This window comes from Streptomyces luteogriseus, assembly GCF_014205055.1.
In the GTDB taxonomy this organism is placed as follows: Bacteria; Actinomycetota; Actinomycetes; order Streptomycetales; family Streptomycetaceae; genus Streptomyces; species Streptomyces luteogriseus.
In genome coordinates this window covers 6145750-6598441 of sequence record NZ_JACHMS010000001.1, presented here as the reverse complement: position 1 = coordinate 6598441, position 452692 = coordinate 6145750, and the positions used below count along the sequence as shown (strand labels likewise).

The following is a 452692-nucleotide window of genomic DNA, read 5'->3' as shown; positions in this document are numbered from 1 at the left end:
AAGCCCGCGAAGAACTCACCGGCGGGCTGGCCACCGGCGAACAGGAGCAGACCGAGCCCGAAGAGCGCGGCCAGCACGATCCAGACGACCGTCCAGATCCCGGCTTCCTTGATCGACACGTCGTGCGGCTTGCGGCCGATGAAGAAGTCGACCGCGATAAGGGCGGCGAGGCCCACGATCGTCAGGACCCATAGGGTCACGGAAACATCCACTGCGCCTCCGGCAGTCGTAACGGCAAATGTCAGCGTCGTCGCTGCCGGAGGTCTCTTCCACCCAAGATGGGCCGACGCCCCGGGATCTGGCCTGATCCGTATTGACGGGTACGCCGCAGCAGACAGGGAGTACTCCCCTCCGTGCCGTCAACAGTACCCAATTACCAAGAACAGGTAAAGCGCTTGGCAAAAGAAAGACCAAAACCCCTGGTCAGGAGCTTTACATGAACGTGGTGCGGGCGGCAGCGACTTGGGCGAGCACCTGCTGGAGGACCTGGCTGCCGGGCGGCACGAGCGACGGCTCGTACGTCCAGGCATGACCGACCCACGGGTCGGCGAGGTGGTCGTCGGCCACCGGGGTCAGTCGCAGCAGCGAACGCCACAGCGGGTCGAGCAGCGGCCCGTAGCCGGAGGACTCCTCCCGGTCGGCCACCATCATCAGGTGGACGCCGAAGGCGGGGCCCTCGTCGGCCAGGTAGCGCAGCTGGTTCACGGCCCGGTCGTCGAAACCGTGCGGGAAGTCGTTGACGATCAGGAGCTGCTGGGAGGTGTCGAAGCCGGGCGGGAGGGAGTCGGCGGCGCCGCCCCGGATGGCCATCTGCACCAGGTCGACCCGCTGGGTGAGCCGGCCCAGCACGTCCGCCACCCCCGCGGCGCCGAGTGCCGGCGGGGCCGCGAGCACCCCGGTCTGCACGAGGGGCGCCAAGGGCTGGGCCCCGGAGCCGGCCGGGTCGATGACGTGGACGGTGAACTCCCCCGCCGGGTAGACGGCCAGCAGCCGGGCCGCGTGCGCGACCGCCGTCTCCATGGCGAGACGGCTCATGGTGGGAGAGTCGGTGAACGACCCGTCGGATGATCCCGCCGCTCCGCTGTCGATCCACAGGCCGCGCTCCAGCGGCAGCCGGACCAGCATCGGGATGCGGATCCGATCGGCCTCGGGGAGATGGAGGTCGCCCAGGCGCAGGGCCATGGGGATCTCCATCGGCACCCGGTAGGCGTGCCACGCCGGGTTGTCCCAGCGGGCGTATGCCGGCGGCAGGGCCGGTTCGACGACATCGGCCTCGGCCGCGAGCTGGGTGAGGTCCCGGTCGAGTGCCTCTCGCGCCTGGGCGACGAGCTGGGTGTGCCGGGCCCGGGCCGCTTCGCGGGCGGCGTCGCCCTGTCCGCCGATCCGGCTGCGCGGGTCGGAGAGGACCTGCTCCAGCTCCTTGTCCATCCGCGACTCGGCGAAGTCGACGGCGCTGCGGTAGGCCGCGGTGGTGCGGGCCAGGTCCTCGAACATGCCCCACACCTGGTTGTAGAGCCGCTCCTCCATCGACCAGCCGGTCGCGTCGCCCGCGACGGGCTGGGCGGGCTGCCCGGGTGCGGCCGGGGGCGCGGTGGGCGGAGGCGGGGGCGGGGCGGCGTTCTGACGGCGCGGGTGGCTGTAGTCGATCGAACCGCCCGCCGTGGGGGCGGACGGCTGGGTGGCGGCGTTGGAATCCGGCGCGGCGCCTGGATACGGCTGCTGCGGCGCGGGCTGTCCGGGACCGCCGGGCGTCTGACCTCCGTACGGGGACACCGGTGGTACGGGACCGGGCTGGGGCGCGGTGCCGCCCTGGTCCGGGCCGAGGGCGGGAGCCGCCGTCTGCCGGGAGCGGTCGCCGTCCGCCGTGCGCGGCGGGGGCGCCTGCACCGAGCGGGAGAGTCCCTGGGCCACCGCGTCGTCGATGGTGCCGGCGAGCTGGTGGGCCTGCGGCAGGCCCTGGTCGGTGAGGAGTTCGGCGAGGCCGCCCGCGTAGCCCTGACCGACGGCGCGCACCTTCCAGGCGTCCTGTCGGCGGTAGAGCTCCAGGGCGACGACGGCCGACTCGGCCTCCAGGCCGGTGATGGTGTAGCTGGCGACCTCGTCGCCGTCGAGGCCGGTGACGGCGACGAAGGGGGCCGCCACGGCGCCGAATCGGACCGGGCCCGTCCCGCCGACGGGCAGGGCCAGCAGCACGCTGACACGGTGGACGGCCTCCGGCACGGCGTCCAGGTCCACCGCGAGGCGATGGTCGGCGGCGGCCTGCCGGGAGACCTCGAGACCCGGCTGGGTGGGTGCGCCCGGGTGGGCCACCCACTCCACGCCGTGGATCCGGCCGTTCTCGTCGCCGAGCGCGGCCACGGCCACGATCGGTGTACCGGCCGAGATCCGGATCTCGAGGCGGGCCTGGGAGAGCGGGTGATTCTGCCCCCGCACCAGCTCGGCCGTCATCGCCTTCGTCCCCCTGTGTCGTTGTGTGTAGTCGTGTGCTGCTCGCCGGGCCCGCCGGTCCGGGGCCCGGGGTGCGTCAGAGCACCGGCAGGATCGTCGGCATCAGGTCCTGGAAGGTGCGGCCGTTGGCCGGGTTGCCCAGGGCGGTCATCGACCAGCCCTGGCCCGCGCGGTGGACCTTGGCCATGATCTGGGCCGTGTACTGGCCGCCGCCTGCGAGCGTGTAGCGGGCGAGCTCCTGGCCGTTGGTCTCGTCGACCAGGCGGCAGAACGCGTTCTGCACCTCCTGGAAGGTCTGGCCCGTGAAGGAGTTCACGGTGAAGACGATCTGGTCGATGTGGACCGGGACCCGCGCGAGGTCGACGAGGATCGCTTCGTCGTCGCCGCCCTGGCCGACACCGCCGACGAGGTTGTCACCGGTGTGGCGCACCGAGCCGTCGTCGCTCACCAGGTGGCGGAAGAAGACGACGTCGACCGGCTGCTTGTCCGCGAACAGGACGGCGGAGGCGTCGAGGTCGATCTCTCGCGTGCGCGAGCCGAACAGGCCGCGCCGGGGAGCCGCCTGCCAGCCGAGACCCATGCGAACCGCGGTCAGACTGCCACCGTCGTTCTTCTGCAGACTGATGGCCTGACCCTTGGTCATGTTGACGGTCACGCGCTGATTCCCCTCTCGAACGTCCCCTGTTGCCGCGTGGTCGCGGTTGACCAGAACCCTACGCAGGGGGACTGACAGCGACGTACCCCGGTCCGCACTTTGTGTCGGTCTTGCAACACTGCGCGTACGCGGCACGCTGTCAGGCCAGGCCCGCCTCCTTCATCTGGCGCAGTTCCTTCTTCATCTCGGAGACCTCGTCGCGCAGCCGGGCCGCGATCTCGAACTGGAGCTCCGCGGCGGCCGCCCGCATCCGGGCGGTGAGCTCCTCGATCTGCCCGGCCAGTTCGGCCGCGGGGCGGTCGGTCGGCACCGTCTCCTCGGCCTTGCCCTTACCCTTGCCCTTGGCGGACTTGGCCGCGCCGGCCGCCTTGCCGAGAGAGGGTACGGGCGCCTTGGTGCCCCCGCCGTCCTTCTTCGCCTTGCGGTAGCCCGAGCCGAGCAGTTGCTCGGTGTCGATGTCCTCGCGGGCGATCTGGGCGACGATGTCGTTGATCTTCTTGCGCAGCGGCTGGGGGTCGATGCCCCGTTCCGTGTTGTAGGCGATCTGCTTCTCCCGGCGCCGGTTGGTCTCATCGATGGCCTTCTCCATCGCCGGGGTGATCTTGTCGGCGTACATGTGGACCTGTCCGGACACGTTGCGCGCGGCGCGGCCGATGGTCTGGATCAGGGACGTGCCGGAGCGCAGGAAGCCCTCCTTGTCGGCGTCCAGGATCGCCACCAGGGACACCTCGGGCAGGTCGAGGCCCTCGCGCAGGAGGTTGATGCCGACCAGCACGTCGTACTCGCCGGCGCGCAGTTCACGCAGCAGTTCGACACGACGCAGCGTGTCGACGTCGCTGTGCAGATAGCGGACCTGGATGCCCAGCTCCAGGAAGTAGTCCGTGAGGTCCTCCGCCATCTTCTTGGTGAGCGTGGTGACGAGGACACGCTCGTCCTTCTCGGTGCGCTGCCGGATCTCGTGCACCAGGTCGTCGATCTGCCCCTCGGTGGGCTTGACGACGACTTCCGGGTCGACCAGGCCGGTGGGGCGGATGATCTGCTCGACGTAGCCGTCCGAGCGGGACATCTCGTACTTCCCGGGGGTGGCCGACAGGTAGACCGTCTGGCCGATGCGCTCCTGGAACTCCTCCCACTTCAGGGGGCGGTTGTCCAGGGCGGAGGGCAGCCGGAAGCCGTGGTCGACGAGGGTGCGCTTGCGGGAGGCGTCGCCCTCGTACATGGCGCCGATCTGCGGGACGGTGACGTGCGACTCGTCGATGACGAGGAGGAAGTCGTCCGGGAAGTAGTCCAGGAGGGTGTTCGGCGGGGAGCCGGGCGAGCGGCCGTCGAAGTGCATCGAGTAGTTCTCGACACCGGAGCAGCTGCCGATCTGGCGCAGCATCTCGATGTCGTACGTGGTGCGCATGCGCAGGCGCTGGGCCTCCAGCAGCTTGCCCTGCTTCTCCAGCTCCGTGAGGCGCTCGGCCAGCTCCTTCTCGATGTCGTTGACGGCCCGCTCCAGTCGCTCGGGGCCGGCGACGTAGTGGGAGGCCGGGAAGACGTAGAGGTGCTCGTCGTCGCTGATGATCTCGCCGGTGAGCGGGTGCAGGGTGGACAGCGCCTCGATCTCGTCGCCGAACATCTCGATGCGGACGGCCAGCTCCTCGTAGACCGGGAAGATCTCGATGGTGTCGCCGCGCACGCGGAAGGTGCCGCGGGTGAACGCCAGGTCGTTGCGCGTGTACTGGATGTCCACGAAGCGGCGCAGCAGCTCGTCGCGGTCGATCTCCTCGCCGACGCGGAGGGGGACCATGCGGTCCACGTACTCCTGCGGGGTGCCGAGGCCGTAGATGCAGGAGACCGAGGCGACCACGACGACGTCGCGGCGGGTGAGCAGCGAGTTGGTCGCGGAGTGGCGCAGGCGCTCGACCTCCTCGTTGATCGAGGAGTCCTTCTCGATGTAGGTGTCCGACTGCGGGACGTACGCCTCGGGCTGGTAGTAGTCGTAGTACGAGACGAAGTACTCGACGGCGTTGTTCGGGAGCAGCTCGCGGAACTCGTTGGCCAGCTGGGCGGCCAGCGTCTTGTTCGGCGCCATCACGAGCGTGGGGCGCTGGAGCTTCTCGATCATCCACGCGGTGGTGGCGGACTTGCCGGTGCCGGTCGCGCCGAGCAGCACGACGTCCTTCTCACCCGCCTCGATACGCCGGGCGAGGTCGGCGATGGCCGTCGGCTGGTCGCCGTTCGGCTGGTAGGGGCTGACGACCTCGAAGGGCGCCACCGTGCGTTCGATCTTTGAAACGGGCCGCATGGGATCCACCGTACGACCCCGCACTGACAACGGGCTCTGATCAGTGGTTCTGCGGAGTGCGGGACCCCCGGTGCTCCACGGTGCGGCGGGGGCGGAACCGCAGACGGTGGGCGGAGTGCCGGACGTGGGTGTGGGCGGGGATGCCGGGCTTGTGCTCGACGGGGACGACGGTGGGTTTCCCCATGACCATCAGCGGGTCGAACATCACCACGACGCCCGCGAGGAGGAGGAAGGCGAGGGGCCCGATCAGCATGGGCGCGAGCAGGCTCGCGGGCGAGTCTCCCGTGGTGGGTTCGCCCGTGCCGTGCAGGTGGACGCTGAGGGCGGCCATGCCGGTGTAGTGCATGCCGCTCACGGCCAGCCCCATGACGAGGCTGGCACCCACGCTCCACAGGAAGCCCCTGACCTGGCCGGCCGCCCACAGGGCGGCGGTCGCGGCGCCCATGGCGATGGCCACGGAGATGGCAACGGTCACGGTGTTGTACTGCAGCTTTCCGTCCAGGCTCATGCTGGCCATGCCGAGGTAGTGCATCGACGCGATGCCCAGGCCGGTGATGGTGCCGCCGGTGAACAGGGCCGTACCGCGGGCTCCCCGGTAGCCGACGATGAAGATCCCGACGCCCACCATGACGATGGCGACGGCCAGGCTCGCGAAGGTCATCGTCTTGTCGTAGTAGATCGGGGTCCCCCGGACGGTGAACCCCATCATCGCGACGAAGTGCATGGTCCATATGCCGGAGCCGATGGCGGCGGAGCCGAGGGCGAGCCAGCCGGGGCGCCAGGACTGGGCGACGAGCATGGATCTCGTGGTGCAGCGCAGGCCCAGCGCGCCGCCGAGGCAGGCCATGAAGTAGGCCACCAGGGGTGTGACCAGGCCATAGCTGAATCCGTCGATCGTGCCCTGCATGCGCGGCTGCCCTTTCCGCCCTTGTACATCCCGGAATTCCCGATGTGCGCCCCCTCCCAGGACCGCACGAGCGGTCAGGGTTGACGCAGAGAGTATGACCCCCACCGGAATGGTCGAACGACTTTCCGGCAAAGAAACACGGCCTTGCCGCAGTTGTGCGGTACCAGTGAGCGGAGTTGGGTCATCTCCGTTCAACGTGTGGCCATCCCGCACCCCCCTCGCGTTGACCCTCTGCTGTCACAGTTGTGCTGTCCGTGATGTCGCCGTTCGCTCGTCGCGAGGAGTACGCATGCACGCGCGCGCTGTTGCCGCCTCGACCACCGCACTCCTGGGGACCGCCGCCCTGCTGTTCCCCGTCTCCCCCGCCCGTGCCGCGCAAGGCGGCACGCCGCCGCTGGTCATCGCGCACCGGGGTGCCTCCGCGTACGCGCCCGAGAACACCCTGACCTCCGTGGACAGAGCGGCGGAGCTGGGCATCCGCTGGGTGGAGAACGACGTGCAGCGCACGAGGGACGGCGAGCTGGTCGTCATCCACGACGACAACCTGCGCCGCACCACCGACGCCGAGGAGGTCTTCCCCGGCCGGGCCCCCTGGAAGGTGAAGGACTTCACCGCTGCGGAGATCGCCCGGCTGGACGCGGGCAGCTGGTTCGGACCCGCGTACGCGGGCGCGCGCGTGCCGACGCTGGAGCAGTTCGTGCACCGCTTGGAGCGCCATCGCCAGAAGCTGCTCCTGGAGATCAAGAACCCCGAGCTGTACCCCGGCATCGAGCGGCAGACGCTGAAGGCCCTCAGCAACGAGGGCTGGCTCGACCGGCCGCACCTGGCGGGCCGGCTGATCGTGCAGAGCTTCAGCGCGGACAGCGTGCGGACGGTGCACGAGCTGAAGCCCGGTGTGAAGACGGGCCTCCTGGGGACGCCGCGGGTGTCGGACCTGCTCGACTGCGCCGAGTTCGCCGACCAGATCAACCCCTCGTACGGCTCGCTCTCCCCGGCGTACGTGTCCTCCGTGCAGGCGTTCGACGGGCCGCACGGCAGGCCGATGGAGGTCTTCGCCTGGACGGTCGACGACGCGCGGACGGCCCGGCGGGTCGCCGGGTACGGGGTCGACGGGATCATCACGAACAAGCCGGACGTGGTGCGGAAGGCCGTGGGCGGCTGATCCGGCGTCCCGCCCGGGCGGCGTTGTCAGTGGCGGGTCCTACTGTGGACGCATGGACAGCCGAGAGCAGGTCGAGCCGCGGGTCGTTTGGGCGGTCGTCGAGAGCGGGATCGGGCCGTTGCTGCTGGCCGCGAGCCGGGACGGCCTGGTCAACGTCGTGTTCCACGCCACGGACGCGGTGCGGGACCAAGCCGTCGAGCGGCTGGCGTCGCGGCTGGGCACCGAGCCCGTCGAGGCGCCCGGCTCCCCGCTGCTGGCCGAGGCGATACGCCAGGTCGAGGCGTACTTCGCGGGTGAGCGGCGCGACTTCGACCTGCCGCTGGACTGGTCGCTGATCTCCGGCTTCAACCGTGAGGTCCTGCGTGAGCTGGCCTCGGGCGTGCCGTACGGCCAGGTGGTCGGATACGGCGACCTGGCCGGGCGGGTCGGTCAGCCGGGCGCCGCCCAGGCCGTGGGCATGGCGATGGGCGCCAATCCGCTCCCGGTTGTGGTGCCCTGTCACCGGGTCGTCGAGAGCGGCGGCGGCATCGGCGGCTTCGGGGGCGGACTGGAGACCAAGCGGAGGCTGCTCGCCCTGGAAGGCGTGCTGCCGGAGCCGCTCTTCTAGGAAGGAGCCTGGTCAGTCGTAGTGCCGGGCCTCGAAGACGTTGCCGTCGGGGTCGCGGAAGTAGAAGCTGCGGGTGGCCTTGCCGCGGGCTCCGAAGGAGTCGTGCGCGAGGTCGGACATCGGTACGGAGCGCTCCTCGAGGCGGCTGAGGAGGGCGTCGAAGTCGCCGCGTGGCAGCGACAGGCAGACGTGGTTGACCGGATGCCCCGCGCTCTCGGCGGAGCCGGGCAGCATCGTCATGCGCTCCACGAAGCTCAGCGGCATGAGGTCGAGGATGGTCTCGTCGTTGACGCGCACGGAGGGGAACGGCGCCTCACCCGCCGCGAACTCCGCGAGCCGTACCGCCTCCAAGCCGACGGCCTTCTCGTAGAAGTCGGCGGCGGCGAGTGGGTCGCGCACCCAGAGGACGACGTGGTCGAGGCGTGGTGTGTGGTCCGTCATGCACCCCAGGCTCGTGACGACTCCGGCGGCCCGCAAGGGTTTGGCCCGGCCCGCCCCTCGCCAGAGATGAGGGAAGACGACTGACCGACTGACAGGAGGCAGGCGCGTGGTGCTGGTGGTGTCCGAAGAAGTGCGGGAGGCGATCGACGCGGGCCGGCCCGTCGTGGCCCTGGAGTCCACGATCATCGCCCACGGGCTGCCTCGGCCGCGCAACCTCCAGGTGGCGCTGGAGCTGGAGACGGCCGTGCGGCAGGAGGGCGCGGTACCGGCCACGATCGCCGTACTGGACGGGCGTCCTCACGTCGGCCTGGACAAGAAGCAGCTGGAGCGGGTCGCGAACGAGGACGGGATCCGCAAGCTGGGCCACCGTGACCTGCCGCTCGCGGTGGCGTCCGGGGCGAGCGGGGCGACCACGGTGTCGGCGACCGCGCTGCTGGCGGCGCTGGCGGGCGTGCGGGTCTTCGCGACGGGCGGGCTCGGCGGGGTGCACCGGGAGTGGACGGTGACGCAGGACGAGTCGGCCGACCTGGGTCTGCTGGCGCGCACGCGCATCACGGTGGTGTGTGCCGGGGTGAAGTCGATCCTGGACGTGCCGGCGACCCTGCAGCGGCTGGAGACGCTGGGTGTCGCCGTGGCGGGGTACGGCACCGGCCGGTTCCCCGGCTTCTATCTCTCCGACTCGGGGCATCCGGTGGACTGGACGCTGGAAACGCCGGAGCAGGTGGCAGGCGTCATGCGGGCCCAGGACGCACTCGGCGGGCCGGAGTCGGCGCTGATCGTCGCCAACCCCGTCCCCGAGGAGGAGCAGCTCGATCCGGAGCTGCACGCGCGCGTGCTGGCGGACGCTCTGCGCGCGTGCGAGGAGGAAGGCGTCACCGGGCAGGCGGTCACGCCCTTCCTGCTCGACTATCTGGTGCGGCACACGGACGGCGCCTCCCTGAGCGCCAATCTGGCGGCGGTCCGCGGCAACGTACGCCTCGCGGCCCGGATCGCGGCGGCCCGGGCCCGGGGATGACGGCGGCCGACGACGCGGGGCCGGGGATGACGGCGGCCGGCGGCACGGGGCCGGGAGGGGGAACCGGCTCCCGGGATACGGGATCGGCGGTGGGCGGAGGGCTGCTGGTCGTCGGGGACGTCATCACCGACGTCGTCGCGCGGCACCGGGGGCCGCTCGCGGCCGGTACGGACACGGCGGCCTCGATCCGGACGGTGGCGGGCGGGGCGGGCGCCAATGTGGCGTGCTGGGCCGTGCACCGGGGCGCGGCGGACGTCCGGCTGCTCGGGCGCGTCGGGGCGGACGCGGCAGCCTGGCACGAGCGGGAGCTGGTCGCCCAGGGAGTGCGTCCACAGCTCGTCGTCGACCCGCTCGCCCCGACCGGCACGGTGATCTGCATGGTCGACGGGGGTGCTTCGGCGGAGCGGACGTTCCTCACCGACAGCGGCGCGTCCCAGCGGCTCGGGCCCGCCGACTGGTCGGACGCGCTGCTCGACGGCGTGGCCCGGCTGCACCTGTCGGGCTATCTCCTGTTCTCCGAGCCGACCCGGGGCCTGGTGGCCGTGGCACTGGAAACCGCACGCGCGCGTGGAGTGCCGGTGAGTCTGGACCCGGCATCGGCCGGATTCCTCGCGGAGCTGGGTGCGGAGCGGTTCCTGACGCTCATCGAGGATGTGGACGTCCTGCTGCCCAGCCAGGACGAGGCGGGCCTGCTGACGGGACTGGGGGACGCGGCCGAGGCGGCGGCCGAGCTGAGCCGGCGGGTGCCGTTGGTCGTCGTCAAGCAGGGACGCGAGGGGGCGCTGGTGGCCCGCTCGGGGAAGGTGCGCGCCCGTGTCCCGGCCGTGCCGGCCACTGCGCGGGACACCACCGGCGCCGGTGACGCCTTCACCGGCGCGTTCCTCGCCGCACTGCTGGCGGGTGCCGGGCCGGAGGACGCCGCGGCGGAGGGTTGCCGGGCAGGTGCGCGAGCGGTGGAACGAGTGGGCGGCAGACCGCCCGCGCCGGGCTGAGCACCCGGACCCGGATGCCCGAAGCCACCGGCCACCCGCACTGACACCCGGCACCCGGCACCCGGCACCGGCTACGGGCCAAAGCCACCAACCAGCTACTGCTTGCGCCCCCACGCCGAGATCATCGGTGCCGTCGTGAGATCGAGCGCGCCGGACATGACGTTCTCGAGGTGCCGGTCGATGTCCTGGTCCGTAGCCAGGCCCGCGGTGACGAGCTGGTCGCGGATCTGGCGGATCGTGACCGACTCCAGGGCCGCGCAGGCCGGCGAGGTGAGGGGGAAGTAGGCGTCGGCCTGGACCCGGGTCAGCCCGGCGTCCCGGAGCTGCCGCGGCAGGGTGCGGCCGCACGGGAGGTCGGTCCCGCGGTCGGCGAGCAGTCCGCGGAAGCCGTGCCGCAGCCGGTTCGCGAGCTGCTGCTCGGGGCCGTGCTCGTCTGGGCAGAGAAGCGGCTGAAGCGCGGGGTCGGCGTCCTCGACCAGCAGACGCCCGCCGGGACGCAGAGCCTTGACCATGGACCGCAACGCCCGTTCGCGGTCGGTGACGTGGACCAGGGCGAGGCGGGCGTGCACCAGGTCGAAACCCTCCCCCGGGGGCTCCTGCGCGCCGAGGTCGTGGACCCGCACCTCGACGGGCGGCCGGGCGGCGGAGGCGAGCCGTGCGGTGTCGGTGTCGGTCGCGACGACGCGGCCGGTCGGGCCGACCTTCTTGGCCAGCCAGGACACCACGGTGGTGCCGGCGCCGACCTCCCAGCACCGCCAGCCGGATCCGATGCCGAGCTCTTCGAGGTGCCGGAACGTCGTGGGGTCGAAGAGAGCGGCGAAGGCGCTGAAGTGCTCTGCCGCCTCGGTCTGCCGGTTGTCCAGGAGGTACCCGTCGGTTCGCATCATGCCACGATCATCCCAGTTGTCCGACTTATCCGTACCTGTCGACGCTCCGGCACGGAGAACCGCGTCGGATGCGCCGGTACTGAGAACCGTCCGGCGCGGGCATGCGTCGATGTGGCAGGACCTCGGCGTCGGCGCCGAGGTCGTCCACAGCCCGGAACCAAGCGGAATGCGTCGTTTCCACAGGCTTACCCGCAGCTCACGCAGGCCTGGCAGACTGACGCGCCAAGGCACGGGAACGGCGCGATGGGTTCCACGCAAGGAGATCCGGATGTCCATGGCAGGGAATCTGCGGAAGGTCACGAGCCTCGGCGGGGTCGGCGGTCTTCGCAAGGTGGCTCGGCTGGCCCGGCGGCGCCCGCGCGTCGACCTGAGCCACCCGGCCCGGTCCCCGCTGGGCTCCTCGGTGGTCAACTGCGTGACCTACCGGGAGGGTGTCCGCACCCCCGAGCGCGGCGATCTGGTGGACACCGTGGAGCGGGTGCGCAAGAGCCGGGAGGGCTTCGTCTGGCTCGGTCTGCACGAGCCCACCGACCAGGAGTTCGCCGGCATCGCCGAGCTCTTCGACCTGCACCCACTGGCCGTCGAGGACGCGATCGAGGCCCATCAGCGCCCCAAGCTGGAGCGCTACGGCGAGACGCTCTTCGCGGTCTTCAAGACGGTCTGCTACGTCGAGCACGAGGAGCTGACCGCCACCAGCGAGGTGGTGAACACGGGCGAGATCATGGTGTTCGTCGGCGCGGACTTCGTGATCACGGTGCGGCACGGCCGGCACGGCTCGCTGGGCCCGCTGCGCGAGGAGCTGGAGTCCGATCCCGGCCAGCTCGCCAAGGGCCCGTCGGCGGTACTGCACGCGCTCGCGGACCACGTGGTCGACGACTACCTGACGGTCACGGACGCGGTGCAGGCGGACATCGACCAGGTCGAGACCGACGTGTTCTCGGAGACCGGCGCGCGGACCGACCCGGGGCGCATCTACCAGCTCAAGCGCGAACTGCTCGAGCTGAAGAGGGCGGTGGTGCCGCTCAGCCGGCCGCTGGAGGATCTCGCCACCCGGCCGATCCGGGCGGTCGACCCGGAGATACAGGCGTACTTCCGCGACGTCTCGGACCATCTCCTGCGGGCGAAGGAGCAGATCGCCGCCTTCGACGAACTGCTCAACTCCATCCTCCAGGCGCACCTCGCGCAGGTCACGGTCGCGCAGAACGAGGACATGCGGAAGATCACGGCGTGGGCCGCGATCGTCGCCGTGCCGACGATGGTCTGCGGGGTCTACGGCATGAACTTCGACCACATGCCGGAGCTGCACTGGCGGTACGGCTACGGCATGGTCATCGGCGTGATATCCGTCGCGTGTCTCGCGCTGTACCGGGGGTTCCGGCGCAGCGGCTGGCTCTGAAGCGGGCGGTGGCCCGCACGGAGCCGGTGGGGCACGCGCCAACTGACCCGCGAGGTCAGTGCATCGTGGTCGTGGCGTAGACGCTCTCCGCCCAGGAGGCGATCTGGTCCTTCGCGAGATGCCGGGCCAGGTCGGCTTCACTGATCATGCCGACGAGACGCTTGTCCTTGATCACGGGCAGCCGGCGGATCTGGTGCTCCCGCATCTCGTGGAGCACTTGGCCGACATCGGCATCCGCATCGATCCAGCGGGGCGTGCCCTTGGCCATCTCGCCCGCGGTGGTCCGTGCGGGGTCGTGACCCATGGCGACGCAGCCGACGACGATGTCGCGGTCGGTGAGGATGCCGCAGAGCCGCTCGTTCTCGTCGCTGATGGGCAGGGCGCCGACGTTCAGTTCGCGCATGAGCTGGGCCGCGCGGTCGAGGGTTTCGTGGGCGGGGATCCACTGAGCGCCGCGGTGCATGATGTCTCCGGCGGTGGTCATGGAGTACCTCCCGGTGCCGGACGGCCGGCGCGGAGCGGGACGCACCGCGAGTCCCGGCGCCTTTCATTCTCGCCGCGCCACCGGACGCCCGCACATGGAAGCCGGCTGACCGCCGGTCCCGACGGAGCTCCGGGCCCCGGCTGAGGCGCCGCACGCCGGATGCCGCGGCCGGCGGCCACCTCACGCCGGATCGCGCGGATCATCCGCTCCACGCCGGATCGCGCGGATCATCCGCTCCACGCCGGATGGCGCGGGTCGTCGGCCCGCACCAGGACGTCCGCCGCCGCCACCGGGTCCGACTCCTGCGCGTAGCGCTCGAAGGCCGGGAGGGTCCAGTGCTCGGCCTCGGGCGTGCGGCGGCGCAGGGCGCCCTCGGAGAGGAGGACGTGGACGCTCAGATCGAAAGGGAACCAGTGCTTGAGGAGGAAGGGACCGTGCAGCAACAGCACGCCACCGGGCGGGAGTTCGACGTAGGGGCTGCGGGTGGCACGGTCGGCGGCCGGATCCCACAGGTCGGGCAGGACGCGACCGGTGCCGTCGGCTTCGAGCGGACCGAACACCTCGCGCCACAGGGCGCCGGTGTCGTACCAGCCGCTGTAGTAGGCCTCGACGTCCTGGTGGCCGTACTCCAGCCGTACGGAGGCGGGGCGCCAGAAACCCTCCGTGCCGACGACGAGCGAGGACCGGCCGCGTACGCGCAGCGCCTCCGAGACCCGGTGGGCGAGGTCTCCCGGGCGGGCCGCCGGGGCCCCGTCGACAGCGATGCGCGGCCAGGGGCTGCCGTCGGCGGGCTTCAGATCGAGCAGGCGTTCGGCGAGCAGGTCTCCGAGCCGTTCCCAGGTGATCGCTTCGAGTCGCACACGGCCCATGATGCGTCAGGCCGGGGTTGGAGGGGGCCCGGCCGCGGACACCTGCGAGGGGCAGCGGAAGGATCGCCGGGGTCTGTCGTGAAGTGCGTAGTTCGCGCCACTGTCAGGGGGAATGAACCCTGTATGGCCCCCCGTGTGACGCTCCCGCCCCTCACCGGACTTCTCGTCTTCCAGCCCCTCAAGCGGCGGTACTGCGCCGAGTGCCGGCGAGGGCCGCTGCCGCTGCTGGTCCTCGAGGACGGCGCCCCACGCTGCCTCGACTGCGCCGACCTCGGGCACCTGGTGTTCCTGCCGAGCGGGGACACCGCGCTGACCCGCAGGGCCAGGGAGGAGAGCACGCTGTCGGCGGTGGTCGTGCGGTTCAACCAGCGCAAGAGCCGCTACGAGCGGCAGGGCGTCCTGGTCGAGGAGGAGGCGCTCGCGCGGGCCGAGCTGCGGTGTCTGGCGGACGCCGAGGCGAGACGGCGGCGCCGGGTGCGCGACGCGCGGCGACGGGCGGCTCAGGACGCCCTGTTCGCCCAGACGTTCGCGACGGAAATACGCCGTTTGTTTCCCGGGTGCCCGGCCGACCGGGCGCGGGCCGTCGCCCTGCACGCCTCGGAGCGGGGCAGCGGGCGGGTGGGCCGCAGCGCGGCGGGGCGTGCGCTGACCGAGAGCGCGGTGACCGCGGCGGTCGTGGCGTCCGTACGGCATCTGGACACGCCGTACGACCGGCTGCTGATGAGCGGCGTGCCCAGACACGAGGCGCGGCGGCGGATCGCGGCGGCGGTGGCGACGGTACTGCGGGGCTGGACCGAGGCGGGACTCGGTTCGGCGGCGGGGTGATGTGAGGGGCCCGGCGCATGGAGCCGCCGGGCGTCGGCCCGGCCCGCGAAGGACCATGGTGCGAGCCGTTCGAAGACCGTGGTGCGAGCCGTTCGACTGCCGTAGCGAGAAGCCGTTCGCGGACCGTGGACGTCTGCTTATGGCCCCGCGTCCCTCGGCCATGGTCACTGTGCTCGTACGGGAATGCACTTGTGGTGAGGAAGGGCGCCGGGCAGGATCCCGGCTCGACGGGCAGGAGAGGGACATGATCGACGGACCGTACTTCGTGCTGACGGTGCTGGGGGTGCTCGGGACCGGGCTGGTGGCCGGGGTGTTCTGCGGGTTCTCGACCTTCGTGATGCGGGGTCTCGGCATGCTGCCGCCCGCGCAGGGAGTGGCCGCGATGAACGCGATCAACGTGGCCGCTGTGACCCTGCCGTTCATGATCGTGTTCCTGGGGTCGGCCGTGCTGTGCGCGGTGCTCGCCGTGGTGACGTTCGTGCTGTGGCCGGACGAGGGGACCGTGGAGCTGCTGGTGGGAAGCGCGCTGTATCTGTTCGGGTCGTTCGGGCTGACCATGGTCGCGAACGTGCCGCGCAACGACGCGCTGGCGAAGCTGGAGCCGGGCACTCCGGAGGCGGCGGCGTACTGGCCGGCGTATGTGCGCGAGTGGACGCTGTGGAACCACGTGCGCACGGCGGCCTCGGCCGGGGCGGCGCTGTCGTACGTGCTGGCGCTCACCTGACGGCCGCGCCACACGGCGACAGGCACCAGCCCCGAGGCGGACGTATCGTGGCGAAAAGACCGCCGCACCACGAGTAAGAAGACGCGGCCGCACGAGTGCCGCACCACGACCGAGAAGAGCGCCGCCCGACGACGCACGGCCTGTCACACGCGCACGCAAGGAAGACGGCCATGGCCGATCCCAAGGGTTTCATGACCACGCCCCGCCAGGACTGGCCGCGCCGGCCGGTGGAGGAACGGGCGCGGGACTGGGACGAGGTCCATGTCCCCGGGGCGCTGCTGCCGATCATCAGCAAGCAGGCCGACCGTTGCATGGACTGCGGCATCCCCTTCTGCCACGACGCCTGCCCGCTGGGCAACCTGATCCCCGAGTGGAACGACCTGGTGTCCAGGGAGGACTGGCGGGCGGCCGCCGACCGGCTGCACGCCACGAACAACTTCCCGGAGTTCACGGGCCGGTTGTGCCCGGCGCCGTGCGAGGCGGGGTGTGTGCTGGCGATCAACCAGCCGGCCGTCACCATCAAGAACGTCGAGTGCGCGATCGCCGACCGGGCCTGGGAAGAGGGCTTCGCCCCGCCGAGGCCTCCGGAGCGGCTGTCCGGCAAGACGGTGGCGGTGATCGGTTCGGGCCCCACCGGGCTGGCCGCGGCCCAGCAGCTGACGCGGGCCGGGCACACGGTCGCCGTGTACGAGCGGGACGACCGGCCAGGCGGGCTGATGCGGTACGGCATCCCCGCGTTCAAGATGGAGAAGCGCCACCTGGAGCGGCGGCTGGAGCAGATGCGGGCCGAGGGGACGAAGTTCCGGACGTCGACGGCGGTCGGGCGGGACATCGGGGCCGACGAGATGCGGACCCGCTACGACGCCGTGGTGCTCGCCACCGGGGCGACGGCGTGGCGTGACCTTCCGGTGCCCGGACGGGAGCTGACGGGCATTCACCAGGCGATGGAGTACCTCCCGCTGGCCAACCGGGTGCGTGAGGGTGATCTGGAGACCTCCCCGCTGTCGGCCGCCGGGAAACACGTCGTCATCGTCGGCGGCGGCGACACCGGGGCGGACTGTCTGGGCACGGCCGTCCGGGAGGGCGCCGCGTCCGTGACCCAGCTGGACATCTACGCGCTGCCGGACGCGGTGCGCGACGAGGACACCGAGCCCTGGCCGACGTACCCGATGCGGGTCTACCGGCTGTCCGCCGCCCATGAAGAGGCCCGTGACCTGCGGACCGCCCCGGTCGCCGACGCCGACGCGCGGCTGTTCGCGGCCTCCACGCTGCGCTTCGACGGTGACGCGCGGGGGCATGTGCGGTCGCTGCACCTGACCGAGGTGGACGCGCGGCGCAGCCCGGTGGAGGGCACCGGGCGGACGCTCCCCGCCGACCTCGTGCTGCTCGCCCTCGGCTTCTCCGGACCCGACCGGGAGGACGGGCTCGTCGACCAGTTGGGGCTGGAGATGGAGTCCCGCGGGACGATCGCGCGGGACTCCGGTTTCGCCACGAACGTGCCCGGGGTGTTCGCCGCGGGGGACGCGGCCCGGGGGCAGTCGCTCATCGTGTGGGCGATCGCCGAGGGGCGGGCGGTGGCGGCGGCCGTCGACCGTCATCTGACGGGCAGCTCGAGGCTCCCGGCACCGATCGGGCCGCACGACCGGCCCATGGCGGTGTAGGGCCCCGCCCTGCCCGGAGGACGACGACAGCCCACAAGGGCGATCACCGCTCGTCCGTCCCCGCCACCTTCCCCGTCGACAGGGCCACCCGGTTCCACGTGTTGATCGTGCAGATGAGGGCGAGGACCTGGGCCAGTTCCCGCTCGTCGAACTGTGCCGCGGCCCGCGCGTAGACGTCGTCCGGGACGCCGGCGTCGGCGATGAGGGTCACGGCGTCGGTGAGGGCGAGGGCCGCCTGCTCCCGCTCGGTGAAGAAGTGGCGGGCCTCGCGCCACACCGCGACCATGTGCAGCCGGTCCTCGCTCTCGCCGGCCCTGCGGGCGTCGTTTGTGTGCATGTGGAGGCAGTACGCGCAGTGGTTGAGGTGCGAGGAGCGGATCTGGATCAGCTCGACCAAGGCCGGGTCGACGCCCTCGCGGGCGGCGGCGTCGAAGGCGACGAGGGCCCGGAAGGCCTTCGGGGCCGACGTGCCGAAGTCCAGCCGGGGCGCCGTCACATGGGTGCTGTTCGTGCTCGTGTTCGTCGTCATGCCCTTCAACCTACGAGCCGGAAAGACCCACTGTAGGGTGCATTCCCATGGCTGATTCCTGGGTCAATTCAGCGGAGCGGATCGGGTCCGACCTGCATCTGGAGCTGACCGGGCCGGGCGGCAGGCGGGCGGCACTGATCCGGGCACTGCGCGAGGCCGTGCGCAGCGGGAGGCTCGCGCCGGGCACCCGGCTGCCGCCGTACCGCTCGCTCGCGGCGGACCTCGGTGTCGCCCGCAACACGGTGGCGGACGCGTACGCGGAGCTGGTCGCCGAGGGCTGGCTCACCGCCCGGCAGGGCTCGGGGACCAGGGTCGCGGCGCGGGCCGAGCCGCTGCGGCCCGCCGCCCGCGTGCCCAAGAAGGCGCCCCCACGCGCGCGTGGTCCCCGGCACGACCTGATGCAGGGAACTCCGGACGTCTCGGCGTTCCCGCGCACCGCCTGGCTGGCCTCCTACCGGCGGGCCCTCCAGCAGGCGCCCAACGAGGTGTTCGGGCCGGGCGACCCCGCCGGCCGGCCGGAACTGCGGGAGGCGCTCACGGAGTACCTGGCACGCGCGCGTGGCGTGCGGACCGCACCGGACCGGATCGTGATCTGCTCCGGTTTCGCGCACGCGCTGCGGCTGCTGTTCGCAGGCGGCGTCCTGCGCGGGCCCCTGGCGGTGGAGGCGTACGGGCTCGGGTTCCACCGGGAGGTCCTGGCCGCCGCCGGGGTACGGACCGTGCCGCTCCCCCTCGACGAACACGGGGCCCGCGTCGACCGGTTGGGGCGTGAGCGGGCGGTGCTGCTCACGCCGGCGCACCAGTTCCCGACCGGTGGCCCCCTGCATCCCGCGCGACGGGCCGCGGTGATCGACTGGGCGGGCGCGCGGGACGGGCTGATCCTGGAGGACGACTACGACGGGGAGTTCCGCTACGACCGCAAGCCGGTCGGCGCCGTCCAGGGGCTCGACCCCGAGCGCGTGATCCACATCGGCTCGGTCAGCAAGAGTCTGTCACCGGCGGTGCGGCTGGGCTGGATGGTGCTTCCCGAGCGGTACGTCGGCGCCGTCCTGGCCGCCAAGGGCGAGCGCGAGGCGTGGGCGAGCGTCCTCGACCAGCTGAGCCTGGCGGACTTCATCGTCTCGGGATCGTACGACCGGCATGTCCGCCGGATGCGGCAGCGGTACCGCGGCCGCCGGGACCAGCTCGTCGCGGCACTGGCCGTGCACGCGCCGCACATCGAGGCGACCGGTGTGGCGGCAGGGCTGCACGCGGTGCTGCGGCTGCCGCCCGGCACCGAGGCGTCCGCGGTCAAGGCCGCCGCCTGGCAGGGCATCGCCCTCGACGGTCTCGCCGCGTTCCGGCACCCGGAGACGGACATGCCGGCGGACGACGGTCTCGTGGTCGGGTACGCGACCCCCTCCGAGCACGCCTACGGTCCGGCCCTGGAGGCGCTGTGCGGTGCACTGCCGCCGCCGTGACCGGCCGGAAGCGGAACCTGGAGGGCCCCGAGGCGCCTAGGCCTTGCGCGCTACCGCCCCGTAGCCCGGGATCACCCCGTCGTCCTGGCCTGGCACGGGCTCGCCCAGCTCGGGGTGCCACTGGTGCGGCACCTCGACGCCGGGTTCGACGAGGTCGAGTCCGTCGAAGAAGCGGGTGAACTCCTCGCGGGAGCGCAGGGCCAGGGTGACACCCGCGGCGCGCAGCTTCTCGGTGGCCGCCTTCGACTCCTCCGGGGTGAAGTCGGCGGTCGCGTGGGTCATCACCAGGTAGCTGCCGGAGGGCAGTTCGGCGAGCAGCCGGCGGACCAGGTCGTGGGCGCCGTCCTCGTCGGAGACGAAGTGCAGCAGCGCGATGAGCGACAGCGCGACGGGCCGGGTGAAGTCCAGGACCCTGCGCGCGCCCTCCAGGATGGCGTCCGGGTCGCGCACGTCGGCCTGGAGGTACTCGGTCGCGCCCTCGTCCGTGCCGCGCAGCAGCGCCGCCGCGTGTGCCAGGACGATGGGGTCGTTGTCGCAGTAGACGACCCGGGCGCCGGGCGCGGTCTCCTGGGCGACCTGGTGGAGGTTGGGCTCGGTCGGGATGCCGGTGCCGATGTCCAGGAACTGCCGTACGCCGCAGCGGGCCAGCCAGCGCGTGGTCCGGTGCATGAAGGCGCGGTTGACCCGCGCCATCACCGGCACCCGGGGGTCGAGGGTGAGCATCTGCCGGCCCATCTCCTCGTCAACGGGGTAGTTGTCCTTTCCGCCGAGGTACCAGTCGTACATCCGCGCGGGGTGGGGTCTGGTCGTGTCGATCTGGACGGCCGAGGTGGGGTCCTGCCCGGTCATGAGGCTCTCCGTAAGGCACAGAGGGTGGTCGATTCAGCACCAGCGATTCAGCGACAACGTAAGGAACGCAGGCAACGTGAGGAACGCAGACAACGTGAGGAAGTCGAGCGCCGGAAACGGCAACGGCGGTCACGTCAGGACAGCAGGAAGTCCGCCTCCCCCGCCTTGGCTCCTTCGATGAAGGCCGTCATCTCGTCGGTGGTGTAGATCAGTGCCGGCCCGTCCGGGTCGGTGGACTGCCGCAGGGCGATCCGGCCGTCGGCGAGTTTCATCGCCTCCAGGCAGTTGCCTCCGTTTCCACCGCTCCACGGCTTGTGCCAGCCTTCGCTGCCCAAGTCGCGCGCGGGCATGCCGTTGTAGACGTGTTTGCGCGGCTTGATGCGATCCATTCACAGCTCCTTGCGGAGATCCCGGAGGATCTCCTTCGTGCGATGTGCCGTAGCGGCCTGCGCCGCCATGCGGTCCATGACCTCGAGGTGGGTCGCCACCTCGGTGCGCGCGTCGAGATAGACCGCGCCGGTCAGGTACTCGCTGTAGACCATGTCCGGCAGTTCGGCCATGGCGAATCGGAACAGCACGAACGGCCCGTAGGTGCCCGGGTGCGGCCCGCCCGCGAACGGGGCGATCTGCAGTGTCACGTTGGGCAGCTTCGTGGCGTCGAGCAGTTTGTCGATCTGGGCGCGCATCACCTCCGGGCCACCGGCCGGGCGCCGTAGCGCGGTCTCGTCCATCACGACCCAGAGCCGGGGCGCGTCCTCACGGGTGAGCAGGTCCTGGCGCTGCATCCGCAGGGCGACGTGGCGCTCGATGTCCTCGGGCCGGGTCTGGCCGATGGCGCCCGACCGGAGCACTCCGCGCGCGTAGTCCTCGGTCTGCAGCAGCCCGGGGACGAAATGGGGCTCGTAACTGCGGATGACGCTGGCCGCGCCCTCGAGGCTCACGTACATCGAGAACCAGTCGGGCAGGATGTCGTGGAAACGCTGCCACCAGCCGGGCCTGTTGGCGTCCTCGGCCAGCTGGACGAAGGCCTCGGCTTCCTCGTCGGAGATTCCGTAGGCCTTGAGGAGCAGTTGCAGATAGGGGATTTTGAGCGCGACCTCGGCCATCTCCATACGACGGACCGTGGCGGGGGCGACGCGGAGGATGCGCGCGGCCTCCTCGCGCTTCATCCCCGCGCGTTCCCTCAGGTCCAACAGCCGTCGGCCGAGAACGACCTGACCGACCGTCGGCGCGGACCGCGGTTCACTCACGCTCCACCTCCACGAAGAGTTCTGACGAGCCGGCCGGAAAAGAAACGCTGACAGCCCGGCGGCGCCATTCGAGGACCCATTCGAAGAACTGATCCGAACAAACATTTCGAACGAATCTTCGATGATCTCAACTGGCGCCGCGCGGGGTGCTGTTGCGAGCAGTGTGCCACGGCCTTCCAGACCGCCACACAGCACTCTGCAATTTTCAGAGTGACACTTGCCAAGTGTTCACGGCGGGGCGATAGTGGCAAGCGTGATTCCGTCCGCGCCCTTAGGAACAGATGCCGCCGCAAGCCTTCCCGGGCTTGGCGCCGCTCCGGAAGAGACCCCCCTCGGGGCCGCTGCCGAGCGCCGGTTCCGTTTCGAGCTGGCCGCGCATCCGGGTTCTCCCGCCCAGGCCAGACGCCTGACACGGGCCCGGCTGACGGGCTGGTCGGTGTGCGAGGACACGTGCGACAGCGCGGCCCTGGTGGTTTCCGAGCTGGTCACCAACGCCATCGTGCACACGGCGAGCACCCACATAGTGTGCGAGCTGCTCGACGGCGACGACCTGGTGCGGATAGCCGTGTGCGACGAGGGCTGCGCCCCCGGCCAGCCCCACGCCGCCGGCCGGACCCGGCCCGAGGAGGAGCACGGGAGGGGACTGCTTCTCGTCGACGCCCTCTGTCATTCCTGGGGTGCCCACGAGAACGGCCCCGGGCTGCTGGTCTGGGCCGAGCTGCCCCGCACGGCGGACACCCCGGAGGCCTCGAACGGTCCGGACGTCCCGGACGATCCGGCCGGGCCGCGGGGCGACCTGGGCTGGGGCGCCCGCCCCAAGCGGGGTCCGTCCGACGACCCGGACGACGGGGACGGAACCCCGCGGGCACGCCATACGCGCGGCGCCCCGGTGGTCCCTCCGCAGGGGCACCACCGAGAACGGAGGCACGCATGAGCCCGGTGCAGGGAGGCCGCGTGCTGAGCCTGGACACGCTGGTGCGCGTCCGGCGCGGACTGCGCGCTCCGGGCCCTGCCCTGCGGCTGCCCGTGCCGGACGGCATGACCGCCCCGCTCGGCTGTGACGCGGTCGCCGTCCCCGCCCGCGTCGGCCCGCTGGTCATGCCGCGGCTGCCCCGGGTGGGCTGCGTCTACGCCGACGACGCGCACTGGTGGTGGCTGGTGCCGTCCGACTCCGACCACGCCCTGGATTGGCCGGCCCCGGTGCGGTACGTCACCGGCGCGGTCGTCCCGGACCTGCCGGAGATCCCCGAGCTGATCCACCGCCCGGACGGCACGCTTCCGTACACCCCGCCGATCCCCCTCTACCTGGCGCTGTGCCGCGTGACGGGAACGGCCCCGTCCTGGTCGCGCCCGGTCAGCGCATAACGGCACCCGCCCGCGCCCCCAGGCCCCGCACCCGGCCCCGCACCCGGCGGCCTCACACCCCCCACCGCCACGGAACCCGTATCCACCCCCGGCGCGGCCCCACACCCCCGCACCACCCCGCGCCGCCCCGCGCCTCCCCCGGCCAGGTCGTGCGCCCGCGCGCATCCGGCGCCCCGGGCTGCGCCCTGCCCGGGCGGACGCCCGCCCCGCGATAGTGGCCCTTCGTTCACGTGCGGACCCGGACGGGGAGGTCGGTCGACGGTGGGGAAGAAGCGGACCGCGCCGGAGGTGTCCGAGTCGGAGCGGCTGCTCTTCGGCGGGCCGCTGCGCTACGACATGGGCTGGAACCAGCACGCCGACGCGTTCCTGGAGCTGAACTTCCGCGCCATGATCACCCGGTTGCCGTCCCTGCTCGCGTCCAGCCTGGAGCTGGCCCGGCAGGCCGACCGGGGCGCCGCGCGGATCGTGCTGGCCGCCGAGGCGGGCCGGGGTGTGGCGCAGGCGGTGGCCCTGCTCGCCGTCAACAGCGTGCTGGCCGGTCTGATGGGCGGCGGCCCGATCGACGACCGGCTGCGCGGAGCCGTTCCCGCCCTGGTCACGGTGGCCGTCGTGATGTTCCTCGCCGCCCTGCTGCGGGCCGCGAGCACCTACGCCACCGGCCGGCTGGAGCCCAAGGTGGAGCGGGTGGCGACCGAGCGGTACCTGGAGCGGGCCGCGGCCGTGGAACTGGCCGCGATCGAGGACCACGCCTTCCACAAACTGCTCGACACCGCGCAGTACGGCGCCGCCTCCGCACGCCGGATGATCTCCTACGGCACGCGCGTGATCAACGCGATGATCTCCCTGGTCGCCGCGGCGGGCGTGCTGACCGTGCTGCACCCGGCCCTGCTGCCGCTGCTGGTCACGATGACCCTGCCGAGCGCCTGGAGCGCGTTGACCGTCGCCCGGCGGCGCTACGAGTCCTTCCACGCGTGGGTGCAGCACGCCCGCGCGGGCCGGCTGCTCGGCAACCTGCTGATCGAACCCGAGGCGGCCCCCGAGATCCGGGTGCACGGGGTGGGCTCCTTCCTGCTGCGGCACTTTCGCGCGATGTCCGAGACGGCCGAGGCCGAGCAGGCGCGCCTGGCCGGGCTCGCCGCCCGCACGGGCCTGATCGCGGCGGCGTGGACGGGCCTGGCGACGGTGGCGACGTACGCGACGCTGGGAGGGCTGCTGCTGGCGGGCGCGATGGCACTGTCGGTGGCGGGTACGGCGGTGATCGCGATCCGGACCGGCTCGCAGAGCCTCGACACGCTCGTGGTGGAGGTCAACGCGCTGCACGAGGAGGCGCTCTTCGTCGGCGATCTGCAGCGGCTGTACACCGAGGCGGACCAGTGGGCGATCCCGGCGGGTGGCGCGCCGCTGCCGGAGGACCCGCGCGAGATCCGCTTCGAGAACGTCACGTTCCGCTACCCGGGCGACTCGGCCCGGCCCGCGCTCGACGACGTGACGCTGAGCCTGCCGCTCGGCCGCATCGTCGCGCTGGTCGGTGAGAACGGCTCCGGCAAGACCACCCTGGTCAAGTTGCTCGCCGGGCTCTACCGGCCGGAGCGGGGGCGGATCCTGTGGGACGGCGTGGACGCGGCGACCGCCGACCGGCACCGGCTGGCCGAGCGGATCGCGATGGTGGCGCAGGACTTCAAGCGGTGGCCGTTCACGGCCCGGGTGAACGTCGCCCTGGGACGCACCTCGGTGCCCCTGTGCGAGGACCGGCTGGCCACGTCGGTCGCGGAGGCCGGGGCGGAGGCGGTGATCGCGGATCTGCCGCGCGGCCTGGACACGCTGCTCGCCCGCAACTTCAGCGGCGGACACGAGCTGTCGGGTGGCCAGTGGCAGCGGCTGGGCATCGCCCGGGCGGCCTACCGCAGGGGCCGCATCCTGATCGTGGACGAGCCGACGGCGGCCCTGGACGCCCGGGCCGAACTGGAGGTCTTCGAGCGGATCCGCGCCCTGGCCGACAGCGGCCAGACGGTCGTACTGATCACGCACCGACTGGCGTCCGTACGGCACGCGGATCTGGTGCACGTCCTGGACCAGGGCCGACTCGTGGAGTCCGGAACGCCGGAGGAGCTGCTGGCGACCGGCGGGCTCTACGCCGAGCTGTACGCGCTCCAGGCGGAGCAGTTCGCCCCGTCACCCGCGCCGGTCAGGAAGGTGCCGGCGCCGAAGGCGGGCTGACGGCACACCTCAGGCGGTCGCGTCGGCCACGTCCCCGCTGCGGACGATCACCAGGAACATGTCCGTGGCGAGGTCCATGACGACCTCGGCGGGCAGGCCTTCGCGGCGCCGCGCCTGCGCGAACTCCTCCGCAGGCCAGGAGCCGCGCGGCCCACCGGCGGGAAAGCGCTCGAGCACCGTTCGCCCGTTCACCCTGCACCTCCATGTAGCGCTGTACTCGTAGAGTTAAACGCCAACGATGGGGTGAACGGCTCACGAAGTGACGGTTCTGAGACGTAGTTGACACGCGTTCACCGCCAAGTGTGACCAACCTCTCAGCCTCTTGGCGGATATGTTCACTTTCCGTATCAGCCTTCGTACTCGTCGTGATACCGGATGCGCTCACTTCCCGCAGGCGCCCCGAAGGCCGACGCGCGCCCCTTGGGTTCCTCCCACTCCTCCTGCCGGCCGAGTGCGGTGAGGTCCAGCAGGCTGGTGGTGGAGCCCAGGCCGTCGAGGCCGCGCTCATACGTCGTGTACGTGTGGAAGACCCGCTCGCGGTCCCGCAGGAAGCAGCTGAGGCCGGGCCGCTCGACGAGCTCGCCCTCCTGCTCGAGGGTCACCTCGAAGTCGCGGTTGAAGCCGCTGCCGTACGACGAATACCAGGGCGGCGTCCAGCCCATCCGCGCCTTGAACGGCAGGATCTTCGGGTAGGGCGCGCGGGACACGGCCGCGAACGACGTGTCGCGGGCGTGGAGATGGGCGAGATGCCCCACTTGGTCCAGGAATCCGGAGCAGCTGCGGCAGCCCGCGTCCCACTCGGGCGCGAACATGAAGTGGTAGACGACGAGCTGGCGCCGGTCCTCGAACAGGTCGAGCAGCGTGGCCTTGCCGTTGCCGCCCTCGAACACGTACTCCTCGTCGACCTCCACCATGGGCAGTCCGCGCCGCTCGGCGTTGAGCGCGTCCCGCGCGCGGGTGACGGCCTTCTCCTTGAGCAGCAGTTCGGCGCGCGCCGCGCGCCATTCGCCGCGCGAGACGATCTCCGGAAGCGACATGGGCCCTCCTGTGACAACGGTCCGTCCGGGGTGGTGACCGTCGGGAGGGTCGCAACTCATCGCTGCCCGGGGGAATTTCTCCGATGTCTCGTCGTGCCTCAGGTGTCGTACCGCTGGATGCGGCGGCCGTGGCTGCGGTCGACGAGCGCGGGCAGGCGATCCTCCAGTTCCCGTGCCACCTCCGGCACGTCGATCGTCAGCAGCTCCCGGTCGCGCATCAGGGTCCGCCCGTCGACGATCGTGGTGCGGACGTCGGAGGAACGGGCACTGTGCACGAGGGTGGCGGCGAGGTCGTGGACGGGCCGGGTGTGCGGCCCGGTCAGGTCGACCAGGACGATGTCGGCCCGCCGGCCGGGCGCGATGCTGCCGGTGCTGTCACCGAGACCCACGGCACGCGCGCTCTGCAGGGTGGCGTGGTGCAGGGCCTGGCGGGAGGTCAGCCGCCGGGGATCACCCTGGGACGACTTCTGGACCAGCGAGGTGAGGGCCATGGACTCCCACACGTCGAGGGAGTTGTTGGAGGCGGCGCCGTCGGTGGCGAGGCCGACGTCGACACCGATGTCGCGCAGGGCGCGGACCGGCGTGGTGTCGGGCCAGGCGAACTTGAGGTAACCGCGGGGCGCGGTGGCGACGGCCGTACGGCCGTCGGCCCGCTCCAGGAGGGGGAGGTCGCTGTCGACGATGCCGGTGCCGTGGGCGAGGAGCAGGTCCGTGTGGAGGAGGGTGGTGCGCTCCAGGACCTCGATCGGGGTGGCGCCGTGGCGGGCCAGGCTGGTCTCGGTCTGGTCGCGATTCTCGGCGGCGTGCAGGTGCACGGTCAGGCCGTGCGTGCGGGCGAGCTCGGCGGTGGTGGCGAGGTCGGTGTCCTCGACCGTGTAGGGGGCGTGGGGTGCGAGCGCGGTGGTGATCCGGCCGCCGGCCGCTCCGCGCTGCCGCAGCGCGAACTCCAGTGACCGCTCCAGGCCTTCGGGGCCCTGCGAGGAGAAGAAGGCCTCCCCGAGCAGCGCCCGCATACCGCAGTCCGCGACCACTCGCGCCACCGCGTCCATGGCGAAGTAGTGGTCGGCGAAGCAGGTGACGCCCGCGCGGATCATCTCGGCGCAGGCGAGCCGCGCCCCCAGCTCGACGTCCCGCTCCGTGAGGTTGGACTCGACGGGCCAGACGACGTCGTTGAACCACTCCTCGGTGGGAAGGTCCTCGGCGAGGCCGCGCAGCGCGACCATCGGCGCGTGCGTGTGACAGTTGATCAGGCCGGGCAGGGCGGCCTGGCCACGGGCGTCGATCCGCTCGGCAGCGGGCAGCTCCGCGGCTTCCGCCGTGGTCGTGACCGCCTCGACGATCCCGCCCCGTACGACGATCGCGGCGTCCTCCGCGAACCCGATGCGCTCTTGATCGTCGTGCACGAGGACGGTACATGCGCTGATGATGAGGTCGACGGGACTGTCCGCGGCAGAAGGCGTCATCACGCCAACGTACGACGGCGTCGTAGGGCGGCATGAGCCGAACCGCACTTCCCGTCACGGCTCTGTCGCGGGGCGGGCCGGGCGCGCACCCTGGCCTCACCACCCCGACTGTCGGCTTCTGAAAGGAGCCCGGCATGCTCCTCGGCACCTGGAACCTGGAGAATCTCTACCGGCCCGGAGGCCCGTACGGCCCGCACGACGAGGCCGGGTACGGGGCGAAGCTCGCCGCGCTCGCCGCCGCGATCACCGAACTCGATCCGACCCTGCTCGGGGTGCAGGAGGTGGGCGACCCGGAGGCCTTGAAGGACCTGGCCGGGATGCTCGACGACGACTGGCACGTCGCCCTGTCGGAGCATGCGGACAGCCGGGGCATACGGGTCGGGTTCCTCAGCCGTACGCCCATGACCGTGGTGGCCGACACGCGGGCGTTCCCGGCGGACTTGCGTCCCGTCCAGGCGGACGATTCGGGGCTGACGGCGGGACAGGCGGGGCGGGGCGTCCTGGCCGTGGAGGTCGAGGGCGGGGACGGGCCGCTGCGGGTGGCGGTCTGTCATCTGAAGTCGAAGCTGCTGTCGTATCCGGACGGGCGGTTCCAGCCGCGCGACGAGGGCGAACGGGCCCGCTACGGCGCCTACGCCCTGTACCGCCGGGCGGCCGAGGCGACGGCACTGCGCGCGCTCGCGGACGAACTGCTGGCCGGTGACGGGCGGGCGCGGGACGTCGCCGTCCTGGGCGACCTGAACGACGAGGTGCAGGCGGCGACCACGCAGATCCTGCTCGGCCCGCCCGGCTCGGAGATCGGCACCCCGGGGTACGACCGGCCCGACCGGGGCGATGCGACGCGGCTGTGGGACGTGGCCCCGCTCATCCCGCCCGGGCAGCGCTGGTCCCGGGTGAACTCCGGGCGGCGCGAGCTGATCGACCATGTGCTGCTGAGCCACCGCCTGGTGCACCGGGCGATCCAGGCGGGCACGGGCCTTCCCGGCGAGGGCCCGCCCGGCCTGCCGTCGGTCGGTCCGGACCCCTCGGAGCGTCGGGGCGAACCCGGCTCGGACCACGCTCCGGTGTGGGTGCGGGTCGACGGCTGAGCCCCGGTGGCCTTGCCGGATCGGTCGCGACCGCGCGGACGGCGGACCGGCGGGCGATGCCGCCGACGGGTCGGCGCGGCGCAGGGCGGCGCGGCCGGGCGTGCTAGCCGGCGAGGGGTGTCCGGGGCGGCCGGAGTCCCACCCGTTCTCCCCGTCCGGCGAGTTCGGCGAGGACGGCCGTGAGGCGTTCCTGGTGGCGGGGCCCGATCCGGCCGGTGTCGTCGAGGTGCACGGCGCACGCGGTCGTCGTGTCGACGAGGCGTTCGAGGAGGTCGGCCACCTCGTCCGCGCCCTCGGTGTGCCGGGCGAGGGCGGGCAGTTCGTGCGCGGCGAGGGAGATCGCCGAGCGGGCCTCGGCCAGGGTGCGGTAGGCCTCGCGGCGCAGGGTCCAGCGGGTGGCGCGGTGGCCGGAAGGGGTGCCGGCGGTCCCGATGCGCGGGGCGTCGGCCTCGTCGAGCACGTGCGTGAGGTAGGCGTACGCGGCGTCGCCCGCCGCCGCGAGCCGGGCGCGCACTGTCCCGCCGCGCTGTCCGGGCATCGGCAGGTGCCCGGTGATCAGCACGATCGCGCAGGCCAGCAGCGTCTCGCCGATCCGCCCAGCGGAGGCCTGGGGTTCGCCGCCGACCATGACGAGCGCCAGGACGAGGACGGTGGCGACGGCGGTCTGGGCGGCGAAGTGCCGGGTGGCGACGGGGATGAGCGCCCCGCTGAGGGCGACGAGCGCGATGAGGCCTTCCGGTCGGGGCAGGACGGCGGCGAGCCCGGCGAAGAGCAGCGCCCCGAGGACGGTTCCGGCGGCCCGGTTCAGCACGCGCGAGACGAGCGGTCCGAGGTCGGGCTTGACCAGGAACACGGCGGTGGCGGGCAGCCAGTACCAGTGCTCGTGCTGCCCGTACCACTGGCTCTGGTGCAGGGCCTGGGCGACCGCCGAGCTCGCGCCGAAGCAGAGGGCGACGCGGAGCCCGTACTCGCGTCCGGCGGTGCCGAAGGCGGCGCGCAGCCGGTCCCCGGCACCGCGCGGCCGGGTGTGCAGATCGCCGCCCCGGCCCTGGTCGAACACCTCGGCGGCGTGCAGGAGGGCGTCGTCGAGGGCGCGCAGGGCCGGCGCCGAACGGGACGGTGCGGGCAGCGGCCCGGTGAGGGTGTTGCCTCGTACGGCCGCGGCGAGCCGCCGGGGTCCTTCGGAGGCCCGCTCGGCGACGGCCTCCTCGGCCCAGGCGAGGGCGGTGGCGGCTTCGGCGAGGGGCAGGGCCGCGGCGTACTGCGCGTGCAGCCGCCGCTCGGTGGAGGAGGAGGCGTACCTCCGCAGCCGGGGCCCGGCGAGGGCGTCCTGGGCGTGGTCGAGGGCGGCGGTCAGCGCGGCCCGGCGGCGGATGGCGTCCGGCCCGCCGACGGCGTCGAGCAGCTCGGCGACGGCCTCGTAGACACCGGCCACGGCCTCCCGTTCCCCGTCGAACCGGAAGTCACCGGCGAGGGCGCCGGGCGTGGGCAGGACGAGCCGCAGCACGAGCAGCCAGCCCGCTCCGGCGAGATAGGCGAGCGCCCGCTCCCATCCCGGTTCCGGCAGGGGCATCCCGGCGCCGATCGCCGCGCCGACGAGCAGCTGCGTGCCGACGGCGGACGCGACGGGCCCGACGGCGCTCATCCCCCCGGCGACGAGCCCGACGGCCGTGAGCACCACCGTGAGCACGACCGCCCCGGTCCCCTGCCCGGTGTACGTACCGACCACGAGTCCCACCGCACCGCCCAGGGCGGGCACCCCGATCCGCTTGACGGAGACGCGCCGGCTCCCGGGTCGGTCGTTGATCCCGGCCAGCATGGCGGCGATGGCGGCGACGACGCCGAGGGAGGTGTGACCGGTCTGTACGGCCACGAGCAGCAAGGGCCCGGCGGACAGGGCCCCCCGCGTCACCGCGCTCCAGGGCACCGGTCCCCGCTGGGCGTGCAGGGCGTGCGCGAGCCAGGGCGGAAGGTGGGGGGCGATGCGGCGGGACACGGGGCTCCTGTCGTCTCGGCGAGGGCAGGGGTGGGCCTTCGGGCGACGGTGGCCGGGGCGGGGTGTGGCTGTCCACGGTAGGTGGGGTTCCTGGAGGATAGGTTTCCGGAACGTGTCGGACGGCTCGGAACCGGCGTTCTTTATGTACGCAATCAAGAACCGGGGCGATCGATAGCCCGCGATCGACAACCGGGGCGATCAATGGCCGGGGCACGGCAACCTTTTCGGCCCCGGCGACCACTGGTGGGTTGTGAGCGCGCGTTCTCCTGAACCACGCAAGGACCCGAAGGACTCATCCGTGGCATCCGCATCCCACCGTCGTCCCCTCCGCAAGCGACGCACGGCCCTCCTCTGGGCCGTCGCCGTGACAGCGGTGGGACTGCTCGTCTCCCTCGTGATCGTCCTGCGCCCGGGCGGCGAACCGGACACGGTACGGACGGCCGCCGGGACGACGGCCGGCACCAGCCCGAGCGCCTCGACGGCGACACGCAAGCCGACGCCGGCACCGAAGCCCTCCTCGGCGTCCCCGACTCCGAGGCGCACCCCGGCCACCGCGGTCTCCCCGACCACCCCGTCGGCGCGGCCCTCGCCCGCCGCCACCCGGTCGCCCGCGCCGCGCCCGGCGTCCGGCGCGGCTCCCCTGGCGGGCCGGATCAAGCCCGGGGCCACCTACGACGGCGTCGCCACCCACTACGACGCCAAGGACGGTGACGGCGCCTGCCTGTACGGCCCGAGCCCCGACCTCATGGTCGCGGCCATGAACCACGCCGACTACGAGACGTCCCAGGCGTGCGGGGCGTACATCCTGGTCCGCGCGGCGAGCGGCGCCTCCGTCACCGTCCGGATCACCAACGAGTGCCCGCTGCCCTGCGCGCCGGGGCAACTCGACCTCAGCAAGGAGGCCTTCGCGAAACTCGCGGGCCTCTCCGCGGGGCGGATACCGATCACCTGGAGCCTGCTGAGCCCGAGCACGTCCGACACGGTCTCGGTCCGCTACAAGACCGGCTCCAGCCGCCACTGGTGCGGCATCCAGGCGCTCGGCCACCGCAACCCGCTGGCCCGGCTGGAGGTCAGGACGGGCGGCGGCTGGAGCCGGCTGACGCGTACCGAGTACAACTACTTCCTCTCCCCCGACGGCACCGGCTGCGGCGGCTCCCTCCGGCTCACCGACATCTACGGCGAACAGCTCACCGTCGACGGCATCGCCGTCCGTCCGGACACCGCCCAGCCGACCCGCGTCCAGTTCACCCGGCGGTGACGGCTGCCACGGCCCCGGCGAGGAGCGTCTCCGCGTCGGTGACGGCCCGGGCGAGTGCGGCCGGGCCGTCCGTGAGGCCGCGTACGACCGCGTCCACTTCCGCCAGGCCTGCCCGCGCCACCAGCCCCTTCTCGTTGGTGACCCATTCCCCGCGCCCCGCCAGCACCGCGTGCGCGGTCTGTGCCGCGGCGAGGGCGATCGCGCCCGCGACCTGGGTGGCTGCGTTCTTCGGGGCGTGGCCGGCCCTGGCGTAGGCGAGGGTGGCCGCGGCCATGCCGTGCCAGTGCGCCGGGGCGCTCTCGCGCAGGGCCCGCGGATAGGCGTCCGGGCGCGGCAGTTCACCCCGCAGCACCTTGTTGATCGCGAGTTCTGCGACGAGCAGGTACGTCGGGATGCCCGCCAGGTGGAACATGAGGGGCTCGACACGGAAGCGGCCCGCCTCCGCTTCCGCCACCTCGTGCTCGACGACGTCCAGATCACGGTAGTGCACGTCGACGCTACGGCCCTCGATCGTCAGCCAGGCCCCTCCGTTGAAGACGCCGCCGCCCCACGCGCCGAGCTCGCAGACCTCGCCCTCCCAGCCGACCGCGCGGAGATCGGCCGGGTCGAAGGCACCGCGGTAGTAGACCGCCAGGTCCCAGTCGCTGTCGGGCCGTTCGGCGCCCTGGGCCCGGGAGCCGCCGAGAGTGACGGCCTCGACGGCGGGGAGCAGGGCGAGACGGTCTGCGACGGTGTCGAGGAAGGCGGGCACGGTGCGGCTCCCGGACGGACGGACGGTGCGGGCTCGGGCAGCGTAGAGGGACGGCTCGACCACCGTGAAACGAAATACGGGTGCGCCCGTGCGCCGGGCCTCGCATGATCGGTGGGTTGCCCTCTCGCCGCCCGCAGATCGGAGACCCCACGTGATCCGCCGCGTCACCGTCCCGAGCCTCTTCCCGCCGCCCGCCTACGCGCACGCCTCCGTTGTCGAAGCGGGCACCAGACTGGCCTTCCTCGCCGGGTCCGTGCCGCTGGACGCCGCCGGCGAGCTGGTCGGTCCCGGGGATCCGGTGCGGCAGGCCGAGCAGGTGATCGCCAACCTGGAGGAGCAGCTGAGGGCCGTGGGGAGCGGTCTGGCCCATGTCGTGGCGACCGAGGTGTACGTCGTGAGCAGTGAGCCCGCCGTGCTGTCCGCCGTCTGGAGTGTGGTGGAGGCGTCCGGTCTCAGTGCGGGCCCGCACTCGTCGACGCTGATCGGCGTGGCGTGTCTCGGGTACACGGGACAACTGGTGGAGATCACGGCGACAGCCGTCGTACCCGAGGGGCCGTCGGCCGAGGGGTCGTCCACCGGAGGGTCGTCCACCTGAGGAGAGTCCCATGCTGATCGAGCACCGCGGGCGGCGTCCCGTCGTCCCCGAGTCCGCGTACGTCGCCCCGACGGCCGTCCTGTGCGGGGCCGTCGTCCTCGGTGAGCGCAGCCGGGTGCTGCACGGCGCCGTGCTCACGGCGGAGGACGGGGAGGTGCGGGTCGGGTCGGACGTCGTCGTCATGGAGAACGCGCTGGTGCGGGGGCGGTCCGCGCACCCCGCCGTGATCGGGGACGCGGTGCTCGTCGGCCCGCACGCCCATGTCAACGGGGCGACTCTGGAGGACGAGGTCTTCGTGGCCACCGGCGCCTGCGTCTTCCCGGGGGCCGTCGCGGGCGCCGGCTCGGAGCTGCGGATCCACAGCGTGCTGCACGTCAACTCCGTGCTGCCGCCCGGCACCGTCCTGCCCATCGGCTGGATCGCGGCGGGCGCGCCCCGGGCCCGGCTCTTCGCTCCCGGGGAGCACGACGAACTCTGGCAGATCCAGGAGGCGCTGGACTTCCCCGGGACGGTGTACGGCATCCCGCGCGGCACGCCGATGCGGGAGGTGATGGCCCGGCAGACACGGCTCTACGGGGCCCATCACGACGACGTCACCCTCGACGGCCCGGCCTGAGTCACCGCGGTTCGGGCCTGCCCCACACCCGCCGTTTGGGCAGCGGCTCGGCGTAGGTCCCGATCCTGCTGGTCGTGAGGCCCAGCGCCACCAGCGACTCCGCCAGCTTGACGGCCGCGGCGACCCCGTCGACGACCGGCAGCCCCAGCTTCTCCCCGACGACCCGTTGCAGCCCGGTCATGCCGGCGCAGCCCAGGACGAGGACCTCCGCCCCGGCGGCGCAGGCGCGTTCGGCGGCGGCCAGGAACGCCGTCTCGGTCCGTTCCTCGTCGCCGAGGTCGAGCACGTGCAGGCCCGTGCCGACGATCGCGGCGCAGTTCCGCGCCACGCCGGCCGTCTCCAGACTGTCCTCGATCTGGCCGCGCGAGCGTTCCAGCGTGGTCACCACGCCGTAGCGGCGGCCCAGCAGGCAGGCCAGATGCGCCGCGGCCTCGGTGATGTCGACGACCGGCGCGTCGACCAGTTCCCGTACGCCCTCCCTCCCGTGCTCCCCGAATCCGGCCATGACCACGGCGTCGTACGGTGGTCCGTCGTAGGTCCGCAGCGTGTCCAGGACGGCCGCGGCGGACAGGTAGCTGTCGAGCCAGCCCTCCGCGGACGCCGGCCCCCAGGCCGGGGTCAGTCCGCTGACGGTGGTGCCCGGGCCTGCGGCGGCCCGGGCACCTCGCACGATCTCCTCGGTCATCTCCTGCGTGGTGTTGCAGTTGGTGACGACGATCCGCACGTCTCTCAGACCTCCGCGGTGGCACGCTCGGGACGGCACAGGGCCGCGTACAGGCCGGCGGCGAGCGCCGTGCCGATGAACCAGGAGTACGGGGCGACGTCGCTGAAGGTCTTCACCAGTGCGAGCACCGCCGCGACCCCGGCCGCCGGCAGGAACGCCCACAGCGCCTTGGGGTTGAAGCCCTTGCGGTAGTGGTAGCGGGCGCCGGGAGAGGCGTCGAACAGCTCGTCCACGTTCACGCGGCCGCGCTTGACCCAGTAGTAGTCGACCATGATCACGCCGAACAGCGGGCCGAGGAAGGCGCCGAGGCCGCCGAGGAAGTAGTTGACGACGGTCGGGTTGGAGAAGAGGTTCCAGGGGGTCACGAGCAGCGCCGCGACGGTGCTGATCATCCCGCCGACCCTGAAGGTGATCTTCTGCGGCCAGACGTTGGCCAGGTCGTACGCCGGTGAGACGAAGTTGGCGACGATGTTGACGCCCATGGTGGCGATGGCGAAGGTCAGCGCGCCCACCACCAGCACCCAGGTGTTGCCGATCTCGGCGACCAGGTAGGCGGGGTCGGTGATCTCCTTGCCGATGACCTCGAAGGCGCCGGCGGTGACGATGACCGACACGATCACGAAGGCCGTGGAGTTGATGGGCAGGCCCCAGAAGTTGCCGCGCCTGACCGACTTGTAGTCGGGGGCGAAGCGCGAGAAGTCGCAGAAGTTGAGCATCAGGGTGCCGTACGTGGCGAGGACCAGGCCGATCGCGCCGAACCACTGGCGCCACTGCTCGCCGACGGAGACCGGGTGCGGGGTGGAGGTGAGGGAGATCGTCCAGCCGGCCTTGTAGAGGACCCATACGGCCAGCGCGATCATCACGAGCCAGATCGCCGGGCCGCAGAAGTCCTGGAACTTGCGGACCGATTCCATGCCCCGGCTGATGATGGCCGCTTGGACCAGCCACAGGGCGATGAAGGAGACCCAGCCCAGCGCGTCCAGGCCAAGGAACGAGTTGTGCGTCCACGACTCCAGGCCGGGCCAGGCCGCCAGCAGCATCACGTTGACGGCGACGGAGGCGAGGTAGGTCTGGATGCCGTACCACATGATGGCGATCACGGCCCTGATCAGCGCCGGGATGTTGGCGCCCCAGATGCCGAAGGCGATCCGGCTGACCACCGGGAAGGGCACACCGTGGCGCTGGCCGATCTTCCCCATCCAGTTCATGCCGATGTAGATGATCACGAACCCGACGAGCAGGGACGTGAAGATCTGCCAGACGTTCATGCCGAGGAAGAGCAGTCCGGCGGCGAAGGTGTAGTTGCCGAGGTTGTGGACGTCGGACATCCACATCGCGAAGAGGTCGAAGACCTTCCAGTTGCGCTTCTTCGCGGGCGCGAGGTCTTCGTTGGTGAGTCTGGGATCGGGGACGAACGCTGGGGTGCCGGTGGTCGCGGCGCGATCGGCGAGGGACACGGGGGCCTCCAGAGCAAGGGGACGACGGAGGACTGCTCTACAGGGCTGCGGACGGCCACCCTGCGAGGTGTTTGGTATACCAAACTGCGTCATGGTCTCGTCGTCAACCGTTCCGACCGATATCGCTCTTGTTAACGCTGCGTAAAAGACCCCTCGCGTCGACGAAGATGGGCTGCATGACGAAGATCGAACCCCTCGGAGCGGTACGCGAACGCGTCACGGCCGATCTGCGCCAGGAGATCATCGCGGGCAGCCTCCGTCCGGGAGACCGCCTGGTCGAACGCGAACTGGCGGAGCGTTTCGGTGTGTCGCGCGTGCCGGTCCGGGAGGCGATCCGGGCCCTCGTGGCGGAGGGCTTCGTCCACTTCGAGACACCCCGCCGCACGGTAGTACGCCGCCTCACTCCGACCGACGTCAAGGAACTGTTCGAACTGCGAGAAGCCCTGGAGGTCTACGCCGCCGGACTCGCCGCGTCCCGCGCGACACAGGAGGACCTGGCCGAGGTCCAGGAGCTGATCGACCGTGCCGCCGCCGCCACCGAGGCCGGGGACGCCGAGGCGATCACCGACGTCAACAGCCGGCTGCACGACCGCATCGTGGCGATGGCCGGCAACAGCCTGCTGACCGAGGCCCTGGAACCGGTCGCCGGGCGGCTGCGGTGGATGACCCGGCGCAACGAGGAGTGGCCCCAGCTCCTCGTGGAGCACCGTGAGCTGTACGAGGCGATCGCCTCGGGCGACCCGGAGCGGGCCCGTGCGCACGCGCTGACGCACGTGCGGACCAACTACCGCTCCACGGTGCGCCACCTGTTCGGCGAGGAGGCGGCCCCCTAGCCGCTTCCGGTGGTCAGGCCCGCCGCCCGCCCGGCCGTCCGCAGGACGTCCCGCAGCATGGTGGGGGTGAGCCGTCCGGTGAAGGTGTTGCGCTGGCTGACGTGGTAGCAGCCGTAGAGCTCCAGGCCGTCGAGACGGAAGCGGGCACCGTGCGAGAAGGCGGGGCGCGGCCGGGGCACGGGCCAGCCGGCCTCGGCGAACGCGGGCAGCGCGGCCTGCCATCCGAAGGCGCCGAGCACGACCACGGCCCGCAGGGTCGGGCGCAGCAGCCGCAGTTCCTGCACGAGCCAGGGACGGCAGGTGTCCCGTTCCTCGGGGGTGGGTTTGTTGGCGGGCGGGGCGCAGTGCACGGGCGAGGTGACGCGCACGCCGTACAGCTCCAGGCCGTCATGGGCGTGCACGGCGGTCGGCTGGGAGGCGAGGCCCACGTCGTACAGCGCCTCGTAGAGGACGTCCCCGGAGCGGTCGCCGGTGAACATCCGGCCGGTGCGGTTGCCGCCGTGGGCGGCGGGGGCGAGTCCCACGATCAGCAGCCGGGCGTCCACCGGCCCGAAACCGGGGACCGGCCGGGCCCAGTACGTCCAGTCCGCGAAGGCCGCTCGCTTGGCACGGGCCGTCTCCTCGCGCCAGGAGACCAGCCGCGGGCAGGCCCGGCAGTCCGTGATGCGCCGGTCGAGGAGGGGCAGGCCGCTGGCGTCCATCACTCCACCGTAGGCGCAGGTGGGGTCACCGTCGTCATGGGGGCGGGTCCGCGGCGGCCGCCGCGGACCCGCCCCGCCCGTGGGCTCAGGAACCGGTGACCCGCACGGCCCGCTCACCCCTCCGGCCCCGCCAGAGCAGAGCCCCGGACAGCAGGAGGGCACTCGTCAGCAGCCAGGGCAGAGGGCCCGGGCGCAGCGCCCCGACGGCCAGGCCCGTGAGCGCGCCGACCAGTTGCTGGGCGAGGGACTGGACGGACAGGGCGGTGGCGCGGCCCGCGCCGGAGACCCTGCGGTGCAGCAGTTCGCTCTCGTTCGGGGCCGCCGCGCCGAGGCCGAGGTAGACCAGTCCGAAGCCGACGACCGCGAGGGCCGTGGCCGCCGGGTGGACGGACGACGCGGTGACCCCGAGCAGCAGCAGGCCGCCCGCACCGGCCGCGAGACTGACCAGCACGGCCCGTTGGCCGCTCCCTGCCGCCCGGGCGGTGAGCGGCGCGAGGTGGCTTCCGATACCGGAGCAGACGAAACCCGCACAGGCCAGGGCGGCGTAGACCATCGCTCCGGAGGCGGTCGCGCCGGTCAGGGCGGCGGTGCGGACCGGCACGAGCAGTTCGATCGCGGCCAGGGCGCTGCCGGCCGCCGCGGCGCCGAGGAGGACCCGCCGGACGACCGTGTCCCGGCCGCCCAGCCGCAGTCCGTCCAGCACGGTGGCGGGGACGCCGCGCAGCACGGACCGCAGGGTCGCCGGTGGTCGCGGGGGCTCCCGCAGGGCGGTCAGCACATAGGCGACGAAGACGATCCGCAGCGCGGCCCCCAGCAGCAGCGGGACGGACAGGGGCAGCACCGCCCCGGAGGTCGCCTCACTCAGCCGGGCACCGAGGCCGGGTCCCAGGCCCAGCAACCAGGGCAGGGCTCCGCCCAGCAGAATGCCGGCCGCGAGCGCGGCGGAGGTCGCGGTGCCGCCCCGGGCCAGGCCGGTGCGCAGCTCGGCGTCCGGGCCGGAGCACACCTGGACGGTGTCGACGTACCAGGCCTCGGCGGTACCACTGGCCAGGGCACGGGCCGCACCCATGAGGACCATGCCCGCGGTGAGCAGCCAGGCGGTGGTGCCGACGCCGACGAGCGCGAAGGCGACCACGTTGAGCACACCGGCCGCGGCCAGGACCGGCCGGCGTCCGAGGACGTCCGAGAGGCCTCCTGTGGGCAGTTCCAGTGCGGCCACGGTCAGCGAGTGCGCGGCGAACAGTCCGGCGATCGCGGCGAGGGACATGCCACGCTCGCTGAACAGCAGGACCATCGTGGCCAGGCCCAGGCCCGGCGGCAGCCAGAGGAGCACGCAGACGGTGACGTACCGGCGCCGGGCGGTCCGCTCCCCGGGCGGCCCGGTCATGAGCGGCGTCACGGGTTGAGGTCTGCGGGATCGATGCCTTCGCGCGGCGGGCCGTCCGGGACGCCGTCGAGGGGGTCGGGGTCTGCCGGGCAGGGGGCTCCCTGTACGGGGGCTTCCGAGACGGAGTCCTCGGGGGCCGGGTCTTCGGGCGCGGGGTCAGGGAGGGCGGAGCCTGCGGGGGCGGAGGCCTCGGGGACGGAATCCGCGGGGGCAGGGCCGGCGGGTTCGTGCGGGGCGAGCGGCAGCCCGGCGGCGAGGACCACGACACGTTCGGCGCGTGGATCGTCCGCGTCCCGGGCGGTCAGCTCCTCCAGCTTCGCCGCGACGGTGCCGAAGAGCTCGCTGAGCGACTCGGCCGTCAGCCGGGGCATGAGGTCACTGATGCCCGACGCCTCCACCCACTCCTCGCCGAGCCGCCCGGCGGCCATGTCCGCCTCGTGCCGGGCCAGGGACCTCTCCAGGTGGTCGATCTGCCGTCGTCGCGCCAGGCTGACGAAGGCCCGGCCCGCCGCGGTGGACTCCATCGTCTCGTTGCTCCAGGACGTGACGGTGTGCAGCGCCCGCCAGCGCCGCTCCCGCCCGTCGCGGTGCTCGGCCTCGGCGATGAACGCGTACTTCGCCAGCACCCGCAGGTGATAGCTGGCCGACGCCGACGACTCCCCCGTCCGCGCGGCCAGTTCACTCGCCGTGGCGGGCCCGTCCTGCCGCAGCAGCCCGAGCAGCTGGATACGCAAAGGGTGCGTGAGGGCCTTCAGAGCGGCGGTGTCGTGCTCGGGATCGAGTACGCGCTGGTGCTCGTCGCTGTCCATGCCGGGAGGTTAGGCCGCCCAGGGCACTTGGCAAAAGAGTTTTTGCAAAATAAGTTTTGGGGAGTTGCCGCTGGGCCGGGATATCCCGCCCGGCGGGATGACGCGGAGGACTAAGGTCGGGGACATGGCTTCTCAAGGTGCGCAGTACGAGGGGGCGGACGGGACCGAAGACGCGGCACCCGAGTCCCCCGAGGGCACGGGCGGCTCCGGGAACGGGGATGCGAAGTCCCCGGATCCGAAGGTCGCCGCCGCGATCGCCGCTGCCGAGGCCGCGGGTCCGCAGGGCGCCACGACGGTGCGCGTAGACAGCTGGATCTGGTCCGTGCGCCTCGTCAAGACCCGCTCCATGGGCGCCACCGCCTGCCGGGGCGGCCACGTGCGTGTCAACGGCGAGCGCGTGAAGCCCGCGCACGGCGTCCGCGTCGGTGACGAGGTGCGTCTGCGGCACGAGGGCCGAGAGCGGGTCGTCGTCGTCACGCGGCTCATCCGCAAGCGGGTCGGGCCTCCCGTGGCCGCCCAGTGCTATATCGACAACTCTCCGCCGCCCCCGCCCCGCGAGGCCGTCGCCCCCGCCGGCATCCGGGACCGCGGCGCGGGCCGCCCGACGAAGCGCGACCGCCGCGAGATGGAACGCCTGCGTGGGGTGACCGGGCCGGGCAGCGTGTCCGGCCCCGGCCCTGTTCCCGGCAAGGGATTCGGCAGCGTCCCGGGCGAACCGAGGCCGTGAGCGGGGCGAGGAGCCCTCATCACCCCGCCGACCGGGGTCCGGGGCGGCTCCTCGACCCTCCCCGGACGCCGCCGGAGCCGAAAGCGCCCCGGCCGCATCCCTGTCGCACCCGGTCACGCCCGTCCCCGCAGCAGCCGGAGCAGATCCGCGTTGCGGCCCCGCCGCGCCCACGCGATGAGGACGAGCGGCACGATGAGGATCAGCGGCGTCGCCGCGTACTGCCCGTCGAAGACGGTTATCTGCACGACGAACGCCCCCACCATCAACGCGCTCAGTGCCATCGCCGCCACCGACTGGAGCACCGGGATCAACAGGGCGATCGCCCCGGCCAGTTCGAGCGCGCCGATGGTGTACATCCCGGCGCTGCCCCAGCCGAGCCGCTCGAACGACTCGGCGGCCGACGCGTGCCCGATCAGTTTGGGCAGGGCGCTCGGAACGGCGTAGAAGAGGGCGATCAGCACCTGCAGCGTGCGCAGTGCGATCCGGGCGCGCCGCCCGCGTGCGGTCGCGGACTCGGCGATGACGACGCCGGCCGGGGTGGGGTCGGCGGCGACGGTGGGGGTGGTCTCGGACATGGAGGTCTCCTGGGGAAGCGGTCCGCGCTGGTGTCGGAGAGGTAGACCGGCCCGCACCCCGGAACTCATCGCCGCCGGAGAGACGTCGACCAGAACGTTTCCCCGGCCCCCTCGCCCCACCGCCCGTCAAGGGCAGAGCCGTTGAAGCCTCTCCTCGGGGCAGGGCGTCGTCCCACTCTCCCTCCGGAGGGTGCGGTCGTAGTCGCTCAAACGCCTCAACTCCGCTCCCGCCGGCAGGCTCCGCGCATCGGGTCGCCTAGACCGCCGCCACCGCCCGCACCCATATCCGGTCCTCGGTCAGGTAGCGGTCCACCCTCAGGCCCGCCTCGTCCAGGGCCTCCTCGAACTGTTCCTTGGTCAGCGGTCGCGCCCGGAACGTATGGGTCCAGACCGCGTCAGGGAACTCGTACTCCGCGCGGACCGAGTTGACCCCGTCGCCGAGCGGCTCCGCGGACGCGATCCGCAGCGTGAAGCCGCTGGGGTCCCTGCGCTCCCGCGGCACGTTCTCGTGGTAGTCCTCGCCCTCCCGCTGGATCAGCACGCAGCCGCCCTCCGCGACATGGCGCACGCAGGTGCGCAGCAGACCGCGCCGCACCTCGGCGTCCCCCGCGTGCACGAGGAACGACGCGAGCAGCACCACGTCGAACGTCTCGCCCAGACGCAGGTCCTCGATCGGGCTGCATATCGTCCGCGCGCCGCGCACGCGCTCCAGCATCGGTGCGGATTCGTCCACCGCCGTGACCGTGAACCCGCGCTCCAGCAGTGCGTGGGTCATGCGTCCGACCCCGCTGCCGAGCTCCAGGATGCGCGCGCCCTCGGGGACCGCGGCGGCGATGATGTCTGGTTCGTCCCCGACGGGCAGCCGTGAGTAGAACTCCACCGCGCAGCCGTCCGGAGTGATGGCCCCGGGTCCCGTCCCCTCGTACCCCTCACGCATGTTCATCTCCATGCCCGTCCAACGGACCGCGTCCGCACACCCGTTCCCGCGATGACCCTCTTCACCCTTCCGAGTGAACAAGACGGTGGGAAAGGGGAGTTGAGACCGCGGCAGGGGCCGGTCGGCTACAGCCGGAACCAGCCGTGCCCCATGTACCAGTGGCCGCCCGCCCGCAGATGGTCCCCCACCGCCCGCTCCAGGGACGTACGCCGCGGCAGGCCGGCCGCCGGCAGGTCCGGGTCTCCGAAGACGAAGCGGACCGGCTCGGTGTCCGCCGGTTCCGGCTCTTCGCCGGGGTCACGGCCGGGCTCGAAGCGTTCCTGGAACCGGACGATGTTGGAGTCGGGGTCGAGGTGGCGTTTCAGCTGCGGGTCGAGCAGCCAGGAGTGGCACACCGCGACCCGATGTCGCTCCCATGGGAAATGACGGGCGAAGAACTCCCGCGCGAGTCGCAGGGAACGGTCACAGGCCGCCGGTGACAGCGTCCCGTGGAAGTCCGGGATGTGCAGGTTGAGGCAGGGGTCCCCCGGTGCCGCGTCCAGGCCGGCCGCCGCCACCGCCCGACCCGACCGCTGCCCGAGCCGGGCCCGCTCGAACTGGAGCCGTCCCAGCTGGTACAGCCCGCCCCGGAAGTGGCGGGTGAGCCATTGCGGGACCTCCACCCCTCCGCTGCCGCGCCGCCGTCGATGGAACGCCATGTTCCGCCCCAGGTCGGCGAGGGTCCGGCGGCTGACGTCGGCCGGGACTCCCCGCTCGCGGTGATACGCGCGGGTGCGGGGCAACGCCGCGACGAACACGAACACGGCGAAGTACGGGCCCAGCGCGGCCGGGGCTTCGGCGACGCGCTCGGCGAGCGGCACCTCGACGCCGGTCTCGCCGATGTCCCGTACCAGGTCCTCGACGCACTCCTCCAGGAGCCCCATGGCCCGGGCGTCGGCGGTGAGTGTCCGCCGCAGGGCGACCAGGTCGTTGATGTCCTCGTGCGGCACCGCCAGGTCGAGCAGGATCTCGGGCAGTGTGTCGGCGTCCGGCAGCATGCGCGGCTCCCCCTGTCGACCTTGGTGAACCCTCGCCACGAAGAGTACGTTGCACGTAGGAGTGGTGATCGACGATGCGTACCGGCAGTGAACCGCGGACCGCGCGCAGTGCCCTGCGGGCGCGCTTCTGGCTGAGCCTGTGGGGGCTGGTCTGGGCGCTCTTCGGGACGGTGGCGTTCGCGATCGCCGGGCGGAGCGGCTGGGCCATCGCCTGCGGTGTGCTGCTGCTGGTCGTCACGGTCGACCTGGCCGTCGTCCTCCGGCACATCCGCCAGGGCCCGCACTACCAGCCGGGCCGCGACATCCCGCCGTACCAGCCGCCGGACGAACGCCCCTGACGCGGGCGGGAGCGGCTGGTCACGAGTCGAAGCGCGCGGCCTTCAGGAACTCAGGATTCGGATCCAGCGCGGCCGCCAGGCGGAAATGGCGCTTCGCCTGGTCGGGTCGGCCCTGGCGCTCGTACGTCCGGCCGAGAGCGAAGTGTGCGAACGCGTTGTCCGGCTCCCGCTCCAGGACGATCTGGAACTCGAGCTCCGCCGGCCTCAGCTGCGCCGCCGCGAAGAAGGCCCGTGCCCGCAGCAGCCGGGCCGCGGTGTTCTCCGGGTGCGTGGCGATGACGCCGTCGAGCAGCTTCACCGCGCCCCGCGGATCCCGGGCCGCGAGGAGTTGCTCGGCGGCACGGAAGTCGATGACGTGCGTCTCCGGGGTAGGTCCGGTCGAACCGCTGGTCTCGGGCACGGCAGAGTCCTTCCCTCACTGGCTGGGTTCAACGCCCCCACGGGGTGCCGCTATTCCGCGGGAGACGGCCGGGACGCCTGCGACCTGCGCACCAGCTCGGCCCACACGTCCTTCACGCGCCGCTCCAGCTCCTCCAGCGGAACGTCGTTGTCGATCACGATGTCCGCGATCTCCCGGCGCTGCTCCCGCGTCGCCTGGGCGGCCATCCGTGCCCGGGCGTCCTCCTCGGTCATGCCGCGCAGCCGTACGAGCCGGTCGAGCTGGGTCTCGGGGGCGGCGTCGACGACGATCACCAGGTCGTACAGCGGCGCCAGGCCGTTCTCCGTGAGGAGCGGGACGTCGTGGAGGACCACCGCGTCCTTGGCGGCGGCCTCCTCCAGCTCGCGGGAACGGGTGCCCACCAGGGGGTGCACGATCGAGTTGAGGGTGGAGAGCTTCTCCGCGTCGGAGAAGACGATGGCGCCGAGGCGGGGCCGGTCCAGGCTGCCGTCGGCGGCGAGGATCTCCTCCCCGAAGGCCTCGACGACCGAGGCCAGCCCCGGCGTCCCGGGCGCGACGACCTCCCGCGCGATGCGGTCCGCGTCGATCAGCACGGCTCCGCACGCGACGAGCAGCCGTGACACCTCACTCTTGCCGGCACCGATGCCGCCGGTCAGGCCCACCTTCAGCATGTCCCGCAGCTTAGGCCCTGCCACTGACAGGGCCCTCGCCCGGGCCGTGTGACGGGATCAGTTGTCGCCTTCGCGTTCCGCCAGGAACTTCTCGAACTCCTGGCCGATCTCGTCCGCCGACGGGATGTCCACCGGCTCGGCGAGCATGTTGCCCCGGCTCTCGGCGCCCGCGACGGCGTCGTACTGGTGCTCCAGGCCCTCGATGAGCGCGCTGAGGTCCTCGTCGCCCTCGCGGATCTGCCGGTCGATCTCCGTCTGGGTGCGGTGGGCGTCCGAGCGGAGGGCGTGGGCGATGCCGGGCAGGACCAGTCCGGTCGCCGCCGTGATGGCCTCCAGGACCGTCAGGGCCGCGTCCGGGTAGGGGGAGCGGGCGATGTAGTGCGGGACGTGGGCGGCGACGCCCAGCACGTCGTGCCCCGCCTGGAGCAGGCGGTACTCGACGAGGGACTCGGCGCTGCCGGGCACCTGCGCCTCCTCGAACGGGCTCGGGTGGCCCGGGACGAGGTCGGTGCGGTTGCCGTGCGGGGTGAGGCCCACGGGCCGGGTGTGCGGGACGCCCATGGGGATGCCGTGGAAGTTCACGGAGAGCCGGACGCCGAGCCGCTCCACGATCTGCTTCACGGCGGCGGCGAAGCGCTCCCACTCCACGTCCGGCTCGGGGCCGGACAGCAGCAGGAAGGGCGCGCCGGTGGCGTCCTGCACGAGCCGCACCTCCAGGGCGGGGTCCTCGTAGTCGGTCCAGCGGTCGCGCTTGAACGTCAGCAGCGGGCGGCGGGCGCGGTAGTCCACGAGCCGGTCGTGGTCGAAGCGGGCGACGACCTGGTGGGGCAGGGAGTCGAGCACCCGGTCGACGATCTGGTCGCCCGTCTCGCCGGCGTCGATGTATCCGTCGAAGTGGTAGAGCATGACAAGTCCGGCCGACTCCTGGGCGAGCGTCATGTCGACGACGGCCAGCCCCTTCGGCTCCCAGGCGTACAAACCCTGCGGATCAAGCACAGTGACCGCTCCTCCTCGTGTCCACACCTCACAACGCCGTTGCGGGCGTGGGCATTCCCGCGGGAGGAGATTCATGATCTTGGCAGTGGGCGCAACGCCCCGTCAGGGGCGCGGGGAACTGCGCGACAACCCCCACGGCCCGAAGCCGAACGACGGCCCGACAACGCCAAGGGGCCGCACCTCGAAAGGTACGGCCCCTTGATCAGGAGCTACAGCTCAGTGGGCGTTCAGCTCTGCCCACCGGCCAGCTTCTCGCGCAGAGCGGCCAGCGCCTCGTCCGAGGCCAGCGCGCCGGAGTTGTCCGGGCCCTCGGAGGAGTACGAACCGCCGCCACCGCCGGACGCGGCCGGAGCGGCAGCCTCGCCACCCTCGGCAGCGGCCTTCTCGTCCGCCTCGCGGGACTTGATGACCTGCGCCTGGTGCTGCTCGAAGCGCTGCTGCGCCTCGGCGTACTGGGTCTCCCACGCCTCGCGCTGGGTCTCGTAGCCCTCGAGCCAGTCGTTGGTCTCGGGGTCGAAGCCCTCGGGGTAGATGTAGTTGCCCTGGTCGTCGTACGACGCGGCCATGCCGTAGAGCGTCGGGTCGAACTCGACCGAGGCCGGGTCCGAACCGAAGGACTCGTTGGCCTGCTTCAGCGAGAGGCTGATGCGACGGCGCTCGAGGTCGATGTCGATGACCTTGACGAAGATCTCGTCGTTGACCTGGACGACCTGCTCCGGGATCTCCACGTGGCGCTCGGCCAGCTCGGAGATGTGGACCAGACCCTCGATGCCCTCGTCCACGCGGACGAACGCACCGAACGGAACCAGCTTCGTGACCTTGCCGGGCACGACCTGGCCGATCTGGTGGGTGCGGGCGAACTGCTGCCACGGGTCTTCCTGGGTCGCCTTCAGCGACAGGGAGACACGCTCGCGGTCCATGTCGACGTCGAGGACCTCGACGGTGACTTCCTGGCCGACCTCGACAACCTCGGACGGGTGGTCGATGTGCTTCCAGGAGAGCTCGGAGACGTGGACCAGACCGTCGACGCCACCCAGGTCCACGAAGGCACCGAAGTTGACGATCGAGGAGACGACGCCGGAACGGACCTGACCCTTCTGGAGGGTCGTGAGGAACGTCTGGCGGACCTCGGACTGGGTCTGCTCGAGCCAGGCACGGCGGGACAGGACCACGTTGTTGCGGTTCTTGTCCAGCTCGATGATCTTGGCCTCGAGCTCCTTGCCCACGTAGGGCTGGAGGTCGCGGACGCGGCGCATCTCGACCAGGGAGGCCGGGAGGAAGCCACGGAGGCCGATGTCGAGGATGAGACCACCCTTGACGACCTCGATGACGGTACCGGTGACGATGCCGTCCTCTTCCTTGATCTTCTCGATGGTGCCCCAGGCGCGCTCGTACTGGGCGCGCTTCTTCGAGAGGATCAGGCGGCCTTCCTTGTCCTCCTTCTGGAGAACAAGGGCCTCGATCTCGTCACCGACGGCGACGACCTCGTTGGGGTCGACGTCGTGCTTGATCGAGAGCTCGCGGCTCGGGATGACACCTTCGGTCTTGTAACCGATGTCGAGCAGGACCTCGTCCCGGTCGACCTTCACGATGACGCCGTCGACGATGTCGCCGTCGTTGAAGTACTTGATCGTCTCGTCGATCGCGGCGAGGAAAGCTTCCTCGTTACCGATGTCGTTGACCGCTACCTGCGGAGTGGTAGAGGTGGTCTCGGTGCTGCTCGTCATGTGGGAAAGGGCTCCGGTACGGACAGTGAGTCGTAGGTACTGCTTACGCCGGGAGCCCGTTTCGCTCTGAAGAAGCCGGACAGCCAAGGAAGCGCCACACAAAACCACTGGTGGCGCCTCGACAACCGAGGGGACATACAACAGATGCGAGCGCGACCTGCTACGTCTGAGGTGCGCAGGCCCGCAGCGCAACTTGTAGCATACGGGGGCAGCCGGGCAGGGTCAATGCGCGAAGCCGCCCACGCGGGGCGGATCGCCGCATACCCGGCACAAGTCCTGTCGTTCGAGGCCACACAGGCCGTGCGACGCCCCCTTTTGTGCCACCGCCGGGGCCGGCTGGACGGAAGAGTACGACGAGGGAGCCGATCATCCAAGAGTCCGAAGCGTCCGAACCCGAGGCCACCCGGCGCGATGCCGATGTCACGGAAAGCTCCCGGGCCAATCGTGGCTGGTGGGACCGCAACGCGGACGAGTACCAGGTCGAGCACGGCACGTTCCTCGGCGACGACCGCTTCGTGTGGGGTCCCGAGGGTCTGGACGAGGTGGAGGCCGAGCTGCTCGGCCCGCCGGAGGAGCTGAAGGGCCGGGACGTCCTGGAGATCGGGGCCGGCGCCGCCCAGTGCTCGCGCTGGCTCACCGCCCAGGGCGCACGCCCGGTCGCCCTGGACATCTCGCACCGGCAGTTGCAGCACGCGCTGCGCATCGGCGGTTCCTTCCCTCTGGTGTGCGCCGACGCGGGGGCGCTCCCCTTCGCGGACGGCTCCTTCGACCTGGCCTGCTCGGCGTACGGGGCGCTGCCCTTCGTCGCCGATCCGCGCCTGGTCCTGCGCGAGGTGCGCCGGGTGCTGCGGCCCGGGGGCCGCCTGGTCTTCTCGGTGACGCATCCGATCCGCTGGGCCTTCCCGGACGAGCCGGGGCCGGAGGGACTGTCGGTGTCGGGCTCGTACTTCGACCGCACTCCCTATGTCGAGCAGGACGACGAGGGCCGGGCGGTCTACGTCGAGCACCACCGCACGCTGGGCGACCGCGTCCGCGACGTCGTCGCGTCGGGCTTCCGCCTCGTCGACCTGGTGGAGCCGGAGTGGCCCGCGTGGAACACCTCCGAGTGGGGCGGCTGGTCCCCGCTGCGCGGGAACCTGATCCCCGGTACGGCGATCTTCGTGTGCGAGCGGGACTGATCACACACACGCGCGTGGGACCTCGTCCCGGGCGTACGACACTGATGGCGTGATCCGTTACGACGCCCTGGAATCCCTGCCCGTGCGCGGGGCCCTGCCCGCCCTGGACGACGCCCTGGAGGGGCACGGCACCGCCGTCCTCGTGGCGCCGCCCGGCACCGGCAAGACGACCCTGGTGCCGCTGGCGCTGGCGGGACTGCTCGGGGAGGGGCCCGAGCGGCGGGTGATCGTGGCCGAGCCGCGGCGGATCGCGGCCAGGGCCGCGGCGCGGCGGATGGCGTGGCTGCTGGGCGAGAAGCCCGGCGAGAGCGTCGGCTACACCGTGCGCGGTGAACGGGTCGTGGGGCGGCACACGCGCGTGGAGGTCGTCACCACCGGTGTGCTGGTGCAGCGGCTGCAACGCGACCAGGAGCTGTCCGGTGCCGACGTGGTGGTGCTCGACGAGTGCCACGAGCGGCATCTGGACGCGGACACGGCGGCGGCGTTCCTGTGGGACGTGCGGCAGACACTGCGGCCGGAACTGCGGCTGGTGGCCGCCTCGGCGACGACCGACGCGCAGGGGTGGGCGCGGCTGCTGGGCGGGGCGCCGGTGGTCGAGGCCCAGGGGACGGCGTATCCGGTGGAGGCCGTGTGGGCGCCTCCGGTGCGGCCCGTACGCCCGCCGCACGGGATGCGGGTCGACCCGGCTCTCCTGACCCATGTGGCGTCCGTGGTGCGGCGGGCGCTGGCCGAGCGGGAGGGGGACGTGCTGTGTTTCCTTCCGGGCGTGGGCGAGATCGCCCGGGTCGCCGGGCAGCTGGGCGGACTCGGTGACGTCGAGGTGCTCCAGGTGCACGGGCGGGCGCCGGCGGCGGTGCAGGACGCGGTGCTGGCGCCCGGGGAGCGGCGGCGGGTCGTGCTGGCCACGTCCGTCGCGGAGTCGTCCCTGACCGTGCCCGGGGTGCGGGTGGTCGTGGACTCGGGGCTGGCGCGAGAGCCGCGGGTGGACCACGCGCGCGGGCTGAGCGCGCTGACGACCGTACGGGCCTCCCGGGCGGCCGGGCGGCAGCGGGCGGGGCGGGCCGGGCGTGAGGCGCCGGGCACGGTGTACCGCTGCTGGGCGGAGGCCGAGGACGCGCGGCTGCCGCGGTATCCGTCGCCGGAGATCAAGGTGGCCGACCTGACGGCGTTCGCGTTGCAGGTGGCGTGCTGGGGGGATCCGGACGCGTCCGGGCTGGCGCTGCTGGACGGGCCGCCGGGCGGGGCCATGACGGCGGCGCGGGAGGTCCTGACGGCGGTGGGGGCGGTGGACCCCGCGGGGCGGGCCACCGAGCGGGGCGTCGCCCTGTCCCGGCTGGGACTGCATCCGCGGCTGGGTCGGGCGTTGCTGGACGGGTCGGACGCGGTCGGTGCGGAGCGGGCCGCCGAGGTCATCGCGCTGCTCAGTGAAGAGGCTCCGCGGGAGTACGGGGACGATCTGGCGGGTGCGCTGCGTCGTGCGCTGCGTGGGGGTGACGCCTATGCGTCACGGTGGCGGAGTGAGGTCCGGCGGCTGCGGGGCGTCGTTTCCGGTGGTTCCCGCGAGACAGCGGCGGAAGCCGAGGCGCCGGCCGGTCTCTCCGTGGAGCAGCAGGCCGGGCTCGTCGCCGCTCTCGCCTTTCCCGAGCGGGTCGCCAGGACCGACGGCGGGTCGTACCTCATGGTGTCGGGAACCCGTGCCGAGGTCGGCGCCGGCAGCGCGCTGCACGGTTCCCCCTGGATCGCCGTCGCCCTGGCCGACCGGCCCGTCGGCAGGGGGCACGCGCGGGTGCAGCTCGGGGCGGTCGTCGACGAGGAGACGGCCCGGGTCGCGGCGGGGGCACTGCTGGAGGAGCGGGACGAGGTCGGCTGGGACGGCGGGGACGTCGTGGCGCGGCGGGTGGAGCGGCTGGGGGCGGTCGAGTTGGCGGTGCGGGCGCTGAAGGACGCCGATGCCGGGCTCGTGCGCGACGCGCTGCTCGACGGGCTGCGGCGGGAGGGGTTCGGGCTGCTGCGGTGGTCGGCGGAGGCCGATGCCCTGCGGCAGCGGCTCGCCTTCCTGCGGCTGCATCGCGGTGCGCCCTGGCCGGACGTGTCCGATGAGGCGCTCCACGCGCGCGTGGAGGAGTGGCTGGAGCCGGAGCTCGGCCGGGCGCGGCGGCGGGCCGATCTGGCGCGGATCGATGCCGGGGAGGCGCTCGCCCGGCTGCTGCCCTGGGCCTCCGGGGAGGCGGGGCGGCTCGACGAGCTGGCCCCGGAGCGGATGGCCGTGCCGAGCGGGTCGAGGATCCGGATCGACTACTCCCGGCCCGAGCAGCCCGTGCTGGCGGTGAAGCTGCAGGAGATGTTCGGGCTTCACGAGTCGCCCCGGGTCGCCGGGGTGCCGCTGCTCGTGCATCTGCTGTCCCCGGCGGGCCGGCCGGCCGCCGTCACCGCCGACCTCGCCTCGTTCTGGCGGGACGGCTACAAGGGTGTGCGGGCGGAGCTGCGGGGGCGGTATCCGAAGCATCCGTGGCCCGAGGACCCGGCGGCCGCCGAACCGACCCGGCACACCAACGCGCGGCTCAGGCGCTGACCGACGGCACTTCTTCGGCCGCCGAGGGGGCCGGTCCCGAGGGGCGGCGGCCACGGGCCTCCACGTAGAGCGCGAGGCCGAGCAGGAGGACGCCGAGGGCCAGGAATCCCCACGGCAGGTAGGACGTCATCAGCGCGATGAGCAGGCGCTGGGACGTCACCAGGTCGACGGTGTGGGTGATGTAGTCCTCGCGCATCTTCACGTGGCCGGCGAACGCGGTCACCTTGCCGCGGTCGCCGAGGAGGCTGCCGCCGCGCAGCTCCTCCTTGTGGATCTCCTCCCCGTACACGGGGGCGCCGGTGAGGGGTTCGACCCAGAACTTGCGGACCGTGGTGTACCAGCGGGTCGTGCCGGTCTGTTCCACCGCCTCGGGGGTGAGGCCCTCGACGGGCAGGGTCTTCGGGATCTTCACCTCGGTCCAGGGGATGGTCTGCTCGAAGTAGTAGACCTCCAGGCCGCGGAAGTCCTGGGTGCCCTTGTAGGTGATGGGCGCGGTGACGCGGGCCTGGGCGTCGAAGTAGTCGTAGTCCCGCTTCTCGGTCAGGAAGGGCCACTTGAACTCGATGCCCTGGCGGCGCACCGGGTCGCCGTCGACCATCTCGCCGGTGGCGTGGACGGGCTCCTGGGTGTGGGCGTCGAAGATGTAGCGCTCGGGGATCCTGGAGACCATCGTGCCGTCGGGGCCGACTACGTAGGACAGGCCGTCCCAGACGACGACGTCCCGGCCCGCCGACTCCTCGATCCGCTCGGAGGCCTCCACGTCGCCCTTGAGGGTCTGGACGATGGTGACCTTCGGGACCTTCTTCGCCTTCATGGTGCCGTAGTCGAGGAGGGTGGCGTCCTTCGCCTCCAGGACCATGTCCTGGTACTGGTTCGCGGGGACCTTGGCGAGGCGGGGGAAGGCGTACCAGCGCAGCAGCGGGGACAGGGCCGCGAAGAACACGGCGAGGGCGAGCAGGACCAGGCCGGCCTTGCGGCGCATCTCGGCCTCCCTCCCGGGCGGGGCGGTCAGGGGTGTGCGGGCACGGTCGTCAGCAGCGGCTTCGGTGATGTCCCGCCCGAGGGGGAACCGAGGGCGGTCAGGGTCCAGACCACGGCGAACGCGACGGCGAGACCGGTGGCGGCGGCGATGAGGGCGCGCATACGGAGCCTCCCCACGGGTCGTGACGGCCAGAACTGATGCACCGTCAGGTTGTTCGGCACCGTAGCAACGCGGGGCGGAGATGAGAACACGTTGCACACACAACGACGCCCCTCCTTGTAAGGAGGGGCGTCGTCTGTCGTACCTGGGAGCTACGCGCTCGGACTGGCCGACGGTGCCGGCGAGGACGTCTCGGCCGCCGCGACGGTCAGTTCGACGGTGAGCGTCGCGCCGCCTGCCGTGGTGACGCGGAGCAGGAACGTGCCGGTCGTGTCGTCCGCGTACAGCTCGGGCAGCTTCAGCAGGCCCTTCGCGTCCGTCTTGAGACCCGTGAGGGTACGGACGGGCTTGCCCTCGGCGTTCTTGAAGTAGGGGCCCTTGTCGGCGGCGGTCGGGTCGTCCGCCGACTTGATCAGTGTGGCGGTGGCCGCGACCCCGTCGGCGACGGCGCCCTTGTACGTGGCCTTCACCTCGACCTGGTTCGCGAACGTGCCGCCCGGGGCGCAGGTCAGCGCGGTGTCACCGGTGCGGGCGAGGGCGTCGGCGGCGCGCTCGGTGACCGTGGCCTTGTAGTCGAGCCCCGGGACGGCACGGCCCACCACGGTGGCGCGGACGGTGACGGTCCCGGTCTTCTCCCCCGCCCGCAGGGCGGGCGCGACGGCCACGCCGGAGCTGTTGGTGGCGACCGTGGCCACGTCCTCGCCGCCGGTGAAGGTGGTGTCCGTGTCTCCGACGATCGTGAAGCGGACCCTGACCTTGGCGACGGCCTTGCCGGCCTCCGTCTCGGCGCGGGTGCTGATCCGCCGGTCGAACGCGTCGCCGGCCATGGCGGTGAGCTTCGCGGTTCCGGCGTTCTCCAGGTGGTCCACCGTGTCGGTGGGGGTGGGGGGCGTGGTGGGCGGCGTGGACGGGGTGCCGGGCGGTGTGGTGGGCGGCTTCGGGGTCGTCGTGCCGCCCCCGGCGGGCTTGTCGGGCTTCCCCGGCTTGTCGTGCTTGGGGCCGGGCCCGGGCGTCGAGCCGGCCGGAGTCGTCGTGCCCGGGACGGTGGGTGTCGGGCTCGCGCCCGTGCCGTCGTCGCTGCGGTTGTCGGGGAGCGTGCCGGTGCCGTCCGGGACCTCGTGCGTGCCCTTGCGGTAGTAGTCCAGCCACCTCATGACGAGGTTCAGGTAGTCCCGCGAGTTGTTGTAGCTGAGGATCGCCCGGTCGAGCTCGCTCTGCTGGGAAAGGTCCCAGTTGTTGCGGCACAGGTAGTGGCCGGCGGCGAGCGCGGCGTCGTAGATGTTGTTGGGGTCCTTCTTGCCGTCGCCGTTGCCGTCGCGGCCCGCCCAGGCCCAGGTGGAGGGGATGAACTGCATGGGACCGACGGCCTGGTCGTAGGAGCTGTTGCCGTCGTACGCGCCGTCGTCGGTGTCCTTGATGAGGGCGAAGCCGTTGCCGTCGAGCTGCGGGCCCAGGATCTTCTTGATGGTGGTGCCGTCGGCGTCGACGCGGCCGCCGCGGGCCTGCCCCGACTCCACCCGGCCGATGGCCGCGAGGAGTTGCCAGGGCAGGTTGCAGCCGGGCTTGGCCTCGCGCAGCGTGGCCTCGGCCTTCTTGTAGGCGTCGAGGACGGTCGCGGGGATGCCGGCTTCCGTCGCGCCCGCGCCACCGGGGGCGGGCCCCGTGGAGGGAGACGGGTTCGGGCTCTTGAGCGGGGGCAGGTCCGTGTAGTACGGCGAGTTGCCGGTGGCGCTGCCGTCGGAGGCACTCGCCTCGGGAGAGGGGGTGGCGTCGGCAGCGGCCTGTCTGCCGTGGTCGTTCACGCCCGGAGCCTGGGAGGCGGACAGGGCCGCGACCGCCACCGCGGCCACGGCTGTGGTCGCCGCCCCCTTGCGCAGCCTCCTGCCGAATTGCGCCGCCATAGAGTGAACCCCTCCCGTGGACGCCCGGGCGTCCGGTCTACGTCTGCAGTGTTCGCCCTGTTGTGACGATCCAACCGCCCGAGGGGTTGCCCTCCGACGGCCACAACTCTGTTCTCCTGCGTGCTCTGCTCTTTACCGCCTTTACCGCGGTCACGCGTTCGACGCGCTCCCCGCGTGACGACTCTGGCGACCCTACGACAACTTCCTTTGCTCGGGCACCCGTTCGTGACCGCTTTTCACCAGTTGGTCAAGTGCGCCCGTGACGTCGTCGGCCTGGCGGCATCCCGCATACTGGGCCACTGTCCGCCGGGAGCCCCTGCCTGGCGCAACGACCGTCGCGAGGAGCCGAGTTGCCGTTCACGCTGAGCCATGCGGCGGCCGTACTGCCCGCCGTCCGCACCGACGGCACCGGCCGGGGGTCGTTGGTGCCCGCCGTGCTCGTGGCGGGGTCCTTCGCGCCCGACATGACCTACTACGCGGCGAGTGTGCTGTCCGGTGCGATGGAGTTCGGGGACGTCACGCATTCGGTCCCGGGGGTCTTCACGGTCGATGTGCTCATCGCCTGGGCGCTGGTGGCGCTGTGGTTGCTGGTGCGTGAGCCGCTCGTGGCGTTGCTGCCGCGGGCCCGGCAGGGACGGGTGGCGGCCCTGCTGCGGTGCGGGTCGCCCCGCGCGCGGGTGCGGGCGTCGCTGGTGGCGCGGTGGTACGCGTCCGCGGTGCTCGGTGCGCTGACCCATGTGGTGTGGGACGCGTTCACGCATCTCGACCGGTGGGGGATGCGGCTGTTCCCGGTACTGGGCCGGGAGGTGGCGGGCTCACCCCTGTACTGGTATTTGCAGTACGGCGGTTCGGCGGTGGCCGCGGTCGTGATCGCCGTGTTCGCGGCGCACGCGCTGCGGCGGGCGCCCGTGTGCGAGCCGGTGGGTGTTCCCGTGCTGGCGGTCCGGGACCGATGGGCGGCCGCTGCCGTCATCGGCGGCTTCGCGCTGGTGGGGGCGGTACAGCGGGCGTCACGGTGGTGGGCGTACTGGGGCTCGGCCGCGAAGCCGTGGGAGATCGTTCCGACGGTGTGCTTCGGCGCGGGCGCGGGACTCGTCCCGGCGCTGCTGCTCTACGCCGTGGGGGTCAGGGTGCGGCGTCCGGTTCCGGCCCCCGCCGGTCCTGCCCCTGCCGCCGAGACGGAGCCGAGCCGCCCGGCCGCTCGCTGAGGGCGCTGCCGGTCGTCGTGATGTACACGGTGATGGTGGTGTGCGCGGGGCGGGGGCGTGGGAGCAGGGTGAGGACCAGGGCCAGGTAGTCGCGGGCCAGTCGAACCCAGGGGCGGGAGGGCTTGCCCGGGGGTTCGGGGGTGCAGGGGATTCGGGCCTCGGTGGGTACGTCGCCGGTGACGGCGGTCAGACCGGAAACGGTCAGTGTGCTGTCGGCGCCGATGACGGCGGTGAGGGCAGCCAGAGCGTCCGTGCCGGTGAGGCCGGTGAGGGTGGCGAGAGCATCTGCGTCGGCAAGGCCCGTGAGAGCAGCCAGAGCATCCGCGTCGGCGAGACCGGTGAGAGCAGCCAGAGCATCGGTGCCGACGAGACCCGCGAGAGCAGCCAGAGCATCCGTGCCGACGAGACCCGCGAGAGCAGCCAGAGCATCCGTGCCGACGAGACCCGTGAGAGCAGCCAGAGCATCCGTGCCGGCGAGCGCCGGGGCGGCCGTCGGGTCATCCGTGCCGGCGAGCGCCGTCGCATCGGTCAGGGCGCCGGTGCCGGCGGAGCCGGTCGGCCGCCGTCCGCGGGTGGCCAGGCGCTGCCGGAGGTCCGCCGTCGTGTGGCGCAGGGCCGAGGTGAAGGTGACGGGGACGCGAACCGTACTCGCGGCGGCCTCGAACGCCGGGACCGGCGGCAGTGCCACGCCTGGTCTCGTGCGGCTGAGGAACGTGCGTATACCCATGCCCCGCATCTTTGCGAGCACCATGGGCGGAGGCGCCTTCTCGGGGTCCACGCGAGTGATGGTTTCAGCGGGCCGGGGCCGGGGCGGAGCCGGGGGCCGGGACAAGCCGGCGCCCCGGCTGAGGGGTGACCCCCGGGGCGCTGCTCAGGCAGGGCGAACGGCGCTGCTGCGGAGGCGGGAGCGGAGTGCCCCGGGCGGATGTGGCGTGACCCCGGCACCTCCGGCCGGCGCGGGAGCCCTGTGCGGGGGGCCTCCGGCCCGTAGGAGAGCCCGCGCGGGCAGCCTCCAGCGAAAGGGGAGCCCGGCGCCACCTGCCTCCGCCGACACGCGAACCCGGCGCGGGCGGCCTCCGACCAGCACGGGAACCCGGCGCGGGCGGCCTCCGGCCGACACGCGAGCCCCGTGTCGGCGGCTCAGGCGAGCGCCGCTGTCCGGTAGAGGCGAACCCGGGCCGCATGGCCGAGCCGGACCCGGCTGCGGCTTCGGCCCGGCGCGGGGCTCGTCCCGGCGCCGATCTCCACCCCGCCCCGCCCGGTCGACCCCCGCCGTCGGACCTCGCCCCGACCGAAACCCTCGGTGCCTCTGCCCAGACGCACCCCCGCGCCTCTGCCCTGCGGAGTCCGCCGCCCCGCCGACGCGGTACCCGGGCCACGGGAAACCCCCCGCGCACCCGGGTCACCGCACCCGCCCGATACGCCCGATCCACCCGGCGGGCTAGTGTGCCGCCGACTCCCAGTCCGGGCCCGCACCCACCGAGACGCCCAGCGGGACGCGGAGGTGGACGGCGTCGGCCATCTCACGGCGGACCAGTTCCTCGGCGGCGGCCCGCTCGCCGGGGGCGATCTCCAGCACGATTTCGTCGTGGACCTGGAGGAGCATGCGGGAGGCGAGGCCCGCTTCCTTCAGGGCGTCGTCGACCTTGAGCATGGCGATCTTGACGATGTCGGCCGCGGTGCCCTGGATCGGCGCGTTGAGGGCCATCCGCTCGGCGGCCTCGCGGCGCTGGCGGTTGTCGCTGTTGAGGTCGGGGAGGTAGCGGCGGCGTCCGAAGAGCGTCGCCGTGTAGCCCGTGGCCCGGGCCTCGTCGACCGCCCGGCGCAGATAGTCCCGTACACCGCCGAACCGCTCGAAGTAGGCGTCCATCAGGGCACGGGCCTCCGCCGCCTCGATGTTCAGCTGCTGGGACAGGCCGAAGGCGGACAGTCCGTACGCCAGGCCGTACGACATGGCCTTGATCTTGCGGCGCATCTCGGCGTCCACCGCGTCCGGCTCGACCGCGAAGACCTGGGAGGCGGCCGTGGTGTGCAGGTCCTCGCCCGAGGTGAAGGCCTCGATCAGGCCCTCGTCCTCGGAGAGGTGGGCCATCACGCGCAGTTCGATCTGGCTGTAGTCGGCCGTCATCAGCGACTCGAAGCCCTCGCCGACGACGAAGCCGCGGCGGATGGCGCGGCCCTCGTCGGTGCGGACCGGGATGTTCTGCAGGTTCGGGTCGGTCGAGGACAGGCGGCCGGTGGCGGCGACCGTCTGGTTGAACGTGGTGTGGATGCGGCCGTCCGCGGCGATCGTCTTGATCAGACCCTCGACGGTCACGCGGAGCTTGGCCTGCTCACGGTGGCGGAGCATGATCACCGGGAGCTCGTTGTCCGTCTGGCCGGCGAGCCAGGCGAGGGCGTCGGCGTCCGTGGTGTAGCCGGTCTTGGTCCGCTTGGTCTTGGGCAGGGCCAGCTCGCCGAAGAGGACCTCCTGGAGCTGCTTGGGCGAGCCCAGGTTGAACTCGTGCCCGGCCGCCGCGTGGGCCTCCTTGACCGCCTGCTGGACGGCGCCGGCGAACATCTGCTCCATGGCCTCCAGGTGGGACCGGTCGGCCGCGATGCCGTGCCGCTCCATGCGGGCGAGCAGCGCGGACGTGGGCAGCTCCATGTCACGCAGGAGGTCGGCGGCGCCGACCTCCTCCAGGCGGCCCTCGAAGGCCTGGCCCAGGTCGAGGACGGCCCGGGCCTGGATCATCAGGGCCTCGGCCTCGGCGCCGTCGTCCGCGCCGAAGGCGAGCTGGCCGTCGGCCGCGGCGGCCGGGGTCAGCTCGCGGTGCAGGTACTCCAGGGACAGTGCGTCCAGGTCGAAGGAGCGGCGGCCCGGCTTGACCAGGTAGGCGGCGAGCGCGGTGTCCATGCGCACGCCCTCGACGCTCCAGCCGTGCTCGGCGAAGACGCGCATGGCGCCCTTGGCGTTGTGGAGGATCTTGGGCCGCCCGGCGTCGGCGAGCCAGGCCGCGAAAGCCTGCTCGTCGGCCTCGTCGAGTTCGGCGGGGTCGAACCACGCGGCGGGCCCCTCGGGCGCGGCGAGGGCCACTTCGGCGACCGAGCCGGTGCCGAGCGCCCAGGTGTCGACCGTGGCGATGCCGAGGGGCTGCGTGCCGTGCTCGGTGAGCCAGGCGGACAGCTCGCCGGTGCCGAGCACCGTGCCGTCCAGCTCCACGCCCTCGGAGCTGACCGGGGTGGTCTCGGCCTCCTCGGCGCCCGGGTCGACGGCGAAGAGCCGCTCGCGCAGCGACGGGTTACGGATCTCCAGGGTGTCCAGGATCATCGCGACGGCCTTGCGGTCGTAGGCCGCGCGCTCCAGGTCGGTGACCCCCTTGGGGAGCTCCACCCGGCGCTCCAGCTCGGTGAGCCGGCGGTTGAGCTTGACGGACTCCAGGTGGTCGCGGAGGTTCTGGCCGGCCTTGCCCTTGACCTCCTCGACGCGCTCGACGAGCTCGGCGAAGGAGCCGAACTGGTTGATCCACTTCGCGGCGGTCTTCTCGCCGACGCCGGGGATGCCGGGGAGGTTGTCGGAGGGGTCGCCGCGCAGGGCAGCGAAGTCGGGGTACTGCGCGGGCGTCAACCCGTACTTCTCGAATACCTTCTCCGGGGTGAAGCGGGTCAGCTCGGAGACGCCCTTGGTCGGGTACAGCACGGTGGTGTGCTCGCTGACCAGCTGGAAGGAGTCGCGGTCGCCGGTGACGATCAGCACCTCGAAGCCCGCGGCCTCGGCCTGGGTGGCGAGCGTGGCGATGACGTCGTCCGCCTCGAAGCCGTCCACCGCGAAGCGCTGGGCGCCCATCGCGTCCAGGAGCTCGCCGATCAGCTCGACCTGGCCCTTGAACTCGTCCGGGGTCTTGGAGCGGTTCGCCTTGTACTCCGTGAACTCCTGGGACCGCCAGGTCTTGCGGGAGACGTCGAAGGCGACCGCGAAGTGCGTGGGCGCCTCGTCGCGCAGCGTGTTGGCGAGCATCGACGCGAAGCCGTAGATCGCGTTCGTCGGCTGACCCGTCGCGGTGGTGAAGTTCTCCGCGGGCAGCGCGAAGAACGCTCGGTAGGCCAGCGAGTGCCCGTCCATGAGCATCAGTCGCGGCCGGCTGCCGCCGGAGGTCTTGTCGGTCGTCTTCGATGCTGTCTCTGCCACGCCCCCGATCCTGCCACGCCCCACTGACAGTCGGTCCCGCCCCCACGCGTGCCGGGCTCGGGTGCGCCCCGCGGGAGACGCCGCTCACCCCGCCTTCGCCGCCTCGCGGCCCGACCCGCGGCCCCGCGGGAGACCCCGCTCACCCCGACGTCGCCACCTCCCGACCCGACCCGCGGCCCCGCAGGGGGCCCACTCACCCGCCATCGCCGATTCCCAACCCCACCCGCAACCCCGCAGGAGACCCCACACACCGGCCGACGCCCCCGGCCCGCCCCCCGGCCCGCAGGGATCCGGCTCACCCGCCGACGCCACTCCCCAACCCACCCGCCACCCCGCAGGAGACCCCACACACCCGCCGACCCCCCGGCCCGACCACAACCGCTGTCACCACCGCGTGGGAGGATCGGAGACGTACCTCGCAGCGCAGTCGAAGGGGAGTGTGCGATGGCGTCGAAGCCGCCCAAGAGCGATCCGGTCCAGGACGCGCCGCAGGTCGCCGGGCCGAAGCACGCGGCCGCGGGGCTGCCGGCCATCGGGCACACGCTGCGGATCGCCCAGCAGCAGATGGGCGTGAAGCGCACCGCTCTGACGCTGCTGAGCGTGAACCAGAAGGACGGCTTCGACTGCCCGGGCTGCGCCTGGCCCGAGCCGGAGCACCGGCACAAGGCGGAGTTCTGCGAGAACGGCGCGAAGGCCGTGGCCGAGGAGGCCACCCTGCGCCGGGTCACGCCGGAGTTCTTCGCCGCGCACCCGGTCGCCGACCTGGCCGGCCGCAGCGGCTACTGGCTGGGGCAGCAGGGCCGGCTCACCCACCCCATGTACCTCCCCGAGGGCGGCTCGCACTACGAGCCGGTCACCTGGGAGCGCGCCTTCGACATCATCGCTGAGGAGATCGACGCACTCGCCTCCCCGGACGAGGCCGTCTTCTACACCTCCGGCCGCACGAGCAACGAGGCCGCGTTCCTCTACCAGCTGTTCGCCCGCGAGCTCGGCACGAACAACCTCCCCGACTGCTCGAACATGTGTCACGAGTCGTCCGGCTCGGCCCTGTCGGAGACGATCGGCATCGGCAAGGGCAGTGTCCTGCTGGAGGACCTCTACAAGGCCGACCTGATCATCGTCGCCGGGCAGAACCCGGGGACGAACCACCCGCGCATGCTGTCCGCGCTGGAGAAGGCAAAGGACAACGGCGCGCGGATCATCAGCGTCAATCCGCTGCCGGAGGCGGGTCTGGAGCGCTTCAAGAACCCGCAGACCCCTCAGGGCATGGTCAGGGGCGCCGCGCTCACGGATCTGTTCCTGCAGATCCGCATCGGCGGCGACCAGGCCCTCTTCCGCCTGCTGAACAAGCTGATCCTGGAGACGGACGGCGCGGTCGACGAGGCGTTCGTGCGGGAGCACACGCACGGCTACGAGGAGTTCACCGAGGCCGCCCGCGCCGCCGACTGGGACGAGACGCTCGCGGCGACCGGCCTGAGCCGGGAGGACATCGAGAAGGCCCTGCGGATGGTCCTGGCCTCCGAACGCACCATCGTGTGCTGGGCGATGGGCCTCACCCAGCACAAGCACTCCGTCCCCACGATCAGGGAAGTCGTCAACTTCCTCCTGCTGCGCGGCAACATCGGGCGTCCGGGCGCGGGCGTGTGCCCGGTTCGCGGGCATTCGAACGTGCAGGGCGACCGCACGATGGGCATCTTCGAGCGGCCCGCTCCGGCGTTCCTCGACGCCCTGGAGAGGGAGTTCGGCTTCGCGCCCCCGCGTGAGCACGGCTATGACGTCGTGCGCGCCATCCGCGCCCTGCGCGACGGCGAGGCGAAGGTCTTCTTCGCCATGGGCGGCAACTTCGTCTCGGCGTCCCCCGACACGGACGTCACCGAGGCGGCCATGCGCCGGGCCCGGCTGACCGTGCACGTGTCGACGAAGCTGAACCGCTCGCACGCGGTCACGGGCGCGCGGGCCCTGATCCTGCCGACGCTGGGCCGTACCGAGCGCGATCTCCAGGGCGGCGGCGAGCAGTTCGTGACGGTCGAGGACTCGATGGGCATGGTGCACGCCTCGCGGGGCCGCCTGGAGCCCGCGAGCCGGCACCTGCTGTCGGAGCCGGCCATCGTCAGCCGGCTCGCCCGCCGCGTGCTCGGCGAGGACAGCCGCACGCCGTGGGAGGAGTTCGAGAAGGACTACGCGACGATCCGGGACCGCATCGCGCGCGTGATCCCGGGCTTCGAGGACTTCAACGCGCGCGTGACGGGTTCTGCTGGTCGCCCCGGCGGCTTCGCCCTCCCCCACGCCCCGCGCGACGAGCGCCGCTTCCCCACGGCCACCGGCAAGGCCAACTTCACCGCCGCGCCCGTGGAGTACCCGGAGCTGCCCGAGGGCCGCCTGCTGCTGCAGACGCTGCGCTCGCACGACCAGTACAACACCACGATCTACGGCCTCGACGACCGCTACCGGGGCATCCGGAACGGCCGCCGGGTGGTGCTGGTGCACCCCGAGGACGCGCGGGCCCTGAAGCTGGCGGACGGCGCGTACGTCGACCTGGTCGGCGAGTGGAAGGACGGGGTGGAGCGCCGGGCACCCGGTTTCCGCGTCGTGCACTACCCGACGGCCCGGGGCTGTGCCGCCGCGTACTACCCGGAGACCAACGTGCTGGTGCCGCTGGACGCCACGGCGGACACCAGCAACACCCCGGCCAGCAAGTCCGTGGTGGTGCGTCTGGAACAATCGGCCACCGACTGAGCGTTCGCTCAGTGACACAGGCAGCCGAGTGACGAGGACGAACGGAGCCGGGCCCGATGGGTGAGCAGCAGCATGTGAAGTTCCCGCAAGAGGTCATCGACGAGTACGCCGCGCTCGGCGTGGACCTCCTGGCCCTGTTCTCCGCGGGCCACCTGGGGAACCGGATGGGCGTCCAGATCTCCGAGGCGTCGGCGGACCGGGTCGTCGGCACCATGCCGGTGGAGGGCAACACCCAGCCCTACGGACTGCTGCACGGCGGGGCCTCCGCGGTGCTGGCCGAGACCCTGGGCTCGATCGGGTCGATGCTGCACGGCGGCAGCTCCAAGATCGCCGTGGGCGTCGACCTGAACTGCACCCACCACCGAGGGGTGCGCTCCGGTCTGGTCACGGGCGTGGCCACGCCCGTGCACCGGGGCCGGTCGACCGCCACGTACGAAATCGTCATCACGGACGAAAGCGACAAAAGGGTGTGCACGGCCCGGCTGACCTGCCTCCTGCGCGATGTGAGGCCGGGCGACGAGGAACTCATCCGCGGCGCGAACTGACCCGCGCGGTCCGGCCGGCATAGGGAAAACCCTGGAGGGGCGGGCGCGCTCTTGTCGCGACCGCCCCGCTGGCCTTTCACTGGCGCCACCCCCACAGGAGAAGACCCGTCCCACCCGCAGAAGGGTTTCTCTTGACCTCCGTACGCGCCTTCTCCGTCACCGCCGCGGCCTGCGCCACCGTGCTCGCCACCGCGCTGCCGTCCTCCGCCGTCAACTCCTACAACGCCGCGCCCGCCCCCGAACGCACCGAGGTCGGCGCGCTCGTGGCCACCTGGGACGACGACGGCGACCCCGCGACCCCCGACCGGGTCGACTGGGTCTGCTCCGGCACCATGGTCGACGCGGACACCTTCCTGACCGCCGCGCACTGCACCTCGGACTGGCCCGACAACGTGCGGTTCCACGTCTCCCTCGACCAGGACGTGCAGTCCGGACTGGACGCGGCGGCGAAGAAGCACCCGGGCGATCCGGCCGCGCAAGCCGCCGCCGTCGCCGTCCGGGGCACCGCGCACACGCACCCCGACTACCCCGGGCCCGCCGCCGACACCCACGACATCGCGGTGATCCAGCTGCCCGCCGCCGAGATGAAGGCCCGCTGGAGCTTCACGCCGGCCACCCTGCCCACCGCGAACCAGCTCGGCGAGCTCGGCCCGCAGGGCCTGAACACCACCGACTGGCTCGTCGCCGGATACGGCACCCAGGAGGCCGTCAACGGCCCCGGCGGCCAGACCCACCCGGGCGGCGGCGTCCGGATGAAGGCACCCGTCACCTTCAACGCCCTCAACGACTCCTGGGCCCGGCTCGCGATGACCGCGCCGCAGGGCAACGGAGGCGCCTGCTACGGCGACTCGGGCGGCCCCAACTTCGCGGTGATCGGCGGCCGGAGCATCCTCGCCGCCACCACCATCACCGGCGACACCCCCTGCTACGCGACCAACGTGACGTACCGCCTGGACACCCCCGGCGCCCGTGCCTTCCTCTCGCCGTTCGTGAAGCTGCCGTAGCCCGCACACCACCGCACGACGCACCGCACCACCGCACCCGCACGACGCACCGCCCCGCCGCACCGCGCCCCCGGCGCAGCGGCGGGGCACCGTCGCCTTTCCCCACCCCGGCCCCCTCCCCTACCGTGACCCCGTGAGGCTGCGGCCATGAGTGGCACCGGCCCGCCGAACCGGCCAACTCGACGGACTCCAGCCGCAGTTGGGACACCATCGGCACCGACGCACCATGCCCGGCAGACCTGTTCGCCGACCGCCGGCGCAGACCTCGGTCGCGCCGAATCCCCCAACCCACCGGAAAAGGCGGGCCGTTTCCGGTTCACCGTCACCGTGCTCCGCGGCCCCTCCGTCACCCTCACGGTCGCCGGCACTTCCCACCCGGGCCTCACCGCCCACGCCGTTCCCGACCCGGCCGTCACCGTGCCGGCCCGCGGCACACCCCGCGCCATCACCGTGGAAATCACCGTTTCCGATCACCCGGCGCTCCCCCCGGAAGTCGACCACCCCCATTTCTCGGCGTAACGCTGCGTAACGCGCGCGCAATACATCGCCACAGCCTCATCTTCGGCCGCGGCTACGCCCGGGACCTTTCCGATCTCTTCCGGGCCGCCCGCGGGCCCAGTACCGCATGATCTCAGCCACGGCCAACCGGAAGTGCGAGTTCTCAGAATGCGGACCTCGGCGAAAATCCACCAAACCCGCCGAGAGGGTCCCCGGCCGAGACCAGGCATCCACCCCGTCATAACAAGAAAGTCACAAGCGAGCCCGCGCCGCTGACCCTGCCCTGAAACCGGGCTTAGAGTCACGGCCAGTCACCGCCTCCATCGGGAGTTCGGTACCAGCGCGGCACTCACCCCCCGACCAGGGCGGGGCCTGCCTGTGAAAGGACTGATTGTGCGACAGCGTTCCTTGGTGATTCTTACCTCCGTTCTCACGACCGGAGCTCTGACTCTCACCGCCTGCGGCTCCCGAGACGACAGCGGTGACAAGGGCGGAGACGGCGGGAGCGACACCACGTTCACCATCGGCGTGGACGCCCCCCTCTCCGGTGAGAACTCCACCACCGGCCTCGGCATCCAGTACGGCGCCCAGATAGCCGTCGACGACGCCAACAAGAACAACTGGGTCCCGGGCGTGAAGTTCAAGCTCAAGGCCCTCGACGACAAGGCGCAGCCCGCCACCGGCCAGTCCAACGCCACCGCACTGACCGGCGACAAAACGGTCGTCGGCGCCGTCGGCCCGCTGAACTCCGGCGTCGCCCAGACGATGCAGCAGGTGTTCGCCTCGGCCAACATGGCCCAGATCTCCCCCGCGAACACGGCCCCCGAGCTGACCCAGGGCAAGAACTGGCAGACGGACAAGAAGCGCCCGTTCAAGACCTACTTCCGCACCGCCACCACCGACGAGCTGCAGGGCAGCTTCGCCGCCGGCTACGCGTACAACGGCCTCAAGAAGAAGAAGGCCTTCGTCGTCGACGACAAGCAGACCTACGGCGCCGGCCTCGCGAAGATCTTCAACGAGCAGTACAAGAAGCTCGGCGGCAAGGTCGTCGGCACCGACCACGTCAACACCGGCGACAAGGACTTCGGCTCCCTCGTCACCAAGATCAAGAACTCCGGCGCCGACCTGCTCTACTACGGCGGCCAGTACGACGAGTCCGCGCTGATCACCAAGCAGCTCAAGGACGCCGGCGTCAAGATCCCGCTGTTCGGCGGCGACGGCATGTTCGCCTCCACCTACATCGAGGCCGCCGGCAAGTCCTCCGAGGGCGACCTCGCCACCGCCATCGGCGTCCCCGCCGACACCCTGCCCGCGGCCAAGACGTTCATCCAGACGTACAAGGACAAGGGTTACAAGGGCGACTACGGCGCGTACGGCGCCTACGCCTACGACGCCACCACCGCCATCATCAAGGCCGTCAAGGCCGCGGCCGACGCCAACGGCGGCAAGGTGCCCACCGACATCAACGACCTGCGCTCCAAGGTCGTCGACGGTGTCCAGAAGTCCGACTTCGAAGGCCTCACCGGCAAGATCTCCTTCGACCAGTACGGCGACACCACCAACAAGCAGCTGACGGTCTACCAGGTCGAGAAGGGTGCCTGGAAGGACGTGGAGACCGGCACCGCCGACCTGAAGTAGTCCGGCCCGCCACAACGCCACACCACGGGCCGCGCGGAAGGGGACCCCGACCGCGCGGCCCGTTTCCACACCCCCACACAGCACACGACCACGCACACATCCAGTGCACACGACCACCAGCGACATGGAGGCCATGCGGTGAACACCCTGCCGCAGCAGCTGGCCAACGGGCTGCTTCTAGGCTCGATGTACGGGCTGATCGCCATCGGCTACACGATGGTGTACGGCATCGTCCAGCTCATCAACTTCGCGCACGGCGAGATCTTCATGACCGGGGCCTTCGGCGCCCTCACGGTCTACTTCTACATCCTGCCCGACGGCACCTCGATGGCCCTCGCCGTACCCCTCATGCTCCTCGGCGGCGCCATCGTGGCCATCCTCATCGCCGTCGGAGCGGAACGGTTCGCCTACCGACCACTGCGCGGAGCACCACGCCTGGCACCGCTCATCACGGCCATCGGCCTCTCCCTGGCCCTCCAGGAGGTCGTGCGCAACTTCTACCCCGGCGCCGACCGCGCCCGCGCCTTCCCCGGCCTCGACGCCACCCACGACATCGGCTCCGTCACCATCAAGGACGCCGACATCTTCCTCATCGTCGCCGCCATCCTCTGCATGGCCGCCCTCGCGATCTTCGTCCGCCGCAGCCGCACCGGCCGCGCCATGCAGGCCACGGCGCAGGACCCCGACACGGCGCAGCTGATGGGCATCGACACCAACCGCATCATCGTCATCGCCTTCGCCATCGGCGGCTTCTTCGCCGCCGTCGCCGCCGTCGCCTACGGACTCAAGTACGGCAACGTCGACTACCGCATGGGCTTCCTCATGGGCCTCAAGGCCTTCACCGCGGCCGTCCTCGGCGGCATCGGCAACATCTACGGCGCCATGCTCGGCGGCATCGTCCTCGGCATCGCCGAAACCCTGGCCTCCGCCTACATCGACGAGATCCCGGGCATGCAGCAGCTCGGCGGCCAGAGCTGGGCCAACGTCTGGGCCTTCTGCCTCCTCATCCTCGTGCTCCTCTTCAGGCCACAAGGCCTGCTCGGCGAGCGCGTCGCGGACAGGGCGTGATGACATGACCGAGACGACCAAAACCCCCGTGCCGGACGCCGTCCCCACCCCGACGCCCGCACCGCGCGGACTCATACCGCTGCCCACCGCGGCCGCCCGCGCCCTGCTGCTCGCCGGCGGCATCGCCACCGCCGCCTCCGCGTACCTCGCCTGGACCTGGACCGCCGAATTCCCCGGCGACCTCACCTTCAACGGCTACCCCGGTGGCCTGCAGTGGCTGACCTTCACCGCCGGCGTCCTCACCGCCCTGTTCGCGCTCGCCTCCTACGGCATCCGCGGCCTCGGCTGGCTCCTGCCCGCCCGCAACAACGCGCCACTCGTCCTCACCGCACTCGGCGGCTTCACCGTCACCTGGTTCACCGTCATCGCCATCAGCGCCAAGCTCGGCGGCGTCGTCAACCTCGAACCCGGCGGCTGGATCGCGGCCATCGCCTCCCTGCTGCCCGTCCTCGGCGCCTTCGCCCTCCCCCAGGAGCGCACCGGCACCGACGGCACCAAGGAAGCCATCAAGGCCTACATCGCCAAGCCCGACCGCATCCCCGCCGCCCAGGCCATCGCGCCCTGGATCCAGCGGGCCATCATCACCGTGGTCACCATCATCGGCCTCGGCGTCTTCACCTACGGCATCGACACCGAGTACGGCGAACTCTTCATCGGCTACCTCTTCGTAGTCACCTTCGCCATGTGGGCCCTGCACACCGCCGGCCTCATGGACCGCTTCTCCGCGCTCGTCGCCGCCAACCGCAGCTTCACCCTCGCCATGGGCTTCGCCGCGGCCATCGCCTTCCCCTTCACCCAGACCGACGACCACTACGCCAACATCGGCGTCAACATCCTGATCTTCGGGACCGTCGCCCTCGGCCTCAACATCGTCGTCGGCCTCGCCGGACTCCTCGACCTCGGATACGTCGCCTTCCTCGGCGTCGGCGCCTACACCGCCGCCCTCGTCTCCGGCTCCGAGTTCTCCACCATCTCCGGCGTCCACCTGCCCTTCTGGGCCTCCGCACTGGCCGGCGCCGCCGCGTCCCTCGTCTTCGGCGTCCTCATCGGCGCCCCGACCCTGCGACTGCGCGGCGACTACCTCGCCATCGTCACCCTCGGCTTCGGAGAGATCTTCCGCATCGCCGTCAACAACATGGACGGCGACTCCGGACCCGACGTCACCAACGGCCCGAACGGCATCGCCAACATCCCCGACCTGAACTTCTTCGGCTTCAACTTCGGCCAGGCCCACGACATCGGCGGCTTCACCCTCGGCCGCTTCGCCAACTACTACCTGCTGATGGTCCTCATCATGGCCATCGTGGTCCTCGTCTACACCCGCGCCGCCGACTCCCGCATCGGCCGCTCCTGGATCGCCATCCGCGAGGACGAGACCGCCGCCACCGCCATGGGCATCAACGGCTTCCGCGTCAAGCTCGTCGCCTTCGCCCTCGGCGCCGCCCTCGCCGGCCTCGCCGGCACCGTCAGCGCCCACGTCACCTACAGCGTCGTCCCCACGCCGTACCAGTTCGCCGGCTCCACCCCGCCCAACTCCGCGTTCCTCCTGGCCGCGGTCGTCCTCGGCGGCATGGGCACCGTGGCCGGACCGCTCCTCGGCGCGGCCCTGCTCTACCTGCTCCCCGAGAAGCTGGTCTTCCTCCAGGACAAGTCGCTCCTCGCCTTCGGCATCGCGCTCATCCTCCTGATGCGCTTCCGCCCCGAAGGCATCATCGCCAACCGCCGGCGCCAGCTCGAATTCCACGAGACCGGCCAACTCGACGTACCCAAACAGACCACGCTGACCGACGAACCGGCCGTCACCAAGGCGGGGGCGTAAGAAACATGACCACACCTGTACTCGAAGCACGCGACGTCACGATGCGCTTCGGCGGCCTCACCGCCGTACGCTCCGTCGACTTCACGGTCAACGCCGGCGAGATCGTCGGCCTCATCGGCCCCAACGGCGCCGGCAAGACCACCTTCTTCAACTGCCTGACCGGCCTGTACGTCCCCACCGAGGGCACCGTCTCCTACAAGGGCACCGTCCTCCCCCCGAAGCCTCACCTGGTCACCCAGGCCGGCATCGCCCGCACCTTCCAGAACATCCGTCTGTTCGCCAACATGACGGTCCTGGAAAACGTCCTCGTCGGACGCCACACCCGCACCAAGGAAGGCCTCTGGTCCGCCCTCCTGCGCGGCCCCGGCTTCAAGAAGGCCGAACGCGCCAGCGAGGAACGCGCCATGGAACTCCTCGAGTTCATCGGCCTCGACCACAAGCGCGACCACCTCGCCCGCAACCTCCCCTACGGCGAGCAGCGCAAGCTCGAGATCGCCCGCGCCATGGCCTCCGAGCCCGGCCTGCTGCTCCTCGACGAGCCCACCGCCGGCATGAACCCCCAGGAGACGCGGGCCACCGAGGAACTCGTCTTCGCCATCCGCGACAAGGGCATCGCCGTCCTCCTCATCGAGCACGACATGCGCTTCGTCTTCAACCTCTCCGACCGCGTCGCCGTCCTCGTCCAGGGCGAAAAGCTCGTCGAAGGCACCCCCGACGTCGTCCAGGCCGACGAACGCGTCGTCGCCGCCTACCTCGGCGAGCCCTTCGAAGGCGATCCCGGAGAGGCCGAGGCCGCGGAGGTCGAGGCCGCCGAAGCCGCCGCCGACGCGACGGGCACCGCCAGCACCACCAAGGGAGAGGCCAAGTGACCGCACTGCTCGAGGTCGAGGACCTCCGGGTCTCCTACGGCAAGATCGAAGCCGTCAAGGGCATCTCCTTCAGCGTCGAAGCCGGCCAGGTCGTCACCCTCATCGGCACCAACGGCGCCGGCAAGACCACCACCCTGCGCACCCTGTCGGGCCTCCTCAAGCCCACCTCCGGGAAGATCCTCTTCGACGGCAAGCCGCTCAACGGCGTCCCCGCCCACAAGATCGTCGCCCTCGGCCTCGCCCACTCCCCCGAAGGCCGGCACATCTTCCCCCGCCTCACCATCGCCGAGAACCTCCAGCTCGGAGCGTTCCTCCGCAAGGACAAGGAAGGCATCGAAAAGGACATCCAGCGCGCCTACGACCTCTTCCCCATCCTGGGCGAACGCCGCAAGCAGGCGGCGGGGACGTTGTCGGGCGGCGAACAGCAGATGCTCGCCATGGGCCGCGCCCTCATGTCCCAGCCCAAGCTGCTCATGCTCGACGAGCCCTCCATGGGCCTCTCCCCGATCATGATGCAGAAGATCATGGCGACGATCTCGGAGCTGAAGTCCCAGGGCACGACGATCCTCCTCGTCGAACAGAACGCCCAGGCCGCGCTCTCCCTCGCCGACCAGGGGCACGTCATGGAGATCGGCAACATCGCCCTCTCCGGCACCGGGCAGGACCTGCTGCACGACGAGTCGGTACGCAAGGCGTACCTGGGCGAGGACTGAGGTCCCAGCCGTACGCAAAGAGGCCCGCGCCCTTCCGAACGGAAAGGGCGCGGGCCTCTCGTCCCGCTCTCAGCCCTTGTTGGCCTTCTTCTCGTCGGCGTCCTCGATGACAGCCTCCGCGACCTGCTGCATCGACATCCGACGGTCCATCGACGTCTTCTGGATCCAGCGGAAGGCGGCCGGCTCCGACAGGCCGTACTCCGTCTGCAGAATCGACTTCGCGCGGTCCACCAGCTTGCGCGTCTCCAGCCGGAGCGTGAGGTCGGCGACCTCCTTCTCCAGCTCCTTCAGCTCCGTGAACCGCGACACGGCCATCTCGATCGCCGGCACGACGTCGGTCTTGCTGAACGGCTTCACCAGATACGCCATCGCGCCCGCGTCCCGAGCGCGCTCCACCAGATCCCGCTGCGAGAACGCGGTCAGCATCAGCACCGGCGCGATGCTCTCCTCCGCGATCTTCTCCGCCGCGGAGATGCCATCCATCTTCGGCATCTTCACGTCGAGAATGACAAGGTCGGGCCGGTGCTCACGGGCCAGTTCCACCGCCTGCTCACCGTCCCCGGCCTCACCGACGACGCTGTACCCCTCCTCCTCCAGCATCTCTTTGAGATCGAGCCGGATCAGCGCCTCGTCCTCGGCGATGACGACCCGCGTCGTCATCGGAGGCACGTGCGACTTGTCCTCATCAGGCACGTCAACAGGCTGGGGCGACTCGGGGGCACTCACGTGGGCTCCTTGGTAGGGGCAGGCCGGTACTGCTCCCAAGCAGCGTACCTAGCAGCAAGGCCCCACAGTGAACCGGTACACTGCTCATCGGTCCCCTGACTTGCCCGGTTGGAGGAACTGGTCAGACTCGCGGCACTCAAAATGCCGTGCCCTTTGGGCATGTGGGTTCGAATCCCACACCGGGCACCACAAGATCAGAAGCGGAGGATCACGTTCGCGTGGTTCTCCGCTTTTTGCTACCCATGGTCACCGTCAGTGACACACAGTGGTCGCATGAACTTCCATGGCACTGACGTGCGACAGAAAGCCATCACTCTCCTACGCGGGGGCGCGAGGAACGCGGAGGTGGCGCGGAGCCTCAACGTGCCGCTGGGGACGATCGGCTACTGGAAACACTTGGACCGGGCGAAACGCGGCGAGTGTCCCGGTCGCCACGATCCGAAGTGCCCCCGTTGCGATGGGCGGGACCTGGACGAGCCCGCCTATTCCTATCTGCTGGGTCTGTATCTCGGGGACGGACACATCAGCCACTACTCCGAGCACCGCGTACCCAACCTCATGATCACCTGCACGGAGTCATGGCCGGGGCTCATGGATGCCTGCGAAGCGGCCATGCGGGCGGTCTTCCCCGCGAACTCGACCTGCCGTGTCCGCAAGACCGGTTGCAGCAACGTGAAGGTTTACTCGAAGCACCTGCACTGCCTGTTCCCCCAGCACGGCCCCGGCAAGAAGCACGAGCGGCGCATTGTCCTCGAACCCTGGCAGCAGGGCATCGTGGACGCCCATCCCTGGGAATTCATCCGCGGACTCATCCACTCCGACGGGTGCAGGATCACGAACTGGACGACCCGGATGGTCGCCGGCGAGCGCAAGCGCTATGAGTATCCCCGGTACTTCTTCACCAACGTCTCCGAGGACATCCGGCGGCTCTACACCGACACCCTGGACACGCTCGGCGTCGAGTGGAAGCTCTACACCCGCAACGGCGACCCGTTCAACATCTCCGTCGCCCGCAAAGCCTCCGTCGCTCTCATGGACGCCCACGTCGGACCCAAGTACTGACCCGGCTACTCCGCGATGTGGTGGACCCGGACCATGTTCGTCGAGCCGGAGACGCCGGGCGGGGAGCCGGCCGTGATGACGACCGTGTCGCCCGGGCGGCAGCGGCCATGACGCAACAGCAGTTCGTCGACCTGGTCGACCATCGCGTCCGTGGAGTCGACGCACGGGCCGAGGAAGGTCTCGACGCCCCAGGTCACGCTGAGTTGTGAGCGGGTCGCCTGGTCGGGGGTGAAGGCGAGGAGGGGGATCGGGGAGCGGTAGCGGGAGAGGCGGCGGGCGGTGTCGCCGGACTGGGTGAAGGCGACGAGGAACTTCGCGCCGAGGAAGTCGCCGATCTCCGCCGCCGCCCGGGCGACCGCTCCGCCCTGGGTGCGGGGCTTGTTGCGTTCGGTCAGGGGCGGGAGGCCCTTGGCCAGGATGTCCTCTTCCGCCGCTTCGACGATGCGGGCCATCGTGTGGACGGTTTCGATCGGGTGCTTGCCGACGCTCGTCTCGCCGGACAGCATCACCGCGTCGGTGCCGTCGATGACCGCGTTGGCGACGTCGGAGGCCTCGGCCCGGGTGGGCCGGGCGTTGTCGATCATCGAGTCGAGCATCTGGGTGGCGACGATGACCGGTTTGGCGTTGCGCTTGGCGAGTTTGATGGCGCGCTTCTGGACGATCGGGACGTGTTCCAGGGGCATTTCGACGCCGAGGTCTCCGCGGGCGACCATGATGCCGTCGAAGGCGGCGACGATGTCGTCGATGGTGTCGACGGCCTGGGGTTTTTCGATTTTGGCGATGACGGGGAGGCGGCGGCCTTCCTCGTCCATGATGCGGTGGACGTCCTGGATGTCGCGGCCGGAGCGGACGAAGGAGAGGGCGATGACGTCGAAGCCGGTGCGCAGGGCCCAGCGGAGGTCGTCCTCGTCCTTTTTGGAGAGGGCGGGGACGGAGACGGCGACGCCGGGGAGGTTGAGGCCTTTGTGGTCGGAGATCACTCCGCCTTCGAGGACGGTGGTGTGGACGCGGGGGCCGTCGACCGCGGTGACTTCGAGGCAGACTTTGCCGTCGTCGATGAGGATGCGCTCGCCGGCGGTGACGTCGGTGGCGAGGCCGGCGTAGGTGGTGCCGCACATCTGGCCGTCGCCTTCGGTGCCTTCTTCGACGGTGATGGTGAAGGTGTCGCCGCGTTCGAGGAGTACGGGGCCTTCGGTGAAGTGGCCGAGTCTGATTTTCGGGCCTTGGAGGTCGGCGAGGAGGCCGACGCTGCGGCCGGTCTCGTCGGCGGCTTTGCGGACCCGGTGGTAGCGCTCCTCGTGTTCGGCGTGGCCGCCGTGGCTGAGGTTGAAGCGGGCTACGTCCATTCCGGCGTCGACCAGGTGTTTGATCTGGTCGTACGAGTCGGTGGCGGGTCCCAGGGTGCAGACGATTTTTGCTCGGCGCATGAATCGAGCCTATGAGTTACCGACTGGTAGTGAATTGGTCGAGGGTGACCACTCAACAGACTTTGCGTGAAGCATTATTGACAAGTGTTGAATTGTGCGGCGGGGCGCTCCGATGAGCACCTCAAGGAATTCGGTCCGATTTTCGAAAGAATGCCGTGAGTGTGCCTACAGCTGCGGCGGCACCATGGTGAAGCGGGCGTTGATCTGGGCGTGGACGCGTTGGCGCTGGGGTTCGAGGTCGAGGGGGGCCGGGGTGTCCTCGGCGGCGCCGGCGAAGGCCGCGGAGCGCATGCGGCCGGGGCTCTGGGGGTAGGCCGGCGGGGCGCTCTCGGCGCCGATGTCGGCGAGTTCGACGAGGGCGGAGAGGCTGGTGCCGAGGGCTTCGGCGTACTCGCGGGCGCGTTGGACGGCTTCGTGCACGGCCTTCTTCCTGGCTTCGCGGTGGGCGGGTGAGTCGGGGCGCAGGGCCCACCAGGGGCCGTCGACGCGGGTGAGTTCGAGGTCGGCGAGGCGGGTGGTGAGTTCGCCGAGGGCGGTGAAGTCGGTGAGTTCGGCGGTGACGCGGACGCTGCCGTGGTAGGTGCGGACGCGTTCGCCGCGGCCGTGTTTGGTGAGTTCGGGCGTGATGGAGAAGGCGCCGGTCTCCAGGCGTTCGACGGCGTCGCCGTAGGACTTGACCAGGTCGAGGATGCCGACGTTGCGGCGGGTGAGGTCGTCGAGGGCGGAGCGGCGGTCGCGTCCGCGGGCGGCGACGGTGATGCCGATGCGGGCGATCTCGGGGTCGACTTCGAGGCGGGCTTCGCCGCGGACGGCGATGCGGGGGGCCTCGGGTGTGCCGTAGGGGACGGCGGGCTGGGAGGCGTCTGCCGTGGGCGCGGTCATACGCCCCACTCTGTCACGTCTTGGCTGGCCAGAGGGGTGGGATGCGGGGACCGAGTCATCAGATCGCAACCTGCCGGGTCTGTTGCGGCCGGTCGTGGACGGGTCAGAATCTACGCGCGTTATCTACGCGCGTCGTTCACAGATTCCGCAGGGGAGCCAGACATGCCGTTGAACCGCCGGAAGTTCCTGGAGAAGTCCGCCGTGACCGGGGCGGGGGTGGCGCTGGCCGGTGCGGTCTCGGCGCCGGGTGCGCAGGCGGCCGAGGCGAAGCGGGGTGCCAAGCGGTACGCGTTCACGGTGCTGGGGACGACGGATCTGCACGGCAACGTCTTCAACTGGGACTACTTCACGGACAAGGAGTTCGACGACAAGGACCACAACGACGTGGGCCTGGCGAAGGTCTCGACGCTGGTGAACCGGGTCCGTGCGGAGAAGGGCCGCGGCAACACGCTGCTGATCGACGCGGGCGACACCATTCAGGGCACGCAGCTGTCGTACTACTACGCCAAGGTCGACCCGATCACGGCCAAGGGCGGCCCGGTGCACCCGATGGCGCAGGCGATGAACGCCATGGGCTACGACGCGGCGGCGCTCGGCAACCACGAGTTCAACTACGGCATCCCGGTGCTGCGGAAGTTCGAGGAGCAGTGCCGGTTCCCGCTGCTGGGCGCGAACGCGCTGGACGCGAAGACTCTGCGGCCGGCGTTCGCGCCGTACAGCATGCACCGGCTGCGGACGCCGCACGGGCGGGACGTGAAGGTGGCGGTGCTGGGGCTGACCAACCCGGGCATCGCGATCTGGGACAAGGCGAACGTGCAGGGGAAGATGACGTTCCCGGGTCTGGAGGAGCAGGCGGCGAAGTGGGTGCCGAAGCTGCGGTCGATGGGTGCGGACGTCGTCATCGTGTCGGCGCACAGCGGTTCGTCGGGGACGTCGTCCTACGGTGACCAGCTGCCGTACATCGAGAACGCGGCGGCTCTGGTGGCGGAGCAGGTGCCGGGTATCGACGCGATCCTGGTCGGGCACGCGCACACGGAGATCCCCGAGTACTTCGTCACGAACAAGAAGACGGGCAAGCAGGTCCTGCTGTCGGAGCCGCTGAAGTGGGGTCAGCGGCTGACGCTGTTCGACTTCGAGCTGGTCTTCGAGAAGGGCTGCTGGAAGGTCGAGAAGGTGGGCGCGAAGGTCCTGAACTCCAACACGGTGGAGGAGGACTCGAAGATCACGAAGCTGCTGGCGGACGAGCACGAGAAGGTCGTGGCGTACGTCAACCAGGTCATCGGCACCAACGCGGCGGAGATGACGTCGGCCGAGGCGCCGTACAAGGACGTGCCGATCATCGACCTGATCAACCACATCCAGGCGGACACGGTGAAGCAGGCGCTGGCGGGCACGGAGTACGCGTCGCTGCCGGTGCTGTCGCAGGCGGCGTGCTTCTCGCGCAGTGCCCGGATCCCGGCGGGCCAGGTGACGATCCGGGACGTGGCGGGTCTGTACGTCTTCGAGAACACTTTGGAGGCGCGTCTGATGACGGGCGCGCAGATGAAGGCGTACCTGGAGTTCTCGGCGAACTACTTCGTGCAGACTGCGCCGGACGCGGCGGTGGATCCGGCGAAGCTGACGAACGCGAACGGCACGCCGGACTACAACTACGACGTGGTGAGTGGTCTGTCGTACGAGATCGACATCGCGAAGCCGGCCGGGTCGCGGGTGACGAATGTGCGGTTCGAGGGGCAGCCGCTCGCGGACGACGCGAAGTTCGTGTTCGCGGTGAACAACTACCGGGCCAACGGCGGCGGCAACTTCCCGCATGTCGCCGCCGCCCCGGTGCTGTGGTCGAACTCGGAGGAGATCCGCAACACCATGATCGCCTGGGTGAAGGCGAAGGGGTCGATCGACCCGGCCGCGTTCGCGGGGATCGACTGGAAGCTCACCCGTAACGGCACGCCCGTCTTCTGATCCGCGGGCTTCGTCACCTTCGGTCGTCGACCAGCGGGGTCAGTGCCGGTGCCTCACGGGGCGGCGGGACGTGCCGGCGCTGGGTGAGGCCGAAGGTGGTGAAGGCGGTGCGGCTGGGGAGTGCGTAGGCCTCCCTGCCCGTCTGGGAGTTGAGGATGATCGCGCTGCGCCAGGCGGTGAGGCCGAGGTCGGGGGCGCCGACGCCGTGGGTGTGGGTCTCGGCGTTCTGGACGTACACCGTGCCGGTGACGGACGGGTCGAGGACGAGCCGGTGGTCCTCGTCGATGCGGGGCCGCTCCTGGTGGTCGCGGCGCATGTAGGGGTCGAGGCCGGCGAGGATCCGGTCGAGGGGGCGCTCGCGGTAGCCGGTGGCGAGGACGACGGCGTCGGTGGTGAGGCGGGAGCGGCTGTCCTGGAGGGTGTGTTCCAGGTGCAGTTCGACTTTGGTGGTGGCGATCCGGCCGGCGGTGCGGACGCGGACGCCGGGGGTGAGGACGGCGTCGGGCCAGCCGCCGTGCAGGGTGCGGCGGTAGAGCTCGTCGTGCACGGCGGCGATGGTGGCGGCGTCGATGCCCTTGTGCAGTTGCCACTGGCCCTCGACGAGCCGGTCGCGGGTGGATTCGGGCAGGGCGTGGAAGTAGCGGGTGTGGTCGGGGGTGAAGTGCTCCAGGCCGAGCTTGGAGTACTCCATGGGGGCGAAGGCCTCGGTGCGGCCGAGCCAGTGCAGTTTCTCGCGTCCGGGGGGCCTGTTGCGGAGCAGGTCGAGGAAGATCTCGGCGCCGGACTGTCCGATGCCCACGACGGTGACGTGCTCGGCGGCGAGGAGCGCGGCGCGGTGGTCGAGGTAGTCGGCGGCGTGCACGACGGGCACGCCGGGGGCCTCGACGAGGGGCTTGAGGGCGTCGGGGACGTGGGGCTCGGTGCCGATGCCGAGGACGACGTTGCGGGTGTAGGTGCGGCCGAGGGCCTCGGCTTCGCCGTCGGTGTCGAGCTGGGTGAAGTCGACCTCGAAGACGTCGCGTTCGGGGTTCCAGCGGACGGCGTCGACCTGGTGGCCGAAGTGCAGGCCGGGGAGGTTCTCGCAGACCCAGCGGCAGTAGGCGTCGTATTCGGCGCGGTGGATGTGGAAGCGCTCGGCGAAGTAGAAGGGGAACAGCCGCTCGCGGGACCTGAGGTAGTTGAGGAAGGTCCAGGGGCTGGTGGGGTCGGCGAGGGTCACCAGGTCGGCGAGGAAGGGGACCTGGATGGTGGCGCCTTCGATGAGCAGGCCGGGGTGCCAGCCGAAGGCGGGGCGCTGGTCGTAGAAGACGGTGTCGAGGTCGTCGAGCGGGTGGGCGAGCGCGGCGAGGGAGAGGTTGGCGGGGCCGATGCCGATGCCGACGAGGTCGCGGGGGGCGTCGGGTTCGGGGGTCGGGGCGGGGTTCATCGGGGGGTGTGTCCTTCCACGAGGGTGGCTCGGCTCGCTGCCGCGAGGTGCAGCAGGGCGGCCAGGTCGTCGGGCCCGGTGGCGGGGTTGAGCAGGGTGGCCTTGAGCCAGAGCCGGCCGTCGAGGCGGGCGCGGCCGAGGACGGCGGAGCCGTCGGTGAGCAGCGCGCGGCGTACGGCGGCCACGGTGGGGTCGGTGGCGTCGGTGGGGCGGAACAGCACGGTGCTGATGACGGGCGGGGCGTGCAGTTCGAAGGCGGGGTGTTCGTCGACGAGGGCGGCGAACTGCCGTGCGTGGGCGCAGACTTGGTCGACGAGCGCGCCGAGGCCGCCGCGTCCGAGGGTTTTGAGGGTGACGGCGATTTTGAGGACGTCGGGGCGGCGGGTGGTGCGCAGGGACCGGCCGAGGAGGTCGGGCAGGCCGGCCTCGGTGTCGTCGTCGGCGTTGAGGTAGTCGGCGCGTTGCCGCAGGGCGGTGAGGTCGCGGCCGTCCCGGACGGCGAGGAGGCCTGCGGCGACGGGCTGCCAGCCGAGTTTGTGCAGGTCGAGGGTTACGGTGTCGGCGGCGTCGAGCCCGGTGAGGCGGGTGCGGTGCCGGTCGCTGAAGAGGAGGCCTCCGCCGTAGGCGGCGTCCACGTGCAGCCGGGCGCCGTGGGCCGCGCAGTGGGCGGCGATCTCGGGCAGCGGGTCGATGAGTCCGGCGTCGGTGGTGCCGGCGGTGGCGGCGACGAGCAGCGGGCCGCTCAGGCGGGTGAGGGCGTCGTCGAGCGCTCGGGGGTCGAGGGTCCCGCCCGGGGCGGGTACGACGACGGGATCGGGCAGTCCGAGCAGCCAGGCGGCGCGGGGCAGCGAGTGGTGGGCGTTGGCCCCGCACACGAGCCGGACGGAGCCGCCGTGGGCCTCTCGGGCGAGGAGCAGGGCGAGCTGGTTGGATTCGGTGCCGCCGGTGGTGACGAGGGCATCGGGGGTGCCGGTTGCGTGGATCTCGCGGGCCAGTGCTCCGGCGACCAGCCTCTCCAGTTCGGACGCCCCCGGCGCTTGGTCCCAGGAGTCCATCGACGGGTTGAGGGCGCAGGCGGCGAGGTCGGCGGCCGCGGCGACGGCGAGCGGGGGGCAGTGGAGGTGGGCGGCGCACAGGGGGTGGGCGGGGTCTGCGGCGGTCTCGGCGAAGGCGTGGACCAGGGTGCGCACGGCGTGCGGGTCGCCTCGGTCGGGGAGGACGTCTCCGACCGCCTTCCGGATCCGGGCCGCGACGGCCTCCGGGCCGCCCGCCGGCAGCGGTCCGCCTCGTGCCCGGGCGCCGGTGTCCAGCGCTTCGAGGACGGTGTCGAGCAACGGCCGCAGGGCGTGGGGGCCTTCGTGGCCTGAGGCGAGGGGCGGCGTGCTCATGGGGCTGACCTCCGGGGCGCGGGGCGGCGCGCCCCGGAGAGCTCAACGAGACAACCCGGGTGGAGGTACCTCCGTACGGAGAATCCGGTCGGGGCCGCCCGGCCCCGGATCGGTTCTCGATGTCGGCGGGGGCCGTGGCCCCGGGTCAGCTCCTGACGCACGGCGGGGCCGTGGCCCCGGGTCAGTCGCAGACGCCGGCGGCGGCCCAGCGGTCCCGGGTCAGCACCTGACGCCCGCAGCGGGCCCAGCAACCCGGATCAGTCATAGACGCCCGCAGGGGCCCAGCGGCCCCCAGTCAGTCGCAGACACCGGCAGCGGCCCAGCGGCCCCGAGCCAGCACCTGACGCCCGCAGCGGGCCAGCAACCCGGATCAGTCACAGACGCCCGCAGGGGCCCAGCGGCCCCCAGTCAGTCGCAGACACCGGCAGCGACCCAGCGGCCCCGAGCCAGCACCTGACGCCCGCAACGGCCCAGCGGCCCCGGGGCAGTCGCAGACACCCGCAGGGGCGGCAGGTTCGCCGTGTCGGCGAGTGGAGTCGGGCGCCCGTCGGGGCCCTGCGCGCCGTCGGGCTACGCCTCGCGTACCCGCAACGCCCTCGCCAAGTCGTCCAGTTGGTCGACGAGCTTGCGGTGGAGCGCGGGGCTGGGGGCGGCGTCGCGCAGGCATGCCTCGCCGAGGCGGAGGGTGTCGGCGTCGACGGCGTGTGCGGGGAAGGCCCAGCGGCCCGCCGCCTCCGCCATCGCGGGGCCGCGGCGGTCGGCGACGGCGACCGCGTCGGCGTAGTAGCGCCCGACGTACTCGCGTACCAGGTCGGCCTGTTCGGGCTGCCAGAAGCCCCGGGCGGTGGCGGTGAAGAGGTAGTTGGAGAGGGTGTCGGAGCCGAACATGGCCTCCCAGGCGCGGGCCTTGGCCTCCGGGTCGGGCAGGGCGGCCCGACAGCGGGCGGCGCCCTCCTGGCCGGTGGCGCTCGGGTCCCGTTCCAGTTCGGCGGCGACGGCGGCCTCGTCGATCGCGCCGAGGACGGCGAGCCGGGCGAGGACGCGCCAGCGCAGCTCGGGGTCGAGCTCGGGGCCGCCGGGGACGGTGCCGTCGGCGAGCCAGGCGGCGATGGTGTCGGGGTGGGCGGCCACGGCGATGCGGTGGCGTACGGCGATCAGGCGCAGGCCGGGGTGGTCGCCGTCCTCGGTGCGGCGGATGAGGTCGCGGCACAGGTCGGAGAGGGTGGCGAGGGCGGCGGGCCGCTCCTCGGGGGCGAGGTAGCGGTCGGCGATGTAGGTGGAGGCGAAGGCGAGGACGCCCTGGACGATGGCGAGGTCCGTCTCCAGCGGGAGGTGGGTGCGGGCGGTCTCCAGGTAGGCGCCGGGGGCGAGTTCGCCGTCGCGGACGGCGTCGCGCAGGGAGTTCCAGACGACCGCGCGGGCGAGCGGTTCGGGCAGGCCGGACAGCTCCTTGCGGACGGTCTCGAAGGACTCGGGGTCGAAGCGGATCTTGGCGTAGCCGAGGTCGCCGTCGTTGAGGAGGAGCAGGGCGGGCCGTTTGCCGATGGGGTGCGCGTCGGAGTGCGGGAGGTCCAGGTGGAGGCGTTCACGCAGGACGAGCTGGCCGGCGTCGTCGCCGAGGTCCCGGTCGTAGAGGCCGACGGCGACGCGGTGCGGGCGGCTGCCGGCGCGGTCGACGGTGAGGGCGCAGGTGCCGTGCTCGCCGGGGGTGATGCGCGGGGTGAGGGTGTCGACGCCGGTGGTGCGCAGCCAGGCGTCGGCCCAGGCGTGGACGTCGCGGTCGGTGGCGCCGGCGAGGTTGTCGATGAAGTCGGCGAGGGTGGCGTTGGCGAACCTGTGCCGGGCGAAGTGGGCGTTGATGCCGGCGAGGAAGTCCTTCTCGCCGAGCCAGGCGACCAGTTGCCGCAGCGCGCTGGCACCCTTGGCGTAGGAGATGCCGTCGAAGTTGAGCAGGGCGGAGGCGGTGTCGTCGACGGCCTCGGGGGCGACGGGGTGGGTGGAGGGGCGCTGGTCGGCGTCGTAGCCCCAGGACTTGCGGGTGACGCCGAAGTCGGTCCAGGTGTCGGTGAAGCGGGTGGCTTCGGTGAGGGTCTGGTAGCCCATGTACTCGGCGAAGGACTCGTTCAGCCAGATGTCGTCCCACCACTTGAGGGTGACGAGGTCGCCGAACCACATGTGGGCCATCTCGTGGGCGATGACCATGGCGCGGGTCTGGCGTTCGGTGTCGGTGACGGCGGAGCGGTAGACGAACTCGTCGCGGAAGGTGACCAGGCCCGGGTTCTCCATGGCGCCGGCGTTGAACTCGGGGACGAAGGCCTGGTCGTAGGAGTCGAACGGGTAGGGCTCGTCGAACTTCTCGTGGTAGCGGTCGAAGCAGGCGCGTGTGATGTCGAGGAGTTCGTCGGCGTCGGCGTCCAGGTGGGGGGCGAGGGAGCGGCGGCAGTGCAGGCCGAAGGGCAGGCCGCGGTGCTCGGTGCGCACGGAGTGCCAGGGGCCGGCGGCGACGGCGACGAGGTAGGTGGAGATGAGCGGTGTGGGGGCGGCCTTCCATACGCCGTCGGCCTGTTCGGTGATGCCGTTGGTGAGGACGGTCCAGTCCTGCGGGGCCTTCACCGACAGTTCGAAGACGGCTTTCAGGTCGGGCTGGTCGAAGGCGGCGAAGACCCGCTGGACGTCGTCCAGGAAGAGCTGGGTGTAGACGTAGGTCTCGCCGTCGGTGGGGTCGGTGAAGCGGTGCATGCCCTCGCCGGTGCGGGAGTAGCGCATCCGTGCGTCCACGCGCAGTTCGTGCTCGCCGGCGGTGAGGTGCGGCAGGGCGAGCCGGTTGCCGTCGAGGGCTTCCGGGTCGAGGGGGTGTCCGTCGAGGGTGACGGAGCGCAGCTCGGCGGGCTTGAGCTCGACGAAGGTGTCCCCGTCCACGCGGGCAGCGAACCTGATCAGGGTGCGGGAGTCGAAGGTGTCGTCTCCGCCGGTCAGGTCGAGTTCGATCGTGTAGCGGTGGACGTCGAGGAGCTCTGCTCGGGTCTGCGCTTCGTCGCGCGTCAGTACGGACATGCGAGACATGCTGCCTGATGGCGTCGGCAACGCACAGAGGCGGATCGGTACGTGCCCGATGTCCGGTCTACGTGCGGTCCTTTTCCAGCTCTCCGGCGTGCGCCCCCATGGGCCGCTGTGTCGGTACGCGCGCGTCGGGGTGCGGCAGGCCGGGGCGGGGGTGTGCGGCGGTCTCGGTGTGCTCTGCGGTGAGGGCGCGCAGGCGGCGTACTTCCCGTTCCAGGGCGAGATGGCGCCGGTGGGCGTCGTAGAGGTAGCGGACCTTGGTGCGCAGGGCCCACGGGTCCACGGGCTTCAGGACGAGGTCGGCGACGCCCAGTGCGAAGGCGGTGGTGGTCAGTTCGTGGTCGGCGCCGAAGCCGGTGAGCAGGATCACGGGGATGTGCTGGGTCTGTTCCACGCGCCGCATGTAGCGCACGACCTCCAGTCCGCTGACGCCGGGCATGCGCACGTCGAGCAGGAGCAGCCCGACGTGGCCGCGCAGCACCTGCTTGAGTGCCTCGTCGCCGCTGGTGGCCCGGCCGAGCCGGTAGCCCAGCGGGGCCAGGGCGCTCTCCAGCGCGTACAGCGTGTCCTCGTGGTCGTCGACGATGAGGATCCTGGTATCCGACGGCATGGCCCGACGCCCCTCCCTCGTGGAGGTCCAGAGTAGTCCGGGACACTGACGCGCAGTGCTCGTCAGCTGACATGCTGTGTACAGCGCAGCATGCCCCGGGCGGGCCGCCGTGTCACTCCCCCCGGGAGGGTGCGCGCGGGGTCAGTTGCCGCTTGTGGTGGTGCCGTTGAGCGCCTCGTCGGCGATGCGCTCGTGGTGACGGATGACCTCGGCGACGATGAAGTTCAGGAACTTCTCGGCGAAGGCCGGGTCCAGCTTGGCGTTCTCGGCGAGCGCGCGCAGCCGGGCGATCTGGCGGGCCTCGCGGGCCGGGTCGGCGGGCGGCAGCTGGTGCTGGGCCTTGAGGTGGCCGACCTGCTGGGTGGCCTTGAAGCGCTCGGCGAGCATGTGGACGACGGCCGCGTCGATGTTGTCGATGCTGTCGCGCAGCCGGGCGAGCTCTGCGCGCACGGCGGGGTCGACGTCGCGGGAACCGGTGTTGCTGGTGGTCATGGGGCGTCAGCCTACGGGGATCACGCCGGGTGTCCGCCGGCCGTCTCATCCTTCGGCGGTGAGAGTCGCTTGTGGAAGTGGATGTCCTCGTGGCCACCGGGGACGCCCCGGATGCGGGCCCTTTCCCGGAAGCCGAGTCTCGGGTAGAAGGCGGGTGCCTGGAAGCTGTACGTGGACACGATCATGTCGGTGCAGCCGCGCCGGGCGGCCTCCGTCTCCGCCGCGCGCATCAGCCGGCCGCCCCAGCCGGAGTGCCGCCGGTCCTCGCGGACCCAGAGCATGTCCACCGAGCACAGGGTGCCCCAGGTCCAGGCGGTGAGGCCGCCGACCAGGTCGCCGGTCTCGTCGGTGACGCGGACGGAGAGGGCCTCGGTGACGGCCCCGTCGGCGGCGGCGGTGTTGAAGGCGGTCAGTTCCTCGTCGAGCCGCTTTTCGAGGTCGTCGTCCTCGCCGCCCACGCGCAGCGAGGTGGCGACGGTGTGCTGTTCGCTGGTCACGGCCCGGATTCTGCCGTCTGGTGCCGGGCGGTGACGACCGGTTTTCGCCGTGCCGGCACCCGTCCGCTGCGGGGTGCGTCCTCGTACAGTGGAACCGGGTTCAGGGGCGTCTGGGGGTGAGGCGTGGCGAACGACGGGCCGGTCGAGCACGGCTACCCGCATCTGGAGACGGTGCGGGCCGCCGTCACGGCGTTGTACAAGCGTCTGTCGTACGACACCGTCCGGACGTTCGCGACCAGTGTGCTCCCGGTCGACGTGGCGTTCTGCGACACCGACGATCTGTATCTGGGGGCGCAGCGGGTGGCGCACGAGCTGGTGCGGCACTATCGGCTGCCGGACGCCCGGCTGGTCGTGGGTTTCCGGGAGATGCGGCACGCGGCGAGCGTGGAGCTCGCGGCCGGGCCGGAGTACTTCGTGGAGCTGAACGACCGGTTCCGTGACCATCGGCGGGACATCGGGGCGGCCCTCGCGCACGAGGTGATGCACGTGTACCTGCACCGGCTCGACCTGTCCTTCGCGGGCGTGCGGGACAACGAGATCCTCACGGACACGGCGGCGACGTATCTGGGTGCGGGGTGGCTGCTGCTGGACGCGTACCGGGAGGACGGGGCGTCGTCGCAGAAGCTGGGGTATCTCACGCCGGAGGAGTTCGGGTACGTGCTGGCCAAGCGGGCGCTGGTCTTCGGGGAGGACCCGTCGGTGTGGTTCACCAGTGCGCAGGCGTACACGGCGTACGTGAAGGGGATGGAGCTGGCCCGCCGGGACGGGCAGCAGCCGCCGCTGACCGCGGCGGGGTGGGCGGGGCGGCGGCGGTACGCCCGGGACCGGCGGCACGCGTCGGCGGGTCCGCCGCAGCCGGGGGTGCGGTACGCGTTCTCCCCCGACGGGGGCGGTCGGCTGCGGGTGTCGTTCCCCTGCCCCACCTGCCACCAGCGGATCAGGGTGCCGGTGCGGGGGCGGGTCCGGGCGCGGTGCGCGTTGTGCCGGAGTGTGCTGGAGTGCGACACGTGAACGTCTAGGTCCCGTACACCGGCCGGGGCTCGGCCGCCTCCGACAGGAGTTTGCGGGCCTGCTCCCCCGCCTCGGCCGGGGTCCACCGGCCGTCCTTGTCCGTGCTCGGACCGGGCCGCCAGCCCTCCATCACCGTGATCCGGCCGCCCTCCGCCTCGAAGACCCGGCCCGTCACCCCCGCGCTCGCCGGGGAGCCCAGCCAGACCACCAGGGGGGAGACGTTCTCCGGGGCCATGACGTCGAATCCGGAGTCGGGGGCCGTCATGGTGTCGGCGAAGGTGCGTTCCGTCATCCGGGTCCGGGCGGCGGGGGCGATCGCGTTGGCCTGGACGCCGTAGCGCCGCAGTTCGGCCGCGGCGACCAGGGTCAGGGCGACGACCGCGGCCTTGGCGGCGCTGTAGTTGCCCTGCCCGACCGAGCCGAGCAGGCCCGCGCCGCTGCTGGTGTTGACGATCCGGGCCTCGGGCCGGCGGCCCGCCTTCGCCTCGGACCGCCAGTGCGCGGCCGCGTGCCTCAGGGGCAGGAAGTGGCCCTTGAGGTGGACGCGTACGACGGCGTCGAAGTCGTCCTCGTCGAGGTTGACCAGCATGCGGTCGCGCAGAAAGCCCGCGTTGTTGACCAGGGTGTCGAGCCGGCCGTACGTCTCCAGGGCGGTGCGGACGAGCGAGGCGGCGCCCTCGGCGGTGGCGATGTCGCCGCCGTGCGCCACCGCCTCGCCGCCCGCCGCGCGGATCTCCTCCGTGACCCGGGCGGCGGGGCCGTCGGGTTCGGGCGTGCCGTCGAGGCCCACGCCGAGGTCGTTGACGACGAGCCGGGCACCTTCGGCCGCGAACGCCAGGGCGTGGGCCCGGCCGAGTCCCCGGCCCGCGCCCGTCACGACCACGACCCGGCCCGCGCAGAGTCCGCTCATGTCGGCTCTCCGGTCATCGGCTCTCCGGTCATGTCAGCTCTCCGGTCATCGGCTCGGCGCTTCATGTCAGTTCTCCTTGTCCGCGGCGGATGTGCGGCCGGCGGTGGCCGCGTCCAGGAACACCGGACGCTCCCCGCCCCCGTGGACCAGCAGGCTCGCCCCGCTGATGTAGGCGGCGGCGCCGGACGCCAGGAACACCGCGGCGGAACCCACGTCGGACGGCTCCGCGAGGCGCCCCAGCGGGACCGTGCGTGCGACGGCGTCGATGCCGTCCCGGTCGCCGTAGTGGAGGTGGGACCGTTCCGTGCGGACCATGCCCACGACGAGGGTGTTGACCCGGACGTCGGGTGCCCACTCGACAGCCATGGAGCGGGCGAGGCTCTCCAGGCCCGCCTTGGCGGCGCCGTAGGCGGCGGTGCCGGGCGAGGGGCGGCCGCCGCTGACGCTGCCGATCATGACGATCGAGCCCCGGGCGCAGCGGAGCCGGTCGTACGCGGCGAGGGACACGGTCAGCGGCGCGAGCAGGTTGAGCTCCACCACGCGCGCGTGCCGGTCCGGTCCGGCCTCGGTGAGCAGCCGGTGGGGTGCGCCGCCCGCGTTGTTGACGAGGACGTCCACCCGGGGCAGGCCGGCGAACAGGCGTCCCACGGCGTCGGGGTCCCGGACGTCCAGCGGCATGAACTCGGTGCCGGGCAGCGGGACTTCCGGGGCACGGCGGGCGCAGACCACGACCTCGGCGCCCGCCCGCGCGAAGGCGCGCGCGATGCCGGCGCCGACGCCGCGGGTTCCGCCCGTGACGACGGCGACCTTCCCGTCCAGCTCCATGCGCTGCTACCTTTCCACCTAACAAACGTTTGGTGGAAAGGTAGCTGATGCGGCCATGGGTGTCTCCACCTCGTGCGGGGAAAAGGGCATCGCCGTCGTCACGGTCGACTTCCCGCCGGTGAACGCCCTGCCGGCGGCGGGCTGGTTCGCCCTGGCCGACGCGGTGCGCGCGGCCGGACGCGACCCGGAGGTGCGGTGCGTGGTGCTGGCCGCCGAGGGGCGCGGGTTCAACGCGGGTGTGGACATCAAGGAGTTGCAGGCGGACGACCGGGAGCACAGCGCGCTGCGCGGGGTGAACGGAGGCTGCGCGGAGGCCTTCGCGGCGGTCTACGAGTGCGAGGTGCCGGTCGTGGCGGCGGTGCAGGGCTTCTGCCTGGGCGGCGGTGTCGGCCTGGTGGGCAACGCGGACGCGATCGTGGCGAGCGAGGACGCGGTGTTCGGGCTGCCCGAGCTGGACCGCGGCGCCCTGGGCGCGGCCACCCACCTGGCCCGGCTGGTCCCCCAGCACCTGATGCGGGCGCTGTACTACACGGCGCGTACGGCGAGCGCGGCCGAGCTGCACGCGCACGGGTCGGTGTGGCGGGTGGTGCCACGCGCCGAACTGCCCGCCGCCGCGCTGGAGCTGGCCCGGGAGATCGCGGCCAAGGACGGCCGGCTGCTCCGCCTGGCCAAGGCGGCGCTCAACGGCATCGACCCCGTGGACGTGCGCCGCAGCTACCGCTTCGAGCAGGGCTTCACCTACGAGGCGGGCCTCAGCGGGGTGGGCGCGCGGGTCCGCGACCGGTTCGGGCGGGAGGGAGCGCGATGAAGGACAAGACGATGCCGGCGGAGGAGGCCGTGGCCCGGCTGTCCAGCGGCATGACCCTCGGCATCGGCGGCTGGGGCTCGCGCCGCAAGCCGATGGCCCTGGTGAGAGCGCTGCTCAGGTCGGGGATCACCGACCTCACGGTCGTCTCGTACGGCGGCCCGGACGTGGGCATGCTGGCCGCGGCCGGGCGGATCCGGAAGCTGGTGACGGCCTTCGTCACCCTCGACTCGATCCCGCTGGAGCCGCACTACCGGGCGGCCCGCGAGCGGGGCGCGTTCGAGCTGACGGAGATCGACGAGGCGATGTTCCTGTGGGGCCTGCGCGCGGCGGCGAACCGGCTGCCGTTCCTGCCGGTGCGGGCGGGGTTCGGCTCGGACGTGATGCGGGTCAACCCCGGCCTGCGGACGGTCACGTCGCCGTACGAGGACGGGGAGACGTTCGTCGCCGTGCCCGCCCTGCGCATGGACGCGGCCCTGGTGCACGTCAACCGCGCCGACCGCTCGGGCAACGGGCAGTACCTGGGCCCGGACCCGTACTTCGACGACCTGTTCTGCGCGGCGGCCGACACGGCGTACGTGAGCTGCGAGCGGATCGTCGAGACGGCCGAGCTGACGAAGCAGGGCCCGCCCCAGACGCTGCTGATCAGGCGCCACACGGTCACCGGTGTCGTCGAGGCGCCGAACGGAGCGCATTTCACGTCCTGCGCGCCCGACTACGGCCGTGACGAGGCCTTCCAGAAGACGTACGCGACCACGCCCTGGCCCGAGTTCGAGGCCGGATTCCTCGCCGGGGACGAGCAGACGTACCAGTCGGCCGCGCGGGAGGCGACATGACCGGACCCAGCCGCGCCGAGTACTGCGTGATCGCCTGTGCCGAGGCCTGGCGGGGCGACGGCGAGGTGCTGGCGAGCCCCATGGGGCCGATCCCCTCGATCGGCGCCCGGCTGGCCCGGCTCACCTTCGCGCCGGACCTGCTGCTGACCGACGGCGAGGCCCTGCTCGTCCGCCCGGACGGGACGCCCGAGGGCTGGCTGCCGTACCGCGAGCATCTGGCCTGGGTCACGGGCGGGCGGCGGCACGTGATGATGGGCGCGAGCCAGATCGACCGGTTCGGCAACCAGAACATCTCCTGCATCGGCGACTGGGAACTCCCGAAGCGGCAGTTGCTCGGGGTGCGCGGCGCCCCGGCCAACACCCTGAACAACCCGACCAGTTACTGGATCCCGAGGCACTCCCGGCGGGTGTTCGTCGAGCGGGTCGACATGGTCTGCGGGGTGGGCTACGACCGTGCGGACGGGGCGCGCTACCACCGCATCCCGCGGGTCGTCTCCGACCTGGGCGTCTTCGACTTCGCCACGCCCGACCGCTCGATGCGGCTGGCCTCGCTGCACCCCGGCGTCACGGTCGAGCAGGTCATCGACGCCACGGGCTTCGAGCTGACCGTGCCGGAAGGAGTACCGGCGACCAGGGAGCCGACCGACGAGGAGCTCCGGCTGATCCGCGAGGTCGTCGACCCGGCCGGGGCCCGGGCCCGGGAGGTCGCCGCGTGAGGGGGACGGCGCTGACCCGGCTGACCGGCGTCCGCCATCCGGTCGTGCAGACCGGGATGGGCTGGGTGGCCGGTCCCCGTCTGGTCTCCGCCTCGGCGAACGCGGGCGCCCTCGGCATCCTGGCCTCGGCGACGATGACGCCGGACCGGCTGCGCGAGGCCGTACGGGAGGTGAAGGCCCGGACCGGCGCGCCGTTCGGGGTGAACCTGCGCGGCGACGCGGCCGACGCGGGCGACCGCGTCCGGATCCTGATCGAGGAGGGCGTCCGCGTCGCCTCCTTCGCCCTCGCCCCCTCCCGGGAGCTGATCGGCACGCTCAAGGAGGCCGGTGTGGTCGTCATGCCGACCGTGGGGGCGCGGCGGCACGCCGAGAAGGTCGAGGCGTGGGGCGCGGACGCGGTGCTGGTGCAGGGCGCGGAGGGCGGCGGGCACACCGGCGAGGTGGCCACGACCGTGCTGCTGCCCCAGGTGGTGGACGCGGTGCGGATCCCCGTCGTCGCGGCGGGCGGCTTCTTCGACGGGCGCGGGCTGGCCGCGGCCCTCGCCTACGGGGCGGCGGGCGTGGCGATGGGCACGCGGTTCCTGCTGACCTCCGACTCGACCGTGCCGGACGCGGTGAAGGCGCGCTACCTCGCGGCGACCGTGCGGGACGTGACGGTGACCCGGGCCGTGGACGGGCTCCCGCACCGCATGCTGCGGACGGAACTGGTAGCCGCCCTGGAGGACTCCGGCCGGGCCCGGGCGCTGGTGCGGGCCGTGCGCGCGGCGGCCGGATTCCGGCGGCTGTCCGGGCTGACCTGGCCGCGGCTGGTCCGCGACGGGCTCGCGCTCAGGCACGGCAAGGACCTGACCTGGAGCCAGGTGCTGCTCGCCGCGAACACGCCGATGCTGCTGAGGTCGGCGATGGTGGACGGCCGTACGGACCTGGGGGTGATGGCCTCCGGGCAGGTCGCCGGGGTGATCGACGACCTGCCGTCGTGCGCGGAGCTGGTGGAGCGGATCGTGCGGGAGGCCGAGGAGACGCTGGCGCGGCTCACAGCCGTTCGATGACCGTCACATTGGCCTGGCCGCCTCCCTCGCACATGGTCTGCAGGCCGAACCGGCCGCCGGTGCGCTCCAGTTCGTGCAGCAGGGTCGTCATGAGCTTGACGCCGGTCGCGCCGAGGGGGTGCCCGAGGGCGATCGCGCCGCCGTTGACGTTGACCCGGTCCGGGTCGGCGCCGGTCTCCTTCAGCCAGGCCAGGACGACGGGGGCGAAGGCCTCGTTGATCTCGACGAGGTCGATGTCGTCGATGCCGAGGCCGGTCTTCTTCAGGGCGTGGGCGGTGGCCGGGATGGGGGCGGTGAGCATCCGGATCGGGTCCTCGCCGCGCACCGAGAGGTGGTGCACACGGGCGCGGGGGGTGAGCCCGTGGTCGCGCACGGCCCGCTCGGAGGCCAGCAGCATCGCGGCCGCCCCGTCGGAGACCTGCGAGGAGCAGGCGGCGGTGACGGTGCCGCCGTCGAGGACGGGCTTGAGCCCGGCCATCTTCTCCAGGGAGGTGTCCCGACGCGGTCCCTCGTCGGCGGTGACCTCCCCGTAGGGCACGGTCTCGCGGGCGAAGCGCCCCTCGTCGATCGCCCGCACCGCCCGCCGGTGGGAGCGCAGGGCGAACTCCTCCTGGTCCCGCCGGCTGATCCCCCACTTCGCGGCGATCATCTCGGCGCCCACGAACTGGTTCACGGGCTTGTCGCCGTACCGGGCCCGCCAGCCGGCGCTGCCCGCGAAGGGGCCCTGCGTCAGCCCGAGCGGTTCGGCGGCCTGCCGGGTGGCGAAGGCGATGGGGATCATCGACATGTTCTGCACCCCGCCCGCGACCACCAGGTCCTGGGTGCCGGAGAGCACGGCCTGCGCGGCGAAGTGCACGGCCTGCTGCGAGGAGCCGCACTGCCGGTCGACGGTCACGCCCGGCACCTCCTCGGGCAGCCCGGCCGCCAGCCAGCAGGTCCGCGCGATGTCCCCGGCCTGCGGCCCGACCGCGTCCAGGCAGCCGAGGACGACGTCCTCCACGGCGGCCGGGTCGACGCCCGAGCGGTCCATCAGCTCCGCCAGGACGTGCGCGCCGAGGTCGGCGGGGTGGACCGCGCTCAGCCCTCCCCCGCGCCGCCCGACGGGCGTGCGGACCGCTTCGACGATGTAGGCCTCGGCCATGACGACTCCCTCGCACCTAGGGGCTGTTCCGTACGGCGATCCCGTCCAGCACCATCGACAGGTACTGCCGGGCGATCTCCTCGGGGCTGTGCTGTCCGCCGGGCCGGTACCAGGACGCGGCGACCCAGACCGTGTCGCGCACGAACCGGTAGGTGAGCCGGACGTCGAGGTCGGCCCGGAAGGCCCGCTCGGCGACGCCCCGCTCCAGCGTGGACAGCCAGGCCTTCTCGAACCGGCGCTGCGATGCGGCGAGGAACGCGAACCGCTCCTGCGCCACGAGCTGTCTGCTCTCCTTCTGGTAGATCGCGACGGCCGCGCGATGCCGGTCGATCTCCCGGAACGACTCGGTGACCAGGGCCTGGAGCGTCTCGCGTGGCCCGAGCCCGGCGCCGAGGACGGTGTCGTAGCCGTCCCACAGCTCGTCGAGGAAGGTGCGCAGGATCTCCTCCAGCATCGATTCCTTGGAGTCGAAGTGGTAGTAGAGGCTGCCCGCGAGCATCCCCGCGTGATCCGCGATCTTGCGGACGGTGGTGGCGTTGTAGCCCTGTTCGGCGAAGACCTCGGCGGCGGTGGCGAGGAGTTCACTGCGGCGCGCGGGCGCTGCGGCGCTCACCTGGGGCTTCTTCTTGGTCGGCACATCGTCCATTGTCCTAGGCCCGTTGACTGCTGACGGCGACGACCTCGCCCGTCATGTACGAGGAGTAGCCGGACGCCAGGAACACGATCACGTTGGCCACCTCCCAGGGTTCGGCGTAGCGCCCATAGGCCTCGCGCGCGGTCAGTTCCTCCAGCAGTTCCGCCGAGGTCACCTTCGCCAGGTGCGGGTGCATGGCGAGGCTCGGCGCGACGGCGTTGACCCGGACGCCGTAGCCGGCCGCCTCCAGGGCCGCGCACCGGGTGAGGGCCATCACCCCGGCTTTCGCGGCGGCGTAGTGCGCCTGTCCCGCCTGCGCGCGCCAGCCGACGACGGAGGCATTGTTGACGATCACGCCTCCTCCCGACTCCCGCAGCAGCCGCAGGGCGGCGCGGGTGCACCGGAAGGTGCCGTTCAGCGTCACGTCCAGAACGCGGGACCACTGCTCGTCGGTCATGTCGACGAGCTCCGCGGTGCCGCCCAGACCGGCGTTGTTGACCACGACGTCGAGGCGCCCGTGCTCCGCCGCCGCTGTCTCGAAGAGGACGCGCACCTGGGTCTCGTCGGTGACGTCGCAGGGCACCGCGGTGACCGCCTCGCTGCCGAACTCTCCGGCCAGCCGGGCCGCGCACTCCTCCAGGCGACGCGCATGCGCGTCGCTGATCAGCACGCGGGCCCCCTCCTCCAGGAAGCGCCGCGCCGTGGCCCCGCCGATCCCCGCACCGGCCGCCGCGGTGACGACGGCGGTCCGCCCTTTCAGCAGGCCGTGCCCGGGCACGTACCCCGGGCTCTCGACGTCCGTCATGGGCTCACGCTAACCTACCAAACACTTGTTAGGGAAGGAGGGGCGGCCATGGACCTGGCGTTCTCCCCGGCGGACGAGGCGTTCCGGGCCGAGGCGCGGGAGTGGCTGCACGCGCACGTGCCGCGCGCGCCCCTGCCCTCCCTGGAGACCGAGGAGGGCTTCGCCGCGCACCGCTCCTGGGAGGCGGAGCTCGCCGCGGACCGCTGGTCGGTCGTCAACTGGCCCGCGCGCTACGGCGGAAGGGACGCGGGACTCCTGCGGTGGCTGCTCTTCGAGGAGGAGTACTGGGCGGCGGACGCGCCGGGCCGCGTCGGCCAGAACGGCATCCAACTGCTCGCCCCGACCCTCCTCGACCACGGCACCGAGGAGCAGCAGGCCCGGATCCTGCCCCCGATGGCCTCCGGCGAGGTGGTCTGGGCGCAGGCCTGGTCGGAGCCCGAGGCCGGTTCCGATCTGGCGTCCCTGCGGGCGAGGGCCGTGCGCACGAACGGCGGCTGGTTGCTGACCGGCCAGAAGACCTGGTCCTCGCGGGCCGCCTTCGCCGACCATGCCTTCGGCCTGTTCCGCAGCGACCCGGACGCGGCGAGGCCCCACCAGGGCCTGACGTACCTGATGTTCGGACTGCGCGCCCCGGGTGTCACGGTCCGCCCGATCGCCCGTCTCGACGGCAAGCCGGCCTTCGCGGAGCTGTTCCTGGACGAGGTCTTCGTGCCCGACGAGGACGTGATCGGCGAGCCGGGCCGGGGCTGGCGGATCGCGATGTCGACCGCGGGCAACGAACGCGGTCTGATGCTCCGCTCCCCCGGCCGCTTCCTCGCCTCGGCCCGCCGGCTGGAGGAGCTGTGGCGGCGGCGGGGCCGGCCGGCGGCCGCGCGGGACCGGGTGGCCGACGCCCTGATCGGCGCCCGCGCCTACCGGCTCTTCACCTACGCGGCCGCCTCCCGCCTCCTGGACGGCGAGAGCGTCGGCCCCGAGTCGAGCCTCAACAAGGTCTTCTGGTCCGAGCTGGACATCGCGCTGCACGAGACGGCCCTGGACCTGCTCGGCCCGGAGGGTGAGATGGCGGACACCGAATGGGCGGAACGATACGTCTTCGCCCTCGCCGGGCCGCTCTACGCGGGCACGAACGAGATCCAGCGGGACATCATCGCCGAGCGCCTGCTCGGCCTGCCGAAGGGCCGCCGCTGATGCCGGGGGCTCTGGCGCCGCGAGCGGCGGCGTTCGCCCCGTCGCGACGCCCGGCACGCACTCTCGCCGCACCGTGACGCCGCTCCCTGGCGGGCAGACGCTGCCTGCCGCGGCCTACCGAAGGGGCATGTGATGCGCTTCCTCCTCGACGCCGAGCAGCGGGCCTTCGCCGCGTCGCTGGACGCCCTGCTGACGGCGGCCGGCACCCCGGCGGTGATCCGGGACTGGAGCCGGGGCGACCATGCGGGCGGGCGGGCGCTGTGGTCCCGTGTGGCGGACGCGGGCGTGTTCGCGCTGGCGGTGCCGGAGGCGTACGAGGGTCTGGGCCCGCGGCCGGTCGAACTGGCCGTGGCCTTCGTGGAGCTGGGACGCCACGCGGTGCCGGGGCCCCTGGTCGAGACGGTCACGGCGGCGGCGCTCCTCGCGGGGGCGGACCCGGGGACGGCCGAACGGCTGCTGCCGGCGCTGGCGTCCGGGGAGGCGATGGCGACGGTGGCCCCCGAGGGGGCGCACGCCCTGGACGGTGACGCGGCCGCCGTCCGGATCGCCTGGGCGCCGGGCCGCATCCGCCTCTCCCCCGGCCACGGTCCCGTGCGCCCCTCCCTCGACCCGGCCCGTCGCCTCACCCCGCTCCTCCCCGGCGGTGATGTCCTCGGTCTCCCCACGGACGAGGCCCTCACCTGGGCCCGCCTCACCACCGCCGCACAGGCCCTCGGCGTGGGCCTGGCGCTCCTCGACAGAACGGTCGGATACGTCAAGCAGCGCACCCAGTTCGGTGTCCCCGTCGGGTCGTTCCAGGCGGTCAAGCACCGGCTGGCCGATGCGAAGATCGCCCTGGAGTTCGCGCGCCCGCTGGTGTTCGGCGCCGCGCTGACCATGGAGCCCGCCGACGCCGCCGCCGCCAAGGCCGCCGCGTGCGAGGCGGCGTACACCACAGCCCGCACCGCGCTGCACCTGCACGGGGCGATCGGCTACACCGCGGAGTACGGACTGTCGCTGTGGCTCACCAAGGCCCGGGCCCTGCGCACCGCCTGGGGCGCGCCCGAGGAGTGCCGGGCCCTGGTCGTCAGTGCGACTGGTGATCGCCGCTGGTGATCTCCCGGTACTCCTCCACCGTCGGCTTCTCGATCCGCGCGTCGGGCCCGTACATGGCGTGCGCGAGGCGGGCGCGCAGCCGCTCGGACCGCTTGACCTTGCGGCGGACACCCCCTGCGTCGACCTCGCGCCCGATCTCGTACGGCGGGAGCTGCTCGTGCTGGGTGAGCGTGTGCAGCTCGGCCTGCGCGAGGGGCTCGTGGACCTCGATGTACTCGCCGGTCGGCAGCCGCTTGACGGTGCCGGTCTCCCTGCCGTGCAGCACCTTGGCGCGGTCGCGGCGCTGCAGGCCCATGCAGATCTTCTTCGTGACGACGAACGCGGCGACCGGCAGCACGAAGACGCCGATCCGCACGAACCAGGTGATCACGTTGATGGACAGGTGCAGATGGGTGGCGACGATGTCGTTGCCGCCGCCGATCAGCAGTACCGCGTACAGGGTCAGCCAGGCCACGCCCAGGCCCGTGCGCACGGGCGCGTTGCGCGGCCGGTCCAGGATGTGGTGCTCGCGCTTGTCGCCGGTGATCCACGCCTCGATGAAGGGGTAGAGGCCGAGGGCGAGCAGGATCAGCGGGAACAGCGAGAAGGGGATGAACACGCCAAGGACGAGCGTGTGCCCCCAGAGGTTGATCTCCCATCCCGGCATCACCCGGATCAGGCCCTCGGAGAAGCCGAGGTACCAGTCGGGCTGGGCGCCGGTGGTGACCAGGTCGGGGCGGTAGGGGCCGAAGGCCCACACGGGGTTGATCTGGGCGATGGCGCCCATCACCGTCAGGACGCCGAAGACGAGGAAGAAGAAGCCGCCCGCCTTGGCCATGTAGACCGGCAGGAAGGGCATCCCGACGACCGACCGCTCCTTGCGCCCGGGGCCCGGGAACTGGGTGTGCTTGTGGTAGAAGACCAGGATCAGATGGGCGGTGACCAGGCCCAGCATGATCCCGGGCAGCAGCAGGACGTGGACGGGGTACAGCCGCGAGATGATGTCCTCGCCCGGGAACTCCCCGCCGAACAGGAAGAACGACAGATACGTCCCGACGATCGGGATGGACAGGATCGCGCCCTGCGCGAAGCGGATGCCGGTGCCGGACAGCAGGTCGTCGGGGAGGGAGTAGCCGGTCAGGCCGGTGATGATGCCGAGCATCAGCAGGGTCCAGCCGAAGAGCCAGTTCAGCTCGCGCGGCTTGCGGAAGGCACCCGTGAAGAACACCCGCATCATGTGCACCAGCATGCCGGTGACGAAGACCAGGGCCGCCCAGTGGTGGATCTGGCGGATCAGCAGCCCACCGCGCACATCGAAGCTGATGTCCAGCGTGGACTCGAACGCCTTGCTCATGAGGACGCCGTTGAGCTCCGTGTAGGAGCCGTTGTAGACGACCTCCTGCATGCTGGGCTCGAAGAACAGGGTGAGGTAGACGCCGGTGAGGATCAGCACGAGGAAGCTGTAGAGGGTGACCTCGCCCAGCATGAAGGACCAGTGGTCCGGAAAGACCTTGCGCATGTTGGCCTTGGCCAGGGCGTAGAGCCCGAGCCGCCCGTCCGCCCAGTCGGCGAGCTTCTCGCCCGTGCCGGCGGGAGGTCTCCGGTCGGCGGAGTCCGTCCCGTACACCCGTCGTGCGCCGTCGTCGCCCATACGTCGTCGCCTCCCCGTCGGATCCTTCCCAGCGTGGCACGGGGTCGCGGCCGTGCAAACGGGGCGTGGGGACGGTTGGGCCAAGGGGACCAGCGGCCGGTTCAGCGACCGGCGGTGTCCCGCACGATCCCCTGCGCCCGCGCGGCCACCAGCCACTTCGGGAACTCGCCCACCAGCCGGTCGTACAGCTCGGTGTCCGAGACCCTCCGGGGATCCTGCCCCGCGTGGAAGAACCCCGCGTTGTCGACGACCCGCTTGCCCGGCACGGCCAGATCGTCCAGCTTGCGCAGGAAGTCGAACTGTTTGCTGCCCGGGTCGCCGAACCCGATGAACTGCCAGAACAGCGGCAGCTTCGCCGCCTTGCAGAGGTACCGTTCGGCGGCGAGCTTGTTGATGGGCCCGCCGTCGGTCTGGAACACGACCAGGGCGGGCTCGGCCGACCCGCTGTCGAGGTAGTGGTCGATCACGGTGTCCATCGCCAGGTGGTAGGCGGTCTTCCCCATGTGCCCGAGCCCGGCCACGATCCGCTCGATCTTTCCGTGGTGGTCGGCGAGCGCGATGTCGGTGACGGCGTCGACGTCGGTGGAGAAGAAGACCACGGGCACGCTGCCGTCGTCGTCCAGGTGCGCCGACAGCCCGAGCACCCGGTCGGCCAGCGCCTGCACACTGCCGTCCTTGTAGTACGGCTTCATCGAGCCGGAGTAGTCGACCACGAGGTAGACCGCGGCCCGCAGCCCGTCGAGGCCGTGCTTCGCGAGGGACACCCCGGCGCTCTTGTAGAGGTTCACCAGGGCGGGAGCGGTCTCCTGCACCTTGCTCAGACTGATCGCGACCATGGGCCGCATCCTCTCACTCCTCGACGGCCGCGCCGTTCACGCCTCGAGGACCGCTCCGTCGCTCAGTTCCAGCACCCGGTCGGCGAGGCCGAGGAGCTGGGGGTCGTGGGTGGCGACCAGGGCCGTGACGCCCTCACTGCGGACCACGGCCCGCAGCAGCTCCATCACCGCCAGGCCGGTGGCGGCGTCGAGCTGGCCGGTCGGCTCGTCGGCGAGCAGCAGCGCCGGGCTGTTGGCGAGGGCCCGGGCGATGGCGACCCGCTGCTGCTGTCCGCCGGACAGCTCGGCAGGCCGCTGCGTCTCGTGGCCGGCCAGTCCCACCAGGCCCAGCAGCAGCGCCACCCGTTCCTCGCGTTCACGCGGCTCGGCCCGGCGCAGCCGCAGGGGCACGCCCACGTTCTCGGCGGCGGTGAGGATGGGGATGAGCCCGAAGGACTGGAAGACGAAACCGATCCGGTCCCGGCGCAGTTCCAGCAGCTCGCTCTCGCCGAGCGCGGACAGGTCGGTGCCGTCCACGACGACACGGCCGCGCTGCGGGGCGTCGAGGCCGCCGATCAGATGGAGCAGCGTCGACTTGCCGGAGCCCGAACGGCCCTTGAGGGCGACGAGTTCACCGCGGCCGACGGCGAAGGAGGCCCCGCGCAGCGCGTGCACCGCCGCGGCCCCCGTGCCGTAGGAGTGGTGCAGGTCCTCCACCCGCAGCATCGGCTCGGCGGGCGCGTCGTCGGTGAGGGTGGCACCCGGGCCCGGGCCGGTGTTCTCGGTCATCACGGCATCCCATACGCAACCGGTCCGGGTGGTCAAGAGCGGAACACCGCGGGTTCGAACTCATGTGCCTGACAGGTAACTCCGTGATATGCATTCCGGGTTGGGGGAAGAGCGGCTCGGCCGACGGGGTGGGACTGGTGTGACGGGCTTACTGCTGCTGCGCGCACGCGCGCACCGGCTGCTGCTCACGGCCGCCCTGCTCGCCGTCCTGCTGACCGCCTCGGTGCTCGCGGCCCTCACCGCCTTCTCCGGCTCTGTCGGGGACGCGGCACTGCGCTCCACTCTGAGCGGCCGGGCGGCGGTCTCCGCCGCTCTGCTCGTCGAGGCCGACGTGCCCCGGGAGCGGCGGGACGCGGCGCAGCGGGCCGTGGAGCGCGGTGCGCGGGAGGCGTTCGGCGGGCTGCCGGCGACCGTGCGGAGGCTGGAGCGGTCCGGGCCGTACGCGCTGCCCCGTTCCCTGCGGAAGGCCGACGCCCGCACCGGCGAACCCGACCTCACGCACCTCGCCGCCCTCGACCGGTCCAGGATCGGGCTGGTCTCGGGCACCCTGCCGGGCCCGGCCCCGGCGGACCGCGACGGCGCCGTACCCGTCGCGCTGCCCGAGGCGGCCGCCGGCCGGCTGGGGCTGCGGCCCGGGGCGCGCGTCGAACTCACCGACCGACTGGGCGGCGAGCCGCTCGTGGTGCGGGTGACCGGCGTGTACCGGGCGGCCGACGGCACCGATCCCTACTGGCAGGCGGACGAGCTCGGCGGCCAGGGCATGCGCACGGTCGTCTTCACCACGTACGGGCCGCTGCTGGCCGACGCCTCGGTGCTCGCCTCCGGCCGGGTCTCCGAGGGCGGTACGGGCTGGGTGGCCACGGCCGACTACCGGGCCTTCGGCACCGACGGCATGGGTGCCCTCCGCGAGTCTGCCGTGCACGCGGCCGCGGCGTTGCGCAAGGACCCGGCCCTCGGGGGCGAGGCGGACGTGCGCACCGGGCTGCCCGAGGTGCTCGACGGGGCGGGGCGGGCCCTGCTGGTGTCCCGGTCCACGCTGCTGATCGTCTCCGTGCAGCTGGTGCTGCTCGCCGCGTACGCGCTGCTGCTGGTGGCCCGGCTGCTGGACGCCGAGCGGGCGGGCGAGACCGAACTGCTGCGGGCCAGGGGCGGATCACGTGGCCGGATCGCGGGGCTCGCCGCGCTGGAGGCGCTGCTGCTCGCGGTGCCGGCCGCGGTCGGCGCCGCGCTGCTGGCGGGCCCACTGACCCGGCTGCTGGCCCGGTGGTCCTCCCTCGACCGGATCGGGCTGCGGCTCGACACCGCCCCGGCGGGCCGGGTCTGGCTGGTCGCGGGCGGGGTGGCCCTGGCCTGCGCGGCGGCGGTCGTCGTGCCCGCGCTGGCGGCGACGGCGGGCGGGACGATACGGCTGCGGCGCGTCCGGGCCGCCACGACGGCCGCGCCGGTGCGCGCCGGAGCCGATGTGGCGCTGCTGCTGATCGCGGGGGTGGCGTACTGGCAGCTCGACCGGCAGACCGACGCGACCGGCGGCGGGGTGCTCGGCCGGGACCGGGCCGGGGAGCTGGGCATCGACCCGCTGCTGATCGCGGCGCCCGCGCTGGCGCTGCTGGCGGGCACCGTGCTGACGCTGCGTCTGCTGCCGTTCGCGGCCCGGCTCGCGGAGCGGCGCTCCTCCAGGGGGCGCGGGCTGCCGGCGGCGCTGGCGGGCTGGCAGTTCAGCCGGCGTCCGCTGCGCGGGGCGGGGCCGGTTCTGCTGCTGGTCATCGCCGTGACGACCGGGATGCTGGCGATCGGGCACGGCGCGTCCTGGGACCGGTCGCAGGACGACCTGGCCGACTTCAGGACGGGCGCCCCCGTGCGGGTCCTCGACTACCGGCCGGGCAGCCCCGGGCAGTCCGGCCTCTACACCGGGCTGCCCGGGGTCCGGGACGCCGCCCCCGCGCACCGCGCCTCCCTGGCCCTCTCCGGCGGCGGCCAGGCGACGGTCCTGGTCCTGGACACCTCCCACGCCCGGGACGCGATGCTGATGCGCGGCGACCTCGCCGACGAGCGCCCGGAGAAGCTGCTGCGGACCCTGGCGCCGCCCGCGCCGAACGAGGGCCGGGCGGTACGGCTGCCCGACGGCACCCGGCGGATCGCCCTCGACGTGCGCCTCTCGGACGTGCGGGCCCGGACGGGACACTCCCCCTCCGACCGGGCACCCCAGCTCACGGTGGTCGTCGAGGACGGGTACGGCATCGCCTACCGGCTGGGCGCCGGGACCGTCCCGGTGGACGGCCGGGTGCACCGGATCCGGCTCGACCTGGACACGACGGCGGCGAGCCGCCGTGCCGCACCGGCCGGACCGCTGCGGATGACCGGACTCCAGCTCGACGACACGGCTCCCTCGGGCCGCGCCGAACAGCACCGGTTCACCGTGGAACGGCTGCTCGCCGCCGGCCGCGACGGCCCCGCCCGGACCGTGACGGCGCCCGCTGGGCTGCGCTGGCGGGGCGGCCGGACCGTGACGGAGAACGGCGAGGTCACCGCCCGCACGGCCGCCCGGCCCACCGTGTCGGACGCCGCGCCGCTGACCGTGTCGTACGGCACCGGCGTCGACCGCGGCGACGGCTACGGCGCGGCCCCGATCTACACCGTCCGCCTCGACACCGCCGGTGCCCGGGCGCCGCGCAGCCTGACGGCCGTCGCCACCCGGGACTTCCTGCGCGCGGCCGGGGCCGAGACCGGCGACAGCATCGACGTGCCGCTGTCCGGGGAGCAGCTGCGGGTGCGGATCGTACGGTCGGTCGAGGCACTGCCGACCACCGCCGCCGACCTGGCCGGTGAGGCCGTCTCGGGTGGGGCGTTGCTCCTCGACCTGCGGGCCGTCGACGCCGTGCTGGCACAGCGGGCCAGTGCGCCGCTCACCCCCACCGAGTGGTGGGTGAGTACCGCCCCCGGCCGGGCCGGCGAGGTCGCCGCCGCGCTGCGGGCGCGCCCCGACCTCGAAGCGCGGCAGGTGCTGGTGCGGGACGAGACGGCGGCCGAGCTGCTGCGGGATCCGCTCGGCGCCGGTCCGCGTGCGGCGCTGACGGCCGTGGCGGTGGCCGCCGTGGCCTTGGCCGCCGGGGGGTTCGCGGTGAGCGGCGCCGGTGCGCGCCGGGAGCGGACCTCGGAGTTCGCCGTGTTGCGCGCCCTCGGCACACCCCGCCGGGACCTCGCCCGGCTGGTCGCGACGGAGCAGAGCCTGCTCGTCGGCGCGGGTCTGCTCGCCGGGCTCGGTCTCGGCACTCTCCTGACCCGGGCCGTCGTGCCGCTGATCGTGCTGACCTCCGACGCCGCGCGGCCGGTGCCGCCCGTCCTCGTCGAACTTCCGCTGTCCCGGGTGGCGTTGCTGCTGGCGGGGGTGGCCGCGCCGCTCCTGCTGATCACCGCCGCGTCGGCGCTGCGCCGCGCCGAGCCCGCGGTGGCGCTCCGCGATCAGGGGGAGGACTGAGATGCCGCGTCACGACCGGGGCGCGCCCTGGGTGCGGACCCGGCTGCGGACCGCGCCCCTGTCCGCCGTCGCCTTCGGTGTGCTGGTGCTGGTCACGGCGTTCCTCGCGGCCGTCCTGCCCCGGGCCGTCGAGGCGTACGAGACCGACGGGCTGCGCGAGAGCCTGGCCACCGCCTCCCCCGACTCCACCGTGCTGGAGCTGAGGGCACCGGCGCCGGGTCTGGAACGGCCGGAGAGGGCCCGTGCGGAGGCGGTGTCACCGGAGGCGCTCGCGGCGGTCCACGACACCGCCCGGGGCCTGCTCCCCGCACCGCTGCGGGCGGATCCGGCGCAGTCGGCGTACGGGGTGCGCACCGCGAAGAGCCTCGTGGCGCTGGACGCGTCGCTGCCCCGTCCCGACGGGCTGCCGCCCCGGTTCACCGCGTTCGCCCAGTCCGGAGCGGCCGGTCACGCCACCGTCCGGGAGGGCCGGCTGCCCACCGCCGGGGCGGTGACCGTGGACACCAGGGTGGTGGAGGGCGCGGTGACCGCCGAGACCGCCCGCACCATGCGGCTGCGGACCGGGTCCGAACTCACCCTGGCCGGGTTCACGGACGGGCCGCTTACCGTTCGGATCACCGGCATCCTCGAACCCCTGCATCCGAAGCGGAGTTACTGGTCGGCGGAGCCGGTCCAGCGCACCCCGGCCTTGACGAACAACGGGGGCCGCCCCCCGCAGCTCTACTGGGAGGCGGGGGTCCTGCTGGCGCCGGGGGCCGCGCCGGCCCTGCTCGGCGGGCAGGGCGAGCCGGAGAAGTACTGGCGGATGGCCCCCGAGACGGGCCGGCTCACCGGGACGGACACCTCCGCGCTCGTGGCCGCCGTGGCGTCCCTGGAGAACGGGCCGGGGCTGGTGCGGATGCGGGGTGTCGCCGGTCCGACGGCCCAGCTGTCCACCGGTCTGGAGCAGGTGGTCGGCTCCTACACGGCGGCCCGTGAGGCGATCACCCCCGTGGTCGCGGTCGCGGCCTTCGGGATCGCCGCGGTCGCCGTGGTCGTCCTGGTGATGAGCGGCGGTCTGGCCGCCGCCCGCCGCGAGGCCGAACTCGCCCTGCTGCGGGCCCGGGGCGGCTCCCTGAGCGGTATCGCCGGGCGGCTGCTGGCGGAGACGGCGGTGCCCGCACTGCCCGGCGCGGCCTGCGGTCTGCTGTTCGCCGTGCTCGTGATCGACGAGGCCGAACCGCTGCCCTCCGTGCTCGGGGCGGGCGCCGTGGCGCTGCTCGCGTGCGCCGTACTGCCGGTGCGTGCCCTCGTGGCGCATCGCCGGCCCCGGGCGCACCTGGAGCGCGACGACCTCGCCCACTCCAGGCCGGGCGCGCGCCGCACCATCGCGGAACTGACCCTGCTGGTGCTGGCCGTGGGCTCGGTGGCCGCGCTGCGCCGGCGCGGTACGGGCGGGTCGGGCGATCTGCTGGTGAGCGCCGCCCCGGTGCTCGTCGGGCTGGTCGCCGCGCTGGTCCTCGTCCGGCTGTATCCGCTGCCCCTGCGGTGGGCCGCGGGCCCGGCGGCGCGGCTGCGCGGTGTGGTCGGGTTCCTGTCGCTGGCCCGGGCGGGCCGCTCACCGGCGTCGGTGGCCACGCTGCCGCTGCTCGCCCTGCTGACGGCCCTGACGACGGCCGCGTTCGGGGGTTCCGTGCTGCAGGGCGTGGCGGACGCCCGGGACCGGGCCGCGCTGCTGGCGACAGGCGCTGACGCCCTGGTCTCCACGACCGACGGCGCTGCCCTCCCGGCGGGTCTGGCACGGGCGGTGGGTGACGTGGAGGGCGTGCGGCAGGTCACCGCCGTGAGCATCATGTACGCCTCGGAGGGCGCCTCCGACGAGGCGCAGTCGCTGCCCGTGGTCGGGGTCGAGCCGGACTCCTACGCCGAGGTGGCCCGGCGGATGGGGCTGGGCGGCTTCCCGGCCCGCCGGCTGGGGGTCGGGGACGGGGTGCTGGGCGCCGTCGCCTCCCCCGACGTCGCCGAGCGGCTCGGACGGGCGCCGCGCCGGATCGTGACGGACGGCGGCCCCGTCAGGGTGCGGATCACCGAGGTGCGCCCCCGCACCCCGGCCCTGACCGAGGGCGAGTTCCTGCTGGTCGACACGGCGGGCCTGAAAGGCGTCGGCGGTCCCACGACCCTGCTCGCGGCCGGTGCCGGCCTGGACGCGAAGGCGCTGCGGGCGGCCGTACGGGAGGCCGGGGCGGACCTGTCGGTGACGCTGCGCGGCGAGGAACGTGCGGCGCTGTCCGACACGCCGTTGCAGGAGGGCGCCGAACGGATCTACGTCTGGGCCGTCGCCGCGGGCGCCGGGTACGCCGTGCTCGCGTTGGTGTTCGGTCTGCTGCGCACCGCGCCGGAGCGGGCCGCGCTGCTGGCCCGGCTGCGCACCCTCGGTATGACGGCCCGCCAGGGGCGGCGCCTGCTCGGCCTGGAGGCGCTGCCGCAGGCGCTGCTCGCGGCCGCCGGGGGCATGGCCGTCGGCTGGGCCACGGTGGGGCTGCTCGCCCCCGGCATCGACCTGGACCGGCTCGCCCTGGCCGGCGCGGCCGGCGTCACGGCACCGGACGCCGTGCTGCGGACCGACGTGTGGTCACTGGTCCTGCCCGCGGCGGGCGCGGTGCTGCTGGCCGGGGCGGTGGCCGTCGCGCAGGCCTGGTGGGCCGGACGCCGGACACCGATCACTCACCTCAGGGCGGGAGACATGCGATGAGCGGTACGACGGAGTCGCTGGACGAGCTCCAGCGCCGGGTGGCCCGGCACCGCGACCGGCCCGCGTACGGGCACGACGCCCTGATCGCCTGTGACCGGCTGGTGCGGATCTTCGCCCGGCGCGGTGGCGGGGACGCCGTGGAGGTGCAGGCGCTGCAGGGGCTCGATCTGCTGGTGCGGGAGGGCGAGTTGATGGCCCTGGTGGGGGCGTCCGGCAGCGGCAAGTCGACGCTGATGAACATCCTCGCGGGTCTGGACGTCCCGACCGCGGGCGCCGCGAAGGTCGCCGGCCGCGATCTGCTGACGATGGACGCGAAGGCCCGGCTGCGCTACCGGCGTGAGGTGGTGGGCTTCGTCTGGCAGCAGACGGCGCGCAATCTGCTGCCGTACCTGACGGCCGCGCAGAACGTCGCCCTGCCCATGCAGCTGGCGGGGGCCTCCCGTCGGAAGCGGGCCGGGCGGGCGGACGAGCTGTTGTCCCTGCTCGGCGTCGCCGACTGCCGGGACCGGCGTCCGCAGGCGATGTCCGGTGGCCAGCAGCAGCGCGTCGCGATCGCCGTCGCCCTCGCCAACGCCCCCGCCGTCCTGCTCGCCGACGAGCCGACCGGCGAGCTGGACTCGGCGACGGGGCAGCAGGTCTTCGCGGCGTTCCGCCGGGCCAACGAGGAGCTGGGGACGACGATCGTCATCGTCACGCACGACCAGGCGGTCGCCGGCGAGGTCCGCCGCACGGTCGCGATCCGCGACGGCCGCACCTCGACGGAGGTACTGCGCCGCACGGAGGTCGACGCGTCGGGCCTGGAGTCCCTGGTGGCCCGTGAGTACGCGATGCTCGACCGCGCGGGCCGCCTCCAGCTGCCGGCGGAGTACACCGCGGCCCTGGGCATGGCGGACCGGGTGCTGCTGGAGTTGGAGGAGGACCACATCCAGGTGCGGCCGGACGGGCACGCGAGCGCACCGGGAACCGGGGACGAGAACGGCTGAGGACGTGCGACGGCGCCCGCCCATTCGTCCGGTCGGGGACAAGGGGCAGGCGCCGTCAGTGTTCCGCACGCCTTTGTGCGGGACGTTCTGTGAGGCCAGACCGTGTGAGGCGCGGTCGGACCAGGTGAGGTGCGGTCAGACCATCAACGCGCGGTCCGTCGGGCGGATCGGCGCCGGCAGCTCGCTCGCGCCCGTCAGCGCACGGTCCACGCCGCGCGCCGCCGAGCGGCCCTCGGCGATCGCCCAGACGATGAGCGACTGGCCGCGGCCCGCGTCACCGGCGACGAACACGCCCGGCACGTTGGTCTGGTAGCTGTCGTCACGGGCGATGTTGCCGCGCTCGTCGAGCTCCAGGCCGAACTGCTCGACCAGGCCGTTGTCCCGGTCGGTGCCGGTGAAGCCCATGGCGAGCGTGACGAGCTGCGCGGGGATCTTGCGCTCGGAGCCCGGCTTCGGGGTGAGCTTGCCGTCGATGAACTCCACCTCGGTGAGGTGCAGCCACTGGACGTTGCCGTCCTCGTCGCCCTCGAAGTGGGTCGTCGAGACGGAGTAGACGCGCTCGCCGCCCTCCTCGTGCGCCGAGGTGACCTTGTACAGCATGGGGAAGGTCGGCCACGGCTGGGAGGCGTCGTTCCGCTCCTCGCCCGGGCGGGGCATGATCTCCAGCTGCGTGACGGAGGCCGCTCCCTGACGGTGGGCGGTGCCCACGCAGTCCGCGCCGGTGTCGCCGCCGCCGATGACCACGACGTGCTTGCCCTCGGCCGAGATCGGGGGCGCCACGAAGTCGCCCTCCTGGACCTTGTTGGCCAGCGGCAGATACTCCATGGCCTGGTAGATGCCCTTGAGTTCGCGGCCGGGCACCGGCAGGTCGCGGGCCGTGGTGGCGCCGACGGCCAGGACGACCGCGTCGTAGCGCTTCTTCAGGTCCGTGGCCTTCAGGTCGCGGCCGATCTCGATGCCGGTGCGGAAGCGGGTACCCTCCGCGCGCATCTGCTCGATGCGGCGGTTGATGTGCCGCTTCTCCATCTTGAACTCGGGGATGCCGTAGCGGAGGAGGCCTCCGATGCGGTCCGCGCGCTCGTAGACGGCGACGGTGTGGCCGGCCCGGGTCAGCTGCTGGGCGGCGGCCAGCCCGGCCGGGCCCGAGCCGATGACGGCGACGGTCTTGCCGGACAGGCGCTCCGGGATCTGCGGGGCGACGTCCCCGGTCTCCCACGCCTTGTCGATGATCGAGACCTCGACGTTCTTGATGGTGACCGGCGGCTGGTTGATGCCCAGCACACACGCCGACTCGCAGGGAGCGGGGCACAGACGGCCCGTGAACTCCGGGAAGTTGTTCGTCGCGTGCAGACGCTCGGAGGCGGCCGCCCAGTCCTCGCGGTAGGCGTAGTCGTTCCACTCGGGGATCAGGTTCCCGAGCGGACAGCCGTTGTGGCAGAACGGGATGCCGCAGTCCATGCAGCGGCTGGCCTGCTTGCTGATGATGGGCAGCAGGGAGCCGGGAACGTAGACCTCGTTCCAGTCCTTGACGCGCTCCTCGACGGGGCGGGACTTGGCGAGCTCGCGCCCGTGGTTCAGGAAGCCCTTCGGGTCAGCCATTGATCGCCGCCTCCATCATCTTCTCGTGGGTCTCGGTCTCGGAGAGACCGGCTCGCTCGGCGGCTTCCTTGGCGGCGAGCACTGCCTTGTACGTGCTGGGGATGATCCTGCTGAACCGCTCGACGGCGGTGTCCCAGTCGGCCAGGAGCTTCTCGGCGACGGTGGAGCCCGTCTCCTCCTGGTGGCGGCGGACCACGTCGTGCAGCCACTGCTTGTCGGCGTCGTCGAGCGGCTCGACGGCGTCCAGGTTGCCGGCGTTGACGTTGTCGGGGTCCAGGTCGATCACGTACGCGATACCGCCGGACATGCCGGCCGCGAAGTTGCGGCCCGTCTCGCCGAGGACCACCGCGTGGCCACCGGTCATGTACTCGCAGCCGTGGTCGCCCACGCCCTCGGAGACGACCGTCGCACCGGAGTTGCGGACGCAGAACCGCTCACCGACCTTGCCGCGCAGGAACATCTCGCCGCCGGTGGCGCCGTAGCCGATGGTGTTGCCGGCGATGACGCTGTACTCGGCGAGGTGGTCGGCCGCGCGGTCCGGGCGGACCACGATCCGGCCGCCGGACAGGCCCTTGCCGACGTAGTCGTTGGCGTCGCCCTCCAGACGCAGCGTGACACCGCGCGGGACGAAGGCGCCGAAGGACTGGCCGGCGGAGCCGGTGAAGGTGATGTCGATGGTGTCGTCGGGCAGGCCCGCGCCACCGAACTTCTTCGTCACCTCGTGGCCGAGCATGGTGCCGACCGTGCGGTTGATGTTGCGGATCTGCACCTGGGCGCGCACCGGCTGGGCGTCGGTGGCACCGGTCGCGGCGAGCGCGTCCGAGGCCAGCTTGATCAGCTGGTTGTCGAGCGCCTTCTCCAGGCCGTGGTCCTGCGCCATGATCTGGTGGCGCACCGCGCCCTCGGGCAGGTCGGGCACGTGGAACAGCGGCTCCAGGTCCAGGCCCTGTGCCTTCCAGTGGTCGACGGCCCGCGTGACGTCGAGGGTCTCGGCGTGACCGACGGCCTCCTCGATGGAGCGGAAGCCCAGCTCGGCGAGGATCTCGCGGACCTCTTCGGCGATGAACTGGAAGAAGTTCACGACGTACTCGGCCTTGCCGTTGTACCGCTCGCGCAGGACCGGGTTCTGCGTGGCGATGCCGACCGGGCAGGTGTCCAGGTGGCAGACGCGCATCATGACGCAGCCGGAGACGACGAGCGGCGCGGTCGCGAAACCGAACTCCTCGGCGCCGAGCAGCGCGGCGATGACGACGTCGCGGCCGGTCTTCAGCTGGCCGTCGGTCTGCACGACGATGCGGTCGCGCAGGCCGTTGAGCAGCAGGGTCTGCTGGGTCTCGGCGAGGCCGAGCTCCCAGGGGCCGCCGGCGTGCTTCAGCGAGGTGAGCGGGGAGGCACCCGTACCACCGTCGTGACCGGAGATCAGGACGACGTCCGCGTGCGCCTTGGAGACACCCGCGGCGACGGTGCCGACGCCGACCTCGGAGACCAGCTTGACGTGAATCCGCGCTTGGGGGTTGGCGTTCTTCAGGTCGTGGATCAGCTGGGCGAGGTCTTCGATGGAGTAGATGTCGTGGTGCGGGGGCGGCGAGATGAGGCCGACGCCCGGCGTCGAGTGCCGCGTCTTGGCGACCCACGGGTAGACCTTGTGGCCGGGCAGCTGGCCGCCCTCGCCGGGCTTGGCGCCCTGGGCCATCTTGATCTGGATGTCGTCGGAGTTGACCAGGTACTCGGAGGTCACACCGAAGCGGCCGGAGGCGACCTGCTTGATGGCCGACCGGCGGGCCGGGTCGTACAGGCGCTCCGGGTCCTCGCCGCCCTCACCGGTGTTGGACTTGCCGCCCAGCTGGTTCATGGCGATGGCGAGGGTCTCGTGCGCCTCCTGGGAGATGGAGCCGTACGACATGGCGCCCGTGGAGAAGCGCTTGACGATCTCGGAGACGGGCTCGACCTCGTCGATGGAGATCGGCTGCCGGTCCGACTTGAAGCCGAACAGGCCGCGCAGCGTCATCAGCCGCTCGGACTGCTCGTTCACGCGCTCGGTGTACTTCTTGAAGATGTCGTACTTGCCGGAGCGCGTGGAGTGCTGGAGGCGGAAGACCGTCTCCGGGTCGAACAGGTGCGGCTCGCCCTCGCGGCGCCACTGGTACTCGCCGCCTATCTCCAGCGCGCGGTGCGCCGGGGCGATGCCGGAGGCCGGGTAGGCCTTGGCGTGCCGGGCGGCGACCTCCTTGGCGACGACGTCGATGCCGACACCGCCGATCTTGGTGGCCGTGCCGTTGAAGTACTTCTCGACGAAGGCCTCGTCGAGACCGACGGCCTCGAAGACCTGGGCGCCGCGGTAGGAGGCGACGGTCGAGATGCCCATCTTCGACATGACCTTCAGCACGCCCTTGCCGAGGGCGTAGATGAGGTTGCGGATGGCCTGCTCGGGCTCGATGCCGGGCAGGAAGGTGCCGGCGCGGACCAGGTCCTCGACGGACTCCATCGCCAGGTACGGGTTGACGGCGGCGGCGCCGTAGCCGATGAGCAGGGCGACGTGGTGGACCTCGCGGACGTCACCGGCCTCGACCAGCAGGCCCACCTGGGTGCGCTGCTTGGTGCGGATGAGGTGGTGGTGGACGGCCGCGGTGAGCAGCAGCGACGGGATCGGCGCGTGCTCGGCGTCCGAGTGGCGGTCCGACAGGACGATCAGGCGGGCGCCGTTCTCGATGGCGGCGTCGGCCTCGGTGCAGATCTCGTCGATGCGCGCGGCCAGCGTGTCACCGCCGCCGTGCACCCGGTACAGGCCGGACAGCGTCGCAGCCTTGAAGCCGGGCATGTCGCCGTCGGCGTTGATGTGGATGAGCTTGGCCAGCTCGTCGTTGTCGATCACCGGGAAGGGCAGCAGGACGCTGCGGCAGGAGGCCGCGTTCGGGTCGAGCAGGTTGCCCTGGGGGCCCAGCGCGGAGCGCAGCGAGGTGACGAGCTCCTCGCGGATCGCGTCCAGCGGCGGGTTGGTGACCTGCGCGAACAGCTGGGTGAAGTAGTCGAAGAGCAGCCGCGGGCGGTCCGACAGCGCGGCGATCGGCGAGTCGGTGCCCATCGAGCCGATCGGCTCGGCGCCGGCCTTGGCCATCGGCGCGAGGATGACGCGCAGCTCCTCCTCGGTGTAGCCGAAGGTCTGCTGGCGGCGGGTGACCGAGGCGTGCGTGTGCACGATGTGCTCGCGCTCGGGCAGGTCCTCGAGCTCGATCTCGCCGGCTTCGATCCACTCCGCGTAGGGGTTCTCGGCGGCGAGCTCGGCCTTGATCTCGTCGTCCTCGATGATGCGGTGCTCGACGGTGTCGACGAGGAACATGCGGCCGGGCTGCAGACGGCCCTTGCGGACGACCTTGGAGGGGTCGATGTCCAGGACGCCGACCTCGGAGCCGAGGACGACGAGGCCGTCGTCGGTGACCCAGTAGCGGCCGGGGCGAAGGCCGTTGCGGTCCAGGACCGCGCCGACCTGCTTGCCGTCGGTGAAGGTGACGCAGGCCGGGCCGTCCCAGGGCTCCATCATCGTGGAGTGGAACTGGTAGAAGGCGCGCCGGGCCGGATCCATGGAGTCGTGGTTCTCCCACGCCTCCGGGATCATCATCAGCACGGAGTGCGGCAGGGAGCGGCCGCCCAGGTGCAGGAGCTCCAGGACCTCGTCGAAGGAGGCGGAGTCGGAGGCGTCCGGCGTGCAGACCGGGAAGATCCGGTCGATGGCCTTGTCGTCGGACCCGAACAGGTCCGAGACGAGCTGCGACTCGCGGGCCACCATCCAGTTGCGGTTGCCCTTGACGGTGTTGATCTCACCGTTGTGCGCGACGAAGCGGTACGGGTGGGCCAGCGGCCACGACGGGAACGTGTTCGTCGAGAACCGGGAGTGCACGAGCGCGATCGCGGAGGCGAAGCGGCGGTCGGACAGGTCCGGGAAGAAGGGCTCCAGCTGGCCGGTGGTCAGCATGCCCTTGTAGACGATGGTCCGCGCGGACAGCGACGGGAAGTACACGCCGGCCTCGCGCTCGGCGCGCTTGCGCAGCACGAAGGCCTTGCGGTCGAGGTCGATGCCCTCCGAGACGCCGTCGCCGACGAAGATCTGGCGGAAGACCGGCATGGTCGACCGGGCGGTGGCTCCCAGCAGCTGCGGGGCGACCGGCACCTCGCGCCAGCCGTGGACGGTGAGGCCCTCGTCGGCGGCGATCGTCTCGATCTGCGAGACGGCGTCGGCGGTGGAGTCCTCCGGCAGGAAGGCGATGCCGACGGCGTAGGAACCGGCGTCGGGCAGTTCGAATCCGGCCACGTCACGGAAGAAGGCGTCCGGGACCTGCGACAGGATGCCGGCGCCGTCGCCGGAGTCCGGCTCGGAGCCGGTGGCGCCACGGTGTTCGAGGTTGCGCAGGACGGTCAGAGCCTGCTCGACCAGGGTGTGGGACGCCTCGCCGGTGAGTGTGGCGACGAAGCCGACGCCGCAGGCGTCGTGCTCGTTGCGGGGGTCGTACATACCCTGCGCAGCAGGGCGAGCATCCATGAAGGACCAGTTCTGGCCATTCGCGGAATGCTGGGACGGCTGGCGCGGCGTACGCATCGGCTCTCCCGTCGTCGTCATGTGGCATATGCAAGTGCCGAGGGACGACGTTGGCCCTCGCGTGATCGCAAAATTTCGTGCAGGTTACATGATGGAGCGGTTCTCGGGAACCGGGATAATCCGTTCCAGCATGCGGACACCGCGGGTGCGCGGCGGGGGTACCGCGCCGGCGGTGGAAGCTATGGAGGGCACGGAACGATCGGGTCAGATCGGTTTCCATCGGCCCGCGGAGCGGGACAGGCGTCTTCGCCCACCCCGCTGGGGGTGCGCGGCGAGCGTCGTTGCCCGCAGCGCTTACGGCTCATGCCCGGTGGTTCCGCATTCGAAACCAGTGAGTAACGGCTACCTATGCGGTCCCTTGCATAGGTCCGAGCCGCGCTATCCTACGGCCGTTCCGAACAAGGTGCCCAGGGCGTACGTCACACCGGCCGCCGCGCCTCCCAGGAACAGCTGCCGAAGCCCGCTGTACCACCAGGTGCGTGCCGTCACCTTGGCCACCACCGCACCGCACAGGAAGAGCCCCAGCAGCGCCAGCAGCACCGCCGGCCACATGCTGCTCCCGCCCAGCAGATAGGGCAGGACGGGAATCAGCGCGCCCAGCGCGAAGGAGCCGAAACTCGACACGGCGGCCACGGTCGGCGAGGGCAGGTCACCGGGGTCGATGCCCAGCTCCTCCCGGGCGTGGATCTCCAGCGCCTGCTCGGGGTCCTTCGACAGCTGCTGGGCGACCTCGCGGGCCAGCCCGGCCTCGACACCCCTCGACTCGTAGAGCGCGGCGAGCTCGGCCTCCTCGTCCTTGGGGTGCTTGCGCAGCTGGCGCCGCTCCACGTCCAGCTCGGCCTCGACGAGCTCGCGCTGCGAGGCGACGGAGGTGTATTCACCGGCAGCCATGGAGAAGGCGCCGGCGGCCAGGCCCGCCAGTCCGCTCAGGACGACGGTGTGCTGGCTGACCGCGCCACCGGCGACGCCGGTCATCAGGGCGAGGTTGGAGACGAGACCGTCCATCGCACCGAACACCGCGGGACGCAGCCAGCCGCCGTTCACGTCCCGGTGCGTGTGGTTGTCCCGGTGCGCCTCGTGCAGCGTCGCCTCGGTGTCGATGATGGCCATGGAAGATCCCCACTCCCCGTTCTTTGGACAGATTCCAGAGTTTTACAACCCATAAACTACGCCCTGAATTCCACTCTCGCCAGCAAGGAAAGGCTGCGCTAACCTGCGGTTTTACCGTTTCGCGCTCACTTGATCATCAGTGCGCCCAAATGTCGACCGGGTGATGCTGGGGCTCGTGAGGCTCGGCGGAGTCACCGGAGTGGGACACATGCCGTATGGCATCGATCGCCTGCATCCCCTCCGTCCCGGCGCCCGGGGACGCCACCGGGCTCCGCGCACGCGCACGCGGCGCACTGCTGGGCCTGGCCGTCGGTGACGCCCTCGGGGCCCCGGCCGAGAACATGAAGCCCTCCGAGATCCGCGCCCGGTGGGGCCGCATCACCGGCTACGTCACTGACAACCCGTCCGGCACGGACGACACCGAGTACGCGATCTTCTCCGGCCTCCTGCTGGCCCGGCACGGCTCGGCGCTCACCCCGGCCCATGTGGAGGCGGCCTGGCACGAGTGGATCGCCGACCGCGACGAGGGCCCCTTCCGGGGCGCCGGTTTCAGCGAACGCGGCACGCTCGAGAACCTCCGCCGAGGGCTGGCCGCCCCGATCTCCGCGCAACACCGGCACGCCTGGAGCGACGGCCTGGCCATGCGCGCGGCCCCCTTCGGGGTGTTCGCGGCGGGCCGCCCGGCGGAGGCGGCCCGGCTGGTCGCGATCGACGGTTCGGTGAGCCACGACGGCGAGGGCATCTACGGCGGGCAGGCGGTGGCGGCGGGCGTCGCGGCGGCGATGGCCGGCGCGCCGTCGACCGCGGTGGTGGCCGCGGCCCTCGCGGTCGTCCCCGACGACTCCTGGACGGCCCGCAGCCTGCGCCGCGCGGTGGCCGTCGCCCACCGCGGCGAACGCGCGGTCCGCTCCGCGGTCGTCATCGGCGGCTACCCCTGGACCGACCTGGCGCCCGAGGCGGTCGCCCTGGCCTTCGGCGCGTACGCGGCGGCCGACGGCGACTTCGAGCAGTCCGTCCTGACCGCGGTGAACATGGGCCGCGACGCGGACACGACGGCGGCGGTGGCGGGGGCCCTGGCGGGTGCCACCCGGGGCGTGTCGGCGATCCCGCAGTGCTGGGCGACGCCCATCGGCCCGGTCCACGGCAGATGCCTCCCGGCGATGGCGGGCTACCACGTCCTGGACGTGGCGGACCTGCTGACACCGCCGGCCGCCGCCCCGCCGACCGACGGACCGGAGACCCCCGCATGACCACCCTCGAACCGGCCACGGCCCCGGCCCCGGCCCCGCACGAACCCGCGACCCCACCCGCACCCGCCGACGGCGAACGCGCCCCGACCCCACCCGAACCCCCCGCACCCGCCGACGGCGAACGCGCCCCACGGGAGACCAGGACCCCGCGGGTGACAGTTGCGGGCGGTGCGCGGGCGGGAGACAAAAGGTCCGAAGGCGAAGCCGAGGCCTCGAGACGAGCCGAAGGCCTCCTGCTCGGACTGGCCGCCGGCGACGCCGCCGGCTGGCCCGCCGCCCGCCACAGAGCCGCCCGCATGCCCGACTGGACCCGCCGCCTCACCCGCGAACTCGACACCTTCGCCGAACACAACGCCACGACCACCCTCCCCGTCCCCATCGCCCTGAACCAGCCCCCCGAGCCCCTCCGCCTCGGCCCCTCCGACGACGCCGAGTGGGCGGCCTTCGCGGCGGAAGCCCTCCTGCGCGCAGGCGACGACACCGTCCTGAACGACCTCAGCCGAGAACGCCGCACCCGAGCCGCGATCGACCTCACCTGGAACGCCCTCGCCGCCGAGGTCGCCGCCGCGGCGGACCGCGCCCCCGAGATCGAGTCCGCCGTCCTCCCCCTGCGCGCCCGCATCTCCGTCCGCGCCGGCCTCGGCAACCTCGCCACCGGCCTGCGCCCGCCCGCCACCGGCCACGACAACCCGCACTACTTCGACGACGCCGCCTGCGTACGCGCCTGCGTCCTGGCCATGGCCCACCCCGGCGACCCCCGCAGCGCCGCCGACCTCGCCGAGTTCGACGCCCGCTACACCCAGGACGGCGACGGCGTCCACGGCGCCCGCGCGATGGCGGCGGCGCTCGCCCTCGCCCTGGCCGGGGCGGACGTGGACGCCTGTGTCACCGCGGCCCTCACCGAGCTCCCCGAGGAGACGGAGATCGGCCGCAACGCCCGCCAGGCCCTGCAGCTCGCCGCCGCCGCGGACAACGCCTTCGCGCTCGTCCCGCCCCTGGAGCACCAGATCGTCGACCACGTCTACAGCTACGGCATCGCCGCCGCCGAGACGGTCCCGGTCGCCCTCGCCCTGGCCACCGCAGCCCGCGGCCGCATCGCGCAGGCGATCCCCGCCGCGGCCTGCCTGTCCCGGGTCGCGGACTCCGCCCCGGCCCTGGCGGGCGCCCTCACCGGCGCCCTCGGCGGTGGCGCGTCGATCCCCGCCTCCTGGCGGGAGACCTGCCGCACCCTCTCCGGCTGCGTCCTCCCCCGCCTCACCGGCACGGACCTCGTGGAACTCGCCGAACTTCTGGAAGCGGTACAACCGGCCCGTCCGGGTGGATGATGCGGCCATGCAGCCCAAAACCCGCCAAAACGCCCCACTGGACGAGCGGATCACCGGAGCCCTGGTCGGGGCGGCCGTCGGCGACGCGCTCGGCGGTCCCGTCGAGGGCTACGCGCCCGAGCAGATCCTCGAACGCCACGGCGGCCGCGTCCACGGCATCGTCGGCCCCTGGCACGGCGACGACTGGCGCACGGCCCGCCCTCTCGCCCCGTACCACAAGGGCGACGGCCACGTCACCGACGACACCTTGATGACCCACGCCCTGGTGCGCGTCTACGCCCGGGTCCGCGACCACCTCGACGCCTACGCCATCGCCGACCACCTGGTCCCGGACCTGATGACCGAGCGGCGCTGGATCCCGGAGCTGGAGAGCGAGGCCCTCCCCCTCCAGCGGATCTTCCTGGCGGAGAAGTGGCTGGTGACGAGGATCCACTACGGCCACGCCGACCCGCGCGAGGCCGGCACCGGCAACATCGTCAACTGCGGCGCGGCGATGTACATGGCCCCGGTCGGCCTGGTCAACGCGGCCGACCCGCGGGCGGCGTACGCCGAGGCCCTCGACGTAGCCGGCGCCCACCAGTCGTCGTACGGCCGTGAGGCGGCGGGTGTCCTGGCCGCGGCGGTGGCGGCGGCATGCACCCCGGGCGCGACCCCGGACTCGGTCGTCTCGACGTGTCTGGCCCTCGCGAAGGACGGCACCCGGGCCGCGATCGAGCGGGTCTGCGAGGAGGCGGTGCGCCACACGGACTTCGAGTCCGCTCTGCGCCCGCTGCGCGAGGCGGTGACCCCGTACGACACGGTGGGCCCCGACTACCGGGCCCCCTCGCTCGGCGCCCGCCGCCCGTCCCGTCTGCACGCGATCGAGGAACTGCCCGTCGCGCTGGGCATGGTGCTCGTGGCGCGGGGCGACTACCGCCACGCGGTCCTCGGCGCGGTGAACTACGGCCGCGACTGCGACTCCATCGCCACGATGGCCGGCGCCGTGGCCGGGGCGCTGGGCTCACCGGTCCCGGAGGACTGGGCCAAGACGGTCGCGGAAGCCAGCCGCCTGGACCTCTGGGAACCGGCGGCCACCCTGACGGCCGTGACCCGCGAGATCTTCGAGCGGGACGTGACCCGCCGCCGCGCCCACGAGCGGGCCTTCGCCTCCCTCGGAGGCCAGGAATGCTCCGCCTGACCTGGGTCCAGCCGGAGGACCTGCTCGGCCACGAACTCCGGCAGGCGGCCCAGGACGGCCGCGAGCCCAAGGCCGTCGCGGCCCGCTGGCGAGCGGCGGGCGGCCCCGAGGCCCCGGCCACCGCGGGCGCCTCCCCCACCCCGGCGTCCCGCTACCTCCGCCGGCTGGCGGAGGACCTCCTGGACGAACTGGCCGATCTCCCGAGCGCGTTGGCGGACGACGAACCGACGGACCTGGGGAGGATCCGGTCCGCCTGCCCCGACTGGCCGGAGCCGGTGGGCACCACGGCCACCACCACCCCGCAGGCCCTGGAAGCCGCCTGGCTCGGCCGCGCCACCGGCTGCCTCCTCGGCAAACCGGTCGAGAAGCTCCCGCTCGACGCGATCCGCCGACTCGCCCGGTCCACCGGCAACTGGCCCCTCACCACCTACTTCACCGCCCGGGGCGTCCCGCGGGAGCTCCTCGAACGGCACCCCTGGAACCGCCGCTCGGCGCCCACCTCCCTCGCCGAGAACATCGACGGCATGCCCGAGGACGACGACCTCAACTACCCCCTGATCAACCTCGTCCTCCTGCAACGCCACGGCCGGGCGTTCACCACCACGGACGTGGCCCGCACCTGGCTCGACGAACTCCCCGCCGGCCGCACCTTCACCGCCGAACGCATCGCCTACCGCAACCTCCTCTCCGGCCTGGAACCCCCGCACACCGCCCGCTTTCGCAACCCGTTCCGCGAGTGGATCGGCGCCCTGATCCGCGCCGACGTCCACGGCTGGACCAATCCGGGCGACCCGGCCGCGGCAGCCGAACAGGCCCACCGGGACGCGACTCTCACGCACACCGCCAACGGCGTCTACGCGGCGATGTTCACGGCGGCCACCCTCGCCACGGCGGCGACCGGCGACCACGACGTCCACACCTGCCTGCGCACCGGTCTCACCGTCGTCCCCCCACGCTCCCGCCTGGCCCGAGCCGTCCGTCAGGCCGTTCAACTCGCGCACGAACAGGCGGACTTCGAGTCGGTCGTCGACGCCCTCCACGCCACCCACGCCGATACCCACCACTGGGTGCACGCCGTCCCCAACACCGCCCTGATCGCCGCCGCCCTCACCCATGCGAACGGTGACTTCGACGGCTCCGTCTGCCGTGCCGTCAGCGGCGGCTGGGACACCGATTCCAACGGCGCGACGGCCGGCTCCGTCGCCGGGCTGCTGGCCGGGCACCCCACGGCGCTCCCCGACCGCTGGACGGCACCCCTGAAGAACCGGCTGGCCACGTCAGTCGGCGACTTCGACGGCATCGGCTTCGACACCCTCGCCCACCTCACGCACCGGGAGACCCACCGCCCATGACAGCACCCACGACCGCGGCCCTCACCGGCCTCCGCGTCCTCGACCTCGCCACCCTCTTCGCCGGCCCGATGGCCGCCACCCTGCTCGGCGACTTCGGCGCCGAGGTCGTCAAGATCGAGCACCCGGGGAAGCCGGACCCCTCCCGCGGCCACGGCCCGTCGAAGGACGGCGTGGGCCTGTGGTGGAAAATGCTCGGCCGCAACAAGCGGACCATGACCCTGGACCTGTCGAAGCCCGGCGGCCGCGCCACCCTCCTGCGGCTGGCCGCCACCACCGACGTGATCATCGAGAACTTCCGCCCCGGCACCCTGGAGAAGTGGGACCTGGGCTGGCCGGAGCTGTCGGCCGTCAACCCCCGCCTGGTCCTGGCCCGCGTCACCGGCTTCGGCCAGTTCGGCCCCTACGCGCATCGGCCCGGCTTCGGCACCCTCGCCGAGGCGATGAGCGGCTTCGCCGCGATCACCGGCGAACCGGGCTCGCCCCCGACCCTCCCGCCGTTCGGCCTGGCGGACTCCATCGCGGGCCTGACGACGGCGTACGCGGTGATGACGGCGCTCGCCGCCCGCGAGCGCACCGGTGAGGGCCAGGTCGTCGACATGGCCCTGATCGAGCCGATCCTGGCCGCCCTCGGCCCCCAGCCCCTCTGGTACGACCAGCTCGGCCACGTCCAGCCCCGCACCGGCAACCGCTCCCCCAACAACGCCCCGCGCGGCGTCTACCGCACCGCGGACGGCACCTGGGTCGCCGTCTCCACCTCGGCCCAGTCGGTCGCGGAACGCGTGATGCACCTGGTCGGCCGCCCGGAACTGATCGACGAGCCCTGGTTCGCCTCGGGCGCCGACCGCGCCCGGCACGCGGACGTCCTGGACGAGGCCGTCGGCGGCTGGATCGCCGTGCGCACCCGCACGGACGTCATGGCCGCCTTCGAGAAGGCCGAGGCGGCGGTGGCGCCGGTCCAGGACGTCCGGGACGTGATGGCGGACCCGCAGTACCAGGCCCTGGGCACCATCACCACCGTCGACGACCCCGAACTCGGCCCGCTGCGCATGCAGAACGTCCTCTTCCGGCTCTCCGCCACGCCCGGCGCGATCCGCTGGGCCGGGCGCCCGCACGGCGCCGACACCGAGGAAATCCTGACCGAGCTGGGCCTGTCCCCGGACGACGTCACGGCGCTGCGGGCGGAGGGCGCCCTGTGACGGCGTACCCGCTCACCTGGCTCTACGCCCCGGGCGACCGTCCTCAGGTGGTCGCGAAGGCCCTGGCCTCCGGCGCCGACGTCGTCGTCATCGACCTGGAGGACGCGGTCGCCTCCGACCGCAAGGACTACGCCCGGGCCGCCACCGCCGACCTGCTCGCACACCCGCCGGACGTCCCGGTCCATGTCCGCGTCAACGCCCCGGACAGTCCCTGGGGCGAGCGGGACATCGCGGCCCTGGCCCCGGCTCCCGGGCTTTCCGGTCTCCGCCTCGCCAAGATCACCTCACCCGCCGAGGTCGCCCACGCGGCACGCCGAGCCGCTCGGGCCGACCTGTACGCCCTGCTGGAGACGGCTCTCGCCGTGGAGCAGGCGTACGCCATCGCCGGTGCCCATCCGAACCTGCGCGGTATCGCGCTCGGCGAGGCCGATCTGCGGGCCGACCTCGGCGTGCGCGACGACACCGGCCTCGACTGGCCCCGCTCCCGGGTGGTCGTGGCGGCCCGGGCCGCCGGTCTGCCGCCTCCGCCCCAGTCCGTCCACCCGGACACCCGCGACCTGGACGGACTGGCGGCCTCCTGCGCCCACGGCCGCGCCCTGGGATTCCTCGGCCGTGCCGCGATCCACCCCCGTCAGCTTTCGGTGATCGAACGCGCCTATCTGCCCACCGAGGCGGAGATCGAGCGGGCGGAGACGGTGCTCAAGGCGGCCGCCACGGATCAGGGCGCCCAGGCTCTGCCCGACGGCCGCTTCGTCGACGCGGCGGTGGTGACGGCGGCCCAGCGGACCCTGTCCCTGGCGCGCCGCCGCTGACATGCCGAGAGCGCCCGGGATGACTCCCGGGCGCTCTCGGCATGTCACATACGGCAGGCCGTCAGGTCTTCTTCCCCGACCCGGCCTCGTTCGTGGTGGTCTTCCCGGCGGCGTCCGCCCCGGTCTCGGAATTGTCCGTGCTCTCGTCGTCCTCGGCGGTGCCCTCGGACTGCTCGCCGCCGTCGGCGTCGTCACCGGAGGCCACGGCGCCCGGCTCCACGACGTCCTCCCGCCCGGGCCGCTTCCTGGACGACAGCACCAGGTAGGTCACCGCGAGCAGGAACACCAGGATCGCGGTCCAGACGTTCAGCCGGAGGCCCAGGATGTGGTGGGCGTCGTCGACCCGCATGTACTCGATCCACGCCCGGCCCGTGCAGTACGCGGCGACGTACAGCGCGAACGCCCGGCCGTGTCCGAGGCGGAAGCGGCGGTCCGCCCAGATGACGAGGAACGCCACACCGATGCACCACAGCGACTCGTAGAGGAACGTCGGGTGGTACGTGCCCGGCACCCGTCCGTCCGACGAGGAGGTGATCTCCAGAGCCCAGGGCAGATCGGTGGGCTTGCCGTACAGCTCCTGGTTGAACCAGTTGCCCCAGCGGCCGATCGCCTGCGCGAAGGCGATGCCGGGGGCGATGGCGTCGGCGTACGCGGGCAGCGGGATGCCCCGGCGGCGGCAGCCGATCCACGCGCCCACCGCGCCGAGTGCGATCGCGCCCCAGATACCGAGGCCGCCCTCCCAGATCTTGAAGGCGTCCACCCAGTCACGGCCCTCGCTGAAGTACAGCTCGTAGTCCGTGATCACGTGGTAGAGCCGGCCGCCGACCAGGCCGAAGGGCACGGCCCAGACAGCGATGTCGGCCACCGTGCCGGCCCGCCCGCCCCGGGCGATCCAGCGCTTGTTGCCGAGCCAGACCGCGACGAAGACGCCGATGATGATGCAGAACGCGTAGCCGCGCAGCGGAATGGGGCCGAGGTACAGCACCCCGCGCGACGGGCTGGGAATGAAGGCAAGTTCCATGGCAGGGTCGACGCTACCGTGCCGCACCGGGCCCGCGACGGGCAGCCCGGCTACGGGTCCATAACGGGGGCGTGAGAAGACCCTTACTCCTTGTTCGCCTCCTGCACCATCTGCTTCAGCTTGGCCGGGGTCATCGTGCGGTCCTGGTAGATGTTCTTGCCGTCGAACAGCACGGTCGGCGTGCCCGAGAAGCCGCCCTTGTTGAAGGCCTGGTGGGACTTGGCGACCCAGCCGTTGTGCGTGCCCTTCTCGACACAGGTGCGGAAGGCGGGGGTGTCCAGGCCGTCGACCTTGCCGGCCAGCTCGATCAGCTTGGCGTTGTCCGCGAAGGCGTCGTCGACCTCCGAGGGCTGGTTGTCGAAGAGCACGTCGTGGTACGCGGGGAACTTCCCGGCGTCCTGGGCGCAGGCCGCGGCGTTGGCCGCGTTGCGGGAGCCCGTGCCGCGCATGTTGCCGTCGATGAGGGTGACCAGGTGGTACTCCACCTTCAGCCGGCCCGCGTTCGTCAGCTCGTGGATCACCGGCCGGTACGCCGTCTCGAAGGACTTGCACGCGGGGCAGCGGAAGTCCTCCCACACCGTGAGCGTGGACTTGGCGCTGTCCTTGCCGACCGGGATGGCCAGGCTGTCCTTGCCCTGGGCTCCCGAGGGCGCCACGACCGGGCCCGAGGCCTCACTGTCGTCGTCCTTGCCGGCGTTGGCCGCGACGACACCGATCACCGCCGCGAGTCCCAGGACGGCGACGACGGCCCCGCCCACGATCAGCGCGCGCCGGCGCTTGTCCGCGGACTTCTGCTTCTCGCGCTCGACCGCCAGCTTCTCCCGGGCGGTGCGCTTTCCCTCACGGTTCTTCTCGCTCACACCCCGGAAACGAACCGGGGAGGCGCAGCGCGCCTCCCCGGCCCCAGGTCCACCCGTACGAGGGACCTGTATGACTTCCGGCGTTCTTACGCCCGCCCGCGCACGCCCTTGGCGAGGTCGCCGGCGAGCGCGCGCACGGCCTCGACACCGGCCGCGTCGTCCGGGGCGTCCAGCATGGCCTTGACGAAGGCCGAGCCGACGATCACGCCGTCGGCGAAGCCCGCGACCTCGGCGGCCTGGGCGGGGTTGGAGACGCCGAGCCCGACGCAGACCGGCAGGTCCGTCCCCGTGGCCCGGGTGCGTTCCACCAGGTCCTGGGCCTGATTGCTGACGCTGGCGCGGGTGCCGGTGACGCCCATGAGGGAGGCGGCGTAGACGAAGCCGCTGCCCGCCGCGGTGATCTGCGCGAGCCGCTCGTCCTTGCTGCTGGGGGCGACGACGAAGACGGTGGCGAGACCGTGCTTCTCGGCGTGCTCCCGCCACAGGGCCGACTCCTGCACGGGCAGGTCGGGCAGGATGCACCCGGCGCCGCCCGCCTCGGCGAGCTCGGCGGTGAACCGTTCGACGCCGTAGCGGTCGATGGGGTTCCAGTACGTCATGACGAGGATGGGCTTGCCGGTGGCGGCGTGGGCCTCGCGGACCGTGCGCATCACGTCGGCGATCTTGACGCCGCCGCGCAGGGCGATGTCGTCGGCGGTCTGGATGACCGGACCGTCGAGGACGGGGTCGCTGTGCGGCAGGCCCACCTCGACGACGTCGGCGCCGCCGTCGATGACGGCCTTGATCGCCTCGATGCCGCCGTCCACGGTCGGGAACCCGGCCGGGAGGTAGGCGATGAGGGCGGAGCGCCCTTCGGACTTGGCCGCTGCGAGGGTGTCGCTCAACAGCCTGATGTTCCCGCTCACTTGGCGTCCCCCTCGATCTCGGCGGTGCCGGAGGCGTCCTCGGCGACCTCGGCGTCCGTGTCGTACAGGCCGAAGTAGCGCGCGGCGGTGTCCATGTCCTTGTCGCCGCGGCCGGACAGATTGACCACGATCAGCCCGTCCTTGCCGAGCTCCCGGCCGACCTCCAGGGCGCCGGCCAGGGCGTGGGCGCTCTCGATGGCCGGGATGATGCCCTCGGTGCGCGAGAGCAGGCGCAGGGCCTGCATCGCCGCGTCGTCGGTGACCGCGCGGTACTCGCCGCGGCCGGAGTCCTTCAGGTACGCGTGCTCGGGGCCGATGCCCGGGTAGTCCAGACCGGCCGAGATCGAGTACGGCTCGGTGATCTGGCCCTCGTCGTCCTGGAGGACGTAGGAGCGGGAGCCGTGCAGGATGCCGGGCTCTCCGGCGGTGAGGGTCGCCGCGTGCTCGCCGGTCTCGACCCCGTGTCCGGCGGGCTCGCAGCCGATGAGGCGGACGTCCGTGTCGGGGATGAAGGCGTGGAAGAGGCCGATGGCGTTGGAGCCGCCGCCGACGCAGGCGACGGCCGCGTCGGGCAGGCGTCCGGCGCGCTCCAGGAGCTGGCGGCGGGTCTCGACGCCGATGACCCGGTGGAAGTCGCGGACCATCGCCGGGAAGGGGTGCGGTCCGGCGACGGTGCCGAAGAGGTAGTGGGTGCGGTCGACGTTGGCGACCCAGTCGCGGAAGGCCTCGTTGATGGCGTCCTTCAGCGTGCGGCTGCCGGACTTCACGGCGATGACCTCGGCGCCGAGCATGCGCATCCGGGCCACGTTGAGGGCCTGGCGCTGGGTGTCGATCTCGCCCATGTAGATGGTGCAGTCGAGGCCGAACAGCGCGCAGGCGGTGGCCGTGGCCACGCCGTGCTGGCCGGCGCCCGTCTCGGCGATGACCCGGGTCTTGCCCATGCGCTTGGTGAGCAGAGCCTGGCCCAGGACGTTGTTGATCTTGTGGGAGCCGGTGTGGTTGAGGTCCTCGCGCTTGAGGAAGACGCGGGCGCCACCCGCTTCCGCGGCGAAGCGGGGGACCTCGGTGAGCGCCGAGGGGCGGCCGGTGTAATTGACCAGGAGGTCGTCGAGTTCCTTGGCGAACTCGGGGTCGTGCTTGGCCTTGTCGTACTCGACGGCCACCTCGTCGACGGCTGCGACGAGGGCCTCGGGGATGAACTTGCCGCCGAATGCCCCGAAGTAGCCTTCGGGGTTGGGCGATTGACCCTCGGGGTCGGGGATGAAGAACTGGCTGGGCATGCGGATACCTCACGGTGAGTGTGTGTTGATCACTAATCGCCGTGGGGGCGAGGACTTCCTGTCGGCTGCGGGCCCATCGAGGCTGGTCGCGCAGTTCCCCGCGCCCCTAGAGGGCGCGCTGCCATCGCATGCCGTTGACCTGCCCGGGCTCGTCACCGATGACGTACCGGACGCGGCGGCCGTGGATCCGGCGGGCCGGTGCACGGCAGCCGCGGGGGCGGCAGCCGCGCGCGAGGCGGGCGTACCGGTCCACGGTCGTCATGGTGGGAGTCATCGGGGCAAGCCTAGCGGGTGATCAGCTCCGGCCGTGCCGGAGTGCGGGGTGCTCGCCGGCCGCCACCAGGTCCGAGACCGCCGTCCTCGGGTCCTTGCCGGTGACGAGGGACTCGCCGACCAGGACCGCGTCGGCGCCGGCGTTGGCGTACGCGATGAGGTCGTGCGGGCCCCGGACACCGGACTCGGCGATCTTGATGATGTGGTCGGGGATCTCCGGTGCCACCCGCTCGAACGTGCCGCGGTCGACCTCGAGGGTCTTGAGGTTGCGCGCGTTGACGCCGATCACACGGGCGCCCGCGTCCACCGCCCGCTCGACCTCGTCCTCGTCGTGCACCTCGACGAGCGGCGTGAGCCCGATGGACTCGGCGCGCTCGATGAGGGACTCCAGGGCGGGCTGGTCGAGGGCGGCGACGATCAGCAGCACGACGTCGGCGCCGTAGGCGCGGGCCTCCCACAGCTGGTACGACGTGACGATGAAGTCCTTGCGCAGCACGGGGATGTCCACCCGGGCGCGGACGGCCTCCAGGTCGGCGAGCGAACCGCCGAAGCGGCGCTCCTCGGTGAGGACGGAGATGACGGCCGCACCGCCCGCCTCGTAGTCCGCGGCGAGTCCGGCCGGGTCGGCGATCGCGGCCAGCGCACCCTTGGAGGGGCTGGAGCGCTTGACCTCGCAGATGACCTTGACGCCCTCGCCGCGCAGTGCGGCCGCGCCGTCCTTGGCCGCGGGAGCCTTCGCCGCGCGCTCCTTGAGCTCGTCGAGGCTGACGCGCGCCTGCCGCTCCGCAAGGTCGGCACGGACTCCGTCGATGATCTCGTCGAGCACACTCACGCGAGCGGCCCCCTTCCAGACTCTTGACAGTTCCAGCGACCGATCGAAAACCGATGGTCACTGCGATGGTATCCGCAGCGGGGCGTAGGCCTCACATCCGGTTGACGCCGGTCCCACTACCTGGACATCCGCCTGTTGATCAAGGATGGAGCCAGCCACCGAAGGGCAGGTTCCGGACAGCGGTGAAGACCAGCAGCAACGCTCCGAGGCTCCACACCAGTCCCGGGCGGGGGTCGATCCGCAGCGGGCGCCCGCGGACCGCGTGGACCACCCATACGGTCCACAGCGCGGCGAAGCCCAGATAGCCGAGGGTCGCGAGCGCGTTGGCGTGCAGCGCCGCGAGGACGTCCCCGTGGACGAAGGCGTGCGCGCTGCGCAGGCCGCCGCAGCCGGGGCAGTACAGGCCGGTGTAGCGCAACAGCGGGCAGACGGGGTAGTGGCCGGGTTCGTTGGGGTCCACGGTGCCCACGTAGGCGAAGGCGGCGGCGACGGCCGCGAGCACCCCGGCGGGGACGGCCAGACGGCTCGGGACGCTCTGCGTCACCCTTCGGCTCTCGGCGTTCACGGTATGCATTGTGCCCCGCACGCGCGTGAGGGGCGGTTCCGGCACTCGTGTGCCAGCGCCGCCCCTCACGTGAGGACGTGCTCCGCGGACCGTGCCGCGGGGGTCAGCTCCCGGCGCCGGCCGGCTCGCGGTCGCCCGTGGTCCGGTGCGGCTGGTGCGCTTCCTTGGGCTGGCCCAGGCCCATCATCCGCATGATGCCGCCGACGACACCGCCGAGCAGCACGACCACCATGCCCGCCCAGAAGCCCACCGGCTGGTCCAGCACCATGAACGCGCCCGAGACGCAGAAACCGATGAAGGCGATCGTGACACCGGTCCAGGCGGCCGGGGTGTGACCGTGGCTGCTGCCCGCCATTGCTTGCTCCTCGTTGCTGTGTGCGTGTCTGAGCAGGACGCTCGGGCCCATTGTCCCGCACGCGTGCCCGCTCGGTGAGCGGGGGTGCTCCCCGGTCCCCCGGGTGGGCTCAGGCCCCGGTCGGGTCCTCGCCGCGGTCGAGTGCCTTCCACAGGTCCTCCGGCCGGTCGGGGTCGACGGCGGGGGTCTTGCGGCGCGGCTGGGGCGTCGCGCCGCGCTCGTATCGGCCGGACATGGCGGGCCACAGCCGCCCGTAGCGCAGGGCGAGGAGTCCGGCGACCAGGATCAGGACGCCGCCGACGACCGCGACGTACGGCCAGGCGGTGTGGCTGAGGGCGTCGACGGAGGCCGAGGTGTCGCCGGAGGCCTGGGCGGCCTGCTCGTCGAGCGCGGAGCTGTCGGAGGCGCCGAGCAGGGCCGCGGCGACGATGCCGGCGCCGGAGAGCGCCAGCAGCGCGGCGACGACGAAGCGGCCGGCGCGGCGGACGGCGAACACGGCGACGAGCGCGGCGAGGCCCACTATGGCGAGCGCCGCGGGAACGCCCGTGACGTCGCTGCCCTTGGCGGTCAGGGGGAAGGCGCCGCCGGCCACCGTCGCGGTGCCCTGCGACCATTGCTGCCGGGTGGCGAGCAGCGCCACGGCAGCGCCGAGCGCGCCGCTCAGCAGCGCGACGGCGAGGCTCAGGCGGCCGGCCCGGGCGGATCCGGGGGCTTCGGAACGGGGGTGCGGTACGGCAGTCACGTACCCCACTATCGCCTGAACCCCGGGCGAACCGTCACCCGGGGTTCATCTCAGGCCTTTCCCAGCCGGTTCGCCGTGTGGACGGCCCGCAGCACCGCGGCCGCCTTGTTGCGGCACTCGGTGTCCTCGGCGACCGGGTCGGAGTCGGCGACGATGCCCGCTCCGGCCTGCACGTACGCGGTGCCGTCCCGCAGGAGGGCGGTGCGGATGGCGATGGCGGTGTCGGAGTCGCCGGCGAAGTCGAGGTAGCCGACGCAGCCGCCGTAGAGGCCGCGCCGGGAGGGTTCGAGTTCATCGATGATCTGCATGGCGCGGGGCTTCGGGGCGCCGGAGAGGGTGCCGGCCGGGAAGCAGGCGGTGAGGACGTCGAAGGCGGTACGGCCCGGGGCGACGCGGCCCGTCACCGTCGAGACGATGTGCATGACGTGCGAGTACCGCTCGACGGACATGAAGTCGACGACCTCGACCGAGCCGGGCTCGCAGACCCGCCCCAGGTCGTTACGGCCCAGGTCGACGAGCATGAGGTGCTCGGCGCGCTCCTTGGGGTCGGCGAGCAGCTCCTCGGCGAGGGCCTGGTCCTCCTGCGGGGTGGCGCCGCGCCAGCGGGTGCCGGCGATGGGGTGGACCATGGCCCGGCCGTCCTCGACCTTGACCAGGGCCTCGGGGGACGAGCCGACGACGTCGAACCCGTCGAAGCGGAACAGGTACATGTACGGGGACGGGTTGGTGGCCCGCAGGACCCGGTAGACGTCGAGCGCGCTCGCCGTGCACGGCGTCTCGAACCGCTGGGAGGGGACCACCTGGAAGGCCTCACCGGCGCGGATGCGCTCCTTGATGTCCTCGACGGCCACCTGGAAGTCGGGGCCGCCCCACAGCGCGGTGTACTCGGGGAGTTCGGAGGGCGGGAGGACGGCCGGGGGCTGGGCGACCGGGCGGGAGAGGTCGGCCTCCATGGCGTCGAGGCGGGCGACGGCGTCGGCGTGGGCCTCGTCGACGCCCGTCTCCAGGTCGTTGTGGTTGATCGCGTTGGCGATCAGCAGGACCGAGCCCTCCCAGTGGTCCATGACGGCCAGGTCGCTGGTGAGGAGCATGGTCAGCTCGGGCAGCTTCAGGTCGTCGCGCTCGCCGGGGCCGATCTTCTCCAGGCGGCGGACGATGTCGTAGCCGAGGTAGCCGACCATGCCGCCGGTGAAGGGCGGCATGCCCTCCTGGTGGGGCGTGTGCAGGGCTTCGATGGTGGCGCGCAGGGCGGCGAGGGGGTCGCCGTCCGTGGGGACGCCGACGGGCGGGGCGCCGAGCCAGTGGGCCTGTCCGTCGCGTGCGGTCAGGGTCGCTGCGGAGCGCACGCCCACGAAGGAGTACCGGGACCAGGAGCGGCCGTTCTCCGCGGATTCCAGCAGGAAGGTGCCGGGGCGCTCGGCGGCGAGCTTGCGGTAGAGCGCGACCGGGGTGTCGCCGTCGGCGAGGAGCTTGCGGGTGACGGGGACGACCCGCCGGTCGGTGGCGAGCTTGCGGAAGGTCTCGAGGTCCATGGCCGCTGACCTTACTGATCCGCGACGGGGCCGGCGGGACCGCCGTCCTTGAGGAGCACGTCCTCGTCGAAACAGGTGCGGGCACCGGTGTGGCAGGCGGCACCCACCTGGTCGACCTTGACGAGCACGGTGTCGGCGTCGCAGTCCAGGGCGACGGACTTCACCCACTGGAAGTGGCCGGAGGTGTCGCCCTTGACCCAGTACTCGCCGCGGCTGCGCGACCAGTAGGTGCACCGGCCGGTGGTCAGGGTGCGGTGCAGCGCCTCGTCGTCCATCCAGCCGAGCATGAGCACCTCTCCGGTGTCGTACTGCTGGGCGATGGCGGGCAGGAGGCCGTCGGGGCTGCGCTTGAGGCGCACGGCGATCTCCGGGTCGAGGCGACTGGGCGTGCTGGTCATGGTGACCATTGTGCCGCGCGCCACCGACAGGCCGGGTGGAGTGTCCGCTGTGCGGACCTGACGGGCGGTCGTAGGCTGGCCGCATGTCGACCCATGCCAAGCGCGAACGACTTCTCCTCGCCGACCTGTTGGAGACCGCGGGCCCGGACGCGCCCACCCTGTGCGAGGGCTGGACGACCCGGGACCTCGCGGCGCACGTCGTGGTGCGCGAGCGCCGCCCGGACGCCGCCGGCGGCATACTGATCAAGCAGCTCGCGCCGCGCCTGGAGAAGGTGATGGCGGAGTACACCGACAAGCCGTACGAGGAGCTGATCCAGCTGATCCGTACGGGTCCGCCGCGTTTCTCGCCCTTCTCCCTCAAGCCGGTCGACGAGGCGTCGAACATCATCGAGTTCTACGTCCACACCGAGGACGTCCGCCGGGCCCAGCCCGACTGGTCCCCGCGCGACCTCGACCCGGTCTTCCAGGACGCCCTGTGGTCCCGCCTGGAGCGCACCGCGCGTCTGATGGGCCGCGGCGTCCCGACGGGCCTGGTCCTGCGCCGGCCCGACGGCCAGACGGCGGTGGCCCACCGCGGCACCCCGGTGGTCACCGTGACCGGCGAGCCGTCCGAACTGGTCCTGTTCTGCTACGGCCGTCAGAGCGCGGCCAAGGTCGGCCTGGACGGCGACGAGAACGCGATCGCGAAGCTGCACGAGTCGAAGCAGCTCGGGATCTGAGGGATCCGAGGGATCCGAGGGATCCGAGGGATCCGAGGGATCCGAGGGATCCGAGGGATCCGAGGGATCCGAGGGATCCGAGGGATCTGAGGGACAGGCGAGAGCCCCGGCCGCACCACGCGGCCGGGGCTCTCGTCAGACGGGGACGTCACCGCACCGGGTGTCCCGCCTCCCGCAGCGTCTCCTTGACCTGGCCGATCCGCAGATCCCCGAAGTGGAACACCGAGGCCGCAAGGACCGCGTCCGCGCCCGCCTCGACGGCCGGGGGGAAGTCGGTCAGCCTGCCGGCGCCGCCCGAGGCGATGACGGGGACCGTGACGTGCTTGCGCACGGCCCGGATCATCTCCAGGTCGTAGCCGTCCTTGGTGCCGTCGGCGTCCATCGAGTTGAGCAGGATCTCACCGGCGCCCAGTTCGGCGGCCCGGTGGGCCCACTCGACGGCGTCGATGCCGGTGCCCTTGCGGCCGCCGTGGGTGGTGACCTCGAAGGAGCCCGACTCGGTGCGGCGGGCGTCGACCGACAGGACCAGCACCTGACGGCCGAAGCGCTCGGCGATCTCTCGGATCAGGTCGGGGCGGGCGATCGCGGCCGTGTTGACGCCGACCTTGTCCGCACCGGCGCGCAGCAGCTTGTCCACGTCCTCGGCCGTGCGGACGCCGCCGCCGACCGTGAGCGGGATGAACACCTGCTCGGCCGTGCGGCGCACCACGTCGTACGTGGTCTCGCGGTTGCCCGACGAGGCCGTGATGTCCAGGAACGTCAGCTCGTCGGCGCCCTCGGCGTCGTACACCTTGGCCATCTCGACGGGGTCGCCCGCGTCGCGCAGGTTCTGGAAGTTGACGCCCTTGACGACCCGGCCGTTGTCCACGTCCAGGCAGGGGATGACTCGGACCGCCAGGGTCATGAATCGTGCTCCTCTAGTGTTCCGCTGAAGGTGTCCCTCTGAATGCTTCCACTTCCACCGACACCAGGACCCGGGAGTCGATGAAGCCCTGCACGACCAGCAGGGTCGTGACCGGGCGTACGGCGTCGAACATCTCCTTGTGGGCCCGGCCCACCGCGTCGACGTCCCGGGCGTGTGCCAGGCACACGCGGGTCCGGATCACGGACTCGGGAGTGAGCCCGAACTCCGCGATCGCCTCCAGAGCGGTGGTGAAGGCCACCTTGGCCTGCTCGTACGGGTCGCCCTCGCCGTAGAGCACATCGCCCTTGAACGCGGTCGTGCCCGCGACCAGCACCCGGTCGCCCGCCGCGACGGCGCGTGCAAAACCGAAGGATTCTTCCCAGGGACTTCCGCTCTGCACACGCCGCACGGTCATGACGACACAGCCTCCAAGGCCTCTTCAAGGGTGAACGCCTTCGCGTACAGCGCCTTCCCGACGATGGCGCCCTCGACACCGAGCGGGACGAGGTCGGCGATGGCGCGCAGGTCGTCGAGCGAGGAAACCCCGCCGGAGGCCACGACCGGGCGGTCGGTGGCGGCGCACACGTTGCGCAGCAGTTCCAGGTTGGGGCCCTGGAGCGTGCCGTCCTTGGCGATGTCGGTGACGACGTACCGCGCGCAGCCCTCCTTGTCGAGGCGCTCCAGCGTCTCGTAGAGGTCGCCGCCGTCGCGGGTCCAGCCGCGCCCGCGCAGGGTCGTGCCGCGGACGTCGAGACCGACGGCGATCTGGTCGCCGTGCTCGGCGATGACCTTGGCGACCCACTCCGGCGTCTCCAGGGCGGCCGTGCCCAGGTTGACGCGCTTGCAGCCGGTGGCGAGGGCGGCGGCGAGGGTCTCGTCGTCGCGGATGCCGCCGGACAGTTCCACCTTGATGTCCATGGCGCGGGCGACCTCGGCGATCAGCTCGCGGTTGTTCCCGGTGCCGAAGGCGGCGTCCAGGTCGACCAGGTGCAGCCATTCGGCGCCGGAGCGCTGCCAGGCGAGGGCGGCCTCCAGCGGGGAGCCGTAGGAGGTCTCCGAGCCGGACTCGCCGTGCACCAGGCGGACGGCCTGGCCGTCCCGGACGTCGACGGCGGGGAGGAGTTCGAGCTTGCTCACAGTGTTCCGATCCAGTTGGTGAGGAGCTGGGCTCCGGCGTCGCCGGACTTCTCGGGGTGGAACTGCGTGGCCCACAGGGCGCCGTTCTCGACGGCGGCGACGAACGGCTTGCCGTGGGTGGACCAGGTGACCTTGGGGGCCGTCATCGCCGGGTTGTGCGTCTCCAGCGACCAGTCGTGGACGGCGTAGGAGTGCACGAAGTAGAAGCGGGCGTCCGCATCGAGGCCGGCGAACAGCTGCGAGCCGGGGGCCGCCTCGACGGTGTTCCAGCCCATGTGGGGCACGATCTCGGCCTGGAGCGGCTCGACGGAGCCGGGCCACTCGTCGAGGCCCTCGCTCTCCACGCCGTGCTCGATGCCGCGGGCGAAGAGGATCTGCATGCCGACGCAGATGCCCATGACCGGGCGGCCGCCGGACAGCCGGCGGTCGACGATCCAGTCGCCGCGGGCCTCGCGCAGGCCCGTCATGCAGGACGCGAAGGCGCCGACGCCGGGGACCAGCAGGCCGTCGGCGTTCAGGGCCTTGTCGTAGTCACGGGTGATCTCGACGTCGGCACCCGCGCGCGCGAGGGCGCGCTCGGCGGAACGGACGTTGCCGAAGCCGTAGTCGAAGACGACGACCTTCTTCCGCGTCTTCAGGGGGCTGCTCAATTCCACACCTCCAGCCTCACCACACCGGCCGCCAGGCACATCGCGGCGCCGATCGACAGCAGCACGATCAGGCCCTTGGGCATCTGCTGCTTGATGAAGGAGTAGATCCCGCCGACGAGGAAGAGGCCGACGACGATCAGCAGGGTCGAGGTGCCGTTCACAGGGCGCCCTTCGTGGACGGGAGGATGCCGGCCGCGCGCGGGTCGCGCTCGGACGCGTAGCGCAGGGCGCGGGCGAGCGCCTTGAACTGGCACTCCACGATGTGGTGCGCGTTGCGCCCGTAGGGCACGTGCACGTGCAGCGCGATCTGCGCCTGGGCCACGAAGGACTCCAGGATGTGCCGGGTCATGGTCGTGTCGTACTCGCCGATCATCGGCGCCATCTTCTCGGGCTCGGTGTGCACGAGGTAGGGGCGGCCGGACAGGTCGACGGTGACCTGGGCGAGGGACTCGTCCAGGGGGACCGTGCAGTTGCCGAAGCGGTAGATGCCGACCTTGTCGCCGAGGGCCTGCTTGAAGGCGGCGCCGAGGGCGAGGGCGGTGTCCTCGATGGTGTGGTGCGAGTCGATGTGCAGGTCGCCCTCGGTCTTCACCGTGAGGTCGAACAGACCGTGCCGGCCGAGCTGGTCGAGCATGTGGTCGTAGAAGCCGACGCCGGTCTTGATGTCGGTCTTGCCGGTGCCGTCGAGATCGATCTCGACGAGGACCGAGGTCTCCTTGGTCACCCGCTCTGTGCGGCCTACGCGGTTCATGCGCTCTGCTCCTTCTTCAGTTCACGGACCGCGTCGAGGAACGCGTCGTTCTCTTCGGGGGTTCCGGCGGTGACCCGCAGCCAGCCGGGCACGCCGTTGTCCCGGACCAGGACGCCCCGGTCGAGGATCTTCTGCCAGGTCGCGTGGGAGTCCTCGAAGCGGCCGAACTGCACGAAGTTCGCGTCCGACGCGGTCACCTCGTAGCCGATCGCGAGCAGTTCGGTGACCAGGCGGTCCCGTTCGGTCTTGAGCTGCTCGACGTAGCCCAGCAGCGTGCCGGTGTGCTCCAGGGCGGCCAGGGCGGTCGCCTGGGTCACGGCCGACAGGTGGTAGGGCAGCCGGACCAGCTGGACGGCGTCGACGACCGCCGGGTGCGCCGCGAGATAGCCGAGGCGCAGGCCCGCGGCGCCGAACGCCTTGGACATCGTGCGGGAGACGACGAGGTTCGGGCGGCCCTCGATCAGCGGCAGCAGCGAGTCGCCGTGGCTGAACTCGATGTACGCCTCGTCGACCACCACCATCGACGGCTTCGCCGCCTGGGCGGCCTCGTACAGCGCGAGGACCGTCTCGGGCGGCACGGCCGTGCCGGTGGGGTTGTTGGGGGTGGTGATGAAGACGACGTCCGGCCGGTTCTCGGCGATGGCCTTCTCGGCGGCGGCGACGTCGATGGTGAAGTCCTCGTTGCGCGGACCGGAGATCCAGCCGGTGCCCGTGCCGCGCGAGATGAGGCCGTGCATCGAGTACGAAGGCTCGAAGCCGATGGCGGTGCGGCCCGGTCCGCCGAAGGTCTGCAGCAGCTGCTGGATGACCTCGTTGGAGCCGTTGGCCGCCCAGACGTTGGCGACGCCGACTTCGTGTCCGGACGTGTCCGTCAGGTACTCCGCCAGCCGCGTACGCAGCTCGACCGCGTCCCGGTCCGGGTAGCGGTTGAGGTTCCGGGCGGCTTCCCGGACCCGCTCGGCGATGCGTTCGACCAGCGGCTCGGGCAGCGGGTAGGGGTTCTCGTTGGTGTTCAGCCGTACGGGGACGTCCAGCTGGGGCGCGCCGTAGGGGGACTTGCCGCGCAGCTCGTCCCGTACGGGGAGATCGTCGATGCGTACGTCGTTCACTTGCCCGGGGGAACCTTCCAGTCGAACCTCGCCTTGATCGCCGCGCCGTGGGCCGGCAGGTCCTCCGCCTCGGCCAGCGTGACCACGTGGTGCGCGACGTCGGCCAGCGCCTCGCGCGTGTAGTCGACGATGTGGATGCCGCGCAGGAAGGACTGGACGGACAGGCCCGAGGAGTGGCAGGCGCAGCCGCCGGTGGGCAGGACGTGGTTGGACCCGGCCGCGTAGTCGCCCAGCGACACGGGCGCCCAGGGGCCGATGAAGATCGCGCCGGCGTTGCGGACGCGGTCGGCCACGGCGGCGGCGTCGGCCGTCTGGATCTCCAGGTGCTCGGCGCCGTACGCGTCGACCACCTTCAGGCCCTCGTCGATGCCGTCGACCAGCACGATCGCGGACTGCCTGCCGGACAGGGCGGGGACGATCCGGTCCTCGACGTGCCGGGTGGCGGCGACCTGCGGCTCCAGTTCCTTCTCTACGGCGTCGGCCAGCTCGACGGAGTCGGTGACGAGGACGGCGGCGGCCAGCGGGTCGTGCTCGGCCTGGCTGATCAGGTCGGAGGCGACGTGCACCGGGTCGGCGGTGTCGTCGGCGAGGACCGCGATCTCGGTCGGGCCGGCCTCGGCGTCGATGCCGATGCGGCCGGTGAAGTAGCGCTTGGCGGCGGCGACCCAGATGTTGCCGGGGCCGGTGACCATGTTCGCGGGCGCGCAGGACTCGGTGCCGTAGGCGAACATCGCGACGGCCGTGGCACCGCCGGCGGCGTAGACCTCGTCGATGCCGAGGAGCTCGCAGGCGGCGAGGATCGTCGGGTGCGGCAGGCCGCCGAACTCGGCCTGGGCGGGAGAGGCGAGCGCGACGGACTCGACGCCGGCTTCCTGGGCGGGCACCACGTTCATGATCACGGAGGACGGGTAGACGGACCGGCCGCCGGGCGCGTACAGCCCGACGCGGTCGACCGGCACCCACTTCTCGGTCACGGAGCCGCCGGGCACGACCTGGGTGGTGTGCGTGTCGCGGCGCTGGGCGCGGTGGACGGTCCGGGCGCGGCGGATGGACTCCTCCAGGGCCGCGCGCACGGCCGGGTCGAGTTCCTCCAGCGCACGGGTGAGCGCGGCGGCCGGCACCCGCACCTGATCCAGCCGGACTCCGTCGAACCGCTCGGCGAAGTCGATCAGCGCCGCGTCGCCCCGATGATGCACGTCCTCGCAGATCGGACGCACCTTCTCGAGGGCGGCCGCCACGTCGAAGTCGGCTCGGGGCAGCAGGTCGCGCAGGGCGGGGCCCTCGACGAGGGCGTCGCCGCGCAGATCGATTCGGGAGATCACGTGCTCAATTCTCTCAGACCCGGGTGAGGCGTCGTCCGCGCGTATCAATGGCTGATACAGAACGCCGCGGCACCCCGGAAGATCACCTTCACGTCTTGCGTTCGGGCCGTCACACAGCGGGCATGAACCGGTGTACTAGGCAAGTGACCCGTGAGTACCTGGGGAGGAAGGAAGAGCTGTGACCGAGGGGGCCGGCGTCCGTGACGGGGATCTGCCCGACGACCTGACCGCGGCCGAGGCCGGCATGTGGCAGGCCTTCCGCAACGGCACCGTGTACGACCTGAGCTGCGGCGATGCCGTGGCCGACGATCCGCACGGCGGTCACCCGTGGGGCGAGGAGCGGACCGTCCGGGCCCGGATCGTGTGCTGGCTGCTCCTCGACGGGCCGCCCGCCCTGGCCGGCCGTGTGTCGTCGCTGAAGCTGATCGGGGTGCAGGTCAGCGGCTCCCTGGACCTCGCGGGCGGCACGGTGGTGCCGTACGTCGAGATGCGCCGGTGCCGCTTCGAGCAGGACGTGCTGCTGCCGGAGGCCCGCTTCACCACCCTGCGCATGGTGGACTGCTCGGTGCCCCGGCTGGAGGCGGCCCGGGTGCACACCGAGGGCGATCTGCATCTGCCGCGCTGCCGCTTCCACCACGGCATCCGGCTCACGGACGCGCAGATAGGCACGGACCTGATGCTCAACCAGGCGATCGTCCACCGGGATCACAGCGGCCGGTCGATCGCCGCGGACGGCATGACCGTCGGCCAGGACCTCCAGGCCGAGCTGCTGAAGTCGCACGGCGAGCTGAGCCTGCGCGCCGCCACCGTCGGCGTGTCCCTGAGCCTGCGCGGGGCGCGGCTGAGCAACCCCTTCGAGCGGCTCGCGCTGAACGCCCCCCAGCTGACGGTCGAGCGCAGTCTCTATCTTACGCCGGCGGGGGTCGGCGCCCAGGCGATGAGCGGGATGACCCCCGCGCAGGGGACGCGCATCCAGCGCTTCGCGTGCGAGGGCGGGATCCGGCTGGACGACGGCCGGTTCGGCGACGCCGTCGACTTCGAGCGGGCCAGGTTCACGCTCACGGACGACCAGGAGCTGTCGCTGCGCCGGGTGCAGACGCCGGAGCTGCGGTTCCTCGGGGAGCAACCGGTGCGCGGGCGGGTGGTGCTGTCCGGGGCGAAGATCGTCAACCTGATGGACCGGGCGGACGCCTGGCCGGGCCCGGGGCGGCTGCACATGGGCGGCTTCGCCTACGAGAACCTCGTGCCGCGCGGGCCGTTCCCGCCGTCCGAACGGCTGGCGTGGGTGGCGGCGGCGACCGCCGAGTACAACCCGGAGCCGTACGAGCGGCTCGCTGCCGTGCTGCGGGCCGGCGGGGAGGACGAGGACGCCCGTGAGGTGCTGCTGGCCAAGCAGCGACGGCATCGCGAGAGCCTGCCGATGGCGGCCAAGCTGTGGGGTTACGCACAGGACTGGACGGTCGCCTACGGGTACCGGCCGGGCCGGGCCGCGGTGTGGATGGCGGTGCTGTGGGCGGCGGGTTCCCTCGCCTTCGCGCAGGCCGGCCATCCGCCGCTGAAGCGGGGCGAGCACCCGGAGTGGGACCCGGCGCTGTTCACCCTCGACCTGCTGCTGCCCGTCATCGACCTGGGACAGGTGGGCTTCTGGCAGTTACGTGGGGGCTGGCAGTGGCTGGCGACGGCGATGATCCTTCTGGGCTGGGTCCTGGCGACGACGGTGGCGGCGGGGGCGACGCGGCTGCTGCGGCGCAACTGATGGTGCTGGTGTGACCACAGTTGTCGAACTGTCGCGGTTTTACGTTCTCTTGACCATCGGATGTACAACTTTCCGTGGGTTCCATGAACAGTCTGGCGCCGCCACGACCAGCCGACTTTCAATGGTCGGCACCATGGCAATGCAGCTCCCGTTCATCCGCGCGAGCCGGATGGCAAGCACCTCCCCCCACCTCGTCGGCGAGCCGTGCGCCGACGACGAGGTGCTGCTCGACGCACCCGACGCCCGGCTGAGCCCGGCGCTGGTCGCCGCGGCCCGGGGTGACCACGTCCCGGCCGCCTCGCTGCTCCTGGCCACCCGTGTGGCCTCGGAGTGGGAGCGGCGCGACCGGTACGTGACCCGGCTGGCCGCCTTCGCCCGCTCCCGGCCCGAGTGGCTGGACGCCTGGCTCGCCACCGCCTCGCAGGACCCCGACGCGCTGCTGGTCGGGGCCCAGCTGGCGGTGGACCGCGCCTGGCGGTCACCGGCCCGGGCCGAGCTGCTGCGCGAGGTGAGTCCGCTGATCACGGCGGCGGCCCGGGGCGACCGGCGGGACCCGGTGCCCTGGCGGCTCGCGCTCGACCACGCCCGGGGCGCACAGGCCGGGCACACGTACTTCGAGGAACTGTGGGCGGCGGCCGTCCGCCGTGCCCCGCACCACTACGGCTGCCATGTGGCGGCCCTGCGCTACCTGGCCTCCTCCTGGCACGGCTCGCACCACGAGTGCTTCGACTTCGCCGACCGCGCCGCCCAGGACGCTCCGGCCGGCGCGCTGGTCCAGGCCCTGCCGCTGCGGGCGGCCTTCGGCTACCTCACCGACGACTGCGGGCCCGAGGTGCCGCGCGAGCGGCTGGACGCGGCCGTCGACCGGGCGATCGCGCTGTCCCCGCGACTGCCGGCCCACGACCCCTGGCCGGCCCGGATGCGCAACCTGCTGATCTTCGTCCTGGTACGCCTGGAGCGCTGGCCTGACGCCGTCGAACAGCTGCGCCTGAACGGCCCGTACGCCACCTCCTTCCCCTGGGACCAGGTGTCGGACGACCCGCTCGGGCACTTCCTGCACGTGCGCGAGGACGTGCGGTCCGCGGTGGCCGGGGACCCGTCCTGGCATCCACGGAGTGAACGGGGCGGACGAGTCCGTCCCGGCGACCATTAGGCTTTTGCGTCGTGACCACCGTCCGGCTCCCCCTCTTCCCCCTGAACTCGGTGCTGTTCCCGGGGCTCGTGCTCCCGCTCAACGTCTTCGAGGAGCGGTATCGCGCCATGATGCGCGAGCTGCTGAAGACGCCCGAGGACGAGTCACGCCGGTTCGCCGTCGTGGCGATCCGCGACGGCCACGAGGTGGCCTCGACCGCACCCGGCATGCCCGACCCGACCGCGCTGCCCGAGCGGGGACCCGCGGCCGGTTTCGGCACGGACCCGGTCAAGGCGTTCCACAAGGTGGGCTGCATCGCCGACGCGGCGACGATCCGGGAGGGCGCCGACGGCTCCTTCGAGGTGCTGGCGACCGGCACGACCCGGGTGAAGCTGCTGTCGGTCGAGGCGTCCGGGCCCTTCCTGACGGCCGAGCTGGAGCCGTTGGAGGAGGAACCGGGCGACGAGGCCGCGCCGCTGGCCGAGGGCGTGCTGCGGTCCTTCCGCCAGTACCAGAAGCGGCTGGCCGGGGCCCGGGAGCGGTCCCTGGCGACGGGGGCCGAGCTGCCGGACGAGCCGGGCGTGGTGTCGTACCTCGTGGCCGCGGCGATGATGCTGGACACCCCGACCAAGCAGCGCCTGCTCCAGGCGCCCGACACGGCGTCCCGCCTGCGCGACGAGCTGAAACTCCTTCGCTCCGAGACGGCGATCATCCGTAGTCTGCCGTCGTTGCCCGCGTCGGAGCTGACGCGCGGCCCGATGAGCCTCAACTGAGCGGATCCGCATGGCGAAGAAGCCGAAGAAGCAGCAGCAGACAGGTGGCACCCCCGCGACGGTGGCCCTCACGGCGGCAGGCGTGACGTACACGGTCCACTCCTACGACCACGACCCCGCGCACCCCTCCTACGGGGAGGAGGCGGCCGAGGCCATGGGCGTCTCCCCCGACCGCGTCTTCAAGACCCTGGTCGCGGACGTCGACGGCACCCTGACGGTCGCGGTGGTCCCGGTGGCGGGCCAACTGGACCTGAAGGCCCTGGCGACGGCCGTGGGCGGCAAGCGCGCGGCGATGGCCGACCCGGCGCTGGCCGAGCGCACGACGGGCTATGTCAGGGGCGGAATCTCACCCCTGGGCCAGCGCAGGAAGCTCCCCACCGTCCTCGACGCGTCGGCGTCCTCCCACCCGACGATCTGCGTCTCGGCGGGCAGGCGGGGCCTCGAGGTGGAACTGGCGCCGGAGGACCTGGCCAAGCTGACCGAGGCGGTCCTCGCCCCCGTCGGCCGGGCGTAGCCGCGGACCCGGCGCCGGGCGCTCACACGGCGGGCGGTGCCTGATACGGCCCCTCGGGGAACTCCGGCTCCGGGTCACGGGGTCCGAACAGCGCCATCAGCCCGAGGTGCAGCACCAGCGCGGCGAGCGGCCAGGCCAGCAGCGCACCCTTGGCGCCCAGCTTCAGCGGCGCGGTGAACGTCACGCCCCGCCCGACCTCCCGAGCGTGCGCGATCACGTCCTCGGCGGGGCCGAGCCACACCCCGACCCGCCAGGCGAGCAACGACCCGAGCAGCCCGCCGAGGGCCAGCCCCACCACCAGCGGCACGCCTCCGCGCCGCCGCAGCAGGAAGACGACCAGCGCGCTGACGGCCCCGAAGCCCAGCCCGAGCAGCGTGAACGTGCCGTCGACTCCGATGGCCTGCTCCCCTTCGGTGTCCTTGAGGTAGACGACCCAGCTCTTCTCCACCACGTCGCCGACCAGCGGCACGTGCGGCGCGAGCCACCACCACAGCACCCCGAGCAGCACACCGCCGAGCGCCACGGCCACCGCGATCACGGCGGCCTCCCGCAGTTCCGTCCTCATCCCCGGGCCGTCCTGTCCGTACCAGCCGTCCCCGGCGTACTCGGCGTGCTGGGAACCGGGAGCCCGAGGCCCGGCGGCCGGCGGCTGCCACGCACCCTGTGCGGAGTGTTCATGCGGCGGCGGTGGCGGAGTCAGTGGTGCGGTCACCCTGCCATCGTGCCAGCCCCGCTCGTGCCCCGCGTCACCGGAGGACCGCTCCGCGCTCAACGGACGGCCGCCCGGCGGTACGCCCAGGTCGCCACGGCCAGCGAGACGACGCCGACGACCCCGCACACCGCGAGATCGCCGAGCACGAAGGCCCAGTCGGGGTGCGGTCCGAACGTCCGCGCGAAGGCCTCCACGCCGTACGTCGACGGCAGCAGATCCCGCGTGAAGCGCACGACCTCCGGCATCCGGTCCGCCGGCAGCACGCCCAGCAGCAGGGCCGCGGACATGCCCAGCTGCCCGAGCAGCGTGGCCAGTTCCGGCCGGGGCGCGAGCAGCCCCAGCGCGGCACCGAGCCCGGCGAGCGCGGCGCCCGCGAGCGGGATCACGGCCATGAGGACCCACAGATGGGCCATCGGCAGCCCGAACAGCACACAGCCGAACACCGCGGTCACGACGGTCCCGGGCACGGTGAACGAGGCGTACGCGCCCGCCGCGCCCAGCACCACGGCCGCCGGGGGCACCGGCAGCGTCGCGTAGTGGTCGAGGCCGCCGCTGGCCCGCAGCTGTCCGAAGTACTGCGCGAGCAGGTTCAGCGCGACGAAGGCGACAACCAGGACCGACGACCCGGCGACGACGGCCTGCGCCTCCGACCCGTCGTCCACGACCCCGCGCATCAGGATCATGATCCCGACCGACTGGAAGGTCGCCACGAACAGCAGCGGGATCCGCGCCACCCGCGCCCGGGAGAGCTGGGCCCGGTACACGGCCGCCAGCGACGGCCACAGCCGCGCCCGAGGTCCGAGCTCGGCCGCACGCGCGGCGGGCTCCTCCACCGCCAGGGCACTGCCCGGCAGGACATCGGCGGGTACGACACTCACGTCGCGCTGCTCCCCTTCGCTCGGGTCCACTGCGGCAGTCGCCTGTTCGGTACGGATGCGGCGGCCGGTCCGCTCACGGCACGCGCGCCCTGTGTCCTCGCGCTCACACCTTCACCAGCCCCTGCTGCACGGCCCCGCCGAGGGCGAGGTACACGTCCTCCAGGCTGGGGGTGGCCAGGGTGAAGTCGTCCAGGGCGGCGAAGGCGGCGCCGCCGGTGACGGTCGCGACGACCGCCCGGGCCTCCTCGGGCCCGAGCCGCAGCGTCCAGCGGCGGCCCGACTCCACGACGCGGTCCTTCAGCGCGGCCACCTCGGGCACGTGCAGCGGGGCCGCGACCCGCCACACCAGGTCGACGCGCACCTCACCGGCGACCTGCTCCTTCAGCCCGGCGGGGGTGTCGCAGGCGATCACCCGCCCCCGGTCGAGGACGGCCACCCGGTCCAGCACCGTCTCGGCCTCGATGACGTTGTGGGTCACGAGCAGCACGGTCGTCCCGTGCTCGGCCCTGCGCCGGTCGACGGCGGACCACACGGCCCGCCGCGCCACCGGGTCCATGCCGGTGGTCGGCTCGTCCAGCACGAGCAGCGGCCGCTCCCCCACCAGGGCCGCCGCGAAGCACGCCAGGCGCCGCTGGCCCCCGGAGAGCTTCTTCAGCGGCCGCCCGGCCAGCGGCGCGAGCCCCAGCTCGTCGAGGACGGCGTCCCGCTCGGCCCGCGCGTGCCGTACGTCCAGGCCGCGCAGCCGCCCGGTGGTCTCGGCGGCGAGCGACACGGTCAGCTCGTCGAGGGCGGTCGACTCCTGCCCGAGGTAGGCGAGGATCCGCGCGGCCCGCTCGGGGTGGCGGACGATGTCGTGCCCGAGGATCTCCACGCTGCCGCGGTCGGGCCGCATCAGCCCGGTCAGCTGGCGCACGAGGGTGGACTTGCCGGCCCCGTTGGGACCGAGCAGGCCGAAGATCTCGCCGCGGCGGATGTCGAGCGTCACGTCGTCCGTGGCCCGGACCTCGGGTGCTGCGGGGGTGCCGCGCCGGCCCCGGACCGCCGGATAGGTCTTGGTCAGCCCGCGCACCGCGCACACGACGTCACCATCGTGCCGAAATGCCTGTGCCGCGCGCTTACTCACAAGGGACGAGACTACGGGGTCGGCGGCCCAGGTCCGCTCTCGGGTCGGTCCGTACCGGGAAATCCGTCGGCAAAGAACTCAGGCGTCCAGGGGCGGGTGCTCCACGCCCGTGCGCACACTGATCTCCCGCCAGAAGCCGGCCCGGATGGCGTAACGGTCCCGCTCGTCGATCTGGTCGTCCTTGTGGGCGAGCAGGCCGAAGCGGGCGGCGTAGCGCAGCAGCTCCCCGTCGACGCGGTGCGGGATGCGCGGGTACATCCCGGACAGTTTCTGCAGGTGGCTCTGGTCGCCGAGGCGCTCGACCCAGCGCCGGGCGAAGACCTGCCCCACCTCGAAGGAGTCACCGCCGACGGTGGTGATGTCCTCCTCGCGGTCGGCCCACCGCTGCTCGGCCGTGGTCAGCTGGGCCAGCGTCGGCATCGAGGCGGCCTCGGGGGGCTCGGCCGTGGGCCGGTCGACCCAGCCTTTGTCGGAGGACCACCGGAGGGTGGCGGAGGCGGGGGGCTGGGCGGGCTGGGTGCCGGGGGCGCGCAGGGCGGCGAGGTCTTTGGGCGTGGGGACGCCTTTGGGGGCGGCCATCCGCTCCCCGGTGCCGTTCTCCCCGGGGCCGTCCACCGGGTGCCGGGGCTGCGGGGCGGGCCTCTCGGCCGGGGCGCCGAGCGCGGACTCGGGCAGCGGCGCGGAGAGGATCGCGGCGATCTCGGGCCGGGGCGCGGGCTGCGGCGCGCACACCCCGGTGTAGTCCTTGGCGCGGACGGCCTTGGTGATCCACGCGCGGTCCAGGACGCGCCGTTCGTCGGCCTCGGCGACCAGATCCTCGGACTGGTTGTAGTCGCCGTCGGCGGCCTGGACGGCCCACAGGTGGACGGCGACGCCGTGCTCCTTGGCAGCCATCATGCCGGGCAGCAGATCGCCGTCGCCGGTGACGAGGACGACGTCGGAGCAGGCGCGGTTGCGGGCCAGTTCGGTGAGCTCGGCGTGCATCGCGGCGTCCACGCCCTTCTGTGCCCAGCGGCCGTCGCTGCGGGTCAGGGCGCCGAGCCGAACGGTGACCCGGGGCATCACGCGCAGCCTGCGGTGCTCGGGCTGCGGGACCCGGTCGGGGGCGCCGTCGAACCAGTAGATGCGCAGCAGCGGCTGCTGGGTGTCGGACTCGGCGCGTTCGCGCAGCCCCTGGATGAGGGCGGAGTGGTCGACGGTGATGCGGGACCGCGAGGGCTCCCCGGCGAGGAGACTCGCCGCGGCTCCCAGCAGATACCCAGCGTCCACCAGGACGATGCAGCGGTCCACGCGACTCACCCTCTTCCCAGGAGGTTTGCTTCGGGCTTGCTTCGAGTCTGCCCGACGGCGCGGAGCTTAACGGCCGGAACTCGATCTTCGGCGTGGCGTTTCGGGACTTCCCTCCCTGACCAGCCCTGTCACGCACGGTAATTGTCCGACATGCGATCGTTGTCGGCCTGTGTGAATCTGGTCCCGGCCCTGGCCCCTAGTCCCCCACAGGAGGCATCACCATGGCCAAGAACAAGAACCGTGACCGTAAGCAGCAGCGTCCGACCGAGCGTGGTCAGCGGGCCGACCGCAGCCCCGCCTCGCAGACGGAGCCCCAGCCCGAGGTCGAGGTGACCCCCGGCGAGATGGCCCCGTCCGGCAAGCGAAAGCGCAGCTTCGGCCACAACTGACGTCTGCGTGAGGGGTTGTTGGACCCACGCACACGCACGAGGGGCGTACCCGATGCCGGGTACGCCCCTCGAGCGCATCGAGATCCCCGCGTCACCCGGCCAGACAGGACGGTCCGAGCAGCACCTTCAGGTCGCCGAAGAGGGCCGGGTCCGGCTTCACCCGGTGCCGGTCCAGCCGCAGCACGGTCGTCTTGGTCGGCCCCTGGAGCTTGATCCGGACCTCGCTGTCGCCCTTGTGGTGGCTGAGCACCTCGCCGAGCCGGCTGACCAGCGGCGGGGTGACCCGGGTGGCCGGGATGGTGAGGACCACCGGCGCGTTGGTGCCCGCGTTGGACAGGTCCGGCACCATCAGCTCCATCGCCACGAGCCGCGGGATGTCCTCCCGCTTGTCGAGACGGCCCTTGACGAACACCACGGCGTCCTCGACGAGTTGGGTCGAGACGAGCTGGTAGGTCGCGGGGAAGAACATGCACTCGATCGAGCCGGCGAGGTCCTCGACGGTGGCGATGGCCCAGGCGTTGCCCTGCTTGGTCATCTTGCGCTGGAGGCCCGAGATGATGCCGCCGATGGTGACGACCGCCCCGTCGGAGTGCTCACCTCCGGTCAGCTGGGAGATACCGGCGTCGGCCTTGTCGGACAGGATGTGCTCAAGGCCGAACAGCGGGTGGTCGGAGACGTACAGACCGAGCATCTCCCGCTCCTGGGCGAGCAGATAGGTCTTGTCCCACTCGTCGGGCGAGAACTCCACGTCGAGTCCGAAGCCCGGCTCGCTGGTCTCGGCCTCGCCCATGCCGCCGAAGAGGTCGAACTGCCCCTCGGCCTCCTTGCGCTTGACCGCGACCACGTTGTCGATCATCGGCTCGTAGTGCGCGGTGAGGCCCTTGCGGGTGTGGCCCATGGCGTCGAAGGCGCCGGCCTTGATCAGCGATTCGGTGGTGCGCTTGTTGCAGACCACCGCCTCCACCTTGTCGAGGTAGTCCGGGAAGGAGACGTACTTCCCCTTGGCCTTGCGGCACCTGATGATCGACTCGACCACGTTCGTACCGACGTTGCGGACGGCGGAGAGGCCGAAGAGGATCACGTCGTCGCCCTGGGCCGCGAAGTTGGACATCGACTCGTTGACGTCCGGCGGGAGCACCTTGATGCCCATGCGGCGGCACTCGTTGAGGTAGACAGCCGACTTGTCCTTGTCGTCCTTCACGGACGTGAGCAGCGCGGCCATGTACTCGGCGGGGTGGTTCGCCTTGAGGTACGCCGTCCAGTACGAGACGAGTCCGTACGCGGCGGAGTGCGCCTTGTTGAACGCGTAGCCGGCGAAGGGGACCAGCACGTCCCACAGCGCCTGGATGGCCTCGTCGCTGAAGCCCTTCTTGCGGGCGCCCGCCTGGAAGAGGACGAAGTTCTTCGCCAGCTCCTCGGGCTTCTTCTTGCCCATCACGCGGCGCAGGATGTCGGCCTCGCCGAGCGAGTAGCCGGCGATGATCTGGGCGGCCTTCTGCACCTGCTCCTGGTAGACGATCAGGCCGTGGGTGACGTCCAGGACCTCCCTGAGAGGCTCCTCCAGCTCGGGGTGGATCGGCGTGATGTCCTGCTGGCCGTTCTTGCGCAGCGCGTAGTTCGTGTGGGAGTTCATGCCCATGGGGCCCGGGCGGTACAGGGCCGACACGGCGGAGATGTCTTCGAAGTTGTCCGGCTTCATCAGCCGGAGCAGGGAGCGCATGGGGCCGCCGTCGAACTGGAAGACGCCGAGGGTGTCGCCGCGCTGGAGCAGTTCGAAGGTCGTGGGGTCGTCGAGCGGGAGGCTCAGGAGATCGATGTCGATCCCCTTGTTGGACTTCACCATCTTGACGGCGTCGTCCATGATCGTCAGGTTGCGCAGGCCGAGGAAGTCCATCTTCAGCAGGCCGAGCGACTCACAGCTCGGGTAGTCCCACTGGGTGATGGTGACCTTGTCCGTGTGCCTGACCCAGACGGGGACGTGGTCGGTGATGGTCTCGCTGGACATGATCACGCCGGCGGCGTGCACGCCCATCTGCCGGACCAGGCCCTCGACGCCCTTGGCGGTGTCGATGACCTTCTTCACGTCCGGCTCGTTCTCGTACATCGCCCGGATCTCGCCCGCCTCCGAGTAGCGGGGGTGCTCGGGGTTGGTGATGCCGTCGAGGTTGATGCCCTTGCCGAGGACGTCGGCGGGCATGGCCTTGGTGAGGCGGTCGCCCATCGCGTACGGGTAGCCCAGCACGCGCGCGGAGTCCTTGATCGCGTTCTTGGCCTTGATGGTGCCGTACGTGCCGATCATGGCGACCTTGTCGGCGCCGTACTTCTCCGTCACGTACCGGATCACCTCGACGCGCCGGCGCTCGTCGAAGTCGATGTCGACATCGGGCATGGAGATGCGCTCGGGGTTGAGGAACCGCTCGAAGATCAGGCCGTGCGGGATGGGGTCGAGGTCGGTGATGCCGAGGGCGTAGGCGACGATCGAGCCGGCCGCGGAGCCTCGGCCGGGGCCGACCGCGATGCCCTGCTTCTTGGCCCACATGATGAAGTCGGCGACCACGAGGAAGTAGCCCGGGAAGCCCATCGAGATGATGGTGTCCATCTCGTACTCGACCTGCTTCATGCGGTCGTCCGGGATGCCGTCCGGGAAGCGGCGGTGCATGCCGCGCAGAGTCTCCTCGCGGAACCAGCTGACCTCCGTGTACCCCTCGGGGATGTCGAACTTGGGCATGAGGTCGCGCTTGACGAACATGCCCGTGGTGTCGACCATCTCGGCGATCAGGCGGGTGTTGGCGCAGCCCTCCTGCCAGGCGTCCGAGGAGTCGATGGCGTACATCTCGTCCGTGGACTTCAGGTAGTAGCCGGTGCCGTCGAACCGGAAGCGGTCGGGGTCGGAGAGGTTCTTGCCGGTCTGGATGCACAGCAGGGCGTCGTGGGCGCTCGCCTCGTGCGCGTACGTGTAGTGCGAGTCGTTGGTGACCAGCGGGGGGATGCCGAGCTTCTTGCCGATCTCCAGGAGGCCGTCGCGGACCCGGTGCTCGATCTCGATGCCGTGGTCCATCAGCTCCAGGAAGTAGCGGTCCTTGCCGAAGATGTCCTGGTAGTCGGCGGCGGCCTTCAGAGCCTCGTCGAAGTGGCCGAGGCGCAGCCGGGTCTGGACCTCGCCGGAGGGGCAGCCGGTGGAGGCGACGATCCCCTCGGACCACTTCGAGATGGTCTCCTTGTCCATCCGGGGCCACTTCTGGAGCCAGCCCTCGGCGTAGGCGTCGGAGGACAGCCGGAAGATGTTGTGCAGGCCGGTCGCGTTCACCGCCCACATCGTCTTGTGGGTGTAACCACCGGAACCGGAGACGTCGTCCCGCTTCTGGTGTGGCTGGCCCCACTGGATCTTGCGCTTGTTGCGCCGCGACTCCGGGGCGACGTAGGCCTCGATCCCGATGATCGGGGTCACACCGGCCTTCTGGGCCGTGTGGAAGAAGTCGTACGCGCCGTGGAGGTTGCCGTGGTCGGACATGGCGATGTGCGTCATGCCCATCTCGTTGCACGCGTTGAACATGTCCTTCAGCCGCGCGGCACCGTCCAGCAGCGAGTACTGGGTGTGGACGTGCAGGTGCGTGAACGGCGGCTTTGACACGGCTGCGGCCTCCAGGGAGAAAGTCGGTCCAATGGGGTCCGGCAGGCTGCTGACAGTCTGGGGACAGCGTCGAAGTCTATGCCTCGGCACTGACACCCGGAGGGCCGACCCGCGTACCTTCGTGCGAGGGTTCGCGGGCACTCCCGCGGGCCGCCGCACGTTAGGCAGGGGGCGGAACTGCCGCCCCGAAGCGCATGCACCAGGAGGCACCTAGCGATGTCGTTCCCGCAGCTCAACGACGAGCACCGCGGCGAGGAGATCCTCGCCGTCTTCGACACCGCCTTCGGCGAGCTCCTGGCCGCCGACCCGGCCGCGTTCCGCGTGAAGTTCCGCAAGATGGCGGCCTCGGCCTTCGCCTTCTACCGGGGGACGGCGGGCCTCTTCTACCACGACCTGACTGTTTCTGATCAGTTCGGGTCGAAGCGGGGCGGGCCGTACCTGGACGAGCGCACCTCGCGCGTGTGGATCCACGGCGATCTCCACGCGGAGAACTTCGGCACGTACATGGACGCCAACGGCCGCCTGATCTTCAACGTCAACGACTTCGACGAGGCCTACGTCGGCCCCTTCACCTGGGACCTCAAGCGCCTGGCCGCCTCCATCGCGCTGATCGGCTACGCGAAGGCGCTCGGCGACGAGCAGATCTCCGAGCTGGTGACGATCTACGCGGTCGCCTACCGCGAGCGGATCCACGCCCTGGCGACGGGCGCGAAGAGCGACGAGGTGCCGCCGTTCACCCTGGACACGGCGCAGGGCCCGCTGCTGGACGCGCTGCGTGACGCCCGCTCGCTGACCCGCTTCGGCCTGCTGGACTCGATGACGGAGATCCGCGACTTCGAGCGCCGCTTCGCCTCGGGCGGCGGCTCCGTCGAGCTGGACGCGGCCACGCGCTACAAGGTCCTCGCCGCCTTCGACGGCTACCTGGAGACGCTCCCGGACAGCTCGCTGACGCGCCCGGACTCCTACCGCGTGAAGGACGTCGTCGGACGGCGCGGCATCGGCATCGGCTCGGCGGGGCTGCCGTCGTACAACATCCTGCTGGAGGGGCACAGCGACGCCCTGGAGAACGACGTCGTGATCTACATCAAGCAGGCCCAGACCCCCGCGGTCTCCCGGCACATCACGGACCAGGCGATCCGCGGGTACTTCCAGCACGAGGGGCACCGCACGGTCATCTCCCAGCGCGCCCTCCAGGCGCACGCCGACCCGTGGCTGGGCTGGACCGAGCTGGACGGCGCGGGCCAGCTGGTCGCCGAGGTCTCGCCGTACGCGGTGGACCTCGACTGGGGCGACATCGACGACCCGGAGGAGATCGCCCAGGTGGTGGCGGACCTCGGCCGGGCGACGGCCACGATGCACTCGGCGGCGGACGATCAGTCCGGCGAGTCCCTGGTGCCGTTCTCCACGGAGCGGGCCATCGACGCGGCGCTCGCGGCCGACGAGGAGGGCTTCGCTCCCCTGCTGGTCGACTTCGCGCACACCTACGGCGCACGCGCGCGTGCCGACCATCAGACCTTCGTGGACCTGTTCCGCAACGGACGGATTCCGGGCCTGTGACGGAAAGGCCTCTCACAGGCATCCTTTAGGGGTCTCTTACAGGCCCCCATGACAGACTCTCCTTTCGCTATGGACATATCCGGGATCCAGCTCAGAGCCGTGCGCGCGGCGCTGTTCACGGCCGTGGTCGTGACGCTCAGCACCGCGTCGCACGTCCTGCTGTCCCGGGCCCCGCTGCCGGTGAGCACGGTGGCCGCGGTCGCCACCGCGGTGTTCGTGATCGCGTTCGCCCTGGCGGGCGGGGAGCGCTCCTTCGGACGGATCGCGGCCCTGCTGATCCCGCTGGAACTGGCCGCGGACACGGTGTTCACCACCGGCCAGCACGCTTGTTACGGCCGCGCGGGCGGCCCGGTCGCCGGGCCCCTGCGCTCGGTCGGCCTGGACGTGCTCTGCGGTGGGGGCGAGGTCGGCACGCCGCTGGCCCGGATGGCCGGGGCCACCGGCACCGAGCGGCTGGCGGCCGCGGTCGCCCACGCCGAACCGGCCACCGCCTGGCTGCTGCTCGGCGCGCACATCGGCGTCGGACTCCTCGCCGCCGTCTGGCTGCGCCGCGGCGAGCGGGCCCTGGGCCAGCTGCTGCGGGCGGTGACGGCGACCACGTTCCGGCCGCTGCTCCTGGCGGTCGCCGCGGTCGCGGTGGAGCGGGTCCCGGCCGGGCGGCGCCTGCCGGCCCGCACCGCCGACCGCACGCCCACCGCCCTCGACCGGATCCTCGCGTACTCCCTGGGACGGCGTGGACCGCCGCGCTCACCCGCCTTCGCGTGAGGCGCTTTCGAGCACCGGCAGTCCCCCTTACGTATTCCGCACACGCAGGTGTGCGCGTCCCCCACGGAGAACATCACCATGAGCAAGAGGAACACCCAGGCTGCGAAGACGGCGGCCCGCGAGCGGCTGCGCATCGAGCGTGAGCGCGAGGCCAAGCGCGCGAAGGCCAAGCGGCAGGTCATCGTGGCCTGCTCGATCGTCGGCGTGCTGGCGATAGCCGGCGGCATCGGCTACGCCGTAGTCCAGGCGAACAAGCCCAGCTACTGGGAGGGCCAGAAGGACGCCAAGGTCACCGCCCCGGCCAACACCACGGGCACCGACGGCACCACGGTCGTGATCGGCAAGGACTCGGCGAAGAAGACGCTGAAGATCTACGAGGACCCGCGCTGTCCCGTGTGCGCCCAGTTCGAGCAGACCGTCGGCCCGACCGTGAAGAAGGACATCGACGACGGCAAGTACAAGATGCAGTTCATCGGCGCCACGTTCATCGACAACAAGGACAACGGCGAGGGCTCCAAGAACGCCATGAGCGCTCTGGGAGCCGCGCTGAACGTGAGCGACAAGGCGTTCCTCGACTACAAGGCCGCGCTGTACTCCGCGAAGTACCACCCGGAGGAGACGACCGACAAGTTCAAGGACGACAGCTACCTCATCAAGGTCGCCGACAGCGTCCCCGAGCTGAAGGACAACAAGAAGTTCCAGGACGCGGTCGAGAAGGGCACCTACGACGCCTGGGCGATGGCCATGTCGAAGACCTTCGACGACAACAAGGACGGCGTGCAGGGCACCCCGGGCTTCGTGATGGACGGCAAGCAGCTCACCGCCGACAGCCAGGGCACGCCGCTGCTGACCGTGGCCGACTTCAACCGGGTCGTGGGCGAGGCCCTCAAGAAGTGACGGCAGGTCAGGGACCGGTCGGCATGTGAAGAGCGGGCGAACTTCCGGAGTTCGCCCGCTCCGACGTATACCGACCAGTAACCTGATCGGTCGTGACCAGTCGATACAGATCATCGAATACGTCAGAGGGCATCAACTCCCTCACCCCGCGCCGCCGTACGGTCGTCAAGGCCGCGGCGGCGACCGCTGTCCTGGCCGGCCCGCTGGCGGCGACCCTGCCGGCGCGCGCCGCCGACCAGGCCCCCGCCTTCCTGCACGGCGTCGCCTCCGGTGACCCGCTGCCCGACGGCATCCTGCTGTGGACCCGCGTCACCCCGGTCCCGGAGGCGATACCCGGCTCAGGAGCCGGCCCGGACACCGAGGTGAGCTGGGTCGTCGCCCGCGACAAGGCGTTCACCACCGTCGTAGCCAAGGGCTCCACCACCGCGACGGCGGCCTCCGACCACACCGTGAAGGCCGACATCCGCGGCCTGCAGCCCGGCACCGACTACTGGTTCCGCTTCTCCGCCGGCGGCACCGACTCCCCCGCCGCGCGCACCCGCACCGCCCCGGCGACGGACGCCGCCGTCGCCGGCCTGCGCTTCGGCGTGGTCTCCTGCGCCAACTGGGAGGCCGGCTACTTCTCCCCGTACCGCCACCTCGCGGCCCGCGGTGACCTGGACGCCTGGCTGCACCTGGGTGACTACATCTACGAGTACGGCACCGGCGAGTACGGCACCCGCGACAAGGTCGTCCGCCCGCACGCCCCGGCCCACGAGATCGTCACGCTCGCCGACTACCGCATCCGGCACGCCCGTTACAAGACCGACCCGGACCTCCAGGCGCTGCACGCCACGGCCCCGGTCGTCGCGATCTGGGACGACCACGAGTTCGCCAACGACGCCTGGTCGGGCGGCGCCGAGAACCACACCGAGGGCGCGGAAGGCGCCTGGTCCGCCCGCCAGGCCGCCGCGAAGCAGGCCTACTTCGAGTGGATGCCGGTGCGCCCGGCGATCGCGGGCACCACCTACCGCCGGCTGCGCTTCGGCAAGCTGGCCGACCTCTCGCTGCTGGACCTGCGCTCCTTCCGCTCGCAGCAGGTCAAGGTCGGCAACGGCGAGGTCGACGACCCGGACCGCACGCTCACCGGCCGCGCCCAGCTGGACTGGCTCAAGGCGGGACTGAAGTCGTCCGACACCACCTGGCGGCTGGTCGGCAACTCGGTGATGATCTCGCCGTTCGCCGTCGGCTCTCTCTCCGCCGATCTGCTCAAGCCCCTCGCCAAGCTGCTGGGCCTGCCGCAGGAGGGCCTCGCCCTCAACACCGACCAGTGGGACGGCTACACCGACGACCGCCGCGAGATCCTTGCGCACCTGCGGACGAACGCGATCCGCAACACCGTCTTCCTCACCGGCGACATCCACATGGCCTGGGCCAACGACGTGCCGGTGGACGCCGGCACGTATCCGCTGTCCCCGTCGGCCGCCACCGAGTTCGTCGTCACCTCGGTCACCTCCGACAACCTCGACGACATCGTCAAGGTCCCGGAGGGCACGGTCTCCGCGGTCGCCTCACCGGTCATCCGCGCCGCCAACCGCCATGTCCACTGGGTCGACACCGACCGGCACGGCTTCGGCGTCCTGGACATCACGGCCGAGCGTGCGCAGATGGACTTCTACGTCATCTCCGACCGCGCGAAGCGCGACGCGACGGCCACGTGGTCCCGCTCGTACCGCACCCGCAGCGGCACGCAGAAGGTCGAGCGCGTCTACGACCCGGTGTGACCGCCTAGAGGGTCTCGAGGAAGCCGAGGGCCACCCGCCAGGTGGCCTCGGCGGCCTCCTCGTCGTAGTCGGGCAGGTCGGGGTCGGTGTAGAGGTGGCCGGCCCCGGCGTACCGATACACCTCGACGTCGGCGCCGGTGCGGCCCATCTGGAGGTACCAGGCGCTGAGCCAGTCGTCCGTCTCGAAGGGGTCCGGCTCCGCCACGTGCAACTGGACCGGCAGGTCGTCCGCCGTGACGTCCGGGGCGATGTCCGACGTGCCGTGCAGGAGCAGCAGGCCGCGGGCCTTGTCGTCGCCGAGGGCGAGGGTCTGGGCGATGGAGGCGCCGAGCGAGAACCCGGCGTACACCAGCCCGCGCTCGGAGTAGGGAGCGGCGGCCAGCACGGCCCGCTTCAGCAGCTCCTCCTTGCCGATCTTCTCCTTGTGCTCCATGCCCTCCTCGACCGACTCGAACGTGCGCCCCTCGAAGAGGTCGGGTGTCCACACCTCGTGTCCGGCCGAACGCAGCCGGTCAGCGGCCTGGAGCACCGCGGGCCGCAGCCCGAAGGTCGAGTGAAAGAGCATGATGTTCATGAGGCCATGGTGCCAGCCGGGTGTGACGACGTGAGATCGCGGCACTACCCACGACGCAACAGAAGTCACATGTTCATGCACCCGGGGAGCCGGTTAGGTTCGGGGGCATGGAGAACCTGCTACGACCGCTGATCGTGGTCGGTGGCTCGGTCGTGCTCACGCTGGTGATCGGCTGGGCCACCGACTTCCTGCTGCGCAAGGCCGACGAACGACACCACGAGACCCCCCTGTGGGGCCTGCTCCGCCGTGGCCGCATCCCCTACATGCTCGTCCTCTTCGCGGCCCTGCTGAGAGGGTCGTACGACGAGGCGGACCTGCTGCCGAGCCGCGATGAGGCCATCGGCCGGACGCTGACCCTGGTGCTGATCGGGTCGACCGCCTGGCTGGTGATCCGTATCGCGGCGGCGATCGTCGAGACGTCGTACAGCCGGTACGCCAGCGCCCGGGCCCACCGTGACCCGGCCAGGGTCCGCCGGGTGCGCACCCAGGTGACACTGATCATGCGGGTGGTGTCCGCGATCGTCGGCGTGGTGGCCGCGGCGACGATGCTGCTGACGTTCCCGGCGTTCCGGGCGGCGGGCGCCTCGCTGCTGGCCTCGGCCGGCATCCTCGGCATCGTCGCCGGTGTCGCCGCCCAGTCCACGCTGAGCAACATGTTCGCGGGGTTCCAGATCGCCTTCGGCGACATGGTCCGCATCGGGGACACCGTGGTGGTGGACGGCGAGTGGGGCACGGTCGAGGAGATCACCCTGACCTTCCTGACCGTCCACACCTGGGACGAGCGCCGCATCACCATGCCGGTGTCGTACTTCACGTCCAAGCCGTTCGAGAACTGGTCGCGCGGCACCCCGCAGATGACGGGCATCGTCTTCTGGCACGTCGACCACTCCGCCCCCGTGGAGGCGATGCGCGAGAAGCTCCGCGACATCCTGCGGGAGTGCCCGGCCTGGGACGGGCGCGCCTACAACCTCTGCGTCACGGACAGCACCCCGAGCACCATGCAGGTACGGGCCCTGGTGACGGCCAAGGACGCGGACGACATCTGGACGGTGCGGGTCGCGGTCCGCGAGCAGATGCTCGGCTGGCTGGCCGACGAGCATCCGTACGCCCTGCCCCGGGTCAACACGGCGGACGCGATCCTGCCGCCGTCCCGCAACGGCAACGGCAACGGTCACCGCCCGTCCCAGGACGGCGTGCCCGCGCAGCAGCGCCGCTACCACGGCAACCACAGCTCGGGACGGCCGGAGCGCTGACCACCCGCTCGGACGCAAGGAGGGCCCCCGCGGTGCGGGGGCCCTCCTTGCGTCCGCCGGTTCAGTGACCGCGCTCGGCGCCGCCGTTGACCTGGATGATCTGCGAGGTGATGTGCCCGGCGCCCGGGGAGGCCAGCCAGTGCAGCGTCTCGGCGACGTCCCCCGGGGTCCCGGCCCGCCCGGTCGAGGTCTCGCCGATGAGCCGGACCCGCCGCTCCTCGGCCATCGCGTCCCCGAAGAACTCGGTGTCCTCGATGTACCCGGGCGCGACCACGTTCACGGTGATGCCGCGCGGCCCCAGCTCCCGGGCCAGATCGTGGGCGTACGGATGCAGCCCCGCCTTGGCCGCCGCGTACGCCCCGCTCCCGGACCCCCGGTAGGCGGCGATGGAGCCGAGGAACAGCACCCGGCCGCCGGGCTCGGCGAGCCGCGGCTTCAGCGCCTCGGTGAGCAGGACCGCGGTCAGGGTGTTGAGCCTGAAGTTCACGCTCCAGGTGTGCGCGACGGCCGCGAGCGGGTCGTCACCCGGGGCGTCCGGTTCGAGGAGTCCGCTGCCCCCGGCGCTGTGCACGAGGACATCGACGGCCCCCAACTCCCGCTCCACGAAGGCGGCGACACCGCGCACGTCCTCCGGCTCGGCGAGATCGGCCGCGTATCTCAGCGCGCCGGGCACCTCGGCCTTCTCCAGCACGTCGGCGCGCCGCCCGAGCAGCAGCACCCGGTCCCCGCCGGCGGCGAACACCCGGGCCGCCGCGAGCCCAATTCCCGTTCCCCCACCACTGATCACTACATTCCGTGCCATACGGACGACCCTACGACGCCCCGACCGCCCGAGGTCAATCCGGCGGCCGCTGCCACCGGCCTCATCGCAGGCTGCGCACGTCGAGGTGCCGCAGAACCCGGTCGACCACCTCGGGATCCGCCCCCGGCTCGCTGCGCGCCGCCAGCACCTCGTGCCGCGCCGCGCTCAGCATCTCCTGCTGGATCCGCCGCAACCGCTTCACCCGCCGGGCGCCCTCCCGGTACGCCTCCCGCCGCTCGTCCTCCGCGAGTTCGGGACTGATCCGCACGCCGATGTCGTAGGCGCGCCGCAGCATCTGCTCGGACAGCTCCTCCGGCAGCTCCTCGTTGTCCTCGATCTCCCGCAGTCTCTGCTTCGCCGCCTTGGCCGCCCGGATCGCCAGCGCCTTCGCGAACTCCTTCTCCCGGTCCGTATCGGCCTTCACGCCGAGCCGCCGCACCAGCCATGGCAAGGTGAGCCCCTGGAGCACCAGCGTCGCCATGATCACGCCGAACGCGATGAAGATGATCTCGTCCCGGCTGGGGAACGGCGCACCCGTGTCGGTCTCCAGCGGGATCGCCAGCACCAGCGCGACCGAGGCCACCCCGCGCATCCCCGACCACCACATCACCACGGTCTCGCGCCAGCTCACCGGGATGTCCTCGTCGTAGTCCCGCCGGGCGTGCAGCCGTTTGGTCAGCCAGGTCGCCGGCAGCAGCCACAGCAGTCGTGCGAAGACGACCACGACCACCACGACCGCGGCCCACCAGAGCAGCTCGCCCCAGCGCCCCGAGGCCGTGCGGATCGCGTTGTGCAGTTCGAGACCGACCAGCCCGAACGCGACGCCGGTGACGAGCGTGTCGACGATGTTCCAGAAGGTGTGCCCGGCCAGCCGGGTCATGACGTCGTCGGCGTCGGAGCCGTGCTCCGCGAGGAACAGCGCGGTGGTGAGCACGGCGAGCACACCGGATCCGTGCAGTTCCTCGGCCATGACGTAGGACGCGTAGGGCACCAGCAGGGTCAGCCCGATCTGCAGGGTCGCGTCACCGAGCACGTCCATCAGCTTGTTCGCGCCCCAGCCCAGCGCGAGGCCCACGGCCACCGCGACCACGGCCGACAGCACCAGGTCGAGCCCGGCCTTCCAGGGCGAGAACGTCCCGCTGACGGCGGCGGCGATCGCCACGTGGTAGAGGACGATGGCCGTCACGTCGTTGAACAGCCCCTCACCCTCCAGGATCGACACCAGCCGGCGCGGCAGTCCCAGCTGCCCGGCCACGGCCGTCGCCGCGACCGGGTCCGGCGGCGCCACCAGCGCGCCCAGCGCGAAGGCCGCGGCCAGCGGCAGCCCCGGCACGATCGCGTCGGCCACGGCGGCCACGCAGGCCATGGTGACGAACACCAGGGCCACGGCCAGCAGGAAGATCGGCCTCTTGTTCGCCGCGAACTGCCGCCAGGAGGTGCGCCGCACGGCGGCGTACAGCAGGGGCGGCAGCAGCAGCGGCAGGATGAGGTCCGGCGCGATCTCGACGTTCGGTACGAACGGCAGCAGCGCGAGGACTATCCCGAGGAGCGTCATCAGCACCGGGGCGGGCACCTTGAACCGGTCACCCACCGGGACACTGATCACGGCCCCGAGCAGCAGCACGAACAGCAGGGCCAACTGATCCACGGTCAGCGCTCCGGGAGGTCAAATGGTCACACGACTGATCTCAAGCCTGCCACGCAACTCCCGGGACAAACCGTTTCGGCACCCGCCACGACGGGCTAAAGGGAACGCCGCATCCCCTGGTGCGGAATGCCCGCCTCCAGGTACTCGGGCCCATAGGGCTCGTAGCCGAGCCGCTCGTAGAAGCCCAGCGCGTGCGTCTGCGCGTGCAGGTCGACGGCGGCGAGCCCGCGCGCGCGTGCCGCGTCCTCGATGGCCCGCACCAGGGCGGCGCCGACACCGAGCCCGCGTGCGGCGCCCACCACGGCGAGCCGGCCGAGGGAGCCCACGGACGCGTCGGCGCCGGTCTGCGCCAGGGCCGCTTCCCCGTGCAGCAGCCGCCCGGTCCCGAGCGGCACACCGTCCTGGCGGATCGCCAGCACATGGACCGCGCCGGCGTCGTACGCGTCGTACTCCAGGTCCTCCGGCACGCCCTGCTCGCCGACGAAGACCTCCTTGCGCACCGCGAAGCACGCCTCACGGTCGGCCGGGTCCTCGGCCACCCGCACCTCGTACGGCATGCTCACGCGTAGGTCTCCTCGCGGACCTGCTCCAAGGCCTTCTGCAGGTCCTCCGGGTAGTCGCAGGAGAACTCCGCCCACTGCCCGTCCCCGGGGTGCTCGAAGCCGAGCCGCACCGCGTGCAGCCACTGCCGGGTCAGGCCGAGGCGCTTGGCGAGCGTCGGGTCGGCGCCGTAGGTGAGGTCGCCGACGCAGGGGTGCCGGTGGGCGGCCATGTGGACGCGGATCTGGTGTGTGCGGCCGGTCTCCAGCTTCACGTCGAGCAGGGAGGCCGCGCGGAACGCCTCGATGAGGTCGTAGTGCGTGACGGACGGCTTGCCCTCGGCGGTGACGGCCCACTTGTAGTCGTGCTGGGGGTGCCGGCCGATCGGCGCGTCGATGGTGCCGCTGGTCGGGTCGGGGTGACCCTGGACGAGCGTGTGGTACCGCTTGTCGACCGTGCGCTCCTTGAACTGGCGCTTGAGCGAGGTGTAGGCGCGCTCCGACTTGGCGACGACCATCAGTCCCGAGGTGCCCACGTCGAGCCGGTGCACGATGCCCTGACGCTCGGCTGCGCCGGAGGTGGAGATCCGGTACCCGGCGGCGGCCAGGCCCCCGATGACGGTCGGCCCGCTCCAGCCCGGCGACGGGTGCGCGGCGACGCCGACGGGCTTGACGATCACGACCACGTCATCGTCGTCGTGCACGATCTCCATGCCCTCGACCGGCTCGGCCACCACCTGCACCGGCGCGGGCGCGGGCGGCATCTCGACCTCCAACCAGGCGCCGCCGTGCACGCGCTCCGACTTGCCGACCACCGACCCGTCGACCGTGACCTTCCCCGCGGCGGCGAGCTCGGCGGCCTTGGTACGGGAGAAGCCGAACATGCGGGAGATGGCGGCGTCGACGCGCTCGCCCTCCAGGCCGTCGGGCACGGGCAGGGTACGGATCTCGGGAAGCGTGCTCACCCGTCGAGTATGCCGGACGGCTCGGACGGTGCCGTACGCGCGCTCAGTCCTTGTGGACGGTCCCGTCCGGGTCCAGGCCCCGGAAGGACAGCAGCACGATCAGGATGCCGCCGCACACGATCGCCGAGTCGGCCAGGTTGAAGACGGCGAAGTGCTTGGGCGCGATGAAGTCCACGACCGCGCCCTCGAAGACGCCCGGCGCCCGGAAGATCCGGTCGGTGAGGTTGCCCAGCGCACCGCCGAGCAGCAGGCCGAGCGCGATCGCCCAGGGCAGGCTGTAGAGCTTGCGGGCGAGACGGGCGATCACCACGATCACCGCCGCCGCGATCATGGTGAAGATCACGGTGAAGGCCTCGCCGAAGCCGAAGGCCGCACCGGCGTTGCGGATGGCCTCGAACTTCAGCCAGTCCCCGACGATCTCGATGGGCGGGTGGTGCTCCAGCTTGGCCACCACGATCAACTTGCTGATCAGGTCGAGGGCGTAGGCGAACGCGGCGACGGCGAACAGCACGGCGATCCGGCGCCTTCCCCGGGGCCGCCCCGCCGTGCCCTCCGGCTCGCCGGAACCGGAGGCTTCCGGCCCGGCCGCCGGGCCGTTGCCGGGCTCACCGGCCGGGGTGCCCTCGGAGTCGGGCCGCTCCTTGCCGCCCCCGGTCGCGTCCGGTGTGTCCGGCGTACCGATGATGCGCTCCGCCTCTGCCACGTGAGTCCCTCAACCTAGGTGCCTGACTGAGGACGAGGGTACGGCACACCCCGTACGTCGCACGTGCTCAGGAGGCATTCGGAGGCGGTCAGTAGCGGCGCTCCTGCTTCTGCTTGCACTCCACGCAGAGTGTGGCCCGGGGGAAGGCCTGCATGCGCGCCTTGCCGATGGCGTTGCCGCAGTTCTCGCACAGGCCGTAGGTGCCCGCGTGCAGGCGTTCCAGGGCGCGCTCGGTCTGGGTGAGCATCTCGCGCGCGTTGGCGGCCAGGGCCAGCTCGTGCTCGCGGGTGATGTTCTTGGTCCCGGTGTCCGCCTGGTCGTCGCCCGCGCCGTCCCCGGAGTCCCGCATCAGACCGGCCAGCGACCGCTCCGACGACGTGATCTCCTCGCGCAGCCGAGTCTCCTCGGACGTCAGCTCGGACCGGGCCTCCTCGACCTCCTCCGCCGTCCAGGGGTCCTCGCCCGGACGTACCGCCAGCTCACCGGGCTCCGCCGCGGCGACCCGTGCCTTCGGAACGGCGGTCTTCGCCGCCGTGGCCGTGCCAGGAGTCTTCTTCGCAACCACCGTCGTCGCTCCCGTCTGCGGGGCGGCCTCGGCCGCACCCGCCTTCTTGGCCGTGCTGCTCGCGGCCGTGTCCTGTGTGACCGCGCCGGCCCGGGCAGCGCCCTTGCCGACCGCGCTCCTGGTGGTGCTCTTGCCTCCGGCGGCCTTCTCGGCCGGGGTCCTCTTGGTGGCGGCCCGCTTGCCGCCCGCCTTCCTGGCCGCGGCCTTCTCGCCGGTGGCCTTCCCGGCCGGGGAGGTCTTCCTGGCCGCGGCCTTCTTCCCGGCCGCGTTCCCGGCCGGAGCCTTGTCAGCCGGTGTCACGGCCTGTGCCTCAGCCGCCGAAGCCTTGGCCGATGCCTTATCCGCCGGCGCCTCGGCCGATGCCTTCTGCGTGGAGGCCATGGCCGGTGCCTTCTCCACCGGGGCCTCGGCCGAAGCTCTGTCCGGTGACCGCTCCGCCGAAACCCTGGCCGGTGACCGCTCCGCCGAAACCCTGGCCGATCTCCCGGCCGGTGCCGCCCTCGCCGCCGAAGCCCTGGCCGGTGCCTTCCCCGCCGGTCCCTCGGCCGCGGCCTTCTCCGCAGGTGCCGATCGGGCCGCTGCCGCCTTGGTCGCCGCCGTCGCCGCCGTCGCCTTCTCGGCCACGACGCCCTCGGCCACGGCGTCCTCGGTGTCGGCCCTCTTCGGCGCGACCTTCCTGGTCACGGCCTTCCTGGCCGGCGTCTTCTTCTCGGTCGTCTTCTTCTCGGTCGTCTTCGTCCCGCCGGCGGCCTTCCTCCCGCCCTCCTTCGCCGCCCGCCCCGCCGAGCCCCCCTGCGTGGCCTTCTTCCCGCCCACGTCCTTGGCCGCGCCGCCGGAGGCCTCCGCGGACCTGCCGGACGCCGGCTGCTGTACGGCGGTCTTCTTCGCCACCATGGCCGCGGCCCCTTCACACATTGTGACCTTGCTCGCGAATCGTGCTGGGACGATAAATCGACTCGAGTCCCGCGGCAACGGGGCACACCGCCCGATTCGCCCGCCTCGCGCACGCCGCGCGGCGACCTGCATCCGTTGTGCCCAGCTCCCCGCCCGGTAATCCGCCGAGCAGGACGTCCCAGGATCCGAACACCTATACCTCACCATTCGGGTCATCAAACTCATTTCGCCCCCCACCCGGCTCCCACACCGCACCCCACGGGCCACCCCGGCCCCGCAGGCCCCGAAAAGCCGGTCGGCCGCGGTGCGCGCGGCGCCGTACACTGGGCGGAGCGAAAAGCGTGGATGGGGACGAGTAGCGGCGTACGCAGCCCAGAGCGACCCGGGGACGGTGGGAGCCCGGGGGCGAGCGCGACGTGAAGATCACCCCGGAGCCGCCGGAAGAACGCCTTGGACAGTGGGCCGCACCCAGGGTCCGCAGGGGCCAGTAGACCCGGCATCGCGACCCCAATGAGGGGGCTCGCCGGCGCACACCCCGTGCCGGAGGGCCAAGGAGGGTGGTACCGCGGGAGCGCGCCGAAGGCGGCGCAGCAGACGTAGCTCTCGTCCCTCCGGACGGAAGGCAGCAAGTCCGCCGGAGGAAGCCCGCTGATGACATCGCCGACGTATCGCCAGGTACCCGCCCAGGTCGACCTGCCCGCCCTCGAGCACGCCGTGCTCGACTTCTGGCGCGAGCATAAGATCTTCGCCAAGAGCCTGGAGCAGTCCGAGGGCCGCCCCGAGTGGGTGTTCTACGAGGGCCCGCCCACCGCCAACGGCATGCCCGGTGCCCACCACATCGAGGCGCGCGTCTTCAAGGACGTCTTCCCCCGCTTCCGGACCATGCGCGGCTACCACGTGGCCCGCAAGGCCGGCTGGGACTGCCACGGCCTCCCGGTCGAGCTCGCCGTCGAGAAGGAGCTCGGCTTCTCCGGCAAGCAGGACATCGAGGCGTACGGCATCGCGGAGTTCAACGCGAAGTGCCGCGAGTCGGTGACCCGGCACACCGACGCCTTCGAGGCGCTCACGACCCGCATGGGCTACTGGACCGACCTCCAGGACCCGTACCGCACGATGGACCCCGAATACATCGAGTCCGTCTGGTGGTCGCTGAAGGAGATCTTCAACAAGGGCCTGCTGGTCCAGGACCACCGCGTCGCCCCCTGGTGCCCCCGCTGCGGCACGGGCCTGTCCGACCACGAGCTGGCACAGGGCTACGAGACGGTCGTCGACCCGTCGGTCTTCGTCCGCTTCCCGCTCACCTCCGGCCCGCTCGCCGGCGAGGCCGCCCTCCTGGTGTGGACGACCACGCCCTGGACCCTGGTCTCCAACACGGCGGTCGCCGCGCACCCCGAGGTCACCTACGTCGTCGCGACCAACGGTGAGGAGAAACTGGTCGTCGCCGAGCCGCTCCTGGCCAAGGCCCTCGGCGAGGGCTGGGAGACCACCGGCCAGACCTTCACCGGCGCCGAGATGGAGCGCTGGACGTACCAGCGCCCGTTCGAGCTGGTGGAGTTCCCGGCCGAGGCGCACTTCGTGGTCAACGCCGAGTACGTCACCACCGAGGACGGCACGGGTCTGGTCCACCAGTCCCCCGCCTTCGGTGAGGACGACCTCAAGGTCTGCCGCTCCTACGGCCTGCCGGTGGTGAACCCGGTCCGCCCGGACGGCACCTTCGAGGAGGATGTCCCCCTCGTCGGCGGCGTCTTCTTCAAGAAGGCCGACGAGAAGCTCACCGAGGACCTCGACAGCCGGGGCCTGCTCTTCAAGCACATCCCCTACGAGCACAGCTACCCGCACTGCTGGCGCTGCCACACCGCGCTGCTCTACTACGCGCAGCCCTCCTGGTACATCCGCACCACGGAGATCAAGGACCGCCTCCTCGCGGAGAACGAGGGCACCAACTGGTTCCCGGACACGGTCAAGAACGGCCGCTACGGCGACTGGCTGAACAACAACATCGACTGGGCGCTGTCCCGCAACCGCTACTGGGGCACCCCGCTGCCCATCTGGCGCTGCGAGGACGACCACCTCACCTGCGCCGGATCCCTCGCCGAACTGTCCGAGCTGACCGGCACGGACCAGTCGGGCCTGGACCCGCACCGCCCGTTCATCGACGACGTCACCTTCGCCTGTCCGCAGGGCGGTTGCGGCAAGACCGCCACGCGCGTGCCCGAGGTGATCGACGCCTGGTACGACTCGGGCTCGATGCCGTTCGCGCAGTGGGGCTACCCGTACAAGAACAAGGAGTTGTTCGAGGCCCGCTACCCCGCGCAGTTCATCTGCGAGGCCATCGACCAGACCCGCGGCTGGTTCTACACGCTGATGGCGGTCGGCACGCTGGTCTTCGACAAGTCCTCGTACGAGAACGTCGTCTGCCTCGGCCACATCCTCGCCGAGGACGGCCGCAAGATGTCCAAGCACCTGGGCAACACCCTGGACCCGATCCCGCTCATGGACCGGCACGGCGCCGACGCGGTCCGCTGGTTCATGGCGGCCGGCGGCTCCCCGTGGGCGGCCCGCCGCGTGGGCCACGGCACGATCCAGGAAGTCGTCCGCAAGACGCTCCTGACGTACTGGAACACAGTGGCCTTCCAGGCCCTCTACGCCCGCACGACGGACTGGGCCCCGTCCGAGGCCGACCCGGCCCCGGCCGACCGTCCGGTCCTGGACCGCTGGCTGCTGTCCGAACTGCACGCGCTCACCGACCAGGTCACCCAGGCGCTGGACGCCTACGACACCCAGCGCGCCGGCAAACTGCTGTCCGCATTCGTCGACGACCTGTCCAACTGGTACGTGCGCCGCTCGCGTCGCCGCTTCTGGCAGGGCGACAAGGCAGCCCTGCGCACGCTGCACGAGGTCGTCGAGACGGTCACCCAGCTGATGGCCCCGCTCACCCCGTTCATCGCCGAGCGGGTCTGGCAGGACCTGATCGTCCCCGTCACCCCGGGCGCTCCCGAGTCGGTCCACCTGTCGTCCTGGCCGAAGGCGGACCTCGGCGCCATCGACCCGGAGCTGTCGAAGCAGATGGTCCTGGTGCGCCGCCTGGTGGAGCTGGGCCGTGCCACGCGCGCGGAGTCGGGCGTCAAGACGCGCCAGCCGCTGTCCCGCGCCCTGATCGCGGCGACGGGCTTCGAGACGCTGGGCTCCGAACTGCGCACGCAGATCACGGAGGAGCTGAACGTCGAGTCGCTGGCGACGCTGAGCGAGGTCGGCGGCAGCCTGGTCGACACCACGGCGAAGGCCAACTTCCGTGCCCTGGGCAAGCGGTTCGGCAAGCGCGTCCAGGACGTGGCCAAGGCCGTGGCGAACGCGGACGCGGCAGCCCTGTCCCTGGCCCTGCGCGAGGGCACGGCGTCGGTCGAGGTCGACGGCGAGACCATCACGCTGGCTCCCGACGAGGTCATCATCACGGAGACCCCGCGCGAGGGCTGGTCGGTGGCCTCCGACTCGGGTGCGACGGTCGCGCTGGACCTGGAGATCACCGAGGAACTCCGCCGGGCGGGCCTGGCCCGTGACGCGATCCGCCTGATCCAGGAGGCCCGCAAGAACAGCGGCCTCGACGTGGCCGACCGCATCGCACTGCGCTGGACGGCCACGGACCGGGCGACGGTCGAGGCCCTCACCGACCACGCCGGCCTGATCGCCGACGAGGTTCTGGCCACGGACTTCGCCCAGGGCGAGGCGGACGGCACCTACGGCGAGCCCTTCACCGACGAAGGCCTGTCCCTGACCTTCCGCCTGCGCAAGGCGTAACGCTCGGACCGAAGGCCCGGTCCCGCCAAAGATCTTGGCGGGACCGGGCCTTCGGCGTTGCGTGCGCACGACCGCGCCTGTGTACGCACGAACGCGGGCACGCGGACACGAACGCGCGTGGCAAAGGGCGAGGCCCCGGGTGGTCACCCGGGGCCTCGCCCTGAACGCTGCCGACGTCTATGCCGTACTACTGGCCATCAGGCCGTCAGTTGTCATCCTCGTCGATCAGGAAGCCCCGCATGGGCGAGGGCGCCTGGCCCATCGGCGACGGGCCCTGCGGACGCACCGGCGCCATCGGCTGGGTCATCGCCGGCGACATCTGCTGCTGACCGCCGTAGGACGGACCGGACGGCGACGGGCCGCCGCCCATCGTCTGGTTGCCGCCACCGTAGGACGGGGCGCTCGCGCCGGCCGGAGCCATGGAAGGCGCCGGGGACGGCGGGAGGGACGCGGCAGCCGGAGTGCGCGGCGGAGCCAGCGAGTCGTCTGCCTGGGTCTCCAGCTGACGCAGCTGCGACTCCAGGTACGACTTCAGGCGCGTGCGGTACTCGCGCTCGAAGCCGCGCAGGTCCTCGACCTTGCGCTCCAGCGTGGCGCGGGCGGACTCCAGGGAGCCCATCGCGACGCGGTGCTTCTCCTGCGCGTCCCGCTCCAGGGCGTCAGCCTTGGCACGGGCGTCTCGCTCCAGACCCTCGGCACGCGAACGCGCCTCGCCGACGATCTTGTTGGCCTCGGAACGAGCCTCGGCGATCGCCTGGTCGGCGGTCTGCTGGGCCAGCGAGAGGACACGGGCGGCGCTGTCGCCACCGGGGCCTCCCTGACCGGGGCCGCCCATCGGGCCGCCCATGGGGCCGGGGCCGCCCATGGGGCCGCCCATCTGCTGCTGCATCGGGGGCTGGCCCATCGGACCCGGACCCTGGCCCATCGGGCCGGGACCCTGAGGTCCACCCTGACCGCCGGGACCGGCGGGCAGCTGCGGGGCACCGCTCGGCAGCTGGGGCGGGCCACCCATGGGGCCACCCATCTGCTGCTGCGGCGGGCCCGATATGCCGGCGGGGACGGGACCACCCGGACCGCGCATACCCTGCTGCTGCTGTTGCTGCTGCTGATCCTGCTGCTCCGGGGGCTTGCGCATGTTCTGCTGGTTCTGCGCAGCAGCGCGCGTGGCCGCGGCCAGTTTGGCGCGCAGGTCCTCGTTCTCACGGAGCAGGCGGGTCAGTTCGGCTTCGACCTCGTCGAGGAAGGCATCGACCTCGTCCTCGTCATAGCCTTCTCGGAGGCGGACGGTCGTGAACTGCTTGTTCCGCACGTCCTCGGGGGTCAACGGCATCTCTTCACCTCAACGTAGTCGTCGGCAGTCGGCAAGACCGTATCTGTCACATCGCTCACATCACGTTCCGCACGAGTGTGATCAGGATGTAGACGATGATCATCAGTACGAAGAAGGACAGGTCGAGCGCCACGCCCCCGAGACGCAGCGGCGGAATGACCCGCCGCAGAAGCTTGAGCGGTGGATCAGTGACAGTGTAGGTGGCCTCCAGAACGACCACCATCGCCTTGCCGGGTTGCCATGAGCGGGCGAACTGGAAGACATAGTCCATGACCAACCGGAAGATGAGCACGATGAGGAAGCACATCAGCGCGATGTAGACGACATCCAAAACCACGCTCATGACCTCTTGCTTCCCTCTCCCCTGTGCCCTGCTCGGTACTGCTGTTCCGGTGGTGCGTCTCAGCTCTGGTTGAAGAACCCGCCCTCTGCGATGCGGGCCTTGTCCTCCGCCGTGACATCGACGTTAGCAGGCGACAACAGGAACACCTTCTGCGTCACCCGCTCGATACTGCCGTGAAGACCAAACACCAGACCAGCCGCAAAGTCGACAAGTCGCTTCGCATCTGTGTCATCCATCTCAGTCAGATTCATGATCACCGGAGTGCCTTCACGGAAGTGTTCCCCGATGGTACGGGCCTCGTTGTAGGTCCGTGGGTGAAGCGTGGTGATCCGGTAAGGCTCTCGTTCCGACACGACCTTGGGCATGATCACCGGTGCGTTCTTCTCCAGACTTGCGCGTTCTTGTGTGATGGATGCCACGGGCGCGATGCGCGCCGGGCGGTTGGATTCCGCGGGGAGCGAAGCGGAGCGGGCGGCCGGTTCGCGAGGCGCGGGCGGCTGTACGACTCGTACCTCTTCGTCCCTTTGGGGCTGATGTGAGACGTGTGGCTGATGGGACGGCTCGTGCCGTCGGTGGTCCCGCTCGGGCTCCGGGTCCAGTTCGGGTTCGAAGTCGTCGTCGGGGTCGAATCCGCGGCCGTCGTACCCATCGTCCTCCACGAGGCCGAGGTAGACCGCCATCTTGCGCATCGCGCCGGCCATGCTCTGAGTCCTCCGCTCTGTGGTGGATCGGCTGACGACTGCCAAGTGCCCGCGATCCACGAGGTCCTTGAATCCGCCTATCGGCGGCAATGACCATATTTTCTGCTGTGGTCCGACTTCTTGGCGACGTTACCCGAGCCTGGGGCGGACTCCGAGTACCGCGCTGCCGACGCGCACATGTGTCGCTCCGGCCGTCACGGCCTGTTCGAGGTCCGTACTCATCCCTGCCGAGACCATGGTGGCAGCCGGATGACTCCGGCGCAGGTCGGTCGACAAAACCATCAACCGCTCGAAGGCCGCCAGTTCGCGTCCGGCGTACTCGCCGGTCAGCGGTGCGACGGTCATCAGTCCGTCGAGCCGGAGCCCCGGGGCCCCGGCCACGAGATCGGCCAACTCCCCGATGCCGCCGGGCCCGACTCCTCCCCGCTCACCCCGGCCGCTCTCCCCGGCGTCGAGTGCGACCTGGAGCAGGCATCCCAGTTCACGCCCGGCCCTGACGGCCTCCTTCGACAGAGCCGTGACGAGCTTGGAACGATCGACGGACTGCACGGAATCCGCGTAACCGACCACCGATCGCACCTTGTTGGTCTGGAGTTGACCCACGAAGTGCCAGGTGAGGGGCAGATCCGAGCAGGCCTCGGCCTTGGGGGCCGCGTCCTGGTCGCGGTTCTCGGCGACGTGCCGCACGCCGAGTTCCGCGAGGGTCCGCACATCACTCGCGGGGTAGGTCTTGGTGACCACGATGAGGGTCACCTCGTCGCGTGCCCGCCCCGCGGCCGCGCACGCGTCGGCGATACGCCGCTCCACCTTCGCCAGATTTGCGGCGAGTTCGTCCTTACGGTCCGTCATGCCCTATCAGTCCAGCCACACATAACCCGCGAGCCGACCGGTGGTGCGGTCGCGGCGGTACGAGAAGTGATCGCGTGACTCCAGCGTGCACACCGGCGACTGCTCCCGGTCGCGCACCCCGAGCCGTTCCAGCTGGGCATGCACTCCGGCGCTCACGTCGACCGCCGGTGTGCCCCAACTCGTCTCGGCGTACGCCGCCGACTCGATGGCGGAGACCTCGGCGCGCATCGCCTCGGGCACTTCGTAGCACCGGCCGCAGACGGTGGGCCCGGTGCGGGCGACGATCCGGGAGGGATCGGCGCCCAGTTCCGTCATCGCGCGTAGCGCGGCCGGGACGACTCCGGCGATCATGCCGGGCCGGCCCGCGTGGGCCGCGGCGGCGACCCCGGCGACGGGGTCGGCGAGCAGCACCGGCACGCAGTCGGCGGTGAGTACGGCGAGGGCGAGCCCCCGGCGCGTGGTGACGATCGCGTCGACCGACGGGATCGGGGCCGAAGATCCCCACGGCCCGTCCACCACCGCCACGTCGGCCCCGTGCACCTGGTTCATCCAGACGACCCGGTCCGGCTCGACGCCGAGGGACTTGGCGGCCAGGTCCCGGTTGGCGCGTACGGCCTCGGGATCGTCGCCGACCGCTCCGCCGAGGTTGAGCTCCTCATACGGAGCGGCGCTCACCCCGCCCCACCGGTCGGTGAAGCCGAAGTGCGCGCCGCTCGCGCTTTCGCGCTGTCCTATCACGACTGAAGGATCACTTGAGGAAGTCCGGTACGTCCAGTTCCTCGGCCGCGCTGTCCGAGTAGGTCCGCGGCGCCGGCGGGACCGGCGGGGCGACCGGGATGTCCTTGACCGGCTCCGGAGCGGGCTCCGGGTCCTCCTTCGGGGTCACGCTGCCGAGCGATCCGAAGGAGGGGCGGCTCTCGGTCTGCCGTGCCGGGGCCGGCTCCTCGCGCTTGGCCGAGGACGAGCCGAGGACGTTGTCCCGCTTGGCGGGCGGCTGACCGCCGTCGAATCCGGCCGCGATCACGGTGACCCGCACCTCGTCACCGAGGGCGTCGTCGATGACCGCGCCGAAGATGATGTTGGCCTCGGGGTGGGCTGCCTCGCTCACCAGCTGGGCGGCCTCGTTGATCTCGAACAGACCGAGGTCGGAGCCGCCGGAGATGGAGAGCAGCACACCGCGGGCGCCGTCGATGGACGCCTCCAGCAGCGGCGAGGAGATCGCCATCTCGGCGGCGGCCACCGCGCGGTCGTCGCCGCGGGCCGAGCCGATGCCCATCAGGGCCGAGCCGGCCTCGGACATGACCGACTTGACGTCGGCGAAGTCGAGGTTGATCAGGCCCGGGGTGGTGATGAGGTCGGTGATGCCCTGGACACCGGAGAGCAGGACCTGGTCGGCCGACTTGAAGGCGTCCAGCACCGAGACCTGGCGGTCCGAGATGGACAGCAGCCGGTCGTTCGGGATGACGATGAGGGTGTCGACCTCTTCGCGGAGTTCGGCGATGCCGTCCTCGGCCTGGTTCGCCCGGCGCCGTCCCTCGAAGGTGAACGGGCGGGTGACCACACCGATGGTGAGGGCACCGAGCGAGCGGGCGATGTTGGCCACGACGGGCGCGCCGCCGGTGCCGGTGCCGCCGCCTTCACCGGCTGTCACGAAGACCATGTCGGCCCCCTTGAGGACCTCCTCGATCTCCTCGCGGTGGTCCTCGGCGGCCTTGCGGCCCACGGCCGGGTTGGCTCCGGCGCCGAGTCCGCGGGTGAGTTCACGGCCGACGTCCAGCTTGACGTCGGCGTCGCTCATCAACAGAGCTTGCGCGTCGGTGTTGATGGCGATGAACTCGACGCCCTTGAGACCGACCTCGATCATCCGGTTGATGGCATTGACACCACCGCCGCCGACACCGATGACTTTGATGACTGCGAGGTAGTTCTGCGGTGCTGCCACGTCGAAGGCCTCTCGCCTCGAGTTACGTGTCGCCGAATCAGCGTGACGCCCTGCGCCCCGCGACCCGACGACTGATGCCGAATGGGACGGTCCGTATCGCCGACCCGAACCCTAACCCTGAAGTTTAGGGTTACCAGTGTGTCTGTTCCTTGGAGTCTTCTGAACAGGACACTAAGTCGACAAGTGGCGCACGTTCAACGAACACGCCGAACCTCCCGTTTTTCTTTTCACCCTATGTGATCAGCCGTAGCACTGCCCAACCAGGGTGCTGGCCTGCGCGGATGTGCGTCAACTCCCTGATGACGCAGGCGCGGTGGGGACGCTCACGTCGAAGTACCGCGCGCCGGGCGAGGCTTTCATCAGAGCGGTGAGCGTGCGGGCCTTGGCGGCACCCTTCTCAGCGCTTCCCCAGAGGACCGTGCGGCCGCCCCTCAACTCCAGCGAGATGTCGTCGAAGGAACGGACCTTGACGGTCCGTGTCTCGTGCGCGACGGCGGCCGGAACCGCCCGGGCGACGCCGACCGCGGCGCGTACCAGCCGGGGCTCGCCGAAGCGGCGCAGGCTCGCGGCGGCGGAGTCGGCGCGGGAGAGCGTCAATTCCAGTGCGGGGACGCCTTTCGGGGCTTCGGAAACCGTGGCGAAGCGGACACCGTCATCGTCCACTTCTACGAACTTTCCGCCCTTTTGGACAATCAGAACCGGAGTCCGTTCAACCACTTTCAGGTCGATTCCGTGGGGCCAGGAACGGACCACGTCAACCGCGTCAATTCGGGGCAATTTCCGGCGCAGTCGCGTCTCGATCGCATCGGTGTCGACGGAAATCAGCGGCTTCCCCAGCGGAACCTCGGCCGCCGCCTCGACCTGAGCCGGCGTCAGCACCCGGGTGCCGGACACCGAGACGTGCTCGGCGCGCAGCCAGTCGGAGCCGTAGAACAGCCAGATCGTCGGAATGCCGAGGAAGACCAGGGCGAGGCCCAGGAGGACGAGCGCGCGGAGCCGGGCCCGCCGCGACCTCGGGCGGGGCGGCGGGCCGGACGACTCCTGCTGGCGTTCACCGCGCTCGGCGGTGGTCGATCCGGCCACGCTCCCTGCCTTCCGTCATACAGTCCTATCGGTGTGCACGACTGGCGGCGATCGCCTCGTACACCATGCCGACGAGCAGGTCGTCGGCGTCCCGGCGGCCGAACTCGGCGGCGGCGCGGGACATCTGGTACAGCCGGTGCGGGTCGGCGAGCACGGGCAGGACGTTCTGCTGGACCCACTCGGGGGTCAGCTCCGCGTCGTCGACCAGCAGTCCGCCGCCGGCCTTGACCACCGGCTGGGCGTTGAGCCGCTGTTCGCCGTTGCCGATGGGCAGCGGGACGTAGGCGGCGGGGAGCCCGACGGCGGAGAGTTCGGCGACGGTCATCGCGCCCGCGCGGCAGAGCATCATGTCGGCCGCGGCGTACGCGAGGTCCATCCGGTCCAGGTAACTTACCGGGATGTAGGGGGGCATCCCCGGCATCTGGTGGACCTGCGGCAGTTCGTTCTTCGGGCCGACGGCGTGCAGGATCTGGATCCCGGCCTGCTGGAGCCAGGGGGCGACCTGCTGGACGACCTCGTTGAGGCGGCGGGCGCCCTGGGAGCCACCCGTGACCAGCAGCGTGGGCAGGTTCGGGTCGAGCCCGAACGCGGCCCGGGCCTCGGGGCGCACGGCGGCCCGGTCGAGCGTGGCGATGGAGCGGCGCAGCGGGATGCCGATGTAGCGGGCGCCCCGCAGCTTGCTGTCGGGCGTGGAGACGGCGACCTGGCTGGCGTAGCGCGAGCCGATCTTGTTGGCCAGGCCCGGGCGGGCGTTGGCCTCGTGGATCACGATCGGCACGCCCAGGCGCTTGGCCGCGAGGTAGCCGGGCAGGGCGACGTAGCCGCCGAAGCCGACCACGGCGTCCGCCTTGGTGCGTTCCAGGATCTGCTCGGTCGCCTTGATCGTGCCGCGCAGCCGGCCCGGGACGGTGATCAGCTCGGGGGTGGGCTTGCGCGGCAGCGGAACGGCGGGGATCAGCGCGAGTTCGTACCCGCGCTCGGGTACGAGACGGGTCTCGAGGCCGCGCTCCGTGCCCAGGGCCGTGATGCCCACGCTCGGGTCCTGCCTGCGCAGGGCATCCGCGAGGGCGAGCGCGGGCTCGATGTGGCCCGCGGTTCCTCCGCCGGCGAGTACGACATGCACCGAAATTCACCGCTCTCCGGACGAGCGCGCCGCCGAGGCACGCCGTCGCATCGTGTTCCATCTCCGGGGACTCCGACCGGAACCGGTGCCCCCCGCCCCCCGCTTTCTACCAAAGCGGGGTTGCCGCATCGCAAGCGCCATCCGCGCAGCGGGGTCCTCACGCGCGAAGGCGATCAGCAACCCGATGGCGAACATGGTCGGCAACAGGGCGGACCCTCCGTAGGAGAACAGCGGGAGGGGGACACCGGCGATCGGCAGCAGACCGAGCACCGCACCGATGTTGATCACGGCCTGGGCCGTGATCCAGGTGGTCACGCCTCCCGCGGCATACCTCACGAAGGGGTCCTCCGTGCGTCCGGCCACGCGGATACCCGCATAGCCTAGAGCCGCGAAGAGGGCGAGTACCGACAGCGTCCCCGCCAGACCCAGTTCCTCACCGGTGACGGCGAAGATGAAGTCGGTGTGGGCTTCGGGGAGTTGGCCCCATTTCTCCACACTCGCACCCAGCCCGGAGCCGAAGATTCCGCCCGACGCGAGGGCGTAGATCCCGTGCACGGCCTGCCAGCAGTCGACGGGGCCCGACTGGGGTTCGGTGGCGCCCAGGCACTGCAGCCGGGCCATGCGGTTGGGGCTGGTCTTGATGAGGATCAGGCCGAGGACGGCGGCGATCGACAGCACCCCGGCGAACAGCCGCGTGGGGGCGCCGGCCAGCCAGAGCAGGCCGAACAGGATGGCCGTGAGGATGATCGCGGTGCCCATGTCGCCGCCGATCATGATCAGGCCGAGCAGCATGAAGGCGGCCGGGACCAGCGGCACGAGCATGTGCTTCCACTGGTTCAGCAGCTTCCTGTCCTGCTTGCGGGCGAGCAGGTCGGCGCCCCACAGCACGAGGGCGAGCTTGCCGAACTCGCTGGGCTGGATCTGGAAGGAGCCGCCGAGCGAGATCCAGTTCTGGTTGCCGTTGACCGACACCCCTATCCCCGGGACCTGCACGAGGATCATGAGGAAGACGGCGCCCGCGAGGATGGGATAGGCGAGCGCCCGGTGCAGTTTCACCGGCATCCGGGAGGCCGCGAGCAGCAGACCGGTGCCGATCCCCGCCGCGAGCAACTGCTTGCGGAAGAAGTACGAACCGGGCAGCGACATCTGCAGCGCGGTGATCTGGGAGGCCGAGTAGACCATCACCAGGCCCAGCACGGTGATCAGCAGACTGCCGCCGAGGATCAGGTAGTAGGCGGTCAGTGGCCGGTCCCAGCCTCTGCGCGCGCGGGTGTAGAGGCCCAGGACGCCGTTCTCACGCGCGAGCCGTGGCGCGACGGGGCGCTTGGGGGTGGGTGGGGTCGGAGGCCGTCCGGTGCGGCTGGTGGGCATCGCCGCTCACCCTGCCATGCCGGAGGGGAGCGTTGCGCGGTGAACGCCCCCAGGCCGCTCGGGCACCAGCCACATCCGTGTCACGCGTCCCTCCCAGGTACGCCCGGCACCGCCGCCGGGCGAGGCGGACCCGGGTCAGCCGTCGACGGAGCCGAGCTCACGAACGGCGTCCGCGAAAGCGTCCCCGCGCTTGTTGTAGTTGGCGAACATGTCCATGGAGGCGCAGGCCGGGGCCAGCAGCACCGTGTCGCCGGGCTGTGCGAGCCGACGCGCCTCCTGGACCGCCGCGCGCATCGCCCCAGTGTCGGTCCGGTCGAGGTCGACGACGGGTACCTGCGGGGCGTGTCGCGCGAGGGCTTCCCGGATGAGCGCGCGGTCCGCGCCGATCAGCACGGCGCCCCGCAGCCGCTTCGCCGACTTGGCGACCAGTTCGTCGAAGGTCGCGCCCTTCGCGAGTCCGCCCGCGATCCACACGATCGGCTCGTACGCCGCCAAAGAGGCTTCCGCCGCATGCGTGTTGGTGGCCTTGGAGTCGTCGACGTACGCGACGCCGTCCACGTCCGCCACGTGCGCGATGCGGTGGGCGTCCGGGGTGAACGCCCGCAGGCCGTCCCGTACGGCCCTGGCGGGCACGCCGTAGGCGCGGGCGAGGGCCGCCGCGGCGAGGGCGTTGGCGATGTTGTGCGGGGCCGGCGGGTTGACGTCGCCGGCCTCGGCGAGTTCCTGGGCGTTCTTGTGCCGGTCCTCGACGAAGGCGCGGTCGACCAGGAGGCCCTCCACGACGCCGAGTTGGGACGGGCCCGGGGTGCCGAGGGTGAAGCCGACGGCGCGGCAGCCCTCCTCGACGTCGGCCTCGCGGACCAGGTCCTCGGTCGCCTTGTCGGCGACGTTGTAGACGCAGGCGACGCGATTGCCCTCGTAGATGCGGCCCTTGTCGGCGGCGTACGCCTCCATGGAGCCGTGCCAGTCGAGGTGGTCGGGGGCGAGGTTCAGCACCGCGGCCGAGTGGGCGCGCAGGGAGGGCGCCCAGTGCAGCTGGTAGCTGGAGAGCTCCACGGCCAGGACGTCGTACTGCTCCTCGCCGAGGACCGCGTCCAGCAGGGAGACGCCGATGTTGCCGACGGCGGCCGTGCGCAGGCCCGCCGCCTTCAGGATCGAGGCGAGCATCTGGACGGTCGTCGTCTTGCCGTTGGTGCCCGTGACGGCGAGCCAGTCGGCGGCGCCGGGGCCGCGCAGGCGCCAGGCCAGTTCGACGTCGCCCCAGACCGGGACGCCCGCCTGCTCCGCCGCCGCGAACAGCGGCTTGTCCGGCTTCCAGCCGGGCGCGGTGACGATCAGCTCGGTGCCCTCCGGCAGGGTGTCGCCGTCACCGAGGCGCACGGTCATGCCGAGCGCCTCCAGGTCGGCCGCCTGCGCCCGCGCGCGCTCGTCGGCGCCGTCGTTGACGACCGTGACGCTCGCGCCGAGTCCGTGCAGCACCTTGGCCGCCGGGACGCCGGAGACGCCGAGCCCGGCGACGGTGACGTGCTTGCCCTGGAAGTCGAAGGGCTCCGAGGAGGTCACTTGTCCGCTGCCCATCCTGCATAGAAGAGGCCAAGTCCGACGATCACACAAATGCCCTGGATGATCCAGAAACGGACCACGACGAGCACTTCGGACCAGCCCTTGAGTTCGAAGTGGTGCTGGAGTGGCGCCATCCGGAAGACGCGCTTGCCCGTGAGCTTGAAGGAGCCGACCTGGATGACCACCGACATGGTGATCAGGACGAACAGGCCGCCGAGGAGGGCGATCAGCAGCTCGGTGCGGGAGCAGATCGCGAGGCCGGCGAGCACACCGCCGAGCGCGAGCGAACCGGTGTCCCCCATGAAGATCTTGGCCGGCGAGGTGTTCCACCACAGGAAGCCGAGGCAGGCGCCCATCAGCGCGGAGGCCACCACCGCGAGGTCGAGGGGGTCTCGCACCTCGAAGCAGGCGCCCGGGTTGGTCAGCGTCTGCGCGTTGGCGCAGGACTCCTGGAACTGCCAGACGCCGATGAAGGTGTAGGCGCCGAAGACGAGCACCGAGGCACCGGTGGCGAGACCGTCCAGACCGTCGGTCAGGTTCACGCCGTTCGACATCGCCAGAATCATGAACAGCGCCCAGACCACGAACAGCACGGGGCCGATCGTCCAGCCGAAGTCCGTGATGAACGACAGCTTCGTGGAGGCCGGGGTGTTGCCGCGGTTGTCCGCGAACTGCAGGGACAGCACCGCGAAGCCGATGCCGACGATCAGCTGGCCGGCCATCTTCGCCTTGGCGCGCAGGCCGAGCGAACGCCGCTTGACGATCTTGATGTAGTCGTCGAGGAAGCCGACCAGACCCATGCCGACCATCAGGCCGAGCACCAGCAGGCCCGAGAAGGTCGGTGCCGCGTCGACGTCCGGGTCCAGATAGCCCGTGATCACCTTGGCCAGGAAGTACGCGGCGACCGTCGCGAGGATGAAGGCGATGCCGCCCATGGTGGGCGTACCGCGCTTGCTGGCGTGCTCGCGCGGGCCGTCGTCGCGGATGTACTGGCCATAGCCCTTGCGCGCGAGCAGCTTGATCAGCAGCGGGGTGCCGACCAGCGTGAGAAAGAGACCAATGACTCCTGCGAACAGGATCTGCTTCATCATCGGGCGGAAACCTCACCCTCGGCACCGGTCTCGATGAGCGCCTGCGCCACGCTCTCGAGCCCGACCGAACGGGACGCCTTCACGAGTACGACGTCCCCCGGGCGCAACTCGCTGCGCAACAGGTCGACCGCCGCCTGTGCGTCGGACACGTGCACCGACTCCTCACCCCACGAACCCTCGTTATATGCGCCCAGTTGCAGCCAGGCGGCTTCCCTGCCACCGACCGCGACGAGCTTGCTGACGTTGAGCCGGACGGCGAGCCGCCCGACCGCGTCGTGCTCGGCGAGAGCCTCGTCCCCGAGCTCGGCCATCTTGCCGAGCACCGCCCACGTACGGCGCCCCTTGCCCATGGCCGCCAGCGCGCGCAGCGCGGCCTTCATGGACTCGGGATTCGCGTTGTAGGCGTCGTTGACGACCGTCACGCCGTCCGGGCGCTCGGTGACCTCCATCCGCCAGCGGGAGAGGGAGCCCGCCTCGGAGAGCGCCACGGCGATCTCGTCAGCGGACATGCCCAACTCGTGGGCGACGGCGGCCGCGGCGAGCGCGTTCGACACGTGGTGCTCACCGTACAGGCGCATGGTCACATCGCTTGCACCGGAGGGTGTGTGAAGCCTGAACGAGGGCCGTCCGGTGTCCGTGAGTCGCACGTTCTCGGCTCGAACGTCCGCTTCGCCGGACTCTCCGAAAAAGATCACCTTCGCCTTCGTACGGGAGGCCATGGCCCGTACGTAGGGGTCGTCCGCGTTGAGGATCGCGGTGCCGCCGTCGGCCTCGGACGGCAGTGCCTCCACCAGTTCGCCCTTGGCCTGTGCGATCTGCTCGCGGCCGCCGAACTCGCCGATGTGCGCGCTGCCGACGTTGAGGACGAGGCCGACCTTCGGGGGCGTCAGACCGGCCAGGTAGCTGATGTGCCCGATCCCGCGGGCGCCCATCTCCAGGACGAGGAACCTGGTCTCCTCGGTCGCGCTGAGCGCGGTCAGCGGCAGCCCGATCTCGTTGTTGAGCGAGCCGGGCGTGAACACCGTCGGCGCCTTGCGCCGGAGCACCTGCGCGATGAGGTCCTTGGTGCTGGTCTTGCCCGCCGAGCCGGTGAGGGCGACGAGGGTGGCGCCGAGGCGGCGTACGACGTGCCGGGCGAGGGCGCCGAGGGCGGTCTGGACGTCGTCCACGACGATCGCCGGTACGCCGACGGGGCGGGTGCCGAGCACGGCCACCGCTCCCGCCTCGACGACCGCCGCCGCGAAGTCGTGGCCGTCCACGCGCTCCCCGGCGAAGGCCACGAACAGGCTGCCCGGCCCCGCCTCGCGGGAGTCCCGGACGACCGGGCCGGTGACCTGGACGGACGGATCCGGTATGTCGTGCGTCTGCCCGCCGACGACTTCTGCGATCTCGGCGAGGGAGAGGGCGATCACAAGTTCATCCCCTGGGTCTTCTGGATTTTCATCCCTGGGTCTTCTGGATGGCTTCGCGGAGCACCTGGCGGTCGTCGAAGGGGCGGACCACCCCGGCGATGTCCTGGCCCTGCTCGTGGCCCTTGCCGGCGACCAGCACGGTGTCGCCGGGCTCGGCGCGGGCGACGGCGGCGGCGATCGCGGCGGCCCGGTCCTCGAAGACCTGCACCTCTCCGCGCTCGTGCGCGGGCACGGACGCCGCGCCCTGGAGCATCGTGGCGAGGATCGCGAGGGGGTCCTCGCCACGGGGGTTGTCGGAGGTCAGGGTGGCGGTGTCGGCGAGCCGGGCCGCCGCGGCGCCCATGGGCTCGCGCTTGGTCTTGTCCCGGTCGCCGCCGCAGCCGAGGACGATGTGCACCCTGCCCTCGGTGACCTTGCGCAGGGCGCGCAGCACGGACTCGACGGCGTCGGTCTTGTGGGCGTAGTCGACGACCGCGAGGTAGGGCTGCCCGGCGTCCACGCGCTCCAGGCGTCCCGGGACACCGGGGACGGCGGCGACGCCGTCGGCGGCGGCCTGCGGGTCGAGGCCGGCGACGGCGAGGGCGACGATCGCGGCGAGGGTGTTGGCCACGTTGAAGGGCCCGGGCAGCGGCGACTTGGCGCTGATCCGCTCGCCCTTGGGGCCGAGGACGGTGAACGTCGAGTCCAGCCGGCCGACCTCGACGTCGTCGGCGCGCCAGTCGGCGTCGGGGTGGCCCTCGGCGGAGTAGGTGACGACCGGGACGGTGGCCTCCTTGGCCAGCCTGCGGCCGTACTCGTCGTCGACGTTGACCACGCCGAGTTTGCCCCGTTTCGGGGTGAACAGCTGCGCCTTCGCCTGGAAGTAGTCCTCCATGCCGGAGTGGAACTCCATGTGCTCCGGGCTGAGGTTGGTGAAGACGCCGATGTCGAAGACGCAGCCGTCGACCCGGCCGAGGACCAGGGCGTGACTGGAGACCTCCATGGCGACCGCGTCGACCCCGCGCTCGCGCATGACGGCGAACAGGGCCTGGAGGTCGGTGGCTTCGGGGGTGGTGCGCTCGGACTTGATGCGCTCGTCGCCGATGCGCATCTCGACCGTGCCGATCAGGCCGGTGGACCTGACCGTCTTCAGGCCGCCCTCGACGAGGTAGGCCGTGGTGGTCTTGCCGGAGGTGCCGGTGATGCCGATCTGGAGCAGGTCCCGGCCGGGGTGGCCGTAGATCGTGGCGGCCAGCTCGCCCATCCGCCCGCGCGGGTCGTCGACGACCAGGACGGGCAGTCCGGAGGCGGCGGCGCGCTCGGCGCCGGTCGGGTCGGTCAGCACCGCGGCGGCGCCGAGGCCCGCCGCCTGGGTGACGAAGTCGGCACCGTGCAGCCGGGCCCCCGGCAGGGCGGCGTACAGGTCGCCGGGGCGCACGGCGCGCGAGTCGTGGGTGATGCCCGTGACTTCGGCGGCGCTCTCCGGCGTGGAAGCACCCAGCTGATCGGCGAGTTCCGCGAGGGGTGTGGCGGAGACCTGCACCGGCCGGGGCGGCCCGGGGTATGTCACGGGATGGCCCTTCTGGGTGGTTTGGGACTGATCAGCGTGTGGCACGGCGGTGAGCGTACCGGGCGTACCCGCCTCCGGGCGAAGTGAGGGGCCGGGGCTGCTCTGGTTGCCGGGCTCGGGGGTGATCGTTGTCACGGAGGCGGTCCTGGTGGCTCGGTGGGGCTGAGTGCTGATCAGGGCGGTCGGCGCTGATCACTGCTGGGCTGATCACTGCTTGAAGGAGACGGGCAGCTTCGCGGCCTTGGCGCCGGTCGGCGGGACCTGGAGGGACTTCAGTGCGAACTCCATGACCTTCTTGTAGACGGGTCCGCAGATCTGACCGCCGAAGTAGCTGCCCTGGGTGGCGTTCTGGATGGCGCAGTAGACGGTGACGCGGGGCTTGTCGGCGGGTGCGAACCCGGCGAACGACGAGGTGTAGCCGTGGTACTTCCCGGTGGCCGGATCCACGCGGTTGGCGGTACCCGTCTTGCCCGCGACGCGGTAGCCGGGGATGCGCGCCTTGGTGCCGGTGCCCTCCTCGTCGTCCACGACGGACTCCAGCATGTGGGCGAGGGTCTTCGCCGTCTTGGAGTCGACGACCCGGTTCTTCGCGGGCTTCGGGGCGGGGGTGAAGCGTCCGTCGGGGCCCTTGGTTCCGCGCACGAGGGTGGGCTCGATACGGACGCCGCCGTTGGCGATGGTCGAGTACACCGAGGCAGCCTGCATGGCGTTGATGGAGACGCCCTGGCCGAAAGGGATCGTGTACTGCTGCGAGGTCGACCACTTGTCGGGCGGGGCGAGGATGCCCTTGGTCTCGCCGGGGAAGCCGAGCCCGGTGTAGCCGCCGAGGCCGAACTCGCGCAGGTAGTCGTAGAGAACCTTGTTGGCCTGGGCCTGGGTCTTTCCGAGCTGTCCGGTGGCGAGGATGGTGCCGATGTTGCTGGACTTGGCCAGGACGCCGTTGAGCGTCAGGTACCAGGTCGGGTGGTCGATGTCGTCCTTGAAGAGCCGGTCCCCGCGGTGCAGCCGGTTGGGCACGACCACGTGCGTCCCGGGGGTGGCGGCGTTCTCCTGGAGGACGGCCGCCATCGACATGACCTTGGCGGTGGAGCCGGGCTCGAAGGCGTCCTGGAGGGCGGCGTTGCCGAGGGCGGCCGGGTCGGCGTCGGACAGGTCGTTCGGGTCGAAGCCGGGCGAGTTGGCCATGGCCAGGATCTGCCCGGTGCGGGTGTCCTGGACGATGACGTAGCCGCGGTCGGCGGCCGACTCCTTCACCTGGTCGCTGATGGCGTTCTGGGCGGCCCACTGGATGTCGCGGTCGATGGTGAGCTCGACGTCGCTGCCGGGGACGGCGGGGGTCTCGGTGGAGCCCGCGGTGGGCACGAGACGGCCTCCGGACTGGGCGTAGCGGATCTTGCCGTCCTTGCCGGCGAGCTGCTTGTTCAGCTGCAGTTCGATGCCGCCGCCGGGCTTGCCCTCGGCGTTGACCCAGCCCAGTATCCCGGCGGCCAGGTCGCCGCCCGGGTACACGCGCTTGCTGGTGGCCACGGAGAAGACACCCGAGAGGACGTTGGGCGAGGACTTGTCCGTCTCCGCCTTCTCGGCGAGCGCCGACTTGAGGTCCTTGATCTGCTTCCAGACCTGCGGGGTCTGGCGGGATGCCAGCTTCACGTAGCGCAGGGCCTTGTTCTCCGGCCGCAGCTTCTCGACCAGGTCCTCCTGCTCCTGGCCGAGGATCGGCGCGAGGAGGGCGGCCGCCTGCTCGGGCCCGTCCCCGATCTTCAGCATGTCGGGGGCGAACATCGTGGGGTCGGCGGTGATGTCGTAGGCGTCCTCGCTGGTCGCGAGGGCCACACCGGACCGGTCGGTGATCTCGCCCCGGTCCGCGGCCAGCACCTGCCCGACGTACCGGTTCTGCTCGGCCTTGGCGGCGTAGGTGCTCGCGTCGACGGCCTGCACCTGGAAGAGCCGCACGACGAAGGCGACCAGGACCAGGGTCAGCGCGAGTCCGACCAGGCGCAGACGGGGGCGGGGGCTGCCGAGCCGCAGCGGCTTGGGCGCCGCCGGGCGGGCCTGCCCCGGCCGGCGGGCCGGACGGGCACCAGGGCCGGGACGGGCACCGGAGCCGGGACGGCGCCGGGCGTCGGGGCGGGCGGGCCGGGCTGGGCCGGGCACACGGCGGCGTGGCGGTTCCCTGTCGGACACTTCCGTCACCTGCCGGGGGTCGGGGTGGGGCCGTCGGTCATGGCCTCGGGGGCGAGGACCAGGGGGGTGTAGGCGGCGGGCTGCCGGACGCCGGGGGCGGGGCTGGGGACGCCCTTGACGGTGCCGTCGGGGTCGAGGAACGCGGGGTCGCCGCCGGGCACCATGCCGAGCTCGCGGGCACGGCGCTGCAGGGCGTCGGGGGCGGAGTAGGCGTCGATGTCCCGCTGGAGGGCCTGCTCCTCGTCGGTGAGGTTCTTGGTCCCGCGCTGGAGGTCGTCGAGTTTGAACGCACCCTCGCTGAGCGCCGAGTTCAGCACCAGGAGGCAGATGAGACCGCCGCCGAGGAGGAGGACGACCAGCAGGACGAACGGGGTGCGGGCCGCCTGCCCGGGGCCGGTCGGGAGGAGCCGCGCGAGTCGGGCGGCCCTCCCCTTCAGTTCGGGTTTGCCGCTCACGCACGCTCCCTCGGTCCGGCCTGCTCACGCCTCACTCGACGTCCTCCCTGATGCGCTCGGCGCCGCGCAGCCGCGCCGGTGCCGCCCGCCGGTTCTCGGCGATCTCCTCTTCCGTGGGGAGTTCGGCACCGCGCGTGAGGAGCTTGAGCCGAGGCTGGTAGCGCTCGGGGACGACGGGCAGCCCGGGCGGCGCGGTGATGGCGGCGCCCGCCGCGAAGACCTGCTTGACCAGCCGATCCTCCAGCGAGTGGTACGACAGCACGGCGATCCGGCCGCCCACGTCGAGTGCCTTCACCGCGGCGGGGATCGCCCGCTCCAGGACGGACAGCTCGCCGTTGACCTCGATGCGCAGGGCCTGGAAGGTGCGTTTGGCCGGGTTGCCCCCGGTGCGCTTGGCGGCCTGCGGCAGCGCGTCCCGGATCAGTTCGACGAGCCGCGCGCTGTTGCTGAACGGCTCCTTCTCCCGCTCCCGCACGATCGCGCTCACGATCCGCTTGGCCTGCTTCTCCTCGCCGTAGGCCCGCAGGATGCGCACGAGTTCGCCCGGCGGGTAGGTGTTGAGGACCTCGGCGGCGCTGACGCCGGTCGTCTGGTCCATGCGCATGTCGAGCGGGGCGTCCTGGGCGTAGGCGAAGCCGCGGTCCGCCTCGTCGAGCTGCATGGAGGAGACGCCCAGGTCGAACAGGACGCCCTGCACGCGCGCGACGCCGAGCCGGCGCAGCACCTCGGGGAGCTCGTCGTAGACGGCGTGCACGAGGGTGGCGCGCTCGCCGTAGGGTGCGAGGCGCTCGCCGGACAGGCGCAGGGCCTCCTTGTCGCGGTCGAGGGCGACGAGGCGGACGTCGGGGAACCTCGCGAGGAGTGCCTCGCTGTGGCCGCCGAGGCCGAGGGTGCAGTCGACGACCACGGCGTCCGGGCCCTGAAGGGCGGGTGCCAGCAGATCCAGGCACCGCTGGAGCATCACCGGGACATGTCGACTCTCGCTCAAGGGGCCCTCTCAGATCCGGCGCGGCCATGCGCACCGCCGGGTCCCCGCCCGCTCGTGGACATGAGACCTGCCGGCGCCGGAAGCGTCAGCCGACCGGGAGCGGGAGGAGGCCGAGCCGTACGTACGCGCCGCGCACGCGGGGAGATCACCGGTCGTCGCCGGGGTCTCCGAAGAACATCAGTCCAGCGGGGAGAGTCTCGCCTCCCGCTTCGCGTCACTTTAGTCCACCCTGTCGCCCGGTCAATCAACCGGCCTGCGCGTCGCCGCCGTTCGCGCGCAGACCGGGACACCGTCCTTGTGGGTTACCTCACACGCCTCACCCGGGCGCATTCTTTGTTCACTTCCACAGGAGGCCTGGACGGGGTGTGACCAGTAACGTCATGCCTATGACGACTTCTGCATCGGTTCCCACAGGTTCGGAGAGCGCCATAACGGCCGGCGACACGGTCACCGACCGTCTCGTGGCGGCGAACGCCCAGTACGCCGCGGCTTTCGCCGACCCGGGGATGGACGCCCGGCCCGTGCTGCACGTCGCTGTCGTGGCCTGCATGGACGCCCGCCTCGACCTGCACGCGGCCCTCGGGCTCGAGCTCGGCGACTGTCACACGATCCGCAACGCGGGCGGCGTCGTCACGGATGACGTGATCCGCTCCCTCACCATCAGCCAGCGCAAGCTGGGCACCCGCAGCGTGGTGCTCATCCACCACACCGGCTGCGGCCTGGAGAGCCTCACCGAGGACTTCCGCAACGAGCTGGAGGCCGAGGTCGGCCAGCGTCCGGCATGGGCCGTGGAGTCCTTCCGGGACGTCGACCAGGACGTGCGGCAGTCGATGCAGCGCGTGCGCACCTCGCCGTTCGTGCCGCACACCGACGACGTGCGCGGATTCGTGTTCGACGTGCGGACCGGCCTGCTGCGGGAGGTCGACCCCGCCTCCTGATCCCGGCCCACTGACCAGGGCGCGCGGGCCGCCCGCCCCGGAAGGCCACCTGCTGTAGCTGTCGAAAACCTGTCAGTCACGCGTTCGAATGGCTGCAAGACCGACATATCGCGGCCAGTTGTCCACAGTCGAGTGACACGAAACGGTAACGGCGGCAAGAATGCGGGAGTGGCGTCGCGCGGAACTTTTCACGCGTGGTGTCCGTGGTTCGGGGTGGGCCGGTCCGCGCCATGCGGCGTCGGCCCGGGAAAATGGGGTATCCCGTGCTCCTTGGGAGCACGGGAAAGGCCGAGGAGGGCCGGGTGACGACCTATGACGATCGAGCGAGCCTCACTGATCTGACCGCCGTGGTGGAGCGCGTGCGGGAGTCGGTGGAAGGCGTGATCGAGGGCAAGCCCGAGGTCGTACGGCTCTCGCTGACCGTGCTGCTCGCCGAGGGACATCTGCTGATCGAGGACGTCCCCGGGGTCGGCAAGACGATGCTGGCCAAGGCGCTGGCGCGGTCCATCGACTGCTCGGTGCGGCGCATCCAGTTCACGCCGGACCTGCTGCCGTCGGACATCACCGGTGTGTCCATCTGGGACCAGCAGCGCCGTGACTTCGAGTTCAAGCCGGGCGCGATCTTCGCGCAGGTGGTGATCGGCGACGAGATCAACCGCGCCTCGCCCAAGACGCAGTCCGCGCTCCTGGAGTCCATGGAGGAGCGGCAGGTCACCATCGACGGCAAGACCTACGAACTGCCCAGCCCCTTCATGGTGGTGGCGACGCAGAACCCGGTCGAGATGGAGGGCACCTACCCGCTGCCGGAGGCCCAGCGCGACCGCTTCATGGCCCGGGTGTCGGTCGGCTACCCGAGCGCGGAGGCCGAGCTGCAGATGCTGGACGTGCACGGCGGCGTCTCGCCGCTGGAGGACCTCCAGCCCGTGGCCCACGCGCACGAGATCCTCAAGCTCGTCGAGGCGGTGCGCGGTGTGCACGTCGCCGAGCCGGTCCGGCGCTACGTGGTCGACCTGGTCGGCGCGACGCGCACGCACCCCGACCTGAGACTCGGCGCCTCCCCGCGCGCGACGCTGCACCTGCTGCGCGCGGCGAAGGCGTCCGCGGCCCTGAGCGGCCGGGAGTACGCGCTGCCGGACGACGTGCAGGCACTCGCCGTGGCCGTCCTGGCGCACCGGCTGCTGCCCACCGCCCAGGCCCAGCTCAACCGGCGCACCGCCGAGCAGGTCGTCGAGGAGATCCTGCAGCGCACCCCGGTGCCGGCGGCGCAGCAGCAGAGCGGCTTCGGCGGCCTGGGCCGTACGGCGCCGGCGTATCCCCAGCAGCCGCCGCGGAGGCTGTGATGACCACCGCGGGGGCGGGGCAGGCGGAGGCCGACCGGGGCGACAAGGGCGGCATCCGCACCGCCCTGGCCGGTCTGACCACCCGCGGACGCTCCTTCCTGGCCGCCGGAGTCGCGGCCGCGATCTGCAGTTACGTGCTCGGCCAGAGCGATCTGCTGCGCGTGGGTCTGCTGCTGACGGTGCTGCCGCTGGTGTGCGCCGCGGTGCTGTACCGCACCCGCTACCGGGTCGCGGGCAGCCGCCGCCTCTCCCCCGCGCGCGTGCCCGCCGGCAGCGAGGCCCGGGTCCACCTGCGGATGGACAACGTCTCGCGGCTGCCCACGGGCCTGCTGATGCTCCAGGACCGGGTGCCGTACGTGCTCGGCCCCCGGCCCCGTTTCGTGCTCGACCGGGTGGAGGCGGGCGGTCGACGCGAGGTGTCCTACCGGGTGCGCTCCGACCTGCGCGGCCGCTACCCGCTGGGGCCGCTCCAGCTGCGCCTGTCCGACCCGTTCGGCATGTGCGAGCTGACCCGCTCCTTCTCGACGTACGACACCCTCACGGTCATCCCGCGTGTGGAGCCGCTGGCGCCGGTGCGTCTCAGCGGCGAGGCGAAGGGGTACGGCGACGGACGGCAGCGGTCGCTCGCCCTGGCCGGCGAGGACGACGTCATCCCGCGCGGCTACCGCTACGGCGACGACCTGCGCCGCGTGCACTGGCGCTCCACCGCCCGCTACGGCGAGCTGATGGTGCGCCGCGAGGAGCAGCCGCAGCGCGCCCGCTGCACGGTGCTGCTGGACACCCGCGGCATCGCCTACCAGGGCGCGGGACCGGACGCGGCCTTCGAATGGGCCGTGTCGGGCGCAGCGTCCGTGCTGGTGCACATGCTGGAACGGGGCTACTCGGTACGGCTGTTGACGGACACCGGCAACGCGGTGCCCGGCGAGGGCGGGGACGGTTTCGCGGGCGCCAACCAGGAGTCGGCGGACGCGGCCGGGCTGATGATGGACACCCTCGCGGTGATCGACCACTCCGACGGCGCGGGCCTGTCCCGGGCCTACGACGTACTGCGCGGCGGGAACGAGGGGCTGCTGGTGGCGTTCCTCGGCGACCTGGACGAGGACCAGGCGGCCGTGCTGGGCCGGATGCGCCAACGCAGCCCGGGCGCGGTCGCCTTCGTGCTGGACAGCGACACCTGGGTGCGGGAACCGGGCGACGTGCCCGGCCCGTTGGACGGAAGCGGGGACCGGTTGCGCATGCTGCGCGAGGCGGGGTGGACGGCGCTGCGCGTGCCGCGGGGCGCCTCCGTGGACGAGCTGTGGCGGCAGGCCGACCGGGAGCGCAGGGGTGTGGCCGCCGCGGGCGGCGGGGAGGGACCGTGATGAGCGGGCGGGTACGACTGACGCTGGGCGCCTGGGCGGCCACGCTGATGGCCGCGTGCGCCCTGCTGCCCCTCGTCAAGCCGGCCACGTGGATCGTGCAGGCGGCCTTCCTGCTGGCCCTGCAGTCGGGCGTGGGTGTCGCCGCCCGCCGGGTGCCGCTGGCCCGGCCGCTGACCGTCGCGGCGCAGGCCGTGGTCACCCTCGCGCTGCTGACCTTCGTGTTCGCGCGTGAGCAGGCCCTGGCCGGGCTGATCCCCGGGCCGCAGGCCTTCGACCGCTTCGCGGCCCTGCTCCAGCAGGGCGGGGACGACATCGCCCGGTACGCGATACCGGCGCCCCTGGAGTCCGACGGCATCCGGCTGATGCTCTTGGGCGGGGTCCTGGTCATCGGGCTGCTGGTGGACACCCTCGCGGTGACCTTCCGCAGCGCCGCTCCGGCCGGGCTGCCCCTGCTCGCGCTGTACTCGGTGGCCGCGGGGCTGTCCGACGGGGGCACGGACTGGCTGTGGTTCCTGGTGGCGGCGGCCGGCTATCTGATGCTGCTCCTGGCCGAGGGGCGGGACCGGCTCTCCCAGTGGGGCCGGGTCTTCGGCGGTGCCCCGCGCACGGCCGGCAGGGAGCCGAGCGGCGCCGTCGCCCCGATCCGCACCGGCCGGCGCATCGGCGTGGTCGCGCTGGGCATCGCCCTGGTGGTGCCGCTCGGCCTGCCGGCGATGAACGGCGGGCTGCTGGACTCCGTGAGAGCGGGCGCGGGCGGCGGCCCGGGCGGCGGGGGCACGATCTCCGCCGTGAACCCGCTGGTGTCGCTGCGGGACAGTCTGAACGCGGACGAGGACCAGCAGGTCCTGTCCGTGCGGACCAAGATGGCGGACGTCTCGGACCTGTATCTGCGGATCGTGTCCCTGGACGACTTCGACGGCACCACGTGGAAGCCGTCCCGGCGGTCCATCACCGCCGTCCCCGACGGCACCTTCCCGGACCCGGTCGGCCTCAGCCCGGACGTCAAGCGCACGGAGGTCGACACCACGATCACGGCGGCCGACTGGTACGCCCAGGACTGGCTGCCCATGCCGTACCCGCCGAGCGGCGTGCGCATCAGCGGCAACTGGCGGTACGAGCCGCAGGGCATGACCCTGGTCGGCGACCACGGGCAGAACACACGAGGCCTGACGTACCAGGTCAAGAGCCTGGACGTGCGGCCGACGGCGGAGCAGCTCGCCTCCGCGGGGCCGCCGCCCGCGGACGTCGAGCGCGACTTCACCGAGCTGCCCGACTCGCTGCCGTCGGTGGTGGGCCGGACCGCCCGCAAGGTCACCGCGGGCGCCGCCGACCCGTACGACCAGGCGGTCAAGCTCCAGGACTTCTTCGCCGTGACCGGCGGTTTCGAGTACGACACGCAGGTGCAGGTCGGCAGCGGCTCGCAGGCGATCGCCCGCTTCCTGAAGGACAAGCAGGGCTTCTGCGTGCACTTCTCCTTCGCGATGGCGGCGATGGCCCGCTCTCTGGGCATACCGGCCCGGGTCGCGGTGGGCTTCGCGCCCGGTTCCCCGCAGGCGGACGGCTCGGTGTCGGTGGGGCTGCGGGACGCGCACGCCTGGCCCGAGCTGTACTTCGAGGGCGTGGGCTGGACGCGCTTCGAGCCCACGCCGAACCGCGGCTCGATCCCGGCGTACACCCTGCCCGACAACCCCGACAGTCCGGTGCCGGACCAGGCACGCCCGTCCCGGTCGGCGTCCACCGCACCGTCCGCGGCGCCCTCGGCGAGCGAGACCTGTACGCCGGAGCAGAAGAAGCTGGACGGCGGCTGTGCCGACGAGTCGCCGCAGGCGGCGCTGCCCACGGACGACGACGGCCCGAAGTGGTACGCGTTCCTGGTGTGGGCCCTCGCCGGTCTCGCCGTCCTGGCGCTCCCCCTGGCGCCGATGCTGTGGCGGCTGCGGACGCGCGCGGCGCGCCTCGGGGCGCATGGCCGCAGCGAGGCGGACACGGCACAGCACACGCTGGCCCTGTGGCAGGAGCTGACCGACACGGCGTGGGACTACGGCATCGCGCCGGACGAGTCGCAGACCCCGCGCAAGGCGGCCGCCCGGATCGTCCGCCTCGGCGATCTGGACGCGACGGCCGCGGCCTCGGTGCACCGGGTGGCGAACGGGGTGGAGCAGGTCCTGTACGCACCGCGTCCCCGCCCGGTGGCGGGCCTCACGGACGATGTCCGCCGGGCGACGGCGGGCCTCGGCGCGGCGGCCGGCCGCGCGGCGAGGCTCCGCGCGCTGCTGGCCCCCCGCTCCACCGTGCGCGTGGTGTGGTCGGCGTCGGCCTGGTGGACGGGGGCCCGGGAACGCGCGGTGGCACTGCGGCCGACGTGGCGGAAGACCTCGGGACAGCAGGGCTGAGGAGCAGGGGTACATGCGGCTGAGGCCGGCCGGTGGTGCGGGTGCACCGGCCGGCCCTGTTGCGTCCGGGGGCGGGCCAGGCCGGTTGCGTCCGGGGGCGGGCCACGGCAGGACGACGGCCCTGACGCGTCCCGCGCCGACCGGTCGTACTGGGCTACACGCATACGTCAGGGGGTGACCACCGAGTCGGTGGTCACCCCCTGACGTACGTGTTCACGTAGTCCTGGAGCGGCTGCGCGGAGGGTTAATGGCCGCCCTGCTCGTCGCGGCGCTTCTGCCAGCGCTGCTCGATACGGTCCATCACGGAGCGGCGCTGACGACCCTGTCGGCGAGCCTGGGGCCCCGCGGCACCGGCGGCCTGTTCGCCCGGCTTGGGGGCCTTGCGCCAGCCGGTCACGGCGAGCACCGCACAGCCCAGCATGACGAGGAAACCCACGACACTGAGCCAGACCTGCTTGGCGACCATTCCAGCCATGAGGAGCGCGATACCTACGAGGAAGCCCGCGACCGCCTGGTAGACCCGTCGCCGGGTGTACGTACGCAGCCCGCTTCCCTCGAGCGCTGTCGCGAACTTGGGATCTTCGGCGTACAGCGCTCGCTCCATTTGCTCGAGCATGCGCTGCTCGTGCTCCGAGAGCGGCACGGAGTCCTCCTCATCGTGCAGTCGCCGGGGCGACCCGGGGGGTCCCTTCAGGATAGGCAGGGAATCGCCCCCGTGAAACCCGCCCCTCTGCGCCAATTGACCAACCGGAACCCGCCATGGCCGGTGTCGGCTCGCTGAGGCTTCCATTCCCCGGCGGCCGATCCGTCATGCCGGAACGGTCTCCCTCGATCATACGGCGCGCCGCCGCCGTTCGGGGGGCCTGTGGCGTACTCCATGCGCAGCCAAGGCGCTGATCAGCGGCGGTACCTCACGAAGCGGCTCAGGCCTCGACGGCCCCAGCGGTCTCGCCGGCCCCACCAGCCCCAGCAGTCCCACGGGTCTCACCCAGCACATGCAGCTGTGTGGCCACCGCGTGGAACGCGGGGAGCTCGGCCGCGGCCTCCTCCAGCTTCAGCAGCGCTTCCAGGGCTCCGGGCTCGGTGTCCACCAGGACGCCGGGCACGAGGTCGGCGAAGACCCGCACGCCGTGCACGGCACCGACGCGCAGGCCCGCGCCCTCGACCAGTCCCATGAGCTGCTCCGCGGTGAAGCGGCGCGGCACGGGATCACCCGTGCCCCATCGTCCGTTCGGGTCGTCGAGCGCCTGCCGGGCCTCCTTGAAGTGCCCGGCGAGGGCGCGGGCCAGCACGGCACCGCCGAGTCCGGCGGCGAGCAGACTGAGGACTCCCTCCGCGCGCAGGGCCGCCACCGCGTTGCGGACGCCCTCGGCCGGGTCGTCGACGTACTCCAGGACGCCGTGGCACAGCACCACGTCGTAGCCACCGCGCTCGGCCACGTCGAAGAGGCCGTGGGCGTCGCCCTGGACGCCCTTCACGCGGTCGGCGACGCCGGCCTCGGCGGCGCGGCGCTCCAGGGCGAACAGCGCGTTGGGGCTGGGGTCGACGACGGTGACCCGGTGCCCGAGGCGGGCGACGGGCACCGCGAAGTTACCGCTGCCGCCTCCGGTGTCGAGGACGTCCAGCGACTCCCGACCCGTGGCCTTGACCCGGCGGTCCAGGGCGTCCTGGAGGACCTCCCAGACCACGGCGGTACGGAGTGAGGCGCGGGGGCGCATCGGGTCCGACACGGCAGTTGACTCCTCGGCGCGGCACCGCCTCTTGCACGGCGGCGCGGAACGGGGCGTCTCCCCCGGCCCCGGCCTCGGGGAGGGAAGACTTCAGGCGTCCCCCACCCTATTGCCTCGGCTCCGGCGTCCGGATGACCCGGTCCCGGGATGCGCCGCGGGTCAGGCGGCCCGGGCCGGGATTCCCCCCGGGGGGGGTCAGGCGGCCCGGGCCGGGGATGCCCCGGGGGTCAGGCGGGCCGGGCCGCGCTCAGCCCGCGTCCGGCATGTCCCTCCCGGTGCCGGGGCCCCGCGGCCGGTCCTGGTCCGGGCGGGGCTGCGGGAGGACCGGCTGGAGGACCAGCATCCGCTCGACGAGGCGCAGGAACATCGCCACGTCCCGTATCAGGTCGTCCGCGTCCCGGCCGGTGGCCGCGTCCTGGATGCCGGCCTCGGCCCGGGCACGGCGGCGGGCGCCGGAGGCGAACAGCGCGCTCCACTCGGTCAGTTCGGGCGCGATCTCGGGGAGCACTTCCCAGGCGCTCCGGATCTTGGCCCGGGCCCGGGGTGAGGTCTCCGGGCGCCCCCGGGCGGCGAGCACCGCGGCGGCGGTGCGCAGGGCGGCCAGATGAGCCGTCGCGTAGCGCTCGTTGGGTGTTTCCAGGGCGGTGGCCTCGTCGAGGCTCGCGCGGGCCTGGGCGAGAAGGTCGAGGGCGGCGGGAGGGGCCGAGGCCCGGCGCAGTACGGGGTGCACGTCGCTCGCCGGGCCGGTCAGTGAGGGGGCAGGGCCGGTGGCGCGGCGCCGACGGGCGGCTGCTGCGTGGTAGTTGGCCATGACGAACCTCCTGTCGTCTGGGTGACGGCACGTCCGGTCACGGAGTGCCGTATGTGACCCATCGTGAGGTATGGCACTGACAATCCGTTCTGACCTGCCGTTTTGCCTCGCTCGTAGGTTCGGAGTAGTTTTTGCACTGACCAGTCAGTTCAAATTCAGGGGAGACTCGTGGGGGAACAGACGGGAGGGGTGCGGATCGTCACCGACGGCCTCGGGGTCAAGGGGCCACGGGGGTGGGCGGTCCGCGGGATCTCCGTGGACGCCGAGCCGGGTGCGCTCATCGCGGTCGAAGGCCCGTCCGGGTCCGGCCGTACGTGCCTGCTGCTCGCGCTGACGGGGCGGATGAAGGTCTCGGAGGGATCGGCCGCCGTGGGCGACGCGAGGCTGCCGAAGCAGATGGCGGCGGTGCGCGGCATCAGCGCGCTGGCACATGTCCCGGGGGTCACCGACCTCGATCCGGCGCTGACCGTCGCCGAGCATCTGCGGGAACGGGCGCTGCTCCAGCAGCGGTTCGGCGCGTCACTGCGCGGACTGCTGCGGCCCCACGGCGAGCGGGCGGCCGAGGCCGGGCGGCGCGTCGAGGCCGCACTCGAGGCGGCCGGGCTCGACCTGGAGGCACTGCCCAAGGGGCCGCGCACGGCCGTCCGGGACCTGGAGCGCCTCGAGGCGCTGCGGCTGTCGGTGGCGCTCGCCCTGGTCGGCGGGCCGCGGCTGCTCGGCATCGACGACACCGACCTCAAACTCTCGGACGGGGAACGCGAGGAGGTCTGGGAGCTGCTCAGGTCGCTGGCCGACGCGGGGACGACGGTCGTGGCGGTGTGCAGTGAGGCTCCCGAGGGCGCCGTCACGGTCTCCACCGCGCAGAGCCCCGAAGAACCGCCCGCCGAGGACGAGGCCGACCGGGCCGACGACACCGACCAGGCCGACCAGGCCGACCAGGGAGAGGAGAAGGCCGATGCGCTCGCCGAGACTGGCCGCGCTTGAGCTGCGCCGCTTCGGGCGGGGGAAGCTGCCGCGCGCCGCGCTGTTCGCGCTACTGGTGCTGCCGCTGCTGTACGGCGCGCTGTACCTGTGGTCGTTCTGGGACCCGTACGGCCGTCTGGACAAGATCCCGGTGGCGCTGGTGAACGACGACAAGGGGGCGACCGCCGACGGAAGGAAGATCACGGCGGGCGACGACATCACGAAGGGCCTGCACGACAGCAAGACCTTCGACTGGCAGGAGGTGAGCGCCGACGAGGCCCGCAGAGGCGTCGAGGACGGCAGCTACTACCTGTCGCTCACCCTGCCCGCCGACTTCAGCGAGCGGATCGCCTCCAGCTCCGGGAACACCCCGGAGACCGGCGCCCTCCAGGTGCGCACGAACGACGCGAACAACTACATCGTCGGGCAGATCTCCCGGACGGTCTTCGGCGAGGTGCGGCAGGCGGCGTCCACGAAGACGTCCCGGTCCTTCCTGGACAAGATCTTCGTGTCGTTCTCCGACATCCACGGCAAGACCGTGAAGGCGGCGAAGGGCGCCGACCGGCTCAACGGCGGCATCGGCAAGGCCGAGAAGGGGTCCAAGGACCTCGCCGACGGCCTGAAGGACGCCAAGGACGGCAGCGGCAAGCTCTCCACGGGCCTGAAGAAGCTCCACACCGGCGCGGGCGACCTGGAGGACGGCTCCAAGCAGGTCGCCGAGGGCACGCAGAAGCTCGCCGACCGGGTCAACGGCACCGCCGACAAGGTCGGCCCCTTCCTGAAGGGCAACGAGAAGACCATCGGTGACACCGCGCAGTTGGTCGCCGACTCCTCCGGGGTGATCCGCAAGCACCTGGACACCCTGGTGAAGAGGGCCCCGACCGCCGCCAAGGGCGCCCGCGCAGCGTCCGGCACGCTGACCGACGTCTACGCCCGGCGCTGCGACGATCCCGTCCTGCCCGACGCGGCCTGCTCCGACCTGAAGAAGGCCAAGGACGCCGCCGCCGACGTGACCCTCATCGCGGACGACCTGAACACGCTGATCGCGGACCAGGACGGCGACCTGGACAAGCTCGACAAGAACCTCGCCACCCTGCAGAAGCAGTCCCAGGCCCTCGCGAACCGCGCACCGCACCTCTCCGAGGACCTCGCCGACGCCGTCAAGGAGATCAACAAGCTGAACGACGGGGCGGCCGAGGTCGCCGCGGGCGCGAAGAAGCTGCACAAGGGGATCGGCACGGCCAAGACCGGCGCCGTCGACCTGGACAAGGGCGTCGGCAAGCTGAAGACGGGCGCCGACGACCTCAACGGCGGCATCTACAAGCTCGTCGACGGCTCCGGGAAGCTCGCCGGCGGACTGCACGACGGGGCGGAGAAGATCCCCGACTACGACGCGCAGGACCGCGACCGGCGCACCGAGGTCATGGCCGACCCCGTGCGGCTCGCCTCGCACGACATGCACAAGGCGCCCAACTACGGCACCGGCTTCGCCCCGTACTTCATCCCGCTGTCCCTGTGGGTGGGCGCGATGGTGGCGTACATGCTGATCGCGCCCATGAACCGGCGCGCGCTCGCCGCGGGCGCCTCGGCGTGGCGGATCGCGCTGGCGGGCTGGCTGCCGGTGGTGGCGATCGGGGTGCTGCAGACCGTGGCGCTGATGTCGGTGCTGCACTGGGCGGTCGGCCTTCAGATGGCGCGAGCGGCCGGGACGGTGGGATTCCTGTTCCTGGTGACGGCCTGCTTCGCGGCGATCGTGCAGTGGCTGAACGCGCGCTTCGGGGCGGCGGGCCGGATCCTCGTCCTCGCGCTGCTGATGCTCCAGCTGACCTCGGCGGGCGGCACGTACCCCGTCCAGACCAGCCCCGGGTTCTTCAACGCCCTGCACCCGTTCCTGCCGATGAGCTACGTCGTCGAGGCCCTCAGGCGGCTCATCACCGGCGGTGGACTCGAACCGGTGTGGCACGCGTGCGTGGTGCTGACGGCGTTCACCGCCGGCGCCCTCGCGCTGACCGCCGTGGCGGCCCGCCGGCGCCAGGTGTGGACGCTGGACCGGCTGCACCCGGAGCTGAGCCTGTGAGCCCCACCGGCACGTCCCCCGGAAAGCTTCCTGTGACAATCAGGACCATGGAAAGCAGCAGTGCCGCGTCGGGCGGCAGCACGCGCCGCGAGGCCACCCGGCAGAAGCTCTACGAGGCGGCCGTCACGCTCATCGCCGAGCAGGGGTTCTCCGCCACGACCGTGGACGAGATCGCCGAGCGAGCCGGGGTCGCGAAGGGCACGGTCTACTACAACTTCGCGAGCAAGTCCGTCCTCTTCGAGGAACTGCTGCGGCACGGAGTGGGTCTACTGGCCGCCTCCCTGCGGGAAGCGGCCGACCGCACCGCGCGGGAGGGCGGCGGCAAGGTCGACGCCCTGGACGCGATGATCCGGGCGGGGCTGGTCTTCATCGACCGCTACCCGGCCTTCACCCAGCTGTACGTGGCCGAGCTGTGGCGCACCAACCGGGCCTGGCAGTCCACGCTGATGGTGGTCCGGCAGCAGGTCGTCGCGGTCGTGGAGGACGTGCTGCGCGACGGCGTCGCGGGCGGTGAGTTCAGCGAGGAGATCGACATCCCGCTGACGGCGTCCGCGCTGGTCGGCATGGTCCTGGTAGCCGCTCTCGACTGGAAGTCCTTCCAGGCGGAACGCTCCCTGGACGACGTCCACGCGGCACTGTCCCGGCTCCTCCAGGGGCGGGTCAGCGGCTGCCGCTGAGCGGAACCGCGCCGCACATGCGAAGGCGCCGGTCCCGTGTGGCCGCGTCCCCCGCGGGCCACCTCGAACCGGCGCCTTCTCGTGCTCCCCCGTGCGTCCCCCCGCACGACCCCCGTTCGGTCGTCCCCCGGTTTCCCCCGTGCCTCGCTCCCGCCGACACCGCCGGCGGAAGGAGCGGATCGTGGGCCGGCTCCGTTCCGGCGCCCCGTGTCGCCGGTGCCGGAGCCGTGCCCCTCTCCGTGCCTCCACTCTCTCGTGCGCGCAGGTCGCCCCCCATCCGTGCGCGTACTCAACTCCCCGGCTAGGTACGTGTACTCAGGCTTGCGCACGGGACCCCACAACGCTCCGTCGCCGCCTGGTCACGATCGCCTCCGTGCCCGTACTCGGAGGCCGCGGGCCGAGGTTGTCGGTGGCGGCCGATAAAGTCGCCGGCATGGCACGGATTGCGGTGATCGGCGCCGGGATGGGCGCGCTGACGGCCGCCGCCCGGCTGGCCGTCGCGGGCCACCGGGTGGCGGTGTACGAGCGGACGGACACATACGGCGGAGCGCTGCGCCGCTTCGAGCGCGAGGGGTTCTCCTTCGACACGGGCCCCGGCCTGCTGCCGCTGCCGGCCGTCTACCGCGACCTGTTCGTCAAGACCGGCAAGGAGCCGCTGGAGTCCTGCGTCGAGCTGGTCCAGGTCGACCCGTCGTCCCGGCACGTCTTCGCGGACGGCACGCAGGTGTCGCTGCCGAACGCCTCCCGCGCGGGCGTCGTGACCGCCCTGGACGAGGCGCTGGGCGCGGGTGCCGGGCAGCGCTGGGGCGACTTCCTGGTCCGGGCCCGGGAGGCCTGGGACCGGACCCGCCGTCCGCTGCTGGAGGAGCCGCTGTGGCCGAACTGGCAGGTGCTGGCCGAGCGCGAGCCCTACCCGTCGGTGCCGCACAAGCGGCTGCTGCGCACCCGCCGGGCCGCCACCCTCACCGAGATCGGCGCCTGGGAGCTGGGCGATCCCCGGCTCACGGCACTGCTGGAGAGCCACGCCCTCGGCCACGGCCTGGATCCGCGGGTCACCCCGGCGAGCGCGGTCGTGCTGCCGTACATGGAGCACGCCTTCGGCACCTGGTACGTGCGCGGCGGCCTGCGCGAGCTGGCGCGGGCGGTGTACGAGCGGTGTGTGGCCCGGAAGGTCGAGTTTCGATTCGGCGCCGACGTCACCGGTGTGCTGGAGAAGGACGGCCGGGCGTCGGGGGTGGAGCTCGCCGACGGGTCGGTCGCGGAGGCGGACTTCGTGGTGGCCGGGGTGGCGCCCGGCATCCTGGCCCGGCTGACGGCGGGCAGCGTCGTACGGGGTGAGGGCGAGGTGCCGCCGCAGGCCGCGACGACGGCCCGGCTGACCGTACTGCTGGCCCTGCGCGGCGCCCGGCCCGAGGGCACGGCGCACCGCACGGTGATCCACAGCCAGGACCGCGAGGCCGAGTTGGGCGCCCTGTTCGGTACGGCGGCCGGACCTCCCCGTCCCACGGTGACCGTGCTGCGGCCCGACGACCCGCGCACGGCCCCGGCCGATCATGAGGCGGTCACCCTCACGACGGTGGTGCCCGCACGGCCCGGCGGGCCGCACGACGGGCTCGTCGACCACATGATCACCGCCGCCGGACGCGCCGTGCCCGGCCTGCGCGACCGCCTCCTCTGGCATGAGGTGCGCACCCCGGCCGACATCGCGGACGCGACGGGCGCTGAGGGCGGGGCGGTGCCCGTGCCGGCCCTGGCGGCGGCCGGCGGAAGGCTGCTGCATCCGTCCAACGGCACACGGATGCCGGGTCTGTTCACCGTGGGCGGCTGGGCCCACCCCGGCGGCGGACTGCCGCACGCGGGCATGTCGGGCGCGCTGGTCGCGGGACTGATCGTGGAGGGGCCGGAGTTCCGCGGCTCGCAGTGAGCGCGCCGCCCCGGCGGGATTCAGGCTTCAGAAACGGTACTGCTCGTCGAGGCCGTTCCCCTGCGGCTGCTGCCCGCCGCCCTGGTACGGGTACGGCTGCTCCGGCGGCAGTTCCTGCCCGTACTCGTCGGTGTTGCGCTGCTGCGGGACCCACACCCCGCCGGGCGGGGTGGTCTCGCCGCCGTAGGTGCCGGCGTACTGGTCCTGGGTGTAGCCCTGCTGGCCGTAGTACTGCTGGTCACCGTACGTGGTGTCGTAAGAGCCCTGGCCGTAGTTCGAGGAGCCGATGTACGGGTCGGAGTAGGCGGCGTACTGCTGCTGGCCCGTGGCGTCGTACCCCTGCTGCTGGCCGTAGCCGGAGTAGTCGTAGGAGTAGGACTGGTCGGCCGTCTGGGCCGCGTACTGGTCCTGGGCCTGCTGCCCCGCGGCCTGGTACCCGTTGGTGTCGTAGACGCCGTAGGAGCCCGTGTCGTCGGGCATGGGCTGCGGCTCGTAGACGGCCGTGGTCTCGGCGGCCGTCGGATCGTGAACGGGGCGGGCGGGGGTGAAGACGTCGTCGCGGTCGTAGTCGTCGTCCTGGCCGTATGCGCCCGGGTCGCGACGGTAGGCGCCGGCCTCCTCGCCGTAGCCGCCCTCGGCCTCGAGGCCGGAGACCTCGAGGGTCGGCTCCTGGCGGCCGCGCTCACCGCGGCGGCGTTTGCTGCCACCCAGCGCGGGCGCGTTCATCGCCCAGCCGGCCGCGAAGCCGCTGCGGAACGACAGGGTGACGTACGTCTGCCCGACCGCGAAGGCGGCCGCGCCCAGTCCGATCACGACGACCGACGGAATCAGGACACCGACGACGACGCCGAGGAACCCGGCGAAGGCCAGCAGGCGCCAGCGCAGCCGCGCCTTGTACTGCAGCAGCACCTCGCCCAGCAGCCACAGCGCGACGATGCCGAACGCGATGTAGAGGACCGCCCAGCCCATGTACGCCCCTCTCCCAGTGGCCGTTACGCAGTGTGTCGTATACCGGTGCGAACGGTCTAGGCCTGCGGTGAGTGGTGCAGGCCCAGGTTCTCGTAGATCTCGAGTGTCGCGGTGGAGTTGTTGAGCGTGATGAAGTGCAAGCCGGGCACGCCCTCGGCGAGCAGCCGCGCACAGAACTCCGTGGCGAATTCGATCCCAATGGAGCGTACAGCGGCCGGATCGTCTTTTGCTGTGAGGATCCGCTCTTTCAGGACAGGAGGGAACGCGGCGTTGGTGAGCGACCCGATCCGCTCCAGCGTCTTCACGCTCGCGATCGGCATGACCTCGGGAATGATCGGGGTGTCACAGCCGGCGGCCGAGACCCGGTCGCGCAGCCGGAGGTAGTCCTCCGGCTGGAAGAACATCTGCGTGATGGCGTAGTCCGCGCCCGCCCGGCACTTGTCGACGAAGTGGCGGACGTCGGCGTCCCAGTCGGCGGAGCGCGGATGCATCGCCGGGAAGGCGGCGACGCCCACGCAGAAGTCGCCGGAGGCCTTGATCAGCTCGACGAGTTCGGCGGCGTAGGCCAGGCCCCGGGGGTGCGGCACCCAGTCGCCCATCGGGTCGCCGGGCGGGTCGCCGCGCAGGGCGAGCATGTTGCGGATCCCGGCGTCGGCGTACTGGCCGATGATGTTGCGCAGGTCGGCCACCGAGTGGTCGACCGCGGTGAGGTGGGCGATCGGGGTGAGGGTGGTGTCGGAGGCGATCGCCTCGGTCGCCTTGACGGTGCCCGCGCGGGTGGAACCCCCCGCTCCGTAGGTCACGGAGACGAAGTCGGGCGCCACGGCCTCGACCCGGCGGAGCGCGTTCCACAGGTTCCGCTCGCCCTTCGGGGTCTTGGGCGCGTAGAACTCGAACGAGTACGTCGTCTTGCCGTCCGCGAGCATGTCGCGGACGGTGCGAGCGTGGTCCGACCTGATGGATGCGGTGCCGAGGGCCATACCGGCAGGTTAGCCAGGGGCGGTCGGTCCCCCAACCGGGGGCTGACATTTGCCCGGATTGTCCGCTTGTTGTCCATCCCTTGGACAAACCGTCGTGGCTACGCCTCCCGCAGCCGCTTCGCGAACTCCGCCGCGGCGGCCCCCGGGTCGTCGGCCTCGGTGATCGCCCGTACGACGACCACGCGCCGGGCACCGGCTTCCAGGACCTGGTCGAGGGTGCCGAGGTCGATGCCGCCGATCGCGAACCAGGGGCGGCCGGTGCCGAGACCGGCGGTGTACCGGACGAGGTCCAGGCCGGGGGCGTGGCGGCCGGGCTTGGTGGGGGTCGGCCAGCACGGGCCGGTGCAGAAGTAGTCCAGGCCCTGCTGGACGGCGGCCGCGGCGGCCTCGGACTCGGCGTGCGTGGAGCGGCCGATCAGGACCTCGTCGCCGAGGATCGCGCGGGCCGCGGGGACCGGGAGGTCACCCTGGCCGAGGTGCAGGACGTCGGCGCCGGCGGCGTGGGCGACGTCCGCCCGGTCGTTGACCGCGAGCAGCTTGCCGTGCCGGGCACAGGCCTCGGCGAACACGGCCAGGTGTTCCAGCTCCTCGCCGGCCTCCATGCCCTTGTCCCGCAGCTGCACGATGTCGACGCCGCCGGACAGTACGGCGTCGAGGAAGTCCGCGAGGTCGCCCTGCCGCTTGCGCGCGTCGGTGCAGAGGTAGACCCGGGCGTCGGCGAGCCGGGCCCGTGCGGTGGCGGCTGCGGTGCCGGTCATGCGTGTCCCCCAGGGTGTCGGTGTCGGTGTCGTGCGGCGGGCGCGACGCCCGCGGGTCGGCGCCTCCGGGGTGCCGGAACACCCGGCTGCGGGGTGAGCGGCTCCCGGATGCCGGAGCATGTGGCCGCCGGGCGGGCGACACGGGAGTGTTCCCGTCCCGCCGCGAGCGCCTCGGGCACCTTACGCCCGCCCCGGGCCCGCGTGAGCCCGGGCGGAACGGGCGCGGGTCACCCCCGGGCCGTGACCCCGCGGGCCACGGCCCCCACTCGGGCGGTCGTTCAGGTCCGGCCCCCGCACCCATGGCGCCGGACGGTTGTCTCCCGTCGCGGCCGGGTCAGACCGCGAGCGCCTGGGCGCGGCGCTTCACCTCCGTGCCGCGGTTCTCGCTGAGCGCCTGCGCGGGGGTGCCGGGCAGGCTGTCGTCCGGGGTGAAGAGCCACTCCAGCATCTCTTCGTCCGTGAAGCCGTCGTCCCGCAGGAGCGTCAGGGTCCCGGACAGGCCCTTGACGACCTTGTCCCCGTCGATGAAGGCGGCAGGGACGTGCAGCGCGCGGTTCTCACCTCGGCGTACGGCGATGAGCTGGCCGTCCTTGACCAGCTGCCGCACACGCGTCACCTCGACGCCGAACTGTTCGGCGATGTCGGGGAGGGTGAGCCAGGCGGGGACGAGAGCATCGATCTTTGCGTCAATCTCGGTCACGGAAACCAGCCTGCCATCTCCCACTGACAGTCGGAAGTCGGCTCGGTCCGGCCGGGCGGACGCATCCCCGCCCGGCAGCTGCGTCCGGCGGCCTCGCGACGGCCCGGCGCCTACGCCGTGGCCGCCTTCAGGGGCCTGGCCGAATCCGTCAGCAGTACCGGGTTCATCGCGGCGCCCGACTCGATCAGACGGCGGCCCTGCGCCAGATCCCGGGGACGGCCCACCGCCAGCAGCGCGACCAGCCGTTCCCCGCGCAGCCAGCACACCGTCCAGGCCGGTCCGGAGGGGTCGCCCCGCCACAGGGTCGTGTCCGCTGCCGCGTGGTGCCCGGCGTACTGGACGAACCGCCCGAACTGCTCGGACCAGAAGTACGGCACCGGGTCGTACACCGCCGGTGCCTCCCCCGCGGCGCGGCCGACGATGTTCACGGCCACCGTGCGCGGCCCCTGGAGGGCGTTGTCCCAGTGGTGGACCAGCAGACGCTCGCCGTAGCGCCCGGAAGGGAAGGAGGCGCAGTCGCCGACCGCGTACACGTCCGGCACGGTGGAGCGCAGATGCTCGTCGGCCACGATCTCGCCGTGGGTGCCCAGCTCGATCCCGGAATCGGCCAGCCAGGCCGTCGCGGGGCGGGCGCCGATGCCGACGACCACCGCGTCCGCGGGCAGCCGCGATCCGTCGTCCAGGAGAACGGCTCCGGGCTCGACGTGCTCCACGCGCGCGTGCGTCCGCAGGACCGCGCCCGCGTCGGCGTACCAGCCGGCCATCGGGGCGGCGACCTCGGCGGGCAGCGCCCCGGCGAGCGGCCGTTCGGCGGCCTCGACGACCGTCACCGCGCAGCCCGCCTCGCGCGCGGCCGTGGCGAACTCGGCGCCGATCCAGCCCGCGCCGACGGCCACGATGTCGTGCCGCCGGGCGAGCACGGGCCGCAGCCGCTCGGCGTCGTCCAGGGTGCGCAGCAGATGCACGCCGGGCACGCCCTCCGCGCCCGGCAGCCGGACCGGTTCGGCGCCGGTCGCGACGACCAGGACGTCGTAGGGCACGGGCCCGTCCTCGGTGTCGAGCTCGTGGTCGGCCGGGCGCAGGCCCAGCACCTCGCAGCCGAGCCGCAGTTCGATGGCGAGTGCTTCGAAGTCGACGTCGAAGGCGGAGCCCTCGGACTTGCCGAGCAGGACGGCCTTGGACAACGGGGGCCGGTCGTAGGGCTGGTGGGGTTCGGCTCCGATCAGGATCACGTCGCCGGTGAAGCCCAGCTCGCGCAGGGCGACGGCGGTCTGCACCCCGGCCATGCCCGCGCCCGCCACGACGACGCGCCGCGGCGCGGACGAACCTGGTTCCTGCGTCTGCTCGCTCACCTGATCACCATAGACACCTGACGAATTGTCAGTCAGTCCTCATGCGCCGTGACCTGCTCCACAACGCTCGTGCCGTCGCCCCGCTGGGACTCCCACTCCCAGGTCTCCTCCAGCCGCACCCGCCCGTCGGGCAGCTCCACGACCGTCGAGACGCAGTGCCCCGAGGACGTGGTCCCGTCCCGCTTGAGCTGGACGTACCGGAAGTCCAGGCGGTCACCCTCCCGGGTACCCACGAGATGCCCGCGTACGACGTCGCCGCCCGTGTACTCGGCCCAGATCTCGCCCTGCCGCTCGTGGTAGGTGAACCGGGTGCGGGTGCCCACCTGACCCGGTGCCTGGTCGGTGACCGGGGCGAGGACGAGACCGTCGAGGGATCGGGCCATGGACGGAGGCTCCCTTACTGCGGCGTACGGCATCGGGCTAGGGTGGCCAACGTAAAGCACTCGCGGGAGCCCGGACGCACCGGGCTGAGAGGGAGGCTGGCGGCCTCCGACCGTACGAACCTGATCCGGGTCATGCCGGCGAAGGGAGGGGCTGGACGCCCATGTCGCCTACGTCCACATCCGTGTCCGCATCGTCGGACGTCCTGGTCATCGGGGGCGGGATCATCGGCCTGGTCACGGCCTGGCGGGCCGCGCAACGCGGGTTCGTCACCGCCGTCGTGGACCCGGAGCCCGGCGGCGGAGCCGCACAGGTGGCGGCCGGCATGCTGGCCGCCGTCACGGAACTGCACTACGGCGAGCAGACCCTGCTCGGCCTGAACCTCGCCTCGGCCCGCCGCTACCCGGACTTCGCCGCCGAGCTCACCGAGCTGACCGGCCAGGACCTCGGCTACCGCCGCTGCGGCACACTCGCCGTGGCCCTGGACGCCGACGACCGGGCCCACCTGCGCGAACTGCACGCCCTGCAGCAGCAGTCGGGCCTGGAGTCGCAATGGCTGTCGGGGCGCGAGTGCCGGCGCCTGGAGCCGATGCTCGCGCCGGGCGTGCGCGGCGGGCTGCGGGTCGACGGTGATCACCAGATCGACCCACGGCGGCTGGCCGGGGCGCTGGTCGCCGCCTGCGAGCGGGCGGGCGTGGTCTTCCACCGGACGTGGGCGGAGCGGCTGACCGTCGTCCGGGACCGGGCCACGGGTGTCGTCCTGGCCGACGGGACCGAGGCGGCCGCCGGGCAGGTGGTGCTCGCCGGGGGCAGTCTCAGCGGGCGGCTCGCGGGTGTCCCGCAGGACGTGCTGCCTCCCGTGCGGCCGGTGAAGGGGCAGGTCCTGCGGCTGACCATGCCACGGCGGCACGGGCCGTTCCTGAGCCGGACCGTGCGCGCGGTGGTGCGCGGCAGCCATGTCTATCTGGTGCCGCGCGCGAGCGGCGAGCTCGTCGTCGGGGCGACCAGCGAGGAGCTGGGCTGGGACACCACGGTGACCGCGGGCGGCGTGTACGAGCTGCTGCGGGACGCGCACGAGCTGGTCCCGGGCATCACCGAGCTGCCGCTCACCGAGACCCGGGCCGGGCTGCGGCCCGGCTCCCCCGACAACGCGCCGCTGCTGGGCCCGACCGGTCTGGAGGGGCTGCTGCTGGCCACCGGCCACTACCGCAACGGCGTCCTGCTCACGCCCGTGACCGGCGACGCCATGGCGCACGTCCTGGCGACGGGCGAACTCCCCGAGGAGGCCCGCCCCTTCACGCCGAAGCGCTTCACTCCCGCCACCGCACTCTCGGAGCAGCCCGCATGAACATCTCCGTCAACGGGGAACCCCGGGACGTCCGGCCCGGCACGGCTCTCGACGCCGTCGTGAGGTCGCTCACCGCCGCACCCTCGGGCGTGGCCGCCGCCCTCAACGAAACCGTCGTCCCGCGCACGCAGTGGCCCGCCACGCCCCTGTCCGAGGGAGACCGCGTGGAAGTCCTCACCGCCGTCCAAGGAGGCTGACCATGGCCGACGATCCGTTCTCCCTCGGTGGTACGTCGTTCACGTCCCGTCTGATCATGGGCACGGGCGGGGCGCCCAGCCTCGACGTGCTGGAGCGGTCGCTGGTCGCGTCCGGCACGGAGCTGACGACGGTCGCGATGCGCCGGGTGAACGCCTCCGTGCACGGCTCGGTGCTGTCCGTCCTGGACAAGCTGGGCATCCGGGTGCTGCCCAACACGGCGGGCTGCTTCACCGCCGGCGAGGCCGTCCTCACGGCCCGGCTCGCGCGCGAGGCCCTCGGCACGGACCTGGTCAAGCTGGAGGTCATCGCCGACGAGCGCACCCTGCTGCCGGACCCGATCGAGACGCTGGAGGCGGCCGAGACCCTGGTCGACGACGGGTTCACGGTGCTGCCGTACACCAACGACGATCCGGTGCTGGCCCGGAAGCTGGAGGACGTGGGCTGTGCGGCGATCATGCCGCTGGGCTCGCCGATCGGCTCCGGTCTCGGGATCCGCAACCCGCACAACTTCCAGCTGATCGTGGAGCACGCGCGCGTGCCGGTGATCCTGGACGCGGGCGCGGGTACGGCCTCGGACGCCGCGCTGGCGATGGAGCTGGGGTGTGCGGGTGTGATGCTCGCCTCGGCGGTGACGCGGGCGCAGGAGCCCGTGCTGATGGCCGACGCGATGCGGCATGCCGTGGAGGCGGGGCGGCTGGCGTACCGGGCGGGGCGGATCCCGCGGCGGCATTTCGCGCAGGCGTCGTCTCCGACGGAGGGAAGGGCCGCCCTGGACCCGGAACGGCCCGCTTTCCAGTAGGTGCTCGTCCACACGTCACAGGTCGGCTGCAGTCCCGCCCCGAAAACGGGCGGGGCGGGAGAGCTGTCGGTGTCGGCTCGTACACTCGCCTGCGTGGACACGACCCTTCAGGACCCCTTGGTCGGGCAGGTGCTCGACGGCCGGTATCGCATCGATTCGCGGATCGCGGTCGGCGGGATGGCCACGGTCTACCGGGCCGTGGACACCCGGCTCGACCGGGTCCTCGCGCTCAAGGTGATGCACCCCGCGCTCGCGGTCGACGCCTCGTTCGTGGAGCGGTTCATCCGCGAGGCGAAGTCCGTGGCCCGGCTGGCCCACCCGAACGTGGTGCAGGTCTTCGACCAGGGCAACGACGGCTCGTACGTGTACCTGGCGATGGAGTACGTCGCGGGCTGCACCCTGCGTGACGTGCTGCGCGAGCGCGGGGCCCTGCAGCCGCGGGCCGCGCTGGACATCCTGGAGCCGGTGCTGGCCGCGCTGGGCGCCGCGCACCGCGCCGGGTTCGTGCACCGCGACATGAAGCCCGAGAACGTCCTGATAGGGGATGACGGCCGGGTGAAGGTCGCCGACTTCGGGCTCGTCCGGGCCGTGGACACGGTCACGAACACCACCGGCACGGTCCTCGGCACGGTCTCGTACCTCGCGCCGGAGCAGATAGAGGACGGCACCGCCGATCCCCGCGTCGACGTGTACGCGTGCGGCGTGATGCTCTACGAGATGCTGACCGGCGACAAGCCGCACGACGGGGACTCCCCCGCCGTGATCCTGTACAAGCACCTGCACGAGGACGTGCCCCCGCCCTCGGCCGCCGTGCCCGGTATGGCGTACGAGCTGGACGAGATGGTGGCCTCCGCGACCGCCCGGACCCCTGCCCTGCGCCCGTACGACGCGGTGGCGCTGCTCGCGCAGGTCCGTGACGGACGCGGCCGGCTGGACGAGGACCAGCTGGACGCGGTGCCGCCGCAGGCACTCGCGGTGGACCACGACAACGGCGACGACCGGACGACCGTGATCCCGCGTGCTCTGACCACGCCGCGTCCGCTGCCGGCGGACGGGGACGACCACGCTTCCGGGCCCGCCCTCGACCGCACCAGCCGCTTCGCGTCCCCGCCGCCGCCCCCACCGTCCCGGCGCCGCTCGGGAATCCGGCGCGGTCCGGCGGCGATCGTCGTCGCGGTCCTGCTCGCGCTCGGCCTCGGCGCCGGCGTCTGGTACATCAACTCCGGCCAGTTCACCAAGGTCCCGCCGCTGCTGGCGAAGACCCAGGACGAGGCCGAGGACCGGTTGCAGGACGCGGGTCTGGAGGTCGGCAAGGTCAGCCACGCCCACAGCGACACCGTCAAGCGCGGCACGATCATCGGCAGCGACCCGGAGCCGGGCGCCCGGATCCGCGTCAACGACGCCGTGTCGTTCACCATCTCCGATGGCCCCGAGACCGTGCGCGTGCCCGCTCTGGCCGGGCAGAAGCTGGGCGAGGCGCAGGACCAGCTGAGGAAGGACGGGCTGGATCCGGGCATGGTCACCCGGGAGTTCAGCGAGGACGTGCCACGCGGCTCGGTGATCTCCGCGCGCCCGGCCGACGGCACGAAGGTCCGCGCGGGCACGGCTGTCGCGCTGGTCGTCAGCAAGGGCGCCCCCATCGACATCCCCGATGTCACCGGCTCGGACGAGGCCGACGCGCGGTCCGAGCTGACGGAGGCCGGCCTCAAGGTGAAGATCGCCACCGAGCGGGTCACCTCCTCCGAGTACGACAAGGGCCAGGTGGTCAGGCAGACGCCGAAGTCCGGCGGCCGGGCGGCCGAGGGCGACACGGTGACGCTGACGCTGTCCAAGGGCCCCGAGATGATCGAGGTTCCGGACGTGGTCGGCGACAGCGTCGACGACGCCAGGCAGGCGCTGGAGGGCGCCGGGTTCGAGGTCGACGAGGACCGCGGGCTGTTCGGCATCTTCGGCGACGAGGTCAAGAGCCAGTCCGTCGAGGGCGGCCGGACCGCGCCCAAGGGCTCGACGATCACCATCAAGATCAGGTGACGGCTGCGGGCGGGAGCCCGTGGACGGGGCAGGGCCGGACGCATGACACCCTGAACGGGTGAACAGTCAGCTGCCCGGCCCCTCCCGCAACCCGGTGGGCGGCCACGTCCCCGTGGCCGGTGGGCTCCATTCCGTAGGCCTGTCGTACGCCCGTGATCTGAAGGCGGAGGCCGTCCAGGTCTTCGTCGCCAATCCGCGCGGCTGGGCCACGCCGACCGGAAACCCGAAGCAGGACGAGGCGTTCCGCGCGGCGTGCGCGGCCGAGTCGGTCCCGGCCTATGTGCACGCTCCCTATCTGATCAACTTCGGCTCGCACACCGAGGCGACCGTGGAGCGGTCGGTGGAGTCGCTGCGGCACTCGCTGCGGCGCGGGCGGGAGATCGGGGCGCTGGGCGTGGTCGTGCACACCGGCAGCGCGACCGGCGGGCGGGAGCGGTCGGTGGCGCTGAAGCAGGTGCGGGAGCACCTGCTTCCGCTGCTGGACGAGCTGACCCACGACGACGACCCGTTCCTGCTGCTGGAGTCGACCGCCGGCCAGGGCGCCTCCCTGTGCTCACGGACGTGGGACTTCGGCCCGTATTTCGAGGCGCTGGACGCCCACCCGATGCTCGGCGTGTGCCTGGACACCTGCCACATCTACGCGGCCGGGCACGACCTGACCGGCCCCAGCGGTATGCACCGGACGCTGGACCTGCTGGTGGACACGGTCGGCGAGGGCCGGCTGAAGCTGATCCACGCCAACGACTCCAAGGACGTGGTGGGTGCCCACAAGGACCGGCACGAGAACATCGGCGTCGGCCACATCGGCGAGGACCCGTTCCGGGCCCTGATGACACACCCCGCGACCGAGGGCGTGCCGCTGATCATCGAGACTCCGGGCGGCAAGCAGGGGCACGCGGCGGACGTGGAGCGGCTGAAGAAGCTGCGCGACGGCTGAGCCGTCCGGCCCCGCCCGAGCCCGTCAGCGACGGCCGGGCCGTCAGAGGTCGGGCCCGTCCCCGGGCAACTCCTGGTACGAGTAGCGCTGCTCCTGCCAGGGGTCGCCGATGTTGTGGTAGCCCCGCTCCTCCCAGAACCCACGCCGGTCGGCGGTCATGTACTCCACACCGCGCACCCACTTGGGGCCCTTCCAGGCGTAGAGGTGGGGGACGATCAGGCGCAGCGGGAAACCGTGCTCGGCGGTGAGCAGTTCGCCGTCCTTGTGGGTGGCGAAGAGGACCTGCTCGCCGGCGAAGTCGGACAGCCGGAGGTTGGAGCTGAATCCGTACTCGGCCCACACCATCACATGGGTGACGTCGTCCGCGGGCGGGGCGAGGTCGAGGAGTGTGCGCGCGGGGATACCGCCCCACTCGGCGCCCAGCATGCTGAACTTCGTGACGCAGTGCAGATCGGCCACGACGGTGGTGTGGGGCAGCGCTGTGAACTCCTCGTGGGTCCAGCAGTGCTTGCCGCCGTCCGCGGTGGCGCCGAAGACCCGGAACTCCCAGCGCTCGGGCCGGAACTTGGGGACGGGGCCGTAGTGCGTGACCGGCCAGCCGCGTTGCAACCGCTGTCCCGGGGGCAGGTCGGGTTGCGTCGCTCCTGCTGGATCGCGCCCTTCTCCCGATTCGTGTTCCAGCGGCTGACCCATGACTCCATCCTGACAGACCCCGGGTGATGCCCCTGACCGGGCCCATTCGAAAACGGGACAAAGTCAACTAAGCATGCCCTTACTTACTAAGTGGAGACTTACTGGACGATCTTCTTCACCAGTGGAATCATGCGGCGCAACCTGCCAGTCCCCCGCGTGGAAGGAGCCTCTGCGATGCAGGGCGACCCCGAGGTCCTCGAATTCCTCAACGAGCAGTTGACCGGCGAGCTGACGGCGATCAACCAGTACTGGCTGCACTACCGGATCCAGGACAACAACGGCTGGACCAAGCTCGCCAAGTACACGCGTGAAGAGTCCATCGATGAGATGAAGCACGCGGACAAGATCACCGAACGCATCCTCATGCTGGACGGCCTGCCGAACTACCAGCGGCTCTTCCACGTACGGGTCGGCCAGACGGTCACCGAGATGTTCCAGGCGGACCGGCAGGTCGAGGTCGAGGCGATCGACCGGCTCAAGCGCGGCATCGAGGTGATGCGCAGCAAGGGCGACATCACGTCCGCGAACCTCTTCGAGTCGATCCTCGAGGACGAGGAGCACCACATCGACTATCTGGACACGCAGCTGGAGCTGATCGACAAGCTCGGCGAGGCGCTGTACATCGCGCAGCAGATCGAGCAGCCGAGCTGACCGGGATCAGGCGGCGTCTTCGAGGTTCGTGAGCACCGGCCGGCCCTGGTCGGCCAGGTCGCGGCGAGGGCAGGCTCCCCTGCCCAGGATCGCCTGGATACGGCGTACACAGGACCCGCAGTCCGTGCCCGCCTTGCAGGCGGAGGCTATCTGGCGGGGGGTGCAGGCGCCGCCGTCCGCATGCTGCTTGACCTGCTGCTCGGTGATCCCGAAGCAACTGCAGACGTACACGCGGTTCACCTCCCGACGGGTCGTTCCCGGATATGCCGCCCCGTTGATCGGTGAGGCTAACCTAACCTTACCCGTCGGGTCGGGAGCGGAAAAGTGGAGAGGGGCGCGGATCGTGTGATCCGCGCCCCAGTCCATGCCCGGTGACAGGCGGACCCGTCACCGGTCCCTGTACGTCACTGGTCCCGGTACATCTCGGCCACGAGGAACGCCAGGTCGAGCGACTGGCTGCGGTTGAGGCGCGGGTCGCAGGCCGTCTCGTAGCGCTGGTGCAGATCGTCGACGAAGATCTCGTCGCCGCCGCCCACGCACTCGGTGACGTCGTCGCCGGTGAGCTCCACGTGGATGCCGCCCGGGTGGGTGCCGAGGGCCTTGTGGACCTCGAAGAAGCCCTTGACCTCGTCGAGCACGTCGTCGAAGCGGCGGGTCTTGTGCCCGGAGGCCGCCTCGTAGGTGTTGCCGTGCATCGGGTCGGTGATCCAGGCGACCGTGGCACCGGAGGCGGTGACCTTCTCGACCAGCTCCGGGAGCTTGTCGCGGACCTTGTCGGCGCCCATACGGACGATGAAGGTCAGCCGGCCCGGCTCGCGGTCCGGGTCGAGACGGTCGATGTACTGGAGCGCGTCCTCGGCCGTCGTCGTCGGGCCCAGCTTGATGCCGACCGGGTTGCGGATCTTCGAGGCGAACTCGATGTGCGCGTGGTCCAGCTGCCGGGTGCGCTCACCGATCCACACCATGTGCCCGGAGACGTCGTACAGCTGCCCGGTGCGCGAGTCGACCCTGGTCAGCGCGGACTCGTAGTCGAGCAGGAGCGCCTCGTGCGAGGCGTAGAACTCGACCGTCTTGAACTCCTCCGGGTCGGTCCCGCAGGCGTGCATGAAGTTCAGCGCGTTGTCGATCTCGCGCGCCAGCTGCTCGTAGCGCTGACCCGACGGGGAGGACTTCACGAAGTCCTGGTTCCAGGCGTGCACCTGGCGCAGGTCGGCGTAACCGCCGGTGGTGAAGGCGCGCACCAGGTTCAGCGTGGAGGCGGACGCGTGGTACATCCGCTTCAGCCGCTCGGGGTCCGGGATACGCGCGGCCTCGGTGAAGTCGAAGCCGTTGACGGAGTCGCCGCGGTACGTCGGCAGCGTCACGCCGTCGCGGGTCTCGGTCGGCTTGGAGCGCGGCTTGGAGTACTGACCGGCGATCCGGCCGACCTTCACGACCGGCACGGACGCGGCGTACGTGAGCACGGCGCCCATCTGCAGCAGCGTCTTCAGCTTGTTGCGGATGTGGTCGGCGGACACCGCGTCGAAGGCCTCGGCGCAGTCGCCACCCTGGAGGAGGAACGCCTCTCCCTTGGCGACGGACGCCAACCGGGCGCGCAGCTGGTCGCACTCGCCCGCGAAGACGAGCGGCGGATACGACTCGAGCTCCGCAACGACTGCGCGCAGAGCCTCGGTGTCGGGGTACTCGGGCTGCTGCGCCGCGGGCAGGTCTCGCCAGGTGTTGCCAGCACTCGCGCTGGTCTTAGCGTTCACGGTCACGACCTCAACACTACGGGGTCGTGTCGGACGTCCAGACCCATGCCCAGCAATTGAGACACCCCGTACGCCCCTCGGACGTGGGGTAGGGTGCGTCGCATGTTCGCGCATTCGATCCAGACCTGGTGGTGGACCGCTCATCCGGCGGCCCGCTGACTGCGCGTACTCACGACTTCGCGAAGGCCGCCCGAGGGGCGGCCTTCGGCGTTTCCCGGGGTCCGTTCCTCTCTCACCGAGATGGAGTACGGACCATGAACCTGCTCGGCTTGCTGGACGATCCCCGCCCGTTCGCCCTGCTGCGCCGCCGCACCCCGGGCCACGACCAGGAACTGGTCGAGGTCCTGGTCGGCCCGGTCGCCCCGCACGACCGCCTCGCCGGCCTCCCCGACCGGTGTCTCGCGCTGGTGCCCTTCCGGCAGATCCGCGAGCGCGGCTTCGATGTCCGCGACGACGGCACCCCCCTGCTGGCCCTCACGCCCGAGGAGTCGTACGGCGTTCCGCTGGCCGAAGCACTGGAGCAGCTCCCGGCGCACGACGTGCGTGTCGAGGGCGGCGGTTTCGATGTCGCAGACGAGGAGTACGGCGACATCGTCGGACGCGTGCTGCGTGAGGAGATCGGGCGGGGCGAGGGCGCGAACTTCGTGATCCGGCGGACGTACGAGGGCGAGATCCCCGGATTCGGGCGGGCCGACGCGCTGGCGCTGTTCCGGCGGCTGCTGGAGGGCGAGCGGGGCGCTTACTGGACGTTCGTCGTGCACACCGGGGACCGCACGCTGGTCGGGGCCAGCCCCGAGGTGCATGTGCGGATGTCCGGCGGCACGGTCGTCATGAACCCGATCAGCGGCACCTACCGCTACCCCGCCGAGGGGCCCACCCCCGAGCACCTGCTCGGCTTCCTCGCCGACGGCAAGGAGATCGAGGAGCTGTCGATGGTCGTCGACGAGGAGCTCAAGATGATGTGCACCGTCGGCGACATGGGCGGGGTCGTGATCGGACCCCGGCTGAAGGAGATGGCGCACCTCGCCCATACGGAGTACGAGCTGCGCGGCAAGTCGACGCTTGACGTGCGGGACGTGCTCAAGGAGACGATGTTCGCGGCGACCGTCACCGGCTCGCCGGTGCAGAACGCCTGCCGGGTGATCGAGCGACACGAGAGCGGGGGGCGCGGGTACTACGCCGGGGCACTGGCCCTGATCGGCCGGGACCCGGGCGGGGCCCAGACCCTCGACTCCCCCATCCTGATCCGCACCGCCGACATCTCCGCCGACGGGCATCTGCGGGTGCCGGTCGGCGCGACCCTCGTGCGCGGCTCGGACCCGGCGAGCGAGGTGGCCGAGACCCACGCCAAGGCGGCGGGGGTGCTGGCCGCGCTGGGCGTACGTCCGTCCCGGCCGCGTGCCGAGGCCGTACGGCCGCAGCTGGCCGACGACCCCCGGGTCCGGGCCGCGCTGGACGGACGCCGGGCCTCGCTCGCGCCGTTCTGGCTGCGTATGCAGGAGCGCGCGGCGGAACCGGCCGGGCACGCCCTGGTCGTCGACGGCGAGGACACCTTCACGGCGATGCTCGCGCACGTGCTGCGCTCCGGCGGCCTGGAGGTGACGGTGCGGCGGTACGACGAGCCGGGACTGCGGGAGGCGGTGCTCGCGCACGCGGGACTCGTCGTACTCGGGCCCGGCCCGGGTGATCCGTCCGACCTCGCCGATCCCAAGATGCGCTTCCTGCGCGGCCTCACCGCCGAGGTGATCAGGGGGGAGCGGCAGGGCGTGCTGGGTGTCTGCCTCGGGCATGAGCTGATCGCGGCCGAGCTGGGGCTGGACATCGTGCGCAAGGACGTGCCGTACCAGGGGGCGCAGACGGAGATCAAGCTGTTCGGGCGGCGCGAGGTCGTGGGCTTCTACAACAGTTTCGTGGCGCGCTGCGACGACGAGACGGCGGCCGGGCTGACGGCTCGCGGTGTCGAGGTCTCCCGCTCGGCCGAGGGTGAGGTGCACGCGCTGCGGGCGCCCGGGTTCGCCGGGGTGCAGTTCCACCCCGAGTCGGTGCTGACGCTGAACGGCGCGGCGGTCGTGCGCGAGCTGGTGGGGCAGCTGCGGGGAACGGGCGCGCCCTCGGTGTAGTGCGGTGCCGGTCGGGGCCGCCCGGTGTCATGCGCAGCCCGGTCGGGGCCGAGCGGCCCCGACCGGCCCCGGGCCGTCAGCCGAAGAACACCCCGACCTCCTCGTACAGCGCCGGGTCCACCGTCTTCAGGCGGGCCGTGGCGTCAGCGATGGGGACGCGGACGATGTCCGTGCCGCGCAGGGCGACCATCCGGCCGAAGTCGCGGTCGCGGACGCAGTCGATGGCGTGCAGCCCGAAACGGGTGGCGAGCCAGCGGTCGAAGGCGCTGGGGGTGCCGCCGCGCTGGACGTGCCCGAGGACCGTCGTGCGGGCCTCCTTGCCCGTGCGCTTCTCGATCTCCTTGGCCAGCCACTCCCCGACCCCGGACAGCCGGACGTGCCCGAAGGAGTCCAGCGACTGGTCCTTGAGGACCACGTCGCCGTCCTTCGGCACGGCCCCCTCGGCGACGACGACGATCGGCGCGTACGACGCCCGAAAACGGGAGGTCACCCAGTTGCACACCTGCTCGACGTCGAAGCGCTGCTCGGGGATGAGGATGACGTTGGCACCGCCGGCCAGGCCCGAGTGGAGGGCGATCCAGCCGGCGTGCCGGCCCATCACCTCGACGACCAGGACCCGCATGTGGGACTCGGCGGTGGTGTGCAGCCGGTCGATGGCCTCGGTGGCGATGCCGACGGCGGTGTCGAAGCCGAAGGTGTAGTCGGTGGCGGACAGGTCGTTGTCGATCGTCTTGGGTACGCCCACGCAGGGCACACCGTGCTCGTCGGACAGCCGGGCGGCCACGCCCAGGGTGTCCTCGCCGCCGATGGCGATGAGCGCCTCCACCTCCAGCCCGGCCAGGGTCTCCTTGATCCGGCGGATGCCGTTCTCCGCCTTCAGCGGGTTGGTCCGCGAGGAGCCGAGGATCGTGCCGCCGCGGGGCAGGATGCCGCGCACGGCGGGGATGTCGAGCCGGACGGTGTCGCCTTCCATGACTCCTCGCCAGCCGTCCCGGAAGCCGGTGAAGTCATAGCCGTACTCCTGCACGCCCTTGCGGACGACGGCCCGGATGACGGCGTTGAGGCCGGGGCAGTCGCCGCCTCCGGTCAGTACTCCGACGCGCATGGAACAGTCCCTTCGCCGCAGGTACCTGACGAAGGGTCAGTGTGACGTGCGCCTCACTCGTCGTCGAGGCCGCGCTCTATCGCGTACCTGACGAGTTCGACCCGGTTGTGCAGCTGGAGCTTGCCGAGGGTGTTCTGGACGTGGTTCTGCACCGTGCGGTGGGAGATGACCAGGCGTTCGGCGATCTGCTTGTAGCTCAGGCCCTTGGCGACCAGGCGCAGCACCTCGGTCTCACGGTCGGTGAGCCGGGGCGCGTCGGGTTCGCCGGTGTCGGGAGCGGGGCCCGGTTCGGAGGCCAGGCGGCGGTACTCCCCGAGGACCAGTCCGGCGAGGCCGGGGGTGAAGACCGGGTCGCCGACGGCCGTGCGGCGGACCGCGTCCTGGAGTTCCCCGGTGGAGGCGGACTTGAGCAGATAGCCGGTCGCTCCGGACTTCACGGCCTCCAGGACGTCGGCGTGCTCACCGCTCGCGGACAGCACGAGGACGCGCAGGGCGGGGTTCGCGGCGACGACCTCCTTGCAGACCTGGACGCCGGGCTTGGCAGGCAGGTTCAGGTCGAGCACGAGGACGTCGGGCGCTGCGGCCTTGGCGCGGCGTACGGCCTGGTCGCCGTCGCCGGCGGTGGCGACCACCTCGAAGCCCGACTCGGCCAGGTCCCGGGCTACGGCGTCGCGCCACATGGGGTGGTCGTCGACGACCATGACCCTGATCGGGCCCTGCCGGTCTGCGCTGGTCTCCGTCATCGCTGCTCCGCCTTCCCCCGTGTGTCCGCCACGTCCTTCGGTACCTTCAGCTCGACCTCCGTGCCCTGGCCGGGCACCGAGATCAGTTCCGCGCTGCCGCCCAGGTCCCGCAGCCGGCCGCGGATCGACAGGGCGACGCCGAGCCGCCCCTCGCCCTCGGCCTGGTCCAGCCGCCCCTCGGGGATGCCGGGTCCGTCGTCCCGGACGGTGACGATCACCTCGTCAGGCTCGTCCTCGACCAGGATCCACGCGCGCGCGTCCGCACCGGCGTGCCGGCGGACGTTGTCCAGGGCCGCTCCGACGGCGGCGGCCACCTCCCGGGCGGCGGCCGGGGCCAGCGGCACGGGCGCGCCGGGCTCGGCGAGGCTGACCATGGCTCCGGCGTAGGGCGCGAGCAGGGCGCGCAGGTCGACGGGGCCGCCGGGCTCGGGCTCCTCGTCGACGGCCCGGACGAGGGCGCCGTCGGCGGCGTCCTCCGAGACCCGCGACACGGGGACGAGGCCGCCGGAGACCAGGGTGCGCAGCGCGACCTCCTGCTCACCGGCCATCCGGCCCAGCTCGGCCGCCTCTCCCCCGATCACGGCCCCGCGGCGCTGCACCATCGCCAGCACCTGGAGCACGCTGTCGTGGATGTCCCGGGCGAGGCGCTCCCGCTCGCGCGTCGCGGCCTCGATCTCCAGGGCGCGGGCGAGGGTGCGCTCGGAGGCGCGGGCGACCTCGACGACGTAGCCGATGGCGACGGAGGCGATGCAGACCAGGATGACGTTGTGGACGGTGTCGCGGGCAGGGCTGCCGCGCTCGACCAGGTTGGCGACGGCCACGAGGGAGGAGGCGAGGGCCGCCCAGCGCCAGCCGCCCTTGATGGCGAAGGCCAGGACGGAACCGGCGGTCCATATCGACGGCAGGGTCGGGCCGCCCGCCTGGACCCGCTCGTGCGCGTCGGCGACGGTCGTGAGGAGGATGCCGGCGACGGCGATGGTGAGGTCGGCGGCGAGGAACCGCTTGGTGCAGCGGGCGGCGTTCGCGACCCGGGGCAGGGTGGCCAGGGTCCACCCGCACAGCACGGCGTAGTAGGCGACGGCGATCCAGGGGCGGACGAACTCGCCGTAGGCGGTGGCGAACAGGCCGACCGCGTACAGCATCGTGAGCACCCGGTAGGCGGTGAGGGCACGCCACAGCGGCTGCTCGACCGACATCCTCATGACACGCTCGCGCTTGGCCATGTCCCCCTCCCCCCTGCGGAGCCCCGGCTAGGGCTCGGTCCGCCGCCGCTCCGTCTGCTGTTCCCTCTCGGCCTTCTCCCTCTCGGCCTTTTCCTTCTCTGCTTGTTCCTTCTCCGCCCGCGCGAGAGCGGCCTTCGCCGCCTTCTCGGCTTCCTTCTCCGCCTTCGCCGCTTCCGAGAGCTGCCGCTTCATGGCCGTCGCGTACATGTCCACGTACTCCTGGCCGGAGAGCTTCATGATCTCGTACATGACCTCGTCGGTCACCGCGCGCAGCACGAACCGGTCGTGCTCCATGCCCTGGTAGCGGCTGAAGTCCAGGGGTCTGCCGATCCGGATGCCCGGCCGCATCAGCTTCGGCATGACCTTCCCGGGCGGCTGGATCTTCTCCGTGTCGATCATGGCGACGGGGAGGACGGGCGCACCGGTCGCGAGCGCCACGCGTGCGAGGCCGCCCGGCTTGCCCCGGTAGAGCCGCCCGTCGGGCGAGCGCGTGCCCTCCGGGTAGATCCCGAACAGCTCACCGCGCTCCAGCACCTCTATGCCGCTCTTGATGGCTGCCTCACCCGCGCCGCGCGCACCGGAGCGGTCCACGGGAAGCTGCCCGACCCCCTTGAAGAAGGCGGCCGTCATCCGGCCCTTCACGCCGGGCGTGGTGAAGTACTCGGCCTTCGCGATGAAGGTGACCTTGCGGTCGAGCACGGCGGGCAGGAAGAAGGAGTCGGAGAACGACAGGTGATTGCTCGCCAGGATCGCAGCGCCCTCGGCGGGTACGTTCTCCAGGCCCTCCACCCAGGGCCTGAAGGCGAGCTTCAGCGGCCCCCCGATGGTGACCTTCATCGCGCCGTACAACAACCGAGTGCCTCCTGTATGTGTCGGTCAGACCTTAACCCGGAGCGCCGTCAAAGGCGCCGACGGCCCTGGTCGGTGTCAGTGCGGTCGCGTACGGTGAAGGTCCCGCGAACGCCGTGCGACCCCTTTCCTGACGTTCCATGACGTTCCGTGACATTCCGTGATCGTGCCAGTCCCTTCTCACGACCAGGAGGCCGAAGGTGCCGGTCCTAGCCGGAGCCGAGCCGTTTCACCACGAGGGCGGAGAGGTCGCCGTCCTCCTCTGCCACGGCTTCACCGGATCACCGCAGTCGCTGCGCCCCTGGGCGGAGCACCTAGCCGAGCACGGCATGACCGTCTCCCTCCCGCTGCTGCCCGGGCACGGCACGCGCTGGGAGGACCTGCGGATCACGGGCTGGCAGGACTGGTACGCGGAGGTGGACCGTGAGCTGCGCCTGCTGTGCGAGCGCCGCGAGACGGTCTTCGTCGCCGGCCTGTCCATGGGCGGCGCGCTGGCCCTGAGGCTGGCCGCGAAGCACGGCGACGCCGTCCGCGGTGTCATGGTCGTCAACCCCGCGAACAAGGTGCACGGCCTGGCCGCGCACGCCCTGCCCGTGGTGCGGCACCTCGTCCCCGCGACGAAGGGCATCGCCAGCGACATCGCCAGGCCGGACGGCCGGGAGCTCGGTTACGACCGGGTCCCCCTGCACGCGGCGCATTCGCTGCGCCGGTTCTTCCAGGCCACCGACCGCGAGCTGCCGCAGGTCACCCAGCCGGTACTGCTGATGCGCAGCCCGCAGGACCACGTGGTGCCGCCCGTCGACTCCGCCCGGATCCTCAGCCGCATCTCGTCGACGGACGTGAAAGAGGTCATCCTGGAACAGAGCTACCACGTCGCCACGTTGGACCATGACGCGGACCGGATCCACGAGGAGAGCCTCGCGTTCATCGGCCGCATCGCGTCCGGCCTCGGCAAGGAGCCCGGGCTCGGCAAGGAAGGGACGACCGCAGGTGGCTGAGCACGACTCCGACCGCGAGGGCCGGGAGCCGGACGAGAAGGGCGTCCCCTTCGACGAGGAGGCCGCCTGGGCGGCGATCGTCGCCGGGTACGGGGAGGAGCCGCCGGACCCGCCGGGCGCCAAGCCGTTCAAGTCGATCGAGGACCTGGCCCTGCCGGCGACCGGGCCCAACGAGGCCGGGGCCGACGGCGGCCGGGGCGATACGGCCGTGAAGTCCGGGGACGCCGTCAAGCCCGCCGAGCCGCGGGAAGCCGAGGCGCCCGGGGACGGTCCTGTGAAGCCCCTGGGCGGCTCGGTCTCCTTCGCGCCCGGCGTCGGCCCGCGTGACTACTCCACGCCCGAGCCAGCCGAGGACGACTTCGACGAGGACGACGAGGGCCACTTCGTGCCCCCGGAGCCGCCCCCGCTGCCCACCGCCGACCCGACCTCGAAGTTCGCCTGGCTCGGCGTGCTCGGCGGTCCGGTGCTGCTCCTGCTGGCCGTGCTGCTCGGCTGGGACATGACCTGGTGGCTGACCACGCTGGGGATCGGCGGGTTCCTCGGCGGCTTCGCGACGCTGGTGATGCGCATGCGGACGGACGACGAGGAGGACGACGACCCCGGGCGGGGTGCGGTCGTCTAGGGGCCTTCTGGCGGATCTCCGCAGGAGAAGGAGCGGCGTTCGGTGCGTGCGAGCGAGCGTGCCGGGCGTCGCGACGCTGCGGAGATCCGTCAGGAGGCCTCTGGGGACGCCGGGACTCTGAGGGCGGCCAGGACCGGAAGGTGGTCCGTGGCCGCCCTCAGGTCTGCGTCGGACACCCCCGGCTGCCCGGTCGGCACGCCGCAGCCCAGCACCTCGATGCCGTCGGTCGCGAAGATCGCGTCGATGCGCTGGTAGGGGTCGGCGGGCGTCCAGGTGTGCTCGCCGCCCCAGGGGGCCGCGGCACGGCAGTCGGTCAGCCGGCCGGCCAGTCGGCGGAAGGCCGGGCCCTCGGGACGTTCGTTGAGGTCGCCCCCGGCGATCGCGTGCTCCACGCCCAGGCCGGCGAGCTGGTCCAGGAGCATGCCGGACTGCTCGTAGCGCTCGTCCTTCTGGAGGGACAGGTGGCAGCTGAGCACGCCGAGGCGGGCGCCGGCGAACCGCAGGACCGCGGTGGCGAAGCCGCGGCGGTGCAGGCCGGGGGTGGGGGGCAGGAGGATGTCCTCCGTGCGTTCGACGCCCGCCCGGAGCGAGCTGAGGATGGCCGGTCCCGTGGTGGTGGCACCGCCGGTGACGATCACGAGGTCGGAGGCGAGGGCCAGGCGGGCGAGTTTCTTGCGCCAGCGGAAGAAGCGGGGGGCTTCCTGGACGAGGACGAGGTCCGGCTCGCAGGCCTTGATGACGCGAGCCAGGGCGTCGGTGTCGTCGCGCATGGAGCGGATGTTGTAGCTGAGGACCCTGATGACCGCGGAACCGTCGGGTTCCGTACGGGAGTTGGGGAGCAGCGGCATGTGATCAATTTACGCCTCATGGCTCGGGGCGCGAGGTACGTGCGCGCGTGCCGGCCGTTCGTGGCTCGTCGCGCAGTTCCTCGCGCCCCCAAAATCGACAAAGCAGGGCGTCACATGATCGGGTCGGGTTCCCTCGCCAGGTCCGCCGCGCCCACCAGGCCGGCCTTGTTGCCCAGTTCCGCCGCGCGGACCTCGGCCACCGGGCGCCAGTTGCCGCCGACCAGCCAGCGCTTGTAGGACTTGCGAATGGGGCCGAGGACCAGTTCGCCCTCGTCGGAGAGGCCGCCGCCGACGATGAAGGCGGACGGGTCGAAGAGGGAGGCCAGGTCGGCGAGGCCCGCGCCGACCCAGCGGGCCAGTTCGCGGTAGGAGTCGACGGCCACCCGGTCGCCCTGGCGGGCGGCCATGGAGATGTGCTTGCCCTCGATGCCCTCGGGCGTGCCGTTGCCGAGGCCGAGCAGGGTCTCGGCGTTCTCGGGGGTGGCGTTGGCGCGCTGCTTGGCGTACCTCACCAGCGCCCGGCCCGACGCGTACTGCTCCCAGCAGCCCTGTGAACCGCAGCCGCAGAGCAGGCCGTCCGGCACCATGCGGATGTGGCCGAACTCGGCGGCCACGCCGAAGTGCCCGCGGCGCAGCTTGTTGCCGATGATGATGCCGCCGCCGAGGCCGGTGCCCAGCGTGATGCAGATGACGTTGCGATGGCCCTTGCCGGCACCGAACTTGTACTCGCCCCACGCCGCGGCGTTCGCGTCGTTCTCCACGACCACCGGGAGGCCCACGCGCGCCTCGACCTTTTCCTTGAGCGGCTCGTTGCGCCAGTGGATGTTGGGTGCGAAGTAGACCTCGGAACGCTGCCGGTTCACGTAACCGGCGGCACCGATGCCCACGCCGACGATGTCGTGACCGACGCGTGCGCCGTCCACCGCCGAGGCGATGGCGTCCACGATGCCCTCAGCCGTGCCCGGGGTCGGCACCTTGTGGGTCGAGAGGATGTTGCCTTCCTCATCGACCACGCCGGCCGCGATCTTCGTGCCGCCGATGTCGACGCCGATGGTGAGTCCCATGAATCCCTCAGTTTCGGTCGAGCCCCGCTACGGCCAACGGTACCCGAGCCCCTGCCCTCGGGTTCGCGGTCGTCCGCACGGTGAACACCCCGGGCGGCCCCACCGGGGTCACCGCTCGGCCGGGGCCGGGGACTCAGTCCAGGTCGATGCGCTCCCCGGGGCCGGTGTCGTCGCCACCGTCCCGGCGTTCGCCCTGGTCACGGGGGTCCTCTTGGTCGTCGCGGCCGGTCCAGCGCCGCTCCTGGGCCTGGACGGCGGAGCGGTAGGCCGCGAGCAGTTCGTTCCCGGCCGCCGCCAGGTGGTCGAAGACGTCCGGATTGCGCTCGATGACGGGTTCGACGGCGTCCTTGGCCTGCTGGACGACCTGTCGTACGACCTGCTGGGCGGCGGGCCCCGCGACCGCGCCGAGCAGCGGGGACTGGACACCGGACAGTTTCTCGGCGACGGCGTCGACGAGCTTCCTCAGTTCCTCGGCGGCGGAGCCCGGGGGCGGGCCGTGCTCGGCGCGGCGGCGGGCCTTCTCCGCCTGGAGGTCCTCGGCGCACGCGGTCGCCCAGGCGTCGGCGTCGCCCGCCCGCACCTCGTCCGCGGCCTCTTCGCGGGCGGCGTCGGACGGGGGGAGCTCTTCGCTCATGACGGACTCCTGACTACGGTTCGTCCCTACGACGTTACCCGAACGGGCGTACCGGGTTCACGGGCCGGGGCCGGCCGTTTTCGCCCGGTTGCGCCCCGCTGCCTCACCGGTCCTGCGGCCACAGTCCGGGGTCGGGCGCGAAGCGGATCCGCAGCTCGCCGTCGCGCAGTGCGGCTCCGTCGACGGTGCAGCGGCGCAGCACGGAGGGCAGCGGGACGACCCGGCGGAACCGCCCCGCCGTGACGACGAGTTCGTCGCCGCGCCGGACGAGGTCCAGTTCCTCGCGTATGGCGCCGGGCAGCGGGATCTGCCAGATGAGCACGCCGTCCTCGCCGAGCCGGTCGGTCACCGGCCAGTCGGCGGCGGGGGCGGTCGGTGCGGTGCCGGGCACGGCGAGGGCGGTGAGGTCGTCGATGCCGCGCGGGTCGTGCCCGAGGTGGGCGACGGTGTGGACGTCGTACGCCTCTCGCCACTCCTCCAGCGTCTTGCGCTGCTGGGCGACCGGGCCGGCGAGCCAGGTGTCCGGGGACGCCTCGGGCAGGACGCGGTTGGCGACCACGACGTCGGTGGCCAGACCGCGCAGGGCGAGGCCGAGGCGTGCGGTGCGCAGCGCGTCGGAACCGGCCGGGCCGGGCTCGGCGACCAGCCGTACGACGGTGCCGCGGTCGGCGACGACGGCTTCGACGGCGGCCAGTTCCAGGTCCCAGCGGGCCGCCGTCTCGTAGAGCCACTCGGCGGGCATGGGGACGCCGGCGAGGCGGCCGAGGACGGGGCGCAGGGCGCGGGCGGCCTGCCGTTCGGGCGGGAGGAGACGGCGCAGATAGCGGCGGAGTTCCTCGGGCAGGGCGAGCAGGGCGAGGGCCTGCGGGGCCGGGGGGAGGTCGACGACGAGGGTGTCGTACTTCTCGGACAGCGCGGCGTCCCGCAGGGCGCGCAGCAGGGCGAGTTCCTCGGCGCCGGGCAGGGGGGTGAGTTCGTCGGGGTCGAGGCGGGAGGCGCCGAGCAGGTCCAGGGCGGAGGAGGCGCGGTCCTGGAGGGCGACGAGGTCCCTGCGGAAGTCCTGGGCGGCGTCGGGGCGCCAGGCGGTGAGGTGCGGGGCGGCCTGGACCGGGGCCGGGCCGGTCGTCACCCCCAGGGCGGCACCGAGACTGTCCGTGCGGTCCGTGCCGAGGACGAGGGTGCGGGTGCCCTCGGCCGCCGCGGCCAGGGCGGTCGCGGCCGCGAGGGTGGTACGACCGCTGCCGCCGGGGCCGGTGATCAGGATGGTGCGCATGGGGTTGAACGGTACCGGGAGTCGCCGGAGCCCCCGGCGCTGCCGCCGGGTGGCTGCGCGGCCAGGGCTACTTGCCCGCTTCGACCCTCTTCTTCAGCCCGGCCAGCGCCCGGTCGATGATGACCTTCTCGGCCTTGCGCTTGATCATGCCGAGCATGGGGATCTTCACGTCGACGGTCAGGACGTACGTGACCTCCGTGCCGCCCGCCCCGGCCGGCTTGAGGAGGTAGGAGCCGTCGAGGGACCGGAGCATCTGGGACTTCACGAGCGTCCAGGACACCTCGTTCTCGCCGGTCCAGGTGTAACCGAGGATCTGGTCGTCCTTGATCGCGCCCGCGTCCATGACGAGGCGGACCTGCTCGGCGCGGCCCTGGGCGTCGGTCTTGAGGACCTCGGCCTCCTTCACCTCGCCGGTCCAGTCCGGGTAGCGGGCGAAATCGGAGATGACCGCCATGACGTCGGCCGGGGCCGCCTCGATGGTGATGCTCGAGCTGGTGTGTTCCGCCATCGCCGTGGCTCCTCCAGATGCGGGCCGGTATGAGGTCGTGCGCAGGTGCGTGCAGCGTGAAGGCTACCGCGCACCGGACCCGCGGATCTCACCCGACCTGGGGCGTCCTCACCACTCCAGCGCCCAGGGCGTTCCGGTCGACGCGAAGTGCCCCACGTTCACGCACTCGGTCGCGCCGATCCGCATCCTCTTCACCAGGGGCTGGTGGACGTGCCCGTAGAGGGCGTAGCGGGGCCGGGTGCGGCGGATGGCGTCCAGCAAAGCGCGGCTGCCGCGCTCGAAGCGGCGGGCGACGGTGTCGTAGACCAGTTCGGGGACCTCGGGCGGGATGTGGGTGCAGAGGACGTCGACCTCGCCCACGGCCTCGATCTTCGCCGCGTACTCCTCGTCGCTGATCTCGTACGGCGTCCGCATCGGTGTGCGCAGGCCGCCGCCGACGAAGCCGAAGACCAGGCCGCCGATCTCGACGCGCTCGCCGTCGAGGACGGTCGTGCCGGGGCCCGCGTACTCCCGCCACAGGGGCGGCATGTCGACGTTGCCGTAGGTGGCGTACGTAGGAGTGGGGAACGCGGCGAACAGTTCGGCGTACTGCTTGCGCACCGCCTCCTCGATCACCGAGGCGCGGTCCTCGCCGACGCCTGCCCACAGCCGGGCGCCGAACTCCCGGGCCTCCTCGAAACGGCGGGCGGTGCGCAGCGCGACGATGCGGTCGGCGTTCTCGACGCCGAACAGGTCGGGGAAGATGCCGCGGGAGTGGTCGGCGTAGTCGAGGAACAGGACGAGGTCGCCCAGGCATATCAGGGCATCCGCGCCCTCACCGGCCCTGGCCAGATCGCGGGCGTTGCCGTGCACGTCGCTGACCACGTGTACGCGCGTCCGGTGGTTTCGGGCTGGTGTGGGTGCCATGACGATCAAGCGTAAGCGTGTGTGGCAGACGTGAACAGTGGCGGCCCTACCTGCGGTTACTGGCCAGTCAGTTAGTGCGTGGACTACTGTGCGCGAAGGAATACCCAACTGTGTGACGCAGCGAACATCTCGACGGGACCCCCTGTCGGAGAAGCCATACCGGCGGGTAACGTCCGGGCCGTCCAGTCGTGCTCTGCATTTCAACAAGTGAATGCCTGAGTACCTCCCCGAGCCTTGGACCGCACCGTCGCAGCACACACCGTCGTGGCGCCGGCGCCCTATGAGGAGCAGCAGTCTTGCGCGAGTTCAGCCTTCCGGCTTTGTACGAGGTCCCTGCGGACGGAAACCTGACCGACATCGTCCGCAGAAACGCCGCGCAGCACCCGGACGTCGCCGTCATCGCCCGCAAGATCGGCGGCAGCTGGCAGGACGTCACGGCCACCGCGTTCCTCGCCGAGGTGCACACGGCCGCGAAGGGGCTGATCGCCGCCGGGGTCCAGCCGGGCGACCGGGTGGGCCTGATGTCGCGCACCCGCTACGAGTGGACGCTGCTGGACTTCGCGATCTGGAGCGCGGGCGCGGTGACCGTGCCGGTGTACGAGACCAGTTCGCCGGAGCAGGTGCAGTGGATCCTCGGCGACTCGGGCGCGACCGCCTGTGTCGTGGAGTCGGACGCCCACTCGGCCGCGATCGAGTCGGTGCGCGACCGGCTGCCGGCGCTGAAGCATGTGTGGCAGATCGAGGGCGGCGGCCTCGACGAGCTGGGCCGGCTCGGCCAGGACGTCACGGACGAGACGGTCGAGGAGCGCGGTTCGTTCGCCAAGGCCGACGACCCGGCGACCATCGTCTACACCTCGGGCACCACCGGCCGTCCCAAGGGCTGCGTGCTCACCCACCGCAGCTTCTTCGCGGAGTGCGGCAACATCGTGGAGCGGCTGCGTCCGCTGTTCCGCACGGGCGAGTGCTCGGTGCTGCTCTTCCTGCCGCTCGCGCACGTCTTCGGCCGGCTGGTGCAGATCGCGCCCATGATGGCGCCGATCAAGCTCGGCTGCGTCCCCGACATCAAGAACCTCACCGACGAGCTGGCCTCGTTCCGCCCGACGCTGATCCTCGGGGTTCCGCGCGTCTTCGAGAAGGTCTACAACTCGGCACGCGCCAAGGCGCAGGCCGACGGCAAGGGCAAGATCTTCGACAAGGCCGCCGACACCGCGATCGCCTACAGCAAGGCGCTGGACACCCCCTCGGGCCCGTCGCTCGGCCTGCGGATCAAGCACAAGACGTTCGACAAGCTCGTCTTCAGCAAACTCCGCGCGGTCCTCGGCGGCCGGGGCGAGTACGCCATCTCCGGCGGCGCCCCGCTCGGCGAGCGCCTCGGGCACTTCTTCCGCGGCATCGGCTTCACGGTCCTGGAGGGCTACGGCCTGACCGAGTCCTGCGCGGCCACCGCGTTCAACCCCTGGGACCGGCAGAAGATCGGCACGGTCGGCCAGCCGCTGCCCGGCTCGGTGGTGCGGATCGCCGACGACGGCGAGGTGCTGCTGCACGGCGAGCACCTGTTCAAGGAGTACTGGAACAACCCCGGCGCGACCGCGGAGGCGCTGGCCGACGGCTGGTTCCACACCGGTGACATCGGCACCCTGGACGAGGACGGCTACCTCAGGATCACCGGCCGCAAGAAGGAGATCATCGTCACCGCGGGCGGCAAGAACGTCGCCCCGGCCGTGATCGAGGACCGCATCCGGGCGCACGCCCTGGTCGCGGAGTGCATGGTGGTGGGCGACGGGCGGCCGTTCGTGGGCGCGCTGGTCACCATCGACGAGGAGTTCCTGGGCCGTTGGTGCGCGGAGCACGGCAAGCCGGCGGGTGCCACCGCGGCGTCGCTGAGCGAGGACCCGGACCTGCTGGCCGCGATCCAGGCGGCGATCGACGACGGCAACGCCGCGGTGTCGAAGGCGGAATCGGTGCGGAAGTTCCGCATTCTGTCCTCCCAGTTCACGGAGGAGTCGGGCCACCTGACCCCCTCGCTGAAGCTGAAGCGGAACGTGGTGGCGAAGGACTACGCGCACGAGGTCGAGGCGATCTACGCCAAGTAGTGCGCGTGCGGCGTCATGGCGCGGTGTCCTCGGCGAGGACCCGCGCCATCGTGCGTTCGGCGAGCGCGGTGATGGTCACGAAGGGGTTCACCCCGAGCGACCCGGGCACGAGCGAGCCGTCGGTGACGTACAGCCGGGGATATCCCCTGACCCGCCCGTAGTCGTCCGTCGCCCTGCCCAGCACGCAGCCGCCGAGCGGGTGGTAGGTGAAGTCGTCGGCGAAGATCTTGCTCTTCGAACCGAACAGGTCGTAGCGGTAGATCGTGGCGTTGGCCGCGTTGATCCGGTCGAAGAGCTTCTTGGCCATGGCGACGGAGACCGCGGAGTGCGCGGCCGTCCAGCCCAGCCGCAGCCGGCCCGAGCCGGTGTCGTAGGAGAAGGACGCCCGTTCCGGGTTCCTGGTGATCGCCAGGTAGAGGCTCACCCAGTGCTCCAGGCCCGTCGGCAGCGGGGCGATCTCTGCGAACACCGGGTTGGCGGTGTTCGCCCAGTCGTCGATGCCCATGACCGGCATGGTCGACTGGTTGGCTCCGACCGTGTCCCAGAGGTGGTTGGCCCGGCCGAGCATCACGTTGCCGTTGGGGCCCCAGCCGGCGCCGACACGGGCGTCGAGGTCGGGCAGGGTGCCCGTCTCCCGGGCGCGCAGCAGCAGTTCGGTGGTGCCGAGACTGCCGCCGCCCAGGAAGAGGTACGTGCAGCCGTACTCCTTGGTCTGGACGACCCTGCCGGTCTCGTCGACGCGATCGGCGGTCAGGACGTAGCTGCCGTCCGGCGCGCGGCTGACCGCGCGCACCTTCTCCAGGGTGTGGAGGGTGACGTTGCCGGTGCCGAGCGCGGCGGCCAGGTAGGTCTTGTCGAGGCTGCGCTTGCCGTGGTTGTTGCCGTAGATGACCTCGCCGCCGAGCGCCGACTTCGGGGCGGTGCCGGCCGCCTCGCGCTGCATGTGGCCGAAGTCGTAGACGCTCGGCACGAAGGTGGTCCGCAGGCCCGCGTTCTCGGCGTGCTTGCGGGAGACGCGGGTGAAGCGGTACCACTCCGTCGACTCGAACCAGGCCGGGTCGACGGTGTTCACGCCGAGGGCTGCGCGGGCGCGCGGGAAGTACGTCCCGTACATCTCGTCGGCGTCGACGGTGGGGAACTGCTCGGCGAAGTACGACCGGGGCGGGGTGACGGCCATGCTTCCGTTGACCAGGGAGCCACCGCCGACGCCCCGCCCGACGTAGACGGACATGTGGTCGAAGTGCACGCGGTCCAGGACGCCGGGGTAGGGGTCGATGTCCCGGTTGACCACGTCCAGCCACAGGAAGCTGGACAGGGGGGCCTCGGTGCGGGTGCGGAACCACATGGACCGCTGGTCGGGTGCGCTGGTGGTGCAGAAGACCTTGCCGTCGGGGCCTGTGGTGTTCCACAGGCGGCCCATCTCCAGGACGATCGTGCGGATGCCGGCCTGGCCGAGACGGAGGGCGGCGACCGCTCCGCCGTAACCGGAGCCGACGACGATCGCCGGGGCGGTGTCGACTGCGTCGGGCTCGGCGGCTCGGGCGCTTTCGAGGCCGATGCGGGTGAAGCCGAGGGTGGCTGCGGTCTGCAGGGCTGCCATGCCCAGGATGTGACGTCTTGTCAGCTGACGCTGCATCAGTTTTACTGTCATGCGCGCAGCATCGGCGGAATTTGCGGTTCCGCCTAGTGGGGTGCGACTTGATCCTTGACGGCGGGTGCAGGTTGTCCGTGGTTCTTCGCGCAGTTCCCCGCTCCCCTGAAGGGCACCCGCACTACAGCAAAGCTTTGAGCCGCTCCGCGAGCAGGTCCCAGCGCCACTTCTCCTCGACCCACTCCCGGCCCCGCTCCCCCATCCTGCGGCGCAGCTCGGCGTCGCCGAGGAGGACGGTGATCCGGTCGGCGGCCTCCTCGGGGGAACCGCCCTTCACCACCCAGCCGGTCTCGCCGTCGAGGACCGCGTCCGGGGCGCCGCCCGAGTCGCCGGCCACGACCGGCAGGCCCGTCGCGGAGGCCTCCAGGTAGACGATGCCGAGGCCCTCGACGTCCAGGCCGCCGCGGCGGGTGCGGCAGGGCATCGCGAAGACGTCGCCGGCGCCGTAGTGGGCGGGCAGCTCCGACCAGGGCACGGCGCCGGTGAAGCGCACGGAGGAGGCGACGCCCGTCTCGTGCGCGAGGCGCCGCAGGTCCTTCTCGTAGGGGCCGCCGCCGACGATCAGCAGGACGGTGTCGGGCTCGGCGGCGAGGATGCGGGGCAGGGCCCGGATCAGGGTGTCCTGCCCCTTGCGCCGCACCAGCCGGGAGACGCAGACGACCACGGGCCGGTCCGTCAGACCCAGCCGGGCCCGCACCTCGTCGCCGCCCGAGCCGGGGTGGAAGGTCTTCTCGTCGACGCCGGGCGGCAGCTGCGCCATCCGGGCACCGGCCTCGGGCGTCAGGGCGGGGGCGATCCGCGAGCGGGTGTACTCGCCGAGGTAGGTGATCGTGTCCGTGGCGTCGCCGATCCGGCGCAGCAGCTGCCGGGCGGCGGGCAACTGGGCCCAGCCGGCCTCGTGGCCGTGCGTGGTGGCGACCAGCCGCTCGGCGCCCGCCCCGCGCAGCGCCGGGGCCATCAGGCCGAGCGGGGCCGCCGCCCCGAACCACACCGAGGTGCAGCCGTGCTCCCGCAGCAGACCGACGGCCCGCCGGGTGGCGCCCGGGGTCGGGAGCAGCATGGTCGTGCGGTCCCGTACGACGGTGAAGGGCTGCTCGGCGTCGAAGGCGCGGGTCGCCTCGACGCCCTCCCGGGTCCGCTTCCAGGTCGAGGCGTAGACGACCAGCTGCTGCGGGTCCAGCCGCAGCGCCATGTTGTGCAGGAAGGCCTGGATGCCGCCGGGCCGGGGCGGGAAGTCGTTCGTCACGATCAGGGTCTTGCGCACGCCGCCGACCCTACCGAACCGCCCTCCTCGCCCTGTGCGGCGGCACGTATGGCACGCTCACAGCTGACGGGCCCATCATGGCCCCCTCGACACGGCACGCGAACGGGCAGGGATCACGTGAAGACGACGGGCACGAGGCGGTCCCTGGCATGGCTGCCGGTGGTCTGGTGTCTCTCCAGGCTGGTGCTGCTGCTGTTCGTCCTGAAGGTGTACGTCTTCCCGGGCCCGGACGTGACGAGCGACGTGCAGGTGATCTACCAGGGCTGGTACGACGTCCTGAGCACAGGAACGTTCCCGCTGAACGACGTCACCTGGCAGTACCCGCCCGCCGCCGCGCTGGCGATCCTCTCCCCCGGCCTGCTGCCCTTCCTGGACTACGCGACCGCGTTCTACGTCCTGGTCTGCGTCACCGACCTGGCCGTGCTGGCCCTGATGACGTGCGCGGGCCGCCGCCCGGGCCGTTCGCTGCGCGGCGCCTGGGTGTGGGTGATCGGCGTCCCCCTGCTCGGCCCGACGGTGTACGCCCGCTACGACGTGATGGTCACGGCCGTGGCGATGGCCGCCCTGCTCGCGGGCGCCCGGCACCCTAGGGCGATGGGGGCCCTGGCCGCCTTCGGGGCGCTGCTGAAGGTGTGGCCCGCGATGCTGCTCCTCGCCGCCCGCCGGCGCAGTGCCTGGGTGTCGGCGCTGGTGACCGGCACCGTGGTGACGGGGGTGTTCGCGCTGGCCATGCCGGGCGCGTTCGCGTTCCTGACCTTCCAGCGCGACCGGGGCACCGAGGTGGAGTCGCTGGGCGCGCTGGTCTTCCACGTCGCCCGGCACTTCGGCTGGCGGGGCGAGGTGAAGCTGAACTACGGCTCGATCGAGTTCCTCGGGCCGTACGTGAGCGAGGTGAGCACCGGCGCGCTGTTCCTGACCGGGGCGGCCTTCGGCTGGCTGGTGCTGTGGCGGCTGCTGGCCCGCCGCTTCGCGGAGCACACGCTCGCCGACGCGGCCTTCGTCGCCGTGCTGATGTTCACCACCACCAGCCGGGTGATCAGCCCGCAGTACATGGTGTGGCTGGTCGGGCTGGCGGCGGTCTGCCTGTACTTCCCCGGCAGCCGGATGCGGCTGCCGGTCGCCCTGGTACTGGTGGCCTGCTTCGTGACGGTGCTGGAGTTCCCGTTCTACTTCGCCAACGTGGTGGCCAGTGACGGCCTCGGCCTCACCCTGCTGTTCCTGCGCAACGGCCTGCTGGTGGCCGCGGCCCTGATCGCGGCCCGCGCCCTGTGGCGGGCGACCGTCCCGTCCGTCGCACCGCCGGCTTCCGTGCCTTCCCAGCCGACCCGGGCGGGCGAGACCCCCGTCTCCCCCTGAGGCGCCTCGGCCGGGCACACCCCGGGCAGCCCGAGCGGTCAGCCCAGTTGCTCCCGCAGATACGCCCGCCACCGCGCCGTGAAGGCGTCCGGCGTCGTCCCCAGTACCTTCCGCATCGCGTCCTCCACCGCCCCGGCCCGCTCCCGGTGCTCCCCGACGGCCCGGTAGAAGGCGCCGAGCCGGGCCTCCCCCCAGCGGTCGGAGATCATCCGGCAGGCCGTCCAGCCGCTCTCGTAGGAGCGGGCCAGGCGGCTCGCGTCGCCGGTGAAGCCGAAGTCCTCGTCGTCCGGGAGCGTGGTGGGGATACGGTCCTCGGCGACCGCCCGGGACAGCTCGGGGGCGGACTCGGCGGGGGTGCGGCCGGCGGCGCGGTAGCCGACCCAGTCGGCGTACCCCTCGGAGAGCCACAGGGGCGTGGCGGCCGTGGTGCGGGCGCGGGTGGCGACATGGGTGGTCTCGTGGGTGACGACGACCTGTTCGCCGAGGTCTCCGAGGAGCGCGAACGCGTCCGGGTTGACGATGATCCGGTCCGCCGGCGCCCGGGTCCGGGCGCCCGTCTCGCCGGTGGTGACCGCCGCGATCCCGCGGTAGGACGAGGCGGGCGAGCCGAGCAGCCCCGCCATACCCTCCAGTGACTTGGGCACGACCAGGACGACCCGCCGGCTCCAGTTCCTGCCCCACGCGTCCGACACGGCCGGCACCGCGCGGTCGGCCAGGTCCGCGAAGTCCCGCAGCGACCCGCCGGACCGGCCGACGCCGAGCACGAGACTGTGCCGGCCCCGCACGAGGTGCACCGTCCCCTGGTCCCACAGCTGCTGCGCGGACTTCTTCGCGGGCCGGTCGGTGAGGACGGACCACCGCCCGTCCGCGTCCCGGCTCAGCCGCAGGGTGCGTCCGGTGGTCACTGGAGCCCGGTCGTACCCGGCGACGCGGTAGCGCAGTTCGGCGTCGGCGGTGGCCGTGTCGCCGGTGCGGCGCACCGCGGTCACCCGGTACGACCAGGCGGCCACGGGCACCTCGCGCAGCTTGGCGAAATCCGTCCCCTCGCCCGTCCGTTCGTAGGCCCGAGCGTCGCGGTCGACGACCGCCGCGGCCCGCCGGTCCAGGAGCCGCTGTACGTCGGCCGTGGCACTGTCGGCCGCGGACCGCCCGCCGCACCCGGCCAGGGCGACGAGCAGCACGACGAGCGCCACCAGCGCGGACCCCGACCTTCGACCTGCCACGTTCCCGATCGTACGGGCGCCGGGCCGTGCCGGTCAGACCCTGGTGACCGACGAGACGGGCATCATCCCGACCGGGTCGTAGCGCACGGGCGCGCCGGGGTAGGGCGCGTGGATGACCTGCCCGTTGCCCATGTACATCCCGACATGGCTGGCGTCGCCCCGGTAGACGACCAGGTCGCCGGGGCGCGCCTCGGACAGCGGGACCTGCCGGCCGGCATACCGCTGGGCCTGCGAGGTGCGCGGCAGGGAGACCCCGGCCTGCGCGTACGACCACTGCATCAGGCCCGAACAGTCGAAGCCGGAGGGCCCGTTGGCGCCCCAGACGTAGGGCTTGCCGAGCGCGCTGCGGGCGGCGGCGACAGCGGCGGAACCGCGTCCGGAGGCGGCGGTGGCGCCGCCGAGGTCGGGCATGCCGGGGCGGCCGGAGCGGGAGGCGCGGCCGTAGGCGTCGCGCTCGGCGTCCGGCAGGGAGTTGAGCAGCCGCCGGGCCGTGGCGAGCTTGCGCTCCACGGTCTTCTTGTGGGCGGCGACCGCCTTGCGGCTCGTCTCCAGTTCGCGGAGCTTGTCCGCGGCCTCCTCGCGGTCCTGGGCGAGTTCGCGCATGGCGCCCCTCAGCTCCCTCAGCTCGCCGGCTTGGCGGGCGGTGAGACGGTCGAGCCGGGACGCGTGGTCGAGGTAGTCGTCCGGGTCGTCGGAGAACAGCAGGGCGAGGGACGGGTCGATGCCGCCCGAGCGGTACTGGGCGCCGGCGAGCGAACCGAGGGACTCCCGCATGGAGTTGACGCGCTCCTGCTGGCGGGCGATGCGGTCCCGGACGGTGCCGACCTCGGCACGCAGCCCGTCGGCCCGCTCGTCGGCCTCGTTGTACGCCTCGGTGGCCTTCTCGGCCTGCTCGTAGAGGCGGTCCACCTGGGCACGGGTGTCGTCGTACGGTGCGGCGGCGGACGGTACCGCGCCCAGGGCGGCGGCCGTGACGGACAGGATGCTGACCGCGGCACCGGCGCCCCGGTCGAACCCGGACGGTGCAAGACGACGATGGGACCCCACGGGAAGCCGCTCTCCTTCCGCTGGCGGACTTGGACCGCGGCAGACAGTAGCCCCGCGACGCAGGGCCGCCAACGACCATCCGTGGGTATCCAGCACTGCGCCCCGCCGCTGACGCAGGTCAGTGGCGGGGCGTGGGCTCACTCGGGGCCGTCGTGATTCGCCCGAACGGCGGACAGGGTGTCCTGGTCCCGAAGGCTCCGGGAGCCGGTCGTCAGACCCGGACGCCGAACATGAAGGGGCCGCCGATGGTGCTCATCGACTCGTAGCGGACGACGGTGCCGGTGCGCGGGGCGTGGATGATCTGCCCGTTGCCGGCGTAGAGGCCGACGTGGTGCAGGTCGTTGAAGAAGAACACCAGGTCGCCGACCTTGAGCTGGCTGGTGGAGTAGATCTTGGTGCCGATCTGGGACTGCGCTTCGGAGGTGCGCGGGATCTGCATGCCGGCGGCGGCGTAGGCCCGGGAGGTGAGGCCGGAGCAGTCGAAGGAGCTCATGCCGGTGGCGCCGTAGACGTAGGGCTTGCCGAGCTGGCTCTGGGCGAAGGCGAAGGCGGCCGCGGCGCGGCCCGAGCCGGGCGGGACGTCGACGTCGAGGGCGTCGCGCTCGCTGGCCCGGCTGGCGCGGCTCTGCTCGGCGGCGAGTGCGGCCTTCTCGGCGGCGGTGAGGCTGTTGAGCAGCTTCTGCGCGGAGGAGAGCTTGCCCTGGACTTCCTTCTTCTTCTTGCCCAGTTCGGTCCGGGTGGAGGCGAGGTCCTTGAGCTTCTCGGAGGCCTCGGCGCGCTGCTGTGCCAGTTCGCGCTGCTTCTCCTGGACCTTCTTCAGTGCCTCGACCTGCTGGCTGCTCAACTGGTCGAGCGTGGAGGCCTTGTCGAGGTAGTCCTCGGGGTTCGCGGAGAGGAACAGCTGGACGGAGGGGTCGATGGAGCCGGTGCGGTACTGCGACGCGGCGGCGAGGCCCAGACCGTCGCGGAGCTCGTTGAGCTCCTCCTGGCCGCGGGCCACGTTGTCCTGGATGGTGGAGATCTCCTTCTGGAGCTTCTCCTGCTTCTCCTTGGCCCCGTTGTACTTCTCGGTGGCCTGCTCCGCCTCTTCGTAGAGCTTGTCGACCTTGGTCTTGACCTCGTCCTTGCTCGGCTTCTCACTGGGGGCCGCGTTGGCGGCCTGCGAGCTGAAGGCGACGGCAGCGGCGGCGGCGGTGGTCAGCACGGTCACACGTGCGCGGCTCGGCTGCTTAGGACGACGGTGGGACGCCACGGGTGAAAAGCTCCTTCTGGCCCCTCCGCCGTCTCTCCCGATGAGTGATCACCCGAGCGGAGGTTCGGCCCGACCCTAGTGACCTTCCTGTGATCAGTTCAAATCCTCAGATGAAAAATTGCGTCACGGTAGGCCATCTTTTCCTCTGGACTCACAGGCCGTGAGACCCACTTGACGCACCGTGGCTCACAGGTCCCACCAATTCGGGCATCACGCCCGGACGTTACGCATGGTGCGTACGCCCCCCAAGGCCCCCTAGGCCCGTGAAAGCCGCCTGAGCAGCATCGCGGAGGCGACCGGGCGGGCGCCGGCCCGGGCCACACCGTCGGCGACCTCGCGGTCGGTGGACGCCACGATGACCGGGCGGCCCGGCGGTTCGGCGCGCACCAGCTGGCGGATGAGCTCGTCGGCCGTGACGCCCGGCTTCGAGAACAGCACGCGCACCCCGCGCGGCGGGGCCAGCAGCACCGGTGCGGCGAGCTCGGCGCCGTCGAAGACGCAGGTCACCTCAGCGCCGCTCTGCGCGGCCAGTTGGGAGAGCTGCCCGAGCAACCGCAGGCGCTGCTTCTCCAGCGGCATCTGCGGATAGCCGGTCTTGGTGACGTTGTAGCCGTCGACGACCAGATGGGCCTGCGGCAGCGCCAGCAGCTGATCGAGGACCTGCGGGTCGTCCTCCGACAGGGCGCGGGCGGCGATGTCCTTGGGGGTCATCCGGCCCGGCTCGACGGCGTCGACGGTCTCGGCGGGCCGCACCGACACCGGGGGCAGGGCCAGTTCGCGGCGGAGCCCCTGGGTCGCGTCCAGCAGGGTGTCCAGCAGCAGCCGGACCCGCATGTCCTCGACGCTGCGGCCCTCGCGGGCGGCCCGGCGCGCGGCCTCCAGAGCGGCCTCGCTCTCGCCCAGCCGGGACTTGAGGCGCCGGGTCTCGCTCTCGGCGGCGGACACCTGTGCGTGCGCCTCGGCACGGACTGCCTCGATCTCGCCCTGCGCCTTACGCAGGGCGGCCTCGCCCCGCTTGACGTCGCTGAGGGCGGCACGCAGCTTGCGGTGCAGCGACTCGGTTTCCTTCTTGGCCGATTCCAGCTCCGTGCGCAGCCGCTCGGTCTCGGCCCGGGTGTGATCACGGGCCCGGTCGAGCTCGGCGCGCAGCCGCTCCAGCTCGGCCCGGTTCTCCTCGTCGGCGCGCTCGGCGTCGGCCCGCTGGGCCTCCTCGCCGGCGGCGGTCACGAGCTTCACCCAGTCGAGGGGCCGCAGTACGTAGGCCGCGGCCGCCACGTCGAGCGGGTCCGCGGCCGGGGGCGGGGAGCCTGAGTCGAGGGCGCCGGTCAGCTCCGGCTGGGTCTCTCTGAGCTTCTCCCCGATGCGCTGCCGGAACAGCGGATCGGTCTCCAGGGCGGCCGCCATCGCGTTGCCGGCGAACTTCGCCCGGCGGTTCGGAGCGAACCGGGCGTACTGCCTGAGCTGCGCGGGCAGCTCGCCGACCGTCAGCGAGCCGAAGCCGTCGGAGACGATCTGCACGACCCTGCGGCGCACGCCGTCGGGCAGCGGACGGTCGAGCACCTCGGCGGCGCCGTCACCCGGCCCCCCGCCCGTGGTCTCCACCATCCGTCACACCCCAATCCGTGCGGGGCCCTCCCCGGGACCCCCGTCCTCAGGAGCCGGCGCCCGGCCTGTCCACGAGTTCCACCTGGTCCACCGCGTTGCACCAGCGGCAGCGCACCGACTCAATGGTCTCACTGAGGACCTCGCGCTCCTCGACCTTCGGCTCTCCGGCCAGGTCGAGGTGGACGTACTCGACGACCTTCGACGAGCGGGTCACGTCGAACCTCGTGAGGTTGCCGCAGAGGGTGCAGCGCCAACGCGTCTCGGCGGTCGGCAGGGGAACCGTCATCGTGACCTGTTCTCTTTCCATCTAGTGTCCGTGACGCGACCGGCATCCCCGGTGCGTGTGGTCCGTAACCCTACGGCCTGGCGGGTACCCGCCGCCCGCGTGTCCACGGCGGCGAGGCGGTCTGGGCGGTTGCGTCCGGTTACGTCATGCTCTGTATTCATGATCCGCAAGTGGAGTGCGTCGATCGTCCGGGCCGGCAGAACGGTCGGCGGGTCGTCTGCGCCGGTGACGTACACCCTGATCACCCTGTGCTGCCTGGCCTTCCTGGCCGGACCCGCCTCGGGCCTGAACCCGGCGTACGGCACGGGCGAGGAGCTGCTCGCCGTGCAGCGGGCCTACTTCCGGCGCTGGGGCGTGATCCCCGCAGAACTGTTCGAAGGGTCCGGGAGAGCGGCCCTCACCCCCGCGACCGCGCTCTTCGTCCACGGCAGCTGGGTCCACCTGCTCGGCAACATGCTCTTCCTCTACGTCTTCGGGGCGATGACCGAGGAGCGGATGGGCCGGGTGCAGTTCACCCTGTTCTATGTCGGCTGCGGCTACCTGGCCCTGCTGGGCTACGCCGTCGCCAACGCGGACTCCGAGCAGTCCCTGGTCGGCGCCTCGGGCGCGATCTCGGCGGTCCTCGGTGCGTTCCTGTACCTGTTCCCCCGGGCCCGGGTGACCAGTCTCCTGCCGTTCCTGTTCTTCCTGCCGGTGCGCTTCCCGGCATGGGTCGTGCTGCCGTTCTGGGCGGCGCTGCAGTGGCTGGCGGCGGGGCGGGCCCCGGACGGGCCGGGGGTGGCCTACCTCGCCCACCTGATCGGCTTCGGTCTGGGCTTCGGCTATGCGTCGGTCCGCTACGGCCGCCCCACCAGCCCTACTAGAGTGAAGGCCGCCCCTGCTCCGGCCCCCGAGGGAGAGAACCAGCCGTGATCACCGCGATCGTCCTCATCAAGACCAGCGTGGACCGGATCCCCGAGATCGCCGAGTCGATCGCGGCGCTGGACAGCGTCAGCGAGGTCTTCTCCGTCACGGGCACCTACGACCTGATCGCGATGGTGCGGGTGAAGGAGCACGAGGACCTGGCCGAGGTCATCCCGGGCCGGATCAGCAAGATCCCCGGGGTGGAGGGGACGGACACACACGTGGCGTTCCGTACGTACTCGCAGCACGACCTGGAAGCGGCGTTCTCGATCGGGCTGGACAACTGAGGCCGTCCCGCCTGCCGGGCCCCGGATGAAGAGTTCTTCATCCGGGCTTCATGCTGTCGCCCGGGTCCCGTCCCGGGGGATCGGGCACATGGTTTTCTCTCGCCGGATGGCGGCCCTGTCCGCCGTCGTGCTGATCCCGCTGGGCATCGCCGCGACCAGCTACGCCCTCGCGGACAGCCCCAAGGCGCCCGAGGTGCCCGCCCCGCGGATGGAGCTGGACCACGGCTCGCCCACGCCCACCTCCACGTCGATCCCACCCCGACGGCCACGCCGTCCGGCGCCACGCCGGGTGACGAGGTGGTCTCGCGGCGGCCCCCGGTGACCGACAGCCCAGCGAGTGACGACGACGACCGCGGCCCGGGCACCGACGACGACGGGCGACGGCATCCTGCCCGCCCCCTGGAGCTGGCCGAGGCCCTGCTGCGGGCGGGCGAACTGCTCACGGACGCCACCGAACGCGCCCTGCGGATGATCGTCCTGGGCAGCCGTCTGCCGGCTCAGGCGGAGGTGTCCGGCACGCAGCGACCGTCCTCGGTGCGGTAGTTCCACTGCGCGCCGTCCGCCACGAGTTCCTTCACCGCCCGCACGAACCGCTCCACATGCTCGTCCGGCGTGCCCGCGCCGAAGCTGACCCGGATGGCGTTCAGCGACTTCTCGCCGGGCGCGGACTCCGGCGACCCGCACTCCCCCTGGGCCTGCGGGTCGCTGCCGAGCAGGGTGCGCAGCAGCGGGTGGGCGCAGAACAGCCCGTCCCGTACGCCGATGCCGTACTCGGCGGACAGGGCGGCGGCGAAGTGGGAGCTGTTCCAGCCCTCGACGACGAAGGAGAGCACGCCGACGCGCGGCGCGTCGTCCCCGAAGAGGGACAGGAACCGCACCTGGGGAACGTCGGCGAGACCCTCCCGCACGGTGCGGACCAGGTACTGCTCACGGGCCGCCAGGGTGTCGAAGCCGGCCTCGGTCAGTGCCGTGCAGGCCGATGCGAGGGCGTAGGCGCCGATGACGTTGGGCGAACCGGCCTCGTGACGGGCGGCGCTGTCGTGCCACTCCACGTCCACTCCCCCGTCCTCCCGCCGGACGACCTTGCGGCTGGCCCCGCCGCCCGCGAGGTACGGATCGGCCGCGCGCAGCCAGTCGGCCCGCCCGGCCAGCACACCCGAGCCGAAGGGCGCGTACAGCTTGTGCCCGGAGAAGGCGACCCAGTCGACGTCGAGGCCGGCGACGGACACCTCGTGGTGCGGGGCCAGCTGCGCGGCGTCCAGCACGATCCGCGCACCGTGGGCGTGCGCGGCCGCCGCGAGCTCCCGTACGGGCCACAGCTCACCGGTCACGTTCGAGGCGCCGGTGACGCACACGAGGGCCGGCCCGTAGGGGTCGCGGTCGGCGAGGGCGCGCTCCAGGGTCTCGACGGCCTCGCGGTGGCTGCGCGGGGCGTCGAGGTAGGTGACCTGGGCACTGCGCCACGGCAGCAGCGAGGCGTGGTGCTCGGTTTCGAAGACGAAGACCCGGCAGTCGGCGGGGAGCGCGGCGGCCAGGAGGTTGAGGGAGTCGGTGGTCGACCGGGTGAACACGACCTGGTCGTCCTCGCGGCAGTCGAGGAACTCCGCGACGGTCCGGCGGGCGTTCTCGAACAGGTCGGTGGAGAGCTGGGAGAGGTACCCGGCGCCGCGGTGGACGCTGCCGTAATAGGGCGCGTAGGCGGCGACGTCGTCCCAGACCCGCTGGAGCGCCGGAGCGCTGGCGGCGTAGTCGAGGGCGGCGTAGGTGACCTCGCCACCGGTCACGAGCGGCACGGTGACATCCCGGCCCAGAACGGGCAGCGGGGCACAAACGGACGGGGTGGCGGCAACGGTGGAGACGGACATGGTGAACTCCCGTGAAGGCAGATGGAATCCGCCCGCGAGCCGGTACGGCTACCAGCGGGGGTGAAGGAAAGAGGGATGCGGAGGCGGGGCTCTGCGGCCCTATCGCATTCGCTGATTCACGGGAGAACTCCTCGAGGACCAGGACCCCTGGCCCCACACTTTTCAAAAGCGTGCGAGGGGTCCGCGCTTGCCACAGACCTCGCTGCCTGCGGCCCGGTCTTCACCCGGGGCACCCCGCCACGGACGGAGGGTTGCCGGACAGTCGGCCGGGGCCTCATGACTGTCACTCATGACCTGGTCAGGAACGTACGCGAAAAGATCGGCGCCCCGCAACCCGAGTCCGGATCGCGGGACGCCGTCCGTGGTTCCCTACCTGTTGCTGGCGGCGACCCAGCGCTCCAGCGTGCGCTTGGCCGCGCCCGAGTCGATCGACTCGGCCGCCTTCACCATCCCGGCGCGGATCTGCTCGGCCAGCGGCGCTCGCGTCGGCTCCAGGGCCACCAGGGCCGCCGCCGAGTTCAGCACCACCGCGTCCCGCACCGGGCCGGTCTCCCCGTCCAGGAGCCGCCGCGCGACCTCCGCGTTGTACGAGGCGTCCGCGCCGCGCAGCGCCTCCACGGGGACCAGTTCGAGGCCCACGTCACGCGGGTCGAAGGCCTCCTCGGTCACCTCACCGTCCCGGACGATCCACACCCGGGAGGTGGCCGTGGTGGTCAGCTCGTCCAGACCGTCGTCGCCCCGGAAGACCAGGGAGGAGTTGCCGCGCTCGGCGAAGACGCCCGCGACGATCGGCGCCATGCGGGGATCCGCGACACCGACGGCCTGGGCGCGGACCCGGGCCGGGTTGGTGAGCGGGCCGAGGGCGTTGAACACCGTGCGGATGCCCAACTGGCCGCGTGCGGCGCCCGCGTGCCGCAGCGCGGGGTGGAACTTCACCGCGAAGCAGAAGGTGATCCCGGCCTCCTCGGCGACCTCCGTGACCCGGTGCAGGGGCAGCTCGAGGTTGACGCCGAGCTTCTCCAGCACGTCGGAGGCCCCGGACGCCGAGGACGCGGCGCGGTTGCCGTGCTTGACGACCTTCGCGCCGGTGCCGGCGACCACGATCGAGGACATCGTGGAGATGTTGACCGTCTTCGCGCCGTCGCCGCCCGTGCCGACGATGTCGACCGTCGCCCCGGGCACCTCGATCACGTTGGCGTGCTCGTACATCGTGCGGACGAGGCCGTTGATCTCCTCGACGGTCTCGCCCTTGGCGCGCAGGGCCACGACGAACCCGGCGATCTGTGCCTCGGTCGCCTCGCCGCGCATGATCCGGTCCATCGCCCAGGCGGTGTCGTCGGCGCTCAGGTGCCTGCCGTCCAGCAGGCCGTTCAACAGCAGGGGCCAGGAGCGGCCCGCCGCGGTGTCGCCTCCAGCGGGGGTCACAGCGCTCATAAGCCGCTCCAGGGTCAGGCGTCCCGCACTACGGGACGAGAGTCTCAACGGGGTCCACCCTATCCAGCCCCGGGCAGGGCGAAGGGCCCCGTCCGTTGAACGGACGGGGCCCTTCTGTGGCGTGGCGAAGCAGTGATCAGTGGTGGCCGTGGCCGCTCGTGATCTCCCGGTACTCCTCGGCGGTGGGCTTCGGGATCTGGGCACCCTCGCCGTAGTAGGCGTCGCTGAGCTTGGCGCGCAGCTTCTCGGAACCCTTCACCTTGCGCTCGACACCGTTCTCGTCGACCGTCGGGCCGATCTCGGCCGGCTTGTACTGCTCGTGCGCCGTGAGCGTGTACATCTGCTCCTGGCTGAGCGGCTCGTGCACCTCGATGAACTCACCGTGCGGCAGGCGCTTGATGATGCCCGACTCGCGGCCGTGCAGCACCTTCTCCTTGTCCCGGCGCTGCAGGCCGAGGCAGATGCGCTTGGTGACGACGAAGGCGATGACCGGTCCGAGGAAGAACCCGATCCGGACGAACCAGGTGACCGCGTTGATCGACAGATGGAAGTGCGTGGCGACGATGTCGTTGCCACCGCCGATCAGCATGATGATGTAGCCGGTCACCCAGGCGACACCGACACCGGTACGGGTCGGGGCGTTGCGCGGCCGGTCCAGGATGTGGTGCTCGCGCTTGTCCCCGGTGACCCACGACTCGATGAACGGGTACAGGGCGATGATCCCGAGGAACACACCGAAGAGCACCAGCGGGATGAACACACCCAGGACGAGCGTGTGGCCCCAGAGGTTGACCTCCCAGCCGGGCATCGCGCGGATGAGACCCTCGGCGAAGCCCATGTACCAGTCGGGCTGGGCACCGGTCGACACCTGGTCGGGACGGTAGGGGCCCAGGACCCAGATCGGGTTGATAGTCGCGATGCCGGCGAGGGCCGAGATGACACCGAAGACCAGGAAGAAGAAGCCTCCGGCCTTGGCCATGTAGACCGGCAGCAGCGGCATGCCGACGACGTTCTTGTTGGTCCGTCCGGGACCCGCGAACTGGGTGTGCTTGTGGTAGAAGACCAGGATCAGGTGGCCGACCACGAGCCCGAGCATGATGCCCGGCAGCAGCAGGATGTGGATCGAGTAGAACCGGGCGACGAAGTCGGTACCCGGGAACTCCCCGCCGAACAGGAACATCGAGATGTACGTGCCCACGATCGGCACGGACAGGATCGCGCCCTGCGTGAAGCGGACACCGGTGCCGGAGAGCAGGTCGTCCGGGAGCGAGTAGCCGGTGAAGCCGGTGAACATGCCCAGGACGAACAGCAGGAAGCCGAACATCCAGTTGATCTCGCGCGGCTTGCGGAACGCGCCGGTGAAGAAGACGCGCATCATGTGCACGAACATGCCGGCGAGGAAGATGATCGCCGCCCAGTGGTGGATCTGCCGGATGAGCAGACCGCCGCGGACGTCGAAGCTGATGTCCAGCGTGGAGGCGAACGCCTCCGACATCAGCTGCCCCTGGAGCGGGACGTAACTGCCGTGGTACTCCACCTCGTTCATCGACGGGTGGAAGAACAGCGTCAGGTACACACCCGTGAGGATGATGATGATGAAGCTGTAGAGGCAGATCTCACCCAGCATGAAGGACCAGTGGTCCGGGAAGATCTTGCGCATGTTGGCCTTGGCCAGGGAGTAGATCCCCAGGCGGCCGTCGGCCCAGTCGGCGACCCGCTCTCCGGCGGGTGCCTTGCGGCGGTCGTCCTTGTTACTCATCCGCGCTCCCAGAAGGCAGGACCGACGGGCTCTTCGAAGTCGCCGAGCGCCTCGAGGTAGCCCTCGTCGTTCACGCCGATGCGCAGCTGCGGCAGGGCGTGACCGGCGGGACCGAAGATCACTCGGGCACCGTCGGACAGGTCGAAGGTGGACTGGTGGCAGGGGCAGAGCACGTGGTGCGTCTGCTGCTCGTACAGGGAGATCGGGCAACCGACGTGGGTGCAGATCTTCGAGTACGCGACGATGCCCTGGTGCGACCACTCGAGCTCGCGCTTGTCCTTGATGTTGTCCGGCTGGATCCGGACGATCATCAGGGCGGCCTTGGCGATCTCGTTCTGGAAGTCGTGGTCGTGCTCCTCCAGGCCCTCGGGCTTGGCGAAGGTCAGCGAACCGACCGCGACGTCGGACGGACGCAGCGGCTCGTTCGTGTTCATGTTGACGAGCAGCTTGCCCTTGGACCACAGCGTGTGGCGGAGCTTGGTGCCGGGCAGCGGACCGAGGTCGCGCAGCAGCACGACGCCGGAGAGGGGCACCAGCGTGAGCGCGCCGAGCATCGTGTTGCGGATCAGCTTGCGGCGGCCGAGCGCAGACTCCTTGGCGCCCTGCTTGAAGTCCGCGAAGACCTTCTCGCGGACCTCGGGCGCCGCCTCGATCGGGTGCCGCTCGTCGGCGACCTCCACGTCGGACATCAGGGTGCGGGCCCAGTGGACGGCGCCCGCGCCGATGCAGAACAGCGCGATGCCGAGCGTCATGCCCAGTGCGAAGTTCAGCGCGCTGATGTGACCGAGCGGGAAGATGAACACCGACTTGTCGACCGGGATCGCCACGAAGGAGGCGATGAAGCCGACCGTCGCCAGCATCGACAGGGTGAACAGGAAGGCGACCGAGCGCTCGGACCGCTTGGCGGCCCGCTCGTCGACGTCCTGGACCCGGTGCTCGTGGGGAGGCAGGCCCGGGTCGGCGAACGGGTGCTTGTCGTCCGCGACGCTCACCGCGCCGTGCCCGTGCTCGTCATGGCCTGCGGACTGCGCGGCAGGCAGGTTCTCTTCTGGAATGTCTTGGCTACTCATGACTTCTTGGCCTTTGCGGTCCGGGCGGCGACCCACACGGCGACGGCGATCAGACCGCCGAGACCGAAGATCCAGCCGAACAGGCCCTCGCTGACCGGCCCGAGGCCACCCAGTTCGAGGCCGCCGGGGCTCTCGGTCTTTTCGCTGTTGACCGCGTCGAGGTACGCGATGATGTCCTTCTTGTTCTTCTCCGACAGCGTGGTGTCGGGGAAGGACGGCATGTTCTGCGGGCCGGTCTGCATGGCCTCGTAGATGTGCTTCGGGGAGACGCCCTCGAGGGTCGGCGCGTACTTGCCGTGCGTCAGCGCGCCGCCCTTGCCGGTGAAGTTGTGGCACTGCGCGCAGTTGGTGCGGAACAGTTCACCGCCCTTGGCGATGTCGGCACCCTCGGGGCCGTACTGCTCCTCCGTCGGGACGGACGGACCGGCGCCCAGCGAGGCGATGTACGCCGCGAGCTGGTCGATCTCGGCCTGCGAGTAGATGTTCTTCTTCTTCGGGACCTGGGGGCCCTGCGAGGTGGCGGCCGGCATACGGCCGGTGGCCACCTGGAAGTCGACGGCCGCTGCGCCCACACCCACCAGGCTCGGCCCGTCGGAGGTGCCCTGACCGCCGGTGCCGTGGCAACTGGCGCAGCCGACCGAGTAGAGCTTCTTGCCCTCCTCGATGGTGAGGGACTGGGCGGTTTCGTCGGCCTGCGCCTGGTCCGCGGGTGCGAACACGGCGTACAGCCCCCCGGTGCATGCCAGCGCGAGGAGTAGGACGACGAGCGCCGCCAACGGGTGGCGTCGTCGTGCGGAGAGCTTTTTCACGGATTACCCCGGTGTCAGGATCTTCTGCGTCGATGCTTCTGGGATGCGCGCTTCGTCGAGCACGCGCGGATGCGGGCCCTGCTACTTGATCATGTAGATCGTGGCGAAGAGACCGATCCAGACGACATCGACGAAGTGCCAGTAATAGGACACGACGATCGCGGCCGTCGCCTGCTCGTGGGTGAACCTCCGGGCCGCGTAGGTCCGGCCCAGGACCAGCAGGAAGGCGATGAGACCGCCTGTCACGTGCAGGCCGTGGAAGCCGGTGGTCAGGTAGAACACCGAGCCGTACGGGTCGGAGGACAGGGACAGGCCCGCGTCCTTGACCAGCTCCGTGTACTCGAAGACCTGGCCGCCGATGAAGATCGCACCCATCACGAACGTGACGATGAACCACATCCGGAGCTTCTTCACGTCACCGCGCTCGGCGGCGAAGACGCCGAGCTGGCAGGTGAGCGAGGAGAGCACCAGGATGGTGGTGTTCGTCGCCGAGAACGGGAAGTTGAGATGGGCAGCCATCTCCTTCCAGTGATCGGGACCCGTCACCGATCGCAGGGTGAAGTACATCGCGAAGAGGGCCGCGAAGAACATCAGCTCGGAACTCAGCCAGATGATGGTTCCGACGCTGGTGAGGTTCGGCCGATTGACCGACGGGTGCGCGTGCCCGGTTTCTACTGTCGTTGCTGTCGCCACGACCGACATTATGTCGGTCGCTTATCCCGCCCTCACTCCGGGGGGTGCCGTTCGGAGTGTCTTCCCCGGTCGTACCGGTGTTGACGTGGTGTTCAAGGGAGTAGCATCCGGCCCAACGGGCCTGTCCTTACGACGCTGACGTCACGGAGGAACAATGCAGCCGACCGCCACGGTGCTGGTCTACAGCGACGACTCCAACACCCGCGAGCAGGTGCGGCTCGCCACGGGACGGAGGCCGGCTCCGGACGTTCCCGTGGTGGAGTTCCTGGAGTGTGCGACTCAGGACGCGGTGCTGAGGGAGCTGGACCGGGGCGGGATCGACGTCTGCGTCCTGGACGGCGAGGCCGTGCCGATGGGGGGCATGGGCCTCTGCCGGCAGATCAAGGACGAGGTGTTCGACTGCCCGCCGGTGCTGCTGCTGATCGGGCGGCCCCAGGACGCGTGGCTGGCGACCTGGAGCCGTGCGGAGGCGGCCGTGACCCTGCCGGTGGAGCCGGTGGAGTTCGCTGCCGCGCTGGCTTCCCTGCTGCGGGACAAGGCGGCTTTGAACGCCTGAGGGCCCGGAGGCCCCTGCTCTAGACGCTCTGCGGCCTCAGGCGGGCCCTGTCGGCCTCCGTGGGGCCGTCCGGGGTGCCGCCGACCAGGGCGCTGCCGGTGCGCCACCTCGCCCAGTCGAGGTTCCAGTCGCCGAAGCCGTTGCCGAAGGGGGCCATCATGTCGCCGCCGGAGTTCACGACCTTGACGATGTCGCCCTCGCGGACGGTGTCGTAGAACCAGGCGGCGTTCTCGGTGCTCATGCCGGTGCAGCCGTGGCTGACGTTGGCGTAGCCCTGGGAGCCGACGGACCAGGGGGCGGCGTGGACGTACTCGCCGCTGTTGGTGACCCGGACCGAGTGGTGCACGACCAGGTCGTAGAAGTCCGAGGCGCCGATGCTGGCGCTGGTCATGCGGACGGTGCCCTCCTTGGCCAGGACGACCTTGACGCCGTTGCGGGTGTCGTAGCCGGGCATGCCCGTGGTGACCGGTATCTGCCGGACGACCTCGTCGTTCTTGTAGACGGTCATCTGGTGGGCGGAGGCGTCCGTGACGGCTATGAGCTTGTCCGCGGTGGTGATGGTCAGCGGCTTGGCCCTGCCGCCCCACATCCGGTCGCCGATCTTGATGCCCTCCAGGTTGCTGCGGACCTGGACGGTGGCCCGGGCGGGCCAGTAGTCCTTGGGGCGGTAGTGGAGCTTCTTGTCGTCCACCCAGTGCCAGGCGCCGTCCGTGGCGGGCGTGGAGGAGACCCTGAGGGCGCGCTCCACGACGGCTCGCTGGGCCTTGTCCTTGACGGGCTGGCTCAGTTCGGCCGTGATGGGCTGTCCGACGCCGTAGGTGCCCTTCTTCGGGCCGAAGGCGACGTCCAGGCGCTTCTTGGTGGTGGGCTTGCCGGTGTCGAAGGTGACGACCTTGCGGCCGGGCGCCCCGTCCTCGTCCTCGGTGCTCACACGGACCGTGTAGCTGGCGTTGGCGGCGAGCGGGGTGGTGCTGTGCCAGCGGCTGCCGTCGGCGGCGAGTTCGCCCGCCACGTAGCGTCCTGAGGCGTCGTGGGCCGTGACGTCCGTGATGCGCCCGTCGGAGTCCTCGACGACTTCCAGGGGCTTGTCCGGGTCGGCCTTCTCGCGGCCCCCGTCGGGGGCGTTGAAGGAGATCTGGTCCGCCGCGTCGTAGGGGCGGGCGGCGAGCGGGTTGCCGTCCGAGCCGCAGGCGGTGAGGCCCGCGCAGAGGGCTGTCACCAGCAGCGTGCAGCTGACGGCGGTGCGGGGGCGGGATATCGCTGTGTGGCTCATGGCCTCACGCTAGGAAGCCGCGTCAACGGCGGCACGCCGAGCGACTCGTACGAGTGAATCGCATTACGGCATGCGCAGGGGCCCGGACGCTCCTCTCGGAGTGTCCGGGCCCCTGGAACGCTCGGCGCGTGTTACTGGGTGCGGTTCTCACCGCGGTAGTACTCGAAGACCCAGCCCCAGACGCCGATCAGGATGATCGGCAGCGAGAAGTACATCAGCCACCAGCCGATGGCGACGGACAGGAAGGCGAGGGCGCCTCCGATGCCCAGGGACAGCGGCTGCCAGCTGTGCGGGCTGAAGAACCCGACCTCGCCGGCGTCGTCCGCGACGTCCGCCTCCTTGTTGTCCTGCGCACCGGCGTCCACCCGCTTGGCCGTGAAGCCCAGGTAGAAGCCGATCATGATGCACAGACCGAAGGCCAGGAAGAGGGCCGTGGTACCGGCCGGCTCCTTCGACCACACGCCATAGACCACAGCCATGGCGAGGACGAAGACGCTCAGCCACATGAACATCTTGCCCTGGATCTTCACTTGCCGGCCTCCTTGCCACCAGCGATGGCCTTCTCGCCGTGACCGGCGTTCTCGAGCTGGTCGAGAGCCGCGATCTCGGGGTGGTGCAGGTCGAATGCCGGGGATTCACTGCGGATCCGCGGCATGGTGATGAAGTTGTGCCGCGGCGGCGGGCAGGAGGTCGCCCACTCCAGGGAGCGGCCGTAGCCCCACGGGTCGTCGACGCCGACCGGCTTGCCGTACTTGGCCGTCTTCCACACGTTGTAGAAGAACGGCAGGATCGACATGCCGAGCAGGAACGAGCTGATCGTCGAGACCGTGTTCAGCGCGGTGAAGCCGTCGGCCGCCAGGTAGTCGGCGTAACGACGCGGCATGCCCTCGGCGCCCAGCCAGTGCTGGACCAGGAACGTGCCGTGGAAGCCGATGAACAGCGTCCAGAAGGTGATCTTGCCGAGGCGCTCGTCCAGCATCTTGCCGGTCCACTTCGGCCACCAGAAGTGGAAGCCGGAGAACATCGCGAACACCACGGTGCCGAAGACGACGTAGTGGAAGTGGGCCACCACGAAGTAGGAGTCGGAGACGTGGAAGTCCATGGGCGGCGAGGCCAGGATGACACCGGTCAGACCACCGAAGGTGAAGGTGATCAGGAAGCCGGTCGCCCAGAGCATCGGTGTCTCGAAGGACAACGAGCCCTTCCACATCGTTCCGATCCAGTTGAAGAACTTCACACCGGTCGGTACTGCGATGAGGAACGTCATGAAGGAGAAGAACGGCAACAGCACGCCGCCGGTGACGTACATGTGGTGCGCCCACACCGTCACGGACAGACCCGCGATCGCGATGGTCGCACCGATCAGACCCGTGTAACCGAACATCGGCTTACGGGAGAAGACCGGGATGACCTCGGAGATGATGCCGAAGAACGGCAGCGCGATGATGTACACCTCTGGATGGCCGAAGAACCAGAAGAGGTGCTGCCACAGCAACGCACCGCCGTTGGCGGAGTCGAAGATGTGGGCGCCGAACTTGCGGTCCGCCTCCAGGGCGAACAGCGCGGCCGCGAGGACCGGGAAGGCCAGCAGGACCAGGACACCGGTCAGCAGCACGTTCCACACGAAGATCGGCATGCGGAACATCGTCATGCCGGGGGCCCGCATGCAGATGATCGTGGTGATGAAGTTGACCGAGCCGAGGATGGTGCCGAAGCCGGAGAAGGCCAGACCCATGATCCACATGTCGGCGCCGATGCCCGGGCTGCGGACGGCGTCCGAGAGCGGGCTGTAGGCGAACCAGCCGAAGTCGGCCGCGCCCTGCGGGGTGAGGAAGCCGGCCACCGCGATGAGCGAGCCGAACAGGTACAGCCAGTAGGCGAACATGTTCAGCCGCGGGAACGCCACGTCGGGCGCGCCGATCTGGAGCGGCATGATCCAGTTGGCGAATCCGGCGAACAGCGGCGTCGCGAACATCAGCAGCATGATCGTGCCGTGCATCGTGAACGCCTGGTTGAACTGCTCGTTCGACATGATCTGCAGACCCGGACGGGCCAGCTCGGCGCGCATGAGCAGCGCCATCACGCCACCGATGACGAAGAACGCGAAAGACGTGGCGAGGTACATCGTGCCGATCGTCTTGTGGTCCGTCGTCGTCAGCCACTTGACCACGACACTGCCGCGGTTCTGGCGCCTGACCGGCAGCTCGTCCTGGTAGTGGGACCCTGCTGCCGCGGCACCCTGGGGTTCGTTGAGGATGCTCACAGGTTGTTCGTCTCCCGGTTCTTCTCGTGGCTCGTCTGCGCGATGCCGGCAGGAACGTAACCGTTCTGCTGCTTGTCCACGAGGTCCTTGAGGTGCTGCTCGTAGCGCTCGGGGGAGACGACCTTCACGTTGAACAGCATCCGAGAGTGGTCGACGCCGCAGAGCTCGGCGCACTTGCCCATGAAGGTGCCCTCCTTGTTGGGGGTCACCTCGAAGGCGTTGGTGTGGCCCGGGATGACGTCCTGCTTCATGAGGAACGGCACCACCCAGAAGGAGTGGATGACGTCACGCGAGGTGAGGACGAAGCGGACCGTCTTGCCCTTGGGCAGCCACAGGGTCGGGCCCGGGTTGCCCGTCTGCGGGTTCCGCGTGCCGGGGGTGCCGCAGTCGTAGACGCCGCCGGCGTTGGCCGGGAAGTCCTTCTTGAACCGGTCCGGGATCGCGTCCAGGTCCTTCGAGGTCTTGGCGTCCCCGGTGGAACCGGCGACCGGCTCGATGTAGTTGAAGCACCAGCTCCACTGGAAGCCGACCACGTTGACCGTGACGTCGGGCTTCTTCTTGAGGCTGAGCAGCTCGGACTCGTCACGAGCGGTGAAGTAGAACAGCACCGAGACGATGATGAGCGGAACCACGGTGTACAGCGCCTCGATGGGCATGTTGTACCGGGTCTGCGGGGGAACTTCGACCTTGGTGCGGCTGCGCCGGTGGAAGAAAGCACTCCACAGGATCAGACCCCACACCAGCACGCCGACGGCGAGCGCAGCCGCCCAGGACCCCTGCCACAGGGAGAGGATCCGCGGAGCCTCTTCCGTGGTCGGGGTGGGCATACCAAGGCGGGGGAAGTCTTCCCAGTTGTACGAGCAACCGGTGGCTGTCGCCAAGACCAGGCCCGCGGTCAGTGCCTGCAGCAGCTTCCGCCGCATCGGGCGCCGCGGCGAGCGGTCGGAGCCGTTGGGACTCACGTAGCGCCTTCCCGAGAGTCTCGCCCGCGCGGATCGGCTGCGGCCTGGCCTTCTCGCTGGTCGGTCGCGGCCCTGCGTCGGGCAGGGGTTTGGATGTTTATGCGGACCAAACCCTAGCCGACGCCCTCCGGGGGTTCTCGGGGAGGGGTGCCTACTCACCCAGGTGGTTCGCTGAATTGGCGGCTGCGGGCCGTTTGTGGCTGTTCGCGCAGTTCCCCGCGCCCCTGAGGTCCGCCTCCCCCGGGGACGTTCTAGCGTTGCTGTGTGGCCTACTTCGATGCTGCTTCCAGTGCTCCTCTCCATCCCGTCGCCCGGCAGGCCCTGCTGGCCTCGTTCGACGAGGGGTGGGCGGATCCCGCGCGTCTGTACAGGGAAGGGCGGCGGGCCCGGGTGCTGCTGGACGCGGCGCGGGAGGCCGCTGCCGAGGCGGTGGGATGCCGGCCGGACGAACTGACCTTCACCTCGTCCGGAACCCGTGCCGTGCACACCGGGATTGCCGGGGCGCTGGCCGGGCGGAGGCGGATCGGGCGTCACCTGATCGTGTCCGCGGTCGAACACTCCTCTGTACTGCATTCGGCGGAGCTCCTGGAGGCGGCCGGGGGGAGCGTCACCCAGGTCGCCGTGGACCGCACCGGGTTGGTGGACCCCGTGGTCTACGGGGACGCCCTGCGCGAGGACACCGCACTGGCGTGTCTGCAGTCCGCCAACCACGAGGTCGGGACCGAGCAGCCCGTCGCGGCGGTGGCCGAGGTGTGCCGGGAGACCGGGGTGCCGTTGCTGGTGGACGCGGCGCAGTCGCTGGGGTGGGGGCCGGTGGACGGGGGCTGGTCGCTGCTGACGGCCAGTGCCCACAAGTGGGGCGGGCCGTCCGGGGTCGGGCTGCTCGTGGTCCGCAAGGGGGTGCGGTTCGCGGCGCAAGGCCCGGTGGACGAGCGGGAGTCGGGTCGGGCGCCCGGTTTCGAGAACATCCCGGCGATCGTGGCGGCGGCCGCGTCGCTGCGGGCCGTGCGGGCGGAGGCGGCCGAGGAGGCCGTGCGCCTGCGGGAGCTGACGGACCGGATCCGGGCGAGGGTGCCGCGGCTGGTGCCCGACGTCGAGGTCGTCGGCGATCCGGTGCGCCGGCTGCCCGGGCTCGTCACCTTCTCCTGCCTCTACGTCGACGGGGAGGCGCTGCTGCACGAGCTGGACCGGGAGGGCTTCTCGGTCTCGTCCGGCTCGTCCTGCACGAGCAGCACGCTGACGCCGAGCCATGTGCTGCGGGCGATGGGCGTGCTGAGTGAGGGAAATGTGCGGGTTTCGCTGCCGCTCGGGGCGGCCGAGGAGGAGGTGGAGAGGTTCCTGGCCGTCCTTCCCCGGGCCGTGACGGCGGTGCGGGAGAAGCTGGGGGCTCCGGTTTCGGAGACGGTGGTACGGGAGGCCGACGTGCTCGTCGTGGACTCCCTGGGCAAGAGGTGCCCGATCCCGGTCATCGAACTCGCCAAGGTCATCGGCGACGTGCCGGTGGGCGGCCTGGTCCGGGTGCTGTCGGACGACGAGGCGGCCCGCCTGGACATCCCGGCGTGGTGCGAGATGCGGGGCCAGGAGTACGTCGGCGCGGAGAAGGCGGAACAGGGAACGGCGTACGTGGTCCGCCGGGTGAGCTGACCGACCCTCTCCTCGGGGGCGCGGGGCTGTGTCGACATGCGGCTGCCGCCGCGGGCGCGATCAGCCCCCGCACCCCCGCGGACGGCGGATCAGCCCAGATGCCCCCGGACCTCTTCCGCGGCCTCGTCCCCGTAGGCCTTGGTGAACCGCTCCATGAAGTGCCCGCGCCGCAGCTGGTACTCCTGTGTGCCCACCGTCTCGATGACGAGGGTCGCCAGCATGCAGCCGACCTGTGCGGCGCGCTCCAGGGAGACGCCCCAGGCCAGGCCCGAGAGGAAGCCGGCGCGGAAGGCGTCGCCGACACCCGTCGGGTCGGCCTTGCGCTCCTCGTCCGGCGTGCCGACCTCGATCGGGTCCTCGCCGGCCCGCTCGATGCGCACGCCGCGCGCGCCGAGGGTGGTCACCCGGTGGCCCACACGGGACAGAATCTCCGCGTCGCTCCAGCCGGTCTTGGTCTCGATGAGGCCCTTCTCGTACTCGTTGGAGAAGAGGTACGTCGCCCCGTCCAGCAGGATGCGGATCTCCTCGCCGTCCATCCGGGCGATCTGCTGGGAGAAGTCGGCGGCGAACGGGATGGACCGGGAGCGGCACTCCTCGGTGTGGCGGAGCATCGCCTCCGGGTCGTCTGCGCCGATGGAGACCAGGTCGAGACCGCCGACGCGGTCGGCGACGGTCTTCAGCTCGATGAGGCGGGCCTCGCTCATGGCGCCGGTGTAGAAGGAGCCGATCTGGTTGTGGTCGGCGTCGGTCGTGCACACGAAGCGGGCGGTGTGCAGCGTGTCGGAGATCCGGACGGAGTCGGTGTCGACTCCGTGCCGCTCCAGCCAGGCGCGGTACTCGTCGAAGTCCGCGCCCGCGGCGCCGACCAGGATCGGCCGGGTGCCGAGCTGCCCCATGCCGAACGCGATGTTCGCGGCGACGCCGCCGCGGCGGACGTCGAGCTGGTCGACCAGGAACGACAGCGAGACCGTGTGCAGCTGGTCCGCTACGAACTGGTCGGCGAAGCGGCCGGGGAAGGTCATGAGGTGGTCGGTGGCGATGGAGCCGGAGACTGCGATGCGCACGGCGTGGACTCTCCTGAGGGAGGCGGACCTTGACGGTTCACGCTATCGGGTGGGCGGGGCGGCTCTGAAGGCATCGAAACTACCCGATAGTAGATCTTTCTCGGTGACCACGACCGTGCATACGGTGCCGGTATGACGAACCTCAAGGTCCACGCCCCCGTTCCGGTCGATCTGGAGGGTGATCTGGCGTCGCTGCCGGGTGACGGGGCACGGATGGCTCCGCACTGGGCGGTCCCCCGGATCGCTGCGCGGCCGGTCTCCCCGGCTCTGATCCACGGCGTGTCGGTTCCCCCGGCATCGGCGCGGCTGCTCGACGCCATGGAGGACTACGGGGACTGAACGGCGCACTCGCGGGAACCGTGTGCTCCCCCGCTGCGTCCCATCGCTGTCCCCCGTAAAGGGGAGGCGGGATACGACCCACCAGCGGGCCCGTATGTGACGGGCCGGGTCCCATGGGACAGCTGTGCAGCCGAAGGAGCGATGCGGTGAACACCGAGCGACCCGACAACGACGACGACGCCAGGGAAGCGGGCACCGACGCCGACGCCCCGGAGGTCGGGGAGCCGGGTACGGCGGACGCCGGATCCTCGGCGGACGCCGGCACCTCGGCGAAGGCCGGGGTGTCGCCGGAGGCCGCTGAGCCCGAAGAGGTCGAAGAGACCGCCGAGGCTTCCGAGGCGCCCGGTGAGGACACGCCGGCTCCTGAGCCGCCGAAGACGGGCGCGGGCAGGGACGCCGAGCCGGCCGCCGAGGGCGGGGACGCTGAACCGCCGGCCGAGGCTCCGGTTGCGCCGGAGACCTCCGGGACGCGTGCCCTCGAGAACGCCTCCGAACCCGGTGCGTCCGAGGACCGGCAGGCCGACGCCGAGCCCCCGGACGCGACCCCGGAAACGGCCGGCGACCTCCCCCGCGACGAAGGCGATGTCCGTGACGTACGCGACCCACGCGATGTGCGTGACGTTCGCGACGAAGAGGATCTGGTCCGTCACGACGGTGGCCGCCCTCGTACGCCCGCGATCATCGCCTCCGTCGCCGCCGCCGTGCTGTTGATCGGCGGTGGCGGGGCCTGGCTCGCCTCCAACGCGTCGAGCGGGTCGGGCGGCGGTGCGACCTCCGGCGCGCCCGGTGGGGACGGCACTCCCCCGCAGCTCGCGCTCGACGGCTACTCGGAGTCCACGGCGGGCGGCGGCAACGGCATCGCGCCCGGCGAGCCCAACCCCTACGGCGCCACCTACCGGGTCGGCGGCCCCCTGCCGGCCGGCCCGGGCAAGGCTCCGGTGTACCGGGCGCAGGGCGAGGTCACCCAGGCGGACGTGGCCCGGCTGGCGAAGGCCCTCGGGGTCGAGGGGACGCCGGTGGCCCAGGGCGAGGCCTGGAAGATCGGGGGTCAGGACGGGTCCGGGCCGAGCCTCCAGGTGAACAAGCAGGCCCCGGGGTCCTGGACGTTCAGCCGCTACGCCCCGGGCACCGACAACTGCAAGGGCGACACCTGCACCGCCCCGCAGTCCGGTGGTGGCACACCGGTGAGCGAGGAGGTGGCCGAGAAGGCCGCGACGCCCGTGCTGAAGGTGGTGGGTCAGGACGACGCGAAGCGCGACGCGAGCCAGGTCATGGGGGCCCAGCGGGTGGTGAACGCCACTCCCGAGGTCGGCGGACTGCCCACGCACGGCTGGACGACCGGCATCACCGTCGGCTCGGACGGCGAGGTCGTCGGCGGCAGCGGTCAGCTGAAGACGCCGGTGAAGGGTGACACGTACCCGGTGGTCGGCGCCGAGAAGGCGCTGGAGCTGATGAACGGGCAGCCGAAGAACGACCACCGGATGGGCGTCGGCGGCTGCGCGAGCCCCGTGCCGCTGAAGGACCGGCTGGAGCAGCCCTGCGAGCAGCCGTCGAGCGGTGCCTCCGGGCAGGACACGGTGACGGTCGAGAAGGCGGTGTTCGGGCTGGCCGCGCACGTCGTGGACGGGCGGCAGGGGCTGGTGCCGTCCTGGCTGTTCGAGGTGACGGCGCCGGGCGCGGAGGACCCGTTCACGGTGACGTACCCGGCGGTGGAGCCGAAGTACCTGGCCTCCCCCGAGCCGAGCGAGCCGAGTGACCGGCCGACGGCGGCTCCCGGGCCGCGCGAGGTGAAGGTGGACGGTTACCGGGCCGAGGGCTCGGAGCTGACGGTGACCTTCACGGGCGGGGTGTGCGCCGACTACGACGTGAAGGCGAGCGAGAAAGGCGACGAGGTGACGGTCTCCGTGACGTCGACGCCGTGGCCGGACAAGGTCTGCGTCATGATCGCCAAGCAGTTCCAGGAGACCGTGCAGCTGGACGAGCCGCTCGGTGACCGGGCCGTCGTGAACGCGGACGGCAAGGCGGTGCCGCTGGCCAAGGAAGGTGCGCGGCTGCCGGCTCCCCCGACGCGGGAGCGGTAGGAGCGGCCACGCAGCGCGAAGGCGGCGGCCCCGTCGGAGGGGGCCGCCGCCTTCGTCGTGTCCGCGGCCGCCGGGGGCGGCTCGGCCGGCTCAGCTGAAGGAGTCGCCGCAGGCGCAGGAGCCCGTCGCGTTCGGGTTGTCGATGGTGAAGCCCTGCTTCTCGATGGTGTCCACGAAGTCGATCGTGGCACCACCCAGGTACGGGGCGCTCATGCGGTCGGTGACGACCTTCACACCGTCGAAGTCCTTCTCGACGTCGCCGTCGAGGGCACGCTCGTCGAAGAAGAGCTGGTAGCGGAGGCCGGAGCAGCCGCCGGGCTGGACGGCGACGCGCAGCGCGAGGTCTTCGCGGCCTTCCTGGTCGAGCAGCGCCTTGACCTTGGACGCGGCGGCGTCGGTCAGGATGATGCCGTCGGTGACGGTGCTGGTCTCGTCCGATACGGACATCTACATCTCTCCCGGGTTGTACGGAGACTGCTTGCCGACGGTTGCAACCGGCGGGGCCGCGGATTCATTCCGGGCCGGGCGCTCGATCTCGGCTCCTTTTCATGCTCGCACACGCGCCCGGAACCGGAAAACAGCTCTTTCCGGGTCTTCTCGGGAATGAACTGGGGCTCACCGGGATTCACGTCACACCGACGCTATGGCCGTCGTCAAAGTGACGTGAAGCGGTTATGATAGATAGCGTCAAATCGACGAAAAGTCGCAGAAACAGAAAGGGTGCGTGTCGTGACCACCGCCCAGACCCAGGAGCTCGACGTACAGCCGACGCCCCTCGCCCTGCTGCTCCTCGGCCGTGAGGCCGACCCGAAGAGCGAGCGCGGTGTGGAGTGTCCCGGCGACCTGCCCTCGCCGTCCGACCCGGACCTGGTGGAGCGCGCCCGCAAGGCGAAGGAGAAGCTCGGGGACAAGGTCTTCGTGCTCGGCCACCACTACCAGCGCGACGAGGTCATCCAGTTCGCCGACGTGACGGGTGACTCGTTCAAGCTGGCCCGGGACGCGGCCGCCCGCCCCGAGGCCGAGTACATCGTGTTCTGCGGCGTGCACTTCATGGCGGAGTCGGCCGACATCCTGACGTCCGACGACCAGAAGGTCGTGCTGCCCGACCTCGCCGCCGGCTGCTCGATGGCCGACATGGCGACGGCCGAGCAGGTCGCCGAGTGCTGGGACGTGCTGACCGAGGCCGGGATAGCCGAGCAGGTCGTGCCCGTCTCGTACATGAACTCCTCCGCCGACATCAAGGCGTTCACCGGCAAGCACGGGGGCACGATCTGCACCTCGTCCAACGCCAAGCGGGCCCTGGACTGGGCCTTCGAGCAGGGCGAGAAGGTGCTCTTCCTGCCGGACCAGCACCTGGGCCGCAACACCGCCGTGCGCGACATGGGCATGTCCCTGGAGGACTGCGTCCTCTACAACCCGCACAAGCCGAACGGCGGACTGACCGCCGACGAGCTGCGCGCGGCGAAGATGATCCTGTGGCGCGGCCACTGCTCGGTGCACGGCCGCTTCAGCCTGGACTCGGTGAACGACGTGCGCGAGCGCATCCCGGGCGTGAACGTCCTGGTCCACCCCGAGTGCAAGCACGAGGTCGTGGCCGCGGCGGACCACGTCGGTTCGACGGAGTACATCATCAAGGCGCTGGAGGCCGCGCCGGCCGGCTCGAAATGGGCCATCGGCACGGAGCTGAACCTGGTCCGCCGCCTGGCGAACCGTTTCGCGCCCGAGGGCAAGGAGATCGTCTTCCTCGACAAGACGGTCTGCTTCTGCTCGACCATGAACCGCATCGACCTCCCCCACCTGGTCTGGACCCTGGAGTCGCTGGCCGAGGGCAACCTCGTCAACCGCATCGAGGTGGACAAGGAGACGGAGGCCTTCGCGAAGCTGGCCCTGGAGCGGATGCTGGCGCTGCCGTAGCCGCCCCGCCCCACGTCACCCCGAGCGCGGTTCGCGCTCGGGGTGCGCGGGGTCGAGGCTGAAGACGCTGCCGCCGGGGGTGGTCGCGACCAGGGCGCCTTCGAGCAGCCGCACCCGGGTGGCGCCCCAGTCGGTGGCGTTGCTCTGGGCCCTCGGCTGCGTCTGCCACAGCAGAGCGCCCCTCTTCGCGTCGAGCGCCCCGACGCGGCCGCTGGCACTGGCGAGGTACACAGCCCGGGTCCGCGGGTCGTAGGTCGCCTCGCCCGGCTGTTCCAGGCTGGTCGAGGTCTGCCACAGCGGCCTGCCCGTGCGGGCCGACACGGCGGTGATCCGTCCGCTGGCGGTGGCGAACCACAGGGTGCCGTCCGCCAGCGTCACCTCGCCCTCGTACTCCTCGGCCAGCTGTGTCGTGCTCTGCGCACCGCTGCCGGGGTCCACCAGCCGGATGCCCGCATACGGCGCGTCCTGCCCCATGAGGACGTTCCCGTCCTCGTCCTGGGTCAGTTCCAGGAACAGGAGGCGGCCGTCGAAGGCGCCGAGCAGCCCGGCGTGGCTCGGTACGCTCAGCCGGCGCGCCGGGCCGTCGGCCGGGTGAAGCTCCATGACGAGACCTTCCTCCGGCCCCTCCTCCGGGCTGCATTGCAGCCACAGCCTCCCGGCGGCCTCCGTGACCCCGCAGAAGTGCTTCGCGGGCAGCCGTTCCTTCCAGCGCGGGGCGCCGGTGCGGACCGAGCGGGCCGTCATCGACGTGCCGTCGCCCTCCGGGAGCACGACGACGTCGCCGGAGAAGGCCACCTCCGTCCACTGGTCGTTCACCGCGCGGTCCCAGAGCCGGTCACCGGTGCCGGTGTCGAACGCGAAGACCCGGGTCGCCCCTTCGCCCGGGGGCTCCTGCCGCACCAGTACCGCGTCGTCGTGGACGCCGAGGATCACGAATCTGGAGAAGTCGTCGCCGCTGACGGACGCCGCCGGGCCTGCGCGCCAGACGGTCTCGCCCGTCCTCCCGTCCAGGCGGACGGGGAGGATCCCGTCGCCCGCGCAGTAGACGGCCCCCTCGTACGTCCGGCACTCCGGCCCGCCCCGCGACCCGCCGGCCCGCGGCTGCTGCGTCGTGCGCACACCGCGGCCGGCCCTCTCGTACACGGTCGTCTGCCAGGCCTTCCAGCCGGCCGGCGGTGCCGCCCAGCGGGAGTTCGCGGACGGTGAGGTGTCCTGCCGGTCAGCGCTGCGCGCCCAGCCGGGGCCGAGCGTCAGATAGGCCGTCAGGGCGAGGACGGCGGTGCCGACCGTGCCCGTCGCGGCGAGCAGCGGGCGGAAGCGGCGTCGGGGGCGGCTCGGGGGCGGCGGGTCCGCCACGGTCGCGGGATGGGCGGGCCCGGCGGCCGGGAGCCGGTCCGCGCGCAGGGTCACGGTGGCCGGGTCGCCGTCCGTCGGCTCGGGCAGGGCGGCCGCCAGATCCCGGGCCAGCTCGTCGAGTCCGGGCCGGTCCGCGGCCTCCTTGGACAGGCAGCGCTCCAGCAGCCCGCGCAGCGGCCCGCCGACGCCGTCCAGCACGGGTTCGTCGTGCACCACGCGGTACGCCGTCAGATAGGGGCTGTCCGCGTCGAAGGGGCCGCGCCCGGTGACGGCGTACACCAGCAGTGCCCCGAGTGAGAAGACGTCCGACGCCGGGCCGACCGCGCGGGCGTCGACGAGCTGTTCCGGTGACATGAAGGGCGGCGTGCCGATCATCTGACCGGTCTCGGTCAGCGTCTGGTGGTTCTCCGCCGCGCGGGAGATGCCGAAGTCGATGACACGCGGGCCGTCTTCGGCCAGCAGGACGTTGGCCGGCTTCAGGTCCCGGTGCACCACCCCCGCCCGGTGGATGTCGTGCAGGGCCTCCACCAGGCCCAGGGCCAGCCCGCGCAGTTCGGCCTCCGGCAGGGCGCCCCGGTCGCGGATCCGCCGGGCGAGCGAGGGTCCGGGCACGTACTGGGTCGCCATCCAGGGCCGCGCCGCCTCGGGGTCCGCGTCCAGCACCGGTGCCGTGAAGGCTCCGCTGACCTTGCGCACCGCGGCGATCTCCTGCCGGAACCGGGCCCGGAAGACGGCGTCCGCGGCGTACTGGGCATGGACGACCTTGAGGGCCACGTCGCGGCCCGAACGCGCTCTGGCCCGGAAGACCACGCCCATGCCTCCGGCCCCGAGCCGGTCGAGCAGCCTGTAGCCGCCGACCGACCTCGGGTCGTCGCTGTGCAGCGGCACGCCCCAATCCCCTTCCCCCGTAAAGCCGTTCGAGGGCCACAGGATACGGAACGGGACAAGGCGGCGGCCGGGCACGGGACGGGGAGGTCCGGTGCCCGGCCGCCGCCGGGTCAGGCCGTCACGCGCTCGCGTGCTCCGGCTCCGTCGCGTCCGTGTGCTGGGCCGGGAGGCCCTTCTTCGCGGCGCGCTTCTTCGCCCGGCGCTCCTTGCGGAGCTCGACCATCGCGTAGAGCGTCGGGACGAGCAGCAGCGTCAGCAGTGTCGACGTGACCAGACCGCCGATCACGACCACGGCCAGCGGCTGGGCGATGAAGCCGCCCTCGCCGGTGATGCCGAGGGCCATCGGCAGCAGGGCGAAGATCGTCGCCAGGGCGGTCATGAGGATCGGGCGCAGCCGGTGCCGGCCGCCCTCGATCACCGCCTCGACGACGCCATGGCCCTGCTTGCGGTACTGGTTGATCAGGTCGATCAGCACGATCGCGTTCGTCACCACGATGCCGATCAGCATCAGCATGCCGATCATGGCCGGGACGCCCATCGGGGTGCCGGTGGCGACCAGCAGGCCGATCGCGCCGGTGGCGGCGAACGGGATGGAGACCAGCAGGATCAGCGGCTGGACCAGCGACCGGAAGGTGCCGACCAGCAGCATGAAGACGATCGCGATGGCCGCCAGCATCGCCAGGCCCAGGTTGACGAACGCCTCGTCCTGGTCCTCGGAGACACCGCCGATCGACGCCGTGGCGCCGTCCGGGAGCTTCAGCGCGCTGATCTTCGACTGGAGCTGGGTGCTGACCGCGCCGGTGTTGTCGCCGGTCGGCTTCGCGGTGACGGTGGCCGCGCGCTGGCCGTCGATGCGGGTCATGGAGACCGGACCGTCGACCACCTCGACGGTGGCGATGTCGCCGAGCCTCACCGTGCCGCCCAGGCGCAGGTCCTGAAGCTGCTTCAGGGTCTTGGCGGGCTTCGCCGAGCGGATGACGACGTCGCGCTCGGTGTCGTCCAGGACCGCCTGGGCCGCGGTGGTGCCGCGGACGGCCTGGGCGACGGCGCCGCCGAGGGTCTGGTCGTTGAAACCGGCCGCGGCCGCCTTGTCGTTGGCCTTCACCGAGATGCGTGGCACGCTCTGCGACAGGTCGCTGCTGACGTCCGTGACGTCGTCGAGCGAGGCGACCGTCCTGCGGACCTCCTCGGACGCCGTACGCAGCACGTCGGCGTCGGCGGCCTTGACCACGACACTGAGGTCCTGGGCGCCGAATCCGTCGCCGGCGGTGATGGTGGTCGTGCCGATGCCCTTCAGCCCGGCCAGGCCCTTCTCGATGCCGTCCTGGACGTCCTCGGCCGACGCCGAGTCCTCCAGCATCACCTGGTACGAGGCCTGGTTGGTGTCCGTGCCGCCGCCGAAGGCGGCCATGAAGCCGGACGACCCGATGGTGACCTGGTAGTCCTTCACGCCCTCGGTGTCGCCCAGCAGCCGCTCGACCTTCGCCGCCTGGGCGTCGGTCGCCGCCAGGCTGGTGCCGGGCTTCAGCTCCTGCTTGACGGTGAGGACCTCGACCTCGCCCTGGTCGAAGAAGTTCGTCTTCAGCAGCGACGCCATGGCGGACGTGCCGACCAGCACGACGATCGCGAGGGCCACACTGGTGAGACGGCGCCGGGTCGCGAACCGCAGGACCGGGACGTAGACGCGCTGGAGGCGGCTCCTGGCCTCCTTCTCCTCGGCGAGCCGGCGGGCCTCGGCCGCGTCCTCGGGGGTGCCCTTGGGCGGGCGCAGGAACCAGTACGACAGGACCGGCACGACCGTCAGGGAGACCAGGAGGGACGCCAGCAGCGCGGCCGTCACGGTCAGGCTGAACGAGCCGAACAGCTCGCCCACCATGCCGCCGACCAGGCCGATCGGCAGGAACACCGCGACCGTGGTGAGCGTCGAGGACGTCACCGCGCCCGCGACCTCGCGAACGGCCTGGAGGATCGCCGAGTGGCGCTCCTCGCCGTAGCCGAGGTGGCGCTTGATGTTCTCCAGGACCACGATCGAGTCGTCGACGACCCGGCCGATGGCGATGGTCAGGGCGCCCAGGGTGAGGACGTTCAGCGACAGGTCGCGCGTCCACAGCACGATCAGGGCGAGGACCACGGACAGCGGGATGGACACCGCGGTCACGAGGGTCGAGCGGACCGAGGCCAGGAAGACCAGGATCACCAGGACGGCGAAGAGCAGACCGAGCGCGCCCTCGGTGGTCAGGCCCTTGATGGACTTCGAGACCGCCGGGCCCTGGTCGCTGACGACCGTGAGGGTGGCGCCCGAACCGAGGTCCTCGCGCAGGTCCGGGAGCTTGTCCTGGACGGCGTCGGAAATGGCGACCGCGCTGCCGTCGCGGTCCATGGTGACGGCGACGGCGAGGCTGGGCCTGCCGTCGGTACGGGTGATGGAGTCGGCCGGAGCCTCCTGCTGCTTCACCCTGGCCACGTCGCCGAGGCGCACCGGCTTGCCCTTGCCGGGCTCTCCCGTGACCATCAGGTCCTGGATCTGCTGCAGCGAGGTGAGACCGCCGCCGACCTGGACGGTGCGGTTGGCGCCGCCCTCGTCGAAGGAGCCGGCCGGGACGGTCGCGCCGCCCGCCTTGAGCGCCTCGGAGAGGGACAGCGAGGTCAGCCCCGCCTTGGCGAGCTTCGCGTCGTCGGGCGTGACGGTGACCTGGACGTCCCGGACCCCGTCGACGGTGACCTGGCCGACGCCGTCGATGCTCTTCAGGTCCGGCACGACGGTCTTGTCGAGCTGGTCGGCCAGGGCCTGCTGGTCCCGGCCGGAGGTGACGGCGAGGACGACGGTGGGGATGTCGTCCGTGGAACCGGCGACGACCTGCGGGTCGACATCGTCCGGGAGCTGGACGCGGGCCCGGTTGACGGCCTGCTGGACGTCGGCGACCAGCTGCTCGGTGTCGTTGCCGTAGTCGAAGGACGCCATGATCACGGCGTTGCCCTCGCCGGCGGTGGAGGTGACGCCGCTGATGCCGTCGACGGCTTCGAGGGCGTCCTCGATGGGTTCGACGACCTGCTTCTCGACCACGTCCGGGGACGCGCCCGGGTACGGCGCCAGTACGGACACCATGGGCAGTTCGATGGCGGGCAGCAGCTGCTGCTTGAGCTGGGGTATCGCGATCGCCCCGAAGACGAGCGCGATGATCGACATCAGCCCGATCAAGGCCCGTTGCGCGAGGCTGAACCTGGACAGCCAGGACATGGGTGAGGGTCTCTCTTCTGTTGGGCGGCAGAAGCGGCAGCGGACGCGCAGACAGCGCCCCCCTACACCCTGAGCCATGCGGGAACCGGGTTCCGTAGCCCCCAGGTCCACATCCTTACGCGGCGCATACTCCGGCCGCAGTACAGCCGCGTCGAGCTCACTCCACCCTTGGACGTACCAGACCCGATTCGTACGCGGTGACGACGAGCTGGGCGCGGTCCCGGGCGCCCAGCTTGGCCATGGCCCGGTTGACGTGCGTCTTCACGGTCAGCGGACTCACTTCGAGGCGCTCGGCGATCTCGTCGTTGGAGTGCCCGCCGGCGACCTGGACCAGCACTTCGCGCTCCCGGACGGTGAGCGAGTCGAGCCGTTCGCCGCGGGCCGGGTCGCGGTCGCCGTCGGCCGGGTCGTCCGTGGCGAGGAACCGGGCGATCAGGCCGGTGGTGGCCGCCGGGGAGAGCAGGGCCTGGCCGCCGGCCGCGATACGGATGGCGGTCAGCAGTTCCTCCGGCTCGGAGCCCTTGCCGAGGAAGCCGGAGGCGCCCGCCCGCAGCGACTGCACGACGTAGTCGTCGACCTCGAACGTCGTGAGGATGACCACCCGGACGTCGGAGAGGTCGGGGTCGGCGCTGATCATGCGGGTCGCGGCGAGACCGTCGGTGCCGGGCATGCGGATGTCCATGAGCACGACGTCGGCGCGCTGCTCCTTCGTCAGCCGGACCGCTTCCGCGCCGTCGGAGGCCTCGCCGACCACCTCCATGTCGGGCTCGGAGTCGACGAGCACGCGAAAGGCGCTGCGCAGCAGCGCCTGGTCGTCGGCGAGCAGGACACGGATGGTCATGCGGGGTCCTCCCCGGTCGGTGTGCGGCTCTTGAGCGGCAGGATCGCATGGACGCGGAAGCCGCCGCCGTAGCGGGGACCGGTGGTGAGGGTGCCGCGCAGGGCGCTGACGCGCTCGCGCATGCCGAGCAGTCCGTGGCCGCCGCCGTCCTGGGTCTCGTTCTCGCCGCTGCCGTCGTCGAGCACGGTGATCTCGATGTTCGGTCCGACGCGTACGACGCTGACCTCGGCCTTGGCCTGGGGCCCGGCGTGCTTCTGCACGTTGGTGAGGGCCTCCTGGATGATCCGGTAGGCGGCCAGGTCGACGGCGGCGGGGAGGGTGGTGCCCTGGTCTGCCCGGGCGACCTCGACGTGCAGTCCGGCGCTGCGGAAGGTGCCGGTGAGTTCGTCGAGGCGGTCCAGGCCCGGAGCGGGTTCGGTGGGGGCCTCCGGGTCGCCGGACTGCCGGAGCAGGCCGACGGTGGCGCGGAGCTCGTTGAGCGCGGAGCGGCTGGCCTCGCGGACGTGCCCGAGTGCCTCCTTGGCCTGGTCGGGCCGCTTGTCCATGACGTGGGCGGCGACCCCGGCCTGCACGTTGACCAGGGCGATGTGGTGGGCGACCACGTCGTGCAGGTCCCGGGCGATGCGCAGGCGTTCCTCGGCGACCCTGCGGCGGGCCTCCTCCTCGCGGGTGCGCTCGGCCCGTTCCGCGCGTTCCCGGATGGCCTGGACGAAGGCGCGGCGGCTGCGGACGGCGTCACCGGCGGTGGCGCCGATACCGGTCCAGGCGAAGATGCCGAGGTTCTCCTGGGCGTACCAGGGCAGCGGCCCGGCGGCCATGGCGGTGCCGGTCAGCACGGTCATCGTGAGCAGGCCGACCCGCCAGGTGGTGGGGCGGTCGGTGGTGGAGGCGACGGTGTAGAGGGCGATCACCGCGGACATCGCGACGGGGGTGCGGGGGTCGCCGGTGAGGGACTCGATGACGGACAGCGTGCCCGTGAGGGCGAGGACCGCCATGGGGGCGCGGCGGCGGAAGACCAGGGCCACCGCGCCGAGGGTCATGAGGAGGAGGCTGAGGAGATCGGGGGTGCGCAGGACCCAGCTGACGCTGTCGCGGTGCCGGGGTTCCACGAACGACCCGGCGACCATGCAGACCAGGACGGCGGCGGCGAGGACGGCGTCCATGGCCAGGGGGTGCGCCTTGGCCTGACATCGGGCCCGCGCGAGGGTGCTCACGGCTGTTTACGGTAGCCGGGCGGGGGGCGGTGCCCCCAGCCCCCTGTCGGCCCGCCCATGGGTGCCCGGTCTCAGCCCGGAATCAAGCCGTCGTCGCTGAGGAGCTCCCGGACTTCCTCCAACGTCGCGTCGGGAGACGGCAGGATCAGTTCCGACGGCTCCAGGGAGTCGTCCGGTAGGGGGTCGCCCAGGTCGCGGACCCGGGCCAGGAGGGCCTGGAGGGTGCGGCGGAAGCCGGGACCGTCGCCGTTCTCCATTTCCGACAGGAGTTCGTCGTCCAGCTTGTTCAGCTCGGCGAGGTGGCCGTCGGCCAGGCTCACCTGGCCCTCCCCCATGATCCGTACGATCATGTCGCCCTCCTAGGCGTGGACCCCTACTGCTTGTCGAAGCGCGGAGTGTCCTGCGGCTGCTGCTGGGACTGCTGCCCGTTCGCGCCGCCCTCGATGGCCTGCTGCCCGCTGCCCGAGCCTCCGGCCAGTTCGGCCTTCATGCGCTGCAGTTCCAGCTCTACATCCGTACCACCGGAGAGCCGGTCCAGCTCGGCCTGGATGTCGTCCTTGTGCATCCCGGAGGGGTCGTCGAGGGCGCCGGAGGCGAGCAGCTCGTCGATCGCGCCGGCGCGGGCCTGGAGCTGGGCCGTCTTGTCCTCGGCGCGCTGGATCGCCAGGCCGACGTCGCCCATCTCCTCGGAGATGCCGGAGAAGGCCTCGCCGATCCGGGTCTGTGCCTGCGCCGCCGTGTACGTCGCCTTGATCGTCTCCTTCTTCGTGCGGAAGGCGTCGACCTTGGCCTGGAGCCGCTGGGCCGCGAGGGTGAGCTTCTCCTCCTCGCCCTGGAGCGTCGCGTGCTGGGTCTCCAGGTCGGTCACCTGCTGCTGGAGGGCGGCGCGGCGGGACAGCGCTTCCCGGGCCAGGTCCTCACGGCCCAGCGCGAGCGCCTTGCGGCCCTGGTCCTCGAGCTTGCCGGACTGCGACTGCAACTGGTTCAGCTGGAGTTCCAGGCGCTTGCGGCTGGTCGCCACGTCGGCGACGCCGCGGCGGACCTTCTGGAGCAGCTCGAGCTGCTTCTGATACGAGTAATCGAGGGTCTCGCGCGGGTCCTCGGCCCGGTCAAGGGCCTTGTTCGCCTTCGCGCGGAAGATCATCCCCATACGCTTCATGACACCGCTCATGGGCTTCGCGCGCCCCCTTCTGACCGACTCCGGCAGCTGCTCCTGCGACAGAACCCACAGTACGGGCCCTGCATCCATTACCGCACTGTTCGGGGACGGATGCGCTCATCCCCAAGGACGACTGCGTACGCTCCCGCTCCGGCGTAGGGAGTAGGTGGTCCCCGGGGTCACCGGAGCCGTGCACCCCGGAAAGATCCGGAGGCGTACACAACGTCCCCTCTGTCCCCTTACTGACGACTGGTGTTGCCGGATCGTTCCCCACGGGGCTGGGGTCCATGCCCGGAAGCCCTTACCCTTGGGTTTTGTGTTCCGTAGCCGTGCGAAGGATGAGAAGGCCCAGGACGCCGACAAGGCGCCGGTGACCGACTCCAGTCAGCCCCGTCACCCCGAGGCCCCCAAGGGCCGCCCCACGCCCAAGCGCAGCCAGGCACAGTCCTCGCGCCGCAGCGTGGCCAACACGTCGATGACGCGCAAGGAGGCCGCCAAGCGACAGCGCGAGGAGCGCCGTACCGCGATGGAACGGCAGCGCCAGGCGCTGGCGAGCGGCGACGAGCGGTATCTGCCCGCGCGTGACAAGGGACCGGTCCGCCGGTTCGCGCGCGACTTCGTCGACTCCCGGTTCAACATCGCGGAGTTCTTCCTGCCGATGGCCGTGGTCATCCTCGTGCTGAGCATGGTGCGGGTGGCCTCGCTGCAGAACGTCGCGCTGCTGCTGTGGCTCGTGGTGATCGTGCTGATCGTGCTCGACTCGTTCGTCACGTCCTTCCGTCTGAAGAAGCAGCTGAACGAGCGCTTCGCGGGTGAGAACAAGCGCGGCGCCGTCGCCTACGCCCTGATGCGCTCCCTCCAGATGCGCCGGCTCCGACTGCCGAAGCCGCAGGTCAAGCGCGGAGAGCGGCCCTGACCACGACGCCGTTCTCCGGGGGTGCGGCTGATGCCTGGCTGGACAAGCTGGGCGGGCTGCGCGATGTCGTCCGCCAGGAGCTGGTGACCCGCCAGCTGGACGAGCAGATAGTCGGCCGGTTCCCGGTCGGCCGGCGCCTGCGGGTGCTGGACGTGGGGATGGGCCAGGGCACCCAGGCCCTGCGGCTGGCCCGCGCCGGTCACCAGGTGACCGGTCTGGAGCAGGACGCGACGATGGTCGCCGTGGCCCGGGAGTCCCTCGCCGGGGAGCCGGAGGGCATCCGGGAGCGGATGCGGATCATCGAGGGCGACGGCCGGGACACCGGTGTGCACTTCCTGCCGGGCAGTTTCGACGTGGTGCTGTGCCACGGCGTCCTGATGTACGTCGAGGAGCCCGACCCGCTGCTGGCGGGCCTCGCCCGGATGCTCGCGCCGGGCGGTCTGCTGTCCCTGCTCGTGCGCAACGGGGACGCGCTCGCGATCCGGCCGGGCCTGTCCGGTGACTGGTCCGGGGCGCTGGCGGCCTTCGACACCGTCTCCTACCGCAACCGGCTGGGGCTCGACGTACGGGCCGACCGGCTGAAGGACCTGACATCGACGCTCGCCGGGATCGGGGCGCCGCTGCACGCCTGGTACGGGGTGCGGGTGTTCACCGACACGGCGGCGGACGGCGCCGAGGCCCCGGCCGACGTGGAGACGCTGCTCGCGGTGGAGGAGAAGGCCGGGCGGACCGATCCGTACCGCGGGGTGGCCGCGCTGCTGCACCTGTGCGGCGTGCGCGGCTGACCAGCGGAACAGGGAGTGTGGGCGAGGGCCGTCGGCCCCCGCCCACCGGGCTCACGCCTCGGCCGCGTGCAGGCTCATCGGCCCGTAGATCTCCGTGACGTCCTCGAACAGCCGCACCTGGTCGGCACCGCCCTCCTGAAGGGCCTTCCAGTGCTCCCCGATCCAGGACTCGGCGTCCCCCTGGGTGGGGAACTCCTCCGGCGGCACCGCGGGCTGGACCTCCGTCCCGTCGGTCTTCTCGAACCGCCACGTCCATGCCGCCATGTACGCCTCCCATGTGTGTGAGCACACTGCACAGCGAAAGCCGGATCTTGGTCCGGCTCCTCCTCAGAGCGTAAGCGCTCCGCTGGGTGGGGCGTTACAGGGCTTGCGGGGCGCGGCTTGTGGGCCTGTGCGGGTTGTGTCCGGCTGGTCGCGCCCGCGCGGCGCAGCCGCATGTCGACACGGCCCGCGCCCCCTTTGGGGGCGTCTCCATCACGCGTGACTCACTGCCACGGGTGAGAATCGGGGCGTGGAACTCACTCTGCTCGGCACCGGTGCCCCCGCGGGTCTGCCCCGCCCCGAATGTCCCTGCGCGGCCTGTGCGGCCGCTCTCGGGCCGGACGCGCGGGCGGCCACCGCGCTGCTCCTGGACGGGACGCTGCTGCTCGACCTGACGCCGGGCGCGGCGTTCGCGGCGGCGCGGGCGGGCCGTTCCCTGACCGGCGTACGGCAGGTGCTGCTGTCGCATCCGCACCACGGGCCGGCGGTCGAGGTGCCCGCGGGGCTGCCGCAGCCCGGACGGGTGCCGGACGGGCGGGAGTTGACGCTGCTGACGGGGCACCGGGTGCGGGCGGTGGCGCTGGACGCGCCGGGCACGGGGTACGCGGTGACCGGGCCGGAGGGGCAGCGGCTGCTGTACCTGCCGCCGGGCGGGGCCCCCGCGGGTCTGGCGGAACCGGCCGAGTCGTACGACATGGTGCTCGCGGACGTCGTGGGGCGGCCGGACGCGCTGGCGAAGCTGCGGGCGGTGGGGGCGGTCGGGCCGACGACCGACGTGCTCGCCGTCCATCTGGACCACGACGTGCCGCCCGGTCCCGAGCTCGGGCGGCGGCTCGCGGCGGCCGGGGCGCGGGCCGTGCCGGACGGGGTGTCGCTGGCGGTGGGGGCGTACGAGGACGTGCCGGACGTGCCGCGGCGGACGCTGGTGCTGGGCGGGGCCCGGTCGGGCAAGTCGGTGGAGGCCGAGCGGAGGCTGGAGGCCTTTCCGGACGTGCTGTACGTGGCGACGGGCGGGTCGCGCAACGGGGACACGGAGTGGTCCTCGCGGGTGGCGGCGCACCGGGAGCGGCGGCCGGGGTCGTGGCAGACGGTCGAGACCTGCGATCTGGTGCCGCTGCTGAAGGAGGAGGGGCCGCCGCTGCTGGTCGACTGTCTGTCGCTGTGGCTGACGGACGCGATGGACTCCGTCGGGGCCTGGGACGACGCGGTGTGGGCGGAGCGGGGGGAGAAGGCCCTGCGGGAGCGGATGCGGGAGCTCACCGAGGCGATGCGGGTCACCCGGAGGACCGTGGTCGCCGTGTCGAACGAGGTGGGGTCGGGGATCGTGCCGTCGACGGCGTCGGGGCGGCGCTACCGCGATGAACTCGGGCGGCTGAACGCGGGGTTCGCGGCCGAGTGTGAGCATGTGCTGCTGGTGGTGGCCGGGCAGGCGGTGGTGCTGCGGGGGTGACCGGGACCCTTGGCTTCCCTCCTCCCCGGCCCGGCTAGGGAGCCTTGCGGGCGATCACCCGGTAGGTGTTCGCGAAGCGCGTGCGGCGGGTCACCGGGGCGATGAGCTGGTCGGCGAGCGCCGCCACGGCGACCAGGGGGAAGCCCGCGCGGAGCAGGGCCGTGCGGGTGTGCCGCTGCACCGGGGGCGGGGGGATCGCCCGCCAGGGGGTGTCCGGGGCGGGCAGGGCGTGGGAGAGGGCCAAGGACGTGGCGCCCGCGAGGTCGTGGGGGACGTGGACCGGACGGTGGTCGAGCGTCAGGATCGTGCAGCCGGCCGACTCCAGTTCCGCGCGGACGTTCTGCGGGGGCAGGAGGTGGAGGTGGCGCGGCTGGTCGTAGGGGAGCCACCAGCGGCCCAGCAGGGCGGCGAAGACGCTGCGGGGGCTCAGGGTCTCGATGAGCAGGTGGCCGCCCGGGCGCAGGACGGAGAGGGCGGCCCGGAGTTCCGCCCGGGGGTCGGGCGTGCCCTCCAGGTGGTGGAGCATGCTGACCACGTCGTAGCGGGCGCGCAGCGGGGTGGCGATCCGGGGGTCCGTCAGGCGGCCGACGTGGGCCTCCTCGACGCGGTCGGCCGTGCGGGCGCGGACCACGCGCGGGGTGGGGTCCAGGCCGTCGAAGGACGTGTAGGGGAAGAACTGCCGGGCCGTGGCCGGGAATCGGGCGTGGCCCGTGCCGACGTCGAGCCAGCTCTCCGGCTCGCCGCAGCGCAGCATGGCGCGGGCGGCCGAGCGGTGCCGGCGCGGGCTGCCGCGCAGGGCGAGGAGGCCGTCGCTCGCCGGGTCCCTGGGCGCCCCGCGCACGGTCCGGTGGTACAGGGCGAGGCCCTCCACCGTGAGGCGGGGGTTCTGGAAGGTGTGGCCGCAGTCCCGGCACGCGTCGACGGTGAAGCTGCCCGGCTTGTACTGCCGCAGGTCACCGGTGCGCAGCCGGTTGCGCAGCCGGTCGGAGCCGCACCAGGGGCAGTCCTCCCGGCGCGGTTCGTGGACCCGTGTGGTCGCTTGGGGGACGGGGGGTGCTGAGGAGGCGGGATGTGCGGTCATGGGCGGCTCCCGGGCGCGACGGCGTACGGCGGCTGCGTACGGCGAGGACGTAGGGCGGGGTCGTCGCACCGATCACGTACGACAATCCGCTGCAAAACGGAACGTATGGGATGCCGATCTTGGGTGCAACGATGTCGCCTCGACGGAGTGGTGATGTGGCGCCGTGCTGTTCGACCGGGGCCGGTACTGTTCGGCGAATGAGCTCGCTTAATCTCGACGACTTCACCGATCTGATCGAGCGTCCTGACGGCGGGATCCGCCGCGATGCCGAGGCGCGCCGGGAGCGGCAGATCGTGCCGCCCGGGTCGCTGGGCCGCCTCGACGAACTGGGTGAGTGGCTGGCGGCGGCGCAGTCCGCCGTGCCGGTCCGGCCGGTCGAGCGGCCGCGGGTGGTGCTCTTCGCCGGTGACCACGGCATCGCCGGGCTGGGCGTCTCGGCCCGGCCGGCGGGCGGCGCCGGGGAGTTGGTGCGCGAGGTGCTGGAGGGCGGCCGCCCCGTCTCGGTGCTGGCACGGCGGCTGGGCGTGCCGGTGCGGATCGTCGACATGGCCCTGGACTGCGACCCCGAGGGCCTGCCGGAGGACGTCGTACGGCACCGGGTGCGGCGCGGCAGCGGGCGGATCGACATCGAGGACGCGCTGACCCCGGAGGAGGCCGAGGCGGCCTTCCGGGCCGGGGTCGCGGTGGCCGACGAGGAGGCCGACTCGGGCACGGACCTGGTGGTGCTCGGCGATGTGAGCGTCGGCGGGACGACGGTGGCGGGCGTGCTGGTCGCGGCGCTGTGCGGGGTGGACGCGTCGGTCGTCACCGGGCGTGGCGGGCTGGCGATCGACGACCTGGCGTGGATGCGCAAGTGCGCGGCGATCCGGGACGCGCTGCGCCGGGCCCGGCCGGTGCTCGGGGACCAGTTGCAGCTGCTCGCGGCGGTGGGCGGCGCCGATTTCGCCGCGATGACGGGCTTCCTGCTGCAGAGCGCGGTGCGCAAGCTGCCGGTGGTGCTCGACGGGGTCGTGACGGCCGCGTGCGCGCTGGTCGGCCAGCGGATCGCGTTCCGGGCGCCGGACTGGTGGCTGGCCGCGCACGACAGCGGGGAGCCCGGGCAGGCGAAGGCGCTGGACCGGATGGCCCTGGAGCCGTTGCTGACCCACGGGGTGACCGTCGGGGAGGGCGCGGGCGGTCTGCTGGCGCTGCCGCTCGTGCAGGCCGCCGCCGCGCTGGCCGCGGAGCTGCCCGAGAAGCCGAAGGAGTCCGAGGAACTCGGGGAGCAGGCAGGGCCGGACGTGTCCGAGGCGCCGGCCGAGCAGTAGAGGCGCCCCCAGAGCAGGAGCAGCGCCGAGATCCAGGTCACTCACGCCTGGCTCAACGTCGTCCCGTTCCGGTCGGTCTTGGAACGTGGTGTCGGTTTGACTGAGTCGCAGACACCCTCAGACGTATCCACGCACGGACGAGGACGACCGCCCGATGACCACGCTCGCCCGCTGGGCCCGCGCCGAATGGGGTGCGCTGTACGCCGCGGCGCGAAGGCCGCTGGTGGCGCGGCGGTGGCGGGCGGTGCCGATGGCGGTCACGGCCGTGTGCCTCACGGCCGTGCTGCACGTCGTGCACAACCAGTCGTGGGGCTATCAGGTCGTGCAGAACGTCGGCGGTGTGCGGGCCCAGGACCCGCTGTGGCTGGCGCTGCTGCGGACGCCGCTGTCGCTGTTCGTGCCCGCGCTGGATCTGCCGGTGTGGGGCGCGCTCGTGCAGATCCTGCTGGTGTTCGGCATCGCCGAGCTGTGCCTGGGCCGGTGGCGGGCGCTGGCCCTCGCCTACGTCGCGACGCTCGCGGGGACGCTGTACGCGCGCCTGGGCATTTGGCTGGGCCCGGACTGGTGGCTGGGCCTGCCCGCCTCGGACCGGTGGGTCGTGGACACCGGTCCGTCGGCGGCGGTGGTGGGCCTGGCCGTGTTCCTGGGCTGGCGCCACCGGGCGTATGTCACGGCCTCGGTGGTCGTCGTGACGATGGTGGTCGAGATCGTGCTCAAGGAGAACCTCGCGGGCAAGGAGCACCTCGCGGCGATCGTCGCGGTGCTGGTGCTGTGCGCGGTCGGCGAACTGCGTCAGCGGTGTTCGAGGGAGCGGGCCGGCTCGGGGTCGGGCGCGCCGCCGATCCAGTCCTGAAACCTGCGCCGTGGGCCCACCCAGCGGCGGTCGTGGTGGTAAGCCCGCAGACCGGATTTCGCTCGGGCGCGGGGGCGGTTCCGGTAGAACCGCTTGGCCCACGGGGAGGTGGGGCGGGCCAGCCGTACGGCGCCGATCAGGGCGATGAGGGGGATGATCACACCCAGCACGGCAATGCGGACCTTGCCCTTGAACAGGGCGATGAGGGCGAACCCGAAGTTCACGAGGACGTTCCCGAGGACGACGGCACGGTTCTGCTGCTGACCCTCGGAGAGGTCGTTGACGCCCAGCGGCGAGAAGCCGAGCAGGAGCAGGCCGACAAGGGACGCGGTGAGGACGACCATCTCGACGCTCTTGCGGCCGTCCGGGGTCCAGTAGACGTCGGCGAGGTGCAGGACCAGGGCGAACTCGTCGAGGACGAGGCCCGCGCCGATGCCGAAGATCACCGCGGCCAGCGCCGAGCCGAAGCCGTACTGGCCGCCGGCGACCGCGCCGAAGCCGCCGACGATCGTCAGGATGACACCGGGGACCACGTGGTGGACGTGGACACCGCCGCTGCCGCTGATGTTGCGGAAGGGGCCCTTCCCCGCCCGGATGAGACGGGTGATGCCTCGGGTGATCAGGAAGGTCAGGACGAAGGAGACGAGAGCGAGAAGCAACGGCAGCTTGCCGGGTTCCATGATGTTCCGCTCGAACCATCCCATATGTGAACTTTATCCGCGGCTGCCGTTCCCGCTCTCCTGACCGGCCGGTAGCCTGCGCCGGTGCCCACCACCTCGCCCCTCGACGGCCTCCGCTTCGCCTTCGGCACCCTCACGGTGATCCCCGTCCGGGTGACCCGGTGGGACCGGGAGGCCGCACGCGGCGGCATGCTGTGCGCCCCGCTGGCCGGGCTGGCGGTCGGTGCCGCCGCCGCCGGGCTCGGGCTGGTGCTGCTGCTCCTCGGTGCGGGCGCCCCGCTGGCCGCCGTGGCGACCGTCGCCGTGCCGGCCGTCCTCACCCGGGGGCTGCATCTCGACGGGCTCGCGGACACCGCGGACGGGCTGGGGAGCGGCAAGCCGGCCGAGGACGCGCTGCGGATCATGAAGCAGTCGGACATCGGGCCGTTCGGGGTCATCACCCTCGTCCTCGTCCTGCTCGCGCAGGTCGCCGCGCTCGCCCAGGCGTACGACGCCTCCTGGGCCCGGGGCGCCTGCGCCGCCGTCGTCTCGGCGACCCTCGCCCGGCTGGCCCTCACCCTGGCGGCCCGGGCCGGGGTACCGGCGGCACGGCCGGAGGGGCTGGGGGCGGCGGTCGCGGGTGTGGTGCCGCCACGGGGGGCCGCGGTCGCCGTCGTGGCCGTCGCCGGGGGCGCCGCGGCGGCCGGTGCCCTCCTCGGGCCGTACGACACGGTCCGGACCGTGCTCGCGGTCCTCCTCTCCCTGGCCGCCGCCGAGGCCCTGCTGCGGCACTGCACCCGGCGCTTCGGAGGCGTCACGGGGGATGTCTTCGGCGGTCTGGCGGAGACGGCGGCGACCACGGCACTGGTCGTTCTGTCACTGGGCTGAAACGATCTCCTCGCCCCCCTCCTGCTCGGGCCGCCCGGCCGCTAGCTTCCTGCCCCGACACACAAACGATCGGGGGATGTTCATGCCGAAGCTGCGCCGTGCCACGGCCTGGGTCGTCGATTTCGCGCTGGTGGTGGCGCTGGCCTCGGCGCTCGCCGTGCTCACCTTCCACCGGGTCTCCGCACTCGTCACCGACGTGCCCGAGCTGGCCACCCGCGGCGGCTTCGACCTGCTGACGTCGCGCGGTGACGTGCTCGACGCCTCCCAGGACCTGGGACTCTCGCTGTGGAACAAGTCGGTGCTGTACGTCGAGCAGGCCTTCGGGCTGCTGGTGCTGACGGTGTTCCTCTACCAGTGGGCCTGCCTGGCCCTGGCCGGGCGCACGCTCGGCAAGGCCCTGGTCGGGCTGAAGGTCACCCCACACCTCCCCCGCAAGGTCAGGGCGGCACGGCGGGCCGCGGTCACCACCGCGGCGGACGTCGCCGTGTACGCCGTGGCCTGCGTGCTGCTGGTGGAGGGTCAGGTCGTGCTGTCGGTGCTGGTGTGGGCGGTGGCGGTGGCGCTGTTCCTGCTGAACGCGCTGCCGGTCCTCTCCCCCGGCCGCCGGTCCCTCGCCGACCGGCTCGCGGGCACCGCGGTCACCGGGATCGGGCTCAGCAGGCCCGTCGCCACGCCCCTAGTTCGTACTTCTTGAGCAGTGAACTGAGCTTCAGGCGGCGCGACTCGGCGCAGAAGCGGGCGGTGGGAAGCTCGTACTCGACGTGGAAGACGGCCTTGCCCGCGGCGGTGAACGGCTTCAGGGCCGCGCACTCGCCGTACTGGGCGCACTGTTCGTTGACCGCGAAGTCGAAGTCCCCGACCAGGTCCGGGATCTGGTCCAGGTCGTTCTTCAGGCCGACGGCCAGGCCCCGGTCGTGGGCCAGCCGGGCGACGAGGCGGTTGTAGCGCAGCTGGTCGGCGGCCGTGAGCGGGAAGCCCGTGTCGTTGCGATAGCCGTCCATGTTGTCGGGCTCCACCGCGTCGAAGCCCTTGTCGCGGCACATGTCGATCCGGGCCGCCATGAGCGGCTCCAGGACGTCGATGCGGCGGATGTCGAGCCAGCGCTCGCCCTTCCAGCCGTTGCCGCGGCCGAGGACCGGCTTCGGGAAATCGCCGGCGTCAGGGCGGAACTCCTCCCAGGCGCCCGTGGAGAGGTAGCAGATGACCTTGCGGCCGTCCCGGTGCAGCCGGGTGACCGTGTCCTCGGAGTGGTCGAAACCGTCGATGTCGTAGACCGGCACGTCGACGGAGGCGTCCAGGCGTCCGCTGAGCTGCCACTGCCAGGCGGTGCCGGGGCGGGGCTGCCAGCGGGGGCCGGGCTTGTCGTCGGAGGGCTCGGCGCAGCCCGCGAGGAGCAGGACGAGCAGGGTGACGAGCAGGGACGGGCGTCTCACGGGGTGTTCTCCAGGGTCTGGGGCAGCGTGCCCCAAGGATGATCTCCGGTTCCGGGGACCGCGCAGTGCACCGCCGCACCGCTCACCCGGCACATCGCTCGCGTATCCGGCCGTCGGAGAGGCCGTCGGACTCCGGCAGGGCGCTCACCGGATCGACGCGTGTGACCCGGTTCACCGGTGTGAGGGATCAGGAAATGGCCACTACGCCACCGACAGGTGAACGACCGCAGGAATGAGCGAACGGGGTCACGCGCGTAGTCTCGACGTCGAGTGTTCGCCGTACCGGGGAAGTCCCCGTGGACACCGGACCCTTAGGGTCGGCTGTCGGGCCCGGTCGACCCACACCGTTCGACCACTGCAACTTCACATCGGAAGCGAGATTTCACCACCGTGACTGCTCTCACTCTCAGCACCTCCGCGGCACCCGGCCTGCGGGCCGACGCGATCGTGATCGGTGTCGCCAAGGGTGCCAAGGGACCGGTCGTCGCACCGGGCGCCGAGGCCGTGGACAAGGCGTACGACGGCAGGCTCGCCGGCGTTCTGGAGACTCTCGGCGCCTCCGGCGGCGAGGGCGAGGTGACGAAGCTGCCGGCGCCGTCCGGCTTCAAGACACCGCTCGTCCTTGCGGTCGGACTGGGCGCGGTTCCCGAGAAGGACGCCGAGTACGGCACCGAGGCCCTGCGCAGGGCCGCCGGCGTCGCCGCCCGCGCCCTGGCCGGGTCGAAGAAGGCCGCCTTCGCGCTGCCGCTGGCCGACGCCGCCGACGCCGGTGCGATCGGGGAGGGCGCGCTGCTCGGCGCGTACTCCTTCGACGCCTACAAGGACAACGGCAAGGACCCCAAGGCGAAGAACGGCAAGGCTCCCCTCGCCGAGGTCGTCCTGCTCGGCGGCAAGCCCCGCGACAAGGCGTACAAGGCCGCGGTCGAGCGTGCCGTCGCCGTGTCGGAGGAGCTCAACCGCTCCCGCGACCTGGTCAACACCCCGCCGAACGACCTGAACCCCGAGTCGTTCGCCGCGATCGCCCAGGCCGCGGCCAAGGAACACGGCATCAAGATCCAGGTGCTCGACGACAAGGCCCTGACCAAGGGCGGCTACGGCGGCATCCTCGGCGTCGGCTCCGGTTCCGCGGCGACCCCGCGCCTGGTCAAGCTGTCGTACACCTCCTCCAAGGCGAAGAAGCACCTCGCCTTCGTCGGCAAGGGCATCACCTACGACTCGGGCGGCATCTCGCTGAAGCCGGCCGGTCACAACGAGACGATGAAGTGCGACATGGCCGGTGCGGCCTCGGTGTTCGCCGCGGTCGTCGCCGCCGCGCGTCTCGGCCTGGAGGTCAACGTCACCGGCTGGCTCGCGCTGGCCGAGAACATGCCCTCCGGGTCCGCGACCCGTCCGGGTGACGTGCTGCGGATGTACAGCGGCAAGACGGTGGAGGTGCTCAACACCGACGCCGAGGGCCGGCTGGTGCTGGCCGACGCGCTGTGGGCGGCGTCGCAGGAGAAGCCCGACGCGATCGTGGACGTGGCGACGCTGACCGGGGCGATGGTGCTGGCGCTGGGCAACCGGACGTTCGGGATCATGGGCAACGACGACGCGTTCCGCGCCGCGCTGTGCGAGGCCGCCGAGGAGGTCGGGGAGCCGGCGTGGCCGATGCCGCTGCCGGAGCACCTGCGCAAGGGGATGGACTCGGCCACGGCCGACATCGCGAACATGGGTGAGCGGAGCGGCGGCGGGCTGGTCGCCGGTCTGTTCCTGCGCGAGTTCGTGGGCGAGGGCATCACCTGGGCGCACCTGGACATCGCCGGGCCGGCCTTCAACGAGGGCGGGCCGTTCGGGTACACGCCGAAGGGCGGCACGGGGACGGCCGTGCGGACGCTGGTGCGGCTCGCTGAGCTGACGGCTTCGGGCGACCTTGGCTGAGTTCGCCTTTTAGCTCGGTCTCGCCTGTTGTGTGGCGAGTGCGGGGGCGTGGGGACTGTTCGCGCAGTTCCCCGCGCCCCTTGGGTCTGCTGCCTTCGCGCCCGCGCGGCGGAGCCGCAGATCAGACACAGCCCCGCGCCCCTGTGCGGCGTCTGCGCGCGGGGCTCATCTGAACGTGGGGCGTCTCACACCGCAGCCCGGCGTCTCCTTGTGTGCCGACAAGTGCGAAGATGGGGCTCGGCAGGACAGGGCCCCACCGAAGGGCCGAAGAACGAGCGGCCGGACACCAGCCGCCTGCCGGTCTTGAAGACCGGCTCACGGCGCACATGCATGGAGGACGTGACGTGGCGAACGACGCCAGCACCGTTTTCGACCTAGTGATCCTCGGCGGTGGCAGCGGTGGTTACGCCGCGGCCCTGCGCGGGGCGCAGCTGGGCCTGGACGTCGCCCTGATCGAGAAGGACAAGGTCGGCGGCACCTGCCTGCACCGGGGATGCATCCCCACCAAGGCCCTGCTGCACGCGGGCGAGATCGCCGACCAGGCCCGCGAGAGCGAGCAGTTCGGTGTGAAGGCCTCCTTCGAGGGCATCGACATCGCCGGGGTCCACAAGTACAAGGACGGCGTGATCGCCGGCCTGTACAAGGGCCTGCAGGGGCTCGTCGCCTCCCGGAAGGTGACGTACATCGAGGGTGAGGGCCGGCTGTCCTCCCCCACGTCCGTCGACGTGAACGGCCGCCGCGTCGAGGGCCGCCACATCCTGCTCGCGACCGGCTCCGTGCCGAAGTCGCTGCCCGGCCTGGACATCGACGGCAACCGGATCATCTCCTCCGACCACGCCCTCGTCCTGGACCGCGTGCCCAAGTCCGCGATCATCCTGGGCGGCGGTGTCATCGGCGTCGAGTTCGCCTCCGCGTGGAAGTCCTTCGGCACCGAGGTCACGATCGTCGAGGGCCTGAAGCACCTCGTCCCGGTCGAGGACGAGAACTCCTCCAAGCTGCTGGAGCGCTCGTTCCGCAAGCGCGGCATCAAGTTCAACCTGGGCACCTTCTTCCAGAAGGCCGAGTACACCCAGGACGGCGTCAAGGTCACCCTCGCCGACGGCAAGGAGTTCGAGGCCGAGATCCTGCTGGTCGCCATCGGCCGCGGCCCGGTCTCCCAGGGCCTCGGCTACGAGGAGCAGGGCGTCGCCATGGACCGCGGCTACGTCCTGGTCGACGAGTACATGCGCACGAACGTGCCGACCATCTCCGCCGTCGGTGACCTCGTCCCGACCCTCCAGCTCGCGCACGTCGGCTTCGCCGAGGGCATCCTGGTGGCGGAGCGCCTGGCCGGTCTCAAGACCGTTCCGATCGACTACGACGGTGTCCCGCGGGTGACGTACTGCCACCCGGAGGTCGCCTCCGTGGGCATCACCGAGGCCAAGGCCAAGGAGATCTACGGCGCGGACAAGGTCGTCGCTCTGAAGTACAACCTCGCGGGCAACGGCAGGAGCAAGATCCTGGGCACCGCGGGTGAGATCAAGCTCGTCCAGGTCAAGGACGGTGCCGTCGTCGGCGTCCACATGGTCGGCGACCGCATGGGCGAGCAGGTCGGCGAAGCCCAGCTGATCTACAACTGGGAGGCGCTGCCCGCCGAGGTCGCGCAGCTCATCCACGCCCACCCGACCCAGAGCGAGGCGCTCGGCGAGGCCCACCTGGCCCTGGCCGGCAAGCCCCTCCACGCGCACGACTGACCCCTCGGTCGACACACGCGACGACACAGACTTCCGCACTTTCCGTAAGGAGCAACCGAAACCATGGCGGTTTCCGTAACCCTTCCGGCGCTCGGCGAGAGCGTCACCGAGGGCACTGTCACCCGCTGGCTGAAGGCCGAGGGCGAGCGCGTCGAGGCCGACGAGCCGCTGCTCGAGGTGTCGACCGACAAGGTCGACACCGAGATTCCTTCGCCCGCCGCCGGTGTCCTGGCCTCCATCAAGGTCGCCGAGGACGAGACGGTCGAGGTCGGCGCCGAGCTGGCCCTGATCGACGACGGCAGCGGCGCGCCCGCCGCCGCCCCGGCCCCCGCCGCGGAGCAGGCCCCTGAGCCGGCCCCCGAGCCGGCCGCGGCCGCCCCGTCCACCGAGCAGGCCGCCCCGGCGCCCGCTCCCACCGCCGACGCCGCCGCCGGCGGCGGCTCCGCCGAGGGCACGGACGTCGTCCTGCCCGCGCTCGGCGAGTCCGTCACCGAGGGCACCGTCACCCGCTGGCTGAAGTCGGTCGGTGACAGCGTCGAGGCCGACGAGCCGCTGCTCGAGGTCTCCACCGACAAGGTCGACACCGAGATCCCGGCGCCCACCTCGGGCACCCTGCTGGAGATCGTGGTCGGCGAGGACGAGACCGCCGAGGTCGGCGCCAAGCTCGCCGTCATCGGCGAGGCGGGTGCGGCTCCGGCCGCCGCCCCGGCGCAGGAGGCCCCGGCCGCCCCGGCCCAGCCCGAGCCCACCCCGGCTCCGGCTCCGGCGCAGCCCGCCCCGGCTCCGCAGGCCCCGTCGGCTCCGGCCCCGCAGCAGCAGACCACCCCGGCTCCCGAGCCGGCTCCGTCCGCTCCCGCGCCGGCCCCGGCTCCGGCCCAGGCCCCGGCAGCTCCGGCCGCCGCCAAGCCGGCCGACGACGGCGCCTACGTCACCCCGCTGGTGCGCAAGCTCGCCGCCGAGCAGGGCGTCGACCTGTCCACCGTCAAGGGCACCGGCGTCGGCGGCCGTATCCGCAAGCAGGACGTCGTCGCCGCCGGCGAGGCCGCGAAGAGCGCCGCCGCCACCCCGGCCCCCGCCGCTGCCGCCCCGTCGGCCGCCAAGAAGGCCCCGGTGCTGGAGGCGTCCCCGCTGCGCGGCCAGACCGTCAAGATGCCGCGGATCCGCAAGGTCATCGGCGACAACATGGTCAAGGCCCTGCACGAGCAGGCCCAGCTGTCCTCGGTCGTCGAGGTCGACGTCACCCGCCTGATGAAGCTGCGCGGCCGTGCCAAGGACGCGTTCGCGGCCCGTGAGGGCGTCAAGCTCTCCCCGATGCCGTTCTTCGTCAAGGCCGCGGCCCAGGCGCTGAAGGCGCACGCGCCGATCAACGCCAGGATCAACGAGGCCGAGGGGACCATCACCTACTTCGACACCGAGAACGTCGGTATCGCGGTGGACTCCGAGAAGGGCCTGATGACCCCGGTCATCAAGAACGCCGGTGACCTCAACCTCGCCGGTATCGCCAAGGCCACGGCCGACCTGGCGGGCAAGGTCCGCGCCAACAAGATCACCCCGGACGAGTTGTCCGGTGCGACCTTCACCATCTCCAACACCGGGTCGCGCGGCGCGCTCTTCGACACGATCATCGTGCCGCCGGGCCAGGTCGCGATCCTCGGCATCGGCGCGACGGTCAAGCGCCCCGCCGTCATCGAGACGGAGGAGGGCACGGTCATCGGCGTCCGCGACATGACGTACCTGACCCTGTCCTACGACCACCGCCTGGTGGACGGCGCCGACGCGGCCCGTTACCTGACGGCGGTCAAGGCCATCCTGGAAGCGGGCGAGTTCGAGGTCGAGCTCGGGCTCTGACCTCCAACGCCGGTACGGCTGTACGGTGCCCCCGCTCGGATCATCTCCGGGCGGGGGCACTTTGCTTGGGGGCGCGGGGAACTGCGCGAGCGACCACACACGACGGTCAGCCGAACGACAAGCCACACCCCACGTGTAAGTCTCGTCTCACCTGCACCAAAGCACCCCCGGCCGCCCCACCCGCGGAGCGAACCGGCCGTATTGTCTAAACGTCAATCCCGCGTAAGGAGCCCTCATGACCGCGCCCGTCATCCACTCGCTCCGCGAGCAGATCCGCGAGCACATCCTCGAGGGGATCATCAGCGGACGCTGGCAGCCGGGCGAGCGGATCGTCGAGCGCCGGATCGCCACCGAGCTGGAGGTCAGCCAGACCCCGGTCCGCGAGGCCCTGCGCGAGCTGGAGTCCCTGCGCCTGATCGAGTCGGCTCCGAACAAGGGCGTGCGCGTCCGCAACCTCACGGCCGCCGACCTGGAGGAGAGCTACCCGGTGCGGGCCGGCTTGGAGGCCATCGCCGCGGAGCTGGCCGCCCAGGGCCTCGCGGAGGACTGCTCGGCCCTGGAGCCGCACGTCAGCGCCCTGTACGAGGCCGACCGCAGCTCCGACGGCACGGGGCAGGTCCGCCACACCGTCGCCTTCCACCGCGAACTGGTCCGCGCCGCGGGCAACTCCGTGCTGCTGCACACCTGGGAAGGCCTCGGCATCGAGGTGTTCACGGCCCTGTCGATCCGCTGGCTGGGCACCAGGCAGCAGTCGTACGCCGAGGAGCACGAGGAGCTCGTCGCCGCGTTCAAGCGCCGTGACCCGCGGATCGCCGAACTCGTGAAGGCCCACGTCCTGGGCTGCGCGCCCCGGGCGTGACACCCGAGCGCCCTCTCGCTCAAACGCCTCCGACCTGCGAAAACCATTCGAAAACCCGTCACCGCGTGCCACTGCCGAAGGCACCGCGTGCCTATTTTCTCGTGATCAAGAGGTTTTGCCCCTCAACCCTTTGATCGATCATCGATCAGCGGGTTACAGTCGCCGACGGGCTTGCCACCCAAGCCCCAGCCCTGTCCTGCCAAAGACAAAGGGCACCCCCGATCCCCTTATGTGAGGGAACCCCCTTCGACTGAGGAAGGCGGCGACATGACCGACCCCAACGCCATCCAGCCGAGCGAGCTCGACCAGCTCCCCGACCGGGACCCGGAGGAGACCGCCGAATGGCAGGCCTCCCTGGACGCGGTCACCAAGGCTGCCGGGCCGCACCGTGCCGCATACCTGATGCGCCGCACGCTGGAGCGCGCCGAGGGCGCCGGCATCGCGCTGCCGAAGCTCCTCGAGACCGACTACGTCAACTCCATCCCCACCTCCGCCGAGCCGGCCGTGCCCGGTGCCGAGGCGCTGGAGCAGCGGATCACCGCGTGGAACCGCTGGAACGCGGCCGCGATGGTGACCCGGGGCAGCAAATACGGCGTCGGCGGCCACATCGCCACCTTCGCCTCCGCCGCCTGGCTGTACGAGACCGGCTTCAACCACTTCTTCAAGGGCAAGGAGGCCGACGGCTCCGGCGACCAGCTCTACATCCAGGGCCACGCCTCCCCCGGCATCTACGCCCGCGCGTTCCTCGACGGCCGTCTGAACGAGGAGCAGCTCGACAACTTCCGCCGGGAGGCGGGCGGCAACGGCCTGCCCTCCTACCCGCACCCGCGCCGCCTGCCCTGGCTGTGGGAGTTCCCGACCGTCTCCATGGGCCTCGGCCCGCTGTCGGCGATCTACCAGGCGCGCTTCAACCGCTACCTGGCCAACCGCGGCATCAAGGACACCGCCGGTTCGCACGTGTGGGCGTTCCTCGGCGACGGCGAGATGGACGAGCCCGAGTCGACGGCGGCCCTCGCGCTGGCGGCCCGTGAGGAGCTGGACAACCTCACGTTCGTCATCAACTGCAACCTGCAGCGCCTCGACGGCCCGGTCCGCGCCAACTTCAAGATCGTGCAGGAGCTGGAGGCCCAGTTCCGCGGTGCCGGCTGGAACGTCGTCAAGACGCTCTGGGGCACGGCCTGGGACGAGCTGTTCCAGCTGGACACCACGGGCGCGCTCGTACGCCGCCTGCGCCAGGTCCCGGACGCGCAGATCCAGACGTACCAGACCCGCGACGCGGCCTACATCCGCCAGGACTTCTTCGGCGGCGACCCGGCGCTCGTGGAGATGGCGAAGCTGCTGAGCGACGACAAGATCCTCGAGTGCTTCCACCTCTCGCGCGGTGGTCACGAGGCCCGCAAGGTGTTCGCCGCGTACAAGGCCGCCGTCGAGCACAAGGGCGCGCCGACCGTGATCCTGGCCCAGACGGTCAAGGGCCACACCCTCGGCGAGGGCTTCGCGTCGAAGAACGCCAACCACCAGATGAAGAAGCTCTCGGTGGACGAGTTCAAGAACATGCGCGACCTGCTCGAACTGCCGATCAAGGACAGCGACTTCGTCGACGGCGTGGTGCCCTACGGCCACCCGGGCGCCGACTCCCCCGAGGTCCGCTACCTCCAGGAGCGGCGTGCCGCCCTCGGTGGTCCGGCCCCGGCCCGTCGGGTCCACCCGGTCGCCCCGCTGCCCGCCCCGGCGGAGAAGGCGTTCGCGTCGTTCGACAAGGGCTCCGGCTCGCAGAACGTGGCCACCACCATGGCGTTCGTCCGTCTCGTCAAGGACCTGGTCCGCGACAAGGAGACGGGCAAGCGCTGGGTGCCGATCGTCCCCGACGAGGCGCGCACCTTCGGCATGGAGTCGCTGTTCCCCTCGCTCGGCATCTACTCTCCCAAGGGCCAGACGTACGAGCCGGTCGACCGCGACCAGCTGATGTACTACAAGGAGGCCAAGAACGGCCAGATCCTCAACGAGGGGATCACCGAGGCCGGTTCGATGGCCGACTTCATCGCCGCTTCGACGTCGTACGCGACGCACGGCGAGGCGATGATCCCGTTCTACATCTTCTACTCGATGTTCGGCTGGCAGCGTACGGCCGACCAGATGTGGCAGCTCGGCGACCAGCTCGGCCGCGGCTTCCTCGTCGGCGCCACGGCCGGCCGTACGACGCTGACGGGCGAGGGCCTGCAGCACGCCGACGGCCACTCCCCCGTGATCGCGGCGACCAACCCGGCGGCGCTGTCGTACGACCCGGCTTTCGCCTACGAGGTCGCGACGATCGTCAAGGACGGTCTGCGCCGGATGTACGGCGAGGCGGCCCCGGGTGAGGACCAGAACGTCTTCTACTACCTGACGGTCTACAACGAGCCGATGCCGCAGCCGGCGAAGCCGTCCGTCCAGGGTGTCGACGAAGGCATCGTCAAGGGCCTGTACCGCTTCAACACGGCGGAGTCGGCGGGCATCACACCCCCGGCGAACGCCCCGCGGATCCAGCTGCTCGGCTCCGGTACGGCGATCCACTGGGCGCTCAAGGCGCAGCGGTTGCTCGCCGAGGAGTGGGGCGTTGCGGCCGACGTGTGGTCGGCGACGTCCTGGAGTGAGCTGCGCCGGGACGCCCTGGAGGCGGACGAGGCGCTGCTGCGCGGCGAGGAGCGGGTGCCGTTCGTGCGGCAGGCGCTCCAGGGTGCCGACGGCCCGGTGCTGGCGGTCTCCGACTACATGCGACAGGTCCCGGACCAGATCGCGCAGTGGGTCGAGCAGGACTGGTCCTCGCTGGGCGCCGACGGCTTCGGCCTCTCGGACACCCGTGAGGCGGCCCGCCGCCACTTCGGTGTCGACGCCGAGTCGATCGTCGTCGCGGCCCTGGCCCAGCTCGCCAAGCGCGGCGAGGTCAAGGCGGCGGCCGTGAAGGAAGCGCGCGAGAAGTACGGTCTGTGAGGACCGGTGATCAGTACGGTCCTGAGGACCGGTGACCGGCAGGCCCCCGCCACGGCGGGGGCCTGCTGCATGATGTGGCCATGCGTGCTGCCCGGCTGATCAAGATGGTGCTGCTGCTCCAGTCCCGGCCCTCCATGACGGCCGCCGAGCTCGCCCGTGAGCTGGAGGTGTCGGAGCGGACGGTCACCCGGGACGCGCAGGCGCTGTCGGAGGCGGGCGTGCCGGTGTACGCGGACCGGGGCCGGGCCGGTGGCTACCGGCTGGTCGGCGGGTACCGGACGCGGCTGACCGGGCTGCACCGCGGCGAGGCCGAGGCGCTGTTCCTGTCCGGGGTGCCGGGGGCGCTGCGCGAGATGGGCCTGGAGGACGCCGCCTCGGCGGCCCGGCTGAAGGTGTCGGCGGCGCTGCTGCCGTCCCTGCGGGACGCCTCCAGGACGGCGTCCCAGCGGTTCCATCTGGACGCGCCGAACTGGTTCAAGGAGCCGGAGACGCCCGCGCTGCTGCCGGCGGTCGCCGACGCGGTGTGGGACGACCGGCGGATCGGCGCCCGCTACCGGCGCGGTGAGGACGAGGTCGTCCGGGAGCTGGAACCGTACGGGCTCGTGCTGAAGGCGGGCGTCTGGTACCTGTGCGCCCGGGTGGCCGGGTCGGCGTCCTTCCGGGTGTACCGGATCGACCGTTTCACGGCGGTGGACGCGGACGGCGAGCGCTTCGAGCGGGAGCCCGGTTTCGACCTGCCCGCGTTCTGGGAGGAGCGGGCCGAGCAGTTCGCGCGGTCCATCCTGCGGGCGCGGGTCGTGGTGCGGCTGTCCCCCGAGGGCGTACGCGCGCTGCCGTACGCCCTCGGCTCGCCGGTCGCCCGGGAGGCCCTGGCGGACGCGGACGCCCCGGACGAGGGCGGCTGGGTGACGGTGGCCCTGCCGGTGGAGTCCGAGGAGGTCGCCCGCACGCAGCTGGCGGCGCTGGGCCCGGAGGTGGAGGTGCTGGCGCCCCAGAGCCTGCGCGATCGGTTCGCCGCGGACGCGGAGCGGCTGGCCCGGCTGTACCGGCGCGACGACGGCACATAACGATCCCGCGCACTCCGGGTGCGCCCCTGTGCCCCAGGGCCGATGCTTGACCCGTGATGGACGAGACGGAGTTCTGGGAGCTGGTGGACGACGCCCGGGAGGCTTCCGAGGGCGACCCCGAAGAGCAGGCCGACCTGCTCGTGGACCGGCTCGCCCAGCTGGATCCGGACTCGGTACTGGACTTCGCCCGTCACTTCGAGTCCCGCTACAACCGCGCCTACCGCTGGGACCTGTGGGGCGCCGCGTGGGTGCTGCTCGACGGGGCGAGCGACGACGCCTTCGACTTCTTCCGGTGCTGGCTGATCGGCCAGGGCCGCGAGGTGTTCGAGGGCGCCGTGCACGACCCGGACGCGCTCGCCGATCTGCTGGACGACTTCGACGAGGAGATCGACGGCGACGGCGAGGAGCTCGGCTACGCGGCGGACGAGGCCTACGAGCAGCTCACCGGCGTGGTCGCACCCGACCTGGAGCTCGCGCCGGCGCCCCCGGAACCGGAGGGCACGCCGCTCGACTTCGAGAACGAGGGGCTGCTCGCGGAGCGCTACCCCCGGCTGTGGGAGCGCTTCAGGGGCTGATCAGGCGGCCCGGCGGCGCTCGCGTCGGACGGGATGTACGCATGCGTCCTATCGGCCCGCACCGCGTGGTGCATCGGGGCCGCGTTGGCCTGGTCGAGTGTGGACGCGGTGACAGCGGCCGGGCCCAGGACGACGGTCACGACCGCGCACAGCACCGCCCACGGGCCGCTTGACGCCCTCGTCCGCGTACCCGGCTCCCCCGCGTTCCCCGGGTGCCTCGGGGTCTTCGTACGGCCGTTGCGCATGGTCCCCACCTCCGGTCGGCTGCCTGTGGGGACGACCGTAGGAGACCGGCATCTCAGGACGCTGCGCGTTCGCTGTGGCCTTGCTGTGAGCCGTCCGGCCGGCCCTGGAGCCTGGCCGCGAGCTGTCGGATCTCGGGCAGGCGGGCGTGCAGGGCGGCGCCCGGGCAGCTGGTCATGTAGCCGTCGTTGTGGCCCGCCAGGGCGGGCAGCCGGGCGGTGGAGCCCGCCGCGTACCGGCTCAGGCCGTTGCTGGAGACCAGGCGGACGTCCGAGCGCGGGTCGGTGCCGGTCAGGCCCAGCTTCCAGGCGGACAGCGCGGCGATCGCGCGGATCATCGGCTGCGGGACCGGCATGCCCTCGGTGAAGGTGCCGAGGGCGGCGATGCCCGCGGTGCGGTGGTTGAAGCCCTGGGTGTGGGCGCCGGTGACGGCACGCTCCACGCCCCCGGCGCGGCCCTCGTAGACCGTGCCGCAGCGGTCGACGACGAAGTTGTAGCCGATGTCGTCCCAGTCGCGGGTGCCGGTCTGGCCGGTGTAGAGGTCCCGGATGATGCGGGGCGCGTCGGCGCAGTCGTAGCCGTTGGGCGAGTCGGTGTGGTGGACGAAGACGGCGGCGACGCGGTCGTCGTAGCGCGGGCGCGGCTGGGCGCGGGCGGCGTCGCCCAGCCAGTGCCCTCGCGGCACGATGGGCGGGCGCGGGGCGGTGTAGGAGGCCGGGGAACGGGGCGGGGCGGCGCGGGAGCCGGTGTCGGCGGCGTTCTCCACGCCGTGGGCGCACAGGAACAGCGCCACGACGGCGGCGACGCCCGGCAGACAGCCGAGCACCGCCCGGGCCGCGCGCGGCAGGCCGGCTATGCCGGGTGTCCCGTCGGCGGAGTGACTGCGTGCGCCCCGCCGTCTTCGGAAGACACGCATGGTCCCACTGTCGGCCTGATCCGGTCCGTCCGCGATGTGTGATGTGCCACCCGGTGGAACCATCGTCACGGTCCGCGACGTTTTTCCCTGTGCACGTCCGCGTGGCCGATTCCGATCAACGTGTGCGCGTGTGACTGATCACCGGGCCCTCCCCCCGCGTATTAAGGGGTTCCGAGAGAAAGGCGGCGTGCGTGGACCTGCTCGACATCCTGCTGTTGCTGGTCGTCCTGGCCTACGCGGCGTCCGGGTACCGGCGCGGGCTGGTGGCCGGCTGTGTGTCGCTGGCGGGCTTCGTGGGCGGTGCGGTCGTCGGCGTGTGGGCACTGCCGTGGGTCATGGACCTGGTGGAGCCGGGGACGACACGGGCGACGCTGACGGCGGTGTTCACGGTGCTGCTCCCGGCGGTGGTGGGGCACGAGCTGGCGGGGCGCCTCGCGCTGCGGCTGCGGCGGGAGCTGGACCGGGGGCCGCTGCGGGTGGCGGACGGCGTGGGCGGAGCGGTGGCCAACGCGGTGGCCGTGCTGATCGTGGCGTGGGTGGCGGCGAGCGTCCTGGGCGCCTCCTCGTCGCCGCTGGTCACCTCGGCGATCCGGGACTCACGGCTGCTCGGCGCGGTGCAGCGGACGATGCCGGACACGACGCCGGCCTGGTTCTCGGGGGCCACGTCCGCGCTGACGCAGGCGGGCTTCCCGCAGGTCTTCAACCCCTTCGAGAACGAGTCGACGGCCGAGGTCGCCAAGCCCACCGGCGACAGTGTCACGGCCGCCGCGACCGAAGCCGCCAAGCGGAGCACGGTGAAGGTCGAGGGCGTGGCGGGCACCCAGGGCCGCGAGGGCAGCGGGTTCGTGTACGCGCGCGAGCACGTGATGACCAACGCCCATGTGGTGGCCGGCATCGACGAGCCGACCGTGCAGATCGGCGGGGTCGGGCGGACGTACGAGGCGCGCGTGGTGCTCTTCGACCCGCAGAAGGACGTGGCCGTGCTGTACGTGCCCGGTCTGAAGGCCCCGGTGCTGCGCTTCGACGACGACGCCGAGCGCGGCGACTCGGCGGTCGTCGCGGGCTATCCGCAGGACGGCGACCTGAACCTCCAGGCGGCGACGGTCGCGAACCGGGTGCGGGCGACGGGCCAGAACATCTACAACGACGGGACGGCCACCCGCGAGATCTACTCGATCCGCTCCACGGTCCGCCCCGGCAACTCCGGCGGCCCCCTGCTCACCACGGACGGCCGGGTGTTCGGCGTGGTCTTCGCCCGCTCCACCTCGGACGCCGAGACGGGCTACGTCCTGACGGCGGACGAGGTCGCCTCCGACGCGCGCGGCGCCGCGGGCGCGACGGCACCGGTGGACACCGGCGAGCCGGCCGCCTCGTAGCTCCGGCTCACAGGAAGCGCCCCATGAACACGTCGTCGACGTAGGTCCCGTCGAGCAGGAACTCCTCGGGCAGGATCCCCTCGACCACGAACCCTTCGGCCTCGTAGAGCGCCCGGGCCACGGTGTTGTGCCCGAGGACCCGCAGGGTGATGCGGCGGGCGCCGCGCCGACGGGCCTCGTCGACGGCGGCCCGGACCAGCGCCCGCCCGGCTCCCCGGCCGCGCGCCTCCTCGGCGACGGCGAGGCCCTGGATCTGGCGCACGTGCCGGTTCGAGTCGAGCGGAGTGGGGAATCCGAGGTGGACATAGCCCGCGAGGCGTCCGTCCAGTTCGGCGACCAGACAGTCCTCGGGGGCGTGCCGCTCGTTGAAGAACGGAGGGTACGGCGGTTGCGGCTCGGGCATCACCGCGTGCAGGGGCGACCAGGTCAGCCGGTCGAGCAGGGCCAGCTCCCCGTCGTCCTCGGGCCGGGCGACACGGATGTGCGGTGCGGGGAGCTCGGGCATGGGCGTCACCCTACGGCGAGCGGATCAAGGCCTTGCAAGGGATTTACGCGGCGACCCGGCAGGATGGGTTCATGGAACGTTCAAGAATCGCGGTGGCGGGTGCGTCCGGTCTGATCGGCGCTGCCCTGGTGCGGTCCCTGACCGCCGACGGGCACGAGGTGCGCCGCCTGGTGCGCGGCACACCCGGGGCGGCCGGGGAGATCCGCTGGGATCCCGAGGGCGGGCAGGTGGACGCGGCCGGGCTCGCGGGGTGCCATGCCGTGGTCAACGTGGCGGGGGCCGGGGTCGGCGACCGGCGCTGGACGGAGGCCTACAAGCGGCGGATCCGCGACAGCCGCGTGAACGGCACGACGGCCCTCGCCGAGGCGGTCGCCTCGCTGGACGCGAAGGACCGCCCGCGGGTCTTCGTCAACGGCAGCGCCATCGGCTATTACGGCGAGACCGGCGAGCGGACGGTCGACGAGAGCGCGCCCGCGGGAGAGGGCTTCCTGCCCTCGCTGTGCGTGGAGTGGGAGGGGGCCGCCGCGCCCGCCCGGGAGGCCGGTGTCCGCACGGTGTTCACGCGGACCGGACTGGTCGTCTCCCGTGAGGGCGGCGCCTGGGGGCGGCTGTTCCCGCTGTTCCGGGCGGGGGCCGGCGGGCGGATGGGCGACGGGCGGCAGTACTGGTCGTTCGTCGCGCTGCACGACGAGGTCGCCGCGATCCGGCATCTGATCGACACCGACGGCCTGTCCGGGCCGTTCAACATCACCGCCCCGAACCCCGTGACGAACCGTGAGATCACGGCGGCGATGGGCCGCGTGCTGCACCGGCCGACCCTGTTCCCGGTGCCCGCGAGCGTCCTGCGGACCGTGCTCGGCGAGATGGCCGGGGACGTCCTCGGCAGCGCCCGGGTCCTGCCGGCGCGCCTGCTGGAGTCGGGCTTCCGCTTCGCGTTCCCGGAGATCGAGGGGGCGATCCGCGCGGCCCTGTGACGGCCTCCCCGCCTCGCCGGAACCCGGCCGGGCGGCGCACACCGGCCGCCTGTCCGGGATCCGACCGGCCGTTCCGAGACAGCTCCCCGAGGCGTACACCAGCCCCCTGTGACCACTTCATGCCCACCAGGCGTTCGTATGCGACCGGTGTGCGACCGTGCCCTGCCGATGCGCGACTCCCGCTGACCGATCACGGTCCTACCCTCGACCAGAACTCGCGTATCCCTGCGGCCTGTTGAGGGCATGACGTCTCCAGCGCCCGCGCAACCTCGAGGAGGGGCACGTGCTTGAGCCCGCGTACCAGGCGGACGTGGTCGTCATAGGGGCCGGGGTCGCCGGACTCTCGGCCGCGCACCGGCTGACCAGCGCAGGAGTGACGACCATGGTCCTGGAGGCCGCCCACGGGGTCGGCGGCCGCATGGCGACGGAGAAGGTCGACGGCTTCCGTCTCGACAGGATCGGCCAGTTGCTGTCCACGGCGTATCCCGAACTACGGCAGACACCCGGTCTCGACGGGCTGGTGCTGCGGCCCTTCGCACCCGGTGTCCTGCTGCACGGCGACGGACGCCACCACCGCGCGGGCGTCCAGCCCGGCGCAGGGGGCGCACGGGGCGCACTGCACGCGGTACGCGCGCTTGCGAGTGCTCCCCGTCCGTCGTCCGCACCGAGGCTGCCGCGGAGGCCCGTGGCCGTGCCCGGCCGGCAGGTCTCCGTCCCCCGGAGCCGGTCCGGCGCCCCGCTCGGCACGGCCGTCGACCAGGCCCGGCTGGGTGCCGCCCTGACCCGGCTGGCGGGCACACCGGCCGAACGGCTGCTGGCCCGCCCGGAGTTGCCCGCCGGTCAGGCCCTGGCGGCCCGCGGGCTGCCCGCCCGTACGATCGACGGCTTCCTGCGTCCGCTGCTCGCCGCGCTGCTGTGCGACCCGGGCCTGACGACGTCCAGCCGGTGCGCGGACCTCGCGCTGCGGGCCTTCGCCCGGGGCCGGTTGTGTCTGCCGGAGGGCGGCGCCGAGGCCCTGCCGGAGCTGCTGGCGCGCACCCTTCCGCCGGGCACGGTCCACACCGGCGTGCGCGTCACCTCCGTCTCGACGACATCGGTGACGACCGCGGAGCACGGTGAGATCCGCTGCCGGGCGGTCCTGGTGGCGACGGGTGCGCGCGCCGCGGCCGAGCTGCTGCCCGGGCTGCGGGTGCCGGAGTTCCATCCGGTGACGGTGGTGCACCACACGACGGACGAACCGCCGGCGACGGGGGCGTCCTTGCTGCTCGACGCGGATCTCGGTGGGCCGGTCGCGCACACGGCGGTGGTCAGTGACGTCGATCCGTCCCGGGCTCCGGCCGGGCGGGCGTTGATCTCCTCCACGGTGCTGGGGCGGCCGCCGGGTGATGTCGACACGGCGGTGCGGATGCATCTGGCGCGGCTGTACGGGGTGTCGACGGCCCGATGGGAGACGCTGGCCGTGCACCGGACGGCGGAGGCGGTGCCGGCGATGCGGCCGCCGCATGATCTGCGGCGGCCGGTGCGGTTGATCGCCGGGCTGTACGTGTGCGGGGATCACCGGGACACCAGTACCGTTCAGGGCGCTTTGCACTCTGGGCATCGGGTGTCTGCGGCGATCTTGGCGGATCTGGGGGCGGGGCGGTCGATGCATGTTGCCGATCCGCTGCCGACTGTGCCCAAGGCTGCTTAGGTTCGTCGGCTGAGGGTGCGTGGGGGTTGATCGCGCCCCCGCGGCGGAGCCGCACATCGACACAGCCCCGCGCCCCCCAGCACCTCATCCCAAGGCCGCCACCTTGTCGCGGTAGGTCCGCACGGGTGCCGCGTCCTTGTACGGCTCCAGTCGTCGTTCGAAGTCCCTCACGTACTCCACCGCCCGCACCGAACGCATCTCCGCGGCCTGCCCGGCGGCCTCCGCGCCCAGCTGGCAGGCCTGGTCGAGTTCGCCGAGGCCCAGGCGGGCGGTGGCGAGGACCACCCGGCAGAAGAGGCGGCTGCGGGCGAAGGAGGGGGCCCGCAGCTGGAGTGAGCGTTCCGCGTGCTGGGCGGCGGCGCGGAACTGCTGGAGGTCGCGGTGGCAGTGGCCGAACTCGTCGGCGAGCTGGGCCTCGTCGAAGAACTTCGCCCAGTGCGGGACGTCGTCGCCGGGCCGGGCCGTCTCCAGGGCGCGTTCGGCGCGGACCAGGGCAGCGGTGCAGGCCCGGACCTCGCCGAGCACCCCGTGCCCGCGCGCCTCGGAGGCGTGCAGCAGAGCCTGGACGACGGGCGGCCCGGAGGTGCCGGCGCCCTGCTGGGCGACGCGGGCCAGTTGGACGGCCTCCCGACCGTGCCCGAGGTAGACGGCCTGACGGCTCATGGTGACCAGCACATACGCCCCGTACGTCCGGTCCCCGGCCGCCTGGGCCAGCCGCAGCGCCTGCACGAAGTAGCGCTGGGCCAGTCCGTGCGCCGCGATGTCGTACGACGTCCAGCCCGCGAGCCGGGTCAGGTCGGCGGCGGCCGCGAACAGCCGGCGGCCGGCCTGCTCGCCGTAGGTGCCGCGCAGCATGGGCTCGCACTCGTGCTCCAGGTAGCGCACGAGGGCCTGGCGGGCGTGGCCGCCGCCGTAGGCGTCGTCGAGGGTGCGGAACAGCTCGCCGACCGAGCGCAGGGCGGCGATGTCGCCGGCGGTGACCTTCTGGCCGGGTCCGCGCTCGGCCCCGCCGCGCTGGCGGGGCAGGGACGGCACACCCGGCTCGGCCGTGCCCGTGGGGCGCAGGGCGGGTCGGCCCTGCGCCGGGATGCGGGCGGGGGCCGGCTCGCCGCGGGCGACCTTCTCGTCGGCCCGGCCGATCAGCCAGTCCCGGCTGGGCACGACGAGCCCGGCCGGGGTGAAGGCGATCTTGCGGAGCTCGGCGTGGCTGCCGGAGTCCTTGCGCCACAGCCCGCTGACGATGTCGACGGCCTCCTCGGGGGTGGCGGCGAACTCCAGCCCCGCGTAGACGGGGGCACAGGCGTCCAGGCCGAGGTCCTGGGCGGTGAGGCGGCGGCCCAGGCGCCGGGTGAAGACCTCGGCGATCAGGGCGGGCGTGGTGCCCCTGGGCTGCTGCCCGCGCAGCCACCGGGTGACGGATGTCTTGTCGTATCTCAGGTCGAGCCCGTGTTCGAGACCGAGCTGGTCCACGCGACGGGCGAGTCCCGCGTTGGAGAACCCCGCTTCTGCGATGAGCGCGGCGAGCTGTCGGTTGGGGGTGCGCTGCGCGGGTCGTTCCGTCATGGTGCGGTGCGGTCTCCTGCCTTCCGGTGTCGGTGACGTGCCGGATTGCCTGTGAGCAGGCCTTTTGGCTTGCTGAACGGCGCGAATGTAGCGGAGAGTAAACACCCCATCACACATTTTCGCGGACATTCATCCGATCGTGTGAGGATTGGCCCCGGGACTGACGCGTCCGGGCCGGACGTACAGTGACTTGGGCGCGTTACGTGCCTGACACACCCGTTCGAGGGAGGCGCTTGCCGTGAGTGAGTTGCGGTTCGTCCGCATGGGGTTCGGTGACGAGGCCGTCGAGTACCAGAAGGCGTGGGACGAGCAGCGCCGGGTGCACGCGGCGCGCTTCGCCGACGAGATCCCCGACACCGTGCTGCTTCTGGAGCATCCCCCGGTCTACACGGCCGGACGGCGCACGGCGGACAACGAGCGCCCCCTCGACGGCACGCCGGTCATCGACGTGGACCGCGGTGGCAAGATCACCTGGCACGGCCCCGGCCAGCTGGTGGGCTACCCCATCCAGAAGCTGCCGCGTCCGGTGGACGTCGTGGCGCACGTGCGCCGCCTCGAGGAGGCCCTGATCCGCGCCTGTGCGGAGTTCGGCCTGGAGACGAGCCGGGTCGAGGGCCGCAGCGGTGTGTGGATCCTGGGCGACCCGGTCGAGCAGCGCCCCGCGCTCGGCGGGCTGTCGCTGGACTTCGACCCCCGGCTGCACGACGAGGAGTTCGACCCGCGCATGAACGGCCCCGAGTACGCGCCGTCCAACGCGGGCCAGCGCCGCGAGGACCGCAAGATCGCCGCGATCGGCATCCGCGTGGCCAAGGGCGTCACCATGCACGGTTTCGCGCTCAACGTGAACCCCGACAACAAGTGGTTCGACCGGATCATCCCGTGCGGCATCCGGGACGCGGGCGTCGCCTCGCTGGCCGGCGAGCTCGGCCGGGACGTGACGATCGAGGAGGTCCTGCCGGTCGTGGAGCGGCATCTGCGGGAGGTCCTGGAGAACGCGGACCTGAAGCCGCGGGAGATCGAGAAGACGCCGGCGGCATAAAACGGCCCGTGGCGGAGCTGGGAGGGGTAGCCACCCGCACAGGCTTTCAAATCAACGGGCGTACCCTTGAGGACGCCGAAGAATCAATCGCTAGGGAGCCGGTCGTGTCCGCAGTCGCACCCGACGGACGCAAGATGCTGCGCCTGGAGGTCCGCAACAGCCAGACCCCCATCGAGCGCAAGCCCGAGTGGATCAAGACCCGGGCGAAAATGGGTCCCGAGTACACCGCGATGCAGAAGCTCGTGAAGAGCGAGGGTCTGCACACGGTCTGCCAGGAAGCCGGCTGCCCCAACATCTACGAGTGCTGGGAGGACCGGGAGGCCACCTTCCTCATCGGTGGCGACCAGTGCACCCGGCGCTGCGACTTCTGCCAGATCGACACCGGCAAGCCCGAGGCGCTCGACCGCGACGAGCCCCGCCGCGTCGGTGAGTCCGTGGTCACCATGGACCTGAACTACGCCACGATCACCGGCGTCGCCCGCGACGACCTGGAGGACGGCGGCGCCTGGCTGTACGCCGAGACGGTGCGCCAGATCCACCAGCAGACCGCGGGCCGCGAGGCCGGCCGCACCAAGGTCGAGCTGCTGGCCCCCGACTTCAACGCGGTGCCCGAGCAGCTGGCGGAGGTCTTCTCCTCCCGGCCCGAGGTCTTCGCGCACAACGTCGAGACGGTCCCGCGCATCTTCAAGCGCATCCGCCCCGGCTTCCGCTACGAGCGCTCCCTGAAGGTGATCACCGAGGCGCGCGACTACGGCCTGGTCACCAAGTCGAACCTCATCCTCGGCATGGGCGAGACCCGCGAGGAGGTCGGCGAGGCGCTGAAGCAGCTGCACGAGGCGGGCTGCGAGCTGATCACCATCACGCAGTACCTGCGGCCCTCCGTGCGTCACCACCCGGTGGAGCGCTGGGTGAAGCCCCACGAGTTCGTGGAGCTGAAGGAGGAGGCCGAGCAGATCGGCTTCTCCGGCGTGATGTCCGGACCGCTGGTGCGTTCCTCGTACCGCGCCGGACGGCTCTACCAGATGGCCATGGAGCAGCGTCATTCGGCGGCTCCGCGGCAGGGGGACGGGCACATCGCGGCGCAGGCCGTCTGACGGACCGTCACCACCCTGCCCAGCACGGGGCGAGACAAGCGTGTGAATTCGCGCACAAGAGACTACCCGCCGGTAGTGACCGATTTGCCGCGGTCCTGACCGTCCTCGCAGATGAGGGCACATGTCAGGACCGCGGCGGCGTTCCACCACTCCCCGCCAGGGCTTCATGGGTGTTTGACCGGCCGGTCACGCCCTGGTAACACCAATCAGTGACGCTGAACTCACAGCACGTACACCCATCACCCGAGGGGGGACCTCACCCATGCAGGCCGCGCCGCCCGTCCGCGCCACCGCGATTCCGTCCTTCACGACCGCACTGCGCGCCGTCGAGTCGCTGCTGATGAGCAGTGGTCAGCGCACCGCCCGCCGCAACGCCTGGACCTCCGTGCTGGAGGACCGCCGTCGCGCCAAGGACCGGGTCGAGACGCAGCGCGTCATCGAGCAGTCCCTGTCCGTCCGTCCCTGACCCTCCGGCCCTCCCCCAGGGGCTCCCGCGGGCACTGCCGTCGTCGGCGCTTGTGGGGCCACGTAGACTTCGTGGCATGGCGAGGAAGGAACCTGCAGCGGACGCTGCGAACCCCGGGCGACTGAAGCAGATCGCTCTGACCTACAAGATGACCCGCAAGGCCGACAAGAAGATCGGTCTTGTACTCGCGGCAGTCGGAATCGTCACCTTCGGTGTCTTCCTCGCGATCGGTTTCTTGATCGGTCACCCCATCTATCTCGGCATCCTGGGCCTCCTGCTCGCCTTCCTCGCGTCGGCGATCGTGTTCGGGCGCCGGGCCGAGCGGGCCGCCTTCGGGCAGATGGAGGGACAGCCCGGCGCCGCGGCGGCGGTGCTCGACAACATCGGCCGGGGCTGGACGACGACACCCGCGGTGGCGATGAACCGCAACCAGGACGTGGTGCACCGCGCGGTCGGCAAGGCCGGCATCGTGCTGATCGCCGAGGGCAACCCGAACCGGGTGAAGACCCTGCTGGCCGCCGAGAAGCGGAAGATGAACCGCATCGTCGCGGACGTCCCGGTGCACGACCTGGTCGTGGGCACGGGAGAGGGCCAGGTCGAGCTGAAGAAGCTGCGGACGACCATGCTCAAGCTCCCCCGCGTGCTGACCGGCCCGCAGGTCACGGCCACCAACGACCGGCTGCGGGCCCTCGGTGACCTGATGAGCAACATGCCGCTGCCGAAGGGGCCGATGCCGAAGGGCATGCGGCTGCCGAGGGGCGGGCCGAAGGCTCGCTGACACCCGCACACGACATGAACGAGGGGCGCCCGGATCAACCGGGCGCCCCTCGTTCATGTCGGATCGCTCATGTCGGACCGCTCATGTCGGATCTCCTTGCGCGGGCGGCGCAGGTCAGAGGCGGACCTCGACCGTGCCCGCCAGCCGGTCGTGCAGGCCACGGCCGTCGCGGTCCCAGATCAGCGCGGGGATCGCGAGGAAGAGCAGGACCGTGCGCAGCGCGGCACGCCACGGGCTGACCCGGCCGGTGTCCAGGGCGAGCACCCGCAGGCCGAACAGGCGCTTGCCCGGGGTGAAGCCGACCGAACCGACCGTGAGGACCATCAGCGCGAACATGATGAGCGGCGCCCAGATCTGGGCCGCCTCGTTGTAGCTCTGCGTGATGAGACCGTATGCGATCAGGAGACACAGGCCCCAGTCGACGGCGAGGGCGCCGATCCGGCGGCCCGGGCGGGCGATCGAGCCGGGTCCCTCCTCGGGCAGACCGAGCTGCTCGCCCCGGTATCCGAAGTCGACACCGGCCTCTTCCGCGGCCGCGCGGGGCCCGGAGAGCCACGATCCGAGTGCTTGCCTGTTGTCCACCCGTCCACGGTACTGCGCCCGTAAATGACCAGGGCACGGCGGGGTGTGTCCGGGCTACGGTGGAGGGTGAGCCGGTTAACTTGTGCGAAACAAATGAGTCACGCCCGAGAAACCACCCGTCCCTAGGGTCGAGGTCAGCGTGTGCCACCCGCACTGGCCGCACGAACGAACTACCACCCCGGCGGGACGGTCGGGAGTAGGAGGAGCTGGATGTTCCAGAACGCCGACGAGGCCAAGAAGTTCATCGCGGACGAGGACGTCAAGTTCATCGACGTCCGCTTCTGCGACCTGCCGGGCGTGATGCAGCACTTCACGATCCCTGCCGAGGCCTTCGACCCGGCCGAGGAGCTCGCCTTCGACGGCTCCTCGATCCGCGGCTTCCAGGCCATCCACGAGTCCGACATGGCGCTCCGCGCGGACCTGTCGACCGCCCGGGTCGACCCGTTCCGCCGCGACAAGACCGTCAACATCAACTTCTTCATCCACGACCCGATCACGGGCGAGCAGTACTCCCGTGACCCGCGCAACGTGGCGAAGAAGGCCGAGGCCTACCTCGCGTCGACCGGTATCGCGGACACCGCGTACTTCGGCCCCGAGGCCGAGTTCTACGTCTTCGACTCGGTCCGCTTCTCCACCTCGGCGAACGAGAGCTTCTACCACATCGACTCCGAGGCCGGCGCCTGGAACACCGGTGCGGTCGAGAACAACCGTGGTTACAAGGTCCGCTACAAGGGCGGCTACTTCCCGGTCCCGCCGGTCGACCACTTCGCCGACCTGCGTGCCGAGATCTCCCTCCAGCTGGCCGCCTCCGGCCTCCAGGTCGAGCGCCAGCACCACGAGGTGGGCACCGCCGGCCAGGCGGAGATCAACTACAAGTTCAACACGCTGCTCGCCGCGGCCGACGACCTCCAGCTCTTCAAGTACATCGTGAAGAACGTGGCCTGGCGGAACGGCAAGACCGCGACCTTCATGCCGAAGCCGATCTTCGGTGACAACGGCTCGGGCATGCACGTGCACCAGTCGCTGTGGACCGGCGGCCAGCCGCTCTTCTACGACGAGGCCGGCTACGCGGGCCTGTCCGACACCGCCCGCTACTACATCGGCGGCATCCTCAAGCACGCTCCGTCGCTGCTGGCCTTCACCAACCCGACGGTGAACTCCTACCACCGTCTGGTCCCGGGCTTCGAGGCGCCGATCAACCTGGTGTACTCGCAGCGCAACCGCTCCGCGGCCATGCGTATCCCGATCACGGGCTCCAACCCGAAGGCGAAGCGCGTCGAGTTCCGCGCGCCCGACTCCTCCGGCAACCCGTACCTCGCCTTCTCGGCCCTCCTCCTCGCGGGCCTCGACGGCATCAAGAACAAGATCGAGCCGGCCGAGCCGATCGACAAGGACCTCTACGAGCTGGCTCCCGAGGAGCACGCGAGCGTCGCGCAGGTGCCGACCTCCCTCCCGGCCGTCCTCGACCGCCTGGAGGCCGACCACGAGTTCCTGCTCCAGGGTGACGTCTTCACCCCGGACCTGATCGAGACGTGGATCGACTTCAAGCGCGCCAACGAGATCGCGCCGCTGCAGCTGCGTCCGCACCCGCACGAGTTCGAGCTGTACTTCGACGTGTGATCGACGCCTGACCGAGGCATCACGCCCGCGCCCCCGCTGTCGTTTCCGACGGCGGGGGCGCGGGCGTTTGTTCTATTCTTGAGGGAAGGACCACACGGGGGTGGAGCGGGAATGCCCGAGCACGAACAGGACGACCAGGAGCGCGAGTTCGACCTCAGATGGGCGGACGGAGCCGAGTACAAGGAGCCCTCGGCGCGGGCCCGGATGCTCGCCGCGCGCTGGAAGCACGATCCGCCCGGGCCCGTGCCGTTCCGCGCCGACCCGGAGTACGTCGGTTCCCGCCGGCGCTCCTCGTGGATCTCGACCGCCGTGGTGCTGGGCAGCGTCGCGGCGGTGATCGTGCTGCTGGGGTACATCAACTTCCGCGCGCCGTACTAGTGCCACGGTGCTGGGCGCGCGGCGAAAATCCCCGCGCCGGTCGCCGTCCTCACCCCTAGGATCCCCTGAAACGGCAGGTGGGACGGGGGCGGGCATGCACGAGGACCTGAGGAGTGGGGAGGCGGCCGCAGCGCGGCTGGTCCAGGGGGTGCCTCTGGGCGAGGTGCTCGAGGTCGCCGACCCGGCCGCCTGGACCGGGCTGGACCTGGGTGTGCGGACGTGGGGCTGCTATCGGATGGACATCCTGCCGGACAAGGCGTGGGTGGACGGGCTGGGTGGGGCTGGCGGGACCCGGGGGACGTGGGCGGACGGGCGCTGGGCGTCCAGGTGGCGGCCGGAGCCCGTTGACCCGTCATGGGTCGAGGCCCTGCTCGCCGTGGCGCTCTGCCATCCGGACGGCCGGACCCGTGAGGCGGCACTGACCCGGGTCGCGGATCGTCCCGCCCTGCTGCCCTTGGTCGTGGTGCGCACCGCGGACTGGGCCGCGCCCGTACGGGACAGGGCCCGGGACCTGCTGCGGGCGGGCCTGGACGCGCGCACCGGCGTCGCGCTCGCGCCCCTGATCCTGCGTATCGGCCGTCGCGACCGGGGAGCGTACGGCGTGGAACTGCTCGGTGCGATGCTCTGCCGCGCGCCGCGAGGAGCGCTCTCCTCCCTGTTCCTGCACCCGGACCGCACCGTACGGCGGTTCGCGTACCGGCTGGCCGTCGAGGAGTCGCTGCTCTCCCCCGCCCGGCTCGCCCGCACCGCCGCCTGGGACGACGACGTCATCGTGCAGGAGTTGTGCGCCGAGGCGGCCCTGGCCGCCGTGCGCGAGGACGGTGACGTCGACGGCGTGCTCGAACCGCTGCTCGCCGCCCGCAACCCGCGTGCCCGGTCCGCCGGCGTGACGGCCCTGCGGCGGGCCGGGCGGCCCGGGCGGGCCCTGGGCTTCCTGGCCGACCGGTCGGCCGTGGTACGGGCCTGCGCACGGTACGTCGTACGGCAGCACGGGACGGATCCCCTGCTCTGGTACCGGCAGGTCTGCGCGCGGGCGGCCGACCCCGCGCTGCCACCGGGCGCGGCCATCGGCCTGGCGGAGTGCGGGGAGCGGGCGGACGCCGAAACGTTGCGGTCGCTGCTCAGCCACCCTGCGCCCGCCGTGCGGGCCCGGGCGGTGGCGGGCCTGCGCACGCTGGATGTGACGGTCGTGGAGGAGCTGCGGCCGCTGATCGACGACCCCGCACCCGGTGTCGTGCGCGAGGCCACGCTCGCCCTGCTGCCGTCCGCGGCGCTGCTGCCCGAGGCGTGGCTGACGGAACGGCTTTCGGCTCGGCGGCCCCGGCACATACGGGTCGCCGCCCTGCGGTTGGCCAAGGCGGGGGGCCGGGTCGTACGGCTGCCCGTCGACGCGGAGCGTGGCTGCTAGCGTCCGCCGATGTGAGCGACAGCGTGTACGTGGGCAACGCCGGTGCGGACGCCGCCCTGGACCGGGGATGGATCCTCGGGCATTTCAAGGACGCCGGGGATCCGCGCCACAGTGCGGCCGTGGAGATCAAGTGGGGGGTGCATCCTCGCGGGGACGAGCGGGCCGAGTGGGTGCGGGGTGAGGAGCGCACCGCGCTGTTGGTGCTCGTCAGCGGGCGTTTCCGGGTCGAACTGCCCGGCCGCAGCGTGCTGCTGGAGCGGCAGGGCGACTACGTGGTGTGGGGGCGCGGCGTCGATCACTCGTGGGTCGCGGAGGAGGAGTCGGTCGTGCTGACCGTGCGGTGGCCGTCCGTGCCCGGCTATGCGGTGACCCCGCCGGGCTGACCGCTTTGCCGGTCCTGGGGCCGATCGCGACCCGCTCATGGGGAGCGCCGGGTGCACACTGGCGGTGGGACGAGTGCGTGACTGCGGGGTGATGCAGATGCACAGCCGCTTCCGGAGCGACCGGCGATTGACCGCCCGTATGGGGGTCACGCTGTTCCTGCTCGGGTTGTTGTACGTGGGGTTCGTCGCCGCGTTGATCGTGCTGCTGAAGTCGTGGGTGCTGGTCGTTGTGGTCGCGGCGGCACTGCTCGGCGCGCAGTACTGGTTCTCCGACCGGATCGCGCTGTACGCCATGCGCGGGCGGGTGGTGGAGCGGGAGGAGTATCCCGAGCTGCACGCGGTGATCGACCGGCTGTGCGCCCTGGCCGACATGCCGGTACCGGTGGTGGCGGTATCCGGTATGGACATGCCGAACGCGTTCGCGACCGGGCGGAACCCCGACCACGCGGTGGTCTGTGTGACGACCGGGCTGCTGCGGCGGCTGGAGCCGGCCGAGCTGGAGGGCGTGCTCGCGCACGAGCTGTCGCACGTGGCGCACAAGGACGTCGCCGTGATCACCGTCGCGTCGTTCCTCGGGGTGATCGCGGGGCTGATCGTGCGGTTCGCCTTCTACTCGCAGCTGTTCGGCGGAGCCAGGAGGGATCAGAACACGGCTGCCGTGTTCGCGGCGGTGATGGGTGTGGCCGCGGCCGTGTACGCGATCAGCTTCCTGCTGATCCGCGCCCTGTCCCGGTACCGGGAGCTGGCCGCCGACCGGGCGGCCGCGCAGCTCACCGGCCGGCCCTCGGCGCTGGCCTCCGCGCTCACCAAGGTCTCCGGCGACATCGCCCGCATCCCCACCAAGGACCTGCGCACGGCCCAGGCCTTCAACGCCTTCTACTTCACGCCCGCGCTGGGCCGTGAACCCGGCATCGCCCGCCTGTTCTCGACCCATCCGAGCCTGGAGCAGCGGCTCGACCAGCTGGGCCGGATCTCCGCCGAGCTGGGCGAGGCGGCGGCGCCCGGAGGGATGTGATCGGCGCATGGGGCTGCTGGACATCCTGCTCGGCCGGACGAAACCGGTCGTGGCGGATCTCGACCGGCTCTTCGCGCTGCCCTCGGCGGCCGTGACCCTGGAGGCCGCCGCGGGCTTCACACCGACCGGGCGGGGCGCGGTGTGCTTCGCCACGGTCGAGGGCGCGGCCTTCGAGCAGTCCCACCGCGAGGTGCAGGCCCTGCTGGACGCCGACACCGACCGCGACGGCCCGCCGGTGGAACTGCGCCAGGACGACTACGGCTACTCCTGGCTGGTCTCCCGCCGTTCCCCCGACCAGCTCTCCGCGCTCGTGAACGACCTGCACGCCGTGAACAGCCAGATGGAGGTCAACGGGTTCGGCCCCCAACTGCTGTGCTCCCTCGCCGGGTTCGAGGGTCCCTCCGGTCGGCGGCTCGCGCTGGTCTACCTCTACAAGCGGGGCACGTTCTATCCGTTCGCGCCCCTGCCGGGCGGGACGCAGCGGCGCGACAACGCCCTCGAACTCCAGGTGCGGGCCGCGCTCTCGGGTGACCTGCGCATCGAGCAGGACCTGAGCCGCTGGTTCCCGGTGTGGGGAGCGCCCGCGCTGTGACCGCCCTCTGGGGCGGGGCCGCGTGAGTCAATGGCCGTATGAGTGAGCTGATCCCCTTCACCCACGTCAGCGACGGCGAACGACTCAGCGGGCTGTCCTGCGGCGGGGCCGAGCCGGCCCGCGCGACGGTCGTGCTGCTGCACGGCGCGGGCAACGGCGGCAAGGAGCGACTGGTGCCGCTGCTGGCGGAGTTCGCCGCCCACGGCTGCCACGCCCTCGCCTTCGACTTCTCGGGCCACGGGGAGAGCACCGGCCTGCTGCGGGAACTGAGTCTGCGCCGCCGCTTCGAACAGACCGTCTCCGTCATCGACGCACGCGCGCGTGAGGACGGGCCGCTGGTCCTGATCGGGTTCAGCATGAGCGGCCAGACGGTGGCGGATCTCGTACGGCACTACGGGGAGCGGGTGGCGGCCCTGGGGCTGGGCGCGCCGGCGGTGTACGCGGGCGAGGCGTGGGACGTGCCGTTCGGCGCGGGGGACGGGCGGTTCAGCGAGATCATCCGCAGGCCCGGCAGCTGGCGTGCGGCGCCCGCGCTCGATGTCCTGCGGGGGTTCGAGGGCCGGGCGGTGCTCGCGGTGCCGGACACGGACGAGGTCATCCCGCCCGCGGTGACGGAGGCCCTCTCCGAGGCGCTGGCCCGGCGCGCGCAGTTCACCCACTGGGAACTCCCGGGGGCCGGGCACCGGTTGGGCCTGTGGTTCGGCGATCACCCCGGCGACCGGCGGGAGTTCGTCACCGCCGTGCTGACCGGACTCGGCGAGCAGGGCTGGTCGGCGACCCGCGCGTGGGTGGCCAAGCAGCTCCCGGAGGGCCGTACCGTCACCACGTCGTCCTTTCTGACCGGGGGCTGGAGCGCCCAGATGCGGCGGCTCACCCTCGACGACGGGACCGAGCTGACGCTGCGGACGTTCGTGAAGCCCTTCTTCCGGCGGCACGCGCCCGGACTGCTGGCCCGCGAGGCGGAGATGCTCACGCTGCTGGCGGAGCAGGAGGGCGTGCCGGTCGCCGAGCCGGTCGGCGTGGACGCGACCGGGGAGCACTGCGACCATCCGTCCCTGCTGATGTCCGTGCTGCCGGGGCGGGTCCGGGTCGACGAGGAGGAACTCGACGCGCGGGTGGACCTGCTGGCCGCCCAGCTGGCCCGGATCCACCGGGTCGTCCCCCGGGAGCGTCCGCGGACGTACCAGGCGTGGACGTCCCCGGAGGCGGTTCCCCCGGGGTGGGAGCGGGCCGTGGACGTCATCCGCCGCTCTCCCCCGCCGTACGACGGCTGCTTCCTGCACCGGGACTTCCACCCCGGGAACGTCCTGTTCACGGGTTCGGGGGCCGGCCTGCGGATCGGCGGAGTCGTCGACTGGGTGGAGACCTCGTGGGGGCCCGCCGACCTGGATGTCGCCCACTGCTCGACGGCACTCGCGCTGCTGCACGGCCCGGACCACGGCCTCGGCTTCCGGGAGCGCTACGAGGCCCGGGGCGGGCGGCGCCTGGCCGGCGACCCGGAGCATCTGTACTGGCGGCTGCTCGACGCCCTGGCCTATGTCCCCGACGCGGCGAAGCTGGCCGGGCCGTGGCGGGAACTGGGCCGGACCGATCTGACGCCGGAGGTGCTGGGCGGGCGGCTGGAGGCGTATGTGACGGGGCTGCTGGCGCGGTACGGCTGAGGCGGGCGGGCCGCTCCCGGGCGACTGTCAGCGGCGTCCGCGATGATGCAGGCGGGTCGGAGGACGCGGCGAGTGGAGGCGGGCATGGGCGACGGGGCGCGGTACATCGGCGTGGCGGAGCGGCGGGCCCGGCTCGCGCTGCGGCAGCGGCTCGCGGGGCAGGCTCGGGCGGGGACGCCCGAGGAGGTCGCCGGTGCGCTGGTCGCGCTGCACGGCACGGACCCGGCGACGGTGTATCTGGCGGTGGGCGCCCGGCTCGCCGACCCCGCCGGGACCGTCGAGGAGACGGGGCGGGCCCTGTACGAGGACCGTTCCCTGGTGCGGATGCACGGCATGCGGCACACGGTGTTCGTGTTCCCCACCGGGCTGACCGCCGTCGTGCACGCCTCGACGGGACTGGCCGTCGCCGCCCGGGAGAGGTCCTCGCTCCTCAAGCACATGGCGACGGCGGGGGCGCCGGACGCGGCCTGGCTCAAGGAGGTCGAGGAGTCGACGCTGGCGGCGCTCGCCCGGCGCGGGCAGGCGACCGCGGCCGAACTCGCCCAGGACGAGCCGCGGTTGCGGGAGCAGTTCGTGTACGCGGCCGGGAAGAGCTACGAAGGGGTGCACACGGTCTCGACCCGGCTGCTGAGGGTGCTCGGCGTCGAGGGGAAGGTGGTGCGCGGCCGGCCGCTCGGCTCCTGGACGTCCAGCCGGTTCCGCTGGGCCTTGGCACCCGAGCATGCCGAGCTGGATGTCGCACAGGCGCAGGCGGAGCTGCTGAGACGGTGGCTCGCCGCGTGCGGTCCGGCGACCGAGGCCGACCTGAAGTGGTGGACGGGGTGGCGCGTGACGGAGGTCCGCAGGGCCCTGGCCGCGATCGGGGCGGAACCGGTGTCGCTGGACGAGGGCACGGGGTACGTGGCCGGGGGCGACGCCGGCCCGGTGCCCTCCCCCGACGCGCCCTGGGCCGCGCTGCTGCCCGCCCTCGACCCGACGGCAATGGGGTGGCAGCAGCGCGACTGGTATCTCGCCCCCGGCCTGCGGCCCCGGTTGTTCGACGGCAGCGGCAACGTCGGGCCGACGGTGTGGTGGAACGGACGGGTGATCGGCGGCTGGGCCCAGCGGCCCGACGGGGAGATCGCCTGGCGGATCCTCGACGAGGAGGGCATCGGCCGGGAGGCCCGCGCGGCGATCGGGTCGGAGGCGGAGCGGCTCGCCGGATGGCTGGGGACGACGCGGATCACGCCGCGCTTCCGCACGCCGCTGGAGAAGGAACTCGCGGCGGGCTGAGGAGCGGCGCCCCCTTCGGAGACTCTTTCCAGGGCTTCCGCCGCCGGACCGTGACGTACACCCCGGCCCGCGCCGCCGTCACCCGGGCCCGCCCCGCCGTCGCCCCGGCCTCGGCGGCGCGGACGGCGGTGTCCCGTCGAGCCGGTCCGGGCACCTCGCCCCGTTCGGCGGCCTGCCGGACGCAGGGTGCCCACTCCGTACGCGGACGCCGTGCAAGCGGTGCGGCGCGGCGGCCGTTCTCGCGTCGCCGGTCGCGGCGGGGATCAGGGCCTCGAACAGCGGTCCCTGCCGAGGGTCCGTCAGCGTGCGCTGGACGAGACGGGCGTTGGCAGGAGGGCTCCACCCGCCTCGACCCGCCGGTGCTCACGGCGCCCAGCCGGGCGGCATGAGCGAGCGCCGGACACCCCGCGGTTCGGGACACCCGGCGCTCGGGGAGCGGAGAAGGGTCAGCGCGCGTACCGCATGAAGGCCCGCACCATGTGGCACGTCGTGTCCGACGGCGGGTGGACGCCGATCATTTCGGCCGTGTCGCGAATCGTCTCGTTGCGCGCCTGGTTCGGCATGTAGACGCCCGAGTCGAGCAGGGCGATGGCGAGGCGCATCGCCTTCAGGCGGCGGTTGTGCGTCACGTACCACTGGCGCGGCCGGCCCGGCGGCAGCGGTCGCTTCTGCACGGGCACGTAGGGCAGGTCGAGCAGGACGGGACGCTTCGCGGTGGACTGGGTGGGCAACGGCTTCGACTTCAGGGCGGCAGCGGGCACAGGCATCCTCCTGTCGCGGTCGGGCGGCTCACCGAAGACGTCGGGCATCCCCGGCGCCACCCTCGAACACTGCTTACAGTCTACCGCCCCGCACTGACAACCGGGAGTCCGCACGACTCGACAAATGACCAGGTGAGCAAGGGATTTGGCGTGATGTCACGGCCGCTCCGCGAGGTGCCGGTGGGGCACCAAAAAATCGAACAAGCCGGTCGCCGCGTACCGTGTGCACATGGAGATCTGGATCAACCCCGCGTGCTCGAAGTGCCGCAGCGCCCTGACGCTGCTCGACGCCGAGGGCGCCGACTACACCGTCCGCCGCTACCTGGAGGACGTGCCGAGCGAGGACGAGATCAGGGGCGTGCTCGAGCGCCTCGGTCTCGAACCCTGGGACATCACCCGCACCCAGGAGGCCGACGCCAAGGAGCTCGGGCTCAAGGAGTGGCCGCGGGACGCCGGTTCGCGCGACCGCTGGATCACCGCGCTCGCCGGGCACCCCAAACTGATCCAGCGCCCGATCATCACCGCGGACGACGGCACGGCGGTGGTCGGCCGCACCGACGAGGCCGTACGGGACGCCCTGGCACGCTGACCATCGCGCCGACCGGCCACCAACCGCCCTGTGGCGCAGGTCACTTGAGTGACTCCTGTAACCGCTGAGTAACCTCGTTCGGTATCTCGTACATAGCGGCGTACGCTCCCCTACCTCTTTCAGGAGGCGCGCATGTCGCGCAGGAGAACTCTCGGCACGAAGAAGAAGATCGCGCTGCTGGTGAGCGCGGCGACGGTGGCGGGAGGTGGGGCCTTCGTCATGGCGAGCACGTCGAACGCCGCGCCGACCCCCAAGTCGGCGTCGGAATCGACGGTCTGCCTGGGTCTCGCCACCGCCCTCGGCAACAACCAGAAGTTCATCGCGGACCAGCGGGCCAACCCGGACGCGCAGTCCGAGGCGCGGATCGCCAACCGCGAGGCGGTCGTCGCGGAGATCGAGCGGAAGCAGGAGGCGTCGGGGTGCGCCGTCGGGGAGTCGGCTCAGGACTCCCAGACCGCGCAGCCGTCGCAGCCCGCCCAGCCGGCACAGCCGCCCGCGGCCTCGGCCCAGCCGTCGCAGCCCGCCGCGTCCGCCCCCGCGGGAAACGGCGGCGGTGCCGCTGCCTCCGGGCAGCAGGTGTGCAACGGCTCCACCGTCACGCTCTCCGGTGAGGGCGGTGCGCCTGCCGCGTCCAGCAACCAGTTCCCGGCCGGCACGAAGCTGAAGGTCACCAACCTGGACAACAACAAGTCCACGACGGTGGAGGTCACTTCGGTCTCCGGCAGCTGCGCGCTGCTCAACAACGCGGCCTTCGAACAGGTCCGTGAGCCCGGCAAGTTCCTGATCCGCCGGGCCCTGATCGAGAAGGTGGGGTGAGGCCGTACGAGCGACTGAACGGATGAGGCGGCGGCCACCCCCTCGGCCGCCCCCTCGTACGTGTCACCGGTCCTGCCGCCCCCGGCCAGGGGCGGCAGGACCGGCGCGTCCGGGCCGTGCGGCGGCGTTCACCGGCTTGACGGAGGGGAGCCGGTGACCGGCGCCGCACCCGGCGGCACGCCCTCTCGGCGTGAGGTACGGCATAGGCACACCAGGTAACACGGGGTTCACATTCGGGCAATGACCGGGAAATCGCCTGTTGGCACGCTGCCGGGCAGTTGACGCGGCGCCTCAGTGCCGCAGCGCCGCAGCACCCGCGACACGCGCCCAGACACACCCCCGAAGGATGTGGCCCCGTGACCTTCAAGGCTGAGTACATCTGGATCGACGGCACCGAGCCGACGGCCAAACTGCGCTCCAAGACCAAGATCATCTCGGGCTCGCCCGCCGGTCTCGACGCGCTGCCGATCTGGGGCTTCGACGGGTCTTCCACCAACCAGGCCGAGGGGCACTCCTCGGACTGCGTCCTCAAGCCGGTCTTCACCTGCCCGGACCCGATCCGCGGCGGCGACGACATCCTGGTGCTGTGCGAGGTCCTGAACATCGACCTCACCCCGCACGCCAGCAACACCCGTGCCGCGCTGGCCGAGGTGGCGGAGAAGTTCGCGGCGCAGGAGCCGATCTTCGGCATCGAGCAGGAGTACACGTTCTTCAAGGACGGCTACCCGCTCGGCTTCCCCAAGGGCGGCTTCCCGGCCCCCCAGGGCGGCTACTACTGCGGTGTCGGCGCGGACGAGATCTTCGGCCGTGACGTCGTCGAGGCACACCTGGACAACTGCCTGAAGGCCGGTCTCGCCATCTCCGGCATCAACGCCGAGGTCATGCCCGGGCAGTGGGAGTTCCAGGTCGGCCCGGTTTCCCCGCTGGAGGTCTCCGACCACCTGTGGGTGGCCCGCTGGCTGCTCTACCGCACCGCCGAGGACTTCGACGTCGCCGCCACCCTCGACCCCAAGCCGGTCAAGGGCGACTGGAACGGCGCCGGTGCGCACACCAACTTCTCCACCAAGGCGATGCGCGAGAGCTACGACGCGATCATCACCGCGGCCGAGTCGCTCGGCGAGGGCTCCAAGCCGCTCGACCACGTCAAGAACTACGGCGCCGGCATCGACGACCGCCTGACCGGTCTGCACGAGACCGCCCCGTGGAACGAGTACTCCTACGGCGTCTCCAACCGCGGCGCCTCGGTCCGCATCCCCTGGCAGGTCGAGAAGGACGGCAAGGGCTACATCGAGGACCGCCGCCCGAACGCCAACGTCGACCCGTACGTGGTGACCCGCCTGCTCGTCGACACCTGCTGCTCGGCGCTGGAGAAGGCCGGCCAGGTCTGACCGGCGCACCGCTCGGCTCCCGAGGGGGCGCTCACCGTTCGCGGTGGGCGCCCCCTCGCGTTGTCAGTGGGGCGTGTCATCGTGGGGACATGGAGATCGACGGGGGCCTCGCGGTCAAGGTGCTGACGGAGAGCGGGCGGACGCACACGCGGATCGCGGCGCGTGAGCTGCGCGAGCTGGTGGAGCGGATCGGCGGTGCCGACGACCACTTCCTCGTGGTCCAGCGGATACCGGAGCGGCCGAGGGTCTTCATCCAGACCGCACGCGCCGAGGACGGTGCGTACGACCTCCAGCACCGCACCGGGTCCGTCCCCCACATGTGGGTGACCCGCGTGACCGACCCGGGCCTCGTCGCCGAGGTGATGGTGCGCTGGGCGCGGCAGGAGGACGGCTGGGACGCCGGAGTCACCTGGGAGCGCGAGGAGTTCGGGCTGCCCGAGGAGCCGCCCGCGCTCGCGCCCGAGGTCGCCGCCCGGGCCGAGGGCTACGTCCGCGAGCTGCTCCGGGACGGCTACCTGGGCATCGAGGCGTTGATCGGCGAGACGGTGTATCTGATGGAGGGCCGGGAGGGCTCGTCCCCCCTGTCTCCGGCGCAGGCCCGCGCGTTGGTCGAGCGGCTGTGGCTGGAGCGGGTCGACGAGCAGGAGGCGTGGGCCGGGCCGACCGGTCCGGACCGGCTGGAGCGGGCCTTCACGGCTCTGGAGGGCGCCGGCATCGTCGCCCGGGAGAACTTCACCTGCTGCCGGGGCTGCGGCATGACGGAGATCGGCGCGGAGGTGGAGGACGAGTCGGCGGTGCGCGGCTTCGTCTTCTTCCACCACCAGGGCACGCGCGCGGCGGCGCAGGGGCGCGGCCTGTCGCTGTACTACGGCGGGTTCGACGGCTCCGAGCAGACCACCACGGCCGTCGGACACGAGGTCGTGGCGGCGCTGACGTCGGCCGGGCTGTCCGCGGAGTGGGACGGCGACCCGGGCAAGGCCATCGACCTGGCACCGCTGGAGTGGCGCAAGCGCCTGGTGGGATGAGGGGCGAGCGGCCGGGCCGGGCTCCCGGCGCGTGTCCAAGCTGTGAGAGGAGACTCCCGGCCGAGGACCGGCTCTGCTTCAATGGGCCCATGGCCGTCTACCAGAAGCACACCGCGACGGGTCGCCATGACCTCGAGCCCTTCTGGCCGTCCCGCCAGGACCACGACTTCGACCGGGTGTGTTGCCGCGCGATGAACGCGCCGGCCCTCTAAAGCCGTACACCCGGCCTTCGGCCAGCGCGAACCGCGTACGTCCCTCGGCGAGCCCGACCACGAATCGCGGCCGTCGACCTCCCGACGAACTCCTCGCGCGAAAGAGCTGACCTCTCATGGCGACCACTCGTTCCCTGTCCACCGCCGCTCCCCTCACCGCCCCCGCGCCCCACGGCCCCCGGCACCGGCTGCGTGCCGTCGACCGGGACGAGGTGATGACGGTCGCGGACCTGCTGCCGCCGGGCGCCACCTGGCTGCCGGCCCCGCAGCACACCCTGCCCGCGCTGCCGGGGCAGCCGCCGATGATCGGCTACCTGGTGCTCGTCCCGGCCGACCAGCAGCCGCCGTTCCCGGTGGCGGTGCCCGACCTGCCGCAGACCGCGGGCCCGGACCTCGGTGCCGAGCCGGGCGGCGAGCCGCTGATCAGCGTCGACACCGTGCAGCGCACCGCCCGGGTGGCCGGACAGCCGCTCGACCTCACCTACCTGGAGTTCGAGCTGCTGGCGCACCTGGTGGCGCACCCGAACCGGGTGCACACCCGCGACCAGCTGGTCGGCACGGTGTGGGGCTACGGACACGTGGGCGACGGCCGCACGGTCGACGTCCACATCGCCCGCCTGCGCCGCAAGCTCGGCCCGGAGCACCGCGACACGATCCGCACCGTGCGCCGTGTGGGCTACAAGTACGTGCCGGCGACAGCCCACTGAGACCGCCCCCGCCCGCCCTGTCCCGTCCCGATCCGTCCCGTCTGCTGACAGCAGATCCCCGTTCCCTCTCCTCGCCCGACCGGGCAGAGTCACCGGCATGAGGCTTCTGATGCTGGGTGGTACGGAGTTCGTGGGGCGGGCCGCCGTGGAGGCGGCGCTGGGGCGGGGCTGGGACGTGACCGTCTTCCACCGGGGGCGGCACGAAGCGCCGCCGGGTGTGCGGTCGTTGCTCGGTGACCGCACCGCGCCCGGCGGCCTGGCCGCCCTCGCCGACGACCCGGGCGAGTGGGACGTCGTCGTCGACACCTGGTCGGCGGCGCCCCACGCGGTGCGGGACACGGCGCGGCTGCTGCGGGGCCGCGCCGGCCGGTACGTGTACGTGTCGAGCCGCTCGGTGTACGCGTGGGGCCGGCCCGCCCGATTCGACGAGGACGCGCCCTTGGTGGAGGGGGCGTCGGCCGACGCCGAGCAGACCGCGTACCCGCAGGACAAGCGGGGCGGTGAACTGGCCGTGCTGGACGCCTTCGGCGCGGACCGGTCGGTGCTCGTACGGGCCGGGCTGATCCTCGGCCCGTACGAGAACATCGGCCGGCTGCCCTGGTGGCTGGGCCGCATGGCGCGCGGCGGCCCGGTGCTGGCGCCGGGCCCGCGTGACCTGCCCCTGCAGTACGTGGACGTCCGCGACCTGGCCGAGTGGATCGTGCTCGCGGCCGAGCGGGAGCTGAGCGGGCCGTACAACCTGGTCAGTCCGCAGGGCCACGCCACCATGGGCACGTTGCTCGACGCCTGCGCGCGGGTCACCGGCGGCGCCGCCGAGCTCCGCTGGACCGAGCCCGGGGTGATCCTGGAGGCGGGCATCGAGCCGTGGACCGAGCTGCCGGTGTGGGTACCGCCGGGCAGCGACCTGTACGAGGCCCTGCACAGCGCGGACGTCTCCCGGGCGGTCGGGGCGGGGCTGGTCTGCCGGCCCGTCGAGGAGACCGTGGCGGACACCTGGCGGTGGCTCCAGGATCTCGGGGGCGTGGTGCCCCAGCGCCCGGACCGACCGCGCTCGGGCCTGGATCCGGAGGTGGAGGCGAAGGTGCTGGCGTCCGGCGCCGGTACCTGAACGATCCTCCCGGGGTGTACGTAGCACCACCCCCGGCCGGGTGTCCCGGCCCCGTGACCGGGCGGGCGCGCTCGGCGAGACTGACGCCATGACCATGGACACGAAGAACGGCAGCGGGCGGACGACAGGGCGGGGCATCGGGCTGGCCGCGGTGCGGGGGCTCGCGCTGGCCCTCGTCTCCCTGCCGGGGGCGGTGCTGTGCTTCTGCCTGTCCCTGGTCTCGATCGCGCTCATCCCGATCGGGGTCGGGATCGTCACCACGCCGTACGTGCTGACGGGGGTGCGGGCGTTCGCGGATGCACGGCGGGTGCTCGCGGCGGAGTGGGGCGGGGTGCGGATCCCTCCGGCTTACCGGCCGCTGCCCCAGGACGCCAACCCGTGGGCGCGCACCTTCGGGATGCTGCGCGACCCGGCGACCTGGCGGGACCTGTGGTGGCTGCCGGTCGACATGACCGCGGGGTTCGTCACCGCACTGCTGCCGGCGGTGCTGCTGCTCTACCCGCTGGAGGGGTTCGCACTCGCCCTCGGGCTGTGGCGGGTCTTCCCCGACGGGTACTGGTACGGGTTCGTGCCCGTCACCGGGCAGGCGTCCGCCTTCGGTGCGGCGGCCCTGGGTCTGGTGCTGCTGTTCCTCGCGCACTTCCTCACCCCGCGCCTGCTGGGCGCCCACTTCCGCCTCACCCGGGCCGTGCTCGGCAGCAACCAGGGGGAACTGGCCGAGCGGGTGCGGGTGCTGACCGAGACCCGGCGCGACGCGGTCGACACCTCCGCCGCCGAACTGCGGCGCATCGAGCGGGACCTGCACGACGGGGCCCAGGCCCGGCTGGTCGCCGTCGGCATGGACCTGGGCACCATCGAGGCGCTCCTCGACAAGGACCCGGCCCGGGCGAAGGAACTGATCGCGCAGGCCCGCAAGTCCTCGGTGGAGGCGCTGACCGAGCTGCGCGAGCTGGTGCGGGGCATTCACCCGCCGGTCCTCGCCGAACGCGGCCTCGGAGATGCCGTACGGGCGCTGGCGCTGCGGCTGCCGGTGGCCACCGAGGTGAGCGTGGATCTGCCCGGGCGGGCCGAGGCTCCCGTGGAGTCGGCCGCGTACTTCGCCGTCAGCGAGGTGCTCACCAACGCCGTGAAGCACGCGGGCGCCGACCGGATCTGGGTCGACCTGCACCGGGCGGCCGGCATGCTGCGGGCGACCGTCACGGACAACGGCAAGGGCGGTGCGGTGATCGGGGCCGGTTCGGGGCTGGCCGGGGTCGAGCGGCGACTGGGTACATTCGACGGCGTCCTGGCCGTCAGCAGCCCCGTCGGCGGCCCCACCATGGTCACCATGGAGATCCCTTGCGCGTAGTCCTGGCCGAAGACCTCTTCCTGCTGCGCGACGGACTCGTCCGGCTGCTCCAGGCGCACGACTTCGAGATCGCGGCGGCCGTCGAGACCGGGCCCGAACTGGCCGCCGCGCTGGCCGAACTGGACCCGGACGTCGCCGTGGTCGACGTCCGCCTGCCGCCCACGCACACCGACGAGGGCCTGCAGTGCGCGCTCGAGGCCCGCCGGAAGCGGCCCGGGCTGCCGGTGCTGGTGCTCTCCCAGCACGTGGAGCAGCTCTACGCGCGGGAACTGCTCGCCGACGGCAGTGGCGGGGTCGGCTATCTGCTGAAGGACCGGGTGTTCGACGCCGAGCAGTTCGTGGACGCCGTGCGACGGGTCGCCGCCGGGGGCACGGCGATGGATCCGCAGGTCATCCAGCAGCTCCTGGCCCGCCGTTCGGGCGACGACCCGCCGCTGGCGCGGCTGACACCCCGGGAGCGGGAAGTGCTGGAGCTGATGGCGCAGGGCCGGTCCAACGCGGCGATCGCGGGGAAGCTGGTCGTGACGGAACGGGCGATCGCCAAGCACACCGCCAACATCTTCGCCAAACTGGGGCTGGAGGTCTCGGACGACGACAACCGCCGCGTGCTGGCGGTTCTCGCCTATCTCGACCACGGCCGGTGAAACCGGACGAGCCATCCTCACCCACCGTGGAGGATCAACAACTCCCGGTGTGAAAGGGGCTGTTGAGGGCACAAGGCCCTCACGAATCTCGCATCAATTTCCGAGACATCTGAACACCCGTGGGACCACCTCCGTATGGAAGGAAGCCGCTTCACTCCTGTCGGGCGCCTCGATGCCCCCGAAAAAGGAAGTCAGAGGAGTTCCATGGGACGCAACACAAGAAAACGCCGTACGCCGCTGGCCACCAAGGCCATTGCCGCATCGGCGGCCCTAGCGCTCGGTGGGGGCGGGCTGATCTGGGCAAACTTCTACGCCTCGGCGCACGAGGAGAACTCGGCGAACCAGACCAAGTCCGCGGGCGCACAGGTCGCCACGATCCAGTGCCCGGACGTCGGCCAGAAGCTGACCGATGTGCCGGACGGTGCTCGCCAGGGGGTGGACAAGGAGCTGGCCAACCTCGACAAGCAGATCAGCGAGGCCTACACCCGGCTCGCCTCCACCCGTCAGGCCCAGGCCGGTGACGCGGGCTTCGTCGACAACGCCATCCTCGGCCCGCTGAAGTCGAAGCGGACCGCGGTGATCGACCGGATCGGCATCAACATCCGGCGGGTCGGCGGGCAGGCCCCGGCCAACCTCGAGCAGCTGGCCTCGTGTCAGGGCATGGCCGCCGACGCCAACACCAACGACGGCCAGGCCGACGGTGGCCAGAACAACGACGGCCAGAACAACGACGGTCAGAACAACGACGGCGGTCAGAACGACGGCGGTCAGGACCAGGGCCAGGACAACGGCGGCCAGGACAACGGGCAGGGCGGCAACGGCGGGCAGGGCGGCAACGGCCCGGCGGCGGACGACTTCATCAACATCGAGGACGTCCAGCCGAACTCGCGCAACCTCCCGAACGGCCTCGCCGCGAACGGTGACGGCGGTTCCACGGGCACGTTCACCACGCAGTGCGGCACCAACGAGAACGAGAACCGCAACTCGGACAACGTGATCGTGGCGCCCGGCGTGTCCAACGGCGCGCAGCACCAGCACGACTACGTCGGCAACCAGAACAACAACGCCTTCGCGAGCGACGACGACCTGGCCAACGGCGAGACGACCTGCCAGAACCAGGGCGACAAGTCCACGTACTTCTGGCCGGTCATCCGTATCCAGGACGGTTCGGACGACATCGACGCGGGCCAGCCCGGCGGTGGTCAGGACGGCAACGTCGGCAAGATCGTCGAGCCCGCCGAGGCCCAGCTGAAGTTCGTCGGCAACCGCACCAGCGACGTCGTCGCGATGCCGAAGGCCCTGCGCATCATCACCGGTGACGCCAAGTCCCTCACCAACGGCCTGAACAACGCCAACACGTCCTGGACCTGCACGGGCTTCGAGGACCGACAGGTGACGGACAAGTACCCGATCTGCCCCGACGGCAGCAGCGTGGTCCGGCTGTCCAACTTCCAGAGCTGCTGGGACGGCCAGAACATCGACAGCGCCAACCACCGCACCCACGTGGACTTCGTGGAGGCGGACGGCAGCTGCTCGAACGGCTTCAAGGCCATCCCCCAGCTCCAGGTCCGACTGGTCTACGACATCCAGGCGCCGCAGATCAACAACGGCCAGGTGCAGAACGCCTTCGCGGTGGACTCCTTCCCGGAGCAGCTGCACAAGCCGATCACCGACCACAACGACTTCATCAACTTCTTCGACGACAACCTGATGAACGAGATGGTCCAGTGCATCAACGACGGCCAGGACTGCCAGTAGTCCTGAACCGGTAGCGCAGAAGGCCGGCGGTGGGAGTTCCCACCGCCGGCCTTCTGCTGCCCGGACCCGCGTGCTCAGCCGTGGTGGCTGCTGCCGCCGCCGTCGTGACCGTTCTTGTTGTGGCTGCCGCCCGGGTTCATGTGCTCGGAACCCTCCTCCATCGTTCCGCCGAGGGTGCCCTGCAGCGCCGTGACCGTCTTCTGCTGGCCGACGGCGACCCACTTGCGGCCGACGAGGTAGTAGCCGCCGTAGTCCTTGGCGCTGTTCAGCCACTCGCGCTGGCCGCGGTCCGTGGAGAAGGTGGCGAGGACGTACTTCTCCTTGCCCTTCTTGCAGAGGGCCTGGCGGATGGTGTCCGCGTCGGTCTGCATGTTCGGCTTGCAGTCGGCCTCGGCCGCGATGTGCTCCAGGCTGCCGCTCACCTCCTTCGGAACGGCCGCCTCGTCCTTGTCGCCGGATCCGCCGCAGCCGGTCAGCGCCAGTATCGCCACCGCGCCGCTCAGCGCGAGCATCGGTCGGGTCACCCTCATCTGTTCCTCCGGTCCTTGTCGGCACGGTCCTTGTCACGGCACGATCCGGACGCATGCCGCACGGAGCCCCGGCAAGAGGCTCTCGCCTTCGATACGGCCCAGGAGCCCGCCGTGCTCAAAATCCCGCTGTTGCGGTGTGCACTCGTGTGCGAGGGTGGTCCGGTGGATCAGGACTGGGAAGATCGTGTGGCCGCCCTGTGGGACCGTTTCGACGACTACGCCGAGACGGAGGAGGACGAGGCCCGCTTCCGCGCCGATGTCGACGCCCTGGTCGCCGAGCTGCCCGAGGGCAGTCCGCACGGCCCGTTCGAGCAGGCCTGCGCCTGGGACTCCACCGGCCGCTCCGACAAGGCGGTCCCCCTGTACCAGGAGGCGCTGGACAAGGGCCTCGCCGACGTCAGCCCCTACAAGGCCCGCCGGACGAAGATCCAGCTGGCCAGCTCGCTGCGGAACATCGGCCGGGCCGAGGAAGGCGTCGCGCTGCTGACACCCGAGCTGGTCGCGCCGTCCGACGAGCTGGACGACCCCGTACGCGCCTGTCTCGCCCTCTGTCTGTCGTCCCTCGGCCGCGACCGGGAGGCCCTGGCGCTGGCCCTGGGCGCCCTGGCCCCGCATCTGCCGCGCTACCAGCGGTCCATGGCGAACTACGCCCGGCTGCTCGTGGAGCCCGGGGAGCACCCGGGGGCGTGACGCTCCGGGGCCAGGTGACCATCCAACGATTCGCTCGTTCTGCTGAACGTGCAGTCACAGGATGTCGCCCAGCGCCCCGCACCCCCCTCCCCCGCCGGCCCGGTCGTCGACGTCGAGCAGGCCGAGGCCGCGCTCGTCGAGCACTACCCGCGCCTCGTCCGGCTGGCCTATCTGGTGCTGCCACCCGGGCTGGGCCGCAGCCGCCGCGTCCTGACCGCGCACGCCCTCACCCAGCGGGCCCTCCCCCGTGCCCGCACCCCGGCACCGGTGATCCCGGCCCAGTCCACCGGCCGGGACGGCGACCCGGGGTACACCCTGGTCCGTCTCCAGGTGCTGCGCACGGCGCTGGAGGCGGGACTGCCGCTGAAGACGAAGGCATGGCCCAAGAGGGCCCAGCTGCCGCCGCTGCTCCCGCACGTGTGGGGCCTGAAGCTGTTCCCGCGCTCGGGCGGCGCCGACGAACTCGCCCTGGATCAGCGACTGTCCACCCTGTCCGGCCCGGCCCGGGCCGCGTACGCGCTGCGCGGCCTGGAGCGGCTCACGGACGACGGGGTGTGCAAGGTTCTCGCGGCGGCGGGCGTCGCCGACCCGGAAGGCGCCGTCCTGGAGGCCGGCGGGATCCCCGCCCAGTACGGGCTGCTCGACTCCCCCGAGTTCGATCCCTGCTCGCTCCAGGCCCGCCCCACCGACCTGATGCGCCGCCGCCAGCACCTGAAGGCCGCCCTGGTCGCCGGTGCCGCGCTGCTGGCGTGCGGGGCGCTGCTCGGCCTGCCCGGCGAGGGCTGGGGCCCCGAGGGCGCCGCGGCACCCCCGTACGCGCGCAACCCTGCCTCGCAGGCCGCCCTGGACCCCTCGAAGCTGACCCGGATGCCCCCGTCCGCCTGGCGCAGCTCGGCGCGCACCGACTTCTCCGTGTGGCCGGCCCGCGGCGACCTGACCGGCGACAAGGCCCTGCTGCGCCGCGCCCTGGCCGTGTGGGCCCGGCCCGGCGAGACGGTCCAGGTGTCGGTGACCCCCGGCACCCTGTCCGGCGGCCCCGCCGGACCGCCCCAGCTGCTGTACGCGGGGACGGTCGACGCGGCGCGTGTGGTGATCCTCTACGACGGTCTGCGCATCGCCCGGTACGCCGAGCCGAAGGACGGCACCCAGGGCGCCGCCCTCGACTTCGCCCGGGTCGACGGGGCCGGCCGGGCCGAGGCGGGCGCGGTGGTCCTGGGGCGGTCCGACGGCAACGTCCGCTATCTGACGGCCCCTTGGGTGCGGAAGACCGGTGAGCGGGACCTGATGAAGCCGGGCTCCGGCGCGATGGATCTCGCCCTCACCGACGGAGTGACCACGCCGCTGGCCAGTCCCGCGCTGCGGTCCGGCCCCTGCTCCTCGTGGAACGTGCTGCAGGTGACCGACGGCACCAGGACCCGGTTGCTGACCGACCTCGGTGAACTGGTCCCGGCCCGGCTCACCGCCGGACGGCCGGGCTCCCCGCGCGAGGTGTCCGGGGCCGCGGCGCTGCACACCTGGCAGCCGTTCGCCTGCTCCCTGGGCACGATGCGCTCGGCGGGGGTGCGCAGTGTCAACGCCTGGGCGTTCAACGAGCAGCCGCTGCCCGACGCGAGCGGCTCGGCGGCATGGGTGTGCACCCGGGCCGAGACCTGGCGGGGCGGCGGGGCGCGGGTGCTGGCCCAGTTCCACACGCCGGGCGGGGCGTACGGGGCAGCGGCGGCGCAGGCCGAGAACGTCCCGGCGTGCGGGCCGCGGGACCCGCATGTGCTGGCCGGGGTGCTGTGGAAGGCGAAGGCCGGTGACTGGTACCTGCTGGCCGCGGGCAGCCGGGAGACCGCGTCGATCCGGGCGACCGGCGGAGTGAACGGGGCGTCCCGGAGGAGTCTGCTGACCGTGCCGGCCGAGCAGGGGGCGCAGGCTCAGCTCAAGGGGACCCTGAAGGACGGCCGTTCGCTCGGCGGGCTGCGCTGACGGGGCGGTGTTTCGGGCCCGTCCGATGAGGCCGGCGGCACACCGCGATCGATCCGGCCCGTTCGAGGCCGGAATCGATCGGTAAGGTGTTCGTATGACTATCGGGGTTCGCCGCAGAATGGGAGTCGAGGAGCGGCGGCAGCAGTTGATCGGCGTCGCCCTCGAACTGTTCAGCCGCCGCTCGCCCGACGAGGTCTCGATCGACGAGATAGCGTCGGCCGCGGGCATTTCACGCCCATTGGTCTACCACTACTTTCCCGGCAAACTCAGCCTGTACGAGGCCGCGTTGCAGCGGGCCTCGGACGATCTGGCGGCCCGGTTCGTGGAGCCGCACGAGGGTCCGCTGGGGGCGCGGCTGCTGCGTGTGATGCGCCGCTACTTCGACTTCGTGGACGAGCACGGGCCGGGTTTCTCGGCCCTCATGCGCGGCGGCCCGGCCGTCGGCTCCTCCACGACCAACGCGCTCGTCGACTCCGTACGGCAGGCCGCGTATGTCCAGATCCTTTCGCACCTGGGCGTGACCGATCCGCCCGCGCGCCTCGAACTGGTCGTCCGTTCCTGGATCTCCCTCGCCGAGTCGACGGCCCTGATCTGGCTGGACGGCCGGCGCATCCCGCGCGAGGAACTGGAGCCCCAGCTCGTGAACGACTTCGCCGCCCTGGCCGCGGTCAGTGCCACCTATGACGAGGAGATGGCCACGCTGCTGCGCGGCATCGTCAAGGACGAGCCGGCCGACGGTCCGTTCGCGCACCTGGCCGGTCGGCTCATCGCCCTGGCGAGCTGATCCGCCTCAGCTCTCGAACTTCGCGTACGACGGGTCCAGGTCGCGGACCTCGGCGGAGGCGTGCAGCGTGAGCCCCTCGGCGGGCTTCAGATGGGTCCGCAGCAGTTCCAGGGCGGCCTGGGTGAGCCGGGCCTTGACCTCGTCGGTGCGTCCGGCGAGCAGGGCGATGTGGATGTGGACGTGGGCGTGCCCCTCGGTCTCGGGGCCGACCACGATGTCCTCGGTCGGGCGGAACCGGCTCTTGCAGGCGGGCGGCTTGGCGGCCGCGATCTCGACCGTCGCCTCGTGCAGCGCCTTCGCGAAACCGGGCCGGTCGAAGTCGCCGGCGAGGTCGGCCGAGTAGTCAACGGTGATCTGCGGCATCAGTACTCCTGTTCCGGGCGGCCATCGGGCTCACCCTAACCGCAGGGCCGGCATCGCGATGTCGTCCTCGCGGTCCTGGCCGAAGCAGTCCGGCAGCACGTCGCGCGGGCACCGCGCCCGTGGGGTAGCGGCCGGCCGCGACGTCGTCGACGGCCCCTCGGGAACGCACGGGGGTGGGGCGGACCGTGGGTCACGGCCCGCCCCGCCCCACGTGGTGCGCTATCCGGCGGACCGGGTGAAGACGGCGACCGTGCGTCCCGGAACGGCGAACGTGCCCGTTTCGGCCGCGTAGGAGGAGGACTTGACGGTGGAGTCCGCCCCTCCCGCCTGCACCGGGTGCAGCCGGTAGCCGGCCCCGGCGAGTGCCGGGACGCGCTGTTCCTGCTTCTTCGGTGTGGCGTTGAAGACGACGACGAGATCACCGAGGCGCATGGTGATCACACCGGGTGTCTCGTCCTCGCCCGACAGCGGGAAGGACAGCCGGGACTGCACCCGCTCGGCCGTGCCGAGGGAGAAGTCCTTCTCGGTGCTGCGGATCCGCAGCAGGTCGCGGTAGGCGGCCGAGGTGCCCTCGATCTGCTCGCAGCCCACCTTGACCGTGCTCAGCAGGGGCTTGGCGTACGGCCACTTGTCGGTGTTGTCGGCCGCCATCGGCAGTCCGCGGCCGAAGCCGTTGCCGTCCTCGCACCTCCAGTGGACGGCGTTGAACCAGTCGCCGCTGTCGTAGGAGTTGCGGTCCAGGGACTTGGAGCGCAGCAGGTCGGTGCCCGCCTGGGAGAGGGCCGGGCCCTGCGAGAGGGTGGCCGTCGCCATGGCCAGGACCTGCATCCGGGCCCGGTCGGCGGCGCTCGTCGAAGCGGGCAGCTTGAAGGCGAGCGCGTCGAACAGGGACTCGTTGTCGTGGGCGTCGGCGTAGGCGAGGGCGTCGCCGGGGGCGTCGGCGTAGCCGGCGGGGGCGCCGTTGTAGTCGACCTCGGAGCCCTTGACCTCCTTGCCCGCGGTGTCGGTGAACCGGTAGCCGGCGAGGTTGCCGGAGAGGCCGACCTTGATGAGGTCCTGGTAGTGCAGCAGGCGGGCCTTCTGCTCGGTGGGAGTGCCGTTGTTCTCGGAGGGGTTGGGGTCGGTGTACAGGCCGGAGGCGAAGCCCTGGACGCCGGGGTCCTCGTCGAAGGGGCCGCCGCCGCGGACCGCGTCGCGGGCGCGGTCGGAGAAGGTGGCGATGCCGGTGCCGGCCATGTTCTTCTGGGTGGCCTGGACGAACCGGGCGTCGTCGGCGACCTCGCCGAAGTTCCAGCCCTCGCCGTAGAGGATGATCTTCTTGCCGTCGACGCCGTCCTTCGCGAGGGTCAGCTCGTCGAGGGCCTTGCGAACGGCGAGGATGTTGGCCTTCGGGTGGTGGCCCATGAGGTCGAAGCGGAAGCCGTCGACCTTGTACTCCTTGGCCCAGGTGACGATCGAGTCGACGACGAGCTTGCCCATCATGGCGTTCTCGGTGGCGGTGTTGGCGCAGCAGGTGCTGTTCGCGACCGAGCCGTCGGCGAGGAGCCGCTGGTAGTAGCCGGGCACGATGCGGTCCAGGACGGAGGTGTCGGCCTGGCCGCTCGCCGCGGTGTGGTTGTAGACGACGTCCATGACGACCCGCAGGCCGTCGTCGTTGAGGGCCTTGACCATCTTGCGGTACTCGACCGTGCGGGCGGTGCCGTCCGGGTCGGTGGCGTAGGAGCCCTCGGGGACCGTGTAGTGGTACGGGTCGTAGCCCCAGTTGTAGGCGTCCTTCGCGGCGATCTTCCCGACGCACTCCTGCTGCTTGTCGGAGTCGGCCGGGAAGGAGGCCAGGTCGCAGTCGGTCCTCGCCTGGTCGGCCTTCTTCTCCGGGATGGTGGCGATGTCGAACGCGGGCAGCAGGTGCACGTAGGAGGTGCCCGCCTTCGCCAGCTCGCGCAGGTGCTTGCTGCCGTCGCTCGCCTTGTCGGTGAAGGCGAGGTAGGTGCCGGGGTGCTTCGCGGTGCGGTCCTCGACGGAGAAGTCCCGGATGTGCAGCTCCTGGATCTGGGCGTCCCGCAGCGGCACGGCCTTGGGCTTGGGGTACGACGACCAGCCGGCGGGCTTGAGGGCCTTGTCGTCCAGATCGACGACGAGGCTGCGCTCGGAGTCGGCGGTGAGGGCGAGGGAGTAGGGGTCGGTGACCTTGTTGGTGACGACCTTGCGGACGCCGGGCGCCCAGACCTTCACGGCGTAGCGGTAGGGCTTGCCCTTCCAGGACGACGGGCCGGTGACGGACCAGACGCCGGTGGCGGCGTCGCGCTTCATCGGGGCGGTGGAGTCCCCGATCTCCAGTGTCACCTGCTGTGCGGTCGGCGCCCACACGGACAGCGTGGGGCGGCCCTTGGAGAACGTCGGCCCCAGGTCGGCCTGCGTCGCGTCGTACAGGTCGTCGAGGACTCCGGCGATCTGGACGCCGGTCGCCGCGAGCACGGCCCCGTTCGCCGCGTGCTGGGTGGCGACGACCTGGCCGCGCAGGGCCTCGCGGACCCGGTCGCGGTCGCGCGGGTCGACGGTCCAGGCGTCGTACTCCCTCAGGTGCGGGAACTTCGCCTTCTGGGCGTCGGTCAGCTCGCTCTTCGACAGGCGCAGCCACGTCGCGTCGCCGGTCAGGGTGCCGTCCTTCGCGGCGATCGAACCGTCGCGGGAGGAGAGCAGCTGGGTGGACGCCGCGGCGTCGGAGCCGTTCCAGGCGAGGGTGTTCCGGTCGATCCAGACCGCCTTGGAGGTGGTCAGGTCGAGGGCGGCGGCACTGCCCACGGGCTGCGGGAGCAGGTACTTCTCCTGGCCGCTCACCAGCCACACCTCGTGGCCGTTCGCCTTGAGGTCGAGCGACTGGTCGGTGGGCAGGTCCTTCTCGTCGCCCTTGTGAAGGATGTAGCTGAGACTGGTGGCACCCTCGGTGAGCGGCACCTCGTAGACAGCGCCATAGGAGTCAGTCTTCACCGGCTCGAGGGGGTTCGACCAGTCGGTGGGGTTCGCGGCGCCGGTCCAGACGTGCAGGCCCCAGCCGTCGTAGTTCCCGTCGGCCCGGTGGTGGTGCAGGACGGCCTTGGTCTTGTCGGGCGCCGGGTAGCCGGGGCGCTCGGTGGTGACGGTGTCCTTGCCCTGCTCGATCCAGACCTCGCTGGTCTTGGCGACGTCGATCGTGCGGTCGGTGGAGACGTCCTTGTCGCCGTCCTTGTCGATGACGAGGAAGCCGACGTTCGAGGCACCGGGCTTGAGCTTGACCCAGGCGAAGGCACCATAGGCGTCGCGGCCGGTGAAGGGGTGGCTCTTCGGCCACTCGGTGGCCTCGCCCTCGGCGAGGTCGCCCCAGGCGTACAGGCCCCAGTCGGTGTAGTCGCCGTCCGCCCGCTTGTAGTGGACGATCGCGTGGTCGCGGGAGGAGGCGGTGGGCGGCTCCTCGGCGGGCGGCGTGCCGGTGGTGGAGGCGGCGAGGGCGCTCGCGGTGCGGCCGGCCGAGTCGATCACGACGGCCTTGTAGCGCAGGGCCGTGCCCGGTGCCACGTCCTTGCCGACGGTGTGGGTGACCTTGTACGGGGCGTGGTCGGCGGAGCCGAGGGTCTGCCACTTCCCGTTGCCGGTCTGCGCGGCGAACACGACCCGGTTGAGCTGCCCGCCGTCGACATCGGCGGTGACCTCGACCGTGCCGGTGGCGCCGGCCGCCGGAGCCTTCAGGGTGAGCGTGGGCGCGGTGGCGGGCTCGGCGAGCCTGCCTGCCGCCTTGAGGACGATCGCGGAGCGGGCCGGGACGGTGACGGTGACCTTCTTGTCACCGTCGCTCTTCAGGCGCGCGTCGGTGCCGTGGATGCTCTGGAAGGTCATGCCGGCCGAGCCGGTCGGGAAGGTCGCGGTCTTCTTCTCGCCGGCGTTGTTGAAGGCGACGACGTACTCGGTGCCGGTCTTCGCGTCGGTGCGGGAGAAGGCGTAGACGCCCGGGCCGTCGGCCGCGTACCGCTGCTGCTGGACGCCGTCGGAGAGGGCCGGGTTGGCCTTGCGGAGCTTGGCGAGGGAGCTGATCCGCCGGTACAGCGGCGCCTTCGTGTCGTAGGCGTCCTCGGCGTGGGTGCGGTCGGTGCCGATGCGGTCGTCGTCGAGGTAGTCGGCGGTGCGCGAGGCGAACATGGTCTGCCGGGCGTCCTTGTCGCCGCCCGGGCCGGTGAAGCCCTGCTCGTCGCCGTAGTAGACGACCGGGTTGCCTCGGCTGAGGAACATCAGCTCGTTGGCGAGCTCGTCCTTGGCGAGGAGCTCGGCGTCGGTGGCCTTCGGGTCGTCCTGCTTCAGGAAGGACCCGATGCGGCCCATGTCGTGGTTGCCGAGGAAGGTGACCTGCTCGTACGCGTTGGCCTTGCCGGTCGTGTACTTGTAGTCGTCGCCGAAGACACCGGCGAGCTTCTGCGCGCTCGCGCCCTGCGAGGCGTACTGGCGGGCGGCCTCCTGGAAGGGGAAGTCGAGCGTGGCGTCGAGGCGGCCCCGGGTGACGTACGGGGCGGTGACGTTCGTGTCGGCCGAGTACACCTCGCCGAACATGAAGAAGTCGTCACGGCCGCGCTTGGCCGCGTAGGCGTCGAGGGCCGTGGCCCACTGGGTCCAGAACTCCATGTTGACGTGCTTCACGGTGTCGATCCGGAAGCCGTCGACGTCGAAGTCCCGTACCCAGCGCTGGTAGATCTTCTCCATGCCGCTGACGACCTCGGGCCGCTCGGTCCACAGGTCGTCGAGTCCGGAGAAGTCGCCGTGGGCGGAGCTCTCTCCGGCGAAGGTGGAGTCGCCGCGGTTGTGGTACATCGTCGGGTCGTTGAGCCACGACGGGACCTTGACGTTCTTCTTCGCCGCGGGGACGGCCGGCGTGCGCGGGAAGGAGTCGCTGCCGACCTCGGGGAAGTCCCGCTTCCCGTCCGCGTAGTCGGCGTCGTCGAACGGCTTTCCGTCCTTCGTCAGGTACGGGAAGGCGCCCTTGGAGAGATAGTCGTAGGACTTCTCCTCGTAGTCGACGACGTCCGCCGTGTGGTTGGTGATGACGTCGAAGAAGACCTTCATGCCCTTGGCGTGGGCCTTGTCGATGAGGGTCTCGAGGTCCTTGTTGGTGCCGAAGTGCGGGTCGACCTGGGTGAAGTCCGTGATCCAGTACCCGTGGTAGCCGGCCGAGGCGTTCGCCCCGGTGCCCTGCACGGGCTGGTTCTTGAAGATCGGGGCCATCCAGAGGGCGGTGGTGCCCAGGCCCTTGATGTAGTCGAGCCGCTTGGTCAGGCCCTTGAGGTCGCCGCCCTGGTAGAAGCCCTTGTCGGTGGGGTCGTAGCCGGTGGCGAGGCGGGAGCCGGTCAGGCCGCCCTTGTCGTTGCGCGGGTCGCCGTTGGCGAAACGGTCCGGCAGGACGAAGTAGAACTGCTCACGGGTGGCGTCGTGCCGGGCGGGCTCGGCAGCCAGCTCGGCGTCGGACGGGGGCGCCGGCGGGGTGGCCGCCCCGGCGGCGAGCGGCTGGACGAGTGCTGCGGCCAGCGCGGTGGCGGTGACCGCGGCGACCCGTCCGGCACGGGCGGTTCGGCGCCTGGACGGCACCGGCCATCTCGGTATCACAGATGGGCTCCTAGCGATTGCGGCTCTCTCGGGTCCGACCCCGCGCGACCGTATCGCCGCCGAAACCCTTACAGCAAGAGTCTTGAAACCATTGGAAAGAACTTTCAACCACCGGAGTTGGGCCGGAGGAGCGGCCCCGGCCGCCACAGGACGTGACGGCCGGGGCCGCGCACGCCCGGCCTCAGCAGCCGGACCTGCCCGCGTGGATCGCCAGCGCCGTGTGCGAACCGAGGGTGGTCGTGAACTGGCCGCTCGAATTCACGGTCACCGGCGTGTTGTTCTGCACGTTGCAGTACGTCCCCGCCGGCAGTGACGTCTGGTAGGTCCGGGTCAGGGAGCCGGACTCGTGGTTGATGGCCACGAAGCCCTTGCTGCCCCGGCCGAAGGCGATCGCGTCGCCGCCGTTGTCCCACCAGTTGGTGACGGCCTGGCCCCGGGTGACGTTGCGGAAGCCGATCATGGACTTGATCTCGGGCCAGTTGTGCTGGCACTTCCAGCCGTCCTGCCAGCAGGCGTTCACCCGGCCGCCGTTCGGCGGGCCGGCGTCGTGGTCGGAGAACTCGTAGCCGGAGTTGATGTCGGGGGCGCCGTAGGGCCAGGCCAGCATGAAGACGTTGGCCAAGGTGTAGGCGGCGCCGTCCTTGTAGCTGAGTGTCGAGCCGTTGCGCTCGGTGTCGTGGTTGTCGACGAAGACACCGGAGATGCCGCTGCTCAGGTAGCCCCAGCCCTCGCCGTAATTCTTCAGGTAGGCGAGGTTCTCGTTGTTGAAGACCCGCTTGAGGTCGTAGGCGTAGCGGAACTCCTGGACGTCGCCGTTACTCGTGTATTCGGCGGGCTGGACCGCCTCGCCGGAGCCGTGGATGACCTCCTGCTTCCAGTACACCGACGGGTTGCTCAGCCGGGACTTGATGTTCGCGAGGTCGGCGGTGTCGATGTGCTTGGCCGCGTCGATGCGGAAGCCGTCGACGCCGAGGGAGAGCAGGTCGTTCATGTAGCCGGCGATCGCGCCGCGGACGTAGTTCTCGCCCGTGTCGAGGTCGGAGAGGCCGACCAGTTCGCAGTGCTGGACGTTCCAGCGGTCCTGGTAGTTGCTGATCTGGCTCGTGCAGTCGTCGAAGTCGTACGACGAGTACAGGCCCGGGTAGTTGTACTTCGTGTACGACGAGCCGCCGGTCCCGGTGCCGCTGCCCGCCGACATGTGGTTGATGACGGTGTCGACGACAACCTTGACGCCAGCCGCGTGGCAGGTGTTCACCATGTTCTGGAAGGCCGTCCGGTCGCCGAGCCGACCAGCGATCTTGTAGCTGACCGGCTGGTACGAGGTCCACCACTGCGAACCCTGTATGTGCTCGGCGGGCGGGGAGACCTGCACGTAGCCGTAGCCGGCGGGCCCGAGGGTGGTGGTGCACTCACGGGCGACCGAGGCGAAGTTCCACTCGAAGAGGACGGCGGTGACGTCCTTGGTGCCAGGTGGGGAGGCCTGCGCACCAGTCGGGTTCATGACAACCGAAGCCGCGGCGAGCGCGACGGCGGAAGCGAGGAATCTGCGTGCCATGTGGGGTTTCCTTCTTCGTTGAAGGCTCTTGCTGCAAGGTTCAGAAACCTTGCGGTGACGCAGATGGTAAAGGCCCGCCGCCCGAAAGGGCAGCGGGCCGTACGAAATTCAAAGGAAAATCAGGCGCGAGTCCCCGCGGTCGCGGTGGTCCACCACACCGTGGTGTCGGCCGGCACCTTCGCCTCGTCGTCGACCTCGACGATCTCCCCGCTCGCCACCAGCACCCGGCCGTACGCCGGCATCGCCACCGACTCACCGGTGGTGTTCGCGACGCACACGAACTCCCCGCGCCGGAAGGCCAGCACGCCCTCGGGCGCCCGCAGCCATTCCACGGACGTGCCGGCGCCGAGGTCGGGCTGCTCGCGCCGCACGCGGAGCGCGGCCCGGTACAGCTCCAGGGTCGAACCGGCCTCGCCGCTCTGCGCCTCGACGCTCAGCTCGCCCCAGCCCTCGGGCTGCGGCAGCCAGCTGCCGCCGTCGCCGAAGCCGTACGACGAACCCGTCCGGGTCCACGGGATCGGCACCCGGCAGCCGTCGCGGAAGCCGTCCTGGCCCGCGCCCCGGAAGTACGCCGGGTCCTGGCGCACCTCGTCCGGCAGGTCGACGACGTCGGGCAGGCCGAGCTCCTCGCCCTGGTAGACGTAGGCCGAGCCGGGCAGCGCCAGCATCAGCAGGCTCGCGGCCCGGGCCCTGCGCAGGCCCAGTTCGCGGTCCCCGGCCAGGCGGATCTGGGTGCCGAGGCCGGGCGGGTTGGCGAAGCGGGTGGCGTGCCGGGTCACGTCGTGGTTGGACAGCACCCAGGTGGCGGGGGCGCCGACCGGGCGCATGGCCTCCAGGGTGCGGTCGATGACCTCGCGCATCTCCTCGGCGTCCCAGTGGGTACTGAGGTACTGGAAGTTGAAGGCCTGGTGCAGTTCGTCGGGACGGACGTAGTTCGCGGTCCGTTCGATGGTCGGCGTCCATGCCTCGGCGACGAAAATGCGCCCGCCCGTCTCCCGCCACCGCCCTTCTGACGAAGGCCCTTCGGGCCCCTTCCTTTCCGCGTACTCGTCGAGGATGAGCCGCCACTGCCGGTAGATCTCGTGCACGCCGTCCTGGTCGAAGAACGGCATGACATCGTTGCCCAGCAGTTTCACCTGGTCGTGGGATCCAAGGTCGGGCAGCCCCTGCGCCTTCACCAGGCCGTGGGCGACGTCGATCCGGAAACCGTCGACGCCCATGTCCAGCCAGAAGCGCAGGATGGAGCGGAACTCGTCGCCGACCGCCGGGTGTTCCCAGTTGAAGTCGGGCTGCTCGGGGGCGAAGAGGTGCAGGTACCACTCGCCGGGCGTGCCGTCGGGTTCGGTGACCCGGGTCCAGGCCGGGCCGCCGAAGATCGACTCCCAGTCGTTGGGCGGCAGTTCGCCGTTCTCGCCCTTGCCGGGGCGGAAGTGGTAGCGGTCCCGCAGCGAGGAGCCCGGGCCCTCGGCGACGGCACGCTTGAACCACTCGTGCTGGTCGGAGGAGTGGTTGGGGACCAGGTCGACGATGATCCGCAGGCTCAGCCGGTGGGCGTCGCGGATGAGCGCGTCGGCGTCCAGGAGGTTGCCGAACATGGGGTCGACCGCGCGGTAGTCGGCGACGTCGTAGCCGGCGTCGGCCTGCGGCGAGGAGTAGAAGGGGCTGAGCCACACGGCGTCCACCCCGAGGTCGCGCAGGTACGGCAGGCGGGTGCGGACACCCTCCAGGTCGCCCATGCCGTCACCGTTGCTGTCGGCGAAGCTGCGCGGGTACACCTGGTAGATCACCGCGTCCCGCCACCAGTCGCGGCGCTTGGCGACGGCCACAGCAGACGTGGGGGTGGGGGTCGGTGCAGCTGAGTGCTGGCTCATGTCGTCCTTGATGCGTAACAGGAGGTCGGTCATGGAAGGCGTGGGTGGGGAGACGAGGCGGCCGCGGCACAGCGGGGTCGGATGGGCACCGCGGCCACCTCGGGCTTCTGGGGGACGGTTCGGCAGCGCACGAAGGGGCGCGGGGAACTGCGCGACCGGCCACGGTGTGAGCCGCGGACGGTCGACTCGCAGGGGTCACCCCTTGGTGCCACCGGCCGTCAGCCCGGTCACCAGGTTCTTCTGCACGAGGTAGAAGAACAGGGCGGCCGGTATCGCGATCAACACAGCGGTCGCGGCCATCAGGTTGCGCTGCGCGTCGTGTTCGCTGACGAACGTCTGCAGACCGACGGCGAACGTGTACTTGTCGTCGCTCAGCATGAACGTCGAGGCGAACGCGACCTCACCGAAGGCGGTGAGGAAGCTGTAGAACGCCGCGACCGCGAGGCCCGGCTTGGCGAGCGGCAGGATGAGCCGCGCGAACGTGCCGAAGGGGGTCAGCCCGTCGACGCGCCCGGCCTCGTCGATCTCGAACGGGATGGTGTCGAAATAGCCCTTCATCAGCCAGGCGCAGTACGGCACGATCGTGGTGCAGTTGACCAGGATGAGACCAAGGTAGCTGTCGATGAGCTGGAGATCCGAGAGGATCTGGTACATCGGCACGATCAGTACCGCGATCGGGAACATCTGGGTGACCAGCAGCACCCACATCAGCTTCCGGTAGCCGGGGAACCGCATGCGGGAGACGGCGTAGCCGGTGGACGCGGCGACGACGACGCCGATGAGCGTCGTGCCCAGCACCACGACCAGCGTGCTCTTCAGCCAGTCGAAGAAGCCGGTGTCCTGCAGGACGTAGGCGTAGTTCTCGAGCGACAGCTTGCCCCAGATGCGCCCGGGGTGGAGGTAGTCGTCCTTGTCCGGGCCGAGGGACAGGAAGACCAGCCAGGCGACCGGGAAGAGCGCGGTCAGGCTGGCGACGATCAGCACGGCGTGCGAGGCGAGGGAGGCGCCGCGGCTGCGTTCGTTCCGGCCGCGGACCTTGCCGGGGGCGGTCACAGGGCGCCGCTCGCCGGCCGGTGCGGAGCTCTCGACGGTGGTCGTACTCATGGGGAACTCCTGCCTCAGATCGCGAGCTGCTGCTCGTTGCGGTTCAGCCAGCGGCGGTAGAAGGAGGTGAAGACGATCAGGATGGACAGGAGCAGGATTCCGTAGGCGGCGGACTGGGCGTAGTCGCGCGGCTGCTGCCCGAAGCCCAGTTGGTAGGCCCACGTGACGAGGATCTGGGCGTCCGGTGCGGTGTTGCCGAACAACAGGAAGATGATGGCGAACTGGTTGAAGGTCCAGATGACACCGAGGAGGACAACCGTCGTGCTGACGGACCTCAGACCGGGCAGGGTGACGTAGCGGAACCGCTGCCATGCGTTGGCGCCGTCCATCTCGGAGGCCTCGTACAGGCTCGCGTCGATCGACTGAAGTCCGCCGAGGAGCGAGACCATCATGAACGGCACGCCGCACCAGGTGTTGACCATGATCGCGGCGAACCGCTGCCAGAAGGTGTCCTCCAGCCACAGCGGCGTCGGCAGACCCAGGCCCTCCAGGGCGGTGTTGATGACGCCGCCGTCCGCGAGCATGAACCGCCAGCCGAAGACGGTGACGAAGGTCGGCACCGCCCAGGGCAGGACGAGGAGCATCCGGTAGAGCGTGCGGCCGCGCAGCTTCTGGTTGAGCAGCAGGGCGAGGCCGAGACCGATGCCGTAGTGCAGGGCGACACAGGCCGCCGTCCAGAAACCCGTCCACAGGAAGTGCGACCAGAAGCGGTCGTACGCCGTCGGCCCCCAGAGGATGTCGGCGTAGTTGTCCAGGCCGATGAACTTGTACGTGGCGTCGATGTGGTTGACACCGATCGTACGGGCGGTGTTGAGGCTGGTGGCGTCGGTGAGGGTGAGGTACAGGCCGTACACCAGCGGGTACACCACGAGGACGCCGAGCACGACGGCCACCGGGGCGACCATCGCGTAGGCGTACCAGTGCTTGTGGAAGCCGTTCTTCAGCCGCTGGGCCGGCCCGGGTCGCGGTTCCCGCTCACCGCGCCGCTTGCCGGTCGCTCGGTCGATGGCGACTGTCATGGTTCGACACCTTCTGGAGGTTCAAGGAGGTCAAGGGGGCTTCTGATGGATTTCCGACGCCGCGGAGATCCATCGGGAGCCCCCTGGGGAGGCTGCCGGGCGGCAGACGCGGGCCGGTGGCCGCCGGATCCCCTCCCCCCCCATGGCAGGGATCCGGCGGCCACCCGGCGGTCACTTGGAGAAGTCGGGCACCAGCTTGGCGATGGCGGTCTCGGCGTTGCCGAGGCCCTTGTCCAGCGACTCCTTGCCACCGGCGATCTTGATCAGCTCGTCGTCGAGCGGACCCCACAGGGAGCTGTACTCGGGCAGCGCCGGGCGCGGCTGGGCGCTGGAGAGCACGCCCTGGTAGCCGGCGATGCCGGGGTCGGCCTTGACCTTGTCGGTGTAGGCGTCGTCGCGCGTGGGGAGCGTGGAGTTCTTCAGCGCGATGGTCTCCTGGGCCTTCGCCGAGGTCATGAAGTTCACGAACTTCATCGAGGCCTTCTGGTGGGCCTCGTCGGAGCCGGCGTAGACGGACAGGTTGTGGCCGCCGGTCGGGGCGCCCGCCTTGCCGGCCGAGCCGGCCGGGACGGTGGCGATGCCGAGGTTGTTCTTGTCCTTGAAGGCCGAGCCCTTGTAGAAGTTCGTGATCTCCCACGGGCCCTGGACGATCGAGGCGACCTTGCCGCTGACGAACGCCTCCTGGATGTGGGCGTAGGCGTCGGCGGTGGTGTCGGCCTTGTGCAGGCCCTTGCCGGAGAAGAGACCCTGCCAGGTGCCGTAGGCCTTCTTGGCCTCGGGCGAGGTGACGGTGATCTTCTTGGCGTCGGCGTCGACGGTGTCGGTGCCCTCGCCGTAGAGGAAGGACTGGGCGTAGTAGGCCTGGGTGGAGCCCCAGTAGCCGTCGACGCCGGTCTTGCCCTTGATCGTGGCGGCGGCCTTCTTCAGGTCGCTCCAGGTCTTGGGGGCCTCGACGCCGGCCTTCTCGAACAGGGCCTTGTTGTAGACGAGGGCGAGGGTGTCCGTGGTGAACGGGACGCCGTAGGTCTTGCCCTCGTACTTGGCCTGCTCGATCAGGCTGGGCTGGAACTTGTCCTGGTCCTTGAGGGCCTCGGTGCCGTCCAGCGGCGCGAAGAAGCCCTTCTTCGCGAAGGCGGGGGTCCAGCCGACCTCGGAACGCAGCACGTCCGGGGCACCCTTGGAACCGGCGGCGGTGTCGAACTTGTTCTGCGCCTGGTCGAAGGGGACGTTGACGTACTTGACCTTGATGTCCTTGTTGGCAGCCTCGAACTGCTTCACCAGGGCCTGGTACGTCGGCGCCTCGTTGGTGGCGTTGGAGGTGTCCCACCAGGTGATGGTGACCGGGCCGTCGGCCTCGTCGCCACTGTCGCTACCGCCGCAGGCCGTCGCCGCCAGGGCGAGGGACGCCACCAGCGCGGTGGCCGCTATGCCACGCCGCATGAGTTCTCCTTGAGGGTGAAAGCCCGTTGTGCTGCCGACTGCGCCGTTGGCGGCCGGGCGTCGGTGAGATTAGCCGCGCTGGAAGGACTTGCGAAAGACCTTGCAGCAAAAAGTTGCAAGGGGTGCGGATGGTTATCCCGCCGTAACCTCTCCCCGGGCTCGGACGCACCGCCCCGCAGCCCGCATTTCCAGCTGTTCGGCGGGGAGTCGGACAGCTGTGCAAGACTCTGCAAGCACTTGCCATCCGCGTCCGCCGGGGGAATCATCCGTTGCGGATCGGACGCCGACCACGAGTTTCGAGGGACCGCGATGACCAAGCCACCCACAGCGGGCCGTGCGACGGCGCGCATCAGGCGTCCCGTCGGTGTGCAAGGAGAACCCCGGCCGCTACAGTCCAGTGCTGTGACCACACGGCTTGCCGACATCGCTTTGCAGGCGGGGGTGAGCGAAGCGACCGTCAGCCGGGTCCTCAACGGGAAGCCGGGCGTCGCCGCCACCACCCGCCAGTCCGTGCTGGCCGCTCTCGACGTGCTGGGCTACGAACGCCCGGTGCGCCTGCGCCAGCGCAGCGAGGGGCTGGTCGGGCTGATCACCCCGGAGCTGGAGAACCCGATCTTCCCGGCCCTGGCGCAGGTCATCGGCCAGGCGCTGACGCGGCAGGGCTACACGCCGGTGCTGGCCACCCAGACGCCGGGCGGCTCGACCGAGGACGAGCTCACGGAGATGCTCGTGGATCGCGGGGTCGCCGGCATCATCTACGTCTCCGGCCTGCACGCGGACACCACCGCCGACATGCAGCGCTACGACCGGCTGCGCGCCCAGGGCGTGCCCTACGTACTGGTCGACGGCTTCTCGCCGAAGGTGCAGGCGCCGTTCATCTCCCCGGACGACCGCGCGGCGATGAGCCTGGCGGTCACGCACCTGGCGTCCCTGGGGCACACCCGGATCGGCCTGGCCCTCGGACCCAAGCGGTTCGTGCCGGTGCAGCGCAAGATCGAGGGGTTCGTGCGCGCGGTGCAGGACCGGTTGGGCCTCGATGCCGCGACCGTCGAGTCGGAGCTGGTGCAGCACTCCCTGTACACCCTTGAGGGTGGTCAGGCGGCGGCCGTCGCGTTGATCGAGCGGAACTGCACGGCCGTGGTGTGCGCCAGCGACATGATGGCGCTGGGTGCGATCCGGGCGGCCCGGCAGCTCGGTCTGGAGGTGCCGAAGGACATCTCCGTGGTCGGCTTCGACGACTCCCCGCTGATCGCTTTCACCGACCCGCCGCTGACCACGATCCGCAAGCCGGTCCCGGCGATGGGGCAGGCGGCCGTGCGCACGCTGCTGGAGGAGATCGGCGGGACGCCCGCGCCCCACAGCGAGTTCGTGTTCATGCCGGAGCTGGTGGTGCGCGGTTCGACCGCGTCGGCTCCGGGGGAACGCGGTCGCTCCTGAGGCCTTCGGCCTGATTTCGCCGCAGAACATGCGGCTCGTGCGGGGCCGCGGGATGATCGGTGGGGAAGTCCTTTTCTGGCAGACTTTGCGCCTATGGGTGAAACGACCGTAACGAAGCCGGAGGGCCTGGAAGCGGCCCTCCCGGAGACCGTTGCGGCCGATTCGGGGCACGGTCCGCTGCGCCGGCTGCGCACCCCGCGCCGGCCCCGCTTCTGGTTCGAGATCCTGCTGATCGCGGTGAGTTACTGGACGTACTCGCTCGTCCGCAACGCCGTGCCCGAGCAGAAGAGCGAGGCGCTGCGCAACGCCGACTGGATCTGGCGGGTCGAGCATCATCTGGGCATCGCCGTCGAGGCGTCGGTCAACCATGCCGTGAACTCGGTGCATTGGCTGATCGTCGGGATGAACTACTACTACGCGACGCTGCACTTCATCGTCACGCTGGGTGTCCTGGTGTGGCTGTACCGTCGCCATCCCGGCCGTTACGCGGCGACCCGCCTTGTGCTGTTCGCGACCACGGCCGTCGCCCTGGTCGGTTACTACCTGTATCCGCTGGCGCCGCCGCGGCTGATGAACGGCGGCGACTTCATCGACACGGTCATGGTCCACCAGACCTGGGGTTCGATGGCGTCCGGCGATCTGAAGCACATGTCCAACCAGTACGCCGCGATGCCGTCGATGCACATCGGCTGGTCCCTGTGGTGCGGGCTGACGATCGCCGCCCTGGCGACGGTCCCCTGGGTGCGGGTGCTGGGTCTGCTGTACCCGGCGCTGACGCTGGTGGTCATCGTCGCCACGGCCAACCACTTCTGGCTGGACGCGGTCGGCGGCATGCTGTGCCTGGCCTTCGGGTTCACGGTCGCGCGGCTCTGGTACGGGAGGATGCCGTACACGCTGCCTCGGACGGTGCCGGCGCGCGGGCCGCGCGTCTCCCGGGCTGCGGCCAGGAGGGCTGCGGCCGGGACGTCAGGACGTAGCGTGCCGGACAGGTCCCAGGGATTGCCGGACAAGTCCCATGGGTTGCCGGACAAGTCCCATGGGTGGTCCGGCAGGTCCTAGCGCTCGGCGATGCCGTAGAACAGTTCCTCCACCACACCGCGCGCCCGGCGTGCCGTGCGCCGGTACGCGTCCAGCATGTCGCCCGCGTGGCCGGGGCCGTAGCCCAGATACCTGCCCACGGCGGCCAGTTCCCGGGGCTCCGTCGGGAACGTGTCGCCGGCCCGGCCGCGGACCAGCATCACCGCGTTGCGCACGCGGGTCGCGAGGACCCAGGCCTCGTCGAGGGTCGCCGCGTCCTCCGCCGTGATGAGCCCGGCCGCCCGGGCCGCGGCCAGGGCCTCGCGGGTGCGGGTGGTGCGCAGGCCCGGCTCCGACGCACCGTGCCGCAGCTGCATGAGCTGCACGGTCCACTCCACGTCGGACAGGCCGCCCGGCCCGAGCTTGGCGTGCAGCTTGGGGTCGGCGCCGCGCGGCAGCCGCTCGGACTCCATGCGGGCCTTCAGCCGCCGGATCTCGCGTACCGCCTCGTCGGCGAGCCCGTCCGCCGGGTAGCGCAGCGGGTCGATCAGCTCGATGAAGCGGCGGCCCAGGTCCTCGTCGCCGGCGACGGGCTCGGCCCGCAGCAGCGCGTGCGACTCCCACGTCAGGGCCCACCGGCGGTAGTACGCCGCGTACGACGTGAGGGTGCGGACCATCGGCCCCGACTTGCCCTCGGGGCGCAGGTCGGCGTCGATGAGCAGGGGCGGGTCGGCGCTGGGGATCTGCAGCAGGCGGCGCATCTCGGAGACGACCTTGTTCGCCGCCTGCGAGGCCTCCCGCTCGTCGACGCCGTCACGCGGTTCGTGCACGAACAGCACGTCCGCGTCGGAGCCGTAGCCCAGCTCGTGGCCGCCGAACCGGCCCATGCCGATGACCGCGAACCGGGTGGGCAGCTCGTCGCCCCAGCCGTCCCGCACGACAGCGCGGAGCGTGCCGGCGAGGGTGGCTGCGGTCAGATCCGACACCGCGCCGCCGACCCGGTCCACCAGGGCGCCCTGGTCGGCCTCGGCGGGCTGCTCCTCGGTGCCGTAGGAGCCGACGATGTCGGCGGCGGCCGTGCGGAACAGCTCGCGGCGGCGCACCCCGCGGGCGGCCGTGACCGCCTGGGCGGCGTCGTCGGCGCGTTTCACCGCGGCGTGTATCTCCTGCTCCAGGTGGGCGCGCGGACGTGGCTCCAGGCCGCCGCCGTCCCCGTCGCCGAGCAGCGCCACCGCCTCCGGGGCGCGCATGAGCAGGTCGGGCGCGAGCCGGCCGGCGGACAGCACGCGGGCGAGGTTCTGCGCGGCGGCGCCCTCGTCCCGCAGCAGCCGCAGGTACCAGGGCGTCTTGCCGAGCGCGTCGGAGACCTTGCGGAAGTTGAGCAGGCCCGCGTCCGGGTCTGCCGAGTCGGCGAACCAGCCGAGCAGCACGGGCAGCAGGGTGCGCTGGATGGCGGCCTTGCGGGTGACGCCGGAGGCCAGCGCCTCCAGGTGGCGCAGGGCGGATGCCGGGTCGGCGTAGCCGAGGGCGACCATGCGCTCCCGGGCCGCCTCGGTGCTGAGCCGGGCCTCGCCGGTGGCGAGCTGGGCGACGGCGTCGAGCAGCGGCCGGTAGAAGAGCTTCTCGTGCAGCCGGCGTACGACCCCCGCGTGCCGCCGCCACTCGCGGTGCAGGTCGGCGACCGGGTCCGCGCGCAGACCGAGGGAGCGGCCGATACGGCGCAGCTCGGCCTCGTCCTCGGGGACGAGGTGGGTGCGCCGCAGCCGGAACAGCTGGATGCGGTGCTCCATGGAGCGCAGGAAGCGGTAGGCCTCGTCCAGCTGGGCCGCGTCGGCCCGGCCGACGTAGCCGCCGGCGGCGAGGGCCTTGAGCGCGTCCAGGGTCGTGCCGCTGCGCAGGGAGGTGTCGGCCCGGCCGTGCACCAGCTGGAGCAGCTGCACGGCGAACTCGACGTCCCGCAGGCCGCCGGGGCCGAGCTTCAGCTGGCGGTCGACCTCGGCGACGGGGATGTTCTCCACGACCCGGCGGCGCATCTTCTGCACGTCGGGAACGAAGTTCTCGCGTTCGGCGGCCTTCCACACCAGGGGCTGGACGGCGGCCACGTACTCGGCGCCGAGGTCGAGGTCGCCGGCCACCGGGCGGGCCTTGAGCAGCGCCTGGAACTCCCAGGTCTTGGCCCAGCGCTGGTAGTAGGCGAGGTGGCTGGAGAGGGTCCGCACGAGCGGGCCGTTGCGGCCCTCGGGGCGGAGGTTGGCGTCGACGGGCCAGATGGAGCCCTCGACCGTCGTCTCGGAGCAGATCCGCATCATGTGCGAGGCGAGCCGGGTGGCGGCCCGTACGGCCAGGGTCTCGTCGGTCCCCTCGGCGGCCTCGCCGACGAAGATGACGTCCACGTCGGAGACGTAGTTGAGTTCGTGGCCGCCGCACTTGCCCATCGCGATGACCGCGAGCCGGCACAGGGCGGCGTCCTCGGGCGCGGCCGCCTCGGCGATCTTGAGGGCGGCGCGCAGGGTGGCGGTGGCGAGGTCGGCGAGCTCGGCGGCGGACTCGGCGAGGCCGGTGGTGCCGCAGACGTCCCGGGCGGCGATGGACAGCAGGCAGCGCCGGTAGGCGACGCGCAGGGAGACCGGGTCGGTGGCCTCCGCGAGGCCGGCCTCGAACTCCTCCACCCCGGGGTGCAGGTCGTAGGCCTCGTACATGACGAGTGCCTGCCAGTCGTCCGGGTGCCGGGCGAGGTGATCGGCGAGGGCGGTGGAGGCGCCGAGGACGCCGAGGAGGCGGTCGCGCAGGGGCTTGGCCGCGATCAGGGTGTCGAGCAGTTCCCGGCGGGCGCCGGGGCTCTGCTGGGCCTCCAGCAGACGGACGAGCCCGAGCAGCGCGAGATCGGGGTCGGCGGTGCCGCCCAGCGCCTCCAGCAGCACCGGGTCGTCGCGCAGCGGCGCGAGCTCAGGACTGTCCAGAAGCCGCTCGGCGGCGGAGGCGTCGGTGAAACCGTGCCGCAGCAGCCGTGTGAAGGTACTGCTCCTGCGCCCCGGCGCCGCCGTCATCCGGGCCTCCCTCGCACTGTTCCTCGGATTTGCATCGGATCAAGGTCGTACGGCTTTGAGCGTAACCGCCCTGGGCGGGGGAGGCGCCGGTGAGTTCGGCAGGCGGACGGGGCGGGCGCGTGGCTACCGCGACTGGCCGCGGAGGGGGAGGCGCGCTACGGCGGTTTCCGGCCACAGGGGGTACGGGAGGGCCATTTCCACTGCGGCGCGGGCCGTGCGGCCGTCCACTCGGTGGCGCGGCGCACCGTTATCGGCTTCGGTGAGGGGAACCGTTCAGCCGGCTTCAGCCCGCGTCAGCGGCTTCTGCCGGACAAGGTGATCGGTTCTCATGAGGCCGGACGAAGGAGTCACGCCATGGACATCACCCTCGAAGTCATCCCGCTGCCCGTGTCCGACGTCGACCGTGCCCGGGACTTCTACCGGGACAAGGTCGGCTTCCACGTGGACATCGACCAGGAGGTCATGCCCGGGATGCGGATCGTCCAGCTGACCCCTCCGGGTTCCGGCTGTTCGATCGCGCTGGGCGAGTCGATCTGGCAGATGACCCCCGGCCCGACCCCGGCCCCGGGCTCCTACCAGGGCCTGCAGCTCTGCGTCGCCGACATCAAGGCGGCCCACGCGGAGCTGGTGGCCCGCGGCCTCGACGTCTCGGAGCCCGTCCAGTACTCCCCGGACGACGGCGCCACGTTCATGCACTTCCAGGACCCGGACGGCAACGGGTGGGCGGTCCAGGAGTACCGGCGCAGGGCCACCGAGCCACTGCACCAGCTGCTGGCGGACCTGAAGCGGAAGCAGGCCTGAACAACCTGGTCAGGAATCGAGAAGCAGGGTGCGTGGAGCGCGATTAGCGTCGTTGCCATGACTTCCATCGCATCCGTCACCCTCGAGGTGGCCGACCCCCCAGCCGCCGACCGCTTCTACTCCGCCGCCTTCGGTCTGGGCGACCGGCTGCGCCTGCGGGCGTCGGAGGAACCGACCTCCGGCTTCCGCGGGTTCACGCTGTCGCTCGTGGTCTCCCAGCCGGCCGATGTGGACGCCCTCCTCGACGCGGCCGTGCGGGCCGGCGCGACGACGCTGAAGCCCGCCGCGAAGTCGCTCTGGGGCTACGGGGGCGTCGTCCAGGCCCCCGACGGGACGATCTGGCAGCTCGCGTCGTCGTCGAAGAAGAACACCGGCCCGGCGACCCGGCAGGTCGACGAGGTCGTCCTGCTGCTCGGCGTCGAGGACGTGAAGGCCAGCAAGCAGTTCTACGTCGAGCACGGCCTGGCCGTGGGCAAGAGCTTCGGCAGCAAGTACGTCGAGTTCGCCGCCGACGGCCCCGTCAAACTGGCCCTGTACAAGCGCCGAGGCCTCGCCAAGGTCGCCGGAGTCTCCCCCGACGGCACCGGCTCCCACCGCCTCGTCATCGGCAGCGACGCCGGGCCGTTCACCGACCCGGACGGATTCGCGTGGACGACGGCGTCGGAGAGCGCGTCGGTGTGAGGGACGGCCCGCGACAGGAGAGGGTCAGCAGTTGGGAACCGCTGACCCAGGCCTTGGGGCCAGCAGTCCGAGACCGTCGGCCCCAAAGGTCGTCTCCGCGAGATTCCGCCTCGGCCTTCGCCTACAGCGCCGGAAGGTTCTTCCGCAGCTCGAACGCCGTGACCTCCGAGCGGTACTCCTCCCACTCCTGGCGCTTGTTGCGCAGGAAGAAGTCGAAGACGTGCTCGCCGAGGGTCTCGGCGACGAGGTCGCTGCGTTCCATGAGGGTCAGGGCCTCGCCCAGGTTCTGGGGAAGCGGCTCGATGCCCATCGCGCGGCGCTCCGCGTCGGAGAGGGCCCAGACGTCGTCCTCGGCGCCCGGCGGGAGCTCGTAGCCCTCCTCGATGCCCTTGAGGCCGGCGGCCAGCAGCAGCGCGTAGGCGAGGTAGGGGTTGGCGCCGGAGTCGAGGGAGCGGACCTCGACGCGGGCCGAGCCCGTCTTGCCGGGCTTGTACATGGGGACGCGGACCAGCGCCGAGCGGTTGTTGTGGCCCCAGCAGATGTACGAGGGGGCCTCGCCGCCCGCTCCCGCGGTGCGCTCCGCGCCGCCCCAGATGCGCTTGTAGGAGTTGACCCACTGGTTGGTGACCGCGGAGATCTCCGCCGCGTGCCGCAGCAGGCCCGCGATGAAGGAGCGGCCCACCTTGGAGAGCTGGTACTCCGAGCCCGACTCGTAGAACGCGTTGCGGTCGCCCTCGAAGAGCGACAGGTGCGTGTGCATGCCGCTGCCCGGGTGCTCGGAGAACGGCTTCGGCATGAACGTGGCGTGCACGCCCTGCTCCAGGGCCACCTGCTTCATGACGAGGCGGAACGTCATGATGTTGTCGGCCGTGGAGAGCGCGTCAGCGTAGCGGAGGTCGATCTCCTGCTGGCCTGGGGCGCCCTCGTGGTGGGAGAACTCGACCGAGATGCCCATCGACTCCAGCATGGTGATCGCCTGGCGGCGGAAGTCCATACCGACGTTGGTCGGGGTGTGGTCGAAGTAGCCGGAGTTGTCGGCGGGCGTCGGACGGCTGCCGTCCAGCGGCCGGTCCTTCAGCAGGAAGAACTCGATCTCCGGGTGGGTGTAGAAGGTGAACCCCAGGTCGGAGGTGCGGGCGAGGGCCCGCTTGAGCACGTAGCGCGGGTCGGCGAAGGACGGGGAGCCGTCCGGCATGAGGATGTCGCAGAACATCCGGGCGGTGCCCGGGGCCTCCGCCCGCCAGGGCAGGATCTGGAAGGTCGACGGGTCCGGCTTGGCGATCATGTCGGACTCGTAGACCCGGGCGAAGCCCTCGATCGCGGAGCCGTCGAAGCCGATGCCCTCGTCGAAGGCCTGCTCCAGCTCGGCCGGGGCCACGGCGACCGACTTGAGGAAGCCCAGCACGTCCGTGAACCACAGGCGTACGAACCGGATGTCGCGCTCCTCCAACGTCCGGAGCACGAACTCCTGCTGCTTGTCCATCTTCCGCTTCCCCATCCTTGCTGGTCAGGCCGCCTGTCTTCCGTACCACGGGAGGCGGTCGGGCACCAGAGCATCAGACCACACCACCATTTCGTACGCGTTGCGGGCCATGATCGCCCGGGGTGCCCGGGGCCGAACGCGTCGCATACGGCGGGTGAACTGCTCTTCCGCCCATAGTGCCTGCTCCCACCGGCATCCGTAACGGCCGGTTCCCTTCGCCGCCCCACCTGCTTAATTTGCATCTCATATGCAACTTTAACTAGCGTGCCCTCAGCCGAGCCCTGAGGAGCCCAGATGCTGTCCGAGCAGTCCGCCGCCACCGTCCGCGCCACACTCCCCGCCGTCGGCGCGGCCCTCGGCACGATCACCGAGCGCTTCTACGCCGGGCTGTTCGAGGCCCACCCGGAGCTGCTGCGGGATCTGTTCAACCGGGGCAACCAGGCCGCCGGCACCCAGCGCCAGGCACTGGCCGGTTCCATCGCCGCGTTCGCGACGCACCTGCTGGACCGTCCGGAGCAGCGGCCGGACGCGATGCTGCAGCGCATCGCCCACAAGCACGCCTCACTCGGCGTCACGCCGGAGCAGTACGGCGTCGTCCACGAGCACCTCTTCGCCGCCATCGCCGAAGTGCTCGGCGACGCGGTCACGCCGGAGGTCGCCGCCGCCTGGGACGAGGTCTACTGGCTGATGGCGAACGCGCTCATCGCCGTGGAGCGGCGGCTGCGCGAGGAGCACGGCGGGCCCGCCTGGCGGACCTGGGAGGTCGTCGAGCGGGTCACCGAGACCGCGGACGTCGCCACGTTCCGGCTCCGCCCGGCCGACGGCGGCCCGGTGCGGGACTTCCTCGCGGGCCAGTACGTCTCCGTCCGCGTCGCCCTCACGGACGGCGCCCGGCAGATACGGCAGTACAGCCTGTCCGGGGCACCCGGCCCGGACCTGCGGCAGATCAGCGTGAAGCGCGTCCACACGGCCGGCGCCCCCGACGGCGAGGTCTCGAACCACCTCCACGCGCGCGTGCGGGTGGGTGACGTCCTGGAGCTGTCCGAGCCGTACGGCGACCTGGTCCTGGACGCCGCTTCCGACACTCCGCTGCTGCTGGCCTCGGCCGGCATCGGCGTGACCCCGATGACCGCGATGCTGGCGCACCTCGCCGACTCGGGGCACCGCGCGCCGGTCACCGTCGTGCACGCCGACCGCTCCCCCGCGACCCACGCCCTGCGCACCGATCACGAGGCCTACGCGGCCAAGCTCCCGGACGCGGCCGTCCACCTCTGGTACGAGCAGGACGCCCCGGCGGGTACCCACCCGGGCCTGGTCGACCTCACCGGCGTTCCGCTCGCCTCGGGCACGCGCGCGTACCTGTGCGGCCCGCTCCCCTTCATGCGAGCGGTGCGGACCCAGCTGATCGCGAAGGGCGTGGCCGCCGCCGACATCCACTACGAGGTGTTCGGCCCGGACCTGTGGCTGGCGGGGCAGGCCTAGCCAGGCCTGCCGTCCGGAGGAACCGGGACCCGGACGTCGCGGGATCAGGGCCCGGACGTCGCGGGGATCAAGACCCGTATCAGGGCCGGCCCGGATCAGGAACCGGACGTCGCGGGGATCAGGACCTAGACCTCACGGGGATCGACGCCCCGCGAGATCCCCAGCAGCAGGACCCCGGTCGGCTCCGCCACGATGTCCTCCACCGTGACCGGGTCCAGTGAGGCGAAGAACGCCTCCTGGGCCCGGCGCAGGGCGCCGCGCAGGCGGCAGGCGGAGTTGAGGGGGCAGGGGGTGGGGCCCTCGCAGTCGACGACGTCGCCGCTGCCCTCGAAGGCACGGACCACGGCGCCCACCGAGGCCGTGCGGCCCTGCTCGGTGAGGGTGAGGCCACCGCCGCGACCGCGGCGCGCCTCGAGCAGGCCCATGTGCTGGAGCTCGGCGACGACCTTCGCCAGGTGGGTGTACGGCACGGCCATGCCGTCCGCGACGTCCCGCGTCGTCGGACTCGACCCGCCCGCGACGGCGAGCCGCATCAGCACCCGCAGGGCGAGGTCGGTGGAGCGCAGCAGCCGCATACAGGCAGCCTAGGTAATAGGAATGTCGGGTTCAAATAATCCCGGAGTACGGCGTCGCCAGGGGGCGCCAACCTGTCGGCCCGCTGTCGGTGCCGTATCGATTCGGCCCATTCCGGCGACCGCTCTACGAGGCGCCGCGTCTTCCCCATTACGATCAGCTGACCCGACTGTCACTTTTCCCACGAAGGACACCTCATGGGCTCCGCCAACAAGACCGGCACGGACCGCAAGGCGCGCATAGAGGAGATGCGGCGCGCCGAGCAGGCCCGTGAGCGCCGCAACCGGGTCCTCACCATCGCGGCCAGTGTCGTGGTCGTCGCCGGACTCGTGGTCGGCGGCGTCGTGCTCGTGCGGTCCCAGGACGACAAGGGCAGTGACACCGCGGCGGCGAGCGACTCCTCGGGCAAGGGCAAGTTCACAACGGGCAAGGACGGCGTGAAGACGTGGGAGGGGAAGCTGTCCCGCACCCACGTCACCAAGGCCGTGAAGTACGCCTCCGAGCCGCCGGTCGGCGGTGACCACAGCCCGGTCTGGATGAACTGCAACGGCGACGTCTACACCGAGCAGCTGAACAACACCAACGCCGTGCACTCGCTGGAGCACGGGGCGGTGTGGGTGACGTACAACGCCGACGCGAAGAAGGCCGACATCGACGCGCTCGCGGCGAAGGTGAAGAAGACGCCGTACACGCTGATGAGCCCGATGGACGACCAGAAGGACCCGATCATGCTGTCGGCGTGGGGCCACCAGCGCACGGTGACGGGCGCGGGCGACCCGAACGTGGACGCGTTCTTCCAGAAGTTCGTCCAGGGCGAGCAGACCCCCGAGCCGGGCGCCGCCTGCACGAACGGCCTGTCGAAGTGAGGCATGCCGGTCTGATCGCCGGTGCCGCGGCGGCGGCGCTCGTCGCCGCCGGTGCGATCACCTACGCGGTCGCCGGGGACGACGGCGGCGGCAGGACGCCGTCCGCCGAGTCCGCGGACGCCGGGTTCGCCCGGGACATGGCGGTGCACCACCAGCAGGCCGTCGAGATGTCGTACATCGTGCGCGACCGCACGAAGGACGAGGAGGTCCGGCGTCTGGCGTACGACATCGCGCAGACGCAGGCCAACCAGCGCGGCATGATGCTCGGCTGGCTCGACCTGTGGGGCCTGCCCAAGGTGTCCTCCGAGCCGCCGATGACCTGGATGGACATGGGCGGCATGGCGTCCGGCAAGGACGGCGCGCTGATGCCGGGCATGGCGGCCGACTCCGAGATGAAGAAGCTCGGCGAGCTCGACGGGAAGCAGGCGGAGGTCTTCTACCTCCAGCTGATGACGGACCATCACCAGGGCGGTGTCCACATGGCCGAGGGCTGTGCGACCCGGTGCCAGGTCGGTGTGGAGAAGCGGCTCGCGCAGGGCATGGTGGAGGCGCAGCAGTCGGAGATCTCCCTGATGGCCGACATGCTCAAGGAGCGGGGCGCGACACCGCGGTCGTGACACGGCAGGCGGCGCTTAAGCCTCAAATCGCCCTCTGTGGCGGTCTCTTGGGCTCTTCTTGGTCTCCATGGGGCGCTTCTTGGGCTGCGCCATTCCCTGGCATGAACGGTTCATCGCGAGAGTGGCGACCGTCGAGTGATCCACTCGCGACGAACCGCACAGGGGGTTCCATGAGATCCAACCGCGCCAAGGTGCGCGCCGTGAGCATGGCGGCGACACTGCCGATGCTCGCCGGTGCGCTGGCGCTCGGCATACCCGCGGCGCACGCCGCCGACCACCCGCTCCGCGACCTGCTGGCCGGGACCCGGCCCGCATGGGCCACGGCCAAGGCGGACAAGGGTGCCACCTCCGACGGCGCCCGGGTCTCGGTCCGGGTGTACCTGGCCGGCAAGGACGCCGCGGGCCTCGCCGCCTACGCGAAGGCCGTCTCCGACCCGGACTCGGCCTCGTACGGCAGGTACCTGACGGCCAAGCAGGCGCAGGCCCGCTTCGGTGCGACGAAGGCCCAGGTGGCGGCCGTGAAGTCCTGGCTGACGGCGGCCGGTCTGAAGGTCACCGGCGTCACGCGGCACTACGTGTCCGTCAGCGGTGACGTGGCCGCCGCCGAGAAAGCGTTCGGCACCCAGCTGCACGACTTCGCCAAGGGCTCGAAGACCTACCGCGCCCCGGCGAGCGCCGCCTCCGTGCCGCAGGGCCCGGCCGACGCCGTCCTGGCCGTGACCGGGCTTGACAACGCGCCTCACATGGCCACGCACGACGACCAACTGCCGCCGCCGGACACCGTGTTCCGCAACGCCGGGCCGTTCTCCTCGTACTACGGCTCGAACACCGCGAGCACGCTGCCGGACGCGTACGGCAAGAAGATCCCGTACGCCGTGAAGGGCTACACGGGCAAGCAGCTGCGGGCCGCCTACGGCGCGGGCAAGCGCACCGGCAAGGGCGTCCGGGTCGCCATCACGGACGCCTACGCCTCCCCGACGATCGCCTACGACGCCGGCACCTACGCCAAGCGCCACGGCGACGCGGCGTGGAAGACGGGCCAGCTGCACCAGTCGCTGCCCGCGACGTACACGAACACCGAGGACTGCTCGGCCTCCGGCTGGTACGGCGAGGAGACCCTGGACGTCGAGGCGGTGCACGCGGTCGCACCGGCCGCGGACGTCACGTACGTCGGCGCCGCCTCCTGCATGGACGGCGATCTGCTCGACGCGCTCGGCAAGGTCGTCGACAACCACCTGGCCGACATCGTCTCCAACTCCTGGGGCGAGGTGGAGGCCGCGCAGACGCCCGACCTCGCGGCCGCCTACGACCAGGTGTTCCAGCTGGGCGCCGTCGAGGGCATCGGCTTCTACTTCTCGTCCGGCGACGACGGCGACGAGGTCGCGAGCTCCGGGACGAAGCAGGTCGACTCCCCGGCCAACTCGGCGTGGGTCACCGCCGTCGGCGGCACCTCGCTGGCCGTCGGCAAGAGCGACTCGTACCTCTGGGAGACCGGCTGGGGCACCGACAAGGCGAACCTGTCGGCCGACGGCAAGAGCTGGACGGACTTCCCCGGCGCCTTCACCTCCGGCGCGGGCGGCGGCACCAGCAGGACCGTCGCCGAGCCCGGCTACCAGCGGGGGGCCGTGCCGGACGCGCTGGCGAAGGCCAACGGCGCGGGCGGCAACCGGGTCGTCCCGGACATCGCGGCGATCGCCGACCCGAACACCGGCTTCCTGGTCGGCCAGACGCAGAGCTCGCCGGACGGGAGGAAACAGGTCTACAGCGAGTACCGCATCGGCGGCACCTCGCTCGCCGCGCCGGTCATCGCGGCCGTCCAGGCCCTGGCCCAGGAGGCCCGCGGCAAGGCGATCGGCTTCGCCAACCCGGCGATCTACGCGAAGTACGGCTCGAAGGTCTACCACGACGTCACCGACAACCCGACGGGCAAGGGCCTCGCCGTGGCCCGGGTCGACTTCGTGAACGGCTACGACGCCACCGGCGGCCTGGCCACGTCAGCGCGCAGCCTCGGCAAGGACAGCTCGCTGTCCGCCGTGAAGGGCTACGACGACGTCACCGGCGTGGGCACGCCCGCGAGCGGCTACGTCGAGTCCTACCGGCGCCGCTGATTCGCACTGGCCTCCGCAAGGGGAACATGGGGTGGTGTGGGATGACCCACACCACCCCATTGTGTCGCACTGACGATTACACTGGGCGGCGTGCCTCAACTACGTCTCGCCCTGAACCAGATCGACGCCGGCGTGGGCGACCTCGCCGGGAACACCGAGTCGATCGTCCGCTGGACCCGGCACTCCGCCGAACAGGGAGCGCATCTCGTGGCGTTCCCGGAGATGGTGCTGACCGGGTACCCCGTCGAGGACCTGGCGCTCAGGTCGTCCTTCGTGGAGGCCTCCCGTGCGGCGCTGCGCGCGCTCGCGGCGCGCCTGGCCGAGGAGGGCTTCGGAGAGCTGCCGGTCATCGTCGGCTACCTCGACCGCAGTGCGACCGCCCAGCCGAAGTACGGCCAGCCGGCCGGTGCGCCGCAGAACGCCGGGGCGGTGCTGCACCGCGGCGAGGTGGTCCTGAACTTCGCCAAGCACCACCTGCCGAACTACGGCGTGTTCGACGAGTTCCGCTACTTCGTGCCCGGCGACAGCATGCCGGTGCTGCGGGTGCACGGCGTGGACGTCGCCCTGGCCATCTGCGAGGACCTCTGGCAGGACGGCGGCCGCGTCCCCGCCGCCCGATCCGCGCGGGCGGGCCTGCTGGTCTCGATCAACGCCTCCCCCTATGAGCGCAACAAGGACGACACGCGCCTGGAGCTGGTCCGCAAGCGGGCTCAGGAGGCCGGCTGCACCACGGCGTACCTGGCCATGATCGGCGGCCAGGACGAGCTGGTGTTCGACGGCGACTCGATCGTCGTCGACAAGGACGGCGAGGTCGTGGCGCGGGCGCCGCAGTTCTCCGAGGGCTGTGTGGTCCTGGACCTGGACCTGCCGGCGGCGTCGGCGGACGCGCCGACGGGTGTGGTCGACGACGGTCTGCGCATCGACCGCGTGGTGCTCTCCGAGGAGCCGCTGCCCGCGTACGAGCCCGAGCTCACGGGCGGCTACGCGGACCGTCTCGAGGACGACGAGGAGGTCTACTCGGCGCTGGTCGTGGGCCTGCGGGCGTACGTCGCGAAGAACGGCTTCTCCTCGGTCCTGATCGGCCTGTCGGGCGGTATCGACTCGGCGCTGGTCGCGGCGATCGCGTGCGACGCGGTGGGCGCGCAGAACGTGTACGGCGTGTCGATGCCGTCGAAGTACTCCTCGGACCACTCCAAGGACGACGCGGCCGAACTGGCCCGCCGTACGGGTCTGAACTACCGCACGGTCGCCATCGAGCCGATGTTCGACGCCTACATGGGCTCGCTGGGACTCACCGGCCTGGCGGAGGAGAACCTCCAGTCGCGCCTGCGCGGCACGCTGCTCATGGCGATCTCCAACCAGGAGGGCCACATCGTCCTGGCCCCCGGCAACAAGTCGGAGCTGGCGGTCGGCTACTCGACGCTCTACGGCGACTCGGTCGGGGCGTACGGGCCCATCAAGGACGTCTACAAGACGTCGGTCTTCCGGCTCGCCGAGTGGCGCAACCGGGCCGCCGGGGAGCGCGGCCAGACCCCGCCGATCCCCGAGAGCTCCATCAGCAAGCCCCCGAGCGCGGAGCTGCGCCCGGGCCAGGTGGACACGGACTCGCTGCCCGACTACCCGGTGCTGGACGCGATCCTGGAGCTGTACGTCGACCGGGACCGGGGCGCGGACGAGATCGTGGCGGCCGGGTTCGACGCGGAGCTGGTCGCGAAGACGCTGCGCATGGTCGACACAGCCGAGTACAAGCGGCGCCAGTACCCGCCGGGCACGAAGATCTCCCCGAAGGGCTTCGGCAAGGACCGCCGCCTGCCGATCACGAACGGATGGCGGGAGTCGCTCTGAGGGACATGCCGGGAGGACCCTTGATAGGCAAGTGAACACTCGCCTAGCAAGGGGTCGTGGCCGATGGCCTTTTCACATTCGAAGCCTTGGCCGACCCCACCCGTCGCACCATCCTCGACGAGCTCGCGGAGAAGTCCGGGCAGACGCTGTTCGAGATCTGCTCGCGGCTGAGCATGAAGCACCGGCTCGGCAGCTCGCGCCAGGCGGTCTCCCAGCACCTCGCGGTGCTGGAGGCCGCCGGACTCGTCGAGACCAGGCGGGAGTGCCGCTACAAGTTCCACGACCTGAACACGGCCCCGCTGCGCCACATCACCGAGAGATGGCTCGACCGCGGGGCGCCCGGACCCGAAGAGAGCACCCCATGAAGATCCATCTCACCAGCGTCTTCGTCGACGACCAGGCCAAGGCCCTCCGCTTCTACACCGAGGTCCTCGGCTTCGTGAAGAAGTACGACGTCCCCGTGGGCGAGACGGACCGGTGGCTGACCGTCGTCTCCCCCGAGAACCCCGGCGGCACGGAACTGCTCCTGGAGCCCGCCGGTCACCCGGCCGTCAAGCCCTACCGTGACGCACTCGCCGCCGACGGCATCCCGGTCGCCCAGTTCGCCGTCGACGACGTCCGGGCCGAGTACGAGCGCCTGAGCGGCCTCGGCGTCCGCTTCACCCAGGAACCCGTGGACATGGGCCCCGTGACCACGGCCGTCTTCGACGATACCTGCGGCAACCTGATCCAGATCGCGACCCAGCCGCAGGAGTAGGCCGGCGGTACCCCTGCGGCGGTCGTCGGACGAAACCCGGGAGAACGCATGGCGGAGATCCGCGGCATCGAGGTCGTCGTCTTCGACGTCCTCGGCACCATGGTCGACGAACCCGGCGGCCTACGCGCGGCCGTTCAGGAAGCGGCACGGCTGCCCGACCCGGCGGCCGCCGACGCGCTCGTCGCCCTGTGGCAGCAGCACGGCGAGCAGGAGCAGGAACGCATCCGGCGGGGGCAGCGCCCGTACGCGAGCTCCGAGGTCCTCGACGCAGAGGCCGCCCGGCTCGTGGCCGACCGCGCCGGAGTCACCGATCCGGGGGCCGTCGCCCGGCTGGCCACGGCGGGGCGGCGCCTGCCCCCGTGGCACGACTCCGCCGCCGGGCTGGAGCGGCTCGCCCGGCAGTTTCCCGTGCTCGGGCTGTCCAACGCCGGCCGCACGGCCCTGCTGCACCTCAACGCGCATGCCGGGCTGCGCTGGCATCAGGCCCTGTCCGCCGAGGCGGCCCGGGCCTACAAGCCGGCGCCGGAGGTGTACCGACTCGCCCTCGACAGCGCCGGATGCCCGCCGGAGCGCGTGCTGATGGTGGCCGCCCACGCCTGGGACCTGCGCGGTGCGCAGGCGGCCGGCATGCGCACCGCCTACGTGCACCGCCCGGTCGGGGACCCGCCCGCGGACTCCGACGACTTCGACGGGCGGTTCGGCGAACTCGGTGAACTGATCAGCGCGCTGACGGACGGCCAGGTAGCGTCGGATCCGTCCTGAAGGGGGGTCCGGTCATGAGTGAGCGCGCTGTTCCGGCGCGGGTGCTGGCCGCCGAACGCCTCGCCGCCGAGGCGGGGTTCGAGAAGAGCTGCATCGCGGAGGTCGGCAGGCTGCTGAGGACGGCCGCCGCTTCCAAGCCCGGCGGGGTCGTCGCCGAGAGCGGCACCGGGTCGGGGGTGGGGACCGCCTGGCTGCACAGCGGACTCGGCGACGGTGCGCGGCTCGTCACCGTGGAGCGGGACGAGGGGCTGGCCCGGCGGGCCGCCGGGGTCTTCGCCGACGACGGCCGCGTCAGCGTCCTCACCGGCGACTGGCGGCTGCTCGAACAGCACGCCCCGTTCGACGTGTTCTTCTGCGACGGCGGCGGCAAGCGGGATGCTCCGGGACGGGTCGTCGAACTGCTCGCCCCCGGGGGGGATCCTCGTCCTGGACGACTTCACCCCGTCGGCCGAGTGGCCGCCCCGGTTCGAGGGCGCGGTGGACGAACTGCGCCTGTTCTACCTGACCCATCCGGAGCTGGACGCCACCGAAGTCCTCACCACGCCCACCAGTTCGGCGGTCGTCGCGGCGCGGCGCGGGGCGCCCCGGTAGACGCGGCGGCGGCCCGCGGGAGGTGATCCCACGGGCCGCCGCCCACCGGAAACCGTCAGTGGTGCACGGCTTCCGCCTCCTGCGGGACGTGGCTCGCCACGATCCGCTCGCGTCCGGCGACCGGAGCCCGGCGCCGGTCCACCGCGTAGGCCAGCGACGCCACGGCCAGGCCGAGGACGGCCAGGCCCACACCGGCCAGGGCCGGGGAGGTGACGCCGAAGCCCGCGGCCAGCGCGAGGCCGCCGATCCAGGCACCGCCCGCGTTGGCCAGGTTGAAGGCGGCCTGGTTGGCGGAGGAGGCCAGGGACGGGGCCGAGGAGGCCTTCTCCATGACCATCAGCTGGAGCGGGGAGCCGGTGGCGAAGGCCGCCATGCCGAGCAGGATCACGGCCACGGCGGCCGTGAGCTCCGTGCGCATCAGCAGCGGGAACAGTGCCAGCACCGCCACCAGCGCGGTCAGGCCGCCGAACAGCGTGCCGCGCAGCGAGTGGTCGGCCAGCCGGCCGCCCAGCAGGTTGCCGGCGGTCGCGCCGACCCCGAACAGCGCCAGCAGCAGGGTGACGCTGGCGCCGGCGAAGCCGGCGGCGTCCGTGAGCATCGGCGTGATGTAGCTGTAGGCCGCGAAGAGCGCGCCGAAGCCCGCGACGGTGGTGCCGAGCGACAGCCAGACCGGGAGGGAGCGCAGCGCGGCGAGTTCTCCGCGCAGGCCCTGGGCGGTGGTGTGCTCGTGGTCGCGCGGGATGAGGAACGCGAGCGCGGCGATCGCCGCCAGGCCGATGGCGCTGACGCCGAGGAAGGTCGCCCTCCAGCCGAGGTTCTGCCCCATGAGGGTGGCGACCGGCACGCCCAGGACGTTCGCGACCGTGAGGCCGAGGAACATCAGCGAGACCGAGCGCGCCTTGCGTTCGGGGGCGACCATGTTCGTCGCGACGACGGCGCCCACGCCGAAGAAGGCGCCGTGCGGCAGACCGCTCAGGAAGCGGGCGGCCAGCAGCCAGCCGTTGTCGGGCGCGAGGGCCGACAGGGCGTTGCCCACGACGAACAGTCCCATCAGGCCGATCAGGACCGTGCGCCGGGACATCCTGGCGGTGACCGCGGCCAGCAGCGGGGCGCCGATGACGACGCCCAGCGCGTACGCCGACACGAGGTGGCCGGCGCTGGGTATCGAGATGTTCAGGTCGTCCGCGACATCGGGCAGCAGCCCCATCATCACGAACTCGGTCGTACCGATGCCGAAGGCGCCCACGGCGAGGGCGAGCAGGGCCAGGGGCATGAATGAGCCTTTCGAGACTTGCTTGGAGATCCGTACGCGTATGTTCAAGTACGGAACAAAGTCTCGCAGGCGCGCTATTCCACGAGGTGACGCCTCGGCTGCGGATTTCTGTCGGCAGTGCCCTGACCAGCGGGTTTCAGGAGCCGCTTGTGGTGACCCTCACACGGGCCGCGACCGGCAGATGGTCGCTTCCCGTCTCCGGGAGAGTCCACGAGCTCTCCGGCTTCAGGCCCCGGACCATGATCTGGTCGATGCGCGCCATCGGGAACGACGCGGGCCAGCTGAAGCCGAAACCGCTGCCGGCCGCGCCCTGCGTCGAGCGCATCTGGGAGGTGACGGCGTTGAGCGCGCGGTCGTTCATCGTGCCGTTGAGGTCGCCGAGCAGGACGACGTCCTTCAGCGGCTCGTGGGCGATGGCCTCGCCCAGGTAGTCGGCGCTGCGGTCGCGCTGGCGGGCCGTGAAGCCGGCCTCCATCTTCACGCGCACGGACGGCAGATGGGCGACGTAGACCGCCAACTGCCCGGACGGGGCTGTCACGGTGGCGCGCATGGCGCGCGTCCAGCCCATGTCGAGGTTCACGTCCCGCACGCCGCTCAGCGGGTACTTGCTCCACACGCCGACCGTGCCCTGCACCGAGTGGTAGCGGTACGTCGACGCCAGCGCCTTCTCGTACGTGGGGACCGCGGCCGGCGTCAGTTCCTCCAGGGCCAGCACGTCCGCGCCGGAGGCGGCCACGTCACGGGCGGTGCCGGTCGGGTCGGGGTTGTCGGCGTTGACGTTGTGCGTGACCACCGTGAGGTCGCCGCCGGTCGCGGACTTGTCGCTGAGCTGGCCGCCGAAGAGGTTCAGCCAGACCACGGACGGCAGCACCAGCGCGATCAGCGCGGTCGCGGACCTGCGGACCAGGGCGAGGACGAGCAGCACCGGGACGAGGAGCCCCAGCCAGGGCAGGAACGTCTCGATGAGGCTGCCCAGGTTGCCGATCGTGTTGGGGATGCGCGAGTGCAGCACCATGACCAGGGCCAGCAGCACCGCGCAGGCGGTGACGAGCAGTCCGCGCCGCCAGATCCGGGGGTCGCCCCGCCAGGGGCCCGCCAGCCGTTCGAACAGGCGCCGAAGCCGGGTTCCCCGGTGCTCGGGCCCCGAGCCGCCGTTGTCCGTCTCCGTCATGTACGCCTGCTGGGCCATACCGTCGCCTCACTGCCTGCCGTGCACACCATCGCCCCCGTGTCCTTACGACCCTAGGGGATGATCTGTTCCGTTCCCGCCGTCCTCCGACGGCCGTACGGGGGCGATGACGTTCGAGTCCCCGCGGGGAGTTCCGGTCAGGCCCGCCGAAAGCGCCCTCTGTGACGAAACGCGCACACTGGCGCCGTGGGCAGGCAGCGCTTGCCCGTTGAGGAGCGGTGGCACTAGGAGTGGCCCGGGCCCGATCTGACGGACGGTGAGCCGCCGGGCCGCAGCCCTTCGAGCAGGGTGTCGACGACCTGCTCGGCGAGGTCGTCGGGGAGGTCGGCGTCGGGGCGCAGCACGGCGCGTACGAGGACCGGGCCGACGAACAGGTCGTTCAGCAGTTCGAGGTCGAGGTCCGTGCGCAGTTCGCCGTTCTCCCGGCCGCGGCGCAGGACCTCCAGGCCGAGCCGGCGGCGCGGGGCGACGACGGTGGCGTGGTAGGCCGCCCAGAGCTTCGGACTGCTCTTCATCTGGGCCTGCACGCTGTGCAGGATCGCCGAGGAGCGGTTGGCCAGGCCGCGCCGGCGCACCTGCTCCAGCAGGACCACGAGGTCGTCACGCATGGAGGTGCCGGGCAGCGGCGGGTCCGGAGGCTCCGCGGCGCGCACGACGTCGACGAAGAGCTCCTCCTTGCCGCTCCAGCGGCGGTAGATGGTGGCCTTGCCGACGCCGGCGGTGCGGGCGATGCGCTCGATGGACAGCTCCGCGAGGGGCACGCCCTCCTCCAGGAGCCTCATCACGCCCTCGATGATGGCGCGCTCGACGGCCTCGCTTCTGGGGCGGCCCCTCACGGGTCCGCCGTGCGGGGGGTGCCGTTCGGCGAGGCTCACGTCGCTGCGTCCTTCCTGACGGGGTGGGGACCTTCTCCGGCTGCGCGGATGGTCAATTCTCCCGCGGGCCTACGCCTCCGTGCGCGACAACTCCTTCTCTCCCTCCTCCTGCCGGGGTGCCGACGGCCTGCCCGGCAGGAACAGCGCCACGACGACCGCGCCGATCAGGGCGATGCCCGCACCCCACAGGGCGGTGGTGTGCATCGCGTGCAGGAACGCGTCGTAGGCCGGGGTGATGAGGGACTCGCCCCGCGGGCCGAGCTTGTCCGCGACGCCGAGCGTGGCCTCGATGGACTCCCCGGCGGTGTGCCGCAGGGCCGGGGGCAGGACGCCGAGCTTGTCCTCGATGCCCGTGCGGTACGCCGTGGACAGCACCGAGCCGAGCACGGCGATGCCGAGGGCGCCACCGACCTGCCGGAAGGTGTTGCTGAGCGCGGAGGCGGAGCCGGCCTTCTCGCGGGGCAGGGCCTGCATGATGACGACGCTGACCGGCGTCATGATGTGCGCCATGCCGGCGCCCATCAGGAAGAAGATCACTTCCAGGATCCAGATGGGCGTGTCCGCGTCCAGGGTGGCGAAGGCGGCCAGCATGGCGGCGATGACGACCATGCCGGCCGTGGTCGTGACCCGGTTGCCGAAGCGGTCGACCACCAGCCGGGCCCGCGGCGCGAAGATCAGCTGGGCGGCGGCCAGCGGCAGCATCAGCAGACCGGTCTGCAGCGGCGAGTAGCCGCGCACGCTCTGCGTGTAGAAGACGGCGAAGAACGTCACGCCCATCAGCGCGAAGAAGACCAGCGCGATGGCGGCGATGGCGGCCGAGAAGACCTTGTCCTTGAAGTACGTGACGTCTATCGACGGGTGGTCGCTGCGCTTCTCGAACACGACGAAGGCGACGAGCACGGCGAGTCCGGCGCCGATGGTCGCCAGCACCGTCACGTCGGTGAAGTCGGCGAGCTGGCCGCCCTTGATGATGCCGTAGACGAGCAGCACCAGGCCGACGACGGACAGCACGACGCCGACGGGATCGATCCGGCCCGGGTGCGGATCGCGCGAGTCGGGCACCAGCCAGAGCATCAGCACGAGCCCGAGCACAACGATCGGCACGTTGACGAGGAAGACCGAGCCCCACCAGAAGTGGTCGAGCAGGACACCGCCGGTGATCGGGCCGATGGCGACGGCGAGGCCGACGCCGCCCGCCCAGATGCCGATGGCCTTGGCCTGCTCCTCACGCTCGAAGACGTTCATGAGGACGGCGAGGGTGGCGGGCATGACGAACGCGGCGCCCAGGCCCATCACGGCCCGGAAGGTGATCAGCTCGCCCGGTGAGCCGGAGAACGCGGCGAGCGCGGAGCCGAGGCCGAACACGGCGAGACCGCCGATCAGCACCTTCTTGCGGCCCAGCCGGTCGCCGAGCAGCCCGGCGGTGAACAGCAGGCCGGCGAAGACGAGGGTGTAGGCGTTGATCGCCCATTCCAGCTCGCTCTGGGTGGCGCCGAGGCCGGTGGGGGCCGGGGTGGAGATCGTCTTGATGGCGACGTTCAGGATCGAGTTGTCGAGCACGACGATCAGCAGGCTGAGCATCAGCACGCCGAGGATCGCCCAGCGGCGCCGGTGCACCGCTTCCGGTACGCGCGGGCCGGTGGGGGCGGCCGGGTCGGCAGGAGGAGTCATGTGTCCGAGCCTAGAACCCTTTCGATACGAGACCGTCTCGTATTGGAATTCTCTTACCAGGATCTTACGCGGCTTCCGCCTCCGGCCCCGGGGCGAAACGCGCGAACGCGTCCCCGCGGGGCGGAACTCACAGGGGCTCCCCTAGCCCTCGATGACACGAGGTGCCACCATGGACGTGGTCCGGGGACGCCGTCAGGGCGCCTCGAGATGACGTGTTAGGAGCCGTGCAATGACGCAGCTTCCGGCTGCCCAGACTGCTCAGACGAAGCCCTCCGACGGCGGCAGGGCGCTGTACGGGGGCAAGGGCACCCGCCGTATCACCGTGCGGGACATCGCCGCCGCCAAGGAGCGTGGCGAGAAGTGGCCGATGCTCACCGCGTACGACGCGATGACCGCGTCCGTCTTCGACGAGGCCGGCATCCCGGTGATGCTCGTCGGCGACTCGGCGGGCAACTGCCACCTCGGGTACGAGACGACCGTGCCCGTCACCCTCGACGAGATGACGATGCTGTCGGCGGCGGTGGTACGGGGCACCTCCCGTGCCCTGATCGTCGGCGACCTGCCCTTCGGCTCCTACCAGGAGGGTCCGGTGCAGGCGCTGCGCTCGGCGACCCGGCTGGTGAAGGAGGCCGGCGTGCAGGCGGTGAAGCTGGAGGGGGGCGAGCGGTCGCACGAACAGATCCGGCTGCTCGTCGAGTCCGGCATCCCGGTCATGGCGCACATCGGCCTGACCCCCCAGTCGGTCAACGCGATGGGCTACCGCGTGCAGGGCCGGGGCGAGGAGGCGGCCCAGCAACTGCTGCGGGACGCGAAGGCCGTGCAGGACGCGGGCGCGTTCGCGGTGGTGCTGGAACTGGTCCCCGCGGAGCTCGCCGCCGAGGTGACGCGGGTGCTGCACATCCCGACCGTCGGGATCGGGGCCGGCCCCGAGACCGACGCGCAGGTACTGGTGTGGACCGACATGCTGGGCCTGACCGGCGGGCGCGTGCCGAAGTTCGTGAAGCAGTACGCCAACCTGCGTGAGGTCATGGGGAGCGCGGTGAAGGCGTTCGCCGACGAGGTCGTCGGCGGAACGTTCCCGCAGGAGGAGAACTCCGTCCACTAGAGAGCCACAGCGGTACCACGAACAGCCCGTCGGCCTTCCCCCAGCCGACGGGCTGTTCCCTTTTGCATCCATCGACGCCCTCCGGCACGTCCCATCGGTCACACTTCCAGCAGAATGACCGATTTTGATCCTCACTGAAATCTGAGCTTCATCTGAGCTAATTGGCATTGATCAGCGCATCAAAGTCGCGCATAATTGATCCCGTCAGCACCGATCCGTAAATTCAAGGGGGAAACGGGGAAGGGTGCGGTCACACGAGCTGACCACTCGTGCAGTGACCCGCCATGACGCCAGCGCGTCATCATCTGAGCAATCATCGCATTCAACGAAGCGTCCGATTCTTTCTGCGCTCCGCAGGCTCATCACGCCCAAATCCGGCCCATTGCTCACACGTGGCCGCGGCGTTCAGTCCTGCCCGAACTGACTGCTCTTTTCCTGTGCGCAGCGACCTGCCGCATGCTCTTTTCCGTGCGCAGCGACCTGCCGCATGCGGGCAGCAGGAAACTAGGCGGCTGCATGCGCAGAAATCACCACCAGGACCTTCCGTGTACCTCATCGGTACAAAACAACAAGGAGAATGAAATGCGTACCATCCTCCGCAAGGCCAGTTTCGCATTCGCCGGCGCTGCGGCCGCAGCCACGCTCATCATCGGTGCCGGTACCGCGTCCGCCAGCCAGGACGGTCCCAAGGTGGAGAACCCCAACGGCTCCGCTTCCGCCTGGTTCCAGGCGAACGGTGACACGTTCTGGGTCGGCGACTGGAAGAAGGACGGCTACTCCACCGCCGCGGTCTGGGCTGTGATGACGCCGTGCGGCGGCCTGAACCCGCCGTGCCCGAACTTCGCTCCCAACAAGAAGGGCGGCGGCACCGGTGTGCCGGTCAAGTACGACCTGAGCGAGAACCTGCCCCTCCGTTACCGCGCCTGCACGGTCGACAAGCACAACAACCTGAAGTCGTGCTCCGACCTCACGTCCGCCGTCTCGTAACGGACGACGCGCTACGCAGGGGCCCGCGCCGGCACAGCGGGCGGGCCCCTGTTCCCGGAGCGAGCAAGGAGAGGAACCGAGCAGGTGAGAAAACTCGTACGCATCGGAATGGCCACGGTCGGCTTCTTTTCTTGCGCCGCCATCTATGGATGCTCAGCTCCTGAAAAGCCACAGGAACCGGAATCTCATCGGGAGATTGCGAGGATCTCCTCGCTCAGTGAGGTGCACGCGCCGCTCAACCGGTACTTCCAGACCGCGCAAGAGGACTCCATCATCGTGAAGGCCCGGTCAAGGCTGGCGGGGCAGTGCATGAAGCGCTACGGGCTCCCGCGGCAGACCGAGTTGACCGACCCGGTCACCGATATGATCCGAAATCCCGTGCCCCTCCATCTCTCCGAGCGCGACGCGGTCAGGTACGGATACCGGGCGCCCAGCACGATGGTGTCGACGCCGTCCGCAACGGACGGGAACAGCAAGCCTCGTGCGTTGACGGCGAGCGAACGCAGGACGGTCGACGCGGTGATGAACGGATGGGCGAACACACCGCGGAAACAGGCTCTGCGCAGTTACCAGGGCCATCCGGTGAGTCGGACCGGCTGCATCGGGGAGTCCGATGCCCGGCTCATGGCGCACACGACGCGGCCTCGCATCAACGGCGATCAAGAGGTCACTTCCTCGACCGAGATCATGAACCTGGTACTGAACCTCAAGTCCCGGGCCGCGGAAAAGGTGGAGGGCGACCCTCGCTATCGGGCCATGGTTTCTTCCTGGGCCTCGTGCATGCGGAAGTCAGGTCACCCGTACGACACGCCTTCAGACGCGCGAACCGCGGCCTCGGAAACAGCCCCGACGGCCTCTGGAACCCTGTCCGAGCAAGAGCGGAAGATCGCTCGTTCGGACGCCTCCTGCCAGCAGAAGGTGAACTATCTGGGAGTCACCGGCCACCTCGTCGAGCGCTACCAGGAAAAGATCGTGGAAGAGTACCGGGACACCATGGCCGACGTGCGGAAGAACATCGACCAGCGGGTGGCCAAGGCGAAGAAGATCAACGAAAGAGCCGCTTGACGTGCCGGTGATCGATGACGCGTCACGGAGCGGCTCGGACTCGGAAGCTTCCAGCCGTCGGACGAGGCACCGCGTGGCTCCGCCGAAACCGTGCTCGACCTGACTCCTGCTCGAGCACACTCCCGCCTTGCCCGGCGAACCCGCGACCGAGCAAGTGCTCACGCTGCCGGTGTCACTTGGTGAGCGCCGCGGATTCGTTCTCCTCGGCGCGCGGCGACTGCCCGCGGAGGGACGGCAGTTCACGGACATGTACGCCGAGTTCGTGGACTCGCGGGGCGGCACTGAGCGCCGCTTGACCGGGTTCCGCTTCCGTGTCGATCCGTCGAACGATCTCGCTCGTGAACTCGCACAGTACGGACTGGCGGTGCGGGGCAGCCACCACGATCCGTACGCGGCGCCCAGCCCGCAACCGATGCCCTTCGCAGCGAGGGAGCTCGTGGTCGCGGAAGCCTCCGCCCGAGACCGAGGCTGAGGGTGAGGCTTCGCATGGGCAGGTCCGCGCCCGCTGGACCGAACAGGGCAGCGGTCGCAGGCGCAGAGGCCGAGAGGGAAAGCACTCACGGCCGGCAGCACCCGCCCTCCTCCGCGCCCCTCCGTTCTGGGACACTCACAGGGCCCTTGCCAGCGCAGTACACGGTCGGAGTTCACCTCGGCCGCACGTCCCGGGGAGCCTCACCATGACCACCGCCACCACCCGCCACAGCGAGCGACGGATCAGTCCCGTGTTCGTCGGGATCGTCGCCGTGACGGCGGTCACGGGATGGGCGACCTGGACCGGGTTCGCCGAGCAGCCCGGTGTCGCCGTGTTCCTGTTCGTGACGGCGGCGTGGATCGTCTCGCTGTGCCTGCACGAGTACGCGCACGCGCGCACCGCCCTGCACAGCGGCGACATCTCCATCGGCGCGAAGGGCTATCTGACCCTCAACCCACTGAAGTACACGCACGCCCTGCTCAGCATCGTGCTCCCGGTGATCTTCGTGATCATGGGTGGCATCGGACTGCCCGGCGGTGCCGTGTTCATCGAGCGGAACCGGATCCAGGGGCGCTGGAAGCACAGCCTGATCTCGGCCGCCGGTCCGCTGACGAACGTGCTGTTCGCCCTCGTGTGCACCGCCCCGTTCTGGCTGGACGCGCTGGACGGCGTGCCGAACGACTTCCGGTTCGCGCTGGCGTTCCTCGCGCTGCTCCAGGTGACGGCCGCGCTGCTGAACTTCCTGCCGGTGCCGGGCCTGGACGGCTACGGCGTGATCGAGCCGTGGCTGTCGTACGGCATCCGGCGCCAGGTGGAGCCGTTCGCGCCGTTCGGCCTGCTGTTCGTGTTCGCGCTGCTGTGGCTGCCGGCGGTGAACGGCGTCTTCTTCGACGTGATCGACACGATCCTGAAGTCCCTCAACATCAGCGACTTCGAGACGTACTGCGGTCAGGAGCTGTACCGCTTCTGGCAGGGCTCGAACGAGTTCTGCTCGGCGGCCCCGTGACGGGTCAGCCGGTGACGGACTTCTGCTGCCTGGCGCGCTTGACGTAGTACCAGCACATGTTGGACGACAGGCCCGCCAGCAGCACCCACACGATCCCCAGGAAGCTGCCCCGCGTGAAGGAGACGACGGCGGCGGCCACGGAGAGGACGCAGACGATCAGGGCGTAGAGGGCGAGGCGGGGCATGACGGTCGGCTCCTGTCGGGGGACACTTCTGGCACAGCTGGTATGGCTGGTGCCGTCCAGTGTCCCCCATGGAGCTCACCGGCTCACACGTCGGTGACGCGGAGCCCGGCGTGCGCCTTGTAGCGGCGGTTCACGGAGATCAGGTTCGCCACCAGCGACTCCACCTGGTGGGCGTTGCGCAGCCGCCCGGCGAAGATGCCGCGCATGCCCGGGATGCGCCCGGCCAGGGCCTGGACGGTCTCCACGTCCGCGCGGACCTCTCCGAGCACCATCACATCGGTGTCGATCTCGTCGATCTCCGGGTCCTGGAGCAGCACGGCCGACAGGTGGTGGAAGGCGGCGGTGACCCGGGAGTCCGGCAGCAGGGCGGCGGCCTGCTCGGCGGCGCTGCCCTCCTCCGGCTTGAGGGCGTAGGCGCCCTTCTTGTCGAAGCCGAGCGGGTTGACGCAGTCGACGACGAGCTTGCCGGCCAGTTCCTCGCGCAGGGATTCGAGGGTCTTGCCGTGTCCGTCCCACGGCACGGCGACGATCACGATGTCGCTGCGGCGCGCGGTCTCGGCGTTGTCGGCGCCCTCGACGCCGTGGCCGAGTTCCTCGGCGGTCGCCCGGGCGCGGTCGGCGGCCCGCGAGCCGATGATCACCTTCTGGCCGGCCTTGGCGAGCCGGTAGGCCAGGCCCTTGCCCTGCGGCCCGGTTCCGCCGAGCACCCCGACCACGAGTCCGGAGACGTCGGGCAGGTCCCAGGGGTCCTTGGCGGGCGCCTTCTGGGCGTTGTCGGTGGCAGCACTGTCGGTAGAGGTCATGGCCCCGACTCTACGACCGCGCCGCCGGCCCGGACGGCTCAGGTCTCGTACAGCAGGCCCACGGTGTCCGGGTCGTCCGTACGAGATCCGAGTACGCGGCGGGCAGTCCGTCCACCGTGTGCGCCGGGCGCCAGGTGGTGCCGCCGTCAGTGGAGGCGCGGATCGTCATCAGGGCGCGGAAGTCCGGGTCGGCGGGGCCGGCGTACAGGAGCAGGCCGGAGTCGCGGAGCTGGAGGACGGCGGCCTCGCAGACGGGGCGGTGCGTCCGGCCTGCGGGCGGAAGGACTTCACCAGGGCCCGTCCGCCGTCGGCCGAGAAGGCGTCGGCCCGGGTGCCGGGCGAGGGCGAGTCGTATCGGGTGTTGAAGCAGACGCGGCTGTCGGGGAGTTCGGCGGAGTGGTCTCGTCGGCGTTGATGTGGCCCTCGGTGTCGTCGTCGACGCAGCCGATCCGCCAGGGAAACCGGCGTACCCCTCCTGCCCGGCGCGGAAGGGGACGCTGGTCTCGGTCATCGGCGGGCTGCTCCGGCCGTTCGACGGCGGTACGGATGACCGGTCGGCCTACCCAGCGCGGGCGAATACGGGGTGAACTCCACGTCACGGGTGACCGGTCGGGGCAGGATGCGTTCCCATGGACGCGGTACGGGTGGCGCTGTTGCGGGAAGTGCTCGCCGGGACGGAGTGGCTGGGAGCCACCCGCCGGTTCGCCGGGGCGCTGCGCGGCTCGGTGGTGTCGCACGGGGGCGGACTGCTGCTCGTCGGCACCCCGGAGTACGAGCCGTGGCACCTCGCCGCGCACCTGGTGGACGAGGCGGCCTGGTCGGGCACGCCGGAGCTGGCCCCGACACTGGTGCGGCACGACGCGCGCCCCTCGGATCCGGCGCACCTGGCGGTCGGTCTGGGACGGCTGGAGGCGGCCCGGCGGGGCGAGACGCTGCTGGTGGTCGCGCCCGAGACGCCCGCCGCACCACTCCTGGAACGGGTGTCCGACGCCCGTCGCGCCGGAGCGACGGTCCTGGCCCTCGGCCCCTGCCAGGGGGAGCTCCCGTCCCTGGCGCACGAGGCCCTGGCCGTCCCGGACGGCTCGGAACTGGACCTCGACACGGTGCAGCACCTGGTCAGCGCGGCGGCCGGGGAGAACGCCCTGCCGGCCCCGCGGGGGCGGCGCCGCCTGCGGGACCGGGTGGCGCGGCTGGCGGAGCACCTGACGGCACCGCCGCCGGCCCGCTGGTGACGTCCGGGCGTCCCGCCGCCGGCCTCGAGTCACCCCGGACATCACGAACGCCCGGGGCGGCGGCCCCGGGCGTCGGCCGGATCAGCTCTCGTCGTCCCGGCTGCCCGCCGGGGCGTCGTGCCACTTGGGGTCGTTCTCCCACTGGAGGTTGCGCTCGCGGGCGGTCGCCATCGCGTGTTCGGCCTCCGTGCGGGAGGCGTACGGCCCGAACCGGTCCTTGCCGGGGCAGTCCGGCCCCTCCTCGACCTTCTGGTGCTCCAGGCAGTAGTACCACTCACCCGGCTTGCCGACCGTGCGCTTCTTGAACAGGGCCATGACCAGCTCCTCTCGCCATCGACATGTTCCCCCATCGCCGCTGGTTAGACTCGCTGGCATGTCTGGCCAGTCGCTGCTCGTCCCAGGGGAGCTGTCCCCCACCCGTTCCGTGCCCGGAAACATCCGTCGCCCCGAGTACGTCGGCAAGCCCGCGCCGACGCCGTACACCGGACCGGAGGTGCAGACGCCCGAGACCGTCGAGGCGATGCGCGTGGCCGGCCGGATCGCGGCCCGGGCGATGGCGGAGGCCGCGAAGCTGATCTCCCCCGGGGTGACCACGGACGAGCTGGACAGGGTCGCGCACGAGTACATGTGCGACCACGGCGCCTACCCCTCGACGCTGGGCTACCGCGGCTTCCCGAAGTCGCTGTGCACGAGCGTCAACGAGGTCATCTGCCACGGCATCCCGGACTCGACGGTGCTGCGCGACGGCGACATCGTCAACCTCGACGTGACGGCGTACATCGGCGGCGTGCACGGCGACAACAACGCCACCTACCTGGTGGGTGACGTCGACGAGGAGTCGCGGCTGCTGGTGGAGCGGACCCGGGAGTCCCTGGAGCGGGCGATCAAGGCGGTCAAGCCGGGCCGGCAGATCAACATCATCGGCCGGGTCATCGAGTCCTACGCCAAGCGCTTCGGCTACGGAGTGGTCCGGGACTTCACCGGGCACGGCATCAACTCGTCGTTCCACTCGGGCCTGATCATCCCGCACTACGACAGCCCGCACGCGACGACGGTGATCCAGCCCGGCATGACGTTCACGATCGAGCCGATGCTGACGCTCGGGACGCACGAGTACGACATGTGGGACGACGGCTGGACGGTCGTCACGAAGGACCGGAAGCGGACGGCCCAGTTCGAGCACACGCTGGTGGTGACGGACTCGGGCGCGGAGATCCTCACGCTGCCGTAACCCCACCCCCCGCACACCCCCGCACGGCCCGCTCTCCCACCGAGGGCGGGCCGCGTCGTTCCGGCACGGAGGTTTTACCGACAGCCCGTCGGGAAAAGTGTGCGCATGGAATCCTTCTCGACGCTCCTTCGGACCGCTTCCCGTGAGCAGCACGAGGAGGCCAGGGGCTCGACCTTCATCGGCGACCTGCTGGGGCACAGGCTGGGGGTCGAGGCGTTCGCGCGCTACACGGAGCAGCTGTGGTTCGTGTACGGCGCGCTGGAGTCCGGCGCCCGGCAGCTGGTCGCGGACCCGGTGGCCGGCCCCTTCGTCCGTCCCGAGCTGTTCCGCCTGACGGCGCTGGAACGGGACCTGGAGCACCTGCGCGGCCCCGGCTGGCGGACGGCGGTCAGCGCGCTGCCGGCCACCCTGGAGTACGCGGAACGGATCACGGCGTGTGCCCGCACCTGGCCGGCCGGTTACATCGCCCACCACTACACCCGCTACCTGGGCGACCTCTCCGGCGGGCAGATCATCCGCGACACGGCCGAGAAGACATGGGGTTTTCCGAAGAAGGGCGACGGAGTCCGCTTCTACGTCTTCGAGGAGATCGACAACCCGGCCGCCTTCAAGCGGACCTACTGCGAGCTGCTGGACGCGGTGCCCGGAGGCGAGCTGGAGCGGCAGCGGATCGTGGCCGAGTGCAAGCGGGCGTACGGGCTGAACAACGCGATGTTCGAGGCGCTGGGCGAGGAGTTCCCCCTGACGGCGTGAACGGGCGGGGCCCCCTCGCGCGCGGCGAGGGGGCCCCGGTGCCGGCTCGGCGAAGAGCCGCGCCCGTCCTGCTCAGATGTCGAACGGACCGTTGTGGCAGACGGCCCCGCCCCACTCGATCTCGGCGGTCTCGGCCTCGAGCTCACCGAAGTACGGGCTGCACGCCACGTGGTGGTCGTTGCGGTACTCCTGACCGTCATCGTTGGCGGAGGCCGCCGCCGCACCGGTGGCGGACAGGGCGGCGGTCAGGGCGACGACGGCCAGAGCGGATCGAATGCGCATGAGATTCCTCTCGCGGTGGTGCTTGGTCACGCCCAGAGGTCCCCGTTCGCCGCCGCCCACACACGCTGTTCCACCCGTACGGACGCGCTCCACCCGGGTCAGCGCTCGAGGTGGACCCGGCCGCCGACCTCGGTCCATCCGCCCGGCTGGGGCGCGGTGAGGATCTGGGAGCCCGCGCCCTGGGTGATGTTGAGGGCCCGGCCCAGCCGGTCGGTGAGCAGCAGGGCCGCGGCACCGGTCGCCTCGTCCTCGTCGATGCCGTCACCCCGGCCGGGGAAGGCCCGGGCCCGGATCCGCCCGGCGGGCTCGTCCTCCCACGCCCAGGCGTACACCCACTCCCCCGGCGGCGGCACGGTCAGGTCGTCGACCTCGGCGGCGCTGCCGTACCGGCGCAGCGTCCGCGGCGGCACCCACTCCGCCCGCGCCTCGATCCAGCAGAACTCGCCGTCCTGCCGGGCTCCGACCACTCCCGCGGGTGTGACCAGCTCGGGCACGTCGAGCAGCCACGCCGTCCCGACGCAGGGGTGCCCGGCGAAGGGCAGCCGCAGCGTGGGCGTGTAGATGTCGATCACTCCGCGCTCGGGGTCGTCGACGAACACGGTCTCGCTGAATCCGACCTTCGCGGCGAACGCCTGCCGCTCCTCCCGCTCCGGCAGCACGGACCCTTCACGCACGACGCCGAGCTCGTTGCCGTACCCACCGTTCGGTCCGCAGAAGACGCGGAGCACGTCGTAATCAGTCACGAGGGGCATTCTCGCCGGTCAAGGGCGTGCGCCGGTGAGGCAGGGGGCGCGAGGAGACCCTTGACCGTCCCTTGACTCAATCGTGACGGCGATTTTGAGCCACTTAGGCCATCCTTATATGCTGCCGTTAGGTGAGCCTCACCTTCCTCTATCCTGGAGCCTCCATGCGACCCGCTCGTCCCGCTTCCGTCGTCATCGCCGCAGCGGCGGCCCTGGCCGCCGTCACCGGCTGCACCGAGAAGAGCGACGCCAAGGACGGCGACCACGTGATCAACGTGACGGCGACGGACGACAAGTGCCAGGTGTCGAAGAAGGAGTTCCCGGCCGGGCACATCGAGCTGGCCGTGGAGAACAAGGGCTCCAAGGTCACCGAGGTCTACGTCCTCTTCCCCGACGACCGTGTGGTCACCGAGCGGGAGAACATAGGTCCCGGCACCAAGCAGCGGGTCACCGCCGAGGTGAAGGCCGGCGACTACCAGATCGCCTGCAAGCCCGGCATGAAGGGCGACGGCATCCGCCAGGCCGTCAAGGCCACCGGCGGCAAGGCCGTCCAGCGCGACCCGCGCCTGGACAAGGCCGTCGCCGCCTACCGCGCCTACGCGCAGGCGCAGGCCGACGAGACGCTGCCGAAGGCCGAGGCGTTCGCCGAGGCCGTCAAGGACGGCGACCTCGAGGCGGCGAAGAAGGCCTACGCCCCCTCCCGCATCGGCTGGGAGCGCACCGAGCCGGTCGCCGAGTCCTTCGGCGACATCGACCCCAAGGTCGACGTCCGTGAGGACGGCCTGGAGGACGGCCAGGACCCGGCCACCGACTGGACGGGCTGGCACCGTCTGGAGAAGGCCCTCTGGCAGGACAAGAAGATCGGCGACCGCGAGAAGGACCTCGCCGACCTGCTGATCAAGGACCTGAAGGACTGGCAGAACCGGGTCGGCAAGGCCGAGATCACCCCCACTTCCATGGCCAACGGCGCCAAGGAACTCCTCGACGAGGTCGCCACCGGCAAGGTCACCGGCGAGGAGGAGCGCTACTCGCACACCGACCTGGTCGACTTCAAGGCCAACGTGGAGGGCGCGCGGAAGTCCTACGACCTGCTGAAGCCGGTCGCCAAGGAGAACGACGCGGCCCTCGTCACCGAACTCGACGAGCAGTTCGCGGCCCTGGACAAGCTGCTCGACCAGTACCGCCCGAACCCGACGTCGTACGACTTCACCTCCTACGACAAGGTCGGCAAGGCCGACCGCAAGGAGCTCTCGGACGCGGTCAACGCTCTGGCGGAGCCGCTGTCGAAGCTCGCCGCGGCCGTGGTGAAGTAGCCATGACGGACACCAACTCCCCCTCCCCCAGCCGCCGTTCCCTGCTCGGCTGGGGCGGCGCGGGCCTGGCGCTCGGCGCGGCCGCGGCAGGCGGCGCGGTGGCGATGGCCCGCACCGAGGACGACACCGAACCGGCCGGCTCGGCGATCGCCTTCCACGGCCCGCACCAGGCGGGCATCGCCACCCCGGTGCAGGACCGCCTGCACTTCGCCGCGTTCGACGTGACGACCGACGACCGTGAGGCCTTCGTCCAGCTGCTGAAGGACTGGACGGCGGCCGCCCGGCGCATGACGGCCGGACATGCCGTCGGCGAGGGCGCGTTCGGCGGCCTGGCCGAGGCGCCCCCGGACGACACCGGCGAGGCCCTCGGTCTGAAGCCCTCCCGCCTGACCCTCACGATCGGCTTCGGCCCGTCCCTGTTCGAGAAGTTCGACCTCGCGGACCGCCGCCCGGAGGCCCTGGTCGACCTGCCGAAGTTCGCGGGCGACAACCTGGACAAGAACCGCAGCGGCGGTGACCTGTGCATCCAGGCCTGCGCCGACGACCCCCAGGTCGCGGTCCACGCCGTCCGCAACCTGGCCCGCATCGGCTTCGGCAAGGTCGTCATCAAGTGGTCGCAGCTCGGCTTCGGCAAGACCTCCTCCACCACGCCCGAGGCACAGACACCGCGCAACCTGATGGGCTTCAAGGACGGCACCCGCAACATCGCGGGCACGGAGACGGACCGCCTGAAGAAGTTCGTCTGGGTGGACGAGAAGGACGAACCGGCCTGGATGGCGGGCGGCAGCTACCTCGTGGCCCGCCGCATCCGCATGCACATCGAGACCTGGGACCGCACCTCGCTGCAGGAGCAGGAGGACATCTTCGGCCGCGACAAGGGCGAGGGCGCCCCGGTCGGCAAGGCCAAGGAGCGCGACGAGCCGTTCCTGAAGGCGATGAAGCCCGACGCGCACGTCCGGCTCGCGCACCCCGACACCAATCACGGGGCGACGATCCTGCGCCGCGGCTACTCCTTCACCGACGGCACGGACGGCCTAGGCCGCCTGGACGCGGGCCTGTTCTTCCTGGCCTACCAGCGGGACGTCCGCAAGGGCTTCATCCCGATCCAGCGCAGCCTGGCCACGGACGCGCTCAACGAGTACATCCAGCACGTGGGTTCGGCCCTCTTCGCCGTCCCGCCGGGCGTCCGCGACAAGGACGACTGGTGGGGCCGGACGCTGTTCTCGAAGGAGGCCTGAGCCCGTGTTCTCCAACTACCTGATCGGTCTGCGCGAGGGCCTGGAGGCGAGCCTGGTCGTCTGCATCCTCATCGCCTATCTGGTCAAGACGGACCGCAGGGACGCCCTGAAGCCGATCTGGGCGGGCATAGCCGTCGCGATCGCCCTCGCGTTCGGCTTCGGCTGCGCCCTCGAATTCGGCTCCCAGGAGCTGACGTTCCAGGCCCAGGAGGCCCTGGGCGGGTCCCTCTCCATCCTCGCGGTCGGCCTGGTGACGTGGATGGTGTTCTGGATGCGCCGCACGGCCCGGCACCTCAAGTCGGAACTGCACGGCCGGCTCGACGCCGCCCTCGCGATGGGCACGGGTGCGCTGGTCGCCACGGCCTTCCTCGCGGTGGGCCGGGAGGGCCTGGAAACGGCCCTGTTCGTCTGGGCGTCGGTCCACGCGGCGAGCGACGGCACGCCCCGCCCCCTGCTCGGCGTCGCCCTGGGCCTCCTCACGGCGGTCCTCCTGGGCTGGCTGTTCTACCGCGGCGCGCTGCGCATCAACCTCGCGAAGTTCTTCACATGGACCGGCGGCATGCTGGTGGTCGTGGCGGCCGGTGTCCTCGCCTACGGCTTCCACGACCTCCAGGAGGCCGACTTCCTGCCCGGCCTCACCGACAAGGCCTTCGACATCTCCGGCACGATCCCTCCGGACAGCTGGTACGGCACCCTCCTCAAGGGCATCTTCAACTTCCAGCCCGACCCCACCACGCTCCAAGTAGCGGTCTGGCTCCTGTACTTGATCCCGACCCTGGCCCTCTTCCTGGCACCGACCCGCACCACGACGCCAACCCCGGTACGCGACAAGGTGTGACACAGCACCGCCCCTGAAGCCGAGGCCGGGTAGGCCCGCAGCCCGGCGGAGCGGGGTGCCGCTCTCCTGGGGACGGGCGCCACCCCTGGCGGGACGCGTGCCCGCAGCGGAAGCGGAAGCCACGACGGGCCCGCATCCGCCGTCGTACTCAAGGGGCCGTGTCGGGGGGTGTCCGCCCGCAGCGGTTGGCGCGTCAACGCCAGTCAGTCGGTATGGAGGTCCATCGCGCCGTTCCGAGGACGGACACCCCCCGGCGCGGCCCCGACCCACCACCCGGCGCAAGGCGAAGGCGCGCACCCCCACCCAGCGCCAGTCGAAGCGGACGACCACCCACCCCACCCCCCGCCCAACCGCCGGAGGCACCCGGTAGGGTTCGCCTCCGGAAAGGGGAAGGTGAAGGTACCCGATGAGCAGGGATCGCGACCCTCGAACGCTCCGCAGGCCCGCCCGGAGCGCCCTCATAGCAGCCTCGGCGACCGCTTTGTCGCTGACGGCCAGTGGATGCGTCGTCGTGCACGGCGAACGGGAGATCCTCCCGTCCACGACCCGCGCCGAAGCCGCCAAGGCCCTCCAGGAGTTCACGGCCGCGTACAACGAGGCCGACAAGGCCTACGACGGCACCCTGGACGCCGACCACACCACCGGCGCCCTCGCCGACATCGACTCGGCCCGCCTCAAGGCCGGGAAGGCGAACAACCCGGACGGCAACCCGAACCACACCCCCCTGACGCTGACGGACGCGAAGTTCACCATCCCCAAGAAGGCCGGCTGGCCCCGCTGGTTCGTCGTCGACGCCGCCGGCAACAAGGGCGGCACCGCCCGCTGGCTCCTGGTGTTCACCCGCAGCAGCCTGGACGACCCGTTCCAGGTGGCGTACCTGACGCTCGTCGCCCCGGGCAAGGTCCCGCAGTTCAAGAAGGACGCCGACGGCTGGGCCGAGTCCGTCCCGGTCACGTCGGCCGGCCTGGCCACCGACCCCGGCGACCTGAGCGGCGCGTACGCGACGTATCTGAAGAGCGGCGGCGCGGCCTTCACGGACGGCGCCCACACCAGCCAGTGGCGTGCCCAGCGCGAGAAGAACGGCAAGAAGCCGGGCATGGTCACCCAGTACATCGACGAGCCGCTGACGAACGGCGACTACGCACCGCTGGGGCTGCGCACGACCGACGGCGGGGCGCTGGTGTTCTTCACCACGCGCCACTACGAGAAGCAGACCGCCTACGCGGGCACGTCCGTCCCCGCCCCGAACAAGGATGTCCTCGCCCTGACGAAGGGCGAGATCAAGCAGTCCCTCACGATGGAGTTCGTCTCCAACGAGGTGGCACTGGACCCCAAGGGCCAGGGCAAGGTGACGATCCTGGGCAGGATCCAGGGCATGACCTCGGCGGAGGGCTCGTAGCCCAGGCAGCCCCGACGGCCAAGTCGCCGACAGGCGATCAGTGCCGCAGCGGCCAGCCCGACCCCGCAGCGTGGTCGGCGTGGCCCTCGTCGGCGTAGCGGCCGCACACCTCCGTGAGCACCTCCAGCAGGCTGAGCGGATCCGGCAGCGCGTGCTCGGGCCCGCGCACCCATCGCACGGCCTGGTCCTCACCGGGCAGCATCGCCGGTGGCACGAGGACGTAGGAGCCCCGGCAGTGCCAGCGCAGCCCGGGGTGTTCGTCCGCCGTCTCGGGGTGGCAGTCCAGCTCGCACGGCCACCACTCGTCCTCGTCCTCGGGCGTACCGCGGGTGAGGGTGAAGAAGAGCAGGCGGCCGTCGTCGCTCTCGGCGACCGGCCCGACCTCGATACCGGCGGCGAGCAGCCGCTCCAACGCGTCGCGACCGGCGTCGAGGGGCACGTCGAGGACGTCGTGCACCATGCCGGTCGCGGTGATGAAGTTGGCCTGCGGCTGATGGCGGGCCCAGCGCTCGATCTGGGCGTGGTCGGTGGTCGATTGCGTCTGCCAGGCGAAGGACACCGGGTGCCGGGCGGGGGTGGGGCAACCGACCCGGTCGCAGGAGCAGCGGTACCCGGCCGCCGGGTGCGCCGCGGGCGCGAGGGGCAGTCCCGCGTCGGCGGCGGCGAGCAGCAGGGCCTCACGGCCGCCGTCCCCGGCGGTCTCCTTCGGCCGGCGCCCGGCGCGCAGCCACTGGGTGAGTTTGCCCTGCAGGCCGCTCCGGCCGCCGAACTCCGCGCTCATCTATCCCCTCGCCTCGCCGTCGTGCCGAACAGCATGCCTCATCGTCCCATCTTCCCGCGCACCGGGGGGCCAGTGCCCACATCCGGGACAGGAGGGACGCAACGTACACCGGGCGTCCGATGGGAGGAGAAACGGCGATCCCCGCTCTCGGCATGATCGGGTGTCATTGCCCGCTTTGCCATGACATGGCGTCCTACCGTGGTCGCCATGGTCACAAGGATCGCGCTGACGGGTCTGGCCTCCGTGGCTTCCGTGGTCTCGCTGGCCCTCACGGGACCTGGCGGCCGCGCCCCGGCCCCGCTGGAGTGGGGGGCGGGTCCGCTGACCGTGGCGGCCCTGCCGAGGATCACGTACGTGGCACACCGCGGCGGCGCCCGCGAGGTTCCCGAGAACAGCATGGCGGGGCTGACGGTCGCCTACGAGCGCGGGACGGCGCAGGTGCTGGACTTCGACACACGGCTGCTGCGCGACGGCACACCGGTGGTGTTCCACGACGAGACCCTGAACCGCACCACCTACCTGGGAGGCGCGGTGGGCGGTCTGGACGCCCGGGAGTGGCAGGGCGTACGACTGCGCCCGAAGGACAGGCTCCCGGGGAGCTGGCGCTCGGAGCGGCCGCCGACGGTCGCCGAGGTGCTGGATCGTTTCGGCGGGCGGATCGTGCTGATACTGGAGGCGAAGGACCCGCGGAGCCTGGACCGGCTGGCCGAGCTGATCCGGGCCCGCGGCCTGACCCGCTCGGTGTTCGTGAACTCCAACGACCCGGAGGTGGCCCGGCGCGTCCACCGCCTCGGGCTGCTCTCGCAGTTGTGGCGCTCTGCGCAGCAGCTGCGCACGGACCGCCCCGAGCGCTGGCGGTCGTTCGTGGACCTGCTGGACGTGGACCACCGGGCGCGCGACGCGGACCTGGTGCGGGCGGTGAACTCGGGGATCGCACGGGTGTGGGCGCACACCGTGCTGACGGACGCGCAGCGGGACCGGGTGCTGGCGCTGGGCTGCGGCGGCGTGATCACGGACGCGCCGGGGCGCCTGGCCCGGGCCGCTCAGCGCGGGGCGAGGCCGTGAATCGCGTAGTCGACGAGGGTGTCGGTGTACGCGTGGGAGATCGGGCCGGTGTGCTGGAGCCAGCGCTGGGCGAGCGGGGAGATGAAGAGCTCCAAGGCGATGCGCGGGTCGATCTCGGGCCGCACCTGGCCCGCGTCCTGGGCGGCGCGCAGCCGGGTGATGTACAGGTCGAGTGAGGGCTGCATCAGCTTGGCGACGAGCTCGCGTCCGAGCTGCTCGTTGACGACGCCCTCGGCGGCCAGCGCGCGGGAGGGCACGTCGAACCTGGGGTCGTTCATCTGGTCGACGGTGGCGCGCAGGACGCCCTTGACGTCGGCGGCGAGGTCGCCGGTGTCCGGGAAGGTGTACGGCGCCGGCCCGGCCTCCGCCATGGGCTGCTCGGTCAGGTCGAGGAACGCCTCCATCAGGACGTCCGCCTTGGACGACCACCAGCGGTAGATCGTCTGCTTGCCGACACCGGCACGGGCGGCGATGCCCTCGATGGTGGTCTTCGGGTAGCCCACCTCGACGACGAGCGCGAGGGCGGCGTCGTAGATGGCGCGGCGGGACTTCTCGCTGCGCCGGGTGGAGTCGGGGGCGGGCTTGCCGGGGGCGGGCTGGGTGGACTTCTGGACGGCCATGGTCCGAATTTATCAGGTTGACAAGACGGAGCGTCTCGCGGACAGTGGAGCGGTACGCACGAGACGAACCGTCTCGTCGCTTTGACTCGATGACACGTGATCACGGAGGGGAGCCCGGGATGACCCGAGGCGGAGCCGGAAACATGCTGGGTGTCGGCGGATCGCGCAAGAACCTCGGCCGCAGGGAGCTGCGCGGCGGTGGCCGGGGCGGCCGGATCGGCGGCGGCCTCGATCCGCAGGCCCAGAAACGCGAACTGCTGCGCAAGCTCCAGGAGAGCCGGCGGCAGCAGGAGGCACGGGAGGAGGGCACGGCCGACGGGACGTCGTGAGCATCCCCCGCGCGAGGGAGAGCGGACCACGGCGCGCGGGAGAGCGGGCCCCGCGCGCGGAACCTCCCGGGCGGTCCGGCGGATGTACCGGGACGGTCGCGGCCCGCGACCTGCGGACACCCGCCCCACGGGCGCCGGGAGGACTCGGCCCATGAGCGCGTGGGCCGGACGACGGCCGCCCGCCGCGGCGGCCAGGGCCCTCCCGGCGACGGTCCGGCAGGACCCCGCCGTCGCCGGGCACTTCTGCGGCGGGGGCCCGGACTCACGGGCGGTGGGGGTGCCGGGCGTCGATCACGGGGTCGGTCTCGCGGACCTGTCCCCCGCCGACCGGTCGGCGGCGGAGGACGTGCCGGCCCGCTGGGCGGGTCAGGAGTACTTCACGCACACGTTGGGCACGTAGCCCACCGTGCCGCGGTAGTTGACCTTGCGCCAGTAGTGGTAACTGGGTATCCCGCAGGTGTTCTTGTACGAACCGCCGTCGACACCCTTGATGTCGCAGCCCTTGGTGCCCTTGTACCAGAGGCGCAGGCTGGTGGACTTGGTGCTGGCCGACTTGCGGACGTGAACGGTCGACAGGGCCGTGAGGCTCTTGCACTTCGCCGTCGCCGCGACGGTGGACATGGTGTCGTTCTCGACGGCCGCCGTGCCGGAGGCGCTCGGCACGAACCCGGCCAGGGCCAGGGCCGCCACCGCCAGCGGGGCGATCAGCAACTTCTTCAAAGGTTCCTCCCGTTTGTGGTACGTCATGCTCACGCCCGTAGGCGCGAGTTGATCTTATGCGTACCTGACAGGAGCTCAGGAGGGGGGCCAGGCGTCTCCCCAGTCGGCGTCCCGGGCGGCCTTGTACAGGTCGCCGTGGCGCTTGGTGACGGTGGAGCGGCGCAGGGACGGTTCGCTCTCGCACAGGTCGAGGAGGACCTGGCCCTTGCGGATCTGGGGCCGCCGGACGACCCGGGAGGGGGCCGGCTCGACGGGGAAGCGGGCGGCGGCGACGTAGGCGAACTTCTCGTCCTCGTAGGCGAGGGAGCCGCCCTTGACCTGGCGGTGCAGGGAGGAGCGGCTGACCCGGGCCGAGAAGTGGCACCAGTCCGTGCCGGGGACGATGGGGCAGGCGGCGCTGTGCGGGCAGGGCGCGGCGATACGGAAGCCGGCCCCGATCAGCCGGTCGCGGGCCTCGACGACACGGGCGTAGCCGTCGGGGGTGCCGGGCTCGACGATCACGACGGTCTGTGCGGCGGCCGCGGCGGCGTCGACGAGGGCGGTGCGGTCGGGGGCGGTCAGCTCGTTGAGGACGTAGGAGACGGTGACGAGGTCCGTGCTGTCGAGGGTGAGCCCCGCCCCGATCCGGGAGCGCTGCCAGCGGACGTCGCTCAGGTCCGGGTTGGCCGCGGCGATCTCGCGCCCCAGGGCGAGCGCGGGCTCGGCCCAGTCGAGGACGGTGACGGGCCGCTGCCCGCCCCAGACAGCGCTCACGGCCCAGGCCGCGGCGCCCGTGCCCCCGCCGAGGTCGGTGTGCCCACCGGGCACCCAGTCGGGTGCGGCGTCCGCGAACGCCTCCAGCGCGGAGCGCACGGCCTCGAAGGTCGCGGGCATCCGGTAGGCGGCGTACGCGGCGACGTCGGCCCGGTCCCGGAGGATGGGGGCATCGGTCGGGGTGGCCCCCCGGTAGCTGGCGATCAGCCGCTCGACCGCCTGCGAGGCCTGCCGGGGCGGCAGCCCGTCGAGCAGACCGGCGAGGGCGGCGCGGAGGTTTTCGGCCGGGGGTGCGGGGGCGTTCACCCGGCGATTCTACGAGGCATGCCGAGACGGCGGAGGCGGCGCCCGCCGACGCCCACGACAGCAGAGCTCGCCCCGGCAGAGGCCGTGCGCCAAACCCACGACAGCGGCTCACCCACCCCACCCGGGGAGCGTCCGCCGCAGCAGGCCCCCGAACGGCGCCCACGACAACAGAGCCCACCCCCGGCCCAAGCCATGCGCCAAAACCCACGTCAGCGGCTCACCCACCCCGCCCGGGGAGCGTCCGCGGCAGCCGGGCTCACCCCGGCCGGAGTCCGGCACGAGCCATACCCGCCCCGGACGGAGCCCCGGCACAAGCCACACCGCCCCGCAGAGCGCCGCCCGGGCAGCCCGGACTCGCCCCTCGCCGGCGCCCCCGGCCGGCTCAGGCTCACCCCAGCCGGAAGCCCCTCCCCTCCCCGCCACGCCACGCCACGCCCCGGCATGACCTCGCCGCACCGCCCGCACCCGCCTCGCGTTCAGCCCCGGCCGGATTCCACGGCAGGGCAGTCACCTCACCGCCCGCGCCACCCGCGACGCCGCTGCCGCGCGCGGCGCGCTGTCGGGGCGGCGGCGGCGCGGATGGACGGCGTTGGTGAGCAGGACGAGGAACGTGTCCGTGGCCGGGTCGAGGACGAGGGACGTGCCCGTGAATCCGGTGTGGCCCGCCGCGCCGCGGCCCGCCAGGTCGCCCATGAACCACGGCTGGTCGAGGGAGAAGCCCAGGCCCGGCGGGGTGAAGAGGAGCTCGACGAAGTCGGGGCCGAGGATGCGGGCGGGACCGTGGGAGCCGCCGGCGAGGAGGGTGCGGCAGAACACCGCGAGGTCCCGGCCGGTGGAGAACAGCCCCGCGTGGCCGGCCACTCCCCCGAGCGCCCAGGCGTTCTCGTCGTGGACCTCGCCCCGCAGCATCCCCCGGTCCGCCTTCGCCCACGGCCGGCGCTGGTCCTCCGTCGCCGCGGCGCCCGGGCACGGTCCGAAGTCCGTCGCCGTCATGCCCAGCGGCCGGGTGATGCCGTCGTGGACGAGGACGTCGAGCGTGCGCCCGGTGACCCGCTCCAGGACGTACTGGAGGAGCAGCATGTTCAGGTCGGAGTAGCAGTACGTGCCCGGCACCCCGACCGGCTGCTCCGCCCGCAGCGCAGCCAGCCGCGCCCCGTCGTCGGCGCAGTCGTACAGCGGGAGTTCGGGCCGCAGCCCGGAGGTGTGCGTGAGCAGCTGCCGTACGGTGATGCCGTGCCGGGCGGCAGCCGTGAAGTCGGGCAGGTACGCCCCGACCTTCGCGTCGATGCCGAGCGTGCCGCGCTCGATCTGCTGCACGGCGGCCACGGACGTGAACAGTTTCGTGAGGGATGCCAGGTCGAAGGGCGTGCCGACGGTCATCGGGACCCGGTCCTCGGGGGGCAGCTCCACCCCGGCGTCGGCGTCGGGGTCGTAGGCCGCGTAGCGCACGGCCCAGCCCGCCGCCTCCTCGACGGCGATCACCGGGCCGCGTCCGACGACCAGGACGGCGCCGGGCGCCCAGGGGCGCTGCCCGGTGGTGAGGACGTGGACCTCCCGGACGAGATGACGCAGCTCCGTGGGGTCGAGTCCGGCCCGCTCCGGCGTGCCGTCGCGCAGTCTGGGTGGGCTCAGCTGACTGCTCCCTCCACGCTCGCGCGGCCGCTCTCCTTCTTCCAGGGTCGGCACATTCCCATGAAGCAGGCCAGTGCCACCAGTGCGGCGACCAGTTGGACGACGGCCATCGGGAGGGCGGTGTCCTCGCCGGCGACGCCGACGAGCGGGGAGGCGATCGCGCCGATGAGGAACGAGGTGGTGCCGAGCAGGGCCGATGCGGAGCCCGCGGCGTGCTTGGTGCGCATCAGGGCGAGGGCCTGGGTGTTGGGCAGGGTGATGCCCATCGCGGACATCAGCACGAACAGCGCGGCGGCGACGGGCACCAGACCGACCTCGCCGAAGACGCCGAGGGACATCAGCAGCAGCGCGGTCGCGGCGGTGATGACGATCGCCAGGCCGATGCCCAGGACCCGGTCGAGACTGACCCGGCCGACGAGGATCTTGCCGTTGATCTGGCCGACGACGACCAGCCCGACCGAGTTGACGCCGAACAGCAGGCTGAACGTCTGCGGGGAGGCGCCGTAGATCTCCTGGATGACGAAGGGAGAGGCCGAGATGTAGGCGAAGAGGGCGGCGAAGGCGAAGCCGCCGGTGAGGGTGTAGCCGGTGAAGGACCGGTCGGCGAGCAGGCCGCGCATCGAGCGCAGGGCCTCGCCGACGCCGCCGCTGTGCCGCTCGGCGGGCGCCAGGGTCTCCGGCAGCCGCGTCCAGACCAGGACCCCGATCAGCACGCCGACGACGGTCAGCACGGCGAACACGCCCCGCCAGTCCGTGACGCGCAGGATCTGCCCGCCGATCAGCGGCGCCACGATCGGGGCGACCCCGGAGATCAGCATCAGGGTGGAGAAGAAGCGGGCCATGGCCATGCCGTCGTAGAGGTCGCGGACGACGGCCCGGGCGATGACGATGGCGGCGGCGCCCGCGAGCCCCTGGGCCAGCCGAAACGCCACCAGCAGCTCGACGGTGGGCGCGAGCGCGCACAGCACGGTGGCGACGACGAAGACGGCGAGCCCGGCGAGCAGCGGGCGGCGGCGCCCCCACCGGTCGCTCATCGGCCCGACCACGAGCTGCCCGAGCGCCATGCCGGCCAGGCAGGCGGTGAGCGTGAGCTGGACCGTCGCCGCCGGCGCGTGCAGGGAGCGGGTGACCTCCGGCAGGGACGGGAGGTACATGTCCATCGCCAGCGGAGGCACGGCGGTCAGGCTTCCGAGGAGGAAGGTGACCAGGAGCCCGGTGCGGCGCTGCGGTGTGCGGTCGGGCCGCTCCGTCCCGGCTGCGGCCTCCTGCGCGGTGTTCGATGCCTCCTGCGTGCTCTTCGATATGGACGCCCCACCCTCGGGCATGAGTCCCTCCCTCTGACAGTCGATCGCCACCTATGCTCTCAGCTCGTACGGAATGCTCGTACGACTGCATGTACGACCGCATGTACGACGGGCCGTGCGACGGCTCGTACGAACTGCTCGGGGTCACGAGGTGGAGGCGGGGCGCGATGACGGCGGACACGGTGCGGTGGGGGATCCTGGCGACCGGCGGGATAGCGGGCGCGTTCACCGCGGACCTGATCGACCTGCCGGACGCGGAGGTCGTGGCGGTGGCGTCGCGGTCGGAGGCGTCGGCGAGGACGTTCGCCGAGCGGTTCGGGATCCCCCGGGCCTACGGCGACTGGAACGCGCTCGCGCGGGACGAGGACATCGATGTCGTCTACGTCGCCACCCCGCACACGGCGCACCGGGCCGCGGCCGGGCTGTGTCTCGCGGCCGGCCGGCACGTGCTGTGCGAGAAGCCCTTCACGCTGAACGTGCGCGAGGCGGAGGAACTCGTCGCGCTGGCGCGGGAGCACGGGCGCTTCCTGATGGAGGCGATGTGGATGTACTGCAACCCGCTGGTCCGGCGGCTCAAGGCGCTGGTCGACGACGGGGTGATCGGCGAGGTGCGCAGCGTCCAGGCCGACTTCGGGCTGGCCGGCCCGTTCCCGCCCTCGCACCGGCTGCGCAACCCGGAGCTGGGCGGCGGCGCGCTGCTCGATCTGGGCGTGTATCCGGTGTCGTTCGCGCAGTTGCTGCTCGGGGAGCCGTCGGACATCGCGGCGCGGGCGGTGCTCTCCGAGGAGGGCGTCGACCTCCAGACGGCGGCGGTGCTCTCCTTCGACAGCGGTGCGCTCGGTTCGGTGCACTGCTCCATCGTGGGCGGCACGGCGACCTCCGCCTCGGTGACCGGCTCCCTGGGCCGGATCGACATTCCGCACGGGTTCTTCTTCCCGGACCGTTTCGTCCTGCACCGGGACGGCCGCGACGCCGAGGAGTTCACGGCGGACCCGGCGGACGGGCCCCGCAACAGCATGCGTCACGAGGCGCTGGAGGTGATGCGGGCCGTGCGCGCGGGTGAGACCGAGTCGCCGCTGGTGCCGCTCGACGGCACGCTCGCGGTGATGCGGACGCTCGACGCGATCCGGAACCAGGTCGGCGTCCGCTACCCCGACGAGACGGGCGAGCCGGAACTCACGCCCGCCTGACGCCCTCCGGAACGGGCGAGCCGGAACTCACGCCCGCCTGACGCCCTCGCCCCGCCGGTGGCCACCGGGGCGCTCCCGTACGCTGCGGGCCCATGAATGCCAAGGACAACGCGATCGCGGTGGTGACGGGGGCGGGCTCCGGCATCGGCCGGGCGGTCGCCGTGGAACTGCTGCGTACGGGCTGGTCGGTCGCGCTGGCGGGGCGGCGCGCGGAGACCCTGGAGGAGACGGCGGCGCTGGCACCCGGGGCCGCGTCTCTGGCGGTACGCACGGACGTCTCACACCCCGAGGACGTGAACGCCCTCTTCGCCGCGACCGTCGAGCGCTTCGGCCGGATCGACCTGCTGTTCAACAACGCGGGCACGTTCGGCCCCGGCGGTGTCCCCGTCGAGGAACTGCCCTACGAGGCCTGGCGGCACGTGGTGGACACCAACCTCAATGGTGCGTTCCTGTGCGCGCAGGCGGCGTACCGGCAGATGAAGGAGCAGGATCCGCAGGGCGGCCGGATCATCAACAACGGTTCGATCTCCGCGCACACGCCCCGCCCGCTGTCGGTGGCCTACACGGCGACCAAGCACGCGCTGACGGGCCTCACCAAGTCTCTGTCGCTCGACGGCCGTCCGTACCGGATCGCCGTCGGGCAGATCGACATCGGCAACGCGGCCACCGACATGACGTCCCGTATGCAGACGGGAGCCCTCCAGGCAAACGGGGAGGTCGCCCCGGAACCGGTCATGGACGTCGCGGACGTGGCCCGCACGGTGCGGCACATGGCGGAGTTGCCGCTGGAGGCGAACGTACAGTTCGCGACCGTACTGGCCACGGCCATGCCGTACGTCGGACGCGGCTGAGCGCACGGCGGAGTTCGTCAACTCGTCAACCTGCACAATCGGAATACGAACGTCCGCACTATTGCGGCCGATAAGGAGCCTATGCTCAAATCTCCTACACCAAAGCTTCACACTTGGAGCGCAGAACTCCCGTCAGCCACATTCCAGGGGGGTGGCGGCAGTCGTTCCACGGCACCGGGTGGGGGTGGATTCCGCGAGGGACCGCGGAGTACGCACCGGTGCGCGTGGAACGACTGCCGCCCACATCAGGGACCGGACGGGAATCACCGTCCGAGCAGCCGGTCGACCTCGGTCAGCTGCGCGCCGGTCAGGGCTCCCTTCTCCAGCGCCCCGGCGTTCTCCTCCGCCTGGGCGACCGACCGGAAGCCGGGGATCGGAACCGTGCGCGGGCTGCGTGCCCACAGCCAGGCCAGGGCGCCCTGGGCGAGCGTGCGGCCCTCGCTGGTGAGGACCTGCCTGAGGGCGTCGACGCGGGCGAGCCACTCCGGGTCGGCCCCGGAGTCACCGAATCCCCGCAGCCAGGCCGGGGGCCTGCTGCGGATGTCCCCCGCCTCCAACGCCTGCCCGGCCCGGCGTTTGCCGGTGAGCAGCCCCATGGCCAGCGGGCTGCGGTTGATGCTCGCGAGACCTGCCTCCTCGCACAGCCTCAGCATCTCGGGAGCGTCCTGGAGGACGTTGAGAGCGTGCTGGACGGCGGCGCAGTGCGGGCCTTCGGCGAACACGGCGGCGCGGGCGGGGTCGTCGGTGCTCCACGCGTACGCCCGTATCAGCCCCTCACGGACCAGTTCCTCGCACGCGTCCCGGAGCACGGCGGCCCGCTCGGGAACGGCGTCGGACAGATGGAACTGGTAAAGGTCGACGTAGTCGGTGCCGAGCCGGCGCAGCGATGCGGTCAGGGCACGGCGCAGATGGGCCGGGGAGTCGTCGCTCCCGGTGAGGGTGCGGGCATCCTCGTCGAAGACGTTGCCCCACTTGGTGGCGACGACGGCATCGGCCCTGCGCTTGCCGAGGGCGCGGCCCAGCACCCGTTCGCCGTGCCCGGCGCCGTAGGTGTCGGCGGTGTCGAAGAAGGTGACGCCCAGGTCGAGGGCGCGCCGCACCGCCCGTACCGACTCCTCGTCGTCGACCTTGCCCCAGCCGAGCGGCTGCCCGTCCGCGGCCTGCCATTCACCGCCGATCGCCCAGCAGCCGAAGCCGAGTGCGCTCACCTCGATGCCGCTGCGTCCCAGCGGCCGTGTGGTCTCCATGCCGGGAGAGGCTAGAAGCTGGAGCGCACACGAGGACAAGCCCTCGCGGGGCCGGTATTCAGGCCTGCCCGGTCTCGAAACGCGTGATCCGGCCGTCGTCGTCCACCTGGAAACTCCACCGGGTGCGCATCTCGCCCCAGGTGTCGTTGCTGTAGCGGGCGAGGAGGGAACGGCCGCCGTTGGACTCGTTGTCGACCTCCATGTGGCCGTGGGAGGCGAAGATCTCCCGGTCCACCCAGTCGTCGAGATCGCGGTCGGAACCGTCGTCCGTCATGGTCGCGTCCGGCGCGAGGAGCTTCATGAAGCTCTCGCGGTCGTGGTTGTTCACGGCGGTCACGAAGGCCCGGACGGCCGGATCGCTCAGGCGCGTGGTCTGGATCGTCATGCCAGTCACCCTCGTACCGGCCGGCGGACCTCGCCACCGGTGCCACCCGAACGGCGTCCCGGACGGGTCCGCGAGGTGTCGCCCGGGGTCGCGGGTGCGACGGTGGAACGCAACGGGAGACGCCCTCCTGTTCCTGCTGTCCGCTCCGGGAGACGACGTGACGCGTAACGACCGACGTGATCTGGGCCTGCTGCTGCTCCGGCTGGGGGCGGGCGGCGCGCTGGCTGCCCATGGCGCGCAGAAGCTGTTCGGCTGGTTCGGCGGACACGGCATCGAGGGGACCGGCCAGTTCATGGAGTCCGTCGGCTACGTCCCCGGCAAGGCGAGCGCGACGGCGGCGGGCCTCGCGGAGACCGGCGGCGGCACGCTGCTGGCCCTGGGCCTGGCCACCCCGGCCGCGGGTGCGGCGGCGGCCGGAGCGATGGCCGGAGCGGCGGCGGTGCACGCCCCGAACGGCTTCTTCAACCAGGGCGGCGGCTACGAGTACGCGGCGACGCTGGGCCTGACGGCAGCGGGCCTGGCCATCACCGGCCCCGGCCGCCTCTCCCTGGACCACCTGCTCGGCCACGCGGTGAACCGCGGCTGGATGATCCCGGCGGCCTTCGCGGCGACGGCGGCGGGCACGGCGGTGGTGGTGGGGGGCCGGGCGAGGCGGCTGCGGAAGGCGAAGGAGGGGGAGCAGGAGGCGTTGTTCGAGGAGGAGTTCATGGAGTAGGGGGCGGGGGTCGGGGGTCGGGGGTCGGGGCGAGTTTTGGGCCTGGACCTGGGGCGTTGTCAGACCCTCGTGCCAGGCTGCGCCCATGAGCGACCACACCTCCGCCCCTGAACTCTGGTCCACCATCGACACCCTGACGCAGTGGGTCGACACCACCCGCCCCGTCGAGGGCCGCGAGGGCCTCCTCCTGCGCATTTTGAAACTGACCGAGGAGGTCGGCGAGGTCTCGGAGGCGGTGATCGGAGCGACGGGGCAAAACCCGCGCAAGGGGGTCACGCATACGTGGGATGACGTGGAGGCGGAGTTGTGCGATGTCGTCATCACGGCGTTGGTGGCGTTGCGGACGTTGACGCCGGAGGCTCGGGAGGTGTTCGGGGGGCATTTGGGGCGGGTGTTGGAGAGGTCGGTGGGTCGTCACAGTGAACGCCCCTCCTGGCGGGAAACTCGGGAGTGACAGACGAGTCGGGCCGTGCGCCGGGGAATGCCACCGCAGTGCAATGACCTATGCAAACGAGTAGCGAGCGTACTTGCGTAGCTACTTTGTTGGCGACGCAAAGGGACACCTCGCCCTCGAACGGTCCGTGACGGGGGCGTCGTCACTCGGGGGGTCAGTTGGGGCGGGCGTAACACCAGGCGCCCCGTCCGAAGCGGCCTTGGCTGTTTCTCCGACTCAGCCGTCGCGCTGAAAGCGCGCTGACTCGCCGAGCACCGAGCGGGCGCTCTCGAAGTCGGCCAAGCGGGCCGCCACGGTGGCCACGGCGAGGCGTTCCGGGAGGGCGGCGGAGAACTTCAGGCCGCGTACGGCCCGGCGGTCCACATCAGGCAGGACGAGGTTCTCGCCGACGTTCTCACGGGCCGCACGCCAGTCGGCCGGGGTGAGGTTCTCGCGCAGGCGCAGCCAGCTGTCGGTGGGCCGTTGCAGGGGGTCGGTGACCGACTGGAGGGTGGCCGCCAGGGTGGCGTTGGCGCGGTACCCGGCCCAGGTCCACCACCGGACATCGGAACCGACGCGCGTGATCAACGTACCGCCCGGGTGAACGGTGCCAGGTGCGTCGGTTTCGCGCTGTTCGGCCAGGCACGCCTCCGCACGCCGAGTGAGGGAGACGGGCGGGTTCGCACCTAGCAGTACCTCGCGCATGGCACGCGTCAGGGCGTACGACAGTCCCGCGACGCCGCCATTCATCCACTTGGCGATTCCGCCGCCGTCGGCCGGCTCGACGAAGACGCGTTTGCGCAGCCAGTCGATGTACGTGACCTGCCAACTGCGTCCACCGAGGAGCAATCGCCGAGGGCCGGGGCGTTCCTCGGTGAGCACGCTCGGGTCGGTGCGGCCGATCTCCGTGCGTCCGGACAGGACGGTGAACTGCGGAGGTGCGGTGAATGAGGCGGTGAGTTCGATGAAGTGCCTTTTGCCGAAGCGGCGTTCCGCCTCGGGGCCGGCGAACAGCATTCCACCGTCGCTGTCGAGGTAGCCCTCCTCGGTGAGGAAGCGCAGGATGGGGGCGGCCGACTTGTCGAAGGGGGCGAGACCGTTCCACTGCCGGTCCCACAACCGGTCGCCGAGCTTGTGTTGTTGCAGAGTGACGGCCAGCAGTTGCTGTGCCACCAGGTGACGCGGCTCCGGCGGCGGGACGACCGGTTCCACCCACCCCCGCGACCACAGCAACAACAGGCCCGCCGCCTGCAGCAGTGTGTCCTTGACACCGGCGGGAGTGGAGGAGGACATCACCCTCGCGTTCGGCTACGGCAGGGACGAGGCACCACCCCTGGACGTGATCGAGGAACTCGCGACCGCACTCGACACCGACCGCCGTCTCGTCACGCTGCTCACGACCATCCGTGCGGCCCGCCGCGACCTCACGGTCCCACCGTCCTTGGAGGCCCCGCCGTTTCCCGTCGCGTTCACGCTCGGCAGTGACGAGGCCGAGGCCATCGGTCGGGCCCATGCCGGGCATCCACCCATCAGCCTCATGCCCACGCGCCTCGGCCTCGGAAGCAAGCCTGCTCTTCACTACTCAATGGTCGACGGAACCGACCCCGACGCCTGGAGCACGTTCCAGCGCCTCATCCGCCACCTGTTCATCCCACGGCAGACTCAAGGAAAATGATCGTCAGGCCTTCCTTCAACAGAGAGACCCCGCTCCCAGAAAGGTGAACCCTTGCGTTGTGGGGCGGGTCGAAGGAGTCGACTCGATGCCCATAACGTTCGATCCAGTCCAGCGTGACATGGAAGCTCTCACCTGAATTGCCATCTGCAGACTCGACAGTGAAGCGCTGGCCAGAGCGCACAAGTCCGCCCACGCAGCGGACGATGCAAGTGGCCGACAGAGGTTCCGTCTCTTCCACGGCGTAGATCTGGAGCTTCCCTGGATTGTGGTCATGCATGCTCGTAAGCCTCACAACGTCTCAGGTGGAGACGGGATGTGCCCCGACACGCAAAGGGCCCCGGTCAGGCCAAAAGCCCAGGCCAGAGCCCAGCCAGCAGACGAGTCGGGCTGTACGCCTACGCCGGAGCGAGCTCCAACTGTTGGCGGTACACGGCCTGGCCTCAGTGTCCGTGATCACTTCTGCGCTGCTGGCGGAGCGAGCCGTCAGTCAGTCGGCGTTGGGACGCCGCCTCGCCTCGATCAATCCGAACCAGGCCATTGGGCGGATGCGCGAGACTGGGGCGAAGACCCTGAACCCGTACCCGGGCGCGGACAGCCCATGGCACTGCGGCCGTACGACCTGCGGGACAAAGGCGCGACCTGTGCCCTCCGGTGCCGCAAGGAGCAGCGCCGCCGCTCCAGGTAGTTGCACCTATTGCACTTGGTTCACTTGTTTCAAGTGGTTGAGGGTGATAGCAGCCACTCAAAGCCGAGGACGCACCTATGCCCGTGACCCACCAGGAACAGAAACCGGCCAAACAGAAGAAGCACCCCACCGACGACAGTACGACGACCTCCAGCCACGAGATCGAGACCTCCCGCACTCGGAAGAAGGCGCTGCGCAAGCGCCCTACTGAGAACCCGCCCGCACTGCGCAGGACCCAGGCGCAGCGGACGCGGAAGGAGCAGCGCAAACGCAGCGTCGAGGAGGCCGTGCCATGCCTGCGTGACGCCCTCACCAGCAGTGCCGAGACGTTCCACATCACCGTCGCCGAAGCGGGCAAGGTCACCATGGAGGTGCCACGTGAGGCCCTGGCGGTCCTCATGGAGACCATGGCGCTCATTACCTCCGGCCGCGCGGTCGAGGTAATCGCCAAGGGTACGGAGCTGTCCACTATCCAGGCAGCGAAGACCCTCGGCGTCTCCCGGCCGCACCTGGTCACGCTGCTCGACAAGGGCGTGATCGACTTCCGCATGGTCGGCACCCACCGCCGCGTGGACGTCGCATCCCTAGAGGGCTATCGACGACGCGAACAGAACGAGCAAGCCCAACGTCGCCGAGCGGCAGTCGCCTCCGCCATCGGCTCCACCGAGGCCGAGGGGCTGCGCGTCAGCGCAGACACCACCGCCGACCTCGACGCCTACGCACGCGGGGAGCTCGACGCCGCAGCCTTGCGCGCCCGCACCCTCGCCCGCTACACCCGTAAGGCCGCTGAGTGACCGACCCCTACAGCGAGCCCAACGGCGTCCTCCGAAACAGTCTCGGCATCACCGACGCAACCGAGCTCTCCGAGGCCGAAGCGGACATCGCCGCCCTGGAACTCGCCATACGTCCCGCCTGACTGGCGTCCGCCGGCGGGGCCGTCACCGAGATCGGTCTGCCGGTCACGACCTCTCAGCTCAGTGAGGTCTTTCAGCGTTGCCGCTCCAAGGGTGAGAACTGCGGCGGCGATTGACGTCATTCGATTCAGGCTGCACCGGGCTTTGCGGTAGATCCGCCAGGAGTCAGGCCGATTAGACCGTCCAGCTCGGCCTCCTAAGCCGGTTGCCCTGCACAGGCGGCGTCGTACCGCTCCGCTGTTTCCTCCAGCCAGGTCAGCTCGAGCCATTAGCCCCGAGTGAGGTCAGCAGTGCGCCACCAGGTCTCGCTGGCCTCTTCCCCTTCCCGCTGGGTCTCAGTCTCGATGCGCAGAAGCCGATTCTCTACAACGTGGGCTTCGTCGAGCGAGGGATCGGGATCATCAGATCGAGCAGCGCGGTCTTGGTGGTCGCACGCCCGATGGCGCCCCGATGGCGCCAGTCGCCAGGTGCACAAGGAAGGCACGACCGATTCGGCTCGTCAGCACGCCCGAGATCCAAGGGCCCAGCCCGTCACGGGGGCGGAGCGCAAGGAAGGCCGACGACACGAGCGAGCCAACATGGTCAGGGCGCACGATCAGCAGCGGCAGTTCGGGGCGGCGTGGCCGGACCGGTTCACGTCAGGCTGCCTTCGCCTGGACGGCGGGTTCTGGGCTGGGCCGCGCCCTGGCGGCAACTTCCGAGTGGCGGCCCGGCCGCCGGTACCGCGGGAGGCGATGCCGCGCGGTTTGACGTCGACCGGCCCGCAGCAGCCGCCGGACTCCTCCCGATATCACGCTGTACGGCAGCCAGGACGGTGTCGACATCCTGCTCAGCCACCAGGAGGCACAGGCCACAGACGGCTCGGCCCCTGCTTCCCGAGTGAGGCAGGGGGCCGAGCCGTCTGTGCCGTCAGGCGAGGGGCGGAAGCCTTTCGCCCTGGACGGCCTGGAGGTCGATCCCGACGCGGAGCGTGGTGCCGATGGCGGCCATGCCGACCTGGACGACCTGGTTGTAGTTCATCGCGAAGTCCTCGCGCGGCAGTTCCACGGTGCCCCGGAACGCGGCCCGTGGGCCGCCCCACGGGTCGGGACCGGTGCCGAGGTGGGCCAGGTCCAGGTCAACGACCCGGGCCTTGTCTGTTTCCTGGCCGCCGACGCCGACACCTGCGCGGAGGCCGACGGCCCGGCGCGTACGCCACGGGTGGGTGGCGTTGCTGCCGGGCCGTCAGTCACTCACGCGGTCTCACTTCCCGTGCAAACCCCTGCGGCGACGTCCGCGAAGCACCAGCACGCCGCCGGCGACGATGACCAGCAGGCCACCTATGGCGCTGTACGTGACAGCGCTGCTCGCCCCGGTGGAAGCCAGGGGGCCGGACGTGCTGCCGTTCGGGGTCGGCCCGCCGACGGGTGCGCCGTTCTCCGCCTGCGCACGGCTGCCGATCTTGCCGGCGGCGGAGACAAGCGGCGCGGCGGCGGTCGGCGTGGAGGCGGGCGACGGCTTGTCAGCGACGGCGGTCCCCGACGCGGGCTTCAGCTGAAGAGTCGTGATCGAGTACGGCGGCAGCGTCTGTGCGACCGCCGTGCCCCGCTTCGCCGTCGTCAGGGAGGTGTCTCCCTTGCCATACGAAACGGTCGTGACCGCCCCTGCGGCCGGGGTGAATCCGGCGTACGAGAGCGACACCTGCGCCGCGTTCTTCGGGCTCTTGTTGATCAGCATGACGTTCAGACCGCCGTTGCTGCTCCGCACCGCGTGCACAGCAACCGACGAGTTGCCCGAGGACGACTTGACCATGGTGTCGCCAGGCTTCGCCAGTGCGGTCAGCGAGCGGATGCCCCAGTAGGTGGGGAAGGGCGTCTCGCGCGGCGGTTCGCACCTCCCCCCGGCGCAGGTTCCGGCGGAGAGAATGCCCCCGTCCTGATAGTCGGTCTCGCCGTGGACGGTGGTGGGTGCTTCGCCCGAGCCGTTGTGCAGGTTCCACCAGTCCACGTGGGTGGCGCCCTGCTCGAACCAGGTCATGTAGGTGTCCGGCGCGAACAGGGCCGCGGCCTGGCTGGTCAAGACGGGCGAGAACTCGGCGTCGGTCTCGGTGACCGCGATCTCCACCGAAGCGGCGCGCGAGCCCGCGTACTTGGCGATCAGCGAGCGCAGCTCGGCCGTGACACCGGCGATCTTGGAGGGGGTGTTCAGCAGGTCGGCCGTGGATTTGCCGCCCGGATACCAGTGGACGATGACGAAGTCGATCGAGCTTCCCGCGATGGAGAGCACCGTGTTGTTCCAGTCGGCGCTGTCACCGGGAGCCTTTTCCTTGTCCGGCCAGCCGCCGGGGGTGGTGAGCACCGCTCCGATCTTCACCGTCGGGTCCACGGCCTTCATCGCCTTCGCGTAGGCGACCAGGTTCTTTCCGTACTCCTTCGGGCTCTTGTCGGCGTGCGTGTCGGTTTCCCAGCCCTTGCCGTTGCTGTAGTGCCCGTTGCCGTAGACCTCGTTGCCGATCTCCCAGTACTTCACGCCGTAACCTTTGTCGATGTTGGCGTACTTGACCCAGTCGGCGGCCTCCTGGGGGGTGCCGGAACCGTAGTTCGCGGTCAGGATCGGCTGGGCGCCGACCTTCTTCGCGGTGGCCATGAAGCTGTCGAAGTCGGTGTTGGGTACGATCCAGCCGCCGTTGCCCATGGTGTGGGTCTTCCAGTGGAAGTCGTCCGCGCCGGAGCCGCCGGGATAGCGCAGCTGCCGAACTCCCGCGGCCTTCATCAGCGATGTCACCTTGGCGTCCCCCATGTGCTCGTCGCCGACGCCCGTGTTGAGGCCGACACCACTGCTGGGCACCGTGCCCAAGGAGGTACCGGCATCCACACTGATGCCGACGGTCGCCGCGGCGCCCGCACTGGGCGCCAGGGCGCCGACACCGGCCGAGGCGGCGAGCACCGCCACCGCCCCCGCGACAAAGCGGAGGCGCATCCGGCTACGGCGGGGCGTGCGACCCCGAGGCATCGGCTGCTCGGCGGATCTCGGGTCTTCTGATGACACGTGGGGCTCCGATCGGGTGGTGACACAGAGGGCGTAACGCCGCTGCCCACGGCTCGCCCTCGTCGGTACACCCCTCAGTGACCGCTCGGAGCGGAAAGGTTGCCGACTCAATCATCTTTTCGCCGAGACGCGGTCGCACCGTCTCACCGGACGAAGCAGGTCAGGAGCCGCAGAAGCTGACCAAGGTCATTCGCCGCCGGTTTCCGCCTTGTGCAGCATCTGGGCCACCAACAGGGCCCCTCCAGCCGCCGCCCCCACCGCCAGGAAGCCGCGCGAGGAGCGCCAGGACAGCACCGACCACCGGGACTGGGCGGAGAGCAGTGAGCCTGTGCTCAGCCACGAACCCGCTGAGATCAGCGACAGGGACGACCCGATCGAGCCCACCGACAGGGCGCTTCCGATCGAGCCGATCGACAAGGCCGAACCGACCGAGCCCACGGACAGTACCGATCCCACCGAGCCGATCGACAAAACGGAGTCCTGCGACCACAACGCCAACAGCGAACCGGAGGAAGCACAGCCGATCGGCCGCTCGAGCGTTTTTGTCATGCGGCCATCCTGCCCGACAGTCGTCCTCAGGTGCTGACCGTCAGGTACAGCCACCCACCCCAAGTACTCACATGCGTCGTGTCCTTGGCGCTTCGCACATACTCCGCCCGCACCCGGAACTTCTGGTCGGCCGCGTTGGTCGGGCTCAGCGAGGTCACCGCCGCGCTGTTCGTGTCCAGTGAGAAGCAGGGGGACGTGGTGAGGATGTGCCACGCGCCGCTGTAGTACTCCTGGGCCTGGAACACCGAGCACTAACCGGACTTGTTCGGGGTCACCGTGGCGGACACCGCAGGCTTGGCCGTGTGGTGGTGGACCCGACATGTCGTGCCGCTGTACGTCGTCGTGCCGTAGTAGCCGCCGAGCCTCGTCGGCGCGGCTGCGACGGTTCACCGGCATGGCCGAGGACCGATTACTGGGAAGTAAACCGTCAACTCCGTGAACACAATGTGGAGTTGCTTAGGTTTCAAACACTCCGCTCTTCTCGCGCCAGCCGCACAGGCAACAAGATGGCTGTGATCTCGGGGACTTGACCACTCCATTCGGGAAAGCACCACCTTGCCCCAGCAACACCCCGGCCGACGCCCCACCGTCGGCCGTAGAACAGGGCGTCTGCTCGCCCCGGTACTCACCGGGGGAATCATCCTCACCTGCGGTCCACTCACCCAGGCCGCTCAGGCCGCTCCGGCCGCTCCGGCCGACGGCACCCGGCAGACGTACTCCGCCGGCACGTATCTCGTGCAGATCGTCGGCGATCCCGTCGCCACCTACTCGAAGACCACGCCCGCGCCCGGCCAGCGGCTGCGACTTGAAGACACCGGCCACCGAAGCCGGTGTGACCCGCACCGCGTTCTACCCGAAGAAGAACCGTGACCAGGACCCGCCCCGGCACCTACCAGCACCTCTCCGAAGGGCATTGTCACGTTGGCTGAGCGGGGTGGGATGATCTTGTGGTTGATCGCGTCTGGATGGGATCGCCCGTGTCGTCCGCGTCGCCGTCGTACAAGGGGCACCGGTACCCGGTCGAGATCATCTCGCACTGCGTGTGGCTGTACTTCCGGTTCCGCTCAGCTTCCGCGAGGTCGAGGAGCTCATGCTGGAGCGCGGCGTCGTCGTGTCCTACGTCGACACCCGGACCGGCCACACTCCAGCACGCTGTCAGGCACTCACGCACCCAACAACGTGACGGCGCGCGACCAAGGCGTGTACGTGGCCGGCGTGTCCACCATGTACCGCACTGCGCGAGCATGACGAGGTCCGTGAGCGTCGCCGCCACGCCGTCCACCCAGCGCACGCCAAACCGGAACTGCCGGCCACCCGCCCGAACGAGATCCGGTCCCGGGACGTAACGCGGCTGCGCGGACCGGGTAAACGGGTCTTGTACCACCTGTACTCGATCTCGACATCTACAGACGCTGCACCGTCGTCCGGATGGTCGCCGTCCGCGCCGACGTCCTGACCGCCGTCTACCAGCGCAACCCCGAACGGTTCGTCAACAAGCCACCCACCCCGCCGATCATCCCCACCAACGTGTGGATCAACCAGCCGGACGACCACGCCGCCGCCCAGTGACCACCTCGGACGCCGGCGACCCCGGCTCACTCGACAAACCCTGAAACCGACCGACTCACCAGGCTTGACACGTTCCGCGTCTCGTGGTCGACCAGGACGAGGCCACCACCATCCGGGTTCTCCACGTGCAGGGGCGGGCTCGGCCTTGCACCGAGCCCGCCGCTCCAACTCCACCCGTTGTTCCTGATCGCTCGCTGTGACGCTCACCCGGTTCGGCGTACGTCGTTGCCCGCGAGCGTCAGGAACACCAGGACCTGCGTCACGCCACCGGCTAGCGCTGCAGTGTCAGCACGCCCGGCCGGTAAGGCAGGAGGCCGTAGTCCATGCCGTCGGTGCTGGGGTCGCGCCCCTGGTAGAGGAACTGCAGATTGCAAGGGTCGATGGTCTTGGTCTGGTCGGGGTTGGTGCGAACCAGATCGCCGTGGCTGATGTCCCTGGTCCAGGCCGTCGCGCCGCTGTTGGCACTGCCGGCGAAGGGGCTGGTCACGGTGTCGGCCTGCGGCTGCGGTGTCCATGTGCCGCCCAGGCTGGTGGCCGTGAACGAGCGGAAGTAGCGACCGTACCCTGTGTAATTCTGGGCCTCGACGATCATGAGGTACTGGTTCTGGCCCTGGACCTTGTAGACCTCGACCGCCTCGAACAGGTTTTGCGGCGTGTCGCTCATGATCTTCGTGAACGAACCGAAGGTGCCCGGGAAGTTGCCGATGGGCATGCTGGCGCGGTAGATGCCGCCCTCGTCGTCGGCGAAGAACATGTACATGTTCGTGTCGTCGCCGATGAGGGTCACGTCGAGGGGGCCCCCCTTGGGGAGGGTTCCCGTGAACAGCTCCTGCTGCGCGGACCAGCCGTTGGGGTCGGTGGGGTCGCTCGAGGTGCGGTATCCGAAGCTGTATGGCCAAGCCCCGTTGTAGGCGAGCACCCAGAGGTTCTTCGGGGCGAAGTAGAACAGCGTCGGCGCGATGCCGTCGAAGGGGATCGTGTTCTGGGTGGCGGTGGCCATGTCGGACCAGTTCGTGAAGGGGCTGAAGGTCGTCAATCCCCAGCGCCCGTCGTTACCGGCGAGGGTGTTGTGCGTCGTGGCATAGACGATGTGCTTGCCGTTGTGCTTCACGGTGGTGAAGTCCTTGAGCGCGACCCACCCCGCCTTCGGCTCCGCAAGCGAGCCGGTCGATGTCCAGCGGTACGTCGACGGAAGTGCACACGCGTTGCCCGTCCCGGACAGGCCGGTCCACTTCTGGTTGGTGCCGCCGGTGCACGACCAGAGCCGCACCTCCGTGCCGTTGGCCTTGCCCCAGCCCGAGGCCTCCAGGCACAGCCCGGACCGCACGCCGACGATCGTGCCGTCGGGGTTGACCCGCCACTGCTGGTTCTCAGTGCCGGTGCACGTCCAAATCTGCACCGGGGTCCCGGCCGTGGTGCCGCCGCCCCGGGCATCCAGGCACTTGTTGCCGTACACGGTCAGCTGGTTACTGTCCGACAGCGTCCACTGCTGGTTGGTTCCACCGTGGCAGTCCCAGATGTGCACGTTTCCGCCGTCGGTCTGGCTGAAGCCCGCCACATCGAGACATCGGCCGGAATCGACACCGCGCACGTCGCTGGTGGTGGCCGCCTGGGCCGGGCCGGCGACGAGCAGCGCCGCCAACGCGGCCAGGGCCGCGACCACGGCGGCGAGCACCGCGGACGGGCGTCTGAGACTGAAACTACGCCTGTGCATAAGGACCTCGTCATCCTTGAGCAAGCGACTCCGGTTCGGCCCGTCAAGGCTGTCCGGAGGCGGTGTGGTGCGGCCATGAAGTGTTCGGTATAGCGAACGAAGGTCGAAGTGTCGAGCAACTGGATCATAAGGATCCGGTGATCAGCGTCAACACCTCGCGCAAAATTCACAAGCCGGAATATTCACAGACCGAGTGGGCGGTTCGTGAGTCTATGAGTGGTTCCGATGTCGCCTTGATGGTGTGGGCGAAGCCGGAACGTGCCGGTCCGGTGCAGGTCGCCTGCTGGGATCGGTGGGGTGAGTGAACGCAAGCCGTACCAGAGCGACTTGCCCGACGAGCAATGGGCGTTGATCGAGCCGGTGCTCACGGCCTGGAAGAACCGGCACCGTTCCGTCAGCGGCCACCAGGGCCGTTACTCGATGCGGGAGATCGTGAACGCGATCCTCTACCAGTCCCGGACCGGTTGTCAGTGGGCCCTGCTGCCGAACAACCTGCCGCCGAAGAGCGCGACGTACTACTACTTCGCCGCCTGGCGGGACGACGGCACCGACCAGCAGATCCATGAACTCCTGCGCTGCCAGGTGCGGGAGAGAAACCGGCGATTCGGAAGCAACGGGCACGAGCTCCCCCACACACGTTCACAGCCTCACAGATCACCGCGTCTACCTGGGGAGACAGGGGGTGAGACTCATGGCTGGAGCCGCGTATCCGCTGACTCCGAACTTGGACTGTCAGTGAGTTGGACGACCACTACTGTCGCTGATGCGTCCTCCCGACAGTAGTGAGTTCATGACGAGCCCTCGCCCCGCCGCCTGGTGACGGCTGGGCGGTCGGGCACGGTGGGTTCGTCCGGTGGGTCAGTAGACGATGTTGAAGGTGGCGTCGGCGCGGCCCGTCGCGGTCGAGATCTCGTCGAGCTGCAGGGCGAACGACCAGTGCCGCAGGTAGCGTGTCGGGAACCGGGCCGAGCGGAACGACGACCAGTTCCCGTCGGCGAGGCCGGCGACGCGGTGGAACGTGGCGTCACTGGCGAAGTCCGCCGTGCCGTCGTTGCGGACCAGCTTGATCGCGAAGTTCTCCTGCTTCATGTAGTGGCCGGGGAAGTTGACCGACTCGAACGACACGCCGTTGGGGTCGGACAGGCCGGGTCGCAGCCGCCACTGCGCGTCCTGGTAGGGATCGAAGGGCATTTCGCTGATACGGCCGGCGTAGTTTTCGTGGCGGGCGTAGTGGCCGGGGAAGTTGTAGGACTTCAGGAGGTTCCAGCTGGTGCCGCCGTACCGGGCGAGGAGGCGGTCGCGATCGGCGGCGGTGATCGGGTGGACGGTGTTGTGCTTGGCGTTCAGCGGTGCGGTGTACGACTGGCGGCCGACCTTGGTCCACGCCCCCGACACCAGGTCGCCCTCCCACAGGTCGAACTTCGCGTTGGGGCAGTAGGTGTCACCCCACAGCGACCAGGTGGACGAAGTGAGCGACTTCACCAGCGTAGGGGCCTCGGTGCACCACTCGTTCTCGGCGACGCCGTCGGTGTACTTGGTGAAGCTGCGCGGTTCCACCGACGTCGAGCGCGCGCCGGCCAGCCGGCCCGTCGCGTTGCTCTTGTAGTAGAGGTAGTTGGATCCGTTGACGTTGGTGACCACGTGGGAGTCGATGATGCCGGAGCCCGAGTCGTGGAATACCACGGGGTCGGTGGCGGTGACGAAGTCGGTCGTGTAGGAGACGGCGATCACCTCGTACGAGAAGCCCTGCGGGATGGTGGAGAACGTGATGCCGTAGGCGCCTCGGACCGGGTCCCAGTGGATGGCCGGGGCCCAGCTGAAGGAGTCCGGGTTGGTGGCGTTGACCTTCAACAGCCGGTCCGCCGACCAGTTCACCAGGTCCGGCGAGGTCCAGACGTGGATGTTCGGGTTGGCCTTGGTGAAGCTGCTGCCCACGGCGATGTCGGTCGCGAGCACGACCCAGCTGCCGTCGGGCAGCCGGTACAGGAACGGGTCGCGGATGCCCTTGGTGCCCGCGGTGGGAGTGAGGATCGCGTTGTTGTCGTTGAGCGGCGTCCACTCCCGGCCGTCGTCACTGACCGCGAGGTGCAGGGCGTTGATGTTGTCCTGGTACTCAGCCGACTCCTTGAAATAGCCCATCACATAAGCGGAGTCGGCGTCCGCCGCCGCGGCTGTCTGCGCGGGTACGGCCACTCCCGTGGCCAGCGCCACCAGAGCAATGAGGAACGCCGATCTCCTGATCAGTCTTGCCAGCAAGGTCTTTCCTCTCGATGCGTGGTTCTCACAGGCGTGCGACACCGGCGCCCTCCCTCCCTGCACGAAGGAGCGGGAGGGCGCCGCGGGGTCCGTCAGGTCAGCTCCACAGGCGGAAGGTGACGTCGCTGCGCTCTGTGACGTTGGTGATCGTTTCAAGCTTCAGCTGGAAGGCGCAGTACTTGCTGCCGTCGGGTGAGAGCACGAGTGCGGGGTCACGCACCCCGCGCGTAGTACCCACCGCGATCGGTCAGTTCAGACCGCCCGCGCTCTACGGGAAGTACATCTGCTGGCCGGTCGCTCCCTTCCCGATGAAGTGCGTCATCCCAAGCGACTTCGGTGCCGGTGCCGGTGGTGTTCCAGTTGTTGTCCGTCGGGGATCGTCGCGTCGTCCAGCTGGATGGTCGCGGTGGAGTTGGGTCCCTGAATTCGGTGGGTGAGGGTATTGCGGGCCCAGTACAGGTGGTTGGTGGCCGTCGCGGTGCGCAGGGTCAGGCCGTTGTTGACGGACCACTTGTCGTGGCCCGGATTGTGGTTCCCTTCCCACTTCGGTTTCACGGTCGTTCCGTCGAAGGTGTCGACGCCGGTCAGTGGGGTGACCTGGCGGGGTGGGGGGGCGGCAGGGCGGGGCTGGGGTACGACGTGCCCCAGGCACGGCCTACGAGTTGGACGACGGGCCGGCCGCGCCAGGCCCAATAGGAGGACCACGGCCGCGCGGCACAGGCGCGGGCGTGGGCATGGGGGGGCCGGCGACGAGCAGCGCCGCCAACGCGGCCAGGGCCGCGACCACGGCGGCGAGCACCGCGGACGAGTGTCTGAGCTGAAGCTACGTCTGTGCATTAAGGACCTCGTCATCCTTGAGCAAGCGGCTCCGGTTCGGCCCGTCCGGAGGCGGTGTGGTGCGGCCCTGAAGTGTTCGGCATAGCGAACGTAGGTCGAAGTGTCGAGCAACTGGATAGTAGGGTTCCAGTGATCAGCGTCAATACCCTCTTGCAAAATTCGCAAGCCGGAACATTCACAGACTGAAACCAGGCCGCCTCAAGTTCCGTCCTTGTACGGGTCTTTGGCTGAGGATCAGGTACCGGTGCGGGCGCGCGGGCTTGGACAGGCGCCGTTGCAGTACTTGTTGCCGCCGCTCCCGAAAAGGTCTCGCACCGTGCGCTGCGGCCGGTCGACCCACTCCTTCGATCTTCGGCATGAATGGGTCGATCTAGGATCTTGTGCTGTCCGCTCTCAACTCCTAGGATCCATGCCGTCCGAAGGATCGGTTCACGTTCGTAGTATCGAACACGCTCGGCGAAGCGGCTTGCACATGGTGCACATACCGGGCATGACGGCACCCGCATCATCCGTACCAGTAAGGCTCTCCCCCACACGCCAAGTGCCGGACTTGGAAGGGTGCACCCGGCTTTCGGCGGCGAGCCTCGATCGCCTCCCGGAGCATTGTGTGACGTCACCCGCACCACGCCCGTGCCTGTGCCGCGCGGCCGTGGTCCTCCTGTCAGGCCTGGCGCGGCCGGCTCGTCGTCCAACTCGTAGGCCGTGCCTGGGGCACGTCGTACCCCAGCCCCGTCCTGCCGCCCCCACCCCGTCCTGCCGCCCCCACCCCGCCAGGTCACCCCACTGACCGGCGGCGACACCTTCGACGGAACGACCGTGAAACCGAAGGACGGCCTGACCCTGCGCACCGCGACGGTCACCAACGACCTGTACTGGGCCCGCAATACCCTCACCCACCGGATGCAGGGACCCACCTCCACCGCGACCATCCAGCTGGACTAGGCGACCACTCGGCGGCTCCGTCCGTATCGCACGGTTCGCGCTGACCACACCCCGAGCGCAGCAACGTCCCTCCCCCGCACCTGACCAGCCGCTCAGTCCCCGACCCCGCAGCACCAGGAAGGACCACACATGGCCAGTACCGCCGTCCACGGGCCAACGGCTCACCCGACCGCAGTGAGATCACCCGCCACCGGTACGAGACTCACCCGGGCAGCCGCCTGGGTGGTGGGCCTCCTGCTGGTGTTCGCCGTCGTTCCCGCCGCGGTGCAGCCCACCGCGGCCAGGGCCGACAACCCGATCGTGCAGCACGTCTACACCGCCGACCCTGCCCCGCTGGTGCACAACGGACGGGTCTACCTCTACACCGGGCACGACGAGGACGGCTCCACCTCCTTCGTGATGAAGGACTGGCGGGTGTGGTCCTCCGCCGACATGGTCAACTGGACCGACCACGGCTCACCGCTCAGCCTGGCCACCTTCAGCTGGGCGTCCGCCGACGCGTGGGCGGGCCAGGCCGTCGAACGGGGTGGCAAGTTCTACTGGTATGTGCCGGTGACGGCCCGGGCGACCGGCCGGATGGCCATCGGCGTGGCTGTGTCGGACAGCCCCACCGGCCCGTTCCGGGACGCCCTCGGCCACCCGCTGATGGAGAACACCGAGATCGACCCGACCGTCTTCATCGACGACGACGGCCAGGCCTACCTGTACTGGGGCAACCCGAACCTGTGGTACGTCAAGCTGAACGCGGACATGACCTCCTACGCAGGCAGCCCCGCCCAAATCCCGCTCACCACCGCGGGCTTCGGAACCCGCACCGACAACCCCGACCGCCCCACGCTGTACGAAGAAGCACCCTGGGTCTACAAGCGCAACGGCCTGTACTACATGGTGTTCGCGGCCAGGTGCTGCGCGGAGTTCATCGCCTACTCCACGGCACCCAGCCCGACCGGGCCGTGGACCTACCGTGGAACAGTCATGCCCACCCAGGGCAACAGCTTCACCAACCACGCGGGCATCGTGGACTTTCAGGGCAACTCGTATTTCTTCTACCAAAACGGCGCCCTCTCGGGCGGCGGCAACTTCACCCGCTCGGTCGCAGTGGAGAAGTTCTCCTACAACGCTGACGGAACGATCCCGACGATCAACATGACGGACACCGGCGCACCCCAGGTCGGTGCGCTCGACCCGTACGTACGCCAGGAGGCCGAGACGATCGCCTGGGGTTCCGGGATCGAGACCGAATGGACCAGTGACGGCGGAATGAACGTCGGCTGGATCGAAAACGGCGACTACATCAAGGTCAAGGGCGCGGCCTTCGGGCCGGGCGCGTCCTCCTACACCGCGCGCGTGGCCTCCGCCACCGGCGGCGGCACCGTCGAGCTGCGCCTGGGCAGTCCGAGCGGGACGGTCGTGGGCCGGTGCACTGTGCCGAACACCGGCGGCTGGCAGACCTGGACCACGGTGACCTGCCCAGTGAGCGGCGCGACGGGAACCCAGGACCTCTACCTGCGGTTCACCGGCGGCAGCGGCTACCTGTTCAACATGAACTGGTGGCAGTTCACCCGCGCCGCCTAACCGCACCGCGTCGACTTGATCCTCGGGCTGAAGCCCAAGGATCCCGGCCTTCCCGTCCGAGGACTGTGCCGCTACCCGGCGCAGTCCTCGGACGGGACTCCGTGGCTTCCTGCTTCCAGGCTGTAACCGCCAGCCCGGCGGCCGTCCCCGTCCTCGCCGACGAGGCCCGTGACACCCACGCCGGTCACCAGAGCGACCCCGTGGTCCGTGTGCAGGCGGCTCAGGATGCCAGCGGCTTTGGGTCCCAACTGACGTAGCAGCGGCTTCTGTTCGGACTCGACGATGGTCACCTCGTGTCCGAGGGCACGCGCTGAGGAGGAGACCTCCGCGCCGATGAACGCGCCTCCCACCACGACGACCCGGCCGGGCCGGGACAGGTCCTCGCGCAATCGGCGTGCGTCGTCGAGCGTGCGGAGGGTGTGCACGCCGCGCAGCCGCGGCATTCCGGGGAGTGTGCGAGCGCGGGCTCCCGTGGCGATGACCACCGTCCGTGTGCAGGCTTCGCCCGTCGGCGAGGGTGAGCGCCCCTGAGGCTGGATCGAGGGCGGTGGCGCGGGTACCGAGCAGCCATTCGGCGTCGAGCACGGCACGCTCGCCCTGATCCAGCGTGCTTCCGCAGCCGGTACAGGCCGCCGGGACATGGTCTTCGGTGGCATCGGGCTTCTCGGCCATGGCCAGACCCGCCCCGCCGGTGCCGGGCTGACGGCCTCGCCTACGTCCGCTCCTGGGCTGCGGCTTCTTCGCCGGCCGCCCGAAGACGTCCGAGGAGGGCGGCACCGAGGAGTTGTCCGAGTTCCGGCCAAGACGCCGCTCCAACTCCGCCACCCGCGCCGTCAACCGCTCGTTGGCCACCGCGAGTTCGGCCGCCTGGGCCTCTGCCGCTTCGACCCGCGCCCCTGCGGCCGCAACCCTGCCGCTGGAGCAGTCCGATCAGTGTGAGGAGATCCTCACGCGACGCAGACTCCAGAGCGGACGACATGACCACGGATCCCGCCGCACCCACCCCGCACCTGTCACATCGTCAGGAGACGGACGCACGGCCGACCTTCTGAATGCTTACGTTTCGTCGGTGAAAGTCACGGCAGCTGTAGTTCGTGAGGCGTAGGGCATCGTCGCTGGTCAGTGTGGCGGGGTGGGGTACTTGTGGGCATGGGTACGGCCACCTGCATCGTGATTGTTTGTGACGACGAATCAGAACGCGGTGGCCCGCGAGATCCGGCCCCGACATGCGGCGTTCGCCGTCGAGGACATCGTCGAGGCGGTGCGGCACGTCCGTGCGGCGGGCGCCGAACTCCTCAGGATTCCGGCGAATTACTGCGACGACCTGGCGGCACCGTACGAATTCCCCGACGGGGAGCTGGAGACGTATCACGAACTTGGCATTCTCCGCGACCGCGACGAGCAGGGCGGGGAGTTCCGCCGCTGCTACACGGATACGGTCGGGTACGTCTTCTTCGAGATCGTCCAACGGACCGGCGGTTACCGCGGATACGGCGCCGCCAAAGCCTTCGTACGCTTCGCCGCCCAACGACGGTAGAACCGTTGGGCGGCGAGGACACGCGCCTCAGCGGGACACAGGGCGCAACCGCTGTTCCAGGAAGGAGACGACGGTCGGCCACGTCGGAGTCACGGGGCGGGCCGGCGTGCTGTGCCCATTGCGTGTGGTCTCCTCGTAGGCACCCTGGCGGGTCTCGTCGTCGGTGAGCATGTCCTCCAGCGGCCCGTGCCCGGCTCGTGGGAAGGAGATCAGACGTGCCTCCTCACCCGCGGACGCGAGGGCGTCGTAGAGCAGGCGGCTCTGGTGGTACGGCACAAAGGGGTCCTGCTCGCCGTGGAAGATCAGGAACGGCGGGGTGTGCCGCTCGCCGATGTAGGTGAGCGGGTTCGCCGCGACGACCTTGCCAGGGCAGGCCGTGATGGTGCAGCCGAGCAGGAGCGACTCGGGTGAGCGGGCGTCGGAGTGGCAGTCCGTCAGCCCGAACGCCGAGTTGAACACCCTGCAGTCGTCCGGCATGTGCGCGTCCATCTGCAGGAAGTCGGTCGGCGGGTAGAACGGCACGGCCGCCTGGACAGCGCTGGACGGCCCGCGCGGGCCGACGTCGCCCTCCAGCTCCGGACGGTCGCCGGTGACCGCGGCCATCGCGGTCGTCCAGCCGCCCGACGAGTCGCCCATGATCGCGACGCGGTGCGGGTCCAGGTTGTACGTTTTGGCGTTCGCGCGCAGCCAGCGGATGGCGCCCTTGATGTCGTACAGCTGCGCCGGGAACTGTGCCTGCCCGCTGGAGCGGATCGCCACGCCCGCGACGGCGAATCCCCGCGGGTTGAGCTGTGCGGCCACCCTGTCGGCGCCGCGGCGTCCGCTGTCCGCCAGCCAACCCGAGCCGCTGGAGAAGATCACCAGCGGGACCGGCCGCGTGGACCTGGGGACATAGAGGTCCAGCAAGTGGCCTTGAGTGCCGGGCGGTTGGGCGGGTGCGTAGGCGAGGTCCTTGGTGACTTCCACATCGTTCTGCGCCCGGGCGGGGGCTGCGGCCCCCGCAGCCGTGATGAGAACCACGGCTGCGGCGGCCGCCGCCAGTGCCCGAGGGATGCGCCCCGAGCGCAACTGACTCAGGTGTATCCCTGTGCGTAGCTGCATCGTGCCGACTCCTCTTCGAGGGGTTCGTGTGAGCTGAAGCCGAATGAAGCGATGGAACGAACGAGACCGGGAGACCGAACGCCGGCTGTCCGATGCGCCCGCGCCGACAGTGGCCGTGACGGGTGCCGGGGTCGTGATGTCCTTCCGGCTGATCCGCCGGGCGAGCGACACGAGGGAGATCGTGAGCCCGCAATCGTTCGCCTGGTGAAGTGTGGTTCACTTTTGGCTGGCATGAGTTTCAGGTCGCGGTGGGCGAGTGTCAATGGTGTTGCGCGAGGCGATTCCCGATCCCGACCCTTGCCCGTACCGGCTGCCACGCGGCGCTCTGTGAGGAGTCATCCATGATCAAAAGCGAGTTTCCCGAGGCCATGACGGCGGCCGGTGCGGTCCGCGGCCGCCGTGAGGGCGGCCTGGCAGTCTTTCGCGGCATCCCGTACGCGCAGCCACCGGTGGGCGAGGCACGCTTCGCGGCGCCGCGACCGGCGGACCGTTGGGACGGGGCACGGGAGGCCTTCACGTTCGGTCCGCCTCCCCCGCAGGAGCCGTTCGGGCCCGAGGCGACTCCCGCCGGACCCCCTCCGGCAGGTGACGACTGGCTGACGGTCAACATCTGGACGCCGGACGCCGACCCAGCGGCGCGCCGACCGGTGATGGTGTGGATCTACGGGGGCGCCTACAAGTTCGGCTCCGCCGACGACCCCGCCTACGACAGCAGCCGCCTGGCGCGGGACGGCGACCTGATCGTGGTCACTCTCAACTACCGAGTCGGCATCGAGGGGTTCGCCTCGATCGAGGGCGCTCCCGCGAACCGGGCTCTGCTCGACCAGGTCGCGGCTCTGGAGTGGGTGCGCGAGAACATCACCTCTTTCGGCGGCGACCCCGACCGGGTCACCGTCTTCGGTGAATCGGCCGGCGCCGGGTCCATCGCCGCGCTGATGGCCATGCCCCGGGCGCGGGGACTGTTCCGGCGGGCCATCGCGCAGAGCGTGCCGGGTACCTTCTTCTCGGAGGCGCTGGCCGCGGACATCGCCGAGACCTTGGCCGGTGAGCTCGGCCTGCGCCCGACGGTGGCCGACCTGTCCGGTGTCGACCCGCGCAAGCTGCCCCAGGCGGGTGCCGCGCTGAGTGGCCGGATGCGCGAGTACGTGCACCGCTGGGGTCCGGTCGCCCTCACCCCGACCCCGTTCTCGCCCGTCGTCGACGGCGACGTTCTGCCCACCACGCCGTGGGAGGCCCTGGCGGGCGGTGCCGCACGCGACGTGGAGCTGATCGCCGGGCACAACCGGGACGAGTACCGTCTCTTCCTCATGCTGGGCGGGATGCTCGGGCGGGTGGACGAGGGGCTGGCTTCGATGGCGCTGGGCCTGTTCGGGCCGACGCCGGACGCCGAGCACGCCTACCGCGCCGCGTTCCCGGACGCCTCGGCGGAGTACCTGTTCGAACTTGTCCAGTCCGACTGGCTGTTCCGTATGCCATCGCTGCACTTGGTGGAGGCCCAGGTGGCCGGTGGCGGCCGGGCGCACATGTACGACCTCACCTGGTCCGCTCCGGCGAACGGCGGAGCTCTCGGTGCCTGCCATGGCCTGGATGTACCGCTGACTTTCGGTGTGTACGGCGGGCTCGGCGGCATGCTGACCGGACCGGCGCCCTCACCCGAGACCGAGGCGCTCTCCGCCCGCTTCCGCTCCGCGTGGACGGCTTTCGCGGCCACGGGCGACCCGGGGTGGGCGGCGTACGACAGCGAGCAGTGCCTCGTCCAGGTCCTTGACTCGGAACCGACGGTCGCCGCCTACCCGGAGGAGGCCTCCCGCCGCCTCTGGGAGCGGCACACCTTCGCCGCGTTGCCCTTGACGACGGCGTAGCGGTCTCCGCTCCCCACCATCAGGCTCGCGGTCGGCCAGGTCACCGCCTGGCCGACCGCGGTTCTTCGACACCGGTCGAGGACGGGCAACAACCATGGCCCCGGCACTCGTTGTGCACACGGCCGGTCGCAGGCCGATGAGCCGCCGGTCCCCAGCCGGTGGACGCCGCGTAGCGGGCCGGCTCGGTCAGCAGGATCATCGTGGTGGCTCTCGCCACCACGATGGTGGAGCCGCCGGCGGTCACGGCGTCACCCGTGCCGGTGGCGACGGCGCGGGTGACGCCCTCGTAGCTGTACGCGCCCTGCCCGCAGGCGTAGGCGCCGCGCAGATCGAGGTGGCAGGAGCCTCTCGCGACGGTGGCCCTGGTCCTGAAGCCCACACTCGAAGGCAGGCCGTCGAGGGCGGTGCCGACGCTCAGCGTGGTGCCGATCGTCCGGCCGGGAGCGGGGACGCTTCGTGAACGATCACCTTGTCGGCGCGGGAGACGAGCGTGTGGCGTCAGGGAGGCGCTGGCCGAGGTCCAGGGAAAACCGGTCGAAGAGCCCCTGGCAGTCGGCGATGTGTGCGGTGCGCAGCGCCTGACCCGTGAGGGGGCATGGCTGACGGTCCCGGGCAACCTGAACGACAACCAGATGCGCTTCGAGTCCCAGGCTCTACGTGACCGCCGATGGCGGCTCGGCCGGGGGCACGGACCAAGGTGCCGGTCGACAACTCCGACGCCGTGACGATCGTCCTCGGCGCGGGCACGAACCACGCCGACAAACCCGGCCTACCGGGGCGAGGATCCCCACGAGCGGGTGACCAAGGTGGTCGACCGCGGCGCGCTGAACACGTCCGCGCCTCAGGCTTGCTGCTGCCGGGGTGCACCCGTCGGAACATGTCTGGATCTGGAGAAGGCGGCAGGGCGCGGTTGCGGGAGGAGCCTCGGTGCGACCTATTGACGCGATTCGGACAGGGACATAATCTCCGCTTGCATTTGTTCGGCACACGGACGAATGTTCGCAATGCGCACACACTCGTTCCTGTTCAGGAGGCCCCCATGCAAAGGTGCGTTCTCGGGCTTGCCATAGCGGTAGTGACGGTCGCAGCCGCGGCCGGATGCGGATCTTCTTCCGGGGCCGGTGGTTCGTCCTCCTCGGCCGGGGACAAGACCACCCAGGTCAAAGTAGGGATCATCCCGATCGTCGATGTGGCACCCCTGTATCTGGGGCAGAAGAAGGGGTTCTTCAGCAGCCGCGGCATCGAGCTGAAGATGGTGACCGCCCAGGGCGGCGCCGCGATCATCCCCGGCGTGGTGAGCGGCGAGTTCCAGTTCGGGTTCAGCAACGTCACGTCGTTGATGATCGCCCAGACCAAGGGTGTGCCGATCAAGTCAGTGGTCAACGGGACCGCCTCCACCGGTGACACCGGAAAGGACATCAGCGGAGTGGCCGTCAAGAAGGACAGCCCGGTCAAGTCGGCCAAGGACCTCGCCGGCAAGACGGTGGCGGTCAACACCCTGCAGAACATCGGGGACACCACGGTCCGTGAGGTGGTGCGCAAGGACGGCGGCGACCCCTCGAAGGTCAAGTTCGTCGAGATGCCGTTCGACCAGATGCCGGCCGCGCTGGACGGCGGGCAGGTGGACGCCGCCTGGGTGGGCGAGCCCGCGCTGACCATCGCCAAGGGCCAGGGCGCCCGCGTCGTGGCGTCGCCGTTCGCCGAGACCGACCCGAACCTCACCATCGCGACGTACTTCGCCTCCACCAAGCTGACCCAGGAGAACCCCGACCTGGTGAAGAAGTTCACCGAGGCCGTGACCGAGTCGCTGAAATACGCCTCCGAGCACCCGGACGAGGCACGTCAGATCGTCACGACCTACACCAAGATCGACGGCGAGGTGCTGAAGAAGCTGACGCTGCCGACCTGGCCGGCCGAGTACGACATGGCCTCCCTGGAGAAGCTGGCCTCGCTCGGCGAGCAGGACGGCATCTTCGGCGGTAAGAAGCCCGACTTGGATGCCCTGTTCTCATGAGCGCGTCCGGGAGCACTCCTGTACTGACGAAGCCCGCCGGGACCGCGACAGGTCCCGGCGGGCCGGGCGGGGTGGGCGGTGGCCGCGTGCGGCGCACTCTGGCCAGAGCGCGCACCCCGTTGCGCGGACTGGCAGGCCTGGCCGGGCTGGTGGTCTTGCTCGAGGTGCTGCCGCACACCGGTGTCGTCTCCGCCGACTACCTCCCGCCCGCCTCCGACATAGGCCGGGCCCTGTGGCAGATGCTCGGCGAAGACGCGTTCTGGACCGCGCTCGGTGACACCCTCACCGGTTGGGGCCTGGGTCTGGCCATCGCGGTGGTGGCCGGGGTGGTGGCCGGGTTGGTGATCGGATCGGTGCCGGTACTGCGGGCCGTGACCGCCTCCACCATCGAGTTCCTGCGCCCCATCCCGTCGGTGGCGCTCATCCCGGTGGCGGTGCTGCTCTACGGCACCGACCTGGAGTCGAAGCTGCTGCTGGTCGTGTACGCCTCCTTCTGGCAGGTGCTCGTCCAGGTCCTGGCGGGCATGCAGGACGTCGACCCGGTGGCCGAGGACACCGCCCGCAGCTACCGGATGGGCAGTTGGGGACGGGTTCGGTACGTCCTGTGGCCCACCGCACTGCCGTACGTGATGACCGGCGTGCGGCTGGCCGCGACCGTGGCACTCGTCCTGACGATCACCGCCGAACTCGTCATCGGTTCGCCCGGCCTGGGCAACCAGCTCGCGGTCGCGCAGACCTCCGGCGCCGTACCGCGGGTCTACGCCCTGGTCCTGGTCACCGGACTCCTGGGGGTCGCGGTCAACCTGGTGGCGCGGGCGGTCGAGCGGCGGGCACTGCACTGGCACCAATCGATGCGCAGGGAGGGACAGCGATGACCGTCCTCACACTCGCCCGGCGGACCGGGCTGGTCCTGGGCCTGCCCGCGGTCCTGTTCGCCGTGTGGTGGTTCGCCACCGCGGGCAGCACCGACTTCTACGTTCCCCCGCTGTCCACCATCCTGGGCAAGTTCGGGGAGGTGTGGACGGGCGAACGACTGCTCTCGGACGTCGTACCCAGCCTGGTCCGCCTGCTCACCGGCTATCTCCTCGCCGTCGCCGTCGGTGTCGGACTCGGCCTGGTGGTCGGCATGCACCGTGGCGTGCGCGACGTACTGGAGCCGGTCCTGGAACTCTTCCGGGCCATCCCGCCCCCGGTGCTCGTACCCGTCATCATGCTGTTCGCGGGCATCGGCGACACCATGAAGGTCATCGTCATCGTCAGCGGCTGCATGTGGCCGATCCTGCTCAACACCGTCGAAGGCGTCCGAGCCGTCGACGAAGTACTCAGCGACACCTGCCGCTCCTACGGCATCACCGGCCCCTCCCGGCTGTGGCACCTGGTACTGCGCTCGGCCAGCCCTCAGATGGTCACCGGCATGCGCCAGGCCCTCTCCATTGCCATCATCCTCATGGTCATCAGCGAGATGTTCGCGGCCAGCAACGGGCTCGGCTTCACCATCGTGCAGTTCCAGCGGTCCTTCGCCATCCCCGAGATGTGGAGCGGCGTGCTGCTGCTCGGCCTGCTCGGATTCGCCCTCTCCCTGCTCTTCCGCGTCGCCGAGAACCGGGTCCTGGCCTGGTATCACGGCCTGCGCCGGGCCCAGCGCAACCCCTGACAAGGAGACGTCGATGCTCGACGTACGCAACCTGCAGAAGATCTACACCGGACGTAACCGCAGCGTCGAAGCACTGCGGAATCTCACATTCCATATCGGCGCCGGCGAACTCGTATGCCTGGTCGGCCCGTCCGGGTGCGGCAAGACCACGCTGCTGAAGTGCATGGCGGGACTGCTGACCCCGACCGGCGGCGAAGTGAGCCTGGACGGCCGCCCGGTGGACGGGCCCCCGCCCGGCATGGCGGTCGTCTTCCAAGAGTACGGCCGCTCCCTGTTCGCCTGGATGAACGTACGCGACAACGTCGCCCTGCCCCTGCGCCGCAAGAAGCTCGGCAAGGCCCGCGAGAAGGAACTGGTCGACCACGCGCTGGAGGTGGTCGGGCTCGCCGACGCCCACCAGGCCTACCCGTGGCAGTTGTCCGGCGGAATGCAGCAGCGCGTCGCCATCGCCCGCGCCGTCGCCTTCGAGCCGAAGGTGCTGCTCATGGACGAGCCGTTCGCCGCCGTCGACGCGCAGACACGCGCCGAACTGGAGGACCTCATCCGGCGGTTGTGGCGCGAACTGGGCGTCACCGTCCTGTTCGTCACCCACGACATCGACGAAGCCGTCTATCTCGGCCAGCGCACCATCATCCTGTCCACCTCACCGACCGTGGTGCTGGAGGATCTGACGATCGATCTCCCCGACGAGCGCGACCAGTTGCACACCCGCTCCAGCCCCCGCTTCGCCGAACTGCGCGCCCACGTCTACGAGCAGATCCAGCGCGCCAAGCACCACAACGGCGACACGGACACACCGGTGGCCGACCGCAGCGACGAACTCACCCTGCACAAGTCCGAGTCCTGACACACCGTCCGACACAGGGGCCATAGCGCATGGACGACAACGAACCCGGGCGGTACTTCGTGCAGTCCCTCGAACGAGGGCTGGCCGTCATCCGTGCGTTCACCGCCGGCACACCCGAGATGACCCTCTCGGAGGTCGCCAGGATCACCGGCATGAGCCGTGCCACCGCACGGCGCTTCCTGCTCACCTTCGCCGACCTGGGGTACATGGCCACCGACGGCCGCCACTTCCGCCTCACGCCCCGGGTCCTGGAACTGGGCTACGCCTACCTGTCCAGCATGTCCCTGGCGCAGATCGCCCAGCCCCACCTGGAGCACCTGGTCGCCGAGGTCCACGAGTCCTCGTCGGTGGCGGTGCTCGACGACGAGGACGTGGTGTACGTCAGCCGGGTACCCACCCGGCGGATCATGACGGTCTCCATCAGCATCGGGACCCGCTTCGCCGCCCATGCCACCTCCCTCGGCCGGGTCCTGCTCGCCCACCTCGACGAGCCCCGGCTGCGGCACTACCTGGACACCGCCTCCCTCAAGCCGCTCACCTCCCGCACCATCACCTCAAGGGAGGCACTCGCCGCCGAACTGGAACACGTACGGGCACAGGGTTGGTGTCTGGTGGACCAGGAACTGGAACAGGGCCTGATATCGATCGGCGTACCCATCCGGAACGAGGCACGACGGGTGGTGGCAGGCATCAACCTCTCCACCCACGTCAGCCGGCGAACGCCGGACTCGATACGCCACGATCTGCTGCCGCCGCTCCTGGCCACCGCCGCCGACATCGAAGCCGAGCTGAAGGTCCCCGGCTAGCCGGTCCTGATGCCGTGCCCCCGCGACGGCAGCACGGAGCAGCATCGGCCTTGGCGACTGGCCGGAACACACCGCCCCGCGCGACGGGCGTTGCCGTGGGCTCGTCATGGCCACCCGGACCTGTCGGCTCTCTGCCCCCACCAGGCATCATTCACTGCAGTGCTGAGACAGTCGCCGCGGAGAGCCCATGACATCGCCCCAAGCCCTGACGCCTACCGACCCCATGGAGGCTCCCGCGCCACCCGAGGAAGCCGTGGCCCCTCTCATCCGGGGTATCGCCGTGCTGCGCGAGCTCACCAATGCCGGAGGGACGGCCGGCCTCAGCGATCTGGGACGGGCCACCGGCCTGGCCCGCGCCACCATCGACCGGGTCACCGGAACACTCGCTCACATGGGGTACATGCGGATGGACGGCAGCAACGCCGTCCTTGCCCCCCGCCTGATGGAACTGGGGAACGCATACCTGGCCGCCCTGCGTCTTCCCGCGCTGCTGAGTGCGCACGCCGATGCCCTCGCCGAGGAACTCGACGAGTCGGTGTCCCTCGCGGTGGCGGACGGTGACGGCATCCGCTTCATCCACCAAGCGATCCGCCGCCGCGCCCTGTCGTTGAGCTTCCGCATCGGCGACCTGCTGCCCGCCGAACGCACCGCGCCAGGCCCGCTGCTGGCAACCGAGTGGAGCACGGAGGACTGGGCGCGGTGGCACAAGCGGCAGGACGCCGACCCCGAAGACCTCGGCTTCCCGGCGGTCCCCCCTCGATCGCACCGTACCGCCACGACAGACTTCGAAGAACGGGTGGAACGGGCGCGCGCCCATGGCTGGGCGATGGACGACCAGTTGATCGAGCCGGGGCTCGTCGCCGCATCCGTTCCGGTTCGCGCCCCCGACGGCCGGATCGCCTGTGTGGCGAGCGTCGTGAGCCATACCAGTCGGCACAGCGCGGACTCGCTGCGCGACGCCCTTCTCCCCAGGCTCCGTACTGCCGTGACCGTCATGGAGCGGAAGTTGGCCGACGCTCCGCCTCCGGAGCCGCCGAGCAAGAGCACTCCCGTCGGGCTCGCCACCTGGACGAGCGCGTCCAAACAGGAACTGGGCGGGGAGTTCATCGAATCCCTGGCCCGCGGCCTGACCGTACTCACCGCGTTCGGTGAGGGCCGTGCGGAGCTGACCCTCACCGAGGTCGCCGAAGCCACGGGGCTGTCCCGCGCCACGGCTCGCCGTGCCCTGATAACCCTGGGACACCTCGGTCACGTCACGCTGCACGGGCGGGTCTTCCGGCTCACTCCACGCGTCCTCGCCCTCGGTTTCCCGCCACTGTCCAAGACGACACTCACCCGGATCGCGCACCCCCACCTCGCCGCCCTCACCCGCAAGGTGGAGGAATCGACGTCCCTCGCAGTGCTCGCCGGTGACGATGTCCAGTGCGCGGCCTCGGTCGCCGCGGGACGCATCATGGACGCTGATATCGCCGTGGGCGCGCGCGTGCCCGCCTATGCGACCTCCACGGGCCGGGTGCTGTTGGCGGGGCTGCCGGCCGAGGAGCGCACTGCCCGGCTGACGCGCCTGCGGATGGGGGCGCTGACCGCTCGCACCGTCACCCGGCCCACCGACCTCGAGCTGATTCTCGACCGAGTCCGCGAGGACGGCTATGCCCTGGTCGATGAGGAACTGGAAGAAGGGCTTCGCTCGATCGCCGTGCCGGTACGCGACCGCGACGGCGGCCTCATGGCGGCGATCAACGTCACCATGCACAGCGGTCGCCGCCCCGCCGCGGAGTGCGTCACGACCATCTTGCCGGAACTGCGGGCCACGGCTGCCCACATCGAGGCCGACCTGCACATAACCGGGCGATTCGTGCGAGTTCCGACACGGCAGCTGTAGTTGGCCGTCAAGTGACGGCTGCTGTCGTGACGTTGTTCCAGCGTCGGTGTAGTCGGCTGAGCGTTGCTGGTGTGGCGGCGCCAGTGGGACCACAGGCACGGCGATCTGGACGGCACCGAACGCACCGAACGCCCCAGGGCACAGGCGAAGTGGCTGACCGCCTCCGTCGAACGTGACGCTGCGCAGGTCATCGGCACGGTGTTCGACGAGGCCGAGCGCCGCGACCCCGGCCGGGAGCGGGAATGGGTGATGCTGGTCGACGGCGCCCGCCACCAGCTGGACCTGATCCATGATCAGTGCGACGCGCGCGGGCTGGAGGTACGCCTGCTGATCGACTTCGTTCACGTGCTGGAGTACGCGTGGGGCGCGGCCTGGTGCTTCTTCGCCAAGACCGACCCCGCCGCCGAGACCTGGGTCGGCGAGCGGGCCCTGGAGATCCTTAAGGGCCGGGCCGAGCAGGTCGCCGACGCCCTCGAAGCGAACGCGGACGCGGCGGAACTGGACGGCCAGCGGCGCTTGGGGGTGGACAAGGCGGTCTGCTACCTGCGGGCCAAACTCCCCTACCTCGGCTATGACATCGCGCTGGCCGAGCGCCGGCCGATCGCGACAGGCGTGATCGAGGGGGCGTGCCGGCACCTGGTGAAGGACCGGATGGACATCACCCGCGCCCGCTGGGGCCTGGCCGGAGCCGAGGCCGTCCTCAGGCTCCGCACGGTGATCAGCAACGGCGACTTCGAGGAGTACTGGAAGTATCACGCGCAGCGCGAGCACCTGCGGGTTCACGCCATCCGCTACCGCGACAGCCTCGCACTCTCGGCGTGATCACCGTTCCTCAAACAGAGCCGCACCCTTCTGCGATGGAAACCCCAGGGACCACGAGGACCCGCGCGAACACCTTCACCACGGCCCGCTAATCGCCATGGGTGCTCACCGCCCTTACGCCTGTCAGCGCAGGGACGGCATCATGGCGTTCCCATTGTCCCAGGTAGACGACGAAACGCCCGGCCTGGACTTCGTGGCCGGCGGCGACTGGCCGATGCTCGACCTCGGAGAGGTCGACGAACTGATCAGCGACTTGAGCGCGCACCTGGCGAAGCTCCGGGCCGCACGTACGCAGCTCGCGTGCCTGGTATCCGGGGGGACCGGCGAGACGGCCGCAGCGCTTGACCGCACCTGGATGTACGACGACAGATACGGCACCCGGCACACCGTCACCTGCCCGTCCTGGTGCACGACGGACCACACCTTTGAAATGAAGGGCAGGCCCCACCCGGCCGACGTACACCACCAGATGTACGGCGCTGTGGCCTCTGCCGAATACACCGAGGCCTACGAGGAGTACGAGTCCTGGCAGGTGCTCTGCGCACACCTCGCCGTAAGTCCGGACTCGACAGTCAGCCCGGCCTACCGAGTCCCGCACGTACTGGTCGAAGTAGCCGCCGACATGTACACCCGCCCGATGGGTCCGGACCAGCTGGCCGAGTTCATCGAAGCGGTGGCCGGGCAGCTGGAAGAGCTTCGCGCCATGCACCCTCGGCTCACCGCAGCCCGCGCCGAATGGGCTGCGCGGAACGACACGACGGCCGACGCCGAGGCGGCGTAACCCCGCCGGGCCAGGACCGCCACGATGCCCGCGGCTCCAGCGCCATGCTCCAACGGCTGTCGCGAACACCCAGCTCAGAGGCGTCGCCCGCCCCTCCGCTCCAGGGACTTTTCAGGGACTTTCAGCTCTGTCCGAGGGACTTCCGAGGGACTTTTTGCCGCCTAACACGGCAAGCTCCTGAAAGATCGGAAAGGGCCTCCGACGCAGCTCAGAGGCCCTTTCCAAGGCAAAGCCGCAGGTAGCGGCAGACGAGTCGGGCTGTACGCCGGGTTCTGTCACCCGGTCGCCTCGCGGCGGCCGGGGAGACGGCCATCCATCTAGGGCCGGCGTTGCCACCGGCCTCGTGCGGTCTACCCGCGGACTCGGGCGGGCAGCCCTCGATCGTCCGCGCAGGGTCACCTTCGAAAAGGCGGCCCCTCTTGACCTTGCTCCGGGTGGGGTTTACCTAGCTGCCCAGGTCACCCTGGGCACTGGTGGTCTCTTACACCACCGTTTCACCCTTACCGAGGACCGAGGTCCCCGGCGGTCTGCTTTCTGTGGCACTGTCCCGCGGGTCACCCCGGGTGGCCGTTAGCCACCACCCTGCCCTGTGGAGCCCGGACGTTCCTCGGGAAGCTCCCCCTCAGGGGCACTCCACGCGGCCGTCCGCCCGGCTCGTCTGCCGTGTCGACCATGGTACCCGGCGGACGGCACGCTTCGGCGCCGCGGCCGTGGCCAGCACCGAGCCGACCAGGATCAGGGTGAAGGCCACGGCGATGCCGAGGGTCAGCTCCTCGTCCAGGAAGAGCGCGCCCGCTGCGACCGCCACCGCAGGGTTGACGTAGGTGATCACGCCGGCCCGGGTCGGGCCGACCTCCTTGATCAGCTCCAGGAAGGCCACGAACGCGATCGCGGTGCAGATCACTCCCAGGCCGGCGAGGGCTGCCAGGACCTCGCCCGAGGGCATGGTCGCGGGGCGGGTGAGGAATGCCGCTGGGGCGTAGACCACGGCGGCCAGCGTCAGGCACGGGGTGATCAGCTGGAGCGTCGGCACGTCCTTGAGGTACCGGGCGGCTATCAGCGGGGCCGTGGCATAGCCGACGACCGTCACCAGTACCTCGGCCATGGACAGGGCGTCGCCGCCGGTGAGGTGCGGCAGAGTCAGGACGGTGACGCCCGCGAGGCCGAGGGTCAGGCCCGCGAGGCGGCGGGCGCCCACCCGCTCCTCCGCGCCGAAGAAACGGGCCAGGAGCAGGGCGACGATCGGCACGCCCGCGATCAGGAGTCCGGCGGTCGAGCTGGACAGATGGCGTTCGGCATCGGTCAGGGTCCACCAGGGGCCGATGATCTCGATGACGGCGAAGGCCAGCATCGGCTTCCAGTGGGTCCGGACGGTACGGCCGAAGCCGCCCTGGCGCAGGGCGAAGGGGAGCAGGAGTGCGGCGCCGAGGGCGCAGCGTGCGAACACCACCATGGACGGGGACAGTTCGTCCACCGCCACCTTGATCATCAGGTAGGGGACGCCCCAGATCACTCCCATGAGGGAGAACAGGAACCAGCCGCGTGCAGTCATGCGATGAGTCTCGGCCGTGTCACTCCGCGGTGTCTTGAACGCTGTTGCGGTACGCCGCCGGGGTCACCCCCAGCACCCGGCGGAACCAGCGGGTGAGGTGCGCCTGGTCGGCGAAGCCGACGAGACCGGCGACCTCGGCGGGGCGCAGTCCGGCTTCGAGGAGGCCGCGGGCCCTGGCCACCCGGTGCTGGGCGAGCCAGGCGTACGGCGGTACGCCCATCGTCGTGCGGAAGGCGCGGAGCAGTTGGTAGCGGGACAGGCCCAGGTCCGTGGCGAGGGCGGCCAGGGACGGGGGGTCCAGCAGCTCGTCCGCGAGGCGGTCGCGTACGGACCGGGCGATGTGGCCGGCGCCGGGCACCGTGTCGTTCGCCGCCCGGGCCGTGGAGTGGCGGCGGGCCAGTGCCGTGAGCAGCCAGGGCAGCCGGGACTCGGCCTCCAGCGGGTCGGGGCAGGCGCTGATGTCGGTGTGGGCGGCGCGCAGGGCTGCCGCCAGTTCCGGGTCGTGGAGGACGGGGTCGCGGAAGTGCGGGAGGCCGCCGAGGGTGCCGTCGGTGAGGAGGGCCGGTTCGGCGTAGAGGGCCTGGTAGGCGTAGCCGTCGCAGGCGGCCGGGCCGCCGGTGTGCATCTCCCCGGGCTCCAGGACGACGATCGAGCCGGGGTAGGAGTGGATGTGACCGCCCCGGTACGCGATGACCTCCGAGCCGCCGACCGTGACGCCGATGGTGAACTCGTCGTGGGCGTGGGGCGCGTAGACGTGGCTGTCGAAGTGGGCGGTGAGGAGGTCGAGGGGCGGACCGGCCCGCCCCAGCCGGGCCCTGGTCCAGCTGGTCTGTTCGCGCATCCCCATATCGCACCCCCGCCCACAGGGGATCAGACGAGGTCGGCGGTGTCCAGGTCGAAGGCGAAGGGTTCCGGAAGAGTGATGGGCTTGCCGAAAGGGCGGGCGCAGTGCTCGCGGTAGTCGTCACCCTTCGGCTCGCTGAACACCGTGACTTGCGCCGTGTCCCGGTCGACGAGCAGGTAGAGGGGGATGCCGGCGCGGGCATAGCAGCGGCGTTTGGCCTCGCGGTCGGCCTGCGGCTTGGTGGAGGTCACCTCCATCACCATCGCGACGCCGTCGCAGGGCATCCAGGGATCGGCTCCGGCAAACAAGTCGCGCTCGATGAGGCCGAAGGTGACGTCCGGAATCAGGTGGTTCTTGGGGCATGCGCCCCCGCTCCTCAGCTTCAGCCCTTTGTTCCCCGAGAAGTCCATGTCGGTCCGGGAGCGCCTGATCACCTGCCTCACGATCCGGCTGATGTACTTCTCGTGATCCCCGTCCGGCGGCGGCGTCACAACGATCTCCCCCTCGATCAGCTCCGCCCGGAAACCCTCCGGGGTGTCCAGGGCGAGGAAGCCCTCCAGCAGGACGTCTTCCTGCGAGAGCGGCTCGTGGGCCATGGCGGTCATGTCACGCCCCTCCTTCTGTCGCTCGCCAGACTGGGACATCGCCGAACCACCCGCCGTGAGATCGGGAACCGTTCCCTCGATCGTGGCACACGCTCCCGGGCCTTGTCCGAAGGCCGGGCGGCCCCTGTTCCGGACCCCCCGTACGCTGTCGGCGGAGTTCGATCGAAGGAGTACGCGTGCTTGTCCTGCTGCCGCCGTCCGAAGGCAAGGCCTCCTCCGGCCGCGGTGCCCCGCTGAAGCCGGAGTCGCTGTCGCTGCCGGGCCTGACCGCCGCCCGGGAGGCCGTTCTCACCGAGCTGGTCGAGCTGTGCTCCGGCGACGAGGACAAGGCGCGCGAGGTGCTGGGGCTGAGCGAGGGGCTGCGGGGCGAGGTCGCGAAGAACGCGGAGTTGCGGACCGCTGGGGCGCGGCCGGCCGGGGAGATCTACACCGGGGTGCTGTACGACTCCCTCGGGCTGGCGTCCCTCGACACTGCCGCAAAGCGGCGTGCGGCGCGGTCGCTGCTCGTGTTCTCCGGGTTGTGGGGTGCCGTGCGGGTGACGGACCGGATTCCGTCCTACCGGTGCTCGATGGGCGTGAAGCTGCCGGGGCTCGGGGCACTGGGCGCGCACTGGCGTACGCCGATGGCGTCGGTGCTGCCCGAGGTGGCCGGGAGTGGGCTGGTGCTGGATCTGCGGTCCGCCGCGTACGCCGCCGCCTGGAAGCCGAAGGGCGAGGTCGCGGAGCGTACGGCGTCCGTGCGGGTGCTGCACGCGCCGACGCGGAAGGTGGTGAGCCACTTCAACAAGGCGACCAAGGGGCGGATCGTGCGCAGCCTGCTGACCTCGGGGGCGGAGCCGAAGGGGCCTGCGGAGCTGGTGGAGGCGCTCCGGGATCTCGGGTACGTCGTGGAGGCGCAGGTTCCGGCGAAGTCGGGGCAGAGCTGGTCGCTGGACGTGCTGGTGGACGAGGTTCACTAGCGATCGTGGACGACGGTCACCAGCGATCGTGAACGAGTTTCATTGGTGATCTTGGCGAGGTTCACCAGCGGTCATTGCAGGGTGCGCAACGACCTTTGCGTACCCTGCATGCCGACGGCAGGATGACGCCATGGTCTCCCCTGCCCCGCCCGCCTCCGTGCTGGACCTCGCGCCCGTCGTCCCCGTCGTCGTCGTCGAGGATGCCGCCGACGCCGTACCGCTCGCGCGGGCGCTGGTCGCGGGCGGGCTGCCCGCGATCGAGGTGACGTTGCGGACGCCCGCGGCCCTGGATGCGATCCGGGAGATCGCCCGGGAGGTGCCCGGGGCGGTGGTCGGTGCCGGGACGGTGATCCGTCCCGAGCAGGTCGCGGAGGCGGTGGCCGCGGGCTCCCGCTTCCTGGTCAGTCCCGGCTGGACGGATCTGCTGCTGGAGGCGATGCGGGCCTCCGGCGTGCCGTTCCTGCCGGGCGTGTCGACCGCGTCCGAGGTCGTGGCACTGCTGGAGCGCGGGGTGCGGGAGATGAAGTTCTTCCCGGCGCAGGCCGCAGGCGGTACGGCGTATCTGAAGTCGCTGTCGGGGCCGTTGCCGCAGGCTCGCTTCTGCCCCACGGGCGGGATCGGCCCGGCCTCCGCCCCGGACTATCTGGCCCTGCCCAACGTCGGGTGCGTGGGCGGCAGCTGGATGCTGCCGCCGGACGCGGTCGCCGCCCGCGACTGGGGCCGCGTCGAGGAGCTGGCCCGGTCGGCGTCGGGGCTCAGCGCAGGTAGGACGTGTCGTTGAGGAGGCGGACGCTGGCGTTGCCGTCGGCGTAGTACGCGACGACCGACAGGGACGCGGCCGACAGTTCCATGCGGAACAGGGACTCCGGCGGGGCGCCCAGGGCGAGCCGCACCAGCGTCTTGATCGGGGTCACGTGCGTGACCAGCAGGACGGTGCGGCCGGCGTGGGCCGTGACCAGTTTGTCGCGGGTCGCGGCGAGCCGGGTGGCCGTCGCCGCGAAGCTCTCGCCCCCTCCGGTGGGTTCGGCGTCCGGTGAGGCCAGCCAGGCGTTCAGGTCGTCGGGGTGACGCTCGCGCACCTCGGCGAAGGTGAGCCCCTCCCAGGCGCCGAAGTCGGTCTCGCGCAGTCCGTCGTCGATGCTCACGTCGAGTCCGAGCCGGGCGGCGACGATCCCGGCGGTCTCCCGCGTACGGGCCAGCGGCGACGACACGACGGCCTGGATCGTGCCGCGCCGGGCCAGCATCGCGGCGGCCCGCTCGGCCTGCTCCCGGCCGGTGTCGGACAGGGAGGGGTCGGTGCCACCGCTCCCGGAGAACCGCTTCTGGGGTGTCAGCGGGGTCTCGCCGTGGCGCAGCAGGACGAAAGTGGCGGGGGCGCCCATGTCGGCGGGCGCCCAGCCGGGGGTGGCCACGGCTTTGGCGGCACGGGTGTCGGCGCCGGCCTTCGCGGCTTGAGCGACGCGAGTCTCGGCGTCGGCCTTCGCGGCACGGGCATCGGCACGAGCATCGGTATCGGCCCTCGCGGCACGGGTCTCGCCATCGGCCTCGGCCTGCGGAGCACGCGCATCCCCGGCGGCCCTCACGGCACGCGCATCGGCATCGTCCGCCGCCGAGTCGGACGCCGCTCCGGCCGAGCCGGACGCCGCCCCGGCCGGGACGCCCCGGCCGGATTCCTTCGAGACCCGCGCGGTGTCCGGGCCCGAGCCGGCCGACGTGGCCGCCGCGCGGCCTTCCGCCAGGGCTCCACGCACCCGCGCCGCGCCCGCCGCCGCGTCACCGGGCGGCGGCTCCGGCGGAACAGCGCCCGTAGCACTCCCATAGGCCCCAGCAGCCCCGGCAGCCCCAGCGGTCCCGGTACCCCCAGCAGCACCAACCTCACCCGCCGTGTCCAGCTCCGCCGTCGACTCCGCCTCCGACCACTGCTCGCCCCTGGCCCCCGCGTCCATCGCCTCGTTGGCCAGCCGGTCCGCGTGCTTGTTCTGGGCCCTCGGGATCCACTCGTACGTGACCCGGCCGGGCGGGAAGACCCGGGCCGCCTGCGCGGCCAGGGGCTTCATGTCGGGGTGCTTGATCTTCCAGCGGCCCGACATCTGCTCGACGACGAGCTTGGAGTCCATCCGGACGTGGACCGTCGCCGCCGGGTCCAGCGCGTGGGCGGCGCGCAGCCCGGCGAGGAGGCCGCGGTACTCGGCGACGTTGTTCGTGGCGACGCCGATGTACTCGGCGGTCTCCCGCAGGGTCTCCCCCGTCGCCGCGTCACTGACCACGGCGCCGTAGCCGGCGGGCCCGGGGTTGCCCCGCGAGCCGCCGTCGGCCTCGACGATGAACTCCCGCACCGGAAGGGCTCCTTGAAGGCCTAGAGACCGGACTCGGACGTGCGCACCAGGATGCGGCGGCAGTTCTCGCAGCGGATCACCGTGTCGGGTGCCGCCTTGCGGATCTCGGCCAGCTCGGTGATGGCGAGCTCCTGCCGGCAGCCCTGGCAGCTGCGCGCGTACAGCTTCGCAGCGCCGACGCCGCCCTGCTGGCCGCGCAGCTTGTCGTAGAGCTTCAGCAGATCGGCCGGAAGGGAACCGGCGACGACCTCGCGCTCCTTGGTGACCGTGGCGACCTCGCCGTCGATCTGCTCGAAGGCGGCGTCGCGGCGCGCGGTCGCGTCGTCGATCTTGGACTGGACGGAGGTGACACGCTCGGTCAGCTCGGCGACCCGCTCCTGAGCGGACTCGCGGCGCTCCATGACCTCCAGCACCACGTCCTCGAGATCACCCTGCCGCTTGGCGAGGGAGGTGATCTCGCGCTGGAGGTTCTCCAGGTCCTTGGGGGAGGTGACGGCGCCCGAGTCGAGGCGCTGCTGGTCGCGGGTGGCGCGCTGGCGCACCTGGTCCACGTCCTGCTCGGCCTTGGTCTGCTCACGGGCGGTGTCGCTCTCCTCGGTCTGCGCGGCGACGAGGAGGTCGCGCAGCTGGGTGAGGTCCTTGGTCAGCGACTCGATCTCGGCGTGCTCGGGCAGCGACTTGCGCTTGTGCGCGAGCTGCTGGAGACGGACGTCGAGGCCCTGGACGTCGAGGAGGCGGATCTGGTCTGCGGGCGCGGCGTTCAGTTCGGGGCTCCAAGGGGATCAGAAGGGGGCGAGGCCGCGTGCGCGGTCCAGGGGTCGGTGACCGTCTTCGAGACGTGGACGCGCAGGTCCCATCCGTGCCGGTCGGAGATCTCGTCGAGCTGGCTCGCGGCCAGCTCGCACCAGGGCCACTCGGTGGCCCAGTGCGCCGCATCGAGCAGCGCGAGGGGGCTGTGGGCGCGATCCGCCAGGAACTCGGCGGCGGGGTGGTGGCGCAGGTCCGCGGTGAGGAAGGCGTCGACCCCGGCCGCGCGGACCTGGTCGAAGAGGCTGTCGCCGGAGCCGCCGCTGACGGCGACCGTGCGTACGAGCGCCTCGGGGTCGCCGGCGACGCGGATGCCCTGCGCGGTGGCGGGCAGCCGCTCGGCGGCGCGGGCGGCGAGTTCGCGGACGGTCAGCGGGTGGTCCAGCGCGCAGATGCGGCCCAGGCCCCGGCGGCCCTCGGGGTCGGTGGGGTCCGGCACGAGCGGCCCCGTGACGCGCAGGTCCAGCGCGCCCGCGAGGGCGTCGGAGACACCCGGGTCGGCGGTGTCGGCGTTGGTGTGGGCGACGTGCAGCGCGATGTCGTTCTTGATGAGGGTGTGCACGACGCGGCCCTTGAAGTGCGTCGCCGCGACCGTGGTGGTGCCGCGCAGGTAGAGCGGGTGGTGGGTGACGAGCAGGTCGGCGCCCAGTTTCACCGCCTCGTCGACGATCTCCTGGACCGGGTCGACGGCGAACAGGACCCGCGTGACCTGCTGGTCGGGGTCGCCCGCGACGGTGCCGACCGCGTCCCAGGACTCGGCCCGCTCGGCGGGCCACAGGGTCTCCAGCGCGGCGATGACTTCAGACAGACGGGGCACGGGAGCAAGGCTACCCGCCTGATCTGTGGCGTTGCACCGCCACCGCCCGCTCCCGGCACCCCTGACCCCGCTCAGCACAATCGCCCCCTTTTCCTCAGGCGAATCGTTCCTGGAACACCCTTATGTGTGAAGTCTGCGCCCGAGGAATTCCCCGTCCGCGCGTGCGATACCTAGCGTTCGTCACTGGAGGTGACCGAACGATGACGGCCTGTGTGATCGAACCGTCGGCGGGACACGTCGAACCTTCGGCGGGACACGAGGACGAGGACGTGTCCGCGCCGTCAGGCTGCACGCTCACCGCGGACGGTGCCTACGGCGCCCGCCTGGCGTCGGCCGGCGGCTCCTGGTTCCCGGAGCGCTGGACCCTGGACGGCCCCGAGCCGTACGCGGTGCCGCTGCCCCGCAACCAGCCGGAGGAGCCCGGTACCGAGGTGCAGCCGATGGCCGACGGGCGGGTCCTCATCCACCGGGTGGTGGACGGGCGGCACGCCTTCTCGCTGCTCTACCCGACCGGGCCCGGCACCGGCGAGCTGCCCCTGGGCGCGGTCGAGTGCCCGGACGGGGCCGCCCGGCTGCGGCTGCTGCCGCCCGCGCCGGGCGGTGAACGGGCCTACGCCCTGGCCGTCGGGCCGCGTGCGACGTCGGTGTGGCTGGTGGCGGGCGGCGCCTTCGGGCCCGAGCGGCTGGCCGAACTGCCGGGCCGCTGCTCGGGCGGGGTCTGGCTGGACCGGTCGGGGCGGCTGCTGGCGCTGGACCGGGAGACCGGCGGACACACCAAGTCCGTCGTGGTGGACCTGGAGGCCGGTGGCGAGGTGTCGCCGCTGCTGCAGATCGCCGCCGAGAGCGACGACCGGCTGCTGCTCGCCGACCACGACAGCGGGCTGCTGATCGTCCGCTCGGACGCACCCTCGCCGGGGCAGGACCGGCTGGGCTGGGGTGTCCTGGGCAGTTCGCTGCCGGTGCGCTTCCCGGAGTGTCTGCGGGTGCGGGACTGCTCCGTCACGCCGTTCGCGATCCAGCCGGGGCAGGTGCTGACGCCGGAGAGCTGTGCGGTGGCGCTGCGGGTGGACGGGCCGACGGGCAGCTGGGTGGGTGTCTGGCGGCCCGCCGAGCGGCGGGTGCACCATCTCCGGGCGCCCGAGGGGTGGTTGGCGGGCGCGGGCCTGTGGACGCCGGAGGGGGTGCTGCGGCTGCCGTACGCGACGGAGGCCGTGCCGTGCGGGGTGGCTCAGGTGAGTCCGCCGCCGGCCGCCGCACCGGAGCCGGGGGCGGCGACGGAACCGCTCCCGGATCGCGAGCCGGCGGCCCCGGCGGTGGAACATTCCGTACAGCCCGCAGACCCATCGGCCCGGCCCGCAGACCCATCGGCCCGGCCCGCGGAACCATCGGCCCGGCCCGCCGAGCCTCCGGCGGCGCCCTCCGCCGCACGCCCTGTGCCCCTTCAGGAAGCGCCGTTGGGACGCCTTGTAACGAACTAGTGCCGGTTGGCGTGGCTGCCTGGATCCGAGGTCAGGGGCGCCGGTTAGACTCACCCGGCTGTAAAAAAGATCATGTTGACGGGGTGAATTCCATCCGATGAGCGACGCCAGCACGAACCAGCCGCGTACGGCCGACGTCCAGCAGTCCTCCACCGGTGCCGGCCGGCACCGTGGTGAGGTCTCCACGCAGGACGGCGAGACGGCTCCGCGCGGACGCCACCGCAAGCCGGTGGCGCAGACCGAGCAGGCCGTGACTGCGGCCTGACGGCACGTCAGTCACCAGACGGCGAACGGCCCTTCCCGCCACAAGCGGGGAGGGCCGTTCCGTGTTTTCGGAGTCGCTCACCCGCGTTTCAGGCCCAGCGCCGTTCCCGGTGTCTCTCATCCGCGTTTCAGGCCCAGCACCTCCGCCGCGGCGAACGTCTCCCCGGCCGGCCGGTCCGCGTAGTACGGCCCGAGGACGGCCTCCAGCTCCTCGTAGGTGAAGGTGTCCTGCTTGCTGTCGAACTTCGCTGCGACCCGCGGCCGTTCGACGACGGCGACCATCCCGCCGTGCACCACGAGGAGCTGCCCGTTGACGTGGGCGGCCGCGGGTGAGGCCAGATAGCCGACGAGGGGGGCGACGTGCTCGGGGGCGAGCGGGTCGAGGCCGGTGCCGGAGGGCTGCCCGATGCCCGCGAAGACGTCCTCGGTCATCCGGGTGCGGGCGCGGGGGCAGATGGCGTTGGCCGTGACGCCGTACCGGCCGAGCGCGAGGGCGGTGGAGGTGGTGAGACCGACGATCCCGCCCTTGGCGGCGGCGTAGTTGGGCTGGCCTGCGGAACCGGCGAGGAACGCCTCCGACGAGGTGTTCACGATCCGCCCGAACACCGGCTCCCCGGCCCGCTTGGACCGCTCCCGCCAGTGCGCGGCGGCGAACCGGGTGGTGTTGAAGTGTCCCTTGAGGTGCACGCGCAGGACGGAGTCCCACTCCTCCTCGGTCATGGAGAACACCATGCGGTCGCGCAGGATGCCCGCGTTGTTGACGAGGATGTCGAGCCTGCCGAAGGCGTCGACGGCCGCGCCGACGAGCGTGCGGGCCTGTGCGAAGTCGGAGACGTCGCCGGTGTGCGCGAGCGCGGTACCGCCCGTCGCCCGGATCTCGGCGGCGACCTCCTCGGCGGGCCCCGCGGACGCCTCGCCGCTGCCGTCGCGGCCGGGCTGTCCGTAGTCGTTGACGACCACGGAGGCGCCGAGCCGGGCGAGTTCCAGCGCCTCGGCCCGGCCGAGCCCGCGGCCCGCGCCGGTGACGATCGCGGACAGCCCTTGGAGCGGCAGCGGCATGGCGGGTGTCCTCACAGCTCGATGCACGTGCGCAGGGCGGTCCCGGTGCGCATCTGGTCCAGGGCCTCGTTGATGTCGGCGAGCGGGACCCGGTGGGTGATCAGGCCCGCCAGGTCGATCCGGCCGGCCCGCCACAGGGCGATGGTGCGTTCGTAGGAGCGCAGCACGTCACCGCCTCCGTACATGGACGGCAGGATGCGCTTCTCGTCGAAGAACAACTCGAACATGTTGAGCTGGAGGAAGTCGTCCATGGCGCCCGCGCCGACCACGACGAGGGTGCCGCCGCGCCGGGTGTTGTCGTACGCGGTGCGTGCCGTGGCCGACTTGCCGACGACCTCGAAGACGTGGTCGAAGCCCTCTCCGGCAGTGATCCGCTGTTTGGCGTCGGGCAGTTCACCGGGTGCTATCGCCCGGGTGGCGCCGAACTTGAGCGCGGACTCCCGGCGGGACTCGATCGGGTCGACGGCGACGATCTCCGCTGCGCCCCGGAGCCGGGCGCCCTGGATCACGGAGATGCCGACGCCCCCGCAGCCGATGACCGCCACCGACGAACCGGCCTCCAGGTCGGCCGTGTTGAGCGCGGCGCCGAGCCCGGTCGTCACCCCGCAGCCGATGAGGGCGGCGATGTCGAAGGGCACGTCGTCGGGTATCGGCACCGCGCAGCCGGCGTCGACGACGACCTCCTCGGTAAAGGTGCCGGTGCCGGCGAAGCCGAAGACGTCCCCGCCGGGGCGCTTGAAGTTGGGGGTGCCCGCGTTCACGAACCCGGCGAGGCACAGTTCGGTCTGGCCGCGCTTGCAGGCGGGGCAGGCGCCGCAGGCGGGCAGCCAGCAGACCACGACCCGGTCACCGGCCTTCAGACGGCTCACGCCCTCGCCGACCTCGACGATCTCGCCCGCCCCCTCGTGCCCGGGCACGAACGGCGCGGGCTGCGGCAGCACCCCGCCCATCGCGGACAGGTCCGAGTGGCACAGCCCCGTGGCGCGCACCCGGATCCGCACCTTGCCGGGTCCGAACCCCACCGCCTCGACGTCGTCGAGGACCTCCAGCTTGTCCTGGCCGATCTCGTGCAGTACGGCTGCGCGCATGGTGCGGGCTCCCCTCGTACGGCGTTCTGGACTCAGGTGTGTTCGACGATGGTGTCGGCGAGGACGGGCGCGTCCGACCGCTCGACGGCGCCGACGGCGACCCGGGTGGACTCCGGCGTGTGCCACATGCGGATCCGCAGGGTCTCCCCCGGGTACACGACCCCGGCGAACCGGGTGGCGTAGGACCGCATCCGGGTCACGTCCCCGCCGAGGAGCGTGTCGACGACCGCCTTGAGCGTGATGCCGTAGGTGCACAGGCCGTGCAGGATGGGCCGCTCGAATCCGGCGAGCTTGGCGAACTCCGGGTCGGCGTGCAGCGGGTTCCAGTCGCCGGAGAGGCGGTAGAGCAGCGCCTGGTCGTCGCGGACGGGCCGCTCGACGGTCCGGTCGGGTGCGCCGGTGGGCGGTTCGAGGCGGGTGGAGGGGCCGCGGTCGCCGCCCCAGCCGCCCTCGCCGCGGATGAAGATCTGGGCGTCGTTGGTCCACAGCGGGCCGTCGGCGTCGGCGACGTCGGTGCGCAGCACGAGGACGGCCGCGGTGCCCTTGTCGTACACGGCGGCGATCCGGTTGGTCGCGGTGGCGGTGCCCGTCGCCGGGAGGGGCCGGTGGATGACGAGGCTCTGGCCGCCGTGCAGGACGCGGGCCAGGTCGACCTCGATGCCGGGCATGGACAGACCGCTGGTCACGCCGGGTTTTCCGCCTCCCGCGACGGTGGCGAAGCTCGGCAGGACGTGCAGCCGGGACTCCAGGGTGTAGCGCAGTTCGTCGGGGTCGGTGGCGGGGCTGCCCGCGCCGATGCCGAGGTGGTAGAGCTGCACGTCCCTGTGGTCCCAGGAGATCTCGCCGGTCCGGGGTCCGGCGGCGAGCGCCTTGGCTGCGTCGATGGGCATGGGGCTCCTGATCGCCGGAGGAAGGACCTCGGTACGGCCGTCCGCACCGTCGGCCGCACCGAGGCCGTCTGGTGCCGGACCGGGGACGCGAACTGAAACGCGTTCCAGTCCAGCGCCCTCTGTATAGCCGAGGCCCCGGCACTTGTGAAGACTCCTGACACTGTGTCAGGTACGCTGGGCCGGATCAGTGCGCGGGTCTCGATCCACTGGGCCGGATCGCCGTGCGGCGATGACATTTGTCCTGCCGGAGTCCGTACAACCGCCTCTGCCGCGGGCCCCGCCCGGTCCGTAACGTCGCTGCCATGACCACGTGGAGCCCGGTACGGCCGTGGCGGTGCTGGCGGGTGCGGTGGCCTGTTTCCACGACGGCTGGGGCGGCCTCGACATCGCGTACGCCACCTGGATCTCGACGATGGTGACGGCCGCGATCATGCGCCTCTCCGAGGCGGTGCGCGAGCTGCGCGCCGCCCGTGAGGAGCTGGCCCACCGGGCGGTCGAGAAGGAGCGGCTGCGCTTCTCCCGCGACCTGCACGACCTGCTCGGGCACACGATGTCGATGATCGTCGTGAAGTCGGAGGCGGCCCGGCGGCTGGCCGGCCGCGATCTGGACGCGGCGCTGGCCCAGATCACTGACATCGAGGCCGTGGGCCGGCAGGCGCTGACGGAGATCCGGGAGGCCGTGACCGGCTACCGGCAGGGCGGCCTCGCCACGGAACTCGACCGGGCGCACTCGGCCCTGACGGCCGCGGGCGTCACGCTCGTCGTGAGCCGCTCCGGCCCTCCGCTCGGACCGCAGACGGAGGCGCTGCTGGGCTGGGTGGTCCGGGAGGCGGTCACCAACGCCGTACGACACAGCGGTGCGGAGCGCTGCGAGATCACCCTGTCGGGGTGCGGGGAGCGGGTGCGGCTGACGGTCGCCGACGACGGCGGCGGGGCGGGCACCGGGGACACGGTGGTCGCCGGCGGCTGCACAGCTCCGGCCGACTCCGACGGCCCTGGTCCGGCCGGCCTCGACGGCACGGGTCCAGCCGGCCTCGACGGCACGGGTCCAGCCGGCCTCGACGGCACGGGTCCAGCCGGCCTCGACGGCACGGGTCCAGCGGGCCTCGACGGCACGGGCCCGGCCCCCTCCACCGGCACGGGTCTCACCGGGCTGACGGAGCGCCTCGCGGCGGCGGGCGGCTCGCTGACGGCGGGGGCGCGAACGGGAGGCGGCTTCGACGTGACGGCGGAGCTTCCGCTCGACCCGGAGGACGCCCGGCCTGCCGGGGCGGGACGTTTTCGCAGCGACGCGGACGTGTACGTTGGCCGGTGATCCGCGCGACCACGTAGAACACCCGGCGACAACGGCCGGGGGAACGGGAGCACATGGGACGCGTCGCCGTCATCACCGCGCCGAACATCGGGTACCGCAACACGGGCATGCTGACCGTGGACTTGGCGTTCGAGTCCCTGCGCCGGCGGATGGACACCGGGTTCGACGCCACCTGGTACACGCTGCACACGCCGGAGACCGTGCCGCTGCGCGACGGTGTGCGCGGCACCGAGTTCCCGTTCCGCTTCCACCCGCTGGCCGAGCACCTCGACACGCTCCGGGACCATGACGCGGTCGTGTTCTGGGGCGACTTCCTGCACACCCGGCACTACCTGGCCCAGGACGCGACGAACCGCCTGCTCGACTTCGGTTTCGCCGCGGACCGGGACGACGCCCGGGCGCAGCTGAACCGCGCCCTGCTGTTCGCGGACCAGCCGGACGAGGTCCTCGCGCGGACCGTCAGCTACGGCGGGACGATCCTGCACAACACGCAGTCCGACTACGAGGACAAGGAGTACGGCCCGCTGTTCTCCCGCCTGGTGACCCGCAGCCACCGGATGTGGGTGCGGGATCCGCTCTCGGCGGCGAAGATCGCGCATCTGCGCCGGGACCGTACGACCGACCACTTCGGTTCGGACGCGGCGCTGCTCTCCCGCCCCGGCGACCTCGGCCACCTTCCGGCCACCGAGTGGTCCCGGTCGGTCCCCGACGGCGGCGCGATCGGCGTCTTCCTGGGGGCCCGGACGCCGATCCCCGACTGGCTGCCCGGCTTCTGCCAGGGTCTGTCCGACCGTCTGGGCGCCCCGTTGGAGTGGCTGCCCTGGTTCGACCGGGAGGTCCCTCCGGCGGTGAGCCACATCGCGGCCCGCCCGGGGAACCCCACCGTCGGCGACCTGGTCGGGGTCCTGCCCCGCTACCGGCTGGTCGTCACCGACACGTACCACCTGGCGGTCAACTCCTGGGGCGCCGGCACCCCCGCGGTGTGCGTGGGCGCGCCCGAGCCGACCCCCAAGACGCACGACGACTATCTGACGCTGAGCGATGTGAAGAAGCACGTCTTCCACATGGCGTACGACGCGACGGACTTCTACCTGACCACCGAGGAGGGGTACGGGCAGGATCTCGACCGGCTCGTACAGCTCCTGGAGGGCGGGGGCGCCGAGACCGTCGCGGTGCGCATCCGCGACCACGCGGACCATTCGGCGTCGTCCTTCATCCGGACGCTGACCTCGCTGCTCGACCCGCCCCGCCCCGACCCGGGCCCGTGACCGGGGAGCCCATCCGTGTCCTGCTCGCGGAGGACCAGGGCATGATGCGCGGTGCGCCGGCGCTGCTGCTGGGGATGGAGGACGACATCGAGGTCGTCGCCCGGGTGGCCGCGGGCGACGCGATCCTGGACGCGGCCCTCGCGCACCTCCCGGACGTCGCCCTCCTCGACATCGAACTCCCGGGCAGGAGCGGTCTGGACGCCGCCGCCGACCTGCGCGTCCGGGTCCCCGGATGCCGGGTGCTGATCCTCACGACGTTCGGCAGCGCGGGCCCCAACCCCCTCACGGCCCGTGAGAGCGACGCGCTCAAGGCCTCCGCGGACGGCGCGACGGTCGCCGACATCGCCGCCCGACTCCACCTGTCGGAGTCCACGGTCCGCAACTACCTCTCCTCCGCGATCGGCAAGACGGGCACCCGCAACCGCATGGAGGCCCTACGCGAGGCCCGCCGCCAGGGCCGGCTCTGAGCCCTGCGCCCGCCGGAACAACGCGGTCCACAGGAAGGACTCGCCGAAGTACTCCGAGTCCTCCGGCTCGTCGCGCATCCGCCGCAGTCCGAGCTCGGTCAGGCCGGAGAAGATCCCACGCAACGCCTCGGGCGTGTAGGCGAGTCCGCCCCGCAGGCCCGTCCCCTCACGGTAGAAGTCACCGTCGGACAGCTCCGACCCCATCCCTCCGTCCCCGGCGGCGAAGCAGGTGAGGCCGAACAGGCCGCCGGGCGCCAGGAGTCGTTCCAGCAGGGCGAGGTAGCTGACCCGGCGGTGCGGAGGGAGATGGTGGAAGCAGCCGGAGTCGTAGACGAGGTCGTACGGTCCGGTGAGTACCCCGCCGGCGAGCGCGAAGGCGTCCCCGTGATGGAACCGTACGTCCTCGGCCCCCGCCTCACGGGCGCGTTCCCGGGCCCAGTCGACGGCTGCCGAGGACAGGTCGACCGCATCGACCTCGAAGCCGCGCGCGGCCAGATACAGCGCGTTGCGCCCGGGTCCGCACCCGAGGTCGAGCGCCCGTCCCCCGCCGGCCGGGCCCCGCTCCACGGCGGCCACCAGGCTTTCGTCCGGTTTCGCCACGAAGAACGGCACCGTCCGCGAGCGGTCGGCGTAGAAGCCGTCCCACCAGTCGGCACCGCGGCCCGTCCACCGATCGGCCTCGGGTGCGAACAGCCCGTCGAGCAGGGCGAGTACGTCGTCGACGGTGCGTATGTTCCGGTCCATCCGGCCCCCTTCCGCGTCCGCCGACGGTACGTTCGGACCTCACGAAAGGCCAGGTCAGTGCCGCCTTTTCGGGGTGAACGGGAGGCTCTGGAGCGCCCATGGGGCCGCGTGCGGGGCCCCGCCGTCGGATCAGTGCGTCCCCGGACCCGAACAGCGGCGGCGTGCCCGGGAAACGCCGTCACGCCCCCGTTCCGGGCCACGCCTGGCGTGGTTTTTTCAGGTGCCCTGGTGCTCCCTCGCCCGCCGCGGCAGCCACACCCACATCAGCACCACCCCGGCCGCCAGTACTCCGGCGCCCACCCGGAACGCGAGGGCGTATCCCTCCGTCAGGGACTGTGGGGTCGCGCTGCCCGCCGATTCGGACGCGGCCAGGGTGGACAGGACCGCCAGACCCAGGGAACCGCCCATCGTGCGGGACGTGTTGACGAGGCCGGAGACCAGGCCCGCCTCCCCGGGCGCCGTGCCGGAGGTGGCCAGGGAGGCGAGGGGGGTCGCCGCCAGGCCCGCGCCGAGCATCATGAGGATGCCCGGGAAGAGGATCGACGTGGCGTAGGAGCCGTCGGCGGTCATCGTGGACTGCCAGGCGAAGCCGGCCACGGCGACCAGGGTGCCGAGCACGGCGACGTTGCGCGGGCCGACCGGCCGCATCAGGCGGGGTGCGAGCTTCGAGCCGAGGATGACGGCGAGGGAGCTCGGGACCAGGGCGAGACCGGCCTCGAACGGGGTGTAGCCGAGGACGTTCTGCGCGTAGAGCGTCATGAAGAACCACATGCAGAACATCGCCGAGCCGCACAGGAACATCGAGACGTTCGCCGAGGAGACCGAACGGACACGCAGCAGGCCGAGCGGCATCAGGGGGCTCGCCGTGCGGGCCTCGACCGCGAGGAACGCCCCGAGCAGGGCCGGCCCGGCGAGCAGCGGAAGCAGGGTGGCCGGTGCAGTCCAGCCCGCCGCCTCCGTCTGGGAGATGCCGTAGGCCAGCGTGCCGAGGCCGGCCGTCACGAGCAGCGCACCCGGCAGGTCGAGGCGGCGGCCGTCCCCGGCCCGGCCCTCGGTGAGGAACCAGGCGGCGGCGCAGAGCACCACGGCGCCGACGGGCACGTTGATGAGCAGCACCCAGCGCCAGGAGAGCGTCTCCACCAGCAGCCCGCCGACCAGTCCGCCCGCCGCGCCGCCGCCGGCCCCGACCGCCGTCCAGGTCCCTATGGCCCGAGCCCGGGCGGCGCCCTCCGGGACCGACGCCGTGAGGATCGTCAGCGTCGAGGGCGCCAGCACCGCAGCGCCCAGCCCCTGCACGGCCCGCGCCACGAGCAGCTGCCAGTCGTCCTGCGCCAGCCCGCCGGCCGCCGAGGCCAGGGTGAACAGGCCGAGCCCGACGAGGAACATCCGCTTGCGGCCGTAGAGGTCCCCGGCGCGTCCGCCGAGCAGCATGAACCCGGCGAAGGCGATGGCGTAGGCGTTCACCACCCACTGCAACCCCTGTTCGCCGAGTCCCAGCCCGGTCCGCATCGACGGCAGCGCCACGTTGACGACGGAGACGTCAAGGACGACGAGGAACTGACCGGCGCAGGTGAGCGCCACGACGAGCCAGGTGCGAGGCGCGGTGCGACGGGGCGTACGGGTCATTTCGGCGGCTTCGAGCATGGGTGTCATGCTCTCAACCACTCCACAGCCCCCGCATCGGGATTTCGACCTAGGGCTTCGCGCGGGTACGCACGGCCCTTCCCCAAGAGAAGGTCAAGTTTTCGTTAGGGTGCCGAAGCAACGGAATAGTTGCCTGGACATACAAGGTTCAGAGTCCATGTAACTCGACGCTCCCCGGCCTGGAGGCCCTCCTCAATGACGCAGACGACGACAGACCGCCCCGCCGGCCGAGCCAGCGGGGCCGTGGTCCCGGTGCTCGCCTTCGCGGGCATCGTTGTCGCGGTGATGCAGACCCTGCTCGTTCCGGTGATCAAGGATCTGCCGCAACTGCTGGACACCGCCCCCAGCAACGCCACCTGGGTCCTCACCTCGACCCTCCTCTCGGGCGCGGTGGCCACTCCGATCATGGGCCGCCTGGGCGACCTCTTCGGCAAGCGCCGCATGCTGATCCTGAGCCTGGCCGTGATGGTCGTCGGCGCCCTGGTCAGCGCGCTGACCAGCGATCTGCTGCTGATGATCGCCGGCCGTACGCTCCAGGGCTTCGCGATGGGCGCGATCCCGCTCGGCATCGGCCTGATGCGCGACATGCTGCCCCGCGAGAAGCTCGGCTCGGCGATGGCCCTGATGAGCTCCTCCATAGGCGTCGGCGGCGGCCTCGCCCTGCCCGCCGCCGCCCTGGTCGCCCAGCACAGCGACTGGCACACCCTCTACTACGGCGCCGCCGGCCTCGGCCTGCTCGCGATCGCCCTCACCCTCCTCGTCGTGCCGGAGTCCCCGATGCGCGCCGAGGGCACCTTCGACCTGCCGGGCGCGCTCGGCCTCTCCGCCGGGCTCGTCCTGTTCCTGCTGCCGATCACCAAGGGCAGCGACTGGGGCTGGGCCTCCGGCACCACCCTCGGCCTGTTCGCCGCGTCGGCGGTCGTGCTCCTGCTGTGGGGCGTGATGGAGCTGCGCCTGAAGGCCCCGCTGGTCGACCTGCGCACCACGGCCCGCCCGGCCGTGCTCTTCACCAACCTCGCCTCGATCATGGTCGGCGTCTCCTTCTACGTCGTCTCCCTGGTCCTGCCCCAGCTGCTCCAGCTGCCGAAGTCCACCGGCTACGGCCTCGGCCAGTCGATGGTCGTCGCGGGTCTGCTCGTCGCGCCGCTCGGCCTGACGATGATGTTCACGGCTCCCGTCTACGCCCGGCTGTCCGCGAAGTACGGCCCCAAGTTCACCCTGATCCTCGGTCTGCTGATCATCGCGATCGGCTACGGCGCCGGGCTCGGGCTGATGAGCGCCGCCTGGCAGAGCCTGGTCATCTCGGTGCTCCTCGGCGCGGGCATCGGCCTCGCCTACTCGTCGCTGCCCGCGCTGATCGTGGGCGCGGTCCCGGCCTCGGAGACGGGTGCGGCCAACGGCCTCAACACCCTGATGCGCTCCATCGGCACGTCGGTGTCGAGCGCCGTGATCGGCATGGTGCTGGCGAACACCGCGAACACCGTGGGCGGCGTCGAGATCCCGACGATGCACGGCTTCCGGGTCTCCTTCCTGATCGCGACGGGCGCGGTGGCCGTGGGCCTGCTCCTGGCGCTGTTCCTGCCGGGCCGACGGCCGTCGGGCAAGCCGCAGTTGCGGGCCAGCAGCGAGGAGGACGCGGCGCTGGAGCGCGCCGAGCAGGTCCTGCGCGGCTTCCGCGGCCTGGTGCTGGGCGCCGACGGCTCCCCGGTCGCCCGCGCCAAGGTCACGCTGATCGACCACCGCGGCCGCCAGGCCGGGGCGACGCTCTCCGCCGAGGACGGCAGCTACGCCCTCACCGTCCCCGACCGGGGCTCCTACGTCGTGACAGCCCGGGCCACGGGGCACGGCCCGCTCGCCTCGTCGGCGAACCACACGGGTGACGAGCGCCCGGTCGACCTGGACCTGTCGCTGCCGGGCGAGACGGTCTCGGCCTGACCCCGCTGGGCTACTCACCGGTACCCCCTGTCGTCCTCTCGGCAGGGGGTGCGGCACGATGGGCGCCCGGACCGTCGTACGACCGAGAGGAACCCCATGCCCGCGGCGCCGAAGCCCAAGATCCTGGCCGCGTTCGAGGCGGCGAAGGGGTTCATGCCCGCCGGTGAGGGCCTGGCGCTGTACGCGGCGGCCGTGGAGGCCGGGCGGCTCGGGCTGCCGCTGCTGGAGGTCGGCACGTACTGCGGCCGGTCCACGATCCTGCTCGCCGACGCGGCCCGCGAGGCCGGGGTCAGCGCACTCACCGTGGACCACCACCGCGGCAGTGAGGAGCAGCAGCCGGGCTGGGAGTACCACGACCCGGAGACGGTCGACCCCGAGATCGGCCTGATGGACACGCTGCCCACGTTCCGCCGCACGCTCCACCGGGCGGGCCTGGAGGAGCACGTGGTGGCGCTGGTCGGGCGTTCCCCGCGGATCGCCGCGTTCTGGCGGACGCCGCTGGGGTTCGTCTTCATCGACGGCGGCCACACCGACGAGCACGCCACCGCCGACTACGAGGGCTGGGCGCCGCACGTCACCGAGGGCGGTCTGCTGCTCATCCACGACGTCTTCCCCGACCCGCAGGACGAGTTCACCGGCCAGGCTCCCTACCGGATCTACCTGCGGGCGCTCGCCTCCGGCGCGTTCACCGAGGTCTCGGCGACGGACTCGCTGCGGGTCCTGCGGCGCACGGGTCCGGGCATCTGACGCACCGGCACGCGCCGGGCGGCTGGGCGGGTGAACCGCACCCCCGACACCCCTTCCCGGTCGGCCCACCGGCGGCGTGGCGAGTCGGCGGGCGACCGCCACTGCCCAAGGATCCGGGCGCGTGGCACACACCTTCGATGAGCTCGTGGAGAAGCAGCGCGCGGCGGACGAGGCGTACGCCCGCGTGCGTCACCTCCAGGACGCGTACGGGCCGCCCACCCGGACCAAGTGGAGCGACCAACAGACCACCACCTGGGAGACGGCCTGGCGCGCCTGGCGCGATCTCGCCCGGGACGTCCAGGCGGCCGTGACCGGGTACGCGAAGCAGGAGGGCACACCGCGCCAGGAGGTGGAGGCGCGGGTGAAGGAAGCGGTACGGCACGGGGACGGCGGCGGGAACGGGGCGTAGCCCGCCACCCGTCGGGCCGTCCTCGGGCCGCCGCCCAGCGCGTGAGCGCTGTCACGCCGACACACGACGCGAAGTACGGACCGCAGATCGTAGGGCTCTCGCTCCATGCAAGCCGCTCACCGGACGGAGGCCCCCGGCCCACGCTTCACGCGAATGAGGGCGGGAGCCTCCACCTTCACGACTCCGGGCAATTCAGCTAAAAGGGCAAGGGTTCAGCGTGCCGGACAGGAAGGTGACGTTACCGATGTACACCCACCCCATGTCGTCGTCGAACTGTTCCCGCCCGTAGTACCACATGTTGCCGTGCGCATTGCGGTCATAGCACCATGCGTAGAACTTTCTACCCTTAAGCGCAAACAGCCCATCCTCACAGGCCGAGTAGGGACCCTTCTTGAGGGGAAGCGTCTTCTTGAGCTGGAAGACTCCGCTGGAATTATTGACCCCTACGGCAGTCGACAGGCAGCCGCCGTCCGCACTGGCACTCGGCGCACTGATGCCCACGAGAGACACCCCCATCAGGGCACCGCTGGTCAGAAGCGAGGCAACACGTTTCGTGAACTTCATACAATCCCCGTAATCCTTGTGATGGCGTGTACACGACGACGCTAGCCCACGCGGAGCAACCGCACACGCTTTCGAGCCAAGCTGCGATGTGAGCCGAGTCGGGCTGCCCGCCGTAAGCTGACTGGCGTGTCGTACGTAGGCCCGGACTTCGAACCTCCCCAGCCCCGCCGCCGTCGCGGCCCCCTGACCGTTGCGCTCGCCGCGCTGGTGCCGGGGGCGCTGCTCGGCTGGCTGGTGTACGAGACGGTGGGCGGCCCGGGGGACGACGGGGGCTCGGGACGGGCGGGCGTGCGGTCCTCCTCGCCCGCCGCGTCGAGCGCGCCCTCCGACGACGCCAAGGAGCCGAGCGGCTCCCCGAAACCCACCGCCTCGGCCTCCGCGCCCGCCGCCTCCGGCCCGCTCAAGGGCAAGGTCGTCGTGATCGACCCGGGGCACAACCCGGGCAACTTCCAGCACGCCTCCGAAATCAACCGCAAGGTGGACATCGGGACGAACTCCAAGGAGTGCGACACCACGGGCACGTCCACCAACGACGGCTACACCGAGGCGAAGTTCACGCTGGACGTCGCGCACCGGATGCGCACACTCCTTCAGGAGCAGGGCGCCACGGTGAAGCTGACGCAGGACGGCGACCGGCCGTTCGGGCCGTGCGTGGACGGGCGGGCCCGGATCGGCAACCGGGCGAAGGCCGACGCCGTGGTCTCGATCCACGCGGACGGCTCCGGCGCCGGCAACCGCGGCTTCCATGTGATCCTGCCCGGCGCGGTCCACGCGGGCGCCGCGGACACCCGGGCGATCGTCGGCCCCTCCCGCGATCTCGGCGAGCGCGTCGCGGGCCGCTTCGTGGCCGTCACCGGCAGCGCGCCCTCCAACTACATCGGCGACGGCGGCGGACTCGTCACGCGTGAGGACCTGGGCGGTCTCAATCTGTCAACGGTTCCCAAGGTGTTCATCGAGTGCGGCAACATGCGCGATAGCAAGGACGCGGCGTTGCTCACCAGCGGCGCGTGGCGACAGAAGGCGGCGCAAGGGATCTCTGAGGGAATCGTGAGTTTCCTGCGCGGGTAGGGGTGGACCGGCAGATCCCGGCGGACACCCTGACCTGGCGGACGATAGGGTCCTCCTTACGATGAGGGGCCACCCCCGCGCTTCACACCGAGTCCGGACGGCGGCATGGTGACAGCGACGCCTCTACCGACGATGAGACGACTTACGAAGGACCTGAAGTGAATATCCGCTCTCTCACTCGAGGCGACGGCGTGGTGATCGGAGCAGCGGTGTTGCTGTTCATCGCGTCGTTTCTCGACTTTTACTCGTCCGACGGCGCTCCGGAGGGCCTGGAGATGCCCAGCCTGTGGGGCAGCGGCCCGGTACTCATGGGCGTTGTGCTGGCGGGCATCTTCGGCGCCGCGCTCGTCGTCGTCGGCCGCGGTCTGACGCAGGCCCCGAAGGTCGCCGGGCTCGAACTCGGCCAGGTCGGCGCCGCCCTCACGGTCTTCGCCGCGTGGAGCGCCCTCGGCAACATCTTCGACCCGGCGAGCGCCAACAACAACTTCGGTGCCTCCGGGGACGGTCCGGACGCCGGCATCGGCCTGATCCTCGCCCTCGTCGCCACGCTGCTGATGGCCGCCGCCGCCATCGCCACCCCCCTCGTCCCGGCCCTCAAGGGCGCCCTCCTCCCGGCCCCCCGCCCGGCCGCCCCGCAGCCCTACGGCGCCCAGCCCCCCGGTGGTTACGGCTACCCGGGCGCGCAGCAGCCCGGTGGCTACGGCCAGCCGCAGCCGGGGCAGCCGTACGGCGGTCAGCCGCAGCCCCAGCAGGCGCAGGCCCAGGCTCCGCAGCCGCCGGCCGGGGACTTCTCCCCGTTCTGGTTCGCCGTGCCGGTGCCGCGGCCGCTGTTCGCGGAGGACGGCTCGCCGACGCCGATCGCCGAACTCGCCCCGGGTACCTGGTACCTGGCCGTCGAGCAGCGCGGCGCGGCCCTGGTCGCCCAGACGCAGGACGGCCGCCGCGGTGTCCTCCAGGACACGTCGGGCATCCAGCGCGGCTGAGCCCCTCGGCCCTCACGGCCCCTCGCCCTTCCGGGTGGGGGGCCGTTGCCGTACAGTCGGCGGCCCGTCAACTGACACATCGTCAGGAGTCAGGTATGCGGCTCGGTCTCGCGCTCGGCTACTGGGGCCGCTGCCCCTCCCCCGGTCATGTGCGCCTCGCGCAGGAGGCCGAACAGCTCGGCTACGACTCGGTCTGGACGGCGGAGTCCTGGGGCTCGGACGCGTTCACCCCGCTCACCTGGATCGCGGCGCACACCTCCCGCATCCGGCTCGGCACGGCGGTCGCGCAGATGGCGGCCCGGTCACCGGCCACGACCGCGATGCACGCCCTCACCCTGGACCACCTCTCCGGCGGCCGCGTGCTGCTGGGCCTCGGCCTCTCCGGCCCGCAGGTCGTCGAGGGCTGGTACGGCCGCCCGTTCCCCGCCTCACCGCTCACCGCGACCCGCGAGTACGTCGACGTCGTACGGCAGGTGCTGCGCCGCGAGGCCCCGGTCGAACTGGCCGGCCGCTTCCACTCCCACCCCTACCGCGGCCCGGACGCCACGGGCCTCGGCAAGCCCCTCAAGCCGATCACGCATCCGCTGCGCGCCGATCTGCCCGTCCTGCTGGGCGCCGAGGGCCCGAAGAACGTCGCCCAGACCACCCGGATCGCCGACGGCTGGCTGCCGCTGTACTGGTCGCCGAACCGGCCGGAGGTCTACGGCCCGGCCCTGGCGGAGCTGCCCGAGGGATTCATGGTCGCGCCGATGACACAGGTCCGGGTGTGTGACGACGTCGCCGAGGGGCTGCTGCCCGTCAAGGCGATGCTCGGCTTCTACATCGGCGGCATGGGTCACGCGGCCCGCAACTTCCACGCCGATCTGATGGCCCGCATGGGCTACGAGGAGGAAGCCCGGCGGATCCAGCGGCTGTTCCTCGACGGCCGCCGGGAGGAGGCCGTGCTCGCCGTCCCCGATGCCTTCGCCGACGAGATCTCCCTGGTCGGACCGCGTGAACGCATCGCCGAGCGGCTGGAGTCGTGGCGGAAGGGGCCGGTGACCGACCTCCTGGCCCTCTCCCCAGATCCGCACACCCTGCGCGTCCTCGCCGACCTCGTCTCCCGGTGAACGGCGACCGGGTGAGCGGCGACCCTGGGAGCGGCGACCCTGGGAGCGGCGACCCGGTGAGCGGCGGCGTCACCAGAAGATCGCGATCGCCTCCAGCGTCACCTCGCGGGTGTCCTCGCGCCAGCCGGTCATCTTGCCGAGGCAGCGGGCCGTGAAGGAGCCGGCCGGGATCGAGCGGCGCGCGTCCCCGGGGGCCACGACGCGCATGTACACCGGGGGTTGTTCGGCGCCGTACTCGGCCCGCAGGACGAATCCCTCCGCCGCATCCGGCACGCGGGTGAACACCCCTTTGACGGAGACGAACTCACCGATGCGGCTCAGGGTCACCGCGCGGCCGTCCGCGAGGTTGTGGGCGAGGTTCCGGTTCGGGACGACCGTCAGTGTGGTCAGGTCGGCGTGCACGATGGCGTCGGCCCGGTCGAAAGCCTCCATGACGACGCCGATCACGTTGATCGGCTTGTCCTTGCGCACGAACTTGCGGAACGTCTCCTGGCTGACGTCCCGTTTCAGCCGGAACCGGAACAGCCACGTCATCACCCGGCTCCAGAAGCCGACGCTCGTGTCGACCTTCGTCCGCAGCTCGACGGCCTCCTCCAGCGCGGACCGGTAGTTGCCGAGCTCCCACAGGTCCATCACCGCCTGCTCGTCCAGGTACAGGCAGATGCTGTACGCCGACTGCCAGCGCCGCAGGTGCCTGCGCCGCTCCCGGGCATGGCGCGCCAGGACCACCACGAGCACCACCGCGCCGGCGGCCGTCGCCAGCCAGACCGTCATCCACGGCCACCACAGGCTCCACCACAGTGCGTCAGTGACAGCCACGGATCTCCTTGAAAGCCTCGGAAAGGGACGAGTCGGCGGCGTCCACCATCCGTCCGCCCGTTCTCCGCGCCGCGCGCCGCAGCTCACCGGCGTCGGCGTCGCCGAAGTGGACGGGGTAGGTGTGGACGGCGTCGCGCACGGCGGCGGGCAGCGCCCGGTGGCGGCGTACGAACTCCGCATAGGGCAGGCCCGCGTTGTTCTCGCCGTCGGTCATCAGGACGAGCGAGACGGAGCGGTCGGGGTCGGCGGCCAGTGCGCGGGCGGCGGTGCGGTAGCCGTGGTCGAGGGCGGACCATACGGCGGTGGCGTCGCCGTAGCCGCCCCGGGCGACGGTGTCGGCGAGGGCCGTCAGGTCCTTCGGGCCGGTGACGGTGACGGTCTTCTCTCCCAGCACCCGGCCGCCGAACCGGACGACGGTGAGCCGCTCGCCCCGGTGGAAGCGGGTGAACTTGCCGGAGGCCGAGGGGTCCGCGCCGCTGAGCCCGGCGAAGGCCTCGCGCAGGGCGGCCATCCGGGCGCCGCGCATCGAGCCGGAGAAGTCGAGCAGGAAGACCACCTGGCTGGTGGTGCGCCGGTCGGGGTCGCCGTAGTCCGTCAACAGGGTTTCGAGGACGACGGGCCGGTCGGGGTAGAAGAGGGCGTTGCCGACCGGTTCGCGCAACCGTGCCTCCCGGGTGACGGTCGTGTTCACGGGACGGCGCAGCGTGTGCCGCATGATCTGCCGCTGCACCGAGTCGCGCCGCAGCCACTGCGTGACCTTGTCGTACGCGGTGCGCCGGGCCGGGTCCAGCAGGAGCAGCGGGAAGTCCGCCAGGACCGTGCCGTCCACGGGACGGACGATCTCCAGACGGTCGTCGAGGCGGCCGGAGGCGTTGAGGGCGAGCAGATCGGACTCGTACGTGATGAGGGCGTTCGCCTCGTCCTGGTGGTCGGCGTAGGCCTCGACGAGGGCGGGGCCGGTGTCGGCGGTGAGGGTCTGGCCGGAGCGGAAGCCGCGCAGCCGGTCGCAGGAGACGTCCTCGGGGCGCAGCGCGGCTCCGGTGCCGGCCGCGGCGGTGGCGACACCGACAAGGGCGGCGAGTCCGCTGCCGGCGTGCCCCGGGTCGGCCATGCCGAAGCGGACGGTGCCGGTGGCGGCGGCGTCGGCGAGGTCGGCCCAGCTGAGCCGGGAGCCGGGCACTCCGGCGTGAAGCCGTCGCGCCGCGTCCGGCTTCAGGCCGATGACCACGGGGGACGTCATGGTGGGTGTGCGCTGCAGCCCCCGGACCGCGTTCTTGCCGGTGAGACGCAGATAGCTGTCGGAGGACAGCCACGCGAGGTCGTACCGGCCGCGATCCGGGGCCTCGGTCTCGGCGTCGGCCCGGAGGTCGAGGCGCAGGTCGACACCGGTCTCGTCCTTCAACTCGCCCAGCAGCGGCGCGAGTACGGCGAGTTCGGGGCCGGCGAGCACGCGCAGCCGGACCGGGTCGTCACCGCCGCCGCCCGAGCAGGCGGTGAGGAAGCCGGCGACGAGCGCCAGGCAGAGCGCCGGCAGGCTCCAGCCGCGCCTCACCGGCTGCCCGCCCGGTCCTGGCAGTCTCCGACGATCTCGATCATCTTCTCCAGCAGGGGCAGGCTGGGCAGCACCGCCCGGGTGTCGTCGGAGGAGGTGGTGGGCACCGGGATGTGCCGCTCGGTGAGGAAGCGGGCGAGCTCGTCGCCGGTCGCGCCGCCGTCGGCGTTGCGGGCCCGGAAGCCCAACTCCATGGCACGGTGCTGGAGTTCGGGGTCCTTGGTGACGAGTTCGCCGAGCCGGGCACCCTCGCCGGTCAGGGCGACGAGCTGGGGTTCGGTGACGAACCGGGTGGACGGGTAGAGCAGGACGCGCTCGTCGTCGGTCGCGCCCTTCTCGGCCTGGCGCCCGATCTGGTGGGCGAGGAACTGGTGCTCGTAGATCACCGTCACCGGGGCGATGCTCTGCCCGTCGGGTGACAGATACGTCTCGGCCCGTTCGGACGACGGCAGGCCCTGTTCGACGAGGAGCGGCTTGATCTTCCGGGCGAGCCGCTCCGCCTCGGCCTCGTCGTCCGGGGCGTCGTTCCCGTGCTCGACGAACGCCACGAGTCCGAGGTAGGTGCCGGCGGAGTTGGCTTCGCAGATGTCCGAGGTCTGGGCGAGGATCTTGTTGCCGTTGCGGACGCGGTCGTCGCGGTCGATCTCGTCCCAGCGGTAGCCGTTGCCGGGGTCGCGCCGGACGCCCGCCCTCTTGCCCCGGGCCAGGTCGATGAACTTCCGCATGTCGAGGGTGTAGTACATCGGCCTGTCTGCCGGGCCGGGGAGGCGCTTCGCGACGCCTTCCGCCGTGAGCACCTCGGCGTAGTCCCGGTAGGTGGCCAGCACGATGGGGCTGACGAACGGGCGGTACAGCAGCACCGGGCGGTTCGCCCGGGCGCGCTCCCTGCTGATCAGGTCGGCGGCCGGCTGGCCGGAGGGGAAGACGACGTCGTATCCCTCGTAGTCCTGCTTGGCGATCTCACGCGAGCCCATGTTGGTGATGTGCACGCGGAAGCCGTGCTTCATCAGCAGCCGCTCGACGACGGGGTCCTGGAAGAAGTCCCGCTTCGAGGCCATCTTGGCCTCGATGGTGACCACCTGCCGCAGCGGCAGCAGCAGGTTCCCGGAGGCCACGAGCAGGGCCAGCCCGACGACCGGGACGGGCAGCGCCGACGCCAGCGCTCTGCGCAGGCGTCGGCGCGGGGGTCTGGTGACGGTCAGCCGCGGCTCTTCGGTGGCGGGTCTGTTCGCGGGCACCTGCATGCTCCCCCCGTGACACCGGCGTCCTCCCCGAGTGGCCGGGCCAGGATCGTCGGTGATGCGGGTGTACCCCGAACGCCCCTTCGGAGAACGTGGGTTGGCCGTACGGGGAAGCGCGCGGAGGGGGCCGGCGGACACGGCTCACCCGGCCGGGTTTCATTCAGAGTTCAAGGGCAATCCGGAGAGTATGTCCCCTCGTTATCGCAATGGTGCGAATCAGGCCGGCACGATCGTCGCGGTCGTGGCCGACATCATGGCCCTCATCCTGGGTCTCTGGATCCTGATGTACCTGCTGGACGCCAACCCCGGCAACTCGTTCGTCCAGTTCATCCACGACGCGGCCCGCTGGCTCGCCGGCTGGTCGCACGACCTGTTCACGTTCGACGAGGCCTGGGCCCGAGTGGTCTGCGGCTACGGCCTCGCGGCGGTGGTCTACCTGTTCATAGGCCACGCGATAGCCAGTCGCGCCCACCGCCACTGAGAACGCGGTGGGTGCCTGCACGTCTCGGCGCGGCGGAGCTCACGGCTTGTGGGTCACCCAGAGCAGCTCCGCCGGCCAGCGGTGTGCCCAGTCGGGTGGGTCGGTTTCGTTGTAGCCGTTGGGTGTTCCGGGTTCGGGCCGCGGCTCGATGAGGTCGTCGATGACGAGACCCGCGCCGCGCAGGACCCTGACCCAGTCACCGTAGGTGAGCTGATAGCTGGTCGCGCCGTCGCCTTCGGCGATGGTGTTCAGCCCGAAGTAGTCCTGCCGCAGCGTCGTGGTCACGCGGCCGGCGGCTTCGTCGTAGCACGCTTCGAACCATGGGCTGGCGACGTTGAACACCAGGCGCCCGCCGCGGCCCAGGACGCGTGCGGCCTGCGGGACGGCCAGGTGCGGAGGTGCCCAGCTGAGCCCACCGAAGTCGCAGAACACCAGGTCGAAGCTGTCGGCGGCGAAGGGGAGGTGTTCGGCGGCGCCCTGCACCAGCGCGTAGCGGGCCGCTCCCATCGCGCCGGCCGCTGCGGCGAGTTGGGCTTCGGACAGGTCGAGCCCGACCACGACGGCGCCCTCGGCGGCGAGCGCCCTGGACCACTGGCCGGCGCCGCAGCCGAGTTCGAGGACGCGCTTGCCGGTGACGTCGCCCAGGGCGTGCAGGTGCGCGTCGGGGATGGAGTACATGCCCCACAGCCGGGGTGCGGCGCCGATGTGCGGGTCGTGCCGGTGCTGGTAGGCGCTGCTGATCCGGTTCCAGAGCCGCCGGTTGGCGGGGATGCTGTCCACGTGCCGACTCCAGCACTGCCTGCCGGGGGCGGTCAACACGAATACGGCACCCGCCGGTCCTCGCCTCCGCCGGCTCCGGCCCGGCCCGTGATCCGCCGGACGAGCCCTACGCGCAGCAGTCCGACTCGAGCCCGACAGGCAGCTCCGCACCACCGAAGACCTGGCACGTCGCCTCGTGCCCACCCAGCGCGGCCACGGCCAGCAACAGCGATCCCGCGGTCCATGTGGTCAACTCCCGCGGCCAGATGGCGCCGTCGTCGAAGACGTACCCCGTCCAGTACAGCCCGCTGTCCTCGTCCCGCAGGTGCTGGATCGACTGCAGGATCTCCAGCGCCCGGTCGGATTCCCCCATCGCCCACAGTGCGAGCGCGAGTTCGGCCGATTCACCCCCCGTCACCCACGGGTTGGGCACCACGCACCGCACGCCGAGCCCCGGGACGACGAACCGGTCCCAGTCCTCCTCGATCCGGGCCTTGGCCTCCGCGCCGGTCAGCGCACCGCCGAGCACCGGGTAGTACCAGTCCATCGAGTAGCGGTTCTTGTCGAGGAACCGCTCGGGGTGGTGGCGTATGGCGTGCCGCAGCGCACCCGCCGCCAGCTCCCAGTCGGGCTGCGCCTCTTCCCGCTGCTCGGCGATGGCCAGTGCGCAGCGCAGCGCGTGGTGGATGGAGGAGCTGCCCGTCAGCAGCGCGTCCGTCGTCTCCGTACCGTCGTCGTCGCGGCGCCAGCCGATCTGCCCGCCGGGCTGCTGGAGGCGGAGCACGAACTCCACCGCCGCGTACACCGCCGGCCACATCCGGTCCAGGAACGCGTCGTCGCCGGTGGAGAGGTGGTGGTGCCAGACGCCGACGGCTATGTAGGCGACGAAGTTGGTCTCCCGGCCCCGGTCGGTGACCGCGTCGAACTCGCCGTCGGTGTAGGCGGCGTACCAGGAGCCGTCCTCGTTCTGGTGCCTGGCCAGCCACAGGTAGGCCCGCTCGGCGGCCTCGTGCTCACCGGCCGCGTCCAGGGCCATGGCCGCCTCGACGTGGTCCCACGGGTCGAGGTGGTGCCCCCGGAACCACGGGATCGCACCGTCCTCGCGCTGCACGGCGAGGATGCCGGCGACGGTCGCGGCGGCCTCCTCCGCGGTGAGGACCCCGGGCAGGACCAGATGTTCCGTCCGGGGAGTGGTCACTTGGCGTCCGCCCCGGTGTCGGCCAGACGCGGCAGGTGCGGTTTGGTCGCGTACGCCACGAAGCTCTTGCCGATCAGCGGGTTCAGCGCCTGCTCGGCGACGCGGGTGGCCAGCGGCTTCTTCATGATGTCCCAGACGAGCAGCTTGTGGTACGCCCGCACCGGCAGCGCCTTGTCGTTGTCGACGCCGAACGCGCACTTGAGCCACCAGTAGGGCGAGTGCAGGGCGTGGGCGTGGTGCGTGCCGTAGGGCTCCAGGCCGGCCTCGCGGATCTTCTCCAGCAGTTCGTCCGCCTTGTAGATGCGGATGTGGCCGCCCTCGACCTCGTGGTAGGCGTCGGAGAGGCTCCAGCAGACCTTCTCGGGGCCGTAGCGCGGGACGGTGACGGCGATGCGCCCGCCGGGCTTGAGCACGCGCACCATCTCCGCGAGGACGCCCTTGTCGTCCGGGATGTGCTCCATCACCTCGGAGATGATCACGACGTCGAAGGACTCGTCGGGGAAGGGCAGCGCGAGGGCGTCGCCCTCCATCGCCGTGGCGGTGGCGCCGTCGGGGGCCTCGCCGGCTTCCTTCATCGCCGCGAACCACTTCGCGACCTCGCGGATCTCCTCGGCGTTCTGGTCCAGCGCCACGACCTGCGCGCCACGCCGGTAGCACTCGAAGGCGTGCCGCCCGGCACCACAGCCGAGATCCAGGACACGATCACCCGGGGCGAGCGGGAACCGGGAGAAGTCGACGGTCAGCACGTGGCCCTGCTTTCGGAGTTGACGCCTTCTACATCTGCCGGGGCTGCGGAGACAGCACCTGCCGTGCCTGCGGGTACCGCGGGTGCCGTACTCGCGGGGGCCGCGGGGACAGCGCCCGTCGGGAGGGCCGAACGGCCCGAAGGCCTCGGCAGGGCGCGGATGCCGGCCCTGTCGATCGCCTCGCGGTAGCGGGCCACCGTGCCCTCCGCCGCCCTGGCCCAGGTGAAGTGGCGCAGCACCCGCTCCCGCCCGGCCGCGCCGAGGCGGGCTCGCAGGTCCGGGTCGGCCAGCAGGCGGCTCAGGCCGGCGGCCAGCGCGCCCGCGTCGCCGGGCGGTACCGCCAGGCAGGTCTCACCGTCGCGGCCGGCGACCTCGGGTATGGCGCCGCCGGTCGTGGCGAGCAGGGGCGTGCCCGTCGCCATGGCCTCGGCGGCCGGGAGCGAGAAGCCCTCGTAGAGCGACGGCACGCACGCCACCTGCGCCGAGCGCACCAGGTCGACGAGTTCAGCGTCGGAGATGCCCTTGACGAACTCGACGGCGTCGGCGAGGCCGTACCGCTCCATCGCCTGGGCGACGGGCCCTTCGGTGGGCCGCTTGCCGACGACGACGAGATGGGCGCCGGGGTGCTCGGTCCGGACCTTGGCCAGCGCCTCGACGAGGTGCACCAGGCCCTTCAGCGGCACGTCCGCGCTGGACGTCGTCACGATCCGGCCCGGCACCACCGGCACCGACGGATCGGGCGAGAACAGGTCGGTGTCGGCGCCGATGTGGACCACGTGGATGCGGTCCCGCCGGACACCGAGGTGGTCGACGATCTCCTGCTGCGAGGTGCCGGACACGGTGAGCACGGACGGCAGGCGGCGCGCGACGCGCTTCTGCATGCGCGTGAAGGCGTACCAGCGCCGCACCGAGGCACGCCGCTTCCAGCCGTCCGCCGCGTCCAGTTCCAACTGCCGGTCGACGGTGATGGGGTGGTGGATGGTCGTCACCAAGGGTGCGCCGACATCGCCCAGCAGGCCGTAGCCGAGGGTCTGGTTGTCGTGCACGACGTCGAACTCGCCGCGCCGGGCGCGCAGATGGCGGCGGGCGCGCAGGGAGAACGTCAGAGGTTCCGGGAAGCCGCCCGTCCACATCGTGGCGACTTCGAGGGCGTCGATCCAGTCGCGGTACTCGTCACGCCCCGGCGTGCGGAAGGGGTCCGGCTGGCGGTACAGGTCGAGGCTGGGCAGCTCGGTGAGGCTCAGCCCGTCGTAGCCCTCGTCGAGGACGGGATACGGCTGGGAACCGATGACCTCGACCCGGTGGCCGAGGCGGGCCAGTTCACGCGAGAGGTGCCGGACATAGACGCCCTGTCCGCCGCAGAACGGGTTCCCTTTATAGGTGAGGAGCGCGATATTGAGCGGTCGCAAGCCGTCGGCAGCGGGGTCCTCCGGAGCCCCGGCCTCCCTGGCCTCAGCGGTCACTCTGGGCCCCCTTCTCCCTGCACTGTCCCGCGAGATTACGCCGGGACGCTAATCTAGAACAAGTTTCAGACTTGATCGTCCGGAGGCTCTGAATCTACCGGCAGGTAAGGGTGCTGTGAGCAGTGGATCAGGTGATTCACGCCACGACCGGCGCCGTGCCATGCTGTGTGATCACTCGTCCTCACGGACGGTCACGGAACGGGACCGACCCATGCCCGCAGAAGCCAAGGTGAGCGCCAAGGTGAACAAGCCGGCCAAGGTGGAAGCCAGAGCGGCAGCGCCCGCCTCCCCGCCCCTCACGGAGCGGCAGGAGGCCCGCCGCCGCCGCATCCTGCACACGAGTGCCCAGCTGGCCAGCCGGGGCGGCTTCGACGCCGTGCAGATGCGCGAGGTCGCGGAGTCCTCCCAGGTGGCGCTCGGCACGCTGTACCGCTACTTCCCGTCCAAGATCCATCTGCTGGTCGCCACCATGCAGGACCAGTTGGAGCACATGCACGGCACGCTGCGGAAGAAGCCCCCGCAGGGCGAGACGGCCGCCGAGCGGGTCGCGGAGACGCTGATGCGGGCCTTCCGGGCGCTGCAGCGCGAGCCGCATCTGGCGGACGCGATGGTCCGCGCGCTGACGTTCGCCGACCGCAGCGTGAGCCCGGAGGTCGACCAGGTCTCCCGTCAGACGACGGCGATCATCCTCGACGCGATGGGCCAGGAGAACCCGACTCCGGAGCAGCTCTCGGCCGTCCGGGTGATCGAGCACACCTGGCACTCGGCGCTGATCACCTGGCTGTCGGGCCGCGCCTCGATCGCCCAGGTGAAGATCGACATCGAGACGGTGTGCCGCCTGATCGATCTGACGAACCCGGAGGACGGCTCGTAGTTTCACCGGCTCCTCCGACGCCCCCAGCTGCGCAGGGCGCCCAGCAGCTGGGTGAGGACCTTGAGAGCGGCGGTACGACGGGCCGGCCGACGGGACCATACGGCGGGGAGGACGACGCCGACGTAAACGGCGAGGAAGACGACGGCGGCGAACAGAACGGGCAGTTGAAAGGTCACGGCGTTCCTTCCGGAATGGTGGTCGAGGCTTGCGCCATGACCTTCGCCTTCTGGGAGACCGCTTCGGTTGAATCCCGACGAACCTCGAAGTCCACACGTAAGACGCAGGTCAGGCCCTGCGCTTCGGAGAAACCCACCGAAGCGCACCGAAAGGTTGAGGAGTCTCAGCTGCGGCGGGCGGCGATGGAAGGTGCCGGGCAGGGATGTGGCCGAGGCGATCGTGGGGCTGTGCCCTTCCCGCGCCGGTCGACCCGCCTCCGGAGCCCAACCCGATCCCGACGTCCTCCAGGAAGCAGTGCCGGCGGCTTCCCGCAGCGGGATCAATGATCTGATCGAGGGGGACACGCGGCGCACACGTCCGCGCTGACGGACCTCGACGATCGCGACGACAACCACATACCGTCGCGGATCGTCGACGTGACTGCTGCCTTCCGGCCTCTCAGCCCCAACCGTCGATGTCGGCCCAGCGGAAACCGTCTGCTTCCCGCAAGAATCGGCTACTCCGGTTCGGACTCGCCCACTCGTCCCGCCTAACCGGGAGGTGGGCAGCCAGCATCTGGACAGTGATCGACGACGTGCGGTGTGCTGGGGACGACGGCTTGCCAGGACCGGTCCGTGGCCAACTCCCCGACTCGAACCGAACGCCCCGCAGAACCCCCAGGTCAGGCCGTACGCTTCGGAACAGTGCGCCGAATCGCGCCGAAGGGATGGAGAGTTGGCCACACCCACCCCCACCGCGGGTCCCGTCGCGGACTTCTGCTCGGAACTCCAGCGACTTGCGCGCCTAAGCGACGTACCACAGGCAACGATCGCGACGGCGGTCGGGCTGAGCATCAGCTCGGTCTCCGAGCTGCTCAACGGGCGACGGCAGAGGGCTCCACGCTGGGAGGACGTCGAGCGAATCGTGCTGCTGTGCGCCGAGCGATGCGCATCGCGTGGTCGGCGGCCCGAAGGAGTCCGACTGGAAGTGCACTGGTGGCGTGGGCGGTACGCTGAGTTGGAGAGGGCCGTCGCGCGGGCGGGCGCAACACCCGCGCCTGCGGCCCGACGGAATGCCCAGCCGCCCGTGACGTCGGCCCCTCCCGCTTCGGCTCCCTCTCCCTCTCCCTATCTCGACGCAGCCGGCTGTATGGACATGGAGGCGGACCAGGCGGTCAGACTGCTGTCCGAGGGTCGCGTCGATCTGAGATGGCACCTGGGAAACCGTCTCCTCCAACCAACTCCCGGAGAAGAGCCGCAAGTCTATGTCCTGGACGCCCTGCTTCAGGGCTTACCCGAGCGGATCCGAGCCGTGCACGGACTGCTGCGCAGCATCCTGCTCCGGGCCGCCGAAGTGGTGCTCGGCGCGGCGTTGTCCCAGTGCGGGGCGACCCGGCCCGACTCGGCCCGGGGCTTGGTCCGACGCCTGACGGATGAGGTGCTGCGGGGCGGGCTCTCGGGGGATGCTCTCCTTGATCGGATCGTTACGCACGCGGGACACCAGGTGGACGCCGACCGACGGGCTCTCTACGAACACTGCAGCCGCGCGATCGCTCAACTGGTCAACACTTGCCCGGAGTTCGCGCTGACGACAGCCACACCCGGCACGCCCTTGTACGACACGGGAGCCGACAGGGGCGGGATTGGGCTGGCCGGGCTGGAGGCGCTCCTGCTGGAGTGCGCGGGCGGGCAGGAGGCCTACGCTGTGGGCCGCGGCCGGCTGCGCGATCCCATCGCCGCGCTCGACTCGGCCGGTCCCAGGCTCCCGAGCCTGGCGCAGGGGTACGTCAACCCGCGCTTCCGGCTGGCCGACTGGGACAAGCAGAGCGGCCGGGACTCCGGCGTCGCCTCGGACAAGTGGTGGGAGCGACGGGCGTCGTACGACACTATCGAGCACTTCTTCGCCGGGTATCTGCTCGGTCTGCCTGCTCTGCTCTCGCCCCTCGTGGTACTCGGCGACCCCGGCGCCGGCAAGTCGCTGCTGACGAAGCTTCTGACCGCCCGGCTCCCGATCGCCGAATTCCGCCCACTACGGGTGGAGCTTCGCTACACGCCGGCGGAGGCCGACCTCCAGAAGCAGCTGGAGCACGCCCTGTGGCGAGCGACGGGACGGTCGGTCTGCTGGCCGGACTGGTCCGAGGCGGAGCCCGGCGTGATTCCGGTCGTCCTGCTGGACGGGTTCGACGAGCTCCTACAGGCGGGCGCCCAACGACTCGATTCGAACCGGCATTGGGGGTATCTGCGGGAGGTCGAGCGGTTCCAGCGACGCGAGGCGGAGCTCGGCCGCCCGCTGATCGTGATCGTGACGAGCCGCACGGTCGTGGCCGACCATGCGGAGATTCCATACAACAGCCAGGTCCTGCGCCTGGAGCCGTTCGGGGAACCAGAGATCGAACGGTGGCTCGCCATCTGGAACAAGACAAACGCAGACTACTTCGACCGGCACGGCCTGCAGCCCCTGCTCCTGGATGCCGTCCTCCCCCACCGGGACCTCGCGGCCCAGCCCCTGCTGCTGCTCATGCTCGCCTTGTACGACGCCGTCGACAACGCCCAGCACAGGCTGCACGACGAGGACCTCAGCCGGACTCAACTGTACGACCGGCTGCTCACGGAGTTCGTCCGCCGCCAGGCCGAGAAGGATGGCCCGCTGCCTCCGGCCGAGGCGGCCGCCGCCGTCGAACGTGAGCTGCACCGTCTCTCGGTGGTCGCCCTGGGTATGTTCCACCGCGGCGCCCAGGCGATCAGCAGCGAGGAGGCGGACCGGGACTTGAGCGCGCTCAGTCGTGCCACGGCCGGTGGCACCGAGCTGCTGTTCGGGCGGTTCTTCTTCGTGCACGAGGCGCAGGCCGTCGTCGAGGAAGAACGATTGCGCAGCTACGAGTTCATGCATGCCACCTTCGGCGAGCATCTGGCCGCACGGCTCATCGACGGGGCGCTAAGGCGGCTGACCGACGCGCGATCCGCCGCCCCTGGGGCACCCTTGAACGACGGCGAGTTGTATGCGCTGCTGTCCTTCACCCCACTGACCGACCGGGCACAGCTCGTGCAGAACCTCCGGGACAGGCTGCAGGCCTGGTCGGTGGACTCGTCGACCGGCTTGGTACCCCGACTCGTCGGCCTCTTCCGGAATGCGGCGTGGGGCCCCGAGCACCGCGCGGATGTGAGGTATACCCCCGTCCGGCAGACACGGACGTACCGGGACGCGGTCTACGAGGGCAACCTGCTGTTGATCACAGTGCTCGTGGCGGGCAAGGTGTATGCCTCGCAGCTCGTCGACGGCGAGGGCGACTTGATCGGGAACTGGCGACGGCACGCGATGGGGTGGCAGGCGCAGCTGTCGCCGAGCTCCTGGGAACTGCTGACCTCGACGCTCATCATCGACCGCTGTGCGCAGCCCCCGGATCTGCTTATCAGTACGACGTACACGCCACGCGACCACAACGAACTGCGCTGGCCGAAGCGGTTGCCCGACCTCTACGTCAGCAGCGTTGTGGACCTGATCGGACGGGTCATGTTCACGGCCGACGCGGATACGGATCTGCTCCTGCACCACAGCTATCCGCTGTTGTCCCGGTTCCCTCGCGCCGCTGCTCCGGCGAACGACGGTGCCCGGTCCCCGGCCCAACTGCTGCTCGCCCTGCTCATCAAAGACGTGATCCCGCCAATGACTCTGCCGGGTCTGTATGTCAAGTGCCTGGACCAGGCGGTCTCACTGCCGCCTGACGAGGCCGTCCACTACCTCGAGGCAGTACTGCGCCAGCTGGTCCATGACGCTCCAGCAATGCCCGACGAAGACCTGGCCCTCGTCCTGTCCGGTCTGAACAAGGTGGTCATGCAATGCTTGTCGGGCCGTCTCACCCCGGCCTTGACGGAGCTGCTTGTGCCTTGCGTCCGTGGGGCCGTTGAACGCGCAAGCCCCCGTCTGAGAGACGTGCTCGCCTCACTGCGCCCGCACTTCGAGAGTTACGACCTGCGTGGGCTGACGCGCCTGAGCCGCTCTTCCCACACCTGGCGCTGGGCGGGCTTCCCGCACGGTGACGATGCCGCCCGTCACCTCGATGGTCTCCTGGCGGGTCTCAATCTCCAGGAAGCTGCGGCCCGCCGTCCCGCGGCCCTCGTCGACCTCCTCCGTCTCGCGGTCGAACTCGACCTCCACGATTGGCTTTCCGCCCACACCTCCGAGATCCTCGACGCGCTGCCCGCCGAGGCCTTCGGCCTCCTACGCCCCTCGGACCTGCGTCCGTTGCGTGCCGTGCTCCAGAAAGGGGCGTACGAGGCGCAGTTCAGGGAGGTGGAGTGGGTCTGGCGCGGCGCTACTCCTCCGGTGGGAACACCGCCTCCCCGCTGCCCCCCAGCGTGATCGTGATCGCCTCCGTCGGGCAGCTCTCCGCCGCCTCCAGCACCCGTTCGTTCGCGTCCATGTCGGGAGCGGCCGGACGGGACTGGCGGGCGGTGTCCAGGCGGAAGCCGTCCGGCGCGTGGTGGAGGCACTGCGCGGAGCCGATGCACAGGGAGCGGTCGACCTCGACGTGCCAGCGGTCGCCCATCGCTACGCGTCCGCCGGGAGGTGGATCATCTTGTGCTCCAGGTACTCGCCGTACCCCTCGGGCCCGAACTCCCGCCCCAGGCCCGAGTTCTTGTAGCCGCCGAAGGGGCCCAGCATGTCCAGGCTGAAGGTGTTGACGGAGTACGTGCCCGTCCGGACCTGCCGGGCGATGTCGATGCCGTGCTCGACGTCGGCGGTCCAGACGCTGCCGCTCAGCCCGTAGTCGGAGTCGTTGGCGATCTTCACGGCGTCGGACTCGTCGTCGTAGGGCAGCAGGCAGATCACCGGGCCGAAGATCTCCTCGCGGGCGATGCGCATGGAGTTGTCGACGTCGCCGAAGAGGGTCGGCTCGACGTACCAGCCGCGGTCGAGACCGGCCGGGCGTCCGCCGCCGGTGAGGATCTTGGCGCCCTCCTCCTGCCCGATGCGGATGTAGTCGAGGTTGCGCCGCTGCTGCCGACGGGCGACCAACGGTCCCACCTGGGTGGCCGGGTCCAGCGGGTCGCCGACCGTCAGGGCGCCCGCGGCGGCGGCGAGGGCGTGGGCGAACTCGTCGTAGCGGGAGCGCGGCAGGAGGATGCGGGTCTGGGCGACGCAGGCCTGGCCGTTGTTCATCCAGGCCGCGGGGGCGATACCCGCCACGGCCGTCTCCACGTCCGCGTCCGGCAGGACGACGGCCGCGGACTTGCCGCCGAGTTCGAGCGTCACGCGGGTGAGGTTGCGCGCGGCCACCTCCATCACGCGCTTGCCGGCCGCGACCGACCCGGTGAAGGAGACCTTGTCGATGCCGGGGTGCCCGACCAGGTACTCGCTGACGTCCCGGTCCGCGGGCAGGATCGACAACACGCCCTCCGGCAGCCCGGCCTCGCGGGCGATCTCGCCGAGCAGATAGGCGTCGAGCGGCGACTCGGGCGAAGGCTTGAGCACGACCGTGCAGCCGGTGAGCAGTGCGGGGGCGAGCTTGGCGGCGGCGACGAACTGCGGGACGTTCCAGGGGACCACCGCGGCCACCACCCCGACGGGCTCGCGCCGCACGAGGATCCTGCCGAGCACGCCGTCGCGCCGCTCCTCGTGGGTGAAGTTCCGGGCGACCGTGATCGCCGAGTCCCAGACCATCACCGCGCCGAGGGCCTGGGCGAGGACGCTCCAGGAGTAGGGCGAACCGTTCTGGGCGGAGATCACGCGGGCGATCTCGTCGTGCCGGACGGCGATGGCGTCCTTGATCCGGCCCACGACCTCGATCCGCTCGTCGAGGCTCATGCGCGGCCAGGGCCCCTCGTCGAACGCCCGCCGCGCCGCCGCCACGGCCCGGTCCACGTCCGCCGTCGAGGCGTGCGGGACGCGTCCGATGACCTCCTCGGTGTGCGGCGAGATCACCTCGATGACGTCCTGGCCCAGGGGGTCGGTCAACTCCCCGCCGATGAACAGCTGTCCGTGTTCCACGAGCTCGGTCATGGCCGACTGCCTCCCCGGGAGCGTCCTCTGACGGTGCATCAGATATGCCCACTGATACCAGCCCCGCCCCGAGGAGTCCACGGACCGCGCAGCACGGGGAGGACTCCCATTGGAACCCGTTCTAGTTATAGTGACGGGGAGTCGGCGACAGGGGAGCCCATGACACAGGTGACCGACCACGGCGGCGGCGTCCGGTCCCTCCGGGTCCCGATCCCGGACAACCCGCTCGGCCACACGCTGGTGTACGTCGTCGACACCGACCGCGGCCCGGTGCTGATCGACACCGGCTGGGACGATCCGGAGTCCTGGGACACCCTCGCGGAGGGCCTCACGGCCTGCGGCACCTCGGCCGCCGGGATCCACGGCGTGGTCATCACCCACCACCACCCCGACCACCACGGCCTGTCCGGCCGGGTCCGGGAGGCGTCGGGCGCGTGGATCGCGATGCACGCGGCGGACACCGCGGTCGTACGGCGGACCCGGGAGGCCCGCCCCGAGCGCTGGTTCGCGTACATGGCGGCCAAGCTCACCGCGGCCGGTGCCCCCGAGGAGCACATCGCGCCCCTGCGGCAGCCCCGCCACCGCACCCTGCCCGGCCTCTCCCCCGCCCTGCCCGACCGCGACATCGTCCCCGGCGAACTCCTGGCGCTGCCCGGCCGCCGGCTGCGCGCGATCTGGACGCCGGGGCACACACCGGGCCACGTCTGCCTCCACCTGGAGGAGGACCACCCGGCCCGACTCCCGGGCCGGGGCCGCCTGTTCTCCGGTGATCACCTTCTGCCCGAGATCACTCCGCACATCGGCCTCTACGAGGATCCCGAGGACACCACCGTCACAGACCCCCTGGGCGACTACCTCGACTCCCTCGAACGCGTCGGCCGCCTGGCCCCCGCCGAGGTCCTCCCGGCCCACCAGCACCCCTTCTCCGACGCCGCTGCCCGCGTGCGGGAGCTGCTCGCCCACCACGAGTCCCGCCTGACCGACCTGCTCGTCCTGCTCGCCGAGCCCCTCACCCCCTGGCAGCTCGCCGAGCGCATGGAGTGGAACCGCCCCTGGGCCGAGATCCCGTACGGCTCCCGCACCATCGCCGTCTCGGAGGCCGAGGCGCATCTGCGGCGCCTGCTGAAGCTGGGGCGGGCGGAGGCGGTGCCGGGGAGCGAACCGGTGACGTACGTGGCGGTGTGAAGGCGGCGCGGGCAAGGTGCGACGTGAGGTGAAACCGTGTCGCCGGGCGGCCCGCCGGGCTGCTACGAAACTCCCATGGACCCCATGGAACGCCTCCTCGCCGAACGCGCCTGCGAGCGCCTGATCCTCGACTTCGTCCACCGGCTCGACCTCGGCGAACCCTCTTCCGTCGCCGAGCTGTTCACGGCGGACGGCGTCTGGCAGTGGCCGCATGACGGGCGGCTGGTCAGGGGCCGGGACGCCCTGCGCACGTACTTCGGCTCCCGCCCGGCCGACCGGCTCTCCCGACGCATGATGTCCAACGTGCTGGTCACCGTGACCTCGCCGGACACGGCCGGGGCGATCTCCTACTTCACGACGTACCGCGTCGACGGCTACGAGGGCGGTGTCGTCCCGGCCGGGCCGCCGGTCCAGATCGGGCACTACGAGGACACGTTCCGCCGGGCCGACGGGACCTGGCTGCTCGCCGAACGGACCCTCCACCTTCCCTTCGGCGGACCCACCCCGCGTCCGAACGTGCCCGCGTCATAAGGCGCTTGACGTTGCGGAGCGCCCCCTAGGATGGTCGGACGCAACGCTCGCACCGGGAGAGACGCCCATGGGCACCGAAGAGGCCGCACGCACGACGACCGGCAGCGGGGCCCTGGACGGCGGGTGTGCCGGGCCCATGGTGCCGCGGCTGGCCCTCGGTGCCCGGCTGCGCGCGCTGCGGGAGGAACGGGGCATCGGCCGGGCGGACGCGGGGCACGTCATCCGCGCCTCCTCCTCCAAGATCAGCCGGATGGAAGCCGGCCGCCACGGCTT

411 protein-coding genes, 1 tRNA gene, 1 other RNA gene, 14 pseudogenes and 2 riboswitches (2 of these 429 running past the window's edge) are annotated in these 452692 nt (G+C 71.5%); of the genes and pseudogenes, 203 read left to right on the top strand and 224 right to left on the bottom strand.

The genetic code is table 11. The annotated features are described in order from the left end of the window. The 5 genes from BJ965_RS29370 to BJ965_RS29350 all read right to left on the bottom strand — a co-directional run. Positions 1-212, bottom strand: partial view of a TerC/Alx family metal homeostasis membrane protein gene (locus BJ965_RS29370; protein WP_184912684.1) — the beginning only. Its footprint begins 790 nt before the window's first position; the window shows 212 of its 1002 coding nt (coding positions 1-212); it begins with the start codon at positions 210-212; its stop codon lies beyond the left edge, outside the window. A gap of 220 nt (positions 213-432) precedes the next feature. Further along, positions 433-2448 (bottom strand): TerD family protein, encoded by a 2016-nt coding sequence (locus tag BJ965_RS29365; RefSeq protein ID WP_184912675.1) that lies wholly within the window; start codon positions 2446-2448, stop codon positions 433-435. Between the two features lie 76 nt (positions 2449-2524). Continuing rightward, on the bottom strand, positions 2525-3103 hold the full coding sequence (locus tag BJ965_RS29360; protein ID WP_184912673.1) for a TerD family protein: 579 nt from the start codon (positions 3101-3103) through the stop codon (positions 2525-2527). 139 nt (positions 3104-3242) lie between these two features. Next, positions 3243-5393, bottom strand: a complete 2151-nt coding sequence (gene uvrB, locus BJ965_RS29355; RefSeq protein WP_184912671.1) for an excinuclease ABC subunit UvrB — start codon at positions 5391-5393, stop codon at positions 3243-3245. 40 nt (positions 5394-5433) lie between these two features. After that, positions 5434-6300 carry an MHYT domain-containing protein gene (locus BJ965_RS29350; RefSeq protein WP_184912669.1) on the bottom strand — a complete coding sequence of 289 codons (867 nt, stop codon included), beginning with the start codon at positions 6298-6300 and terminating at the stop codon, positions 5434-5436. 289 nt (positions 6301-6589) lie between these two features. Between BJ965_RS29350 and BJ965_RS29345 the strand changes: the two genes are divergently transcribed. Together BJ965_RS29345 and BJ965_RS29340 are read left to right on the top strand one after the other, a co-directional pair. Continuing rightward, entirely contained in the window at positions 6590-7462 is an 873-nt protein-coding gene (locus BJ965_RS29345) for a glycerophosphodiester phosphodiesterase (RefSeq protein ID WP_184912667.1), read from the top strand. Positions 7463-7514: 52 nt separating this feature from the next. Further along, complete coding sequence (locus tag BJ965_RS29340; RefSeq protein WP_184912665.1) at positions 7515-8069, top strand: methylated-DNA--[protein]-cysteine S-methyltransferase; 555 nt, start codon at positions 7515-7517, stop codon at positions 8067-8069. 12 nt (positions 8070-8081) lie between these two features. Here BJ965_RS29340 and BJ965_RS29335 read toward each other — a convergent pair whose 3' ends face one another. Beyond that, the gene (locus BJ965_RS29335; RefSeq protein WP_031109135.1) at positions 8082-8510 is read right to left on the bottom strand and encodes a VOC family protein; all 429 of its coding nucleotides are present in this window, start codon (positions 8508-8510) and stop codon (positions 8082-8084) included. Between the two features lie 106 nt (positions 8511-8616). Between BJ965_RS29335 and BJ965_RS29330 the strand changes: the two genes are divergently transcribed. Continuing rightward, on the top strand, positions 8617-9525 hold the full coding sequence (locus BJ965_RS29330) for a pseudouridine-5'-phosphate glycosidase (protein ID WP_184912663.1): 909 nt from the start codon (positions 8617-8619) through the stop codon (positions 9523-9525). Between the two features lie 26 nt (positions 9526-9551). Beyond that, positions 9552-10517 carry a carbohydrate kinase family protein gene (locus tag BJ965_RS29325; RefSeq protein WP_184917667.1) on the top strand — a complete coding sequence of 322 codons (966 nt, stop codon included), beginning with the start codon at positions 9552-9554 and terminating at the stop codon, positions 10515-10517. A gap of 95 nt (positions 10518-10612) precedes the next feature. On the opposite strand, the gene BJ965_RS29320 is transcribed toward BJ965_RS29325, so the two are convergent. Further along, complete coding sequence (locus tag BJ965_RS29320) at positions 10613-11404, bottom strand: methyltransferase (RefSeq protein ID WP_184912661.1); 792 nt, start codon at positions 11402-11404, stop codon at positions 10613-10615. Between the two features lie 268 nt (positions 11405-11672). Between BJ965_RS29320 and BJ965_RS29315 the strand changes: the two genes are divergently transcribed. Next, positions 11673-12800: a magnesium and cobalt transport protein CorA gene (locus BJ965_RS29315; protein ID WP_184912659.1), complete on the top strand. Its 1128-nt coding sequence runs from the start codon at positions 11673-11675 to the stop codon at positions 12798-12800. A 55-nt stretch (positions 12801-12855) separates the two neighbouring features. Here BJ965_RS29315 and BJ965_RS29310 read toward each other — a convergent pair whose 3' ends face one another. Further along, complete coding sequence (locus BJ965_RS29310) at positions 12856-13284, bottom strand: CBS domain-containing protein (RefSeq protein ID WP_184912656.1); 429 nt, start codon at positions 13282-13284, stop codon at positions 12856-12858. A 227-nt stretch (positions 13285-13511) separates the two neighbouring features. Continuing rightward, entirely contained in the window at positions 13512-14153 is a 642-nt protein-coding gene (locus tag BJ965_RS29305; protein ID WP_184912654.1) for a uridine kinase, read from the bottom strand. 123 nt (positions 14154-14276) lie between these two features. On the opposite strand from BJ965_RS29305, the gene BJ965_RS29300 reads away from it, so the two are divergent. The 3 genes from BJ965_RS29300 (at position 14277) to BJ965_RS29290 (ending at position 17363) form a co-directional block, all read left to right on the top strand. Beyond that, positions 14277-14978 (top strand): DUF2293 domain-containing protein, encoded by a 702-nt coding sequence (locus BJ965_RS29300; RefSeq protein ID WP_184912652.1) that lies wholly within the window; start codon positions 14277-14279, stop codon positions 14976-14978. 244 nt (positions 14979-15222) lie between these two features. Continuing rightward, on the top strand, positions 15223-15702 hold the full coding sequence (locus BJ965_RS29295; protein ID WP_184912650.1) for an anthrone oxygenase family protein: 480 nt from the start codon (positions 15223-15225) through the stop codon (positions 15700-15702). A 170-nt stretch (positions 15703-15872) separates the two neighbouring features. Continuing rightward, positions 15873-17363, top strand: coding sequence for a glutamate synthase subunit beta (locus BJ965_RS29290; protein ID WP_184912648.1), 1491 nt, complete (start codon positions 15873-15875; stop codon positions 17361-17363). Positions 17364-17406: 43 nt separating this feature from the next. On the opposite strand, the gene BJ965_RS29285 is transcribed toward BJ965_RS29290, so the two are convergent. Then, positions 17407-17892 (bottom strand): carboxymuconolactone decarboxylase family protein, encoded by a 486-nt coding sequence (locus tag BJ965_RS29285; RefSeq protein WP_184912646.1) that lies wholly within the window; start codon positions 17890-17892, stop codon positions 17407-17409. Positions 17893-17939: 47 nt separating this feature from the next. Here BJ965_RS29285 and pdxR point away from each other — a divergent pair, with 47 nt between their 5' ends. Further along, entirely contained in the window at positions 17940-19352 is a 1413-nt protein-coding gene (gene pdxR, locus BJ965_RS29280) for a MocR-like pyridoxine biosynthesis transcription factor PdxR (RefSeq protein WP_184912644.1), read from the top strand. 36 nt (positions 19353-19388) lie between these two features. Here the strand turns inward: pdxR and BJ965_RS29275 are convergent, their stop codons facing one another. From BJ965_RS29275 to BJ965_RS29265, 3 genes are all read right to left on the bottom strand, one after another. After that, positions 19389-20201, bottom strand: coding sequence for an SAM-dependent methyltransferase (locus BJ965_RS29275; RefSeq protein WP_184912641.1), 813 nt, complete (start codon positions 20199-20201; stop codon positions 19389-19391). Between the two features lie 134 nt (positions 20202-20335). Continuing rightward, a complete protein-coding gene (locus tag BJ965_RS29270) occupies positions 20336-20590 on the bottom strand; it encodes a DUF397 domain-containing protein (RefSeq protein ID WP_030852880.1) in 255 nt (84 codons plus the stop codon). Then, positions 20591-21451, bottom strand: a complete 861-nt coding sequence (locus BJ965_RS29265; RefSeq protein ID WP_184912639.1) for a helix-turn-helix domain-containing protein — start codon at positions 21449-21451, stop codon at positions 20591-20593. A gap of 217 nt (positions 21452-21668) precedes the next feature. On the opposite strand from BJ965_RS29265, the gene BJ965_RS29260 reads away from it, so the two are divergent. The 3 genes from BJ965_RS29260 (at position 21669) to BJ965_RS29250 (ending at position 25033) form a co-directional block, all read left to right on the top strand. Next, positions 21669-22385 (top strand): ATP-binding protein, encoded by a 717-nt coding sequence (locus BJ965_RS29260; protein WP_221513246.1) that lies wholly within the window; start codon positions 21669-21671, stop codon positions 22383-22385. Next, on the top strand, positions 22382-22816 hold the full coding sequence (locus BJ965_RS29255; RefSeq protein WP_184912635.1) for a hypothetical protein: 435 nt from the start codon (positions 22382-22384) through the stop codon (positions 22814-22816). The genes BJ965_RS29260 and BJ965_RS29255 overlap by 4 nt, the downstream gene beginning before the upstream one ends. Before the next feature lie 261 nt (positions 22817-23077). Continuing rightward, complete coding sequence (locus BJ965_RS29250) at positions 23078-25033, top strand: ABC transporter ATP-binding protein (protein ID WP_184912633.1); 1956 nt, start codon at positions 23078-23080, stop codon at positions 25031-25033. 9 nt (positions 25034-25042) lie between these two features. On the opposite strand, the gene BJ965_RS29245 is transcribed toward BJ965_RS29250, so the two are convergent. From BJ965_RS29245 to BJ965_RS29235, 3 genes are all read right to left on the bottom strand, one after another. Continuing rightward, on the bottom strand, positions 25043-25225 hold the full coding sequence (locus tag BJ965_RS29245; RefSeq protein WP_184912631.1) for a hypothetical protein: 183 nt from the start codon (positions 25223-25225) through the stop codon (positions 25043-25045). A gap of 155 nt (positions 25226-25380) precedes the next feature. Next, positions 25381-26070 (bottom strand): DUF899 domain-containing protein, encoded by a 690-nt coding sequence (locus BJ965_RS29240; protein WP_184912629.1) that lies wholly within the window; start codon positions 26068-26070, stop codon positions 25381-25383. A gap of 98 nt (positions 26071-26168) precedes the next feature. Continuing rightward, positions 26169-27533, bottom strand: coding sequence for an amidohydrolase (locus BJ965_RS29235; protein ID WP_184912627.1), 1365 nt, complete (start codon positions 27531-27533; stop codon positions 26169-26171). A gap of 134 nt (positions 27534-27667) precedes the next feature. Between BJ965_RS29235 and BJ965_RS29230 the strand changes: the two genes are divergently transcribed. Further along, entirely contained in the window at positions 27668-28621 is a 954-nt protein-coding gene (locus BJ965_RS29230; RefSeq protein ID WP_184912625.1) for an endonuclease/exonuclease/phosphatase family protein, read from the top strand. A 103-nt stretch (positions 28622-28724) separates the two neighbouring features. Here BJ965_RS29230 and BJ965_RS29225 read toward each other — a convergent pair whose 3' ends face one another. Further along, on the bottom strand, positions 28725-30617 hold the full coding sequence (locus BJ965_RS29225; RefSeq protein WP_184912623.1) for an FUSC family protein: 1893 nt from the start codon (positions 30615-30617) through the stop codon (positions 28725-28727). A 298-nt stretch (positions 30618-30915) separates the two neighbouring features. On the opposite strand from BJ965_RS29225, the gene BJ965_RS29220 reads away from it, so the two are divergent. Continuing rightward, entirely contained in the window at positions 30916-31875 is a 960-nt protein-coding gene (locus tag BJ965_RS29220; protein WP_184912621.1) for an expansin EXLX1 family cellulose-binding protein, read from the top strand. Here BJ965_RS29220 and BJ965_RS29215 read toward each other — a convergent pair. Then, positions 31862-32626 (bottom strand): nucleotidyltransferase domain-containing protein, encoded by a 765-nt coding sequence (locus tag BJ965_RS29215; RefSeq protein WP_184912619.1) that lies wholly within the window; start codon positions 32624-32626, stop codon positions 31862-31864. The two genes, BJ965_RS29220 and BJ965_RS29215, sit on opposite strands and share 14 nt — an antisense overlap. A gap of 151 nt (positions 32627-32777) precedes the next feature. Here BJ965_RS29215 and BJ965_RS29210 point away from each other — a divergent pair, with 151 nt between their 5' ends. After that, complete coding sequence (locus BJ965_RS29210) at positions 32778-33221, top strand: RidA family protein (RefSeq protein WP_184912617.1); 444 nt, start codon at positions 32778-32780, stop codon at positions 33219-33221. 10 nt (positions 33222-33231) lie between these two features. Continuing rightward, positions 33232-33837, top strand: coding sequence for a gamma carbonic anhydrase family protein (locus BJ965_RS29205; RefSeq protein ID WP_184912615.1), 606 nt, complete (start codon positions 33232-33234; stop codon positions 33835-33837). A 1-nt stretch (position 33838) separates the two neighbouring features. Here BJ965_RS29205 and BJ965_RS29200 read toward each other — a convergent pair whose 3' ends face one another. Both BJ965_RS29200 and BJ965_RS29195 read right to left on the bottom strand, forming a co-directional pair. Beyond that, positions 33839-34561 carry an aspartate/glutamate racemase family protein gene (locus tag BJ965_RS29200; protein ID WP_184912613.1) on the bottom strand — a complete coding sequence of 241 codons (723 nt, stop codon included), beginning with the start codon at positions 34559-34561 and terminating at the stop codon, positions 33839-33841. A gap of 5 nt (positions 34562-34566) precedes the next feature. Further along, the gene (locus BJ965_RS29195) at positions 34567-36018 is read right to left on the bottom strand and encodes an NCS1 family nucleobase:cation symporter-1 (RefSeq protein WP_184912611.1); all 1452 of its coding nucleotides are present in this window, start codon (positions 36016-36018) and stop codon (positions 34567-34569) included. 176 nt (positions 36019-36194) lie between these two features. Between BJ965_RS29195 and BJ965_RS29190 the strand changes: the two genes are divergently transcribed. Then, positions 36195-36851: a GntR family transcriptional regulator gene (locus BJ965_RS29190; RefSeq protein WP_184912609.1), complete on the top strand. Its 657-nt coding sequence runs from the start codon at positions 36195-36197 to the stop codon at positions 36849-36851. On the opposite strand, the gene BJ965_RS29185 is transcribed toward BJ965_RS29190, so the two are convergent. From BJ965_RS29185 to BJ965_RS29175, 3 genes and pseudogenes are all read right to left on the bottom strand, one after another. After that, complete coding sequence (locus BJ965_RS29185) at positions 36848-37552, bottom strand: uracil-DNA glycosylase (protein ID WP_184912606.1); 705 nt, start codon at positions 37550-37552, stop codon at positions 36848-36850. The two genes, BJ965_RS29190 and BJ965_RS29185, sit on opposite strands and share 4 nt — an antisense overlap. A gap of 85 nt (positions 37553-37637) precedes the next feature. Then, positions 37638-38939, bottom strand: coding sequence for an MFS transporter (locus BJ965_RS29180; protein WP_184917664.1), 1302 nt, complete (start codon positions 38937-38939; stop codon positions 37638-37640). A 158-nt stretch (positions 38940-39097) separates the two neighbouring features. After that, positions 39098-39748: pseudogene (locus BJ965_RS29175) on the bottom strand (helix-turn-helix domain-containing protein); the annotation flags it as partial. 124 nt (positions 39749-39872) lie between these two features. Between BJ965_RS29175 and BJ965_RS29170 the strand changes: the two are divergent. After that, positions 39873-40475, top strand: a complete 603-nt coding sequence (locus BJ965_RS29170; protein ID WP_184912602.1) for an RNA-binding S4 domain-containing protein — start codon at positions 39873-39875, stop codon at positions 40473-40475. 113 nt (positions 40476-40588) lie between these two features. On the opposite strand, the gene BJ965_RS29165 is transcribed toward BJ965_RS29170, so the two are convergent. The 3 genes from BJ965_RS29165 to BJ965_RS29155 form a co-directional block, all read right to left on the bottom strand. Then, a complete protein-coding gene (locus tag BJ965_RS29165) occupies positions 40589-41050 on the bottom strand; it encodes a DoxX family protein (RefSeq protein WP_184912600.1) in 462 nt (153 codons plus the stop codon). A gap of 256 nt (positions 41051-41306) precedes the next feature. Beyond that, positions 41307-41987 (bottom strand): class I SAM-dependent methyltransferase, encoded by a 681-nt coding sequence (locus BJ965_RS29160; RefSeq protein WP_246546077.1) that lies wholly within the window; start codon positions 41985-41987, stop codon positions 41307-41309. Positions 41988-42112: 125 nt separating this feature from the next. Then, the gene (locus BJ965_RS29155) at positions 42113-43024 is read right to left on the bottom strand and encodes an acyltransferase domain-containing protein (protein ID WP_184912595.1); all 912 of its coding nucleotides are present in this window, start codon (positions 43022-43024) and stop codon (positions 42113-42115) included. Between the two features lie 74 nt (positions 43025-43098). Between BJ965_RS29155 and BJ965_RS29150 the strand changes: the two genes are divergently transcribed. Beyond that, a complete protein-coding gene (locus BJ965_RS29150; RefSeq protein WP_030852941.1) occupies positions 43099-43362 on the top strand; it encodes a DUF6343 family protein in 264 nt (87 codons plus the stop codon). 19 nt (positions 43363-43381) lie between these two features. Here BJ965_RS29150 and BJ965_RS29145 read toward each other — a convergent pair whose 3' ends face one another. The 4 genes from BJ965_RS29145 to rpsA all read right to left on the bottom strand — a co-directional run bounded on the left by BJ965_RS29145 (position 43382) and on the right by rpsA (position 47156). Beyond that, the gene (locus BJ965_RS29145) at positions 43382-43762 is read right to left on the bottom strand and encodes a tetratricopeptide repeat protein (protein ID WP_030852944.1); all 381 of its coding nucleotides are present in this window, start codon (positions 43760-43762) and stop codon (positions 43382-43384) included. Between the two features lie 50 nt (positions 43763-43812). After that, positions 43813-44433: a dephospho-CoA kinase gene (gene coaE, locus BJ965_RS29140; protein ID WP_184912593.1), complete on the bottom strand. Its 621-nt coding sequence runs from the start codon at positions 44431-44433 to the stop codon at positions 43813-43815. 57 nt (positions 44434-44490) lie between these two features. Beyond that, the gene (locus tag BJ965_RS29135) at positions 44491-45429 is read right to left on the bottom strand and encodes a PAC2 family protein (protein ID WP_184912592.1); all 939 of its coding nucleotides are present in this window, start codon (positions 45427-45429) and stop codon (positions 44491-44493) included. A gap of 227 nt (positions 45430-45656) precedes the next feature. Then, on the bottom strand, positions 45657-47156 hold the full coding sequence (gene rpsA, locus BJ965_RS29130) for a 30S ribosomal protein S1 (RefSeq protein WP_030852955.1): 1500 nt from the start codon (positions 47154-47156) through the stop codon (positions 45657-45659). A gap of 317 nt (positions 47157-47473) precedes the next feature. Here rpsA and BJ965_RS29125 point away from each other — a divergent pair, with 317 nt between their 5' ends. Next, positions 47474-48334: a class I SAM-dependent methyltransferase gene (locus BJ965_RS29125; protein ID WP_184912591.1), complete on the top strand. Its 861-nt coding sequence runs from the start codon at positions 47474-47476 to the stop codon at positions 48332-48334. Between the two features lie 49 nt (positions 48335-48383). Continuing rightward, complete coding sequence (gene hrpB / locus BJ965_RS29120; protein ID WP_184912590.1) at positions 48384-50906, top strand: ATP-dependent helicase HrpB; 2523 nt, start codon at positions 48384-48386, stop codon at positions 50904-50906. Here the strand turns inward: hrpB and BJ965_RS29115 are convergent. The 3 genes from BJ965_RS29115 to BJ965_RS29105 all read right to left on the bottom strand — a co-directional run bounded on the left by BJ965_RS29115 (position 50896) and on the right by BJ965_RS29105 (position 53948). Continuing rightward, entirely contained in the window at positions 50896-51888 is a 993-nt protein-coding gene (locus BJ965_RS29115; protein ID WP_184912587.1) for a DUF3068 domain-containing protein, read from the bottom strand. The two genes, hrpB and BJ965_RS29115, sit on opposite strands and share 11 nt — an antisense overlap. Before the next feature lie 26 nt (positions 51889-51914). Continuing rightward, positions 51915-52049 (bottom strand): SPW_0924 family protein, encoded by a 135-nt coding sequence (locus BJ965_RS29110; protein WP_107051748.1) that lies wholly within the window; start codon positions 52047-52049, stop codon positions 51915-51917. Between the two features lie 150 nt (positions 52050-52199). After that, positions 52200-53948: a lytic transglycosylase domain-containing protein gene (locus BJ965_RS29105; protein WP_184912586.1), complete on the bottom strand. Its 1749-nt coding sequence runs from the start codon at positions 53946-53948 to the stop codon at positions 52200-52202. Positions 53949-54298: 350 nt separating this feature from the next. Here BJ965_RS29105 and BJ965_RS29100 point away from each other — a divergent pair, with 350 nt between their 5' ends. After that, complete coding sequence (locus tag BJ965_RS29100; RefSeq protein WP_184912584.1) at positions 54299-55156, top strand: DUF4184 family protein; 858 nt, start codon at positions 54299-54301, stop codon at positions 55154-55156. Here BJ965_RS29100 and BJ965_RS29095 read toward each other — a convergent pair. Beyond that, on the bottom strand, positions 55074-55883 hold the full coding sequence (locus BJ965_RS29095; protein ID WP_184912582.1) for a hypothetical protein: 810 nt from the start codon (positions 55881-55883) through the stop codon (positions 55074-55076). The two genes, BJ965_RS29100 and BJ965_RS29095, sit on opposite strands and share 83 nt — an antisense overlap. A 714-nt stretch (positions 55884-56597) precedes the next feature. Beyond that, complete coding sequence (gene polA / locus BJ965_RS29090; protein WP_184912580.1) at positions 56598-59324, bottom strand: DNA polymerase I; 2727 nt, start codon at positions 59322-59324, stop codon at positions 56598-56600. 444 nt (positions 59325-59768) lie between these two features. Between polA and BJ965_RS29085 the strand changes: the two genes are divergently transcribed. The 8 genes from BJ965_RS29085 (at position 59769) to BJ965_RS29050 (ending at position 70214) form a co-directional block, all read left to right on the top strand. Continuing rightward, on the top strand, positions 59769-62060 hold the full coding sequence (locus BJ965_RS29085) for an FdhF/YdeP family oxidoreductase (protein ID WP_184912578.1): 2292 nt from the start codon (positions 59769-59771) through the stop codon (positions 62058-62060). Positions 62061-62116: 56 nt separating this feature from the next. Then, positions 62117-62605 (top strand): PaaI family thioesterase, encoded by a 489-nt coding sequence (locus tag BJ965_RS29080; RefSeq protein ID WP_184912576.1) that lies wholly within the window; start codon positions 62117-62119, stop codon positions 62603-62605. Between the two features lie 131 nt (positions 62606-62736). Next, positions 62737-63609, top strand: a complete 873-nt coding sequence (locus tag BJ965_RS29075) for a trypsin-like serine protease (protein WP_184912574.1) — start codon at positions 62737-62739, stop codon at positions 63607-63609. 906 nt (positions 63610-64515) lie between these two features. Beyond that, positions 64516-65745 (top strand): branched-chain amino acid ABC transporter substrate-binding protein, encoded by a 1230-nt coding sequence (locus tag BJ965_RS29070; RefSeq protein WP_184917661.1) that lies wholly within the window; start codon positions 64516-64518, stop codon positions 65743-65745. 138 nt (positions 65746-65883) lie between these two features. Then, positions 65884-66813 (top strand): branched-chain amino acid ABC transporter permease, encoded by a 930-nt coding sequence (locus BJ965_RS29065; protein WP_184912572.1) that lies wholly within the window; start codon positions 65884-65886, stop codon positions 66811-66813. Between the two features lie 4 nt (positions 66814-66817). Beyond that, on the top strand, positions 66818-68632 hold the full coding sequence (locus tag BJ965_RS29060) for a branched-chain amino acid ABC transporter permease (RefSeq protein WP_184912570.1): 1815 nt from the start codon (positions 66818-66820) through the stop codon (positions 68630-68632). 5 nt (positions 68633-68637) lie between these two features. Next, on the top strand, positions 68638-69501 hold the full coding sequence (locus BJ965_RS29055) for an ABC transporter ATP-binding protein (RefSeq protein ID WP_030852995.1): 864 nt from the start codon (positions 68638-68640) through the stop codon (positions 69499-69501). Further along, a complete protein-coding gene (locus tag BJ965_RS29050; protein WP_030852997.1) occupies positions 69498-70214 on the top strand; it encodes an ABC transporter ATP-binding protein in 717 nt (238 codons plus the stop codon). The genes BJ965_RS29055 and BJ965_RS29050 overlap by 4 nt, the downstream gene beginning before the upstream one ends. Before the next feature lie 69 nt (positions 70215-70283). On the opposite strand, the gene BJ965_RS29045 is transcribed toward BJ965_RS29050, so the two are convergent. Next, entirely contained in the window at positions 70284-70940 is a 657-nt protein-coding gene (locus BJ965_RS29045) for an ANTAR domain-containing response regulator (protein WP_030852998.1), read from the bottom strand. A 102-nt stretch (positions 70941-71042) separates the two neighbouring features. Here BJ965_RS29045 and BJ965_RS29040 point away from each other — a divergent pair. Further along, positions 71043-71129, top strand: a tRNA-Leu gene (locus BJ965_RS29040). 84 nt (positions 71130-71213) lie between these two features. Then, the gene (locus BJ965_RS29035) at positions 71214-72002 is read left to right on the top strand and encodes a helix-turn-helix domain-containing protein (RefSeq protein ID WP_184912568.1); all 789 of its coding nucleotides are present in this window, start codon (positions 71214-71216) and stop codon (positions 72000-72002) included. 5 nt (positions 72003-72007) lie between these two features. Here the strand turns inward: BJ965_RS29035 and pyk are convergent, their stop codons facing one another. Together pyk and BJ965_RS29025 are read right to left on the bottom strand one after the other, a co-directional pair. Continuing rightward, positions 72008-73429, bottom strand: a complete 1422-nt coding sequence (gene pyk / locus BJ965_RS29030) for a pyruvate kinase (RefSeq protein ID WP_184912566.1) — start codon at positions 73427-73429, stop codon at positions 72008-72010. A gap of 165 nt (positions 73430-73594) precedes the next feature. Then, positions 73595-74311 (bottom strand): SIMPL domain-containing protein, encoded by a 717-nt coding sequence (locus BJ965_RS29025; RefSeq protein WP_184912564.1) that lies wholly within the window; start codon positions 74309-74311, stop codon positions 73595-73597. Between the two features lie 162 nt (positions 74312-74473). Here BJ965_RS29025 and BJ965_RS29020 point away from each other — a divergent pair, with 162 nt between their 5' ends. Then, complete coding sequence (locus BJ965_RS29020) at positions 74474-76270, top strand: bifunctional metallophosphatase/5'-nucleotidase (protein ID WP_184912562.1); 1797 nt, start codon at positions 74474-74476, stop codon at positions 76268-76270. A gap of 13 nt (positions 76271-76283) precedes the next feature. Here BJ965_RS29020 and BJ965_RS29015 read toward each other — a convergent pair whose 3' ends face one another. The 6 genes from BJ965_RS29015 to BJ965_RS28990 form a co-directional block, all read right to left on the bottom strand. Continuing rightward, positions 76284-77696: a lysine N(6)-hydroxylase/L-ornithine N(5)-oxygenase family protein gene (locus BJ965_RS29015; RefSeq protein WP_184912560.1), complete on the bottom strand. Its 1413-nt coding sequence runs from the start codon at positions 77694-77696 to the stop codon at positions 76284-76286. Further along, positions 77693-79084: a pyridoxal phosphate-dependent decarboxylase family protein gene (locus BJ965_RS29010; protein ID WP_184912557.1), complete on the bottom strand. Its 1392-nt coding sequence runs from the start codon at positions 79082-79084 to the stop codon at positions 77693-77695. The genes BJ965_RS29015 and BJ965_RS29010 overlap by 4 nt, the downstream gene beginning before the upstream one ends. Before the next feature lie 570 nt (positions 79085-79654). Beyond that, the gene (pepN, locus tag BJ965_RS29005) at positions 79655-82138 is read right to left on the bottom strand and encodes an aminopeptidase N (RefSeq protein ID WP_184912555.1); all 2484 of its coding nucleotides are present in this window, start codon (positions 82136-82138) and stop codon (positions 79655-79657) included. Positions 82139-82205: 67 nt separating this feature from the next. Further along, positions 82206-82754, bottom strand: coding sequence for a response regulator (locus tag BJ965_RS29000; RefSeq protein ID WP_184912553.1), 549 nt, complete (start codon positions 82752-82754; stop codon positions 82206-82208). Between the two features lie 141 nt (positions 82755-82895). Then, positions 82896-83246 (bottom strand): chorismate mutase, encoded by a 351-nt coding sequence (locus BJ965_RS28995; protein WP_184912551.1) that lies wholly within the window; start codon positions 83244-83246, stop codon positions 82896-82898. Between the two features lie 20 nt (positions 83247-83266). After that, on the bottom strand, positions 83267-83743 hold the full coding sequence (locus BJ965_RS28990; RefSeq protein WP_313667212.1) for a GNAT family N-acetyltransferase: 477 nt from the start codon (positions 83741-83743) through the stop codon (positions 83267-83269). Between the two features lie 123 nt (positions 83744-83866). On the opposite strand from BJ965_RS28990, the gene BJ965_RS28985 reads away from it, so the two are divergent. Continuing rightward, complete coding sequence (locus BJ965_RS28985) at positions 83867-84754, top strand: hypothetical protein (RefSeq protein WP_184912546.1); 888 nt, start codon at positions 83867-83869, stop codon at positions 84752-84754. Between the two features lie 4 nt (positions 84755-84758). Here the strand turns inward: BJ965_RS28985 and BJ965_RS28980 are convergent, their stop codons facing one another. Next, on the bottom strand, positions 84759-85664 hold the full coding sequence (locus tag BJ965_RS28980) for an SDR family oxidoreductase (RefSeq protein ID WP_184912544.1): 906 nt from the start codon (positions 85662-85664) through the stop codon (positions 84759-84761). Positions 85665-85730: 66 nt separating this feature from the next. Beyond that, the gene (locus BJ965_RS28975) at positions 85731-86489 is read right to left on the bottom strand and encodes an SDR family oxidoreductase (protein WP_184912542.1); all 759 of its coding nucleotides are present in this window, start codon (positions 86487-86489) and stop codon (positions 85731-85733) included. A 55-nt stretch (positions 86490-86544) separates the two neighbouring features. On the opposite strand from BJ965_RS28975, the gene BJ965_RS28970 reads away from it, so the two are divergent. The 4 genes from BJ965_RS28970 to BJ965_RS28955 are packed head-to-tail and all read left to right on the top strand — an operon-like array spanning position 86545 to position 89895. Beyond that, complete coding sequence (locus BJ965_RS28970; protein WP_184912539.1) at positions 86545-87297, top strand: enoyl-CoA hydratase family protein; 753 nt, start codon at positions 86545-86547, stop codon at positions 87295-87297. Further along, positions 87294-88130: a CoA transferase subunit A gene (locus tag BJ965_RS28965; protein WP_184912537.1), complete on the top strand. Its 837-nt coding sequence runs from the start codon at positions 87294-87296 to the stop codon at positions 88128-88130. The genes BJ965_RS28970 and BJ965_RS28965 overlap by 4 nt, the downstream gene beginning before the upstream one ends. Further along, positions 88127-88846 (top strand): CoA-transferase subunit beta, encoded by a 720-nt coding sequence (locus tag BJ965_RS28960; RefSeq protein ID WP_184912535.1) that lies wholly within the window; start codon positions 88127-88129, stop codon positions 88844-88846. The genes BJ965_RS28965 and BJ965_RS28960 overlap by 4 nt, the downstream gene beginning before the upstream one ends. Then, entirely contained in the window at positions 88843-89895 is a 1053-nt protein-coding gene (locus BJ965_RS28955; protein ID WP_184912533.1) for an NAD(P)H-dependent flavin oxidoreductase, read from the top strand. The genes BJ965_RS28960 and BJ965_RS28955 overlap by 4 nt, the downstream gene beginning before the upstream one ends. On the opposite strand, the gene BJ965_RS28950 is transcribed toward BJ965_RS28955, so the two are convergent. Genes BJ965_RS28950 through BJ965_RS28940 form a run of 3 tightly spaced genes read right to left on the bottom strand, consistent with a single transcriptional unit; the run spans position 89879 to position 92475 of the window. Continuing rightward, positions 89879-91036: an acetyl-CoA C-acetyltransferase gene (locus BJ965_RS28950; RefSeq protein WP_184912524.1), complete on the bottom strand. Its 1158-nt coding sequence runs from the start codon at positions 91034-91036 to the stop codon at positions 89879-89881. The two genes, BJ965_RS28955 and BJ965_RS28950, sit on opposite strands and share 17 nt — an antisense overlap. Before the next feature lie 16 nt (positions 91037-91052). Further along, positions 91053-91673 (bottom strand): TetR/AcrR family transcriptional regulator, encoded by a 621-nt coding sequence (locus BJ965_RS28945; protein ID WP_184912522.1) that lies wholly within the window; start codon positions 91671-91673, stop codon positions 91053-91055. 13 nt (positions 91674-91686) lie between these two features. Beyond that, positions 91687-92475, bottom strand: coding sequence for an SDR family oxidoreductase (locus BJ965_RS28940; protein WP_184912520.1), 789 nt, complete (start codon positions 92473-92475; stop codon positions 91687-91689). Between the two features lie 48 nt (positions 92476-92523). Between BJ965_RS28940 and BJ965_RS28935 the strand changes: the two genes are divergently transcribed. After that, positions 92524-93663: an acyl-CoA dehydrogenase family protein gene (locus tag BJ965_RS28935; RefSeq protein WP_184912517.1), complete on the top strand. Its 1140-nt coding sequence runs from the start codon at positions 92524-92526 to the stop codon at positions 93661-93663. 132 nt (positions 93664-93795) lie between these two features. Further along, positions 93796-94758: an acyl-CoA dehydrogenase family protein gene (locus tag BJ965_RS28930; protein ID WP_184912515.1), complete on the top strand. Its 963-nt coding sequence runs from the start codon at positions 93796-93798 to the stop codon at positions 94756-94758. Here the strand turns inward: BJ965_RS28930 and qcrB (BJ965_RS28925) are convergent. The 3 genes from qcrB (BJ965_RS28925) to BJ965_RS28915 form a co-directional block, all read right to left on the bottom strand. After that, entirely contained in the window at positions 94730-96388 is a 1659-nt protein-coding gene (gene qcrB, locus BJ965_RS28925) for a cytochrome bc1 complex cytochrome b subunit (RefSeq protein ID WP_184912512.1), read from the bottom strand. The genes BJ965_RS28930 and qcrB (BJ965_RS28925) overlap by 29 nt on opposite strands. A 101-nt stretch (positions 96389-96489) precedes the next feature. Beyond that, positions 96490-97224 (bottom strand): vWA domain-containing protein, encoded by a 735-nt coding sequence (locus BJ965_RS28920; RefSeq protein ID WP_184912510.1) that lies wholly within the window; start codon positions 97222-97224, stop codon positions 96490-96492. A 36-nt stretch (positions 97225-97260) separates the two neighbouring features. Continuing rightward, the gene (locus tag BJ965_RS28915) at positions 97261-97992 is read right to left on the bottom strand and encodes an ABC transporter ATP-binding protein (RefSeq protein ID WP_184912508.1); all 732 of its coding nucleotides are present in this window, start codon (positions 97990-97992) and stop codon (positions 97261-97263) included. Between the two features lie 139 nt (positions 97993-98131). Here BJ965_RS28915 and BJ965_RS28910 point away from each other — a divergent pair, with 139 nt between their 5' ends. Genes BJ965_RS28910 through BJ965_RS28900 form a run of 3 tightly spaced genes read left to right on the top strand, consistent with a single transcriptional unit; the run spans position 98132 to position 105181 of the window. Continuing rightward, positions 98132-101467: an FtsX-like permease family protein gene (locus BJ965_RS28910; RefSeq protein WP_184912506.1), complete on the top strand. Its 3336-nt coding sequence runs from the start codon at positions 98132-98134 to the stop codon at positions 101465-101467. A 1-nt stretch (position 101468) separates the two neighbouring features. Further along, positions 101469-104198, top strand: coding sequence for an ABC transporter permease (locus tag BJ965_RS28905; protein WP_184912504.1), 2730 nt, complete (start codon positions 101469-101471; stop codon positions 104196-104198). After that, complete coding sequence (locus BJ965_RS28900) at positions 104195-105181, top strand: ABC transporter ATP-binding protein (protein WP_184912501.1); 987 nt, start codon at positions 104195-104197, stop codon at positions 105179-105181. The genes BJ965_RS28905 and BJ965_RS28900 overlap by 4 nt, the downstream gene beginning before the upstream one ends. A 135-nt stretch (positions 105182-105316) precedes the next feature. Here the strand turns inward: BJ965_RS28900 and BJ965_RS28895 are convergent, their stop codons facing one another. The 3 genes from BJ965_RS28895 to BJ965_RS28885 form a co-directional block, all read right to left on the bottom strand. After that, the gene (locus tag BJ965_RS28895) at positions 105317-106780 is read right to left on the bottom strand and encodes a glutamate synthase subunit beta (RefSeq protein WP_184912499.1); all 1464 of its coding nucleotides are present in this window, start codon (positions 106778-106780) and stop codon (positions 105317-105319) included. Then, entirely contained in the window at positions 106773-111371 is a 4599-nt protein-coding gene (gene gltB, locus BJ965_RS28890) for a glutamate synthase large subunit (protein ID WP_184917658.1), read from the bottom strand. The genes BJ965_RS28895 and gltB overlap by 8 nt, the downstream gene beginning before the upstream one ends. Positions 111372-111749: 378 nt before the next feature. Beyond that, positions 111750-112481 carry a VIT1/CCC1 transporter family protein gene (locus tag BJ965_RS28885; RefSeq protein ID WP_184912497.1) on the bottom strand — a complete coding sequence of 244 codons (732 nt, stop codon included), beginning with the start codon at positions 112479-112481 and terminating at the stop codon, positions 111750-111752. A 215-nt stretch (positions 112482-112696) separates the two neighbouring features. On the opposite strand from BJ965_RS28885, the gene BJ965_RS28880 reads away from it, so the two are divergent. The 6 genes from BJ965_RS28880 to BJ965_RS28855 are packed head-to-tail and all read left to right on the top strand — an operon-like array spanning position 112697 to position 119593. Then, positions 112697-113731, top strand: coding sequence for an ADP-ribosylglycohydrolase family protein (locus tag BJ965_RS28880; RefSeq protein WP_184912495.1), 1035 nt, complete (start codon positions 112697-112699; stop codon positions 113729-113731). Continuing rightward, positions 113728-115056: an ADP-ribosylglycohydrolase family protein gene (locus tag BJ965_RS28875; protein ID WP_184912493.1), complete on the top strand. Its 1329-nt coding sequence runs from the start codon at positions 113728-113730 to the stop codon at positions 115054-115056. The genes BJ965_RS28880 and BJ965_RS28875 overlap by 4 nt, the downstream gene beginning before the upstream one ends. A 7-nt stretch (positions 115057-115063) precedes the next feature. Beyond that, complete coding sequence (locus BJ965_RS28870) at positions 115064-116233, top strand: ADP-ribosylglycohydrolase family protein (protein WP_184912491.1); 1170 nt, start codon at positions 115064-115066, stop codon at positions 116231-116233. Continuing rightward, complete coding sequence (locus BJ965_RS28865) at positions 116221-117585, top strand: ADP-ribosylglycohydrolase family protein (RefSeq protein WP_184912489.1); 1365 nt, start codon at positions 116221-116223, stop codon at positions 117583-117585. Before BJ965_RS28870 ends, BJ965_RS28865 begins: the two co-directional genes overlap by 13 nt. Next, positions 117582-118781, top strand: a complete 1200-nt coding sequence (locus BJ965_RS28860; RefSeq protein ID WP_184912487.1) for a CaiB/BaiF CoA transferase family protein — start codon at positions 117582-117584, stop codon at positions 118779-118781. Before BJ965_RS28865 ends, BJ965_RS28860 begins: the two co-directional genes overlap by 4 nt. Continuing rightward, a complete protein-coding gene (locus BJ965_RS28855) occupies positions 118778-119593 on the top strand; it encodes an HpcH/HpaI aldolase/citrate lyase family protein (protein ID WP_184912485.1) in 816 nt (271 codons plus the stop codon). Before BJ965_RS28860 ends, BJ965_RS28855 begins: the two co-directional genes overlap by 4 nt. Positions 119594-119654: 61 nt before the next feature. Here the strand turns inward: BJ965_RS28855 and lgt are convergent, their stop codons facing one another. The 11 genes from lgt to hisI all read right to left on the bottom strand — a co-directional run bounded on the left by lgt (position 119655) and on the right by hisI (position 128356). Next, positions 119655-120614: a prolipoprotein diacylglyceryl transferase gene (gene lgt / locus BJ965_RS28850; RefSeq protein ID WP_184912483.1), complete on the bottom strand. Its 960-nt coding sequence runs from the start codon at positions 120612-120614 to the stop codon at positions 119655-119657. Positions 120615-120697: 83 nt separating this feature from the next. Continuing rightward, positions 120698-121474 carry a DsbA family protein gene (locus BJ965_RS28845; RefSeq protein WP_184912481.1) on the bottom strand — a complete coding sequence of 259 codons (777 nt, stop codon included), beginning with the start codon at positions 121472-121474 and terminating at the stop codon, positions 120698-120700. Positions 121475-121560: 86 nt separating this feature from the next. Beyond that, on the bottom strand, positions 121561-122379 hold the full coding sequence (gene trpA, locus BJ965_RS28840) for a tryptophan synthase subunit alpha (RefSeq protein ID WP_184912479.1): 819 nt from the start codon (positions 122377-122379) through the stop codon (positions 121561-121563). Then, a complete protein-coding gene (gene trpB, locus BJ965_RS28835; RefSeq protein ID WP_184912477.1) occupies positions 122376-123659 on the bottom strand; it encodes a tryptophan synthase subunit beta in 1284 nt (427 codons plus the stop codon). The genes trpA and trpB overlap by 4 nt, the downstream gene beginning before the upstream one ends. 106 nt (positions 123660-123765) lie before the next feature. Further along, positions 123766-123933, bottom strand: coding sequence for a tryptophan biosynthesis modulator TrpM (gene trpM / locus BJ965_RS28830; protein WP_184912475.1), 168 nt, complete (start codon positions 123931-123933; stop codon positions 123766-123768). A 21-nt stretch (positions 123934-123954) separates the two neighbouring features. Further along, positions 123955-124764: an indole-3-glycerol phosphate synthase TrpC gene (trpC, locus tag BJ965_RS28825; RefSeq protein WP_184912472.1), complete on the bottom strand. Its 810-nt coding sequence runs from the start codon at positions 124762-124764 to the stop codon at positions 123955-123957. A 139-nt stretch (positions 124765-124903) separates the two neighbouring features. After that, positions 124904-125338 carry a DUF2752 domain-containing protein gene (locus BJ965_RS28820; RefSeq protein WP_184912471.1) on the bottom strand — a complete coding sequence of 145 codons (435 nt, stop codon included), beginning with the start codon at positions 125336-125338 and terminating at the stop codon, positions 124904-124906. 94 nt (positions 125339-125432) lie between these two features. Beyond that, complete coding sequence (locus BJ965_RS28815) at positions 125433-125684, bottom strand: HGxxPAAW family protein (RefSeq protein ID WP_030848361.1); 252 nt, start codon at positions 125682-125684, stop codon at positions 125433-125435. 109 nt (positions 125685-125793) lie between these two features. Then, positions 125794-126435 carry a TIGR02234 family membrane protein gene (locus tag BJ965_RS28810; protein ID WP_184912468.1) on the bottom strand — a complete coding sequence of 214 codons (642 nt, stop codon included), beginning with the start codon at positions 126433-126435 and terminating at the stop codon, positions 125794-125796. A gap of 41 nt (positions 126436-126476) precedes the next feature. Continuing rightward, positions 126477-127958 carry an anthranilate synthase component I gene (locus BJ965_RS28805; protein WP_184912466.1) on the bottom strand — a complete coding sequence of 494 codons (1482 nt, stop codon included), beginning with the start codon at positions 127956-127958 and terminating at the stop codon, positions 126477-126479. A gap of 11 nt (positions 127959-127969) precedes the next feature. Further along, positions 127970-128356: a phosphoribosyl-AMP cyclohydrolase gene (gene hisI / locus BJ965_RS28800; protein ID WP_184912464.1), complete on the bottom strand. Its 387-nt coding sequence runs from the start codon at positions 128354-128356 to the stop codon at positions 127970-127972. A gap of 83 nt (positions 128357-128439) precedes the next feature. On the opposite strand from hisI, the gene BJ965_RS28795 reads away from it, so the two are divergent. Continuing rightward, positions 128440-129075: a TIGR03085 family metal-binding protein gene (locus tag BJ965_RS28795; protein WP_184912462.1), complete on the top strand. Its 636-nt coding sequence runs from the start codon at positions 128440-128442 to the stop codon at positions 129073-129075. A 148-nt stretch (positions 129076-129223) separates the two neighbouring features. Here BJ965_RS28795 and hisF read toward each other — a convergent pair whose 3' ends face one another. Genes hisF through hisD form a run of 8 tightly spaced genes read right to left on the bottom strand, consistent with a single transcriptional unit; the run spans position 129224 to position 134948 of the window. After that, on the bottom strand, positions 129224-129979 hold the full coding sequence (gene hisF / locus BJ965_RS28790; RefSeq protein ID WP_184912460.1) for an imidazole glycerol phosphate synthase subunit HisF: 756 nt from the start codon (positions 129977-129979) through the stop codon (positions 129224-129226). Between the two features lie 13 nt (positions 129980-129992). Then, a complete protein-coding gene (locus tag BJ965_RS28785) occupies positions 129993-130394 on the bottom strand; it encodes a RidA family protein (protein ID WP_184912458.1) in 402 nt (133 codons plus the stop codon). Next, positions 130391-131116: a bifunctional 1-(5-phosphoribosyl)-5-((5-phosphoribosylamino)methylideneamino)imidazole-4-carboxamide isomerase/phosphoribosylanthranilate isomerase PriA gene (priA, locus tag BJ965_RS28780; protein WP_184912456.1), complete on the bottom strand. Its 726-nt coding sequence runs from the start codon at positions 131114-131116 to the stop codon at positions 130391-130393. Before priA ends, BJ965_RS28785 begins: the two co-directional genes overlap by 4 nt. Further along, on the bottom strand, positions 131113-131754 hold the full coding sequence (hisH, locus tag BJ965_RS28775; protein ID WP_184917655.1) for an imidazole glycerol phosphate synthase subunit HisH: 642 nt from the start codon (positions 131752-131754) through the stop codon (positions 131113-131115). The genes priA and hisH overlap by 4 nt, the downstream gene beginning before the upstream one ends. A gap of 8 nt (positions 131755-131762) precedes the next feature. Then, positions 131763-131927, bottom strand: coding sequence for a hypothetical protein (locus BJ965_RS28770; protein WP_184912453.1), 165 nt, complete (start codon positions 131925-131927; stop codon positions 131763-131765). Beyond that, complete coding sequence (gene hisB, locus BJ965_RS28765; protein ID WP_030848330.1) at positions 131924-132517, bottom strand: imidazoleglycerol-phosphate dehydratase HisB; 594 nt, start codon at positions 132515-132517, stop codon at positions 131924-131926. The genes BJ965_RS28770 and hisB overlap by 4 nt, the downstream gene beginning before the upstream one ends. Further along, positions 132514-133626 carry a histidinol-phosphate transaminase gene (locus BJ965_RS28760; protein WP_184912451.1) on the bottom strand — a complete coding sequence of 371 codons (1113 nt, stop codon included), beginning with the start codon at positions 133624-133626 and terminating at the stop codon, positions 132514-132516. The genes hisB and BJ965_RS28760 overlap by 4 nt, the downstream gene beginning before the upstream one ends. Next, positions 133623-134948, bottom strand: coding sequence for a histidinol dehydrogenase (gene hisD / locus BJ965_RS28755; protein ID WP_184912449.1), 1326 nt, complete (start codon positions 134946-134948; stop codon positions 133623-133625). Before hisD ends, BJ965_RS28760 begins: the two co-directional genes overlap by 4 nt. 178 nt (positions 134949-135126) lie before the next feature. Between hisD and BJ965_RS28750 the strand changes: the two genes are divergently transcribed. From BJ965_RS28750 to ybaK, 4 genes are all read left to right on the top strand, one after another. After that, positions 135127-136704, top strand: a complete 1578-nt coding sequence (locus BJ965_RS28750; RefSeq protein WP_184912447.1) for an oxidoreductase — start codon at positions 135127-135129, stop codon at positions 136702-136704. 121 nt (positions 136705-136825) lie between these two features. Next, positions 136826-137857: a hypothetical protein gene (locus BJ965_RS28745; protein WP_184912444.1), complete on the top strand. Its 1032-nt coding sequence runs from the start codon at positions 136826-136828 to the stop codon at positions 137855-137857. Positions 137858-137868: 11 nt separating this feature from the next. Further along, positions 137869-138609 (top strand): LON peptidase substrate-binding domain-containing protein, encoded by a 741-nt coding sequence (locus BJ965_RS28740; protein ID WP_184912443.1) that lies wholly within the window; start codon positions 137869-137871, stop codon positions 138607-138609. Positions 138610-138619: 10 nt separating this feature from the next. Further along, positions 138620-139123 (top strand): Cys-tRNA(Pro) deacylase, encoded by a 504-nt coding sequence (gene ybaK, locus BJ965_RS28735; protein WP_184912441.1) that lies wholly within the window; start codon positions 138620-138622, stop codon positions 139121-139123. 22 nt (positions 139124-139145) lie between these two features. Here the strand turns inward: ybaK and BJ965_RS28730 are convergent, their stop codons facing one another. The 4 genes from BJ965_RS28730 to BJ965_RS28715 form a co-directional block, all read right to left on the bottom strand. Next, positions 139146-139835 (bottom strand): hypothetical protein, encoded by a 690-nt coding sequence (locus tag BJ965_RS28730; RefSeq protein WP_030848301.1) that lies wholly within the window; start codon positions 139833-139835, stop codon positions 139146-139148. A gap of 56 nt (positions 139836-139891) precedes the next feature. Next, complete coding sequence (locus BJ965_RS28725; protein WP_184912438.1) at positions 139892-140713, bottom strand: ABC transporter permease; 822 nt, start codon at positions 140711-140713, stop codon at positions 139892-139894. A 103-nt stretch (positions 140714-140816) separates the two neighbouring features. Beyond that, positions 140817-141791, bottom strand: coding sequence for an ABC transporter ATP-binding protein (locus tag BJ965_RS28720; RefSeq protein WP_184912436.1), 975 nt, complete (start codon positions 141789-141791; stop codon positions 140817-140819). A 123-nt stretch (positions 141792-141914) separates the two neighbouring features. Beyond that, positions 141915-143126, bottom strand: a complete 1212-nt coding sequence (locus tag BJ965_RS28715) for an NYN domain-containing protein (protein ID WP_184912434.1) — start codon at positions 143124-143126, stop codon at positions 141915-141917. Positions 143127-143347: 221 nt separating this feature from the next. On the opposite strand from BJ965_RS28715, the gene BJ965_RS28710 reads away from it, so the two are divergent. Next, positions 143348-143515: a hypothetical protein gene (locus BJ965_RS28710; protein ID WP_184912432.1), complete on the top strand. Its 168-nt coding sequence runs from the start codon at positions 143348-143350 to the stop codon at positions 143513-143515. A 91-nt stretch (positions 143516-143606) separates the two neighbouring features. Here the strand turns inward: BJ965_RS28710 and dnaE are convergent, their stop codons facing one another. Next, entirely contained in the window at positions 143607-147146 is a 3540-nt protein-coding gene (gene dnaE, locus BJ965_RS28705; RefSeq protein ID WP_184912430.1) for a DNA polymerase III subunit alpha, read from the bottom strand. Between the two features lie 216 nt (positions 147147-147362). On the opposite strand from dnaE, the gene BJ965_RS28700 reads away from it, so the two are divergent. The 4 genes from BJ965_RS28700 to BJ965_RS28685 all read left to right on the top strand — a co-directional run bounded on the left by BJ965_RS28700 (position 147363) and on the right by BJ965_RS28685 (position 152128). Next, complete coding sequence (locus tag BJ965_RS28700; RefSeq protein WP_184912428.1) at positions 147363-148703, top strand: DUF2252 domain-containing protein; 1341 nt, start codon at positions 147363-147365, stop codon at positions 148701-148703. Positions 148704-148772: 69 nt separating this feature from the next. Next, complete coding sequence (locus BJ965_RS28695) at positions 148773-149468, top strand: hypothetical protein (protein ID WP_184912426.1); 696 nt, start codon at positions 148773-148775, stop codon at positions 149466-149468. A 78-nt stretch (positions 149469-149546) separates the two neighbouring features. Beyond that, the gene (locus BJ965_RS28690; protein WP_184912424.1) at positions 149547-150365 is read left to right on the top strand and encodes a thioredoxin domain-containing protein; all 819 of its coding nucleotides are present in this window, start codon (positions 149547-149549) and stop codon (positions 150363-150365) included. A gap of 92 nt (positions 150366-150457) precedes the next feature. Continuing rightward, positions 150458-152128 (top strand): alkaline phosphatase D family protein, encoded by a 1671-nt coding sequence (locus tag BJ965_RS28685; protein ID WP_184912422.1) that lies wholly within the window; start codon positions 150458-150460, stop codon positions 152126-152128. A 4-nt stretch (positions 152129-152132) separates the two neighbouring features. Here the strand turns inward: BJ965_RS28685 and BJ965_RS28680 are convergent, their stop codons facing one another. Next, positions 152133-152783, bottom strand: coding sequence for a dienelactone hydrolase family protein (locus tag BJ965_RS28680; protein WP_376777949.1), 651 nt, complete (start codon positions 152781-152783; stop codon positions 152133-152135). A gap of 26 nt (positions 152784-152809) precedes the next feature. On the opposite strand from BJ965_RS28680, the gene BJ965_RS28675 reads away from it, so the two are divergent. Then, the gene (locus BJ965_RS28675; protein WP_184912418.1) at positions 152810-153955 is read left to right on the top strand and encodes a mechanosensitive ion channel family protein; all 1146 of its coding nucleotides are present in this window, start codon (positions 152810-152812) and stop codon (positions 153953-153955) included. 61 nt (positions 153956-154016) lie between these two features. Here the strand turns inward: BJ965_RS28675 and BJ965_RS28670 are convergent, their stop codons facing one another. The 6 genes from BJ965_RS28670 to BJ965_RS40220 all read right to left on the bottom strand — a co-directional run bounded on the left by BJ965_RS28670 (position 154017) and on the right by BJ965_RS40220 (position 159477). After that, positions 154017-154757, bottom strand: a complete 741-nt coding sequence (locus BJ965_RS28670; RefSeq protein WP_184912416.1) for an SDR family NAD(P)-dependent oxidoreductase — start codon at positions 154755-154757, stop codon at positions 154017-154019. Positions 154758-154818: 61 nt separating this feature from the next. Further along, positions 154819-156405: a Na+/H+ antiporter gene (locus BJ965_RS28665; RefSeq protein WP_184912413.1), complete on the bottom strand. Its 1587-nt coding sequence runs from the start codon at positions 156403-156405 to the stop codon at positions 154819-154821. Positions 156406-156500: 95 nt separating this feature from the next. After that, a complete protein-coding gene (locus BJ965_RS28660; protein ID WP_184912411.1) occupies positions 156501-156968 on the bottom strand; it encodes a GNAT family N-acetyltransferase in 468 nt (155 codons plus the stop codon). Further along, entirely contained in the window at positions 156965-157909 is a 945-nt protein-coding gene (locus tag BJ965_RS28655) for an RluA family pseudouridine synthase (protein ID WP_184912409.1), read from the bottom strand. Before BJ965_RS28655 ends, BJ965_RS28660 begins: the two co-directional genes overlap by 4 nt. A gap of 43 nt (positions 157910-157952) precedes the next feature. Further along, positions 157953-158612 carry a signal peptidase II gene (gene lspA / locus BJ965_RS28650; protein WP_184912406.1) on the bottom strand — a complete coding sequence of 220 codons (660 nt, stop codon included), beginning with the start codon at positions 158610-158612 and terminating at the stop codon, positions 157953-157955. 88 nt (positions 158613-158700) lie between these two features. Next, the gene (locus tag BJ965_RS40220; protein ID WP_313667189.1) at positions 158701-159477 is read right to left on the bottom strand and encodes a TraR/DksA family transcriptional regulator; all 777 of its coding nucleotides are present in this window, start codon (positions 159475-159477) and stop codon (positions 158701-158703) included. Between the two features lie 25 nt (positions 159478-159502). Between BJ965_RS40220 and BJ965_RS40215 the strand changes: the two genes are divergently transcribed. Then, positions 159503-160231 (top strand): hypothetical protein, encoded by a 729-nt coding sequence (locus tag BJ965_RS40215; RefSeq protein ID WP_184918083.1) that lies wholly within the window; start codon positions 159503-159505, stop codon positions 160229-160231. Positions 160232-160722: 491 nt separating this feature from the next. Beyond that, positions 160723-163866, top strand: a complete 3144-nt coding sequence (ileS, locus tag BJ965_RS28635; RefSeq protein ID WP_184912404.1) for an isoleucine--tRNA ligase — start codon at positions 160723-160725, stop codon at positions 163864-163866. A 205-nt stretch (positions 163867-164071) separates the two neighbouring features. Here the strand turns inward: ileS and BJ965_RS28630 are convergent, their stop codons facing one another. The 16 genes from BJ965_RS28630 to rsmH all read right to left on the bottom strand — a co-directional run bounded on the left by BJ965_RS28630 (position 164072) and on the right by rsmH (position 181850). Beyond that, positions 164072-165196 (bottom strand): DivIVA domain-containing protein, encoded by a 1125-nt coding sequence (locus BJ965_RS28630; RefSeq protein WP_184912402.1) that lies wholly within the window; start codon positions 165194-165196, stop codon positions 164072-164074. Between the two features lie 55 nt (positions 165197-165251). Beyond that, positions 165252-165539: a YggT family protein gene (locus BJ965_RS28625; protein ID WP_030848238.1), complete on the bottom strand. Its 288-nt coding sequence runs from the start codon at positions 165537-165539 to the stop codon at positions 165252-165254. Positions 165540-165598: 59 nt separating this feature from the next. Continuing rightward, complete coding sequence (locus BJ965_RS28620; RefSeq protein WP_031103483.1) at positions 165599-166240, bottom strand: cell division protein SepF; 642 nt, start codon at positions 166238-166240, stop codon at positions 165599-165601. A gap of 129 nt (positions 166241-166369) precedes the next feature. After that, positions 166370-167089: a YggS family pyridoxal phosphate-dependent enzyme gene (locus BJ965_RS28615; protein ID WP_184912400.1), complete on the bottom strand. Its 720-nt coding sequence runs from the start codon at positions 167087-167089 to the stop codon at positions 166370-166372. A gap of 6 nt (positions 167090-167095) precedes the next feature. Further along, the gene (gene pgeF, locus BJ965_RS28610; protein WP_184912398.1) at positions 167096-167827 is read right to left on the bottom strand and encodes a peptidoglycan editing factor PgeF; all 732 of its coding nucleotides are present in this window, start codon (positions 167825-167827) and stop codon (positions 167096-167098) included. Between the two features lie 10 nt (positions 167828-167837). Beyond that, entirely contained in the window at positions 167838-169031 is a 1194-nt protein-coding gene (gene ftsZ, locus BJ965_RS28605) for a cell division protein FtsZ (RefSeq protein ID WP_184912396.1), read from the bottom strand. A 288-nt stretch (positions 169032-169319) separates the two neighbouring features. Further along, positions 169320-170114 (bottom strand): cell division protein FtsQ/DivIB, encoded by a 795-nt coding sequence (locus tag BJ965_RS28600; RefSeq protein ID WP_184912394.1) that lies wholly within the window; start codon positions 170112-170114, stop codon positions 169320-169322. 25 nt (positions 170115-170139) lie between these two features. Then, complete coding sequence (gene murG, locus BJ965_RS28595; protein WP_030848223.1) at positions 170140-171237, bottom strand: undecaprenyldiphospho-muramoylpentapeptide beta-N-acetylglucosaminyltransferase; 1098 nt, start codon at positions 171235-171237, stop codon at positions 170140-170142. 6 nt (positions 171238-171243) lie between these two features. Beyond that, positions 171244-172608 (bottom strand): putative lipid II flippase FtsW, encoded by a 1365-nt coding sequence (gene ftsW, locus BJ965_RS28590; RefSeq protein WP_184912391.1) that lies wholly within the window; start codon positions 172606-172608, stop codon positions 171244-171246. 135 nt (positions 172609-172743) lie between these two features. Then, complete coding sequence (murD, locus tag BJ965_RS28585; RefSeq protein WP_184912389.1) at positions 172744-174186, bottom strand: UDP-N-acetylmuramoyl-L-alanine--D-glutamate ligase; 1443 nt, start codon at positions 174184-174186, stop codon at positions 172744-172746. Beyond that, positions 174168-175259 (bottom strand): phospho-N-acetylmuramoyl-pentapeptide-transferase, encoded by a 1092-nt coding sequence (gene mraY, locus BJ965_RS28580; protein WP_030848214.1) that lies wholly within the window; start codon positions 175257-175259, stop codon positions 174168-174170. Before mraY ends, murD begins: the two co-directional genes overlap by 19 nt. Beyond that, positions 175259-176674 (bottom strand): UDP-N-acetylmuramoyl-tripeptide--D-alanyl-D-alanine ligase, encoded by a 1416-nt coding sequence (locus tag BJ965_RS28575; protein ID WP_184912387.1) that lies wholly within the window; start codon positions 176672-176674, stop codon positions 175259-175261. Before BJ965_RS28575 ends, mraY begins: the two co-directional genes overlap by 1 nt. Positions 176675-176702: 28 nt before the next feature. Beyond that, the gene (locus BJ965_RS28570; RefSeq protein WP_184912385.1) at positions 176703-178223 is read right to left on the bottom strand and encodes a UDP-N-acetylmuramoyl-L-alanyl-D-glutamate--2,6-diaminopimelate ligase; all 1521 of its coding nucleotides are present in this window, start codon (positions 178221-178223) and stop codon (positions 176703-176705) included. A gap of 207 nt (positions 178224-178430) precedes the next feature. Next, positions 178431-180407 carry a peptidoglycan D,D-transpeptidase FtsI family protein gene (locus BJ965_RS28565; RefSeq protein WP_313667183.1) on the bottom strand — a complete coding sequence of 659 codons (1977 nt, stop codon included), beginning with the start codon at positions 180405-180407 and terminating at the stop codon, positions 178431-178433. A gap of 5 nt (positions 180408-180412) precedes the next feature. Next, positions 180413-180862 carry a membrane protein gene (locus BJ965_RS28560; RefSeq protein ID WP_030848202.1) on the bottom strand — a complete coding sequence of 150 codons (450 nt, stop codon included), beginning with the start codon at positions 180860-180862 and terminating at the stop codon, positions 180413-180415. A 31-nt stretch (positions 180863-180893) separates the two neighbouring features. Then, positions 180894-181850, bottom strand: coding sequence for a 16S rRNA (cytosine(1402)-N(4))-methyltransferase RsmH (rsmH, locus tag BJ965_RS28555; protein ID WP_184912381.1), 957 nt, complete (start codon positions 181848-181850; stop codon positions 180894-180896). 386 nt (positions 181851-182236) lie between these two features. Between rsmH and BJ965_RS28550 the strand changes: the two genes are divergently transcribed. The 4 genes from BJ965_RS28550 to BJ965_RS28535 all read left to right on the top strand — a co-directional run bounded on the left by BJ965_RS28550 (position 182237) and on the right by BJ965_RS28535 (position 187882). Further along, positions 182237-182788, top strand: a complete 552-nt coding sequence (locus BJ965_RS28550; protein WP_184912379.1) for a beta-class carbonic anhydrase — start codon at positions 182237-182239, stop codon at positions 182786-182788. Between the two features lie 302 nt (positions 182789-183090). Beyond that, positions 183091-184128 (top strand): AAA family ATPase, encoded by a 1038-nt coding sequence (locus tag BJ965_RS28545; RefSeq protein WP_142164474.1) that lies wholly within the window; start codon positions 183091-183093, stop codon positions 184126-184128. Further along, entirely contained in the window at positions 184128-185489 is a 1362-nt protein-coding gene (locus tag BJ965_RS28540) for a DUF58 domain-containing protein (protein WP_184912377.1), read from the top strand. Before BJ965_RS28545 ends, BJ965_RS28540 begins: the two co-directional genes overlap by 1 nt. Continuing rightward, a complete protein-coding gene (locus BJ965_RS28535) occupies positions 185489-187882 on the top strand; it encodes a transglutaminase TgpA family protein (RefSeq protein WP_184912375.1) in 2394 nt (797 codons plus the stop codon). Before BJ965_RS28540 ends, BJ965_RS28535 begins: the two co-directional genes overlap by 1 nt. A gap of 244 nt (positions 187883-188126) precedes the next feature. On the opposite strand, the gene BJ965_RS28530 is transcribed toward BJ965_RS28535, so the two are convergent. From BJ965_RS28530 to BJ965_RS28520, 3 genes are all read right to left on the bottom strand, one after another. Beyond that, positions 188127-188525, bottom strand: a complete 399-nt coding sequence (locus tag BJ965_RS28530) for a DUF3040 domain-containing protein (protein ID WP_102912203.1) — start codon at positions 188523-188525, stop codon at positions 188127-188129. A 280-nt stretch (positions 188526-188805) separates the two neighbouring features. After that, entirely contained in the window at positions 188806-189612 is an 807-nt protein-coding gene (locus BJ965_RS28525) for a methyltransferase (RefSeq protein WP_184912373.1), read from the bottom strand. A gap of 247 nt (positions 189613-189859) precedes the next feature. Continuing rightward, positions 189860-190423 (bottom strand): SAV_6107 family HEPN domain-containing protein, encoded by a 564-nt coding sequence (locus tag BJ965_RS28520; RefSeq protein ID WP_030848177.1) that lies wholly within the window; start codon positions 190421-190423, stop codon positions 189860-189862. 168 nt (positions 190424-190591) lie between these two features. Between BJ965_RS28520 and BJ965_RS28515 the strand changes: the two genes are divergently transcribed. The 4 genes from BJ965_RS28515 (at position 190592) to BJ965_RS28500 (ending at position 196064) form a co-directional block, all read left to right on the top strand. Further along, positions 190592-191407: an ATP-binding cassette domain-containing protein gene (locus tag BJ965_RS28515; protein ID WP_313667178.1), complete on the top strand. Its 816-nt coding sequence runs from the start codon at positions 190592-190594 to the stop codon at positions 191405-191407. Beyond that, entirely contained in the window at positions 191379-193463 is a 2085-nt protein-coding gene (locus tag BJ965_RS28510) for a YhgE/Pip domain-containing protein (protein WP_184912370.1), read from the top strand. Before BJ965_RS28515 ends, BJ965_RS28510 begins: the two co-directional genes overlap by 29 nt. 47 nt (positions 193464-193510) lie before the next feature. Continuing rightward, positions 193511-194140: a TetR/AcrR family transcriptional regulator gene (locus BJ965_RS28505; RefSeq protein ID WP_184912368.1), complete on the top strand. Its 630-nt coding sequence runs from the start codon at positions 193511-193513 to the stop codon at positions 194138-194140. Between the two features lie 433 nt (positions 194141-194573). Next, complete coding sequence (locus BJ965_RS28500; RefSeq protein ID WP_184912366.1) at positions 194574-196064, top strand: phytoene desaturase family protein; 1491 nt, start codon at positions 194574-194576, stop codon at positions 196062-196064. Positions 196065-196091: 27 nt separating this feature from the next. Here BJ965_RS28500 and BJ965_RS28495 read toward each other — a convergent pair whose 3' ends face one another. The 6 genes from BJ965_RS28495 to BJ965_RS28470 form a co-directional block, all read right to left on the bottom strand. After that, positions 196092-197033 carry an SCO2102 family sporulation regulator gene (locus tag BJ965_RS28495; protein ID WP_184912364.1) on the bottom strand — a complete coding sequence of 314 codons (942 nt, stop codon included), beginning with the start codon at positions 197031-197033 and terminating at the stop codon, positions 196092-196094. 56 nt (positions 197034-197089) lie between these two features. After that, the gene (metF, locus tag BJ965_RS28490; protein WP_184912362.1) at positions 197090-198013 is read right to left on the bottom strand and encodes a methylenetetrahydrofolate reductase [NAD(P)H]; all 924 of its coding nucleotides are present in this window, start codon (positions 198011-198013) and stop codon (positions 197090-197092) included. A 98-nt stretch (positions 198014-198111) separates the two neighbouring features. Beyond that, positions 198112-198771 carry a thiamine phosphate synthase gene (thiE, locus tag BJ965_RS28485; RefSeq protein ID WP_184912360.1) on the bottom strand — a complete coding sequence of 220 codons (660 nt, stop codon included), beginning with the start codon at positions 198769-198771 and terminating at the stop codon, positions 198112-198114. Positions 198772-199105: 334 nt separating this feature from the next. After that, positions 199106-199471 (bottom strand): Rv2175c family DNA-binding protein, encoded by a 366-nt coding sequence (locus BJ965_RS28480; protein ID WP_030848153.1) that lies wholly within the window; start codon positions 199469-199471, stop codon positions 199106-199108. 110 nt (positions 199472-199581) lie between these two features. Continuing rightward, entirely contained in the window at positions 199582-200823 is a 1242-nt protein-coding gene (locus tag BJ965_RS28475) for an NAD(P)/FAD-dependent oxidoreductase (protein ID WP_184912358.1), read from the bottom strand. A 32-nt stretch (positions 200824-200855) separates the two neighbouring features. Beyond that, positions 200856-201206 carry a hypothetical protein gene (locus tag BJ965_RS28470; protein WP_184912356.1) on the bottom strand — a complete coding sequence of 117 codons (351 nt, stop codon included), beginning with the start codon at positions 201204-201206 and terminating at the stop codon, positions 200856-200858. 52 nt (positions 201207-201258) lie between these two features. Then, a riboswitch (TPP riboswitch) is annotated at positions 201259-201370 on the top strand. Between BJ965_RS28470 and thiO the strand changes: the two genes are divergently transcribed. From thiO to BJ965_RS28445, 5 genes are all read left to right on the top strand, one after another. Next, positions 201368-202552: a glycine oxidase ThiO gene (gene thiO, locus BJ965_RS28465; protein WP_184912354.1), complete on the top strand. Its 1185-nt coding sequence runs from the start codon at positions 201368-201370 to the stop codon at positions 202550-202552. (Overlaps the previous riboswitch by 3 nt.) Continuing rightward, a complete protein-coding gene (thiS, locus tag BJ965_RS28460; protein ID WP_184912352.1) occupies positions 202549-202749 on the top strand; it encodes a sulfur carrier protein ThiS in 201 nt (66 codons plus the stop codon). The genes thiO and thiS overlap by 4 nt, the downstream gene beginning before the upstream one ends. A 2-nt stretch (positions 202750-202751) precedes the next feature. After that, positions 202752-203549 carry a thiazole synthase gene (locus BJ965_RS28455; RefSeq protein ID WP_184912350.1) on the top strand — a complete coding sequence of 266 codons (798 nt, stop codon included), beginning with the start codon at positions 202752-202754 and terminating at the stop codon, positions 203547-203549. Positions 203550-203642: 93 nt separating this feature from the next. Then, complete coding sequence (gene pknB, locus BJ965_RS28450) at positions 203643-205580, top strand: Stk1 family PASTA domain-containing Ser/Thr kinase (protein WP_184912348.1); 1938 nt, start codon at positions 203643-203645, stop codon at positions 205578-205580. Positions 205581-205638: 58 nt separating this feature from the next. Next, positions 205639-206517, top strand: a complete 879-nt coding sequence (locus BJ965_RS28445; RefSeq protein WP_184912345.1) for a deoxyribonuclease IV — start codon at positions 205639-205641, stop codon at positions 206515-206517. Between the two features lie 42 nt (positions 206518-206559). Here BJ965_RS28445 and BJ965_RS28440 read toward each other — a convergent pair whose 3' ends face one another. Next, positions 206560-207210, bottom strand: coding sequence for a sulfite oxidase-like oxidoreductase (locus tag BJ965_RS28440; RefSeq protein ID WP_030848127.1), 651 nt, complete (start codon positions 207208-207210; stop codon positions 206560-206562). A 174-nt stretch (positions 207211-207384) separates the two neighbouring features. Here BJ965_RS28440 and bfr point away from each other — a divergent pair, with 174 nt between their 5' ends. Continuing rightward, a complete protein-coding gene (gene bfr / locus BJ965_RS28435) occupies positions 207385-207861 on the top strand; it encodes a bacterioferritin (protein ID WP_030848124.1) in 477 nt (158 codons plus the stop codon). 6 nt (positions 207862-207867) lie between these two features. On the opposite strand, the gene BJ965_RS28430 is transcribed toward bfr, so the two are convergent. Continuing rightward, positions 207868-208101: a (2Fe-2S)-binding protein gene (locus BJ965_RS28430; protein ID WP_030848121.1), complete on the bottom strand. Its 234-nt coding sequence runs from the start codon at positions 208099-208101 to the stop codon at positions 207868-207870. A 164-nt stretch (positions 208102-208265) separates the two neighbouring features. After that, a complete protein-coding gene (locus BJ965_RS28425) occupies positions 208266-209618 on the bottom strand; it encodes a class II 3-deoxy-7-phosphoheptulonate synthase (protein ID WP_184912343.1) in 1353 nt (450 codons plus the stop codon). 96 nt (positions 209619-209714) lie between these two features. On the opposite strand from BJ965_RS28425, the gene BJ965_RS40515 reads away from it, so the two are divergent. Together BJ965_RS40515 and BJ965_RS28415 are read left to right on the top strand one after the other, a co-directional pair. After that, positions 209715-209771: a trp operon leader peptide gene (locus BJ965_RS40515; RefSeq protein WP_078602827.1), complete on the top strand. Its 57-nt coding sequence runs from the start codon at positions 209715-209717 to the stop codon at positions 209769-209771. A gap of 95 nt (positions 209772-209866) precedes the next feature. Continuing rightward, the gene (locus BJ965_RS28415) at positions 209867-211732 is read left to right on the top strand and encodes an anthranilate synthase family protein (RefSeq protein WP_184912341.1); all 1866 of its coding nucleotides are present in this window, start codon (positions 209867-209869) and stop codon (positions 211730-211732) included. A 76-nt stretch (positions 211733-211808) separates the two neighbouring features. On the opposite strand, the gene BJ965_RS28410 is transcribed toward BJ965_RS28415, so the two are convergent. From BJ965_RS28410 to BJ965_RS28395, 4 genes are read right to left on the bottom strand one after another with little or no spacing between them, the layout of a single operon-like run. After that, positions 211809-212837, bottom strand: a complete 1029-nt coding sequence (locus BJ965_RS28410) for a 6-phosphofructokinase (protein WP_184912339.1) — start codon at positions 212835-212837, stop codon at positions 211809-211811. Positions 212838-212890: 53 nt separating this feature from the next. Continuing rightward, entirely contained in the window at positions 212891-213580 is a 690-nt protein-coding gene (locus BJ965_RS28405) for a response regulator (protein ID WP_030848106.1), read from the bottom strand. Beyond that, entirely contained in the window at positions 213577-214803 is a 1227-nt protein-coding gene (gene macS, locus BJ965_RS28400; protein ID WP_184912337.1) for a MacS family sensor histidine kinase, read from the bottom strand. The genes BJ965_RS28405 and macS overlap by 4 nt, the downstream gene beginning before the upstream one ends. Before the next feature lie 27 nt (positions 214804-214830). Further along, positions 214831-215640, bottom strand: coding sequence for a lysophospholipid acyltransferase family protein (locus BJ965_RS28395; RefSeq protein WP_184917646.1), 810 nt, complete (start codon positions 215638-215640; stop codon positions 214831-214833). A 212-nt stretch (positions 215641-215852) separates the two neighbouring features. On the opposite strand from BJ965_RS28395, the gene BJ965_RS28390 reads away from it, so the two are divergent. Together BJ965_RS28390 and BJ965_RS28385 are read left to right on the top strand one after the other, a co-directional pair. Beyond that, on the top strand, positions 215853-216650 hold the full coding sequence (locus BJ965_RS28390; protein WP_030848096.1) for an alpha/beta hydrolase: 798 nt from the start codon (positions 215853-215855) through the stop codon (positions 216648-216650). Continuing rightward, positions 216643-217272: a hypothetical protein gene (locus tag BJ965_RS28385; RefSeq protein ID WP_184912335.1), complete on the top strand. Its 630-nt coding sequence runs from the start codon at positions 216643-216645 to the stop codon at positions 217270-217272. Before BJ965_RS28390 ends, BJ965_RS28385 begins: the two co-directional genes overlap by 8 nt. Before the next feature lie 89 nt (positions 217273-217361). On the opposite strand, the gene BJ965_RS28380 is transcribed toward BJ965_RS28385, so the two are convergent. The 6 genes from BJ965_RS28380 to BJ965_RS28355 form a co-directional block, all read right to left on the bottom strand. Next, positions 217362-218120, bottom strand: coding sequence for an endonuclease/exonuclease/phosphatase family protein (locus tag BJ965_RS28380; RefSeq protein WP_184912332.1), 759 nt, complete (start codon positions 218118-218120; stop codon positions 217362-217364). Positions 218121-218230: 110 nt separating this feature from the next. Then, positions 218231-219184 (bottom strand): ROK family glucokinase, encoded by a 954-nt coding sequence (locus BJ965_RS28375; protein ID WP_184912330.1) that lies wholly within the window; start codon positions 219182-219184, stop codon positions 218231-218233. 133 nt (positions 219185-219317) lie between these two features. Continuing rightward, on the bottom strand, positions 219318-219818 hold the full coding sequence (locus tag BJ965_RS28370) for a DUF5304 domain-containing protein (RefSeq protein WP_184912328.1): 501 nt from the start codon (positions 219816-219818) through the stop codon (positions 219318-219320). A 103-nt stretch (positions 219819-219921) separates the two neighbouring features. Continuing rightward, complete coding sequence (locus BJ965_RS28365) at positions 219922-221091, bottom strand: ArsA family ATPase (RefSeq protein WP_184912326.1); 1170 nt, start codon at positions 221089-221091, stop codon at positions 219922-219924. Between the two features lie 67 nt (positions 221092-221158). Continuing rightward, complete coding sequence (locus BJ965_RS28360) at positions 221159-221599, bottom strand: SRPBCC family protein (RefSeq protein WP_184912324.1); 441 nt, start codon at positions 221597-221599, stop codon at positions 221159-221161. 108 nt (positions 221600-221707) lie between these two features. Beyond that, positions 221708-222505 carry a metallophosphoesterase family protein gene (locus BJ965_RS28355; protein ID WP_184912322.1) on the bottom strand — a complete coding sequence of 266 codons (798 nt, stop codon included), beginning with the start codon at positions 222503-222505 and terminating at the stop codon, positions 221708-221710. A gap of 296 nt (positions 222506-222801) precedes the next feature. Between BJ965_RS28355 and BJ965_RS28350 the strand changes: the two genes are divergently transcribed. After that, a complete protein-coding gene (locus BJ965_RS28350) occupies positions 222802-224598 on the top strand; it encodes an AMP-dependent synthetase/ligase (RefSeq protein WP_184912320.1) in 1797 nt (598 codons plus the stop codon). 13 nt (positions 224599-224611) lie between these two features. On the opposite strand, the gene BJ965_RS28345 is transcribed toward BJ965_RS28350, so the two are convergent. After that, positions 224612-226234: a GMC oxidoreductase gene (locus tag BJ965_RS28345; RefSeq protein ID WP_449343242.1), complete on the bottom strand. Its 1623-nt coding sequence runs from the start codon at positions 226232-226234 to the stop codon at positions 224612-224614. Between the two features lie 136 nt (positions 226235-226370). Further along, on the bottom strand, positions 226371-227513 hold the full coding sequence (locus tag BJ965_RS28340) for a glycosyltransferase family 4 protein (protein ID WP_184912316.1): 1143 nt from the start codon (positions 227511-227513) through the stop codon (positions 226371-226373). 117 nt (positions 227514-227630) lie between these two features. Here BJ965_RS28340 and BJ965_RS28335 point away from each other — a divergent pair, with 117 nt between their 5' ends. Next, on the top strand, positions 227631-228869 hold the full coding sequence (locus tag BJ965_RS28335; RefSeq protein ID WP_184912314.1) for a glycosyltransferase family 87 protein: 1239 nt from the start codon (positions 227631-227633) through the stop codon (positions 228867-228869). Between the two features lie 38 nt (positions 228870-228907). Here the strand turns inward: BJ965_RS28335 and BJ965_RS28330 are convergent, their stop codons facing one another. From BJ965_RS28330 to BJ965_RS28310, 5 genes are all read right to left on the bottom strand, one after another. Then, complete coding sequence (locus BJ965_RS28330) at positions 228908-230092, bottom strand: hypothetical protein (RefSeq protein ID WP_184912312.1); 1185 nt, start codon at positions 230090-230092, stop codon at positions 228908-228910. A gap of 33 nt (positions 230093-230125) precedes the next feature. Next, on the bottom strand, positions 230126-231139 hold the full coding sequence (locus BJ965_RS28325) for a C40 family peptidase (protein ID WP_184912310.1): 1014 nt from the start codon (positions 231137-231139) through the stop codon (positions 230126-230128). Positions 231140-231350: 211 nt separating this feature from the next. Further along, positions 231351-232391 (bottom strand): C40 family peptidase, encoded by a 1041-nt coding sequence (locus BJ965_RS28320; RefSeq protein ID WP_184912308.1) that lies wholly within the window; start codon positions 232389-232391, stop codon positions 231351-231353. 255 nt (positions 232392-232646) lie between these two features. After that, positions 232647-233996: an NYN domain-containing protein gene (locus BJ965_RS28315; RefSeq protein ID WP_184912305.1), complete on the bottom strand. Its 1350-nt coding sequence runs from the start codon at positions 233994-233996 to the stop codon at positions 232647-232649. A gap of 46 nt (positions 233997-234042) precedes the next feature. Next, positions 234043-234282, bottom strand: a complete 240-nt coding sequence (locus tag BJ965_RS28310; protein WP_003989675.1) for a hypothetical protein — start codon at positions 234280-234282, stop codon at positions 234043-234045. Between the two features lie 159 nt (positions 234283-234441). Here BJ965_RS28310 and BJ965_RS28305 point away from each other — a divergent pair, with 159 nt between their 5' ends. The 4 genes from BJ965_RS28305 (at position 234442) to BJ965_RS28290 (ending at position 236015) form a co-directional block, all read left to right on the top strand. Beyond that, complete coding sequence (locus BJ965_RS28305; RefSeq protein WP_184912304.1) at positions 234442-235194, top strand: rhomboid family intramembrane serine protease; 753 nt, start codon at positions 234442-234444, stop codon at positions 235192-235194. After that, positions 235191-235472, top strand: a complete 282-nt coding sequence (locus BJ965_RS28300; protein WP_030848030.1) for an Lrp/AsnC family transcriptional regulator — start codon at positions 235191-235193, stop codon at positions 235470-235472. The genes BJ965_RS28305 and BJ965_RS28300 overlap by 4 nt, the downstream gene beginning before the upstream one ends. Positions 235473-235560: 88 nt before the next feature. Continuing rightward, positions 235561-235794, top strand: a complete 234-nt coding sequence (locus BJ965_RS28295) for a small secreted hydrophilic protein (RefSeq protein WP_246546063.1) — start codon at positions 235561-235563, stop codon at positions 235792-235794. Continuing rightward, positions 235791-236015: a hypothetical protein gene (locus BJ965_RS28290; RefSeq protein WP_376777948.1), complete on the top strand. Its 225-nt coding sequence runs from the start codon at positions 235791-235793 to the stop codon at positions 236013-236015. Before BJ965_RS28295 ends, BJ965_RS28290 begins: the two co-directional genes overlap by 4 nt. On the opposite strand, the gene BJ965_RS28285 is transcribed toward BJ965_RS28290, so the two are convergent. From BJ965_RS28285 to ctaE, 6 genes are all read right to left on the bottom strand, one after another. Continuing rightward, positions 235970-237337 carry an aminotransferase class V-fold PLP-dependent enzyme gene (locus BJ965_RS28285; protein WP_184912302.1) on the bottom strand — a complete coding sequence of 456 codons (1368 nt, stop codon included), beginning with the start codon at positions 237335-237337 and terminating at the stop codon, positions 235970-235972. The two genes, BJ965_RS28290 and BJ965_RS28285, sit on opposite strands and share 46 nt — an antisense overlap. Before the next feature lie 178 nt (positions 237338-237515). Then, positions 237516-237632, bottom strand: a riboswitch (SAM riboswitch). Between the two features lie 74 nt (positions 237633-237706). Continuing rightward, positions 237707-238771 carry an anthranilate phosphoribosyltransferase gene (trpD, locus tag BJ965_RS28280; protein WP_184912300.1) on the bottom strand — a complete coding sequence of 355 codons (1065 nt, stop codon included), beginning with the start codon at positions 238769-238771 and terminating at the stop codon, positions 237707-237709. Positions 238772-238907: 136 nt separating this feature from the next. Then, positions 238908-240530 carry a cytochrome bc1 complex cytochrome b subunit gene (gene qcrB, locus BJ965_RS28275; RefSeq protein WP_184912298.1) on the bottom strand — a complete coding sequence of 541 codons (1623 nt, stop codon included), beginning with the start codon at positions 240528-240530 and terminating at the stop codon, positions 238908-238910. After that, complete coding sequence (gene qcrA / locus BJ965_RS28270) at positions 240527-241600, bottom strand: cytochrome bc1 complex Rieske iron-sulfur subunit (protein WP_184912295.1); 1074 nt, start codon at positions 241598-241600, stop codon at positions 240527-240529. The genes qcrB (BJ965_RS28275) and qcrA overlap by 4 nt, the downstream gene beginning before the upstream one ends. Next, the gene (gene qcrC, locus BJ965_RS28265) at positions 241597-242409 is read right to left on the bottom strand and encodes a cytochrome bc1 complex diheme cytochrome c subunit (protein ID WP_184912293.1); all 813 of its coding nucleotides are present in this window, start codon (positions 242407-242409) and stop codon (positions 241597-241599) included. Before qcrC ends, qcrA begins: the two co-directional genes overlap by 4 nt. Positions 242410-242490: 81 nt before the next feature. Further along, positions 242491-243111, bottom strand: a complete 621-nt coding sequence (ctaE, locus tag BJ965_RS28260) for an aa3-type cytochrome oxidase subunit III (protein WP_020272940.1) — start codon at positions 243109-243111, stop codon at positions 242491-242493. A gap of 145 nt (positions 243112-243256) precedes the next feature. Between ctaE and BJ965_RS28255 the strand changes: the two genes are divergently transcribed. Further along, on the top strand, positions 243257-243658 hold the full coding sequence (locus BJ965_RS28255; RefSeq protein WP_184912291.1) for a response regulator transcription factor: 402 nt from the start codon (positions 243257-243259) through the stop codon (positions 243656-243658). A gap of 19 nt (positions 243659-243677) precedes the next feature. Here BJ965_RS28255 and BJ965_RS28250 read toward each other — a convergent pair whose 3' ends face one another. The 4 genes from BJ965_RS28250 to ctaC all read right to left on the bottom strand — a co-directional run bounded on the left by BJ965_RS28250 (position 243678) and on the right by ctaC (position 248156). Next, positions 243678-244931 carry a L,D-transpeptidase gene (locus tag BJ965_RS28250; protein WP_184912289.1) on the bottom strand — a complete coding sequence of 418 codons (1254 nt, stop codon included), beginning with the start codon at positions 244929-244931 and terminating at the stop codon, positions 243678-243680. A gap of 131 nt (positions 244932-245062) precedes the next feature. Next, on the bottom strand, positions 245063-245461 hold the full coding sequence (locus tag BJ965_RS28245; RefSeq protein ID WP_097216169.1) for a cytochrome c oxidase subunit 4: 399 nt from the start codon (positions 245459-245461) through the stop codon (positions 245063-245065). Continuing rightward, a complete protein-coding gene (gene ctaD, locus BJ965_RS28240; RefSeq protein WP_184912287.1) occupies positions 245458-247194 on the bottom strand; it encodes an aa3-type cytochrome oxidase subunit I in 1737 nt (578 codons plus the stop codon). Before ctaD ends, BJ965_RS28245 begins: the two co-directional genes overlap by 4 nt. Then, positions 247191-248156, bottom strand: a complete 966-nt coding sequence (ctaC, locus tag BJ965_RS28235; RefSeq protein ID WP_184912285.1) for an aa3-type cytochrome oxidase subunit II — start codon at positions 248154-248156, stop codon at positions 247191-247193. The genes ctaD and ctaC overlap by 4 nt, the downstream gene beginning before the upstream one ends. Positions 248157-248420: 264 nt before the next feature. Here ctaC and BJ965_RS28230 point away from each other — a divergent pair, with 264 nt between their 5' ends. Continuing rightward, positions 248421-249800, top strand: a complete 1380-nt coding sequence (locus BJ965_RS28230; protein WP_184912283.1) for a cysteine desulfurase/sulfurtransferase TusA family protein — start codon at positions 248421-248423, stop codon at positions 249798-249800. A gap of 89 nt (positions 249801-249889) precedes the next feature. Here BJ965_RS28230 and BJ965_RS28225 read toward each other — a convergent pair whose 3' ends face one another. After that, positions 249890-250864: a carbohydrate kinase family protein gene (locus tag BJ965_RS28225; protein ID WP_184912281.1), complete on the bottom strand. Its 975-nt coding sequence runs from the start codon at positions 250862-250864 to the stop codon at positions 249890-249892. A gap of 132 nt (positions 250865-250996) precedes the next feature. Here BJ965_RS28225 and BJ965_RS28220 point away from each other — a divergent pair, with 132 nt between their 5' ends. Next, the gene (locus tag BJ965_RS28220; protein ID WP_184912279.1) at positions 250997-251203 is read left to right on the top strand and encodes a hypothetical protein; all 207 of its coding nucleotides are present in this window, start codon (positions 250997-250999) and stop codon (positions 251201-251203) included. Between the two features lie 146 nt (positions 251204-251349). Next, the gene (locus BJ965_RS28215) at positions 251350-253284 is read left to right on the top strand and encodes a hypothetical protein (RefSeq protein ID WP_184912277.1); all 1935 of its coding nucleotides are present in this window, start codon (positions 251350-251352) and stop codon (positions 253282-253284) included. A 90-nt stretch (positions 253285-253374) separates the two neighbouring features. Here BJ965_RS28215 and erpA read toward each other — a convergent pair whose 3' ends face one another. Beyond that, a complete protein-coding gene (erpA, locus tag BJ965_RS28210; RefSeq protein ID WP_030837535.1) occupies positions 253375-253731 on the bottom strand; it encodes an iron-sulfur cluster insertion protein ErpA in 357 nt (118 codons plus the stop codon). Between the two features lie 282 nt (positions 253732-254013). Here erpA and nadA point away from each other — a divergent pair, with 282 nt between their 5' ends. Next, positions 254014-255198 (top strand): quinolinate synthase NadA, encoded by a 1185-nt coding sequence (gene nadA, locus BJ965_RS28205; protein ID WP_184912274.1) that lies wholly within the window; start codon positions 254014-254016, stop codon positions 255196-255198. 15 nt (positions 255199-255213) lie between these two features. Here the strand turns inward: nadA and BJ965_RS28200 are convergent, their stop codons facing one another. From BJ965_RS28200 to BJ965_RS28175, 6 genes are all read right to left on the bottom strand, one after another. After that, the gene (locus BJ965_RS28200; protein WP_184912272.1) at positions 255214-257442 is read right to left on the bottom strand and encodes a protein kinase domain-containing protein; all 2229 of its coding nucleotides are present in this window, start codon (positions 257440-257442) and stop codon (positions 255214-255216) included. Between the two features lie 118 nt (positions 257443-257560). Further along, entirely contained in the window at positions 257561-260680 is a 3120-nt protein-coding gene (locus tag BJ965_RS28195; protein WP_184912269.1) for an efflux RND transporter permease subunit, read from the bottom strand. 157 nt (positions 260681-260837) lie between these two features. Beyond that, positions 260838-261521, bottom strand: a complete 684-nt coding sequence (locus BJ965_RS28190; RefSeq protein WP_184912267.1) for a response regulator — start codon at positions 261519-261521, stop codon at positions 260838-260840. After that, the gene (locus BJ965_RS28185) at positions 261518-262735 is read right to left on the bottom strand and encodes a sensor histidine kinase (protein WP_184912265.1); all 1218 of its coding nucleotides are present in this window, start codon (positions 262733-262735) and stop codon (positions 261518-261520) included. The genes BJ965_RS28190 and BJ965_RS28185 overlap by 4 nt, the downstream gene beginning before the upstream one ends. A 71-nt stretch (positions 262736-262806) precedes the next feature. After that, entirely contained in the window at positions 262807-263085 is a 279-nt protein-coding gene (gene pspAA / locus BJ965_RS28180; protein ID WP_184912263.1) for a PspA-associated protein PspAA, read from the bottom strand. 23 nt (positions 263086-263108) lie between these two features. Then, entirely contained in the window at positions 263109-263894 is a 786-nt protein-coding gene (locus BJ965_RS28175; RefSeq protein ID WP_281402945.1) for a PspA/IM30 family protein, read from the bottom strand. Between the two features lie 316 nt (positions 263895-264210). Between BJ965_RS28175 and BJ965_RS28170 the strand changes: the two genes are divergently transcribed. Next, positions 264211-264810, top strand: coding sequence for a DUF3043 domain-containing protein (locus BJ965_RS28170; protein ID WP_184912260.1), 600 nt, complete (start codon positions 264211-264213; stop codon positions 264808-264810). An 83-nt stretch (positions 264811-264893) separates the two neighbouring features. Then, positions 264894-265595: a class I SAM-dependent methyltransferase gene (locus tag BJ965_RS28165; RefSeq protein ID WP_184912257.1), complete on the top strand. Its 702-nt coding sequence runs from the start codon at positions 264894-264896 to the stop codon at positions 265593-265595. Positions 265596-265646: 51 nt separating this feature from the next. Here BJ965_RS28165 and BJ965_RS28160 read toward each other — a convergent pair whose 3' ends face one another. After that, on the bottom strand, positions 265647-265859 hold the full coding sequence (locus BJ965_RS28160) for a hypothetical protein (RefSeq protein ID WP_030837510.1): 213 nt from the start codon (positions 265857-265859) through the stop codon (positions 265647-265649). 247 nt (positions 265860-266106) lie between these two features. Between BJ965_RS28160 and BJ965_RS28155 the strand changes: the two genes are divergently transcribed. Beyond that, positions 266107-267306, top strand: coding sequence for a bifunctional adenosylcobinamide kinase/adenosylcobinamide-phosphate guanylyltransferase (locus BJ965_RS28155; RefSeq protein WP_184912255.1), 1200 nt, complete (start codon positions 266107-266109; stop codon positions 267304-267306). Between the two features lie 34 nt (positions 267307-267340). Here the strand turns inward: BJ965_RS28155 and BJ965_RS28150 are convergent, their stop codons facing one another. Continuing rightward, on the bottom strand, positions 267341-268387 hold the full coding sequence (locus BJ965_RS28150; RefSeq protein WP_184912253.1) for a class I SAM-dependent methyltransferase: 1047 nt from the start codon (positions 268385-268387) through the stop codon (positions 267341-267343). A 197-nt stretch (positions 268388-268584) separates the two neighbouring features. Between BJ965_RS28150 and cobT the strand changes: the two genes are divergently transcribed. Both cobT and BJ965_RS28140 read left to right on the top strand, forming a co-directional pair. Beyond that, on the top strand, positions 268585-269694 hold the full coding sequence (gene cobT, locus BJ965_RS28145; protein WP_184912251.1) for a nicotinate-nucleotide--dimethylbenzimidazole phosphoribosyltransferase: 1110 nt from the start codon (positions 268585-268587) through the stop codon (positions 269692-269694). A 154-nt stretch (positions 269695-269848) separates the two neighbouring features. Further along, positions 269849-270547, top strand: a complete 699-nt coding sequence (locus BJ965_RS28140) for a hypothetical protein (RefSeq protein ID WP_184912249.1) — start codon at positions 269849-269851, stop codon at positions 270545-270547. Here BJ965_RS28140 and BJ965_RS28135 read toward each other — a convergent pair. Continuing rightward, entirely contained in the window at positions 270487-271251 is a 765-nt protein-coding gene (locus BJ965_RS28135) for a hypothetical protein (protein ID WP_184912246.1), read from the bottom strand. The genes BJ965_RS28140 and BJ965_RS28135 overlap by 61 nt on opposite strands. A 60-nt stretch (positions 271252-271311) precedes the next feature. On the opposite strand from BJ965_RS28135, the gene BJ965_RS28130 reads away from it, so the two are divergent. Both BJ965_RS28130 and BJ965_RS28125 read left to right on the top strand, forming a co-directional pair. Further along, positions 271312-272094, top strand: coding sequence for an adenosylcobinamide-GDP ribazoletransferase (locus tag BJ965_RS28130; protein ID WP_184912244.1), 783 nt, complete (start codon positions 271312-271314; stop codon positions 272092-272094). Positions 272095-272170: 76 nt separating this feature from the next. Next, the gene (locus tag BJ965_RS28125) at positions 272171-272788 is read left to right on the top strand and encodes an RDD family protein (protein WP_246546061.1); all 618 of its coding nucleotides are present in this window, start codon (positions 272171-272173) and stop codon (positions 272786-272788) included. Here the strand turns inward: BJ965_RS28125 and BJ965_RS28120 are convergent. Further along, entirely contained in the window at positions 272748-273527 is a 780-nt protein-coding gene (locus BJ965_RS28120) for an endo alpha-1,4 polygalactosaminidase (RefSeq protein ID WP_184912242.1), read from the bottom strand. The two genes, BJ965_RS28125 and BJ965_RS28120, sit on opposite strands and share 41 nt — an antisense overlap. 390 nt (positions 273528-273917) lie before the next feature. Here BJ965_RS28120 and BJ965_RS28115 point away from each other — a divergent pair, with 390 nt between their 5' ends. The 7 genes from BJ965_RS28115 to BJ965_RS28085 all read left to right on the top strand — a co-directional run bounded on the left by BJ965_RS28115 (position 273918) and on the right by BJ965_RS28085 (position 284496). Further along, a complete protein-coding gene (locus BJ965_RS28115) occupies positions 273918-275444 on the top strand; it encodes a leucyl aminopeptidase (protein WP_184912239.1) in 1527 nt (508 codons plus the stop codon). Positions 275445-275788: 344 nt separating this feature from the next. Then, entirely contained in the window at positions 275789-277177 is a 1389-nt protein-coding gene (lpdA, locus tag BJ965_RS28110) for a dihydrolipoyl dehydrogenase (RefSeq protein WP_030837486.1), read from the top strand. 63 nt (positions 277178-277240) lie between these two features. Then, positions 277241-279025, top strand: a complete 1785-nt coding sequence (gene sucB / locus BJ965_RS28105) for a 2-oxoglutarate dehydrogenase, E2 component, dihydrolipoamide succinyltransferase (protein WP_184912236.1) — start codon at positions 277241-277243, stop codon at positions 279023-279025. A 235-nt stretch (positions 279026-279260) separates the two neighbouring features. Next, entirely contained in the window at positions 279261-279884 is a 624-nt protein-coding gene (locus BJ965_RS28100) for a GntR family transcriptional regulator (RefSeq protein WP_030837481.1), read from the top strand. A gap of 267 nt (positions 279885-280151) precedes the next feature. After that, a complete protein-coding gene (gene aceE / locus BJ965_RS28095; RefSeq protein ID WP_184912234.1) occupies positions 280152-282854 on the top strand; it encodes a pyruvate dehydrogenase (acetyl-transferring), homodimeric type in 2703 nt (900 codons plus the stop codon). A gap of 80 nt (positions 282855-282934) precedes the next feature. Then, positions 282935-283921: a helix-turn-helix transcriptional regulator gene (locus BJ965_RS28090; protein WP_184912232.1), complete on the top strand. Its 987-nt coding sequence runs from the start codon at positions 282935-282937 to the stop codon at positions 283919-283921. Between the two features lie 56 nt (positions 283922-283977). After that, the gene (locus tag BJ965_RS28085; RefSeq protein WP_184917640.1) at positions 283978-284496 is read left to right on the top strand and encodes a DUF4240 domain-containing protein; all 519 of its coding nucleotides are present in this window, start codon (positions 283978-283980) and stop codon (positions 284494-284496) included. A 298-nt stretch (positions 284497-284794) separates the two neighbouring features. Here the strand turns inward: BJ965_RS28085 and BJ965_RS28080 are convergent, their stop codons facing one another. Further along, entirely contained in the window at positions 284795-285655 is an 861-nt protein-coding gene (locus BJ965_RS28080) for a peptidoglycan recognition protein family protein (RefSeq protein ID WP_246546057.1), read from the bottom strand. A 191-nt stretch (positions 285656-285846) separates the two neighbouring features. On the opposite strand from BJ965_RS28080, the gene BJ965_RS28075 reads away from it, so the two are divergent. Continuing rightward, positions 285847-287031, top strand: a complete 1185-nt coding sequence (locus BJ965_RS28075; RefSeq protein ID WP_184912229.1) for a MarP family serine protease — start codon at positions 285847-285849, stop codon at positions 287029-287031. A gap of 7 nt (positions 287032-287038) precedes the next feature. Here BJ965_RS28075 and BJ965_RS28070 read toward each other — a convergent pair whose 3' ends face one another. Beyond that, positions 287039-287536 (bottom strand): GNAT family N-acetyltransferase, encoded by a 498-nt coding sequence (locus BJ965_RS28070; protein WP_184912227.1) that lies wholly within the window; start codon positions 287534-287536, stop codon positions 287039-287041. Between the two features lie 71 nt (positions 287537-287607). Here BJ965_RS28070 and BJ965_RS28065 point away from each other — a divergent pair, with 71 nt between their 5' ends. Together BJ965_RS28065 and BJ965_RS28060 are read left to right on the top strand one after the other, a co-directional pair. After that, positions 287608-288510, top strand: coding sequence for a TIGR01777 family oxidoreductase (locus BJ965_RS28065; RefSeq protein WP_184912224.1), 903 nt, complete (start codon positions 287608-287610; stop codon positions 288508-288510). A 283-nt stretch (positions 288511-288793) separates the two neighbouring features. Then, complete coding sequence (locus tag BJ965_RS28060) at positions 288794-290200, top strand: NAD(P)/FAD-dependent oxidoreductase (RefSeq protein ID WP_184912222.1); 1407 nt, start codon at positions 288794-288796, stop codon at positions 290198-290200. An 84-nt stretch (positions 290201-290284) separates the two neighbouring features. Here BJ965_RS28060 and BJ965_RS28055 read toward each other — a convergent pair whose 3' ends face one another. Beyond that, entirely contained in the window at positions 290285-291763 is a 1479-nt protein-coding gene (locus BJ965_RS28055; protein ID WP_184912219.1) for a regulator, read from the bottom strand. A gap of 238 nt (positions 291764-292001) precedes the next feature. Here BJ965_RS28055 and lipB point away from each other — a divergent pair, with 238 nt between their 5' ends. From lipB to BJ965_RS28035, 4 genes are all read left to right on the top strand, one after another. Further along, on the top strand, positions 292002-292802 hold the full coding sequence (lipB, locus tag BJ965_RS28050) for a lipoyl(octanoyl) transferase LipB (protein ID WP_184912217.1): 801 nt from the start codon (positions 292002-292004) through the stop codon (positions 292800-292802). Positions 292803-292906: 104 nt separating this feature from the next. After that, positions 292907-293896, top strand: coding sequence for a lipoyl synthase (lipA, locus tag BJ965_RS28045; RefSeq protein ID WP_184912215.1), 990 nt, complete (start codon positions 292907-292909; stop codon positions 293894-293896). A 262-nt stretch (positions 293897-294158) separates the two neighbouring features. Then, entirely contained in the window at positions 294159-294362 is a 204-nt protein-coding gene (locus BJ965_RS28040; RefSeq protein WP_030837456.1) for an SCO2195 family GlnR-regulated protein, read from the top strand. 76 nt (positions 294363-294438) lie between these two features. Further along, positions 294439-295140, top strand: coding sequence for a DUF4191 domain-containing protein (locus tag BJ965_RS28035; protein WP_030837454.1), 702 nt, complete (start codon positions 294439-294441; stop codon positions 295138-295140). A gap of 114 nt (positions 295141-295254) precedes the next feature. Here BJ965_RS28035 and BJ965_RS28030 read toward each other — a convergent pair whose 3' ends face one another. Next, positions 295255-295722, bottom strand: coding sequence for an RDD family protein (locus BJ965_RS28030; protein ID WP_184912212.1), 468 nt, complete (start codon positions 295720-295722; stop codon positions 295255-295257). Positions 295723-295932: 210 nt separating this feature from the next. Between BJ965_RS28030 and glnA (BJ965_RS28025) the strand changes: the two genes are divergently transcribed. From glnA (BJ965_RS28025) to BJ965_RS27990, 8 genes are all read left to right on the top strand, one after another. Beyond that, complete coding sequence (gene glnA / locus BJ965_RS28025; RefSeq protein WP_184912209.1) at positions 295933-297342, top strand: type I glutamate--ammonia ligase; 1410 nt, start codon at positions 295933-295935, stop codon at positions 297340-297342. Between the two features lie 111 nt (positions 297343-297453). Continuing rightward, positions 297454-297720 (top strand): SCO2583/SCO2584 N-terminal domain-containing protein, encoded by a 267-nt coding sequence (locus tag BJ965_RS28020; RefSeq protein WP_184912207.1) that lies wholly within the window; start codon positions 297454-297456, stop codon positions 297718-297720. Positions 297721-297814: 94 nt separating this feature from the next. After that, positions 297815-299128, top strand: coding sequence for a HEAT repeat domain-containing protein (locus BJ965_RS28015; protein ID WP_184912205.1), 1314 nt, complete (start codon positions 297815-297817; stop codon positions 299126-299128). An 11-nt stretch (positions 299129-299139) separates the two neighbouring features. Continuing rightward, positions 299140-299511: a signal peptidase I gene (locus BJ965_RS28010; RefSeq protein ID WP_184912202.1), complete on the top strand. Its 372-nt coding sequence runs from the start codon at positions 299140-299142 to the stop codon at positions 299509-299511. A gap of 97 nt (positions 299512-299608) precedes the next feature. Then, complete coding sequence (gene htpX, locus BJ965_RS28005) at positions 299609-300526, top strand: zinc metalloprotease HtpX (protein ID WP_184917636.1); 918 nt, start codon at positions 299609-299611, stop codon at positions 300524-300526. 7 nt (positions 300527-300533) lie between these two features. Continuing rightward, positions 300534-301118 (top strand): PspA-associated protein PspAB, encoded by a 585-nt coding sequence (pspAB, locus tag BJ965_RS28000; RefSeq protein ID WP_184912199.1) that lies wholly within the window; start codon positions 300534-300536, stop codon positions 301116-301118. 38 nt (positions 301119-301156) lie between these two features. Then, positions 301157-302779 (top strand): alpha/beta fold hydrolase, encoded by a 1623-nt coding sequence (locus BJ965_RS27995; RefSeq protein WP_184912197.1) that lies wholly within the window; start codon positions 301157-301159, stop codon positions 302777-302779. An 84-nt stretch (positions 302780-302863) separates the two neighbouring features. After that, the gene (locus BJ965_RS27990; RefSeq protein WP_184912195.1) at positions 302864-304051 is read left to right on the top strand and encodes a winged helix DNA-binding domain-containing protein; all 1188 of its coding nucleotides are present in this window, start codon (positions 302864-302866) and stop codon (positions 304049-304051) included. A 446-nt stretch (positions 304052-304497) separates the two neighbouring features. Here BJ965_RS27990 and BJ965_RS27985 read toward each other — a convergent pair whose 3' ends face one another. Beyond that, entirely contained in the window at positions 304498-304812 is a 315-nt protein-coding gene (locus BJ965_RS27985) for a hypothetical protein (RefSeq protein WP_184912193.1), read from the bottom strand. Between the two features lie 229 nt (positions 304813-305041). Here BJ965_RS27985 and BJ965_RS27980 point away from each other — a divergent pair, with 229 nt between their 5' ends. The 10 genes from BJ965_RS27980 (at position 305042) to BJ965_RS27940 (ending at position 314407) form a co-directional block, all read left to right on the top strand. After that, positions 305042-305401 carry an arsenate reductase family protein gene (locus BJ965_RS27980; RefSeq protein WP_184912191.1) on the top strand — a complete coding sequence of 120 codons (360 nt, stop codon included), beginning with the start codon at positions 305042-305044 and terminating at the stop codon, positions 305399-305401. Positions 305402-305533: 132 nt separating this feature from the next. Further along, a complete protein-coding gene (locus tag BJ965_RS27975) occupies positions 305534-306217 on the top strand; it encodes a hypothetical protein (RefSeq protein ID WP_184912189.1) in 684 nt (227 codons plus the stop codon). 356 nt (positions 306218-306573) lie between these two features. Continuing rightward, positions 306574-307605: a glutamine synthetase gene (glnII, locus tag BJ965_RS27970; protein WP_184912187.1), complete on the top strand. Its 1032-nt coding sequence runs from the start codon at positions 306574-306576 to the stop codon at positions 307603-307605. 89 nt (positions 307606-307694) lie between these two features. Then, the gene (locus tag BJ965_RS27965) at positions 307695-308630 is read left to right on the top strand and encodes a DUF6891 domain-containing protein (protein ID WP_184912185.1); all 936 of its coding nucleotides are present in this window, start codon (positions 307695-307697) and stop codon (positions 308628-308630) included. 89 nt (positions 308631-308719) lie between these two features. Beyond that, complete coding sequence (locus BJ965_RS39980) at positions 308720-308842, top strand: hypothetical protein (RefSeq protein ID WP_281402944.1); 123 nt, start codon at positions 308720-308722, stop codon at positions 308840-308842. A 116-nt stretch (positions 308843-308958) separates the two neighbouring features. Next, a complete protein-coding gene (locus BJ965_RS27960) occupies positions 308959-309549 on the top strand; it encodes a winged helix-turn-helix domain-containing protein (RefSeq protein ID WP_184912182.1) in 591 nt (196 codons plus the stop codon). A 97-nt stretch (positions 309550-309646) separates the two neighbouring features. Continuing rightward, entirely contained in the window at positions 309647-310657 is a 1011-nt protein-coding gene (locus BJ965_RS27955) for an SDR family oxidoreductase (RefSeq protein WP_184912180.1), read from the top strand. 88 nt (positions 310658-310745) lie between these two features. Continuing rightward, a complete protein-coding gene (locus tag BJ965_RS27950; protein WP_184912179.1) occupies positions 310746-312005 on the top strand; it encodes a sensor histidine kinase in 1260 nt (419 codons plus the stop codon). Continuing rightward, positions 311996-312649: a LuxR C-terminal-related transcriptional regulator gene (locus tag BJ965_RS27945; protein WP_184912177.1), complete on the top strand. Its 654-nt coding sequence runs from the start codon at positions 311996-311998 to the stop codon at positions 312647-312649. Before BJ965_RS27950 ends, BJ965_RS27945 begins: the two co-directional genes overlap by 10 nt. Positions 312650-312853: 204 nt before the next feature. Continuing rightward, complete coding sequence (locus tag BJ965_RS27940) at positions 312854-314407, top strand: DUF1996 domain-containing protein (RefSeq protein WP_184912175.1); 1554 nt, start codon at positions 312854-312856, stop codon at positions 314405-314407. A gap of 74 nt (positions 314408-314481) precedes the next feature. Here BJ965_RS27940 and BJ965_RS27935 read toward each other — a convergent pair whose 3' ends face one another. Beyond that, positions 314482-314937, bottom strand: coding sequence for a hypothetical protein (locus BJ965_RS27935; protein ID WP_184912173.1), 456 nt, complete (start codon positions 314935-314937; stop codon positions 314482-314484). 162 nt (positions 314938-315099) lie between these two features. On the opposite strand from BJ965_RS27935, the gene BJ965_RS27930 reads away from it, so the two are divergent. The 3 genes from BJ965_RS27930 (at position 315100) to BJ965_RS27920 (ending at position 318382) form a co-directional block, all read left to right on the top strand. Next, positions 315100-315627, top strand: a complete 528-nt coding sequence (locus BJ965_RS27930) for a tetratricopeptide repeat protein (RefSeq protein ID WP_184912171.1) — start codon at positions 315100-315102, stop codon at positions 315625-315627. A gap of 48 nt (positions 315628-315675) precedes the next feature. Beyond that, positions 315676-317598, top strand: a complete 1923-nt coding sequence (locus BJ965_RS27925) for a hypothetical protein (protein WP_184912169.1) — start codon at positions 315676-315678, stop codon at positions 317596-317598. 94 nt (positions 317599-317692) lie between these two features. Continuing rightward, positions 317693-318382 (top strand): TetR/AcrR family transcriptional regulator, encoded by a 690-nt coding sequence (locus tag BJ965_RS27920; protein WP_184912166.1) that lies wholly within the window; start codon positions 317693-317695, stop codon positions 318380-318382. Between the two features lie 6 nt (positions 318383-318388). Here the strand turns inward: BJ965_RS27920 and BJ965_RS27915 are convergent, their stop codons facing one another. The 7 genes from BJ965_RS27915 to BJ965_RS27885 all read right to left on the bottom strand — a co-directional run bounded on the left by BJ965_RS27915 (position 318389) and on the right by BJ965_RS27885 (position 331356). After that, positions 318389-318745 (bottom strand): 5-carboxymethyl-2-hydroxymuconate Delta-isomerase, encoded by a 357-nt coding sequence (locus BJ965_RS27915; RefSeq protein ID WP_184912163.1) that lies wholly within the window; start codon positions 318743-318745, stop codon positions 318389-318391. A 219-nt stretch (positions 318746-318964) separates the two neighbouring features. Then, positions 318965-324367 (bottom strand): pullulanase-type alpha-1,6-glucosidase, encoded by a 5403-nt coding sequence (pulA, locus tag BJ965_RS27910; protein ID WP_184912161.1) that lies wholly within the window; start codon positions 324365-324367, stop codon positions 318965-318967. Positions 324368-324548: 181 nt separating this feature from the next. Beyond that, positions 324549-325922 (bottom strand): alpha-amylase, encoded by a 1374-nt coding sequence (locus BJ965_RS27905; RefSeq protein ID WP_184912159.1) that lies wholly within the window; start codon positions 325920-325922, stop codon positions 324549-324551. A gap of 119 nt (positions 325923-326041) precedes the next feature. Continuing rightward, positions 326042-327793 (bottom strand): glycoside hydrolase family 13 protein, encoded by a 1752-nt coding sequence (locus tag BJ965_RS27900; protein ID WP_184917634.1) that lies wholly within the window; start codon positions 327791-327793, stop codon positions 326042-326044. A gap of 195 nt (positions 327794-327988) precedes the next feature. Further along, a complete protein-coding gene (locus BJ965_RS27895; protein WP_184912157.1) occupies positions 327989-328897 on the bottom strand; it encodes a sugar ABC transporter permease in 909 nt (302 codons plus the stop codon). 14 nt (positions 328898-328911) lie between these two features. Beyond that, positions 328912-329916 (bottom strand): carbohydrate ABC transporter permease, encoded by a 1005-nt coding sequence (locus BJ965_RS27890; RefSeq protein WP_184912155.1) that lies wholly within the window; start codon positions 329914-329916, stop codon positions 328912-328914. Positions 329917-330087: 171 nt separating this feature from the next. Then, positions 330088-331356, bottom strand: a complete 1269-nt coding sequence (locus BJ965_RS27885) for an extracellular solute-binding protein (RefSeq protein ID WP_184912153.1) — start codon at positions 331354-331356, stop codon at positions 330088-330090. A 402-nt stretch (positions 331357-331758) separates the two neighbouring features. Here BJ965_RS27885 and BJ965_RS27880 point away from each other — a divergent pair, with 402 nt between their 5' ends. Both BJ965_RS27880 and BJ965_RS27875 read left to right on the top strand, forming a co-directional pair. Next, positions 331759-332793, top strand: a complete 1035-nt coding sequence (locus BJ965_RS27880; RefSeq protein WP_184912151.1) for a LacI family DNA-binding transcriptional regulator — start codon at positions 331759-331761, stop codon at positions 332791-332793. 93 nt (positions 332794-332886) lie between these two features. Next, positions 332887-333852: a phosphatase PAP2 family protein gene (locus BJ965_RS27875; protein ID WP_184912149.1), complete on the top strand. Its 966-nt coding sequence runs from the start codon at positions 332887-332889 to the stop codon at positions 333850-333852. Here BJ965_RS27875 and BJ965_RS27870 read toward each other — a convergent pair. Continuing rightward, complete coding sequence (locus BJ965_RS27870; RefSeq protein WP_184912146.1) at positions 333849-336857, bottom strand: bifunctional [glutamine synthetase] adenylyltransferase/[glutamine synthetase]-adenylyl-L-tyrosine phosphorylase; 3009 nt, start codon at positions 336855-336857, stop codon at positions 333849-333851. The two genes, BJ965_RS27875 and BJ965_RS27870, sit on opposite strands and share 4 nt — an antisense overlap. Before the next feature lie 354 nt (positions 336858-337211). Here BJ965_RS27870 and BJ965_RS27865 point away from each other — a divergent pair, with 354 nt between their 5' ends. Beyond that, positions 337212-337658, top strand: a complete 447-nt coding sequence (locus BJ965_RS27865) for a VOC family protein (protein ID WP_184912144.1) — start codon at positions 337212-337214, stop codon at positions 337656-337658. A 57-nt stretch (positions 337659-337715) separates the two neighbouring features. Beyond that, positions 337716-338339, top strand: a complete 624-nt coding sequence (locus tag BJ965_RS27860) for a glyoxalase (protein WP_184912141.1) — start codon at positions 337716-337718, stop codon at positions 338337-338339. A 121-nt stretch (positions 338340-338460) separates the two neighbouring features. Here the strand turns inward: BJ965_RS27860 and glnA (BJ965_RS27855) are convergent, their stop codons facing one another. Beyond that, positions 338461-339822, bottom strand: a complete 1362-nt coding sequence (gene glnA / locus BJ965_RS27855) for a type I glutamate--ammonia ligase (protein WP_030837357.1) — start codon at positions 339820-339822, stop codon at positions 338461-338463. A gap of 294 nt (positions 339823-340116) precedes the next feature. On the opposite strand from glnA (BJ965_RS27855), the gene BJ965_RS27850 reads away from it, so the two are divergent. After that, positions 340117-341304, top strand: a complete 1188-nt coding sequence (locus tag BJ965_RS27850) for a globin domain-containing protein (protein WP_184912139.1) — start codon at positions 340117-340119, stop codon at positions 341302-341304. A gap of 125 nt (positions 341305-341429) precedes the next feature. Here BJ965_RS27850 and BJ965_RS27845 read toward each other — a convergent pair whose 3' ends face one another. Continuing rightward, the gene (locus BJ965_RS27845) at positions 341430-341879 is read right to left on the bottom strand and encodes an RrF2 family transcriptional regulator (protein ID WP_184912137.1); all 450 of its coding nucleotides are present in this window, start codon (positions 341877-341879) and stop codon (positions 341430-341432) included. Positions 341880-342074: 195 nt separating this feature from the next. On the opposite strand from BJ965_RS27845, the gene BJ965_RS27840 reads away from it, so the two are divergent. From BJ965_RS27840 to BJ965_RS27805, 8 genes and pseudogenes are all read left to right on the top strand, one after another. Beyond that, on the top strand, positions 342075-342743 hold the full coding sequence (locus BJ965_RS27840) for a DUF3105 domain-containing protein (RefSeq protein ID WP_184912135.1): 669 nt from the start codon (positions 342075-342077) through the stop codon (positions 342741-342743). Next, positions 342740-343360, top strand: coding sequence for a DUF305 domain-containing protein (locus BJ965_RS27835; protein ID WP_184912133.1), 621 nt, complete (start codon positions 342740-342742; stop codon positions 343358-343360). The genes BJ965_RS27840 and BJ965_RS27835 overlap by 4 nt, the downstream gene beginning before the upstream one ends. 170 nt (positions 343361-343530) lie before the next feature. After that, complete coding sequence (locus BJ965_RS27830) at positions 343531-345468, top strand: S53 family peptidase (protein ID WP_184912131.1); 1938 nt, start codon at positions 343531-343533, stop codon at positions 345466-345468. A gap of 90 nt (positions 345469-345558) precedes the next feature. Beyond that, on the top strand, positions 345559-347313 hold the full coding sequence (locus BJ965_RS27825; RefSeq protein WP_030837338.1) for an NAD+ synthase: 1755 nt from the start codon (positions 345559-345561) through the stop codon (positions 347311-347313). 56 nt (positions 347314-347369) lie between these two features. After that, positions 347370-347678 (top strand): ArsR/SmtB family transcription factor, encoded by a 309-nt coding sequence (locus BJ965_RS27820; RefSeq protein ID WP_184912128.1) that lies wholly within the window; start codon positions 347370-347372, stop codon positions 347676-347678. Next, complete coding sequence (locus BJ965_RS27815; RefSeq protein ID WP_184912126.1) at positions 347675-348070, top strand: VOC family protein; 396 nt, start codon at positions 347675-347677, stop codon at positions 348068-348070. The genes BJ965_RS27820 and BJ965_RS27815 overlap by 4 nt, the downstream gene beginning before the upstream one ends. Positions 348071-348118: 48 nt before the next feature. Continuing rightward, entirely contained in the window at positions 348119-348832 is a 714-nt protein-coding gene (locus BJ965_RS27810; RefSeq protein WP_184912123.1) for a haloacid dehalogenase type II, read from the top strand. 14 nt (positions 348833-348846) lie between these two features. Beyond that, positions 348847-349423: pseudogene (locus tag BJ965_RS27805) on the top strand (O-methyltransferase). 55 nt (positions 349424-349478) lie between these two features. On the opposite strand, the gene BJ965_RS27800 reads toward BJ965_RS27805, so the two are convergent. From BJ965_RS27800 to BJ965_RS27785, 4 genes are all read right to left on the bottom strand, one after another. Further along, positions 349479-350696 (bottom strand): MFS transporter, encoded by a 1218-nt coding sequence (locus BJ965_RS27800; protein ID WP_184912121.1) that lies wholly within the window; start codon positions 350694-350696, stop codon positions 349479-349481. 136 nt (positions 350697-350832) lie between these two features. After that, on the bottom strand, positions 350833-351885 hold the full coding sequence (locus BJ965_RS27795; protein ID WP_184912119.1) for an endonuclease/exonuclease/phosphatase family protein: 1053 nt from the start codon (positions 351883-351885) through the stop codon (positions 350833-350835). A gap of 224 nt (positions 351886-352109) precedes the next feature. Further along, complete coding sequence (locus BJ965_RS27790; protein WP_184912117.1) at positions 352110-352760, bottom strand: TetR/AcrR family transcriptional regulator; 651 nt, start codon at positions 352758-352760, stop codon at positions 352110-352112. A gap of 69 nt (positions 352761-352829) precedes the next feature. Further along, on the bottom strand, positions 352830-354431 hold the full coding sequence (locus tag BJ965_RS27785; protein ID WP_184912115.1) for an MFS transporter: 1602 nt from the start codon (positions 354429-354431) through the stop codon (positions 352830-352832). Positions 354432-354660: 229 nt separating this feature from the next. On the opposite strand from BJ965_RS27785, the gene panB reads away from it, so the two are divergent. From panB to BJ965_RS27760, 5 genes are all read left to right on the top strand, one after another. Beyond that, positions 354661-355536 carry a 3-methyl-2-oxobutanoate hydroxymethyltransferase gene (panB, locus tag BJ965_RS27780; RefSeq protein WP_184912113.1) on the top strand — a complete coding sequence of 292 codons (876 nt, stop codon included), beginning with the start codon at positions 354661-354663 and terminating at the stop codon, positions 355534-355536. A 582-nt stretch (positions 355537-356118) separates the two neighbouring features. Next, positions 356119-356523: a hypothetical protein gene (locus tag BJ965_RS27775; protein ID WP_184912111.1), complete on the top strand. Its 405-nt coding sequence runs from the start codon at positions 356119-356121 to the stop codon at positions 356521-356523. Between the two features lie 84 nt (positions 356524-356607). Further along, positions 356608-357588 (top strand): hypothetical protein, encoded by a 981-nt coding sequence (locus BJ965_RS27770; protein WP_184912108.1) that lies wholly within the window; start codon positions 356608-356610, stop codon positions 357586-357588. Positions 357589-357715: 127 nt separating this feature from the next. Beyond that, positions 357716-358060, top strand: a complete 345-nt coding sequence (locus BJ965_RS27765) for a hypothetical protein (RefSeq protein WP_184912106.1) — start codon at positions 357716-357718, stop codon at positions 358058-358060. Positions 358061-358265: 205 nt separating this feature from the next. Further along, positions 358266-359066, top strand: coding sequence for a site-2 protease family protein (locus BJ965_RS27760; RefSeq protein ID WP_184912104.1), 801 nt, complete (start codon positions 358266-358268; stop codon positions 359064-359066). Between the two features lie 4 nt (positions 359067-359070). Here the strand turns inward: BJ965_RS27760 and BJ965_RS27755 are convergent, their stop codons facing one another. From BJ965_RS27755 to BJ965_RS39565, 3 genes and pseudogenes are all read right to left on the bottom strand, one after another. Further along, complete coding sequence (locus BJ965_RS27755) at positions 359071-359250, bottom strand: hypothetical protein (RefSeq protein WP_030837294.1); 180 nt, start codon at positions 359248-359250, stop codon at positions 359071-359073. A gap of 83 nt (positions 359251-359333) precedes the next feature. Beyond that, positions 359334-360053, bottom strand: coding sequence for an NADPH-dependent F420 reductase (gene npdG, locus BJ965_RS27750; protein WP_184912102.1), 720 nt, complete (start codon positions 360051-360053; stop codon positions 359334-359336). A 38-nt stretch (positions 360054-360091) separates the two neighbouring features. Next, positions 360092-360484 (bottom strand): annotated as a pseudogene (locus BJ965_RS39565) (sialidase family protein); the annotation flags it as partial. A gap of 198 nt (positions 360485-360682) precedes the next feature. Between BJ965_RS39565 and BJ965_RS27745 the strand changes: the two are divergent. Further along, positions 360683-361285, top strand: coding sequence for a hypothetical protein (locus BJ965_RS27745; RefSeq protein WP_184912099.1), 603 nt, complete (start codon positions 360683-360685; stop codon positions 361283-361285). Between the two features lie 81 nt (positions 361286-361366). Here BJ965_RS27745 and BJ965_RS27740 read toward each other — a convergent pair whose 3' ends face one another. Beyond that, positions 361367-361600: a hypothetical protein gene (locus tag BJ965_RS27740; RefSeq protein WP_184912097.1), complete on the bottom strand. Its 234-nt coding sequence runs from the start codon at positions 361598-361600 to the stop codon at positions 361367-361369. Positions 361601-361658: 58 nt separating this feature from the next. Here BJ965_RS27740 and map point away from each other — a divergent pair, with 58 nt between their 5' ends. Together map and BJ965_RS27730 are read left to right on the top strand one after the other, a co-directional pair. Beyond that, positions 361659-362516: a type I methionyl aminopeptidase gene (gene map / locus BJ965_RS27735; RefSeq protein WP_184912094.1), complete on the top strand. Its 858-nt coding sequence runs from the start codon at positions 361659-361661 to the stop codon at positions 362514-362516. 105 nt (positions 362517-362621) lie between these two features. After that, positions 362622-363269: a biliverdin-producing heme oxygenase gene (locus BJ965_RS27730; RefSeq protein WP_184912092.1), complete on the top strand. Its 648-nt coding sequence runs from the start codon at positions 362622-362624 to the stop codon at positions 363267-363269. A 72-nt stretch (positions 363270-363341) separates the two neighbouring features. Here the strand turns inward: BJ965_RS27730 and BJ965_RS27725 are convergent, their stop codons facing one another. Both BJ965_RS27725 and BJ965_RS27720 read right to left on the bottom strand, forming a co-directional pair. Further along, on the bottom strand, positions 363342-363551 hold the full coding sequence (locus BJ965_RS27725) for a hypothetical protein (protein WP_184912089.1): 210 nt from the start codon (positions 363549-363551) through the stop codon (positions 363342-363344). A gap of 98 nt (positions 363552-363649) precedes the next feature. Then, positions 363650-364294, bottom strand: coding sequence for a PhzF family phenazine biosynthesis protein (locus tag BJ965_RS27720; RefSeq protein WP_184912088.1), 645 nt, complete (start codon positions 364292-364294; stop codon positions 363650-363652). A gap of 164 nt (positions 364295-364458) precedes the next feature. On the opposite strand from BJ965_RS27720, the gene efeO reads away from it, so the two are divergent. From efeO to BJ965_RS27700, 4 genes are all read left to right on the top strand, one after another. Next, entirely contained in the window at positions 364459-365607 is a 1149-nt protein-coding gene (gene efeO / locus BJ965_RS27715) for an iron uptake system protein EfeO (RefSeq protein ID WP_184912086.1), read from the top strand. Positions 365608-365609: 2 nt separating this feature from the next. Beyond that, positions 365610-366845: an iron uptake transporter deferrochelatase/peroxidase subunit gene (gene efeB / locus BJ965_RS27710; protein WP_184912084.1), complete on the top strand. Its 1236-nt coding sequence runs from the start codon at positions 365610-365612 to the stop codon at positions 366843-366845. A gap of 4 nt (positions 366846-366849) precedes the next feature. After that, positions 366850-367683 (top strand): iron uptake transporter permease EfeU, encoded by an 834-nt coding sequence (gene efeU / locus BJ965_RS27705; RefSeq protein WP_184912082.1) that lies wholly within the window; start codon positions 366850-366852, stop codon positions 367681-367683. Between the two features lie 406 nt (positions 367684-368089). Next, positions 368090-369082, top strand: coding sequence for a hypothetical protein (locus BJ965_RS27700; protein WP_184912079.1), 993 nt, complete (start codon positions 368090-368092; stop codon positions 369080-369082). Positions 369083-369119: 37 nt separating this feature from the next. Here BJ965_RS27700 and BJ965_RS27695 read toward each other — a convergent pair whose 3' ends face one another. Then, positions 369120-369863 carry a bifunctional DNA primase/polymerase gene (locus BJ965_RS27695; protein ID WP_184912077.1) on the bottom strand — a complete coding sequence of 248 codons (744 nt, stop codon included), beginning with the start codon at positions 369861-369863 and terminating at the stop codon, positions 369120-369122. Positions 369864-370070: 207 nt separating this feature from the next. On the opposite strand from BJ965_RS27695, the gene BJ965_RS27690 reads away from it, so the two are divergent. Then, the gene (locus BJ965_RS27690) at positions 370071-370928 is read left to right on the top strand and encodes a glycerophosphodiester phosphodiesterase (protein ID WP_184912075.1); all 858 of its coding nucleotides are present in this window, start codon (positions 370071-370073) and stop codon (positions 370926-370928) included. Here BJ965_RS27690 and BJ965_RS27685 read toward each other — a convergent pair. Next, positions 370907-371548 (bottom strand): TetR/AcrR family transcriptional regulator, encoded by a 642-nt coding sequence (locus BJ965_RS27685; RefSeq protein WP_184912073.1) that lies wholly within the window; start codon positions 371546-371548, stop codon positions 370907-370909. The two genes, BJ965_RS27690 and BJ965_RS27685, sit on opposite strands and share 22 nt — an antisense overlap. Before the next feature lie 119 nt (positions 371549-371667). Here BJ965_RS27685 and BJ965_RS27680 point away from each other — a divergent pair, with 119 nt between their 5' ends. Then, positions 371668-371877, top strand: a complete 210-nt coding sequence (locus BJ965_RS27680; protein WP_184912071.1) for a DUF6243 family protein — start codon at positions 371668-371670, stop codon at positions 371875-371877. Positions 371878-372028: 151 nt separating this feature from the next. Then, positions 372029-372277 (top strand): hypothetical protein, encoded by a 249-nt coding sequence (locus tag BJ965_RS27675; RefSeq protein ID WP_184912069.1) that lies wholly within the window; start codon positions 372029-372031, stop codon positions 372275-372277. Here BJ965_RS27675 and BJ965_RS27670 read toward each other — a convergent pair. The 4 genes from BJ965_RS27670 to BJ965_RS27655 form a co-directional block, all read right to left on the bottom strand. Beyond that, positions 372244-372624 carry a hypothetical protein gene (locus BJ965_RS27670; RefSeq protein WP_184912067.1) on the bottom strand — a complete coding sequence of 127 codons (381 nt, stop codon included), beginning with the start codon at positions 372622-372624 and terminating at the stop codon, positions 372244-372246. The two genes, BJ965_RS27675 and BJ965_RS27670, sit on opposite strands and share 34 nt — an antisense overlap. Before the next feature lie 48 nt (positions 372625-372672). After that, positions 372673-373656, bottom strand: coding sequence for a small ribosomal subunit Rsm22 family protein (locus tag BJ965_RS27665; RefSeq protein ID WP_184912065.1), 984 nt, complete (start codon positions 373654-373656; stop codon positions 372673-372675). A gap of 507 nt (positions 373657-374163) precedes the next feature. Then, positions 374164-375342: a serine hydrolase domain-containing protein gene (locus BJ965_RS27660; RefSeq protein ID WP_184912063.1), complete on the bottom strand. Its 1179-nt coding sequence runs from the start codon at positions 375340-375342 to the stop codon at positions 374164-374166. Then, positions 375285-376613, bottom strand: a complete 1329-nt coding sequence (locus BJ965_RS27655; protein WP_184912060.1) for a multidrug effflux MFS transporter — start codon at positions 376611-376613, stop codon at positions 375285-375287. The genes BJ965_RS27660 and BJ965_RS27655 overlap by 58 nt, the downstream gene beginning before the upstream one ends. Positions 376614-376759: 146 nt before the next feature. On the opposite strand from BJ965_RS27655, the gene BJ965_RS27650 reads away from it, so the two are divergent. Together BJ965_RS27650 and BJ965_RS27645 are read left to right on the top strand one after the other, a co-directional pair. Next, complete coding sequence (locus BJ965_RS27650) at positions 376760-377782, top strand: Gfo/Idh/MocA family protein (RefSeq protein ID WP_184917632.1); 1023 nt, start codon at positions 376760-376762, stop codon at positions 377780-377782. A gap of 92 nt (positions 377783-377874) precedes the next feature. Beyond that, on the top strand, positions 377875-378633 hold the full coding sequence (locus BJ965_RS27645) for an SDR family oxidoreductase (RefSeq protein WP_184912058.1): 759 nt from the start codon (positions 377875-377877) through the stop codon (positions 378631-378633). 263 nt (positions 378634-378896) lie between these two features. Here BJ965_RS27645 and BJ965_RS27640 read toward each other — a convergent pair whose 3' ends face one another. Together BJ965_RS27640 and BJ965_RS27635 are read right to left on the bottom strand one after the other, a co-directional pair. Beyond that, positions 378897-379880 (bottom strand): aldo/keto reductase, encoded by a 984-nt coding sequence (locus BJ965_RS27640; RefSeq protein WP_184912056.1) that lies wholly within the window; start codon positions 379878-379880, stop codon positions 378897-378899. Between the two features lie 58 nt (positions 379881-379938). Next, on the bottom strand, positions 379939-380265 hold the full coding sequence (locus tag BJ965_RS27635; protein ID WP_184912054.1) for a nuclear transport factor 2 family protein: 327 nt from the start codon (positions 380263-380265) through the stop codon (positions 379939-379941). A gap of 157 nt (positions 380266-380422) precedes the next feature. Here BJ965_RS27635 and BJ965_RS27630 point away from each other — a divergent pair, with 157 nt between their 5' ends. After that, complete coding sequence (locus BJ965_RS27630) at positions 380423-380980, top strand: DoxX family protein (RefSeq protein WP_184912052.1); 558 nt, start codon at positions 380423-380425, stop codon at positions 380978-380980. Positions 380981-381065: 85 nt separating this feature from the next. Next, positions 381066-381434 carry a MazG-like family protein gene (locus BJ965_RS27625; protein WP_184912049.1) on the top strand — a complete coding sequence of 123 codons (369 nt, stop codon included), beginning with the start codon at positions 381066-381068 and terminating at the stop codon, positions 381432-381434. Positions 381435-381650: 216 nt separating this feature from the next. Here BJ965_RS27625 and BJ965_RS27620 read toward each other — a convergent pair. Then, positions 381651-382679, bottom strand: a pseudogene (locus BJ965_RS27620) (DEAD/DEAH box helicase); the annotation flags it as partial. Between BJ965_RS27620 and BJ965_RS27615 the strand changes: the two are divergent. From BJ965_RS27615 to BJ965_RS39975, 3 genes are all read left to right on the top strand, one after another. Beyond that, complete coding sequence (locus tag BJ965_RS27615; RefSeq protein ID WP_313667136.1) at positions 382672-383088, top strand: DUF6177 family protein; 417 nt, start codon at positions 382672-382674, stop codon at positions 383086-383088. The pseudogene BJ965_RS27620 and the gene BJ965_RS27615 sit on opposite strands and share 8 nt — an antisense overlap. 762 nt (positions 383089-383850) lie before the next feature. Next, positions 383851-384567, top strand: a complete 717-nt coding sequence (locus tag BJ965_RS27610) for an antitoxin VbhA family protein (RefSeq protein ID WP_184912043.1) — start codon at positions 383851-383853, stop codon at positions 384565-384567. Then, on the top strand, positions 384564-384689 hold the full coding sequence (locus BJ965_RS39975; protein ID WP_281402942.1) for a hypothetical protein: 126 nt from the start codon (positions 384564-384566) through the stop codon (positions 384687-384689). Before BJ965_RS27610 ends, BJ965_RS39975 begins: the two co-directional genes overlap by 4 nt. 71 nt (positions 384690-384760) lie before the next feature. Here the strand turns inward: BJ965_RS39975 and BJ965_RS40510 are convergent. From BJ965_RS40510 to BJ965_RS27585, 5 genes and pseudogenes are all read right to left on the bottom strand, one after another. After that, positions 384761-384860, bottom strand: a pseudogene (locus tag BJ965_RS40510) (IS5/IS1182 family transposase); the annotation flags it as partial. 736 nt (positions 384861-385596) lie between these two features. After that, positions 385597-385815: pseudogene (locus tag BJ965_RS27600) on the bottom strand (YceI family protein); the annotation flags it as partial. A 114-nt stretch (positions 385816-385929) separates the two neighbouring features. Beyond that, positions 385930-387645 carry an LPXTG cell wall anchor domain-containing protein gene (locus BJ965_RS27595; protein WP_221513232.1) on the bottom strand — a complete coding sequence of 572 codons (1716 nt, stop codon included), beginning with the start codon at positions 387643-387645 and terminating at the stop codon, positions 385930-385932. A gap of 255 nt (positions 387646-387900) precedes the next feature. Further along, positions 387901-388263 (bottom strand): hypothetical protein, encoded by a 363-nt coding sequence (locus BJ965_RS27590; RefSeq protein ID WP_184912041.1) that lies wholly within the window; start codon positions 388261-388263, stop codon positions 387901-387903. A 26-nt stretch (positions 388264-388289) separates the two neighbouring features. Beyond that, complete coding sequence (locus BJ965_RS27585) at positions 388290-388508, bottom strand: hypothetical protein (protein WP_184912039.1); 219 nt, start codon at positions 388506-388508, stop codon at positions 388290-388292. A 732-nt stretch (positions 388509-389240) separates the two neighbouring features. Here BJ965_RS27585 and BJ965_RS39560 point away from each other — a divergent pair. Both BJ965_RS39560 and BJ965_RS27580 read left to right on the top strand, forming a co-directional pair. After that, positions 389241-389395 (top strand): annotated as a pseudogene (locus BJ965_RS39560) (IS6 family transposase); the annotation flags it as partial. Positions 389396-389691: 296 nt separating this feature from the next. Beyond that, positions 389692-389832 (top strand): hypothetical protein, encoded by a 141-nt coding sequence (locus tag BJ965_RS27580; RefSeq protein ID WP_184912037.1) that lies wholly within the window; start codon positions 389692-389694, stop codon positions 389830-389832. A gap of 271 nt (positions 389833-390103) precedes the next feature. Here BJ965_RS27580 and BJ965_RS27575 read toward each other — a convergent pair whose 3' ends face one another. Continuing rightward, positions 390104-391546 carry a non-reducing end alpha-L-arabinofuranosidase family hydrolase gene (locus BJ965_RS27575; protein WP_184912035.1) on the bottom strand — a complete coding sequence of 481 codons (1443 nt, stop codon included), beginning with the start codon at positions 391544-391546 and terminating at the stop codon, positions 390104-390106. A 137-nt stretch (positions 391547-391683) separates the two neighbouring features. On the opposite strand from BJ965_RS27575, the gene BJ965_RS27570 reads away from it, so the two are divergent. After that, positions 391684-391851, top strand: a complete 168-nt coding sequence (locus BJ965_RS27570; RefSeq protein WP_184912033.1) for a hypothetical protein — start codon at positions 391684-391686, stop codon at positions 391849-391851. After that, positions 391844-392149: pseudogene (locus BJ965_RS27565) on the top strand (transposase); the annotation flags it as partial. The gene BJ965_RS27570 and the pseudogene BJ965_RS27565, both read left to right, overlap by 8 nt. Positions 392150-392404: 255 nt before the next feature. Here the strand turns inward: BJ965_RS27565 and BJ965_RS27560 are convergent. The 3 genes and pseudogenes from BJ965_RS27560 to BJ965_RS40505 form a co-directional block, all read right to left on the bottom strand. Beyond that, positions 392405-393802 carry a glycoside hydrolase family 43 protein gene (locus tag BJ965_RS27560; RefSeq protein ID WP_221513231.1) on the bottom strand — a complete coding sequence of 466 codons (1398 nt, stop codon included), beginning with the start codon at positions 393800-393802 and terminating at the stop codon, positions 392405-392407. 97 nt (positions 393803-393899) lie between these two features. Next, positions 393900-394022, bottom strand: coding sequence for a hypothetical protein (locus BJ965_RS40210; protein ID WP_020133559.1), 123 nt, complete (start codon positions 394020-394022; stop codon positions 393900-393902). A 140-nt stretch (positions 394023-394162) separates the two neighbouring features. Then, a pseudogene (locus BJ965_RS40505) lies at positions 394163-394494 on the bottom strand (beta-xylosidase family glycoside hydrolase); the annotation flags it as partial. 813 nt (positions 394495-395307) lie between these two features. Between BJ965_RS40505 and BJ965_RS40615 the strand changes: the two are divergent. Both BJ965_RS40615 and BJ965_RS27545 read left to right on the top strand, forming a co-directional pair. Beyond that, positions 395308-395578: pseudogene (locus BJ965_RS40615) on the top strand (xylosidase); the annotation flags it as partial. A gap of 132 nt (positions 395579-395710) precedes the next feature. Continuing rightward, positions 395711-397156: a glycoside hydrolase family 43 protein gene (locus tag BJ965_RS27545; protein WP_221513230.1), complete on the top strand. Its 1446-nt coding sequence runs from the start codon at positions 395711-395713 to the stop codon at positions 397154-397156. A 71-nt stretch (positions 397157-397227) separates the two neighbouring features. Here the strand turns inward: BJ965_RS27545 and BJ965_RS27540 are convergent, their stop codons facing one another. Together BJ965_RS27540 and BJ965_RS40495 are read right to left on the bottom strand one after the other, a co-directional pair. Continuing rightward, on the bottom strand, positions 397228-397599 hold the full coding sequence (locus BJ965_RS27540; RefSeq protein WP_376777946.1) for an FAD-dependent oxidoreductase: 372 nt from the start codon (positions 397597-397599) through the stop codon (positions 397228-397230). Positions 397600-397897: 298 nt separating this feature from the next. After that, positions 397898-398008, bottom strand: a pseudogene (locus BJ965_RS40495) (DUF6444 domain-containing protein); the annotation flags it as partial. 364 nt (positions 398009-398372) lie between these two features. Here BJ965_RS40495 and BJ965_RS27530 point away from each other — a divergent pair. Next, positions 398373-398693, top strand: a pseudogene (locus tag BJ965_RS27530) (sugar phosphate isomerase/epimerase and 4-hydroxyphenylpyruvate domain-containing protein); the annotation flags it as partial. A 27-nt stretch (positions 398694-398720) separates the two neighbouring features. Here BJ965_RS27530 and BJ965_RS27525 read toward each other — a convergent pair. Then, positions 398721-399794 carry an alpha/beta hydrolase gene (locus tag BJ965_RS27525; protein ID WP_184912031.1) on the bottom strand — a complete coding sequence of 358 codons (1074 nt, stop codon included), beginning with the start codon at positions 399792-399794 and terminating at the stop codon, positions 398721-398723. 341 nt (positions 399795-400135) lie between these two features. On the opposite strand from BJ965_RS27525, the gene BJ965_RS27520 reads away from it, so the two are divergent. Next, entirely contained in the window at positions 400136-401656 is a 1521-nt protein-coding gene (locus BJ965_RS27520; RefSeq protein WP_184912029.1) for a carboxylesterase/lipase family protein, read from the top strand. Between the two features lie 40 nt (positions 401657-401696). On the opposite strand, the gene BJ965_RS27515 is transcribed toward BJ965_RS27520, so the two are convergent. After that, entirely contained in the window at positions 401697-402035 is a 339-nt protein-coding gene (locus BJ965_RS27515) for a hypothetical protein (RefSeq protein WP_184912027.1), read from the bottom strand. 660 nt (positions 402036-402695) lie between these two features. Here BJ965_RS27515 and BJ965_RS27510 point away from each other — a divergent pair. The 8 genes from BJ965_RS27510 (at position 402696) to BJ965_RS27475 (ending at position 410462) form a co-directional block, all read left to right on the top strand. Continuing rightward, entirely contained in the window at positions 402696-403670 is a 975-nt protein-coding gene (locus BJ965_RS27510) for an ABC transporter substrate-binding protein (protein ID WP_184912024.1), read from the top strand. Further along, positions 403667-404545 (top strand): ABC transporter permease, encoded by an 879-nt coding sequence (locus tag BJ965_RS27505; RefSeq protein ID WP_246546050.1) that lies wholly within the window; start codon positions 403667-403669, stop codon positions 404543-404545. The genes BJ965_RS27510 and BJ965_RS27505 overlap by 4 nt, the downstream gene beginning before the upstream one ends. Further along, entirely contained in the window at positions 404542-405324 is a 783-nt protein-coding gene (locus tag BJ965_RS27500; protein WP_184912022.1) for an ABC transporter permease, read from the top strand. Before BJ965_RS27505 ends, BJ965_RS27500 begins: the two co-directional genes overlap by 4 nt. 13 nt (positions 405325-405337) lie before the next feature. Then, entirely contained in the window at positions 405338-406171 is an 834-nt protein-coding gene (locus BJ965_RS27495) for an ABC transporter ATP-binding protein (protein ID WP_184912020.1), read from the top strand. A gap of 29 nt (positions 406172-406200) precedes the next feature. Continuing rightward, positions 406201-406977, top strand: a complete 777-nt coding sequence (locus BJ965_RS27490; RefSeq protein ID WP_184912018.1) for an IclR family transcriptional regulator domain-containing protein — start codon at positions 406201-406203, stop codon at positions 406975-406977. Positions 406978-407164: 187 nt separating this feature from the next. Then, the gene (locus BJ965_RS27485) at positions 407165-408859 is read left to right on the top strand and encodes an IclR family transcriptional regulator domain-containing protein (protein WP_184912015.1); all 1695 of its coding nucleotides are present in this window, start codon (positions 407165-407167) and stop codon (positions 408857-408859) included. 69 nt (positions 408860-408928) lie between these two features. Continuing rightward, on the top strand, positions 408929-409681 hold the full coding sequence (locus BJ965_RS27480; protein ID WP_184912012.1) for a hypothetical protein: 753 nt from the start codon (positions 408929-408931) through the stop codon (positions 409679-409681). Positions 409682-409823: 142 nt separating this feature from the next. Next, positions 409824-410462: a DUF6907 domain-containing protein gene (locus BJ965_RS27475; RefSeq protein WP_184912010.1), complete on the top strand. Its 639-nt coding sequence runs from the start codon at positions 409824-409826 to the stop codon at positions 410460-410462. A gap of 245 nt (positions 410463-410707) precedes the next feature. Here the strand turns inward: BJ965_RS27475 and rnpB are convergent. From rnpB to BJ965_RS27450, 4 genes and pseudogenes are all read right to left on the bottom strand, one after another. Further along, positions 410708-411119: RNase P RNA component class A (gene rnpB, locus BJ965_RS27470), an RNA gene on the bottom strand. A gap of 115 nt (positions 411120-411234) precedes the next feature. Then, positions 411235-411951: pseudogene (locus BJ965_RS40490) on the bottom strand (DMT family transporter); the annotation flags it as partial. 82 nt (positions 411952-412033) lie between these two features. Beyond that, the gene (locus BJ965_RS27455) at positions 412034-412861 is read right to left on the bottom strand and encodes an AraC family transcriptional regulator (RefSeq protein ID WP_184912008.1); all 828 of its coding nucleotides are present in this window, start codon (positions 412859-412861) and stop codon (positions 412034-412036) included. Positions 412862-412884: 23 nt separating this feature from the next. Next, a complete protein-coding gene (locus BJ965_RS27450) occupies positions 412885-413463 on the bottom strand; it encodes a Uma2 family endonuclease (protein WP_184912006.1) in 579 nt (192 codons plus the stop codon). 176 nt (positions 413464-413639) lie between these two features. Here BJ965_RS27450 and yaaA point away from each other — a divergent pair, with 176 nt between their 5' ends. Next, positions 413640-414422, top strand: coding sequence for a peroxide stress protein YaaA (gene yaaA / locus BJ965_RS27445; protein ID WP_184912004.1), 783 nt, complete (start codon positions 413640-413642; stop codon positions 414420-414422). Positions 414423-414552: 130 nt separating this feature from the next. Beyond that, complete coding sequence (eda, locus tag BJ965_RS27440; protein ID WP_184912002.1) at positions 414553-415203, top strand: bifunctional 4-hydroxy-2-oxoglutarate aldolase/2-dehydro-3-deoxy-phosphogluconate aldolase; 651 nt, start codon at positions 414553-414555, stop codon at positions 415201-415203. On the opposite strand, the gene BJ965_RS27435 is transcribed toward eda, so the two are convergent. The 3 genes from BJ965_RS27435 to BJ965_RS27425 are packed head-to-tail and all read right to left on the bottom strand — an operon-like array spanning position 415178 to position 418382. After that, positions 415178-416758 (bottom strand): bifunctional RNase H/acid phosphatase, encoded by a 1581-nt coding sequence (locus tag BJ965_RS27435; protein WP_184911999.1) that lies wholly within the window; start codon positions 416756-416758, stop codon positions 415178-415180. The two genes, eda and BJ965_RS27435, sit on opposite strands and share 26 nt — an antisense overlap. Before the next feature lie 20 nt (positions 416759-416778). Then, on the bottom strand, positions 416779-417522 hold the full coding sequence (locus tag BJ965_RS40200) for a zinc ribbon domain-containing protein (RefSeq protein ID WP_184917621.1): 744 nt from the start codon (positions 417520-417522) through the stop codon (positions 416779-416781). Then, positions 417519-418382 (bottom strand): Nif3-like dinuclear metal center hexameric protein, encoded by an 864-nt coding sequence (locus tag BJ965_RS27425; protein WP_184911997.1) that lies wholly within the window; start codon positions 418380-418382, stop codon positions 417519-417521. The genes BJ965_RS40200 and BJ965_RS27425 overlap by 4 nt, the downstream gene beginning before the upstream one ends. A 200-nt stretch (positions 418383-418582) precedes the next feature. Between BJ965_RS27425 and BJ965_RS27420 the strand changes: the two genes are divergently transcribed. Further along, the gene (locus tag BJ965_RS27420) at positions 418583-419860 is read left to right on the top strand and encodes a hypothetical protein (protein WP_184911988.1); all 1278 of its coding nucleotides are present in this window, start codon (positions 418583-418585) and stop codon (positions 419858-419860) included. Between the two features lie 97 nt (positions 419861-419957). Next, positions 419958-420125, top strand: a complete 168-nt coding sequence (locus tag BJ965_RS27415; protein WP_184911987.1) for a hypothetical protein — start codon at positions 419958-419960, stop codon at positions 420123-420125. Positions 420126-420241: 116 nt separating this feature from the next. Here BJ965_RS27415 and BJ965_RS27410 read toward each other — a convergent pair whose 3' ends face one another. The 3 genes from BJ965_RS27410 to BJ965_RS27400 are packed head-to-tail and all read right to left on the bottom strand — an operon-like array spanning position 420242 to position 423161. Further along, on the bottom strand, positions 420242-421183 hold the full coding sequence (locus BJ965_RS27410) for a 3-oxoacyl-ACP reductase (RefSeq protein ID WP_184911986.1): 942 nt from the start codon (positions 421181-421183) through the stop codon (positions 420242-420244). 11 nt (positions 421184-421194) lie between these two features. Continuing rightward, on the bottom strand, positions 421195-422271 hold the full coding sequence (locus BJ965_RS27405; protein WP_184911984.1) for a Zn-dependent alcohol dehydrogenase: 1077 nt from the start codon (positions 422269-422271) through the stop codon (positions 421195-421197). A gap of 32 nt (positions 422272-422303) precedes the next feature. After that, complete coding sequence (locus tag BJ965_RS27400) at positions 422304-423161, bottom strand: MaoC/PaaZ C-terminal domain-containing protein (protein ID WP_184911982.1); 858 nt, start codon at positions 423159-423161, stop codon at positions 422304-422306. A gap of 319 nt (positions 423162-423480) precedes the next feature. Here BJ965_RS27400 and BJ965_RS27395 point away from each other — a divergent pair. The 3 genes and pseudogenes from BJ965_RS27395 to BJ965_RS27385 form a co-directional block, all read left to right on the top strand. Continuing rightward, positions 423481-424476: pseudogene (locus BJ965_RS27395) on the top strand (sensor histidine kinase); the annotation flags it as partial. A gap of 53 nt (positions 424477-424529) precedes the next feature. After that, entirely contained in the window at positions 424530-425744 is a 1215-nt protein-coding gene (locus BJ965_RS27390; protein ID WP_184911979.1) for a polysaccharide pyruvyl transferase family protein, read from the top strand. Further along, complete coding sequence (locus BJ965_RS27385; RefSeq protein ID WP_313667118.1) at positions 425741-426211, top strand: response regulator transcription factor; 471 nt, start codon at positions 425741-425743, stop codon at positions 426209-426211. The genes BJ965_RS27390 and BJ965_RS27385 overlap by 4 nt, the downstream gene beginning before the upstream one ends. Here the strand turns inward: BJ965_RS27385 and BJ965_RS27380 are convergent. Together BJ965_RS27380 and BJ965_RS27375 are read right to left on the bottom strand one after the other, a co-directional pair. Continuing rightward, on the bottom strand, positions 426179-426955 hold the full coding sequence (locus BJ965_RS27380) for a class I SAM-dependent methyltransferase (RefSeq protein ID WP_184911977.1): 777 nt from the start codon (positions 426953-426955) through the stop codon (positions 426179-426181). The two genes, BJ965_RS27385 and BJ965_RS27380, sit on opposite strands and share 33 nt — an antisense overlap. A 216-nt stretch (positions 426956-427171) precedes the next feature. Beyond that, complete coding sequence (locus BJ965_RS27375; protein ID WP_376777945.1) at positions 427172-428608, bottom strand: MFS transporter; 1437 nt, start codon at positions 428606-428608, stop codon at positions 427172-427174. Between the two features lie 186 nt (positions 428609-428794). On the opposite strand from BJ965_RS27375, the gene BJ965_RS27370 reads away from it, so the two are divergent. The 3 genes from BJ965_RS27370 to BJ965_RS27360 all read left to right on the top strand — a co-directional run bounded on the left by BJ965_RS27370 (position 428795) and on the right by BJ965_RS27360 (position 431690). Beyond that, a complete protein-coding gene (locus tag BJ965_RS27370) occupies positions 428795-430534 on the top strand; it encodes an MFS transporter (RefSeq protein ID WP_184911975.1) in 1740 nt (579 codons plus the stop codon). Between the two features lie 96 nt (positions 430535-430630). Further along, entirely contained in the window at positions 430631-431281 is a 651-nt protein-coding gene (locus tag BJ965_RS27365; protein WP_184911973.1) for a class I SAM-dependent methyltransferase, read from the top strand. A gap of 121 nt (positions 431282-431402) precedes the next feature. Continuing rightward, the gene (locus tag BJ965_RS27360; RefSeq protein WP_184911970.1) at positions 431403-431690 is read left to right on the top strand and encodes a hypothetical protein; all 288 of its coding nucleotides are present in this window, start codon (positions 431403-431405) and stop codon (positions 431688-431690) included. A gap of 192 nt (positions 431691-431882) precedes the next feature. On the opposite strand, the gene BJ965_RS27355 is transcribed toward BJ965_RS27360, so the two are convergent. Next, positions 431883-432254 (bottom strand): hypothetical protein, encoded by a 372-nt coding sequence (locus BJ965_RS27355; RefSeq protein WP_184911968.1) that lies wholly within the window; start codon positions 432252-432254, stop codon positions 431883-431885. A gap of 126 nt (positions 432255-432380) precedes the next feature. On the opposite strand from BJ965_RS27355, the gene BJ965_RS27350 reads away from it, so the two are divergent. The 3 genes from BJ965_RS27350 (at position 432381) to BJ965_RS27340 (ending at position 435414) form a co-directional block, all read left to right on the top strand. Then, positions 432381-433322, top strand: coding sequence for an N-acetylmuramoyl-L-alanine amidase (locus BJ965_RS27350; protein WP_184911966.1), 942 nt, complete (start codon positions 432381-432383; stop codon positions 433320-433322). A 158-nt stretch (positions 433323-433480) separates the two neighbouring features. Continuing rightward, the gene (locus BJ965_RS27345; protein WP_184911963.1) at positions 433481-434305 is read left to right on the top strand and encodes a DUF5336 domain-containing protein; all 825 of its coding nucleotides are present in this window, start codon (positions 433481-433483) and stop codon (positions 434303-434305) included. Between the two features lie 95 nt (positions 434306-434400). Beyond that, entirely contained in the window at positions 434401-435414 is a 1014-nt protein-coding gene (locus BJ965_RS27340) for an LLM class F420-dependent oxidoreductase (RefSeq protein ID WP_184911961.1), read from the top strand. A gap of 69 nt (positions 435415-435483) precedes the next feature. On the opposite strand, the gene BJ965_RS27335 is transcribed toward BJ965_RS27340, so the two are convergent. From BJ965_RS27335 to BJ965_RS27325, 3 genes are read right to left on the bottom strand one after another with little or no spacing between them, the layout of a single operon-like run. Further along, complete coding sequence (locus tag BJ965_RS27335; RefSeq protein WP_184911958.1) at positions 435484-436233, bottom strand: hypothetical protein; 750 nt, start codon at positions 436231-436233, stop codon at positions 435484-435486. Then, positions 436220-437785 carry a vWA domain-containing protein gene (locus BJ965_RS27330; RefSeq protein ID WP_184911955.1) on the bottom strand — a complete coding sequence of 522 codons (1566 nt, stop codon included), beginning with the start codon at positions 437783-437785 and terminating at the stop codon, positions 436220-436222. Before BJ965_RS27330 ends, BJ965_RS27335 begins: the two co-directional genes overlap by 14 nt. Continuing rightward, the gene (locus BJ965_RS27325) at positions 437782-439029 is read right to left on the bottom strand and encodes a hypothetical protein (RefSeq protein WP_376777944.1); all 1248 of its coding nucleotides are present in this window, start codon (positions 439027-439029) and stop codon (positions 437782-437784) included. The genes BJ965_RS27330 and BJ965_RS27325 overlap by 4 nt, the downstream gene beginning before the upstream one ends. Positions 439030-439213: 184 nt before the next feature. Here BJ965_RS27325 and BJ965_RS27320 point away from each other — a divergent pair, with 184 nt between their 5' ends. Then, entirely contained in the window at positions 439214-439507 is a 294-nt protein-coding gene (locus BJ965_RS27320) for a hypothetical protein (protein ID WP_184911953.1), read from the top strand. Positions 439508-439546: 39 nt separating this feature from the next. On the opposite strand, the gene BJ965_RS27315 is transcribed toward BJ965_RS27320, so the two are convergent. The 4 genes from BJ965_RS27315 to BJ965_RS27300 form a co-directional block, all read right to left on the bottom strand. After that, positions 439547-440287 (bottom strand): class I SAM-dependent methyltransferase, encoded by a 741-nt coding sequence (locus tag BJ965_RS27315; RefSeq protein ID WP_184911950.1) that lies wholly within the window; start codon positions 440285-440287, stop codon positions 439547-439549. 106 nt (positions 440288-440393) lie between these two features. Beyond that, entirely contained in the window at positions 440394-441464 is a 1071-nt protein-coding gene (locus BJ965_RS27310; RefSeq protein ID WP_184911947.1) for a prenyltransferase, read from the bottom strand. Then, the gene (locus tag BJ965_RS27305; RefSeq protein ID WP_184911945.1) at positions 441461-442210 is read right to left on the bottom strand and encodes a class I SAM-dependent methyltransferase; all 750 of its coding nucleotides are present in this window, start codon (positions 442208-442210) and stop codon (positions 441461-441463) included. Before BJ965_RS27305 ends, BJ965_RS27310 begins: the two co-directional genes overlap by 4 nt. Further along, positions 442204-443673, bottom strand: a complete 1470-nt coding sequence (locus tag BJ965_RS27300; protein WP_184911942.1) for a glycosyltransferase family 4 protein — start codon at positions 443671-443673, stop codon at positions 442204-442206. The genes BJ965_RS27305 and BJ965_RS27300 overlap by 7 nt, the downstream gene beginning before the upstream one ends. 211 nt (positions 443674-443884) lie before the next feature. Here BJ965_RS27300 and BJ965_RS27295 point away from each other — a divergent pair, with 211 nt between their 5' ends. Then, on the top strand, positions 443885-444547 hold the full coding sequence (locus tag BJ965_RS27295; protein ID WP_184911939.1) for a TetR family transcriptional regulator: 663 nt from the start codon (positions 443885-443887) through the stop codon (positions 444545-444547). A gap of 2 nt (positions 444548-444549) precedes the next feature. On the opposite strand, the gene BJ965_RS27290 is transcribed toward BJ965_RS27295, so the two are convergent. Next, on the bottom strand, positions 444550-444723 hold the full coding sequence (locus tag BJ965_RS27290; protein ID WP_184911936.1) for a hypothetical protein: 174 nt from the start codon (positions 444721-444723) through the stop codon (positions 444550-444552). Between the two features lie 1291 nt (positions 444724-446014). On the opposite strand from BJ965_RS27290, the gene BJ965_RS27285 reads away from it, so the two are divergent. Next, entirely contained in the window at positions 446015-449062 is a 3048-nt protein-coding gene (locus tag BJ965_RS27285; RefSeq protein ID WP_184911933.1) for an NACHT domain-containing protein, read from the top strand. Here the strand turns inward: BJ965_RS27285 and BJ965_RS27280 are convergent. Both BJ965_RS27280 and BJ965_RS27275 read right to left on the bottom strand, forming a co-directional pair. Next, positions 449016-449249 carry a ferredoxin gene (locus tag BJ965_RS27280; RefSeq protein ID WP_184911931.1) on the bottom strand — a complete coding sequence of 78 codons (234 nt, stop codon included), beginning with the start codon at positions 449247-449249 and terminating at the stop codon, positions 449016-449018. The two genes, BJ965_RS27285 and BJ965_RS27280, sit on opposite strands and share 47 nt — an antisense overlap. Positions 449250-449251: 2 nt before the next feature. After that, positions 449252-450703 (bottom strand): aldehyde dehydrogenase, encoded by a 1452-nt coding sequence (locus tag BJ965_RS27275; RefSeq protein WP_184911929.1) that lies wholly within the window; start codon positions 450701-450703, stop codon positions 449252-449254. 159 nt (positions 450704-450862) lie between these two features. Here BJ965_RS27275 and BJ965_RS27270 point away from each other — a divergent pair, with 159 nt between their 5' ends. From BJ965_RS27270 to BJ965_RS27260, 3 genes are all read left to right on the top strand, one after another. Then, a complete protein-coding gene (locus BJ965_RS27270) occupies positions 450863-451888 on the top strand; it encodes an MBL fold metallo-hydrolase (protein WP_184911926.1) in 1026 nt (341 codons plus the stop codon). Positions 451889-451963: 75 nt separating this feature from the next. Continuing rightward, entirely contained in the window at positions 451964-452419 is a 456-nt protein-coding gene (locus BJ965_RS27265) for a nuclear transport factor 2 family protein (RefSeq protein ID WP_184911923.1), read from the top strand. A 67-nt stretch (positions 452420-452486) separates the two neighbouring features. Next, positions 452487-452692 carry the 5' end (the start) of a helix-turn-helix domain-containing protein gene (locus BJ965_RS27260; protein ID WP_184911921.1) on the top strand. It continues 700 nt past the right edge of the window, so only the first 206 of its 906 coding nucleotides appear in the window; its start codon is at positions 452487-452489; the stop codon falls past the right edge of the window.

What these genes read in the sequence shown, in the direction of transcription:
- BJ965_RS28470 (WP_184912356.1), bottom strand. Translation starts at nt 201,206, where the DNA reads ATGGCCCGATCCCTCGACGGTCTCGTCCTCGCCCCGGTCACCGACCAG.
- BJ965_RS28440 (WP_030848127.1), bottom strand. Translation starts at nt 207,210, where the DNA reads ATGGGTCAGCCGCTGGAACACGAATCGGGAGAAGGGCGCGATCCAGCA.
- BJ965_RS27365 (WP_184911973.1), top strand. Translation starts at nt 430,631, where the DNA reads ATGCCCGCGGCGCCGAAGCCCAAGATCCTGGCCGCGTTCGAGGCGGCG.
- BJ965_RS27830 (WP_184912131.1), top strand. Translation starts at nt 343,531, where the DNA reads ATGAGATCCAACCGCGCCAAGGTGCGCGCCGTGAGCATGGCGGCGACA.
- BJ965_RS27655 (WP_184912060.1), bottom strand. Translation starts at nt 376,613, where the DNA reads ATGCCCGAGGGTGGGGCGTCCATATCGAAGAGCACGCAGGAGGCATCG.
- BJ965_RS27795 (WP_184912119.1), bottom strand. Translation starts at nt 351,885, where the DNA reads ATGGCCCAGCAGGCGTACATGACGGAGACGGACAACGGCGGCTCGGGG.
- BJ965_RS29000 (WP_184912553.1), bottom strand. Translation starts at nt 82,754, where the DNA reads ATGCCGTCGGATACCAGGATCCTCATCGTCGACGACCACGAGGACACG.
- BJ965_RS28040 (WP_030837456.1), top strand. Translation starts at nt 294,159, where the DNA reads ATGCAGGCCGCGCCGCCCGTCCGCGCCACCGCGATTCCGTCCTTCACG.
- BJ965_RS27265 (WP_184911923.1), top strand. Translation starts at nt 451,964, where the DNA reads ATGGACCCCATGGAACGCCTCCTCGCCGAACGCGCCTGCGAGCGCCTG.
- trpD (WP_184912300.1), bottom strand. Translation starts at nt 238,771, where the DNA reads ATGAGCGCTGTGACCCCCGCTGGAGGCGACACCGCGGCGGGCCGCTCC.
- hisI (WP_184912464.1), bottom strand. Translation starts at nt 128,356, where the DNA reads ATGACCAGCACGCCCAGTCGCCTCGACCCGGAGATCGCCGTGCGCCTC.
- BJ965_RS28015 (WP_184912205.1), top strand. Translation starts at nt 297,815, where the DNA reads ATGCACGAGGACCTGAGGAGTGGGGAGGCGGCCGCAGCGCGGCTGGTC.
- BJ965_RS27755 (WP_030837294.1), bottom strand. Translation starts at nt 359,250, where the DNA reads ATGCCCCGCCTCGCCCTCTACGCCCTGATCGTCTGCGTCCTCTCCGTG.
- BJ965_RS27860 (WP_184912141.1), top strand. Translation starts at nt 337,716, where the DNA reads ATGACTTCCATCGCATCCGTCACCCTCGAGGTGGCCGACCCCCCAGCC.
- BJ965_RS29255 (WP_184912635.1), top strand. Translation starts at nt 22,382, where the DNA reads ATGAGCCCGGTGCAGGGAGGCCGCGTGCTGAGCCTGGACACGCTGGTG.
- BJ965_RS27475 (WP_184912010.1), top strand. Translation starts at nt 409,824, where the DNA reads ATGGCGTTCCCATTGTCCCAGGTAGACGACGAAACGCCCGGCCTGGAC.
- BJ965_RS28620 (WP_031103483.1), bottom strand. Translation starts at nt 166,240, where the DNA reads ATGGCCGGCGCGATGCGCAAGATGGCGGTCTACCTCGGCCTCGTGGAG.
- BJ965_RS27670 (WP_184912067.1), bottom strand. Translation starts at nt 372,624, where the DNA reads ATGACGTACCACAAACGGGAGGAACCTTTGAAGAAGTTGCTGATCGCC.
- BJ965_RS27410 (WP_184911986.1), bottom strand. Translation starts at nt 421,183, where the DNA reads ATGCCGCTGCCGCTCCAAGGGCTGTCCGCGATCGTCACCGGCGCGGGC.
- BJ965_RS27635 (WP_184912054.1), bottom strand. Translation starts at nt 380,265, where the DNA reads ATGACGATCCAGACCACGCGCCTGAGCGATCCGGCCGTCCGGGCCTTC.
- murD (WP_184912389.1), bottom strand. Translation starts at nt 174,186, where the DNA reads ATGGGCAGCGGACAAGTGACCTCCTCGGAGCCCTTCGACTTCCAGGGC.
- BJ965_RS27545 (WP_221513230.1), top strand. Translation starts at nt 395,711, where the DNA reads ATGGCCAGTACCGCCGTCCACGGGCCAACGGCTCACCCGACCGCAGTG.
- BJ965_RS28785 (WP_184912458.1), bottom strand. Translation starts at nt 130,394, where the DNA reads ATGACCGTGCGGCGTGTGCAGAGCGGAAGTCCCTGGGAAGAATCCTTC.
- ctaE (WP_020272940.1), bottom strand. Translation starts at nt 243,111, where the DNA reads ATGTCGGTCGTGGCGACAGCAACGACAGTAGAAACCGGGCACGCGCAC.
- BJ965_RS29230 (WP_184912625.1), top strand. Translation starts at nt 27,668, where the DNA reads ATGCTCCTCGGCACCTGGAACCTGGAGAATCTCTACCGGCCCGGAGGC.
- BJ965_RS27965 (WP_184912185.1), top strand. Translation starts at nt 307,695, where the DNA reads ATGGAGATCGACGGGGGCCTCGCGGTCAAGGTGCTGACGGAGAGCGGG.
- BJ965_RS28285 (WP_184912302.1), bottom strand. Translation starts at nt 237,337, where the DNA reads ATGTCCGTCTCCACCGTTGCCGCCACCCCGTCCGTTTGTGCCCCGCTG.
- BJ965_RS29115 (WP_184912587.1), bottom strand. Translation starts at nt 51,888, where the DNA reads ATGCGCCGCAAGGCCGGCCTGGTCCTGCTCGCCCTCGCCGTGTTCTTC.
- BJ965_RS27405 (WP_184911984.1), bottom strand. Translation starts at nt 422,271, where the DNA reads ATGCGCGCAGCCGTACTGCACGAGATCGGCCAGGACAAGCTGGAGGTC.
- BJ965_RS28090 (WP_184912232.1), top strand. Translation starts at nt 282,935, where the DNA reads ATGCGTGCTGCCCGGCTGATCAAGATGGTGCTGCTGCTCCAGTCCCGG.
- trpM (WP_184912475.1), bottom strand. Translation starts at nt 123,933, where the DNA reads ATGACTCCCACCATGACGACCGTGGACCGGTACGCCCGCCTCGCGCGC.
- BJ965_RS27815 (WP_184912126.1), top strand. Translation starts at nt 347,675, where the DNA reads ATGAAGATCCATCTCACCAGCGTCTTCGTCGACGACCAGGCCAAGGCC.
- BJ965_RS27695 (WP_184912077.1), bottom strand. Translation starts at nt 369,863, where the DNA reads ATGAGCGCGGAGTTCGGCGGCCGGAGCGGCCTGCAGGGCAAACTCACC.
- BJ965_RS29015 (WP_184912560.1), bottom strand. Translation starts at nt 77,696, where the DNA reads ATGAACCCCGCCCCGACCCCCGAACCCGACGCCCCCCGCGACCTCGTC.
- BJ965_RS27960 (WP_184912182.1), top strand. Translation starts at nt 308,959, where the DNA reads ATGGCGACCACTCGTTCCCTGTCCACCGCCGCTCCCCTCACCGCCCCC.
- BJ965_RS28295 (WP_246546063.1), top strand. Translation starts at nt 235,561, where the DNA reads ATGGTTTTCTCTCGCCGGATGGCGGCCCTGTCCGCCGTCGTGCTGATC.
- BJ965_RS28365 (WP_184912326.1), bottom strand. Translation starts at nt 221,091, where the DNA reads ATGCGCACCATCCTGATCACCGGCCCCGGCGGCAGCGGTCGTACCACC.
- BJ965_RS28980 (WP_184912544.1), bottom strand. Translation starts at nt 85,664, where the DNA reads ATGAGCGGACTCTGCGCGGGCCGGGTCGTGGTCGTGACGGGCGCGGGC.
- pdxR (WP_184912644.1), top strand. Translation starts at nt 17,940, where the DNA reads ATGGCTGATTCCTGGGTCAATTCAGCGGAGCGGATCGGGTCCGACCTG.
- BJ965_RS28535 (WP_184912375.1), top strand. Translation starts at nt 185,489, where the DNA reads ATGAGCGGGCGGGTACGACTGACGCTGGGCGCCTGGGCGGCCACGCTG.
- BJ965_RS28405 (WP_030848106.1), bottom strand. Translation starts at nt 213,580, where the DNA reads ATGACGGAGACCAGCGCAGACCGGCAGGGCCCGATCAGGGTCATGGTC.
- BJ965_RS28315 (WP_184912305.1), bottom strand. Translation starts at nt 233,996, where the DNA reads ATGGTGGAGACCACGGGCGGGGGGCCGGGTGACGGCGCCGCCGAGGTG.
- BJ965_RS27610 (WP_184912043.1), top strand. Translation starts at nt 383,851, where the DNA reads ATGCCCGTGACCCACCAGGAACAGAAACCGGCCAAACAGAAGAAGCAC.
- erpA (WP_030837535.1), bottom strand. Translation starts at nt 253,731, where the DNA reads ATGTCCGTATCGGACGAGACCAGCACCGTCACCGACGGCATCATCCTG.
- lgt (WP_184912483.1), bottom strand. Translation starts at nt 120,614, where the DNA reads ATGGAACTTGCCTTCATTCCCAGCCCGTCGCGCGGGGTGCTGTACCTC.
- BJ965_RS28370 (WP_184912328.1), bottom strand. Translation starts at nt 219,818, where the DNA reads ATGAGCGAAGAGCTCCCCCCGTCCGACGCCGCCCGCGAAGAGGCCGCG.
- BJ965_RS27875 (WP_184912149.1), top strand. Translation starts at nt 332,887, where the DNA reads ATGGGTGAAACGACCGTAACGAAGCCGGAGGGCCTGGAAGCGGCCCTC.
- cobT (WP_184912251.1), top strand. Translation starts at nt 268,585, where the DNA reads ATGAGCTCGCTTAATCTCGACGACTTCACCGATCTGATCGAGCGTCCT.
- BJ965_RS28415 (WP_184912341.1), top strand. Translation starts at nt 209,867, where the DNA reads ATGAACCTGCTCGGCTTGCTGGACGATCCCCGCCCGTTCGCCCTGCTG.
- trpB (WP_184912477.1), bottom strand. Translation starts at nt 123,659, where the DNA reads ATGCCCAGCCAGTTCTTCATCCCCGACCCCGAGGGTCAATCGCCCAAC.
- thiE (WP_184912360.1), bottom strand. Translation starts at nt 198,771, where the DNA reads ATGACCGGCACCGCAGCCGCCACCGCACGGGCCCGGCTCGCCGACGCC.
- panB (WP_184912113.1), top strand. Translation starts at nt 354,661, where the DNA reads ATGACGCAGCTTCCGGCTGCCCAGACTGCTCAGACGAAGCCCTCCGAC.
- BJ965_RS28085 (WP_184917640.1), top strand. Translation starts at nt 283,978, where the DNA reads ATGGACGAGACGGAGTTCTGGGAGCTGGTGGACGACGCCCGGGAGGCT.
- ftsW (WP_184912391.1), bottom strand. Translation starts at nt 172,608, where the DNA reads ATGCCCACCAGCCGCACCGGACGGCCTCCGACCCCACCCACCCCCAAG.
- BJ965_RS27490 (WP_184912018.1), top strand. Translation starts at nt 406,201, where the DNA reads ATGGACGACAACGAACCCGGGCGGTACTTCGTGCAGTCCCTCGAACGA.
- qcrB (WP_184912512.1), bottom strand. Translation starts at nt 96,388, where the DNA reads ATGGGCGACGACGGCGCACGACGGGTGTACGGGACGGACTCCGCCGAC.
- BJ965_RS28895 (WP_184912499.1), bottom strand. Translation starts at nt 106,780, where the DNA reads ATGGCTGACCCGAAGGGCTTCCTGAACCACGGGCGCGAGCTCGCCAAG.
- gltB (WP_184917658.1), bottom strand. Translation starts at nt 111,371, where the DNA reads ATGCGTACGCCGCGCCAGCCGTCCCAGCATTCCGCGAATGGCCAGAAC.
- BJ965_RS29085 (WP_184912578.1), top strand. Translation starts at nt 59,769, where the DNA reads ATGGCGTCGAAGCCGCCCAAGAGCGATCCGGTCCAGGACGCGCCGCAG.
- BJ965_RS29315 (WP_184912659.1), top strand. Translation starts at nt 11,673, where the DNA reads ATGTCCATGGCAGGGAATCTGCGGAAGGTCACGAGCCTCGGCGGGGTC.
- ybaK (WP_184912441.1), top strand. Translation starts at nt 138,620, where the DNA reads ATGGCGAAGAAGCCGAAGAAGCAGCAGCAGACAGGTGGCACCCCCGCG.
- BJ965_RS29340 (WP_184912665.1), top strand. Translation starts at nt 7,515, where the DNA reads ATGGACAGCCGAGAGCAGGTCGAGCCGCGGGTCGTTTGGGCGGTCGTC.
- BJ965_RS27595 (WP_221513232.1), bottom strand. Translation starts at nt 387,645, where the DNA reads ATGCGCCTCCGCTTTGTCGCGGGGGCGGTGGCGGTGCTCGCCGCCTCG.
- BJ965_RS28100 (WP_030837481.1), top strand. Translation starts at nt 279,261, where the DNA reads ATGACCGCGCCCGTCATCCACTCGCTCCGCGAGCAGATCCGCGAGCAC.
- BJ965_RS28975 (WP_184912542.1), bottom strand. Translation starts at nt 86,489, where the DNA reads ATGGAGCTGGACGGGAAGGTCGCCGTCGTCACGGGCGGAACCCGCGGC.
- BJ965_RS27625 (WP_184912049.1), top strand. Translation starts at nt 381,066, where the DNA reads ATGAGCGACCACACCTCCGCCCCTGAACTCTGGTCCACCATCGACACC.
- BJ965_RS27510 (WP_184912024.1), top strand. Translation starts at nt 402,696, where the DNA reads ATGCAAAGGTGCGTTCTCGGGCTTGCCATAGCGGTAGTGACGGTCGCA.
- BJ965_RS27375 (WP_376777945.1), bottom strand. Translation starts at nt 428,608, where the DNA reads ATGACACCCATGCTCGAAGCCGCCGAAATGACCCGTACGCCCCGTCGC.
- BJ965_RS27740 (WP_184912097.1), bottom strand. Translation starts at nt 361,600, where the DNA reads ATGGCCCTGTTCAAGAAGCGCACGGTCGGCAAGCCGGGTGAGTGGTAC.
- hisF (WP_184912460.1), bottom strand. Translation starts at nt 129,979, where the DNA reads ATGACCCTGGCGGTCCGAGTCATCCCCTGCCTGGACGTGGACAACGGC.
- npdG (WP_184912102.1), bottom strand. Translation starts at nt 360,053, where the DNA reads ATGACCTCTACCGACAGTGCTGCCACCGACAACGCCCAGAAGGCGCCC.
- BJ965_RS29310 (WP_184912656.1), bottom strand. Translation starts at nt 13,284, where the DNA reads ATGACCACCGCCGGAGACATCATGCACCGCGGCGCTCAGTGGATCCCC.
- BJ965_RS27840 (WP_184912135.1), top strand. Translation starts at nt 342,075, where the DNA reads ATGGGCTCCGCCAACAAGACCGGCACGGACCGCAAGGCGCGCATAGAG.
- BJ965_RS28135 (WP_184912246.1), bottom strand. Translation starts at nt 271,251, where the DNA reads ATGGGATGGTTCGAGCGGAACATCATGGAACCCGGCAAGCTGCCGTTG.
- BJ965_RS29275 (WP_184912641.1), bottom strand. Translation starts at nt 20,201, where the DNA reads ATGACCGGGCAGGACCCCACCTCGGCCGTCCAGATCGACACGACCAGA.
- pyk (WP_184912566.1), bottom strand. Translation starts at nt 73,429, where the DNA reads ATGCGCCGAGCAAAAATCGTCTGCACCCTGGGACCCGCCACCGACTCG.
- BJ965_RS27885 (WP_184912153.1), bottom strand. Translation starts at nt 331,356, where the DNA reads ATGCGGCGTGGCATAGCGGCCACCGCGCTGGTGGCGTCCCTCGCCCTG.
- thiO (WP_184912354.1), top strand. Translation starts at nt 201,368, where the DNA reads ATGTCGCCTACGTCCACATCCGTGTCCGCATCGTCGGACGTCCTGGTC.
- BJ965_RS28550 (WP_184912379.1), top strand. Translation starts at nt 182,237, where the DNA reads ATGACGACTTCTGCATCGGTTCCCACAGGTTCGGAGAGCGCCATAACG.
- BJ965_RS28625 (WP_030848238.1), bottom strand. Translation starts at nt 165,539, where the DNA reads ATGAGCGTGGTTTTGGATGTCGTCTACATCGCGCTGATGTGCTTCCTC.
- BJ965_RS28860 (WP_184912487.1), top strand. Translation starts at nt 117,582, where the DNA reads ATGACAGCACCCACGACCGCGGCCCTCACCGGCCTCCGCGTCCTCGAC.
- BJ965_RS29105 (WP_184912586.1), bottom strand. Translation starts at nt 53,948, where the DNA reads ATGGCGGCGCAATTCGGCAGGAGGCTGCGCAAGGGGGCGGCGACCACA.
- BJ965_RS27990 (WP_184912195.1), top strand. Translation starts at nt 302,864, where the DNA reads ATGGGCGACGGGGCGCGGTACATCGGCGTGGCGGAGCGGCGGGCCCGG.
- hisB (WP_030848330.1), bottom strand. Translation starts at nt 132,517, where the DNA reads ATGAACCGCGTAGGCCGCACAGAGCGGGTGACCAAGGAGACCTCGGTC.
- BJ965_RS27890 (WP_184912155.1), bottom strand. Translation starts at nt 329,916, where the DNA reads ATGACAGTCGCCATCGACCGAGCGACCGGCAAGCGGCGCGGTGAGCGG.
- map (WP_184912094.1), top strand. Translation starts at nt 361,659, where the DNA reads ATGTCTGGCCAGTCGCTGCTCGTCCCAGGGGAGCTGTCCCCCACCCGT.
- BJ965_RS27685 (WP_184912073.1), bottom strand. Translation starts at nt 371,548, where the DNA reads ATGGCCGTCCAGAAGTCCACCCAGCCCGCCCCCGGCAAGCCCGCCCCC.
- BJ965_RS29205 (WP_184912615.1), top strand. Translation starts at nt 33,232, where the DNA reads ATGCTGATCGAGCACCGCGGGCGGCGTCCCGTCGTCCCCGAGTCCGCG.
- efeO (WP_184912086.1), top strand. Translation starts at nt 364,459, where the DNA reads ATGCGACCCGCTCGTCCCGCTTCCGTCGTCATCGCCGCAGCGGCGGCC.
- BJ965_RS27280 (WP_184911931.1), bottom strand. Translation starts at nt 449,249, where the DNA reads ATGGGCGACCGCTGGCACGTCGAGGTCGACCGCTCCCTGTGCATCGGC.
- BJ965_RS28175 (WP_281402945.1), bottom strand. Translation starts at nt 263,894, where the DNA reads ATGAAGCGTATGGGGATGATCTTCCGCGCGAAGGCGAACAAGGCCCTT.
- BJ965_RS27325 (WP_376777944.1), bottom strand. Translation starts at nt 439,029, where the DNA reads ATGCAGGTGCCCGCGAACAGACCCGCCACCGAAGAGCCGCGGCTGACC.
- BJ965_RS27640 (WP_184912056.1), bottom strand. Translation starts at nt 379,880, where the DNA reads ATGGAGACCACACGGCCGCTGGGACGCAGCGGCATCGAGGTGAGCGCA.
- BJ965_RS28675 (WP_184912418.1), top strand. Translation starts at nt 152,810, where the DNA reads ATGGAGAACCTGCTACGACCGCTGATCGTGGTCGGTGGCTCGGTCGTG.
- BJ965_RS29300 (WP_184912652.1), top strand. Translation starts at nt 14,277, where the DNA reads ATGGCCCCCCGTGTGACGCTCCCGCCCCTCACCGGACTTCTCGTCTTC.
- BJ965_RS28505 (WP_184912368.1), top strand. Translation starts at nt 193,511, where the DNA reads ATGGAAAGCAGCAGTGCCGCGTCGGGCGGCAGCACGCGCCGCGAGGCC.
- BJ965_RS28220 (WP_184912279.1), top strand. Translation starts at nt 250,997, where the DNA reads ATGACGAACCTCAAGGTCCACGCCCCCGTTCCGGTCGATCTGGAGGGT.
- BJ965_RS27995 (WP_184912197.1), top strand. Translation starts at nt 301,157, where the DNA reads ATGAGTGAGCTGATCCCCTTCACCCACGTCAGCGACGGCGAACGACTC.
- BJ965_RS28065 (WP_184912224.1), top strand. Translation starts at nt 287,608, where the DNA reads ATGGAACGTTCAAGAATCGCGGTGGCGGGTGCGTCCGGTCTGATCGGC.
- BJ965_RS27355 (WP_184911968.1), bottom strand. Translation starts at nt 432,254, where the DNA reads ATGAAGTTCACGAAACGTGTTGCCTCGCTTCTGACCAGCGGTGCCCTG.
- BJ965_RS27420 (WP_184911988.1), top strand. Translation starts at nt 418,583, where the DNA reads ATGACGGCCTGTGTGATCGAACCGTCGGCGGGACACGTCGAACCTTCG.
- BJ965_RS28710 (WP_184912432.1), top strand. Translation starts at nt 143,348, where the DNA reads ATGGCCAAGAACAAGAACCGTGACCGTAAGCAGCAGCGTCCGACCGAG.
- BJ965_RS28360 (WP_184912324.1), bottom strand. Translation starts at nt 221,599, where the DNA reads ATGGCGGAACACACCAGCTCGAGCATCACCATCGAGGCGGCCCCGGCC.
- BJ965_RS27495 (WP_184912020.1), top strand. Translation starts at nt 405,338, where the DNA reads ATGCTCGACGTACGCAACCTGCAGAAGATCTACACCGGACGTAACCGC.
- BJ965_RS27645 (WP_184912058.1), top strand. Translation starts at nt 377,875, where the DNA reads ATGAATGCCAAGGACAACGCGATCGCGGTGGTGACGGGGGCGGGCTCC.
- BJ965_RS28020 (WP_184912207.1), top strand. Translation starts at nt 297,454, where the DNA reads ATGCCCGAGCACGAACAGGACGACCAGGAGCGCGAGTTCGACCTCAGA.
- BJ965_RS28305 (WP_184912304.1), top strand. Translation starts at nt 234,442, where the DNA reads ATGATCCGCAAGTGGAGTGCGTCGATCGTCCGGGCCGGCAGAACGGTC.
- BJ965_RS29020 (WP_184912562.1), top strand. Translation starts at nt 74,474, where the DNA reads ATGCCGTTGAACCGCCGGAAGTTCCTGGAGAAGTCCGCCGTGACCGGG.
- eda (WP_184912002.1), top strand. Translation starts at nt 414,553, where the DNA reads ATGGTCTCCCCTGCCCCGCCCGCCTCCGTGCTGGACCTCGCGCCCGTC.
- BJ965_RS28310 (WP_003989675.1), bottom strand. Translation starts at nt 234,282, where the DNA reads ATGACGGTTCCCCTGCCGACCGCCGAGACGCGTTGGCGCTGCACCCTC.
- BJ965_RS27800 (WP_184912121.1), bottom strand. Translation starts at nt 350,696, where the DNA reads ATGCCCCTGGCCCTGCTCGCCCTCGCCGTGGGCGCCTTCGGCATCGGT.
- BJ965_RS29055 (WP_030852995.1), top strand. Translation starts at nt 68,638, where the DNA reads ATGACCACACCTGTACTCGAAGCACGCGACGTCACGATGCGCTTCGGC.
- BJ965_RS28190 (WP_184912267.1), bottom strand. Translation starts at nt 261,521, where the DNA reads ATGACCATCCGTGTCCTGCTCGCCGACGACCAGGCGCTGCTGCGCAGC.
- BJ965_RS27920 (WP_184912166.1), top strand. Translation starts at nt 317,693, where the DNA reads ATGACTATCGGGGTTCGCCGCAGAATGGGAGTCGAGGAGCGGCGGCAG.
- BJ965_RS28195 (WP_184912269.1), bottom strand. Translation starts at nt 260,680, where the DNA reads ATGTCCTGGCTGTCCAGGTTCAGCCTCGCGCAACGGGCCTTGATCGGG.
- bfr (WP_030848124.1), top strand. Translation starts at nt 207,385, where the DNA reads ATGCAGGGCGACCCCGAGGTCCTCGAATTCCTCAACGAGCAGTTGACC.
- BJ965_RS27690 (WP_184912075.1), top strand. Translation starts at nt 370,071, where the DNA reads ATGGTCACAAGGATCGCGCTGACGGGTCTGGCCTCCGTGGCTTCCGTG.
- BJ965_RS27590 (WP_184912041.1), bottom strand. Translation starts at nt 388,263, where the DNA reads ATGACAAAAACGCTCGAGCGGCCGATCGGCTGTGCTTCCTCCGGTTCG.
- BJ965_RS29185 (WP_184912606.1), bottom strand. Translation starts at nt 37,552, where the DNA reads ATGGACGCCAGCGGCCTGCCCCTCCTCGACCGGCGCATCACGGACTGC.
- BJ965_RS29270 (WP_030852880.1), bottom strand. Translation starts at nt 20,590, where the DNA reads ATGGATCGCATCAAGCCGCGCAAACACGTCTACAACGGCATGCCCGCG.
- BJ965_RS28960 (WP_184912535.1), top strand. Translation starts at nt 88,127, where the DNA reads ATGACCGGACCCAGCCGCGCCGAGTACTGCGTGATCGCCTGTGCCGAG.
- BJ965_RS28345 (WP_449343242.1), bottom strand. Translation starts at nt 226,234, where the DNA reads ATGCAGCGTCAGCTGACAAGACGTCACATCCTGGGCATGGCAGCCCTG.
- pspAA (WP_184912263.1), bottom strand. Translation starts at nt 263,085, where the DNA reads ATGATCGTACGGATCATGGGGGAGGGCCAGGTGAGCCTGGCCGACGGC.
- metF (WP_184912362.1), bottom strand. Translation starts at nt 198,013, where the DNA reads ATGGCCCTCGGCACCGCATCCATCAGGTCGGACCACGCTCGCACCGTC.
- BJ965_RS27810 (WP_184912123.1), top strand. Translation starts at nt 348,119, where the DNA reads ATGGCGGAGATCCGCGGCATCGAGGTCGTCGTCTTCGACGTCCTCGGC.
- BJ965_RS27340 (WP_184911961.1), top strand. Translation starts at nt 434,401, where the DNA reads ATGCGGCTCGGTCTCGCGCTCGGCTACTGGGGCCGCTGCCCCTCCCCC.
- BJ965_RS28630 (WP_184912402.1), bottom strand. Translation starts at nt 165,196, where the DNA reads ATGCCGTTGACCCCCGAGGACGTGCGGAACAAGCAGTTCACGACCGTC.
- BJ965_RS28540 (WP_184912377.1), top strand. Translation starts at nt 184,128, where the DNA reads ATGACCACCGCGGGGGCGGGGCAGGCGGAGGCCGACCGGGGCGACAAG.
- thiS (WP_184912352.1), top strand. Translation starts at nt 202,549, where the DNA reads ATGAACATCTCCGTCAACGGGGAACCCCGGGACGTCCGGCCCGGCACG.
- BJ965_RS28395 (WP_184917646.1), bottom strand. Translation starts at nt 215,640, where the DNA reads ATGAAGGTCACCATCGGGGGGCCGCTGAAGCTCGCCTTCAGGCCCTGG.
- BJ965_RS28695 (WP_184912426.1), top strand. Translation starts at nt 148,773, where the DNA reads ATGGACATATCCGGGATCCAGCTCAGAGCCGTGCGCGCGGCGCTGTTC.
- pepN (WP_184912555.1), bottom strand. Translation starts at nt 82,138, where the DNA reads ATGTCCGTACTGACGCGCGACGAAGCGCAGACCCGAGCAGAGCTCCTC.
- BJ965_RS27270 (WP_184911926.1), top strand. Translation starts at nt 450,863, where the DNA reads ATGACACAGGTGACCGACCACGGCGGCGGCGTCCGGTCCCTCCGGGTC.
- BJ965_RS28970 (WP_184912539.1), top strand. Translation starts at nt 86,545, where the DNA reads ATGGGTGTCTCCACCTCGTGCGGGGAAAAGGGCATCGCCGTCGTCACG.
- BJ965_RS28700 (WP_184912428.1), top strand. Translation starts at nt 147,363, where the DNA reads ATGTCGTTCCCGCAGCTCAACGACGAGCACCGCGGCGAGGAGATCCTC.
- BJ965_RS29320 (WP_184912661.1), bottom strand. Translation starts at nt 11,404, where the DNA reads ATGATGCGAACCGACGGGTACCTCCTGGACAACCGGCAGACCGAGGCG.
- BJ965_RS27525 (WP_184912031.1), bottom strand. Translation starts at nt 399,794, where the DNA reads ATGCAGCTACGCACAGGGATACACCTGAGTCAGTTGCGCTCGGGGCGC.
- BJ965_RS27575 (WP_184912035.1), bottom strand. Translation starts at nt 391,546, where the DNA reads ATGCACAGGCGTAGTTTCAGTCTCAGACGCCCGTCCGCGGTGCTCGCC.
- rpsA (WP_030852955.1), bottom strand. Translation starts at nt 47,156, where the DNA reads ATGACGAGCAGCACCGAGACCACCTCTACCACTCCGCAGGTAGCGGTC.
- BJ965_RS29170 (WP_184912602.1), top strand. Translation starts at nt 39,873, where the DNA reads ATGGCTTCTCAAGGTGCGCAGTACGAGGGGGCGGACGGGACCGAAGAC.
- BJ965_RS27980 (WP_184912191.1), top strand. Translation starts at nt 305,042, where the DNA reads ATGGAGATCTGGATCAACCCCGCGTGCTCGAAGTGCCGCAGCGCCCTG.
- sucB (WP_184912236.1), top strand. Translation starts at nt 277,241, where the DNA reads ATGGCGGTTTCCGTAACCCTTCCGGCGCTCGGCGAGAGCGTCACCGAG.
- BJ965_RS28815 (WP_030848361.1), bottom strand. Translation starts at nt 125,684, where the DNA reads ATGGCGGGCAGCAGCCACGGTCACACCCCGGCCGCCTGGACCGGTGTC.
- BJ965_RS29060 (WP_184912570.1), top strand. Translation starts at nt 66,818, where the DNA reads ATGACCGAGACGACCAAAACCCCCGTGCCGGACGCCGTCCCCACCCCG.
- BJ965_RS28915 (WP_184912508.1), bottom strand. Translation starts at nt 97,992, where the DNA reads ATGACCGAGAACACCGGCCCGGGCCCGGGTGCCACCCTCACCGACGAC.
- glnA (WP_030837357.1), bottom strand. Translation starts at nt 339,822, where the DNA reads ATGGACAAGCAGCAGGAGTTCGTGCTCCGGACGTTGGAGGAGCGCGAC.
- BJ965_RS27520 (WP_184912029.1), top strand. Translation starts at nt 400,136, where the DNA reads ATGATCAAAAGCGAGTTTCCCGAGGCCATGACGGCGGCCGGTGCGGTC.
- BJ965_RS29285 (WP_184912646.1), bottom strand. Translation starts at nt 17,892, where the DNA reads ATGACGACGAACACGAGCACGAACAGCACCCATGTGACGGCGCCCCGG.
- BJ965_RS27400 (WP_184911982.1), bottom strand. Translation starts at nt 423,161, where the DNA reads ATGCCCATCGACGCAGCCAAGGCGCTCGCCGCCGGACCCCGGACCGGC.
- BJ965_RS27845 (WP_184912137.1), bottom strand. Translation starts at nt 341,879, where the DNA reads ATGCGGCTGCTGCGCTCCACCGACCTCGCCCTGCGGGTGCTGATGCGG.
- BJ965_RS27505 (WP_246546050.1), top strand. Translation starts at nt 403,667, where the DNA reads ATGAGCGCGTCCGGGAGCACTCCTGTACTGACGAAGCCCGCCGGGACC.
- BJ965_RS27785 (WP_184912115.1), bottom strand. Translation starts at nt 354,431, where the DNA reads ATGACTCCTCCTGCCGACCCGGCCGCCCCCACCGGCCCGCGCGTACCG.
- BJ965_RS28995 (WP_184912551.1), bottom strand. Translation starts at nt 83,246, where the DNA reads ATGACCACCAGCAACACCGGTTCCCGCGACGTCGACCCCGCCGTGCGC.
- qcrB (WP_184912298.1), bottom strand. Translation starts at nt 240,530, where the DNA reads ATGAGTAACAAGGACGACCGCCGCAAGGCACCCGCCGGAGAGCGGGTC.
- BJ965_RS28805 (WP_184912466.1), bottom strand. Translation starts at nt 127,958, where the DNA reads ATGGACCTCGAGACCTTCCGCAAGCTCGCCACCGACCGGCGGGTCGTC.
- BJ965_RS29350 (WP_184912669.1), bottom strand. Translation starts at nt 6,300, where the DNA reads ATGCAGGGCACGATCGACGGATTCAGCTATGGCCTGGTCACACCCCTG.
- BJ965_RS27940 (WP_184912175.1), top strand. Translation starts at nt 312,854, where the DNA reads ATGGGACGCAACACAAGAAAACGCCGTACGCCGCTGGCCACCAAGGCC.
- BJ965_RS27275 (WP_184911929.1), bottom strand. Translation starts at nt 450,703, where the DNA reads ATGACCGAGCTCGTGGAACACGGACAGCTGTTCATCGGCGGGGAGTTG.
- BJ965_RS27895 (WP_184912157.1), bottom strand. Translation starts at nt 328,897, where the DNA reads ATGAGTACGACCACCGTCGAGAGCTCCGCACCGGCCGGCGAGCGGCGC.
- BJ965_RS28795 (WP_184912462.1), top strand. Translation starts at nt 128,440, where the DNA reads ATGTCGACCCATGCCAAGCGCGAACGACTTCTCCTCGCCGACCTGTTG.
- qcrA (WP_184912295.1), bottom strand. Translation starts at nt 241,600, where the DNA reads ATGAGTAGCCAAGACATTCCAGAAGAGAACCTGCCTGCCGCGCAGTCC.
- BJ965_RS28140 (WP_184912249.1), top strand. Translation starts at nt 269,849, where the DNA reads ATGACCACGCTCGCCCGCTGGGCCCGCGCCGAATGGGGTGCGCTGTAC.
- BJ965_RS28080 (WP_246546057.1), bottom strand. Translation starts at nt 285,655, where the DNA reads ATGCGTGTCTTCCGAAGACGGCGGGGCGCACGCAGTCACTCCGCCGAC.
- BJ965_RS27760 (WP_184912104.1), top strand. Translation starts at nt 358,266, where the DNA reads ATGACCACCGCCACCACCCGCCACAGCGAGCGACGGATCAGTCCCGTG.
- BJ965_RS28905 (WP_184912504.1), top strand. Translation starts at nt 101,469, where the DNA reads ATGCCGCGTCACGACCGGGGCGCGCCCTGGGTGCGGACCCGGCTGCGG.
- BJ965_RS28150 (WP_184912253.1), bottom strand. Translation starts at nt 268,387, where the DNA reads ATGACCGCACATCCCGCCTCCTCAGCACCCCCCGTCCCCCAAGCGACC.
- BJ965_RS29235 (WP_184912627.1), bottom strand. Translation starts at nt 27,533, where the DNA reads ATGACGCCTTCTGCCGCGGACAGTCCCGTCGACCTCATCATCAGCGCA.
- BJ965_RS28820 (WP_184912471.1), bottom strand. Translation starts at nt 125,338, where the DNA reads ATGCATACCGTGAACGCCGAGAGCCGAAGGGTGACGCAGAGCGTCCCG.
- BJ965_RS27900 (WP_184917634.1), bottom strand. Translation starts at nt 327,793, where the DNA reads ATGAGCCAGCACTCAGCTGCACCGACCCCCACCCCCACGTCTGCTGTG.
- BJ965_RS28255 (WP_184912291.1), top strand. Translation starts at nt 243,257, where the DNA reads ATGCAGCCGACCGCCACGGTGCTGGTCTACAGCGACGACTCCAACACC.
- BJ965_RS29035 (WP_184912568.1), top strand. Translation starts at nt 71,214, where the DNA reads ATGAACTTCCATGGCACTGACGTGCGACAGAAAGCCATCACTCTCCTA.
- BJ965_RS27850 (WP_184912139.1), top strand. Translation starts at nt 340,117, where the DNA reads ATGCTGTCCGAGCAGTCCGCCGCCACCGTCCGCGCCACACTCCCCGCC.
- BJ965_RS27975 (WP_184912189.1), top strand. Translation starts at nt 305,534, where the DNA reads ATGTCGCGCAGGAGAACTCTCGGCACGAAGAAGAAGATCGCGCTGCTG.
- glnA (WP_184912209.1), top strand. Translation starts at nt 295,933, where the DNA reads ATGTTCCAGAACGCCGACGAGGCCAAGAAGTTCATCGCGGACGAGGAC.
- BJ965_RS28070 (WP_184912227.1), bottom strand. Translation starts at nt 287,536, where the DNA reads ATGCCCGAGCTCCCCGCACCGCACATCCGTGTCGCCCGGCCCGAGGAC.
- BJ965_RS27540 (WP_376777946.1), bottom strand. Translation starts at nt 397,599, where the DNA reads ATGCCGCGGCTGCGCGGCGTGCACACCCTCCGCACGCTCGACGACGCA.
- BJ965_RS27950 (WP_184912179.1), top strand. Translation starts at nt 310,746, where the DNA reads ATGACCATGGACACGAAGAACGGCAGCGGGCGGACGACAGGGCGGGGC.
- BJ965_RS28160 (WP_030837510.1), bottom strand. Translation starts at nt 265,859, where the DNA reads ATGGCGGCATGGACGTGGCGGTTCGAGAAGACCGACGGGACGGAGGTC.
- BJ965_RS27905 (WP_184912159.1), bottom strand. Translation starts at nt 325,922, where the DNA reads ATGGCACGCAGATTCCTCGCTTCCGCCGTCGCGCTCGCCGCGGCTTCG.
- mraY (WP_030848214.1), bottom strand. Translation starts at nt 175,259, where the DNA reads ATGAAGCAGATCCTGTTCGCAGGAGTCATTGGTCTCTTTCTCACGCTG.
- ileS (WP_184912404.1), top strand. Translation starts at nt 160,723, where the DNA reads ATGACATCGCCGACGTATCGCCAGGTACCCGCCCAGGTCGACCTGCCC.
- BJ965_RS29190 (WP_184912609.1), top strand. Translation starts at nt 36,195, where the DNA reads ATGACGAAGATCGAACCCCTCGGAGCGGTACGCGAACGCGTCACGGCC.
- BJ965_RS29180 (WP_184917664.1), bottom strand. Translation starts at nt 38,939, where the DNA reads ATGACCGGGCCGCCCGGGGAGCGGACCGCCCGGCGCCGGTACGTCACC.
- BJ965_RS29345 (WP_184912667.1), top strand. Translation starts at nt 6,590, where the DNA reads ATGCACGCGCGCGCTGTTGCCGCCTCGACCACCGCACTCCTGGGGACC.
- BJ965_RS28745 (WP_184912444.1), top strand. Translation starts at nt 136,826, where the DNA reads ATGGTCGGCACCATGGCAATGCAGCTCCCGTTCATCCGCGCGAGCCGG.
- BJ965_RS27455 (WP_184912008.1), bottom strand. Translation starts at nt 412,861, where the DNA reads ATGGGGATGCGCGAACAGACCAGCTGGACCAGGGCCCGGCTGGGGCGG.
- BJ965_RS27370 (WP_184911975.1), top strand. Translation starts at nt 428,795, where the DNA reads ATGACGCAGACGACGACAGACCGCCCCGCCGGCCGAGCCAGCGGGGCC.
- BJ965_RS28495 (WP_184912364.1), bottom strand. Translation starts at nt 197,033, where the DNA reads ATGGGCTGGGCGGTCCTCTACATCGCGTTCGGCATCGTCGCGCTGTGG.
- BJ965_RS28035 (WP_030837454.1), top strand. Translation starts at nt 294,439, where the DNA reads ATGGCGAGGAAGGAACCTGCAGCGGACGCTGCGAACCCCGGGCGACTG.
- BJ965_RS28950 (WP_184912524.1), bottom strand. Translation starts at nt 91,036, where the DNA reads ATGGCCGAGGCCTACATCGTCGAAGCGGTCCGCACGCCCGTCGGGCGG.
- BJ965_RS28930 (WP_184912515.1), top strand. Translation starts at nt 93,796, where the DNA reads ATGCGCTTCCTCCTCGACGCCGAGCAGCGGGCCTTCGCCGCGTCGCTG.
- BJ965_RS28920 (WP_184912510.1), bottom strand. Translation starts at nt 97,224, where the DNA reads ATGGTCGCGATCAGTCTGAGCAAGGTGCAGGAGACCGCTCCCGCCCTG.
- BJ965_RS29295 (WP_184912650.1), top strand. Translation starts at nt 15,223, where the DNA reads ATGATCGACGGACCGTACTTCGTGCTGACGGTGCTGGGGGTGCTCGGG.
- BJ965_RS27390 (WP_184911979.1), top strand. Translation starts at nt 424,530, where the DNA reads ATGGGACGCGTCGCCGTCATCACCGCGCCGAACATCGGGTACCGCAAC.
- BJ965_RS27870 (WP_184912146.1), bottom strand. Translation starts at nt 336,857, where the DNA reads ATGACGGCGGCGCCGGGGCGCAGGAGCAGTACCTTCACACGGCTGCTG.
- BJ965_RS29080 (WP_184912576.1), top strand. Translation starts at nt 62,117, where the DNA reads ATGGGTGAGCAGCAGCATGTGAAGTTCCCGCAAGAGGTCATCGACGAG.
- BJ965_RS29290 (WP_184912648.1), top strand. Translation starts at nt 15,873, where the DNA reads ATGGCCGATCCCAAGGGTTTCATGACCACGCCCCGCCAGGACTGGCCG.
- BJ965_RS28125 (WP_246546061.1), top strand. Translation starts at nt 272,171, where the DNA reads ATGTTCATGCCGAAGCTGCGCCGTGCCACGGCCTGGGTCGTCGATTTC.
- BJ965_RS28900 (WP_184912501.1), top strand. Translation starts at nt 104,195, where the DNA reads ATGAGCGGTACGACGGAGTCGCTGGACGAGCTCCAGCGCCGGGTGGCC.
- BJ965_RS28250 (WP_184912289.1), bottom strand. Translation starts at nt 244,931, where the DNA reads ATGAGCCACACAGCGATATCCCGCCCCCGCACCGCCGTCAGCTGCACG.
- BJ965_RS29335 (WP_031109135.1), bottom strand. Translation starts at nt 8,510, where the DNA reads ATGACGGACCACACACCACGCCTCGACCACGTCGTCCTCTGGGTGCGC.
- BJ965_RS28940 (WP_184912520.1), bottom strand. Translation starts at nt 92,475, where the DNA reads ATGACGGACGTCGAGAGCCCGGGGTACGTGCCCGGGCACGGCCTGCTG.
- BJ965_RS27700 (WP_184912079.1), top strand. Translation starts at nt 368,090, where the DNA reads ATGAGCAGGGATCGCGACCCTCGAACGCTCCGCAGGCCCGCCCGGAGC.
- BJ965_RS27775 (WP_184912111.1), top strand. Translation starts at nt 356,119, where the DNA reads ATGCGTACCATCCTCCGCAAGGCCAGTTTCGCATTCGCCGGCGCTGCG.
- BJ965_RS39980 (WP_281402944.1), top strand. Translation starts at nt 308,720, where the DNA reads ATGGCCGTCTACCAGAAGCACACCGCGACGGGTCGCCATGACCTCGAG.
- BJ965_RS27915 (WP_184912163.1), bottom strand. Translation starts at nt 318,745, where the DNA reads ATGCCGCAGATCACCGTTGACTACTCGGCCGACCTCGCCGGCGACTTC.
- uvrB (WP_184912671.1), bottom strand. Translation starts at nt 5,393, where the DNA reads ATGCGGCCCGTTTCAAAGATCGAACGCACGGTGGCGCCCTTCGAGGTC.
- BJ965_RS29025 (WP_184912564.1), bottom strand. Translation starts at nt 74,311, where the DNA reads ATGACCGCGCCCACGGCAGACGCCTCCCAGCCCGCCGTCCCCTACGGC.
- BJ965_RS28690 (WP_184912424.1), top strand. Translation starts at nt 149,547, where the DNA reads ATGAGCAAGAGGAACACCCAGGCTGCGAAGACGGCGGCCCGCGAGCGG.
- BJ965_RS28410 (WP_184912339.1), bottom strand. Translation starts at nt 212,837, where the DNA reads ATGCGCGTCGGAGTACTGACCGGAGGCGGCGACTGCCCCGGCCTCAAC.
- BJ965_RS28510 (WP_184912370.1), top strand. Translation starts at nt 191,379, where the DNA reads ATGCGCTCGCCGAGACTGGCCGCGCTTGAGCTGCGCCGCTTCGGGCGG.
- BJ965_RS28375 (WP_184912330.1), bottom strand. Translation starts at nt 219,184, where the DNA reads ATGGGACTCACCATCGGCGTCGACATCGGCGGCACGAAGATCGCGGCC.
- BJ965_RS27320 (WP_184911953.1), top strand. Translation starts at nt 439,214, where the DNA reads ATGTCCCCTCGTTATCGCAATGGTGCGAATCAGGCCGGCACGATCGTC.
- BJ965_RS28380 (WP_184912332.1), bottom strand. Translation starts at nt 218,120, where the DNA reads ATGCCGCTGCTCCCCAACTCCCGTACGGAACCCGACGGTTCCGCGGTC.
- BJ965_RS29110 (WP_107051748.1), bottom strand. Translation starts at nt 52,049, where the DNA reads ATGCGCGCCCTCATCGCCGCCGCCACCGGTCTCGCCGTCGCGTTCGCC.
- BJ965_RS27675 (WP_184912069.1), top strand. Translation starts at nt 372,029, where the DNA reads ATGAGCGCGTGGGCCGGACGACGGCCGCCCGCCGCGGCGGCCAGGGCC.
- BJ965_RS27725 (WP_184912089.1), bottom strand. Translation starts at nt 363,551, where the DNA reads ATGCGCATTCGATCCGCTCTGGCCGTCGTCGCCCTGACCGCCGCCCTG.
- BJ965_RS27580 (WP_184912037.1), top strand. Translation starts at nt 389,692, where the DNA reads ATGGTCGCCGTCCGCGCCGACGTCCTGACCGCCGTCTACCAGCGCAAC.
- BJ965_RS28935 (WP_184912517.1), top strand. Translation starts at nt 92,524, where the DNA reads ATGGACCTGGCGTTCTCCCCGGCGGACGAGGCGTTCCGGGCCGAGGCG.
- BJ965_RS28865 (WP_184912489.1), top strand. Translation starts at nt 116,221, where the DNA reads ATGCTCCGCCTGACCTGGGTCCAGCCGGAGGACCTGCTCGGCCACGAA.
- BJ965_RS29305 (WP_184912654.1), bottom strand. Translation starts at nt 14,153, where the DNA reads ATGGGCCGTGTGCGACTCGAAGCGATCACCTGGGAACGGCTCGGAGAC.
- BJ965_RS27730 (WP_184912092.1), top strand. Translation starts at nt 362,622, where the DNA reads ATGGAATCCTTCTCGACGCTCCTTCGGACCGCTTCCCGTGAGCAGCAC.
- BJ965_RS29155 (WP_184912595.1), bottom strand. Translation starts at nt 43,024, where the DNA reads ATGCTGCCGGACGCCGACACACTGCCCGAGATCCTGCTCGACCTGGCG.
- BJ965_RS29095 (WP_184912582.1), bottom strand. Translation starts at nt 55,883, where the DNA reads ATGGGTATACGCACGTTCCTCAGCCGCACGAGACCAGGCGTGGCACTG.
- BJ965_RS28880 (WP_184912495.1), top strand. Translation starts at nt 112,697, where the DNA reads ATGGCATCGATCGCCTGCATCCCCTCCGTCCCGGCGCCCGGGGACGCC.
- BJ965_RS28965 (WP_184912537.1), top strand. Translation starts at nt 87,294, where the DNA reads ATGAAGGACAAGACGATGCCGGCGGAGGAGGCCGTGGCCCGGCTGTCC.
- BJ965_RS28870 (WP_184912491.1), top strand. Translation starts at nt 115,064, where the DNA reads ATGCAGCCCAAAACCCGCCAAAACGCCCCACTGGACGAGCGGATCACC.
- BJ965_RS27955 (WP_184912180.1), top strand. Translation starts at nt 309,647, where the DNA reads ATGAGGCTTCTGATGCTGGGTGGTACGGAGTTCGTGGGGCGGGCCGCC.
- BJ965_RS27650 (WP_184917632.1), top strand. Translation starts at nt 376,760, where the DNA reads ATGACGGCGGACACGGTGCGGTGGGGGATCCTGGCGACCGGCGGGATA.
- BJ965_RS29150 (WP_030852941.1), top strand. Translation starts at nt 43,099, where the DNA reads ATGCGTACCGGCAGTGAACCGCGGACCGCGCGCAGTGCCCTGCGGGCG.
- BJ965_RS28615 (WP_184912400.1), bottom strand. Translation starts at nt 167,089, where the DNA reads ATGACGGACCGTAAGGACGAACTCGCCGCAAATCTGGCGAAGGTGGAG.
- BJ965_RS27450 (WP_184912006.1), bottom strand. Translation starts at nt 413,463, where the DNA reads ATGACCGCCATGGCCCACGAGCCGCTCTCGCAGGAAGACGTCCTGCTG.
- BJ965_RS29240 (WP_184912629.1), bottom strand. Translation starts at nt 26,070, where the DNA reads ATGTCGCTTCCGGAGATCGTCTCGCGCGGCGAATGGCGCGCGGCGCGC.
- pspAB (WP_184912199.1), top strand. Translation starts at nt 300,534, where the DNA reads ATGGGGCTGCTGGACATCCTGCTCGGCCGGACGAAACCGGTCGTGGCG.
- htpX (WP_184917636.1), top strand. Translation starts at nt 299,609, where the DNA reads ATGCACAGCCGCTTCCGGAGCGACCGGCGATTGACCGCCCGTATGGGG.
- coaE (WP_184912593.1), bottom strand. Translation starts at nt 44,433, where the DNA reads ATGCTGAAGGTGGGCCTGACCGGCGGCATCGGTGCCGGCAAGAGTGAG.
- BJ965_RS27485 (WP_184912015.1), top strand. Translation starts at nt 407,165, where the DNA reads ATGACATCGCCCCAAGCCCTGACGCCTACCGACCCCATGGAGGCTCCC.
- BJ965_RS28670 (WP_184912416.1), bottom strand. Translation starts at nt 154,757, where the DNA reads ATGGCACGGAATGTAGTGATCAGTGGTGGGGGAACGGGAATTGGGCTC.
- BJ965_RS29365 (WP_184912675.1), bottom strand. Translation starts at nt 2,448, where the DNA reads ATGACGGCCGAGCTGGTGCGGGGGCAGAATCACCCGCTCTCCCAGGCC.
- BJ965_RS27295 (WP_184911939.1), top strand. Translation starts at nt 443,885, where the DNA reads ATGCCCGCAGAAGCCAAGGTGAGCGCCAAGGTGAACAAGCCGGCCAAG.
- BJ965_RS27935 (WP_184912173.1), bottom strand. Translation starts at nt 314,937, where the DNA reads ATGAGGGTGACCCGACCGATGCTCGCGCTGAGCGGCGCGGTGGCGATA.
- BJ965_RS28520 (WP_030848177.1), bottom strand. Translation starts at nt 190,423, where the DNA reads ATGGCCAACTACCACGCAGCAGCCGCCCGTCGGCGCCGCGCCACCGGC.
- BJ965_RS28455 (WP_184912350.1), top strand. Translation starts at nt 202,752, where the DNA reads ATGGCCGACGATCCGTTCTCCCTCGGTGGTACGTCGTTCACGTCCCGT.
- aceE (WP_184912234.1), top strand. Translation starts at nt 280,152, where the DNA reads ATGACCGACCCCAACGCCATCCAGCCGAGCGAGCTCGACCAGCTCCCC.
- BJ965_RS28355 (WP_184912322.1), bottom strand. Translation starts at nt 222,505, where the DNA reads ATGGCACCCACACCAGCCCGAAACCACCGGACGCGCGTACACGTGGTC.
- BJ965_RS28055 (WP_184912219.1), bottom strand. Translation starts at nt 291,763, where the DNA reads ATGACGGAACGACCCGCGCAGCGCACCCCCAACCGACAGCTCGCCGCG.
- BJ965_RS28500 (WP_184912366.1), top strand. Translation starts at nt 194,574, where the DNA reads ATGGCACGGATTGCGGTGATCGGCGCCGGGATGGGCGCGCTGACGGCC.
- BJ965_RS28885 (WP_184912497.1), bottom strand. Translation starts at nt 112,481, where the DNA reads ATGGCCATCATCGACACCGAGGCGACGCTGCACGAGGCGCACCGGGAC.
- BJ965_RS27380 (WP_184911977.1), bottom strand. Translation starts at nt 426,955, where the DNA reads ATGGACCGGAACATACGCACCGTCGACGACGTACTCGCCCTGCTCGAC.
- BJ965_RS27680 (WP_184912071.1), top strand. Translation starts at nt 371,668, where the DNA reads ATGACCCGAGGCGGAGCCGGAAACATGCTGGGTGTCGGCGGATCGCGC.
- BJ965_RS29010 (WP_184912557.1), bottom strand. Translation starts at nt 79,084, where the DNA reads ATGAGCACGCCGCCCCTCGCCTCAGGCCACGAAGGCCCCCACGCCCTG.
- BJ965_RS29165 (WP_184912600.1), bottom strand. Translation starts at nt 41,050, where the DNA reads ATGTCCGAGACCACCCCCACCGTCGCCGCCGACCCCACCCCGGCCGGC.
- efeB (WP_184912084.1), top strand. Translation starts at nt 365,610, where the DNA reads ATGACGGACACCAACTCCCCCTCCCCCAGCCGCCGTTCCCTGCTCGGC.
- BJ965_RS27745 (WP_184912099.1), top strand. Translation starts at nt 360,683, where the DNA reads ATGGACGCGGTACGGGTGGCGCTGTTGCGGGAAGTGCTCGCCGGGACG.
- macS (WP_184912337.1), bottom strand. Translation starts at nt 214,803, where the DNA reads ATGGCCAAGCGCGAGCGTGTCATGAGGATGTCGGTCGAGCAGCCGCTG.
- BJ965_RS27415 (WP_184911987.1), top strand. Translation starts at nt 419,958, where the DNA reads ATGAGCGACGCCAGCACGAACCAGCCGCGTACGGCCGACGTCCAGCAG.
- BJ965_RS29325 (WP_184917667.1), top strand. Translation starts at nt 9,552, where the DNA reads ATGACGGCGGCCGGCGGCACGGGGCCGGGAGGGGGAACCGGCTCCCGG.
- BJ965_RS28875 (WP_184912493.1), top strand. Translation starts at nt 113,728, where the DNA reads ATGACCACCCTCGAACCGGCCACGGCCCCGGCCCCGGCCCCGCACGAA.
- BJ965_RS27865 (WP_184912144.1), top strand. Translation starts at nt 337,212, where the DNA reads ATGGACATCACCCTCGAAGTCATCCCGCTGCCCGTGTCCGACGTCGAC.
- BJ965_RS27500 (WP_184912022.1), top strand. Translation starts at nt 404,542, where the DNA reads ATGACCGTCCTCACACTCGCCCGGCGGACCGGGCTGGTCCTGGGCCTG.
- BJ965_RS29160 (WP_246546077.1), bottom strand. Translation starts at nt 41,987, where the DNA reads ATGCGTGAGGGGTACGAGGGGACGGGACCCGGGGCCATCACTCCGGAC.